The following is a 461,373-nucleotide window of genomic DNA, read 5'->3' on the forward strand; positions in this document are numbered from 1 at the left end:
TCGAATGATGATTTCTTGTTTTGTATACATACTTATCATTTATGGTGAACAGATAAAATCCGTTCAGGTTAATAAGTGGTATACTTTTAGATTGAAAAGTGGGGTGGTTTTATATTAATATATACATGGGTACCTGAATTGCCCTCATACCAGACCTTTAATCTCAGATTAAACCGTCTTGGTGAAGCTTTTCGGGTATTATCCGGGAGATTGATATCTTCATTCATGCCGGCTGATTGTGACAAGGACATATCCCTTGTCGATTCCCTGCCCCTCATAACTTGCGCAGGTAGGAACAGGAAAGTTGCCCCGGAGATAACCTCTAAAGGTTACTGTTCTTCAAAGAACATGTATGTATTATCAAGGGTTGAAACTTCATGCACTGACTTCGCGCAGGGAAGGTAAAATCCCCTTTCCCGACTCTCTTATGTTTACTCCTGCCCGGGATAATGACCTGACTGTTTTTAAACAGGCCTGGGGTGATTACATCTCCGATACCGTAATCTTTGGAGACAAGATATATTCTGATTTTGAATACTTCAGTGATGATAAGAAATAAAAACAGAATATCGAAATGTTCACCCCGTTAAAGCTGTCAAGGGACAATCGAAACAGGAAAAAAGCTATAGAGCCTACAATGACCTGTTCTCTACAGCAGTTTCCAGGGTCAGACAACCCATAGAATCATTCTTCAACTGGCTGAATGAAAAAACAACTATTCAAAGAGCGTAAAAAGTAAGATCCACAAAAGGATTACTTATACATACGATGGGTAAAATTGCCATCGCATTTATTTTTCTAATTTCTTAAATACTGATTCTAATGAATAATAAACCGATAATAAGCCGGAAGCTAATGAGATATTACCAGGAAAACTAAGTTCAATATAGAAGTGCAACTTCCAGTTGAGTTTTTTAAAGATGATTCTTCAAAACAATCATGAAAAACTTTGCAGGGATTTGCCTAACAGCCAGATATTAAAACCTAAAAGCGAAGCCAAGATTAAAACGTGGCTGGCCTGTTATGTATTTCTTTCCTTGGATTTATTGTTAAGTGCTTGATCAAGCATAGGGATTGATTCACCCCCATGGATTCAACGAGGAGGGTACGATCAGGTTTTGCAACAGAATGACTACGAAACACTGTTTGCCGTGACTGTCGGCTATAGGGATAGAAAGAACGCGAACCAGCTTTCATTGACACCCTAAGCTCCATCTGGACCCACAAAACGTAACCTAGTCGATTTAAGGAATTATCATATTGCCGATTTTTACTTTTTTGAGCATAAGTGTTTGCTCTTTTATCTTATTTCTTCAAATAATACCTGTCTAGGGCCTCCTTAGCCGCCACGAATGAGCTCTTACGCGCCGAAAGGACTTCCGACTCAAGAAGGGGCATCAGTTGCTCTATTTCGGCATTCTGGTAAAAGTCGTTCCGCAAACGCTCGTTGATGGTCTCGTACATCCAGAATTTCGACTGCTTGTTGCGACGTACATCGAAATAACCGCTGTCCTTCACAAACTCAATGTACCGGTGAATCATATCCCATACTTCTTCAATTCCCAGCGCATAGTATCCCGAGTAGGTCAGCACTTCTGGCGACCATTCCGATTCCGGAAGCGGAAACAGATGCAAGGCATTGCGAAGCTGGGACTGTGCCATTTTGGCCTTTTCGACGTTGTCGCCATCGGCTTTGTTGATCACAATACCGTCCGCCATTTCCATAATCCCCCGCTTTATACCCTGCAACTCATCACCCGTGCCGGCAAGTTGAATCAACAGGAAAAAATCGACCATCGAGTGGACAGCTGTTTCCGATTGCCCCACCCCTACGGTTTCCACAAAAATATAATCGAACCCTGCAGCTTCACACAGAACGATGGTCTCGCGTGTTTTACGGGCCACACCACCCAACGAGCCGGCTGAAGGCGAAGGCCGGATAAAGGCATTCTCCTGTACCGACAATCTTTCCATCCGAGTTTTATCGCCGAGAATACTTCCTTTGGTGCGTTCACTCGACGGGTCTATAGCCAGTACGGCCAGCTTATGGCCTTTTTCTACCAGATACATGCCGAACGCATCTATGGAAGTGCTTTTCCCAGCACCGGGGACCCCCGTAATTCCTACACGGATAGCGTTTCCGGAATACGGCAGGCACTTTTCGATAATGGCCTGAGCCATTGCCTGATGTTCCGGTTTGGAACTTTCCACCAACGTTACTGCCTGGCTCAACACCGTGATGTTACCCGCCAAAATCCCTTCTGCAAACTCCTTCACCGAATATTCTTTCCGTTGTTGTTTTTTGCGAAGATGCAAATAGGGATTTATGCTTGGTGGCTGAACTACACCCTTGTTGACGTTTAAACCCAAGTATTTAGGGTCATTTTCGGGATGATGCATAACTTAAAATACTCACCTTTTTCTGGGCGTAACATTTCCTTTTATCGACAACACATATACGGTGTCAGGTACATTCGTATACACGGTTATGGTTTTGTTAAACGTACCCGGGCGCGCGGTGGTTGAATACTTGGCATCAATCTTACCACTTTTCCCGGGCAATATAGGCTCTTTTGTATAGCTGGGGGTAGTGCACCCACACGATGCAGAAACACGCTGTATAATTAACGGGCTCTTTCCCATATTGGTAAACTCAAACTGCGTGGAAACGGCCCCTATTTCCTCTTTAATGGTTCCAAAGTCGTGAACGTTTTTCTTGAATTGCATTTTCGGGACGGATTGCGAAAATGCAACTCCGCTCAACACTATACTGAAAAAAAGGATAACGCTTAATTTTTTCATTTTTATCTTTGTTTAAATTCGATCATCAATTCTTTTACGACACAAAAATAACCATTTCGTTTAAAAACGCTCTGTGTTTAACGTTATTTATTGCACCTACCGGACATTTACCTTCATTCCCGCAGTGTGCGAACTGAACTCCGGTGCATACATGCACTGAACGGTGGTAATTCCATTGGAATAATCACCCGTCCGGGTAACGAAAGCACCGTATTCCAAAACGTATGTTCCCCGTGGCAAGACATCGAAATAGAAATTAGTGGATGCATCTTTCGAAGCCTGGAAATAGATGACCCCTTCCTGCCATTTCATGCCCGAAAGTTGTTCCAGAGGCTCGAAAGAAGCGGCGCGCATATCTTTCAGGTGTACAAATTCCAAATCGCGGTCAGTACGGAGGGTCAATCGAACAATCACTTTATCGCCCACGCGTAGCATCCGGTTTTCTGTAATCGGAACGAGTTTTCTACCTGAAACGTCGGTTTCCTCCACAAACAACATTTTTTCCACATTGAGCGAACCTCCGGTTTTCGTTATTTTATCCAGATCTTCATAGTATTGCCAGTAGAGCGCACCCCAGGCCGGAGCGTTACCCGAATTTTCAATTTTAACTTTTCCCATTTGAGGTGTAATCTCCGACTTATGCCACGTTTCTTTAAAATATCCCGTACCCTGTGCCTGTTGTTGGGGAGCAATTACCTTACCGCCCACCGTCACCGTCGTATTGTTGTCTGCAGAAAACCAGTCTGTTCCCGCACTTAACAAGGCATAGACAGCATCTATTGTGGCATGCGTGGATTCCCACATCTGCGTTTGCTTCTGTTTCAGCAACCAGCGTTTCATATTGTCCATTTCACCGGCTGTTACACCGCCAACGCGGAAAGCGTCCATAATAAACGTGTGTACCGACACGGCCGATTGCGACATAAAAACATGTGCGCGGTTATTTGCCCAGAACATGCCCATCTCTTCGGAAAGGACAGCGTGTTCGCGGTACGATCTCAGCATATCCCGTACAACATTTTGTTTTCCGTCTTTCTGCATCAAGACAACGATAAGCGAACGTTCGTACAACCCGAATTGTGTCCAGTTTTTCTCTGCTATTGATGTATAAAAATCGGCCATTTCTTTTGTTTTGGAATCCAACGGATATTGGTTGTAAGCCGATCGGACATACAGGTATTCCAAGTCGGAAACGGGAATGGTTTTTAATTTTTGCCAATCTTTGTTCTGTTTTTTCAGTTGCTCAAAACGGTGAAGCGCTTCCCCATCGATATACGAAACGGCTTTTGCCTGCATAGCCTGGATATCATCGCTAAACTCTACCGCCTTCAATGCTTTCAACTGACTGAATCCGTAAAGGATATATTGTGTAATGCTCCGGTTCGGATAAAACCCTTTAAACCAACTCCAACCGCCTGCCGTAGTTTGTAACTCTCCAAGCTTCTTCACGGCTTGGCCCGTAAGGTGCTGGCTACGGTTTAAATCGAACAGTATGGCAAGTTTCTGTTTCTGTTCCGATTCGCTTTTCGCTTCCAATACCCAGGGGGTTTCTTCGAGCAGCACGTTTTTAAGTTCCTGGTTCTTTTCGAGGTTCGACAGCAACGTTTCTGAATCACCACCCTGTTTTTTCCACGCTTCGATCATGGCTGAAACCTTCGGATACGTTTTTGAGATATGCATTCCGAGCGTATTGGCATAATAGGAGGCAAACCAGGAGACAGCATTATCACTTTCGGGAGTACTTAACACAGGTAAAGCCTGGACAGCATACCACGCAGGATTGGACGTAAGCTCCAACGTCAGCCGATAATCTTCAGAAGTAGCGGAAGTCTGGTTCACCAGCTTGTCCATCTCAAATGCTTTGGCTTGCGTTCCGTTCACGTCCATCCGCATACTCTCAGTAACGAGCATCCGGTTGGGCAATACTGCCAGCGCATGCTGTTCGCCATCGCTGAACGATTCACTTTCAGCAACAACCCTAACTCCGATAACTTCGATATTGCCTGGCACTTCAAACGTCCAGGAAGCATCGGAAGAGGCTTTTGGCGCAATGGAAAACGGCTGTTGCTGCGATGCGCCCGACAGAATCGTTTCATCGGTGAGCGGGTTGAACAGGATGATACGGGCTGTTCCGCTAATTGCCGTATCGGATAAATTGGAAATCTTTGTCGAGACAGAAACAAAATCGCCGTGACGAAGGAAGCGCGGCATATTGGGCGTAACCATCAGTTCTTTTTGTGAAACGGCAAACGCTTCGGCTTCGCCCGTGTTCAGGTCCTTGTCGTGCGCCAGCACGCGGAAGCGCCAGCGGGTATTGCTTTCGGGAACGGTGAACGAAAGTTGCGTCTCGCCTTTCTCGTTCGTGCGCAGTTGCGGGAAGAAGAAGGCCGTTTCGTTGAAATTACGGCGGATTTGGGGTTCGGCTTCATAAGGAGGTGTCGGCGCCGGTGGCGGCGTGGCTTCCTCGGCTAAAACATTGTCTGCCACATCTGCTGCCATTTGAAGAGTTTCTCCTTTTGCCATCGGCGCAGCATAATAATCTGCCTGAACTCCTGCCACTTTTTCTTGTAATACACCTCTGACCATCATCCTCCCGTATCGATACAACGAAAAGCCGTACCAGTTTAGCCGATCAAAAAACAACGATTCCACGTTCTTAAAAGGTACTGCAAAATATCCATTCACCTGCTGTGGATTGAAAGATCGGTCTTTTTCCAAAGGAGCAGCCGTCCTGTACATATAAAACTGAGGCAGGCTCAACACCCATTTCGGTGTGGAATAAATTCGATCGAGCGAAAAATCGTACATCGAGGCCAATACTTCTGCTGTAGCGGGATTCCCCTTGGCATCTTTTATCGTCAACCGCCATTCTTCCTGGGCACCAGGCCGTATTTTATCACGAAAAATGTCCAGTTTTACCTCCAGTCCGGTTTTTTCTTTCTCAGAAATAAGTTCTGTGGAATGATGGTAGAATTTCTCATCTTTCACATATGTCAGCATAAGTACGACACCGGTTTTGTAGCCCGCTTTAAAGGGAATGGAAAACAAGCGGTTCCCGTTGTTTATCTTCACCCATTTCCTTTCCAGCAGCACTCCCTCCCGCCAGAGTTCATACAACACGTTCAGGTCATCTGTAGCCCCTAGAACAAAAACCGCGTCTTTGCCAGGCCCGAATACCCTGTTCTTCACAACAAACCACTCGTTGGTTTTTACGGGAGGGCGTTTATCGGAATAGTCGAACAAAATAAAATCGTGTCCAGCAGTAATGTCGTTACCACGATCGTCTTTCGATAGCAGCCGAAGGCGGTATTTTCCCGAAGGTAACGCTTTGAGCTTCGATTTCAGTTCCGTTTGTTCCCCGGTCTCAAAATTGCCCTGCAACAGCTGCCTATGGGTAGAGTCGTTTTCAAGTAAGGAGAACACCCGATAAGTCCCCGATGCTTTTATGTCGTTCCCGTCTAAATTTCTGGCGGAAACAATAATCTTTTCGTCAGATGATTTTTCGAGTTTCTCGGGCATCTCCATGTTCAGCATCATCGAAATATCGCCCACCGTAACGGAATAAGTTCCAACCTGTGTTTCACCGTTTACATCGGTAACCGTCGCTTCCACATCAAACGTATAGATGGAGCGTGACGAAGAACTCCCGTCGGCTTTCTGTGGAATGAAAACAACGGTAAACTTTCCGTTTTCATCCGTTTTCACACTCCCTTCGGTGAAATGTTCCGGCGTCCCGCCCCACCGCCACCACCAGGATTGTTGGCGGGTAATGCGGTAACTCACATGAGCGTTTTGCAGCTTCACACCGGAATAGCTTTCGGCTTTTCCAGTCAACGTAATTTCTTCGCCAAATTTATAGGTTGTCTCAATCTTGTCGAACGTAACCTCAAACGCGGGACGTTTGTACTCTTCCACCCTAAATCCGGCATTCCCGTTGTGGGTGGTAATCCTAAAATATCCGGTCAATGATCCCTGCGGCAACACAAACTCACCCGAAACGGAACCGAACTCATTGGTTTTTAAAACCTGGCGCGAGATTTCCTGATCATTGGCATCGCGCAAAACAAATTCAAGGGATTTGTTGGCGGTAACCTGCGAGCTATCATCCTTTGTTGTGGTGGCAACCGCTTTGAAAAACACAGTTTGGCCGGGACGATACAGACTTCGGTCGGTAAATAAATTTACCGTTTCTGCGGTTTGTGTCCGGCGATCTTCCTGCGGATAATAACTCCAGGGAAATGAATGCAACGGGGATCCATTGTCGTTTTCCGCAACAGCCTGGTAAAAAACGTCGTTATTGGAGATGTTTTTGTTATAAACTGCCAATCCGACTCCGTTTACGGGAATAGTCGTTTCGAGGGTAAGCGCTGAATTGTACCAGCTTCCGGGAAGCTTGTAGATATTTATCCGGGCATTTTTTACCGGTTGACCGTTTACCCGGTCTACCACAAAAAACTCATAGGTATCTTTCGCCGACAAACGGCTGAAAACAGCTAAGCCTGAAACTGAAAAATAAAAACTGTTGTTGCCTTCTTTTTCCGCTACAGGATCAGACTCAAATTCGAGTTTGTAGGAACCGAACTCAGTTATGTTCAGTTCAAGTTCGGTTTGAGCCCGCTCATACGGCTGCCTGGAGGAAAGGGGAATCCGGATCTCACGGATCAACGTTTTCTTCTCATTCGTTTGCTGGCGACCGCTTTTATTGCTGTAAACAGCAGAAAGGGGTGAATCGAGGCGATAGAGCTTGGCATTTAGCTTCCTGAGGTTTTTATATTCCACTGCAAGCTTTTTTTCTGATTTTATATCAAAAGTATTGCTTCCTTTTACCTGAAAATAAGGTTGCGTAAGCTGTAACAATCTGTTCTCCAGAATAGAGGTACGTTCATTATTGGGAAACGATTGAATGGTCTTGTGCAACAAATCATACAATTCCTTTGTTTTTTCCATTCTTTTAAGGCTGTCCTCTTGCGTGCCCCCCCCTATTTGTGTCGTATAAATATTTGCCATCCCGTCCACGATTTCCACGCTTATCGGGTCATTTTCCCATTTCTTCAGCATTGATTGCAACAAAGGAAGAGCATACTGTTGATGAGCATTGTGCAGCTTGGCAAGGTAGCCGGTTTTGTCGAGTTCCGTAAGTACTACAGAAATATTTAAATCTCTTTTGAATAAGGAAACGAACAGTTTTTTATAGGTTTCCAACGCCCAAAGGTTATATTCTCCGGGTTGTGGATCAAAATTCAGTTTCCCAAACTCACCGGCCGGGGCAAACAACGACGACAGCGCAATTTTTTTCTTCGCCAGCGAACGGCTCAGGTCCATATCTTCACCTACCTGACTGAAAAGCTCAATAGCACGAAGCGTTAAGAAGTCGTACATCGTGGGATAAAAACGACGTGAATCTTTACCGAGGCCGACAATGGGCTCATAGGACTGAACCTCTGCCTTTTCGAGTAAGCTGTCCGGTCCGATGGACGCGTTTAAATGCTCCACCACTTTATCGTAGAAATTGTTCTTTGACCACTCTTTCATATCTGTTGGAACAAATCCACTGATCGCTGTACGTCCGTTAATGGTCCAACCGTCTTTTTGGTAATACTGCAAATAGAGTTCACCGAGCATGGAATGCAGTACCGATCTTTCTATCGCGTCCGTAGACTTACCCAACATATTGGTCAGGTTGTAAAAAATCGAGGTATCCTGTTCTGCATCAACCGCCAAATTGTATTTACCCTGGTGAATGAGGGCTTTGATGGTTTGAGGGCTGTTCTTTTCAGCAATGGCTTTTCGCAGGATCTGATTCACCCGTTCCGATGCTGATTGAGGAAGGGATTTTTGTTCCAGTTCGGTCACTTTTTTCCAGGCCTGATCGTAATTCATAGTTTGTTGGTTCTGCGCTTGCAGTGAAAGAAAAAAGATCACTACCGCTGCAATCGATAAAAGTTTTTTCATACGACTAAAATTATTAATTCAAGTTTCGCATATTGCTCATTCAGCCAAATTGTCTACTGATGATGCTTTGCCAACCGTGTTCACCCTCGTTCACTAAAACAGCAGGACACGAGAAAGTTCAGTTATATAGATGCAGAAACGTGAAAAAGTGAACACACAACTGCGTTATTTTTTGTTAAAACATTATTTTCACACTTCTACTTCAGCCAAAAAATCACGGTTTCAGGACTACCCCTATTTTTTTCTTTCCACTGATTTTTATAGGCAATGGTTGGTCGAAACAGACGTGGCGTATAAAATCCGTCTCATAGACAGCAGGTTGCGAATCAAGAAAATCCTCGTCAAAAAAACCGTCTTGCTGGGAAAAGGAGTTAATCGTGAAATAGCCCACGCCAAACGAGGTGAGGTTTTGAAAGAAATGAGTACCCTGACTCGGCTCGATCCGGTAATTCTCCAATCCCGACTCCACAATTACGCGTGCCTGGCTTATGTGGGCCCATTTGACCGGAATCCCCAGCCACGGGTCTGACGATCCCCACCGCCCGGGACCTACCAGCACGTAGTTCTTGTCCGCCTCGCTGAAACGAATATTTACTTTTTCAATCTCCCGGGCTATTGCTGGATTATTGGCTGCTGAAAAATGCTTCGTTTTCACATAAACCACATCGGAAACATCGGTAGATATCCCGTTTCCCAGCGCATTTCGTGAATAAAGCACTGTCTCGGATTTGTCAATATTTTCCAGGTCTTCGTTTACGACTTCCTTATTGTCTACAATCGGACGGATTTGCAATACGAAAAACTCGGCTTCCTGCTGACTCTTTATATTCACAGCAAACTCTATTTCTACCGGCCGTCCCATCTCCTGCTGCCCTACTTTCAACACTTTGTCCAATGTCTCTGCGAGGGGCAGTGTATCGTGCTTCAACATATTGGCGAACGAAACGACTTTTCTTCCCCCTTCATAAAATCCGTCACGGATAATTTGATCATCAGGATCATACGTTGAACAGACATACCGTAACGGGCTGTTTGCCCCTGCTTGCTGTATGCGTATTTTTTGCAGATTAAAACTGTCATCGATCGTGAAATCTTTTGACATCGACTCCAGGTCGAGTGCATAAAACTGCGTTTGTGTATCTCTCAAAGCAGTGTCCAGTGAACTTAACTGCAATATATTTTTAGGATGCAACGGGGAAAAACGTAGTCCCTGGTATCCGTCCATAATGTATTTTCCCAAGCCCATGGCCATGTTCACAATACCGTCTTCCGTCTTTTCGTTGCCTATAGGATAATAGTTAATGGAACGGGCAACTCCGGAAACTGCCGGATAAAACAAATTCCCATACTCACCACCTACTACTTCCTGCAACACAATCGCCATCTTCTCCTGATCGATAAGGTTCTGGGTGGCCGTCATATAAGCCTTACTGTCTTTATAAAACACCGAAGCGTATACCGCCTTGACAGCATTACTCAACAGGCGGACCATTTCGTATTTATCGTTTACGTAAGGAATCATATACGTTGAATATATGCCAGCAAAAGGCTGATACTGTGAATCTTCAAGCATACTCGAAGAACGAATGGCAATGGGTGTGGAGATGGCATCAAAAAAAACCAGAAAATCGCTGACCAGACGCTTGGGGAGTTTTGCCGCCAGGAAATGCTTGAGGATATCCTCATCGGGACGGGGAGAAAGCGCAATCTCGTAAAGCCTGTTGGCTTCCATAAATTCATCGAAGATATCGGTACACAATACCACTGTCTTGGGTGTCGTTACCGGGAAATTCTCATAACTGTTCAGTTCCAGATGTGTCTTCACGATATGGCCGATGAAAGCCAGCCCGCGACCTTTCCCCCCCAATGAACCGTCACCGATACGGGCAAAGTTGGAGTATTTATCGAACCTGTCCTTTTCGAATACCGCAACCACACCCGTGTTTTTCATCCGCCTATACTCTACGATTGCCTGATAGATAAGCTCGCGCGCATCGTCCATCTTGGCATAAGCCGACACATCAATCTTCTTCAGCATTTCCGCCACAGGGAACATGGCACGTGTATAGAAAAACCGCGAGAAATGGTTCCTCGAAAGGTGATAATACAAAGAATCATCGGGAATCTGACGAATATTCAACTGCAGTTCCTTCAGGTTTTTGATCCGGAAAATCTCCTCCTTGGATTTAGGAGCAATAATAATAAAATCACCGAATCCCAGGTTATCTTTTACAGCTTTATGAAAATCCTGAGGAAAGGTCTTTGAATTTTTATCGATGAATTTGGCATCCACCAGTGCAGCGTATTCCCTGTTTTCAGATTCCGATGACGCGTAAATGATCGGGATGTATTTATTCTTCTTACGGATCCATTCACCCAACACTCTTCCCGCCAACTTGTCTTTTTTACCCTCACGGCTGAAGCTGATATCCGAGATAACACCCAACATATTATCGCCGTACTTTTTGTAAAGGCTGACTGCCTCCTCATAATTCCTCGCCAGCAAGATTTTTGGTCGTCCACGCATACGCATCATACGCAGGTGATCGTTGAGTGCCTCCTTGGAGAACTCTTTCGACTCGTTGAGCACATATTTGTAGAGCAGAGGCAACGCCGACGAATAAAAGCGGACGGAATCCTCCACCAGCATAATGGTCTGCACACCAACCGTTTTCACATCGCTTTCAACGTTCATACTGTCCTCTATCAGTTTAATGATGGCCAGCAACAAATCAGCATTTCCCAGCCAGCTGAAAACATAGTCCATTCCCGAGACATCTTCTCTCTCGAGCACGCGCGTAACCGATTTTGAAAAAGGGGTAAGCAACACAATAGGGATATAAGGAAACTTGTGCTTGATAACCTTCGCCTGGGCAAAGATCTCGTGGTTATCCATGTTCGGCATGCAAATGATCAGTTCATAACGGTTGGCCCGAAGCTCTTCCATAGCCTGCCCGGCTGTACTCACTTGCGTAAAGCGCGGCGGATAGCGGAGGTTAAGCGACGTATATTCGTTGAAAATCTGCTCATCCACCCGTCCGTCATCTTCAAGGATAAACATATCGTATTGTGAAGCGATAAATAGGACGTTGTAAATGCGCTTGTTCATCAGCTTTACAAAAGGCGTATCTCGAAACTGAAAACGACTGATATCATGCGCTTTAATTACGGATGGTGAAGTGGATAAGTTCATATCGGGTGAAATCTTAAGAGGACAAAGATAAAAAAATTTTGCGGTTTACGGTTGACAGGGAATCCATAAAAAGCAGCAGCCGGCAAAAGGCGCTTCACTTCCGTAGCCGGCTGCTTTTTTTTCGTGGAAAATTAAAAAAACAGAATTACCACGATGATGAAAAACCGCCACAAATCTATGAATTTATTTGTTAATCTCAAACTGCTGCTTTAAAAACGTTAAGTTTTTTTATTATCTTTGCTCTTCAAACAAAAAAGGTCTAAACATCAATAAGAAATAAATGAATTCTAAAACGTTACTTTTGTCGTTATCGGCTTTATACCTGATAACGATTTCTGCTTTTGCATCCGAAAATTCTCAGCTTCAGCCGCCCCCTGTTTACGAAGGAAAAATAATCGAAAATCCGGACATCCCCCCTATATTCACCGGGGGATCGGGGGAAATGCATAAGTTCATTTCCGGGACACTTCGCTATCCCGCCGACGCTGTTGAACGTAACGTACAAGGATTAGTCGTTTATACGTTTGTAGTTGAAAAAGACGGAACATTGACCAATTTCGAACTGATTCACCGTGCAGACTCCCTACTCGACAAGGAAGCCCTGCGTATTTTGCAGGCTATGCCGCCCTGGCGCCCGGCCAAGTACAAGGATGAGTTTGTCCGCTCCAAGAGCTACGTACCCATGTATTTCCGGTTGAACAAAAATGCGAAAACTGTGGCACGCACCACGACAAATCCCGCAAATACCGTAGGTAAGACTAACCCGGAGATCGCCAACTCCGAAGTCTATTCCATCGTGGATAAAATGCCGCAGTATCCTTACGGAGAAAAAGAACTGGCCGGATTTATCGCACACCAGCTTCGGTACCCAAAGGAAGCCCGCCAACAGGGAGTTCAGGGCAGGATACTCTGCTCTTTCATCGTGGCTGTTGACGGCTCTATTTCAAATATCGAGGTGGTTCAGGGATTGCATTCCCAGCTCGACAACGAAGCGATTCGTGTGCTCAGCCTGATGTCCAAATGGATTCCGGGTGAAAACAACGGCGAAAAAGTGAATGTGAAATGCCTGCTCCCTATCGATTTCACCATTGATGAAGAACCGATTCCGGCTCTGAGCTCGAATCCATAAGGGTGTTTCAAAACGGAACAGGGCTCGATAAATAACATTCAAAAAATACATTTTCTCTAAATGAAAAGATTTTTTGTGCTTGCAGCGGTGCTTTTCTGTTGTTCTCACCTGTTTTCCCAACAAAACCCTTTGGATTCGAACAGGATCACTATCCGCAACAAGGACTTTGTGTATACCGCCAAGAAGATGAAGAGCCGCATCCTACTTGACGGAGTGCTGGATGAGCCGGATTGGCTGTCGGCAAACAAGGCAGACAACTTTTTTCTTGTCCAGCCGGTGGATACCGGATTCCCTAAACAAAAATCGGAGGTGATGCTGGTCTACGACGATAAAGCCATCTATGTAGCGGTGGTCTTTCACGACACCATCCCCGGCAAACGTATTTTTGAGTCGTTCCGCAGGGATTATGCATTTAACAACAACGACAACTTCCTTTCCGTATTCGATACGTTTCGCGATCAAACCAACGGCTATACTTTTGAGTTTTCGGCCTCAGGCGCTATCTCCGACGGAATCAGGTCGGGTGAAACCAAAAACAGCGAATGGGACAGCAAGGTTGAGCTCAAGCTGAAGAATTACTCCGATAAATGGATCACGGAAATGAAAATTCCGTTTAAGTCGATCCGTTATCCGGCAAACAGCCAGACCTGGTATGCTAATTTCGGGCGATTGGACCTCAAGGCCAATGAGAAGTCGGCCTGGGCACCCGTTCCCCGGCAATTTCCTCATTCCTCCCTGGCCTACACGGGAGTGTTGCATTTTGAAGAACCGTTACCCAAACCCACCATGAACTTTTCGCTTATACCCTATATCTACGGCGGATATCACCGGGATTATGAAGCAAGTGGACAAGCCGGTTACCGGAGAGATTTCGGGATGGATGCAAAAATCGGAATATCAACGGCAATGAATCTGGACCTGACCTACAATCCCGACTTTGCGCAAGTGGAAGTAGATCAGCAGGTGATGAATATTGACCGTTTTGAACTATTTTATCCCGAAAAGCGGCAGTTTTTCCTCGAGAACAGCGATTTATTTGCAAACTACGGAAACACGGGGCTTACACCGTTTTTTTCACGGCGCATCGGACTGGATGCACCGGTGTTGGGAGGAGCACGGTTAAGCGGCAAGATCAACAATACCTTCCGTCTTGGGTTTATCAACATGACCACCGAGAAAACTACCGATCACCTGGCCAGAAACTTCACCGTATTGTCGCTACAAAAGAAAATTCTGGCCCGCTCCAACATCAGCTTTATGTTCGTCAACAAAGAGTACCTGAACAAGCCCGACGGTACTCTGCTCTTTAACCGTGTTGCGGCACTGGATTTCAACCTGGCCAGCAAAAACAACGAATGGACAGGTAAAGTATTTTATCACCGGTCTTTTCAACCGAATAATCCCGACGGTCAATACGCACAAGGCGCATCCGTAAAATACAGTAAGGGTAATATCCTCATCAGCCTGGACCAGGCGGCAGTAGGTGATAATTATCTTGCAGAAACAGGCTTCGTTCGCCGCAAGAATTACATTTCGTTAAGCCCGGAATTGGCCTATTTTTTTATTCCCAATAAAACGGTAACCATACACGGACCTTATTCCAAATTCAAGAATTATTCCACTCATCAATTCAACAAACTTGACCATGAACTGGATTTGGGTTATAAGGTCGAGTTCCGTGATCGTTCGTCCATTGCGGCAGGCATACGTAATTATTACATCAGGTTGATGCAAAACTTTGATCCAACCCACATAAGCAACGTTTTTTTACCGGTGGGGAGTGAGTATAACTACTCCGACTTCTACACCACATTCACGTCCAACAACCGCCAACCACTCAACGGAACGGCTACTTACTCCAAAGGCGGTTTTTTCAATGGAAATTACGAAATGATTGACACAAAAATGGTGTACCGGTTTCAACCCTACGTGAATTTTTCGATGAACGTTACATACACACACCTTCACTTACCGCAGCCCTTTGAAAATCATCAATTCTGGCTGGTCGGCCCCAAGCTCGACATCACTTTCACGGATAAATTGTTTCTCACCACGTTCATGCAGTATAACGAACAACTCAATAATACCAACCTGAACATCCGTTTCCAATGGCGTTACAAACCTGTATCGGACTTATTTTTAGTTTATACCGACAATTATTATGCCAATACACGTGAAGTCCGAAACCGTGCGCTGGTATTGAAACTGACCTATTGGTGGAATTAAAAACAGTAGAAACATGATCAAATCCTGGTTATCTTTTATTCTGATGGTTGCTTTTGCAATTCAAACCTTCTCACAGGGTACTCCAAACGATACCATTTCCATAAACATTCGCAATAAGAACTTCGTTTACACCGTCAAGAAAATAAAAGGTTCCATCACGCTGGATGGCGTGCTGGACGAAACCGATTGGCAGACAGCAAACCGGGTGGAGAACTTTCGTCTCGTCCAGCCGGTAGATACCGGATTTGCGCAGCAAAAATCGGAGTTGATGCTCATATACGACGACAAAGCTCTCTACATGGCCGTCATTTTTTACGATACAATTCCCGGTAAACGAATTGCCGAATCTTTCCGCAGGGATTTTGCATTTAACAACAACGACAATCTTCTCACTGTTTTCGACACATTCCGCGATCAAACCAACGGGTTTTCGTTCGGAAATTCTGCGTCGGGAGCTATATGGGACGGACTGGTATCGGACGGTTCGGTCATGAACCTGAACTGGGACAGTAAAGTGGAACTAAAGGTGAAAGATTATCCCGACAAATGGATTACGGAGATGAAAATCCCGTTCAAATCCATTCGTTATCCGTCTAAAAGCCAAACCTGGTATGCCAACTTCGGGCGCCTCGATCTAAAATCGAACGAGAAATCGGTCTGGGCACCTGTGCCTCGTCAGTTTCCGCATGCCTCACTGGCTTATACAGGAGTATTGAAATTCGATGAACCTTTACCCAGGCCGAAGACAAATTTTTCTCTTATCCCGTACCTCTACGGGGGGTATCATCAAAATTTTGACGCCGGCGAAAATGCCGGATACCGAAAAGACTTCGGACTGGACGCCAAGATCGGACTAGGCACCTCCATGAATCTAGACCTGACTTACAATCCCGATTTTGCCCAGGTGGAAGTGGACCAGCAGGTGATGAATATCGACCGTTTTGAACTGCTTTACCCCGAAAAGCGGCAGTTCTTTCTCGAGAACAGCGACCTGTTTGCCAATTACGGGGAAACAAACACTACACCATTCTTCTCCCGAAGGATAGGACTGGATGCACCGGTATTGGGCGGTGCCCGGGTAAGCGGCAAACTCGGGCAGGACTGGCGCATAGGATTTATGAACATGGCCACGGAAAAAACAGATGCTTTTGCCGTAAGGAATTTCTCGGTGTTGTCTGTTCAGAAGAAAATACTCTCTCGCTCCAACCTGGGTTTTATGATGATAAACAAAGAAACTCTTGGCGAGGGATCACAGAGGCTGTTTAACCGTGTTGCAGCATTGGACGCCAACCTGGCTTCGCGCGACAATATCTGGACAGGAAAAGTATTCTATCACCGGTCTTTCCAGCCGGGAAATCCCGACCAACAGTACGCACAGGGAGCATCGGCCGTATACAACAACGGCAAGGTCAGGATAGAGTTTCGGGAAACCGCCGTAGGTGCCAATTATCTGGCAGAGACCGGATACGTCCAACGCCGGGACTTTATCTCCTTCCGTCCCGAAATAAGCTATTTCTTTGTACCGAATAAGCGAGTGGTTATTCACGGGCCTTATGCGGAATATGACGATTATTATACCCCCGGGTTCGAAAAGTTGGACCATGCACTCGATCTCGGATATAAGCTGGAATTCAGAGACCGGTCCACCATCGCGGCAGGCATGAAGAATTACTACATAAAACTGATGCAGGATTTCGATCCGACCCACACAAGCCACACATTCCTGCCGGCAGGGAGCGATTACAGTTACACCAATATTTACACTTCGTTCACCTCCAATAACCGGAAAATGTTGAACGGAACGGTAACCTATGCCAAAGGGGGATTTTTCAACGGCCAGTACGATATGATTGATGCAAAAATGGTATACCGGTATCAACCTTTCGTGAATTTCACCATGAATGCCACATACACTAACATACGTTTACCCGAACCCTTCGAACACAAACATTTCTGGCTGATAGGCCCAAAGCTGGACATCACATTCTCACCCAAAGTTTACCTGACCACTTTTGTGCAATACAATGACCAGTTGAACAACACCAACCTGAACATCCGTTTCCAGTGGAGGTATAAACCCGTTTCGGATTTATTTATTGTCTATACCGACAATTACTTTGCGAACACGCGTGAAGTGCGTAACCGTGCGCTGGTGCTGAAGATGACCTATTGGTGGAATTGATTGATGGATTTATCCGCACACCTCCCGGATCGCTTCCGCAACGACGGGAATTCCTTTCTGAATAACATCTGTGGCCGTATTGCAAAACGATACACGTATACAATCATTTTTTACCCCGTCGGGGTCGAATGTCTTTCCGGTAACGAAGACCACTCCTTTTTCGATGGCTTTTTTCAAGATAAGCGAACTGTCCGTTCCTTTGGGCAGGTGAAGCCAGATATAAAACCCGCCACGTGGCTTTTCAAACGAAACGTAATCGGGCAAATACTTCTCTAAGGCCTCAATCATGGCCAACCCGCGTTTTTTGTACTCCTGCCGCACATTCTCAGTATATTCATAAATATAACCGTTGCGGATGAATTTATCGGCTATCACCTGTGAAAAACTGGGCGAGCAGGCATCCATAGATTGTTTGATCAATTCACACTTTTTGTAAATGTGTTCCGGAACAAGCATCCAACCCAGGCGCAAGCCGGGACCGAGAATTTTAGAAAACGAACCCGTAAAACAGACATCAATGCCCTCGGGATCCATTGTTTTTATGTTTGTCATTTTCGGCACATCCTCTTCGTAGAAGTACAAATCGCTGTAAACATCGTCCTCGATAAGCGGGATGTCCTGATCTTTCAACAATTCAATCATCTGATGCTTCACTTCTTCCGAATAAATTATACCCGCAGGATTGTGAAAATTAGGGGCAAAATAGAGGAACTTCGGCTTCGGGCCAGCAGTATTCAACGTCGTTCTTAACGCTTCTATATCGATACCATCTCCCTGGAGAGGAACAGAAACAAGATTGGCTTCATACGATCGAAAGGCAGATAATGCCCCAATAAAAGAAGGTGTTTCAACCAGAACAGTATCACCCGGATCCACAAAGGCTTTTGTCAGGATGTTGATCGCCTGAAGTGATCCCGTAGTCATCATCAAACGATTCTTCCCTACCGGCAATCCTTTCTTTTCAAGGTATTGCGAAAGGGACTCCAGCAACGTCGGCAACCCGTTGGTGGGCCCGTATTGCATGGCAACCTGTTTTTCTTTTTCGGTAAGCGACTGATAAATATTATCTATCTTATCCAACGGGAAAAGTTCGTTACCCGGCATTCCGCCTGAAAAAGAGATGATGTCGGGAGAAGTGGCCAGGCTCATCAGGTCCCTGATTTCTGACGAACGTAAAGCGGAAACACCGTGTGCAAATCTTGTCATAATATTATTAATTTAGCTAGCAGATGTCTGGTCTTTTTTATTAAAGTTGATAAATATCGCTCTGGCGAAGCAGTTGCATCTCGTTTTTCTGCAATACCTCGATTACCTGATCGATATCCGCCGCCCGAATAACAGCTAAAGCCACATCCTTATTCGAAAATGCATACATATAATCCACATTAATTGCGTTGTCGGCCAATATCTTGAGCACCTCATGCAATGCTCCGGGGCGGTCGGGCATATTCACGCAGACCACATCGGTTAGGCGCACCGAAAAGCCGGCTTCACGAAGAAACTCCTCTGCTGCGCCGGGCTTCCCCACCACCATTCTTACGATGCCGTAATCAGCTGTCTCGGCCAGGCTCAGGGCAGTGATATTGATCTCGTGCTCTGCCAGTATCTGAGTGAGATCGGTAAGCCGTCCCGAACGATCTTCCAAAAATACAGATAATTGTTTGATAATCATAGATTAAAAGTTTAAAGTCATATATGCCTGTTATCGATAATCCTCCTGGCTTTTCCTTCCGAACGTTCTATGCTGTGCGGTTCCACCAACTTAATGGCAGCTCCGATCCCCAACAGGCTTTTGATGTTGTGGTCTATGCGCCGGCGGATACCTTCAAGTTCACGAATACTGTCGGACCAGAACCGCTCGTTGATTTCCACCCGTATCTCCATAGTGTCCAGGTTGTTTTCCCGGCCAATGATAAGCTGATAATGCGGTGATGCTTCCTCCATCTCAAGGAGAACCGATTCTACTTGCGACGGGAAGACGTTCACTCCGCGGATAATAAGCATGTCGTCCGACCTTCCGAGGCATTTTCCCATTCTCACAAGCGTACGGCCACAATCGCACGTATCAATAAACAACCGGGTGAGATCTCTTGTACGGTAGCGCAAGAGTGGCATCGCTTCTTTCGTTACGGTAGTGAAAACGAGCTCCCCTACTTCACCGTAAGGAAGTGTTTCCAATGTCTCCGGATCGATAATCTCGGGGATAAAATGGTCTTCGAAAATGTGGTTCCCTTGTTGACATTCACATTCCATGGACACTCCCGGACCGATAATTTCGCTCAACCCGTATATATCGTAGGCTTTTATATTCAGCAGATTTTCAATCTGAGCACGCATTTCATTTGTCCACGGCTCCGCCCCGAAAACCCCCACGCGCAGTTTTACCTTTTCCGGAGATATGCCTTCTTTAAGGATACTTTCACCCAAATGAGCAGCATAAGAGGGTGTGCAGGCGATAACGGTAGCGTGGAAATCGGTCATGAACTGAAGCTGTTTCCTGGTGTTGCCGGTAGAAATCGGGATAACCGTCGCCCCTACTTTTTCGGCCCCGTAATGCAGTCCAAGACCTCCAGTAAACGGTCCGTAACCGTAAGCAACCTGAATAGTATCGTCTTTATCAACCCCAGCCATAGTAAGGCTTCGGGCAACCACTTCCGTCCAAATCTCCAGATCCCGGTGCGTATATCCCACAACCGTAGGCTTTCCTGTTGTTCCGCTTGATGCATGAATACGCACCACATCGGTTTGCGGCAATGTGAAAAGTCCGAACGGATAGTTATCGCGAAGATCGGTTTTAGTGGTAAAAGGCAGGTGCTTTAACTGATCCACGCTTTTTATATCGCCAGGCTCAATGCCTTTTTCCTGTAATTTTTTACGGTAAGCGGGTACGTTTTCATAGATACGCCTCACCATCTCCCTCAGGCGTATGCTCTGCAGTTCGTGCAGCTTTTGCCTGTCGGCACATTCAAATTCGGGGTTCCAAATCATTTTTGTTCGTTCAATGAGTTTGCCCATCCTAGGCGGAAGGCTTTTATGTTCAGGTCCACCATCTCTTTTCCTTTTCGGTTGAAAAACATTCCGATGGCTTTTTCCAATTCTTCTGTTGCAATTTCCAGGTAGGGTGCGGCAGCTCCCAACATAACCACGTTGTACGATTTAGCACTTCCAGCTTCTTTCGCCAGCAAGCCTGCATTTACAAAAACGTGATTAGCTGAATTGGCAATGGTTTCGAGCAATTCCCTTTCGTCGGGATAATTGCCAATATTAACATACGGTTCCGTAGCCGTCACAATAACGCCGTCGGGAGAAAGGAAGGGAAGATACCGCAACGACTCCATCGGCTCGATGGAAAGAATAAGGTCGGCTTTCCCCTTGGGAATAAGGTCGGAAAAAATCTCCCCCGAGGAAATGCGGAGATGCGATTCCACGGCTCCGCCCCGTTGACTCATTCCATGAACCTCGGCCTGTTTTACATTTAGCCCCAAATTCATAGCTGCCAGATCAATAATGGAAGCCATGGTTAAAATTCCTTGCCCTCCCACGCCGGATATGATGATGTTTTTATTCATTTTTTTCTGCTTTTCACTGCCGTCTGTACACATTCGCGCTGGGAAATAATTACCGAAACACCTTCGTATTCGAATTCTTCTTTCATCACCCTTACATTTTCCTCGAAATTCTTTTTCAACGGAACAATTTCACGGATATGGTTCTCCTCCACACCGATCCCCTTACAAATAGCAAAATACTTCCCACTTCCCGATGAGTCCTGTCCGCCCGTCATGGCTGTGGTCCCGTTGTCGGAGATAATGACAGTAACCGCACTTTTATCGTTCACGGCATCTAGCAATCCCGTAATTCCCGAGTGCGTGAAGGTGGAGTCGCCAATCACGGCAACTGCCGGAAACAACCCGGCATCGGCTGCCCCTTTGGCCATTGTTATCGATGCGCCCATATCCACACAGGTACTGATGGCATTGTAAGGCGACAAAGCTCCTAACGTATAGCATCCGATGTCCCCGAAGACGTGCCGTTGCGGATAAAGTGACATGGCCTGAACAACCGCATCGAAAAGATCGCGATGGCTGCATCCCTGGCACAACATCGGCGGCCGCGGAGCGACAATGGATGGAACAGCCGGTTCACTATTCGTTTGAACACCCAACGCCTTTGAGAGTATGTTTGGGGAAAGTTCTCCTGTACGCGGCAACGTGCCATCCAGCCGTCCCCGGAATTTCTCGTTCCCGAAAAAGCCTTTTAGCAATTCTTCGTAGACGGGGTAGCCTTCTTCAGCAACAAGAACCTCACCGTATTTTTCCGTAAACTCGCTAATTTTCTTCTCTGGCAACGGATATTGGGACAGTTTCAACACCGGTATATCCAGGGCATACGTCCGGATAACCTCCATCACATAGTTGTAGGCAATCCCAAAAGCTATAACGGCCTTATCACCCGTTCCGGAGATTACCTGGTTAAACCTGGAAAATTCAGAGAAATTGATCAGTTGAGCCTGCTTCTCAAGTAACCGGTGATAACCTTTCCTGGCATTAACGGGGAGCAGGATCCACCTGTTCTTCTCCTGGGTAGGCGCAAGTTGATTTTGCGGCATTGCCTCTCCGCCGGAAACCACTGCACGGGAATGTGACAATCGGGTAGGAATCCGAAGAAGCACGGGAAGTTTCACCTCTTCCGATAAATCGAACGCGTAACGGACAATATCGTATGTCTCCTGCTGGTTGGAAGGTTCCAGAACAGGAATCATCGCAAACTTCCCATACACACGGCTATCCTGCTCGTTTTGTGATGAGTGCATCGACGGATCGTCGGCCACCACCACTACCAATCCGCCGTGGACTCCGGTAATGGCTGAATTCATAAACGCATCTGCGGCTACGTTCAGCCCCACGTGCTTCATACAAACCAAAGCGCGCTTTCCGGCGTAAGACATGCCGAGCGCTGCCTCGTAAGCTGTTTTCTCGTTAGCAGACCATTTCGAACGCACACCCGATTCCCGGGCCTGGGGCGATTGTTGAATAAATTGTGTTATTTCGGTGGACGGCGTTCCCGGATAAGCGTAAACTCCCGAGATTCCCGCATCCAATGCAGCTTGTGCAATAGCTTCCGCACCTAAAAGTAATTGTTTGTTCATATTATTTTGCAGACTTTCAGACCACTACGCTTCTAGACATTAGATCGCTTCGCTTTCAGATACCAGCTTTGTCTATCGGTCTAATGCCTAATAATCTGCCCGTCTAAAAGAAGTTAGTTGCAAAGGTATAAAAAATAGTTAAACAAAACCGATGTTTTTCTCTTCTTTTGGGAATCGTAGATTCAACTCGCAACTGCGCTTTCTCTTCCGGCGCCAGGGAGGTGAAATAGGCTTTCCAACCTGGACAAAAATTGATGTGCCACCGCCAAAAACGGCCGGCCAATGACTTGGGCTTCCGGTCATACTTTGCCCTCAAGGGGCAGTCTCCGCATTTTAGTGTTGTTGATTCCATTGACTTTTGATTTAATTGTGATCAACTAAGAAACTGTTTCGCGTTACACCCGCAGATGAAACGAGTGCAACCTGACAACAAAAGTAAAAAATATCATTAAAAAAAGCGAACCGGAAAGGCTCGCTTTAACAGAGTTGTCTATTTTTTTACTCTTCAGTCCTGGGTTGTTCCGGCCTTGGAGGACGGGGCAGCAACACCTTGCGTGAAAGTTTGAATTTACCCGTTTTGGGATCAATGTCGATCAGTTTTACGGCAATCTTATCGCCTTCTTTTATTCCGGCATCTTCCACTTTTTCCAATCGTTTCCAATCGATCTCGGAGATGTGCAGCAATCCGTCTTTTCCGGGAAGGAATTCACAGAAAGCACCGTAAGGCATCACTGAACGAACGGTCGCTTCGTACACTTCACCCACTTCGGGCACAGCTACAATCCCTTTTATCTTGCGCATGGCGGCATCGATAGAGTCCTTGTTAGAAGCCGATACTTCTACACGGCCTTTGTTATCGACCTCCTCAATGGTGATGATGGCACCAGTTTCTTCCTGGATTCCCTGAATGATTTTTCCTCCCGGGCCGATAACGGCACCGATGAAGTCTTTCGGGATTTCTATCACTTCAATCCGGGGTGCATGCGGCTTCAGGTCGGCACGAGGTTCGGAAAGGGTTTCCATCATTTTACCCATGATGTGCTCGCGTCCGGCTTTAGCCTGGGCAAGGGCTTTCTCGAGGATCTCGTACGATAATCCGTCTACCTTGATATCCATCTGAGTAGCCGTAATACCGTCTTTAGTGCCACACACTTTAAAGTCCATGTCTCCCAGGTGGTCTTCATCGCCCAGGATATCGGAAAGGACGGCATAGTTCTGTCCTTTGTTTTCGGAAATCAGTCCCATAGCGATACCCGATACCGGCTTTTTCATTTGCACTCCGGCATCCATCAGGGCCAGCGTACCGGCGCAAACCGTTGCCATAGACGAAGATCCGTTGGACTCCAGAATATCGGAAACGACACGAATAACGTACGGGTATCCTTCCGGAATCATGCGTTTCAGGGCGCGATGTGCCAAGTTCCCGTGACCGATCTCACGACGTCCTGTACCGCGTTGCGGACGGGCTTCTCCCGTTGAGAATGGAGGGAAATTATAGTGTAACAAGAACCGCTCTGTGCTGTGGTTGAGCACGTCGTCGACAATTTTCTCATCTAATTTCGTACCCAGGGTAACCGTTGTGAGCGATTGCGTTTCACCGCGGGTGAACACTGCTGATCCGTGTGGTCCTTGAACATAATCCACCTCACTCCAAATGGGGCGTATATCGGTCGTGCTCCTTCCGTCCAAACGTTTTCCCTCATCCAGGATGCAGCGGCGCATCGCTTCTTTTTCCACGTCGTGGTAATACTTGGCAACGAGCGGGGCTTTTGTTTCCCGTTCTTCTTCGGGAACGGATTCCATGAATTCTTCGAGGATAGTCTCGAAAGCATCCATGCGCGCATGCTTGTCGCTGTTCTGCGAAGAAGCAACGACATACGCTTTGGGATAACAGATGCTCCACACCTGTTTGCGGAGTTCTTCGTCGTTCTCTTCGTGTGAATATTCACGTTTCTTAACCGTTCCGCAAAGTTCCATCAGTTCAAGCTGAGCCTGACACTGTTTTTTAATTTCTTCGTGAGCGAACTTAATGGCTTCGAGCAATTCGGCTTCAGAAACCTCGCTCATTTCTCCTTCCACCATCATAATGTTGTCGATGGTGGCACCCACCATAATGTCCATGTCGGCTTTTTCCAACTGACTGAAAGTAGGGTTTACAAAGAGCTGTCCGTCGACACGGGCAACCCGTACTTCTGATAGCGGACCGTTGAACGGAATATCTGAAACGGCCAATGCGGCAGAAGCAGCCAACCCGGCTAATGCGTCCGGCATATCTTCACCATCAGCCGAGAAAAGCATGACGGTTACAAAAACTTCAGCGTGGTAATCATCGGGGAAAAGTGGGCGGAGGGCACGGTCGATCAACCGGCTGGTAAGAATTTCGTAGTCTGAGGGCCTTCCTTCTCTTTTCATAAATCCGCCCGGAAATCTTCCGAAAGCGGAGAATTTTTCTTTATATTCTACTTGCAGCGGCATAAAATCTACTCCGGGGGCAGCGTCTTTGGCAGCACAAACAGTGGCCAGCAGCATGGTGTTGCCCATACGCAACTCCACGGCCCCATCAGCTTGTTTCGCCAATTTTCCCGTTTCGAGCGTAATCGTGCGTCCGTCTGACAGCTCGATTCGCTTGATGATTGGATTCGTCATAAATAAATTATTATTTTTAAATTTTGGATGTAAAATCCCACAAAGATAAGATAAAGTTTTCGTTTTGAAGCGTATAAAACCATAAAATATTGAGGGACTGTTTTGAATTTTACGAATAATATGGTTTTACTTATTCATTTCTCCGCTAGGGTATGCCTCAACCGAGTTCGACTCTACCCATTTTGCTTAACGTACACTATCCGGACAAGAGTTTATTACAATATCAAGATAAACCGGCAAATGGTCGCTGAAACCGCCGACATACCTCGGGCCGTAATGGGTTCGGTAAGGACGTTTTATGCCGGAGGCTTTGTCTTCCTGCAGCAGAAAGTCAGGCTTGAAGATATGCGCTTCACCTCCCTTGATATATATCCTGTTGTCCTCCCTCAACAGATTTCCGCTCACGATGAACTGATCCAGCACCTCCCACCTTCCCCGAAAGAAATAGGTGCCGAAGTCTTTCTCTTTCAGCCGGTGAAAAAACAGGTTGTACAATTCTTTGTCGGAACGGTAATGACGTCGGCTCTTTGCTTTCAGCATCCGGAAGATGCTTTTGTCATGCGGGCCGTCATTGAAATCTCCCATAATTACGATATGGGTGCTTTTTCTGATCATAAAGAGGCTGTCGACCTTCCTTCGCAAAAGGGTTGCCGCATCCAGCCGGGCAGGCTCGGATTCGCGCTGGCCACCACTCCGGCTGGGCCAATGACAAACAAAAACATCAAGGGTATCACCAGAAACGATTCTCCCGGCAGCGTGCAGTATATTTCGTGTGGGGCGTACAACTTTATCGCTGAAAACAACCTCGTATTCATTTTTATCCAGCAGGTTGAATTGATGCCGCTGATAAAGCAAAGCCACATCCATACCACGCTCATCGGGAGAGTGTGTGACGATATATTCATACCCTTGCGCCCGAAGTGGCGACCGCCGGGCAAGATCATACACAACGCTGTCGTTCTCAATTTCGCAAAGCCCCACCAGGGCGGGGGAATACATACCGCCAATGGCAGTAATTACACGCGTTATGTTTCTGAGCTTCTCCCAGTATTTCCAGGGCTGCCAGTTCATGGGGCCATCGGGGAGAAACTCGTCGTCGTTTTTCAGCGGATCATCGATGGTGTCAAAAAGGTTTTCCACGTTATAAAACATAATGCGGAAGCCTGTTTGTGAAAAGGAAAACAGCACACAAGAAAAAAAAAGAAAGACCATCAGGAGAATTTTTCTCATAACACGACACAATCTCCATATTTTGTCATCAAGAACGCCACCGAAGCATCAAAGATAACTATTGATTTATTCCTCCCCTTCGGCAGGGACACTTTCCAGGATCCGGACCAGGTAATCCCAAAATTTTCCCACAGAGGGAATATTCATTTTTTCATCGGGCGAATGGACATCCGTCATATCAGGACCAATGGAAATCATATCCAACTGAGGGTATTTCTCTAGAAACAGCCCACATTCCAGGCCGGCATGGATAGCTTTTACCTTGGCGTTTTTATTGTAAAGGTTCTTGTATTCTTTCTTTGCCAGTTTCAGAATCTGGGAATCGGTATTCGGTTGCCAACCCGGATATCCTTCGCTGTGCACCACTTTTGCACCGGCCAGTTCAAAGACGGCGGAAACCGTATTGACGATGTCGTCTTTGCGTGACTCCACCGAACTACGCTGGCTGGTACCCACCTCGATGGTATAATTTTCCAGCATTTTCACTGATGCCAGGTTGGTGGAGGTCTCCACCAATCCGTCGATATCAAAACTCATACCGATTACCCCGTGTGGACAGGCATACAGGGAATGTATCAGTTTTTCAGCAACACCTTTTTTTATAATCTTAGAGGGCATCTGTACCGATTCGAGCTGGATATCCAGGTTGGGATCCGTTTTTTTGTATTCATTTTGGACATTGGCAAGGAAGACATTCAGTTTCACCCGCATATCTTCTTTGTATTTATCTTTTACACCCACCACTGCATACGCTTCACGCGCAATAGCATTGTGGAGGTTTCCTCCACCAATTTCTGATAGCACCATACCGTACTTCTTGCGCATAATGGAGTACAAAAACCGGTTCAGGATTTTGTTGGCGTTACCCAACCCTTTATCAATATCGCTTCCTGAATGTCCGCCACGAAGTCCTTTCACCTGAATTTTAAACCAGAAGTACTTTTTGGGCGCATCCTTTTCTTTATACTTAAAGTAGGCTCTTGTCCCTTTTCCTCCGGCACAACCGATATAAATCTCACCCTCTTCCTCCGTATCCAGGTTCAATAAAACGTTCCCGGTAATAAAACCGGGCTCCAACGAATTGGCTCCGGTCAATCCGGTTTCCTCATCCACGGTAAACAACGCTTCGATCTTGCCATGAGCGATATCGTTTGAGGCAAGCACTGCCAACTGTGCGGCAATCCCGATACCGTTATCCGCCCCGAGAGTTGTCCCGTTTGCTTTAACCCAGTCGCCATCGATGATAGTTTCAATCGGGTCGTTATCGAAATCGTGCGTAACATCGCTATTTTTCTCGCACACCATATCCACATGCGACTGCAGAATAACTGTCGGCACATTTTCTTTGCCCGGCGTTGCTTCTTTCGTGATCAGCACATTACCGGCTTTATCTTTCTTGGCCTCAAGGTTGTGCTCCTTGGCAAAGTTAAGCAGATAAGCGATAATTTTCTCTTCTTTTTTCGATGGCCGTGGAATTTGTGTGATGTCGTGAAAATAACTCCATACGATTTTCGGCTCAAGCTCATTAATATTCATACGATCTGTTTTTTAAAATAACTGTATAATCTATATTAACATATAAAATGCTTTCTTGTTTATGCTTTAGTCGGAAAACAGGAATGAAAATCGCAAAAAACAGAAAATTTTAGCATCTTTAATACGAAAAATGAGTTTTAATTGGCTATTTAAACTATCTTTGCGCCACAAAATTAAGAATTAAATGATAAAAACTTTACTCCTGGGTATCGCTATCCTTTTTATAGCCATTATGCTAATGGGTATAAAAGTTTTTTTTACAAAAAAAGGCGAGTTTCCCAACACGCACATCGGCGGAAGTAAGGCCATGAGAGACAGAGGAATAAGTTGCGCTACATCGCAAGACAGAGAAGCATCGAACAGAGAAAGTCTGATTGAAAAAATAATAAAAGAAAAAGTCTAACTCACACAATTTTTTGAGAAAATGAAGAAGAATAATGCCTATATTTTTGGGGCGATTTTAGCTGTTGCAATCCTTATTTTATACATCTTGCATTTCACTTCCGCACCGGGAAAAAGCGGCGCAAGAAAAGGAGATTTTATTACGAAGATGAACGATTCTTCCGTTACACTGCCCGTTGCTTATGTGAATGTAGATTCTCTTCTGATGAATTATAACTTCGCAAAAGACCTGAACGAAGCCTTGATGAGAACCGAAGAGAGTTCACGTGCAAGCCTGACACAAAAAGAACGTCAACTGAATGCAGCTGCACAGGAATTCCAGCGCAAGCTTCAAAACAACGCATTTCTGAGCCAGGAAAGAGCTGAACAGGAGCAGCAACGCATCTTAAAAATGCAGCAGGAATATCAGCAAATGGCTGAAAGATTAAGTCAGGAGTTTGCTTTGGAACAGCAAAAACTCAATATGGAATTATCCGATACGGTAAAGGTTCGTTTAGTGGAATTCAACAAAGACAAAGGTTATCAGATCATCTACAGCAACACAGGATCCGACAACATTCTTTTTGCGGACGACAAATACGATATCACCCAGGAAGTGACTGAATTCCTGAATAAAAAGTACGGTCCAACAACCTCTACGGGCAACCCGGGAGCATCCACAAAAACTCCCGCTGCAACCGAAACCAAGTAAAATCTACCTGATCAAATGAATATAAATAAGGTTCTTTGCAAAAAGAGCCTTATTTTTTTATTTTTGTAGCATGAAACATTGGCAAGCCTATCTGGAAATACAAAAACCCGAATACCTGCAAACCAGGCTTCCACAAGACGTTACTGCCGACACGGTTGTGGTTATACCGTGTTATGACGAGAAAGATGTGTTGGTAACCTTGAAGGACCTTTGCCTGTGCGCAACACCTAAAACAAAAACACTGGTGGCGGTGATTATCAACTCCAGTGTTCGGTCGGAAAAAGAAGCAGTCCTTCAAAACAGAAAAACGTACGAAGAAGTTAGTGTTTTTGCCACTGAAAACAGCCGGGGCAACCTTCAGTTTTTCCCGTTGATCTTCGAAAATCTTCCCCGAAAACATGCCGGCGTGGGCCTTGCCCGAAAAATCGGGATGGACTTGGCTGTCGAACATTTCCAGCACACACATAACCCGAAAGGGACAATAATCTCCCTGGATGCCGACTGCACCGTCTCTCCCAATTTCCTGAGCGGTATTTCGGCCGCCTATCGGCAAACAGCCCCTCCCTGCTGTACGGTGCAAAACTTCCACCACCGGGTGGAAGACAACGACAGAAGACTCGAAAACGCCGTTCGCCAATACGAGCAACACATCCTTTATTTCAGCCAAATGCTACACTTCATCGGATTTCCGTACCCCCACCACACCATCGGCTCGGCATTTTCAGTTGCAGCGGATGCGTATGTACGTGTCGGAGGAATGGGACGACAACAGGGCGGTGAAGATTTTTATTTCCTGCAAAAAGTTTTTGCATTCGGAAGAGTCGAAAGGCTGGACGATGTTTTTGTTTATCCCATGGCACGGTATTCCGACAGGATCCCGTTCGGTACAGGCCCGGCGTTGCAAAAAATTGCAGACGAACCTGATGGACAGATGAAAACTTATCACTTCAACGCTTTTCTGGCGTTAAAAGATTTTTTTGACCTGCGGCAATCTTTCTTTAAACAGGACACCGGGTTTATCCGGCAGAGAATATCCCTGTTGCATCCGGCGATAATTGAATTTTCTGAAAAGAACGATGTGGTTTCCGAGATTGAAGAATGCAACCGGAACAGTGCCACATTTCAAGCCTTCGAAAAACGATTTTTTCACCATTTCAATGCTTTCAAGATCATAAAATACCTGAATTTTTCCCACCCAACATACTTTTCTTACGACGCCCTTTCCCGACAGATCGAGAAATCGAACCGTTCATTTTGAGAATTGGCTCTTTTTTAATAACTTTGCACCCGGTTTAACAAAGGTTATCAAAAAAAATGTTCCCGGTATGCTCGGATTTAATTTTGTAGAAATAATCAGTGCCTTCCTGGTCCTGTTCGCCATTATTGACGCAACGGGCTCAGTTCCTATATTCCTGAACCTTAGGAGTCAGAATAAAACCATTGAGCCGTTCAAGGCCTCGTTTTATTCGACCATCATCCTCATCATGTTTCTTTTCATAGGAGAGGCCATACTCAAACTTTTCCAGGTGGATCTTTCGTCGTTCGCAATCGCTGGCGCACTGGTGATTTTGATTATTTCCATCGAAATGATTTTCGGCGTAGAAATATTTAAAATTGACGAAAACACTTCCGGAAACGGTTCGGCAACGCTTGTACCGGTGGTTTTTCCACTGATTACCGGCCCCGGGACCTTCACAACGCTTTTGGCTATGCGTGCCGAGTACAACACGATCAACATTATCATCGCTGTCATCCTGAACATTGCTTTTGTCTATGTGGTGTTGCGTTATTTAGATGGAGTGAAAAGATTGATGGGGGTAGGCGGCGTTTTTATTTTACGTAAATTTTTCGGGGTAATCCTCTTAGCTATTGCTGTTCGTCTCATCACGTCGAACCTTAATGAGCTGATAACATCAATCCAGTCGCAGGCGTTATAAACATAAGATTGCAGCATGAAATTATTTGCTGCGTAAGCAATATTTAACGTCAGAACCCCGGCCGGATAAACAAAAAAAACGTATATTTGTACGTTAATTTGTAAAACAGACTTTTCGCTAATATTAGGTTATTAAACAATCATTTAGAACTAAATTTTTCAATATAAAAATTAAAAACGACATGAGAATTGTAAGTATTTTAGGACGTGAAGTGTTGGATTCCAGAGGCAATCCCACAGTAGAGGTTGACGTATTAACGGAGTCGGGTGCGTTTGGACGCGCTGCAGTCCCTTCGGGAGCATCAACCGGTGAAAACGAAGCGCTGGAGCTTCGCGATGGCGACAAAAAGAGATACCTGGGTAAAGGTGTTTTGAAAGCGGTGGCAAACATCAACGATGTTATTGCCCCGGCATTGGTGGGAACAAATGTACTGGAACAAACACAAATCGATGCCAGGCTACTCGAGCTCGACGGAACAAAAACCAAATCGAACTTAGGTGCCAACGCACTTCTGGGCGTTTCGCTTGCCGTAGCAAAGGCTGCAGCCAATTATTTAGGATTGCCCCTGTATCGCTACATCGGCGGAACAAATACTTACGTGTTGCCCGTTCCCATGATGAATATCATCAACGGCGGTTCTCACTCCGACGCCCCCATCGCTTTCCAGGAATTTATGATTCGTCCGGTTGGAGCGAATTCTTTCCGCGAAGGACTTCGGATGGGTGCCGAGGTTTTCCATGCACTCAAAAAAGTGCTTCACGACAAAGGGCTCAGCACTGCTGTAGGAGATGAAGGCGGCTTTGCCCCGAACCTGGCCGGAGGAACCGAAGAAGCATTGGAATCCATTCTTACCGCTATTAAAAATGCAGGCTACGAGCCGGGTAAAGATGTAAAGATTGCTCTCGACTGTGCCGCTTCTGAATTCTATAAAGACGGCGTTTACGATTACTCCAAATTTGAAGGCCCCAACGGTAAAAAACGTACTTCGGCCGAGCAAGCTGAATACCTGCAGGAACTTATCACCAACTACCCGATCGACTCCATCGAAGACGGGATGCACGAAAACGACTGGGACGGATGGAAACTTCTGACCGATAAAATCGGAGGGCAATGCCAACTGGTAGGTGACGATTTGTTTGTAACAAACGTCGACTTCCTGCGCAAAGGGATTGAACTGGGTTGTGCAAACTCCATTCTTATCAAGGTAAACCAGATCGGGACACTGACCGAAACGTTGAACGCCATCGAGATGGCACACCGCCACGGATACACCAGCGTAACATCTCACCGCTCAGGCGAAACCGAAGATGCTACCATCGCCGATATATCCGTAGCTACCAATGCCGGACAAATCAAAACAGGATCGCTGAGCCGCTCAGACCGTATGGCTAAATACAACCAGCTGCTCCGCATTGAAGAAGAATTGGGCGACAGAGCCGTTTACGGATACAAGAAAATCAGATAAGAGAAAAAACCATCAACAGTGAAAGGGTGTGCCGGCTTTGCCGTCATGCCCTTTTTTCTTTCTGTCCTGTATCCTGCTTGGGTTACACCCTAACCAATCAACGCTAATTATAAGAGAACCCATGAATCGATCGCAACGCATGAGAAAGTTTAATGAATAGTTGGAGTATCTTTAATATAGTTGTATATTTGACACAAATAAATCCGTATTATAACATTCCTTACCGATGAAAAGAAACATCATATACATTTTTTTAGCTATTGTAGCCGTGAGTATTATCACAGTTATGACCTTGTCGAACAACGATTCGGAGAAAGTAGAACTGGAACGTCCGCAAGTACTCTCCATGACGGCATCGGTTGATGTTCCCGGAGAGATGATGTTCGCGGGTGAAAAGATCGTGTTCGACCGGTACGATCTCCACGAGCGGATGGACCGCGAACTGAACAGTTTCACCTACTTTCACTCCACCACCCTGCTCCTCTTCAAACGCGCAAACCGTATCTTCCCGGTGATCGAGCCTATTTTAAAACGAGAAGGGGTGCCGAATGATATAAAATACCTTGCCGTGATTGAAAGCAGCCTCGACCCCCGGGCGGTCTCACCGGCCCGTGCCAGCGGATTGTGGCAGTTTATGTCGGGTACAGCTCAACAATTCGGACTTGAGGTATCGCCCGAAGTGGATGAGCGTTACCACATCGAGAAATCAACCGTCGCCGCTTGCCGGTACCTCAAAGACGCGTACCGGAAGCTCGGTTCGTGGAGCGCTGCCGCCTTGTCCTACAACGGAGGACAAGCAAGGATCACCAGCGAGTTCACCAAGCAGCAAACCGACAAAGCGCTTGATTTATGGCTGGTGGAAGAAACAACCCGTTATTATTTCCGTATGCTGGCTATTAAAACCCTGTTTGAAAACCCGGCACAATACGGATTTGTCCTTCGTAGCGATCAACTGTATAAACCCATGGAGTTCAAGGAAGTCATGGTTTCCTCGGCCATTCCAAGCCTGGCATCGTTTGCCAAAGAGAACGGCATCACCTATGCCCAACTAAAGGATTTCAATTCGTGGCTCCGCGATGCCAAGCTCACCAATAAATCAGGAAAAAACTATACTGTCCTTATCCCCACCCGGGAAAGCCTCTACTACAAAAAAGGGGAGAAAATAAAAATTCACGACGAACGATGGATCGCAAGATGATCTTTTTCACTACCTTTGCAGGTTCGTATTTTCAACAAAATGACTCCTGAGACAGAACGTATTGAAGTGTATGGCGCACGCGTACACAACCTCAAAAATATTGACGTAACCATCCCGCGCGATTCACTTACGGTTATTACCGGATTGAGCGGAAGCGGCAAGTCGTCCCTGGCCTTCGACACCGTTTTTGCCGAAGGGCAACGGCGTTATATAGAAACATTTTCGGCCTATGCCCGTGGATTTTTAAGCAAAATGGAACGTCCCGATGTGGATAAAATTACCGGATTAAGCCCCGTCATTTCCATCGAACAAAAAACCACCAACCGAAATCCACGTTCTACCGTTGGCACCACCACAGAAATTTACGACTTCCTACGGTTGCTTTATGCCCGTGCCGGAGAAGCGTTCTCGTACATTACGGGCGAGAAAATGGTAAAATATACCGAAGAGCAAATTCTGGAACTGATCTTAACCCGGTATGCCGGAAAAAAAATATACATCCTCGCACCCGTTATACGAAACAGGAAAGGACATTACAAAGAGCTGTTCGAGCAAATCCGGAAAAAGGGATTTATCAGTGTCCGCGTGGACGGCGAGATCCGGGAAATTCTGCCGGGGATGAAGCTGGACAGGTACAAGAACCACAGCATCGAAGTACTGGTGGACAAACTAGCCGTGTCCAACAAGTTTGAAGATAAGCTCAGATCGAGTGTCAGGACTGCCATGAAGCAGGGTTCGGGGCTGATACTCATCCAGGACACCGTGTCCGGCGAGGTGCGCCACTACAGCCGCGAGTTAATGTGCCCTACCACCGGATTATCCTACAACGAACCCGCTCCGCACAATTTCTCGTTCAACTCACCATTAGGCGCATGCCCCAAATGCAAAGGGATAGGGACCATCGACTCCATCGATACGGAAAAGGTCATCCCCGATCCCTCCATAAGTATTGCCAAAGGCGGAATCGTGCCGCTAGGAAAAGAAAAAAGCAACCTGTTTTTCTGGCAAGTGGCTGCCATTTGCGAAAAATACGGAGTTACGCTGCAGACGCCCATCCGGGATATCCCGCAAGATGCTATCGACGAAATTATCTACGGTACCGACGAACGCCTGAAAATCAAAAATGAGTCATTGGGTAACTCCAACTACATGGTAAGTTACGAAGGAATTGCCAAGTACATCGATATGCAACAGGATGATGACGCATCGGCTTCTGCGCAAAAATGGGCGGGACAATTCATATCGACGTCGGTTTGTCCGGAGTGTAACGGGCAACGGCTCAACCGGGAGGCACTTCACTTCAAAATTAACGGCAAGAACATTGCTGAGTTGTCGCACATGGATATCCAACAGCTGCACGACTGGATTGTAGATGCCGGTGATCACGTTTCAGAAAAACAGCAGCTCATTGCCGAAGAGATCAACAAGGAGATTCTTTCGCGGTTGCGCTTTCTTATTGATGTCGGACTGGGTTACCTTTCCCTTTCCCGCGCATCGGCATCGCTCTCGGGCGGGGAAAGCCAGCGTATCCGGCTGGCTACGCAGATCGGTTCGCAATTGGTAAACGTATTGTATATCCTGGATGAACCCAGTATCGGATTGCATCAACGGGATAACCACCGGCTGATCGATTCGTTGAAAAAACTGCGCGATTCCGGCAACTCCGTAGTGGTGGTCGAGCACGATAAAGACATGATGCTTGCATCCGACTATGTGGTAGACATGGGTCCGTTTGCCGGACAAAAAGGAGGCGAAGTGGTTTTTGAAGGCACTCCCGAAGAGATGCTCAAGAAGAATACGCTAACCTCCAATTACCTGAACGGAAAAATAGAAATCAAGATTCCCGGGAAACGGCGCAAAGGGAACGGCAAAACACTCGTTGTGGGAGGAGCAACAGGCAACAACCTGAAAAACGTTACCGTACAATTTCCGTTGGGAACACTCATATGCGTAACAGGAGTGTCGGGGAGCGGCAAATCTACGCTTATCAACGAAACGTTGCAACCTATCCTGAGCCAGAAATTCTACCGTTCCCTGAAAGACCCGATGCCATACAAGGAGGTGCACGGCATAAAAAATGTAGACAAAGTAGTTAGTGTGGACCAGTCTCCCATCGGGAGGACTCCCCGCTCGAATCCTGCAACTTACACGGGTGTGTTCAGCGATATCCGCACCCTGTTTTCCGGAATGCCCGAAGCAAAAATCCGCGGTTACAAACCCGGACGATTCTCATTCAACGTAAAAGGAGGACGTTGCGAAACCTGTGGAGGAAATGGATATAAAACACTGGAAATGAACTTCCTACCCGATGTAATGGTTCCCTGTGAAGGATGCCATGGGAAAAGATACAACCGGGAAACACTGGAAGTACGGTTTAAAGGGAAATCCATTGCCGACGTACTCAACATGTCGATCAACGAGGCGGTAGATTTCTTCGAAAACATTCCCAACATCCTGCATAAGATAAAGGTGCTTCAGGAGGTGGGACTGGGATATATCAAGCTCGGACAATCGTCCACAACCCTCTCGGGCGGAGAAAGCCAACGGGTAAAACTTGCGGCCGAACTGGCCCGGACCGACACCGGAAATACCCTTTATGTACTGGATGAGCCCACTACAGGATTACATTTCGAGGACATCAGAATTTTATTGGGAGTACTCAATAAACTGGTGGACAAGGGAAATACAGTGATTGTTATCGAACACAATCTCGACATCATCAAGTGTGCCGATTACATCATCGATCTTGGTCCCGAGGGTGGGGAAAAAGGAGGGAACGTGCTTGCCACAGGAACACCCGAAGAAATAATTAAGCACAAAGGTAGCTATACGGCAAAGTACCTGAAGGAAGAGTTATGATGGAAGCGGATCAGCCGTTTTTAAAAATAAAGCACTGTTTCTAAAAACAAAAAGTTAAAAATCAGGTTTTCCTGAACTTTTCAACTATCGTCTTGTTATAGTTTCTGAGGAATAATTAGAGAGTATAATAGAGAGTGGGTTGATGTAAACCCAAAGAAATATAATAACAACATGACAAAAATCACATTTAAAGGAAATCCGGTAAATACCGGTGGCAGTCTGCCGGATGTGGGTTCGCTGGCACCCGATTTTTCGCTGGTAAAAACAGATCTTTCGGAATTAAAGCTATCCGATCTGAAAGGAAAGAACGTAGTTTTAAACATTTTCCCAAGCCTGGACACTGGCGTTTGTGCTGCTTCTGTCCGCAGGTTCAACAAAGAAGCCAGCTCTTTAAACAATACAACCGTTCTCTGCATTTCGGCAGACCTGCCGTTTGCTGCAGGCCGTTTTTGCGGCGCTGAAGGATTGGAGAACGTGGTTACACTTTCCACTTTTCGCGACCACTCATTCGCCGACAAGTACGGTGTGCTGATGACTGACGGCCCGCTTCACGGATTATTGGCCCGTGCTGTGGTAGTCGTTAATCCCGAAGGGAGAGTTGTATATACCGAACTGGTTCCCGAGATTGCACAGGAGCCGGATTATGAATCTGCAATCAACTCGATAGTGTAGTTTGTTTCATGAAGATTGTGTTAACAAGAAAAGTCTGCGAAGTGATTCGCGGGCTTTTCACTTTTCAGAAACATACAACACAAACAAACACTTAAAATTGCCATTCACTGAACTTCCGCATGTCTGGAATATTAAGAGAAGATTAGCTGTTATCTTAACACATGCGAAACTTAAATAAAAAATAATAAAACAAACATGAAATCAATCATCGGAATCATTCTTATCGCGGGAGCCGTCATCCTCGGTTATCTCGGCATCACAAACCTGCAAAAGAGTTCAAAATCGGTAGAAATTCTCGGCATTGAAATAACTGCTGAAGACAATAAAGGCAAGGAGATCGCCTATGTCGAAATTGGAGTCGCCATCATTACCCTGATTGGGGGAATCTACTTACTTGGCCAGAAGAAAAGATAATCCCACACAAAACCGGTCATTTCTTTTTTTTATAAACTCATAAAGCTTTCCATCTAAGTTTCTTTTTATTACTTTTGTAATAAATTTACCGATCCAACTCCTGTTTTTCATCGGGTTAATGGCAAATCGATGAGAACTTTTATATATGGCAAAATCAACAAAACGAAAAAGGAAAAAGACAACAACTGCCACTGCAAGAAAGCGGAGGACCGCCATAATCAGTTTTTTAAAAAATGAAAGGGTTCGTTTCATTTTTGGTGTCCTCATTGCTTTTCTGGGAATATTCACGTTGCTGGCAATCATCTCTTTCTTTTTTACCGGGGCGGCAGATCAAAGCAAAGTGCTCAATAAATCCTTCTGGGAACTGACTCAGGATAAGCAACTGGAAGTAGATAACTGGACGAGCACCGGCGGGGCTTTTTTAGCTGAGACACTGGTAAACAAATGGTTCGGCTTATTTTCGATACTTATTCCCTTTTTCGTCATTTATTTAGGATTGAGGCTGATGAAGGTTTCCGACTTCAGCTTTATAAAAGTGCTGCTTATCACTGCCTTTGGGCTGGTTTGCGGTTCCATCACGAGTGCCTTTATCTTCGGGCGTCTGTTTCCCAAAAGCCATATCAACTGGGGAGGTGCTCACGGAAGTCAGATCGAGCGCCTGCTCGAAAGCAGCATCGGGGTGCCGGGGATGATCCTTCTCGTACTTTTGTTCATCCTTATCATCGTGATTGTCTTCCGACAAAGCTCAATGCACAAGATCCAGGAGACACTCATCAATAGCAAACCCACCTTTAACGGAAATAAAGAGAGCCAACCCCCCATTGAACTCGAGTTTGACGAAAAAGAAGAACCGGAGGAGAAAAAAAAACCGGGCATCTGGAGAAAACTGTTCTCTTTCAAAAAGACGGACAAGCCGGAAACAAAGGCCGAACCGGAAGTTTTGCTGCAAAACAGGGAACAAACACCTCTTCCCGTTACGCAGAACACAGTCCCGCCCATCCGAAAAAAAGAGCCGGCGAACGACGTTTTCGAGGTTTTTGTTCCGAAAGACGAAATACAGGTTGCCGAAAACAAACCCGAAGAGAAGGCTTCACCGCTGGCTGAGTCGGATACAAACGAGGAAACGGATCCGGATGTGGAAATTCTGGAAGACTACGACCCTAAAAAGGACTTGTCCTCATTTGCATTCCCTACCATGGACCTGCTCAAGGTATACAATACCGGCAACAGACAGGTGGACATGCAGGAGCAAAACGAGAATAAAGACAAAATTATCCGCACCCTCCGTAACTACGGGATAGAGATCACCTCCATAAAAGCGACTGTCGGTCCAACGATCACACTCTACGAAATTGTGCCGCAGGCAGGAGTCCGGATCTCACGAATTCGAAACCTGGAAGACGATATTGCCTTGAGCCTTTCGGCGCTGGGTATTCGTATTATCGCCCCAATGCCCGGTAAAGGGACAATCGGTATAGAAGTACCCAACAAAGAGCCACAGATTGTATCCATGCAATCGGTTATCGCTTCCGTCAAATTTCAGGAATGCACCTATGATTTGCCGGTAGCGCTGGGAAAAACCATCACCAACGAGGTGTTTATTTTTGACCTGGCCAAAATGCCGCACCTGCTGGTCGCCGGAGCAACCGGACAGGGAAAGTCGGTAGGCTTGAATGCGATCATCACATCGCTGCTGTACAAAAAGCATCCGTCGGAAATGAAGATGGTGCTTATCGACCCAAAAATGGTGGAATTCAACATCTACTCCACCATTGAAAAACATTACCTGGCAAAGCTTCCCGATGAGGAGAAAGCCATCATTACCGATGTAACCAAGGTAACCCAAACACTCAACTCGCTCACCAAAGAGATGGACGACCGGTACGAACTGCTGATGCGCGCCCACGTCCGTGCCATTAAGGAATACAACGAGAAGTTCATCAAACGGAAGCTCAATCCCAAAAACGGACACAGGTACCTGCCGTATATCGTGGTGGTGATCGATGAGTTTGGCGACCTGATCATGACTGCCGGAAAAGAAATCGAGATGCCCATCGCACGTATCGCACAAAAGGCACGCGCTGTGGGTATGCACATGGTGATCGCCACACAACGCCCCACAACCAACATCATTACCGGAACCATCAAGGCCAACTTCCCCGCCCGGATGGCTTTTCGTGTAACCTCACAGATCGACTCAAGAACCATTCTCGATGCTACCGGTGCCAACCAGTTGATTGGGCGGGGTGACATGCTTTTCTCGCAGGGGAGCAACCTGATTCGTATCCAGTGCGCCTTTGTAGATACGCCCGAGATAGAGGATATTTCCCAATACATAGGTAAACAACGGGGTTATGAATCCGCATTTGCCTTGCCCGAAGTGGTATCGGCGGATAGCGAGGATAAACCCGGCGCAGTAGACCTGAACGAGCGGGATACACTCTTCGATGAAGCCGCCCGGCTTATTGTAATTCACCAGCAAGGCTCCACGTCACTGATCCAACGGAAATTTTCCATCGGGTACAACCGGGCAGGTAGGCTTATGGACCAACTGGAAACCGCCGGAATCGTAGGCCCTGCACAAGGAAGCAAGCCTCGCGATGTATATATTTCGGATGAATATTCGCTGGAAAAATTATTGGATTCCTTGAGGTAAAATCCGTAAACCGGAAACCCGGATCGCAAAATAAACCAAACACCCTCTTTTTAGTCCAACCCATCAGAAAACCCGTTAAAAGGAGAACAATATGAAAAAATATATACTCGCCATTGCCGCATTATTAACCGTATCTACTGGATTCGCACAACCTGCCGCAAACGCCCGGAATATCTTAGATAAAGCATACAGCACCTATGAAAATTCCAACGGCATCAAAATGACGTTTAACATTACCACCACCGACGAAAACGGAACGGCATACCAACCCCAGAAGGGGACGGCACGGGTAAAAGGCAACAAGTTCAAAATCGAAACGTCAACCATCGATACCTGGTTCGACGGAAAAACCCAGTGGGTTTTGATGAAAGAACTCAACGAAGTAAACGTCAGCCACCCCTCAAACGAAGAGGTTGCCTCCATCAGCCCACTGGCCTTGCTGAGCATGTATAAAACCGGGTTCACGCTGGACGCCCCTGCATCGGAAATCATTAACGGGAAAAATGCATTCGTTATAAACATGTCTCCAACGGGAAGCAAAAGTGATTTCAAAGAAATCTCCGTGGCCATCGAGAAAAAAAACAACTCCGTTTTACAAGTGGATATCACCCTGAAAAACGGGATGAGAAACAAAATTGATATCAACGATTACAACACCAATTATAATTTCACCGATACTGAATTTATCTTCAACAAAGACCAACACAAAGGAGTTGAAGTTGTGGATTTGAGATAAATGGACGATAGAAATTTACTATATCCATTTCACGTATAGAAGAATAATCGTACCTTTGAGCCAATTATTAACAGTACTGCCTTCTCTCAAACAAAGGGAAGGTTTTTTAAACATATTACGACTATGAGGAATAAAGTAAGATGCCTGATCATCGGGTCGGGACCCGCGGGATACACAGCAGCTATCTATGCTTCGCGTGCCAACCTGGAGCCCGTCTTATTTGAAGGACTACAGCCCGGTGGGCAGCTGACAACCACTACTGAAGTGGAAAATTTCCCCGGCTATCCCGAAGGAATTACCGGGCCGGAACTGATGGAAGACCTTAAAAAACAAGCTCAGCGATACGGGACTGAGATTTTTCCGGGAAGAGCCACCTCCGTGGATTTTTCGGTACGCCCGTTTAAGGTAACGATCGACAACGAGCACATGATTGAAGCCGACACGGTGATTATCTCTACCGGCGCAACCGCCAAGTACCTGGGGCTGCCCGATGAGACCAAATACGCCGGACAAGGGGTTTCTGCCTGCGCCACCTGCGACGGTTTTTTCTACCGCAAAAAAAAGGTGGCCGTGGTAGGAGGCGGAGATACCGCCTGTGAAGAAGCTACCTATTTGTCGGGACTGGCAGACAAGGTCTACCTGGTTGTGCGTAAGCCTTACCTGCGCGCATCCCAGATCATGCAGGAGAGGGTAATGAACAATCCAAAAATCGAAATTCTTTTCGAACACAATGCCGTAGGGCTGTACGGAGAAAAAGGCGTGGAAGGAGTGCACCTGGTAAAACGTATGGGCGAACCCGATGAAGAGAAAATTGATCTCGCCATCGACGGATTTTTCCTAGCTATCGGACACACACCCAATACCGACATCTTTAAAAGCTTTTTGGAACTCGACGAGGTGGGATACATCAAGATAGACAATCCAACATCCAAAACCAACATCGAAGGTGTTTTTGCCGCAGGCGACGTCGCCGATCCGCATTACCGTCAGGCTATTACAGCTGCAGGGATGGGGTGCCGCGCCGCCATGGATGCCGAGAGATACCTGTCGGAAAAAGGATTGTGATTCCTTTCGGCAGTTACAGCGGCCTTTCTAATTAATTATTTTTAAGAACAAAGGCTCGGTAGTGAATAGTTGTTTAAAATTAAACAACTATTTTTTTGTTAAAATATTTAAGCAATAAAACAAAAGAACCTATCTTTGCGAGCATATTGAAACTTGCTGGTTTCTTTTTATTAATTAAAACAAAAAATCACATCATTAAAAGGACCTCACGACAGCACAAAGACAAAAAGTTATTTTTAAACACGCGCACAAGCCTGGATTACTTATTAAATCAATTTAAAAACTAGAGGGAATGAAAAGTAAAAATCTTTTTCCGACAAAAGGCTTTTTTACACTCCTGTTGAGTGTATTTGCCTTTTCTATTTCTGCTCAAAACGTAACCGTAAGTGGTACTGTAACGGACGACACGGGGCTTGAAGTCATCGGCGCAACAGTAATTGTCGCTGGCGATGCAAGCCGGGGAACCGTAACGGACTTTGACGGTAAGTATACATTAAGCAATGTTCCGTCCAACGGTTCGTTGCAGATCAGTTACGTGGGAATGGTCACTCAGACTATTCCGGTGAACGGGCGTACAACCATTGAAGTAGTACTCACGGCCGACAGTGAACTGCTGGACGAAGTAGTCGTGACGGCGTTGGGGATGAAACGTCAGCAAAAAGCGTTGGGGTATGCGATGAAAGAGCTGAAAGGCGACGAGTTGATATCCAACATTATCAATCCCGTTGCAGCCTTACAAGGGAAAGTCGCAGGGGTTGAAATTGCCCAGTCTGACGGTGGTATGTTTGGCTCTACCAAAATATTGATTCGTGGAGCATCCACTTTAGGTAAGAACAACCAGCCTATCTATGTTGTTGACGGCGTTATTCTTGACAACGCAATATCCAATTCAGGTGATGCAGACTGGAACCAAGCAGCCAACGACTACGGAAACGAATTGAAAAACCTCAACCCCGAAGATTTTGCGACCGTATCAGTATTGAAAGGTGCTGCTGCAACGGCACTCTATGGATCAAGGGGGTTGAACGGAGCGGTTGTCATTACTACAAAGAGTGGACAGGGCCGTAAAGGGCTTGGCATACAGGTATCACAAACTTTCGGTACTGATTATGTATACAAACAACCAAGAATGCAAAACGTTTATGGCCCCGGTGCCATGGCTGGCTATGTAGATTACGGCACCCAGAAACCTGACGGCACCTATTACCAGTTCGACAACCAACGCCAATTCATGTTGAACGCCGACGGAAAACATACGTTGATGGGCGACTGGGACTGGGAAGGATACGGACCCAAGTACGATGGATCCGAAATTGAATTTTACGACAAATCCTATCGGGCCTACCTGCCTGTTAAAAACAACTTTAAGGATGCGTATAATTTAGGATTTAACTCCAACACCAATGTAGCGATCAGCGGCGGAAACGATAAAACCACTTTCTACACCTCCTTGGGTTTTTTGCACAATCAGGGAACGTTGCCCAACAACGATTTCAAACGATTAACACTTTTAACAAAGGCTTCTCACAATATCACGGACAGGGTAAGCTTGGAAGCAACACTCTCGTTTGCCAATTCTATGCCTAGAAATGCCCAACCAAACATTGGGGAGTATTTTATTGACGGAACGTGGTCGCGCTCCTACGATTCGAAATTTTTAAAAGATAAATACAAAGGAGAGCATGGCGGACTGGCAAGCACTTCATATGGTGACGTTTACGGTTCCGTTCCTGGAAGAGGGCTTTGGTGGAATATTTACGAAAACGATTACAGGCGAAAAGAAACCTCGGTACGGCCCGGACTTATTTTAAGGGTACAGCTGACCGATTGGCTTGACCTAACTACGGAAGGTAATTTAAATTACTACTACACGCGTGACGAAAGCAAGGAATTAGGCAGTGGATACGCTAATGAAGGAGGATATTACTCAACGTCTCAATATACGAAAGAACAGACAAATTTCTACAGCACGCTCAACGCAATGAAAAGCTTCGGTAATTGGACAATCGGTGGATTTTTACGTGGTGAGTATTACAACAACACGGAACAGTACAGCCGGCTTTGGACAAATGGAGGACTGGTAGTTCCCGGACAATTCTTCATCGGAAACTCAAAAGACAATGTGGGTTACGATGGATACATCAGCGGCCAAAAGAGAATGTATTCAATTGCTTCACAGTTTAGTGCAAGCTGGGCCGATCAGGTATTTGTAGATATCACCGGACGCAACGACTGGTCTTCTTCACTCGTATATTCAGACGGACACGGTACATTCTCCTACTTCTATCCCTCTATATCCGGCTCATGGCTGGCGCACAACACATTAGACCTACCGGACTGGATATCATTCATGAAAATTCGCGGGTCATGGGCACAAGTAGGAAACGATACCAGCCCTTATATCATCAACACAGCCTATTCAATGGCAACTTCCACAACCAACAACGGGAAAACATATTCGTTGGAATTACCTTCTACCGTATATGACGCAAACCTGAAACCGGAACGCAAGAATGCATGGGAAGTCGGATTGGACTGGCGTTTCTTCAGCAATCGGATCAATTTGGATATGGCTTACTACAAAGAAAATACCTACAACCAGATCATGTCGATAGCCGTACCTTACGTATCGGGCATCAGCAACCAATTCGTAAATGCCGGCAATATTCAGAACCAAGGTGTGGAAATAGCGCTTAACACGGTTCCCTACACAAGCAAGGATTTGGAATGGACACTCGATTTTACGTACACTAAAAATAACAACAAAATTATTTCGTTGCACGAGAACGTGGCAGACTATATCCGGTTGGACGGCGACGTGGCATACGGGAATTACCGCATCGGATCCGTGGCAAAAGTAGGTGAATCTTACGGTATCTTGATGTCTGACTCTAAAAAAGCGATAGACGAAAAAACAGGGCTGCCGGTTTTAAACTGGTCAGACAGCAGACGTTTTGCCTATTACAAACGAAGCGGAAAAGCAGAGATTATCGGTTCCATGGTACCCGATTTCATGGGATCCGTTTCTACCGGGCTTCGCTACAAAGACTGGAGTCTGCGGGCTTCAATGGACATGCGTTTCGGAGGATACGTTGCCTCTTACGGATCTCGTTACGGCACCTCGTATGGATTTACAGAAGCCTCACTGAAATATTCGGCTCCCGAGTACGGAGGAGTTACATGGACATCTAAATACGACAACATAACCTACAACGACGGACTTATACCGGAGGGCTTACTTGCCGGAGGAACTTCCATCACACAACCCGACGGCACTAAGTACGTAGTGGCAGACGGAGGCGAAACCTATCAGTCTTTGTTTGAAAAAGGCAAAATTGAACCCACTCACGCTTCTCCGTGGCACTACTTCACCAACAGCTGGGGACAAGGTGTAGTAAACGACTCCTGGGTATCTAAACTCAACTATATCGCTTTACGTGAAGTAACATTGAGCTATAGGTTGCCGCAGGCAATAGCACAGAAATTTAGAGCAACCAACCTAAATTTATCCCTCACCGGACGTAACCTGGGTTATCTGCTCAATAACATGCCTAACGGTGAAAATCCTGAATCGGTTCGAGGCACGTCAGTATCGGAATTCCGTGTACGTACATTCTCGCCCTTTACAGCCAATTACATGTTTACCATAAATATGGGATTTTAATTGTTTGATAATTAAAAATAAACAGAACAATGAAAAAAATAAAATATATCGTAACAATTTTCCTGAGTGGGTTGCTTCTCATAGCGACAAGTTGCCGTGACGATATGGCAAAAATCAACTCCAACCCCTCTCAGGTTACAGATGCCAATATTTCGTATCTTTTTGCACAGTCGGTAATCAGTTTTGAACCGAGCGGCTATCTTCTTTGGTTCTACAACGCAGCAATGACCTACAAATGGGGACAGATGGGTGTTCCAACCGGTGGCTTTACATCCACCTATACACAAACTACTGCCACAGGTGATCAAGGTTCGCAATACATAGCAGTATTGAAATATGCCCGCGACATTGAAAACATCCGCAACAATATAGATCCGGTAGAGGCGGCAAAATATGCTAACATGGCTGCCTGTGTGGATATTCTAACTGTTTATCTGGGTATTTTCGATAGCGATATGTACGGGGACCGTCCTTTCACAGAAGCTGCCAGGGCACGTTACGGAGGTACATTAACCCCGAAATACGATAAGGTATCCGACCTTTACGATTTGTGGCTCGAAACATTGGACAATGCGGCAACAACCTTAACCACATCCAAGGATCAGATATTTCCTCCAAACCAGGATGTTGTCTATAAGGGCGACGTAGCTAAATGGGCAAAATTAGCCAATTCGATGAAACTGAAAATTGCTTCCCGGCTAATTTCTCAAGACAAAGCAAAAGCGCTTTCCATTGCATCGCAGGTGGCATCGGCTCCGGTGGGTGTACTGGATGGAAGTGCAGATGACTTCCTTTTCAACAAGGCAAATGCTATTACGAAAGACGATGGCGACAAAGTTTATCACTGGAACAACGGTTTTCTTGAAAGTACGGCATCCAGCCAGCGAGTAGTTGATTTCATGCTAAAAAACAAGGACCCCCGCGTCCGTTTCTTCTACAGAAAAAACAGTTGGAACTCAACAATCGTACAAGGATTTTTCGATCAGGGAAAAGCCGTTCCTGCCTATATTTTGGATAATGTAAATTATACTGAGGCAGGAGGTAAAAAAACATTCGTATCCTGGAAAGGCATGGGAGAACCCTGGGTGCGATACTACGGATTGCCGGTGGAAATGGACGCAGCACAAAACCCCGCTGTATACGGTGATTATTTCGATTACAGTAACCGCTCTAAATTAAAGATTGGAGATGCAGAGAAAACGTATACCCCTTTCTCCGGATTTCAGCAGGAGATGATCATTGGCCGTTACGATTTCACACTGCCCACACTCCCCGGCGGGCCGGTCATACAAGACCTGGACAACAACCCGTGGTACGGCATGTATATGTCAACGGCTGAAGTGAACCTCTACCTGGCGGAGTTTAAGCTACTGGGCGCAAACCTGCCCAAAACAGCATCGGAGTATTTCAACAAAGCGTTAAGGGCTTCCGTAGAAGAATACGACAGATTGGCCGAATTGAATAAAATCCCTTATTACGGCAAAACGTACGACTATGATCCGAACGAGAAAGTAATTGACTTGCAAAATGGAGAGATTGATGCTATGCTGGCAAATGCCGATTACCAACTAACCGGAAACACGGCGTTGGATCTGGAAAAAATTTACATACAGCAATTGTTGCACTTCACTTTGTCCCCGAACGATCAATTTGTAACTGTTCGCCGGTCAGGATGCCCGAAATCAAGCTCTACGCTGATTGAGTGGGAGAATTTCACGAGCGTCCCCAACAATGCTATTCCGCGTCGCTTTGAAGTAGGCTCGCCCTCTCCGACCGATCTGATGTATCAAATCCTGATCGACGCTTATCAGTCACAAGGCTTTACCCCGGGATCAAGCCAGGATGGCACGTTATTGAACTCCGAAAGGGTATGGCAGGATATCAATGCCCCCCAGTTTGGTCAAGGTCCTAAATAACAACACGCCCATTCTTATTTTTACTATAAATCAGAGCTGTTTTTTCGGCTCTGATTTTTTTGTTTCCCTCACAAAAAGTATCTTTACACAACTTTTAAACGGTCAATTAAAACAGAAGTGAATAAAATAATTTTCTTTCTCTCAGTCATAACATTGTTCTTTGCCACCCAGCTAGATGCACAAAAGAAAAGAATGATGCTGTTCGATGAGTACTTGAACGGCATTGTCCTGATGAAAAACAAGGCAAGGACTTCGGCAAAGCTCAATTACGATACGGCAAATAAAAAAATGATGTACCTGCAAAATAATGATGAGATGATTTTACTCAACTATAATCAGGTAGATACTGTGTATATCGCTGACAAAAAATTTATTCCGTTACATACGGTGTATCTGGAAGTTGTACACACGAAAAACAGCGAAATTTTTATTGACTGGGTGCTTAAAGACAAGTACAGGGGAAACAGGGGAGCCTACGGACAAATTACTCAAAACAAAGTAGAAACGATAAATACTGCGCATTGGACGAACAACGAATATAAAATTCAAACCGCGGAAGTGTTTGAACGTGAAAATGCAAATGCTTATTGGATATACATAGACGACAAGCCAGTCAGGTGCCGAAACGAAAAAGATTTATTGAAATATTTTCCAAACAGGAAAGAAGAAATAAAGGCATTCACAAAAAACGAAAAACTCAATTTCAAAAATCCCGCCGATGCAATACGAATTATCGGTTTTTGCTTGCAATAAAACTACGCTTATGAAAATAAAAACTCTTTTTATCGCCATCTCCTTCATCTTCATTTCCACCGCATACCCTCAGCAAGGATTCGTTCATCAACAATCGGAAGGGTATGTGGTTCCGACGGACGAGAAGGTACTGCAAAAGCTCGACCGGTGGCAGGACCTCAAGTTCGGTGTGCTGTTCCACTGGGGATTATACTCCGTTCCCGGGATGGTGGAATCGTGGTCGATATGTTCCGAAGATGTGGACTGGATACCGCGCGACAGCACCATGACCTATTCCGATTACAAAAAGTGGTACTGGGACTTAAAAGATCAGTTTAACCCCACGGATTTCGATCCCGATCAGTGGGCAACGGTCATGGAGAAGGCAGGAATGAAATATGCCATCTTTACCACCAAGCATCACGACGGGTTCAACATGTTCGACACCAAGGAAACCGATTTCTCCATCGCCAACGGGCCTTTTAAAAATCATCCGAAAGCCGATGTGGCCAAATTTGTCTTCGAAGCTTTCCGGAAGAAAGATTTTATGATCGGCGCCTATTTCTCCAAGCCCGACTGGCACAACCAGAACTACTGGTGGGACTACTACGCCACGCCCAACCGAAGTGTAAATTACAAAATCGAAAGGCACCCGCAACGTTGGGAAAATTTCAAAAAATTCACCTACAATCAGCTGAATGAAATAACCTCCAATTACGGAGATATGGATATCCTGTGGCTGGATGGCGGGTGGGTAGCTCCTCCTCGGCAGGATATAGATATGGACCATATCGCTGGAATGGTTCGCAGGAATCAACCCGGAATTCTGATTGTGGACCGGACAGTAAAAGGCAAACACGAGAACTACCAGACCCCCGAAAGATCAATTCCCGATGAACCACTGCCGTATCCCTGGGAAAGCTGTATTCCCCTGAGCAATGATTGGGGATGGGTTCCCAATGCCCCGTATAAATCGGCGCAAAAAGTCATCAATACGCTTATCGAGATCACCGCCAAGGGCGGATGTTTGCTTTTGGGAGTGGGGCCGACGGCGCAGGGCTTAATTGAACAACCCGTAGCAGAACGGCTGAAAAAAGTGGGCGAATGGCTCGAAGTTAACGGAGAAGGAATTTACAACACCAGAACCACTCCCATTTATAAAAGTGAAAATACCTGGTTTACCGCCGGAAAAGACAATAAACATTTGTACGCCATTTATGCGTTGCCAGAAAATGAAAAATTACCTTCCACCATAGAATGGGAAGGAAACAGTCCGGCAAAAGGAGCACGGATGACATTGTTGCAAAACAACAAACGGGTAAAATGGAGGTCAGACGGTACAAAAACGACCGTCTTCCTTCCGAAAAACCTCAAACAGGAATCCCTGATTTTATCGTTTAACGTGAATTAAGATGAGAAAACTACTGCTTACAGCTGTTTCAACCGCCCTCCTCTTTCATCTGTCGGCACAACCGGTTTATAAGAATTCGCAGGCTTCCACCGAGGAGAGGGTTGCAGACCTGTTGTCGAGAATGACGGTAAAAGAAAAAGTCGGGCAGTTGTGCTCACCGCTAGGATGGGAAATGTACCGAAAAAACGGGGAAAACGTAACGGTTTCCGATGCTTTCGTGAAACTGATGGATGATACACCGCCCGGAACTTTTTGGGCGACATTGCGAGCCGACCCCTGGACAAGAAAAACAATTGAAACCGGATTACATCCCGAACTGTCGGCAAAAGTACTCAACGCACTCCAGAAGTACGTTATGGAAAATACAAGACTGGGAATCCCCCTGTTCTTCGCCGAAGAATGCGCACACGGACACATGGCCATCGGCACAACGGTTTTTCCCACGTCACTGGCCCAGGCAAGCACATTCAACAGAGATCTGATTTTCCGGATGGGAGAAGCCATCGGAGTGGAAACAAGGGTACAAGGCGCCCACATCGGCTACGGCCCCATCATCGATATTGCCCGTGAGCCGCGATGGTCGAGAATGGAAGAAACCTTCGGTGAAGACCCGGTTCTAACCGGTATACTGGGCAGTTGTTTCGTCAAGGGATTACAGGGAGAGGACATCAAAGACGGTAAACATGTCTACTCTACACTGAAGCATTTTGTCGCATACGGCATTCCTGTAGGCGGACATAACGGCCGGCAAGCAATGATTGGCATGAGGGAACTCTTCTCCGACCACCTGTCACCTTTCAAAATGGCTGTAGATGCTGGAGCAAAAACGATCATGACCGCTTATAACTCCATCGACGGTATTCCCTGTACCTCGAACAAGTACCTGTTGACTGATATTTTAAGAGACCGGTGGGGATTCGACGGGTTTGTATTCTCCGACCTGGGAAGTGTGGAAGGAATCGCTACTTCACACAGAACCGTCTCCGACATAAAACAAGCAGCCGTCGCTGCGTTGAAAGCCGGAGTGGATACCGATCTGGGAGGTAACGCCTATGGAAAAAACCTGGAGCAGGCGCTAAAAGAGAATCTCATAACCGCCGAAGAACTGGACAACGCCGTTGCCCGGGTACTGCGATTGAAGTTCGGAATGGGCCTGTTTGAAAATCCTTATGTGGATCCTGCACAAGTTTCCGCATTCGTCAGAAACGAAAATCACAAAAAAATCGCACGGGAAGTGGCAAAACAGGGAACGGTACTGCTTAAAAACACCGACAATCTCCTGCCATTATCCAGAGATATAAAAAGTATTGCCGTAATCGGGCCAAATGCCGACAACACCTACAATCAACTTGGTGATTACACCGCTCCGCAGGAAAGGGAAAATATCACCACCGTTTTAGACGGCATAAAAAAAGCGGTACATCCGTCAACAACCGTACGATACGTAAAAGGATGCGCCATCCGCGACACCACACAAAGCAACATTCCCGAAGCCGTGAAGGCCGCCCTCCTATCTGATGTCACGGTCCTGGTAGTCGGAGGATCAAGCGCCAGAGACTTCAGGACCGAATACGTAGAAACCGGTGCTGCTGTTGTTCCGGGTGCAAAAGAGGAAACCATCTCCGATATGGAATCGGGTGAAGGATACGACAGGAACTCACTTCGCCTGCTGGGCAAGCAGGAAGAACTGATGGAGGCCCTAATAGAAACGGACAAACCGCTTATCGTTATCTATATCCAGGGAAGACCGCTGGAAATGAACCTGGCCTCCGAAAAAGCGGATGCGCTTCTGTGCGCTTGGTATCCGGGACAGGAAGGCGGACATGCTATTGCCGGCATTTTATTTGGCGACCACAACCCCGCCGGACGATTACCGGTCTCCGTACCGCGTTCTGCCGGCCAACTGCCCGTTTACTATTCGTTAGGCAGGCAAAACAAATACGTAGAAGGAGAGGGTTCTCCGCTTTATTCTTTTGGGTATGGACTGAGTTACACCCAATTCAAATACGACGGCCTGAAAATAACCCGGGAAGAAGGGAAAACGACTGTTTCATGCAGTATTTCAAATACCGGAGATTTTGACGGTGAGGAGGTCGTTCAACTTTACGCCAGGGACAACATCAGTTCTGTTTCCACTCCGCCCCTTCAGTTAAAAGATTTCTGCCGGGTATTTATAAAGAAAGGGGAATCACAGCCGGTAACGTTCACGCTCCGAGACGATCAACTGTCGTTGTTCAATGCCCAGATGGAAGAAGTTACCGAACCCGGGGAATTTACAATCATGATCGGAGCGGCTTCCAGCGATATCCGGTTAAGAGGAAGTTTTCTCTGCCCGTGACGTTCCCGGTTGTTGTAAAGTTAAGCCGGGCAGGGTTTTAACGTTTATTTAATTCTTTTTTTCTTTAATGTCGGGATAATATCGTAAATTTGGCCTCCGAAAAAACATTCAACATTTAATAATTTCAATTATGAGCTTTTTAACAAACGAAAAATTAACCATCGTTGGCGCTGCCGGAATGATTGGTTCAAACATGGCGCAAACTGCGGCAATGATGCGTTTAACCCCGAACATCTGCTTATACGACCCCTTTGCTCTGGGCCTGGAGGGTGTTTACGAAGAAATGCGCCATTGTGGATTTGAAGGAGTGGATTTTACGTTCACCACCGATATCCGGGAAGCATTCACCGGCACAAAATACATGATTTCTTCGGGCGGTGCTCCGCGAAAAGACGGCATGACCCGCGAAGATTTGTTGAAAGGCAATGCGGAGATTGCAGCTCAACTGGGTAAAGACATCAAGGCTTACTGCCCCGATCTGAAACACCTTACCGTTATTTTTAATCCTGCCGACATTACCGGCCTGGTGGCCCTTATTCACTCGGGCCTGAAACCGGGCTGCGTTACCACACTGGCCGGACTGGACAGTACCCGTTTACAAAGCGAACTGGCAAAACATTTCGGTGTAAAACAGAGCCAGGTTACCAATACCCGCACCTATGGCGGACACGGCGAGCAAATGGCTGTTTTTGCCTCTACGGCAAAAGTTGACGGAAAACCGTTAACCGACCTCATCGGCACACCCGAGCTCACAAACGAAGACTGGGATGCCCTTAAACTAAGAGTAACCAAAGGGGGCGCAAACATCATTAAACTGCGTGGACGCTCATCGTTCCAAAGCCCGTCGTACGTATCGGTAGAAATGATCCGCGCAGCTATGGGCGGAGAGAAATTCGGTTGGCCTTCGGGTTGTTACGTAAATACCGTCGATTTCCCGAACATCATGATGGCAATGGAAACCAACATCACCAAAGACGGTGTGGTCATAAACGAGACCAAAGGAACCGACAGCGAAATGACGGCCTTGAAAGAAAGCTACCAACACCTGGCAAAGCTGCGTGATGAAGTCATCGCTATGGGAATCATCCCCGCAACTGATCAATGGAAATCGGTAAATCCGAACTTATAAATTTATAAAAAACTCCAGGATTGATATGAACCCCGAAAGTTAGACAAAAAACTTTCGGGGTTTTTTTTGACTACCGTCACAGAAGGCTCCAGGCAACCGTCAGCCCCGCCATCACGATAGAAATCATACTCATCAGCTTGATCAAAATGTTGAGCGAAGGCCCGGATGTATCCTTGAACGGATCACCAACAGTATCCCCCACCACGGTGGCTTTGTGCACGTCACTGCCTTTTCCGCCCAGGTTGCCTTCTTCCACGTATTTTTTGGCATTGTCCCACGCACCGCCGGAGTTTGCCATAAAAACAGCCAACACAAATCCAGAACCCAATCCCCCGGCCAATAATCCCATGACACCGGGCACTCCGAGAATAACCCCCGTTACAATGGGAATGGCAATGGCCAGAAGTGACGGCAACAACATCTCCCGTTGCGCACCCTTCGTGGATATCTCAACACACTTCGCATAGTCGGGAGTACCCGTACCTTCTAATATGCCTGCGATTTCACGGAACTGGCGACGTACCTCTTCCACCATTTTCTGAGCAGCTCTTCCCACAGCATTCATGGTAAGCCCACAGAAAAGAAATGCCATCATCGAACCGATAAAAATGCCGACAAGCACCTTGGGATTCATCAGGGTAACCTGATAATAGTTCATGAAATCGGCAAAACCGGCTTTAGCAATTTCCACAGCATCACTGCCATCGGCAAACTCAAGTACAGTTTGTCCAAGCCGCAACATACCTATTTTAATCTCTTCGATATAGGAGGCCAACAAAGCAAGTGCCGTCAATGCAGCGGAACCGATCGCAAATCCTTTTCCCGTGGCAGCAGTAGTGTTTCCAAGAGCATCCAGGGCATCCGTACGTTTGCGGACCTCTTTTCCCAATCCGCACATCTCAGCGTTTCCGCCGGCATTATCCGCAATTGGCCCGTAAGCATCTGTAGCCAATGTTATCCCGAGAGTCGAAAGCATCCCCACAGCGGCTATTCCAATGCCATACAATCCCATACTCAGGTTCTCTCCCGACATCATGTTCTGCACATCAAACCCAGTGGCACAAAGGTAAGAAAACAGAATAGCCAACGCTATGGTTATCACGGGAATAAATGTAGATATCATTCCGGTCCCCATACCCGAGATAATAACGGTAGCCGGCCCGGTTTTGCCACTTTCTGCAATTTGTTGCGTTGGGCGGAAAGAATGAGATGTATAATATTCCGTACCTTGTCCGATAACAATTCCAGCCAGCAATCCGGAAATTACTGAGAAAGATAACCCTAACCAGTTTTCGAAACCCAGAAGATACAAAATAACAAAAGTGAACAGGGCAATCAATACCGCACTTACGTTAACTCCGCGATTCAATGCGGCCATCAGTTTTTTCATATCGGCATTTTCACCTGTATGCACCAGAAAGATACCCAGTATGGAAAGAAAAACACCGATAGCCGCAATAATCATGGGCGCAAAAACCGCTTTGGCCTGCATAGCAGGGTTCAGCACGAAAGCCGAAGCACCCAGTGCAGCCGTAGCCAGGATAGAACCGCAGTAAGACTCATAAAGGTCGGCTCCCATCCCCGCCACATCTCCTACGTTATCACCCACGTTATCCGCAATGGTAGCAGGATTTCGCGGATCATCTTCGGGAATACCGGCTTCCACTTTTCCGACCAGGTCAGCTCCCACATCGGCCGCCTTGGTGTAAATTCCTCCCCCCACACGTGCGAACAGCGCCTGTGTGGAAGCACCCATACCGAAGGTAAGCATCGTAGTGGTAATCATGATAAGCTTGTGTCCGGGCTCCGCACTGTCAATGAAATGATCCAGGACAAGATACCACGCAGAAATATCAAGTAAGGCTAACCCCACAACCACCAGGCCCATAACGGCGCCTGAGCGGAAGGCTACCTGTAATCCCTTGTTGAGTGAATTTTTAGCAGCATTCGCTGTACGTGCCGATGCATAAGTGGCGGTTTTCATACCAAAAAAACCCGCTAACGCAGAAAAAAAACCTCCGGTTAAAAAGGCAAAGGGAACCCAGTTGTTCTGCAACCCAAAATAAGCCATAACGGCAAAAACCGAGGCTAAAATAACAAAGACGATAGCAACAACTTTATATTGTTGCTTCAAATAAGACATGGCACCTTCGCGGACATATTTCGCGATGGTCTTCATTTGTTCTGTACCTTCACTTTCTCTCATCATCTTCTTGAAGAAATAGAAAGCAAAACTTAGAGCGAACAACGATGCAATGGGGACAAGATAAAAGTAATTCATTGATAATTAAAAGTTAATTTGTATTTTAGGTTTACGATTTTAAGAAATTCCGATAAAGTTATAAAATATGATCGAATTATCGCCAATAAAGTTAAATTATTGTTATTTTTTTAATATTCCTGTTTTTTTGTGCAAGAACCGGCACTTAAATTTTACATTTTTATTATCTTTGCCCTAATTTATTATATGGTTTAAAAATTCAGACAATTTATAAATATTGCCTTTAACTAACCTTTAAAATCAGGATACAACATATTTTCTATAAAATAAAGAGTGAGATGGAAAAGAGTTTCTTCTTAAGCACCGACAAAAGCCCCAAAAACATCCAGATAAAAAAAGAGATAATCAACCATTTCGTTAACAACGGAAATGACACGATAGCCGAACTTTCAAAAGGGCTCGACCTGAGTGTTCCTACTGTAACAAAATTGATCGGGGAGCTGAGCGATAAAGGATTGGTTGCCGATTTCGGAAAAATACAAACCGCAGGCGGAAGGTACCCAAATGTTTACGGCTTGAATCCGTCATCTGTCTATTTCATCGGGGTAGACATGACAAGACACCATTTAAACATTGCGTTGATGGATTTTAAAGGCGATATTGTGAAGTACGAAATGGGAATTTCGTATATGTATGAAAACACCACAGACTCGTTCGATGTCCTTTGTGAGCACATACAAAAATTCATCCGTGAAACGGGTGAACTGAAGCAAAAAATATACAACATCTGCCTGAATATCTCGGGCCGCGTAAACCCCGAATCCGGATACAGCTACAGCAGCTTCTATTTTAGTGAAGAGCCGATCAGCAATATCTTATCAAACCGGTTGAACTATAAAGTAACTGTGGACAATGACACGCGCTCCATGGCTTACGGTGAATTTATGAAGGGAGCGGTACAGAGTGAAAGTAACGTGATTTTTGTAAATGTAAGCTGGGGCCTCGGCATTGGAATCATTATCGATAAGAAGCTATACTACGGGAAATCGGGATTTTCAGGAGAATTTGGCCATTTCCCCATTTTCGATAACGAAATCATTTGCCATTGCGGCAAAAAGGGATGCCTCGAAACAGAAGCCTCCGGGCTGGCTATACACCGGATGGTACTTGAGCGGATCAACAAGGGAGAAAGTTCCATTCTCACCCAACAGGTAAAAGACTTAAATAAACTTACCCTTACAGACATCGTAAAAGCCACCAACATGGAAGACCCGCTTTGCATTGAGATAATGGAAGAGGTAGGGTTCAAACTGGGTAAATACGTCGCCGGACTGATTAATATTTTCAATCCGGAGCTGGTGGTTATAGGCGGTCAGGTAGCAGAAACAGAAGGATTTATTATGCTTCCGATAAGAAGTGCCGTCAGAAAACATTCGTTGGGCCTGGTTAATAAAGATACGCAGATTATCCCTTCGAAATTAAAAAACAAAGCCGGAGTCGTTGGTGCATGCATGATTGCCCGAAGCCGGTTATTTGACAACTAACATAACTTTTCTCCTGCGAAACATCCTGTAATCAGCCATAAATTGCACATTTAACACTTATTTGTGCCAAGATCCCGTATTTTCTTTTACTTTTGCACTATAGCATTTTGTCACACAAAACGGATTGTTGATTTTAAATAGTCGTCAAACGAACAATTTTGCTGCATTTAGGTTATTTTAAAAACTTCAATAACAATTAAAGAAAATGAGAAATTTACATTTCGAAACCCTGCAGATTCACGCAGGACAACAGCCAGATCAGATTGAAGGCTCAAGAGTCGCACCCATTCATCAGACAACAGCTTTCGTTTTTAAGAATGCGGAGCACGGAGCCGACCTATTCGGCTTAAGGGAGTTTGGGAATATTTATACCCGGCTGCAAAACCCTACCACGGATGTTTTCGAAAAACGGATGGCCGCCCTGGAAAAAGGGACAGCAGCTGTAGCCACAGCCTCAGGACAGTCTGCAGAGTTTATCACCATCAACAGCTTGGCCAGCGCCGGCGACAACATAGTCAGCACATCATTCTTATACGGTGGCACATACAATCTTTTTAAGGTTTCTTTTGCCCGGTTGGGAGTTGAGTTCCGTTTCGCCAAAGGGGATGATGTAGACAGCATAGAAAGCCTGATCGACGAAAAGACAAAAGCCATCTACCTCGAAATGATTGGAAACCCGGAGTACAACATCCCCGATGTAGAAAAAATTGTTGATCTGGCACGCAAAAAAGACCTGCCGGTGATAATGGATAATACGTTTGCGCAAGGTGGATACTTGTTCAATCCCATCGACTGGGGAGTAAACATTGTGCTTCATTCCGCCACAAAGTGGATTGGAGGACACGGCACATCCATGGGTGGAATCATTATCGACGGAGGAAATTTCAACTGGAACAACGGGAAATACCCCACTCTCAGTGAGCCTTCTGAAGGATATCACGGATTAAATTTCTGGGAGGTTTTCGGTGATCAATCTCCTTTCGGGAACATCGCTTTCGCCATACGCTGCCGCGTCGAGGGGCTGCGCGACTTTGGGCCTGCCATTAGCCCATTCAACTCCTTTATGATGCTTCAGGGCCTGGAAACACTTTCACTTCGTGCAGAACGAATAAATGCAAGCACATTGGAGATTGCCCGTTGGCTCGAAAAACATCCGAAAGTAGAAAAAGTCAATTATCCGGGACTGGAAAGCAGCAAATACAACGCCTTAGCCAAGAAATATTTAAAAGACAACGGTTTTGGCGGAGTTTTGTCCTTTTTTATCAAAGGCAATGAAAAACAGGCCGCCACGGTCATAGACAACCTGTCCCTGATCAGCCACGTAGCTAATGTGGGGGATACAAGGACACTGATCATTCATCCGGCGACTACCACACACGAACAGCTTTCGAAAGAAGCTCAGCTTGCGTCTGGGGTTTATCCGAATATGTTGCGGTTGTCACTTGGGCTGGAGCATATCGATGATATCAAATATGAGCTGGACGAAGCGTTGTCGAAGTTATAAAAATTAAGGTATACACAGTAAAAGAGCGTGCGGTCAGAATATCACACGCTCTTTTCAATTCGTTCCGCAAGAGAGGTTAATCCATAACTTTCTTTATCACCTCAGGATCTTTCACTAACGCCCGGAGTTCCTGCTCCAAATCGATACGGCTCACTTCCATATCTTCAAGCTCTACCCGTTGCCAGATTTCCTCAATCCATTGATTCTGGTTCTCACCAAACTCATCCACTGCCTGAAACCACCTCAGGTACATAAACTTAGGCCCGGAAAGTTTCAAATTCAAGGGATTGTCTTTCCCAACCTGTGTTCTGTTGAAAGAATGATTAATCTCTTCGATGTAAAGGGAATCTCCAACCAACCTGTACGTTCCGTCAACGGTGATCATAGCGCCACCTGCGGTTGTCATGAAGTTAACAAACCTGCCGTCATCGATAATCATCTTAAACATCCCGTGAGGCATTTTTTTGTAACCTCCCTCATTGCTGTTGTGAATGGCTTTCACCTCCCACAATCCAAACAAGCGCTTAGCTGTTTCGCTTTTCAATCCTTTTTGCGCTGTCCCACATCCGGCCAGTAATGCAATCACGCAAACAAATACAGAGTAAAATAATTTCGTTTTCATGATTACTTGTATTTAATAGAATTTACCCCATACAAATATATGATCTTTCTAGGTATTAATATTATTTTTTGCAGCTTTTTTTCTTAAAAAAACAAGGTTGCTGCAACCTCTTTTTTACTGGATATCCATCTCCTCAATCAAGTGTGTAGCACCAGCAAATTTATCAATAATGAATAACACATAACGGATATCCACTATAATGCTTCGCTGATAATCCGGAAGGTACTGAATATCTCCGCCAACTCCCTCCCAGTTACGGTCAAAGTTTATACCAATCAATTCTCCCCCGGCGTTCATAACCGGGCTGCCCGAGTTTCCTCCGGTAGTGTGCGTTGAGGCCATAAATGCCACCGGCATTTTACCGCCGGGTAAAGCATAACGTCCGTAGTCACCTTTGTTATAGAGCTCTTTCAGCTTTTCAGGCACAACGAACTCCCAATTCCCGGGATCTTCTTTTTCCATAATTCCTTCCACCGTTGTTTGGGGTTCATAGTAAACAGCATCACGGGGTGCATAACCTTTCAACTGTCCGTATGCAAGCCTGAGTGTAAGATTGGCATCGGGAGCATATGCCGTTGCTCCATCCATCTCCAGCACTCCGTCCAGGTATGAACGGCGGGCGATCAAATAGGCGCGGGTAAAAGCATCTTGCTGATCTTTTAACATTGTTTCTTCTTTCTTTACCGACCGGGCAAAGCTAAACATCGGATCATGGACAAGTGTTTCGGGAGTAAGATGAGAAAGGAATTTTTCCAGGTTAGCTTCACTCCCGAAAACAGAATTTTCAAAAATATTATCTACGTATTTGTTTATGTCTCCCTCAAACTCAGTGTGTAAAACGGTAAAAACATCAGGATGCTTATCTTTGGGAACCAACCGTATGTATTCAGCAATCATGGCTTTGGCTACTTTTTTATCCACTTCTACGCTGTAGTTCTTGTTGGCAAAATTCCGGTAATCATTAAGAAGCAGTAACGTGAAATTCTCGATCTTCTTTTCGTCCTTGTTCCGAAGTGCCCGGATCAATGAGTCAGCATTCCGGACCGGCACATTAGCAAACTCAATCCCTCTGACAATCCCTTCGTTCAGCATCCGGTCCCTGAAACGGAGGTCACTGCGTTGCTCAACAATATGTTGTAGGGTATCAAGAGCGGCCAGGAACTGCGTTTTGTTCTTTTTCTTTGCCCAACCGACAAGTCTTTCCTGTTGTCGTTTTTTTGCCATGACAAAATTACGCTTGTCAATGGCCCAATTCGAGCCGATAGCGCTCTTGTAGGCGTTCGTAGAGCCTGTGTATTTCGAAGCATACTGTATATTTACCTGCGGATCGGCAAGCATTTCATTCAACAGGGCTTCCTGGCGGACCCTGCGCATGTTGATACGCACTCTATTATCGATATCGCGCCGCTCGGCAACTTCCCACGAGGTATAAAACTTATAGGTTGTACCGGGAAACCCCAGGATCATAACAAAATCATTTTCATTTGCGCCCTGGGTAGAAACGGTAAGCCAGCGCTTGGGTTTCAGTGGAACATTATCGGGAGAATAAGGAGCGGGGTTTCCGTTTTTATCAGCATAAATGCGGAAAAGGGAAAAGTCGCCTGTGTGACGTGGCCACATCCAGTTATCGGTATCGGCACCAAACTTTCCGATCGAACTGGGCGGCGCCCCCACCAGACGAATATCGGAGTATATCTTTTTGATGAACATAAAATATTGGTTCCCGTCGAAGAATGGCTTAATCTCAACATCGGCACCAGCGTTATTTTCCAGAAACTCTTTCCCCACCCTCTCTTTGGCAATGCTTTTCAAATAGGCGGGAGAAAGGAACAGGATACCGTCTTTGTCCAGCGCCTTATCCCGTTCAAGACAATTCTTCACGTAATCGGTTACCTCCTCCACCTTATCTATAAAAGTAACCGTCAGTCCGGGATTGGGAAGTTCTTCAGTCTTCGTCATGGCCCAGAATCCGTTTTCCAGGTAATTATGTTCCAGCGTACTGTGGTTCTGTATCTGTCCGTAGCCGCAATGATGATTGGTCAACACCAGTCCCTGGGAAGAAATCACCTCACCGGTGCATCCGCCACCAAACTGAACAACCGCGTCTTTTATCGATGTGCCATTCGGATTGTAAATATCATAATCTCTCAATTTCAATCCCAGTTTTTTCATTTCGGGATATTTTTGTTGCTTCAACAGGTGCAACATCCACATTCCTTCATCAGCAGAAAGTGAGAAAGTAGTCAGGGTAAAAATCAGGATCAGGGACAGAAATGATTTTTTCATCTTCAGTTTTTTGTTTGATAGGGTAAATTATTTCAAGTTCAGCAAATAATTCATCACTTATTTCCGTGTGGCGAAGATAATGATTTCTCTTTTATCGGTCAATTAAAAGAGATAAATGATTAATTTTGCACCGTGTTTCTAATCAAACGACAAGGTTATCGGAATACGTACACTAAAAAAACATCAATTTTATGTCAACACTCAGGTTCAAAGCGGTAGAGGAAGCGTCAAAAAGAGTTCCCGTTGAAATTTCAGTTCCCGATCAGCTCCCGTCGGAATATTTCGGCAAGTACGTGTTCAACCGGACACAAATGTCGAAATACCTTTCCAAAGAAACAATGAACACCGTTCTCGACGCCATAGACCAGGGGATAACACTGCAGCGGGAAATTGCCGACCACGTAGCAGCAGGCATGAAGATGTGGGCTATAGAGATGGGGGCCACTCACTACACACACTGGTTCCAGCCGCTCACGGAAGGAACTGCGGAAAAACACGACTCTTTTGTCGATTACGTGAACGGTCCCGGAGGAAACATCATCGAAAGATTCTCCGGCAAGCTCCTTGCACAACAAGAACCGGATGCATCCAGTTTTCCCAGCGGCGGTATCCGGAATACGTTCGAAGCCCGGGGTTATACCGCGTGGGACCCGTCGTCACCGGCATTCATTATCGAAGACACACTCTGTATCCCCACCGTCTTTATCTCATACACAGGTGAAGCGCTTGATTATAAAACGCCTTTATTAAAATCGCTTTCGGCTATAGACAAGGCTGCTGTAGAGGTTTGTAAGCTCTTCGATCCGAATGTAAAAAAAGTGTATTCCTATTTGGGCTGGGAACAGGAATACTTTCTGGTAGACCAGGCATTGTATGTTGCCCGCCCCGACTTGAACCTGACCGAAAGAACGCTCATGGGGCATGAAAGCGCTAAAAACCAGCAGCTGGAAGACCACTATTTCGGCGCGGTTCCGCCGCGCGTGGTGGCGTTCATGCGTGAAGTGGAATACGAAGCATACAAATACGGCATTCCGCTGAAAACCCGTCACAACGAAGTAGCACCCAATCAATTTGAGCTGGCGCCCATTTACGGTGAGACAAACCTGGCCGTTGACCAGAACCTGTTAATCATGTCGCTGATGCACAAGATCGCCACCAAACACAACTTCAAGTTGTTGTTGCACGAAAAGCCGTTCGCCGGCGTAAACGGATCGGGCAAACACAACAACTGGTCGCTGGGGACCGATACCGGTGTGGGACTTTTCACTCCTGGCAAAACAGCGAATGAAAACCTCCGGTTTGTGACGTTTCTCATCAACACGCTCATGGCGGTATACAAACACAACAGCTTGCTCAAGGCATCCATCATGTCGGCACAGAATGCGCATCGTCTGGGAGCCAATGAAGCTCCCCCGGCCATAATTTCGGTATTCCTCGGTTCGCAGCTCTCATCCGTGCTCGACAAAATTGAAGAAAGCTCCGACGATGATGACATCACGATGGACGAACTCCGCAAGATGAAACTGGGTATTTCCCATATTCCAGAAGTGTTGATTGACAATACCGACCGGAACCGCACCTCACCCTTTGCATTCACCGGAAACCGGTTTGAATTCCGTGCCGTAGGATCGTCGGCCAACTGCTCATCGGCCATGAGTGTCCTCAATGCTGTTGTGGCCAGCCAGTTGATCGAATTCAAAAAGGAGATCGACAAGAAAATGAAAGACGGCATGAAGAAAGAGCAAGCCATTTTCGATACTATCCGCCTTTACATCAAAGCATGCAAGCCTATCCGGTTCGACGGAAACGGATACAGCGAAGAGTGGAAGGAAGAAGCCCGGAAACGCGGGCTCGATTGCGAAACGAGCGTGCCGTTAATTTTTGACGCATATCTTTCTGAACGGAGTGTAAAAATGTACGAAAGCATCGGCGTGCTGAACGAACGCGAACTTCACGCCCGAAACGAAGTGAAGTGGGAAACGTATACTAAAAAAATTCAGATAGAAGCCCGGGTACTGGGCGACCTAAGCATGAACCACATCATCCCCGTGGCAACGCAGTACCAGTCGATGTTGCTGGATAACCTGTACAAGATGCGTGTGGTTTTCGATGAAGAGAAGGCAACCCGGCTCTCCAGGGAGGATGCCGCGCTGATCGAGGAGATCGCGACACATATCTCCGCCATAAAGACCAACGTAGACGACATGGTAGAGGCCCGCAAATCGGCCAATAAGCTCGAAGACGCACGCGAGAAGGCCATTGCTTACCACGATACGGTGGAACCGTTCCTTTCCGTCATCCGTTACCATATCGACAAACTGGAACTGATGGTCGACAACCAGATGTGGCCCCTGCCCAAATACCGGGAATTGCTATTTATAAGCTAATCCTAGATATACTCGTCCCCGTAACGGAACTTCACATCGGTCACAAAGTGTTTGATGCGTTGCTCTTCTTCCTTTTTGCAGATCAGCAACGCCTTGTCCGATTCGGCAACAATATATCCATCAAGCCCCTGTATCACAACAAGTTTGTCATCACTCATGGTTACCACGTTGTCGTTACTTTCAATGTACAACGTTTTGCAATGCAGGCTGGCATTGTTGTTCTCGTCTTTCGGGGTTATTTCATGGAGCGAACCCCAGGTACCCAGATCAGACCACCCGAAGTCGGAGCCAATAACGTACACGTTGTCCGCCTTTTCCATTATCCCGTAATCGATGGAGATGTTGGAGCAAAACGGAAATGCCTGGTCGATAAACTCTTTCTCCCGGGGAGTGTTAAAAAACGCCCTGCCTTCGTTGAACTTATTCACGATATCGGGTAAATACATCCTGAACGACTCTAAAATAGTCTTCACGTTCCAAATGAAGATACCCGAATTCCAAACGAACTCACCGCTTTCGCAGAACATCTTAGCCAGTTCTAAATTGGGTTTTTCCGTGAAAGTCTTCACTTTTCGAATACCGTCGACCTCCTCGTGACTCTCCTGAATATACCCGTAACCTGTCTCAGGGCGGCTGGGCTTAATACCCAGCGTCAGCAGGAACGGGTTCTTTTCCACAAATTGCAATCCACGTTCAATCTCTGACAGAAAAACATCTTCTTTCAAGATAAGATGATCGGAAGGAGCGACTACGATATTGGCATCCGGATTGATTGCCTGAATATGAAACAGGGAATAGGCAATCGCGGGTGCGGTATTTCTTCTCAGCGGCTCAAGAAGCACCTGTTTTTTTGATAATTCAGGCAGTTGCTTAAGCGTCAGCTCAGCATATGCGTCGTTGGTCACTACGAAAATATTTTCGATGGGAATGATTTTTTTAAACCGGTCAAACGTGCTCTGCAAGAGCGAACGGCCCGTACCAAAAAAATCGAGGAACTGCTTGGGTCTGTCTTCTTTACTAAAAGGCCAGAACCGGCTGCCGATCCCGCCTCCCATAATAACACAAAAATTGTTGTTCTTCATAACATAATCTTACACTCTGGGTGATGGATACACTTTTTCGATTGTATTATCTTCTTTCCCGGTATAACGCTTTCCGTCGGGTGATTGTTTTAACAATTCCTCAATTAATTTCATACCGCATCTCTTTTGGAATAATTTAAAATAAAAAGAGGCTAACCGTTTTTATTTTTGAAATTTTTGTGTACTTTTGCAATCGCTTTTCTACAAAATGCCCAGATGGCGGAATTGGTAGACGCGCTGGTCTCAAACACCAGTGGATTCACTTCCATGCCGGTTCGATCCCGGCTCTGGGTACTCGAAAAGACAAATCCTAATTGATTATCCGTCAATTAGGATTTTTTAATTCTTAATTTGTTCCCAAATTGCTCCCAAACAGCATTTACATTACACATCTTTCTCGGATCAATCCTATTTGTTTTCAATAACTGTTGTACTCCTCTTCTGTCACAGGCTCCATCCACACAACACTTCCTTTGTTTTGTTGGGTGGAAATGGCAATATGTTCAAACTCGCTATTTTGTGAAGCTCCATGCCAATGTATAATATCGGAGTATATTTCTACAACATCTCCGGCTTTCAACGACCGAATTGATTTTCCTTTTTCCTGATAATATCCGTTTCCTTTTGTGCACAACAGTATCTGACCACCCGGATGTGAATGCCAATTTGTTCTCGCGCCCGGTTCAAATAGAACCTTTCCTGCTGTCAGATCAAAATTTTCTTTGTCTGTAACCAACATATTCAGCCAGGCTTTTCCCGTAAAATAATTGTTCGTAATCAGATTACCTTTGGGAAATACCTCATTCATGACTTCAGCACCCGAATTATTCTCTTTTTTCGATTCGTTATTGCACCCGATGAATATAAATGACGCAAGTGTTAGAATAATTATTATTTTTCTCATTTTCAGAACTTAAATTTTGATTATTTTTTTACGAAACGGATAACACTTCATTTAGCACCTTCTGAGCAGCTTTTGCTTCTTTTTTACCTAATGTCGTTTTTATAACAGTAACGAATTGTTGCAGTTGTTCCTTTGTTACTCCCAGATTCAGGCAAATGTTCATATGTGATCGAAGCATGGGTTCTGCTTTACCGATGCTGCTTATTACGGAAATAGTAACCAATTCTCTCTCGACGTATGTCAGCACGTCACGTTCAAAAATGTCAGCAAACAAGTGCTCCTTGAGAAATATTTCTATTTCGGGTGCGAATGCCGAATAACCGGTTCTCAAGCTGTCCTGAGGTACTCCGGTCAGTTTTGCCAAAATTTCTTTTCCCCTCTCGTACTTGCTTCGTTCATCGTTGATTGGAGTTGTCTCTGAACCTACAGTATCGTTTATGCCTCTGGCTTTGCGATCATTCAAAACCTCCATAAATGTTTGCAACCCTCGTATGCTTCTTGGAAAACCACAATAAGCATACGAATGTACGATTGCCTCTTTTATTTGATTTATCGATAATCCATTATCCAAACCTTTACTTAAAATAGGTTTAAGTGCTTGCAGATCGCCATTAGCCGTCATAGCACCGATTGAAATAAGGTTTTGTTGTTTTTCAGTTAACAATTTTCCGTAACTCACTTCATTTTGAGCATTTATATTAAAATATGTAAGGATAAAAAACAGGATTAATCCCATCAATTTATTGACTGTCATTTTTTCTTCATTTTAAAAAAATCATTTGTTAAATAGCTCGAGATTGTAACTGCTTCCTTATTTTACTCGTTTTTTCAATCACATCTAATCTCGCTTTACGTGGATCAGACTTTCCTATCGGTTTTCCATCCGGTTCAATATCCAGAATTTCTTCATTCTGTGTATTATAAAGAGGCCAAACCGGAAGATTTTCACCATTCGGGTTACCTGTTTTGGCAAAATTTGTCCAATAAGTATTCATCATTCTTGCTAACTCTTTTTCTTCCGTAGAGGGTTCAGCGCCTCCTCTGCGTTCATTCAGTGTGTTGAATACATAACCGACCTCTGAGCCGTGTCCGGCACCAAATCGAGTTCGCTCTCTCATAACAGGAGGTACGTAATCAAAATGATAAACGTAAACCGGCTCGTTTTCAGTAACAAATTTCCTTGCAACCATCCTGGCAGGTTCACCCCATACCCAGTCGGTATTAAACCTTGTTATAATCTCTCCAAATTCCTTGTTACCATTAGGATCAAAGGCAGCTTCAGCTTCGTTCTTTAATTCTCCAAACAGAGAAAATAGTTCCTCCTTTGAGTGGCTATTATTTACAAAGCTACCACCGATTTCTGCACTGCAATTTCCAATGATGAGCGGAACTTTTGCCTGCCTTCCTGCATTGTAAGCACTTTCAGCTGTTTCAACAACCAGTTTGCCATCGAGAATCGGACCCGAATATGTCCGCGGGCCTCCTTGACCGTCTGTTTCTTGACCTCCGTCAACAATATCTTCCACCTTAAGTGCCCGAAGTTTAGCTAATGCAGCGGTATCTGTTCCTTCAATCCCGTGCTTTCGGGCAAAATTTATTCCGATTGTTTCTGCTGAAACGGTATAAAAAGGGTCTACATTTTCTTGATTTATAGGCCTGCCGGTAAGAACGCCGTCTCTACCGCCACCGGACTCACTGATGGCCTTATGGAAAAGTCCCCGTGCGGCAGGAATAGTCAGGAGTGAATGTACTGACACGCCACCGGCAGAAAAACCGAAAATCGTAACATTTTCAGGATCACCACCAAAAGCTGCAATATTATCCTGAATCCATTTAAGCGCTGCAATCTGATCCATGTAGGCATAGCTGCCTTTTGGTTCTTCAGGATGTTCGGCACTTAATGCGGGGAATGCGAAATGCCCCAAACGCCCGAGGCGGTAATTGAAAGTCATAAGGATAACGCCCTGCTTTGCGAACTGATTTCCGGTGGTTTCCGAACCGCTGCCTCCTACAAAGCCACCTCCGTGTATCCAAACCATCACAGGGAGTTTTGTACCGGATTTAGTACCTGAAGGTACCCATACATTCAGGTATAGACAATCTTCGGATGAGCCTTCCGCAATGGTACCCGGAGGTGTTTCCCATCCTGCTTGTGCACAATTGGGACCAAATTTGCTTGCATCCCTTATTCCTTCCCATGGTGTTACGGGTTGAGGCGGTCTCCATCGGAATTCGCCAACAGGGGGAGCTGCGTACGGAACTCCTTTATAACTGTCAACCCCATCTTCGGATATACCGCGCAGTACTCCTGATTGAATCCGTACAGTTGGTTCATGCACAGTCGCAGGAATATTATTGTTAGTTCTTGGTGAGAAACTGCAAAACAGTACAAAAACTAAAAAAAATACGGTTGCCTTCATACTTGTATAGTAATGGTCGTTTGTAATCATTTAGTTGTTACTGCGAGTCATCACTCTGGTAAACGAAAGAGACCCCAGTTTCCATTTTCCGTTTTGTTGAATGTATACTTCTGTAACTATAAACGGATTGGTTACTTCATTTCCACCAACAACGGCCAACAAGTCTATCCGGTTTAAAAGGATGGCCGTGTTGTCAATGATATTTACGGATACGTTGTGAACGTCAGCTTTTTTATACCAAATGCCCCCGCTTTTGATGATTTGAAGTTCCCTTTCAGTATTCCAGTTTCCACCCATATGTACGAATTCGGCTTTCTCGTGAAAAAGTGCTGACAACTTATCCACATCTTTGTCTGCCATCCACTGCCATTTATCTTTAGAAAGCCGGATGATTTCCTTCTCAGCATCAGAGAAGTTTTCCGTTACGGTTTGTGCAAATAATCCCTGCACACTAAAAACGAATAGAATAATTCCGATGATTGTTGTTTTCATAATTTCTGTAATTTTTGTTTTTACAAATATTTCCCAAAAAATTCGTTGAGTTTACCGACAGCCCTGTTAACATATTCGGGAACATAGTAAGTTTGAATATGTGTGGCTCCCGGAATTAAAAACAACTCTTTTTCTTTTGTTCCGGTGGCAAGTTTGAATGCGCTGTCGGTCATGTAATAGGTGTCAGCTTTGCTTCCTGCCATCATCAACAAAGGCTGATTTATCAAATCCATATTGGTAGTAACGTCAAATTCCATCAAATCGAGCAGACTGCTCATGGTAAAGCGGAAAGTTGAATTCGGATGAGCATGAGTTCTATGGTAATAGTAATGACCTTCGCGATACAAATCGAAAGGCATTTTATCGGCCATTTCGTCGGTTATTTCCGTATCGGAAGCATAAAGGATTTTTCCTCCGGCTGCTTCTAAAGCGCGGGCTTCTGTGGCCTCTTTCAGCCGTTCCTGAATGGTTGATAAACCGGAATTCATAAATCCGTTGCGCCGTACTTCCCCCGAATTGAACATGCTAAGTGTAACTACTGCTTTGAAACGTTTATCGGTTTGCGCGGCCTTTAAAGAGTAACCTCCTCCTCCGCAAATACCAAGTAATCCCAGTTGATTGGCATTGACACCTTGATAGTGAGTGATGAAATCGGCCATTCCCCGGATGTCCTCGATACGATTCGCAGGTTTGTCCACGTTACGGGGTTGTCCGCCGCTGGCACCCTGATACGATGCGTCCGCAACAATGGCAACGTACCCAGATTCAGCTAGCCGCTGTGCATACAACCCTGCGACCTGTTCTTTTACACCGCCATTAGGATGAGCGACAACGATAGCGGGGTGTTTTTTCGAAGGATCATAATTAGCCGGTGTGTATATATTGGCGGAAATATCGATGCCGTTTAGTTTGTATGTAACCGGATGTATATTAACCTTGCCATTTACATTTTCCGTAATGGCTCCGCCATAAACCAACCCGAATGGATTTGCGGGTTTGGATGGGTTTTGAGCTGCAACGCTTGCTGAAATAAACATAATTGTCAATAAAAAAATTTTAATCTTTGTTTTCATCTCACTAAGTTGTTGTTTTATTTGTCCAATCCCTTTTTCGTTAACCATTCAGACAATAAATCGGCAATTTCCACATTATTTAAATCCGAAAACGGGAAATGTGTATTGCCTTTTATTCCTATTTCGGGCAGATGGATCAGGGTTACATCTCCACCATATTTATTAACGGTATCTCTCCATAACTTTGCCATTTCGAGCCGTGCACGCCAGCCGTCGATACCCGGGTTATCGGAGGGTTGTTCAGGAATAAAATCTCCGTAATAAATGATGATGGGGATTTTGGTAAGTTTCATAAATTCACCCATGGGCACACCATTTGCAGATAATGGCCCTGCTGAACTTTGTATTGGAGCGGGTACCTCACCTTCGGGAAATAAGAAACCACTTCCCGGTTCATACGAGGCAATGGCTCTTATATTGTTGTTCTTAATGGCAGTTAACCACCCGAATCCGCCCGCTTGAGAGTGGGTTACAAGGATTCCTTCCCCAATTTTATTGAAAAGCTCAGAAACAGCAGACGTTATTACTTCCACATCGAAAGCACCAATGTTGGGTGTCATCTGACGGAAATACTGATTAAGTGTCTCATCGCTTTTATCAAACTGCACACCTTCGAAAAAATCGGGCCAAACCCCCAACCTGAATGTGCTAAACCATTCTTGCTCGTCAGTTGTGGGTAGGATAGTTGCTTCTGCCATACTGCGTCCCGCATTTCCTCTTCGTGGCTGATCGATGAGATATACCCCGAATTTGCGTTTGAGAAATATGTTTTGAAATCCATCCCGTCCGTCGGGAGTCGTTTCCCAGGTTTTTGAGAACTGCCCAAATCCATGCCAAAGGGCCAAAGGAAGTTTTCGGGCTTTATCCGGAATTTGATAAAAAATATAGGCATGATCACCATGAAAGGTCTGCCCTTCAGGTGTTCTCGTGTAAGGATTAAATTCTCCCGGAGACGTAATTACACTGCCCCCCACTGCAAAACTGCCCTGTTCTTTTATGATAAGCAATTCATTACTCTTATCATTGTACTTTTGCGTACATCCCGATAACAGAAAAATAAAACTGAACGTCCAAAAGATTACAGTTGCGACATTTTTTTTCGGTAGCATACTTATTATATTTAATGTTATAAATTTCACATTGCAAAAATAGAGAGTATAAACCAAGATATGTTTATACCAATTACTGATTACCTACCAAAATTACTTATCTTCAGGATTATCCATTCCGGAACGATATAATTTTGCTACATTTGCATGTGAAAAATCGATAAAAATATGGATACGATTATAAATTTCAATAGTATACGCGAGTATAACGAGTTTAATAATAATGAGACCTTGCACCCGATGGTCGGCGTAGTTCATCTCGAAAAAGCAGCCCCAAGACAACTCAGACGTTTACGATATTCTTTTTATACTGTTTTTTTAAAGAAAATAAAGTGTGGCGATTTACGGTATGGATTGAGCAATTATGACTACGAAGAAGGAACATTGATATTTCTTGCTCCCGGCCAGGTTATTGGTCAATATGGGGAAGAATTTTACCAACCGCAAGGAATTGCTTTGGTTTTTCATCCCGACTTCATATCCGGTACTTCCCTCGGAAACAAAATCCACGAATATCATTTTTTCTCGTATGCCGTAAATGAAGCATTACATTTATCGGAACAGGAAAGAAAAATCATTTTAGATTGTTTCTCAAAAATCGAATATGAGTTGCATCACGCCATTGACAAGCACAGTAAACAGCTGATTATCTCAAATATTGAGCTTTTCTTGAATTATTGCACGCGTTTTTACGATCGTCAATTTATTACAAGAGACAATAGTAACAAAGGTATTTTAGAACGATTTGAAGCCAAATTAAATAAATACTTCTTTTCGGATAAACCGCAAAATTTAGGGTTGCCTTCAGTTACCTGGTGCGCGGAAGAACTAAGCCTCTCTGCTAATTATTTTGGAGACCTGATCAAAAAGGAAACAGGGATTTCACCTCAGGAGTACATACAGACCAAAGTAATTGAAGTAGCTAAAAAAAGGCTCCTTGATGCCGATAAATCCATAAGTGAGATAGCATATGAACTGGGATTTAGGTACCCGCAACATTTTACCCGATTGTTTAAACAACGGACAGGAATAACGCCGAATGAGTTTAGGATAGTGAATTGATTTTGTAATTCAATTTCAAATCTGCATTTTAATTTGTAGTTCGGTTTTTTGCTTTTTGGAGAATTTACACAAGGGGGACACGGAGAGAAAACATTGAGATTTGTTTCATTAAGAACTTTATATATTGTTGTTTATCAATGAATACTTATTGATTTCACGATATGTCCCGTAACCAAACTTTCATATAATTCTTGATAATAAGAATTGCAGATAGACAAGCGTATATTATATCTCCAATTATAGCTTTTTTGTACTCTATGGCCTTTATACGCGATATTGCTACGATATAAGAGCGATGAATTTTTTTCAAAGAAATCATTCGGCAATGTTTCTTCCAAATTCTTCAAACTATAAAGTATAACAATAGGCTTGTTAGGGTGTTCAAGGTAATTTCTCACATAATCGCCTAATGATTGGATATAAAGAATTTCTATAATTACCCCTGAATCTTAGACAACAAGTATCGTTAAAAAATAATATTAATTTTGTTGTCATGAAGAAAAGGAAAACTTACCGTGCTGGCTTTAAAACAGAAGTTGCTCCCATTTTTTGAATACCACAGCGTGCATTTTACAGGTATTGCGTCCTACTCAAAAAAACGATTCACTTGATTATTTTTGATAAAAAACCTGTTATCTTTGTCACTGCTAACAAGTTTGCATGTTTAAGAACAGTACGGATCGGGTGAAGTAAATAACCTTTGCGCAAGCAGCCAAAGGTTATCCATCAGTTTTTCCTCAGGCAGATTCCTGCCGGAGTAGTATTTGTTATATCACCATATTATTCAAAAACATCATGAGCAACGAAAACATTTCCATACACGACTTCGACTTCAACCTGATCTGTGAATATTTCACCAACCTTGAACGACAGGGACCGGGAAGTCCCGAAGTAACGCTGAAGGCACTCAGCTTCATCGAACCCCTCACCGATACTGCCCGCATCGCCGACATCGGCTGCGGCACCGGGGGGCAGACCATGACGCTGGCACAACACTGCCCGGGGCAGATTACCGGCATCGACCTCTTCCCCCTCTTTATCGATCTCTTTAACCGGAATGCGGCCAAACACAACCTGCAAGACCGGGTGAAAGGGATTACTGGAGATATGGCTTCACTTCCATTCAAGGAGGAGGAGCTGGACCTGATCTGGTCGGAAGGGTCGATTTACAATATTGGTTTTGAAAAAGGATTGAACGAATGGCGAAAACTGCTGAAGAGAGGCGGGTATATTGCCATATCGGAAGCCTCCTGGTTCACTGTGGAACGTCCTGCCGAGATCCACGATTTCTGGATGGATGCCTATCCGGAGATCGACACCATCTCCCACAAGGTGGCACAGATGGAGAAAGCAGGCTATGTTCCCGTAGCTACCTTTATCCTGCCGGAAAACTGCTGGACCGACCATTTCTATGCTCCGCAGGTTGCTGTGCAGGAGATGTTCCTGCAGCAGCATGCGGGCAACCCCACGGCCGAGATGCTCGTCCGGGAGCAACGTCGCGAGAAATCGCTGTATGACAAATACAAGGAGTACTACGGATATGTCTTCTATATCGGGAAGAAGATCTGACATCATTTGACGGAGGGTAAACCCTATCAAGGGTTACCCTCTTTTTTAATGCGACTCATGTAAGAGCAAATTTTAACCGGTAACGACTTATGGACTTTAGCTATGGAACCAAAAATGCAACTGAGAGACCCGGAAATAATTCCCACAGAAAGGGTACTGAATGACGTATTGGGCAATTCAGTCTACAGCGTCCTGGCATCGTTCCTCGGAAGGATTACAAGCCCGGAGTATGGGCTGAACATCGAGTGGAGGTATTACAACGACGGGAAAGCATGGCTCGGAAAAATAACACAAAAGAAAAAAACCATTCTCTGGCTTTCCATCTGGGAAGGATTCTTCAAGACGAGTTTCTATTTCACCGAAAAGCATCTAAAATCCTTTGCCGAACTGGATATTTCGAAAACCAAAAAAGAGGAGTTCGCCGCGATGAAACCGATAGGGAAGTTATTCCCCCTGACAATTGATATCAGCTGCAAGGAACAACTTGCCGACCTGTTTACCGTTGTCGGTTTCAAGAAAAGCCTTCAATAAGTATCACGAAGTATAAAACTTTTCCAGCCGTTCCACTTCCGGATGAAAAAGAGAGAGGGTCTTTTTGGGCATCTCCAGCGCCTGCGCCTGCATCGCACCCATCCAGGCTACCACCTCCCGGGGCTCCGTCAGAGCATGCATAGCGAGCAACTGATTGTAAAGGCGGATATGGAGCAGTTCGGAAGGTGTCATACGTTTTCGGTTTAAAAGACCAAATGACCAATTTTTTTTCAACAAACCCGGTTGACAAAAAGTATATGCGTATCTTTGTCCCGATAAAATCAGCTGTATGGATATACTTACACTTGCCGCAGAGAATCAACAAACGGCCTGGCAAATACTGAAAGAGACAGGGATTGTTCAAACCTGGGAAAAGGCAGGAGCGACCGTGAACCTGGTAGGCTCACTCAAGTCGGGCCTGTTGATGAAAAACAGGGATATTGATATGCACATCTACACGGACAAACTCAGTGTATCCGAAAGCTTCTCCGTTATCCAGGAATTGGCAGAAAGGTTATCTTTGAAGGAAATTCATTATAAAAACCTGATTGACACCGAAGAGGAATGTTTCGAGTGGCACGTTTTATATGAACACAACAACCGGGACACCTGGAAATTTGACATGATTCATATCCGAAAGGGATCAAGATATGACGGTACGGTAGAGAGAGTTACAGATGCCATCACCGAACGCCTGACACCAGAAATCCGCAAGACAATCCTTCAACTGAAACAGGAGATTCCGGAGGGTATCGTGATTCCCGGAATAGAAATTTATCACGCTGTTTTTGAGGGAGATGTAAGCAGTTATGAAGAACTTGAACAGTGGAGGAAGAACCATCCGTTGATAAACAGCCTGGACTGGCTTCCACAGGATCTTCAAAATCCCGTTCCAAGGACAAAGTAGGTTTTTTTAGCGGCCTGCTTACCCTCTTTGCTCAACATCTTTTGAATACCGGTCACATCCGATTGGTCCATTTTTTCATCAACGATGACCAGACCATTTTCTACAATAAACATCATCTCTTCCGTATCGTGCTTCCTCGTTGTGGTACGCACCTGAAACCTGGCCCCTTTTTCGCTTACCCGGTCGTTTCCAACTTTTGCCGGGGCAGCAAAAACCCGCGGTACGGCATAAAAAAGCAACAACGGTTTGCTCTCCCTGAGCTCGTCGAAAGAAACACCTTTTCGGGCAGAGACTTCCTTCAACGCTTCTTCGTAAGCCTGGGGCAAAACCTCCCGTATAAACGTGATGATAAAAGCGGTTGAAGAGGCCTTATCATGCTGCAGCGAGATATAAAAAGGGTTGTCGCTGTTTTTTTTCATCGTCTCCACAATCATCTTCTTCAACACCCCGACCGACGTAGCGCTCATCCCCTCCTCTTGGGTTTTGAACCACTCGGAACCGCCGTAATTTGTATACATTACCGCATTGACCGAATTAATTAAAACAAGGATCAGGTTTCGATTGTCAGCCGCCCTGAAATCAATATCTTTCGGTTCAATACCTTTCTCTTTACAGTACTTCCACACCTGCTCCCAATAAAAATAGGGATTAGACTGCACCTGTTGCACAATTCCTTCAGGATCATTCGCCTGAAGAGAAGTAAAAGTAATCGACAAGGGAAACTTTTCCGCTACTTCTTTCGGAGAAGCATTCTTTTCCTTCGAAACAGCTCCGCACGATCTGCCGTACACCTCACGCACAGCCTCTTTCACCAGTGAAACACTCCGCATAGGGGTATCATTTTCGGCTCCCAGAATAAAATCGACAGGTGCCGGGGTGTTTTCATTAAGCTTCCCAGTGATTAGCCCGCTGAAAGCTTCTACTAAATCCATCCTTTCGTTCACATCAGCTACTTGTATCAAAGCAGTATCCGCATTTTCACTCATAAGGAACAACTGCCCCTTTGCATCCAGATACAGGTAAGCCAGGTAATTTTCTTTCTGCACCCTTCTCACCGAAAGAAAATAATCCACGGCCGCTTTTCGTTCCAGATAACTTACAAACTGATCTTTCACACTTTCAGGCTGAGAAAACGCCAATAAAGCAACGACAACCAACGGCACGGCAACCAACACTTTGAGCCGCGCCCATCTCGATGATTCTGTTTTTAACATCATAGCAATCCTGTTTTTAATTTTTGATTGATTAAACCCGTTGACTACAGAAGTGAAGCGCCTTTCGCCAACGGCTTTTTTTACCAGTAACAATTGATACTTTTGAGCTTCAATGCCAGCTTCAATCACCGCATTATCGGCTTCGTATTCATGGATCTCGCGTAAATCGCGGCACAACAGCCAGACCATTGGATTAAACCAGTGGACAGCAAGAAAAAGTTCCGAAAAAAAGACATCGATATTGTGTTTCTGGTGGATATGCATTTTTTCGTGCAGGATAATTTCGTCGGGATTCTCCAGATAATCTTTCTCGGACAATACGATATAACGGAAAAAACTAAACGGAACGATACTCCCGGAACTGACAATCAATTTATAGCCTTCTTTCTCGATCCTTCTGCTCTTTCCAAGCAGACGATACAAACTGATAAAAGAGGCTCCCAAGCGCAACAGCATTATTCCTACACCCAGCCAATAAATCACAGTCAATGCCGTAACCGGGGAGACCGGCCTTCCAATGCTTACACCGGTCGTGTGCTGCGAAACAGCCGCTTCAGGGTTGGCACGCTCAACCCGCTCATCTTCCGGCAATACGTATCGAGCCTCAGGGCTTTTAAGTTTTTCCGGTAACAGCAACTCTTCAAACTGAAAAACAGTTTGCTGAAGAGCATGCGACTGACTCAGTTTCAGTTTTACAAAAGGTAAGATTGTGCAGACGATTAATCCTGAAATCAACGTGAAACGCGTAAAACGAAAGAAAGTCTCTCTCATCAACAACAACCGGAAGAATACGGAGAAAGCAATCAGGCAAATGGTTGCCTTGGCCAGGTATACCATAAGGTTTTCCATCTTCGGAAGAATTATTTTTTACCTCTTTCAATTTTCCTTATCAGGTCTTTCAATTCACTGATCGACAACCGCTCCTCTTCGATCAATGTAGAGACCACATGGGTATAAGAGTCATCAAAGTATTGGGAAATCACTTTCTTCAGTGCCCTGCCTTTATACTCATCCTGCGACACAACGGGAAAATACTGATACGTATTTCCATACGCTTTATGGCTTACAAAATTCTTTTCTTCAAGCACCCGGATAACGGTAGAAACGGTATTGTAATGAGGTTTAGGTTCCGGATAAACCTCAAGGATTTCGCGGACAAACAAAGGTCCTTTATCCCATAAAATCTGCATCACCTCTTCTTCTTTTTCGGTTAATCTCATCATAAGGCTTTGTTTTATACGATTCTCATACAAATGTAAACATACTTCCTAAAAAAACAACTATAAAAATTAATAATATAACTATATATAACAGTTTTACATACTGTTTTAATAGTTGTAAACGGTTAAAGAAAAATTAGATATCATTTACGCCCTTGAATATGCTCAATAACCGGAACTGTTTTTCTGAGCATCCATAACTTTTGCGGATCAACCAAAAAATTTAAAACAGTTTTTCAATAACTTACAAATTTTTCAATGAAAAAACGTACCTTTGCATCCCAGAAAAAGATTGTTTTATGCAAAAAATACGCAATATAGCCATTATCGCCCACGTTGATCATGGTAAAACTACCCTGGTGGACAAAATGCTCCTGGCCGGAAACCTGTTCAGGGAAAATCAGCACACCGAAGATTTAATACTTGATAGCAACGACCTGGAACGTGAGCGGGGCATCACCATTTTATCCAAAAATGTTTCCATTCAATACAAAGACGTAAAAATAAACATTATCGATACACCCGGACACGCCGATTTTGGCGGTGAAGTGGAAAGGGTGCTGAACATGGCCGACGGCTGCCTGCTGGTAGTAGATGCTTTTGAAGGCCCCATGCCCCAAACCCGTTTTGTTTTGCAAAAAGCGTTAGAGATAGGATTAAAACCGATCCTGGTTATCAACAAGATCGACAAGCCTAACTGTCGCCCCGAAGAGGTACAGGAAAACGTTTTCGACCTGATGTTCAGCCTTGATGCTACCGAAGACCAGCTCGACTTCCCTACTGTTTACGGCTCGGCCAAACAGGGATGGATGTCCGACGATTGGAAAAAACCGTCAACCAACATTATTCCTCTGCTCGACGCCATCGTCAAATATATCCCCGCACCCAAATCGCGGGAAGGGACACCGCAAATGCTCATCACCTCACTCGATTATTCCAATTACGTGGGCAGGATCGCAGTGGGCCGGGTACACCGGGGTACTCTTGAACCCAACAAGGATTATGCGCTTTGTAAACGCGATGGCAGTATCAACAAGATCCGGATAAAGGAAGTAGATGTGTTCGAGGGATTGGGAAGGGTCAAAACCGATGCTGTTTTGTCGGGCGATATTTGCGCGTTGATCGGTATCGATGGGTTTGATATCGGCGATACGATCACGAATCTGGAGAAACCGGAACCGCTCGATCCGATTGCTATCGACGAGCCCACCATGTCGATGCTCTTTACCATCAACAATTCTCCTTTTTTCGGACAGGACGGCAAGTACGTGACGTCACGCCACATTTACGAAAGGCTGATGCGTGAGTTGGATAAAAACTTAGCGTTGCGTGTGGAAGAAACCGGCAGCTCCGATTCATGGACGGTGTTCGGACGGGGTGTCCTCCATCTGTCTGTACTGATCGAGACCATGCGGCGTGAAGGCTATGAACTACAGGTGGGGCAGCCCCAGGTGATCATCAAAGAGATCGCCGGGGAAAAATACGAACCGGTAGAACAACTCACTGTAAACCTTCCCGAAGAATCGGCAAGCAAAATCATCGATATTATCTCCCGGCGGAAAGGCGAAATGAAAAGCATGGAAAGCAAGAACGACCGCATGCACATTGAGTTTACCATCCCCTCGCGCGGCATTATCGGATTAAACAATATCGTTCTCACGCTCTCTGCCGGGGAAGCCATCATGGCACACCGGTTTCTGGAATTCCAACCCTGGAAAGGTAACATCGAAAAGCGCCAGAACGGATCCATTATTGCCGGAGAATCGGGCAATGCCTTTGCCTATGCACTGGACAAGCTCCAGGACCGGGGACATTTCTTCATCGAACCCCAGACCGATGTGTACGAAGGACAGGTGGTCGGCGAGCACAGCAAAGAAGGCGATTTAGTGGTAAACGTCACCAAATCGAAAAAACTGACGAACGTACGCGCATCGGGAACCGATGACAAAGCCCAACTGGCTCCGCCGATAATTTTCAGCCTCGAGGAAGCACTGGAATACATCAAGGAAGATGAGTACGTGGAAGTTACGCCCAAAGCCATCCGGATACGAAAGATCCTTTTGGACGAAAACGACCGGAAAAGGGTGGCAAAGAAAGTCTAGAAGCGTCTCCGCTTATTTGATCAGGGCAATAAACTCTTCCCGGGTTTTTTGCTCTTTAAAAACTCCGGTAAAATCCGAAGTAGTGGTGATGGAATTTTGTTTTTCAACACCACGCATCTGCATACACATATGTTGGGCTTCAATCACCACCATCACGCCCATCGGGTTAAGTGTTTTCTGAATACACTCCTTGATCTGGGTGGTCAGCCGTTCCTGAACCTGCAAACGCCGGGCAAACACATCCACCACCCGGGCAATTTTACTTAATCCTGTAATGTATCCGTCAGGGATATATGCCACATGGGCTTTCCCGAAAAACGGCAACAGGTGATGTTCACATAACGAGAACAGGTCGATATCCTTTACGATAACCATCTGCCGGTAATTCTCCCGGAACAGTGCCGAACGCAATATCTCTTCGGGGTCCTGGTAATACCCCCTTGTCAGGTGTTGCATCGCTTTGGCTACCCGGTCGGGCGTCTTGATCAGCCCATCACGGGCTACGTCTTCACCCAGCAGGGTGATCACCTCTTTCATGTGATCCGCTATGATTGACTTTCTATCCTCTGTTTCTTCCGGCGACATGGGCTAAATTATTCTTGAAGTTGATCGACAGGTATTTTCACCTCATCTATGACAATGTACATCTCCTTGCCGAAAGCAGGAAAAGTCTTCCGCATATCGTTCAAAACCGCGGTAGCGTCTTCGCGGGTTTTAAAGTTTCCAACTCGCAGCCGCCAGAAAGGAGAATCAAAAGTAACAACGGTCTCCTGTCCGGGAAAGGACGTATTTATGAGCCCCTGTTTATAATATGCCTCATTTTTTGAAGTCCGCTGGTTGTTTCCGGAGAATGCCTGAATCTTAAATCCCCGCATTTTCACATACTGAACCGATCCGTCACCGGTAGCGTAAACCGTTCTCGCCGGTGCCATACTCCGTCCCAACACCTCCGCAATGGCTTTATCCTCAAAAACCATCACCCGGCCCTGACCGGGTTTTACGGCATTCAGGTCCGCTATGATCTCTTTGTGTTGTTTTTGCGATTGTGCTGTTGCGTTAAGACAAAATACCAGCAACAACGGCAAAAGCAATAGGTTGTATGAAAACTTCATAGTGAAAAAATTTCTGCAAAGATAGAGAAATACCACAGACCTGAGTTCAAATCTGTGGTAAAATTCTTTAATGCATTAAAAAGCCTCTATAATGGGCATGAACTTATCAACCCCCAAGGATGCTCCACCAATTAACCCGCCGTCAACATCGGGATTGGAAAATAATTCTTTCGCATTTGACGCGTTACAGCTTCCTCCGTAAAGGATGGACGTATTTTCAGCCACCTCTTCCTCATACTTTTCGGCCAGAGTTTTGCGGATAAACGCATGCATTTCCTGTGCCTGGGCAGCCGTTGCTGTCTTTCCGGTACCGATGGCCCAAACAGGTTCATAAGCCAGTACGATCTTGGAGAAATCCTCTTTCGACAAGTCGAACAACGACGATGTAATCTGCGATTTAACCACATCGAAATGACGGTTGGCTTCACGTTCTTCCAACACTTCTCCGATACAGAAAATGGGGGTAAGGTTGTTTTCCAGCGCTAACAATACTTTCTCTTTCAGTATACCTACTGTCTCGTGGTAATATGCCCGGCGTTCGCTGTGCCCTAAAATCACGTATTTCGCTCCCGTGCTGGCCACCATCTCAGCCGAAACCTCACCGGTGTATGCTCCCGATGCCTTGTCGGCACAGTTTTGCGCTGCCACGCCAATTTTTTCCGTATCAATGGCATTAGCCACGCTTGCCAGATGAATAAACGGAGTTCCGATAACCACCTCGCAATTCACCTGTTTCCCTTTTAAGGCCGCATCCAGCTCTTGTGCCAATGTCAACCCTTCCTGCAAGTTCTTGTTCATTTTCCAGTTGCCTGCTACAATCTTTTTTCTCATAATTGTTGTTTTTATAATATATAAATGTGCGTATTGTTTATTTAATTTGCAAATCATCGCATTGGGAGCTAAACCCTCGACTTACATACCTCATTTTTAACTATATATATTAGCTACGAATATATATGAAACTATATTTTTTTAGTATAGCCCTTTTTTATAGCCGGGAGCCCCGACCGCTTTCCCTTAAATTCTTCCAGTTTTACCAGTAAAAGCGGAACAATAAATATCAGGAGTATAACCATCAGTTTACCCCAAAAGTTCATTTTCCATCCCTTGGCTTTCAGCAACTCTTCTCCCCGCTCCGATTCGAAATCGGGAACTTCACTGTCGTCCCACTTATTGATGACGTTGCCGCCCGACAGTAACAACAATCCCGGGTTGGAACGGATCATCGTTTTCAGCACTCTTTCGTCTGCATGAGCAAAGCGGAAACCGGCGGGGTGCCGTGCACTCCACGCCTCGATAGAATCGACCGGCGACGAAGTAAGGCAATAAAAACCGTAACCCTTTTTTTGCGCGAACCCGGCTGCTCTCCTGAAATCGTCCAGATGTCTTTTGTTCATCTCCTCCAACGAATGCGAAACCATCAGAAACTGATAGCCCGTGTCCGACAAGAGTTGCTGTGTAATATCGTCTCCGGCAACAAAACCCTGCAACAGACTGTCGTAAGCCAATGCCGAGACCTGAAAATCCTCTATCCTGGGTTTCTCACCCTCTTGAATCAGCTTGGTCTTCATCTCCACAAACGTCCACGTAGAGTCGTTCCACGGATAGTCCTCCTCTGTAAATTCCTGTTCAACCCCACCCTTGCTGTAAATAAAAATATTTTCCACAACATCGGCCTTTGCAGGATCGATATACATGTTTTCCGGAATATTGGCCCCGATATGATACGGACGAAAATCGAAAACAGGCAGTTTAACCACGTTGTAAACGGAAAAGGCAAACCCAAAAACAACCGTATAGGCACCTGCCTTCCAGGCGGATCCGACAGAAAACAACGGCATGATTCTCGGGTAATAGCGTAGCAAAACGACCGCACAAACTCCTAAAACGATATTTTTATAAAACGTCTCCCAATTACTGATGATTAGCGCATCGCCAAAACAACCGCAATCCTTGACCGGATTTTTCAACGCAATCCAGAGCGTGAGCGGAAGGAAGATAGCCATAAAAACAGCCGCGAGCCGGACAGTGGGCTTGCGATAGATCCCCAGCAGCAAAAAAACACCCAGCGAAAACTCAAGGACAACCAAGGTAACGGCTGCCGGCAGCGCCAGGGGAAATAGGCCCGGGAGGTCAAAAGAAACAAGATAATCCTGAATCTTATAGGTGAAACCCAACGGGTCAACGGCTTTCACAAATCCCGAAAAAGCAAAGGTAATCCCAAGAATAATCCGGGACAATTCCGTCAGAAATTTCACAAGCTTTTCGCGGGAATTCATCGTTGAGCCTCTGTACTGATTAATGATAATTATAAAAAACTATTCTTCCCCGAAATGGAGTTTTATCAATCCAAACAAGGCATAGTTAACGATATCCGTATAGTTAGCATCAATACCTTCAGACACAATGGTTTTCCCTTGCTTGTTCTCCATCTCTTTGATCCGGAACAGTTTCGCCAGTATCAAGTCGGTGTATGAGCTGACACGCATACTGCGCCACGCTTCATCGTAATCGTAGTTCTTGGCGTACATCAACTCCTTAGCTGCGGTGATGTATTTATCGAAAAGCTGCAGTGCTGTTTCGTTGGTAATGTCCACACTGTCGGCATACCCCAGCTCGAGCTGTATCAACCCCATAATGCCGTAATTAACTATTCCGATGAATTCCGGAAAGATACCCTCGCCCACCTTGCTTTCCTTCTTGATCTCCAGTGAACGAATCCGGTTGGCTTTAATCAACAACTGATCCGTTACCGATTCAGGACGTAAAATCCGCCATGTAGGCCCGTAATCACTCGACTTCTTCTCAAACATGTTTCTGCAAATGGCGATCACCTCATCGAATTGCCGGTTTGTTTCACTCATAGGAATAGCACTGTTTTTTTATCTTTAATGAAGCCACAAAGTTAAACAAAAAAAGAAAAAGGTACAAGCTCAACCTCCTGCACCTTTCCCTCTTAATTAGAAATTCTACTTTATGAAACTCTTAACGATTTCCCTATCCGCAGCGTGGTCTTCGGGGTAATGTTGTTCATGCTGCACAACCTCGATACGGATAAGCCGTGTCTTCTGGCGATAGCTCCCAGCGTATCTCCGCTTTTAATCCGGTGATATTTCACTGTTCCCGAAACATATTTGTTGTTGGCGGTAGAGGTGGGTTCTTTATAATTGCTGGCATTGGTAAGCACCCTGCTGCTTTGGGATGTTTTTCTGTAGCTCGAATTGGTAACCAGGTACTCGTCGCGATGGCACACCTTGTTGTTGAAGTCGATCAGGTAATTCGGATTGATGGGTTTTCCCAGGAACCGGGTCTCGAAGTGCAGGTGCGGACCGGTAGACCTTCCGGTGTTCCCGCCCAAAGCGATGGGTTGCCCCGACTTGACAAAGTCGTTTTCCTTCACCAAAAACTTCGATAAATGTCCGTAAACCGTTTCCAATCCGTTTACGTGACGTATTACCGCATAATATCCATACCCTCTCCGTTCATATTGCTGCACCCTGACCTTTCCGTCGAAAGCAGCGTAGATGGTGTCGCCCACCTGCAATTTCAAATCGATACCGTAATGGTAGCGGCGGCTCCCCCTTCTTCCGAAGTTTGAAGTCATTCTTCCCACGTGAGGCATGGAAAAGTTAGTCAGGTTGACGATAAAAGAATCGGGAGCATTTTTTAAAGCACCGTAAATATCCACATGGGCATTTTTCCATACTCCCCCGTAAATATCGTCACACGGAATTTCGTTTACATCGAATGCTTCACGAGCCGCTTCGGCTTCCTCAAGGACAGACAAGTCCATTTTGAGCTTTATACCGTCGGCAAATAATCCTTCCTGATTTCCTAAACTTGCACTGTGTAATTGTTTGTAATTAACTTCCGGTCTGGATTGTGCGGATAACTCCACTTTTGATTGAGCGAACGCGCTCAACGTAAAAAATACCAAAGAGGCGGAAAACAATACTTTTACCTTAGATAAATTCTTATCTCTCTCCATAATAAGATATAGCTGAGAATGGCCTTTAGTTACAACTTAATTAATTTACTGATGTCAGACTTCATCGTTAGCATAAAGATTAACGAAAGCCGGTGATGGATAGTTAAAAATCTCGTTTTCCGAAAAAAAGCGTTTCAATTCTGCCTCTGCCGTCTCCGGAGAATCAGATGCATGAATAATATTCTCCTGCACACTGACGCTGTAGTCTCCCCGAATGGTTCCTGGCTGAGCTTTTCTTCCGTTTGTCGGCCCTGCCATCATCCTCACCACTTCAACCGCTTCTAAACCTTCCAACGCCATAACAATGACCGGACTTACCTGCATTGAATCTTTGATGCGTTTGAAGAATGGCTTTTCCTTTAAGTGAGCATAATGTTCTTCCAATATTGAGTCAGACAAAGACACCATCTTCATTCCCACAATTTGAAGCCCTTTTTTTTCAAACCGCGAAACAACTTCACCTACAATGCTCCGTTGTACCGCCGAAGGCTTAAGAATTACTAATGTTTTCTCCATTAAATCTGACAATAAAAAAAGAAAATGACCTTTGAATAACGATTTTTTTCCTTAATCCTTACCAAAGTAAATTGTTTCCTTTTTTTTGACCAAATTATCTTTCAATAAATTTTGGCACTCAAACCCTAACAAAGTTAAATTTTTGTTAACAAAATGATGCAAATATCTCATTAGCTGTTATTTAAAATGAAACATGTTTTAAAACATAAATCGCCGCTTTTAACTTTTGCATAGTTCAGTTAACATTCGTTTGAGTGCAATTGATTATTTACGACAAGGATAACTTTTCGCCCACCCTCCACTGTTTTTTTGGTAAGCAACTCATTGACACTGCATCGCTTTTTTTCTTTTTTTAATAAGATCTGCTAATTGTTTTTCTTACCTTTGTCCAAATTTTCGGTTGAGTATCATTTTTATCACGAAATAATGAAAAAATACAAACTTATCAATACAATTTCAGGTTGGGTTGTTTTTGTAATTGCCGCTGTTGTTTATCTGATGACCATTGAACCAACGGCCAGTTTCTGGGACTGCGGCGAATTTATCTCATCGGCCTACAAACTGGAGGTAGGGCATCCTCCCGGCGCACCCATTTTTATGCTTCTCGGGAACTTGTTCACACAATTCACCAACGATCCCGGACAGGTGGCAAAAATGGTTAACAGCATGTCGGCCCTTCTAAGCGCTTTCACCATCCTTTTCCTGTTTTGGACCATCACACACCTGACCCGCAAACTGGTGATGGGGGAGAAAAACGATGCGTTCAGTCTTGGGCAAACTATCGCCGTGATCGGCAGCGGCCTGGTAGGTGCGCTGGTCTACACATTTTCCGACACGTTCTGGTTCTCAGCTGTAGAGGGTGAGGTATATGCCTTTTCATCGATGCTCACCGCACTGGTTTTCTGGCTGATACTGAAATGGGAAGAAAATGCGGAAAAACCCGATTCCGACAAATGGATCGTACTGATTGCCTACATCATGGGACTCTCTATAGGCGTTCACCTGCTTAACCTGTTGTGTATCCCCGCTATTGTGATGGTTTATTACTACAAAAAAACCGAAAACCCCACCTGGAAAGGCGGATTATTTTCGTTGTTCCTTTCTTTCGGGTTGATCCTTATTTTGATGTACGGAATTATTCCGGGATTTACCAAAGTGGGTGGATGGTTCGAACTTTTCTTTGTGAACACACTGGGCATGTCCTACAACACGGGCGTTGCCGTTTACCTGATCCTGCTGGTGGCAAGTATCGTCTGGGCCCTGTTCGAGAGCATCTCCGACAGGGGCGATATAAAAAGGGCTAGAATTGCCTTTTTGTTGAGCATCGGCCTTTCCGGTATTTTATTTATTGGAGGCAGTATCTGGTTGTGGCTCGTTCTTATTGCCACAGCCATCTATTTCGTTTTCTCCAAAAACAAGCTAAACATCAAGTTTCTGAACCTCTCCATGTCGAGCCTGCTGGTTATCCTTATCGGATTTTCAGCATATGCCATCATTCCGATCCGGTCATCGGCCAACACCCCGCTCGACCTGAACTCACCGGAGGATGTGTTCTCCCTCGGCAGTTACCTCAACCGAGAACAGTACGGACAAACGCCCATCATTTACGGGACTACCTACGCTTCGCAAATTGTCAGGGACAATCAAGGGCGCGCTGAAATTTCAAAAGAGAAAAAATCGTACAGCAGGGTATTGCAAACGACTGAAAACCAGAAAGACCGGTACGTAGAATCCAAGATACCCACATACAAGTACACCAACACCATGCTCTTTCCGCGCATGCATACCCACCCGTCGGAACCGGGATACGGCAACCACATTCAAGGGTATGAGATTTGGGGCGGCATTACCGATAGAAGTAAAAAACCCACGCTGTTCGACAACCTGAAATTCCTGTTTAACTACCAGATTAATTTTATGTACTGGCGTTATTTCATGTGGAATTTCTCCGGCAGGCAAAACGATATCCAGGGAGATGGCGGAATTACCAAAGGGAACTGGATCACCGGAATCAAATTTATAGACGGGCCTATCCTTGGCCTGGGGCCGCAGGACAACATTGCACCCGAGGTCGCCGACAGCAAAGGGCACAATAAATACTACCTGTTGCCTTTCCTGTTGGGGGTTATCGGCATAATTTACCAGCTGAACCTGAAACGGAAAGGGAAGCAAAGTTTCTCCATCGTCTTTCTGTTGTTCTTTATGACAGGATTAGCCATCGTGCTGTACCTCAACCAAACGCCTTACGAACCCCGCGAACGGGATTACGCTTATGCCGGATCATTCTATGCCTACGCCATCTGGGTGGGTATAGGCGTTGCCGGAATCAGTCGATATCTCCGCAACTACATCAAGAATACCACGCTGTCAGCTACGCTGGTCAGCGCGGCCTGCCTGCTCGTCCCCCTTCAAATGGCGGGACAGAACTGGGACGACCACGACCGTTCCGGGCGAACCCTGGCCCGCGATACCGGCATGAACTACCTCAGCAGCGTAGAACCGGATGCCATTCTCTTTACCAATGGCGACAACGACACCTACCCGCTTTGGTACGCTCAGGAGACAGAAGGCTTCCGCACCGATGTCCGCGTCACCAACTTAAGCTTCCTGCAAACCGAATGGTACGTGGATCAAATGCTCCGTCAAGCATACGAATCCGCACCGCTACCCATCAAATGGGACAGGGAGAAATACTGGGGCGATGCGGCAAGTGCAGCTTTCGTAGTTACGAAAAACGAAATCCAGAACGTACTTAAACAGAACAACATACCCAGCATTTCTTACGGACAGTATTACGACGTAAACGCCTACCGGGACAGCATTCCCCTCAAGGAAATAATGGAAAACCTGCGTACGGGCCAATACAAACCGGCAAATCCGTTCAGCACGGGAGATACTCAGATTATCCCTTCCAACAGGCTCTACTTAAACGTTGATTCGGCAACAACGGATTGGAAGGCATTCAACTCAAGGCCGGCAGACAAAATGTTCCTCAACCTGGGTGAGAAATCGGCTCTTTACCGACAGGAAATGATGATTATGGAAATGCTGACCAATATCAATGACGATAATTGGAAACGCCCGATCTACTATGCCACCACGGTCGACCGGAACCTGTATATGAACCTGCAAAACAGCAATTTCTCCCTGACGGGATTAGCCTATCAGATTGTTCCGGGAATTCCGCAAAGCGGTGGCGTGAACACTGAAAAGGCTTACGACAACCTGATGAACAAATTCCGCTGGGGCGGACTGGAAGAAAATCCGGACATCTACCTCGACGAAACCGGCCGACGAATGATTTCCACGTTCAGGCTCTACTTCAATCAACTGATCGAAGCCCTGACCGAAGAAGGCAAAAACGACAAAGCCATTGCCGCGCTGGATAAAGTAACAACGGTCATGCCGGGAAAAGCGGTAGCCTATGGCAACGACGGCATTATGTTCGCCCGGGCTTATTACCGGTTAGGCGAAACGGAAAAAGCGCAGCGGCTGATGGACGAAATCGAGGAAAGGCTACAGAAGAACCTGAGTTGGTATGACCGGCTGACCCCAAGACAAATAAGCAATACGATGGTTGATATCTACTACAACGTCAACTCGCTGCTGCTGATAGCATCGGTTTACCAGGAGTTCGACAAGCAGAAGTACAAAACCTATACGGACGATTTACTGCAACGGGCCCAGACGTATTACATGCAAGGGGCGGGATATGTAGGCGATGTGATTTTAAAAGACATAACAGACAGTTCCATTCGCGGATATTACCGTTCGGAAAACGATACTGCTCAACGGGCTTCGGAAGAGGCAACCATGCAACAGGCTTTAAAGCTGATGCAGCAGTTCAGCCCCCGGCTACTGGAGCAATACAATAAACAACAGTAAACAGTTATCCGAAGCATCTTCTATGTTGATTGAGCAACCTCCCCATTTATACAGGATGCTGTTTCCGAATGCAGTCTGGAGAATTGAAAACCCTGTACGGAAAACAGTTTATCTCACGTTCGACGACGGGCCTATTCCCGAAGTGACGCCCTGGGTACTCGACTTGTTGGACAGATATGGCGTTCAGGCCACTTTTTTCTGCGTGGGAGACAATGTACGCAAACACCCCGAGGTATACCGGCAAGTAATTGAAAAAGGACATCGTACGGGAAATCACACCTTCCACCATTTGCAAGGGTGGAAGCACAGCTTAGGAAAATTCCTTGACAACGCCGGTCAGGCAAGAGAACTGATCGACTCATCGCTGTTTCGTCCTCCGCACGGCCACCTCGGGATGAATCAGTGCCGGAAACTGCAGGACGCGGGCTACCGGATCATTATGTGGGACGTTGTTACACGTGATTACAGCAGGTTCATGTCGCCCGGACAGGTTTTGCAAAACGTTAAGCGCTATACCCGGAACGGATCGATCCTTGTTTTTCACGACTCGCTAAAAGCTGAAAAAAACCTGCGATACGCGCTACCCAGGGCTATTGAGTGGTTGTTGAAGGAGGGCTATACATTTGAATTGGTCCCTCTGTAGAAAGGCAAAAAATTTACTGAAAACATACCTGAAACCTGCTTAATCTTTTATCACAATGAAAAGAAGAAAATTTATACGTAATTCTGCCTCGTCAGTCCTGGCCGGGCTGCTTGCCCCGTCATTTTTGCAAAGCAGCAGCTTGTTTGCTAACCGTACAGGGGCAAACGACAAGATCAATGTCGGACTGATCGGATGCCGCAGCATGGGATGGGCCAACCTGTCCGACTTCCTGATCCATCCCGAAATAGATTGCATCGCCCTGTGTGACGTCGATCAGCATGTACTCAGCGGAAGGGCTGCAGATCTCGTTAAGCTCAGGAACAAAAAGCCTGAATTGTATGGCGATTACCGGAAAATGCTGGAGAGAAAGGAGATCGATGTGATCATCATTGGAACGCCCGACCACTGGCACTGCCTGCAGATGACCGACGCCTGCGCAGCCGGGAAAGACGTTTATGTGGAAAAGCCCATAGCCAATTCCATTGCCGAGTGCGATGCAATGGTTGCCGCGGCAAAGAGACACAACCGGGTAGTACAAGTGGGACAGCAACAACGAAGCGGCAACCACTGGCATGAAATGAAACGCTATATCGACAGCGGCAAGCTGGGCAAGATCGCCCAGGTAAATGTATGGGCTAACTTCAATTACGCGGCCATCCTCAACCCGGTCCCCGACAGCCCTGTCCCTGCGGGCGTCGATTTTAATTTCTGGCTGGGCCCGGCACCCGTGAGGACATTCAATGAGAAACGTTTTCACGGCTCGTGGCGCATGTTCTGGGATTACGGCGGAGGGCTGATGACCGACTGGGGAGTACACCTGCTCGACATGGCTCTTTGGGGGATGAACGTAACGGAGATGCCCAACCGGGTCATAGGCTCGGGAGGAAATTTCGCTTATCCCGGGAACTACGCTGAAACGTTCGATACCCTTTCCGTAATATACGACTTCAATGACTTCACCATCCAGTGGAACAACATTGCAGGCACGGAGACCGGGCCTTACGGGAGAAACTACGGCCTTGCCTTTAAAGGCACAAACGGAACATTGGTCATCAACCGCGAAGGATGGGAAGTTATTCCGGAGAAGAACAAGGCTGAACCGGTAAAAGGCGAACCCGATTATCAGGACCACAAAAAGCACGTGGCAAGGTTTATCGAATGTGTGAAAAAACGCGATTTTCAGACAGCCTGTACCATCGAAAACGGTAGCTTGTGTGCTAAATATGCTCATCTGGGCAATATTTCGGCACGTACAGGAGCGACGCTTATGTATGATGACAATAAAAAATCGTTCAACAACGATACGGCCGACAGGTTAATCAAACCCGATTACCGCGAGCCCTGGAAATTTCCAAAAGCATAACGCATAAACAAAAGGTCAACTCACAACATTAAAGAAAAGACAACATGAAACGGCAAAATCTGATCATTTTGACAGGATTAATCGTCCTGCTTCCGCTAAACGCACAGGAAAAAAAATATCCCGAACGCGCACCCATGACACCGGCCATGACCGAATACTGGCAACCCCAACCTCCGGTGGTTACCCCCGATCCCGTCCCATCCGATGCCATTGTCCTGTTCGACGGCAAAAATCTTTCTCAATGGGAGAATTCAAAAGGTGCCCCGGCGGAATGGACGGTACACAACGGCGTTTTCACCGTAAAAAAAGGTACCGGGGATATTCAGACGAAACAGAAATTCAGCGACTTTCAACTGCACCTGGAGTGGCGCATACCCGAAGGCATTAAAGGGGAAAGCCAGGCACGGGGCAACAGCGGTCTTTTTCTGCAAGGTATCTACGAGATTCAGATCCTCGACAACTACCGGAATGAAACGTACGTGAACGGTCAGACCGGAAGTATTTATAAACAAACACCGCCCCTGGTAAACGCGATGCGAAAACCCGGCGAGTGGAATACCTACGACATCATTTACACCGCACCCACATTCAAAAAAGACGGGACTTACCGGACCCCTCCTACCGTAACCCTTTTACAAAACGGCATCCTGCTGCAAAACAATACGATCATCCGGGGTACCACCCCTTATGTAGGATTTCCGGAAGTGAAAGAACACGGTCCCGGGCCCATCAAGCTGCAGGATCACGGCGACCCCAGCCAGCCCATTAGTTTCCGGAATATCTGGATCAGGGAGCTGTAGAGATATCCAGCTTGTTGGATCCTCCCTTCAACGCGTAGCTCTTCCCTTTCCAGACAAAAGATCCGTTTACGTCCCCAGGCAAATTGATTTCAGCCTGTAATCCTTTTCGCGTTTTCCGGTAAATCTCTGCAATTTTATCGGAAGGGAGGGGTATTTCTCCGCCGATCTTTTCAATATCTCCCAGATGCATGTTATCTTAACTTTCTTGAAATAAGGATCGTGCTCTCTCCCCCAGGACAATGCGGAAAAACTTAACATTGGGATGGAGCCCGGGCATTACGACCGGAAGGCTGTGATTCAGCAAAACCGTGGGTTAACTTATGTTCAGAATAAAGATTTTTTTCACTATTCTTCCTTTTTTGAATATAAAACAGTTATCTTTGCACCTTAAACGGAAAATAGCTATCCCTCCTCACAGCTTATTTTAAATAGAACTCTGATTGATAGTTGTTTATCCTGAGAAAACCAACAGTTATTTTTATCAATTACATATGGCTAATCGAATTAAAATCAAGAAAGGCTTGCAGATTCCTTTGTTAGGGAAACCCGAAGAAACACTTCTCGGCAGTATAACAAGTGAATATGTACAGGTGTGCCCGGAAGATTTTCAGGGAATCACGCCTAAACTCAAAGTTAAGGTGGGTGATACCGTGAAAGCCGGACAAGCGTTATTTTTCTCTAAAATGCACCCGGACATGATGATTGCATCTCCCGTCAGCGGAACAGTCACAGCCATCAACCGCGGAGAAAAAAGACGTATACTGAACGTTACTGTCAAAGCCGACAAAGAAAACACTTACGTAGAGTACGGCAAAAGTGAGATCGGTACGTTGCCTCCCGAAGAAATCAAAAAGAGACTGCTCGACGCCGGCATCTGGTTTGTCATCAAACAACGCCCTTACGACGTCGTTGCCGATCCCGGAAAAGAACCGCGCGACATTTTCGTTACCGGATTCGACACGGCTCCGCTGGCCCCCTCATACGATTTCATCCTGAAAGGCCAGGAGGCCGACCTGCAAACCGGGTTGAACGCATTAGCCAGGCTCACCAAAGGAAAGGTGTTCCTCTCCATAAGCCCCGCTACGAAAAACGAAGGGCTGAGGAAAGCCGCAAACGTAACGATAACTGAGTTTGAAGGGCCACACCCCGCCGGAAACACCGGCACTCACATCAACTACCTGGCACCCGTGAACAGGGGCGAAGTAGTCTGGACATTAAATGCCCTGGATGTGTTGTTCATCGGAAGGCTTTTCAACAAAGGCGTGGTAGACCTTACCCGCACCGTAGCTCTTACCGGATCGGAAGTCAAACAAACCGGCTATTACAACATGCTTGTCGGCACGGAGCTGGGCAAGCTCTTTGCTGACAATGTCAACGGAAAAGGCAACCTGAGGTACATCAGCGGGAACGTGCTTACCGGAACCCGGATAGAGGCAGAAGGCGCGCTTCGCGCCACCCATTCGCAACTGACCGTAATACCGGAAGGTGACGATGTTCACGAAGCTTTCGGATGGGCATCCCTGTCGCCCAAACGCTACAGCGCCGGCGCCACCTACCTGAAACTGAAAAAGGCCTATCGCCTGGATGCACGCCTGCTGGGCGGCCCCAGAGCCATCATCGTCTCCAACGAATACGACAAGGTATTCCCCCTGGATATTTTCCCCGAACAGCTGATAAAATCCACCCTGGCATTCAACATCGATAAGATGGAACAGCTCGGGATCTACGAAGTGGCGCCCGAGGATTTTGCACTTTGCGAGTTTGTGGACACCTCCAAGCTGGAGTTGCAGCGTATTGTACGCACAGGATTGGATATGCTGAGAAAAGAGATGGAATAACCGGTACGGCTCTCCGCTCTACGCATTGACAAATATAGAATAACAATAAATTAAAACAGATAAAATAAATGTCGTTAAGAAAATTTCTCGATAAAATAAAACCGAATTTCGAAGAAGGAGGTAAATTTCATTGGTTGAATTCTACATACGATGCCTTTGAAACCTTCCTGTACGTACCCAACAAGACGTCGAAATCGGGAGTACATATCCACGATGCCAGAGACTCAAAACGTACGATGGTTATCGTGATACTCGCACTTATTCCGGCATTGCTCATGGGGATGTATAATGTGGGTTACCAGCATTATCTGGCCATAAACGTTCAGGCAGGCTTTGTGGGAACTTTCCTCTACGGACTTTTAGCCATGCTTCCACAGATCGTTGTTTCCTACGTGGTGGGCCTGGGCATCGAATTTGCCATGGCTCAGATTCAGATGAAGAAGGAAGAAGTGGCCGAAGGTTTTTTGGTCTCGGGATTGCTTATCCCGATGATTTTACCCGTGGACACCCCGCTCTGGATGATTGCCGTAGCCACTGCGTTCTCCGTCATTTTTGCGAAGGAAGTTTTTGGCGGAACCGGATACAATATTTTTAACGTGGCGTTGATCGCCCGCGCATTCTTGTTCTTTGCCTATCCCTCTAAAATGTCGGGCGATCAGGTATGGGTACGCACTGCCGACACGTTCGGCCTGGGTGGAGGAAATGTTGTAGACGGCTTTTCCGGCGCAACACCGCTCGGACAACTTGCCGTATCGGACGCTTCACGTTTCGGAGACTTCTCTTTCCTGGGAATCACAGGTAATCCTTTGTCGTTGTGGGATATGTTTATCGGATTAATTCCCGGGTCGGTCGGTGAGGTATCCACCCTGGCCATCCTGCTGGGAGCCATCCTGCTGATCATCACGGGCGTAGGAAGCTGGAAAACGATGACTTCCGTCTTCCTGGGAGGGCTGTTCACCGTTGCCCTGCTTAATTTGCTCGCACAAAATGCCGCTATGGAAATGCCGCCGGTGTATCACTTCCTGCTTGGCGGTTTCGCTTTCGGGGCTGTATTCATGGCAACCGATCCGGTGACATCGGCACGTACGGAAAAGGGGAAATGGATATATGGTTTTCTGATTGGTGTGGTGGCCATCCTGATCCGTATCTTCAACCCGGGGTATCCCGAAGGCATGATGCTTGCCATCCTGTTTATGAACGCTTTCGCTCCGCTGATCGATTTCTATGTGGTGGATGCCAACATCAAACGCCGCTTAAAACGAGCTGCCGTGAAAAAATAGGGATTCGCGTTTCTGAATAACTACTGAATACAATTGAACTATGAACAGAGAAAATAGCACATATACAATAATATACGCATCGGTAATGGTGATTATCGTTGCCATAGGTCTGGCCTTCACCCACCAGGTGTTGAGCGACAGACAAACTGCAAACGTGAATACCGACAAGATGCAGCAGATCCTCCGGTCGCTACGCGTTGATGCCTCCCCGGCCGAAGCCGACGGCATCTACAGAACCCTGGTTAAATCGGCCTACCTCATTACTCCCGAAGGAGTAAAGATCGACGGCACGGAAGGAATTGAGCCTACCGATCCCGCTTTTTCGGGCGAAGGGGAAGGGCTTGCTGTCTATGAAGCGGAAGTGGAAGGTTCCAAAAAATACATTATCCCCATGAACGGCACCGGCCTGTGGGGGCCTATCTGGGGATACCTCTCCGTAGAAGGCAACGGCAGTACCGTTTACGGTTCCGAATTTGGACACGCGGGTGAAACTCCGGGGCTGGGGGCAGAAATAGTATACCCACATTTCCGGAATCAATTCAACGGGAAAGAGCTGATAAAAAACGGCGAATTTAAATCCATAGCCGTGGTTAAACCCGGGCAAACCAACTCCGAAAGAGACTATGTCGACGGAATATCGGGTGGCACCATCACCAGTAAAGGAGTTGACGCGATGTTGCTGGAAAGCGTGGGAGAATACAAGAATTTTTTACTGCAATTAAATGACGGAAAATAGATCCGCATTCATTATAAAACGATAAGAATATGGCATTATCAGCAAAAGCAAAACAGGCTCTGTTAGGGCCTCTCAATAAAAATAACCCTATCCTGGTACAGGTGCTCGGCATCTGTTCGGCACTGGCTGTAACGTCCAAGCTGGAACCGTCATTGGTAATGGCCATCGCCGTAACCATTGTCACCGCTTTCGGAAACGTTATTATCTCGCTGTTGAGAAAAACCATCCCCAACCGTATCCGCATCATCGTCCAACTGGTGGTGGTGGCCGCATTGGTGACCATCGTGAGCGAAGTACTCAAAGCATTTGCTTACGACGTGAACAAGCAGCTGTCGGTTTTTGTGGGACTGATCGTTACGAACTGTATACTGATGGGGCGCCTGGAAGCGTTTGCCCTGGGTAACGGGCCGTGGCCTTCGTTCCTCGACGGGATCGGTAACGGACTGGGATACGGATGGATACTGGTAACGGTGGGCTTCTTCCGCGAACTGCTGGGATCCGGCACGCTACTCGGATACAAGGTCATCCCGCAGGCAGCATACAGTGCCGGCTACGAAAATAACGGCCTTATGATGCTGGCCCCCATGGCGTTGATCCTTGTCGCGGTCATCATCTGGGTACACCGGTCGAAAAACAAGGATTTACAGGAAGGGACCAATTAGTGCGCTACGCGTGTTAACCGGATAACTATCGAGTATTTATCGAAAAATTATCGTAAAACAAAAATAAAAAAATAAATATGGATGCTATTAGTCTAATTGTAAGATCGATATTTGTAGACAATATGATATTCGCATACTTTCTGGGTATGTGCTCCTATCTTGCTGTATCAAAAAACGTTAAGACAGCTTTCGGGCTGGGCATTGCGGTCACTTTCGTGCTCGTGCTCACCCTGCCCATCAACTATATGCTCGAAAACTACGTACTTAAGGCAGGCGCTTTAGCGTGGTTGGGCCCGCAATTTGCAACGATCGACCTGAGTGTGTTCAGCCTGCTCATTTTTATCGCCGTTATTGCATCTTTCGTTCAGTTGGTTGAAATGGTAGTGGAGAAATTCAGCCCGTCGCTTTACGCCTCGTTGGGTATCTTTCTGCCATTGATTGCCGTAAACTGTGCCATCCTCGGAGGTTCATTGTTCATGCAGCAACGCGAATTTGCCAATGTGGGCATGGCCACCGCCTACGGGTTCGGCTCCGGTATCGGTTGGCTGCTGGCCATTCTTGGAATGGCCGCCATCCGGGAGAAACTGGAATATTCCCACGTTCCCAAACCGCTGAAAGGGTTGGGCATAACATTTATCATCACGGCCTTGATGGCCATTGGATTCATGAGTTTCTCGGGAATCAATATTTAACAGTAAGCTCAACGCCAATTAAAATAAACAAAGTTTTCAAAATAAAAAAACAGGATATACAATGAATGTGTTGTTAATGAGTTCAGGCGGAATAACCATCTTAACCAGTGTAGTGGTTTTCTTGTTGATAATTCTGATCTTGGTAATTGTCATTCTGGTGGCCAAAGCAAAGCTGATGCCTTCCGGAAATGTGAAGATTACCGTCAATAAAGAGAAAAATCTAGAAGTTCCCATGGGGTCAACCCTGCTTAATACGCTGCAATCACAGAACATATTCCTCTCGTCCGCGTGTGGCGGCGGAGGGACATGCGGACAATGCCGCTGCCAGGTGCTGGACGGAGGCGGAGAAATCCTCCCGACCGAAACCGGACACTTCAGCCGCAAGGAGCAGATGGCCAATTGGCGCCTCAGTTGCCAGGTAAAGGTGAAAGAAGACATGAATATCGTCGTGCCGGAAGAGGTATTTGGCGTTAAGGAATGGGAATGCGAGGTCGTTTCCAACAACAACGTGGCTACCTTCATCAAGGAATTTGTGGTGAGGCTGCCCGACGGCGAGCATTTGGATTTTATCCCCGGCTCCTACAGCCAGATAAAAGTGCCCAAATACGAGTTGAAATATACCGATTTCGCGATCGATGAACAGTATAAACCCGAGTGGGACAAGTTTAAAATGTGGGACCTGACCGTCAAGAATGATGAAGAGACCATTCGTGCTTACTCCATGGCAAACTATCCTGCCGAAGGCGATATTATCAAGTTGAACGTGCGTGTGGCCACCCCGCCGTTCGACCGGGCAAAAAACACATGGATGAACGTGAACCCGGGTATCGTATCTTCCTATATATTCAACCTGAAGCCGGGTGATAAAGTAACCATGTCCGGCCCCTACGGCGATTTCCACCCCATCTACAACAGCAAGCGCGAAATGCTTTGGGTGGGCGGTGGCGCCGGGATGGCCCCCTTACGCGCGCAAATCATGCACATGATGAAGACGCTGAAGACCACCGACCGCAAAATGTCCTACTTCTACGGTGCACGTGCATTGATGGAGGCTTTTTACCTGGAAGATTTCTACGAGCTGGAACGCGAGTTTCCCAACTTCTCGTTCCACCTGGCGCTGGACCGTCCCGATCCGGCAGCCGATGCCGCAGGCGTGAAGTACACCGCCGGGTTCGTACATCAGGTGATTCACGACACGTACTTGAAGGATCACGATGCCCCTGAAGATATTGAATACTACATGTGTGGCCCCGGGCCAATGGCGGCAGCCGTACAGCGGATGCTCGACAGCCTCGGCGTCCCGCCGGAAATGATCATGTTCGACGATTTTGGATAAACCTAAAAAAAGGAGAAGCGCAGTCCCAGCCTGATGTTGAAGTTCAACGGCTTTTCCCGGTATATCGTTTCCACTCCGCTGCTGTTCTTGAAATGGTAGGTCACGCCCGGCTCTGCATACAATCCGATACTTTTCCACAACCGGTACTCGATGCCGGCGGCAGAACTTACAGACCATTGCAACGGTTTTACGGACAACCCTTCCTGGCTACGCTCCTCAATTTTATTGTCCACAATATAATCGGTGGACAGTGCGCCCGCGACGTTCTTCTCCACCATCCCACCGCCGGAGATATACGTTGATAATTGGCCGGAGCGCCAGACGGTGTAGTTGACAGTTACCGGAAGGCCCAGGTAGTGCAGCGTCTGCCGGCTGTTGTAGTAATGATTGTAGCTTCCCGTGCTTAGCTGCGAGGAGAGAACGGTATAGTTGAGGCCGCTCGTGATGCTCCAGCTGTCGCTGAGGTTGTACTTCAGCGAAACACCCAGCGTGACCGGCTGAAAATGCTTGACGTCGGTATAGACGTGCCGGTACTCCTTCCCCACAATAAAATCGCCGGGCAAACCCGAACCTGCGGCCAGCACATGCTCCTCTTCCTCCGATTTTAACCCAAAAGGGGTAAAGCTGCGGTATCCGTCGTAATGTTTGGAGGAACCCGACGGGATGTTCGACGCATAAAGGTCCGTCTGCCATTTTGCGGGCCTGCCGTTACGTCGCCGTGCCGGCAAGCGAAACGCCTGCCCGTCGTTAGTTTCCGGACTGTATTTCCGGTCAACACGGGGAGAAGGAGAATTTTCGGGCTCTCCCTGACGCGGGATTTCTTCGCTTTGCCGTTCAGCCGCTTCAACAACATCCGCTGTCCTCACTGTTTCCGCTGTTTTAGCTGTTTCCTCTCCTTTAGCTCCACGCAACTTTTTTTCCGTTTCCGGTTTTTCATTTTCAGTACGGTGCGCCAAGAGCGGTTCTTTGTCGGGATGCGCAACGGGAGCAGGCAGTTCTGGCTGTCTCTGTTCTACGAGCTGTATGTTTTTTTGATTTTCCTTCAACGTGTACAACCCGATAAAAAACAAAACAATCCCCACTGCTGCTACTGCCCCGATACGCTTGTCCCACAACCGGATCCGTTGTCCCGCCGGCTTTGTCCCCACGGAGCTCCCGGCGCTCATCACCTGCTCGACGCTCTCCCACAAACCTTCGGGAACAGGCTCTTCGTGATGCTCCATCCGATTGCGCAGGTTATCCTGCCATTGATTATTCATAGTGCCATTTTTTTAAACCGATACAAATCTATCTCTTGCATCAACAAGCCTTTGGCTCTGTGTAACTGCGAGGCAGAAGTACTTTCAGAAATGCTCAGTATCGAAGCAATTTCCTTGTGACTCTTTTCCTCAAAAACATACAGGTTAAATACGGTCCGGTAGCCCACAGGTAACTTCCGGATCATTTCCAGGATAACCTGCGTGGGTATCTCATTGAAATCAGGCTCACGGTCATCGGCCATGTCGGGCAGCTCCTCACCGGGGAGGTTTATAACCTTCAGCTTATTGCTTTCCCGGATATGTCTCAACGCTTCATTGACTACAATGCGTGCCGACCACGCTTTTAACGATCCCGCCCCTTTATATTCGAACTTATCTACTGCTTTGAAAATTTTGATGAAGCTTTCTTGTAAGATATCTTTTACATCCTCTTTGTCAGCGATGTAACGAGAGCATACCGCGGTAAGATACCCCGAATAGGTGTCGTAAAACTTCTTCATGGCCATCGTATTACCGCGTACAATCTGCTGAAGAAGGGCCTGCTCTTTGTTTTCGTCTCTGATCATTAACGGATTTTGTTCGAACCAACACTAAAATACACGCTCTCCCTTTACGAAAAAGGTGTACCTTTATCACGCAAAGGTACAGCCTTTTGTCGATTTTTGAAACAACCCTTTGTGGCACGGTTGCCGAAGCGGATGCTCCCGGCAAGCGGTTATTGCAATGGGATCACGCTGCGCTCAGCAGCGATGGCAGAGCTGGCGGGCGTCGCGGCACGCGTTTTATAGTCGAACTCAACCGATTTCTCGCCGCTAAACGATTTCCATTTCAACTTCAGCTTTACCGTATTCCCTTCCGTGTCGGGCAGGCTGTTGAGCCGGAAAGCCACGAGGCCGTCGCCAAACCGTTCTCCTATATCTCCGTTGGAGTTGTGACGGAATTCCACCTCATACGGGTTTTCGGGATTGTTGGCCGGGATAAGGTTCACGGAGTGGACAACCCGCGGATAGCCCCACTGCGTCCTGAATCGCAGCGTGAGATAGCCGTCTTCGGCAACGGTCACCCAGTCGCCCACAATCTCAACGGGGTCGATACCGTACTTCGTATCGTTTTCAGTCCCCAGATTAGGCGCCATCGGTTTCGTACGGATACTGTCTATCCAGTTCACGTGTACCGCCTGGTCGTATCCGCTGCCTGGCTTGTCCACTTCTTCGTAGTTTACCAGCGCCCGCACTTCTTTTTCCCCAAAGGGTGAGGTTGTCAGGTTCACGGGAAGCAGTGTCGTCTTGTCGTCCAACTGCAGAAAAACAGTTTTATCCCCCGCATGCTTAACGGTCACCAGCGCATTCGGATATAAGCGGTTCACATCATTGTCGTCGTCCAGGCAGGACGGTAAAAGCAGAAAGCCCAACAGCATTCCCGCTGTTAAAAGAAAAGGAGTAATCTTCATAGTTTTCATTGTTTTTAATTTTTGCATTCGTGTTTGTACAGTTACCCTATAAATCCGGCAAAAGCAGAAACCTTGCACGAGAAAATGTTATTTTTTCTTAATCCTAATAGCCTTAAAGAATTCGCCTCGCAGATTTCGCCACCGTCCAGCATGGATCCAAGCGAGCTTGCCTCACAACGGTTGATATTTTCAGCTTAAACGGCAATCCTGCGCTTGCTTAAATATTCGTTTAGCAGAATGCCGAAAACGATCAGGAACAAGCCCATGTAGGTGGTAAAATAGATGGTTTCACCCAAAACCGCATGGATAAGAAAAAGGGAAATGAAGGGAGAAAGGTAACACAACTGATTGGTAAGTGCTGGATTGGTGGTCTTCTGTAACGCCAGCCCGAAAAAGATAAACGGCACCGCCATTTCAAACAACCCCACGTAAACGGCCGACAAAAACCCCTGCAGGGAACCCAGGCTGACCGGGACAAAGAGTGTGGCCAGCGACAGATAGACGGAACCGAACATAAAACTCAGGAACAAACCCAGGATACCGTCCACGTTTTTGTTCCGTCGGTTCACTATCCAGAAGGAAGCCCACAGGAACGCACTGAAGAAAGCCAGTAAAACTCCCGGTTTTGAGAGCTCCACTCCGGCGATCCCTTCGGTTCCCACCGAGATCAGCACCACGCCGCCAAACGAGATTGTCATCCCGATAAACTTGAACAAGGGAACAGGTTTTTTCTCGATCACCGCTAACAACAGGGCCAACAGGATGGGCCAGAAATAATTGATGGGCTGCGCAATCTGCGCCGGCAACAAATCGTACGACTTGAAAAGGATCAGGTAATAAATGGCAGGATTCAACAAGCCGGTAAAAGCATAGCTCCCCGTCTCCTTAAGGGTCAGCCTCCGCAACAGAGGCCATTTTTTCTGGACCGTGATAACCCCCGCAAAGATCAGCATCGCCGTGACGGCCGAAACCAGGATCAGCTCAAAGTAGCCGTAGTGACGCAGCCCGATCTTGAAAGCAGAAGCAACTGTCGACCAGCTGGCAACAGCAATAACAGTAAACAAAAGTGCTTTATTGTTTTCTTTCATTCGAAGCAACCCGAATAATCCGGCACGCAAAAATAGTGATAATTTCTTTCCGTTCCGACACTTTTTATCCGGTGAAAACCAGCGAGTGAATCAAAAACACTAATCAACTGAAACACAGTTTATTTCATTTTACAGGGAATATATTTTGTAATCGATAACTCTCTTTTTATTTCAATTTGTAATTTTTTTTGAATAAAAACTGGAAAATATTTTGTTATTCCGTTTTTTTGCTTTTTCTTTGCAGACAATTAACGAACAAGTTTTTTCATTTTATCAATGAACACTCATTCTATCGCTATTCTAGTCATTTCTATTCTACTTCTGGAGGACTTCAGAGGGTGAGACCGGTATATCGATATTGAAATAAAGAACAATAAAATAAAGAAAACCTTTCTCACCGTGTGGGAAAGGTTTTTTTCTTGTAAAAAAACGAATAATACAGGTTATAATGGAAAGAATTTATGTTTTTGACACGACGTTGCGCGACGGGGAACAGGTTCCCGGGTGTCAGTTAAACACCATCGAAAAAATCCAGGTGGCCAAAGCCCTGGAATTGCTGGGGGTAGATGTTATCGAAGCCGGATTTCCGGTATCCAGCCCCGGCGACTTCAACTCTGTGGTTGAGATCTCCAAAGCCGTCACCTGGCCCGTTATATGTGCGCTCACACGCGCGGTGGAAAAAGACATCGAAGTGGCTGCCGAATCGCTGAAATACGCCAAACGCAAACGGATCCATACAGGTATCGGCACATCGGATATGCACATCAAACACAAGTTTAACTCCAACCGCGAAGAGATCATCGAGCGTGCCGTAAAAGCCGTGAAGTATGCCCGCCGGTTTGTGGATGATGTGGAGTTCTACGCCGAAGATGCAGGCCGCACCGACAACGAATACCTCGCACGTGTGGTGCAGGCCGTCGTAAACGCCGGAGCCACCGTGGTCAATATCCCCGACACCACCGGTTACTGTTTTCCAAACGCTTACGGTGCAAAAATAAAATACCTGGTGGATCATGTAGACCTGAAAAATGCGATCCTCTCGACGCATTGCCACCAGGATTTGGGGATGGCTACAGCCAACACCCTCTCGGGAGTCCTCAACGGCGCCCGCCAGGTTGAAGTAACCGTCAACGGTATTGGGGAACGCGCGGGGAACACTTCGCTCGAGGAAGTGGTGATGGCGCTGAAGAGCCACAAGGACCTCGGGTTCGACACCAACATCAACACCACCAAGATATATTCCACCAGCCGGTTGGTTTCCACATTGATGAACATGCCCGTCCAGCCCAACAAGGCCATCGTCGGCCGAAACGCCTTTGCACACTCCTCGGGCATTCACCAGGACGGCGTGCTGAAGAACGTGGAAACGTACGAGATCATCGACCCGAAAGACGTGGGGATCGACGAGAACTCCATCGTGCTGACAGCACGGAGCGGCCGCGCCGCACTGAAAAACCGGTTGACCCTGCTGGGAGTGGATCTCGACAACGGCGAGCTGGATGACGTTTACCAGAAATTCCTTTCTCTCGCCGACAGGAAAAAAGACATCAAGGACGACGATATACTCGCCCTGGTCGGGAAAGAGTCCCGCATGAACCGCATCCAGATCGATTACCTGCAGGTTACCTGCGGCGTGGGGCTGCGCAACGTGGCCAGCATCGGCCTGAACATAGCCGGGGAGCATTTTGAGGCATCGGCAACCGGAAACGGTCCGGTGGACGCGGCGATAAAGGCGGTAAAGAAAATCATCAGCCGCGAAACGGTCATTCAGGAGTTCCTGATCCAGGCCATCAACCGCGGAAGCGACGACGTGGGCAAGGTCCACATGCAGGTGGAACACAACGGGATGCTCTACTACGGCTTCTCGGCAAACACCGATATCGTTTCGGCATCCGTGGAAGCATTTATAGATGCGGTGAATAAATTTGTAGAATGAACAAAGCTAACAGATAACATACAACAGACAAAATTATATGAATAAGACGCTTTTTGATAAGATATGGGACGCGCACGTGGTTACCACAGTGAAAGACGGCCCTTCGCAACTGTACATCGACAGGCATTTGTGCCACGAGGTAACCAGCCCGCAAGCTTTCTCGGGGCTGCGGGAACGGGGGCTGAAGGTCTTTCGTCCCGGACAGACCCTACTTACGGCCGACCACAACATCCCTACCGTGGAACAAGACAAGCCCATCCGCGATGAGGTTTCCCGGTACCAGGTGGACACCCTGGCCAAAAATGCCCGGGAGTTCGGACTCACCTACTACGGCCTTCGCCATTCCAAAAACGGGATCGTTCACGTGATCGGCCCGGAGAACGGCTTCACTCAGCCGGGAATGACCATCGTCTGCGGCGACAGCCATACCTCCACCCACGGAGCGTTCGGCGCAATCGCTTTCGGCATAGGGACCAGCGAGGTGGAGATGGTGTTATCGTCGCAATGTATCCTGCAAACACGCCCGAAAACCATGCGCGTGAACTTCGAAGGGAAGCTCAACGACGGCGTAAGTGCAAAGGACATGGCGTTGTACATGATCTGGCAACTCACCACAGGCGGTGCCACGGGCTACTTCGTGGAGTATGCGGGGGAAGCGGTCCGCAACCTGACCATGGAACAGCGGATGACGCTTTGCAACCTGAGCATCGAGATGGGTGCCCGAGGAGGATTGATCGCCCCCGACGAAACAACCTACAACTACATCCAGGGGCGCGAGTTTGCTCCCAAGGGGGAAAGGTGGGACGAAGCGATGGCCTACTGGAAAACGTTGAAGTCCGACGAAGGCGCTGCCTTCGATAAAGAGGTCACGTTCGATGCCTCCCAAATAAAACCGATGATAACCTACGGAACCAATCCCGGAATGGGCATGCCCATCGACGGAGCCATTCCCGAACTTTCGGCCATCGACGAAGCCGGAAAGATCTCGTTTGAGAAATCGTTGAAATACATGGGTTTCGAACCCGGACAAAAACTGGAAGGGAAACCGATCGACTACGTCTTCCTGGGCAGTTGCACCAACGGGCGTATCGAGGACTTCCGCGTGTTCACCCACTACGTGAAAGGGAAAAAGAAAGCCGGCAACGTGACAGCATGGCTGGTACCCGGAAGCTGGCAGGTCCGCCAGCAGATTGAAGCTGAAGGGCTGGACAAGATCCTGGAAGAAGCTGGCTTTGAGCTCCGTCAGCCGGGATGCTCCGCCTGCCTGGCCATGAACGACGATAAAGTACCGGCCGGAAAATATGCCGTCTCCACATCCAACCGTAACTTCGAGGGGAGACAAGGGCCCGGCGCACGCACCATCCTGGCAAGCCCGCTGGTAGCCGCCGCTGCTGCCGTAACGGGAAAGATAACGGCACCGTAACCACTATTCGATCAGCACATCAGTACATCAAACAAATATGGAAAAATTCAAAACAATCACATCCACATACGTCCCCCTTCCGATAGAGAACGTGGACACCGACCAGATCATTCCCGCCCGCTTCCTGAAAGCCACTACCCGCGAAGGGTTCGGAGACAACTTGTTTGCCGACTGGCGGTACGAAAAATCGGGCGAGCCGAAAGCCGATTTCGTCCTCAACAACCCCGCCTACAGCGGCGAAGTCCTGGTGGCAGGGAAAAACTTCGGCAGCGGGTCAAGCCGCGAGCATGCCGCCTGGGCAATTGCCGGATACGGCTTCAAGGTGGTGGTATCGAGCTTCTTTGCCGATATCTTCCGCAACAATGCGCTTAACAACGGCATCCTGCCCGTGGTGGTCAGCGAGAAGTTCCTCGGAGAACTGTTCACATCGGTCGGCCAGGACCCGCAGGCAACGGTTACGGTGAACCTCGAGGAGCAGTTCATCAGGAACAACCAGACCGGAAACAGGGAGCCGTTCGACATCAATCCCTATAAAAAAGAATGCCTCCTGAAAGGGCTCGACGACATCGACTTCCTCCTTTCGAACAAAGAGAAGATCGAAGCGTACGAGAAGAATCGCCCTTACGTCTATTGAATGTATCACACGTTTCAGTTCATCAACACATGGTAAAGCGGAAAATAGAAATAATGGACACCACGTTGCGCGACGGGGAACAGACCTCGGGCGTTTCGTTCGCAGCGGAAGAAAAAGTAAGCATTGTCCGCTTGCTCATTGAAGAGTTAAATGTCGACCGGGTAGAGATCGCGTCCGCGCGGGTATCGGAAGGAGAATTTAAGTCGGTGCAGAAGATTGCACAATGGGCAAACAGTCACGGGCATATCAACAAGATAGAGATCCTGGGATTTGTGGATGGAAACGCATCGCTCGACTGGATCACCGCCGCGGGATGCCGGGTGGTCAACCTCCTTTGCAAAGGTTCGGAGAAACATTGCACCCATCAACTCAGAAAAACGGCCCGGGAGCACCTCGCCGACATAAAGTCGGTCATCGCCGAAGCCAAAAAACGGGGAATGGACGTGAACGTCTACCTCGAAGACTGGTCCAACGGGATGCGCGATTCAGAGGCGTACGTGTTCGAGATGATGGATGAGCTGCAACACCAGCCCATCACCCGCTACATGCTGCCCGACACCTTGGGCATACTGAACCCCTCCGAGACCCGGATGTTCTGTGAGAAGATGATCGGCAGGTACCCCGGCCTGCACTTCGACTTCCACGCGCACAACGATTACGACCTGGCGGTAGCCAACGTTTTCGAAGCGGTGAAAGCGGGAGTAAAAGGCGTCCACGTCACCGTGAACGGCCTGGGGGAACGAGCCGGTAACGCGCCCGTCACCAGCATCGTCGCCCTGATCCACGACCAGCTGAAGCTCAGCACCAACGTTGCCGAGGACAAGCTCTACAGCGTCAGCAAGATCGTGGAAAGTTACTCCGGCGTACGTATCCCCAACAACAAACCCGTTATCGGTGACAACGTGTTCACACAGGTGGCGGGAGTCCATGCCGACGGTGACAAGAAGAAGAACCTCTACCACAACGACCTCGTGCCCGAGCGGTTCGGACGTTCGCGGGAGTACGCCCTGGGGAAGAACTCCGGCAAGGCCAACATCCTGAAGAATCTGGAGGCGCTGGGAATCGAAGTAGACGATGAAGTCGCCAAAAAAGTGACGGCCCGCATCATCGAGCTGGGCGACAAGAAAGAGCTGGTCAGCCCCGATGAACTTCCCTACATCGTTTCCGACATCCTGAAGAACGGGATCGACAACCAGGAGATACAGATACTGAACTACTCGCTGAACCTCACCGACGGCATGCGCCCGACAGCCACCGTAAAGATATCCATCCGGGGGGAGGTGTATCAGCAGTCAGCCGCGGGAGACGGGCAGTACCACGCCTTCTCGAAGGCCATGTACAAGATCTACAAGAGCCTCAACAAACCCACGCCCGAACTGCTCGACTACGTGGTGGTCATTCCGCCCGGCGGAAAAACCAATGCTTACGTGCAGACCATCATCACGTGGAGGTTCGACGGGAAGGTCTTCAAAACCCGGGGACTGGATGTCGACCAGACAGCTGCAGCCATCAAGGCTACGATAAAAATGCTGAACATGATAGAAAAAGGAAATATACCGGTGATCCGTCACATGGAGCTACCGTAAAAATAAAAAGAAAAGAAAACCTATGAAATTGAAGATAGCAGTATTACCCGGTGACGGCATCGGCCCCGAGATTATGGAACAGGCGTTAAACGTGACACGCGCCGTATGCGAGAAATTTAACCATGAGGCAACGTTCACGGAAGCCATTGTCGGCGCTTGCGCCATCGATGCCGTCGGCGACCCTTATCCGCCGGAGACGCACGAAGTGTGCATGCAGGCAGACGCGGTGTTGTTCGGCGCCATCGGACACCCCAAGTTCGACAACGACCCCAACGCCAGGGTACGCCCCGAGCAGGGGCTGCTCCGGATGCGCAAGCAACTGGGACTGTACGGGAACATCCGTCCCGTAATGACGTTCCCCTCGCTGATCCACAAATCACCCCTCCGTGCCGACCTGGTGGAAGGAGCCGACTTCGTCTGCATCCGCGAACTGACGGGAGGCATGTACTTCGGACGGCCGCAAGGACGGAGCGAAGACGGAGACACGGCTTACGACACCTGTGTCTACACGCGCGAAGAGATCGAACGGATCCTGCACCTGGCCTACAAGTTTGCCGGGCAACGCCGCAAGAAGCTTACCGTGGTGGACAAGGCAAACGTGATTGCCACCTCCCGCCTGTGGCGCCAGATCGCGCAGGAGATCGCCCCGCAATACCCCGACATCGAGACCGATTACCTGTTCGTGGACAATGCAGCCATGCGCATCATCCAGTGGCCCAAGAGCTTCGATGTGCTGGTAACCGAAAACCTCTTCGGCGACATCCTCACCGACGAAGCATCGGTCATCACCGGATCGCTGGGGATGCTCCCCTCCGCTTCGATAGGCATACACACCTCCCTGTTCGAACCGATCCACGGCTCCTACCCGCAGGCAACCGGAAAAAACATTGCCAATCCCGCCGCCATGATCCTCTCCACCGCACTGATGTTTGAATACGCTTTCAACCTGCAGGAAGAAGGAGCAGCCATCCGCCGGGCCGTCAACGCAAGCCTCGAAGCGGGCGTCGTCACCGAAGATATTGCCGAAGGGGGAAAAGCCTACGGGACAAGTGAGGTGGGGGACTGGATTGCGGAGTATATTAAAAGCTCCATTTTAGTTACTTTATAAGAAATAGAGATAGAGATTGAGATTAAGATTGAAATAGAGATTGAAATAGAGATTGAAATAAAAGAAAACAATAAAATAGGAACATACAGGAATGAACCGTAAAGACAATAAATACCTCCGGAGCTACACCTCCACTCAGGGCCGCCTGATGGCCGGCGCACGCGCGCTGTGGAGGGCTAACGGAATGAAAGACGAGCAGATGGGAAAACCCATCATCGCCGTGGTGAATTCATTCACCCAGTTTGTGCCCGGGCACGCACACCTGCACGATATCGGGCAGATGGTGAAAGCCGAAATCGAAAAGTTGGGGTGCTTTGCCGCCGAATTCAACACCATCGCCGTGGACGACGGCATCGCCATGGGCCACGACGGGATGCTCTACTCGTTACCGTCGCGCGACCTGATTGCCGACTCCATAGAATATATGATTAACGCGCACAAGGTGGATGCGATGGTGTGCATCAGCAACTGCGACAAGATAACGCCGGGCATGCTCATGGCAGCCATGCGGCTGAACATCCCCGCCATCTTTGTTTCGGGCGGGCCCATGGAGGCGGGAAAAATTGGCGACGAATCCATCGACCTGATCGATGCGATGATCGAATCGGCCGACGATGCCGTGCCGGACGACCGCATCTCGCAGCTCGAGAAGCTGGCTTGCCCCACCTGCGGCTCATGCTCGGGAATGTTTACCGCCAACTCCATGAACTGCCTCAACGAAGCCATCGGCCTGGCACTGCCCGGCAACGGGACGATCGTGGCCACACACGCCAACCGGATCGGACTCTTCCGCAAAGCAGCAGGGCAGATCGTGGAAAACGCCTACCGCTACTATTTCGACGGCGACGAAAGCGTGCTGCCGAGAAACATCGCCACACGCGCGGCGTTCCTCAACGCCATGTCGCTCGACATTGCCATGGGCGGCTCCACCAACACCATCCTTCACCTGCTGGCCATTGCCCGTGAGGCGGAAGTGGATTTCACGATGGACGATATCGACGCCCTCTCGCGTAAGGTGCCTTGCGTATGCAAAGTAGCGCCCAACACCAAGAAGTACCACGTCCAGGATGTGAACCGCGCCGGAGGCATTCTGGGTATCGTGGGCGAACTGGCAAAAGGTGGGCTGATCGACACATCGGTCCACCGTGCCGACGGACTGACGCTGAAACAGGCGATAGAAAAGTACGACATCACAACAGAAAATATCCATCCCGAGGCGCAAGCGATCTACAGCTCGGCACCGGGAAACAGGTTTAACCTGGTCATGGGCTCGCAAAACGCCGTTTACAAAACCCTCGATGCCGACCGGGAAGACGGTTGTATCCGGAACATCGCAAATGCCTATACCCTCGACGGCGGACTCGCCGTCCTGAAAGGGAACATCGCACAGAACGGCTGCGTGGTGAAAACGGCAGGGGTAGATGAGAATATCTGGAAATTCTCGGGAAAAGCCAAGGTGTACCATTCCCAGGACGAAGCGTGCACCGGGATCCTGAACGGAGAGATTGAAGCCGGCGACGTGGTCGTCATCGTGTACGAAGGGCCTAAGGGAGGGCCGGGGATGCAGGAGATGCTCTACCCCACTTCCTACATCAAAGCAAAACATTTGGGAAAAGCCTGCGCCCTGATTACCGACGGACGGTTCTCGGGAGGCACCTCGGGCCTGTCCATCGGGCATATATCTCCTGAAGCGGCTGCCGGGGGCAACATCGGGCTTGTGAAAGACGGTGATGTTATCGAAATCGATATTCCCAACCGGATCATCCGGGTCCAACTGTCCGACGCCGAGCTGGCGGAACGGAGAAAACAGGAGGAGGCGAAAGGGAAAGCCGCCTTTAAGCCGGTCAGGGACCGGAAAGTATCCAACGCACTGAAACTCTACGCCCATTTCGTCAGTTCAGCCGATTTAGGCGGTGTGAGAATACTATAACAGTCTATAAATCTACAAATATGAACAGGAGTAATCATTCACAATCCACCCAACCCTCCACAGAGGAGGCCAAGGTAAACATTTCGGGAAGTGAGGCCCTTATCCGCTCGTTACTGGCCGAAGGCGTAGATACCATGTTCGGCTATCCCGGCGGCGCCATCATGCCCGTTTTCGACGCGCTGTACGATCATAAGAACGACATAAAACATATCCTGGTCCGTCACGAACAAGGGGCCGTCCACGCAGCACAAGGCTACGCACGCGTATCCAGGAAAACCGGTGTTGCCCTGGTCACCTCCGGCCCCGGAGCCACCAACGCCGTAACCGGAATCACCGACGCCATGATGGACAGCACCCCACTGGTGGTGATCTCGGGACAGGTTATATCGGGCTTGCTGGGCTCCGATGCCTTTCAGGAAGCCGATGTGATCGGTATCACCCAACCCATCACCAAGTGGGCCTATCAGGTAAGGCGGGCGGAAGAGATTCCCTGGGCCGTTTCCCGTGCCTTTTACATTGCCAAAAGCGGCCGGCCCGGCCCGGTGGTCCTCGACATAACGAAGGATGCGCAGATCAACAAACTCGACTATACCTACAGCAGGACATCGTTCCTGAGAAGCTACATCCCTTTTCCTGAGCCGGAAACAGAAAATATCAAAGCGGCTGCTGAGCTGATTAACCGGGCACAAAAACCCCTGGCGCTAGTAGGACAAGGCGTGATCCTCGGAAATGCGGAGCAGGAGCTGCTGGCTTTCCTGGAGAAAGGCGGCATTCCGTTCGGCTCCACCATCCTCGGGCTTTCCGCCATCCCCTCCGACCACCCGCTCAACGCAGGGATGCTGGGGATGCACGGTAATATCGCTCCCAACATGAATACCAACGAGTGCGACGTGCTGATCGCCATCGGCATGCGTTTCGACGACCGTGTCACCGGCAACCTCAACACCTATGCCCGTCAGGCAAAAATCATTCATTTCGATATCGACCTGGCAGAGATGGACAAGAACGTGAAAACCACCGTAAAGGTGCTGGGTAATGCCAAAGACACACTGCCGCTCGTCACGGCCCTGATCGAGGAACGTAAACATTCGGAGTGGATGGAGAAATTCGGACAGTACAAAAAGACGGAGTTCGATTGCGTCATCAAGGCCGAACTGTATCCCGAAAACGGAGGAGAACTGAAGATGGGTGAAGTGGTGAACAAGGTATCGGAAGCTACGGGACATAAGGCAGTATGCGTGACCGACGTAGGGCAACACCAGATGATGGCCACCCGCTATTTCAAATCCACACAGACACGCAGCATGGTCACTTCGGGCGGACTGGGCACCATGGGGTTCGGGCTTCCCGCCGGGATCGGGGCGAAATACGGGGCTCCCGACCGCACCGTCTGCATCTTCGTCGGGGACGGTGGCCTGCAGATGTCCATCCAGGAGCTCGGAACCATCCTGGAGTACAACATCGACGTCAAGATTATCCTGCTGAACAACAACTACCTGGGCATGGTCCGGCAGTGGCAGGAGCTCTTCTTCGATGAACGATACTCCGAGACACACCTCAAGAATCCCGACTTCGTAAAGATTGCCGAAGCCTACGGCATCCGGGGAAGGAAAGTGACCGACCGGAAAGAGCTGGACAGCGCCATCGAGGAGATGCTGTCGCACAAGGGTGCCTACCTGCTCGAAGCAGTGGTGGAAACCAAAGGAATGGTTTATCCCATGGTACCTGCCGGCGGAAGCGTTACCGATATACTGATTGGAAACGGACACAAACTCTAAACTCAACAAATTATGGAAGGAAAAACATTATATACCGTCACCATTTTCTCAGAAAATACGGTAGGGGTGCTCAACCAGATCACCACCATCTTCACGCGCCGGCAACTGAACATCGAAACCCTCTCGGTCTCGCCCTCGGCCCTGGCAGGCATCCATAAGTTCACCATCACCGTCTTCTCGGAATCCGAAGAAGCGATGAAAAAGCTGGTGCGCCAGATCGACAAACGCATCGATGTGCTCAAAGCCTACTTCAATGTGGACGACGAACTGATCCACCAGGAGCTGGCCCTGTACAAACTGGCTACCGATAAGATTATGGAACACGGGTCCATCGAATACCTCATCCGGAAATACAACATCCGGGTGCTCGAGGTCAACAACGACTGCGTGGTGTTCCTCAAGGCCGGGCATTACGCCGAAACGCAGGGGCTTTTCAACGAGCTGGCCGAGAAGATCGGCGTCCTGCAGTTCATCCGCTCCGGAAGAATCGCCATCACCAAGTCGAAGGTGGAACGCCTGAGCGACATGCTGGCGCAGCGGGAAGAGATGAAGCAGGAACAACTATCACATCTATAAATAATATAAAAATATGAATACAACTAATTACTCAATTGACAATGTTTTGTGACCCGTTACCGATTCACAGGCTATCTGATAAATAACTCGCTTCGCTCAAACAACATATCAGATTACGCCTGCTTTATCGACGGGTACCCCATAAAACATCTAAACATTTCGTAATCAATTGTATTCGAAAACAATAAAAATGTAAATAATCAGACCGGGGAAGCAAGGGCCGGATGTGTCTTTGTTCCCGGTTTTAAAATCAATAAAAAATATGGCAAAAATGAATTTTGGCGGGGTAGAAGAAAATGTAGTTACCCGCGAAGAATTTCCATTAAGTAAAGCACAGGAAGTTCTTAAAAACGAAACAATAGCAGTAATCGGCTACGGTGTCCAAGGTCCGGGACAATCGTTAAACCTGCGTGACAATGGTTTCAACGTAATCGTCGGACAACGCAAAGGAGGAAAAACCTGGGACAAAGCTGTTGCTGATGGCTGGGTTCCGGGTGAAACGCTTTTCGAAATTGAAGAGGCGTGTGAGAAAGCAACCATTATTCAATATTTGCTTTCAGATGCAGCACAAATTGAAGTTTGGCCAACGGTGAAAAAGCATCTTACTCCCGGTAAAGCATTGTACTTCTCACACGGATTTGGAATTACTTACAAAGAACGCACGGGAATTATTCCGCCCGCCGATGTGGATGTAATCCTTGTAGCACCAAAAGGATCGGGAACTTCGTTGAGAACAATGTTCCTGGAAGGACGCGGGTTGAACTCTTCTTACGCCATTTTCCAGGACGCTACCGGACGCGCTTTCGACCGTGTTGTTGCATTGGGAATTGGTGTTGGATCGGGTTATCTGTTCGAAACAACATTTAAACGCGAAGTATACTCAGACCTCACCGGTGAACGCGGAACATTAATGGGTGCCATCCAGGGACTCTTACTGGCTCAGTACGAAGTACTCCGCGAAAACGGACACACCCCGTCGGAAGCGTTCAACGAAACGGTAGAAGAGCTCACACAGTCGTTGATGCCGCTTTTTGCCGCAAAAGGGATGGACTGGATGTATGCCAACTGCTCAACAACTGCTCAGCGCGGTGCGTTGGACTGGATGACACCATTCCACGATGCAACAAAGCCCGTCTTCGAAAAACTTTACAAAGAAGTGGCCAGCGGGAATGAAGCGCAACGCTCCATCGACACCAACTCCAAAGCCAACTATCGTGAAGGTTTGGAAAAAGAGCTCAAAGCCCTCCGCGAAAGCGAGATGTGGCAGACCGGAGCCGTAGTAAGAAAATTACGTCCGGAGAACAACTAAGGGTTCTATTATTTTTATAAAGAAGGTTGTCTCAAAATAAAAATTTACCTTTTGAGAAATGAATATTTGAATTTGTTCTCAGATCAAATCAGATAAGTAATAAGTATCCGAATAAAAAGAGGGTAAAATCACACATTTTGTGATACACCCTTTTTTTTATTATACGTAATCACTAGTGTCCTAGTTTTATTGATTAAAAAATGATATCTTTGTGTTGTTTTTCATTCACTATACATAAAAAACTTCTGTTATGAATGATATATCACGCAACGATTGGAATGCAATGAGTGATGATCACATTCTCAGTCAAATCGGAGAATTTGTAAAACATCACCGTATGGAGCAAAATAAAACCCAGGCGATGCTTGCTGAAGATGCAGGAATAAGCCGCTCCACACTCAGTTTGCTGGAAAGAGGTGACACAGTAACGGTCGCAACACTCATTCGGGTATTGCGGGTATTGGATCAATTACATATCATGGATGTTTTTGTGGTTGTCCGCCGGCAAAGTCCGTTAGCCCTGGCTCAAGCCGAGAGAAAAAAAAAACAGCGGGTTTCTTTTCCTAAAAGGAGGAAAACAGATAAATCAGATAATGAGAATATTGATTGGTAAAATTGGTAAATGATGAATACCGCCATCGTGAATATATGGGGCAAAATGGCAGGAGCCGTTGCCTGGGATGAAAAATCCGGATGGGCTTCTTTTGAATACGATCCTGCTTTTAAAAGACTTGGATGGGAACTGTCTCCCTTAAAGATGCCGTTGTCCACGGAACAACGAATTTACTCCTTCCCTGAATTACGCAAAGAAACCGGTTCTTCTTTCGATACTTTTAAAGGGTTGCCCGGATTGCTTGCGGACATGCTGCCCGACCGTTACGGGAATGAATTGATCAATTTGTGGCTGGCGCAGCAAGGACGGCCGGAAAACAGTATGAATCCCGTAGAAATGCTTTGTTTTATAGGTAAACGGGGAATGGGAGCATTGGAGATTGAACCGGCTATTTTAAAACAAAATGTAAATACCTTTTCGGTGGAAATAGATAGCCTGGTGGAAATTGCGAGCAAGATGCTTTCGAAGAAAGAGGCTTTTGTAGCCAATTTAAAATCCGAGGAAGAAAAGGCCATGCGGGAAATACTGAAAATCGGAACATCTGCCGGGGGCGCACACCCCAAAGCTGTGATTGCCTACAATGAAAAAACGGGAGAAGTCCGTTCCGGGCAAACGCGTGCTCCCGAAGGGTTTGAACACTGGTTGCTTAAACTTGACGGGGTGAGTGAAGTGCAATTGGGAGCGACCCATGGATACGGACGTGTTGAATACGCGTACTACCTGATGGCTTTGGATTGCGGAATAGAAATGATGCCATGCCGGTTATTGGAAGAGAACGGGCGCGCCCATTTCATGACCCGGCGCTTTGACAGGGAAGGAAGCTATACAAAACATCATATACAGACTTTTTGCGCCATGAAACATTTTGATTATAACCGGGTAAACAGTTACAGTTATGAACAATTATTTCAAACCATGCGGGAGTTGAAGCTGACTTATGCCGAAGCCGAACAGATGTTCCGCCGTATGGTGTTTAATGTGATAGCCCGCAACTGTGATGACCATAGCAAGAACTTCTCTTTTATTCTTAAACAGGGAGACCGGTGGAGATTGGCCCCGGCATACGACCTCTGTCATGCTTATCGTCCCGGAAGCGAATGGGTAAGCCGTCACGCGTTGAGTGTTAACGGGAAGCGGGAAAATATTACACGGGAAGATCTGATCGTGATAGGACGTTCCATCCGCAATAAAAAGGCGGAGGAAATTATTGATCAGGTTAACGATACGGTACACAACTGGAATTATTATGCAGACAAGGCAGGTGTGGATAAAGACAAAAAAGTGTCAATTGATAAGACACTTATCTCTTTATAAGTTTTTGTCGGAAAGACTAAATAATTATAGAATTTAGAATACTCTGCACCGGACAGCCCACCCCGTCTTCTATGTCGAGCATGGCGTTGATCAGGTAAACGTGCTCGAACTCATGCAGGTTATCAACAGTGATGGCCGCTTCCTTGATGATGGATTCCCGCAATAACCTCTGCCGTTTTGTCCCGTTTAACAGATAAGTATGGGGCGTGAAGAACTCCCCGTTCTTCCGGAAAACCACGTTGCTGTAGGTAGTATCGGTGATGCAGCCGTTTTGCACGATCAGCACTTCATCACCCACCCCTCTCTGTTTATTCAGCACCTCCAGCTGCACCCTGTCGGAATACTTGAACGAGTAGTCCACCTCATCCGCCTCCACCAGCACCAGCGAACGGATCCGTTTCGGGGTGTATGCCACAAACCGGACCGTACGGATCGCTTCCCTGTACTCTATACTGCATTTCACTTTCTTTTCGCGAAGCGTTTCGGGGAGTAACGATTCGAGGCAGGGCAATACCGGGGCGGCAAAACCGAAACGGTTTGCTGACTGCCGCATCCGCTCAACGTGAGCCTCCAGGTTCACAGCGGTGCCGTTCTTTATGCAAATGGTTTCGAGAAACATCGTCATTTTAGGTAAAGGGCAAATAAATTTTCCGGACAGCTTCCGCATACTCTTTTTCACATTCGCTGTTGACCGTGATACCGCCTCCGCTCCGGAAATAAAAGCCTCCCTCCGTCTGTTCGATATACCGGATCAGCACGCACGAGTCGAGGCCCGTTCCGTCGAAATACCCGGCCACTCCGGTGTAAAAGCCGCGCGGCTCCTGTTCCGCTTCGCGGATAATGGCGACCGTTGCTTCCTTGGGCGCTCCGGAAACCGATCCCGCAGGCAACAGTTCAAAAAAAAGCGTCCCCAGGTTTTCGAGATAATCGCCGGGCAGTGTCCCTTCAATCTCGGAGCTGACCTGTAAGATAGCACCTTCATTGGTCTCCACCCTGTCGATGTAGCGGAAACGGTTCACCTTCACCCGGGTGGCTATCCGGCTAATGTCGTTGCGGATCAGGTCGACTATGGTGCAATGCTCTGCTTTCTCCTTGTAATCGTTCAGGATCGTTTCCTCCGCATTTTCCACCGAAGCGTCAATGGTCCCTTTCATGGGATGGGAGAATATCTTCCCTTTTCCGATCCGCACAAACCGTTCGGGAGAGAAGCATACAAACCTGCCGGGAACGTATAACCGGTATTTCGCCCGGCTGCGCAGGAATATCTCCTTCAGCGACAATCCGGTCTCAACCGGCGTTTTTATCGTCAGGTTCGTCAGGAACGAGTTCCCGTAACGCAGTCCCTCCATCACGTGCGAAAACCTACGCGCGTATCGGCGGTAGTTTTCGGGAAAGGATACAAAAGCAAAAGGATTCCCTTCCGTTGTCTCCGTAACGTTTCCCGTCCCGTCCATATCGAAAAGGATTTCCGACTGTTGCAAAGGATTTTCAATAAAAAAGCCTTCGTTCAGTTCAAAATCGAGGCCAAACAAAAAAGGCGTTTTTGTCCGCCCCGCTTCGTTCATGCTTCGTTTTATAGTGTCGCACGAGGTAATCATCCTGCAAAATTAACCGAATTCGATCTTTTTCCCTTATTTTTGCATATAAAATAAGAAAAACGCGTGGATATGAATAAAAAAGAGTTACGCATCGTTTTTATGGGCACACCCTCCTTCGCCGTGGAATCATTGCGGGCACTGGTCGAAAACGGTTACAACGTGGTTGGCGTCATCACCGCACCCGACAAACCTGCCGGGAGAGGGTACAAGTTTCAGCCCCCGGCGGTGAAAGAGTATGCCCTGTCGGCAGGATTACCTGTCCTGCAACCCGAAAACCTGAAGAACGAAGTTTTCCTGAGCGAGCTGAAGCGCCTACAAGCGGACATCCAGGTGGTTGTGGCCTTCCGGATGCTGCCCGAGGTTGTCTGGAGCATGCCTCCCATGGGGACGTTTAACCTGCATGCATCGCTGCTGCCCCAGTACCGGGGTGCCGCTCCCATCAACTGGGCCCTTATCAACGGCGAGAAGGAGACGGGCGTCACCACCTTCTTCCTCAAGCACGAGATAGATACCGGAGAGATAATTTTTCAGGAAAAGTTGGCAATCGGGGAGGACGACAATGCGGGAACCCTGCACGATCATTTGATGATGGTGGGTGCCCGGCTGGTGGTAAAGACCATCGATGCCGTGATAACCGGAACCGTCCAATCCCTGCCACAAAGTGAATTGATAAAAGAAGAAAAGGAATTAAGGCCGGCTCCCAAAATCCACAAAGAGACCTGCCGGATCAACTGGGACAGGCCCGTACAGGAGATCCACAACTTCGTCCGCGGGCTGTCGCCCTACCCGGCCGCCTGGACCGAATTCGAAGTGGGTGGCGAGAAAATGAATTTCAGGATATTCACCACCAAAGCCAGTCCTGAGGCACATCAACTGCGGCCGGGAGAGATTGTTACAGACAACAAAACCACCCTGCGGGTTGCCGCACAGGATGGTTTTATCGATATCCTTGACATTCAGTTATCGGGGAAGAGACGGATGAAAACCGGTGACTTCCTCAACGGGTTTTCGTTTTAAACCCGTAAGCCACCTACCACTTGTAGTTCAGCCCGAAACTGAGCAGTTGAGTAACCTGCAAATGGTTGAACTTCGGATCGGGCGGAACACTATCGTCGAACCGCAGGTTCATGAAGAACCGGGTAGATAAGGCATTGGTTAAAGCCATGTTCAACGTATTCTCGAACTCCGCCTCCACCTTATCGTAACTGGTGAAATACTTCAGCCTCGAATTCCACGAGATGTACCGGTTGAAGTCATAGATCAGGTTGGCCGTCACCGTGGAACCCAGGTCCATGGTGTGTTTCTTTCCTTCCTCAATCCCGTAGCGGGCCACACTCACCTTCTCGTTTCCGATATACCTGAAGTTAAAACTTAAAGGTGCCAGGTGCAGGTCCAGCCTCACCCTGCGGTGCCTTACCTTCTCGGACCGGTTGTCGAGGTTGTACTTCAACCCCACACCGCCGTTAACATACAACGGAGCCAGGAATGCCGAACGGAGGTCGTTGGAATTCGTCGGGTAATTGTTGAAGAGCTGCGACCTCACATCCAGGTTGGTCGAATAAGACCAGTGTTTGTTGAACGCATCCACGCCAAAGTCCCCGTAATAACGCAACAGGTCGTCCCCGATCCGGAATTTACGGATGGTATCGTCGGGAGCCGTAAAAACAGAAAGCCTCCATTCAAACGAATTGTTAAAGCGTACCTTATTCTTCCGGTAGTTCATCCTGAGGATGTGGTTGTTGACGATATTGACGTTGCTTGTCCCCCCCTTGTGCCAGTTCGGAGAAAAATAGCTCTGGGACAACTGGAAGGAATGTTCGCCGTTGTAGATCCAGTATTTCCGCTTTATCGCTACCCCCTCCACCTGGGGAGCATTCAGGGAATAGCTCGTTTCGGTAGAAATCAGCTCCTTGAAAGGATTAAATGTTTCAATCACTTCGTTGTCTTTGCTGGATGACGGCAGCGAGTCCAGGTGAAACGCCGAAAGCTTCACGCGGTCGGGATACTCCCGGTAGAAGTTCTTGCGTGTTTTGCTTACAAACGCCGCATGCACCAGGTTTGGAGCAAATGTCTTCTCCTGCGGGATCAGCAGTCCCTTATACAGGCTCTCCTCTTTGGGCGGGTAAAAAGACAAATCGGGCGGCAGCATCTTTCCCGTGAAGATCATCGGGAGAAAGAGCGGATTATAGAAAATGGTATCCCTGAAGGTCAATCCGCTCAAGGATCCCAGGTTATACAAGTTATCGGGCAATTGCAGCGTCCCGTTCTCTTTTCTGGGATACAGGGAGTCCAGCGGTACGGCGACGGTTGTTACTGTGGTGAATTTAGCGGTATCCCTCAGTTGAGGAACAGCCGGCACAACCTGCAGGGGCTTATCCTGAACCTGCCTCTGCTGAATCAACTTCTCTATATCGGTGATGCTTTCAAAAAGCTTCAGGCTGTCGGCTTCCTGGGCAACGGCTTTCGGCAGGATAAACGGTGCGATCAAAAAAATGAGAAACAAACCAATCTGTTTCATAATTGTATTATTCGACATTCTTTTTTTGTTTTAAAAGCAAAGATAAAAAGAATTGTTGAAATACCGCCCATGAGAGAAAAATGCGACGGGTAGAATTTAAAAAAATTACAACATTTGTCGTTTAATTTTGTTATTTTTGTAATTGTTATGTTCATTAATAATTTGCATGTGCTTTAATTGCAGCTAAATCTTCGACTGACAATCTTTAGCTTTTATTAAGAGCGAAGCGAAACGAAAGTAATTTTCTTAAACAAGATATATGAAAGGAATCGTACTTGCCGGAGGATCCGGTACCCGGCTTTACCCGATCACGAAAGGAATCTCCAAGCAACTTATCCCGGTCTACGACAAGCCGATGGTCTATTACCCCATTTCGGCCCTGATGCTTGCCGGGATCAAGGAGATCCTCATCATCTCCACGCCGCACGACCTTCCCGGGTTTGAACGGTTGCTGGGCGACGGGTCGGACTACGGCGTCACCTTTTCCTACGCGGAGCAACCCAGCCCCGACGGGCTGGCCCAGGCGTTCATCATCGGCGAGGAGTTCATTGGCGACGATTGCGCCTGCCTGGTGCTGGGCGACAATATTTTTTACGGGCAGGGTTTCCCCAATCTGTTGAGGCAGGCCGTCAAGGATGCGGAATCGGGCAACAACGCCACTGTCTTCGGATACTGGGTGAACGACCCTGAAAGGTACGGGGTGGCCGAATTTGATCCGGAGGGCAACGTGCTGAGCATCGAGGAGAAACCCCAACAGCCCAAATCGAATTACGCGATTGTGGGCCTCTATTTCTACCCGAACAAGGTGGTGGAAGTGGCCAAAAGCATTCGTCCCTCCGCACGAGGAGAGTTGGAGATAACCGCCGTGAACCAGCAGTTTCTGAAGGATCGACAGCTTAAGGTCCAACTCTTTGGCCGCGGCTTCGCCTGGCTCGACACCGGCACTTTCGGCTCCTTGTCTGAAGCGTCCACATTTATCGAAGTGCTGGAGAAACGGCAGGGGCTGAAGATATCCTGCCTCGAAGAGATTGCCTGGCGCAACGGCTGGATCAACGACGAAAAGCTCCGGCACCTGGCGGAACCGATGAAAAAAAACGAATACGGCCGGTATCTGCTGAAACTAATCGAGAGGGCATGATGAAGATCACCACCACAGCCATTGAAGGCGTTGTTATTCTCGAGCCAAAAGTGTTCGGCGACGAGCGGGGCTATTTCTTCGAATCGTTTTCCCAACGGGAGTTCGAAGAAAAAGTATGCAAGACCACCTTTGTCCAGGACAACGAGTCCAGCTCCCGCTACGGTGTCCTGCGGGGATTGCATTTCCAGAAACCGCCCCACGCGCAGGCCAAGCTGGTGCGTGTGGTAAAAGGGAAAGTGCTGGACATTGCCGTGGATATCCGGAAAGGGTCGCCAACATTTGGGCATCACGTTTCGATAGAATTATCCGGTGAGAACAAGCGTCAGCTCTTCATTCCCCGGGGCTTTGCCCACGGTTTCGCGGTGCTGAGCGATGAGGTTGTTTTTCAGTACAAATGCGACAATTACTACGTTCCCCATTCCGAAGGCGGTATCCTCTGGAACGACCCCGCGTTGGGGATCGATTGGAAATTACCGGAAGAAGATGTAATTTTGTCGGAGAAAGACAAAAAAAATGTGTTATTAAACGAGTTAAAATTATAGTGATGGAAGGCCAATTCAAAAGAAATATACTGATCACCGGCGGAGCCGGATTTATCGGGTCGCACGTGGTGAGGTTAATGGCAACTAACTATCCCCATTACCGCATCGTGAACCTCGACAAGCTCACCTATGCCGGCAACCTCGCCAACCTGCTCGATGTCCGGGACAAACCCAATTACCGGTTCGTCAAAGCCGATATCTGCGACTTCGATGCCGTGCTGCGCGTGTTTGAAGCGTATCAAATCGACAGCGTCATCCACCTGGCTGCCGAGAGTCATGTCGACCGATCCATTACCGATCCGTTTTCGTTTGCTCAAACGAACGTAATGGGCACCCTCAACCTATTGGAAGCAGCCCGTCGGACGTGGCTACCCCAAACCCCACACCTCTTCTACCATGTTTCCACCGACGAGGTGTACGGTGCGCTGTCTTTCGACAACACCCTTTTCACCGAAGAGACCCGCTACGACCCACATTCACCCTACTCTGCCTCCAAAGCGGCTTCCGACCACTTCGTGCGGGCCTACCACGACACCTACGGACTGCCCGTTATCCTATCCAACTGCTCCAACAATTACGGGCCCTACCAGTTCCCCGAGAAACTGATACCGTTGTTCATCAACAACATCCGCCACAACAAACCCCTTCCGGTTTACGGGAAAGGCGAGAACGTGCGCGACTGGCTTTATGTGGAAGACCATGCCCGCGCCATCGACCTGATTTTTCACCGGGGGAAAACGGGTGATACCTACAACATCGGCGGGTTCAACGAGTGGAAAAACATCGACCTGATCCGGGTAATGATCAAGACGGTCGACCGGTTACTGGGGCGCCAGGAAGGTGAATCGGAGAGGCTGATTACGTACGTTACCGACCGTGCCGGCCACGACCTGCGCTATGCCATCGACTCCACGAAGCTGAAAAACGAACTCGGCTGGGAGCCGTCGCTGCAGTTCGAGGAAGGAATCGAAAAAACCGTGCGCTGGTACCTCGAGAACCAGGAATGGCTGGACAACGTCACCAGCGGTGATTATCAACAGTATTACCAAAAAATGTACGGGAACTGAGCACTGTGCAAACGGCCGGCGAATTGTGTAAATTTTCCCTAAAACCTGCCGTATATAGGACAGATTCAGCGAAAACCATTACTTTTGCACGTTATATGTACTCAAAAAAGCAACTTCTATGCAACGGAAATATACGTTTACTACACTGTTAACCCTCTTTTTTTTGTTCGTCTCTACCGCACTGTTCGCGCAAATGAGCGATCAGCAGGTGATGCAGGAAGTCATGAAATACAACAACCAGGGAATGTCTCAGCAACAGATATTCCTTGAACTGAGCAAGAAAGGCGTTACGGCCACCCAGCTGCAGCGGATCCGGGAACGGTACAATCAGGAAAACACCCCGACGAGCCCGTTAGAATCGAATTACGATGCACAGCAAAACCTGAACAGGGCTTTACCCGATATGCAACCTGCGGAAAGAATAAACCCCAACGACACCATCCCCCCCGGAAAACGTATTTTCGGGCAGGATTTTTTCTCCCGGGAAAACCTGACATTTGCTCCCAACGTGAACATGCCTACCCCCGCTAATTATGTGTTGGGGCCGGGCGACGAGGTCATTATCGACGTGTGGGGAGACTCGGAGCTGAACGTACGTTACACCATTACCCCCGACGGGTACATCACTGTGCCGGGGCTGGGGCGGATCCAACTCAGCGGAATGAACGTCGATCAGGCAACCGTCCGTATCCGCAATGAGTTTTCGGATATCTACTCCGACCTCAATTCGAGCCAACCCCGGACTTTTTTCGCCCTCTCCGTGGGAAATACCCGTACCATAAAAGTCAATGTGATGGGTGAGGTAACCACCCCCGGAACGTATACGCTTACATCCTTCTCATCGGCTTTCCATGCGCTGTACGCCGCCGGCGGCATAACACCCATCGGAAGTTTGCGCAACATCCGCGTATTCCGGGGAGGCCGGGTGGCGGCCACGGTCGATTTGTACGAATACCTTCTCAAAGGGAACAACATGAACGATATTTCCTTGCAGGACGGGGATATCGTGATGGTTGACCCATACGTAGGGCTAGCCCAGATCGCCGGAGAAGTGAAACGTCCCATGAAATACGAGATGCGCCCCGATGAAACGCTTCAGGATGTTCTTGGTTTTGCCGGCGGTTTCACAGGCGAAGCCTATAAGAACAACATCCAGGTAGACCGGAAGGGCGATTACGAAAAAGAAACCTTCACGGTAAATCAAACCGGTTTTGGTTCCTTTACGGTACACGATGGCGACTCCATAACCGTATCCACCATACTCAACCGGTTCTCCAACATGGTGGAAATAGACGGTGCCGTTAACCGTCCGGGACAATACGCCATCGGTGACCAGCTTAAGACGGTGAAAGACCTGATAAATATCGCTCAGGGCCCTAAGGGAGACGCGTTTCTCAACCGTGCCTTGTTGTATCGCGACAAGGAGGACCTTACACGTACTGTAGAGTCCATTGACCTGAATGCCTTGTTGCAAAATCAGGCACAAGATATCCTTTTACAGAAAAACGACCTGCTATACGTGCCGTCTCAATTTAGCATCAGTGACAGTTTAACCGTATTCGTCGGAGGAGAAGTACGCCTGCCCGGCGATTATCCATTTGCTTCCAATATGGAAATAGAAGATGTCATCCTTCAGGCCGGAGGGCTTAAGGAATCCGCTTCCGTAGCACGCGTGGATGTCTTCAGGAGGATTAAGGATCCCACAAGTACAGTTCAGACGAATCTCTCCGGAGAAACATTCTCATTCGCCCTTAAAGACGGTCTGATTGTCTCGGGCGACAGGCCGTTCACCCTGCAGCCTTTTGATCAGATTATCGCGCGTCGTTCACCCGGTTATGAGGTCCAGCAGAACATAACGGTTAGCGGAGAGGTGCTGTTTGAGGGGCAATATGCCAAAGTAACCAAGGACGAACGCCTGTCATCAGTTATCCAACGGGCAGGCGGGCTTACCGATTACGCATACCCTAAAGGGGCAAGACTCCTGCGAAAGTTAAGCGATGAAGAAGTTAACCGCTTGATTACCGCCCTAAAAACAAAAGCCCAGATGGACAAGATAAATACCGACTCGTTGAATATCAACGAACTGGATTTACGCAACCAGTATGTGGGTATTAATCTGGAAAAGGCCATGAAAAAACCCGGCGGGGACGACGATATAGTGCTGAGAGCAGGCGACGTGATTTCGATTCCGCAATACGAAGGCACCGTGAAGATTTCGGGAGGAGTTCTTTATCCAAACACGGTTACCTACAACAAACGAATGAGCCTGGACAGTTACATTCGCCAGGCAGGAGGATATTCACGCCTGGCCATGAAAAGCAGGCCGTTCGTCGTTTATATGAACGGGAAGGTGGCTACCGGCCGATGGGCCAGGATAGAGCCCGGATGCGAGATAGTGGTGCCGGAAAGGCCGGAGCGGGAACCTCTGTCGCTGCAAGGCATACTGGGAATTTCAACCAGTGTCGCCTCCATAGCCTTGCTTATTTCAAATCTGGTAAAATAGTGCATGATTTATGGAAGAAAAAATAACGTCACAAACCCTCCCAAATAGCGCTTCGGATGAGATTGATTTAAGAGACATCACCATTCGACTCTGGAAGAAACGCAAATTTATATTGATGATAACCGGAGTGTTTTTGCTGTTAGGGATTTTTATCGCTTTTACTTCGCCAGTGAAATATACCGCAGAGAGTGTTATTCTTCCGCAAAGTAACAGACAAAACTCTATAGGGAATCTAGGAAGTCTAGCCTCTATTGTTGGTGTAAACATGGGGACTACAGTTATGACGGAAGGGAGTATTTCCACGGCAATTTATCCCCAAATACTTAACAGCTTGCCTTTTGTACGGGAAATTATGAGAACACCTATCGTAGTAGAAAAATCTAACGGTAAAGAAATAACATTGTATGAATATTATACCCATAAAGAATATAAAGAGACCAATATTTTAGGCGTTGTAAAAAAATACACCATCGGATTACTAGGTACCCTTGTATCGACTTTTCCGGCATCGAAGAATTCACAAGAAACAAATATTAATAAAGACATAACTCCTGACAGCACTGGTATTGTACAAATCACTCATCAAGAACAGGCAGTGTTCAATGTCATAAGAGGTTCCATTCAGTATGAATACAACGCAAAAGAGGGGGTTATCAAGTTGGGTTATACTTTCCCCGAACCGTTTGCTGCGGCTCAGGTAAGCGAACAATTGCATAAGTCGCTTGAAAAATACGTAATAAACTACAAAACAGAAAAAGTACAGGAAAACCTAGCTTTTGTTGAACAAAGTTATGCAGAAGCCCGAAAAGACTTTTTAAATAAACAAGCCAACCTTGCCGCTTTCCAAGATGCCAATAGGGGATTAATAACTGCAACCGGAAGAACAACCGAGACCCGCCTAAGAAGCGAGTATGACATAGCCTTTACTATTTATAATGAACTATCCAAACAACTTGAACAGGTTCAACTAAGTATGAAAGAGGAAAAACCTATTTTAACGGTAATAAACCCTGTTATTGTTCCTTTAAAAAAGAGCGCCCCTAACAAAACGAAAATCCTGGTTATCTTTTTCTTATTAGGACTTACTGTTTCCACAGGTTGGATATTGGTTAAACCTTTTATTAAAAATATCCAGAAGGAGGCGAATAAAACTTCTGATGATAAAGGGCAGGATAACTTATAAAAGATGAGGTTACCTATGTAAAGATACACTACGAAAAGCGGATATGTAGATAATTGACAAAACAGAAGGAGAGATTAAAAACTTCTTTTTGTGTAGATAAAAATCCACCTATGAAGCACGTACTTATCCCCATGATGACATTTAGTCATGTAAATATCGATAAATAGTGCACACGTCACACAATCTTCAATACTCTTTTTTACATGGTGTTAAAAGGATAAACGTATTCTCACAGAAAAAATATTCACTTCTGTTTTATAGCTGATTTCTCCAATCTGCTCATATCATTTGATGCCTCTCATCTTCGATCTATTGAAAAAGCATACGTTATGAAAGGATTTAAGGAGAATTGAAGAATAAAGATAATGTCAATATTTTAATTTATATCAATAAGTTAGATTACGCCTTGGAGTAAACCAAGGTAAAATACAAGTCTCCTCAGTTTTACTTTTCAATGTTCCAATAAGGTAGGTATATAGTTTTTTATTGTAAATTTGTATATTAAAAAAATTCATACTATTATATTAAAACAGGTAGCTAGTGGCTCTGGATAAAATTAGTCGAAGAGTTAAAGACATGATAAATCACCTAATTAATTAAACAATATTCTTGAAAGAAACAGCCCCTACATCGACCTCATTGCAGAATAGCAAGCGAATAGCAAAGAATACGCTAATGCTCTATTTTAGGCAGATACTGATTTTATTGGTGAGCCTTTACACTGTTCGTGTTGTTCTGGACGTCTTAGGTGTTGAAGATTATGGAATCTTCAACGTTGTTGCTGGTATAGTTACACTATTTTCATTTATGAGTGGAACAATGGCTTCAGCTACACAACGTTTCTTTTCGTTTGCTTTAGGTCAGAAGGATACAGAGCAATTAAAAAAGATATTTTCTGTAAATATTGTTATTTATGCTGGTATCGCTATAACTGCTTTACTTCTATTGGAAACTATTGGATTATGGTTTGTAAGTGAAAAACTAGTGGTTCCTGCTGATAGATTTGAAGCAGCTCGTTTTATATATCACTTTGCAGTACTCTCGTTTACTTTATCAATTCTCACTTCTCCATTCATGGCGATAATTATTGCTCAAGAAGACATGCAAATCTACGCATATGTATCAATTATAGAAGCTATTTTAAAACTAGGCGCCGTTATTTTGCTAATTTATATTGATGTAGATAAATTAAAATTATACGGAGTTTTACTTTTTTTTGTTTCGATAATTAATGCAGGCATTTATATTTCTATAGCATTGCGTAAATATGACGAGTGTCAATTTAGGAAGTTTTATTGGGATAAACATTTAATGCAAGAGATTGTAGGTTTTACAGGTTGGACACTTTTCGGACAACTCACAACAGTGGCAAGAAATCAAACAGTAACCATCCTTATAAACCAAGTTTTTAATCCTATAGTAGTTGCCTCGCGTGTGATAGCAATGAGTATTAGCAATCATATTGGTGTTTTCGCCAATAATTTCAATACTAGCCTTTATCCGCCTATCATTAAATCATATTCGGGTAATAACAAAAAAGAAATGTTTTCTCTCATCTTTAACGGGTCAAAACTGACTTTTTTTCTAATGTGGATAACTGCTCTACCATTGCTTATAGAATTGGAAATGATTCTAAATATCTGGTTAAAAGATGTACCCCCCGAGGCAATCCTGTTTACTCAACTAAGTATTATTGAATCTTTAATTGTTTCTTTTAGTTTACCAATTGCAACTGCTGCACGTGCCCCAGGAAAAATGAAAACCTATGAATTAATTTTGGGAATAATTCAATTGTCTATTTTCTTTGTATCTTGGATAATATTAAAAATGGGTTACCCTGCTTATTCAGTATTTTTGGTAGCTATAATAGCAAACATCGTGATGCTATTTGTTCGATTATTTATAGTAAGTAAACTAATAAATTTATCAAAAAGGCTTTTCATGTTAAAAGTTTTTTTCCCTTCCATGGGAATTATACTTTTATCTGGAATACCGTCTTTTTTACTTCAGGAATTATTACCAGAAGGACTGATTTATTCCATCATTATAATAATATTTAGTATAATAATTAGTTCAATTGCTATGTATTATATTGGGTTAGACAAGAATTGGCGGAAAAAAATCCGCTATTATTTAAAAATCAAGACTTAGTATTTTTTTAAAACTGTCAAAAAATGAAAATCCTAGTATTGGGTGGTACAGGTGCTATGGGAACCCATTTACTTAATTTGTTAGGGAATACAGATAATGAAATTGTTGTTACTTCACGTATCAAGCGGCAATCTTCAAAAAATATTAAATATCTAGTAGGCAATGCAAAGGATGATGTTTTACTTAAAGAGATTTTACAAGAACATTGGGACGTAATAATTGATTTCATGTTATATACGACCAGAGAATTTACAGAAAGAGTAAAGTTTTTTTTAGATTTTGCCTCGCAATACATCTTTTTAAGTTCTGCCCGTGTCTATGCCGATTCAAAGGAGCCTATCAAAGAAACCTCACCTAGACTTCTCGATACCTCAATGGACGAAGAATTTCTATCTACTGATGAATACTCTTTAGCTAAAGCTAGACAAGAGAATATACTGAAAAGTACAGGAAAAAGGAATTGGACGATAATCAGGCCATACATAACCTACAGCTCACAAAGGCTTCAACTAGGTGTTATGGAAAAAGAAAGTTGGCTATATAGAGCATTAAATCACAGAACAATTGTATTTTCTAAAGATATTAATTCAAGATTAACGACAATGACCTATGGATTAAATGTAGCTAAAGGAATAGTCTCCATCATTGGTAATTATGATGCTTTAGGAGAAATATTTCATATTACTTCTGACAAATCTTTGAGATGGAGTGATGTTCTAGAGATTTATTTAAATGGTTTAGAAGAGTATTTAGGATTTAGACCGAAGGTCATGCTGGACAACATAAACAACTTGCACACTTCTCATCTTGCAGAATATCAGACAAAGTACGATAGGCTCTTTGACCGTAGTTTCGATAACTCAAAAATATCCAAATATGTTAATATTGAAGATTTCCTTACAGCCGAGGAAGGGTTAAAAAAATGTTTAGAAGAGTTTTTGAAACGTCCAATATTTAAAAGCATCGATTGGCGTGCAGAAGCGCTAAGAGATCGTAAAACAAAAGACTTTACAAATTTAGTTGAAATTAGAGGTATTAAACAAAAAATTAAATACTTACTTTACAGGTTATTTATCAAATAATATGATTATATTATGTCAAAATATTACTCCGACGAGAAAAATGTTCAAATAATTGTAGCATTGCTTAAAAAGCATGGTATTAGAAAAGTTATTGCTTCCCCAGGAAGTGCAAATTCTCCTTTAGTGGCAAGTCTTCAACATGACTCTTATTTTGAGATTTACTCCTCTGTAGATGAACGCTCTGCCGCCTATATAGCATGTGGTTTAGCTGCTGAATCAAAAGAACCTGTAGTTATTAGTAGTACAGGAGCTACTGCTTCACGGAATTATATGCCTGGACTTACTGAAGCTTATTATCGTAAACTACCTATTCTTGCAATAACATCTACACGAAATGTTGCTTTAATAGGTAGTTTAACAGATCAGGTTATCGACAGAAGTATTATACCAAATGATATTGCACAAATTAGTGTTACTTTACCTATTATCAAAGATGAAAACGACATATGGGAATGTGAAATAAAAGTGAACTCAGCTATTCTTGCATTAACCCGTCATGGAGGTGGACCTGCACACATTAACCTACCAACAAATTATTTAGGTACCTATAATACTATAGAACTTCCTTTCGTTAGAATTATAAAACGTATTACTGAGAATGATGAGTTTCCAATAATTCCTAATAACGAGAAAATTGCTGTTTTTGTAGGATCCCACAAATTTTTCGACAAAAAACTCACAAATGCATTAGAGTTTTTTTGTGAGACTCACAATGCAGTTGTGCTTTGTGATCACACAAGTAATTATTATGGGAAATATAAAATTTTATTGCCAATCATAGCTTACCAAAGTATCTTTCAAGAGGATTTGAAGATTGGATTGTTAATTCATATCGGGGAAATTTCAAGTATCTCAGGTTATTTAATGAATCGAATGAAAAGTGTATGGCGACTCAGTGAAGATGGAGAAATAAGAGATACTTTTAGAAAACTCGAATATGTCTTTGAGATGCCTGAAGAGCATTTTTTTAATAAATATACCACCGAACATAAAAAAAACCATCAAATTGATCTCTCATATTTTGATGCTTGGAACAAAAAAGAAAAAGAATTATCTGAAAAGATCCCAAATCTTCCATTCTCCAATATATGGATTGCCCAAGAAATAGCGTACCGCATCCCTAAGCATTCCACTATTCACTTTGCAATATTGAATAGTCTTCGATCTTGGAATTTTTTTAGTTTACCTGAATCTGTAATTTCAAATTCTAATGTGGGAGGATTCGGAATAGATGGATCCCTTTCAAGCATTATCGGAGCTTCTCTTACAAACAAAACCAAACTCTTTTACTGTGTAATTGGAGACTTGGCGTTCTTCTATGACATGAATGCTCTTGGAAATAGACATATAGGAAATAATCTTAGATTATTGATCATCAATAATGGAAAAGGAACCGAGTTTAGATTATTTCTGCATCGTAAAGGCACAGCACAATTTGAGGAAAAAGCTGATAAATATATATCTGCAGCTGGACACTTTGGTAATAAATCAAGGACTTTGTTGAGAAATTATGCTGAAGATTTAAATTTCACATATATGACTGCAGCAAATAAAGATGAGTTTGCGAAAGTAATTGACAAGTTTGTGAATCCAAATATTCAAGAAAAGTCTATTATTTTTGAGGTCTTTACAGATAGCGTCGATGAAAATACTGCCATTGAAGAATTAACAAATTTAGAACTACCCCCAACTTCTTTCAAAATGAAAATGAAACAAAAAACAAAAGATGTTCTAGGAGAGAAAAATATAAATTTACTAAAAAGAATCATTAAATAATTTTCAGAATGTTAAATGTGGTAATTATCAATCAGCCATTGCGAAATCGTGGCGATGAGGCTGCACATCGTAGTTTAATGCGTACACTAATTAACTATTTTCCTAACACATATTTTTCCGTTTTATTTTCGTGTGAAGACCCATATGCTATTAATGAATTCATAGTTAAATCTGATAGGATTTCATATAAAAACATATCCTGTTCCAGTTATAACGACATTGTAAAACGCTGGTCACTAAGGATCGGCTGCATATTTTTATCTCAGCTACACCCTACAATTAGAGAATATGCACGTATTATAAAAAAATCTGATCTTGTAATTTGTGCTCCGGGAGGAATTTGTATGGGAAGTTTCCAAAATTGGAATCATATTTTTAATCTTTCTCTAGCAAAGTATTTTAGAAAACCACTGGTCTATTATTCTCGCTCATTTGGACCATTTCCTATTAAGACCAAATGGAATAGAGTTTTCCAAAAAATAAGCTACAAGTTGTTGGATAATTTTGATTTTTTGTCTATTCGAGATAAAAAAACTATGACGTTAGCTGATCAATTAGGTGTGTCATATTTACCATCGATTGATACAGCATTTTTAGATAACCCCAATGCCGAAATACCTCCTGAGATTCTACAAACTATAGGTTGTAATAAGTTTGTTGTTTTTGTACCCAACTCTCTCACTTGGCATCCTACATACAAGACCATCAATCAATTAAAAATTGATTCTTTTTACCTCAAAGTTCTTAATTTTTTATCAAAAAGTTACCCCCAAGTAATCATGCTTCCGCAGCTTTCCTTGACAAGTAACTCTGATTACCAATATTTCAAAAACTTGTTATCGAAAACAAATCTCTCTAACGTTTCAATTATCAAAGATATTTATAGCTCTGATATTCAACAAAAAATTATTTCGATGGCGAATTGTGTTGTTGGGGCAAGATATCACTCAATTGTTTTCGCAATTAACAATAGTGTTCCCTTTGTTTCACTATCTTATGAACACAAGATGACAGGATTATTGAATCTGTTTGATTTAGAAGTACGAGAAATTATTTTGTCTGGTATTGGAACTGAGAACTTTAATGAAGAAAATAAGTTGAATGAATTAAAAAATATATTAGAAACCCCATACTCAAACGCTAGAGAAATACAAGCTAAAGCTCATCAAATAGCAGTTAGTACATTTGTAGAGCTAAAAAATAAATTTTCCTAACCAAGCCTATAAAAATTTCTATTGATTATCAAATTCTATCTGAATAGTTCTATGACAAACTGTATTGTGATCCCTGTTTATAAATCAACACTTACATCATCCGAGAGAATTTCTTTACTACAATGTTTTAAAATTTTGAGAGAACACCCAATCTTTCTAGTAGCACCTAATGGCCTAAATCTTACTGAGTACAAAAAAATATTAGGTAATGATATTATAGTTGAGTTCTTTGATGAATATTACTTTATTGGCATATCAGGTTACAATAAATTAATGCTAACGAAGGACTTTTACCTACGTTTCTCGGCCTTTAAGTATTTACTGATATATCAACTAGATTGTTATGTATTCAGAGATGAGCTTAATGACTGGTGTGAATTAAATTACGACTATATTGGAGCTCCCTGGATTGACACTTCTATTCACAATTTAAATATATTTCGCAAACTATTCTATTTTGTAAAAAGAAAGATAAAAAGAATTCTATCAAAAAATCTGTTAAATGATAAAAGTATATTAACCAACAACGTAGGTAATGGAGGATTCTCTTTAAGAAAAACAGATAAGTTCATTTCAGTTCTAAATGAAACAGATGACACCTATATTAAAAAATTCACTGAAAGTAATGATCCTAAATCGCTGTTTAATGAAGATGTGTTTTGGAGCTTTATTGCAAAAAAAATAAAAAAACCTCATTTTAAAGAAGCCTGTAAATTCTCTTTGGATCTAGGAGCCGATATAGGAATCAGGTTAAATAATAATAAGCTACCATTTGGCTGTCATGCATGGAACAAAAAATATTATTACTGGGAAAAATATATAGTATAATGATTAATCTTTATAAAATCTAATGAGAATATTATTTGTTCATTCAGAACCAGACTATCTTAGAGATAATCCTTATGTCTATTCTCTCGTAAAAGGACTTAAGAGTCAAGGTTGCACTATAGATTGTAGTTTAGAGCAATTCTGGAGTAATTATGATGAGTATGACATTTTTCATTTTCAATGGCCGGAGTCGATTTTCAATTGGGAACCTGTCACAAATGAAGATGTTGAAAAGCTAGCTATTCATTTATCAAGGTTACTAAATAAAAAAAAGAAAATTGTTTATACTCGCCATAATATCGTACCACATTATTCAACCAATGAATATAAAGAAAAACTCTATAAACTACTTGAACGAGAAAGTGATGTCATTTTGCACATGGGAGTATATAGTTTAACTCAACTAAAATCCCAAATAACAGATAGAGATACAAGGCATTTCATTGTGCCTCATCATACATATGACGAGATTTATACTTCAATAATTGATAAGGAATCTGCACGGAAAAGACTTAAAATCAAAAATGATAAATTTGTTTTTCTTTGTTTCGGTGCTTTTAGGAATAAAGAAGAGAGGAAAATGGTATATAAAAGTTTTTCTAAACTAAAATACCCGAAGAAACTCCTAGTTGCTCCTAGATTTTTCAAATATAAAATAAATATAAAGCATCCTCGGGCCTTAATTAAAGGGATAATAGAGCGTTTAAATTATTTCAGTTTATCTAATGACAAGAGCCTATCAGCTAAATTTATTGATAATCAAATGCTACCGTATTATTTCTCATCTGCCGATGTTATTTTTATCCAAAGATGTCAAATTTTAAATTCCGGCAACATACCTATGGCTTTTCATTTTTGTAAGACTGTCATTGGAGCAAACACAGGTAATGTAGGAGAATTATTAAAAAAAAGCGATAATATAGTATTCAATCCATCAGATTTTTCATCAATTGTAGATGCAATGGAAAGAAGCATGGAGAAAGTAAATTCCGGACAAGGGACAAGGAATAAAGAATATGCTAAAAAGTATTTAAACACGAAGGAAATAGCAAGACAGATTAAGCAAATATACATTTCAATCCTTGAATGAGAGGGAAATTGTCATATTAATTTAATACCTTTGCAACTCTGAATAATGGAATTAATTAACATAGCTGTAGTTATTTGAGATGAATAAAAAGGGGTATATTTCTTATTCGATCATAGTTCCTCATAAAAATACACCTGAATTACTTAAACGTTGTATAGATTCTATACCTAAAAGAGACGATGTACAGATAATAATAGTTGATGACAATAGCGATGCTTCTATTGTTGATTTTTCTAACTTTCCAGGTCAGGAACATCCACTTACAGAAGTTTACTTTACAAAAGAAAATAGAGGGGCTGGCTTTGCCCGAAACTTTGGTTTAATGAAAGCTAGAGGACGATGGTTAATATTTGCAGATTCGGACGATTTTTTCAATGATTGTTTGAATCAGAAAATGAATGAGTACTTAAACTCAACTGCTGATATTATTTTTTTTCAATCGAACTCTGTTGTGTCTGATACAATGAATAGAATAGAAAGCCGGGGTAAAGAATACAATGCCTGGCTTCAGGAATCAAAAAAAAGAGATATTGTATTAGATGAAGTTAGATACAAAATTAATCCTCCGTGGAGTAAATTTTATTCAACGAACCTTGTAAGGGAGCATGGCATAAAGTTTGATGAAGTTTTAGTAGCTAACGATGTTATGTTTTCTACTAAATGTGGGTTTGCAGCAAAAAAAATAATTATTGATTTATCCTATTTATATTGTTCAACAGTTAGGCAAGGATCACTAGATTTAACAAATATCGACGCATATGTTTGGACACGTTTTGAAATTGCTTTAAATCATTTTGTTTTTCTCAAAAAAATAAAAAAGGAAAAATATCGAATGAATATATTTAACTCTATTAATATGATAAGAAAGCTAAACAACTGGACCTCTCTTAAAGATTCTTTTATAAATGCATATCATGAAATGGGGTTAATTAATATTACACTTGATTTTTTTGAAATTCTAAAACATAAAATAAAAAAGTAATTTTATATGAAAAAAACAATCTTAAGAATTATGTTGATATTTATCTTAACGACTAGTCTTTATTCCTGTGGTTCCATCTTCGAATTTCCTGAAGAAAAAATAATTAATATTAGTGATAATACGAACTGGAAAATTATTTGGGAAGACAATTTCGATAAAGATACCATCGATTACAATTTTTGGTCAAAAACTCCACGAAGTAAAGCACTCTGGGCCAAACACATGACTAATAACGACACTTGTTATGAGGTTAAAGATGGTATATTAATATTACGAGGGGTTGTAAATAATTTTATAAAGAATGACCCATCTCCCTACTTGACTGGTGGTATTGAAACTATAAAAAAGAAAAATATTACATATGGTAAAGTTGAAATAAAAGCAAAAATGAACAAAGTAGATACAGCTTGGCCGGCAATTTGGATGAAAACAGAAGATAGAACCTGGCTCGGAGAAATAGATATTATGGAAACATTTGACAATTATGACAAGGAGAATCTTATTAGCCAAACTGTACACTCGCATTATACAATTAATTTAGGTCTTAAGAGCAGCCCTAACCACACAGGGGTTAATATGGTTAATGACAAATCCGAATACAATATTTACGGAGTTATCATCAATGAGAAAGAGGTTTTATTTTATGTGAATAACAAAATCACATTTACATATCCTAAAACAAGCACTGAGGAAGACGGACAATATCCCTATGGAGATCCTAAATTTTTAATTCTGAGTATGCAATTAGGACATACAATGGAAGGGAGGGCCCCAAGCATAAAGGAACTGCAACCTGAAATGCACGTTGACTGGGTGCGTTTTTATGAAAAAATCGATAAAACACTACCGGATTACTAACCTATTAACCAACTACTCATTGTCAAAATTAATCCGACATGCCTAAAGTTTCAATAATTGTTCCTGTTTATAATGTTGAAAAATATATTTCCACGTGTATCGACAGTATTATTAATCAGACTTTTACTGATTTTGAAATATTGGTAGTTGACGATGGGTCCCCTGATAAAAGTATTGAAAAAATAAAAAAATATGAGGATAGCAGGATTATAATTTTAAGGAAGGATAACGGAGGACTATCTGACGCAAGAAACTATGGTTTGGAAAGAGCTTCAGGTAAGTATATTCTTTTTGTAGATAGTGATGATTGGGTTGAGGCAGACTTACTGAAAGATTGTGTTGAGATATTAGATAATAATACTGAACTCGATTTAATTATAATGGGATATATAAAAGACTATGAGGACATATCTGGGACCGTTATAAGATCAATAAATGTTCTTCCTGAAAAGAATATATTTTCTGTTCGAGAAAAAAATTTGAATATAGACTCTCATCTGATAGATTTGATGGGGTATTCAGTTAATAAACTATACAGAAACAATCTACTTAAGAGAGATAATTTAAAATTTCCTCAAGGAATAACTTTGGTTGAAGATGCCATTTTTAATTTTACAGTATTTCAAAAAGTTAATTTTATTTTTTTCTTGGATAAAGCATATTATCATTATCGAATTAAACCCATTAAAACGTTAATGACAACATTTAGAAATGATCCTTTTGAACTAATCCTAATGAAAACAAAAGCACTTGAGAGTCTTGTCAGCTCTTGGAATATGCCAAATGCAATAATGAAGAAAGCTTTATCTATTAGTCTAACAAATGGTTTAATCTATTGTTTTAATAATATATTAGTTTTTAAAAATTCTTTATGTAATAAGCAAAAAAAAGAATACATTGATTCAATGTTGAATCACCCTCTAGTTAAAGAATGGGTAAAATACTATCCCGCAATTTCTGTCAAAGAAAAGATCTTAAAGTTTTTAATTCAAAAAAATTCTTTCTCTTTGATAAAATTCTTTTTTAGTACTAGACAAAATATAATAAGATAGTATTTTACAAAAAAATGAAACAGATTTAAATGCTAGAGAGCCAAACTACATTATTATATTGATCAAACAGAGTCATCATCTTATTAGTATACTGGTTGTAAATTAGATATAACTTTAATAATAGTTTCTCCGAATAAATAATGTTTACTGATACTTTATATCGCTTTTAAAAAAGATTGACTAATCATATGAACCTAAGTAGCAAATAGGCAACTCTTTAATTGATTTTAAACTAAATGTCTTTTTCTTTGTCAACTTTATAAAATTTACATTATGAAAAAAAACTGGAAAATAATTTTTGTTGTGTTTTCTGTGACAATATTATCTGTGTCTGCACAAGAAAAAGATCTTAAGGATTTTAAAGTTTTTAATGCATTATTGTTCAAAGAAACACCAGATTTAACTGAATATGGTTTTTCTAAAATAAATATGATTTATGAGGATGGGGTGATCTCTACTAATTATCACAAAAAGAAAGGTGAGTTTACGTGGAGATTTGTAGATCCTCAAAAAATCCTCAAACAATCAAGCAGATCAAGAAAAAATTCAGATATTCCCACAGTACTAGACGTTGAATATTGGGGTCATTTATTATATGCTCGTAAAACAAAAAAAGAAGCCGAGGAGGTGTTTCTCCAGTTGATCAGTTCATACAGAGCAAACGATCCAAATTCATTGGTGTCGGTTTTTCATTATGGAGCTATTTCTGAGAGAATATATAATTCTTCCAATGTTGTATATCCGTGTTACTATACACATGGCACAAATCGCAACGAGTGGATAGCAATGGTCAAGAATGGAATTACAGAAATAAAAAAGAGAAATAAAAAAATGCCTATCTATGTCTTCATTTGGCCTCAATACAATCCTATCCCCAGCAAACATGATTTAGGATACAAATTTGTAGAACCAGATTTTTGGAGACTTCAATTAGAAACACTTTATCCCTTATGTGATGGAGTAATAATATGGTCACATTATATGGATGAAAACAATAAAAACATAAAATTCAACAAGGATATGCCATGGTTTCAGGAAACTCTAAAATTTATAAATAAGTACAATATAAAATAATCAAATTATTTTTTCAAGAATTTGCTTCATGTATCATGTGTTTTTCTTTATATTACTTTTTTCCTCAACATACGAATTTTTTTCCAAATCCAAGAATAGGTTGGGAGTTATCTTATTTTTGCTTTTACTAGCGTTTGTAACGCTAAGATACGGGCAAGGGTCGGATTACTTCAGTTATATTTATTTATTCACTAGTTCAGCAGATACTTTTGAAACATATATTAAAACTCATGATTTAAGCTACATTACTCAAGAAATCGGATTTTCGGCGATATCTTATTTCTGGATAAAAATATTACACCTATCGCCTGAAACGCTTTCAGCTCTATTCTCATCAGTCTCTTTTTTTTTCGTATGGCTATTTATTAAGAAATACAGTGCAAAACCAATAACTAGTTTATTCTTTTTTTATTGTACTTTTTTTCTGATTTACCCTTTCAGCGCTATTAGACAAGGTGTTTGCTTAGCAATATTTATTTATTATCTAATTCCCTTACTACAAAACAAAAAATATATAAAATATTATTTGCTAAGTCTACTTTTATTCACAATACATTATTCTAGTATTATTCTTTTTATAATTCCACTTGTCACTCTCGTAAAGAAATACAATCTTTCTCAAGTGTTTCTTGTTTCATTTATTACTTTTGTTATAGGAATTTTAGTTTATAAATTTCTGTTTTCATTCTTTTCAGCTCTGGATATAATTGGGAGTAAAGTAGAAGCTTATACTACTAACAATTCTCTAGATATCTTAAGTTTATTATTGAGAACTATTATTTTTATTCCTATAATACTGAATTATAAATTATATGAGAGAAATTCTTTAAGAGATCTATTTCTCAAAATCTATATCTTCGGTTTCTTTTTATATTTTCTTTTCATGGCTAGTTCACTTATATCATCACGTATTAATGTTTTTATGCGTTATTTCGAGATAATATTACTTGTAGACTTTTTGGTATATGTATTTAAAAGGACGTCTAATAAACTAATAAGTTATGTTTATATTTTTTCTATTATGAGTGTCCTTTATGTAAAAAATATAAGCTCTATAATAGATCAAGGTCCCTATTACGCTCAGATTAATTTCTATAATTATCCTTATGTCTCTGTATTTAATAAAAAGAAAATAATTGAGACTAGATATATACCTCCTTATTATCAACAATATGTAATTTATGATTGAAAAACAATTACTACAAATAAATACTGTTATTAACTCTGGTTCCACTGGACGTATTGCTGAAGAAATAGGATTAAAGGCAATAAGTGATGGATGGAAGAGTTACATTGCTTATGGCAGGAATAATCGACCAAGTAAATCATACAAGATAAAAATAGGAAATAATTGGGATGTTACATGGCATGGGGTAGAAACACGTATTCTCGATCGTCATGGTTTTGCATCGAAAGATGCCACTCGTAAACTTGTTGAGCAAATTCAGATTATAAAACCCAATATTATTCACCTGCATAATATACACGGATATTATCTAAATTTCGAGATCTTATTTAATTATTTAAAATCGGCTAAAATTCCTGTTGTATGGACACTACATGATTGTTGGCCTATAACAGGACATTGCACATATTTCTCATTTATTGAATGTAATAAATGGAAAACTCATTGTGAAAAATGCCCTCAGAAGAAGGAATATCCTAGTAGTTATTGGGTTGACAATTCATATAACAATTTTAAATTTAAACAAAAGATATTTACTTCCGTTGAAAATATGACCATTATCCCTGTATCTAATTGGTTAGCTGAGATAATTAAAAATTCTTTTCTTAACAAATATCCCACAAAGGTTATCAATAATGGTATAGATTTAAATACTTTTAGGCCGATGAACATTGATAAAGTTAAAATGAAATACAATTTGAATGATAAATTTGTCTTATTAGGTGTAGCAAATGTGTGGGATAGAAGAAAAGGACTAGAAGACTTTATTAAGTTAGGAAATCATTTGAAAGAAGATGAGGTCATTATTTTGGTTGGTTTAACAAAAAAACAAATAAACTGTTTACCACATAACATTATTGGCATTACACATACAGAGAATGTTCAAGAATTAACTGAACTGTACTCTGCAGGAAATGTTTTTATAAACCCTACTTGGGAAGACAATTATCCAACAACCAATCTGGAAGCTATCTCATGTGGGACACCAGTTATAACCTATAACACAGGAGGAAGTCCTGAAGCAATTTCCTCTGAAACAGGTTTTATTGTAGAGAAAGGTAATCTCGAAGAAGTAAGAAAAGCCATTGATTCTATAAGAAAAAATGTCAAAGCCTTTTATAGAAATGCTTGTAGAAAAAAGGCTATACACATGTTTAACAAAGAAGATCGATACGCAGAGTATATCCAATTATATGAAGAAATTTTAAGCTAGTAGAGAAAAGTAGCCTTTTTATCTTTTTCTTATACTTTGAAAATTCTTACCTTTGAATTTTTAATAACTTACATAATATATTATTAATATGTCTTTATTCAGAGACAAAATCCTATTAATCACCGGTGGCACAGGTTCTTTTGGAAATGCAGTATTAAAACGGTTCTTGAATTCGGATATCAAAGAAATACGCATTTTCAGCCGCGACGAAAAAAAGCAGGACGATATGCGTCACCAGATACAGAATCCAAAAGTAAAATTTTATATTGGTGATGTACGGGATAAACGTTCGGTGGACACAGCAATGCGAGGCGTTGATTACGTTTTCCATGCTGCTGCATTGAAACAAGTACCTTCGTGCGAATTCTTTCCCATGCAGGCAGTGCGTACCAATGTTATTGGCACGGAGAACGTACTAGATTCTGCAGTGGAACACGGTGTGAAGAACGTGGTAGTGCTTAGTACCGATAAAGCCGCTTACCCTATCAATGCAATGGGAATCAGTAAGGCGATGATGGAGAAGGTGGCAATTGCAAAGGCTCGTTCGTTGGACAATGACGCCACAACTACAATCTGCTGCACCCGCTACGGAAACGTGATGGCCAGTCGCGGTTCGGTAATTCCTCTATGGATAGGCCAGATAAAGTCCGGAAATCCGATTACCATAACCGATCCCAATATGACACGGTACATGATGACGCTGGATGATGCGGTTGATTTGGTTCTTTATGCTTTTGAGCACGGTAACAATGGAGACCTTTTTGTGCAAAAAGCTCCTGCTGCCACGCTGGAAGTGCTGGCTGAATCGCTGAAAGAATTGTACCAGACCGATACGGAAATAAAAATCATCGGAACCCGACACGGCGAAAAGTTGTACGAAACTCTAGTAACCCGTGAGGAAATGTTCCGCTCCGAGGACATGGGTAATTATTTTCGAATTCCTGCCGATGCACGGGACCTGAACTACGACAAGTTTTTTGTGGAAGGGCAAGTGGATATATCAAAAGTAGAAGATTATCATTCCCACAATACTCTCCGCCTGAACATAGAGGATATGAAGCAACTGTTACTTAAACTTCCGGAAGTGAGAGAAGATGTACTAAATTGAGCGCAATGAACATACTAATTACCGGCGCAAAGGGGTTTATCGGGAAAAACCTGATAGTCGAACTGAATAACATCAAAGAGGGTAAGGCAAAAACATACAGCCTGATGACGGATCTGACTCTTTTTGAATTTGATACAGACACTGATCCGGCATTGTTGGATGGTTATTCAAAGGAGGCCAGTTTTGTGTTTCATCTCGCCGGGGTGAACCGACCCAAAGATCAGGCTGAATTTATGGAAGGGAATTTCGGGTTCACTTCGTTATTGTTGGACACATTGAAGAAACACGGGAACAACTGTCCTGTTATGCTAGCCTCTTCCATTCAGGCGGAACTGGATAATCCCTATGGCGTCTCAAAGAAAGCAGGTGAGGAGTTGCTGCTTAACTACGGAAAAGAGACAGGGGCAGAGGTATTGATCTACCGCTTTCCCAATGTGTTTGGAAAGTGGTGTCGACCTAATTACAACAGCGCGGTGGCTACTTTCTGCCACAATATAGCGCATGACCTTCCCATTCAGGTAAACGACCGCAGTATAGTAATGACACTGGTCTATATTGACGATGTAGTAAAAGAATTAATATCGGCACTGGAGGGGAATCCCTACAAAGAGGATACTTTTTGCAAAGTGTCCATAGAACATCAGTGTACTCTGGGAGAGATCGTTGATCTGATCTATTCGTTTAAAGAAAGCCGGAAAAACTTACTCGTACCCGATCTGTCTGATGCTTTTACAAAAAAGCTTTATTCAACCTACCTAAGTTACCTTCCTGAAAATCATTTTTCTTATCAATTAAAGATGAATACAGATGAAAGGGGCTCCTTTACGGAGTTTCTGAGATCACCGGATAGAGGACAAGTATCGATCAACATTTCCAAACCAGGTATCACCAAAGGGCAACACTGGCATCATTCCAAAAACGAAAAGTTTTTAGTGGTAAGCGGTAAAGGGGTGATTCGCTTCCGGAAGATCAATGAAGAAAAAGTGCACGAATATTTTGTTTCAGGTGATAAACTGGAAGTAGTGGACATTCCTGTGGGATACACACATAACATTGAGAATCTGGGCAAAACAGATATGGTAACGGTGATGTGGGTAAATGAGGTTTTTGATCCTGAGCATCCCGATACCTTTTTCCTGCCTGTTTAAAATCATCTTTTAGTATAAAACAAAAATAGATTATAGTGAAGAAGTTAAAAGTGTTGACGGTGGTTGGTACTCGTCCCGAGATTATTCGCCTGGCATGTGTTCTGCAGAAGCTTGATGCATCGGATGCTATTGAGCACATATTGGTGCATACCGGGCAGAACTACGATTACGAGCTTAACGAAGTATTCTTTGAGGATCTCGGGTTACGTAAACCGGATTATTTTCTGAACGCGGCTGGCAAGAATGCGACCGAGACAGCAGGACAGATACTGATCAATATCGATCCTGTTTTGGAAAGAGAACTGCCGGATGCTTTCCTTGTGTTGGGTGATACTAATTCATGCCTGTGTGCCATTGCTGCCAAGAAACGTCATATTCCAATCTTCCATATGGAGGCGGGGAACAGGTGTTTCGATCAGCGTGTGCCGGAAGAAAGCAATCGCAAGATTGTAGACCATACAGCGGACATCAACCTTACCTATAGTGATATTGCCCGTGAATACCTTTTAGCCGAAGGCTTACGCCCTGACAGAATAATCAAGACGGGTAGCCCTATGTTCGAAGTGTTGACACAATACTTGCCCAAGATTCAGTCATCGACTATACTTGACACATTGAACCTGGAAAAGGGAAAATTCTTCGTGGTATCAGCCCACAGAGAAGAGAACATCTCTTCTGAAAAGAACTTCTTCAACCTGGTTGATATATTGAACGGGATCGCTGAGAAATATGATTATCCGGTGATTGTTTCTACCCATCCACGTACCCGTAACATGATTGAGAAAAAGGGTGTGAAATTTCATGGGAATGTGCAGCTGATGAAACCAATGGCGTTGAGCGACTACAATAAGTTACAGATGAATGCTTTTGCTGTGTTGTCTGATAGTGGCACAATCTCTGAAGAGTCGTCGATACTTAACTTCAGGGCACTTAATATTCGTGAAGCACATGAGCGTCCCGAAGCAATGGAAGAGGCCTCTGTGATGATGGTGGGACTGAACCCCGAGCGTGTGATGCAGGGACTTGTGCAGCTACAATATCAGCAAATTGGCGATGAGCGCAATTTCCGTCCCATTGCCGACTACAGTATGCCCAATGTGAGCGATAAGGTCGTACGAATCATCATTTCATATACCGATTACATTAAAAGAGTAGTATGGAATGAATAAAGCAAAAAAATTGGAAATAGTAAAACCAAATCTGTGGATAGTAACGGAACTTTTCTATCCCGATCAAACATCAACTGCATATATTCTATCGAAAATTGCAAATAAGATGATGGAAAAATATGAAGTCCATGTAATTACTACCGATGCATTATATCAGCAAAACAGTGAAATTTCTGAAAACTATTTCAGATTGGATGAATCTATTAAAGTGATTAGGACTAAGTCGGGTAATCTTAACAAAAATAATTTGGTTCAACGAACCTTAAGACTTTTCAAACTTTCTAATTTTCTATTTGACGAACTTAATAAAAGAGTCTCCGAAAATGAAAAGATCTTTATAGTAACAAATCCTGCACCGTTATTGCTGAAATGTGCCAAGCTTAAGAAAAAGAAAAATATCAACCTTAATATTTTAATCCATGATGTTTTTCCCGAAAACACTATTCCCGCAGGTATAATAAAGTCCAGAAAATCTATTTTGTTCAAGTTCCTTTCATCTAGATTCAATAATGCATATGGAATGGCTGACAGATTAATTGTATTAGGTCGGGACATGAAATATATAGTGGAGCAGAAAGTTTTTAGAAGTAATAATAAACCGAAGATAAGCATTATTGAAAATTGGGGTGATGTAAACAATATAACTCCCTTCACGATTAAGCCAAGTATTCTTGAAGAAAGACATCAAAATGGATCGTTAACTATCCAATATGCAGGTAATATTGGTCGAGTACAAGGATTGGATTCATTTCTGGAATTATTTTTTGAGTCAATAAATAAACAATTAGTTTTTGATTTATGGGGCGATGGCGCTATAACTGAATCTTTAAAAAAGTCGACGTCAACAATGAGCTTGAACCATAGAGTTAACTTCTATGGTCATTATTCTAGAGATGAACAGAATAAAGTATTAAACTCTACTGATATTGCATTGGTTACTCTCTCAGATGGCATGTACGGATTAGGTGTTCCTTCAAAAACATACAATATTCTTTCAGCAGGAAAACCGATCTTATTTATTGGCGACTTGAACAGTGAAATTGCTTTGATGGTAAACGAAGAATCGATTGGATACTGCTTTTCACCAAATGATAAAGAGGGAATTATTGATTTTCTCGACAATTTTAATTTAAACTTACTTACACAACTTGAGGAAATGGGAAAAAGAGCAAGATCTCTTGTCGAAAATAAATATAGTGAAGATGCTATACTTAATAAATACTTAAACGCTATTTGATTTATTTATGAAATTATTATTCACAGGTGCCTCTGGATTTTTAGGCTCTAATCTGAAACCATTGTTGAAAAATAACTTCGAGATAAAGACTTTAGGTTTGACTGATGACGATGATTATAAAGTTAACATTGCAATAACTGTTCCTGAAATAGATATATTGTTTGACGTTGTTTTGCACGCTGCGGGTAAAGCCCATTCAATTCCTAAGACTGAAGAGGAGAAGAAGTCTTTTTTTGATATAAATTTTCAAGGAACAGCAAATTTATGCAGAGCTTTAGAGAAGTCAGGTCTTCCTAAAGCTTTTATTTTTGTCAGTACCGTAGCCGTTTATGGTTTGGAAGCGGGTGAAAACATAACGGAAGAATATCCGCTTAATGGTGATTCTCCTTATGCATTGAGCAAGATTAAAGCAGAAGAGTTTTTAACCGATTGGTGCGTTCGTAATAACGTTACTCTGGGTATTATTAGACCTTCACTAATTGCAGGTCCTAATCCTCTTGGTAATCTTGGTGCAATGATTGATGGTATTAAATCTGGTGCATATTTATCTATTGCAGGAGGAAAAGCAAGAAAAAGTATATTGATGGTGCAGGACATTGCTCGGCTGCTTCCTGCCCTAATAGAAAAGGGAGGTATTTACAACATTTGTGATGACTCACAACCTACCTTTAGAGAGCTAGAGTTGTTAATTGCAAAACAACTCGGCAAAAGGAGTCCTATTTCCATCTCTTACAGCTTTGCAAAGTTCTTAGCTTCTGCAGGTGATTTTTTGGGCAAGAATGCTCCTATAAATTCGCTTAAGCTTTCCAAAATAACTGAGTCACTCACTTTCTCTAATGAAAAGGCAAAACAGGAATTAAACTGGCAGCCATTAAACGTTCTCGAGAATTTCATGATTAAATAATGATTTACATTCTATTATTTGTTTTGCTGCTTGCGGCAGAACTTTTTTATTTCCGGATAGCAGATCGATTTAACATCATCGACAAACCGAACGAGCGGAGCTCGCACAACTATATCACCATCCGAGGTGGAGGGGTCATCTGGTGGGTAGCCGCCCTACTCTACCTGTTGTTTAACCTATCCGTAACGGCCGGGTGGTTTTTGGCTGGAATCACGTTAATTGCAGGTGTAAGCTTTGTGGATGACGTAAAAGGGCTGGGACAGAAAATGCGCTTGCTCTTTCACCTTCTGGCAATGAGCTGTGCATTCTACCTGGCAGGTGTCTTCGGGAGCTATCCTTGGTGGGCTATAGTTATCGGCTACGTAGTGTTTATTGGCATCGTCAACGCGTACAATTTTATGGATGGCATCAACGGGATCACAGGACTCTATAGTATAGCAGTACTGGCTTCGCGGCAGTATGTTAACCTGTCGTACGGAAATTTTGTGCCACCGGACCTGATCTGGTACCCGATGATTGCTTCTCTAGTATTCCTTTTCTTCAATTTCCGGAAGAGAGCCCGGTGCTTTGCCGGGGATGTGGGAAGCGTGGCCATCGCTTTCTGGATTGTGACACTACTGCTAATATTGATCATAAAAACGGAGAACCTGATATGGATTGGCTTTCTGATGGTTTACGGAGTAGATGCAGTAATGACTATTCTGCATCGTATCTACTTGAAACAAAATATCATGGAGGCGCACCGGCTCCATTTCTACCAGATACTGGCGAATGAAAAGAAAATACCTCATCGATTGGTATCGCTGATCTATTTCACGGTTCAGCTGCTCTGCTCGGCGCTTATCATCCTGTTTTATCCTGTGCTGGGATGGGGTATCTTTGTAATCCTATTGCTGGTTTTGATGGGACTTTACATGATCAAGTTCCCGATGATGAACGCAAAAAAGTGTGATGTATGCTGATTGACGATGATTTACTCGATAAAGTTACGGAACAGGCAAAAGCCAGTTCCCGACTCCGCATGAATTTCAACCTGCACGATTCGCTGGATGCGAAAGCGCAGCGGCTACTGAACGCGTTGGAACCTGGAACAGTGTTGCCCGTACACCGTCACAGGGAAACGGCGGAAACCTATATCGTGCTGAGGGGCAGTATTAAGGTCTTGTTTTATAATGACGACAAAGTGCTTACAGCAGAATTCCTGATTGATCCCAATGAGAAGGAATACGGCATCCATATCCCTGCCGGACAGTGGCATACGCTGGAAGTACTGGAAAGCGGAACCGTAATCTTTGAAGTGAAGGACGGCCCTTATGCTCCCTTGCAACCGGAGGATATCCTGGAGCCAAAGACTTAATCAGACTTAGAAGTTTAAACCCTAGTCAAAGCCCTTATGTGCTTTTACATAAAAAAACAGAGTTGATTTATACTCGGAACCAATTGATTTTTACTATCTTTGCAATAGACGGTTTTTTTGATTCTTGCCGACTTTGTATCTAACATATCAAAAAATAATAAGATGGTTGCTGAAACGACAGATAAATTAAGGAAAAGACATACCGGACGGAACGTGCAGAGAGTCCGGATGTATTTTGGTGTGAAACAAGAGGCTTTGGCTGCAGACCTGGGCATAACCCAGCAGGAAGTGTCGAAGATTGAACAGCAGGAAGAAATTGAAGAAGAAGTGTTATCGCAGATTGCCAATGTGCTGGGAGTCTCCTCAGAAGTAATCCGGGATTTTGACGTGGAAAGGGCTATTTACAATATCAACAATATCAGAGACAATACGTTTGAGCAGGGAGCGACATCCATTGCCCAACAGTTCAATCCTATAGAAAAAATAATTGAACTATACGAACGCTTGTTACAAAGTGAAAGAGAAAAAGTTGACTTATTGAAAAACAAATAAATTTTACCGTCTGTAATTACATTAAATTGATCTATTTAATATGGAAATGGAGAACTATACCAATACTTTACATATAGGCAGAAAAATTGAGAGAGTACGCCGCCTACGGGGAATGACACAGGCTGATTTGGGGGATATTTTGGGTGTAACCAAGCAGGCAGTCTCTAAAATGGAGCAGACTGAACAAATGGAAGATGAGAGAATAAAGCAGGTTGCTGAAGCTTTGGGCGTCACTGAGGAAGGATTGAAAAAATTTACTGAAGAAACAGTTTTATATTATACGAATAATTTTTACGAAAACTCAAACGCAACCGCGACAAATATCGGAACAGTTTCCAGTATTGAAAATATTAACCACTTCTCAATGGAACAGGCCATCAAGCTTTTCGAAGAACTGATAAAAATTGAAAGGAAAAAGTTCGAATCTTTAAAAAAAGAGAAAGAATAGAACTGCTCAATATCCTGCAGGTCTTCTCCAACCATTATATTCCAAAAAAAGCAGCGGATGAACTGACCGCTGCCAAAGACCGGGAAATCACCTGGCTGAAAGAAGAAATCCTATACCTGAGAACGAAAATAGACCGGTTGCTGGAAGTACGGGAGAATGGGACCGTGATCTTCGAAGTGAAGGACGGCCCCTATGCCCCCCTGCAACAGGAGGATATCGTGACACCGGTATCATAACTTTCCTTACCAGAAAATTGCCTGGTCTTCGTCCGGAACCAGTGTGCTAACGTTGCGCTGCATCAGCATGGTGCCCTTGCACCTGTAGGGGAAGACCATGTTTTCACTGGAAACGGGATCTTTGTAGCGGTACTCCATCGTTAACGTGAAGAAACGCTTGATGATGTGCGGACGGTCGATATCCAGCTCTTCCTTTATTTCATACGTCGGCTCGCCAATCACTTCAAATTCCAGCGCGGGATTCTCGGCTGTCAATACCAACCTCCCTTTCTTCAGATAGAGGCCCGTGGCTTCAACTTCCGTCACCTCATCCGGTTCCAGAAATTCGCACTTCACCTTAAAATCGCCCCTGTTCTCCGCCAGCTCCTCCGTGATGCCGGCATAAAAAAATACGGTGTTTTCATCCACAACCCGGGCTTCCCGAGTGCTAGCCGTCATGTACTTGGTGGTGTTGTCCCCAAAGTAAACGTACATGCTGGCGGCATTGTAGATTCCCGAGTAATCGTTAAAGGGCATGATCCAGAGTAACGCTTTCTGCCGGCCTTTATAGGTGTTAAGCGTATAGGACGGATCGGGCAGGATAGTCAGGGGCAAGACCCATTTCTCCACCAGGTCGAGCCCCGAAAAGTTGAAGTGTATGGGAAAGAACGCCACATCAACACCGGAGGGAATCCGGCAGGTTTTCGAAGGCAATTCAAAGAACTCTTCCGGTAGTTGCTTGTAATACAGATCGCTCCGGGCAGCATATCTACCGAAGTTCAACAGGTTCAACGTATCGTTATCCACGTCGATATGGACGGAATAATCGCGGTCGTTGTTTTTTGAGCCGCTCACGATCACCGGCAGCTTATAGGTGACTTGCAGGTTATCGGGCTGATACCTTAGATAAATGACAGATACGTCATCCCTGTTGATTGGCGCTTTCAGGGATACCATCCGGGTGTACAACTCTTCTTCCCACTCGTTATTGCAGCCGCTCACCACAAAGAGAGCTCCCAGCAACAAGATCTTATAAATAGATATGTGTCTCATTATTTATTTACTGTTTATATTGAATTAATCAAAAGATGGCCATCCCGGAGCTTGTGTAAGGCGGGCATTCCGTTTCAGTTCATCGTAAGGAACGGGCCAGAAATATTTCTTCGTGGACCATGAGGTTTGCACACTGGGCACAACAACCTGTTCATGGAAGAAGTCGCGGTATTCTCTCGGAACGGTGGTATTGCAGCCGTAGATCATCTGACTTTCTTCCTCGGGTGCGTCTTTCCAGCGACGAAGGTCGTAATAGCGCTGGTTTTCTCCCAGAAACTCAACCTGCCGTTCACGTTTGATGGCATTTCTTAATTCATCGGGATTTTGATACGGATCGCCCGTTCCAATCTCATCGAAGTTGGGTAGACCAGCCCGTAGTCGTACAGGGAGAACAGCCGCCTTCATAGCTGCAATATCGCGGGACACGGTATATGTCTCGCTACCGTCCCAGGATGCTACCTGATAAGTAGACGTTAATTCATTGAGTGCTTCGGCATACATAAGCAGGATATCGGCATAACGGATAGCCGGATCCACCTTCGGATATACCGTTCCGTCCTTGTAACTTTCCTTGGGGTTTACATACTTCATCATGCCTATGCCGGTGGGTATCCACCGGTCGTCAGTACTCACAATCTTCCGGCCGTCGTCTTCCCCGTAATAGTAAAACGTCTGGAAGTCGCGATTATTGGCATCCTTGGCGCTGGTACAGGCCCAATGCGCACCATTGAAGGCTACCGAAGCGTAAAAGCGGGGCTCCCGGTTGGCATATTCGAGCCAGACATCTTTCCTTAAATAGGGGTATTCGCCGTCGGCCTGCGTGAAGCCTTTCAAGCTGGTAGCACGGTCGAACGGTTTTCCGTCGTTCATTGCATAGGCATCGCACTGTTTACCCGTGATGCCGTGGCAGTTCCATCCGCCTGCCTTGCTGACAGGCATCTGGTGGCGAGACATGGACTGAATGCCATATTCGTCGTGTAACTGATTATCCCCACGCGAGAAGATAAGTTCGGGGTTTTCCGATACGTAGAGGTCGCCGTTGAACAGGGCACGGTAAGAATCGAGCGGATCGATATCCTTCCATCCCCCATCCTTCCATCCGCGCTCCGAATATACCGGATGGTAAGGCGGTTCAATTGTTTTGGGATAGGCTCCCCAAAGTCCTCCGCTGCTGCGTTTGGGTGCCACATAAATCTCATATTTGTTCAGTCTGATCACATCGAGGGCTGCTGCAGCGGCTTTTGCCCATTTCTCCTCGTCGTACTCCCCGGAAATAAGTTCTTTGCCTGTATCATCGGTGAAAGAGGACATATCGGGATTACCATTCATCAACGGACTGGCAGCGTAGAGATAGGCTTTGGCACGAACGGCCAGTGCTGCCCCTTTGGTGGGGCGTGATGCATTGCGAGAACTGCGGTCACTTTCCAGAAACTGTGCCGCCAGTAGCATCTGTTCAGCAATATACTCGGCGCATTCGTCGTACGTGCTTCTGGGATAGGCCAGATCGCTGTAGGGCGCTTCATAGTCGAGTCCCTCGTCGGGTAGAATGGGCACCGGCCCGTATTTCCTCAACAACAGCCAGTAGAGGTAACCGCGGATAAAGTAGGCCTGCCCCTTCAGATCGTCGCACATCTCTGCGCTGATCTCTGCACCCGGGTGGACATGTTGCAGGAAGATGGAGGCCTGGCGGATACCTTCGTACGACTGATCCCAGGGACGGGCAATCAGGGCATTGACATTTCCTCCGTATTGGGGGCCGTACTGCCCGAATTTATAGTTGGAATAAGAGATGCCGGCACCGCCTTCCGTGAAGATCATGTCATCGGAGTAATTGGTGAGGGTAAATCGTACGTGTCCGATCTCCAGGTTATAGGAAAGAAGCTGGTAGTAGGCGTTGGCCAGCCATTGCTCGGTATAGTCCCTGCTGTTGAAGATGCGTTCCAGGTCCTGCCGGTCGTTAAAATAACGCTCCACATCGAGGTAATCGGAGCAGGACAATACAAAGGTCCCGATGCAGATTATTACGCTGAATAGTATATTTTTTCTCATCTTTTTTTCTATTTAAATATTGACTGTTAACCCGAATGTAATTGTTTTCCCCAACGGATATTTCATGCCGTTGGAGCTTCCCATCTCCGGATCCCATAATTTGAATTTCGAAAAAGTCAGCAGGTTCTGCCCAATAATATGTATCCGCACCTTGTCCATAAACATCCGGGTAGTCAATGCCTTGGGCAGGGTGTAACCCATCTCCAGCGTTTTCAACCGCAGGTAGGAGCCGTCGCGCAACCAGTAGGTAGAGGCACGGTAGTTGTTGGCGTTGCCGCCGTAACTCAACCGGGGATATTCGGCATCGGGGTCTTCGTTGACACCCAGTATCCAGCGGTTGGAGTTGGCCATCTCTTCGAGGATGTTGCCCCACTCTCCATTGACAAAAGGATAAACGGTAAACCCGTTGATGAAGAAGTGGGATTTGCCCGCCCCCTGGAAATGGAGGTTAAAGTCAAAACCCCTCCATGTGGCAGAAAGGCCGAGGCCGTAAATAAGGTTGGGCCGTGTGGTAGAGCCGATGGGTACTATATCATCGTTGTTGATGATGCCGTCTCCATTGATATCCTTATACTTGATGTCGCCGGGCATGACGTCCCTGCGATCACTGAAGTCCTGGCGGGGGCTGTTGCGGATATCTTCATAATCCTTGAACAGGCCCAGGGCGATCAAACCCTTTGCTTGATCCACACGATAGCCGGTGCGACGGAGGTAGGGATAACGGTTCACCATCTCATCGGCTTCGGTGATCTCGTTCTTGCTGTAGGTGAAGTTGCCGCGGATCTGCAGCGCCACATCGGCCACTTTCTGATCCAGCTTAAAGTTCCCATCGAACCCGTTGGTCTTCACACTGCCCACGTTGGCGGAGGGGTTGGAGCCCTGGATACCCACCATATCGGAAAGATAGGATCGGACCATATAGATGCCGTCCCGCTTTTCGTCGAAGTAGTCGACTGTCAGTCCAAACTTGTCTCCCCACAAGTAAAGGTCTACTCCCAGGTCGTGCTTTTTGGCAATCTCCCAAGTGACGTTATTGGAGGATACCCGGGTATAAGACAGCCCCGGATAACCGAAAGCACTGTTCAGGTCGCCCCAATTGTAATAAACATCCTGATCGCCTGCCGGTGTGTTCCTGCTGTAGTTTCCGAAATCGGCCAGGTAGGGAAAACGGGATGAGGAGTTATCGGTTCCCACTTCACCGTAAGAATACCGGATCTTGAGCATTCCCAACCAATCCATACGGTCTTTCACAAACGGCTCCTCCGCGATGTTCCACGCTGCAGAATAAGCGGGGAAGAATCCGAACTGATGCCCCTTGGCAAAGTTCTCCGAACCGTTATACCCAAAATTGAAATTGAAGAGGTAGCGGTTCTTATATCCGTAAGAGAGGTTTCCGGCCAATCCCTGATGACGGCGTGCGATACCCTCCATGATATTTCCCCCTATGCCGGAAGTGTTCACGTAGTTATCGTGTGTGTACTTAAGCACACTGCCCACGTTGTGGTCATTGAAGTTTCTCCCGTAGGATATCTCTGCCTCCACGAACTCCTTTCTGTCGCCTGATGCAGAAGATCCCTGAGACATCAACCGCTCCGGAACCAACCGGTTAAAAACAATCTCTCCGTTAGAGTCCCTTTGCCGTTCGGCTCTCCACATCTCCGGATTTTTTCGGCGCTGTATGTAGTTGTAATTATAGGTATCATACCCGAATCGGCCTGAAAATTTTAACCCTTCGGTAATGAAATCCAGTTTCTGTTCTAACGTCACATTGGAATTGATGGTATTTTGCCATATCTCGGAGTATCCTGTCTGCGTAGCGGCAATCCACGGGTTGTATTTTCTCTCCCACGACTCAGCATCTTCGCCCTGCATGATCGGCACATATCCGTTGGAATACATCACCGGCATGGTAATGGGGTTATAGCCGAACACCGAATACCAGATGTCGTCAGTACTGATTGCCCCGGAACGATTCGATTTTTCCAGGGCCCCTCCGATACCTACCTGAATAAGGGTGGAGGTAGTCAGGTTCATATCCATGTTCAAACGATAGTTATAACGCTGATAATTGGCATTGGTATCGTATTCCTTCATCGTCCTATCCACATGATACATGCCTCCCTCGTCGAGAAAGCTGCCGGAGAGATAATACCTTGCCTTGGCTCCCCCACCTTTCACACTGACTGAGGAACGATACATCGGAGCACCGTCTTTCAACAAAAGGTCCATCCAGTCCACATTGGGATAGATGTCCGGATCGAGCTGTTCACCGATCATCATCAACTCCTGATCGGTATAAACCGCTTTCTGATTACGAGTGGTACGGGCTTCGTTAGCCATGGAAGCATAAGTGAGCCCATCCACGAATCTGGGCGTGCGGGTACGGGTTGTCCAGGTATATTCCGATTTGGCGTTCACCTCCACTTTTCCCTCACCTCCTCTTTTTGTATTGATAAGAATAACCCCGTTAGCGCCGCGTGACCCGTAAATAGCGGTGGCGGAGGCATCCTTCAATACGGAGAACGACTCTATATCCTCGATGTTGAGTTCATCCATGCTACGCTCAAACCCATCGACCAGGATAAGGGCACTGGAACTGCCCCCGAAGGTTGAAATACCGCGGATCCAGAATTCGGATGTGTTGGATCCCGGCTGGCCCGAACGTTGCATGGCCATCACTCCCGCCACGTTCCCGGCAAGAGCGTTAGTGAGGCTCGACACGGGTGTCCTCAGTGTACCCACTTCTACGGTAGTGATAGCTCCCGTGACGGTCACTTTCTTCTGCGGGCCCATTCCGGTGATGGTCACCTCATCGAGGGCGGTCGCTTTTGATTCCTGCATCGTGATATCAAGTATCGTATCTTTATCCTTTACCAGGTGCTCCTGCGTTTCGTAACCGATGTATGAGAAAACAAGATATTGAAAAGGTTCAATCTTTATCTTGTAATTCCCGTCAATGTCGGAAGCTACTCCCAGTCCCGGTTTTTCTTTTACGATAACCGTGGCACCGATTAACGGGACTCCTTCTGCATCGACAATGGTTCCGGTGACTTCCACACTCTTTCGTTGAGCAAAAATGCTCGATGCACAGATCATGGTACATATAGTGGATAGTATAAATTTCTTCATTTTCTTCGCGTTTTATTCCTTTGGTTCATTCTACGGAGATGGTGCGTATCCGTTTATTTTCGCGGTCGGCCACGTAAAAGATCTCCTCTTCCTCGTCGTAACAGATGCCGGTAGGTTCCCGAAAGCGAGCTGTCTCACGGGCATCGCCGTCGATCCAACCCCATACTTTCCCGTCAACCCCCACGCTTCCCCGTCCCGCAAACGTACTGACTTCGCCGTCAGGGGTTACTTTCCTGATGGCATTGTTATTATGATCGCACACATAAAAGTCATATACATCCTCCTTACCCTGTGCTTCGTACTCTTTATTCTTCACGAACACTCCCTGTCGCGGGCGACTGAACCGGGCGGAGCTTCCCGGAGCATCTACATACCCCCCTCCGCCACCGATATCACCTACATGAAGTACGGATGAAACCAGTTCTTTTTTTGTTTTATCGTAAGCACAACGGTAAACACCATTGAATCCGGTCATGTACACATACAGATCATCGGGGTGCCGGAACATGAATACATGATCGCTGGAGTTGGCCCTGACGCTGAACAATGCTTTTCCGTCCCACATCCCGCTACTCTCGTCAAAGACCTGACGGGCTTTGTACACCTCGGACGATTGCCAGGTGTTGTAGAAGATGGATCCGTCGCTCATGGATACGGCGGAATAGGAGCATTGAGCGTACAAATAGGGATATACTTTACGGAATCCCTCGTTACGCAGCGAATAAAACATATTTGGCATCTGATGACGATCATTCCAATTTCCACGGCCGTTGTCATCCACGAAAAAGAGGGTATCTCTCGTCGGTGTGTCGAACAACATCGATTTTACTTGATGCACGCCTGCCTGTCCTTTCATGAAGACGGAAGAGACCTCTTTTGTCGTGAGGTTGATCTTCCGCAGGGCTGCCAAGTTCTCCTCATCGATACAATAGATGATTTTATTGCCCTCATCGTCAATGTCGAATTCCAGCCACCAGGGGTGTTGAAACTCGGCCTCCTCAAACGATCCGTTGATTATGCTCGACGAGTTGGTTTGAGGGTCTACTTTCCCGGTCAGCGTATTCACCTGCAAGGCAGCTTGAAGTGTAAACAGATCTTCGAAGGTATGTTCCTTGATCATTTTTCCGTCCTGGTCCTTGATACGTATCACCACATCGCCCCTGCCAGACCGCCGGGGTACCATCGCACAGATCTTTGTTCCCGATGAACCAATTACGGGGGCTGCTACACCACCAATGAATACTTCAATTTTCGATACATCCGTACCGAAGTTGCTTCCTTCAAAAAAGAGAAGCGTACGTACGGCTCCCTCCTTCGGAGAAAACCCGGAAAAGAGCACCGGCCTGGAAGGATCAGGGGGTGTCACACTTTTGGGCCCTTCGTACCCGCCTTGCTGGCTACATCCCGTAGCAGTAATGGCTACTGTCATGCATATGACTAACAACCATACAAAAAAATTAAATGATTCGGGCAACTCACATGCAGTGATTAACAGGAGTTTTTTAAAAATAATTTTTTTCATGAGTGTCTAATGATTTAATAATGGCCCATCAAATGTTAATTTAGCCGAATGACAACAGGCGAATGGGCTCAACGATGAGACAAGATTTATAAATTAGGGGCAAAATTAAAGGTTAATGATTTCTAAATAAAAGAATTGAAGTTGACATTTACTTTCAACCGATTGATTTTTACTGTCTTTGCAAAAGTGAGCTCTTGTTGATTACCGAAAGGGCGAAAAGCCGCCAGCGGACATAGTAATTTTTCGCTCATTCAGCTTCTTAAATTCGTTCTCTCCATTGAGCATGGCAACATCGTTTAATGCTGATTTGTCCAAATAATATGCTGAATTAGCTTTTTATAAGTTTAAATTTAGGTTTGAAAAATTGCCTGTTTTGTTAAAAATGTATACTTTTACGGAATAAACAGAGGTATCATGAGAAAGAAAAGCGCGCAATTCTTAACAATGTTAATCCTGGTGATGGGAGGAGTATGCTTTAGCGGATGTGACAAGGACAACGAAGAAGATCCGCTGGGAGCGTCCAGGCCTATTTACAACATGTTGTCGGACCTGTCGAAAGGCGATATCGGTTTATACCTGACCGAGTGGGAATGGGCCAACACCTTTGGAATTACCATGAAACTCAGTTTCGACAGACAGGAGTGTACGTACACTTATCAGGAAAATGCTGCCAGCACCAAGATCACTACCAAATATACCTACAGCTTCACCTATCCAACGGTTATACTGACACCGGAAAATGCGGAAGAAAGCGTGATAACCGGAACAATTGTGAGCGGCAGAATCACTCTAGCGGACGAAGCCACTTTTGTGAATGCACAGAAAGAAACGGTCTGGAAGAAACTGACCCGAAAAAAATAACCTCACCTATTGTCATATGCAAAATGCTGCATAGAGAGGAACAGATTTCACATCGTTCTCAAAACCAAAATTCTTTTTACTGATCCGAATAGCGTATGGCGAATGGTATCTCTTTGCAAAAAGTGATAGGCTTCGGGAACGGTTCCGGTATCCTTTTTTTACTTCTACCGGAACAACACCGTCATCGTTTTGTAAAACAAAATCGATTTCTGCCTTGCCCTCGCTTTGCCAATAGAACAGATCAACCCCTTTGGCGGCCAATGCCTGTGCTACATAATTCTCGGCCATGGAACCGAGAAAAATATTATCCGCTTCAACAGGCGATAACAAGACCTGTAACGGTATCCTGGAGTGCAACGTGAGCATTCCGATATCGCCCATGTATAATTTGAAATTGGATAAGTCGGCATAAGCACTGACCGGTATAAACCCATGTTCCAACTTTTGACATTTGAGCACAATTCCCGCAAATTGAAGCCACTCTATCGATTCTCCGAAAATTGTGGCAGTGCCTCCGCGTTGTACAATCTTATATTGAAACTTGTTGTTCTCTTTTGCCAACTGCGCCGGAATGGAATTATAACAAGCCCTGATCTTGACACTTGTTGCCGCAGTGGCATATTTTGACATATCCGCAATGTACTGCTGAATGATACCGTTTTGGATCAATTGCACATCATGAAAACTTTGTGTATCAACAAACGAAGTCACCGCGGCTGGCATTCCTCCGACAATCATATATTGACGGTAATAATCCAACGCAACGGCATGAAGAGCTTCGGACATGGCCTCGTTACTTACGAAATGTTCTTCGATCACATGTAAAGACGAGTTGTTGTATTTTCGGTCAAAAATACAATAAAGTTCGGAAAAATCAAAATTTTATGATTATAATGAAGATAATGATTTATACGCCTGCCAGCGACTGATCACGTCGCGCACGTAATCCACGGTTTCATCGCCGCGAAAATAACCGGCTTTGCAAACCGGGTCGTTGTAATATTGTTCCAGCCGTTTTAACTGGATGAACCGCTCCACGTTCCCGTCCCACACGTTCTTGTCGGCAGCGTACTTCTCGGCCAGCGCACGGGCATCGGCGACATGCCCGATCCCGCCGTTGTAGGACGCTAACGCCATCTTCACCTGCTCCGTCTCGTTTCCAACGGAGGAGAACGTATCGATCAGCATTTTCAGGTATTCGGCTCCCGCACGGATGTTCGTCTCGGGTATATACAGATCGTTTCCGGCTATACCCAAGGCTGCCGCCGTGGCCGGCATCAACCCCATCAACCCGCCGGCTCCGGCCCACGACTGGCCGTCGGGATCGAACGTGGACTCGTGGTACGACACGGAGGCCAGCAACCGCCAGTCCACGCCGTACTGCTTGCCGTACTGCTTGAAGTAGGCGTCCCACGGGGAAATTTGCCCGGGAGCCAGCATCGCGACAAAAGTGGATTGATTATCGGCATGGAAACCCTTGGCTTCCTCGAAATAACGCTTCGTCAGCCGCAGGTAATGGGGTGCCCGGTTGACCCTGCCGAACCAGGCAGTCAGCGAATCGGCAAGGACAGGGGTGTCTTTCCGGACTGCCCACGAGGTCCGCTGATCGAAACTGACCTTCAGCCCTACATCGATGTTCCGGAAGTAGGTATGGTTGAGCCGCGCCACATACTCGTCGGCAACGGTGTACCGGATCTCACCTCCCGATACCATGCGGATCAGGTCTTCCTCCACCAGCGTATCCCTGTCCGCATACCGGAGGCGTAACCCGCCTCCCAGTTCCTGGTTCAGGTTGTTCATCCGCTGCTCGTACTTGGAACCGCGCAGCACATAGATATCCCTGCCAATCAATTCCGTCACATCCTGTAATACGGTATCATCGCGTTCGGCACGCTGCACCACTACCTGGTGGGAAATCTCCGACAACCCACAATACAGCACCGAGTCTTTCAATGCATTTTCTACCGGTACGCTGTAAGCAACCACGTCGCCGCTGTTGTTGAGAAGCAACCGAATAAGCGCCGAAGTATTTTGGGCCACTACGACCTGCAGTTCCAGCCCATGCTCATCGGCAAAACTTTTAATCATCTCGTAGTGATACCCCATCTCCTGGTCGCGGTAAATAAAATAGGAGGTGGAGGTGTTGAGCGTGATCACCCGGAGCGTATCCTTCGCGGCGATCTGCGGAAAATCATAGCCTGCTTCCTTGGACCTGTTGCAAGACAGGAGGAGCAGGATAAAGACAAATAAGATACGGCCGGGGTTGAACATATCCGTCAGTGATATTGAAACCGCTACAGCGTAGCAAACTTAATCAGGAAATAGACCAGATAAACACCCAGGAAAATAGTTCCCTGCCAGCGCCTTACGCGGGTACCTATCTTCATGAAAAACCACAGCAGCGCGCTGATGCCGACAACGAACAGGCTGTCCATAATGTTGATGTCTGGGGTCTCGATCGGATAAATAACGCCGGCAACACCCAAAATCAACAGGAGGTTGAAGATATTGGACCCCACCACGTTCCCGATAGCAATATCGGAACGTTTTTTCAGGGCGGCCACCACAGACGTGGCCAGTTCCGGCATGCTGGTACCAACAGCAACAATGGTCAGCCCGATCAAGGCTTCCGACATACCTAATTTCTGGGCGATGATAATGGCATTGTCCACCAACAGGTTTGAACCGTAGACCAGTCCCGCAAACCCCAGTGCGATCAGCAGTACGTCTATCGCCCAATGTTTGAATTGTTTGATGACTTCGTCTCCCTCGCTGGCCCGGTTCTTGTTTTTCAGCGAAGTAACAAAAAGATAGGCCATGTAGGCCACAAAGAGGAACACGAAGAGAAAAGCTTCGACAGACGAAATCCTACCGTCGAGAAACAACACGAAGAACAGTACCGCTGTGAGTACCATAACCGGAGCGTCGAACTTCAACAGCTGCCTTTTAATGGCCAGCGGATAGATAAGCGCCGAAATGCCCAAAATGATTCCGACATTAAACAGGTTGGAACCCAGTACATTTCCAATCGACAAGGCGCTTTGCCCGTTCATCGCGGCTTTTACGCTAACCACCAGCTCGGGAGCGCTCGTCCCCATGGAAACAATGGTCAGCCCGATAATCAACGGGCTGACACCCAACCGGGCAGCAAAGGACGATGCACCTGACACGAGCCATTCAGCTCCGAAATAAAGTATGACGAGTGAAACCAATAACCAAACAACTTCCATTAACAACTAGTTTTATGAGTAAGGAGGGCACAAAGCCGTACAGGTACCTATAACAACAAAAAACCCCTATGGTTCAAATGGCCAAAGGGGTTTTTTTATAAGGGTTTCGTTTTATTCCGTATAGAACCGGAAATCCTTCAGCATCTCCTGCAAGCGTTTGCGGGCGAAAAAGATCCGGCTTTTAACCGTGCCGATGGGAAGCCCCAGGTGTTGCGCAATTTCTTCGTACTTATATCCGGAAACGTGCATGGAGAAGGGAACTTTGTATTCATCGGTGAAGCTGGCAATGGCCTTGTTGATCTCCTTGATGGTGTAGGCTCCGTCGGGAGTATTGAACCCGGAATCTTGCGGCAGGTTCAGGTGATACAAATTCTCTGTTTTGTCGATAATTGTCTGGCTTCTGACAATTTTGCGGTAGTTATTCACAAATATATTGTGCATGATGGTGAAAACCCATCCTTTAAAATTGACGTTCTCGTAATACTTTTCCCGGTTGTCCAAAACCCGGAGAGTTGTTTCCTGCAAAAGATCTTTTGCATCTTCCCGATCTGCTGTTAAAGTTAATGCGAAGTTAAACATATTATCCTGCAAGCCCAGCAATCTGTTTTCGAAAGAACTTTTTGACTTCATAGCTTTAATTTTTGATTGTGTTGTCTTTTGCAAATATAATAACATAATTTACTCCGTGAACATTTTTTTATTTCAAAAACAATTAATTAGTGTTAACAAATCAGCCCAAATCATTTTGCGATTTGTTATTCAGCACGTTACACATATTTCATGTGGGGATTTTCTCCACACATGATCGATAAATAATATTTATATCGTGATTTGGATAATCTAAAAACGCAATATTTCCAGCAGAACGGTGATTTTAGATCACGTCTAAATAAGCCGGATGAAGGCAGGTTAGCCGGCATTTTTATGGCATACTATTTGCAAATAATTTGAAAGATTAAAATTAACACCATATAGTATTATAGTATGATAAAAGAAGGACAAATTGGGGTAACAACCGGAAATATTTTCCCCATCATCAAGAAATTTCTTTACAGTGACCACGAAATTTTTCTTCGTGAAGTTATCTCCAACGCAGTGGATGCTACGCAAAAGCTGAAAACATTGTCGGATGTAGGAGAATTCAAAGGTGACCCGGGCGATTTATCCGTCAGGGTAGTTATCGATAAGGATACCAAAACGCTGACCATCTCCGATCGCGGGATCGGAATGACGGCTGACGAAGTGGACAAGTACATCAACCAGATAGCGCTTTCCTCGGCCAACGATTTCCTCGATCAGTACAAGGACAATGCCAATGCCATTATCGGGCATTTCGGGCTGGGTTTTTATTCCTCGTTCATGGTGTCTAAGAAGGTGGAGATCGTCACCAAATCCTACAAGGAGGAACCTGCGGTGAAATGGTCGTGCGAAGGCGATCCGGCCTACAAGATGGAGGAGGCGGACAAAACCGGCCGCGGCACGGACATTATACTCTACATTGACGAAGAGAACGAGGCGTTCCTGGAAAAGAGCAAGATTGAATCGTTGCTGGACAAGTACTGTAAGTTTTTACCGGTTCCTATCGTTTTTGGGAAGAAACAGGAGTGGAAAGACGGAAAGTACGTGGATACCGAAGAAGATAACGTTATCAACGATGTGAATCCGCTCTGGAAACAAAAACCTGTTGGTTTAAAAGACGAGGATTACCGCGATTTTTACCGCAAGCTCTATCCGATGAGCATGGACGAACCGCTCTTCTGGATCCACCTGAACGTGGATTATCCGTTTAACCTCACGGGAATCCTTTATTTCCCGAAGGTCAAAAGCAACATAGAGTTGCAACGGAACAAGATACAGCTATACAGCAACCAGGTTTTCGTGACCGATTCGGTGGAAGGGATTGTCCCCGAGTTTCTGACGTTGCTTCACGGTGTCCTCGACTCGCCCGATATCCCGCTCAACGTGTCGCGCTCATACCTGCAAAGCGATAACAACGTGAAGAAGATCTCGAACCACATCACCAAGAAGGTGGCCGACAAGCTGGAGGAGATTTTCAAAAAGGAACGTACGCAGCTCGAAGAGAAATGGGATAGCCTGAAAATTTTCGTTGAATACGGAATGCTTACCGAAGAGCGTTTTTACGACAGGGCTTCCAAGTTTGCACTGCTCAAGAACACCGACAACAAGTACTTCACGCTGGACGAGTACAAGGCCCTGATCGAAAGCAGCCAGACCGACAAGAACAGCACCCTGGTGTACCTGTATGCCAACAACAAGGAAGACCAGTACACCTTTATCGATGCCGCCAAAGGGAAAGGGTACGACGTGCTGATGATGGACGGGCAGCTGGATGTGCATTGGCTGGGACTTCTCGAACAGAAGCTGGAGAAAACCCGTTTCGTACGCGTTGACAGCGACACGGTGGAGCACATCATCGAGAAAGACGAAAAAACCTCCGTGGAATTGTCCGACAAGGAGAAGGAGAACCTGACGGAAGCCATCCAATCACTGCTTCCCAACATCGACAAGACAGAGTTCAACGTCGACTTCAAATCGCTGGGCGAAACCACACGGCCGGTTCAGATCACCCAAAACGAATTTTCACGAAGGATGAAGGAGATGTCGGCCATGCAGCCGGGGATGGCTTTCTACGGAGAGATGCCCGACATGTTCCAGGTAATTGTAAACATGGACCATCCGATTGCCAAACAACTTCTCGGTGAGGTCAAAGATAAATCGAAGGAAGAGACAACGGCATTTGCGTCGGAAAACGCCAGACTGAAACAGGTTATCGACCTGGCGCTGCTCTCCAACGGGATGCTCAGGGGGGAAGCCTTGAGCAACTTCATCAAAAGAAGCGTGGAGCTTCTGTAATCACGAAAACAACGCAGGGGGGAAAGGATTATTATCTTTTTCCCCTCTTATTGTTGTTTTTATTCATCTTCCTGACCTGTTTTTCGAACCGCTTATCTGCCTTTCCGCCTTTGAATTTCACCACACCCGTATCAAAAATATATCCCCCTCTTCCGGCAACCCGTGGATTTTTGGTTTTACCGTAGTCCCCAAATATACCGCCCCAATCGCGGTGCGATTTACCCAGGGTGTTCTTCATCCTGTGGAACGCGGCCGACCCGGGTTTGATGCCGTATCGTTTGGCCATCACTCCCCAGCCTTGTCCGTTGGAAACCCCTTCGCGGTAAATGCCAAAAACATCGGGCATCGGGATACCGAAGATCCCGCTCAATTCAAGGCCCAAAGCCACATTCCCCCAATTGTTCCCAAAATCGCTGTAATACAGGTTCAGCGTGGACTCCGGAACACCGTAGTAATTGTTGTACAGGCCGGCGATTTCGGTGTTGCCGTAACGCCTTGTGTATTCGTTCATGTGGGTAACGAAAACATCGAAGTTCTGCGCAAACAGTGTTAGGGAGGCTACGGTTAATGCTAAGGTAAAGAAAAACTTTTTCATAATCATGTTTGGTTTTAGTTATAGGTTAAAGACAATTGAAACCGAATAAAGTTTAAACAGCACACAAAAAACTACATCCGGATTTTTTAGGCAAAAAAATGCCCGTAAAAGAAAACCGTCTTATCTTTGCAACGAGAAAATGGCATCCTTATGATTTTTAAACCTTACGAAGTGACTTACTCGCCGTTCCGGAGCTTTACACGCCAGGAATGGAGCATGCTTGAAGACCACCCCGAGTTCCCGATTGCGGGTATCGACCTGACACAGTTGCAGGCACTGAACGAACCGCTTACCGTGGAGGAAGTGGAAGAGATCTATATCCCGCTTATCCGGTTGCTGCAAATCCACATCACGCATTACCGGAACCTGCACCACGAACGGGAAGAGTTTTTCAGGAATTCGAGCCAGACCATTCCCTACATCATCGGCATAGCGGGAAGCGTGGCCGTGGGCAAAAGCACCACCGCCCGGGTGCTACAGAAACTCCTGTCGATACTCCCCGAAAAACCGAAAGTAGAGTTGATCACCACCGACGGGTTCCTATACCCGAACGCGGAACTTGAGAAGCGGGGGATTTTAAACAAAAAGGGATTTCCCGAAAGTTACGATGCTAAAAACCTCCTTGCTTTTCTGGCCGGGGTGAAGTCGGGAAGGGAAACGCTGGAGGCTCCCGTCTATTCGCACCTGTATTACGATATTATTCCCAACGAGATTCAGCAGATCGGTAAGCCTGATATCCTGATCGTGGAAGGCATCAACGTCTTGCAGGTATCTCTCAATAAGAAACCCCGAAGGCGGCTGTTCGTCTCCGATTTTTTTGATTTCTCCATTTATGTGGATGCGGCTGAAAAAGATATCCGGCAATGGTACCTCGAACGGTTCAAGACACTACAAAAAACAGCATTTACCAATCCCGAATCCTATTTTCATCAATATGCCTCGTACCGGGAAGAAGAGTTGATGAAGTTTGCCAACGAAGTGTGGGAGGAGATAAACCTGCCCAACCTGGAGCAAAACATTCTCCCCACCCGTTTCCGTGCCGACCTGATATTGGAAAAGAGCGAGCACCACTTCGTGAGGGGAGTAAGGATTAGGAAGATATAAGGCCGGCGGGGCGGGGAATCAGTTAATCCGGCTGCTTATTTTTTCGGCAATCTCCGCAAACTCTTCTTTCGAAAGCCGGATCCGCGGATTGGCCAGGCTCATGTCTCCCTCCTTCTGAATGGGGATCAGGTGTATGTGCGCATGCGGGACCTCCAGCCCGATAACCATCATCCCCACGCGGCTGCAAGGGATCACCGCCTGGATAGCTGCAGCCACTTTTTTGGCAAAAAGGGCCATCCCAGCCAACAGGCTGTCGTCCAGGTCAAAAATATAATCGATCTCCTGTTTCGGCACCACCAATGCATGCCCCTTCGCCATGGGATTGATATCCAGAAAAGCGAAAAAACGGTCGTCCTCGGCTATCTTGTATGAGGGAATCTCTCCCGCTATGATCCTGCTGAAAATAGTTGCCATATGATTAAATCGAAATATCCAACACTTCAAAACTCAGCGTACCCGACGGCACCTGGATATCTACCTTATCTCCTACCTTTTTACCCAGCAGGCCTTGTGCAATGGGCGTATTCACAGCGATCTTGCCGCTTTTCAGGTCTGCTTCGCTTTCCGACACTAGCATATAGGTCATGTCTTTTTTCGTTTTCAGGTTCTTGATGGTCACCTTGTTCATGATCTGAATCTCATCGGTGCTGATAGCACTCTCATCAATAATACGGGCAGTGGCAATCAGCCCTTTCAGCTGTGCGATTTTTCCCTCCAGTAATCCCTGGGCTTCTTTGGCGGCATCGTATTCCGCATTTTCCGATAAATCGCCCTTGTCCCGTGCTTCAGCAATCTGACGCGAAATCTCCGGCCTTTGTACGGATTCCATATGCACAAGTTCCTCTTTCAGCTTTCGAAGACCTTCTTCGGTCATATAAGTAATTGCCATTTTTTTAACTCTCCTATTTTTTAAATGTTTGACACAGATATAGATTAAAGAAAAAGAATTCCGGCTGCTTTACAGACCGGAATCCCCTTTATTCAATCTTTTACGTTTACTGCAAAGATACTCCTTTCTCCGAAATTAAAAAAACTTTTTGCCAAATTTTACAATACTTTCCCCACTTCGCCGGGAAGGGTTGCGTAATTTTCAACACGTGCCACCACATCACCATCCCTGTTGATAACAAATGCCGTAGGTATATCGCGGACATTATACGTGGAGAGCAGGCGGGAATATACGTTTTGCGGATCACGAACGGTAATCCAGGGCAGGTTGCTCGCCGCGTTCTTCCAGAAATGCTCGTCTGAATCGAAAGAGATCTGATAGATCTCCAACCCTTTAGCCTTGTGCTGCGAATAGATTTTGTTCAACTCCATGTTGTGAGCAGGGGAGAAGTCCGATTTATACACGGTGAAGTCCAGTACAACCACTTTTCCCTTTTGCGAGGAGAGGGTTATTTTTTCCCCGTTAACTTCCGTCAGAACGATATCCGGCAGCGATAACCCGGAAACAACCGGAACATTCTCGAGCAGGGCAGCCTGTTGCTCCTGCTGTTTCCTTGTTTTCAGGGCATTCATCGTGAAGTCGTACAGGTGCTTCGATCGGGGGGTGCCGGGATAGTACCGGTCCCACGACGTGGCCACCGCTCCAAACATGGCGTAATCCTGCTTGTTGTAAGGATCAAATATCAGGTAGCCGTCCACCTTCTGAAAAACCGCATAGTATGCCGCCGCACCCGAAGGATTGCCCAGTATCAGTTTGGTGATTTCCGCCTTGTACGCTGTCAGGACGGAGTCGAGCTCGGCCAGGTAAGCCACGTCGTCAATAGCCTTGGCTGTATGTTTTTTTTCCGCTTCACTGATCCGGATGTTGACTTGACGGGTCTGGGAATCGATCTGCCTGATCTGCTCGTTCACGGGCGAGTTTTCGATGGACAACGTACTCGCCAGGTCTTTCGCATCGCCCCTGACCTGCAAAGTCTCTATCGAGTCGATGGCAAAAACAGCCACCTGGCTCCCTACCCTCAACTGGTAAAATTCGGGATTTACGGGGGCCTTTTCTTTAAATGCAAACTTCCCGTTCTCTTTCAGCTTAACCGAATCGAGCAGTTCAACACCACCCAGGCCACGGTGCTCCAGGTATAAGGTCTGATCGCCGGCAGCAGAGAGTTCTCCTTTTACCTCAAAGGTTTTCTCCGACTGACAGGACAGCAGGACAGCAGCTGTTAACAACACTGCGGGTAACAAAGAAACGTATTTTTTCATATCAAAAATTGCGTAAGAATTTCAGGGCGCAAACTTAACAATTTTTCGTCAATTTTGGAAGAATGTTCAATTTTATTGTTCTGCTGGGACATCCAGGTTGTCCGCCCCCGGAACTCAGGCCGGATTACAGAAAGTGTTGGATTTTGTTACAGAAAAAGAAAAAAAGCGCTACTTTTGTGGTTTTAAAATCCACAACACATGAATGAAATAGTAACCATCAAGGACAAGCAGTTTGAAAAATTCATCGAATTCGAGCAGATTCAAGCCGCTATCAATCGGATTGCAGAAAAAATGGACCGTGATCTACGCGATAAAAACCCTGTTTTTATTGCCGTACTCAACGGCGCTTTTATGTTTGCCGGAGAGCTGATGAAAGAAGTGAGCGTCCCCTGCGAGATAACTTTTGTACGATTGGCTTCCTATCAGGGAACAACCACCACCAATAAAGTACAGGAAGTGCTGGGTTTGAACGAAAGCATCGAGAACCGTACGGTTGTGATTGTGGAAGACATCGTGGATTCGGGAAATACGATGGTGGCGCTCAAAGAAGAACTCAACAAGCTCAACCCCAAAGAGATAAAGATTGCCACCCTGCTACTGAAGCCGGACGCGCTGAAACAGGAGATACAACTCGATTACGTAGCACTGGAAATCCCCAACGATTTTATCGTGGGCTATGGCCTGGACTACGACGGTTACGGCAGGAATTTGAAAGATATTTACAAGATTAGGCCCTGACAATACCGCATCAGTCGTCACAACCTGATTCAAAAATTTCCCGATAAAACGTTAAAATTGAAATATATTAATCGTTTGCCGTCTCCTTTTATATCAATTTAATGGTAACACCAAAAACGGGGAGGCATTTTGATAATTATTAGCTAAACAAAATTCCGATTTTGCTGTCTAATTTGTACATTTGAGGTGAATTCAAATACGCTAATTAAAACGATATTTGTAACGGGATTTGGTCAATCTAGCGAGAAAATGACATTTTTTTGAGAATTTTATCGGCGAAATACGACAGTATAAAAAAATTTGCCTATTTTTGCACCCGATGTCGTGGGTATATTCAGTCAGTAAAACACATAAAAAAGTAGAATCAAAATGAATGATGAAGTAAAAAAATCACCCAAAGCGAATATTGAAACGCTCAAGCTCACTTCTATCCTGATGGGGGTAGTGGTTGCTGTGTCGGTGCTGTTCTTCGCTTTTGAATGGTCTTCCCAAACCAAAAAGCTGGACGAGAGCATTATTGTTCAGGACGTTTTGGCAGAAGAAGAAATTGAAATCACTCGTCGCGATCCGACTCCGCCACCGCCACCACCGCCACCGGCACCGGAAACTCCGGAAATCATTCAGGTAGTGGAAGAAAAAGTGGAAACAAGAATCGAGATCAACACGGAGGATGATGCAAGTAAGAGGCAGATGGAAGCTTTTGTTCCGCCACCACCACCCAAACCTATAGTAGAAGAAGTAACCGAAGAAATTTTCGTTGTGGTAGAAGAACAACCGGAATTCCCGGGAGGAAATACAGCCATGATGAAGTTCTTAAGCGACAACATTAAATACCCGGTTATTGCCCAGGAAAACGGCATCCAGGGACGTGTCATCACCAATTTTGTGGTAGAGAGAGACGGCAGCATTAGTGACGTTCAGGTAGTTCGCGGAGTTGACCCATCGCTCGATAAAGAGGCTATCCGCGTTATCCAGTCGATGCCCAAATGGAAAGCCGGAAGGCAACGTGGCTCTGCAGTGCGCGTACGATTCACCCTTCCTGTGGTGTTCCGCCTGCAACAATAATCAACTACAGTAATTCTTGAAATATCGAAAGCTGCCTTTGTCCCAAAGGCAGCTTTTTGTTCTAAATTAAATTTCACCAACATGATTTTACACAGCGCCGACACCTTAAGCAAGAAAATTGAGGAAGCCATCCAAAATATCTCTTTCGATTTAAAACCAGCGAGCCTTTTCGAACCTATCAGCTATTCCCTCTCCGTTGGTGGAAAGAGGGTACGCCCATTGTTGGCCTTGCTAGCCACGGATATGTTTGGCAAGGAGGTGGACCAATCGTTGAAGCCGGCCATAGGGATAGAGATTTTTCACAACTTCACCCTGTTGCACGACGACCTGATGGACAATTCGGATATGCGGAGAGGCATGCCGGCGGTCCACAAGAAGTGGGACGCCAACACCGCCATTCTCTCGGGTGACGCCATGCTGATAGAATCGTATAAACACGTAAGTTCCGTACCACCCGCCATCCTGCCGGAGATCCTTGCCCTCTTTTCAAAAACGGCCATGGAGGTGTGTCAGGGGCAACAGCTGGATATGGATTTCGAGAAAAGAACAGATGTCACAGAGTCGGAGTACCTGGAGATGATCGTGCTAAAGACGGCGGTACTTCTAGCCTGTTCGCTCAAGATGGGAGCCCTGCTGGCCGGAGCCTCCCCGCGTGATGCGGAACTGCTCTACACCTTTGGCATAAACATCGGACTGGCTTTTCAACTGAAAGATGATTTGTTGGATGTTTACGGAGATGTTAAAACGTTTGGGAAAAATATCGGCGGAGACATTGTCAGCAATAAAAAAACCTACCTGCTGATAAAAGCGCTGAAAACATCCGGCGAAAGGCAACGCACGGAGTTACTAAAATGGATTACCGCAGAAAAATTCGACAAAAACGAAAAAATTGAATCCGTTAAAAATATTTACAATGATTTAAATTTAAAGTCGATTTCGGAAAATCTCATCGAAAAGTATTATCTTGCAGCGTTGGATTCTCTTTCGTTGGTGCATGTGGCTGACGAAAGGAAAAAAGAACTCATTTCCTTGTCGGAAAACCTGATGTACAGAGAAAAATAATTTCCGTAAATGCCCTATCGCAGATTACCCAATACAGACCTGTCTCGGATTAAAGCGTTGAAAACAGCTATCGAGAAAGCAGCCGGTACTGATTTTCAAGATGTCGCCATATCCATGAAAACACTGTCGAGGGCAAGAAGCGTGGTGGAAAAATTCGAACGTCTTTCCCTGAAATACCAGCAGACCCTGGATACCCAGGTAAAAGCGAACATTGCCTTTCAAAGCAAGGTGAAGAATGCGAGGATGTACCTCTCCCATTTCATTCAGGTCTTGTACATGAGCGTCATGCGCTCCGAGATAAAACCGGAACACCTGGAGCTTTACGGTTTGCAGGACACAAACTTTGTCGTTCCCGACCTGAGCTCAAACGAACAACTGCTGCAATGGGGCCAGAGAATCATTGCCGGAGAGAACAAGCGGGTGGCGCGGGGTGGTGTGCCGATATACAATCCGGGCATTGCCAAAGTGAGTGTCATGTATATTCTGTTTAAAGAGGGTTACCAAACCCAGCAAATCCATCAGAAAGCCACCGCAAGAACCCTGGATGAAGTTTCCGAGTTCAGAAGTGAGGTGGACGGTGTTATTTTTGATATCTGGGAAGAGGTGGAGAGATTTAATGCTGAACTTCCGGGAAACGAGCGGCTGGATAAAAACAGGGAATACGGTCTGATCTATTATTACCGCAAAGGAGAAACCATTGGATGAGAATCGTTGATACGCACGCCCACCTGTATCTGGAAGATTTTGAAAAAGACCTGGACGATGTAGTTGCCAGAGCCAGGTCGATAGGAGTAGAGAAAGTGCTGCTTCCCAACATAGACGAAACAACCGTTTCTGATTTAAAGCAAACCGTCGATAAATACCCGTCGTTTTTTATACCGATGATGGGGTTGCATCCTACAAACGTGCGGGAGGACTGGGAACAACAGCTGGAAATCATTTACGACGAGCTAAACCGAACGGGGTATATAGCCATCGGTGAGATAGGTATCGACTTGTATTGGGATAAAAGCTCAAAAGAAAGACAGGTAGCCGCTTTTGAAAGGCAGCTCGCCTGGAGCATTGAAAAAAAACTGCCGGTAGCCATTCATTCAAGAGAGGCTATCCCCGAAGTGATAGAATCGATAAAAAAAACCGGTGAAAAAGACCTTTTCGGAGTCTTCCACAGTTTTGGGGGAAGCATAGGCGAGTTGAAAGAGATCCTGGAACTTGGGAATTTTTACATCGGGATAAACGGAGTGGTCACCTTCAAAAGATCGGGATTGATGGAAACACTGGAAAATTGTGTGTTGGAGAATATCATCCTTGAAACCGACTCCCCCTATCTAGCACCGGTTCCGTACAGGGGCAAGCGTAACGAACCGGCGTATTTAAAGGAGATCGTAAAAAAGCTTTCAATAATTTATTGCAAAACGGAAGAGGAAATTACCGCAGTAACAACGGAAAATGCATATCGTTTATTTAATATAGCTTACTAAAAATAAGGAATAAAACATTTTTTCACGGAAAACCGTTTTTTTTGAAATAATTTGCACTTGAAATAGCAATTAATCGATAATTTCAGTAATTTTGCCGGATAAAAGAAGGGTAAGTAATTTTTTTTTTGTAATTTGCGCCCGTTTTCTGAAACTGTCTCCTAATGGAGAGATGCTCGAGTGGTTGAAGAGGCACGCCTGGAAAGCGTGTATACGCCAAAAGTGTATCGCGGGTTCGAATCCCGCTCTCTCCGCGTCAACAAGCTGACAAATAACATATAAGGCAACGAACTAAACGTTTAAATAAATCAAAAAAAATCAATTTAAAAAACAAAATTAAATTCATTAATCCAAACAAAAATTGAACACACAATGAAAAAGTTATTTGCAATTTTAGCAATCTTCGGCCTTATGTCTGTAGGATTGCCGACAATTCTTTCCGCTCAAGATGCTCCCGCTGCACCGGCAGTAGAAGAAACAGCTCCAGCAGCAATATCGGTTGCCGAAACTGATGGAGGTGGATTTCACCAAGCACTTAAAACCAAATTTATTGAAGGTGGTGCCGGATTTATGGCTTTGATCGCTATCTGTTTGATACTCGGTCTGGCTTTTGCTCTCGAAAGAATTATCTACCTGAGCTTGGCAGATGTTAATCCAAAGGCATTGTTGAACGGGGTTGGTGAAGCACTCGACAGAGGAGATATCGATGCAGCCAAGGATATTGCCCGCAATACCCGCGGCCCGATCGCATCAATTGCATACCAGGGATTACTTCGTCTGGACCAGGGACCCGACGCCGTAGAGCGCGCCATCGTCTCTTACGGAGGAGTACAAAGCGGTTTGCTCGAAAAAAACCTCTCCTGGATTACCCTGTTTATCGCTCTTGCTCCGTCTCTCGGATTCTTGGGAACAGTTATCGGTATGGTACAGGCTTTCGACGATATCCAACGTGCAGGTGATATGAGCCCGACAATTGTTGCCGGTGGTATGAAAGTGGCTTTGATCACAACAGTAGGAGGTCTTATCGTGGCCCTTATCCTTCAAATTTTTTACAACTACATCCTCTCCAAACTGGAAAATATTTTGAACAGAATGGAAGATGCCTCCATCACCCTTCTCGACCAGGTGGTAAAATACAACGTTAAATACAAAAAATTATAATTGATATGGCTGTAACTAAAATACGAAGAACCTCCAGTTTAGTGTTTCTTGTCGCGATTCTTGTAACGTTGGCAGTAATAGCACTATTCTTATTTGGAGGACAAGTAGCGCCTGAACAAAAACTTGTTGCCGATATGTCTCAGCCAGCATTTACTGATATAATGTTGTATTGGGCTTATATCTTATTGGCAGTAACGGTTGTTGTATTGATCCTTTTTGCTGTCTTTGGATTTTTCAATAGCTTGAAAACACACCCAAAAAGCGCTTTGGGTGGATTGTTGGTCCTTGTAGCAATGGTTGTAATTCTGGGAGTATCTTACGCCCTTGGAAGCGGAGAATTATTGAATATCCCGGGTTATGATGGCCCGGACAATAATCCGGCAACATTGAAAATGACAGACATGTGGATATTCAGCATGTACATCATGCTGGTGCTCAGCATTGCAGCAATGATCATATCCCCACTATTAGGTAAAAGAAAATAACAAAAGAAAAAATCTATGTCAAAGAAAAAAAGAAAAGTTCCAGCTCTGAATGCAAGTTCAATGGCGGACATTTCGTTTCTTTTGCTTACTTTCTTCCTGCTTGTTTCGAGTATGGACACCGACAGCGGGCTGGCAAGACGTTTGCCACCACCGCCACAAAACGAAGATCAGCAACAAACGGTTGATGTTCAACGGCGGAACCTGCTGGTCGTACTGGTAAACTCCAAAGACGAGACCATGGTTGCTTCTCAGGCAGAGACGGACTGGTATCAAAACGATGCTGAATTGCTCGGTCGTGGAGACAAGCCAAGCTTGAAAGATAAAGTAAAAGAGTTTGTATTGAATACGAGTAACAATCCTTTATTGCCGGAATTGGTGGAGGAAGACTTTGGTACGCCCATCGGGACTGTACCGGTGACCGCCGACCACGTTGTGTCGTTACAAAATGACGCTACCACCAGTTACAAAACCTATATCGCGGTTCAGAACGAACTGGTAAAAGCGTATAACGAGTTGCGGCAGGAAGGATCGAAGAAGTATTTCAACTCAGACTACGAAAATCTGACCGACGATCAAAAGGAACAGATAAATAAATTGTATCCGCAGAGAATTTCTGAGGCCGAACCTAAAAACTTTATGGGAGGAAATTAATATGGGAAAATTTAGTAAAAGCGGCGGGCGTGAGATGCCCGAATTGAACACAGCTTCAATGCCTGACCTGGTATTTGCCATCTTATTCTTCTTTATGGTTACAACCACCATGCGCTCTGAGGAGTTAATGGTAAGGTTGAAATTGCCTTCTGCCACTGAAATTCAGAAACTGGAGAAAAAATCGCTGGTAACCTACATCAATATCGGGCCTGCAATGGACCCAAGATTCGGTACGGGAACCCAGATGCAGTTGAACGACAAGTTTGCCGAAGTGGAAGACATCCAGGATTATATCGCCCAGGAAAAAGCGAGTATGAATGAGGCGGACCAGCAATTGATGACGGTATCCATCAAGGCGGACGAACAAACAAGGATGCGCTACATCAGCGATGTTAAACAGGCACTCCGTAAAGCATATGCTTTGAAGATCAGTTATTCGGCACGAAAAGCTGAAAACTAAGGAGCATGTTTCTACAATAGAAAAACCGGGTCACTATCGTGATCCGGTTTTTTTGATCCATTCCATCACATTGGCCGGTGGCCGCTCAGCCAGGAGTTCACGCTTCATAAAATCCATGTAGGGTGCAACGTGGTTAAAGAATGTATAGTAACCTTTACAAAGGTAATTTAATCCGGGAATCCCATACTTATCTCTCACAAATCTATTTTTGGGACATTCTCCGTAACAGGCAAAAAGAAAATCACACTCCCTGCATTGCCGGGGAAGTTTATCGAACTTGTCGTTACCAAAGGTGAGCTGCTCGTTGGAATACATCATTGAAGCGAGCGGCTTGGCGTAAATATTGCCCAAACGGTATTCCGGGAAAACAAAATGGTCGCACGAATAGACATCCCCGTTGAACTCCATCACCCCGGCATGTCCGCAAGTCTTGGCCATTGTACAAAGCCCGGGTTGCTCTCCCACCCAGTTAGCCAGCGTGGAGTCGAAAAGCTGAACAAAAACCTGCCCCACATCTTCTTTCACCCATTCGTCGAAAATAGCGCAGAGGAATCTGCCCCACTTCTCCGGAGAAACACTGAACGGCGCCAACTCCACCGCATCCTCCCTATCTTCTGCCGTGGCCAGCTTTAACGGAGAATTCTTTTTTCGTATTCGTTCGACGATAGGGGTAAACTGAATGAAGCGGCTGCCGGTAGTTTTGAAAAAACGATAAAACTCCAACGGGAAATCCGCGTTGTAATCGTTCACCACAGCCATACAGTTATATTCCACTCCGTGCTTATTAAGAAGCTCCATCCCGCGCATTACCTTATGAAACGACGGGCGGCCCATCTTATCCCTCCGGTACTCATCGTGAAACTCCTGCGGCCCATCAATGGAGATACCCACCAGGAAATTGTTCTCCTTGAAAAAGCGGCACCAGTCATCGGTAAGCAACGTTCCGTTGGTTTGAATGGAATTATCAATCTGCCGTCCTCCGGCATATTTTTTCTGCAGCTCAACTGCCTTCTTGTAGAAACTCAACGGGCGCATCAACGTTTCACCGCCGTGCCAGGTAAACAGCACCTGCGGCATGGTCTGCGACTCTATGTATTCTTTGATGAACTTTTCGAGCAGTTCTTCACTCATCACGTGGTTCTTCTTCTCTGCATACAGGTTTGCCTTCTCGAGGTAATAGCAATAATCACAATCGAGGTTACAACGCGACCCTACGGGTTTGAGCATCACATATAACGGTTTGGCAAAGGGAGCAAAAACAGACATATCAATTTTATTTATTGGACAAATATAAACAATTTGTAGGGTTTTGGAGTTTAGGCCTTGAATATAATTTAAAATAATGACAACATGAGAAAAGATAAAAATTTATTGCAGGCCGGATTGCTCCTCCTGCGAGTAGGTATTGGCGTTTCGATATTTTTCCACGGTTTACCCAAAATTACGGGAGGCCCGGAGACGTGGACGGCCATCGGCGGCACCATGTCGAACCTGGGCATAAACTTTGCTCCCACGTTCTGGGGATTTATGGCGGCCTTTGCCGAGACTATCGGGGGAATTTTGTTTGCCCTGGGACTGTTTTTCCGTCCGGCAGCCCTCTTGCTTATCGGAACCATGACTGTGGCGCTGGTTATGCACTTTTCACAGGGCGATGATTTTATGAAATACGGGCATGCACTCGACTTGCTGATTGTTTTTGCAGCGGCTTTGCTCACGGGCCCCGGAAAATATTCCTTCGATGCAAAATATATCCCTCGCATTGCTTAAGGCCCTCTGTCCCGTGTACCGAGCAGAATAAAAAAAGGGTAAGCTTACTATATCGCGCCGCTACAACCAAATACCCTTGCTTCGGTCAAGACCTGGGGGATTCAATGGGAGCTGGCCGTATAGGACTTACCCAACTGCAAAGATACGGTTTTTTTTTTAGTTACAAAACGGTTGATTTGATTTTCTGAAATAAAAGGCTTTTGTTATCTTTGCGGTTACTAAAAGAAAAAACAATGAACATTGTTGAACGATTTATTAAGTACGTAAAGATTGATACCCAGTCTGACGAAAATAGTTCGCAAACCCCCAGTACACAGAAACAATTTAACCTGGCTAAAGAGGTGGAACGCGAAATGCTTGAGATGGGCTTAACAGACGTTTCTCTCGACAACAACTGCTACCTGATGGGCACTTTGCCGTCCAATACCGATAAAACAGTGCCCACTATCGGATTCATCGCACACTTTGATACAAGTCCCGACATGAGCGGGGAAAACGTAAATCCGCGTATCGTCAAAAACTACGACGGAAAAGAGATCGTACTGAACGAAGCACAGCAGATTATCTCCTCGCCTGCCGACTTTCCCGAGTTGTTAAAATTTATCGGGGATGACCTGATCGTAACCGACGGGACAACCTTGCTCGGCGCAGACGACAAGGCAGGTATTGCCGAGATCATGACCGCTATGGAATACCTGATTGATCATCCCGAGATCAAGCACGGAAAGATACGTGTAGGATTCACGCCCGACGAAGAGATCGGCCGCGGAGCGGATAAATTCAACGTGGATAAATTTGGTGCAGAATGGGCCTATACGATGGATGGCAGCGAGATAGGCGAGCTGGAATATGAAAACTTCAACGCTGCATCGGCAAAAATATCGATCCAGGGAAGAAATGTTCATCCCGGATATGCCAAAAACAAAATGATAAACGCACTGCATGTGGCCAACGAACTCGTGCAGATGCTGCCCGTCAATGGCCGCCCCGAATACACGGAAAAATACGAAGGGTTCTTCCACTTGATCGCAATCAACGGAACGGTGGACGAAGCGGCGGTATCCTATATTATCCGCGATCACGACAGGCAGATTTTTGAAAATCGGAAGAAAGAGATGGAGCAGGCCGTAGCGTTCCTAAACGCCCGTTACAACAACCGATTGAAGCTGGAGATGCGCGACCAGTATTACAACATGCGTGAAAAAGTGGAGCCGGTAAAGTATGTGGTGGATTACGCTTTCAGGGCTATGGAAGAAGCAAACATAACGCCGATTGTAAAGCCTATCCGTGGAGGAACGGACGGAGCCAGACTCTCTTTTATGGGCCTGCCTTGCCCGAATATTTTTGCCGGAGGCATGAATTTTCACGGCCGTCACGAGTTTATACCTATCCGGGCGATGGAAAAAGCAACGGAGGTCATCGTGAAGATTGCCGGACTGGTAGCTAAAGAAGCATAAGTTTTAACACGCAATATGATATGAAAAAAACACCTTTTACAGACACACACATCGCACTGGGCGCAAAAATGCATGAATTTGCAGGGTACAACATGCCCATCGAGTATTCGGGAATTATCGATGAACACCTGACAGTCGTAAATGCCGCGGGCGTTTTCGACGTTTCACACATGGGAGAATTTTGGGTGAAAGGCCCCAAAGCGCTGGAATTTGTTCAAAAGGTAACCACCAACGACGCTTCGAAGCTGGAGGTGGGAAAGATACAATACACCTGTTTTCCGAACGAGCAGGGCGGCATAAAGGATGACTTCCTGCTTTACCACTTCGAACCCGAAAAATACATGATGGTGGTAAACGCTGCCAACATCGAAAAGGACTGGGAGTGGTGTCAAAAGCAAAACACGATGGGTGCAGTGATCGAAGATGCATCTGCCCACACTGCTTTGCTGGCCGTGCAAGGTCCGAAAGCCAAAGATACGCTGCAAAAAATTACCGATACGGACTTGTCATCCATCCCCTACTACACGTTTGCCAACGGAAAAGTCGGCGGAGTAGACCGGGTGATTATCTCCAACACCGGCTACACCGGTGCGGGCGGATTCGAACTCTATTTTTATCCGGAGGACGGATTAAAGATCTGGGAAGCACTGTTTGAAGCCGGAGCGGAATTCGGCATCAAACCCGTCGGACTGGGTGCACGCGACACCCTGCGCCTTGAGATGGGCTTCTGCCTTTACGGGAATGACCTCGACGAAACGACCACCCCCCTGGAAGCGGGGCTGGGCTGGATCACCAAGTTTACAGAAGGGAACTCCTTTATTGCAAGAGAGCTGCTCGAAAAGCAAAAAGCGGAAGGCGTTACGCGCAAATTGTGTGGATTTACGTTGTCGGACAAGGGAATACCGCGCCACGGTTACGAAATTGTGAACGCCGGGGATGAACCCATCGGAACCGTAACATCGGGAACCATATCCCCCGTATTGAAAGCGGGCATCGGGCTGGGTTACGTGAAACCCGAATATGCAAAAGCCGGAACTACAATTTACATCAAGGTACGCAACAAGAACCTGAAAGCCGAAGTCACTCAACTACCTTTCAGGAAATAGCACACTCTCATGAGTAAAACGAAGATCGCCACCAACCTGTTTTTCCTGCTGGGACTCATCATCCTGGGTTTCATGCTATATAAAACCGGGATAGGGGTTATCTGGAACAACATAAAACTGACCAATTGGTGGTTTGCGGCAATTATCGGTATCTGGGCGGTGGTCTATTTTTTAAATGCCATCGCCTTTCACACCATTATTCGCGACGGAAGTCCGGAAGCCCGGTCCGTCGGTTTCCTCCGCACACTGAAGCTGACCATCAGCGGGTACGCCATTAACCTCATCACGCCTTTCGGACTGATGGGCGGGGAGCCTTATAAAATCATCGAATTACAGCCGGCACTGGGTATTCAGAAAGCCACATCCACGGTACTCCTTTACATGATGATGCATTTTGTATCGCACTTTATTTTCTGGATGGTCTCCATACCCTTGCTGTTTATCATCGTGCCCAATGTGGCTGTTTCCGTCAGAATAATCCTTGCCATAGCCGGCATCGCATCGCTGCTACTGCTCTGGTGGTCGTTCACGGTCTACTCCAAAGGATTTGTGAGTAAGGCCCTGTCCATTGCCGGGAAACTGCCGTTCGCCGGAAAAAGAGTAAAGGTTTACAAAGAAAAACACCTGGAGAAGATCGAACAGATGGATTTCCTGATTGCCAACCTGTACAAAAACCGGAAAAAGGATTTTGTTACGTCGCTCTCGCTGGAACTCCTTTCCCGCTTTGTACTCTGCACGGAAATAATTTTCATGATGCATGCTATCCGGTTTCCCGTCACCTTCACGCAAAGCGTGATCGTTGAATCGATCCAGTCGATGGTGGGAAACCTCTTCTTTTTCATGCCGATGCAGCTAGGTGCCCGGGAAGGGGGATTCATCCTGGTTTTCGGCATCTTGTCGTTTCCCGCTGCACATGCGGTTTACGTGAGCTTATGCATCCGTATTCGCGAACTTTTCTGGACCCTGTTTGGATTGGGGTTAATCCAGGTGAGGAGAAGGTAGGTAGATCATCTTCTTCGTCATTCCTCCGTCGATCACGAAGTTCTGCCCGGTGATGAACCCGTTGGCCGAATCGAGCAGGAACATCACCATCTGTGCGATATCAAAAGCGTTCCCCACACGTCCTGCCGGGTGCTGTGCATGATCGGATTCCGACAATTCTACCTGCCGGGCTTTCGCTTTTTTCTTCACGGCCGAAACATCTATCCATCCCGGGCTGATGCTGTTTACCCGAACGTTGGGAGCCAGGCTCATGGCCAGGGCATGGGTGAGCGAATAGATTCCGCCTTTACTGGCGGAGTAGGACTCGGTATCCGGTTCGGACTGAAAGGCACGCGTAGAACACATGTTCACCATGCTTCCGCGCGATTCAATCAGGTGGGGAGAAGAGAACTTGGCGCAGAGGAACGTTCCTGTCAGGTTGGTGCCGATGGCACGGTTCCACTCCTCCAGCGTCAGTTCACTCATGGGCTTGAAGACCTCGTAAACCGCGTTGTTTACCAATCCGTAAATTCCTCCGAACTTTTTCAGGGATGCCCTTACCGAAGACCTCACGCTCACCTCACTGGATACGTCGGTAATAAAAAAAGCGGATCGTTTTTTATCGAATTGCGGTTTTATCTCCTCCATCGCTTCATTATCCATATCGAAAATGGAGACAGCGTACCCCACTTTAAGCAGTGACTGCGCGATGATGCGCCCGATGCCCTGAGCACCTCCGGTTACAATAACGTGTTTCATAGAGCCCTGGTTTTTTGTTGAGTTTCCAAAAGTAGTGATTTTTTACGAAATACGTAAATCCGTAATTTCTACTTATCTTTGTAACGCTAAAAATAAAGAAGCAATGAATCAAGAACACCTGCTGGGTATGACGCTTTCCGAAATCCAAAACATCATTTTGGAGCTCGGCCTGCCGAGATTTACCGCCAAACAAATTACCGACTGGGTTTATGTAAAACGCGTGAAGAGTATCGACGAAATGACCAATATTTCCGTACGGAACCGGGACATCCTGAAAAAGCGTTTCGACGTGGGCCGCGTTGAGCCTGTTGACGTAAAAACATCCGTTGACGGGACGCAGAAGATGCTGTTCCCCGTAAAAAACGGCAAGTTCATCGAATCGGTGAACATACCGGAGGAGGAACGCCTGACAATCTGTGTTTCATCGCAGGTGGGCTGCAAGATGGATTGCAGCTTCTGCATGACGGGGAAAATGGGGTTTCTGGGGAGCCTTTCGGTGAATGAGATATTGAATCAGGTTTATTCAGTCCCCAATGCTGAAGCACTCACCAACCTGGTCTTTATGGGCATGGGTGAACCGTTGAACAATTTCGACAACGTCATGAAGGCCATTGAGGTGCTCACTGCGGATTACGCACTGGCGTGGAGCCCCAAACGCATCACACTATCCACCATCGGGGTGATCCCCAACCTGAAAAGGTTTCTCGAAGAAAGCAGGTGCCACCTGGCGGTGAGCCTTCACAGCCCGCTCTCTGTACAGCGCGAAAAGCTGATGCCGATAGAGAAGACGTTTAAGGCAGCCGATATAATCGAGCTGCTCCGGGAGTACGACTGGAGCCATCAGCGCCGTTTATCGTTCGAATACATCATGTTTGACGGGGTGAACGACGCCCCGGTGTATGCCCGCGAGCTGAGTAAGTTTTTGTCGGGATTGGATTGCCGAGTCAACCTGATCCGCTTTCACAAAATTCCCGGCAGCGACCTCTCACCGTCCACGGAAGAGACGATGATCGCGTTCCGCGATTTCCTCACGGCCAAAGGGTTCACCTGTACGATTCGCGCATCGCGTGGCGAAGATATTTTTGCCGCCTGCGGCATGCTGTCAACGACAAAAGAACCAAGAACCGGGATACAAGACTTATAGGTGCCCGTCATGGGATATTCATCGTCTTAACAACTACATGTAAATAATAAATAATCCTAAATCAACACGATTTATTTCATTTACAATCGAATAATTGTAATTTTGTTGAAAATAAATTCTAAAGAAAACAGTATGAAACGAATTCATTTACTCTTGTTGCCGGTTTTGGCAGTACTCCTGCTCACATCGTGCGACGGCAGCGGATTTCTGTCGGCCTCTGCAATGTCGAGCGAGGTGTTGGTCATTATGGATGAAGACGAATGGGAAGGCGAAACAGGGCGTGCACTCTTCGACGTGCTGAACTCCCCCGCCAAGGGACTGCCCCAATTTGAGCCGAATTTCAGGATCATACAACTCACACCGGAAAACTTTACCAGTACATTCAAAGTTTCCCGGAACATCATTATGCCGGAAATATCATCCATTTACAGCGTTGCCAAACTTTCTTCCGAACTCGACAAGTACGCATCGGGACAGGTAATCATGACCGTCAGGGCTCCGGATACCGCAGCGTTTATCAATTTTCTAAAAGAGAACAAGGAAGGTATTGTCAACTATATCCTAAACAAGGAAATGGAGCGTACGGCCCAATGGCTTATCAAGGATTCCGGTACGCCGCAATCGCATATTAAACAGGTGTTTGGCTTTAACATTTACTATCCAAAAGGATTATCCAACATTACCGAACATCCTAATTTTTACTGGGCAACCAACAGTGCTGGCAGGGCCAGAAAAGACATCGTGATCTATCAGTTTCCCTATACGTCCGAGTCTGTTTTCGAAAAAGATTCCCTCATCGGTATCCGTAACCGGGTGCTGGGACAATACATTACTGGCTCTTTCGACTCGCACATGACCACCGCCACACAGGCTTATAATCCCGACTACCGGAAGATGGAGTACAACGGCATCTTCCGTGCCGAGCTGCGTGGATTGTGGGAAATGACCAGTGATATGATGGGAGGTCCATTCGTTTCGCATGCCTTTGTGAATGAAGAGACCAACATGGTAGTGGTGGTAGAGGTCTTTGTTTTCGCTCCGGAAGCCGACAAGCGCAACCTGATCCGCAGCATGGAAGGAGCACTTTATACCATAAGTTTTCCCAAAGCGAAGAAGTAGACGACTCATTGCAATAACAGCTAAATAAATTTGAACAATGTCAGAACAAATAAAAGTGGGTATCACTCACGGAGATATTAACGGGGTAGGATACGAAATATTGCTGAAGACCTTTGCCGATGAGCGCATGCAGGAACTTTTCATCCCGGTCATCTACGGCTCTTCCAAATCGGCCTCTTATCACCGTAAAGTACTCGATCACAGCCCCGTCAGCTTCCACATTATCAATCATGTTGATGAGTGCAGCCCGGGGAAGATCAACCTGCTCAACTGCGTTAAGGAAGAGGTGAGGATTGAGTTGGGAACGGCAACGGCCGAAGCGGGTGAGTCGGCCTTCATCGCTCTCGACAATGCGGCCAGGGACCTTGCCGCAAAAAAAATCGACGTGCTGGTCACTCTCCCCATCAATAAAGATACCATACAAAACGATAAATTCCATTTCCCCGGCCATACCGAATTTTTGCAGGACCGTTTTGCCGAAAACAATAAGGCGTTGATGATCCTGGCCAGTAATTCATTACGAATTGCGTTGGTCACCACCCATATTCCTCTGGCGGAAGTATCGGAAAAAATATCGAAAGATCTTATCACCGAAAAACTGTCCACACTCAACTTCTCCCTGAAGCGCGATTTCCGTATCGAAACACCACGCATTGCCGTACTCGGATTAAACCCTCATGCAGGGGAAAACGGACTGCTGGGACAAGAAGAACTCCGGATCATTGCTCCGGCCGTAAAAGAGGCGCAGGATGCAGGAATACTGTGTGCCGGGCCTTTCGCCGCAGACGGCTTCTTCGGAACCGGAAGGTACAGGGAATTTGATGCTGTGTTAGCCATGTATCACGATCAGGGGCTGGTTCCGTTTAAGACCATCGCCATGGATTCGGGGGTAAATTTTACTGCCGGCCTGCCTATCGTGCGGACATCTCCCGATCACGGAACGGCGTACGACATTGCAGGGCAAAACAAAGCATCGGAAGAATCTTTCCGGCAAGCGATTTATATGGCTATAGATATTTTTAACAACCGCCGCGATTACGATGAAGCGGGCGAAAACCCGTTGCGTAAAATGTTCTTCGACCGCGGAAAAGACGACGTAAGGTTAGACCTGACGGAAGAGGAAGAAGAAGCGTAATGCGAATCAGCAGTCCTGCTGCTGTGGTGAGTGTTTAAGACGAATACCTGCCCGGATATTCCGGATCAGTTCGTACCCCCATAAGCCCAGCGCCGTGAGCTCAATAAAACCGGAGATGCCGATAAACCGAAAAGCTTCGGGGTAAAAATCAGTCGTAATCTGCGAGACAATACGCCAGGTGTTGCCCACATTGAGCAGGATGAAAACCAGCCAAAGCGAGCTTGTCTTCCGAATGTCGATACCCGAAAAACCGGGCACGACCTTAGCGGAAACACCGACAATCATCATCATGATAAAGCCGACTGTCAATGCATGGCGGTAGGCACCGAAGTAAGCGTGCGAGAATGGATTCTCTCCTCCCGTCATGGGAAGATAGATGCCGAACATGTAATAGGGGCCAAACGCCAGCAACAGCGTAGCTACAATAAACCAGAGAAAGGCTGCCCGGATAAATTTCAGGCTGCGGTCGCTACTGCCTGCCTGCAGAGGCCTGAACAAGCGGAACTGGATGGGTGTACCGATGGCTGCCACCAGGAAAATGATGTAGGAGATACCGTTTGCGGCGTGCCACCAGTGCACACCGGTAGTCATGCCGGCCGTGAACGAGATGATGCCAAAAAGAACGGCCCCGTTCACGCCCCACAATAAAAATCTTCTCCAGCGCCTTGAAGGTGTACGAAATCCATAGGCATGCGGAAGGATATGCAGGGATACCCCCAGGATCATCACGACGGCGATTCCTAACGTTTGGATGTCGCGATAGGGGATGTTGAACGAGGAGACGTTGAAGAGAAATTCCTCCGGGGTTGTTGCCGCTTCAAACAGGTAGAATATTATCGGATTGATGATTGCAGCCGCGAGGAACCAACCAAGCGCCGCATAGACAAAGTCGTTGTAATATCCTTTGGTCGGTGCGCCACGGAGAGTATGAACCATGATCCACACAAAAATAGTCACTGCGATAAACTGTAGCAACCCGGCGAAAATCCCGAGCGGAAGGTAGGGCGGTTGGGGAGCCATTACGTGGGCCAACGCCTGCAGCAGGATCCCCGTAATCAGGAGCGGTAACGTCGAAAAGGCTAAACGGGGGTTCCGAAGCGTCACTCCCGCAAACCGGGGCATTGCCTGAAAGGAAAAACCCATAATAAAAAGCCCCACGAAGCCAAAGATCATTGCATGGCCGTGAGCCAGTACCCAGGAGTAGTCGATACTGTGAAAGCTTTCCCCAAGCCCGATCAGAAGCAGATTGACGGCTCCCCACATACAACCCAATGTGAATATCGTAACTAAGGCGCTGATGAAGAAATAACGGTATAATTGATTGTCGATCATTGTACTATACATTAATTTATTGTCCGGGATACAATTGAGATCTCCGGTTCAATGAACAGAAATCCCAACAGAGGCAGACAGCTGTGATTATATACGACAAATGTATAAGAATTTTTTATTCTTCGCGAATAAAAACCTTCCTATATTTTTACAGGCCTGTAGTTTTTAGTGAAAAAAAAACCGTACTTCCAGAAAATCAGTATCTTTGCAGGTGCGCCGATTCTTTGTAAGAAATGAAAAAAATTCTTTCCATATTACTGATAATCTGCGGTATTACTTTGACCCTGCCGGGACAGGAGCTGCAACGAAAAAAAGTGGGGGTGGTGCTCAGCGGGGGGGGCGCTAAGGGATTTGCGCACGTGGGAGTGCTCAAGGTGCTGGAGGAGGCCGGAATCCCCATCGATTATATTGCAGGCACGAGCATGGGAGCCGTTGTTGGCGGGCTCTATGCAGCGGGCTATTCCAGCGATCTGATCGATTCACTGATAAAGATTCAGGATTGGAGCTACCTGATGCGTGATGATATTTACCGGAAACACCAGCATGCCTCCCGAAGAGATCACCAGAAAAGATACATTATCTCCCTACCCTACCAGCTGAAATTCAGGGAGAAAAGAGGAAAGGTGACCCTACCTCCGGGAGTATACGCCGGGCAGAATATCTACACCCTTTTTCTGAAGCTGACTGCCGGATATCAGCACGATCTTGATTTTGATGATCTTCCCATCCCTTTCGGGTGTGTGGCAGCTGATGTCCGCAGTGGCAAGGAAGTCGTCCTGAGGGAGGGAAGCTTGCCAGAAGCGATACGGGCAAGCATGGCAATACCCGGCATGTTCACACCGGTTGAGAAAGACAGCATGTTGCTGATTGACGGAGGGGTGATCAATAATTTCCCGGTGGATCTGGTACGCAGCATGGGTGCCGACAGGGTAATCGGAGTTATCTTTCCTCCCGACGAAGAGGCCATAGAAAAGAGCCGGGGAAGCATTACCGAAGTGACGGAGCAGCTCTGGAACTTTATCGGCCAGGGAAAACGCAGGAGAAACATAGCGGACACCGACCTGCTGATCACTCCCGAGGTGCACTCGTTCGGAATGATGGATTTTCAACGTCCCGCCATCGATACCATTATCTCCCGGGGCAAGGAGGCAGCAGTCGCTAAGCGGGACGAGCTGATTGCCTTGAAACAATCGTTGGGCACAGAAGAGGCTGCTCCGGCCGTTACATCGGGTAAAAACCCCTACATCGGACTCGACACGCTGGTCATTAATTCCATACGGATCGAAGGTGTCTCACCACGGGAGACAAGTCAGATTGCCCGGTGGATCGACATCGACAAGAACAGCGTTACAAGGGAGGAGCTGGATGAGATGACGGCACGCATATACAGTAGCGGATGGTTCTCCAGGGTTTACTACCGGCTCGAGGGGGAACATCCGTTTGACCTTGTTTTCACTGTTGAAGTGAAAGAGTCAAACACCCTGAACCTGGGCATACATTTCGACAGCAACGATATGGCAGCAATACTTGCCAACACAACCATCCGGTTGAACACTTCACTCAATTCACTGTTTGATATCACTGCCAGGTTGAGCCGCGATCCCTACCTGATGATCGATTACTCCATCAACAAAGGGATTTTCTACAAGGGGGGGATCAGTTACAAGATCAGCAGCAATGATCTGAGCATTTACGAAAGGGGTAGCTTATCGTACAACCTGGGCGTTACACGGAACGCACTGAACCTGGTCTTTTCCGAATTCTATTTTGGCAACATCATGCTGCAGCTAAAGGCAGCAATGGAACATTTTCACTTTTATAAAGCGTTGCGAAGCGAGTTCGACCCCCGCCATACAGAGCCAAACGATCAGCTGTATATCAACTACCTGATAAACGGAGTGTACGACAACCTCAACCGCATCGACTTCCCCACATCGGGGCAATATTTCTCTTTTCAGTACTCACTGCATACCGACAATTTCGTTCAACTGAAAAACGAAATCCCGTTAAGCGTCCTGAAAATGAATTTCTACAAACCGTTACCGTTAACGCAAAAAATCTGCATCACTCCCCGCATCAACGCCAGGTATGTTATGAACGACAGTGTACCGCACATGTACCGCAACTTAGCGGGAGGCAGGTTCGACGGACATTACCTGCCTCAGCAGATATCCGTGCAGGGCTCTGCCGGCATGGAGTTTTTAAACAACATGGTGCTGTCGACGGATGTGACATTGTATTATAATTTCACCCCGAAAAATTACCTCTACGCCAACATCAATTTCACCGCAGACAGCCATCACCTGCATCACCTGCTTGAAGGAAAATCTTACCTGGGGGCAAACTTAGGCTATTCCTACCTTTCGGTAGCCGGACCATTGCGGGTTGAACTGGGGTATTCCAGCCTCTCCAGGAGGTTTCACCCTTATCTTAGTTTCGGACATTACTTCTGACCGCGTAGTTGAAAGGCCCGCACATTGTGTTAATAAACCGAAAAGTTGTGTTAAACAATTAAAAACCTGTTGTGTTTTTTAATTTCAACACTATCTTTGTAAGTGATCATTCACTTACTTTTAGAGTGTGAATTATTTGAATGTTATTTTCAAGTCCATCTTGTGTTGGAATTTCGAAGATTAAAAAAAGGTATATGATTGAAAGGAAAGCATTCTTTATCTCCGGGGAGAACCTCACCCGTATTGAACATCAAAAAAAAACCGTGGTAATTTTTGACATGAGCCACGACAGGGTTGTTGGGGTGGCCGTAAAAACGGCCGTGGCGCTAAAAAATGACAGGCTATTCGATTCGCTGTATTTCTCCCCTCCGGTTTTCTGAAAACCGTTGAATACTGAATATAGCCGGAGGGTATCTTTGAACGTATGTAAAATAAAATGCAATGGACATCAAAATTCGACAAAGTATATTTCTGTTAAGCATCTTTTTATCCGGTACGCAGCTATCTGCCCAAACCCATGAGTGGAGGACCGCACTTAGCAAAGACGCCAAAATAACCGCAAGGTACAATTTCTCCACGCGCATCAACGAAGAAGGGGACAAAGTCCCCGTAGTGAAAACGGTCACCACCAGCACTGAAAGTATCGGCATTGACAACTGTATCGCATTAATGAAAAATATTGCAAAGCATAAAGATTTCCGCGGAGAAAAATCGAGTAAACTCATCAATAAAATCTCAGAAAATGAATGGTCCATCTATTATTACAATGACAAGACGTTGATTACGCCGGCAGTAGATGGTTCATACCTGATGATTTTTGAAGAAGACCGACAGAGCAAAACCGTAACCTTCACCATTACTGCTGACCCTACATTGATTGAGAAAACGAATACCTCCCGCCTGACCTATGCAAAAGAAATCTATCTGTTTAAAGAGACGGAGGAGGGTAAAGTAGAAATAACCATCAAAACTACGGTTTCGCCGGGATTCAAAGTACCGTCTATGATGTTGAAAAAGGCATTTCCCAAAAAATCTTTCGATAATATGGAAAAATTCCTTGAAGCGGCAAAAAAGGAAGCGCCTTGATTGTGGAACTTTTGCCGGACAGGAATTTAGATAATTTTTATACGTACGCTAAAAGAAGGAATGATGATAGTACCCATGAACATTAAACCTAGGCAGCTGGAAATTATTGAAGCAACCGGAAAGCTGCTTACAACCTCCGGCATAAACGGCCTGACGATAAAAAACCTGGCCTCAGAAATGAATTTCTCGGAGAGCGCTATTTACAGGCATTTTTCCAGCAAAGAAGAGATCATTGTCACTCTGTTGAAATATTTAAATGAAAATGTAAACACAATCTTTAAAGAATCTTCAATATCGGGTGTTTTTGAAAAAGATTTTACTGCTCTCTTCAAGGAACTGACGTACTACTTTAAAGAGAATCCGTTCTATGTTGTCGTAGTATTCTCAGAAGGTCTTGTAAATGAGAGCGCCCAGATAGGTGAAAAGATTATACAATTAATGAATAGCCTGACAAAACATGCCCAGGCAATTATAAAGGAAGGTCAGGAGAAGGATCTGATAACCCGTTCGCTGACGTCGGAGCAGATCGTGGAGATTATCATTCCTGCCTTCAGGCATCAACTGTTCAGGTGGAAGATAAGCAATTTTGAATCGGACATAACACAGAACATTGAATCCTTGTCCGGCTCACTGCTGGAACTTCTGAAGAGACGTCCAGAACAGTAATACGCTCATTACAATAACCAAATAAAACAGATAAAAATATGAATTTAAAAACATTTCTCTTATTGGTAGGATTGATTGGACTAAACAGCATGCTTGTACCTGCCCAGGTCATCACACTGAGTGAGATTCAAAAGATGGCGGAAGCAAATTACCCGGCCATAGCGCGATACGACATCATTGAGAAAACAAAGGATTTCAGCATCGCGAATGCTAACCGGGGGTTTCTGCCGCAGGGCACAGTGAGTGCCCAGGCTACCTGGCAGTCCGATGTGACTTGGATAGATATGGAGATGCCGGAAGGGATACCGCCCCTCTATTTTCCAGTGCCCGACCAGGACCAGTACCGCGTGGTGGCAGAACTGAACCAGCTTATATGGGACGGAGGCAATATCTCAGCACAGAAAAAAAGTCTGAAAGCCGTTGCGGAATTGGAGAAAAAACAATTGGAGACAGAGATTTACGCCTTGAGGGAGCGTGTGAACAATCTCTATTTCGGCATTCTGCTGATGAAGGGAAACCTGCAGCAACATGAGATCCTGGAAAATGAACTGCAGCGCAACTACGATAACGTGCAAACCTATGTGCAAAACGGCGTAGCTAACGACGTTGACTTGAGCACAGTAAAGGTAGAACAGCTGAAAGCAGGACAACAGCGGATTCAGTTGGAATCTACGTTAGATACTTATATACGGATGTTATCCGTGCTCACCGGAGAACCGCTCGAAAAGAATACGACATTTGTAAAACCAAATCCCGAAGTAGAATTGATATCTCCCATCATCAATCGTCCCGAGTTAAAGATGTTCACCGCACAGGAGGAGGCCGCTGAATCGCAAAAATCGCTCCTGAAAGCCAAAAACATGCCAAAGTTGTCCGCCTTTGCACAGGGAGGTTACGGAAAACCGGGACTCAACATGTTCGACACCAAATTTTCCCCCTACTTTTTGGGAGGGATCCGCCTCTCATGGAACATTGGCAATCTATATACATACGGTAACGACAAGAAGAAGATCGATCTGCAAAAACAGTCGGTGAACACGCAAAAGGAGACTTTCCTGTATAATCTGAAAGTACAGATACCGCAGCAGCAGTTGGAGATTGAAAAATATAAAAAGACCATGCTGGACGATGACGAGATCATACGCCATCAAACGCTGATCCGTGAAGCTGCCGAGGTGAAAGTGGAAAACGGCACCCTGACGGTATCCGACCTGATGAAGGAAATCAATGCCGAGGAGGCAGTCAAACAAGCGAAAACATTGCATGAAGTTCAATACCTCATGTCGATCTATTCACTGAAACATACAATAAATCAATAAAATGGAGGCTGTCTATATGTGACTAAATCATCGTCTGACGATATTTTGCGACCCATTCTCGCTCGTGTCAACTAAAAGAGTAGAAACTCGCTTCGCTCAAACAACTACTCTTTTTTACGTTTATCGCGAGCTATGGGTATCCCGTAAATAGCTAAAAGGTCTCTGTTTTAGTCGCATAAGCTATCTGAGGATATCTACTAAAATTCAATAAAACAACATTAAACGATGAAACTATTTAGATTAATAACAACATTATCCGCCTTGTTCCTGCTCTTTTCATGCAGCAACGGCAAAGGCGACTATGACGCTACCGGATCGTTTGAAGCAACGGAAATTATCGTCTCATCACAGGCGAATGGACGCATTTTAGAGCTGGGGCTGAATGAGGGAGATCAGCTGGAACAAGGGCAAGAAGTGGGACTCATCGACAGCACCCAGCTCTATCTGCAAAAAATGTCCTTGCTCTCCAACGCGAAAGGTGTCCGTGCCCAGCAGCCCGATATAAAAGCGCAGACGGCAGCATTACAGGAGCAAATCAAATCATTGGAGCGGGAAAAAGCACGGTTAGGGAGATTGGTTACCGCCAATGCCGCCAATCAGAAACAGCTGGACGACATTGACTCCCAATTGGAGGTTGTGAGGAGGCAGCTATCGGCGCTGACATCCACATTACAAAAAAGCAGTGATAATATTTCCGCACAAAGCTCCACGCTCGATATTCAGGTCGCACAACTGGAAGATCAACTGGACAAGACCCGTATCGTCAGCCCTATTTCGGGGACCGTACTCAACAGATATGCAGAGGCAGGTGAGCTGGCTACCATAGGTACTCCCCTATTCAAAATTGCCGATACCGGAATCCTATTCCTGAGGGCCTACGTGACAAATGATCAGCTGGCACAAATCAAACTGAACGGTGAGGTGACGGTACGGGTTGACGACGGGCACGGCGGAATGAAGTCATACAAGGGCCGGATCAACTGGATATCCGATAAATCGGAGTTTACTCCCAAGACCATTCAGACCAAGAATGAACGGGCTAACTTAGTGTATGCGCTGAAAATTGCCGTCCCGAACGATGGTTTCCTGAAGATCGGCATGTATGGAGAGGTTAAGCTTTAATTTGCAACAAAAATGATTGAAGTAAAGGATTTACATAAAAGTTACGGCAGGCAGGGTAAGGTGAATGCCCTGAACAGCATCTCTTTCACAGTAGATGACGGGGAGATATTCGGTGTGATTGGTCCGGACGGTGCCGGGAAATCGTCGCTCTTCCGGATCCTGGCATCACTGATCCTGCCCGATAGCGGTTCGGCAATAATGAATGGGCACGACGTGGTGAAGGATTACCGGAAGATACGACAGATTATCGGTTACATGCCGGGCCGGTTCTCACTCTATCAGGATCTGAGCGTGGAGGAGAACCTGGTATTTTTCGCCACGCTCTTCAATACAACCGTAGAAGAGAACTACCACCTGATCAAAGATATTTACCAACAAATCGAGCCCTTTAAAAAACGGCGTGCCGGAGCGCTCTCGGGCGGAATGAAACAGAAGCTGGCCCTTAGCTGCGCACTGATCCATAAACCGGAGATCCTGATCCTGGACGAGCCTACCACAGGGGTAGACCCGGTCTCGAGAAAGGAGTTCTGGGATATGCTGGGGCGGCTGAAGGAGCAGGGGATCACCATTCTGGTGTCGACAGCATATATGGATGAAGCGAGCCGTTGCGACAGGATAGCGCTGATCCGTGAAGGGGAATTTATTGCAAGCGATACCCCACAAGGAATCATTGATGATTATCCGGAGATACTCTGGGCAGTGGAAGGAACCGGCATGTCGGCACTGCTCGGTGAGCTGCGCGCCCACGATAAGGTAAAGAGCAGTTTCGCGTTTGGCGACAAGATTCACATCACCGTAGAAAAAAGCCTGCAGACGGAAGAGTTGAAGCGATACCTGGCGAACAAAAAATTCAACGACGTACGTATCGCTCCCATAGCGCCCACTGTGGAGGATTGTTTTATGGCATTGACAAGTTAGGACATGAGCAAAAAAGTTATCGAGGTATTCAACCTGACAAAAAAGTTTGGCAATTTCACGGCCGTGGACCGCATCTCTTTTGATGTGAAGGAAGGTGAGATTTTTGGTTTTCTGGGTGCCAACGGCGCGGGTAAAACCACTGCCATGCAAATGCTTTGCGGTATCAGCATGCCGACGGCAGGAGAAGGAACCGTGGCTGGTTATGATATCATTAAAGAAAATGAACGGATTAAACGGAATATAGGATACATGAGCCAGAAATTCTCCCTGTACGAAGACCTGAAAGTTTGGGAGAATATCCGCCTGTTCGGGGGTATCTACGGGTTGTCTGATAAAACAATTGCGGAAAAGACGAACGAGTTGTTGAAGCAATTGGATTTTGAACAGGAGCGCAACACCCTGGTGAAATACCTCCCGTTGGGATGGAAACAAAAACTAGCTTTTTCCGTGGCCATCTTTCATGAGCCCAGGATTGTCTTTCTGGATGAACCTACGGGCGGAGTTGACCCGGCCATGCGTCGGCAGTTCTGGGAGATGATCTACGATGCGGCCGACCGGGGGATCACCGTTTTTGTAACCACGCACTACATGGACGAAGCTGAATACTGCAACAGGGTATCGATCATGGTGGATGGCCGTATCGACGCCTTGGACACACCGGCCGAGTTGCGCCGCAGGTTCAGCGCCGACTCCATGGATGAGGTATTTCGACAATTGGCACGTAAAGCAAAGAGGGGGGACCAATGAAACAATTTATAGCATTTGTAAAAAAAGAGTTCCGGCATATCATCCGGGACAACAGGACCTTGCTGATAATCCTGGGGATGCCTGTAGTGGAAGTTCTGTTGTTCGGCTTTGCCGTAAACATGGAGGTACAGAACATTCGTGTAGCCGTCTACGACCCCACTCCCGATGCTTTCACCACGGGCATCGCGGAACGGATACGGCAGAACTCCTACTTCAATTATCGGGGAAGCGTTCAAACCATGGATGAAATGGAAGAGTCGATGCGGAAAGGTGAGCTCGATCTGGCAGTGGTCTTTCAGCAAAACTTCCAGGAGGAGTTGGTTCACTCGGGAGAAGCTGACGTACAACTGCTTTCCAACAGTTCCGACCCAAACCGGGGCTCCATCGCGGCAACCTATGCCACGGCTATCATAGCGGGATTTCAACGGGAACAAACCGACTTGATACAAATACCGTTTCAGATCCAGACTGAGAACCGGATGATCTACAATCCCCTGATGAAATCATCCTATATGTTTGTACCAGGCATCATGGGGTTGGTACTGATGATCATTTGCACCATCATGACCTCGGTGTCAATCGTCCGTGAAAAAGAGAGAGGGACCATGGAGGTACTCCTCGCATCGCCGTTGAAACAGGGAACCATGATCTTCGCAAAGACCATTCCCTATATGGTGATCTCTTTTATCGACTTTGTCATTATTCTGCTTCTGAGCTATTTTGTGCTGGACGTGCCTGTCAACGGCAGCCTCCTGTTGCTGTTTTTCGTTGCTATCCTCTACATAACCCTAACTTTGTCATATGGATTGACCGTTTCCACACTGGTAGACAAACAGGTCAATGCGGTCATCTTCTCGGCTATCACCGCCATGATTCCCGTGCTTATGCTCTCAGGGATGATCTTCCCGGTAGATAACATGCCCGGGACATTGCAGGCACTGTCGGCCATAGTACCAGCACGTTGGTTTATTGAAGTCGTGAGAAAAGTGATGATCCAGGGACTTGGGATGACCATAGCCTGGAAAGAAATACTCGTATTAGCCGGAATGACGCTGTTCCTGCTGGGAATTACCATTATGAAGACTAAAAAGAGGCTGGAGTAAAAAATAGAATCCTTATGAAGACATTAAAATTCCTCATCGAAAAAGAATTTAAACAGATGTTCAGGAATCCGTTGATTCCAAGGCTAATCGTGTTGTTTCCCACCATGGTGTTGCTGGTTTTCCCGTGGGCAGTAAGTTTTGAGATAAAAAATATCCGTGTGGATGTGGTTGATCACAGCAAAAGCGTCTATTCCAAAAGACTAACCGACAAAATAGCTGCTTCACAGTACTTTATTTTGCACGACACCCCACCCGATTACAATGCGGCGATGCTGAATATGGAAAACGACGAAACCGATATGATCCTGGAGATACCCGCTTCGTTTGATGTGGATCTGGTGAAAAGAAGAGAGTCGGGCGTAGGGGTTGCTGTGAACTCGGTAAACGGGACTCAAGGGCTGTTGGGCAGCAATTATGTCATGCAAATCGTGAACGATTTTTCGTCGGAGCTGCGCGGGGAATTGACGCAGACACTGCCGCCCCAAACACGGGTGTCCGTCATGCGCCTAAAGAAGATGAATATTGTCCCGCAGTACAAGTACAACCCCGCACTGGATTACAAAAAATTTATGATTCCGGGCTTCATGGTACTGTTGCTTACGATTCTGTGTGGCATTTTGCCGGCACTCAATATTGTAATGGAAAAAGAGAACGGCACCATTAACCAGATCAATGTAACGCCGATAAGCAAGATGAACTTCATCCTTGCCAAACTGATACCTTACTGGGCCGTCGGCCTCGTTGTGATGATCATTTCCATTACCCTGTCGTTTCTGATCTACGGCCTATGGCCCGGCGGAGGAGTGGTTGCAGTGCTTATTTCGGCCATTGTCTTTATCCTCTCCGTGTCGGGCCTGGGAATCATTATTTCCAACTATTCGGAGACCATGCAACAAGCCAGTTTCCTGGTGATGTTCTTTATCCTGATCCTGGTCCTGCTGGGAGGCATGTTCACCCCGGTCTCAAGCATGCCCGCATGGGCTCAGGCAATCGCGGCCATCAACCCTTTCAACTACCTGACGACAGCCTTCCGGATGCTTTACCTGAACGGCAGCAGCCTGGCTGATGTCTCCGGGACCCTGCTGGCATTGGGAGCAATAGCCGTAGTATTGAATGGATGGGCAGTATTCAGTTATAAAAAGAGAGGATAACGTGGGTGTATAGACTAAAAAGAAATCATTTTATCTGATCGAACCCTTTTCCGTATACCCCGACCACATTGCTTTGCGAGATAAAAGCATCTTTATCGATACGTTTTACCAACCGGAAAATAGGTGTCGATTCCGTTTTCCGGGCCAAGACGACGAGTACTTTTTGCGGCTGTTTCGAATACCATCCCGTTCCGTCGATAACGGTGCATCCCCTGTGGAGCTCGGCGTTGATGTGCGAAGCAATTTCCTCGTATTTTGAAGAGAAGATCAGGAACTGCACCGACTGCCTTGCTCCACTGATAACCATATCCACCACGTAGTAAAGGACGGCAATGATGATAAGCCCGTAGATAATTTTCTCGAGGCTCTGAAACAGGAACCACGAGCTGAGAATGATCACCACGTCCACATACATCAATCCGCGGCCCATACTGATATAACGGTATTTGGTGATAATGGCGCCCACGATATCCGTACCGCCCGTTGTACTGTTCATCGAATAGACCAGTCCAAGCCCGGCACCGCAGCAGATTGCGCCTATGATACTCGCCATGAGTGGATCTGCGCTGGGGAGCAGCGAATGTGTCAGGTATTTCTCAGCGATACCGATAATGAAGGTCAGCCCGAATGCGCCGAAAAGTGTTTTAAACACAAAACCACGCCCCAATATAAACCACGCGATGATCAACAAGATACAATTGATAACCAGAATGGAAAACCACACGGGGACGCCGGTTGAGTAGTTGATGAGCAAAGAGACACCAGCCAGTCCACCGGTAACGATCTTGTTGGGAATCAGGAAACCGGCCAGTCCGATGGCGTAGAGAACCAGCCCGATTACGACCAACAGGTAATCGCGCCATTCAAATGCTTTAAGGTATTTTTTTGCAGGAAGGTTCATTGACATTCAATGTTTTAGTCCTGAATTTATAAATGGCTATAAGCGTCAGACAACGATATTTACAATTTTCCGCGGCACAATGATCACTTTTCTCGGTGATTTTCCGTCCAGCCATTTCTGTGAATAAGGATGTTCCAGCACCGTTTTTTCAATTTCAGCGTTGGATGCATCGGCCGGAAATTCCAGCACAAAGCGTGACTTTCCGTTAAATGAGATGGCGTAAGAGAACACGTTCTCCTTTAAATATTCTTCGTTAAGTTCGGGATATTTTGCGTCGCAAATGGTCTGTTCATTTCCCAACTTGTGCCACAACTCTTCGGCAATGTGCGGAGCGAAAGGAGCCAGACAGACCAATAAATCGCTGAGGATGGCTTTTTTATTACATTTTAGCTGAGACAGTTCGTTGACGCAAATCATAAACGCCGACACGGATGTGTTGAACGAGAAATTCTCAATATCAAACGACACTTTCTTGATGAGTTTATGCAACGATTTCAATTCCTCTTTTGTTGGGTCTTCGTCAGAAACCAAAAACTCCCCGTTGGTGTGAAACAAGTTCCAAAGCCTGCGCAAAAAACGGTGTACACCGTCGATGCCGTTCGTATCCCACGGTTTGGAAAGCTCCAGAGGCCCCAGGAACATCTCGTACAACCGAAGCGTATCTGCACCGTAGTTTTCCACAATCACATCGGGATTCACCACGTTAAACATCGATTTCGACATCTTTTCGACGGCCCACCCGCAAATGTACTTCCCGTCTTCCAAAATAAATTCAGCGTTCTTATACTCGGGGTTCCAGTTGCGAAAAGCCTCCACGTCCAGAACATCGTTATGAACAATGTTTACATCCACGTGTATGGGCGTAACATCGTACTGATCTTTAAGGTTCAGCGAGACAAATGTGTTGGTCTCCTTAATCCGGTACACAAAATTGCTTCGTCCCTGGATCATACCCTGATTAACAAGTTTCCGGAACGGCTCCTGCTCGCAAGAGACGCCCAGGTCGAACAGGAATTTATTCCAGAACCGGCTATAAATCAAGTGTCCCGTCGCATGCTCCGTTCCACCGATATAAAGGTCTACGCTTCGCCAATAGCTATTGGCTTCCTTCGACACCAAAGCCTGGCTGTTTCGCGGATCCATGTACCGCAGGTAGTAGGCCGATGAGCCTGCAAATCCGGGCATCGTACTCAACTCCAACGGATACCCTTCCCTTGTCTGCCAGTTCCTGGCACGGCCAAGCGGGGGTTCGCCCGATTCTGTTGGGAGGTATTTATCCACTTCGGGCAGTTCGAGCGGGAGCTCGCCCTCATCCAGCGTGTAGGGCATCCCGTCTTTGTAATAAACAGGGAACGGTTCGCCCCAATAACGTTGACGCGAGAAAATGGCATCCCTCAACCGGAAGTTCACTTTCCGGAAACCCAGGTTGCGATCTTCCACCTCCTCAATGGCTTTAACAATCGCCTCTTTTACCGGAAGCCCGTTTAAAAAACCGGAATTCATCAGGATACCTTCCTTGGCATCGAAACTCTCTTCCGATATATCGCAGCCCTCGATCAAGGGAACAATGGACAAGTTAAAATGTTTGGCGAAAGCGTAGTCGCGGCTGTCGTGAGCGGGAACAGCCATAATCGCTCCGGTTCCGTAACCGGCCAACACGTAATCCGAAATCCAGATTGGTAAAAGATCTCCGGTAAACGGATGTAATGCATAGGATCCGGAAAAAACACCGCTGACCGATTTGTCGGCAATGCGCTCCCGCTCCGTGCGTTTTTTTGTTTTTAGTATGTATGCATCTACAGCGTTGCGCTGTTCGGGGGTGGTGAGTTGTTCAACCAGTTCACTTTCCGGTGCAAGCACCATGAAGGTGACTCCGAAAATAGTATCGGCCCGGGTGGTAAAAATATCGAAGGAGACACCGCCGGGTGTTTTAAATTTCATGACTGCTCCAACAGAACGCCCAATCCAGTTCCGCTGTGTTTCTTTCAACGAGTCCGTCCAATCCACATCATCGAGCCCGTCCAGTAACCGTTGCGCGTAGGCGGATACACGCAGACACCACTGACGCATCTTCTTCTGCTCAACCGGATATCCTCCGCGGATAGACAGCCCTTCGCTCACTTCATCATTGGCCAGCACCGTTCCCAACTGCGGGCACCAGTTTACCAGGGTATCGCCCAGGTAGGCGATGCGGTAATTCATCAGGATTTCCTGTTGCTCTTTTTCGGTTTTGGCATTCCACTCATCAGCGGTGAAGCTCATCGGCTCTGTACAAGCCAGGTCCAACCCGGTAGTGCCTTGTTGTGAAAAGACCTCGATCAGTTCATCCAACGGCCTTGCTTGTTGTGCCTGGTTGCAGTAGTAGGAACGGAACATTTTTACAAATGCCCATTGCGTCCATTTATAATATTCAGGATCGCAGGTTTGCACCTCGCGGCTCCAATCGTAAGAAAATCCTATTTTGTCCAACTGCTCGCGGTAGCGGGCAATGTTGTTTTTGGTAGTGATGGCCGGATGCTGGCCGGTTTGGATAGCATATTGTTCCGCAGGAAGGCCATATGCGTCGTAACCCATAGGGTGAAGCACGTTGAATCCCTGCAGCCGTTTATACCTCGAATAAATATCGGAAGCGATATAACCTAGCGGATGCCCCACGTGCAACCCGGCTCCCGAGGGGTACGGGAACATATCCAGCACATAAAACTTGGGTTTGGTTGTATCTTCTGTTACCCGGTATACCTCACGGTCGGCCCAATACTGCTGCCACCGTTTTTCTATTTCCCCAAAATTATATTCCATTTTTTCACTTTTAAAAAACGGTGCAAAGATAATGATTTTCCCGCCTAAAAGCTATTCTGCGTACATTTTCTCAATCTCAGCGGCATAACGCTGGAGTACAATTTTTCTTCTCAGCTTTAACGTATTGGTCAGTTCGCCCGATTCCATCGTAAAAGGATGGGGCAGCAACGTTATTTTTTTGATTTTTTCATAGGAGGTGAACTGAGCCTGTAGTAGTTCGATCCGGCCAAACATATAATCGTGAATCTCTTTATTTTCCACCAGCTCTTCGTTTGACCCGCAGGGAATCTGATGCTCGAGGGCGTATTGTTTCAGATGTCCGAAGTCCGGAACAATCAACGCGCTTACAAATTTTCGTTCGTCGCCAATTACGGCAATCTGATCGATAAACTTATCCTCGGTCATCCGGGTCTCAATCATCTGTGGAGCAATATATTTCCCGTTTGAGGTTTTGTAAAGGTCTTTTATTCTTTCGGTCAGGATAATCTCGTTGTTCCCGGTCAGCCTTCCCGCATCACCGGTCCTGAAAAAACCGTCTTCCGTGAATATCGCGGCCGTCTCAACGGGTTTTTTGTAATACCCCTTCATCACCGTCTTGCCTTTCACCAGGATCTCGTCGTTTGTCCCGATCTTCACCTCCACCTCGGGCATGACCTTGCCAACAGTTCCAATCGTGAACCCTTTTTCCAGAAAACAACTAACCGTCGCGGTCGTCTCGGAGAGGCCGTAGCCGTATATCAGATGCACATCGATCGATTGCATGAACTCGTTAATCTTGTCCGATAGAGGAGCTCCTGCCACGGGGAAAAAGTTTCCCCGGTCGATACCCACCACCTTCTTGATCAGGTAAAAAATGGTGAGTTTATAGAGGAAGAATTTGAGCGCAACACCAAACGGTGCCCTTTTCCCCTGATTTTTATATACGAGATTGTGCTTTCTACCCGTCCTGACACTGTCTTCAAACAACCATTTCAAGACACCGCTTGAAGTTTCGATCTTTTGCTGAATGCCATCGTACACTTTTTCCCAAAAGCGGGGAACGTTGCTCATCAGAGTGGGACGTATCTGTCTAAGAGTCTGCTGAATCCGGGTGGGATCCCTGTTTACGGCAACAAGTATTCCTTTGTGGAGGCAATAATAGGTCCACGCTTTTTCAAAGATATGCGTCAACGGCAGGAAACACATCGAAACATCTTTCTCCGAACACTGGGTTAGCCGTGCATCGTGGATCTTGAACGCCTGGATATAATTATCATGGGTGAGCATAACTCCCTTGGGCTCACCGGTTGTTCCCGACGTATAAATGATGGTTGCCAGATCGGAACCTTTAAGTTGACGCAACCGGGCATTAACAAGCGCCAACGATTCGGAATTATCTCCGGTAGTGATAAAATCATCAAAATAGATGGACGTTTTATCTTCGGGTTTCAACACTACATTCCTGTCAAAGACAATGATCTTTTTCAGGACCGGACTTTCCTGCTGTACTTTATATGCGTTGTTGTACTGGAACTGCTCACCTACAAAAATCACCTTTAGCTGAGCGTCGTTTACGATATATTCTACCTGCGATGGCGATGAGGTGGCATACATGGGTACCATAACCGCGCAGTTGGCGTAGGCGGCAAAGTCGGTAATAAGGTATTTTGCCATATTCTGGGAATAAATCCCCACATTATCTTCGGGTTGGATCTGCAACTCTGCCATTGCCTGAGCGGTTTTCATTATTTTTTCCGAAAACTCTTCCCACGACATTTGTGTCCATCGCCCATCTGATAATAAAAACTTCAACGAGGTTCTGTTTTTGTATTTCTGCGCCTGATGGTGAACCAGCTCCCCCAAATGATAATAAGCCATAATTTCTGATTTTAGTTCTTCAAAGGTAATTCAAATTGAAGGAAATCGAGTAAAAAGCGATCTCTTTTTTGCCCGAGAAGGCCCTGGTTAAGCTGTTTTTTCCAAATTATTTACTTAACAATCTATAAACAGGATTGTTAATTAACTACACTTAACGTGATTTTAAGTACTCGAATAAAACAATAATGTTATTTTTGTCCCGGATTTATGATAAGATTTGTTCAAATATGGCTGCTCCTGACCGTGCCCCTTGCCTTCCAGGCCAAGGCGCAGGATTTCTTTGCCGACAACGCTTCTCCGGCAAAACAAAGGACGACCCTCTACCTGTTGCCCAATGTGTATCCGGCAGTGGTGATTGACGGCGACACGGTTGCCTGCATGAGCTTACACGATTTCATCAAGTATTCCCCCCTGCGTTTCGGCAGCAACAGGGAGCAGCTACAATATACAAAACTGATCCGCGACGTAAAGAAAACCCTGCCCTATGCCAAGGAGATAGCCGTAATCATTACCGAAACGTACGAGTATATGGAAACCCTGCCCGATGACAAGGCACGGCAGAGTCACCTGAACCAGATGGAAAAGTACCTGATGGAGGCCTATACCCCTAAAATGAAAAAACTCACCCGTTCTCAAGGACAACTTTTGATGAAGCTGGTTGATCGGGAGACCAACTCATCGTCGTACCACATTATTGATGCCTACATGGGAAGCGCCAAGGCTTTTTTTTACAATGCGTTTGCAAGCATGTTCGGCAATAGCCTTAAAAAGAGGTATAACCCCTATGCCGAAGATCGCTTAACGGAACGTGCCTGCGTGCTTGTGGAACAGGGTGCATTCTAACTTTTCGCACGTACTATTTCATTTTTATTCTTTAAATGGTTAATTTTGCAGCCAATTATTGAATATACAGATGCAAAAAATCTTTCTGAAAGAATTTAAACCCATCCTTTTCTTATCGTTAAAAAACTACAACAGGGAGAAATTTATTTCCGATTTAATGGCAGGCCTTATCGTAGGAATCGTGGCATTGCCGCTGGCCATTGCTTTTGGAATCTCCTCCGGTGTCACACCGGAAAAAGGTATCGTAACGGCAATCATTGCCGGATTTATTATTTCGTTCCTCGGCGGAAGCCATGTACAAATTGGCGGCCCGACAGGAGCATTTATTGTTATTGTTTACGGAATTGTGGAACAGTTTGGCGTGACCGGGCTGGCAATAGCTACTGTTCTTGCCGGAGCCATGCTGGTTTTAATGGGTGTTCTCAAGCTCGGGACTGTCATCAAGTTCATTCCCTACCCCATTGTCGTTGGATTCACCAGTGGTATTGCCCTTACTATTTTCTCCACGCAGATAAAAGACTTGTTTGGATTGAGCATAGCCAAGGTCCCTTCCGATTTCTTTACCAAATGGGAAGTATATTTTCAACATTTGGGAACCATCAATTGGTGGGCAACAGGCATTGGCGTGTTGAGTGTGACCATCATCTTTCTCACTCCAAAAATTTCCAGGAAAATACCCGGATCGCTGATAGCGATTGTTTTGATGACTGTTATCGTGTTCGTGATGAAGCACTATTTTGGAATTACCGGAATTGAAACTATCGGCGACAGGTTTCAGATAAACAGCCAACTGCCTCAGCCGAATCCTATCGGGTTCAATCTCGAAAGTATCCGCATGCTGTTTCCTTCAGCATTTACCATTGCCATACTGGGGGCTATTGAATCCCTGTTGTCTGCAACCGTTGCAGATGGCGTGATCGGTAAACGGCATAACTCGAACATGGAACTGGTTGCACAGGGAGTAGCCAACATCGTGACTCCGTTCTTTGGCGGGATCCCGGCTACCGGCGCCATTGCCCGGACAATGACCAACATCAACAACGGTGGGCGTTCGCCGGTGGCAGGAATCATTCATGCCGCAGTCCTGTTGCTGATCCTGTTGTTTTTAGGCGACCTCACCAAACATATCCCGATGGCCTGCCTTGCCGGGGTGCTGGTTGTGGTGGCATACAACATGAGCGAATGGCGCACGTTCCGCTCACTTGTCAAACAGTCTGGAGGAACGCTGGCCGTTTTACTGACGACGTTTATTCTAACGGTAGTATTCGACCTGACCATCGCCATCGAAGTAGGACTATTGCTTGCCATCTTCCTGTTCCTGAAGCGGATGAACGCAAGCACGCAAGTGTCGGTAACGACGGGAAAAATTGATATCTCAAAAGAGATTGAGTCCCATTCCGGGAACTTGCAGGACGAAGTCTTGCACCTGCCTAAAGGCGTGGAAGTGTATGAAATTGACGGGCCTTTTTTCTTTGGGGTAGCCAATAAGTTTGACGATGTTATGCGCGAAATCGGAGAAAGGGCACAGATCCGGATTATCCGGATGCGCAAGGTGCCGTTTATCGATGCTACGGGGCTGAACAACCTCCAAAATCTCTGCAAAAACTCCCGGAGAGAAAAAATTCAGGTTATTCTTTCGGGAGTGAATGGCAATGTCAGGGCAAAAGTCGAAAACTCCAAAATACCGGATATTATCGGAAAAGAGAACATCTGTTCAAACATCCACCTCGCGGTGGACAGGGCAACCGTGCTGAGCGAGAAGATGGGAGAAGAGAGACCCAGGAAACACAAACCCTTTTAACGGATGGAAAGCCAACCCTATCCATCGGCACACTTCCTACCCACCACCAAAAAAGAGATGGATCTTCTCGGGTGGGACCAGGCGGACGTGATCCTCTTTTCGGGAGATGCCTACATCGATCATCCTTCGTTTGGGACTGCGGTGATTGGACGACTGCTGGAAAGGTTGGGGTTGCGCGTAGCCATTGTTCCTCAACCAAACTGGAGGGACGATTTGCGGGATTTTAAAAAACTGGGGCTTCCCCGAATGTTTTTTGCCGTAACCGCCGGTGTTATGGACTCGATGATCAACCGATACACCGCCAATAAACGCTTACGATCGCAGGATGCCTACACACCCGACGGGAGGTCGGATATGCGCCCCGACCGGGCCGTAACGATCTATTCCAACATCCTGAAAGAACTCTATCCCGACATTCCGCTGATTATCGGAGGTGTGGAAGCTTCCCTCCGCCGGGTTTCGCATTACGATTACTGGAGTGATTCTCTGCATAAAACGATACTGGCAGGCACCAACGCCGATTTGCTGGTTTACGGCATGGGCGAACTGCCGATTACGCGCGTGGTCCGGGAAATGCAAAACGGAAAAACGATTGCCGAAATGCGGCATGTGCCCCAGACAGCTTTCCTTGCGGGAAAAGACAATGTTCCTGAAAATTCATTTAAAGACGAGATCCGGTTATTCTCTCATGAAGAATGCCTGGAAGACAGGCTGAAACAGGCAAAAAACTTTCGTATTGTGGAAGAGCAGTCTAACGCGTTGCACGCATCACGTATCTTACAGGACGTGGACGATAAGACGCTGGTCGTGAATCCACCTTTTCCCCCGATGACGGAAGAGGAAATTGATGCATCTTTTGATTTACCATACACCCGCTTGCCTCATCCCAAGTACAAAAACAAACACATTGCGGCTTACGAAATGATCAAGTTTTCAGTAAACCTGCACCGGGGTTGTTTTGGAGGATGTGCTTTTTGTACCATTTCGGCACACCAGGGAAAGTTTATCGCGTCGCGATCAAAAAAATCGATTCTCCGGGAAGTCGGGAAAATCACCGAAATGCCCGGATTCAAAGGATACATAAGCGATTTGGGAGGACCATCGGCAAACATGTACAAGATGCAGGGCAAAGACCTGTCGGTTTGTGAAAAGTGCAGACGCCCGTCGTGCATCCATCCCGGTATTTGCCCAAATCTCAATACCAATCACGCTCCACTGCTCGACATCTATCGCTCTGTGGACAACCTGCCGATGGTGAAAAAATCGTTTATCGGAAGCGGGATCCGTTACGACATGCTGCTGCATAGGGGAAAAGACGAAAGTGCCAACAAGGCCGCCGAAGAATACACAAAAGAGTTGATTGTAAACCACGTATCCGGCAGGCTCAAAGTCGCTCCCGAACATACGGCAGACCGGACGCTCAACGTGATGCGTAAGCCTTCGTTCGGCCTGTTTTATCAATTCAAAAAGATTTTCGATGCTGAAAACAACAAGCAGAACCTGAATCAGCAATTGATCCCTTATTTCATTTCCTCACACCCGGGTTGCACAGAAGAAGATATGGCAGAACTTGCCGCTATTACTAAAAACCTGAATTTCAAACTGGAGCAAATACAGGACTTCACACCCTCGCCCATGACACTGGCTACAGAGATCTATTACACAGGCTACCACCCTTATTCGCTCGAAAAGGTTTACACCGCAAAATCCTCTTCACAAAAAGAAAGTCAACGACAATTTTTTTTCTGGTACGACAAGAACAACCGGAAGAAATTAATAGCAGAGTTGAAACGGCTTAATCGCGCCGATCTTATTGACAAACTTTACCAAAAAGTTAAATAGAGTTAAATACAAGAAAATCCAAGGTTTTCATGCAGCGTTTTTTTCTTTTTTGCATCTATGTATATAGAAGTAAGGAATTATATGAAAGATACCGCGTGGGGATTTGTTTTTTTTATCGTTTTACTTACAGTTGCATCGTGCAACAAGAAAGACGAACATTCGCTGGGCGAATTTCATATTGACATTGCTACGGTCATTCCCATGGGAGAGAGCGGATATATGCTAGTGCTCGACAACGGCAAACAACTCTGGCCGGCTGCAACGGACGTGTACTACCTGCCTGCCGGGAACCAGAGGGTATTTGTGAATTACACCACCTTATCGGATGAACAGGGCGGATATGATCATTATGTGAAGATAAATGACATCTGGAACATCCTTACTAAAAACATCATCGAACAAACGTCGCAAAACACCGATAGCTTAGGATATGACCCGATAAAAATAAACGAAGTATGGGTAGGAAACGACTACCTGAATATCGATTTCATGTTCAATTACGGAGGGATCAGGCCTCACGCTATCAACCTGGTGGCCGACTCGCTGTATCCGAATAGTGTCCCCGACACTCTTGAACTGGAATTCCGACACAACGCTTATGGCAGTTCAAGCCCGAGGTTTTACGAAGGATTTGTGTGTTTCGACCTGAAACCGCTCCAAAGAGCAAATACCGACTCTGTTCAATTAGCGGTTAAAGCAAGAAACGGGGATGAAGTGAAAACCTACAACGTGGTGTACAGGTACAACCAGGCTGCGTTGCAAAACAAAATCGCTGAAACACCCATACCGGTTGTTGCATCGAACGAATACTATTAAATAACCATAACTTAATTAGTTCTATTTCTTATATGACTTTTTGATTTTCCATGGCCGGTAAGACTCTGTGAAGAGCCTTGCCGGTTTTTTTATTGCAGCTGAATCTTTCGTTTGAAAACAGGTGATTAACTATTTATGTTATAAAACATATGAGCTTAAAGCGAAAATCAATAAATAAAAAATACCTTTGTGATCAGAACAGAACAGCACACTAGTTTATCATGGAATTGGAATTCAACAACAAGAATACGAAAGTAAAGCAATTAGCCGACTATATCCAGAGGGCTATATCGATGAATGAATTGAAGCCCGGAGATAAACTATCCTCGATCAACACGTTAAGCCGACAGCACAACATATCCCGCGATACCGTTTTCAAAGCCTTCAATGACCTGAGAGCACGTGGGCTGATCGAATCCATCCACGGGAAAAACTACTACGTAAGCTACCGGGTAAAAAACGTGCTGCTCATCCTTGATGAATACACACCGTTCAAAGACGTGTTGTATAATGCGCTGGTATCCAAGCTGCCTTCAAACCATAAAATCGACCTCTGGTTCCATCAATACAACGAGAACCTTTTCAACAACATTGTTCGGGAATCTTACGGCATGTACAACAAATACCTGATTATGAATTATAGCAACGATGTGCTGGCAGAGTCGTTGTCAAAAATCAATCCCAAAAAATTACTGCTGCTCGATTTCGGCAGTTTTAACAAGGAAGGACTGTCGTACGTCTGCCAGGACTTTGACCGGGCTTTTTACGATGCCTTGGATCAAGCAAAGCATGATTTCAAAAAATACAAAAAAATTGTTTTCCTGTTCGATAAACGACACAAGCATCCGCAAAGCAGCAAAGACTATTTTATCCGGTTCTGTACGGACAACAATTTCGAATTTGAAATCATCGAATCTTTCACACCTCAAACGCCTGTTGTGGAGGGCACATTATACATCATTATCAAGCAGACCGATGTGGTAGAGGTCATCAAAAGGAGCAAAGCCGACAAGCTGACCGTGGGCAGACAGTTCGGGATTATCGGTTATAACAACAACCCTTTTTACGAAGTGATTGAAAACGGAATTGCGGCCATCAGCATCGACTGGGAGGAGATGGGCAACCTAGCTGCCGATTTCGTGATAACCGGCAATCCCATTACCCGTTATCTTCCGACAAAAATCATCAAGAGAGGGTCCTATTAATTTTTTTCCTGCAACATCAGCACTGTTCATACTACAACTTAAATTTGCACAAACGAATCATTAAAAAAATAAAAACGCTATGAAAACTTATCCAAAAATCGGTATTCGTCCCGCCATCGACGGGAGACAAGGAGGCGTCAGAGAGAGCCTCGAGGAAAAAACAATGAACCTGGCAAAGGCTGTTGCCAACCTGATAAGTTCAACCTTAAAAAACGGTGATGGAAGTCCCGTTGAATGTGTAATCGCCGACACAACTATTGGACGGGTGGGCGAAAGTGCTGCCTGTGCCGAAAAATTTGAACGTGAGGGCGTAGGATCCACCATAACTGTTACATCGTGCTGGTGCTACGGATCCGAAACCATGGACATGAACCCGCATTACCCCAAGGCAGTATGGGGTTTCAACGGAACTGAACGTCCGGGAGCGGTGTACCTGGCAGCCGTTCTGGCGGCTCACGCCCAAAAAGGGTTGCCTGCCTTTGGTATTTACGGGCGCGACGTGCAAGACCTGGACGACAATTCCATTCCCGATGACGTGGCTGAAAAGCTGCTGCGCTTTGCCCGCGGAGCGCAGGCTGTCGCCACCATGCGCGGAAAATCCTACCTATCGATAGGAAATGTATCTATGGGTATTGCCGGTTCCATTGTCAATCCCGATTTCTTCCAGGAATACCTGGGGATGAGAAACGAACAAGTGGAATCCATCGAAATTCTTCGTCGCATGGAAGAAGGAATTTACGACCAGGAAGAGTATGCCAAAGCAATGGCATGGACAAGAAAATATTGTGTCCCGAACGAAGCCGAAGACCTCAACCGGGCTGAAAAAGTAAAGAACCGTGCCGAGAAAGATGCTGATTGGGAATTTGTGGTAAAGATGACCCTTATCATCCGCGACTTGATGACCGGAAACCCCAGTCTCAAGGAGATGGGATTCAAAGAAGAGGCCATCGGACACAACGCTATTGCCGCCGGTTTTCAAGGACAACGCCAGTGGACCGACTATAAACCGAACGGCGACTTCTCCGAAGCCCTGCTCTGTTCATCTTTTGACTGGAACGGAATTCGTGAAGCCTATGTGGTAGCTACCGAAAACGATGCCTGTAACGGCGTGGCCATGTTGTTTGGACATCTTCTGACCAACACTTCCCAGATCTTCTCCGATGTACGCACGTACTGGAGTCCTGCGGCAGTGAAACGGGTTACGGGAAAAGAGCTTACCGGAAAAGCCAAAGACGGAATCATTCACCTCATCAACTCCGGCGCCACCACGCTCGACGCGACCGGGAAACAACGGAAAGAGGGCAAACCGGCCATGAAACCGTTCTGGGAAATCAACGAAAAAGAGGTAGAGGACTGTCTGGCGGCCACGCGCTGGTGTCCAGCAAACCGCGATTATTTCCGCGGCGGAGGCTACTCTTCCAATTTCCTCTCGGAAGGCGGGATGCCCGTTACCATGTCACGCTTAAACCTGGTAAAAGGTGTCGGTCCGGTGTTGCAAATAGCCGAAGGATGGACCGTGGAGATCGATCCGGAGATTCATAAAACGCTCAACGAACGCACCGACCAGACCTGGCCCACCACCTGGTTCGTCCCCAGGCTGACCAGCAAACCGGCCTTCAAGGATGTCTACTCGGTAATGAACAACTGGGGAGCAAACCACGGGGCCATCAGCTACGGACACATCGGACAGGACCTGATCACGCTGGCCTCCATTCTTCGCATTCCGGTGTGTATGCACAACGTGGAAGAAGACGAGATATTCCGCCCCGCAGCATGGAATGCATTGGGAATGGATAAGGAAGGTGCCGACTACCGCGCCTGCGCCACCTTTGGCCCCATTTACAAATAAGATTTGCAATAACTATGCTCAAAAAAATACCCAAAGTGCTATCGCCTCAGCTGGTAAAAGCCCTCATGGAGATGGGGCATGGCGATGAGATCGTTCTTGGTGACGCCAATTTTCCGGGTTGCAGCCTTTCAACCAACGTCATCAGGGCTGACGGGCTCTCCGGTGCTGTCTTACTGAAAGCCATTCTTGAGCTTTTTCCTTTAGACACCTATTCCGAACATTCGGTTTTTCTGATGGAAGTAACTCCCGGCGACGATTACAAACCGGATATATGGGAAGAGTACAAAGAGATTTTGAGTGCATCGGGTGAACCTTTCTCTATCGGCCACCTGGAACGGTTTGCTTTTTACGACAGGGCAAAAACAACTTTTGCCGTAATCGCTTCCGGCGAAGAGGCGCTTTATGCCAATATCATCTTAAAAAAAGGAGTGGTCAGATGAAACACAGTACGTCACCTTCCAAACCGGCGGTTATTGAGAAAAAATACCTCGTCCCCTTTATACTTATCACCAGTTTATTTGCCCTGTGGGGGTTTGCCAACGACATCACCAATCCCATGGTGGCTGCTTTTCAAACCATTATGGAGATTCCGGTTTCGGAAGCGGCATTGGTGCAATTTGCGTTTTACGGCGGCTACGGCACCATGGCCATCCCTGCAGCATTATTCGTCAGGCGGTTCAGTTACAAGAAAGGCATACTTCTGGGATTGGCCCTGTATGCCATTGGGGCATTTTTATTTATTCCAGCGGCCCAGTTCGAACAATTCACGTTTTTCCTGCTGTCGCTCTATATCCTGACTTTCGGACTGGCTTTTTTGGAAACAACCGCCAATCCGTACATCATTTCGATGGGTGATGAAGCTACTTCTACACGCAGGCTGAACTTTGCCCAATCGTTTAACCCGATGGGCTCATTGTTAGGCATGACTGTAGCATCGAATTACGTGCTTACGTCCCTTGACTCGGAGAAACGCGATGCGGCAGGCAACCTTATCTTCCATTCATTAGGTGAAGCTGAAAAGGCAGTTATCCGGACGCACGACCTGGAAATCATCCGCAATCCGTATGTGATCATCGGCGGGGTCGTTTTGCTGGTCTTCGTCATTATCGCTTTGACTAAAATGCCCAGGACCCAATCGGCAGAGGCGAAAAATATCCGTGCCATAGATTCAGCCAGGAGATTACTCCGGAACCACAATTACCGCGAGGGGGTTCTCACACAATTCTTCTATGTAGCGGCACAAATCATGTGCTGGACATTTATTATTCAATACGCCGAGAACATCGGCATACCGAAAGCCGTAGGCCAGCGCTGGAACATCCTCGCCATGTCCCTGTTCCTGACGAGCCGCTTTATCAGCACTTACCTGATGAAGTACCTCAGGCCATCACTTATGCTGACCCTGTTTGCAGCGGGGGCCATGGCTACCACCCTGGGAGTTATCTTCATCGGCGGAATGACCGGTTTGTATTGCCTGGTCGCCACCTCCGTTTTCATGTCGCTGATGTTCCCAACCATTTACGGGATCGCACTCAAAGGATTGGGCGACGACTCAACACTGGGAGCGGCGGGCCTTGTTATGGCTATCGTCGGCGGAGCATTGATGCCTCCCCTGCAGGGAGCCATAATTGATTTGGGCACCGTAGCCTGGCTGCCCGCCGTGAACGCATCGTTTGTTTTGCCATTTATCTGCTTCACCGTTATCTGCATTTACGGTTTACGGACAAACAGAAGAAGAATTATGGGCTAAAAGAGAATATGTTATAAAACACATTAAAGGATTATTAATAAGTGGTAAATATACACTATTTTTGCATGCTTCAAGCTCCGCATTCCTAAGCTTTTGAACTATCGACCAACTATTGGCCAGATTTTACAAGATATTCCCTGAATTAATTAATATATTTAAATAATGAAGAAACTGTTCTATTTATCCATCATCACAACCGTTCTTCTAGCGTCCTGTAACGCAGGCCCGCAAAAAGAAAAAACGGCAGCGACTTTTCAACCCATCGAAACAACCGTTCCGGCCCGCCTTTCCGGACAAAAGCATGTATTGGGGTTGACCGCGCCCAAATTAGACACTGTCCGAGTAGGATTCATTGGGTTAGGAATGCGCGGACCAAGCGCCGTACAGCGATTCACCCACATACCGGGAGCAAAAATTGTCGCGCTGTGCGACCTTCACCCCAACAGGGTTGAAAAATCCCAACAGATTCTCGACAAGGCCGGTATGCCTCGAGCTGCGGCATACAGTGGAAACGAAGAAGCCTGGAAAGAGCTTTGTCAAAGAGACGACATCGATCTGGTTTACATAGCGACGGACTGGAAACGTCACGCTCAGATGATGATCTACGCTATGGAGCAAGGGAAACACGTAGCTTGTGAAGTACCGGCTGCCATGACCCTGGAGGAAATCTGGGACGTTGTCAACACGGCAGAGCGTACCCAGAAACATTGCATGCAATTGGAAAACTGCGTGTATGATTTCTTTGAATTGACCACACTCAACATGGCACAACAAGGTGTTCTTGGCGATATCCTCTACGCTGAAGGCGCTTATATCCATCAACTGGAAGACTTTTGGGATTCTTACGAAAACGACTGGCGCATGGAATACAACAAAACGCACCGGGGAGACATTTACGCCACGCACGGAATGGGCCCTGCCTGTCAGGTTCTCGACATCCACCGAGGCGATAAAATGAACTACTTGGTGGCTATGGACAGCAAGCCGGTAAGCATCCCCGCCTACCTGAAAGAAAAGCGAGGTGAGGAAGCACCCGATTTCAAAAACGGACAACACACCATGACTATGATTCGTACCGAAAACGGGAAAACCATCCATATTCAACACGATGTTGCCTCTCCTCGTCCATACAGCCGTATGTATCAGGTACAGGGGACCAACGGATTTGCGAATAAATATCCGAATGAAGGTTATGCCCTGAAAGCCGATGCTGTTGAAGCCGGCACTGTCCCCAACCACGAAAACCTGTCCGCTCACTCTTATGTGTCGGATGAAGTTAAAAAAGTACTGATGGATAAGTACAAACATCCGATTCACATCGAACTCGAAGAGACTGCCAAAAAAGTAGGCGGACACGGAGGAATGGACTTTATCATGGATTATCGCCTGGTCTACTGCCTGCAAAACGGACTTCCACTGGACATGGACGTATACGACCTGGCAGAATGGTGCAGCCTAGCCCCTCTTACGGCTTTATCGCTCGAAAACAACTCTGCCCCGGTAGCGGTTCCCGACTTCACGCGGGGGCACTGGAATGATGTAAAAGGATTCAGGCACGCGTTTGCAAATTAGGCTATTAATTGATCACTGTTTTTATATTGTTTAACAAGGCCGCTCAACTGAGCCGGCCTTGTTTTTTTGCCCCTATTTTTGTCGGTTTTGTCCATTTTTTGTGAATCCAAAAGATTTTTTTGTCTATTTGGGAAAAAACTCCTGCCGGTTAACACTATTTTTGCTGCCACGCCACGGCGCCAGCCGTTAGATAAATGAAGCATCAACACTTGAGAAATATCATGCAATCATCAACACTCGCACTATCTGTCATAGCCTTGATTCTATTCTTCCTGTCAGGCTGCGGTAAGGAAGAGGTCCCCGGTGGAGGGGGAAACGGGAATGGAAATAAAACAATCACCCTGGAGGTAACCGACACACCCATCCACTTTCCTGCTGAGGGGGGGAGCAAGGAGATCACAGTCACGACCAATGCTAAAAGTTGGAACGTCACGTCCAGCAAGACCTGGTGCACGGTCAGCAAGGGAGCCTCCAACTTCACGGTAACTGCAACTGAAAACAAGGCTTTCGCTCCTCCGGAGAATGCCATGTTAACCGTCACAGCAGAAGGGACTACCAAAAAGGTGACCATCGAGGTGACGCAGGATGCGGCCGTTGAGCCGGCGAAAGCTTACATCAAACCGGTTACCGATAAGGTAATCATGAATTATCAGGGGGGTGTAAACGGAATTGGTATAGAATCCAACGTAACCGGGTGGAGTTGCCGTTCCGATCAGTCCTGGTGCCGGCTTGAAAAAATTTCGGACGAAGGCATTAACATCACCGTTGATGAAAGTTGGACGGGCAACATTCCCCGACAAGCCTTGGTCACCCTCTATGGGAATGAGGGCGACTCGCTCGCCTCCATCACGGTTTACCAGGATCCTTTGCCGGAGCTCGACCTCTTCTCCTCTCATGGGAACACCAACATACCCCTCCCTTCATACGGCGGCACCATCGTGGTCACGGTGATGACCAACGTGACCGAGTTCACCCTGGGATATGTTGGAGAGTGGTTGCAGGTGAATAAGATCAACGATACGCAGTTCACCATCACCTCAACGCCCAACAACAGCACCCAGATGAGACCGGAGCAGGAGATCATTGTCTATGCCAGCACGCTGACTCGAAAACTATGGGTATACGAAGAAGAGGCGGAAGAGGCTTCCGACAATGATGATTACGATTACAATGACCCCACGGGATGGGATTAACCACAAACAGCACCGCATCATGAAGAGAACAGATAAAACAAACAACCTGATAAAATCATCCCTGCTGGTGATTGGCCTCGCACTACTGGGATGTACCAACGAGCCTTTTGAACAGGGAGCAGCTCCCGGCGACAGAGTATTGACAGCTACCATCATTGACGGTGAAGAAACGACCCGAACCGCAGTGATTGATCAACCCGGCATCAAGGCAGAGGTCCGTTGGGAGGTGAACGACCGGATCGGCGTCTTCGGCAAGAGAGGGGGAAGCAACCTGCTCTTCACTGCCGGTGTGGATGACATCCTGGAAAACGGTAAAAAAGCCCGGTTCAGGACGGAAGACAGCATGCCCACGGGCGAGGTGACGGCCTATTACCCCTATCGGGAGGGAACTTCTATTGGCAACAACAGCGAGTTGACGCTCACCTTCCCGGCCATACAGCCTTATACCCTCAAGGAGCGGGTGTCGCAACCCTACGGGCCGGCCAACTTCATGGCCGGCAAGGGCAGTGCGTCGGGCATCGGCTTCCGCAACCTCTTTGCGCTGCTCAAGGTGGGTTACAGCGGTACTGAGGGTGACCGTCTGCGCAAGGTACATTTCCGGGATCTCTCGGGGAGACCGGTTAGTGGTTCTTTCACGGTGGCCTGGAACGAGGATCTCCCGGAAGCACGCTTCCCGGAGAGCGGCAGCGGCCCGGCACTCATCCTTACCGTAGACTGTGGTGAAGGGCTAGAGCTCGATGGCACCCTACACCATTTCTATCTCTTTATCCCTCCCCGCGATTATACCAAAGGGTTTGAGGTGAAATTCGTGATGGATGACGGCAGGGAAGTGATAAAGACGATCGGTACGACATCTGGAAAAAAGATTGAACGCAGCAGGGTCTACCCGGTGGGCGAGACAGTCACCGCATCGGACGAGGCGGAATACAAACTGCAGGAGGATGCTACCCTGGTCGATGCGGAAAGAATGGAATATATCGTAGATGCCCGGGTGGCGAGCTACGACAAGTGGGTTGGTGAGGTGAAGTTCGAGACCCATACCCTCTTTATGACTGTGAAAAAAGAATTTGAGCCCAGGATGGGTGAGATATTGCTTTTCAATACTCCCTCCAAATTGTTCCCGGAAGGATATATCGGCAGAATCGTCTCGGTGGGCAACCCGGAAAGCGAATACATCGCCGTGGTGGCTGAACCGGTGAACGATATCACCGAGGTATTTGAGGAGCTCTCGCTGGGAGAACCGATCTGGAACGAGGATGGCTCCCTCAATGGAGAGGGTGGTGTTGAGTTGGAACTAGGGGCCTATCTCAGCCGGGTGGAGACGCCCGACGGGGAAGCGGTGAGCTTCACCCGGAACGGTTCACAAATTGAACTTTCTATGCCTGCAACACGGGCCAGTGGAAGAAAAAACTACAACTATTCCTCCGGCAACATGAGCTTTACGCTGGAGCCTGGCGACAACTCCGAAATTGAGGTTTCGGCCAGCATGGATCTCAGCATGCGGCTGCTGGTAGGCATCTTCGACAAGAAACTGCACTATTTCCATGCCAGCATATCGCCCGACATCCAGCTTTCGGCCGATATGACCGTTCAGGTGGAAGCCGATGCAGTGGACAAATCGTTCCACCTGCTAACCGCCTATTTCGCCCCCATCCCCGTGCCGCCGCTCACCATTGTACCGGTGATCCATTTTTACGGTGTTGCCGGTGTGGGGGGAGAAGTAGAGATCAGGGCAGGTATGAGCTACAGTGCCGCGATGGATCTCGGATTCTCCTACAACAGCAACGAGGGATTCAGAACCCGCAGCACCACCCGGGCGTCCAAGTTCAGCGAGAATGGCCTCTCCTTCACGGGTGGAGAACTGTCGAGCAGCGTGCACACCACAGCAGGCGTAAGGGTAGATGCGGGCATCAAGGTATGGGGCGTGATGGAAGCACTTTGCAGTGCCGATGCACGCATGAAGATGGGATACTACTGGGACGTCTTTGAACAGACCCAGAAGATGTCACTTAACACCGAGAGCAAGATCAAGGGATCGCTCACCACGCTGGGAGGTGTCTTCAATTACGAGACCGATGAGCTGACGCTGGAAGGAGATCCCATCTGGGAGCGGTACTTCTCTCCCCTGTGCGATCCCCATGCCAGTGATGTCAACTTGTCGGCCGACAGCACACAGGTTCATTGCAAGTTCAAGGTGATGCGCCACCTGTTGCAGCCGGTGCAGATCGGGGCCATCCTATACAGCGGTGTACCATACGACTATTTTGAAGACGGGATGCCGTATGGCTTCAAACCCACAGAAAGGATCATGGAGGTTGATTTCGGACGAAGTTACATTGGATCGGGCATGTCGCGGCGGGAGGACAACAGGGTTGTGTACGATGATTTCGAGCTATTTGAACATACCTTTCCCTTCACGCCCGAGCCGGGTGGTTATTACGGCATCCTGCCGGCTATAGGAACTGTTGGCAGTGGACTTTTTGGGGACATGGCGGTAAACAGCACGGACTACTATGGACTCAGGTATTTCACCTTTCGGGGAAATAAGCTCCCGGCCGATTAATGTTGCTTTTGCACCCCTAAACCTGTTTCCTGAATTTGCCGGGTGGGATTCCGTTCTTCTTGACAAAAGCGCGGTAGAACGAGCTGCTCCCGGAAAAACCGGAGTTGAAAGCAACCTCATCGATAGTCAGGCGGAACTGCTCCGGTGAAGAGAGTACAACCTCGGCGTAGCGAACGCGGTAATCGTTCACAAAATCGCAAAAGGTCATGTCCCGCCTGTGGCGGATCAACCTGGACAGGTAAGTGCGGTTGGTTCCCAACTCCTGAGCCACATCGTTCAACCGTAGCTCGGGGTTTTTAAAGATCTGATCCTCTTCGAAAAGGGTTTCCAGTTTCGAGAAGAGCAGGTCATACTCCATCCCGGTCATTGCCTCACTCTCCGACCCAACGCCACAACAGCACTCCCCATCCTGCTGATCCTGACACAGGTCACGGATAGAAAAATGTTGCCGGTAACCCACACAGCTGATACCGAAAAGGGCCATCGAGTGAGCAAGGGAGGGAAGGGCCAGAAGCGAGGGATGATCTGAAAAAAAATGTTTCCCCACCACATTGGATAGCAAAGAAATCAGGGCAGTCAAAACCAGAAAAAACAACAACGTCCTGACACTGGAGATCTCCCTGTTTTCCACGTTTGAATAGAAAGCGTGTACCTTCTGGTTGAACCCCCTGATCAGGCGAAGCCCGAAATAGAGGGTCAGCAAAACTTCCATGGCAAAGATCACCTTGAATAGAACGAGCCTCATTGCTTGAAGACGGACAAGCAACGGGTAACCGACCCGGTACTCCCGGTTATGATACAGTACCTCATGTGTGAACACATCAAGCTCAGCCGGACTCATCAGCAGGTAGAGTACAGTGGAAAAGGAGGAGAGCAGAATTGCAGGGATCAATATCCATCCCCACTTCCAGTCAAGCTTCAAATCCTCGGTCAACAGACGAATATAGTAGTAATACAACGGATAAACCGCTAGGGAAGTAAAGACCCATACGCTGTCGAGCAACCGATAAACCGGGTAATTGTGGTTGAAATAAAACCAGTGTGCAAGATAATTTACCAAAGCGACTCCTAAAAAGAGTGTGAGAAATCGCTTTGCAGTATCGTTTCTTCGGAAATCCAGCAAAAAGAGAATCAACCAAAAGAAAACAACGAACAGGGGCATCACGGTAAAAAAATAGTGTGTCATTTGTGTTAAAAGATCTGTTTTTGTAAAGTTAAGAATATTTTACTGTTTTGGGAAAAGACACCGGTAAAGCATTTCATTTTTTTATAATTTGAAAACGTTCTTTTTAAAAAATCAATCAACAACGGAAAGCAAATTATTTTTCGCCGCGTTAACGGAATTCAATAGGAACAGAATGTGTTTGAAAAGTAGGGAAGTAATTGACCGTGAAGAATTAGCCGATATTTAGTAAATATTTTTAACTTAAAAATTCATTGACGACGTATATTTAATTAAAACAGGGGTTATATATTAAATTCAGCATTATTTATGCTGTAAAACATATTTATTTTTGCTAATATATCAAAAAAACAATTTACCTTTGCATCATCACAGTACAGTTCAGGATGACACCCAAAATTTTTCTGATTAAAAATTCTATTACGATTTGATTCACAGTCTTGCACGTATAGGGTAAGGTTGCTATTTTTTGAACTATTGCACACATACAACTAACATGTATCCGCTTTACTGTCTGACAGGAAATACTATGTACAACGACCAGATTGCTTAAATGATATCGAATCAACCAAATGAGACTAATGAAATGTGTATTAATTTTTAAAATGAGAACAGAATGAAAAAAAGACATTCAATTACTAAATGGAAAGGCCTGTTGTTTGCCATGCTGTGGACAATATCCTTGGGAATGTTTGCTCAAACCATTACAGTTAACGGCAACGTGAAAGACGATGCCGGGCTTGAAGTGATTGGAGCGACTATTATCGTGGAAGGTAATGCTACCACCGGTACCACTACCGATATTGACGGGAACTACGTTCTGAATAACGTACCTTCAAACGGGAAACTGGTGTTCAGTTACGTAGGCATGAAACCGCAAACCGTAGCGGTGAATGGACGTTCGACTATAAATGTCTTAATGGTCTCCGACACCGAACTTCTGGATGAGGTAGTAGTGGTGGGATACGGAACAACGTCAACCCGTATGGCTGTTGGTGCCGTAACTTCGTTAAAAACAGATAAGATAGAAGATCTGCCCTTTACGAACACTGCATCAGCCCTACAGGGACGTACCCCCGGGTTGGTAATTGAGGCGGGCGGTGGCGCACCCGGCTCTAAGCCGCGTTTATCCATTCGCGGAGGTAAAACACCTTTATACGTTATTGATGGCGTTATTAGAAGCGAAAATGACTTTAACTCACTCAACTCATCGGACATTGAAAAATTGAGTATTTTGAAAGACGCAAGTGCAACTGCCGTTTACGGGTCAAGGGCTGGCGATGGGATTGTGCTTGTTCAGACCAAAAGAGGAAAACAAGAAAAAATTTCCATTCAGTATAGCGGTGGATTTGATTTCAGCAGACCCGTTGTTCTTCCCGAAAAATTGAACTCACTGGATTATGTGTTAGCCGTAAACCAAGCTGCAGAGTACGACGGAAGAACTTCGCTGCCTTATACTGAAGAAGACATAAAGAAGATTCGGGAAAACTCCGATCCTTACGGAAGCATTACAGCAAATACGGATTGGATGGGATTGGCTTTGAACAAATATGCATTTGGCAATAGGCACAACCTTTCCTTATCGGGAGTCAGCTCCAACGGTATCAATTTTTACACTGCCATCGGTTACCTGAAACAAAACTCGCTTTTTAAAGAATCTCACAACAACAAGTACGACCGGTTAAACCTTCGCAGTAATGTCTCCACTACCTTCAAAGAAATTGGCCTGGAGGTAGGCGTTAATATTGATGCTGCATTAGAAAGAAGAAATCCGACCGTTTGGGGGGATTACAGTGTGTGGTCGCAGTTGCAAAACGTGAAGCCAAACTATGCGGCGTTCAATCCCGACGGGACCTACACGTCAATTTCCATACACCCCCTGGTAATCCTGGACAAACGTGCCGGATACAATAATGAAAATGACAAATACCTCAACACACAAATTTACGCCAACTGGGATGTTCCCACTGTACAAGGATTACGATTCGGCGTGTTGGGTAATGTACGCTATGGAGATTGGAACCAAAAAATATTTCAATCCAAAGCTCCTCAATATCAACCCGATGGCCAAGCCGTCCCTTACACGAGCAACTACCTCAGAATGTCAAATTCAAGAGGAACCGACACTTCGTTTGACGTCAATGTCCAGTACAAAAAAACCGTGGATTTGCACAATTTTGAGTTGCAGGGTGTATACAGCTTCTTCAAGGCCTACAGTGAAAACTTCTGGGCACAACGGGAACGTTACCTGTCATCCCAGTTCGACCAACTGTTTGCAGGGGACGCTTCGACTCAAAAAAACTCAGGATCGGCTGAAGAGAGAGCGCGCTTGGGATATGTTGGGCGTGTGAAATACGACTGGAACAGACGTTATATGTTTGAAGGAAACTTCAGGGTTGACCAGTCCGACAACTTTCCTTCGGGAAAGAGAACCGGTTTCTTCCCTTCAGGAGCACTCGCCTGGGTAGTTTCGGAAGAATCATTCATGGATAAGCTCAGGGAAGACAATTTGATAAACTTCCTTAAGTTCAGGGCTTCGTATGGTGTTGTAGGGCTGGAAGACGGCGTAAGGTTCGGATACCTGCCGGTATACGACATGGAAGCACAGTCAACAATCATTGACGGAAAGTTCACCACTGGCTTCCGGGAAGGGCCGCTCGTATCCAACGACTTAAGCTGGTACACGAGACAGGTGTTTGACGTTGGCGCCGACCTATCTTTCCTGGATGACAGACTTTTTGCATCTATTGATTATTATTACTACAGAACAAAAGGATACTTGATTGCACCGCAGAACCGCTACACAACCCCGCTGGGTAAAAGTCTTCCTTTTGTTAAAAGTGAAAGCGCCCACAGAAGAGCCGGGCTGGAAGCCAACATCCGCTGGAAAGACAAAATTCAGGATTTCACGTATGACTTGGGAGTCAACCTCACCAGCTATGATGAGTTGTGGGAGAAAAAAGAAGATGAATCCCTGTCGAGTTTAATGAATCCGAATTCACGGGTGACACATGTGAAGAACTACTACGGTAGTGCTTACAAAACAAACGGGATGTATCAGACAATCGATGAGATCATCAACAATCCAAGACGCGAAACCGCGAATGCCTTGAAACCCGGAGACCTGTTTTTCGCGGATTTGAACGGCGATGGAAAAATTGACGGTGAAGACTTCCAGCGCATCGGAAAACCCACCTTCCCGTCATTTTCTTACGGGTTCGACTTTAATTTGGAGTACAAGAATTTCTTTCTGTTTGGATTATTACAGGGAACAGGAACTAGGTATAAACAGTTGTCCGAGTTTATGAGAGCTACGAATTCGGAGTACCTGACCTATGCATTTCAACTCGATTCATGGAGGCCGGACAACAAAGATGCCCTTTTCCCCCGTTTATCGACCTATCAGAACCTGAACGCCGGTCAAAACTACACGGTTTCATCCGATTTCTGGTACCACAACGCAGCCTATTTAAGGCTTAAGACAATACAGGTAGGGTATGACTTTAAAGACTTTTTGAAAAATAGCAAGTCAATTTCGTCCCTGAAAGTATCCTTAACAGGAACGAATGTACTTACGTTCTCTAAAGTAAACAAGTTTTATGACCCGGAAATTTCTGCTGAAACAGGATATGCCTATCCTACCCAAAAGTCTTATTCTGTTGTAGTAAATGTTACATTCTAAAAACATAGGAATTATGAAACTAAGAAATATTTTACAAATTATTGTTATAACGTCTGCCGTACTTCTTGGCTCTTGCCAGGATGCGTTGGACACAAAACCTCTGGATAAGTTCTCCGGGGATTTGGTATGGGCTGATGCCGTTACTGCACGCTCATTTGTAAACGATGCATACTCCATCAACAACAGGTTGATTCAGGATGATGAATGGTCTGACAACATGGTTCTGAACCCGTCACAGGGCGCTGCCAGCAACATGGTACAGGAAAACATCACCAACGAAACAGGTTTTGGCTGGAACATATTCGAAGACATAAGAAAATGCAACATGATCATTGAAAGGGTTACCAACTCTTCTTATCTCGAAAGCGATAAAAACGTTATGTTGGGTGAAGCCTATTTTCTGCGCGCCGTAACAAACTTTACCGCAGCACGTAAGTTCGGTAAAATAATGATTGTTGACAAAGTGCTTACTCCGCAGGATGATTTGAATCTTTCGCGCACGGCAACCATCAAAGAGACGTATGATTTCATTTTGAAAGATCTTGACCAGGCTGCAAACCTGCTTCCCTCCAACGTGTCAAAAGGAAGAGTAAGCAAAGGCGCTGCCTATGCATTAAAAGCGGAAGCTTGTTTACAAGGTGCTGCTTATCTTGAAAACAACTCAGACAAAGCAGGGTATTATCAACAAGGTAAAAAAGCCAGCGAGGACCTGTTCGCATTGGGTACATATGCATTGGACAATGATTATAAAAGCATGTTCAATACTTACTCGGGTGGCATGAATTCTCCCGAAATCATCTTAGCATCTTACAGGCTTGAAACCAACACCCAAATGATGAACACATGGATGCAAAATCTGACTCCGAATATGGGGGGGGACAAAGCAAAAGAGGGTGTTTTAGAAAAATGGCCGCTCGACAAACCGCTTGAAGGCTGGTTAGAGAAAACACCTTCTCAGGAAGCCACCGATGCCTATCTGGTGATTGACTCGGACGGAAATGCTAAACCTTGGAGTGAGACATCTTACTACCAATCGTTTGAACCCGGAAAAAGCAGTGTTTTTAATGTGCTGTACACCAACCGGGATAAAAGGTTTCATGCGAACATTGTATGCGACAGCACCATGTATTTCACCTCACTCATTACAACAAGATTAGGGGGTAATGTAAACTATGCTTCCAACGTACAGCAAGACCGTCACATGACCAAAAGCGGGTACCTGTTCCGTAAAAACATCTACGAAGATAAATGGCTATATTACAATGTCCCAACCAATTATCACTATGTAATGCTGAGGTTAGGCCGTTCATACCTCAATTACGCCGAACTGCTACTCCGGATGAATGGTGAAGGCTCTAAAGCAACCGCCATTGATTACATCAACAAAACCAGGGTGACTCACGGTGGATTGCCGGCTCTAAGTCCCAGCACATCTTTGGCTGACACGTGGAAATATTACAAAATAGAACGTCGCGCAGATCTTCTTCAGGAGAACGATCGATATTGGTCACTCCTGCGTTGGGGAAAAGAAGAAGGATTGGATGTAATCCCCGAATTGGATTCAACGCCAAAAGCCATTTCAATTTCTGAAGACGGCAAGAGTTTTGAAATTATTACTGTACCTGTTGTGGCAGGAGCCAACGCACGTCGTTTTACATCGAAAAGATATTTGCTTCCCGTTCCCAGAACAGAAACGGTAGAGAATCCAAACTTAACTCAAAATCCCGGTTGGGAATAAAGAACATACATAAAGCAAAAAAAATGAAAGCATATAGATTTTTATTCTTATTAATACTCTTCCCTTTCTTCACCTCGTGTCTGACGACAGGGCTCGAAGAGTTGCCCGTATACAAAGACGCTGAAATTACAAATTTCAAATTTGAATACCGTTGGTCGGAAAAAGAAGGAACAAGTGATTTACTCAAGGTGAAACCCCTCACCGTAAATTTAGCGATAAACAAGGAAAAACAAGAAATTGTTTGTAAAATCACAGTCCCGCAGGCAGATTCTCAGGGATTCACTGAAGCAGTTCGGAACAACGTGTCTCTGAACAACATTGTGGGTTTTTGCACAATTTCCACAGCAGCAACAATCGCTCCGATAGGGACATCTCCTGCACTGGGAAAACCCGCAGACTTCAGTCAGCCCAACATGAGCTACGAAGTAATTGCAGCCGACAAGACAACAAAAAAAACATGGAAGTTAATTATTGAATCTTTCAGTAAATAAACCTATCTTTGTTCTGCTAACTTTTGAAAGAGACTGTTATGAAATAACTTTCATTCAGTCTCTTTCGTTCAAAAATCAATTCTGATAAACCGTCACAATATACAGTGTACTCAGTTACAAACCGTCATAATAATTATGCTAAAAAACATCTATTTACTCTTTATCTCCTTGATAATCTGCACAGGATGCTCTACAAAACAACCGGAATATACATTCGGTGTGAAACCCGATACGAAAGAAGACGCGTCGGGTGCGGCCGTTAAACTGATCGGACAACTGCAAGCGCGGAAAGATACCGTGCACATTACCGTTAAAATTCCGAAAGGGCGGTACGACTTTTATCCAGACAGTGCTTTCACACGCGAATACTATATCTCGAACCACGACCAGGATAATCCCAAAAAGGTGGGGTTCGCACTCGAAAACCTGCAGAATGTAACCATCGACGGACAAGGTTCGGAGTTTGTTTTTCACGGACGCATGATCCCTTTTGCCATCCTGAAAGGGCAAAACATTACCTTGAAAAATTTCTCCGTCGACTTTGAACTTCCTGCCTTACGTCAGCTCAACATTCTTGAAGTGGATCCCGGCAAAGATGAACTGCTGGCCAAAATTTATCCCGGCGGAAATTACCGCATCGATACCGAAAAGCTTGTCCTTCTCGGAGAAGGCTACGAAGTAACCCCACAGGGCTCAATGGCATTCCGGCCCGACAAACGCCTGACCTACATACGTCGTGACGTAAATTTTAACCCGCTGTCGGTTACAGAAGCTTCGCCGGATGTTTTACGCATCAAGGGATGGGAGCAGATAAAGTTAACAACGCCGGGTGAACGCTATGTCCTGCGTTCGTGGAAACGTCCCACACCCGGCGTCTTCATCAGCGAATGCACCAACACCGTACTGGAGAATGTTAAGGTACATTATGCCGAAGGGATGGGCCTGCTGGCACAGATGAGTGAAAATATCACTTTAGACCGGTTCTCCGTTTGCCTGAAAGGGGAAGATGACTCCCGGTTTTTCACCACACAAGCAGATGCAACCCACTTTTCGGCGTGTAAAGGGGTGATTGTTTCGAAAAACGGGCTCTATGAAGGAATGGCCGATGATGCCATAAATGTACACGGGACTTACCTGAGAGTCACCATACGATTAAACGACACCACACTACAGGCCAGATATATGCATCCACAAGCATGGGGGTTCAAGTGGGGTGAAACGGGAGACAGCGTACAGTTTGTGGAATCGGAAAAGATGGAACGGGTAGGCAGTCACTTCAACACGATTACATCGATCAAAGCTGTCGATAAACCTACCGAATTTGGAGCAAAAGAGTTTGAAATAACCTTTGCTGCCACACTTCCGCAGGAAATTTCCGAAACCGGAAAATTCGGGATTGAAAACCTGACGTGGACTCCCGAAGTAGTGTTTTCCGACAACATCATCCGCAACAATCGTGCACGCGGTGCACTCTTCAGCACACCCAAACGGGTAATCTGCGAAAACAACCTTTTCGACCATACCCACGGGACGGCCATCTTGCTTTGCGGAGACTGCAACGGCTGGTACGAAACCGGAGCCTGCAAGGAGGTGATCATTAGAAACAACCGGTTTATCAACGCCCTTACGGCAACCTACCAGTTTACAAACGCCGTCATTTCCATCTATCCCGAAATACCCAACCTCAAGGATCAACAGCAGTTTTTCCACTCGGGTATTGTTATCGAAAACAATACATTCGAAACGTTCGACCGTCCACTCGTTTATGCCAAATCGACAGACGGGCTGGTTTTTAGGAATAACACCGTCAGTTACAACACCGAGTTTGAACCGTTCCACTGGAACAAACATCCGTTCTTCTTTGAACGGGTCAGCAACGTTCTTATCGAAAACAACCGCTTCGAAAACGGATGGGATGCGGAGAAAGATATACGGACAGAACACTCGGCAGAAGATGCAGTCACCGTAAAATAATCCACCACTTAAATGAACAATCCGATGAAAATTTTATTCTCCCTCCTTGCAGCTGCGGCATTGCTTTCCTGTACGGCACCTGCTGAAACGGCCCAAGAACTCGCCCTGCGGTTTAACACGCCTGCCGCGGCGTGGGAAGAGACCCTGCCTCTCGGCAACGGACGTATCGGTATGATGCCGGATGGCGGTATTGACAAAGAACTTATCGTGCTCAACGACATTACTATGTGGTCGGGCAGCGAAGACCCTGAAGCGCTGAACCCCGAAGCACTCAATTATCTGCCGAAAATCCGGGAGTTACTGCTTACAGGAAAGAACGGGGAAGCACAACGCATGATGTACGATCATTTCCAGTGCGGCGGGCTCGGTTCTTCCGGCGGAAAAAGCAAAGATGCGCCCTACGGCTGTTTTCAAATGCTGGGGGACCTGCACATAAACTACTCCTACCCACAAACGGAAGATGCGGGTAATTACGTGAGGACACTTTCGCTCAACGATGCAGTGGCATCCACCGTGTTTACCAAAGGTGAAACCACCTATACGCGCGAGTATATCTCGTCCCACGCCGACGATGTGCTGGCTGTCCGCGTGGCTGCCGATAAGAAAGGGTCAGTCTCATTTGAAGTAAGCCTGAGCCGTCCTGAACGGGCAACCCTTTCGGTGCAAGAGAATACCCTTATCATGGAAGGACAGCTCAACGATGGATACGATACCAACAAGGGTGTCCGCTACCTTACCAAGGTACAAATCGTGAACAAAGGCGGGGAACTGACCGCGGGCTCCAATACCCTGGCTATCGCTGATGCCGATGAGGCAGTCATCCTCATTTCCACCTCCACCGACATGCTCGACAAAGAGTACACGTCGACGGTAGACAGCTTGCTTGAACAAGCAAAAAAACGTTCGTTCGGAAAAATGAAACAGGCGCATATAGCAGCTTACAAAGAAAAGTTCGACCGTGTAGAGCTCTGGTTAGGCGAACAAGACAACACCACACCTACCAACGAGCGCCTTGCCGGTTTCCAGACAGACGATGATCCCGCATTTGCCGCACTCTATTTTCAGTATGGCCGTTACCTGATGATCAGCGGAACCGATGAGAACTCGCTTCCCCTCAACCTTCAGGGCTTGTGGGCCAACCAGGTGCAGACGCCCTGGAACGGCGATTACCACCTGAATATCAATGTACAGATGAACTACTGGCCGGTAGAAGTATGTAATCTTTCTGAACTGCATAAACCCCTGATCGATTTCACCCAATCGATTGTACCTTCGGGAGAAGCTACCGCCCAAACGTTTTACGGGGCCAACGGCTGGCTGGCTCACATGATGAGCAACCCGTGGAAGTTCACGGCTCCCGGCGAACATGCTTCATGGGGAGCGACCAACACGGGAGGAGCGTGGCTTTGTGAACACCTTTGGGAGCATTATGCCTTTACCCAGGATAAGGAATACCTGCGCACTGTTTACCCGACGCTCGCCGGGGCAGCGCAGTTCTTCCTCAGCAGCATGATTTCCGAACCCAGGAACGGATGGCTCGTCACCGCCCCGTCATCATCGCCAGAGAATGCATTTTACATGCCCGGGAGCGACGATCGCATTTTTGTATGCATGGGCCCGACCATGGACGTTCAGATCGTGAACGAACTGTTTACCAACGTGTTGTCGGCGGCAGCAATTCTCGGTATCGAAGACGAGACAACCACCAATATCCGCGAAACACTGCCGAAACTTCCTCCCATGCAGATCAGCCCCGAAGGTTATTTGCAAGAGTGGCTCGAGGACTATAAGGAGGTTGATCCCAAGCACCGCCATGTCTCACACCTCTACGGATTGTATCCGTCGAATCAGATATCGCCTAACACTACCCCCGAACTGGCCGCAGCAGCTCGCGAAACGTTGGAACGCCGTGGTGATGCCGGAACCGGATGGTCCCGTGCATGGAAAATCAATTTCTGGGCACGCTTGTACGACGGGAACCGTGCTTTCAAGCTACTTAAAAGCCTGCTGGAGCCCACTTCCGGAAGTGAAGTAAACATGCACCGCGGGTCTGGAACGTACGCTAACCTATTCTGCGCGCATCCGCCGTTCCAGATCGACGGTAATCTGGGAGGTACTGCTGGAATTGCTGAAATGCTGATTCAAAGTCAAGACGGCTATATACAACTGTTGCCTGCCCTGCCAGACAAGTGGCCAACGGGAAGTTTCAAAGGCCTACGTGTCCGTGGCGGTGCCGAAGCGGCTGCAAGCTGGAGCGACAACCGATTGTCGTCTGCAACCATTAAGGCGCTAAACGACAATACATTCAAGGTAAAAATTCCCGGTTATGCGACAACGGTAAAACAGAACGGAAAAGAATTAACAGCCGAAAACGGGTATGTATCGGTAGTGTTGAAAGCAGGACAAGAGGCTAAACTGGAATTTATCCCATAGCGCTTACTGCATCCGTTTAATGATGCTGTACGATTCCACGATACCCAACTCTCCAGCCTTGCGGAGATCGTCCAACCCGACCGCAGTTTCGCCGATCGACAGCCGTGACAACCCCCGGTTGAAATAGGCTTCGGCAAACTGCGGTTCAATCTTTAACGCTTTGGTGTAACTGTCTATCGCAGCACGATAATCTTTTTCGAGGCTGTATATTTCGGCCATGTTGTAGTAGGCAAAAATAAAATTGGGATCAAGTCGCAGGATCGTTTCATAATCCTTTAAAATTGCATCGTACCGAAACGACTTCGTGGAGACTTCGGGCACTTTCGGCCGGGCAATCTGAGGCAACTCTTTCAGCCTGTCGACCGGGTTTACGCCCGCGGGAGCTTCCTGCGCAAGCGCCTCGGGGGGAAGCAACGGGTCAAGCTCAAGTTGCTTGGTCATAATGACCGCACGTACAAAGTAGGGCTGCAGGAAATCGGGCTGCAGCTCAATAGCCCGGTTGATATCTTTCAATGCATTTTCGTAATCCTGAACCAGCATGAAATCCATCCCTCGGCCAAAGTAGAGCCTGGCATCGTTTGGCTGTTGCACCAACAGCCGCGAAAAATTATCGATAGAGCGGAAATGCGTTTGCACCTGTAACTCGTTCAGTGCAGCTTCGTTGTTTACCGCCTTGAGCTTCCAATTAAGATTCAGCAGATCGTTGGCTCTTTCCATTGATTCGGAGAAATAGACCGGCCGGCTCACTTCAAACCCTTTATCGTAATAGGTCAGCACAAACTTAGGCTCCAGCGCCACCTTTGTGTTCAGGTCCTGCACACGCCCGCGCGATTCACGCTGGTATTTGCTTTGGTTTTTTTGCGATGCTTCCTTGTCGGCAACCACCAGCAGGTTAAATTTATCAATATCCTTATCTGTTTCTTCGCGGGTATCTTTCGATTCTGAAGCCAGCTTCCTGCCGTCCTCCGCATCCGTTGTGGCACGTTTTTTGGCCTTAGCCTCCTCATCCCGGGCAGCCAGGTAGTCGCGCTCCGCTCCGCGCAAGTCGTTCAACTGGCGCTTCATTTCCGCTCGCATGTAATATCCGGTGAAAAAATCGGGATAGTCGTTGAGCACGACGTTTAAATCCTCTATGGCACTCGCATTGTCTCCAATTTCTGCGTGCAACATAGCCCGGTTGATGTACGCCATTGTGTTATCGGGTTCAATTTCAATAACTTTATCAAAATCCCTGATCGCCCGGTTGTTATCGGCAACCTGTGCACGCAGCAGCCCCCGGTTAAACAGTGCTATCAGGTTATTCTCATCCATCTCGATCACCCGGTCGTAATCGGCCATCGCCCCACGCAGATCGTTCAGGTTATATTTTACCAATCCCCGGTTGATGTAATTTCCGGTAAAAAAAGGATCTAACCGGATAGCCTCATCCAGGTCGGCCAGCGCCTTGTTGTAATCCTTCATCTGAAATTGCAACAGCCCGCGTGCAGAAAAAGACTGTGCCGTATAGGGATCAATCTCAATGGCCTTATCGTAATCGGCCAGCGCTTTCAGCGTGTCTTTCCTCTCCAGGTGCATCTGTCCGCGGGTAAGGTATCCGGGAACATAATCGGGAAAACGGCGCAGCAGCACTTCGAAAAACTTTTCCGCCACGTCGTAATGCTTCAATTCAACGTTCACAATGGCCATGTTCACCAACGTAAGCCGGTCTTCTGGAAAAAACTCCAGGCTTCGCTGATAATCGGTAGCCGCCAGTTCGTATTTCTCCTGGTTCTGCCTTGCCGCCCCACGCAGCTGATAAGCCGACGTATAATAGGGGTTCCGTTCGATACAGAGGTTCGCATCTTCTTCGGCACCTTTAAAATCGTCGAGCATAAATTTCGACATAGCCCTGAAGTAATACGGGTCAGCCAGGTAAGGCTTGGCGCCAATCACCTGATTGAAATACTGTATAGCCAACACATAGTCTTCGAAGTAAAGGGCGTTCTTCCCAATTGTCATCACCCGGTCGGTATTCACCTGCGAAGAGACAAAAAGTGCGGACAGAAACATACAAACGGATATAGCTATTTTTCTCATGTATATGGTAATTCTTTTTACTGAACTGACTATTGGATCATTTAAATCTCCATTCGTTTAATCGGGCTTTTTTGTTTCGATTGTCCGCGTGCCGGCATCAGTTCCGGTAATATAAACTTTTACGGTATTGCCGGGGAGAAGCGGCTCTACCAATTCCGGCCATTCGATAAAACAAAGATTTCCGCTGTAAAAATAATCTTCGTAACCGAAATCGAAAGCTTCTTCCAGTTTATGGATGCGGTAAAAATCGAAATGATAAATGGAATTTCCTTCGTTATCCCTGTACTCATTGATAATGGCGAATGTGGGACTGGTAATCGTTTCCTGCACGCCCAATCCTTCACAAACGGCTTTGATAAAAGTGGTTTTACCGGCACCCATTGCTCCATAGAAAGCAAAAACCTTATCGTTCCCCATTCCGGCAATAAATTGTCCAGCTGCCTTATGTATCTCGGATATATCACTTATTTTCAATTGCATACTCTTTTCCTTTTATTTTTTATTTACTTGGCTTGCAACGTTACCAGCGGAACAATCATCTCTTCCATGGAAATTCCACCATGTTGAAACGTATTTTCGTAATACGAAACATAGTGGTTGAATTGATTCGGATACACGAAAAAATCGTCGCCAAGAGCAAAAATATACCTTGTACTGATGTTTCGTGAGGGTAAGCCTACTTTTTCGGGATGGGTAACGCTAAACACTTTTTTGGGATCGTATGACAGGTTCCGACCCACTTTGTAACGCAAACTGGTATTGGTATTTTTTTCACCTTCCACTTTTTGCGCATGACGCACACGGATAGTCCCGTGATCAGTGGTAAGCATTACCCGGTATTTTTTTTCCGATATCTTTCTCAACAACCCAAACAAAGGCGAATGGCGAAACCACGAACGCGTTAGCGACCGGTAGGCCGGCTCGTCGGGTGCCAACTCACGGATCATTTTCGATTCGGTCCGTGCATGAGAAAGCATATCTATAAAATTAAAAACTACCACATTCAGTTCGTTGTGTTCCAGTCCGGTAAAATTTTGCACAAGCCTTTCCCCTTCAGTATTTGAATTGATCTTGTTGTATGAAAACCGCTCCTTTCGCCTGAATCTTTCCAGTTGTGAACGAACCAGCAGTTCTTCCGACAAATTCTTACCCTCGTCCTCAACTTCATCCACCCACAGTCCGGCAAACTTTTTCGACAGCTGCAACGGCATTAACCCCGAAAAAATGGCATTACGGGCGTATTGGGTTGCGGTGGGCAAAATACTGAAATAAGTATCTTCGGTATATGTAAAATAATCCGACACCAGGTCTTTGATCACCAGCCATTGATCGAACCGGAAGTTATCGATCAGGATAAAAAAGAGTTTTTCACCCTTATCCAACACCGGAAAAACCCGTTGTTGAAAAACTTCATTACTTAGCAATGGGCCTGATCCGGCATTCAACAGCCAGTTTTCGTAATTTCGTTTCACGAACTTTCCAAATCCGGCGTTTGCTTCCGTTTTTTGCACGGTCAGCAGTTCCTGCAGCGGATGTTGCAAAAGAGCTAATTCAACCTCCCAGGAAACAAGTTTTTTATACAATGCGGTCCAACCTTCTGCCGAACGGCAATTATTCATTTCACTGCTTAGCCGGCCAAACTCCTCCCGGTAATGAATAGTGTTTGTTTCACTGATTATTTCGTTTTTCTCCAGTTTTTTTTTGATGGTCATCAGGATCTGATTGGGATTGACCGGCTTTATCAGGTAATCAGCAATTTTCTTGCCGATGGCCTTGTCCATAATACCTTCATCCTCACTTTTCGTGATCATCACTACCGGCAGTTCCGGATGAGAAGCAGCAATCTCGGAGAGTGTCTCCAAGCCTGTCAATCCGGGCATGTGTTCATCCAGGAAAATGATATCGTAAACCGAGCTCCGGCACATCTCAATGGCATCACGACCGCTATTCACGGTATCCACCCCGTACCCCTTTTCTTCCAAAAAAAGGACATAAGGTCTGAGTAGGTCAATTTCGTCGTCCGCCCATAGGATGTGCGCTTTTTTCATTTTTCCTTTAATGATTTACCTGCAGAAAATTGAGCAAAAATATGCATTTATTGCCTATCTCACAATCATTTTTTGCTTTTTTAGGACTATATCCCGTATCGTCCGTCTTTTATTACCCAAACCTGTCTATATTCTCAGCAATTTTACTTAACTTTGTTAACAAGATATCAACCATCTATTTATACAACAAATGAAAAAGACAAATCTACTTGTATTTGCAGTGTTAATTGTTCTTGCTTCAGGCTGTGCGCAAGACAACGGAAAAATTTTCAACGGAAAAGATTTATCGAACTGGAACTTTGTCGTTGAGAACGATGCTGTTCCGGGAGACCAGGTGTACGCGGTAAAAGACGGACAAATCTCTATAAAAGGGGAGCCGTTGGGTTATATGTACACGAAAGAAAAATACGTCAACTACACCCTGGAACTGGAATACCGTTGGGCTGAAGAGGCCAGTAACAGTGGGATTTTTGTGCTGATCGAGGATCCTAAAAACCCGTTCGCCACAGGTGTTGAAATACAACTGGCAGCAGGCAAGGCCGGCGACTTTGTATTGCTCGCCGGATCCGACATGAAGGAGTATACGCTCCCGGAAGGTGTGACGGAACGTCCGAAATTCCCAGTCATCCAGAAAAAACAACCTTCAAGCGAAAATCCCGCCGGCGAATGGAATAAAGTAAAAATTACCGTTCAGGATGGAGTGGTAGACGTTTATGTGAACGACGTGCATCAAAACACGGGAACCGGACTGGTTAAAGAAGGAAACATCGGGTTGCAGAGTGAAGGAAAAGAGATTCTGTTCCGGAACCTGGTCCTGACCAAGATGTGAAGTAATCAAAATCACTATTTATGTTAATCACATGTTAATCACAGAAAAAGCACAACAATTTATCGATCAGGAGGACAGATTCGGGGCGCACAATTATCACCCGCTGCCCGTGGTACTGTCAAGGGGGAAAGGTGTATATGTCTGGGATGTTGATGGCAAAAAATACTTCGACTTCCTTTCCGCCTATTCTGCCGTGAATCAGGGACATTGTCACCCGAAGATCGTGAGGGCACTGACCGAACAAGCGGAAACATTGTGCCTTACTTCGCGCGCATTTTACAACGACTGCCTGGGCCCGTACGAAGAGTTTGTCCACCGTTACTTCGGTTACGACAAGATGTTGCCCATGAATTCGGGAGCAGAAGCCGTTGAAACCGGATTGAAGCTCGCCCGAAAATGGGGTTACCTGAAAAAAGGAATCCCCGAAAATGAGGCCATTATTGTCGCTTGCGAAGGAAATTTTCACGGACGTACCATTACAATCGTTTCCCTTTCCACCGATGGGGAAGCCCGTGCCGAATACGGCCCGTACACGCCGGGAATTGAGGTCATCCCCTACAACGATGTGGATGCTCTCCAACAGATTTTTGAAGTGAAAGGAGATAAGATAGCCGGACTCCTCGTTGAACCCATTCAGGGTGAAGCCGGTGTTTTCGTTCCCGATGACGGATACCTGAAAGCTTGTAAACACCTCTGTGAACAGCACAACATACTGTTCATCGCTGATGAAGTGCAAACCGGAATCGCCCGCACAGGCAAGCTTTTGTGTTGTGACCACGAGGGAATTCGTCCCGACATCGTTATTCTGGGTAAAGCCATCTCCGGTGGCGTTATGCCGGTTTCTGCCGTGCTTGCCGACGACGAGATCATGATGACCATTAAACCCGGCCAGCACGGATCTACTTTTGGAGGATTCCCGATTGCCTGTAAAGTAGCTACTGCTGCGCTGGAAGTGGTAAAAGAGGAAAGGCTGGCGGAAAAAGCCGAGTACCTGGGAGAGATCTTCCGCAACGAAATGAGGAAGATTGACAGTCCGTTTGTACACCAGGTCCGCGGAAAGGGATTGCTCAATGCCATTGTTATAGAACCTCACAACGGTAAAGAAGCCTGGGATGTCTGTCTGAAAATGGCCGAAAACGGTTTGTTGGCAAAACCCACACACCAACACATCATCCGCTTTGCCCCCCCGTTGGTAATCACGGAAGAAGAAATCAGGGAAGCAATTGAAATTATTAAGGAATCAATTAAAATGTTGGAGTAAATAGATTGAGATAGATTGAGAAAGATTGAGAAAGATTGAGAAAGATTGAAAAAGATTGAAAAAGATTGAAACCGTCCTTAATCAATCTCAGTCAATCTGCTTCAACCTAATTCAATCTTATTATTGTTATGCAAACAACGTCAAGGATATTGATGGTCCGTCCGGCCCGGTTCGATTTTAACGAAGAAACGGCAAAAAACAACTATTTCCAGCAAAAGACAGGACAGGAAGGAGTGTCGGAAAAAGCGGTGGAGGAGTTTGATGCCTTCGTGAATCTACTCCGGAGAAACGACGTGGAGGTAATTGTCATGCAGGATACGGAAGAACCCTGGACGCCCGACTCCCTGTTTCCCAACAACTGGTTCTCCTCTCACCTTTCGGGGGAGCTGGTTCTTTACCCCCTGTTTGCAGAAAACCGCCGCCGGGAAAGGAAGCCACACGTGCTGGATTTCCTGCGCCGGAAGATGAACCACACTAAACTTATCGATCTCACACCGTGGGAGGAGAAAGGCGAGTTTCTGGAAGGTACGGGGAGCATGGTCCTTGACCGCAACAAACGGATCGCCTATTGCTGCCGCTCCCCGCGGTCGTCGGAAAAAGTGCTGGCTGATTTTTGTTCACGAATGAATTTCGATGCGGTGGTTTTTGATGCCGTCGACAAAAACGGAAACCTTATCTACCATACGAACGTAATGATGGAGGTAGGTACTCAGGTTGCCGTTGTATGCCTTGAATCAATAAGGAACGGGGAGGAACGCCAGAAAGTGGAATCGAGACTGAGTGCAACGGGAAAAGTTATCGTGGAGATCTCCCCGAACCAAGTGGAACATTTTGCAGGGAACATGCTGGAGTTAAAGAGCAGGAACGGAGCTCCCCTGATGATCATGTCGGCTACTGCCCGGAAGTCGCTGACGATGCAGCAGGAAAAGACTATTTCGACCTATAATAAAATTCTTTCGCCTGAACTTACCACTATCGAAACCAACGGCGGTGGCTCTGCCCGGTGTATGATTGCGGAACTATTCCACTGATAAGGAGTGAAATTTATCGATAAAAACCATATATTCACATTTTTTTGTTTTCTTTGTGATGAAATGGAAAATTAACCTTTTAATAAACGAGTATTATGTCATTCAGAACAGAGCTTAAGGAATTTTTAATGCGCGGCAACGTAGTGGATATGGCCGTGGGTATTGTTATCGGAGCTGCTTTCGGCAAGATTGTCACCTCTTTTGTTAACGACATCCTGATGCCGCCCATCGCCATGTTGGTCGGTGACAGCAAGTTTGCCGAGCTGAAAGTGGTTCTTAAAGAAGCGGTCATGAGCGGAGCAGACGTTGTTGCTCCGGCCATAACGTGGAATTACGGCGCGTTCATCCAGGCGGTTGTTGACTTTGTGATTGTGGGCACAGCTATCTTCCTGGTGATCAAAGCCATGAACTCAATGAAGCGTAAAAAAGAAGAAGCCCCAGCTCCGGAACCAGCTCCGGAACCCACCAAGGAGGAAACGTTGCTGACCGAAATCCGCGATCTATTGAAAAACAAGTAAGATAAGATCCGGACAATCTTTTTGAACCGTCGGGCCGTCTATTGGCCAGGCGGTTTTTCATTGCATCTCCGTCAAGTACCTCCAATAACGGCGGGGCATGTGCTGCCGTTGCAGTTTCAGATTGATGCGCTCCTTGATAGTCGTGCTTTTAAAATATTCTTTCCACATTTGCTGAAAAAATGTTTCATCGCTAGAAAGTTTTTCTTCGTCGAGAACCCCGAGTCTTAAATCCGAGAGATCCTTCTGCGAAAAGGAAACCTCAACAACGGACCGTGTATCGTAATACAAGCCGGTGTTGCGGTTTGTGTCGTAGATAATCCAAGGCTGGCCGGCATACCGGGATTGAAAATGCGAAACGATCAACGAGAGCACATCGTAACGCGGTGATACAGGAGCGAAATAAATCCCGTCGGCCGTTTCCTGAAACCGAACGAATTGCCGAAGCTGTTCGGCTTCTTTAGCTACTTTTTGCGCAATTTCTTTAATACGAAGCACATCGTCGTCGCCAAAATTCATTTCGACACCCTCCGGATGGTCGATGTTCTTACGAATGTAGCGGAAAAGCAACATTTCGGTTTCAGGTAATTCCGACAGCCAAACGCTTAACATCATGTTCCGCGCAATTTTCGAAAGTTTTTTTTCCAGCGCTTTCCATACACGTAGCGATTTTTCCTTTTCTGTAATTATACGATACTGCTCGTCTACGAACAATGGCTTTTGATCGGATTCCGAAAGGATAAAATCGGGAAATTTCTTCTGCTCGTATGCGAAGAACACGCAGGAGAGAAGGCCGTCGAAAGTTTTATCGTAGGTGAAAATTATCATTGTGCTATCACTCTCCCCAGTTAATCGAATACTGCAACAAATCTGCAGCCTGTTTTTTCTGTTTTTGGGAAACCTGTCGACGGACATACTGAGGTGTGAGTTCGTTCACGGTGCGCATTGGCAGTTCGCGGCACACGATGAAATACTGTGCCCGTTTCATCACTACTCCCATTTTTTTCAGCTGAACCGAGTTTAACCGCCCGTATCTTCGAGAGGCGACAATGAGTTTCGCTGATTTGACCCCGATTCCCGGCACACGAAGGATCATCTCGTAGGGAGCCGTATTTATATCAACAGGAAAAAAAGCGGGATTACGCAACGCCCAACCCATTTTTGGGTCGATGTCCAACTCTAGGTCCGGATGTGCGTCATCTACGATTTCACTGGCCTTGAACTGGTAAAAACGCATCAACCAATCCGCCTGGTAGAGACGGTTTTCACGAACCAAAGGCGGTGTCGCGATGATCGGCAGCCGGTTGTCGTTTTTATTTACAGGAATATACCCTGAATAATAGACGCGTTTGAACGAAGGGCGCTTATACAGGGCAGAAGCCAGCGTGAGGATCTGCTTATCGGAGTCCGGCGTAGCACCAATGATGACTTGTGTACTCTGCCCAGCAGGCACAAACTTAGGAGCAGAACGAAACTTCCTGCGGTCTTCCGCGCTTTCAAGCATCCCCTGCTGAATAAAGCGCATGGGCGCAAAAACACTTTCGTAATCTTTCTCAGGCGCAAGCAATTTCAGATTCTGTTCCGATGGAATCTCGAGGTTCACGCTCATCCGGTCTACATACGTTCCCGCCCGGGCAATGAGTTCCCGGCTTGCACCCGGAATACTCTTCATGTGGATATATCCGTTGAAACGGTGCGTTTCGCGCAACAACATCACCACACGAAGCATCTGTTCCATCGTATAATCGGGGTTACGCATAACGCCCGAACTCAAAAAAAGGCCTTCGATGTAATTTCTCCGGTAAAACTCAATAGTCAGTTCAGTCAATTCCTCGGCTGTAAAAGCAGAGCGCACGACATCGTTACTGCGCCGGTTGGAACAGTATGCGCAGTCATAAATACAGTGATTGGTCAGGAGTATCTTAAACAACGAGATGCACCGCCCGTCGGGGGTGAAGCTGTGACAAATGCCCCAGCCGGCGGCTGTGCCTATCCCATTCTTCACGCTTCCGCGGGAAGTTCCGCTCGATGCACACGACACATCGTACTTGGCGGCATCGGCAAGGATCTTCAATTTATCGAGCGTTTTTTCGTTCATGTCGGGGTTGCGGATTATGCTTTACAAAGAAAATAAATAGAAATGAATCCTGCGAATTCAAAATCATAAAAATATTTGTCTTGTTGATAAATATTTCAACAACCTGATTTTCAAACAAAAATTAATCTTATTAAAAATATTTTTCTATTTTTGTAACCGAATGTTGTTTTCCTCTGTCTTATAGATGTAAACAAATTATTCACTTTTAAAAAATTGTAATTATGGAAGAATTATGGGTGCCAATCATAGCTATTCTCTGTACAATCGGGTTACCGGTTGGTTTCGGGATGTATTTGGGGTTAACCTCCATCAGGGCAGAGCACAAAGAACGAATGGACCTTATTCGCCAGGGGATAATCCCCCCGGAGCGAATGAAAAAGAAAGCCAATCCCAACCGGCTGGTATCTCTCAGAAACGGGATCGTACTTATTGCACTGGGTATTGGAGTAATCGTAGGGTTTCTATGTTCGGAAAACCTGACTAGCGATCATGATAATGAATTCTGGATCATTGGAGCAAGCATTGTCTTCTTCCTCGGTTTGGGATACTTGACCTATTTCCTCGTGACGCAAAAAATGGCGATAGCCCAACCAAGAGAAGAACCCGAACAGGAATAATTTACCGCGATGAACGAGAATGAGCGTGTACAACAGGTGCTTTCGGGCAAAACTTCCGCGTTCACGTACTTTGTCGAAACCTACCAGGACATGGCGTTTACCATCGCCCACCGGGTTTGCGGCAATGTACAGGATGCGGAAGACGTTGTGCAGGAAAGTTTCGTAAAGGTATACCGCAACCTGCACACGTTCAGGAACGAAAGTAAATTCTCTTCGTGGCTTTACCGCATTGTATACAACACGGCAATAACGCACTCCAAATCAAAATTATGGTTGTACGACCAGGAGACGTCACTTTCGAACGTTCAGGAGATCTCGGATTTCGATACCGAAACGCAAATCATCGATTCCGAACGAACCGAAGCCGTCGCCAATGTGTTGAACAAGATGTCGAAAGGCGAAGCGCTGCTGCTTACGTTGTACTACCTGGAAGACAATCCGGTAAAAGAGATTGCCCGGATCACCGGACTGAATGAATCCAACGTGAAGGTGAAACTGTTCAGGGCCAGGCAGTCATTCAAAGAGTTATATGCAAGATATGAACGGGTCATACCCGATTTACAATAAAAACGAAACCGATCATGAACGAAAAGAACAACATAGTGCACGACGATGAGGAGTTTATCCGCGGAATGATGCAGGAGGCAAGAATGAAAGCACCTGAAAACCTGAAATACAGAATTATGCATCAGATTGAAACCGAAAACGCCCTCAAACCCCAACAAACACCGGTGAGACTAAGCGAACGGAAAGTACTTAAAGATTTCGTTGGCATTTTCGGACTGATGTATGCCGTTCTGGCTGCTCTAATCGGTGGGGCTTACCTACTCAAGGGAAAAGAGTTTGCCCTCTCTTCCGGATTTCTCTGGACGGTTATTCTTGTTGCTTTTGTTTTCAGCTTCTTCTGGCTGATGACACGGGTGGACGAACGACTGAGTGACAGGAGAAAAGAGAAGCACATCCCTTCAAAATAGGAAGAGGCCGGTCCGATCTATTCGCTCATTAATTGTTCCCGTGCCCTGGCTATCACATCGGGTGACTCTGCAGGAGGATAGTGAAGGTCAAGCGACTTAAACAATTCCAGAATTATATCGCCGACAGCAACACGGGCAAAAAATTTCTTGTCGGCCGGAATCACGTACCACGGAGCATAGGGTTTCGACGTTTTCCCCAACATCTCTTCAAACGCTTCATCGTACTTATTCCATTGCGAGCGGGCCTGCAAGTCGGCAGAACTGAATTTCCAGTTTTTATCCGGCTCGTCGAGCCGTGCAAGGAATCGCTCCTTTTGTTCCTCTTTCGATACGTTGAGGAAAAATTTTAGAATGCGCATGCCGTTGTCGTACCAGTGCTTTTCAATAGCGTTGATGGCCGCGTAACGGTTTTCCCAGAACTGCTGGTCGATATCGTCTACCGAGCCGTATCCGGGGATACGCTCGTTGAGTATCCACTGGGGGTTCACTTTGGTGGCCAGCACGTTCTCGTAATGTGAACGGTTGAAGATTTCAATCATTCCCCGCTCGGGAAGCGCCCGGTAGTGGCGCCACATGTAATCGTGCTCCAGCTCGTTCTTCGTGGGAGTCTTGAAGCTGTGCACCCTGCACCCCTGGGGATTGATGCCCGACATCACGTGACGGATGACTCCGTCCTTTCCCGCTGCATCCCGCGCCTGTAAAATGATTAACAACGAGTATCGGTCGTCGGCGTAAAACATCTCCTGCAGGTCTTTCAGTTGCTTGATGTTGCTTTCAATCTCTTTTCTGGCAGATTTCTTATCGAACCCGCCATCCTCGGAGGTGGCAAAATTCTTCAGGTTCACTTTTGAACCGGGCTTTACCTTAAATTTACCGTAATCAAAATCCATTTTTTGGGCAGTATTAGCGCCTACCGGATACCCGGAGACTTCGGTTTTTATTCAATATCCACAAAGTAAATAAAAAAAAGAATGTAACGGCAAAACTCGACGGAAAAAGATAAATCTGACTGTTTGAGAAGTTTGTCCTTACCAGATGATAGAAACAGGCGGTTTTTATTTATAACCGATTGCCTGTTTCGTATAACCAGACTGCGGTTGTCAAAGCTAAAATTGATACTATCGGAATTTTGATACTGTTTCCTTTCAATTTCTCCTACTTTGCTCATGGTTGGATTTATTTTTAATCTTCAAATAAGTTTATATAATCTTCAAACAGGTAAATCCTTCCTCTTTCAGCGCCAGTAATCTCTTTGATTACCTCGGCTTGTTCCAGCGTTTCTATCAGTTTGTAGGCTGTTCGTGGTGATTTGTCAATTACTTTTGCCACTTTTTGTGCGTCGATGGTCGGGCGGTTGTAGAGATAGTCTATCACTTTGTAGGCATCGCCGCTTCGGTTTCCAAATTCTTTCAGTTTGCGGTCAATCTCTTTTTGCAGCATCATGATACCGTCAAAAGTAGTCACTCCTTTTTTCGCAGTTTCGATGATTCCGGTCAGGAAAAACTTCAACCATTGATTCATATCGTTATGCGTGCGTACCCGCATTAAATTATCGTAATACAACATTCTATTACGCTCAAAAAAATCGGATAAATACAAAATCGGTCGTTTTAATATCCCTTTGTCCACCAAATAAAGCGTGATAAGTAATCTGCCAACACGTCCATTGCCATCCAAAAAGGGATGGATGGTTTCAAACTGATAGTGAATAATGGCGGCTTTGAGCAAATCCGGCAAATGATTCAGTTCGTCGTGGGCAAATTTTTCTATATCCGACATCAATTCAGCAACAGAAGTATGTACGGGCGGTACAAATACGGCATCATTTATAGTAGCTCCGCCTATCCAATTTTGACTGGTGCGGTATTCTCCCGGTTGTTTCTGTTCACCACGAACACCCTGAAGCAATACTTTGTGCGTTTGCTTGATAAGACGGCTCGAAAAAGGTAATCTGTGCAGCTGCAAAACTGCTTCGTTCATGGCAAGAATATAATTTTGCACTTCTTCCCAGTCGTCGCGTTTTTCTTTTTTTATCTCATCTTTATCTAAAAAAATCTCCTCCATATTGGTTTGCGTACCTTCGATTTTTGACGATTGAATAGCTTCTTTGGCAATATGCATCTGAATGAACAGGTCTATATTGACGTACTGAGAATACATATCCAACCTCCCAAGATGCCTGTCTGCCTGACTAAGCAGGCTGAGCAGATGCATATCGTCAACCTGCCAGCGCCTGTTAATAAAGCCGGGTTGAAAACTTTTATAATATCCCTGATTGATATATTTGCCGGAAACAAAGTCTTTCATAAAATAAAATGTATAATTAGAATCCCTCTTATTATACAAAAGTAGACAAAAAGTATAATAGTGACAAAATTTATTTTATATTTTTCATAAAAAGTAAAATAAGCTGGATGTTAGTATACTTTGGTGTATCTTCTGCTACCGTACTATACGATTCATATTCTGCTACCAGCCGTATTCTTCCGGTAAGCAGTTCCTGCATCATTCCTTGTTTGATGAGTTCTGTTTTTTGCAAACGCTTTTCCAACAATTCAATATCTGAATCCATATCGGAAAGGATTTGGTATATGTAAATGCAAAATTTTATCGTCCCAATATCTATATTTCAAGTCAAAAAGATCGATTGATTTTTTTAATCTATATGATGTAAACTCATTAATGAAATTTTGTAGGCGAGTAATGATTGCTTCCATAGCATAATTATTGAAATGATTAAAGGCTAAAATAAGGATAAAAGGAAAGATATGGGTATGCGATTGATTTAAAGCTATTTAAATCATATCTCTTGATTTCTTTGCCGTCCTTTGGGCGCTCCGAAAAAGAATCCGCTGACAATCAGTCGATTATCAGCGGATTCTTGTACTCGGAGCGGGACTTGAACCCGCACAACCGTAATGGTCACAAGATTTTAAGTCTTGCGTGTCTACCATTCCACCATCCGAGCAGACCTTGAGCGGAAAACGAGACTCGAACTCGCGACCCTAACCTTGGCAAGGTTATGCTCTACCAACTGAGCTATTTCCGCAATTATTTATTCTCTGTTAAAAAAACTCCGGCAACTCTTCACCGACTCCTTGCCAAGGTTAGGGGTATCTTTTCCTTCCGGGGCAAGGTTATGCTCTACCAACTGAGCTATTTCCGCAATTATTTATTCTCTGTTAAAAAAACTCCGGCAACTCTTCACCGGCTCCTTGCCAAGGTTAGGGGTATCTTTTCCTTCCGGGGCAAGGTTATGCTCTACCAACTGAGCTATTTCCGCAATGAATTGTCAATTTTTAAAAGCGACTGCAAATGTAGAAATGTTTCTTGATTAATACAAGAGAATCCGCCAAAAATTTGCACCCACAGGATCAATTTGTGATCACAAAAACTCCTTCACGCCCGAAATCCTTTCTCACCGTGTAACGTTGTAACGGTTCGGCGGACGGCCCCGACTCAACCGAACCTAACCCGTACATTGTAACAAACACACTGCCGCATTTGGGACAGACGGCCTTGCCGTTGTCGGCAGGCTGCACCTTGACCTCACGGTTATCTTCATGGGGACAACTAAGATCGTAGGCGAAGATCGATCCTTCAGCTGTTCTGAAAACCAGCAACCCTCCATACCCGGTTTGTTCTCCAACGGTTCTTCCCTGAACAAATGTCTTGTGGCCAAAAAACGTCAAATCGGAATCCAACCCGTTGACATCGATCCGGAAAAACACCCGGGAATAGGGAACCGTAAACCGGGATGCTTCATCTACACAGGAAACAACCGAAAGCAGAAGGGTGATAAAAAGAACAGGTGCAGATCTTCTCATTTCAATTCAGGAACAACGTTTAAGTTATAACGTTGCTCCGCCTAAAATATTGTCGATCAATGCTAATTCTTCCGATGTGAAACGAAGATTGTTCAACGATCCCAGATTGTCCTGCAACTGTTTTACGTTCCGCGTTCCTACGATCACCGAGGTCACACGCTCGTCGCGCAACGTCCAGGCAACCGCCATTTCAGCCATAGTCTGTCCGCGGTCACGAGCGATCTCGTTCAATTTTCTCACTTTGGCGACTAACTCTTCCGTAACCTGCTCCTTTCTCAGAAACCCTGTAGGGTCGGCAGCACGGCTTTGATCGGGAATACCGTTCAGGTATTTATCGGTTAGAACTCCTTGAGCCAATGGAGAAAAGGCGATAAATCCGGAACCGAACTCACTGGTAACTGGCAGGATCTCTTCCTCGGGCTGCCGGTTGAACATGCTGTATTTACCTTGATAAATCAGGCTCGGGACATGCTGAGCGTTCAAATAGATCATGGCTTCACGGGCCTTGTCGGCCGGATAGTTCGACAAGCCCACGTATAAGGCTTTCCCCTGTTTCACTATGTCGATCAGCGCCTGCATGGTCTCCTCTATGGGCGTAGTTGAATCGTACCGGTGGGAATAGAAGATATCAAAATATTCCAATCCCGTACGTTTTAAACTCTGGTTCAGGCTCGCCATCAGGTATTTCCTGGAGGATCCGTTACCGTAGGGGCCGTTCCACATCAGATATCCGGCTTTGGACGAAATGATCATTTCATCGCGGTGCGAGGCCAGGTTTTCTTTCAGTATCTTTCCAAAATTGGATTCGGCCGAACCCGGAGGTGGACCGTAATTGTTGGCAATATCAAAATGGGTCACTCCCTGATCAAAGGCGTGGACAATCATGTTTCGCGCTTCTTCAAAATCGTCGGTATAACCGAAGTTGTGCCACAATCCGAGCGAAATCCGGGGCAACTGCAAGCCGCTCGTTCCACAAAATGCGTATTCCATAAGTCAAAGAATTTAAATTATTTCAGTTTATTTTCCATCTCGTCATCAGAAATGACGGTTATTATTGATTTTCCGTCGGGTGTGTGATTGGGTGACTGGCAGGCGAACAGCTGATCGACCATCCGCAGCATTTCTTCTTCCGTAAGTGATTTTCCTGCGGGAATAGCCGTGAAATCTGCCATCGACAACGCCAGTTTTTCATGCATCTGCTCCTGGATGTTGCTGCCGGTCTCCATGTTTTTATCGATCATGGAACGCACCAATGCCACAGCATCAACGTTTTGTAATTCCGACGGAATACCTTGAATGGCAAAAGAATTATTGCCCAAGTCACTCATTTCAAAGCCCAGTGCCTCCATATCTTCCTGAATTTCTGAAAGAGAAGAAGCTTCGGAAGAGGTCAGTTCGATTCTTTCGGGAAACAGCACCCGCTGAGAAATACCCTTTCTGTTGGTTATCTGGGAAAGGTACTTTTCAAAAAGAATACGAACATGTGAGCGATGCTGGTCAATAATCATCAACCCCGATTTTACCGACGTAAGGATATATTTCTCCTTGTACTGGTAATGTTTGGGTGAAACTAACGATTCGTTGGACTGAAAAAGGGTTGCGTCCGCATCGGGTGAACCGGACATTGGCTTTCCTTCATTTTCAAATCCCCGGTACATCTGTTCCCAGTCGAGCCTGGGTTTCGAAATCCGGGTACTCTCTCCGTATGAAGGTTGAAAAGGATTGTAATCAGGATTGATATTCACTTTTGGCATCGAAGTAGACTTCGACGGGTCAAAAATAGGAATGTCGGGTGCATCTGCCGTATCAAAATCTATGCTGGGGATAGCATTGAATTTTCCGAGTGATTCCTTTACCGTTACCATCAGGATTTGCCATAAGGCACGCTCGTTCTCAAATTTCACTTCGGTTTTCGTGGGATGGATATTCACATCTATCGTATCCGGCTCCACTTCGAAATAAATGAAATAATTGGGATTCTCGGTAGCCGAAATCAACGGCTCGTAAGCGGTCATGACCGCTTTATGAAAAAAAGGATGACGGATATAACGGTTATTGACGAAGAAAAACTGATTGGCTCTCCCCTTTCTGGCGAACTGCGGCGTTGAAACATATCCGTGAATTTTAGCCAGGGTGGTTTCTTCGTTTATTTCTATAAGCTGCTGATTGATGCCCTTTCCCTGCATCTGCACGATGCGTTGGCGCAGGTTTGCCGGAGGGAGGTGCATCGTCTGCACATCGTTCTCGATAACCGTAAACTCAATGTCCGGGTTCACAAGGGCAATACGTTCAATTTCCGTGAAGATATTCCGTCGTTCGGTCTCGTTCGATTTCAGGAACTTGCGACGGGCCGGCACATTAAAGAATATGTTTTTTACAGAGATTGTAGTTCCCACAGCGCAAAAGATGGTTTCCTGGCTTTCCACCTTCGATCCGGCAATCTTCAACCATGTCCCCATTTCATCCTCCGCACGCCGGGTTTTAAGTTCTACGTGCGCTATAGCCGCTACGGATGCGAGTGCTTCACCACGAAAACCCCGGGTGTACAAGGCAAAGAGATCTTCGGAGGTTTTAATCTTTGATGTGGCGTGACGTTCAAATGCCATCCGTGCATCGGTCATACTCATACCTTTGCCATCATCAATGACCTGAACGAGTGTTCTCCCGGCATCTTTAATAATGATGTGGATATGTTTGGCGTTGGCATCGAGCGAGTTTTCCATCAGTTCTTTCACTACAGATGCAGGCCGTTGAATAACCTCACCGGCTGCGATCTGATTGGCTATGGAGTCCGGTAACAGATGAATTATATCCGTCATGTTTTTGTTGTAGCGTTTAGCGCAGGAACACAAAATAGAAGATTACAAGCAACGCAATAATCAGCAAGACGACAGTAAGGTTGCTGGTAAAAAAAGGCTTGCTTCCCTCTTTTTCTTTTTCTTTTCTGCGTTTCAAATACTTGGTCTGGGAGAGGAACGCTTCACCAAAGTCAGTGTTGACAGCCTCCCGCGGTGTTTCGACTGTTTTGCCCTCTTCTCGGGCGACCTCTTCCCGGATCCTCCGGATTCTTTTTTCCATCTGTTCTTTTCGCTCCTCCTTGTCTGGATCGTAAAGTATGGGTGTATAATTAAATTTTCGAGGTTTTTTATTGTTGTAAAAAAAGAACATTCCCATAGCTGTCAATTTTATCGTTACACAAAATTAAAAAAAGAATAGTAATAAACAAAAGCCATTTATTCAACAGCATCGTCCCGTGAGAATCTTCTCGGAGCCTGCACTTCGCTATCGGAGCCCTGTCGTTCGTTGCGACGGAAGATATCCATTTTGTGGAGCGGTCTCAAGTAATCGAGCCAAATAAACCCTTTTAATTTCGATTCCTCCTGTTTCAGTTGGCTCAACGGGGTAGTTACAGCCTTAGTGGATGACCATAGTTTTAGTTTCTGCAACTCATCGTCCAGGAAGTCCATGGACAGGTAGGCGCTTTCGGTTTTGTTCAATCCTATAACGGTGTGCGCACTATCTTCTTCCACCAGGTAATAAAGCGATTCGGCATTCCCCTCCACCAAAACGTGCCTGAGTTCCCCTTCTGCAAAAAAGGCTTTCAAATCCCTTCCGCTTATCTGGTTATATTGTCCCGTCATTTCTCTGTCCTGGATGGCAAGGGCATAATCCCTCACGTGTGCTTTATCAATAGTGCTGTCATTCAGATAAATATCGATACGATTACCGAGAATCTGATTGCTTTTGTTCCAAATGACCGGATTGCCGAGTAGGTACAACACGGAGTCTTTTTGAACGTAGTTCATGGAATCGCAAACTCCCTGAATATCTTCCCGGTAAAACCGGACGTTGTAATACGCTTTGATCTCCTTGTAAATGGAATCGGTAAACATTTTCAGCGTGTCTCCATGAAGAAAAAGGCTGTCGCTCTGTGAATAATCAATAGCGTAAGCCGAGTCGGTGGCCATTCCGTACTCAGTTTTCTCGTTATACGTTCCGTAGTTCCCGCGCAGAATAGCTTTCTGCTTAAAATCCTCAAGGTACATCTTGCCAAAAACCTCTCCCAGACCGGTTGCCCGGTTGTAAAAAACGGTGTCTCCCACAAGCATCTTTGTGCTGTCGCTGCTGTAAATCTCCGATCGGTCAAACAACCGTGCGTCGTCAGTCCCGGTGTTGTACCACCCGTGTGATGTTTTGATAAATCCACTGTCCGAAACAATGGTTGAAGGACCCAGGATATCAGCGACCTTACTCTCCGTATTGTACTTCAGTGTATCGGCAAATATGGTATAATCCTCATTGACCAGTTTTACGCTGTCGCTGAACAGGGCGTCCTTGCTTACCGGATCATACTGTCCCCAAAAGGAGGTAAGCTCATTCTTTTCGTCCACCAGCATTCCCCCGTCAAAGTAATACCCCAGGTTTGCCTCACGGTCGTAGTTCAGGCTATCTGTAAAGAGCGTAACCTGACGGTCCTCCATACGGATATTGTCCCGAAGGCGTGCCAGGCGGGTATTCCCGTCGTAATGCAGGTAATCACCGTACACGAAAATGGTATCGCCCTGTTCCATCCGGACATTGCTGAAAGCTTCGAACGTGTTCGTTTTTTCGAACAGGTAGGCGCTGTCGCAATACATAAAAGCACCTTCGTGATACAAGACCACGTTATCCTTCAAGATTTGAGCTTCGGAACTTTCCCGTTTATAAAGCAAATCGGCTTGCTTCAGTTCGACAATCTTCACGTTTGGGTTGGTTGGTGGCGGTTGTTGCGGACGGGCGGGTAACATAAGCACAAAAAGCACACCCGCGAAGAGTATGCTTTTGATGGTAATATTGGGGCACGTTTGCTTTTTCATCCGAAAAACGTTGTTCGATTGTTGCGTTGAATATTTCACCGCCACGACGAATTAAGCCTATTACTTCAGCCAGCCTTTATACTTAAAATCACACCCTTTCCAGTTGGGATCAATTCTAACGTAGATGGTTTCTATTTTCTTCTGCAACCAGTCGTCCATCAGTTCCTGGCGACGGTCATTTTCAGCCATTTGCTTAATGATTTGGTAGTCGTTGTTGATGTTGGCTTTGTGCCCGTCGTTCCGGTTGGTGACTTTCACCACGGCTGCTACTTGCTTGCCCTTATCGGTAACCATAACAAAGGGTTTAGACATTTCCCCTACTTTCATTTCCCCTACCACCTTGGCAATGTCCTGATTAAGCTCACTCAACTGGAAACGGGGAGTTCCCGTGTTTTGTGAATTGGACCGGTTGTTGACCATAATTCCCTTGTTGTTCCGAGTATCTTTATCCGCCGAAAAGAAAGTAGCAGCTTCGTCAAACGTGATTTTTTTATTGACAATTCCGTTTCGGATGGAGTCGAGCCGGACAAGAGCAGTGTCCAATTGTTCCTGTGGAATTTTCGGCTTCAGCAAAATGTGGCGGAATTTACCCATATCCCCTCTTCGTTCGATAAGTTGTATGATGTGATATCCATATTCCGTTTCAACTATATTCGAAACTTTTGTCGGATCGTTGAGAGCAAATGCTACATTCGAAAACTCGGGAACAAGTTGCGCCCTTGTCTGGAAATCCATTTCCCCTCCCTTGAGTGCCGTCCCCGGGTCTTCGGAGTGCAACAAGGCCAGTGTGGAAAAAGAGCTTTTTCCCGAGTTGATCTGCTCGGTATATTCACGCAGCCTGTTCTTCACTGCGTCTATCTCTTTCAAAGGCACTTCGGGTTCAACGGTGATTATCTGTACTTCCATGGTGGTAGGGATAAACGGCAAGCTGTCCTGCGGAATCGTGTTGTAAAACTTCCGGATTTCAGAAGGGGTCAGCGATACATTCTCAAAGTGTTTTTGCTGCACACCCTGTATCAGCTGTTGCTCGCGTAACTGGGTCCGAAGGTCTTCGCGGATTTTCCTCAGGCTCTTACCAAAATACTCTTGGAGCTTTTCTGCCGATCCCGTTGATGAAATGTACTCGTTCATGTAATATTCCAGCATACGGTTCACGTTGGCCTCATTCACCTCGATACTGTCGAGCTTTGCCTGGTCGAGAAACAACTTGTTTATAGCCATCTGCTCAGGGATGAAACAATATGGATCGCCCTCGATACGCTGGTTCTGCATCTGAATGTCCTTCCGGTATTCCTCCACCTCGGATTTAAGTATGGCTTCATCGCCCACCACCCAAACGATCTCATCGACAATGTTATTTTGAGAAGCAGCACTATTCGCCATCAACGTAAAAACGACAAGCGATAATAGTATTTTTGCAGAAAATTTCATTTTTTACAGGTTTTTTGAAAAGTTGAATGTAAAAGTAATTATAATAAAATTATCGGGCAACAAATCAATTATTAAAAGATACAAAATCATCTGTCGACGGCTGTCTCAGGAAATCTGCAAGGCAAAGTAACACCCTCCGTGCGGGATTACTTACTCACGGGCCGGCCGACAGCTGTTATCCGGCTTATTTCTCAAAAGCACTGAAATACCGGTTCACATTTTCATAATATACCTTATCGATTACGGTTTTGGGCAAGTGAAGCCCTCGGATATCGCCACTAATGTTCTCTATAACCTGTATGGAATCCGTTGCCAGGTAAGCCCAGTCTGATTCCCATTTCCGGAGCATTTCCGACGAAACAGTATCGAAACGGTCACCGCCTTCGCTAATCGTTATATCAATGCCGTATAAAATCCGATCCTGGTACCGGATAAAAAAATCGCGTACTTTTTCATAGTCGGCAACCGATTGACGCTGAACGTGTCCCATTCGTGCCGATAAATCGATGCTCATCGACGGATAGCGATCAAGCCTTTCGGCAACTTCATCCAGGTTCCACTCCAAGCTGGCGATATGAGACGCCACAAAAGTGAGGCCCGGAAACTTCTTCAGTACATTATCGCGGGCGTTGATCTGATCTTCATATGAGGGAGCTTCGGGGTGTAACAACATATGATACTCAGGGTGATTCTTGAAATAACGGTAATCGCCGGAATCGGTCATCTGTTCTAGCGGGAGCCAGCAGTTGCGCGGTTCGCCGAGGTGAGCCATCAAAGGAATCTTCTTGTCTGTCAGGTATTGAAATATGGGGTCAAAGATCGGATCATCCGCCATGACATACCTGCCGTTGCTGTCTTTCAGGCTCATCCCGATGTTCTTCCATATTTTAACTCCGGAAGCGCCCTGCTCAATGGCACGGTCAATCTGTCCGATCACGCTCCGGACAAAACCGGAAGTACCAAAACTATCTACGGTGAATGTCCCCAGAAAAGCAAAGTTTCCAGGATAATTTTGCCGGTGTACGGCTGCAATACTTAGCTGTTTTTCGACAGGTGTTCCGGCATCAACGTTTGGAGAAAGTATGCTGAAGTTTTGCAGTGTGGCAAATTCCAGGTACCGTCCATCGTCCGTATTGATGTGGAGATGTGCATCTACCTTTTTCACGGATTTAAAATCACTACTTTTGTAATACTCCATTTTTTTTTGACAGGAAACGGACAAAGCCAAACAAGAAAAAACGAACAACAATACTTTCATTTAAATGGGGAGTGTTTGTCTAACGGGTTGAATAGTTGTCCAAAATTAGTATTTATTGCTAAATAGAGCAAGGCTTTATCCAGAAAAAACATAAAAGGTGTATATTTGCACCCTTTACATTTTACAACTATGATGAATTGGATTTTTCTTATTGTTGGTGGATTGTTTGAGGCCATTTTTGCTTTCAGTCTTGAAAGGATGTCGGCAAGTACAGGCAAAACGGCCGTTATGTGGTTTTTGTCCTTTCTGATTAGCGTCTCCATCAGTATGTTTCTACTTTTCAAAGCCATTAGCGGTGAAAATGCCGTTGCCGTTGGAACAGGTTACGCCGTGTGGGGTGGAATAGGTGCAGTGTTTACGGTATTGGCAGGAATTCTTTTCCTGGGAGAATCCACGGCCTTCTGGCGGATTTTTTTTCTTTGCACACTGGTTTTGTCGGTTATCGGACTGAATTTGGTGGGCAAGCATTAAAAAGTAAAGACGCGACTTATCGCGTCTTTACAAAATTTATCTTACCGGAGATTTTACTCAATCGCGGCCTGGGCTGCTGCCAAACGTGCGATAGGCACCCGGAACGGAGAACAGGAGACATAGTTGAGCCCTACACGGTGACAGAACTTCACCGATGAAGGTTCACCCCCGTGCTCACCACAAATACCGCATTTAAGTGAGGGTTTCACTGCACGGCCATTCTGTACGGCCATACTTACCAGTTGTCCTACCCCGTTTTGATCGAGAACAGCAAACGGGTCTTGTTTCAGGATCCCTTTATCAATATATAACGGCAGGAATTTAGCCACATCATCACGGCTATAGCCGAAAGTCATCTGTGTCAGGTCGTTCGTACCAAACGAGAAGAAGTCGGCTTCCTTGGCGATCTTGTGAGCGGTGAGTGCAGCACGGGGGATCTCGATCATTGTCCCAATCTTGTATTCGATGGAATCACTGTTTTCGCTGAATACCTGTTGGATAGTTTTTTCAATAATCTCTTTCTGTGCCTGGAACTCATACACGATACCTGTCAGCGGAACCATGATTTCCGGAATGGCCTTGATGCCTTCCCTTTTCAGTTCAAGCGCAGCTTCAATGATAGCCCGGGTTTGCATTTCCGTGATTTCGGGATACAAGTTTCCAAGGCGGCAACCGCGCAGCCCAAGCATAGGATTCGATTCCATCAGGCTTTCCACACGTTCGTGTATATCGCTGTAAGAAATATCCATTACCCTCGCCATTTCCATTTGCCCTTTTTCATCGTGGGGAACAAATTCGTGCAAAGGAGGATCCAACAAACGGACAGTCACGGGATATCCGTCCATAGCTTCAAAAATTCCTTTGAAATCTTTTTTCTGCAGGGGGAGCAGTTTTTCCAGCGCTTTACGACGGCCCTCTTCATTTTTGGCCAGAATCATTTCACGCATGGGAATAATCTTGTCTTCTTCGAAGAACATGTGTTCGGTGCGGCACAAACCGATTCCGGTAGCCCCGAAATTACGTGCTACTTTCGCATCCCGAGGTGTGTCGGCATTGGTCCTTACGTTCATACGGGTATACTTGTCTGCAATCTTCATCAGTTCGAGAAAATCGGGACCCAACTCAGCATCCTGCGTCTGTATTTTTCCTTCGTAAACATTTCCAGTAGTACCGTTTAACGAAATCCAATCCCCTTCATTAAACACTTTCCCGTTAATGGTCATTTTCCTTTCCTTGTAGTTGATAACCACACCGTTTGCTGCCGACACGCAACATTTCCCCATACCGCGTGCCACAACGGCAGCGTGAGAAGTCATTCCTCCGCGGGCGGTTAAAATCCCCTGTGCTGTGGCCATACCGCGCAAGTCTTCGGGCGACGTTTCGATGCGGCAGAGGATCACTTTTTTTCCTTCTTTAGCCCATTCTTCAGCTTCGTCGGCATGGAAGACAACTTGTCCTGCGGCAGCCCCTGGCGATGCGGGGAGCCCGTTGGTTACCGGTTTGGCCGCTGCCAATGCTTTTTTATCGAAAACAGGGTGTAGCAACTCGTCTAATTTTTCGGGATCGCAGCGTTTCAGTGCCGTTTTTTCATCGATATAACCCTGATGAAGCATATCGATGGCTATTTTGATCATGGCAGCCCCGGTACGTTTACCGCTGCGGGTCTGCAACAACCACAGCTTACCGTCTTGTATGGTAAACTCGAGGTCCTGCATGTCTTTGAAGTAGTCTTCAAGTTTCTGCTGCGTTTCAATCAGTTCTTTGGCACATTCGGGCAATGCCTCTTCGAGTGAAGGGTACTTAGCGGCACGTTCTTCTTCCGATACCCCTTGCAGTTTTGCCCAACGGCGTGAACCTTCGAGTGTTATTTCCTGCGGTGTGCGCACACCTGCCACCACATCTTCTCCTTGTGCGTCTATCAGGTACTCACCGTTAAAAATATCTTCACCGGTTGCAGCATCGCGGGTGAAAGCCACTCCTGTTCCGGATGTCTTACCCATATTTCCGTAAACCATGGCCTGCACATTAACAGCGGTTCCCCACTCTTCCGGGAAATTATTCATTTTCCGATAAAGGATGGCGCGTTCGTTCATCCAACTGTCAAAAACGGCGCAGACGGCCCCCCAAAGCTGCTCCCATGCACTTTCGGGAAAATCATTTCCTGTACGTTTTTTCACGGCAGATTTGAAACGTTTTACCAATTCTTTCAGGTCATCGACAGTCAGTTCGTTGTCGAGCTCCACTCCTTTGGCTTGTTTCATCTCTTCCATTATTTCTTCGAACGGATCGATATCCTCTTTGCTTTGTGGCTTCATTCCCAACACCACGTCGCCATACATCTGCACAAAACGACGATAAGAATCCCACGCAAAACGTTCGTTCCCCGATTTTTTGGCTATTCCTTCCACGGCATCGTCATTTAATCCAAGATTCAGGACCGTGTCCATCATGCCGGGCATTGAAACCCGGGCACCGGAGCGCACAGAAACCAAACAAGGATTTTCCCTGTCACCGAACTTAGCTCCCATCAGCTTTTCGATGTTTTTAATTGCTTTTTCAACCTCGGGCTTCAACACATCTACCACATAATCTTTGCCAAGCTGGTTGTATTCGGTACACACTTCGGTGGTAATGGTAAATCCCGGGGGGACGGGCACACCGATCAGGTTCATTTCGGCAAGATTAGCGCCTTTCCCTCCAAGCAGATTCTTCATATCTGCACGACCCTCGGCCTGTCCGTTGCCAAAGGTGTAAACTCTCTTCTTCTTCATCTTTCGAAAAATTTATTTGTTAATCATTAAATGTTGGATTCTGTGCTGTAATTTTCTGCAAATGTAGTAAAAAATTTAATATTAGATCGTGTAGGAATTCGGGATTACTGCGTCCCCGTTTCCTCATCCATGAGTATTCTCTCCTGAGGTGCCGACACGTTGCGTTGGGCGGGTTGGACAGAATCGTTTGGATGTCCCAAAAAGATATTATTCAGCCGAATATTTCTAAACATACCGATGGTGTCTTGCAACCTTACAAACCCAGTTATTCCCCTAATTGTATCACCGGGGATATACTTTTGTCCGTGCAACAAGTAGCTCCTGTTCTCAACAATGAACTCGGAGTGATAAATAACCGTATCGTTGTATTCGAGCATCAATACTGCCCGCAAATCTGGTTTCGAACGAGCGGGGATACCGATAACGTCGAAACCGAAATCGAAACCGCTGCTATTTATCTTTTGAGCAATGTCAGTTGTGTCCATCCGGAAACGGAAACCGTTTTTCGGATTTGTTTCATCAAAAGAGTAGTTTTCAGGAATGTAGGAAGGCGAATAAGAACGGGCGGTAAGTGATTGCTCTTGTTGGAGCTGACGATTCATGACCTGTTCGCTCGCTCTCTGGCGGCGTTGCAGGCGCGCCTTAACGGAATCATTCATTTTCAGGTAGATATCTATTCTGTCTGAATACCAGGAAAGGGAGGTATCCCACTGCGCCTGCGTTGTTTGGTGTTTCCTGAAAACATCGCGGATAAGCGCCTCCTTTTTTTCCGGTGTGTCAAAGCCCTGATAATCATTTTCAATCATTGCTTCGGCAACGTAAATATCGTACATCAGTTTTTCCATATCTTTCCTGTTCAGCACTTCTTTCGGCCTGTTGCAAAAAGAGAACAAAATGCTCAGAATTACCGAAGTCAGGAGATATGCAGCAACTTTACGATTCACAAACAGCTTTTTTTTCCAATTGTTCCTGCCTTTCACGATCAAACTTCTCTTTATCTTTTTTCGAGAGAAGTGAATAGGAAAGTGTTTTTCGATAAAAAACCAACAACAATACAACGCCTACGGATATGGCTGAGTCGGCAACGTTAAAGATAAAGCGAAAAAACAAGAAGTCTTTGCCGCCCATCACCGGAAACCAATCGGGATATGTCCCCTCAATAAGTGGGAAATAAAACATATCCACCACTTTCCCGTGGAGCAGGGAAGCATATCCTTCACCAAAAGGCACTACAGAGGCAACATGTCCCGGGTAACTTGCCTGGAAGAATACTCCGTAGAAAACGCTGTCGATAATGTTTCCCGATGCGCCGGCCAACACCAGTGCGATGCAGGCAATAAAGCCAATCTTGTAATTTTCTCGAACAATCCGGAGTAAATAAACAAAAATTGCTCCTACGGCTATTATTCTGAAAAGGGAAAGAAACAATTTGCCTATGGCTTCTATACCGAATGCCATGCCGTTGTTTTCCACGAAATATATTTTAAACCAATCGGTTATATGAATCATATCGTAGAGAGCCATGTGGGTTTTCACCCAGATTTTACTAACTTGGTCGACGAGTAAAACCAAGAAGATAACTGAAACGGCAATAAGTCTTTTTTTTGTGGAGCTGTTCATTCGGGTAGCCATTTGTACGTAATTACACCGGGGACAGAAATACTTCTTTCCTGTCCAGTGATCATTCGTGTTGTCATTGAAATCATTAGCTAGTGGCTATTTTCTTTTTCCTTGTTTAGCTTCGATGCTTAATGTTGCGTGGGGCACTGCACGAAGACGTTCTTTAGGGATTAGTTTACCGGTCTCACGACACACACCGTAGGTTTTGTTTTCTATACGTATTAATGCTGCCTGTAAGTTTTGAATGAACTTCATCTGACGTTGAGCCAACCGTCCGGCCTCCTCTTTCGATAACGTTGAAGCGCCCTCTTCCAACACCTTGTAAGTAGGTGACGTATCCACCGTATCGTTACCATCCGCATTGGTGACCGCTGCCCGGTAGTTTTCGTACTCCTGCCTGGCTACCTCAAGTTTTTCATTAATGATGGCCCGGAATTCTTCCAATTCCTCATCAGAGTATCTCGTCTTTTCACTCATAACAGTAAATATTTTATAATTTATTTCAATTGTTTTTCCTAACGTTTAGTATCGATCAATTAATAATCGGCAACGGTGTTGTTTTATGTCAAAATAATCTTACCTGTAGTTGTTTTCGCAAAGATAACAAAAATTAGTTACCGATATATCAATCATAAACGCAAATAGTCCGACTATTGTTTACGTACATCAATAGTTAATTTCTCATCATCAATCTCTATTTCATCTTCAAAAACCAGTGTTTCTATTTCTATAGAGTCGGCAAGCACCTGAGTCTTGATATATTCGCTGAATTCCCTTACGGCACTGTCGAACAACGGATTTGACGAAAACCGGACAGCGATGCGGTCGGTAATATCAAAATCTTTCGACTTGCGTAAATTCTGAATACGGTTTACCAACTCGCGGGCAATCCCTTCTTTGCGCAGTTCATCAGTTACGGTGATATCCAACGCAACGGTCAACTGTCCCTCGTTGGCCACCAGCCAGCCTGGGATATCTTCCGAAATAACTTCCACGTCAGCCAGATCGATTACGACTTCTTGTCCTTCTATCCGAAATGCAAAACAACCGTTTTTCTCCAACTTATTTATCTCATCCCGCTGCATTTCCTGGATACGTGCAGCAAGTTGCTTCATTATTTTCCCGTATTTAGGCCCAAGTTTCTTGAAATCGGGTTTCACCCGCTTCACTAGCATATCGTTTGCCGAATCTACGAACTCCAGTTCTTTCACGTTCACTTCACTAAGAATAAGAGCCTGAACCGCTTCAATGTTTCTGCGCTGCTTTTCATCTGCGACGGGGATCATGATTTTCGTCAACGGCTGGCGGACTTTTAAATTCACTTTTCGCCGCAACGCCAACACAATAGATGATGCTGTTTGTGCCAGGTACATTTGCTCTTCGAGGGCAACATCGACAGCCGATTCATCGACGGCGGGGAAATCAGCCAGATGCACCGACTCAAAACGTTCGCTACCGGTTACTTTCACCAAATCCAGGTAAAGCCTGTCGGCATAGAACGGAGCGATGGGAGCCATCAGCTTCGCTACCGTAACCAAGCATTGATAAAGGGTTTGATAGGCTGACATTTTATCCTCGGTCATCTCGCCTCCCCAAAAACGTTTGCGGTTTAAACGGACAAACCAATTGCTGAGGTTGTCGTTTACAAAGTCGTTTATTGCTCTTCCTGCTTTGGTAGGCTCGTAGCTGGCATAGTCCCCGTCCACCTCTTTAACCAGGGAGTTCAGGAGCGACAGGATCCACCGGTCAATCTCGGGGCGTTTCGCCAGTGCAATCGGGGGATATTGATTGTGAAAATCGTCCACGTTCGCATAAAGGGCAAAGAAGGAATAGGTATTGTACAACGTTCCGAAAAATTTGCGGCGGGCCTCTTCCACGCCGTCAATATCGAATTTCAGGTTATCCCAGGGTGCGGCATTGGTAACCATGTACCAGCGGAGCGGGTCGGAACCGAACTTCTCTATAGCTTCAAACGGGTCAACCGCATTTCCCAATCGTTTCGACATCTTATTGCCGTTCTTGTCGAGGACCAACCCGTTTGAGATCACATTCTTAAAAGCCACACTGCCTTTAACCATCGTACTGATAGCGTGCAGCGTAAAAAACCATCCCCGGGTCTGATCAACTCCCTCTGCTATAAAATCGGCAGGATAAACTTTTGCAAATTCCTCTTCCGCTATGTGTGGATAGAAGAACTGGGCAAAAGGCATGGCGCCGCTATCGAACCAGACATCAATCAGATCGAGTTCTCGGTGCATCGGCTTTCCGGTTTCGGAGACCAGCACAATATTGTCCACATAGGGACGGTGAAGGTCGATTTTTCCGTATTCCAGATCCCTGTACTCCTTCAGGTCAAAATCCTTCCAGGGCAGTTCGCTCATCACACCGGCATCGAGTGCTTTTTGCATTTCGTTGCACAGCTCTTTTACCGAACCGATACATTTCTCCTCCCGGCCGTCTTCTGTACGCCAGATCGGAAGTGGTGTTCCCCAGTAACGGCTGCGGCTCAGGTTCCAGTCCTGCAGGTTTTCGAGCCACTTTCCAAAACGGCCCGTTCCGGTGGACTGGGGCTTCCAGTTGATGGTGTCGTTGAGTTCCATCATCTTTTCACGACAAGCTGTCGAGCGGATAAACCAGCTGTCGAGCGGATAATACAACACGGGCTTATCTGTTCTCCAGCAGTGCGGGTAGCTGTGAACAAATTTTTCGATGCGGAAAGCGCGGTTCCGAAGTTTGAGAGAAACGGACAGGTCAATATCCAGTGTTCCTTCATCAGCAGACAACGCTTGATCGTATTCATTTTTTACATATCTTCCGGCAAACTCCTTGTATAAAGCAACATTTATATTGTTTTTTACAAAATCACCGTCCAGGTCTTCCAGGCGGAAGAATTTCCCGGTCAGGTCAACCATCGGCCGGGTGTTTCCGTCTTTATCAACAAAGGTTAGTCCGGGAATATCATTTTCTTTACCTACCTTTGCGTCATCGGCTCCAAAAGTAGGCGCAATGTGTACAATACCCGTACCGTCTTCAGTCGTTACAAAATCGCCACAAACAACTTTAAACGCTTTTTCCGTCACCTTTACCCAGGGGAAAAGCTGTTCATATTCCAGGCCAGCCAATTCCGTGCCTTTCCATGTTTTTTCCAACACTCGGAACGGTATATTTTTACCCCCTTCCTGATAATCCTCCAGTTTTAGTTGAGCGTTCTTCGCAGGGAAATAAGAATCGAGAAGATTTTTCGCCAATACCACAGTCACCGGGTTACCCGTATATTGATTAAACGTCTGTACAGCAACATATTCGATATTAGGGCCCACCGCCAGCAACATATTCGACGGCAGTGTCCAAGGTGTGGTTGTCCAGGCCAGAAAAAAAACTTCACCAAACTGTTTCCACTCGGGTAGCGGATGGATTACTTTAAACTGCGCTGTACAGGTGGTATCTTTAACGTCGCGGTAACAACCGGGCTGATTCAGCTCGTGCGTACTCAGCCCTGTTCCCGCTGCAGGCGAATATGGTTGAATGGTATAACCTTTGTAGAGATATCCTTTTTTGTAAATTTCTTTAAGCAGATACCACAACGTCTCTATGTAACGATTATCATAGGTTATGTACGGATCGTTCATATCCACCCAATAGCCCATTTTCCGCGTGAGGTCTTCCCATTCTTTGGTATATTTCATCACCTCTGTACGGCAAGCATTGTTGTATTCTTCTACCGAAATGGTTTTACCGATATCCTCCTTGGTAATGCCAAGCGTTTTCTCTACACCCAGTTCCACGGGAAGTCCGTGAGTATCCCAGCCGGCCTTCCGGTTTACCAAAAAACCTTTCATCGTTTTGTAACGGCAGAAAATATCTTTAATGGAACGTGCAATTACATGGTGAATACCCGGCATCCCGTTTGCAGAAGGTGGACCTTCATAAAACACAAACTCCGGATGGCCTTCACGTATCTCCAGACTTTTACGAAACACGTCCTGCTCATCCCATTGCCGCAACATTTCCTTATTGATCTCCGATAAATTTAACTGACTGTATTCGGTGAATTTCTTGCTCATTGTCAACGTTTTTATACCACTTAAAAAAATTGTCTGCAAAGGTAGTGATTTTTTACAGAAATTAGAAAGCTGAAAATTAGAAAATAGCAAACAACCCCACACAGCTTGTCGTGCAGGGTTGAGAGTCGTAAACCTGGAAATTAAATTCCTAAATCGTATTATTCCTTATCCCGGCTGTAATTAGGTGCTTCACGCGTGATCATTACACCGTGCGGATGGCTTTCAGCATATCCGGCAGAAGTGATGCGGGTGAATTTGGCTTCGTGCAGTTTCTCGATGGTTGAAGCTCCGCAGTAACCCATTCCGGCGCGAAGTCCGCCGACCATCTGATAAATAACCTCTTGCAGCGTTCCCTTGAAAGGCACCCGGGCTTCAATCCCCTCGGGAACCAATTTTTTTATGTCGTCTTCCACGTCCTGGAAGTAGCGGTCCTTCGAACCTTTCTGCATTGCAGAAAGCGAGCCCATCCCCCGGTAGGTTTTGAATTTCCTTCCGTTGAAGATGATTGTTTCTCCAGGTGACTCCTCTGTCCCTGCCAACAACGAACCCATCATTACGGATGAACCGCCGGCTGCCAGCGCTTTCACGATATCCCCCGAATAACGCAATCCGCCATCAGCGATGAGCGGCACCCCTGATCCCTTCAACGCCTGTGCCACATCGTAGATAGCCGAAAGTTGTGGAACGCCCACACCAGCTATTACCCGCGTAGTACAGATCGACCCGGGGCCAATACCTACCTTCACTCCGTCGGCTCCCGCCTTTACCAGAAATTTTGCGGCTTCGGCCGTAGCAACATTTCCTACCACAACGTCTATTTCAGGAAAAGTTTTTTTAATAAGTTTTAGCATATCACCAACACCTTTCGAATGTCCGTGAGCTGTGTCTATAACAATGGCATCAACACCGGCATCGATAAGAGCGGCAGCCCTTTCCACAGAGTCGAAAGTCACTCCGATCCCCGCAGCAACCCGCAACCTACCTTGCTCATCCTTCGATGCATAAGGCTTGTCTTTGGCTTTGGTAATATCTTTGTAAGTGATAAGCCCCACCAGCCGATAATTGGAATCGACCACAGGAAGTTTTTCAATTTTGTGCTGCTGAAGAATTTCGGCGGCAGCTTCCAGGTCGGTTGTCTGACGGGTCGTGATCAAGTTTTCCCGGGTCATCACTTCACGAATAAGCTTATCCATGTTGCGTTCAAAACGCAAGTCACGGTTGGTCACTATCCCAACCAGCGTATTGTCCTCAATAACGACCGGGATTCCACCGATCTTATACTCAGCCATCATTTCAAGTGCATCGGCAACTGTTTTCTCAGGATGGATACTGATGGGATTCAGAATCATGCCGTTTTCCGCACGTTTTACCGCACGCACCTGTTTTGCCTGATCGTCAACGGTCATGTTTTTATGTATGACCCCCATACCCCCTTCACGGGCAATAGCTATGGCCATAGTCGTTTCCGTAACGGTATCCATAGCTGCCGACACCATCGGGATGTTAAGCGGGATATTTCTGGAAAAATGGGTGGAGAGATCTACGTTTCGGGGAAGAACTTCGGAATAACCGGGGACCAACAACAAATCGTCGAAAGTCAACCCTTCCATTGTAATTTTATCTGCAATAAATGACATAATCTGTATGTTTAAATTTTATTGCATGCAAAAGTAACTCTTTTTATTGAATGCAACGATTTTAAAACGTTAATTTTATTTCATACCGTTGTTTTTTTAAAACGGCTAAACCACTGTTATAGAAATATTCAATAGCTGATAAGCGAACAAAAAAACAGGGTTGACGGTTAATTTTTATATCTTTGGCCGGTCATTCATAATTAACAAAAATATAATTTACAAATATGTCAGTATTAGTAGGAAAAAGAGCGCCTGTTTTTTGGGCACCCGCAGTTCTTGACGGGAACATCATTGAGGATAATTTCTCATTGGACAATTATTTAGGAAAAAAATATGTGGTTTTTTTCTTTTATCCCGCAGATTTTACATTTGTCTGCCCAACTGAATTGCACGCCTTTCAAGAAAAAATAGCAGCGTTTGAAAATCGCGACACAGTAGTTGTGGCTTGTTCTACCGACTCTGCAGTTTCACACTGGAAATGGCTGCAAACGCCAAAATCAGATGGGGGGATTCAGGGTGTCACCTATCCCATTGTAGCTGATCATGCGTTGACAATCTCCATGGCTTACGATGTACTTGCAGGAGAATACGATACCGATTCATCGGATAATCCGATTTTCGTAGGTGCCCCTGAAGCATACCGGGGATTGTTCCTGATCGACAAAGCCGGCATAGTCCGTCATCAGGTTGTGAACGATATGCCTTTAGGAAGAAGCGTTGACGAGGTACTAAGGGTGATCGACGCACTCCAGTTTACCGAGGAGCACGGTGAAGTGTGCCCCGCCGATTGGCACAAGGGGGACAAAGGCCTTACCGCAACTCAGGACGGGATTGCTTCGTATCTTTCCGAAAAGTAACTCCACACGGAGTCCGGAACTTTTTGAACAAGACATTGCCTTGTCCGATCGTTTTAAAACAGCATTGTTCCCGTTTTTAAGGGCTCTGCTGTTTTCTGCATTTGGAAAATATGCTGCAATAGGCTAAAAAAATGTGTGTTTTTGAGACTTTATTGTGTTGTTTTTGAGAAAATAGATAATAATATCCGGTTTTTTAATTACTTTTGCAATCGATTTACCTCAGACGTCCGGTAGCGGACTTCTGGCTTCAACCATCAAACTTCTCACATATATGAATCCTCTATCAGCACGACTGCAATCACTCTCTCCATCCGAAACATTCGCGATGGCACAAAAAAGCAACGAGCTAAAAGCTCAGGGAATTGACGTAATTAATATGAGTGTCGGCGAACCCGATTTTTCCACACCCGACCACATAAAAGAAGCCGCCAAGAAGGCGATAGACAATAATTTTTCCTTCTATTCACCTGTTCCAGGATTTCCCGAGCTAAGGAAAGCCATTTGCGCGAAACTGAAAAACGAGAACAACCTGGATGTTGATCCGACACAAATAGTGGTTTCGAGTGGAGCCAAACAATCGCTCTGCAATGTCATCTTATCCATTGTAGATAAAGGGGAAGAGGTAATCATTCCCGCCCCCTACTGGGTGAGCTATCCGGAGATGGTAAAAATTGCCGAAGGGAAGCCGGTCTTCGTGTATGCCGGTATCGAACAGGATTTCAAAATCACCGCAGAACAACTGGAGAAGTCCATTACCCCCAAAACAAGGGCATTGATTTTATGCTCTCCGTCTAACCCGACAGGAAGTGTCTACACGCGCGATGAATTGAAATCACTGGCCGCTGTTTTGGCAAAACACCCCGGTATCTATGTTATTTCCGACGAGATCTACGAACACATCAACTACGTAGGAAGACACGAGAGCATCGCTCGGTTCGAAGAAGTCCGTGAGCGGGTAATCGTAGTCAACGGAGTTTCCAAAGGATACGCCATGACAGGCTGGCGCATCGGATGGATTGCTGCGCCAAAATGGATTGCTTCCGCCTGTGGGTTACTGCAGGGACAATACACATCGGGAGCATCGTCGATCTCACAAAAAGCAGCCGAGGCTGCCTACACCGGGAATCAGGATTGTGTTGAAGAAATGCGTGTTGCATTTGAAAGGAGAAAAAACCTGATCACAAAGCTCCTGAAAGAAATTCCGGCATTGAAAGTCAATGACCCCAAGGGCGCGTTCTACGTTTTTGTTGAATGCAGCAGTTACCTGGGGAAACAATTTGACGAAAAGAGAATTGACACAGCAACTGATTTGGCCATGTATCTTCTGGAACAGGGACACGTTGCCTGCGTGGGCGGCGATGCTTTCGGCGCACCGGGCCACATCCGCTTCTCTTATGCCACATCGGATGAGAATATAGAAAAAGCCGTTTCCAGGGTAAAGGGTGCACTGGAAAAACTGAGATAAAGCGTTTCGCAGTTCCTACACGAGAGTGCGTTATCGCAATTTATTAGCTAAAAACAGGCGGCAGCAATGCCGCCTGTTTCTTTAGAACGTGACGTTGATCATCACCGGAAAATGATCGGACGGAAAACGGGCGTATGGCAATTCATTCAGCACGCCGTATTTATTCACTTTCACCCCTTCCGTAACCCATATATAATCAATTCGTCCCTTCATGGGAGAATTCAAGTTCAATGCATTAAACGTTCCTTCCGTCCCGTAAGGCGGCTGCACCGAAATCAAGTAGGAATCTTTCAGCCTTCCGTCATTCCTCAGGATTTGTATGGGTTCATCATCGGGCGTAGCGTTAAAATCCCCGGTGCAGAAAACGGTATTGTCTCCGGCAATCTCTTCTATTTTCTTTAAGAGCAACAACGACGAATTTCTTCGAGCTTCACGCCCCTCATGATCGTAATGTGAGTTGAAAACAAAAAACACTTTCCCTGTTTCTTTGTCTTTAAACTTTGCCCATGAACAGATCCTGTTGCAACAGGTAGCATCCCAGCCTTTACCCGGCACGTCAGGGTTTTCAGCAAACCAGAAATCTCCGTTCTCCAACAGATCGAACCTCTCTTTTTTATAAACAATGGCTGAGTGTTCACCAGCATCCTTTCCATCGTCGCGCCCTGAACCGGTGTAAGCATAATTTCCAAGCTCAAGAACATCCGTCAGCTGATGCTTAAACGCCTCCTGTGTACCCACAATATCAAAATCGTGAAAACGAACCAGCCCCGTCACCATCTCCTTGCGATACTTCCAAGCATTCGGATGATCTTTTTTGGTGTCCATCAGGACGTTAAACGTAGCAATATTCATCGTGAGGCTTTTTTTGGTTGTTGAACATCCTATTAAAATTATGCTGAAAAACAGCAGAAAAAAGAACGGTAATCGTTTCATCTGAATATGTTTTAATTATTATGATCGAATTTTAGAAACCGTTTTGAATTTTTTCATCTCCTGTTTTATGCCTACTTTGGGATGAATTTGGATTTTCAGTTCGCACATAATAGCGGGCTATTTTGAAAAAATGAAAATTCAAAACGGTTTTTTAATCCCTCAAAATTACATTTAATTACTATATTTACGAAAAGTATCGTAAAATAAATACCGAATATTCAAGGCCCGAAGACCGCTAAAAAGAATGCTTCTAAATAAGAGAGCCGGGAAAATTATTCCTTAATTTATTCTTTTTTGATGTTATAAAATGCTATTTTTGTGCTCTCAATTGAATTTCCACATTCCTATTAAAGCAAATTTTTCATTTCTTGATCACGGTAACTGAAAATCAATATAATTACTAAATAAAATTTTAAACAAAAACTTTATGAGCTGGCTAATTAAATCTTCTATTGGACGGAAGCTGATTATGAGTATTTCCGGTTTGTTTCTCGTCCTGTTTTTGATGTTTCACAGTTTGATGAATTTCGTAGTTATCCTTTCGGCCGATGCATACAACACCATTGCATCGTTGCTGGGAGCTAACTGGTACGCACTTATTGCAACCGGAATTCTGGCGTTGGGTTTTATTATCCACATTATCTATGCGTCCATCTTAACGCTTCAGAACCAGAAAGCGAGAGGATCAAACAAATACGCTGTTTCACAACCGCAAAAAAATGTCTCGTGGGCATCGAAAAACATGTTCGTTCTGGGTACAATCATCCTGGGATTTTTGGTGCTTCACTTAATCCATTTCTGGTCTAAAATGCAATTGGTAGAGTTGATGCACGGGCACAACTATGCTGCTGCAGGCTACCACGATCCGACGGATGGTGCTTATTTTATCCGTGAACTGTTCACTCAACCTCTTTACAGTATTGTATATATCGTATGGCTTGTTGCGCTATGGTACCACCTCACTCACGGCTTCTGGAGTGCCATGCAAACCCTGGGATGGAACAACCAGATCTGGCTGCCCCGTCTGAAGAAAATATCCTATGTGGTTGCAACCGTTATTTGCCTGTTGTTCATTTCAGTTCCGGTTTATTATCTGCTCGGCTTTGGCGCCTAATTTTACGTATAAAAATTTAAAAACATTATGATAAACAAAGAAGACGAAACTGCAAAAGTAGAAAACAAAACTACTCTGACAGACAACAAAATAAAGTTGGATTCTAAAATTCCAAAAGGTCCTTTGGCCGAAAAATGGTCATCTTACAAGGCGAACCAAAAACTGGTAAACCCTGCCAACAAGCGCCGACTCGATATAATTGTCGTAGGGACGGGACTTGCCGGAGCATCGGCAGCAGCATCACTGGGCGAGTTGGGATTCAATGTGTTGAATTTCTGCATCCAGGATTCACCTCGCCGCGCCCACTCCATTGCTGCACAGGGAGGGATCAATGCTGCAAAAAACTATCAAAACGATGGTGACTCAGTATACCGCTTGTTCTACGACACGATTAAAGGAGGTGACTACCGCGCACGCGAAGCCAATGTTTACCGCCTAGCCGAAGTTTCCAACAACATCATCGACCAGTGCGTGGCCCAGGGTGTTCCTTTTGCCCGCGAATACGGGGGCTTGCTCGACAACCGCTCCTTCGGGGGTGCGCAGGTATCCCGGACTTTTTATGCCCGCGGACAAACCGGCCAGCAATTGCTCCTGGGTGCTTACAGTGCGTTGAGCCGTGCCGTAAATAAGAAACAAGTAAAACTATATACGCGTTACGAGATGGTTGACCTTGTGATCATCGACGGGCGTGCCCGCGGTATCATAGCCCGTAATCTCGTGACCGGAAAGTTGGAAAGATTTGCTGCTCACGCGGTTGTGATCGCTACCGGCGGATACGGAAATACCTTCTTCCTCTCCACCAATGCCATGACCTCCAACGGATCAGCTGCCTGGCAGTGCTACAAAAAAGGGGCTTATTTTGCCAATCCCTGCATGGCGCAGATTCACCCGACGTGTATTCCTGTTCACGGTGAATTCCAATCGAAACTGACGCTTATGTCGGAGTCGTTGCGCAATGACGGCAGGATATGGGTTCCCAGAAAGCTTGAGGATGCTCAGGCTATCCGTGAAGGAAAACTAAGGCCTACAGAAATAAAGGAAGAAGATCGCGATTACTACCTGGAACGCCGCTACCCCGCTTTCGGGAACCTTGTCCCCCGCGACGTGGCATCACGCGCAGCCAAGGAACGCTGCGACGCAGGCTACGGAGTCGGAACAACCGGGTTGGCCGTTTATCTTGATTTCGCCGATGCCATCAAACGTCTGGGAAAAGATGTGGTGGAAGCCCGTTACGGGAACCTTTTCCAGATGTATGAAAAGATCGTCGACGACAACCCATATGAAACCCCGATGATGATCTATCCCGCCATCCACTATACCATGGGTGGAATTTGGGTTGATTACGAACTGATGACCTCCATACCCGGACTCTTTGCCATTGGCGAAGCCAACTTCTCCGATCACGGCGCGAACCGCCTGGGCGCCTCCGCATTGATGCAGGGATTAGCCGACGGATATTTTGTTCTGCCCTACACCATACAAAGTTATCTGTCCGACCAGATCAGGGTACCCAGGTTCAGCACCGACAGCCCCGAGTTTGAAAAAGCAGAAAAAGATATTGATGCACGTATGGAAAGGCTCATGAGCATAAAAGGCAACCATTCCGTGGACCACTTCCATAAGAAACTCGGACACATCATGTGGGATTTAGTCGGAATGGGACGTGAAGCAGATGGCTTAAAGAAAGCTATCGAAGAGTTGAAGGTATTGAAAAAGGAGTTCTGGGCAGATGTACGGATACCGGGCGAAAAGAGCTCGTTGAATATTGAGTTGGAAAAAGCACTTCGTCTTGCCGATTTTATCGAAATAGGCGAACTTATGGCTCACGATGCGTTAGACAGAGAAGAATCCTGCGGAGGACATTTCCGTTTGGAACATCAGACAGAAGAAGGGGAAGCCTTACGTCACGACGACCGGTTCTCCTATGTTTCCTGTTGGGAATATCAGGGCGAAGAAAAAGCTCCCATTATGTACAAAGAACCTCTCGACTATGAATTTATCGTGAGACAACAACGCAATTATAAGTCGTAATTTAAAAATCGTATCATCCTATGGACAAAAATATAAATATCAACGTAAAAGTCTGGCGTCAAAAAGGCCCGAAAGCCAAAGGAAATTTTGAGACCTACGCATTGAAAGAGATCTCGCAGGGCAGTTCATTCCTCGAAATGATGGACATTCTGAACGAACAACTCATCAACGAAGGGAAGGATCCGGTTGTTTTCGATCACGATTGCCGCGAAGGGATTTGCGGAATGTGCAGTTTGTATATCAACGGCCATCCGCACGGACCCGATGAAGACATTACCACCTGCCAGCTCCACATGCGCAAATTCAACGATGGAGACACCATTACGGTTGAGCCTTGGCGTTCAGCGGGATTTCCCGTAATCCGGGACCTGATGGTCGACAGAACAGCTTTCGATAAAATTATCCAGGCTGGTGGCTATGTTTCGGTAAACACCGGTGGCGTTCCCGACGGAAATGCAATTCCAATTCCCAAACATGCCGCAGATGAAGCCATGGATGCTGCCGCCTGTATCGGATGTGGAGCCTGTGTGGCAACCTGCAAAAACGGATCGGCCATGCTTTTCGTTTCGGCAAAAGTGAGCCAGTTGGCTTTGCTCCCGCAAGGACAAGTAGAGCGTGTTAAACGCGCCAAGGCGATGGTAGCAAAAATGGACGAACTCGGCTTCGGTAACTGTACCAATACGGGTGCTTGTGAACAGGAATGTCCCAAGAATATATCCATCAGCCATATCGCCCGCTTGAACCGCGAGTTTCTGAAAGCAAAAATAAAGGACTAATCTGCTCTAAATCGATTTACAAAGCGTTTTGTTCTTGTGCGGAACAGAACGCTTTTCTTTTGTGAGCTAATCCGTAAATAGGATTAATTAACATTCTGGATTTAACTTTTTTCCGTTTTAACTGTCTTACTATATAGATTTGCATTTGCAAACGGTTTGATTATTTACTAAAACACATTAGTTATGAAAACAAAGAAATTATGGATGATCCTCCTGGCCTTTCTATTGATGGGAGGTACGGTAAGTGCTCAATTACGGTTTGGAATAAGAGGAGAAGTAGGTATCAACAAACCTTCCTTTACCAAGGACGTATATTCAGTAGAAAACATGAATGACTTCAAGGTGGGCCCTACATTGGAATTTATGCTCCCTGTTGTTGATTTTGGAATTGAAGGATCGGTTTTATACAGCAACGAGAAAATGAATATAAAAACCGTAAATGATCAGGGAATCAAAACTGTAGCTGAAGATATCTCCAATCATTCCATCGACGTTCCTGTAAACTTAAAATACAAAATCGGGCTTATCTCCCCGGTAAAAATTTTTCTGGCTGCCGGTCCTTACGCTAATTTCTGGCTAGCGGGGGATGATTTTAAATCTGAAGTCTTTATGGACAAGGTAGAGGCAAAAAAATTTCAAGCAGGCGTTAATCTGGGAGCCGGCCTGGAAGTGATCAACCACGTAGCTGTAGGCTTTAATTACAGGATGAAATTAACCGATGACTACTCTGTATATGAACCCGCCTTTGAAGATATTTTTAATCAGAAGGATGGATTTTGGTCCATTACCGCTACCCTGTTTTTCTAAATGAAACATGTTGTTTGCTGATGTAATCCTGCCACTTCCCTTAGCCGAATCTTTTACCTACGTTGTTCCTGCAGAGATGCAGGAAAAGATAGGTACCGGATTCAGGGTGGTTGTTCCTTTCGGGAAACGGAAGTATTACACAGCGGTGGTCCTAAGGCTACACCATAAGCCGCCAAAAGGAGTTGAAATAAAAGAAATCCATTCCCTCACCGATTCACATCCGGTTGTAAACGAACATCAGATTCGTTTGTGGGAATGGATCTCTTTTTATTATTTGTCACCGCTGGGGGATGTTTATAAGGCAGCCTTGCCATCGATAATGAAGCCACAGGATCTGGAGGAAAGGTATAGATCCAGAACGGAAACCTATATCCGGCTCAACACAGGCATCCATGATATTGACCGGCTTACCGGGCGGTCTAAAAAACAAGCTGAACTTTATCAAGCACTTAGGCAATTATTTTTGGAAGAAGGCAGGGAGAGCATTCCGAAAAAGGAAATTACTGCAAAAACCGGCTACAGCAATACTGTTTTAAAGGGGTTGACGGAGAAAAACATAGTGATCCAGTACCCGGAAGAGGTGAGCCGGATCGATACGCATTTTGTATCATCGCGTAAGGCGTTTAACTTAAATGACCATCAGCAAAAGGCACTGGAAGAGATAAACCGTTCATTTGAAGAAAAAAATGTTTGTCTTTTACACGGGGTTACATCGAGCGGGAAAACCGAAATTTACATCCACCTCATCGAAGAGCAGCTGAATCAAGGGAAACAAACGCTTTATCTGGTTCCCGAAATCGCCCTCACCACACAACTGACTTCACGGCTTCAGGCGGTTTTTGGAGATAAACTCGGAATCTATCACTCCAAAATAAACGATAATGAACGTACTGAGATCTGGCAAAAAATGCTATCGGATTCGCCTTATGAAATCGTTATCGGCGTAAGGTCGTCGCTATTCGTGCCTTTCCGCCAACTGGGGCTGGTAATCGTGGATGAGGAGCACGAAACCAGTTACAAGCAACAGGAACCAGCGCCCCGGTATCACGCGCGTGATACAGCCATAGTACTGGCTCAAACTTTTGGTGCAAAGACATTGCTAGGATCGGCTACACCGTCCATCGAAACGTATTACAACGCTAAAACCGGGAAATACGGACTTGTAACCCTCGAAAAACGATTTGAAAATATCGAACTTCCCCGCATCACACTGGAGAACACCCGGGAGCTCCGCCGAACAAAGAAAATGAAAACGCTACTTGCCCCTGGACTGATCGAAAAGATAAACACGGCCCTGGGATCGGGCGAGCAGGTGATTCTGTTTCGCAACCGGCGCGGGTTTGCTCCTATGCTGGAATGCAAGCTTTGCGGCTGGATCCCAAAATGCAACCACTGTGACGTATCACTTACCTACCACAAGAATCGCGGGGAGCTGAAATGTCATTACTGCAACAAGACGTATAAACCGGTCGGTGAATGTCCTGTTTGTCACGAAAAAAGCATAGAGCCTGTCGGCATGGGTACCGAGAAGCTGGAAGAAGAAGTGATACAACTTTTCCCCAGTGCCACTGTCGCACGGATGGACACCGATACCACACAAGGGAAATACGCTTACGAGAAGATAATCTCCGATTTTCAGAAAAATAAAGTGCAAATTTTAGTAGGTACTCAAATGCTCTCGAAAGGGTTGGATTTCGAGAATGTGAGTCTTGTAGGGATTGTCTCAGCAGACGGATTGCTCAATCGACCCGATTTCCGTTCGCACGAACGCGGCTTTCAGCTGATGTTACAGGCCGCCGGACGTGCCGGCAGAAAAAACCGGCAAGGTGAAGTTGTCATTCAGACCGCCGATCCGGGGCAACCGATTTACCGATACCTGGAGACAAACGATTACGAAGGTTTCTACCACTCCCAGCTAGAGGAACGAAAGTTATTCAACTATCCCCCTTACAAGCGGTTAATTTCCATTGTATTTAAACACAAAGACGAACACAAAGTGGAATCGGGGTCTGCATTTTTCGCCCGGTTATTACAACAATCGCTTGGTGAAATGGTGCTCGGTCCAAACAAACCGTTTATCAGCCGTATTCAACAATATCATCTCCGCCAGATTCTGCTCAAGCTCGACAACCATTTGTCCCCTGCCAAAACCCGACAATTCATTAAATCCGTTGAATCCCGCTTTCGCGAAAAACAGGATTTTAAATATTTGGTGTTGTATTTTGATGTGGATGTGATGGGTTAACGCAAAAAACCGAACTGCCTCCGCAATTCGGTTTTTACTTGACGTTTCGCTGACGCGTAACTTTATTTCATTTCAATTTCTTCTTTCAGGTCTATTTCGTTATTTTCTTTGTCGTAAAACACATATTGCAGGAATCCCAAACTCTGATTGGGTATTACTTTCAAAGCAACATTGTATTTCTTTTTCCATTTGTATTTCAACGAGAATAAACCTTGTTGAATATAAGCTGCAACATAAGGATGTATATGCAGACTGAATTTCTTCACTTTTAGCTTGTTTACTAAATAATCGATTTTACCCTCCAACGTGTCGGTAAATAAAATCGACGATTTAATCTTCCCTTTTCCAAAGCAAGTGGGGCACACCTCGCTTGTGGCTAATTCCATTTCGGGGCGCACGCGCTGACGCGTGATTTGCATCAACCCGAATTTGCTCAGCGGGAGAATTTTGTGTTTCGCTCTGTCCGATGCCAGAAACTCGTTCATCTTATTGAACAGCTTGTTGCGATGATCGCCCGAACTCATGTCGATAAAATCGACTACAATGATGCCACCCATATCACGCAGACGCAGCTGGCGGGCAATTTCCTCAGCGGCAGCAACATTCACCTCAAAAGCACTGTCTTCCTGACCGAGCGATTGTTTATTGCGGTTTCCGCTGTTCACGTCAATAACGTGTAATGCCTCGGTGTGCTCTATAATGAGATAAGCGCCGTTCTTAAACGTAACGGTTTTGCCAAAGAGCGATTTAATCTGTTTGGTGATGCCAAAGTTGTCCAATATTGGTGCTGCTCCGTTGTAATGTTTGACTACATTTTTCCGGTCGGGAGCAATTAAACCGACATACTCGGCAATCTGTTTTGCCACATCCTGATCATTGATGTGGATCTGTTCAAACGATGGGCTGAAAATATCGCGAAGCAATCCGACCGTCCGTCCCGTTTCTTCAAAAACCAGCGACGGTGCTTTTGCTTTTGGCAATTTCTCTGCAGTATCTTCCCAACGTTTAACCAATACTTTTAACTCTGCATCAAGTTCTGCGACTCTTTTCTCTTCGGCGTTAGTACGAATGATTACGCCAAAGTTCTTGGGCTTAATGCTTTGCACGAGTTGTCGAAGGCGTGCGCGTTCCTCACGCGATTTAATTTTTTGCGAAACCGAAACGCGATCGATAAACGGTATCAGCACCATGAATCTTCCGGCAAAAGAAATTTCGGCTGTCAACCTCGGGCCTTTGGTCGAAATAGGTTCTTTGGCGACCTGCACCAGTACCTCCTGTCCCACCTTTAATTTGTCCGATATGGAACCGTCTTTCTCGATTTCGGGCTGCAATTTCATTTTCTGCAACAACGGAATCTTTTTCTTGTCTTCAATCGTTTTCAGAAAACTCGAAACAGAGTTAAATTCTACCCCTAAATCCAAATAGTGAAGAAAAGCGTCCTTTTTGTGTCCTACATCTACAAATGCAGCATTTAGCGCAGGCATCAATTTTTTGACCCTGCCTAAATAGATGTTTCCCACCGCGTAAGATTCACTCTGGCTCTCTTGTTGTAACTCTACGAGTTTTTTGTTATCGAGAACCGCCAGCGTAATCTCCTTAGGCTGAACATCCACTACAAGTTCGCTTGCCACAATTTTTTTTGTTTTTAAATGTTTGATTAATCAGGCTTTCTGCTCCTCTGAGCAGAAAGCAGTGTTCTCACGAACACTTTTGAAATGTTTATACACAAAGAACAAACTCTTTTGATATAATCTTTTAAGTTTGTTCCCGTATATAAAGTGTGTCAAAAAACTTTCAAAAAGACTATTTCTTCTTTTTATGCCTGTTTTTTCTCAGTCTTTTTTTCCGTTTATGAACAGCCATTTTATGCCTTTTTCTTTTTTTTCCGCTTGGCATCTTCTTTAGTTTTTAAAATTTACGTAATCCTGTTATTTATTTGTGTTATCCTTTACTTGAGCAACAAACGTTTTTGCCGGTTTAAAAGCAGGTATATTGTGTGCAGGGATAATGATGGTCGTATTTTTAGAAATATTGCGAGCAGTTTTTTCGGCTCTTTTTTTCACGATAAAGCTACCGAAACCTCTCAGATAAACGTTCTCTTTATTTGCTAACGAATCCTTTACAACCTCCATAAAAGATTCTACTGTTGCCAAAACAGATGCCTTATCCACACCCGTATTCTTCGCAATTTCGTTTACAATGTCTGCCTTAGTCATTTTATTTTTTTTTAATGTTAGTGATAATATAGTTAATTCTTAAAATTTTGGACTGCAAATATATAGCTTTTTTTTCATCCCAAAAAATAAATACGATTTAATTTTATTTTTTTCACGCATTTTCTTGAATGCACGTGTTTTTAACGTAGTTTTGCACCATATTCTATAAGCACAATGCGTAAAAAAGAGAGCGACAAGCTGATCAGCAATATTTTACGGTAGTTTGACACAATAAATTTTCGATTTTTTTGATAAAAGACCTCCGGAGGTCTTTTTTTTGTCAAATATTTTTTCTATATTTGTAGCATTATATAGCATTGTTACAGATATGAAATTGAATATTGTCAAGTCCAAGAACTGTACTATTCTCTACGCGGCACGTTCTTACAGGAGCGAAAGCGGCAAAAGCACGTCCAAAGTGGTCAAGCGTCTAGGGACCGTTGAAGAACTGCGCGAGAAGTTGAATGGTGAAGACCCGATTGAATGGGCAAGGACTCAAGTTGCCGGGATGACCGCACTTGAAAAAGAAGAGAACAAGCACGTCATTATTGACTGCAACCCCATGGCGCTTATCCCCAAAGGCGAGCAGCGCTCGTACAACGGCGGCTACCTGTTCCTTCAGAAAATATATTACGAACTGGGCCTGGACTACATCTGCAAGAAGATAGCGAAGAAGCACAAGCTGCTGAAGTATGACCTGAACGGCATTCTTTCGATGTTGGTATACACCCGGATACTGTATCCGGGATCCAAGCGGTCCTCGTTGGAAGATGCAAGGAAGTTCCTCGAGCAGCCGGAGTGCGCGCTGGAGCAGGTGTACAGGGCGCTTTCGCTGCTGGCCGGTGAGTTCAACGAGATACAGGCCGGCGTGTACAAACGCAGTCTCAAACTCGGGAAGCGCAATACGCGGGTGGTGTATTATGATCTGACGAACTACTTCTTCGAGTGTGAAGAGGAAAGCGGCTTGCGCCAGTATGGCCACAGCAAGGAGAACCGTCCGCTGCCCATCGTGCAGATGGGGCTGTTCATGGACCGCGACGGCTTCCCGCTGGCAATGTGCGTCGAGCCGGGCAATACGGCGGAGACCACCACCCTGAAGCCGATGGAGCAGATACTGAGGGACAAGTTCGGCCTGTCCAGGCTGGTGGTCTGCACCGATGGAGGCCTTTCAAGCTATGAGAACCGCAAGAATGACAGCGTGGGAGACAGGTCATTCATTACCGTGCAGTCACTGAAGAAGTTGAAAAAGCACCTGCAGGAATGGGCCCTGGACAGCAAGGGTTGGCGTATTGCCGGTTCGCAGGGCAAGGAGGAGTATGACATCAGCATCCTGGACGCAAAGGAGTACCATGAGACTCTCTTTTTCAAGGAACGCTGGGACCCCACGCTGATGTCAACTGGAGAGACGTTGGAGCAGCGCGTCATCGTGACCTTCTCGTTCAAGTATCAGGAGTACCTCCGCCATGTCCGCGAACGTCAGATAGCTCGTGCCAAAGCTTTGCTTGCCAAGGGCTGGGGTGCCACCTCAAAGAAGAAGAGCCCGGGCGATGCCAAGCGCTTCATCAAGGCCGAGCACGTCACCGCGGACGGTGAGCTGGCCCAGATAGAGAACTTCTCGCTCAATCAGGATATGATAGACCAGGAGGCGCGCTTCGACGGCTTCTATGCCCTGTGTACGGACCTCGAAGACCCGGCCCCGGCCATCATCGAACTCAACGGCGGCCGTTGGATCATCGAGAACGGCTTCCGTATCATGAAAACCGATTTCGATGCCCGGCCGGTATACGTGAGAAGGGATGACCGCATCAAGGCCCACTTCCTCACATGCTTCCTGGCACTGCTGGTATACAAGTATCTGGAGAAGAAAGTGAACCGTGGCGGGAAGCACTTCACAACAGATGAGATAGTGGATACGCTCAGGGGGATGGACTTCCTAGGCATACCCGGTGAAGGATATATCCCCACTTACACCAGGACGGACTTGACCAATCATCTCCATGGCAGCGCGGGCTTCAGGACGGATACCCAGATAGTCACCAAACAGAAGATGAGGAGTATCATTGCCCAAACCAGGAAAAGGGAGAAGGATGAGGAGTAGGTAGAATACAGGAGAAGGGGCCTGCCGGCGGCAACGCCGCCGGGCAGGCAACCTCATCCATGGGGCGGAGGCCCCACAGGCCCCCTTCCCCTGTATCCCTCACCGTCCCACACCTGCCATATTGCTACAAAGTCAGAAAAAACAGCAAGGCCACAAATCGCCCCTGAAGCGGCCTGTGGCCTTGATCTATCACCAGTCTGACAAAATCAAAGTGTCAAACACGGGAATATATAGCTTTTTTTTCATCCCAAAAAATAAATACGATTTAATTTTATTTTTTTCACGCATTTTCTTGAATGCACGTGTTTTTAACGTAGTTTTGCACCATATTCTATAAGCACAATGCGTAAAAAAGAGAGCGACAAGCTGATCAGCAATATTTTACAAGAGTGGTACGAATGTCATCGACGAATTCTGCCCTGGAGAGATTCAAAAGACCCGTACGTCGTGTGGGTTTCAGAAGTTATTTTGCAACAAACCCGAGTAAGTCAGGGATATGACTACTTCCTACGGTTTATGGAAAAATTCCCGGACATAAAATCGCTAGCCCGGGCGCAGGAAGATGACGTATTGAAAGCGTGGCAGGGATTGGGGTACTACTCACGGGCAAGAAACCTGCACGCAGCAGCCCGGCAGGTTATGGAAAAGTTTGACGGAGTTTTTCCCTCATCACACAACGACATCCTTTTGCTCAAGGGTGTTGGAGAATATACGGCCGCAGCTGTTGCATCCATCGTTTTTGGGCTACCCTACCCCGTTGTTGACGGAAATGTTTACCGGGTGTTATCGCGGCTGTTTGCCATTGAAGAACCTATAGATTCCACAAGCGGGAAGAAACTCTTTACCGAAACGGCTACATCCATTCTAGACCAACAAGATCCGGGTAATCACAATCAGGCCATTATGGAACTGGGCGCACTGATTTGCACCCCCAGGCTTCCCAAATGTCAGGACTGTCCTTTACAGAGTGTTTGCCTGGCTTTCGAAAGAAAAAACATGTCCGATTTTCCCGTCAAAAAAGGAAAAACAATCCCTAAAATACGCTATTTTAATTATTTTCATATCGAACAAAACGGATATACGTATATTCAGAAAAGGGAGCATTCAGATATCTGGAAAAATCTATACGAGTTCCCGCTTATCGAGACAGAGAAACAAAGCGATTTGTTTATGCTACAGGACCACCCTGGATTATCTACTCTTTTCCAAGCTGCTGACGAAATTTTTCTTCAACACAAACTCCGGCTCAGGCACGTGTTGTCGCATCAGATTATCCTTGCTGATTTTTATCGGGTTGAATTCAGCAAACAAGAAATGAGCGGTTTGGAGAAGAAATTTATCAAAATACCAGCTACATCCATATCCGAATATCCTGTATCGCGGCTTATCCATAAGTATCTCGAAACAATTTACCGGTAAAACTTGCTGAATCCAAAATAATCACTAATTTTGTTTTGAATTGATTTACTTAAACCAAATTTTTTTTAAGCTATGTCGGTAAATAAAGTTATTTTAGTAGGAAATGTAGGGAAAGACCCGGAGATCAAGTATTTTGACAATGACAACGTTAAAGCGAATTTCCCTTTGGCAACCAGCGAGAGAGGATACACGGCAGCAAACGGGACGCAGGTTCCCGAACGTACGGAATGGCACAATATTGTTTGTTGGAGAGGATTGGCACAGATTGTAGAAAAATTTGTGAAAAAAGGCACACAATTGTATATCGAGGGAAAGATCCGTTCACGTTCGTATGACGATCAAAACGGTGTAAAAAGATATATTACCGAAATCTATGCCGATAACGTAGAAATGCTTAACCGCAGAGCCGGAGCGGGAGAAGGTGCAGGTTTTCAGAACGATAAACACGACACTTCTTACAACGATCCGGTAGATTTGAACGATAATTCTGAAGCAGATGATTTGCCGTTTTAAAAAAACATCGTAATTTTGCAGAGAATGTTTTAATCCCTTTTTCCGGATTGGAACATTCTCTTTTGTTTCACTAAATTTTCCCCCATTGGATCCTGATCCTCTTTCGCTTATATATCCTGAAGTACAAGCAGCCGCGCTGTCGGCGGCTGATTATTTGTTGATTGTACTTACCCTGACACTAACATTCATCAATTCGATTATTTCCGGTGCTGAAATTGCATTCTTCTCCCTCAATCAGGAAGAGACCGAAGGAATTAATACCGATGCAGATCCGGCATCCGTACGTGTTTCTCACTTGCTCCAGAACCCGGAAAGACTACTGAGCGCTATTGTTATTTCATACAATGCCCTAAACATAACGATCGTCACGTTGCTTTTCTACCTGCTGAACCTTATCCCCTACTTTTCGGGCAGCAACAATAAAATTATTCTCGAGTTCCTGTTTATCATCGCTTTCATACTCCTTTTTGTGGAAATTATTCCAAAAACATATGCTTCTCAACGATCGCTGGCTTTCGCCCGTAGCCATTCCCGGTTTATTCAAATCCTGAATAAATTGATGAATCCTTTTTCTTCGTTCCTGGTAAGAACAAGCCATATCTTTAGCAAAAGCGTTATTCGGAAAAGATACGAAATATCAATGGACGATCTATCCAAGGCACTTGAAATTACATCGGGTGAAATCACGCAGGAGCAGGAAAAAGATATGCTCGAGGGCATTATCCGTTTCAAGGACAAAACGGTGGAGGATATCCTGGTATCACGAAGCGATATGGTGGCTATCGATATCAACACCTCATTTAGGGATGTCATCCATTTTATTGTAGAAGCCGGGTTTTCGCGAATTCCCGTTTTCGAAGAGAACCCTGATAATATCAGGGGCATTTTATATGTTAAGGATCTGTTGCCACATCTTATTAAGACAGAAAATTTCCGCTGGCAATCCCTAATCCGTCCAGCCTATTTTGTGCCCGGCACAAAACGGATTGACGATCTGCTGGAAGAGTTTCGTGCCAACAAAAACCACATGGCGATTGTGGTGGACGAGTATGGAGGCACCACCGGGATTGTCACCATGGAAGACATTCTGGAAGAGATCGTTGGAGACATCAGTGATGAGTACGACGAAGAAGCAAAACCTTTCTATACCATTGCCCAGGACGGATCTTATATTTTTGAAGGGAAGACCTCCCTTGAAGATTTCATCGAAGTTACCGGTGTTCCGGAAAAAGATTTCGAAAAACTGCTGGAAGATGCCGACACCATTGCAGGATTGATGTTGGAGCTAAAAGGGGATTTCCCTAAACGTAAGGAGCTGGTGGAATACAAGAAATACGGATTTCAGGCTGAAGAGATGAGTAAACGCCGGATAATGAAAGTCCGGTTTATTCCTCCGAAAGGAGACAGCGACTAAAACAATGTTGCTTCGCAAGGAACATATCGACGGGGACGGTCTTATCGGCATAGGAAAAATAACCGACAATCACCAGGCTTTACTTCTTTCGTTGCCTCAATCGCAGCAGAGAGCTGCGGAGGAGTATGTTTCAAAAATGCGTTCGGAAAGGAGAGTTATTGAATGGCTTACCACCCGGGTTTTATTGTTTGAGCTTTTGGGTGAAGAAAAAATGATCGACAACCGTCCTGACGGGAGGCCATTCTTAATCGATGGATCCTACAAGATAAGCATTTCCCACACGAAAGACTATGCGGCTGTTTTGCTGCATAAGCAACATTCCGTTGGGATTGATGTGGAAACCATTTCGGGACGGGTGAGCAAACTGGCGGATAAATTTATTTCAGAAAACGAGTATATCGATCACTCGCAACAGGTAATCCATCAACTCCTGCACTGGTCGGCGAAAGAAACCATGTTTAAGATGATGGAGGAGAGTGAAATAGACTTCAAGGAACACCTTCATATTCACCCTTTTAATCCCGAGAGAAAGGGCGTTTTTCAAGCCAACGAATCCAAAACACCCCAGCAAAAAACGTTTCAAATTCACTACGAGGTACTGCCGGATGCGGTATTAACCTGGGCGGTGGACAGATAAAGCGATTTCATCGTCATTCAAAGACAATCTACCCCTATCCACTAAAAAACGGATTACCTTTATCACTTTCTCGGCAGGAAAACCCGGAATTGACTGCAGCAAGTTGTCTAACCGCTGCGGAGAAGTTGCTTCTAAAGACTCGGCAAGCAGTGTTTCAATCTTGTTGAACTCATAATTGGTCAATCCGGTTTCCGTTTTTCGCAAACAGACATCGCAGCTGCCACAATCTTTCGGATTTTTTTCGTCAAAATAAATCAGCAACATCCTGCTGCGGCAAATCCGTTCGTTTTCAGCATAATCAGCCATTGAAGCAATCCTTTTTTCGAACCGCTTCTTACGTTCTTCGTAAACTGATTTGGGAATGGCAACAAACTGCGTATCCTCACGCGAAGAGGTATAAACAATAAAAGGTGTTTTCTTGTGCGGCACGTAATAAATGTAGCGGAGTCTGGCCAGGTGAATAAGTGCCTGATAAACTTCTTCACGCGTTCTTCCCAACCGGATGGCCAGCATAGCTTCGTCGATATATACATCATCCGAAAAAACACCGGTATAGTTTCTGAGAATGGTATGAACCAGTTCATCATTGTCTTTCGATAAGTTCAACGAATAAAGCTCATCCCGGAAAGCCAAAAACCTCAAGCGGGAACGTGAATCCACCTCTTCGGTATACTCAATGTACCCGGCCAGCTCAAGAATTTTTAACGCGTGATGCGTCTGGAGGTGGGAGAATTTAAAAACGTGGCAAAATTCATGTAAGTTAAAATCATAAACGTTACTGCCCCCCGAACCGACGGCAACCTGGAAGTAATTGCCCAGCGCTTCGTAAACCCTTATGATGAATTCCTTCCGGGGGAAGGAGTCGGGAACCCGTTTCTTAAGCTTGACACTATCCGCTTTCGTATATAAAACAATGGCGTATGAACGTTCACCGTCGCGTCCGGCTCGTCCGGCCTCCTGATAATACTCTTCCAGTGAATTGGGCAAGTCCATGTGGATAACCAACCTCACATCGGGCTTATCGATACCCATTCCAAAGGCATTGGTTGAAACAATAACGCGGCATTCACCCGTTTTCCAGGCATTTTGCTTATACACTTTTTCTTCATGCGATAAGCCCGCATGAAAAAAATCGGCCGAAATTTTTGTCTTTTGTAAAGCCACCGCAATCTCTTTCGTTTCCCGCCGGCTGCGCACATAAACAATGCCAGAACCCTTTACCGATTTTAAGATATGTATAAGTTCGGCCATTTTGTTTTCGGCCATGCGAACCACATACGAAAGGTTATCCCGCTCAAAGCCTGTCCGGAATACATTCTTTTTCCCGAAATGCAACTTTTCCTGGATATCGTCGGCTACTTCGCATGTAGCCGTTGCCGTAAGCGCCAGTACGGGCACATTCACCAGGCGATCGCGGACATCTGCAATATTCAGGTACGAAGGGCGAAAATCATACCCCCATTGCGAGATACAATGGGACTCATCCACCACAAGCAGGCAAATGTTCATGGCACGGAGTTTTGTCAGAAAAATATCGGAAGAGAGCCTTTCGGGGGAGACATACAAGAATTTATAATCGCCGAAGATGCAATTCTCAAGAGCGGTAATAATCTCATCGCGAGACATTCCCGAATAAACGGCCGTGGCTTTAATGCCTTTCTCACGTAGGTTGTCTACCTGATCCTTCATTAACGCAATTAGCGGCGTTACAACCAAACACAATCCGTCCATGGCCAGCGCGGGAACCTGGAAGGTGAGTGACTTTCCACCTCCTGTAGGCATCAGCCCGAGCGTATCTTTTCGTTCCCAAACCGACTGAATAATCTCTTCCTGAAGCGGGCGAAACGAATCGTAACCCCAGTATTCTTTCAGGATACCGTGAAACAATGCCGACTCCATTATTCAATTGTTATTCAAACTCCAAACCTATCCCTTAATATCCCTTACCAATAACTGAGTATACGTACTTCCACCGTGACGGTTCTCTTCGATGGTATAACAAACATCCACGGGCTGCTTTTCCTTGATTTTCTTGAAATGTTCATCGGAACTGAATGCGATGGCTTGTACGGGTTCGGAAACGGTTCTATCCACAAGCTCAAGCTTGATATGATGAAATCCCCGACCCACCAGCTTGCTGCCTCCGGCATCCAAAACTCCCCGGGTAACAAAGACAGGGTTCTCGTTTTCCGGCCCAAAAGGGTTGAACAACGCTAATTCCTGAACAAATCTGGGCGTAATGGCATTCAGGGAGATTTCCGCATCCACCGTTATTTGAGGTTGCATCATTTTACTTTCGATTTCTTCAAAGGAAATCTCGTCAAACCTGCGCTTGAACTCCGATAGGTTCTCTTCCTTGAGGGTCAGACCGGCGGCGTATGTGTGCCCTCCGAAATTTTCCAGGATATCTTTACAGGCCTCGATGGCTTTGTAAACGTCAAAATTGTTGACAGACCGCGCCGATCCGGATATCATTCCACCCGATTTGGTAAGAACGATTGCCGGACGATAATATTTCTCCGTCAACCTCGAAGCAACAATGCCAATGATGCCTTTGTGCCATGTTTCGTTGTACAAAACGATGCTCTTATGTTCAGCAATATTAAAACGGTTATCCACAAAATCAACGGCCTCGTCGGTAATCCGTTTGTCCAACTCGCGGCGATCTTCGTTGTATTTATCGATGTTGACTGCTTTCTCTCTGGCCTGCGACATATCACCGGCCAGCATCAGATCAACAGCCTCCTTGCCGTTCATCATCCTCCCCGAAGCATTGATCCTCGGACCGATTTTAAAGGCAATGTCATTAACTGTAATGGGCTTTTTACTTAATCCGCAAATCTCAATAATTCCCCGTAATCCAAAACTGGGATTGGCATTCAACCGTTTCAACCCAAAATGCATCATCACCCGGTTCTCTCCCGTAATGGGCACGATATCGGCAGCAATACTTATCGCCACCAAATCGAGCAACGGCTCGATATCTGAAAATGCCAAGCCGTTACGTATGGAAAAAGCGTGAATCAGCTTGAATCCGACTCCGCAGCCGGAAAGCTCGTTGTAAGGATAGATGGAGTCTGCCCGTTTGGCGTCTACGACTGCCACAGCATCTGGCAGTTCCTCATCGGGCATGTGGTGGTCACAAATAATAAAATCGATTCCGTGCTCTTTAGCGTAAGCTACTTTTTTTATTGCCTTTATGCCGCAATCGAGGGAGATAATAAGTTTAACGTCTGTCTCAACGGCATAATCGATTCCCTGAATCGAAATGCCATACCCTTCGTCGTACCTGTCCGGTATATAATAATCAATGTTATTGGTTATCTTCCGTAAAAACTTATAAACCAACGAAACGGCGGTAGTGACGTCTACATCATAATCTCCGTATATAAGAATTCGCTCCTTGTTCCCGATTGCCTGTTCTATACGTCTTATTGCCTCCTCCATATCGGGCAGCAAGAATGGGTCGTGCAAATCGCTGAGGCTCGGATACAAAAATTTTTGGGCTTCTTCCACGCTTGAAATGCCTCGTTTCAGCAACAATTCTGTCAGTACGGGATCAATTTGTATTTCTTTCGTCAGTTCATTTTTTTTATTTTTTTGGTCGGTTGTCAGGGTAAGATAATTCCATTTGTAGGTCATTTATATAGTTTTTTTCTTTCTCTCGGAAACCGGACATTGTCCGGTGAAAGGCAACCATCCATTCACACTTGAAGCTTTGTTGCCGTGCGAAATTGTATCTATTTATAGTTATCGCAAAATATTAATTTGTAAAGTTAGAAAAAAACTTTTGAAATATCGATATAATTTGACCGGAATAAAAAAACCTAGAGTCAACCAGCAAGTGCAATTTAGTAATAATTTTTGTAAAACTCTATTTTAGGATTGCTAAAGTCTAATTTTTCTCTTGGTCTTCTGTTTAGTTTATGCTGTATTTCTTTTACTTTCTCATCGGAATAATCTTTAAATGTTGCTCCTTTTGGGATGTATTGCCGGATTAATTTATTGGCATTTTCAACAGCTCCTTTTTGCCACGATGAATAAGGATCAGTGAAATATACCGGTACTTTCAACTTTTTTGTTATCAGTTCGTGTGCTGCAAACTCGGATCCGTTATCTGTTGTAATGGTTTTCAGTTTGTCCTTATAAGGCAGCAACATAGCAATGACTTCCTTGCAAACCTGCTTAGAGTCTTTGCCCATAGGCAGTTTTCTCATCATTATAAAGTTTGTATTTCTTTCTGTCATTGTCAGTATTATTTCCTTTTGTCCGTTTCCTATTATGGTGTCCATTTCAAAATCTCCAAACCGGCTTCCGTCGGCCTCTTTTGGCCTTTGGCGAATACTTTTTCTGTTGGGTATGTTAGTGGCAGAACCTACGGGTCTTTTTCTGTATTTGAGCTTGTGGCGGCAGTGCTTGTAAAGGTTTCCTCCCGATTTCTTATCTTGCCTGATCCATTGATAAATAGTCTCGTGAGAGATAGATATTTGATCATATTTTGCGAGATATCCGCTGATTTGTTTGGGCGACCAATCTTTGCGAATGAGACGGATTATTTTCTGTTTAATCCACTCCGATGTCGATCTATTGCCCGGTAAACGTTCTTTGCGCTCTTGGGCCATCTCTTGTGCCAAACGCCATGAGTAGCCTCCAGTTTTGTTTTTGTTACGGCTTAATTCCCTATAAACCGTAGAAATATTTACCTTTATCTGCTTGGCTATTTCAGACTTGCTTGTTCCGTTTTGTAAGCCTAAATAAATAGCATATCTTTGTTCTGAAGTTAACTGTTTGTATTTTTTCATAAGCAACATAATAGTTAATTTTAGGGAGACTTCGGTCTCCTTTTTTATTTTTTTATGTTGCTGATTGACTAATTGTTTTTTTCAAAACCCCTTAAGCACTTTTGAAAGGGGATTTTGGAAAAAAACAATTAAGATAAGAAGTGTAATGTAATCAAATCTTTTGCACTTCTATCTTGAACTTAGTAAACAGCTTTTTCTCCTTACCGGATTCCGTGCATCAGTTTTTGCAGTGTTTTTGATAAGACAAACAACACTATCGACGCCAAGACCGACATAACCACAAAAATCATGAAAAAATCGAACAATGTAGCAACTTCAAAACCAAGAAATATTTTAGTCTTTCCTACTTCGGGATAGAGAGAACTTAACGTTCCGGCGAATTTGTTGGCTGTAGCCATCGACAAATACCATACGCCCATCAGCAACGAGGCAAAGCGTACAGGAGACAATTTATTAACCATCGACAACCCGATGGGAGAGAGGGTTAGCTCGCCCATGGTATGGATAAAATACAAACCGGTAAGCCAGAGCATGCTCACTTTCGCATCCGGTGCCACATTTTTCACACCGATAGCAATGAGCAAGTACCCCAGCGAAAGTAAAAACAACCCGATAGCCTGCTTGGTCGGGGAAGCCGGTTCCCTGTTTTTTTGACCCAACTTAATCCAGAGCGCGGAAAAAAGCGGAGCCAGCAGCACGACAAATACCGCGTTGAACGATTGAAACCAGCTCGCAGGCATTGTCCATCCGAAAACATGGCGGTTGGTTTGTTCTTCGGCGAAGTAGGTTAAAGAGATTCCCGCTTGTTCAAAAGCGGCCCAAAAGAAAATAACGAAAAATGCAATGATGTAAATTACCAGGATCCGTTGCCGTTCAATTTTTGTCAGCGTGGGATCAGAAATGACAAAGCCGGGAACAACGATACAAGCCGAATAGATAACAGCACCGATGATGTCTCCGTCGAACCCTTTCAGGAAAAGGAAAAACAAAAGGACACCGCCGGTCACCCACAGGGCCAGCTGCCACACATTCAGTTTTTTACCCAGATCAACACCCAACTCTCCTGCACTTTCACGCCCGGCCTTTTGGGCAGGAACTATTCCGATGGCCTCACCGTTGGGGCCTACCAGGTAACGGCTGTTTCTGGCAACATAGAACACCAGGCTTAACACCATAGTTATTGCAGCTGCGAGGAAACCCCACCTGAAGTCGGCCGGATTCCCGGTGTCACCCAGGTATCCGCACAGCAGAGGAGCCATAAAAGCACCCATATTCACTCCCATATAGAAAATGGTGTAGGCTGAATCGAGCCTTTTGTCTCCGGGTTCATAGAGCCTGCCGACAATTGACGATAAGTTGGGCTTAAAAAAACCATTGCCGAAAATAAGGCCGCCCAATCCGCCGTACATCAGCCATTTGGCCAGTTCGGTGTTTTCGAAATGGAGAGCACTGAAAAACATCAGGAACTGCCCCATCACCATCAGAAGCGCCCCCCAGAATATGGAGCGGCGCATGCCCAGATACCTGTCAGCAACGTAGCCTCCAATAAGCGGGGTCAGGTAAACCAGCCCGGTATAGTTTCCGTAAATGGCGGACGCAAACTCTTTATCGAGCATCAGCGCATTGATAAGGTACAGGGTGAAAATAGCACGCATTCCGTAGTAACTGAAGCGTTCCGACATTCCGGTAATAAAAATAAAGTACAGCCCTTTGGGGTGAGAGGAGTGTGCAGCAGACATAACGTTCTTTTCTTTGAGACCTCAAAATTATAACTTTTAGCCGAAACGTAACGCCCAACTACTATCTATTTCGTAACTTTGCATCCGAAAAAGAACAAAATAATGGAAATTGCAGCATTGGTGTCGGGAGGCGTGGATAGTTCTGTTGTGGTTCATCAGTTGAAAGAGATGGGCTACGATCCCACCATTTTCTATATCAAGATCGGCATGGAGGATGAACAGGGCTATATCGATTGCCCCTCGGAAGAGGATATCGAGATCGTGACCTTTATCGCCAAAAAGTACGGCTGTCGCTTCGAAATTGTTTCGTTGCACGAAGAGTACTGGAACAGCGTGGTTCAATACACCATCGATTCGGTGAAGCGGGGATTGACTCCCAATCCGGATATGATGTGCAACAAACTGATCAAGTTCGGAACCTTCGAACAAAAATGGGGACATCATTTCGATAAGATTGCCACGGGACATTACGCTACAACCACCGAATCAGAAGGCCTGACGTGGCTTTCCACCGCTAAAGATCACGTAAAAGACCAGACCTATTTTTTAGGGCAGGTGAGTTACGTGCAAGTTGCAAAACTGATGTTTCCTATCGGGAACCTGTTGAAATCGGAAGTCAGGAAAATTGCTGCGGACAATAAACTCCCCTCGGCTCAACGAAAAGACAGCCAGGGGATCTGCTTCCTCGGCAAAGTCAATTACAACCACTTTATCGAACGCTACCTCGGCAAAAAGGAGGGCCTGATCGTAGAGTTGGAAACGGGAAACATTATCGGCAGGCATCAGGGATTCTGGTTTCACACCATCGGCCAGCGAAAAGGCCTCGGCTTAAGCGGCGGACCCTGGTTTGTAATAAAAAAAGACGTGAACCGCAACATCGTTTACGTATCAAAAGGATACAACACCAGGCATCAGTATGGCAATGTGGTTAACCTTCAGGGATTTTCGTTTATAACCAAAGATATCTGGGGCGACTTCGACGGTGAAAAAGAAGTTACGTTTAAGATCCGTCATACTCCGGAATTTACCCGGGGGCGCATTTCTAAAACCGGCGATCTGTACAGCATTTCCTCCGGCTTGCCTATCCAGGGTATCGCCGCAGGCCAGTTCGGAGTGGTGTATGACACGGAAAGTCACTTGTGCCTGGGAAGCGGGATGATAATTTAATGGAATTGATAGAAAACATCCAGTTTGTAAACATTATCGAATTTCTTGGGACCTTCGCCTTTGCCATCAGCGGGGTGCGGATGGCATCGACCAAGAATTTCGATCTGTTCGGCGCATTCACCATCGGGTTTGTCACAGCTATCGGAGGCGGAACGCTCCGCGATTTATTCATTGGCGTAACCCCTTTCTGGATGCTGAACCCGGTCTATCTTTGGGCAACGCTGCTGGCCCTTCTGTTTGTCCTGTTGTTCAAAAACAAGGTGGTCAGGCTTCAATACACTTTCTTTCTTTTCGACAGTATTGGCTTGGGGCTGTTTGTGGTAGTGGGGGCCGAGAAAACGCTGGCAATGGGTTTTGCTCCGTGGGTGGCAGTTATTATGGGCACGATTACCGGTTCTTTCGGCGGGATGCTTCGCGACATCCTGATCACCCAGATCCCGCTTATCTTCAGAAAAGAGATTTATGCCCTGGCATGTGTTGCGGGGGCCATTTTCTTCACAATGGGATACGCACTCGATCTGAACATAGTGGTCAACGAGGTGGCAACGGCATCCATTGTAATACTCACCCGGATATTGGCTGTAAAATTCCAATGGCATCTGCCGATCTTAAAAGGAGAAAAAAACAAATTATAAATGGGGTACGACATGAAAAGACTCATCGGTTTATCCATCCTGCTTTTGGCCCTGTTCCCGTCGAAATCATTCGCACAGTACGAAGGGACTGTGGGGCTGGGAGTCCACGCCGGCTATAGCAACAAGGCAAAAAATGTTGGAGCAGGCATACACCTGCATTATTATCACACCAATCAACTGCGGTTTGCTCCTTCTTTCAGCTGTTATTTACCGTCAAAAGGGAACAGTATGTGGGAAGCCGATGCCGACGCGCACTACATAGTTCCCTTGTCGTGGTTGTTTTCTTTTTATCCGGTGGCAGGATTGAATTATTCAAACCGGAAGTTCGACGCATCAAAAACAAACGACACGGGGTTGCAGGACTGGACGAAACACCGTATTGGCGCTAACCTGGGACTGGGCATTCAGTATGACTTCGGATACAAGACGAGGATCAGTGTCGAATACAAATACCGGTTTATCAAAGACTTTTCGCAATCGTCTTTCACGGCCGGAATCGGGTTTTGGATATAACTGGCTAGCCTAATAGCCTAAAAAATCTGCGAGAAAAATGAAAGATTTTATAACAAGTGAGATAAAAAACGAAAACGCTGTTCTAGTAGGGCTTATCACGCCCGAACAAAGCGAGGAGAAAGTAAACGAGTACCTGGACGAGCTGGCTTTCCTGGCCGAAACAGCCGGGCTTGTTCCCGGCAAACGTTACGTTCAGCGATTGGATATGCCTAACGCGGTCACTTTCGTTGGTACGGGGAAACTGCAGGAAATATCGGAGTATGTGTTGGATGAAGACAACCAAGTGGGCGTGGTTATTTTCGACGATGAACTATCGGCAAAACAGATCCGGAACATTGAAAAAGAACTGAAAATCAGGATACTCGACCGGACAAGCCTTATCCTCGATATCTTTGCCATGCGTGCACAGACGTCGCATGCGAAAGCACAGGTAGAACTGGCACAATACCAATACTTGCTTCCCCGTTTAACAAGAATGTGGACCCATCTGGAGCGTCAGCGAGGAGGAGGAGGTGTCATTATGCGCGGTCCCGGAGAAACTCAGCTGGAAACCGACCGGCGAATTGTTCTCGATCGCATTGCACGCCTTAAAAACGAACTCAAAGACATAGATAAACAGAAGACCGTCCAGCGAAAAAACAGGGGAAAACTCGTGCGCGCAGCTCTTGTCGGCTACACCAATGTAGGCAAATCCACGCTGATGAACCTGCTGAGCAAATCGGAAGTATTTGCCGAAAATAAACTGTTTGCCACGCTCGACACTACTGTACGGAAAGTCACTATCGAAAATCTGCCTCTCCTGTTGACGGATACGGTAGGATTTATCCGTAAATTGCCCACAAACCTCATTGAGTCGTTTAAATCTACCCTCGATGAAGTGCGCGAAGCCGATATTCTCGTCCACGTCGTGGATATTTCACACCCTGCGTTTGAAGAACAGATCGATGTGGTAGAAAAAACACTTTACGATATTGACAAAACCAAGAAGCCAACGATTTTGGTTTTCAACAAAATAGACGCTTTCTCGCACGTTGAAAAAGAGGAAGATGACCTAACGCCCAAAACCCGGCAAAACACATCGCTCGAAGAACTGAAACAGTCGTGGATGAGCAAACTCAACGAGAACGCCATTTTTATTTCAGCAAAAGAAAAAACCAACATCGAAGAGCTTAAGTCACTCATCTACGAAAGAGCCAGGGAAATTCACATACAACGATTCCCATACAACGATTTCTTGTACCAGACTTATGATGAAGAAACGGAGATCTAAACTGCAATATATCCATATCAAACGCCGGGACGGCTACCCTTACTTCAATGCATAATTGAACCTTATCCCTGCTATAATGTACCGAGGGAAGAATTTATCGCCCAGACACTGGGTATCGAGCTGTATATGGAAGCGGGAATCCGAGGCGTGGAAGTAGGAGCTTTACTAGCCGACCGCGATCCGACAACCCGCAAAAACCGTTACCCGGCCCTGGAACTTCTCCGGTTGGCCATACCCCGCCGGACGTATACCAACAACCATATGGATGTAGTAGCAGTAGCACTCAAAAACGTGTACGACCGGCGGGACAAAATTACAAAAGGTTATTCCATTGCGTACGAAGAACCCATCATGCGCCATTTTACAGTTGAGCTGGAGCGGTCAGAATGAAAACAGCGAAGAGGTTACTTTCTTCGAATAATACATGATCACGGCCAGGATGGCAAACAATCCCAGGCTGCCGACAAGCAGGGCATAGCTCTCCATTTGTATAAGAATGAATATAAAGAGGTAAAGGAAAGCAAGCAATGTGCCTACCAAAAAACCGTTCTTACGGCTTTTCAGGATGCTTCCCATGTGGAACATGATCAAAAGGGTGGTCATGACCGCCGCCGCAAGGTACGCGAGATTAAACCCAAGCAATTCGGACATGGAAAGCAACAGGGTATAAAACAGCACTAAAGCCAACCCGACAAGTATATATTGGAACGGGTTTACCGGCTTCTTTTGCAACAGCTCTATAAAGAAAACCACCACAAAGGTGAGCAAGACAATGAGGATGCCGTATTTGACACTGCGCATGTTTTGCTGGTATTGGTCGACCGCCTGAATAAACCGCACCCCGAATCGTGACGATGCCATTTGATTAATGGCATTGCTGTCGTCGGAACGTATAGCCTGTCCGAAACTACGGTTAAGATCAAGCACCCTCCATTCTGCCGAAAAGCCCGCCTTATCTATATCCCGAGTTTGGGGAAGGAATTCACCGTCGAAACTGGGTGTTGCCCAATCCGACCGTATGGCGGCAGTGGTAGTTTTTCCCGTGGGAACGATGTATAGCCCATGCGAACCGTTCAATTTTAACGAAACGGTAAAAGGGAACGTTTCCTGTAAGGCGGAATCGGGATTGAGGGAATCCATTTTCGCGTTCAACCCCACACGGAACAACTCGTATGCGATGTTGGCATTTTTACCCGCTTCTCCCCTGCCGGTTTCCAGGTTTTCAACAGGAATTCCGGGGTCGAAGGTTGTGGTCTGCCCATTGCTCTGTAACGAAACATTGTCTTTTATGCCTTTCAGGTCGGAAAGTCCGATAATAATCCGCACATCGTCCCATTTAACCTGTGAAAGTTGTACATTCTGCCGGGTGATTACCGACCCATCAAACTGTCCCGACAAAACAATATCGGAGCCATAAACCGATGCGTCGTAAATGCCTCTTTTCCTTTTTTCTACCCGTGTGGAGATTTTTACATCCAATGTTTCGGGCAACACCAGCAAGTTTCTATTTACCGTGATTTCCTTTTTGTCCTCAACCCTGATTTCCTCATAGGGAACCACAAGGCAGGGCCCGGTAACAGTCTGTTCCCCTCCCCATTTCGATGTAATCTCCTGCACTGCTCCCTGCCGGGTGTTCTGCCGCTCGCGGATCAGCGACTGGATCATGGCCAGCGGAATAAGCAACATCACTGTAAGTATTGCCACGGAAAAGGCCTTGATGGTTGTAGAATACCGCTCGATAAGGTTTCGTTTTTCTGTTTCCATAATTTTTACTTGTTAGATAAAGCTTTTTTAATCGGTTGCCTGTTTAATAAATGCTTCCAATGCTTGCAGATGCTCCTTGAAGGCTTGTTCGCCTTCACAGGTCCTGGAATATGTTGTCCGGGGTTTCCGTTCGATAAATTCCTTTTTCACTTCAATGTACCCCAATCCTTCAAGCGTTTTGAGGTGGCTTGCCAGATTGCCATCGGTGAGGCCCAGCATTTCCTTGAACGTATTGAAATCCACCTCATTATTCACCATCAGCATCGACATTATGCCCAGGCGTACCTTGCTTTCGAAAGCCTTGTTAATATCTTCGAGAAATTCCTTCACGATAACCTTTCTTTTCTTTCGATGCTTACGTAGAAATAAATTCCGTAAAGGATGTGCAAGACTCCGAAACCGGCCGACCAGAACAGCAGGCCTTTTCCGGGAAAGAACGCACACAACAGGCCCAAAGCCATCTCTGCACAACCCAGCCAGAAAATATTCCCGTAGGTGTATTTAGAAGCGTTGATCAACGAAACACCGTAGAACAGCAACATGACTGGTGCAACAATCCCGACGTATCCATTGAGAAGCAGGGCCAGGCAAAAAATACCCCCGGCGGTAAGCGGCAGGAAAAAGTTGAAAAATGTCCGGTAAGCCGGTTTGTTGAAAAAAGAGTGCTGCCTTTTTTTTGCTTTCCGCACCGAGAAAAACAGGATTGTCCCCAACGCCAGGACAAACACGAATAGTGCCGTAACAATAAGTTGCGGCACAACGGCAAGCCACGGCGGAGCGGAATAACCGTCCGGCCCGGAGACAACCGAAGCCAGGACACTCCGGGCAATCCATGACCCCCCCAACGCGTACAAACCGATAAGGATGGCGGAAGTGCCGCTGAAAGAGATGAACCTCGACGACTTCTCCATCATCGCCCTGATCTCTTTTACAGTTTCTATTGCTTCAATATTTTTCATAATAAAAAGTACTTTGAACTACAAAGTAAAGGATAAAAAATTAAAGCCGGCACAAAACAGACCGACTTTAACTTATTTTAATTGTTTTTCTAGCGGCTGACCAACTCGATTGAAACCGGTCCCATAAGCCCATACTCCTTTAGCGGGGCTTTGGCTTCGGGCCCCGCAATGGTCCATGTTCTCCTGCTTTCTTCAGGCAACCCGGCATCGTACACCAACCGGTTGAACCAGGTACTGGTTACCTCCACCTGCAAATTATTCTCTCCTTCCTGCAGATACCGGGTAACATCCAGCACGTACGGTGAGGTCCAGCAAGTACCAACTTCCTGGCCGTTTATCCTTATTCTGGCGATAACCTCCACCCGGCCCAAATTCAAGTGGTACGCCGTTGTTCCAGACTTACGGTCTAACGTAAAGGTGGTCTCATAGGTAGCCGTCCCGGAGAAAGATTTCCCTTCTTCCGATACCGGGAAATCTTTCCAGGCAATCAGTTTTTGGGTAACCACCGGTGAGTTTTCCACTCCCCACCCTCCGGGAAAATAAACTTGCCAGGATGCCTGGCTTAAGTCCAACTTTTCCGTTGGTTGCGGCTGTCTAAGCGGCTTATTCGATTTTCTATTTTTAAAAACGAGAAAACAGGAGCTTCCGGCCGGAATATCCAGTTCAACCTCCGTGTAATTATCCTTTACGTTGGAATTTACCGCAACGATTTCCCCGGATAACGGATCCCAAAGTTCCGCATTTCCCCGGATACGAAAAGAAGCCAAGCCCCGGTACCCCTTTTCAGGAGAGGTTGAGAGGAAATAGATGCCGGACTCACCAGTTTGGCGGTGCAGCCAGCGCAGGTCGGGGGAATGGGCAAGAATGTCCGGCGGGATATTTTCCGCTGTCAGAACGGTAGCTATATCTGATGTATTGTAAACTTTCCCTTTCCCCAGGGTAAGCATGTTTTTCGAGCCGTCTCCCCACAGTTTTCCGACGGCTTTGTCGAACCTCAGTTTTGTTTCATCCCCACCGCTTAAGGTAGCTATACCCGACGGGGCATCTCCGGCAAGAATCACCCCCGCTTCCACGAACGAAGCGATCTTTTCTAACGTTTCCGGCAGCATCCTCCTGCAATCGTACAACCACAACACTCGGTACTGGATTCCTTCAGGAGTGACCAGCTTGCCATTCTTAACCGACAAGCGGTTCAACAAAATATCGGGATTGCAATAATCGTAGGAATATCCTTCGGGGAAAGGAAGTAACTGGGGCGGCTTATGATTTTGTTCGTCTCCCAGATACATCAATACGTCCGATACCGGGTTTCCCGTTTCCAGCATGTAATTACACCTCGCCAGGTAATCCGTGAACAGGGGCATGTGCTGCCACCAGGTCTGTAAGCGCAGGAACGGCGTACCGATCTTTGTTCCGAACGATGTGCCGGGAGGCAGGAAATCCGTACGCGGGTTATGAGTATAAGTATGGAAAACCAGATGGGTCACCCCTTTGGCAAAATGGTCATCGGCAATGTCTTTTAAGAAACGGGGATGTTCATCCCAAGTAAGGTTGAAAGAGGTGAACGCTTCTGCCGCCACCCTCTTTTTTCCGTAACCCCGCGCGGCAGAGACGGCCGGTCTGACCGGCTTGAATTCAATGCTCCCCACAAACGAATCCGAGCGTGGCTGCCAGAATTCACACATGGGAACATCGGCATGTTTGTAGTATTCCAGAATATCTCCGGGAAAAACATCACCCGATGCCGTCTCAAAAGAGACCGTCAATCCGTTTTCATCGGCCAGCTTTTTTATCTCCCCAAAAAAGTTTTCCACCAGCAGATCGTTGAGGGTCACGCGCCAGTCACGAAGAAACCGCGCTGTATTCTCCGGATTATCCACCACATACCCGAACAAGGCAGGCAACCTGGAGCGAAGGGCGTAACTCCATTGATTATCAAATATTTTATCGAGATCGGTCGTCCAGGTCTGCGTCTTGCATTCCCAACTATCCAGCAGGACGCCTTGCAGCAATCCGTCTTTCAGCGCTCCATCTCCTTTAATCAAACGCCCGACGTACCCATCAAAGTTCGCTCTTATACCGCTAGGGTGGAGTTTGGTTGCCTCCCAGCCCGTTGCTTCGGGAGGGGCCGGTCCGTTTTTCTGGCCCGTATTGACATGTCCTATACGAAGAACGGTCCAGTTCCCCGCAGGAACAGTCCAGTTAAGTTTTCCTGAAGAATCCATATGATTGGATATGTCCACAATCGTGGAGGGATCAACCCAGGAGCGGGGATCCTGTTGTGGATATTCCTCCCTGACAATCCTTCTCAACGTCCACGCGGCTTCTGACTCCCAGTTCTGCTGACGGGCAGCAGAATAAAAATGGATGTACGGCAAAGTCATTTCATGCAGGTTGGAAATCTCAATCCGGTAAGAATCGGAAGGTGTCTCTGCACAGGCAATCGATAGGGGTTGGTCGTCCTGCCAGTTTGCAGCCGGCATGTCAATAAATGCCACCCGGCGCCTTTCACCGGGCAAGTTGGCGTAAACGGCTACCTTTACTCCCGGTGAATAAACCCGGGCATGCGAATAGGAATTTATGGGAGGAAATTCAACCGTTCGCAAGGTAGTTATTTCCGGAAACGTGATATCCACGACAGTAGGTTCATCCACCGAAGGAGGGATCGTGAGGGTCTTCCGGTCTACCAGGCAATCGCGCCAAGACAAGCCGGAGCGATTGCTTGTGATTCTGGAAGGGATCAACCGTGCGCCAGTATCACCTTCGGGTGTTGGGAACGCGATCACAAACAAATCCCGGTAATCGCGCCACTCTTCCTCTATGTTCCCGGGCTTTGCCAGGGTTATCTCCGACGCGACACCTCCGGCCAGGTCTGTCCGCGAATATACCAGGTGCCGCATGCAATTCTCCGGTTCAATCCACGGCCCACCGGCATACGACCAGCCGGGACAATTTTGCATGGTAAACCGCAGATTCAACCTTTTGCACTCTTCAGCCGTCCATTGTACAAGTTCGTCCCAATCTTCACTTAAGGTCTGAATCTGAGGCGAAACACCGGGCCATTCTCCTCCGAACTGGCCATGGAACAACTGAATGCCAGAGATTCCCGCTTTAGCTATAGCTTCCAGGTCGGCGGTTATTCCCGGTTTGGAAACGTTTCCACCGATAAAATGATACCACGTTTCGGGGTAATACTCCCTGTCTGGCGTTTTAAACGCCTCTTCACTTAACAGGCCATTCTCCGATTCTTTTTTTTCCTGTGGATTCAAACAAGAAAAGAAAAAGAATAGGGACATGCTGTAAAGAAAGAAAAAGAAAAATCGTTCTTTCCGGCGCGACAGATATGCTTTCATTACGGCAAACTATCTTTTACACAACGCTTCGTTCAGGGCGATCACTCCCTCTTCGTATTGCTCGCGGGAAATGACAAACTGCATATTCACCTGCATCAGTGATTGGGCAAAACTCTCTACGTTTATACCCTTTTCGTGCAACGCCTTTGCCGCCCGATAAAGGAATCCAGGCATAGCAATGTTCGTTCCCATGGCACAGACAATGGCAGCCGGCAACACCGTTACCTGGTAAAATACCTCCTTGAGTACCCGGATAAGTTCGTGAGCCCTCTCTTCATCCCAGACCACCATAGTGATAGAATTGGCGTTGGTAGATTTCAGGATGTAGCTCACATTGTATTTTTGGAAATACTGCATGATTCGCGCATCGTAACCCACTTCGCCTACCATCATCGGATCGTGGATCTCCAAAGCGATCACTTTGCGTGACCCCGAAACGATTTCAACACGCGCCTCGGGCGAAATATAATCCCGTGAAATCAATGTTCCCGGATGTTCCGGTTCGAAAGTGTTTTTAATGCGTATGTTGATTCCAGCCAACTCCAGGGGCTTCGCAGCTTTCGGGTGAATAGCCTCCATGCCGATGTCTGCCAGCTGGTCGGCAATAATATAATTGGTTTGTCCAACAGGAACACTGTTTTCTACCCCAACAATTTTAGGATCGGCGCTGGAAAGGTGGTATTCTTTGTGTATAACCGCTTCATCTGCTTTCACTTCAACGGCGATCTTACTGAAGGTTACTTCTGAATATCCGCGGTCAAATGCGCGCATAATACCTTCTGTTCCTTTCGTATATCCTGTTGCCACACAGACGATATTGCTAAAATCGACTCCTGCAAATTCGCGATGGATACGCTGGTCAATGGTCAGCGGCTCATTGTCGTTGAAACCGCAAAGGTCGATAAACCGGGCATTTATACCGTTATTGTTCAATATGTTGACCGAATTCCATCCCGAATGGGCTTCTCCAAGGGAAGCCAGGATTTCCCTGGCCGCCAGGTGGATGTCAGTCATGTTTACGTATCCCGACGCAAGTACTTTTCCCAAGCTGTAGAGCAGGGTTTTTGCCTGGTCCACTCGAAACCGGATAAAATCACGCGCTTCTTTCAAGTCCAGGCCAATGTCGGCAAATCCATCGTTGATCAGTAAGAGCCGTTGACAGAACGAGTCCAGTGCACTGCTGTAATCTTCCCCGTTCAAAAACTTGTTGTAAATCCCGGGCTCACCCGTCTTTTTATGTTCCAGCAACCAATTGGTCACGTTGTTGTATGCCGAAACTACAAATATACGGTTGTAATACTCATCACCTTTGCGATGGCCTTTTATGATGTTTTGAAGCACATCCTGAAACTGAGACATGGATGTTCCGCCGATTTTTTCTACTGTAAGCATCGTTTTGTTTGCAATTTTAAATCCGTCAGGGACGGAGAAGTTTTATGACGTGCAAATGTAGGGATTTTTTTTGCAGATTAGAAAAAATGACGTAATTTGCGTAAAAATTTTCAGTTATGATTAATTATAAAGAAATTATCACCATAGAACCTGGTAAACGCGGGGGAAAGCCCGTCATAAGGGGAATGCGGATAACCGTAGGGGATATTCTCGGATGGCTTGCTTCCGGAATGACAATCCCAGAAATCTTGTCCGATTTTGATGAATTGACAGAGACAGATATCTATGCGGCATTAAGTTTCGCGGCAAACAGAGAGAATAAGACCTATCTAATAGCGGTATGAAACTATTTAATTAATTGCTCGACAACGGTTAAGCATGAAGGGCTATGGGTTCCCGCCAAAAATAATTTGGATTCGTACGGGAAATCTAAAAACCATGGAAATTGCGGATATTCTGAGAAACTACTCAAAAGATATTGATAATTTCATCGATGATAATAATTTTGGATGTTTTGAAATCCTTAAATTAAAGTAACAAATCCTTTAGTCATTTCCTGGCAAACCCGAAACTCGATTTCAATTCTTCATACACACGGTGAATCGGTAACCCCATAACGTTAAAATAAGAGCCTTCAATATGTTTTACCGCCACGTAGCCGATCCATTCCTGCACTCCGTAAGCGCCGGCTTTGTCCAACGGGCTGTATCTTTCCACGTAGTATTCAATCTCCTCTTCCGATAATTCGGTAAAAGTAACCCGGGTAGTGTCGGAAAAAGCCACTTGTTTTTTCGTGGATGTAAGACAAACCCCCGTGATGACCCGGTGTGTCTGGCCCGAAAGTTCTCGGAGCATCCGCTTTGCTTCGGCATTATCCATCGGTTTCCCGTAGACTTTATTGTTCAGCAGGACAACGGTATCGGCCGTAATCAGGAGTTCATTGTCTTTAAGCTGTGGCAGGTAAGCGGTTGTTTTTTTAAGGGCAAGGTATTCCGCCACCTTCTCCGGGGGAGTATCGTTGGTGTATGTTTCTTCGATATCGGGCAACGTTCTTATTTCGTACTCAATGTCGATACCGGTAAGCAGTTCTTTTCGCCGGGGAGAGTTGGAGGCGAGGATAAGGTGATAATTTGCAATGGCCATTCCCTAAATTTTCAACAAAGTTACAAAACAAAGTTTGTTTTTTGTAAATTTGCACGAAACTCATTGTCTATGATTGTTGATATTTGCCTCTCTCCCGCCCTTTACCCCTATTATCAGAAGGAGAACGATGTGGTTGTGGTAGTCGATATATTCCGGGCCACCACCACGATGTGTGCTGCTTTCAATAACGGAGCTGCCTCTATAATTCCCGTTGCCGACATCGAACGGGCAAAGAGGTACAAATCAGAGGGATTCCTGGTAGGGGCTGAAAGAAAAACCCGTCGCGTGGAGTTTGCCGATTTTGGAAACTCCCCGTTTGAATATACGCCGGATAAAGTGTCGGGACGGGATATTGTTTTCACCACAACCAATGGCACGAGGGCTATAGAGGCTGCAAAAGATTGCGGACGGCTTTTTATCGGCGCGTTTTCCAACATAGACAACCTGGCCGACACCTGCTTGTCGTCGGGTGAAAGAATTGTGGTCTTATGTGCCGGCTGGAACAACTGCGTAAGTATGGAAGACACGTTGTTTGGCGGAGCCTTTGTGAAAAAATTGTCGGAAAGGGCGGAAATTGTTTTTGGATCAGACGCTGTGCGGATAGCAATGGAGTTATGGGAAAAAGCCAGAAACTCCCCGATGGATTATCTGAAAAACGCCGACCATTACCACCGCCTCATCGCCAACGGCGCAGAGGGCGATGCGGCCTATTGCCTCCAGCGGAATACGGTCTCGGTGGTGCCGTATTACAACAGGGAAAGTAAAAAGCTTACAGTGTTGCAATAGCTTTTATTCATCCCAGTCAAACTCATCAAAATCGAATTTATCGGTAAACTGGTCCAGATCGCGGCGTTCTTTTTTGGTGGGGCGCCCGGTTCCGCGCTGCCTGTCCACGAATCCGCTTATCTTGTTCAATTCCAGTATTTCGTATTGCTCAGGAGGGGTAACATTTTCCATAAATTGCGGGACAAGTTTTGCCCCCATCCGTTTATCGGATAAACCCAGCACTTTAAACGAAAAAGTAACCGGCGGCTTACGTACCTGAACGACATCTCCGACACGAATCATCCTCGACGGTTTCACCGATACGTTATCGATCAACACACGCCCTTTCTTGCATGCATCCAACGCAACCGTTCGGGTTTTAAAAATCCGCACAGCCCACATCCATTTATCGATCCGAACTTCGTTCATCCTTTTTGATACAACCTCACTTACTTATTATTATACTGATTCATCGTAATATTTACGCCGGCCAGGCAAAAACTGCGTATAATTTCCGCAGCCTTCTCCAATCGTTCGGGAAGAAACTGCTTCTCTTCACCGGAAAACTCGTCCAACACATAATCCACCTGTGCTCCGCGGGGAAAATCATTTCCGATCCCAAACCTCAACCGGGCGTATTGCTGAGTACCCAGGACCTGCTCAATGTGCTTCAATCCGTTATGTCCGGCATCGCTGCCTTTCGATTTCAACCGAAGTGTGCCGAACGGCAAAGCCAGGTCATCTACCACAACGAGGAGATTCCTGTCTTCAATCCTTTCTTTTTGCAACCAATACCGGACAGCATTCCCGCTTAGGTTCATAAAGGTGGAAGGTTTCAGCAGCACGAGTGATTTATTTTTCAACCGGGTCTCGGCGACAAAACCGTATCGCTTATCCTGAAAAACAGTATTGGACGCTTTTGCAAAAGCGTCCAATACCCTAAATCCTATGTTGTGGCGGGTATTCTCGTAATCAGGTCCGATGTTCCCCAACCCCACAATCAAATACTTCATTTTAACGTTTTCTCTTTACCCTTACTGTGCTTTTGCGGCGGCACCTCGAGCAGCACGTGTCAGCTGAACGCGGCAAACAACGGCATTTTTCGGTGTCAGCAACTCCAGTCCTTCGAAGTTCAACTCACCCACTTGAATGGATTTTCCCAACTCGAGTTCTTCGACGTTGACAACCAACTCCTGGGGAAGCTTTTCAGCCAATGCTTTCACTTTCAGTTTGCGCAAGTCGAGCGACAGCTTACCTCCCGATTTAACACCAGCGGCCAACCCTTCCAGACGAACCGGGAGTTCAATCACTACCGGGACATCGGGGAATACATGTAGAAAATCAATGTGAAGAATATTGTCTTTGACAGGATGGAACTGTATCTCTTTCAAAGTAGCCATCATGGATTTTCCGTCCAGAACAAGATTGATCAAATAAACTTCGGGTGTATAGATGAGGTTGCGGACATCGCTGTTTTTCACCACAAAATTGATGTTTTTTTCGTTACTTCCGCCATAAACCACACAGGGGATAAGTCCTTCGCTGCGGTAGCTTCTCGCTGCTTTTTTTCCGAAATCTTCTCTGACTTCGCCTTTTAATTCGTACGTTTTCATTTTTTAATTTTTGTTTGTGTTACTCAAAATAAAGCCTGTTTTTGCTTCTTTATTTCCCATCACACGAGGGAGCTTTCAAAAGCGGCGCAAAGATAGTGATAATCTTTTTATTATGCAACCCATCACCGGACTCTTTTCTTCAAATCTTCTACCGGAATGCTTAACAACCGTCCCATGGGCTTGTCGCCGCGATACGTGATTATACGCATCATAACGGCATCCTTGGGAATAGGTTGCGGTTTGGTATACCTGGGATAGAAGTTATCCGGTGTTGAACTGTCGAAACTGATGTAAATGTCCAATCCTCCGATTTCAGGTGCAAGCTCCACAAAATACTGTTCGTTTTTACGCGTAACATGCACAATAGGATCGTATATGGCTGGTGAATACTTCGTCTTCGCATAATCAAAACGCACAAAATGATTTTCCGTTTTCGATACAAACTTATCCCAATCTTTTTTTTCTTTTGGAGACCAAAGCGATTCGGAAACAGCAAATCCGCGCGGCCAGGTCATGTATTCCGCCTGACGGATGTTGTAAACCTGTTCTGTCCACAGATTGGCCTGGCCTCCTAAAATATAGTTAGCATCAGCCCCTTCGGGAATCGGGTCGAATTTATAGGTTTGGTTCAACCGCAACGAAGCATAAACACGGGGCTCCGTGCTGATATCGCCCTGCATATAATCGATATACACGTAATTGGTTGGGCTCATCACTACATAATGCCCCGATTTGGACGCTTCAATTCCGTAATTAACGCCGCGCCAGCACATCAACGCAGTGGTTGGCGTAATACCGCCTTCCAGAATTTCGTCCCATCCCATCATTTTTTTGCCTTTTGATAAGATAATCCGCTCCAACCGTTTACCAAAATAGGATTGCACTCCGGCCATATCCTTAATGCTTTCGCGCTGCATAAGCTTTTTCACATCGGGGCTTTTTTCCCAAAACGTGTACGGCGCTTCATCGCCACCCGTATGAATATATTCAAAGGGGAAAAGCGAAGCCACTTCAGTCATCAGCTTGTCCAAAAACTCATACACTTTTTCGTTGGATGGGCAAAGCGTATTTTCGTATATGGCTGCCGGCCGGCCACCCGTATTCCAGTCCAGAAAAGGCGCACCCGTACGCACGGCGTGTGTTTCGCTTTCAGGAAAACAAGCCAGTTCAGGATAAGCCGCAAGAATAGCCGAACTGTGTCCGGGGACATCGATTTCAGGCATCACCTGAATATTGCGTTCTTTGGCGTATTGAACAATTTCCCTTATCTGCTCTTGCGTATAAAAGCCACCGTAATTTTTTGGGGCATCGGGATCGGGTTGAGAAAAGCCGCCAAACCACCCGATCTGTTCCTGACGCCAGGCCCCAACTTCAGTAAGTTTGGGCAGGCTTTTGATTTCGATCCGCCACCCTTCGTCGTCAGTGAGGTGCCAATGGAACAGGTTGTACTTATATTTCACCATATTATCCAGGTATTGTTTAACCTCGTCAACGGTAAAAAAATGACGGGAAACATCCAACATTAACCCGCGCCAGCCTACCCGGGGATAATCGGTAATCTCAACCTGGGGAGCCTGCCAGGAAACGCTCCTTTCGGGCTTATCACTTTCAACCTGAGGCGGCAAAAGCTGTAAAAATGTTTGAATACCGTACAGCAACCCGGCCGGCTTATTGGCATTAATGCTCACCTTACCCGAGGTAACCGACAAAGTATACCCTTCGTTGCCAATTTTAGCGTCTGTCTTCGCATTGATCGTCAAAATAATGTCCCCGTCAGACACGTCGTTGTGCACGGTCACTTTTTTATCCGGCGCAGTAGAAAGTTTTTTCGCCAGGTGTTCGCTTATAAAGTTCACCTCATCTCCTGAAGGAGCGGAAATCACTATGTTGTCGGGAAGCAGGTAATGCCCTCCTTTTTTCACCACGGAGACAGGTTCGGGAATAATGGAAATTTCCCGTTCAACTTGCTGGCCAAAAGCCAGTAATCCGAAAAAGGACAAGGAAAACAATAGAATAAATCTCTTCATCGTAAAACTATTGATTTTGTTGTTTGATTGATTTGTGATTTGCAAATTTACGAAAAAAAGGATGAGTTTCGTGATTCTGCCTCATCAAACAACCGGACACATCAAATTCTAAATCGTAAATATTTATTACCTTTGCACTTCAAATAACAGTCAATTTCAATATGGATACAGTACTCAGTGGAATCCGGTCGACAGGAAACCTGCATTTAGGAAATTACTTCGGTGCGTTACGCAACTTCATCCGGATGCAGGACGAAAACCGGTGTTTCTTTTTTATTGCCGATATTCACTCACTCACCACACACCCCGACCCGAAAGATTTACACGGGAACGTTAAAAATGTATTGGTCGATTACCTGGCCGCGGGCATTGATCCCGGTAAATCGGTCATCTATATACAAAGTGACGTGCCGGAAACGATCGAGCTGTATCTCTACCTGAACATGCACGCTTACATGGGTGAACTTGCCAAAACCACATCGTTCAAGGAGAAAGCGAGAAAACAACCCGAGAACGTGAATGCGGGATTACTTACCTATCCCACGCTGATGGCTGCCGACATCCTGATTCACAACGCCGACAAGGTGCCTGTGGGAAAAGATCAGGAACAGCACTTGGAGATGACCCGTAAGTTTGCCCGCCGGTTCAACAATTTCTACGGTGTGGAATTTTTTAAAGAGCCTGTCGCATACAACTTTGGAGAGGAACTGGTGAAAATTCCCGGGCTGGACGGAAGCGGGAAGATGGGAAAATCGGAAGGAAACGCCATTTACCTGGCAGATTCGCCCAAAGAGATCGAAAAGAAAGTAAAACGCGCCCTGACCGATTCCGGACCCACCCGGCCGAATTCCGTGAAGCCGGATTACATAGAGAACCTGTTTACCATTATGCGCGTGGTTTCGGCCCCGGAGGTAGTTCAACATTACGAAGACAAGTGGAACGGGTGTGAGATCCGTTACGGCGATCTGAAAAAACAGCTGGCCGAAGACATTATCAACGTGACTTCACCCATTCGCGAACGAATCCTGGAAATTGAAAAAGACGATGCCTATTTGCGAAAGGTCACCCGGGAAGGGGCAGAAAAGGCACGCGAAAGCGCATCAAAAACCATTGCCGCAGTCCGGGAGATTGTAGGGTTCAAAAAATTTTAAACCAACAGGCCCCTGATTTTTGACGGAATGACAGTGTCATTCCTTTTTTTGTTAAACTTTTCGCATAAAAGATTGTTCACACTCAATAACTACAATGCAACGATTTTATGCTACCGTTTAAATCCATAGAATTAAAAGACAAAGACATTATCAATTCGCACCTCTGCAAACAAAATTACAGGGCATCGGACCTCTGTTTCACCAATCTGTACAGCTGGGGGAAAAAATTCGACACCCAATATGCAACGGAGGGCGAATGGCTTTTTATCCGGTTCAGGGACAACAACAACCGGAACTCCTACCTGAAACCGGTGGGAGGCGACAATATAAAGAGAGCCATTGAAACGATCATAGACGACCATCAGCAGTTTGATACGACTTTTCAGATCAGGGGGTTGACTCAGGAGATGATCAATGAAATTGAAACGGCAATGCCCGGTGCTTTCGATTACAAGTTCAACCGCAGCGTATCGGACTATATCTACACAACAGAAAAAATGATCAACCTTACCGGGAAAAAGTTACAAAGCAAAAGGAATCATATCAACAGGTTTAAGCGCGAAAACGAGTGGAAATACAAATCGTTGACCGGGAATCCGGCACTGGTAAAGGAATGTAAAGAAATGCTCGACCAGTGGATGCAGATAAACCTGGAAGAGAAGGACCCTTCGCTGGTTTACGACGATTTTGCTACTACGCTGATGCTTGAGAATTTTGAATACCTGGAGCTGAAGGGCGGGTTAATATGTGTGAACAACGAAATCGCCGCATTCACAATCGGTGAGCCCCTTACAAAAGACACCTTTATTGTTCACGTAGAAAAGGCATTCACCACTATACACGGCGCCTACAACATCATCAACCAGCAATTTATCGAGAATGAAGCAGCGGATTTTACTTATGTTAACCGGGAAGAAGACATGGGTATTGAAAACCTGCGTAATGCCAAGCTGTCTTATCAGCCCGATATTCTCCTCGAGAAATACAACGCACGCCTTAAGAATTAATCACCATGATACACTACGCCGACAATACGACCAGACAGCAGGTTTACGACATGTGGAAAACCGTGTTCGGCGATTCCGACGAATACATGGAGATTTATTTCCGGGAGAAATACAGGAACGAAAATACACTGATCTATTTCGAGAGCGGGAAGGCAGTCTCTTCCTTGCAGATGCTCCCGTTTGATTTTTCATTTCACGGTTCAGAAATTCCAGTAGCTTATTTTTCCGGGCTATGCACGCTACCAGAAGCCAGGAAAAAAGGATTTATGGGGGCTCTTATCAAAAAATCTTTCGGTGAAATGGATGAAAAAGGAATCCCGCTTGCCATTCTGGTTCCGCAGGACAAAACAGTAATGAAGTTCTACAGGCAATTTGGATTTACCCAAACATTTGATGCAGGTGCCCCTCTTCCCGACTTACAAAAAATTATGGTTGAATCGGAAAACCTCCATAATGCTTACGAGATATTCGATTCTTTTTTTCGTCAACGCGACATGACAGTGCAAAAAACGCCGGATGATTTTCGTGCAATTGTGGAAGAAGCCGCATTGTTTGATTTTCCAGTCAAAAAAGGCCTGATGGCCATGTCGCGCATCACAGATGCAGAAAAGCTGTTGATAATTTTCGCAAAAAAATATCCCCAAATAAAAGTTTCTGTAAAAGTTTCAGACCCCATTATCGGGAAAAACAATGCTGTTTTTGTGATAAAAAACGGGAGTGTCTCCAAAAGCAGCAAAAAAGAAACAACGCATTTCTATGTAGAGATAGATGCACTGACCCAGCTACTTCTTGGTTATAAAACTTCAGAATTTTCAAATGATTACCGCCTTGTTTTTCCTGAAAAACAGCCATTGATTGGCTTTATGATGGAATAAAAAAAAGGTCACCTCGATCGAGATGACCTCTTTTGTCTTCGGTTTATCCTGTTATTGTCAATAAGGTAAAAAAGATTGTTTTAGGTTATCGATACAAAGATAAGCCTCTTTTTTCATACCTGCAAAATATATTTACATGTTTTATAACATATTTTTTAATTTGCCATCCATTTTTTCTGCTGGAATTCTGTATGATTTCTGACCGCGCGGATGTAAAACAAAAAAGAGAGTAATGCTGAATAGCGTCGACTCTCTTTTTTTCGTTTTTCCGGAAAATTTTACTTTCTCAGGCCTAATTCTTTAACGATAGCCCTGTACCTATTGATATCTTTTTCTACCAGGTAATCCAGTAAACGACGACGTTTACCCACTAAAATTTTCAATGAACGTTCCGTGTTATAATCTTTTTTGTTTGACTTCAAATGCTCAGTCAAATGCGAAATACGGTATGAAAACAATGCTATCTGCGCTTCAGGCGAGCCAGTATCAGTGTTAGACTTTCCGTGCTTGGCAAAGATTTCTTTCTTTTTTTCAGAATCTAAATACATAAAACTTGTTTGTAAAAATTTATTTAAAAAGTTTTTGGGAGGCAAAGATACAGCTAAATTTTCAGATTACAAATATTTTACAACTATTTATTCTCCACGGCGCATCAATCTCCCACTCAATCTTTTTATGGCATTATTTATCTCTATGTCGGGTTCAATCACGTTGTATTCGCCCCAGAACTCAGGATCCTGGAAGTGTTCCACCTTTTCCGCAATCACATCGGTAGAACGGATTCGTTCATCCCTCGGAAATTTATTGACACTTTCCTGATACCTGTCCGTAATGGCCATCTCGGAACCGATCGTGTAGTTTGTTGCAAAAAGCCCGAAGAACCGGTTAGTCCACCTTACCCGGAACCGGACTTCAGTGCTGCTGTAATTGAAAAACCATTTACCGTTATTTTCGATAAAATCGGCAATATAGCGGGCTTCTTCCACATCCACTTTCATCTTTGAAGGTTTACGCCGGATAAAAATATTGGAAGCATCTTTCCGGCCCTCCACATTCATGTTAAATTCTATTCTGACAATAGCCAGGGATTCAACATCCAGGTAAACCTTTCCCCGGAACAGAATATCTTTTATACCGTTCTTCGGCAGGAAATTAATCTCATAGTGCGGCTTGTTGTTGATGCTTATCATTCTTTCAATGGTGAAAATATATTCATCCCCTTTTTCACCAAAAACGATCTCGGGATTCTTCGCCACATCCAACATAAGTGCTGTACTGATTCCGCCCTGAAACTTCAACAAAACAGTATCGCGCGGCGAAATATCGGTTGCTTTCCGGCCTATGTAGATTTTTGCCTGGTCACTCTCGTACGAACGATACGAAGATTTATACACATCCAATACGGTTTCGACCAAAGAAATATAGTTTGCATTTTTCTTTATCGATTCCCGGTAAAACGCCACCATCATATTGGGATCGGTAGAATAGTTTTGCGGTATACGGCTCAACGCTTCCCTTATCAACTCACTTCCATCACCAGAAACTACTTCAAGCGGCCCCAGTTCAATGAAAGAAGGTATTAACATAATGTGGTTGTTGGGCTTGTCGATGAGCGTAACCACCGGAACCTCCAGGTTCTCATACCCCAGATACCGTATAATCAGTCTGGAGTTTTTTGCCGATGCAGGAACCCTGAGCGTAAAGTATCCATCCTGGTTGGTGACACTCGATATATTCAGGTTTCCTACAGTTACACTCGCATTGGAAAGCGGATCGCGGGTGTCACTTGCCAATACCCTACCCCGCAGCGTATACGATTGTGCCTGCAACACGTCATCCCCAAAGAGCTGAAAACTAAAGAGCAGCAACAGCAATAAGTTAATAATCCTATAATTTTTCATTGGTTTGGAAAGTTTTAAATTGTTTATCCATCGGGTTACATACGCTACACAAAGTAAACGTTTTTTACTTAAACAATCAAACTAAACCACAGAGTTTTAATGATTATTTTATAAGGTCACAATACATTGTCATTCGCAAGATTTAACTGATGCCGTAACGGAAGTTCAATTATTTAAATGATGATATAAAACAAATTCTAAACTTTAATACCTAAATTTGTGGTGAAAAAATCTGAAAAAGAGCATGACGCATAAATACGATTTTCTAATTATCGGATCGGGCATTGCGGGGATGAGTTACGCCCTGAAAGTGGCCAAACACGGCAAAGTGGCTATAATAGCTAAAACAACGCTAGAAGATGCCAACACTTACTATGCACAGGGCGGCATTGCTTCGGTAACAAATCCCTGGGACAATTTTGAAAAACACATTACAGACACGCTCGATGCGGGGGCAGGGTTGTGTGATGTCAGCGTAGTGGAACGCGTTGTACAAGAGGCCCCGGCACAAATCAATGAACTGATCAGCTGGGGTGTAAATTTTGACAAAGACGAAAAAGGAAATTTTGACCTGCACCGGGAGGGCGGACATTCCGAATTTCGGATCCTACACTACAAGGACAGCACAGGTGCAGAAATACAAACAAGTCTGATAGAAACCATCCGGAATCACCCCAATATTGATGTCTATGACAATCATTTCACCATCGAAATCCTTACCCAGCACCACCTGGGCCAGGTTGTCACCCGGCATACCCCGGGAATAGAATGTTACGGTGCCTACATTCTGGATTTACAGACCCGGGAAGTGCTGACGTTTCTTTCGCGCATAACCATGATGGCGACCGGCGGTATCGGTTGTATCTATCAAACAACAACCAATCCACTTGTCGCAACCGGCGATGGCATAGCCATGGTAGCACGCGCCAAAGGCGAAATAAAGGGGATGGAGTTCGTACAGTTTCATCCCACGGCGTTGTATCATCCCGGCGTGCGTCCGTCGTTTCTCATTACCGAAGCCATGCGGGGATACGGCGGGGTATTAAAGACAAAAGACGGTAAAGAGTTTATGCAGAAGTACGACGAACGGCTTTCTCTTGCGCCGCGCGATATCGTTGCCCGTGCCATCGATACGGAGATGAAAAACCGGGGTGACGATCATGTTTTTCTGGATGTAACGCACAAGGACGCTGAAGAGACCAAAAAACATTTCCCCACCATTTACGAGAAATGCCTTACCTACGGTATCGATATTACTAAAGAGATGATTCCGGTAGCCCCGGCTGCCCATTATTTGTGCGGTGGAATTTTCGTAAGTATTGACGGAGAAACAAGCATAAACCGCCTTTACGCCAACGGCGAATGTGCCTGTACAGGCTTGCACGGAGCCAACCGGCTGGCATCTAACTCACTCATCGAAGCAGTGGTTTTTGCCGATTCGGCTGCCAAGCACTCTGTACCCCTATTCAAAAAGTTTTCCTTTCAGGAAGATATTCCCGATTGGAATGCCGAAGGGACCACCTCCACCGAAGAGATGGTGCTGATCACACAGAGTTACAAGGAGGTGGGGCAGATCATGTCGTCCTACGTGGGGATTGTCCGTTCCGATATTCGCCTGCAGCGGGCAATGGACAGGCTGAACATTCTTTTTCGGGAAACCGAGAACCTTTTTCAGCGGTCGGTTGTCTCGCGCGAGATTTGTGAACTCCGCAATATCATCAAGGTAGGCTATATGGTCATTAAGCAAGCCATGGCACGCAAAGAAAGCCGCGGCCTGCACTATACCATTGACTATCCGGACAAGGATCCGGACTCAACGTTATAGCCGTAATACACAACACAAGGTATGATAAAATCCATTAACATAAACGGCGAATTGCTCGATTTTTCCACTCCGCTGGTGATGGGAATTTTAAATGTTACTCCCGATTCCTTTTATTCGGGCAGTCGTAAACAATCTGAAGAAGAGATTGTCGGCCGCGTCTGCCAAATTCTGGAGGAAGGTGGGAAAATTGTCGATATTGGCGGTCAATCCACAACACCGACTTCCACTTTAATACCGGCAAAGGAAGAGCTGAAACGCTTAGAGCCGACACTTCGGCTCGTTCGAAAAGAATTTCCCAATACTATCCTTTCCATCGATACGTTTTATTCCGAAGTAGCCGGGCCTGCCGTGGAAAAATACGGGGTAAACATCATCAACGATATTTCGGGCGGGCAGATCGATGATAACATGTTCGAAACAGTTGCCCGGCTCAATGTTCCTTATATCCTGATGCATATGCGTGGTACACCGCAAACCATGCAACAACACACCCGTTACGACAATTTTATTCAGGATATCCTGTACTATTTTTCCGAAAAATTATCGAAATTGAACCTGTTGGGCGTAAACGACATCATCATTGACCCGGGGTTTGGATTCAGTAAAACGACTGATCAAAACTACCAATTGATGGCTTATTTAAAATATTTCAATATCTTTGATGTACCAATTCTGGTTGGCATCTCTCGGAAATCGATGATTTACAAGCTGCTGGAGTGTACCCCACAGGAAAGCCTGAACGGTACATCGGCTTTAAATACATTTGCCTTGTTGTCGGGAGCAAACATCTTACGCGTTCACGACGTGAAAGAAGCCGTGGAATGTGTAAAGATTGTGGAAAAAATAAGCAAATAACGTTGTATGCTCGAACACTTTGGAATAAAAGATTTTATTGACATTTTACTGGTAGCAGCCCTGTTGTACTACCTGTTTAAAATGGTGAAAATATCGGGGATGCGCCCGCTTTTCATCGGGATCGTTGTCTTTATGATTATCTGGGTGCTTGTATCACAGGTATTCGATATGGTGCTGCTGGGCTCTATTCTTGACCAGTTCGTGAATATCGGCTTGATATTGCTGGTCATTCTTTTTCAGGATGAAATACGTAGGTTCCTTATGTCTCTGGGATCGAAGAAAGGGTGGAAGTTTGTATCGAAACTCTTTATCCCGGTCGACAAGCAGCAAAAAGACACATCGCACATCACTTCGATCGTACTGGCCTGCATGAACATGTCGAAAGCCAGGATTGGCGCGCTCATCGTCGTCCAAGGCGACCTACAACTCAGCTTATACGAGCAGACGGGCGAAATCATCAACGCCGATATCTCCTCCCGGCTGATTGAAAATATTTTCTTCAAGAACAGTCCCTTGCACGATGGAGCCATGATCGTTGTGGGGAAAAAAATAAAAGCTGCAGGCTGTATTCTTCCCATATCGCAGAACCCGAACATACCCAAACACATGGGGTTACGGCATCGTGCCGGATTAGGGATCACGCAGGAAACCGATGCCAAAGTGATTGTCGTTTCGGAAGAAACCGGAAAAATAACATTTGCCGAGGAAGGGCGGTTGAAAATCAACGTTAATCCCGAAGAGCTGCAACAACTGATCCTGAAGGAATAACTACAATGACATTAAAGCATTTATCCATCATAAATTTCAAAAACCTGGCTCAGGTTGAGTTGGAGTTATCGCCCAAAATAAACTGTTTTGTGGGAAATAACGGCATGGGTAAAACCAATTTGCTGGACGCCGTTTACTACCTGTCGTTCTGCCGGAGTTACACCAACCCCGTCGATAGTCAGATCATAAAACACGACGCAGATGTTTGCATGCTTCAGGGAAGGTATGAGCTGGAGGGACAGGAAGGCGAGGAAGAAATCTATTGCGGATTACGCCGGCGGCAGAAAAAACAGTTCAAGAGAAACAAAAAGGAGTACGAAAAACTCTCCGACCACATTGGATTTATTCCACTGGTGATGATTTCTCCTGCCGATATCGAGATAATCCAGGGGGGTAGCGAAGAACGACGGAAGTTTATGGACATGGCTATTTCTCAGTTCGACAAAGCGTATATGCACGCCTTGATCCGGTACAACAATGCCTTGCAACAACGCAACGCAACATTGAAAATGGACGACAACGAAATCGATTTCACCTTGCTGGAGCTTTGGGAAGACCAGATGGCGGGAGAAGGGGAGCTCATTTTTGAAAAACGACAAGCGTTTGTAAAAGAGTTTATTCCCGTTTTTGACGAGTTTTACAAACGAATAAGTTTATCCAACGAAAAGGCGACTTTCGACTACGTTTCGCAACTTCGCGAAAACAATTTCAGGGAAGCGCTGCGACAAACCCGCCGTCGCGACATCGCGGTGGGACACACCACCACCGGTATTCACCGCGATGAACTGGAGATGTTGCTCGACGGATTTCCCATAAAGAAAGTGGGTTCGCAAGGGCAAAACAAAACCTACTTCGTATCGATGAAGCTGGCACAATTTCATTACCTGCTTAAAACCGGGAAACGGACACCCATTTTGCTGCTGGACGATATCTTCGACAGGCTGGATGCCTACCGGGTGGAAGAAATTGTCAAACTGGTTTCGAGCAATGAATTTGGCCAGATTTTTATCTCCGATACCAACCGGGGGTCGTTCGATAAAATACTGGAACGGATCAACAACAGCCACCACATCTATTCGGTGAAAGACGGGGAAATAACAGTTTATGCTTAAAAAAAACGCCCAACCTATAGCAACCATCCTTTCGGAATTCTTCGATGAGAACCCGGAATTGAAGACATCGGTGGCTGAACACCGTGCCGTCTCGGCATGGAGGGAATTGCTGGGCGAAGGGGTTTCCCACTACACCAAAAACGTCTATTTCCGGCGGAACGTCCTACACGTCCAGCTTTCCTCATCGGTGTTGCGTGCCGAATTGATTATGAACAAACGAAACCTGATTGACAAGTTGAACGAGCACGCCGGAATGGAGATTGTGAAGGATATTGTTTTTCGTTAAAAAAAGGTTGAAAATCCCAGGAACCAGCCCCTCGGATAGGGAGAGTTGGTGTGTTGTGCCAGATCGTAGTTCAGCGTAATGTGGGAATGCCCTAACCTCAGGCCTCCTCCTACCAGCAATGAAGGCACAAAACCGCTGCTTTTAGTCACTTCACCCGTCATTTCGTCGGTCAGGTTCGCCCACAAACGATTTATTTCAGGCTGGACAAACAGAGCCAGAAACCTAGCCGGATAAAAATATCCGAACAGATTAGCGCCGAGCAGATTATTCTTGTATAGGTACTCTTCGTTGAATTGAAATGCCCGCACTTTATTGTAGTAGTACTTTATCCCTACCCCTGCCATGAACCGGCTGCTCAGCTGATACCCAACCTGTGGCCCGAAATTAAAAGCCGAATAATTCCGGCTGAAAGACAGTCCGATATTGGCCCCGTAACGGAGTTTGCTTTTATCGAACCGGAACCCCGGAGCCGATTCCCGATCCAAAAGTACCGGCTGTCGGGCTATGGGGCTTTGGGCGGTTTGTTGCTGACGCTGTGTCTTGTAAATATTCCGCTCGTCATCCGGTGAAACGCGGATTGTGTCGTAAGTAATCACCTGAGCCGGCATCATTACCGGAAGAATGATCAACAAAAAGAGGCATATCTTTCTCATAGAGTTTTTGGTTTTAATTCCGTTTATTTTCATTCCAATAATAGCTATCGGAATAAGTTCTGTGGCCGAAAATGGCGGTGCCCACCCTCACGATGGTCGCTCCCTCCTCAATGGCGGTTTCCAAGTCTCCGCTCATTCCCATGGACAGTTCATTCATTTTCACGTTCGGGATATTCTGACGAATGGTTTCCTGCTGTAACTGCTTCAATAGCCTGAAGCATTTTCTTACCTTTTCGGTTTCGGCGCTGAACAAACCAATGGTCATTAATCCCTTGATGTGAATATTTTCGAATAGAGAAACTTGTTTAATAAACTCAACGGTGTCTTCAGGATTGATTCCGAATTTACTTTCTTCGGCAGAAGTGTTTACCTGAATAAGGACATCTATTTCCTTTTTCTCAAAAGTTAACCGTTGGTGCAATTTTTCTGCCAAATCCAACCGGTCTAACGACTGAATGCAGGTAACATTGTGGTTGAGAATGTCCTTGATTTTGTTGGTTTGCAGGTGTCCGATAAAGTGTTTTTGATGCGGAAAACCGGCTAATTCATTGAATTTCGATTTAATCTCCTGCACTTTGTTTTCACCGATTAATGTTTGTCCGGCTTCAAAGGCTATTTTTATCTTATCCGGAATTACAGTCTTTGTTGCCAACAGCAACTTCACTTCTTTTGGATCTCTGGCGCAACTCAGGCAAGCGTTTTCAATCCGTTTAACTACAGCGGTTATATTGTTTTTGATGTCCATATATAAGTTTCGGATTTACTGTTCGGATCTCTCCGAAGAACAAATATACGCAACTTATTTTATTCCCGGTATTTTAAATTGATTGTTCGTATATCTCCCGGGCCAGTTTATACACATCGTTTCCCCGACAGTCTATCGCAACAACCACGGGAAGTTCTTTCACAGTTAAGCGGCGAACAGCCTCCGTGCCCAACTCTTCAAAAGCGATAACCTCTGCACTTTCCACGCATTTTGCCATAAGGGCGGCGGCGCCACCGATTGCAGCAAAATAAACGCCCGTGTATTGTTTCATGGCATCTACCACTTGGGCGCTGCGTGTTCCTTTACCGATCATCACCTTGAGGCCGCGGGCAATGAGGGAGGGCGAATAAGCGTCCATCCGCCCACCGGTAGTGGGGCCTACCGATCCTATGGGCTTGCCCGGTTTGGCAGGAGCCGGGCCGGCATAGTAAACGGCCTGCCCTTCAATATCAAAAGGCATCGGCTCGCCCCGGCGGATCATCTCGCACAATCGTCTATGGGCCTCATCGCGGGCTGTATAAACAGTTCCCGAAATGTAGACCATATCGCCCGTTTTCAACGAACGGATGGTTTCGTCGGAAAAGGGGGCACAAAGAATTTTTTTATCCATAATACGTTTTTGTTGGCTTCTGTTCACAAACTCCCCTCCGCATGCCGGGTGGCGTGGCAGCCGATATTTACCGAAACCGGAAGCCCGGCGATATGGGTAGCATAGGTCAGTATATTTACCCCGAGTGCGGTTGTGGTTCCTCCGAAACCGGCAGGGCCTATTCCCATCTTATTGATTTCTGAAAGCAATTCTGCTTCCAAAGCGGCAAGTGCGGAATCGGGGTTTTGTGTATCCAGCGGCCGCAGCAACGCTTTCTTGCTTAAATAAGCCGCCCGTTCCATCGTCCCGCCAATGCCCACACCCACGATAATGGGCGGGCAGGGATTCCCTCCGGCAGCCGAAACAGTCTCCAGTACAAATCGCTTCACGCCTTCAACGCCTTCGCTGGGTGTGAGCATTTTTAATGCACTTTTGTTTTCGCTGCCAAACCCTTTGGGAGAAACAGTTATATGAAAAACATCACCGGGGACGATTTCGTAATGAATAACGGCCGGTGTATTGTCCCGGGTGTTTTCTCGGTGGAGCGGGTCTTTCACGACCGATTTGCGCAGGTATCCTTTTTCGTATCCCTGCCGTACACCCTGGTTAATGGCATCTTCGATGAATCCACCCGTAACCTGCACGTTTTGCCCCATGCGTACAAAAACGACGGTCATTCCCGTGTCCTGGCACATCGGGCTGCTCTCTTCCCGGGCAACACGGGCATTTTCAATAAGCGTGCCCAGAATTTCTTTCCCGAGCGGCGATGTTTCGGTTTGCAAGCAGCTTTTAAGCTTGTTGTTTATATCTCCGGCAAGCACACAGCAAGCTTCAATGCAAAGCTGTTCAACCAGAAGGGTAATTGCAGATGCGGATATTTTTCTTGTCATGCTATTGTTCACTATTGTCACCGCCACATTTCCGGGTAAGGAAATATTGTGTATTGCGGTTGTCGAGGTTCTCGGTGTACTTGTCAATCAATCCAACCAGGCAGTGGGTATTGGTCTTTGCATCAAAGATGAAATGCCTGGCCAACGAAAAATCGGTAATCTCCGATGTATTTCTCACATGAAATCGGGAGCCGTCGCAGGGGATAACTTTATCTCCCAGTTTAATGTGGGCTTCGTCAAAATAAGATACATCGAGATGCCTGGCCAGGCGTTCTTTTACTTTCTGCTCCAGCTCGTCGAGGTTGATTTCGGGTTTCTCCTTGAATTTCAGAACAAAGCCATTGCGAACGTCGGATGAGAAATAACGATTTTCAGTAATTCCGTAGTCCTCTTCCAATGTCTGCATGGTTACGTCTTCGGCTGTATGGGCCATCTTGCGGAATTTGAGCGAAGTATGCACAATTTGGTAAATACTTTCGGGAAGCGGCCCAAAAACACTAGGGCGCGACACAATAATCTCCTCCCCAATCCCCAGGATAATATCGGCATTTCTACCCAGTGCTGGATAGAGGAGATTAAAATGTTCCACGATAACCCTGCGCCGGTGAGTCAACAGGTCTTGTACCCACGCCACGATTTCAAACATCTGGGTAAAAGCGGTTTGGAAACGCATATCGATATGAAAGGTAGTGGAATCGTGCCAATCGTCGGAAAGCGAGCGCACCTGCATTATTTTCCGGGAATGGATAACGTCATCGTCGTTCGCTAGTTCCAAGCCGGGAAACATTCCCTTGATCAGCGATGATTTTCCAGAGCCGGCATCACCCACGATGCCTATCAGCCGATCGTTGTAGGAAAGGTGCCGTTGAGCAATCTGTTCGCCCAGAAACATCAACCGTTCTTTTCCGCGCGGCGCAAAATATTGCGACGACACCATGTATTCCTGAATCAGTGCCCTCATAATTCGAATGTCATCCTCATCAACGGCGCATGCTGTTGCGCTCCGTACACATCGGTCTCACCCAATGCCCCGGAGGGGATGGGGCGCACAACCGTAATTTTCACCGCCTTGGCCGGATCGAAGTGTACCAGGCTGATGATTTGCGATTCGGGAATGTGGTAAAGAAGAGCAAACATTTGCGCGGTAAACACTTTTGCCGATTTAACTTGCTGATACATGTCCATCTCCTTGAAAATAATGTCGAACGTGAGTTCGTAAGGCCCTGAATTTTTGCTCCGGATAACGGAAGCTACGTCGGTTAGGTTGTATTTCATTTCGTTTGAAGTTTAATTGAGATCGAATGAGATTGACTGAGATTGATAGTTGGCTGACCGTTTTCAATCTTAATCAATCTATTAGAAGTGAATATATTCTATCGGGAAAAGTTTTTTGGGGTCTTCCACTTTCATCAAATGGTACACATTGAACTCGTACACCTCACCCATCTTGCAATCGGACGGAGAAAACGGAAATGCCAGGTTTCCGGCAGTGGCTATCCGGCCTTCGTAACCAAAGTGCAGCATAGTACTGCGTGCGAACCCGCAAATGGTATCGGCTTGCTCTTGTGTGGGTGCGACAGCTTCGATGATGATCAGGAGCTCGTCGCCGGTACGTTGTGTCGCGTCGGGGAACATGCCCATGACCCCGTTTCGCCCGTAAATCTTGAAATCGAGGAAGAAGTCGGTAATTCCGTACGTTTCAAAGTTGTTTTGCACACGTTCTTTTACGCTTTGGGTAATGCTGTCGATTTTCGTAATCATGATCGGGTCCTTCACTCCGGCGCACGAAATGGTTCTGTATCCCACACGCTTAACCCCTTCCAGTTTCACAAAATACTCCTCGGTCGGCACAAAACGGCTTCCGCTTACGCGTACTTTATTGTCGTCTATCTGCTCGAATTTTGATTCGTGCAAATTGATGGCTCCCCCCGGCCCGGGTAGAATATAGGGATTGGTTTTTTCGTACAGCGTGTGTGCAGCTACCGAGAGCGTGGTGCATTTACGCAGGGGCGAGAGCGGTTCGAGAACAAAATTGTCTTCGTGCAAATAGCCGAACATACAATCACTCCCGCTACCGGGCAGGGCGGCAATGGCGGCGCACTCCAAGATTTTACCCAGATGAATGGCCAATCCTTTGTTGAAACCGTTTTTAATGGCGAGCGCCGAAAAAACCGACGGGTCGTAGCTCCGTCCGGCAAGTATAACATTGGCTCCGTTCTCCAAGGCTTCAATGAACGGTTCTTCGCCCATCTGGGCGACGATATGCACCGATTCGTCCACATCGGCTTCGGTTATTTCGGGAGCCGGATAAAGCGGCGAAATGTCCCCTTTGCGCAGGTTCTCTTTTACCAATTCCTTATCGAACTCCGATTGTATAATAGCCAGTTTAAACGACAGCCTTTTCTCTCGGGCGATCTCCTTCACGATATCCACCGCAAACTCCACGTGCGGACGCGCACCCGAACCGCCGGCCGTACCTACGATAACCGGAATTCCGGCTTCCAGTGCGGCAGGTATCATAATCTCAAGGTCGCGTTTCACCGAATTCCGGTCGGTAAACGATTTCCCTGCACCCAGGTAATAGGGACCCGGGTCGGTTGACCCGGCATCTACCGCAATAACGTGCGGTTTGCGTTTCATTCCTTCCTCAAACGATTCCATCGGAAATCCGTATCCGAGGATGGCTGTGGGCGAAAGTATTCTCAGTTCTTTCATTTTTTCAGCTTTTAGTAATTTTTGGGTGAATTAAGGGTTAAGTGCCAGTATCCGGCTCATTTCGTTGTAAACGATCATATACCCTTCATCCACGCCCATACCGGGTTTGGCAAGGTATTGAACGGGGGAAGTAGCCATGGCAATGTGTGCTCCAATTTCGGCGGAACGGTTGGTCTCGTTGCAGGTTCCGCCCAGGTAGGCGCCCATATGGTGTTGCTTGCAGTACAGCACAGCCTCTATGCTGTTGTTGATTCCTCCCAGATCGGGTGTTTTGATTTGCGCCATGTGTCCAGCCTTGTTTTCGGAGAAGTCGATGACATCCTGGAGCGTATTACACCACTCGTCGGCAACAATTTCTGCCGTAATTTCCATTTTTTCCATCGTTTGGCGGATAATGCGGAGCGCGTCGATCTGAGCCGCTTTCTCTCCCATATCCACCGGGCCTTCGACGCGCAGGTGAAACGGTTTTGCTATCTCTGCCAGCTCGCCCACATAACGGGCAATGGCTTCGAAATTGTTATCGAAGACAATACCCAATGTTCCGTAAACGTCTATGTGGATAACCGGATTATAGCTGTCGAAAGGCTTCAGCTTCAGGATTCGCTCCCGGAGCCACTGGATATACGCTTTGATTTTTTCTCCCTTCAGTCCCACTTTGGTCTCTACATGGTTGAAAAGCGCATGAGGCAAGACGTCGGCAGCTTTCATAATCATTTTATCGGCATTGAGGTAACGGTCGTCTCCCGACTGTGAAAAAACAGGAATAAGGGTTTTCGATATTTCCGTTCCGTATTCATCGGCAATCACCTGCGCCATTAGTTTCCCCTTGCTTTTTGCTACGGCATCCAAACAGGCCTGTGTAACCCCATAGCGGATAGCTGTATGGTAATTGACTTTATCCACGCGATCTGCCATTTCACGGAAAGTAGTGATCTCTTTGCCTACATAAAGCGGTGCAATTTCTTTTTCGATAATGGGAATGAAGTTTCCGGCCAGAAAAAGCGGATCACGGCCACCGGCTCCCGAATACTGGACAGCAGCACAGTCGCCGTGGGCGAAAGCTCCGTTTTCGAGGATAAAAATAACCGAGACGGACTCTCCGGCCTGACGCACCGCGGTGAACCCTTGCGTTACGGGCGCACCTTCATAAAATGCCCCGTCGTTTTTTGCTCCCTGCTTGATGGCTTTCTGGTCATCGAAGAAGAAACCTGTTTTCCCGGGAGCGCAGATAAGTTTTGTAATTTTCATATTCTGTTAGATTGATAGACATTCATTTTATTTCGGCCTTCCAACGAGAAACCCCTTGCCGATGGCATATACGTCGTCGATAACCATCTGGAAGCTGACGGCCCGTTTTTCGTACCGTGCGCGTTCTTCGAGTTTCTGACGGTGAAAATCGATCAGATCCTGCGTAAACGGCATATTACCGGTTTCGAGAAAACGAACCGCTCCCACGTTATCGCGGGCGGGCATCACTTTTCCGGCATTGTACCGGCTTGGAGCAAACGGGACATCCAGCACTCCGGCTTCGAATGCGGCCACCGTACCCACAGCAAAGTCGCCTTTCCCCAGTTCCTCCACTTTTTCCAGGATGCAACGCATCTCCTTCATGATGATATCGCTTTCGGCTACAACTGCGGGAATAGAGCGAAAGTCCTGGTCTTTCAGCATCGACACCAACTGTTTGGTAGCGCGTAATCCGGCAGCATTGGCTTCCTTGGTGGGCACGCCCATGGCTTCGTGCGGTGTCTTCACGATCACTTTGGTCGCTTTGGCCAACACTGCAGCGGCAGCACCCCACGAAATTACCCCGAAAGCCTTGGCTTCATCCTGCGGGAACCCGCCCATCCATTGATGGAAAACGGTGGTGACGCGCACATCATTGAATCCGAATTTATCGAGGTACTCGCGTGTGAGGATATTCAGCGAACGGATGGCAGCAACGTCCTGAATAAGGTTTCCACACTGCCCGTAACCTACCGTAATGTCTTTCACCCCCTGAGTAGCAGCAAGTAACGACTCGATGATGGCCACCGAGTTGGAGATACAAGGAGATATCAATGTTCCCGTAAGGGGCCCGAACGGCTCGCGGTTGATAGACACACCGGCTTCCTCGTAAAGCCCGACCAGCCTGTCGGTATATTGCCAGTGCGCAATGGTTTTTTCAAGCGAATGATTCTTTGAATAGGGTATGTTGTAGGAAATTCCGCCGCCTTCGTATGAGGTGAATCCGCCGGCAATACTGATTTCCGTGAGCAACCGGGCATCGGGAGTGCCGTGGCGGACCTGAACCGGATTTTGGAGTGATGAGGTTACCTTGCGACATATATCAACTCCGTAGTTCACGATAGGGAAGCCGTTCAACATGGAACGCCCGGTTTCTTTGCTTTTCTCAATTCCCGTTTCAGCTTCGTTGTAACGGTTTAAGCGTGTGTAGCTATCCACGGTGGTGGGCAGCAGGTCAGCTTCGCCTTCAGACTCAAGAAACCGGAGCAGTTCAATATGTTCCTCATAAAGCGCCACTCCCGCACGCGGCTGGATAAGGGTTACGTTTTGTTCGGCAGCTTGGGCCAGCTTTAAGCCAAAACGTTTCTCCCGGGGGATAGACCGTTGATAGGCCACGGCTTCGTCGAAATCGACACCTTTTCCGGTGTGCCAGTGTCCGAGAACTTCTTTACGTTCGGCAAAAAAAGCATCAGTTGAAAGTTTTTTATTGGAAATTTCCATAATGAGTCAGATTTATTGTTTCTTTTTTCATCAATTCTAACGCCAGATCGGGATAAGCTGAGCCAAGCAATCCCATAGACGCAAAAATATATTTTTTATCGATTAAATAACCGGGCTGTTCGGGTTTGGCAAACACGTGATCGTCCGGTTGCCGCTTAGCGCCTTCCAGAATAGCGTGAGGCCGACGGGCATTGATAACAACCCCTCCGATACCGATAACAAACGGTATTGCGGCAAGGTCTTTTCCTGTAAGGGTATACACCTGTCCGAAAGGAGTGTACACTGGCTGATAGGTACCAGCGTGCCTTTCCACGGCTATTTTCACGGCATTACGCGCTATCAGCTCCTCGATCTTTTGTTCCCGGGACTCAGCTTCCGCCAACAAACCGGGATGCTGCGTGCAGGTGCTTACCCAGCCAATCACCTCCGACCTGTCGATGCTTAACTCCTTCGAAAAAGCATCCAAGTCCAGTTCGTCCACCAACGACGGAAGGCTGTAGCGCATCCCCAGATCGCCCTCAACGGTACGTTTGCTAATGGGTTCCGGAAGTCCTTTCACGGTAACGTTTTCGAGGGTGGGCCTGCCATCGGAGATGGAGTAAACGTCCGTGGTCGCCCCTCCTATATCCACAGCTAGCAAATCCCCTAATCCTGGCATGTTTTTAGTCCCTTTGCTCAGCAGTTCACAAGCATTTAACACCGCTAACGGCGTGGGGATTATATCGGTTTTGCACATTTCCTGAATGCGGCTAAGCCCTTTGGCTTCAATGATGCGGCTGATAAACAATTCTTTTATTTTTCTCCGCGCAGGTTCAATGTTTAACCGGTTGAACTCAGGCATAACATTTTCGGTTATCACAAACGGTTTACCCGATGCCCTGAAAATCTCTTCCAGCTCAAACGATGCGCATTTGTTACCAGCTACAACCACGGTGAACGGACACCCGACCTGACACAACCGGCGCGCATTGGCAAGAATAACTTCCTTATTTCCGCCATCGGTTCCGCCGCAGAGTAACACCAGGTCGGGACGGATATCAAAAATTTCTGCCTGTTCCGCCTGCGATATTTCAAAAGCATATGTTTTGACCACTTTGGCTCCCGCACTGGCTGCGGCAAGTTTTGCCGCCTTAGCGGTAAGTTCGGGAACCAGCCCCAGCGAAACCATTTTCAACCCTCCGGCAGCACTGCTGCAACAAAGCAGTTCGTCGTAGCGGAACGCTCCGGCCTGTCGCTTCAATTTATTATAAGCAGCCGTAAAACCCTCCTCCACATTGGTATCGATGGTGGTAAAGGCTGAGGAGGTTGCAACAATCTCCTTCTTGGCGGTATCAATCGCTGTCAGTTTGGTATAGGTGCTGCCGATATCTGCAGTGAGAATGTTCATGGTGATGCTGCGCGTTATTCAATAGTAATGGGTAGCTGCGAGGAAATAGTTACGAAACGTCGAATCAGATATTGAGAATTTCTTTTAAATCGGCAATACTCGTTTCCACTGCCGTACCCGGTGGATAAACCCGGGTAAATCCCATAGCCAGGAAACGCTTTTCTACCTCTTCGAAGTTTTGTTTTCCTACCACCAGGTTTCCACCTGCCAAAAGCGGAATCTCTTTGAGCCCGGCTTCGTCGCATTTTTCGCGCAAGCCCTGGCAATCAATTTCGCCATGTCCGTAAAGCGAAGATACCAGAATAGCATCGGCGTTAGTTTCCAGTGCGGCTTCGATGTATTCTTCCTGTGCAACCATAACGCCCAGGTTAACCACTTTGAATCCAGCCTGTTCCAGAGCAAAAGCGAGAATCTTATTGCCTACGGCATGTACATCAGCGCCAATCACTCCGGTTACAATAGTTTTTTCATTCATACAGTATTTTTCATTAATAGTACAATGCAAAATTAATGCTTTAAAACATATCCACAAAGTTTAAATGAAAATAACTTTTTTACTTTTAGAAGGTCCGCATACGAAAAAAGAGAAACCGTGAAGCTTCTCTCTTTCCTGTATTGTTCGAATCGAAACGATTATTCTGTGGGTGGGGTAGCCTGTTGCTGGTCAGGCTGTATGGGCATCACCGGAGTAACGTCGGGCGCTGTGGTCGGATTGAGCGGCGCCGGCTGTTGAACTTCAACCTGAGATTGGGGAACCGTTGATCTTGAAGTGGTAAACTTTGCCGTTAGTATACTTAAAACAAGGATAGTAGCAGCCAAAGTCCAAGTTGCTTTTTCCAGAAAGTCGGTAGTTTTGCGTACACCCATTATTTGGTTCGATGATGAAAAGCCTGCTGCCAGTCCACCGCCTTTGGAGTTTTGCACCAACACGATGAGGATCATCAGGATGGCGGCAATTAAAATAAGGATGGTAATAAAAATATACATGTTTATTCTTTTTTATTTTTCTCGTTGAGTATCAAAAGTTCCAAAAATCGAATTTGGTCGGCAAAGTAAACACTTTTTTTTGGAAAATTCAAACTTAATTGCCGAATAATTGTCAATGCTTGTTCATATTTTTTTTGTTTAATGTAAATTTTCGCAAGCGTTTCCGTTAAAAATCCATCGTTACCCGGCTCTGCATCTACCTCTTGAGTTTCGGTCGGTTCTCTTTCCAACGAAGTGATTGTAATCTCGTTAGCTGCAGCTTTTTCCAAAAAACTATCAATGATGTCTTGATGCTTAAATTCGTTTTGACGGGCTTCTGCAATTTCTCCGTCCGGCTCTTCCTCCAGGCTCTGCAGATAAGTGAAATAATCCGTGGAAACGATGCTTGTTTCAATTTCCGGAATTTCCCGGGGTTCTTCGGAAAAAGTATCCAGGTAAGCGTTCAACAAGGCTTGAGTTCTGTCGACAGGGCTTGATACCGTTTCTTTCGGAAAAAACCGGGCATATTTATCGTTGTTGATAAAATAAAAGAATCGGCTTCTGTCGGCACAGAAAACAGCAGTTTTTGCCAGGTTCTTTTCAAATTCTTCCCGGCGGGTTAAATACCGGTTCTTAGCCAACAGCAAATGGGCAGTTTGAAAATAAGGATACTCTTCAACCAGGTTCTCCAACCCGCTCAGGCTTCTTTCATCCAACTTCCTGTTATCCGTGATATAACTAAAAAAATCCGATTTATCCATCTCACCAGTTTGCCATAGTCGTGTTGAAAATCTGATCTACAATTTCATCGGTAAGCTCTTTAATCAATTGATCCTGTACGTCTGTCAGGTTAACGTTACTGGAGAAGGTGCGGTTGGCAGAGATTGTCTCCTCTTTATCTTGTCCCGGGATTTTATTGTTACGAAAACGCATACGAACATTCATCGTTAAGCGGGTCTCTGCAGCAAACGCATCTTCTTGCACGGCAAGCGGTGTTAGTTCGTAACCCACAATTTCACCTTCTATCTCCATATCGCCGTTCTGATTCACAAACTGCAACCGGGTATTCCGGGTAAACATATCTTTCAATGCTTCGTTGAAGCGCGACTCCAATGGCGGATAAACCAACGGCGCCTGATTCACGAAAGTACCCAGCTGCAAGGTTTTGGTCAGGTTATAATCGATGGAGGCCCCACTGAACTTATAAGAAATGGAACAGGAAGTCAACAGGATAAACAGCACCGCTGTATTTCTTATTTTTCTCATAACTTCTCTAAATTGTACTCCTTAATCTTTCTGTACAACGTACGCTCCGAAATGCCCAGTTCACTGGCGGCCAATTTACGCTTCCCGTCATGCTTCTCCAAGGCCAACGCGATCATCTCCTTTTCAGCATCTTCGAGTGACAAATTGGTAATTTCAACTTCGGTCGCCTCCTGAAAATCGGATCGGTCATGAACCTCCGCCAGATGATTTTTTTTAGGCATCAGCTCTTCATATTTCAACGGCAGCGTCACCGGGGTCTTGTCCTGAGGGGCAGCTGGTGAATGGAAAATGGGATTCTCATCCTGGGGAACCGAAGTTGCCGCATCTTCCAGAATAGTTTTCACCACATTTTTCAAATCGTTGATGTCTTTTTTCATATCGAAAAGGACCTGGTATAAAATCTCCCGTTCCGACGAAAAGATTTTCTGATCCGAATCTCTTGATTGCGAAGCCAACACAGGCAATGCAGCGTCTGCTTTGGGCAGGTATTTCTGCAAAATCTCGCTGGTAATCACGCGTTCGTGTTCAATCACCGATATTTGCTCCGTTACATTCTTCAGTTGCCTGACGTTACCGGGCCAACGAAAATTTGTAAGCATTTCCCGGGCATCCTCGGTCAATGTGATGGATGGCATCATGTATTTCTCGGCGCAATCACTAGCAAATTTCCGGAACAACAACGCGATATCTTCTTTTCTGTCACGCAGCGGAGAGATGCGGATAGGAACCGAATTTAACCGGTAAAACAGATCTTCCCTGAACTTTCCCCTTTCAATGGCCTGGGCAATATTCAGGTTGGTAGCTGCAACTACCCGAACATCACTCTTTTCCACCTGAGAAGAACCTACTTTTATAAACTCTCCGGTTTCCAGCACGCGTAATAAACGGGCCTGCGTGGACAACGGCAACTCCCCTACTTCATCAAGGAAAAGGGTCCCTCCGTTAGCCACTTCAAAATATCCCTTGCGGGTTGCCGTAGCACCCGTAAACGATCCTTTCTCGTGTCCGAAAAGCTCGGAGTCGATCGTTCCTTCGGGGATAGACCCGCAATTAATGGCAAAATAGGGTCCGTGCTTACGGCGACTGTACTGATGAATGATCTGCGGGAAGTTTTCCTTCCCAACACCACTCTCACCCGTAATAAGCACCGACAGGTCGGTAGGTGCAACCTGTAAAGCTATATCGATGGCCCTATCCAATTCGGAAGAAACACCAATAATGCCGAAACGTTGTTTAACTTGTTGTATATTTTGTTTGGCCATGTTCTTACTCACAAATTTACCTCTTTTTTGCTAATGCATAGGTTTTATCGCGTAAAAAATCACCTAACTCATCGGCATCGCTGATCGATCTGATCACGTCGGGCATAACCGGTTCACCAAATGTTAATGTCATTTCTTTCCCTTTCTTGTTATACAGTTCGTGACACAGAACCAGGCTCTGTAACTGCCAGTTGAGAAACCGGGTAGCGTAGAACAGATACCTGTTCCTACAATCGATGTATAGCGGAATCACAGGAACTCTGGCCTTTTGTATGAGCTTTATGACCGACGGCTGCCAGTGACGGTCGTGAATCATAAATCTACCGTTGCGGAACTTTAGCCTGGAGACCGATCCTGCAGGGAAAAACCCCATAGAGTTCCCTTTCCGGATATGGTCGATACACTCTTTTATCCCCGAAAGCGAAATGTGCTTCATTTTGTCTGTATGTTTGTATGGATTCACTTTTATGAAGTTTTCTTCCATCGTATCCACCAGCCCCAAAATAAAGTTAACCATTACCTTAAAGTTTTTCACTCTCGATGCAACGGTTTCAATAAGCGCAATCCCGTCGACATGGCCGTTGGGATGATTGGCCACCACAATGAACGGCTTATCCTTGAAGGGTTCCAAAACCTGATCGTTAACAACGGTACGCTTAAGTCCCAACTTGTCTAGCAAATCGGAGCAGAAAGCCACGCCCGTCAGGTGTTTGGATTTATCGTAGACCTCGCAGGCGTTGTTGAGCCCCGATAATTTCATTCCCCATTTAATGTTCCTATCTCCATTTTTCCCCCGGAAGACCGGGTGAAACTTTCTTATGTCATCATCACTGATCAAGCGTTCTTTCATGCTATACAATCGTCTGTTTTTCAACAAAAAATTACCGCAACTAAAACAGAAGGTGTCTTAATATACGGTAATTGTTGAAATTAACCTTTCTTTTATTTGAGTTCTTTGATAATATCAATAATCTGTTTTCCAACCTCTTCCGCTTCTTCCTGAGTTTTTGCTTCCGAATAAATCCGAATAATAGGTTCTGTGTTCGATTTACGTAAATGCACCCATTTATCGGGAAAATCAATTTTAACACCATCGATATCCGTCACCTGTTCTCCGTTGAAACGCTCTTTCACTTTTTGCAGGATGGCATCGGTGTCGATATCGGGAGTAAGTTCAATTTTTTGTTTCGACATAAAATAACCGGGGTACTCCGCCCTGAGCTCGCTCACCTTTTTTCCTGATTTCGCCAGTTGCGTCAAAAACAAAGCGATGCCTACTAATGCATCACGCCCGTAATGCGAGGCCGGATAAATAACTCCGCCGTTACCTTCGCCGCCAATTACAGCCCCTACTTCTTTCATCTTTGCCACCACATTCACTTCGCCTACTGCAGCAGCAAAATAATCACCGCCCCGTCGTTGGGTAATGTCCCGCAAAGCCCGGGTAGAACTCAGGTTAGAAACTGTATTTCCGGGGGTATGTTGCAATATATAATCTGAAACAGCTACTAACGTATACTCTTCGCCGAACGGCTCTCCGTTTTCGGCGTAAATGACCAACCGGTCTACATCCGGATCAACGGCAAAACCCACATCAGCCCGGGAGCTTTTCATCAGCGACGAAAGCTCCGTCAGGTTTTGCGGCAACGGTTCCGGGTTATGCGAAAAGTTACCGTGAATGGCACAATGCAATTTAAAAACCTCCTTCACTCCCAAGGCATACAACAACTCCGGGACGGCGTTTCCGCCAACAGAGTTGACCGCATCCACAGCCACCCTGAAGCGGGCAGACTTTATGGCATCTAAATCCACCAGGTCCAATTGAAGAATACTCTGAATATGAGCGTGCAGGTATTGTTTGTGACTAACTTTTCCCAATTCATCCACAGAAGCATATTCGAAGCTTTCTGCCTCAGCCATCTCCAGTATTTCTTTGCCTTGGTCGGCATTCAGAAATTCGCCCCGGCTGTTCAGCAATTTAAGAGCATTCCATTGTTTAGGATTGTGACTAGCAGTAATTATAATTCCTCCTGATGCCGATTCTTTCACAACGGCTATTTCTGTGGTGGGCGTTGTTGCCATACCCACATCCACCACATCACAACCCATACCCATCAAGGTTCCGGTAATAAGGCTATGTACCATATTACCCGACATCCGCGCATCTCTGCCAACCACTATTTTCGGCTTCGCATCTCCGGTAATTTTTTTGATAAACAGGGCATAGGCCGATGCAAATTTCACGATATCAACCGGAGTAAGGTTATCACCCACCCGTCCTCCAATTGTGCCTCTGATACCGGATATGGATTTAATAAGTGTCATAATACGTTATAATTGCGATTCGAATCGGTATTGAACGTTATCGTAATAGGTTGTTGAATAGGACTGCTGGTCACTTTGTGAACCCATATTGAAAGGGATAATCATTTTTACTCTTCCGGCGTGCCCCACATAAGTAAGCGGGACAGCCCATCCAGGTGTTGTTCCGGAATACAGGGATCGGTTCATTACCGTTACAGGCCCCCTGTATGTGAGCGATTCAGGAAACGGGCTACGTATCGGATCGAGATTAGAGTATTCGGTGGTGTCGTTCGAAGAGGTGAAGTATCGCAATCCGATAAACCTGACATAAACCTCCTCACCTTCTTTTACTTTGCTGGCAGTATCTCCCGGCTCGATGATATTGAAATAAACTCCTGTAGCCGGATCACGGTAAAACTCGTTGGTTTTGAAGACCAAACTTGTGGGAAATTCATCCAGTACAACCAGTTTATTTTCCAGGATAAATTTTTCGATGGCACGGGTTTCATCCTTCAGGATCTCCGCATACGTTTTTCTTTTGTTGCAAGAAGTACTGACTAGTGCAAGCCCCAGTAAACAGAATATTATGTAATGTGTTTTTTTCATTTTTTGAATTACGAAAAATTAGAAATTGGCTACAAATGTAAGCAATCCCCTTTAAAAAAAATGTTATTTCACACAAAATAAACTATAAACCGTTGATTTTATTTAATCTCTTATGTCCTTAAAAAACTTTTTGGGAGAAAATGTTAATCAATAATTCGATGATAAAGTAACATATACTTAAAAAAATGATCCCAGACGATTACCGGATAAATCGTACTGGGATCAAAAAACAGCAACGATACGGCCTCTACGTATAGGGTCCCGTATCTTTGCTTAACCATGGTAAAGATTAGGTCCTGTCTTTCATCTCCACTGTCTAAACATTAAAGATGAATTCTCTGAGAAGAGGGTTTCTTGCAAACATTCTTATGGTCTTTGCTTGGCCGTCCCCAGAAAGATCTTTTCAACATTCATTACCATGAGGATGCCTTTGTGCAGGTTTATTTTCTCCACCAAATCCGAACTGGAATGTTTGAAGTGGGTGTTTGTTGTAAAAAACAGAAATCAGGTATCCTCTGTTGATCTGCTTTTATGGGGTGGAATACCGTTCCGCTTGCTGAAAAAATTCACCAAATGCGAGAGGCTTTTAAAACCGTACATTTCGGCTATTTCCGTAATGGTCAACTCCGTATTTTTAACCAAGAAGTCTATCTCCTCCATTTTCCGGTCCAACATCCATTGATACGGTGTTTGTCCGAAATATTTCTTGAAATGGCGCGTAAAAGTTTTGGTGCAACCGTAACCGCAAAGTTTCGCCAGTTCATTCATAGTCTTCACATATATATAGTTTCTCAATACGTTCTTTTCAAATACTTTCGATTTTGCAGTGTGTGATATCAGTTTCACCAACACAATTTCATTACCGGGAGACGGCTTCACTTTGCTTGACAATCCGTCTGAGAATGTAAACGTGCATGATGCTACATCCGTAAGATATTTGCTTGCGTTCTTTTCTTTGTTATTTTTTGATTGGGTGCCCTCCATACAGTTCTTTGTTTAAAAGGATTTTAATTACACGAGGCTCATTATCGGTAACCATTTAAAAGGAAACAGCTTAACCCATGGAACATGAACGCATTACTCCAACTCATATAAGGAATCCTGGAACTGGAATGTGCCCTTACCTGATAAAAGGAATATCCATCCTTGTCCTGCATGTTTTTCAATGTTTAACCCATCACTTTCCAGCCAAGTGTTGTTAGTTGACAGAACGTTTACTATAATCTTCTGGTTACCAACCAATACGCATACCTGATCAAATGGATCTGACGTCCTATGCGCTTCGGTTGCTTTATGAGCCGGTAAGCAAATTCCAGGTTGTGGTCGAGCCACCAGCGGGGTGCCCGTTCTACATGTCCGGTATAAACATCGAGACTACCTCCCAAACCCTGATAAATGGCTAGATGTTGTTTTTGCATCTCTTCCATCAAAAGTTCCTGTTTGGGAGATCCCATCGCAACAAATACCACATCCGGCTTTTTTACCATAATATCCTCTATCAGGATCACTTTTTCCTCTTCCGTCTTAATATACCCGTTCCGGAACCCTTTAATCTGAATCGCTGGAAAGTCCTTCTTCAGTTTTGTAACCGTTTCTTCGATTATTTGCTGTGTAGTCCCCACTAAGTAGAACGATTTTTCATGATAAAACCGTTGTACGATTTTCAGCCATAATTCACACCCAGGTATTTTACAAGCATCCTTGTATCCTTTTTGCTGTAAGACTAATTGGACACCTGCTCCGTCGCAATAACCGATATTCCGGTTAATGATTGCCCTTGTCTCGTCCGTCGCATGAAGGATCTTTTCGGCATTAATAGCCACGAGGATACCCTTATACAAGTTTACATAATCCAGTAACTCCCCTTCGGAATTGAAAGGATGCAACTCAACTCCGTTTAATGATACTTTTTTGTGTGTCACGATGAAGAAATCAACTATTTAGATAGTATGACATTGCATTGAACATAAACGCATTGCTCCAACGCATATAAGAAATTCTGGAACTGAAGTGCGGTTTTATCTGATAATAGAAATATCCTTTCTTGTCCTGCATATTTTTTAATGTCCAACCCATTACCTTTTCAGCCAGTTGTTGCCAATCGCCAAACTTATCCAGTCTCGATAATACAACGAACAGTTGTCCAGGACAATGGATATCAATCGGGTAAATTCGATCATGATAATATTTTGGAGTACCACCAGCCAGAAAAAAATTGCGTATATAAAAATCGAATCCTTTGATGATATTTTTCTGAAAGGAGTAATCCCCGGTTAAATTCTGAAAAGTTTGCAAAGCCTCTAAATTATATCCGGTATGAAAACTGTCTATCCATGATTGTACGGGCAACATGCCATAAATCCACGAACCATCTTTATTTTGGGCTTCACAACATGCTTCTACCGATGCCCGGGCCAACCGTTTATATTCTTCGTTTTTTGTATAATGATAACAGACACTCAATATTTTACTTCCCAATAAAGAAGCATTGAAGACGGTATTGTTTCCGGATAACGGGCTATAAGAAAAAAGGAAACCGTTACCACACTCGGTTCTATGCAGATCATTGATCACAAAATCCGCTGCGGATAAAGCTTCGCTCAGATAGGTTTTATTGCGGGTAATTTCGTAAGCTTCACACAAAGCAGCCACGGCAAAGGAAGTGGCGACCACAGTCGGGGTATTTTTAGGAAACAGGAATATACGCCGGGCCTGCCAATCGAAATTATAACCCCAACAAGCTCCGCTATATCCTTTATTTTGAAGGGACAGCAAAAGATTGGCCAGATAGTGTATTTTTTCCAAACATTCTTCTCCGGATATCCCACTGTTCACACCTTTTTGGAGAGCATGATACAGGTTACAATAGCCGTTAAGGAACAAGGCGATACCTTTGGCGTTATGTTCTTTTGGAACCAGAGCAATCCGCCGTAAATTTATCGGACTCCGTTTAAATCCCTGAATAACAACTAGACGACAAAGAGCTGAACGCTTAAAAAACGGTAACCTCTGAAACACCTTCGAATTCAGCCCATCGTATGGATCCCAACCGGCAAAATTCTCGGTTTCACTGTAATTCTTTAACCTGATAAAAGACTCAACAATCGTCATTTTATAATTTTATAACTTGTCCTGTTTTGATTGATTCTAATACAGCAAAAGTCGCTTTAGTTACGCTTACAATCTCTTCAAACGGAATTAGCGGCGTACCGGTTTGGATACTGTTCAAAAACTGCTCTACCATAGTTTTTTGTCCTTTATCGAGATTGAGTAATTTTCTCTTTCGTTTAGATTTTCCGAACAAGGATAACTCTTTAAAATTATTGATCACACCCGAAGAACCGTTATGAAATACCTCGATGTATTCTTTAGGCATCGACCTGGGACCGTTGGCATAATAAGCGATCACACCGGTTGAGCCGTTCTCAAAAGCGATATTGATATTTACTGTGTCGTTGCGACCACCTGAATCAGGTAAGGCAGAGGCAAAGACAGATACAGGAAGACTACCATTCAACCATGTCAGATAGTCGATAAAATGGCAAGCTTCACCGATAATACGCCCTCCTCCTATTTCCATATCCTGAACCCAGGTATCCCCCGGAATATGTCCGGCATTTATCCGGTAAAGAATACTCATAGTGCCACTGCCTATTTGCTTTTTCAGTTCGGTTGAAAGCGAACTAAAACGACGGTTAAAACCGACCATTAGTTGTGTCCGTAGAAATTGTGCAGAATTTGTTTCCACTCTTGTGTAAGCGGTGATAATTTGTTCTAGTTCTTCTGCTATCAGGCAAAGCGGCTTTTCTACGAAAATATGTTTACCGAATTCAAGACCTTTTAAAACATACTCTGCATGAGAATCGTGGCGGGTTGCAATAAATAGAGTATTAATATCTTTATTTTCAAGAATATCTTTCTCGTTCGATGTACAAAACTCAAATTGAAACCGTTCAGCGACCCTTTTTGATGTGGTACCAGAATTGGTTAACACACCTCTACAAACAACATCACTATTACTTTTCGGAATATTGGGAAGCAGATTCCCTTGTGCATAACTTCCTGCGCCAATAAAACCTATATTTATTTTTGAAGAAGGTCTGGATCCGCTGATCATGATCTTGTTTTGTAACCGGATCTGCTTTTCCTTATTGTATTTTAGCACAATGCCCATATAAGGTTCCGTTTTGTTGACAATCATGTCATAAGCCTTTGGCGCATCCTCCAAATCGAATTCGTGGGTAGTAAGGTAATCAATATTTATACGGTTGTCTACCAACAATTGCTGAAACGCTTCCATATTACGTTTTTCCGTCCAGCGAACATAAGCAGCGGGATAATCTATCCCTTTCTCCTCATAGTTTAAATCATAACGGCCGGGACCGTATGAACAGGACATTTTAAGTTCCAGTTCTTTTTTATACCAGTAAGGATCACGCTCGAAACCGGTTGGAACTGCACCCAATATAATGACTTTCCCTTTTTTACGGGCAATGGCACCGGCAAAATTCACCGGATCAATGCTATTTGTCGCCGCAGCAATTATAACCGCATCCACCCCCAGTTCACCGGTATACTCTTCAATTCGTTTTTCAATACCCGGTGTATTACGCTGCAAAGCTAATGCAGCAAAATGATCCTTTGCAAGAAGTACGGGAGATTGATGAATATCAATCCCAATCACATTCACACCAGATGCATTCAGAATCAAACCCGTAAGTTGCCCCAACAACCCTAACCCAATTACTGCACAGGTCTCTCCGAGTCGCAAATCAGCCTGACGGATAGATTGCATAGCAATAGCTCCCAGCGTATTATAAGCAGCATATTTTAAATTAGCCTGAGAAGATAATCGAACGCATAAATTAACAGGTATAGCTACTATCTCTGCATGACTGGCATAACCTACACCAGCACAAGCCACATAGTCGCCAATACTAAATTGACTAACACCATCACCAACGGCAATCACTTCACCTGCCGAAGAGTATCCCATCGGCGAATATGCTTCAAGTTTTTTTGTTACAGCCCTATAAGTTTGAACTGGACCCTGTTCAATGAGAACATCTAACACCTGTTTTACCTGTTGCGGTCTTTCTTTTGCTTTTCCAATCAAACCTTTCCTTGCAGTATTAGCGGTGCTTCCTTCCGTACCTGCACTTATAAGTGAATAATGGTTCTTCACCAATACCATCCCTTTTCCTAACACAGGAGCCGGAACTTCCTGTACAAGCATTTCACCATCAGAGAGTTTTTGAGTTAGTTGCAGCATTATTTATCCTATAGTTTTTAAGATTTCTTTATGGAGTTCATTTCTAGAGTATTGTTTTCTTATTCTTTGTAAACTATGTCTCTTAATAATAATTTCGTCTATCGTAATATTATCGATAAGATGAGAAAAAGATTTAGAATTATAATTACACGACCACCCGATATTATTTTCCAAAACAAATCTAGAACTATCATTATCACCTAAAACAATGATTGGTAAATAAGCTGCAATATAATCAAATATTTTATTTGGAATAGACGAAGTTATCATTGGTAGTATCCCTATATCCATAGTTTTCAAATAGTCAATAATACCGCATCGATCCACTTTTCCAACAATATTAATATTCGTTAAATTATTCTCTTCAATGTAAGTAAAAACCTCGTTGTACCTTTCCCCGGTACCATCCTCTCCAATAATTGTTAAAAACACGTCTTCCTTATACTTAATAGTCTCAATTACAGGCATGATATCTATCTGATATTGTAATTGTGCAATACATACCAAATGAAGACCTTTATTTTCTATGTTCTCCTTGAAATCGATATTTTGCCATCTTTCATTTTCCCAACCAAGTGGAATAAAGACAGAAGGGGTTTTAGAAGAATATCGATGCAGCCATGTTAGAAAAGAGGGAGCTACATGAAACGAATTTGTATAATGCTTAAGAGAAGGATATAAAAAAATATTACAGTAACTAGTGAATATTTGCTTCTTTATTTTATTGCTAATTTTTAAAGCATCAGGCCAAATATCCTGAATATCTATAATTATTTTCGTATTTTTTATTCTTTTCAATAATGAAACAAAATAAATTAGTTCAACAGGTCTTGATGGAATAAGAATAATATCAAATTTGTTAACTCTACATATCAATTTGAAGAACAAAGCTAATGAAAATAAGAAGTTTGAAACAACACGTTTAGATGAAATATTATTTTTATACCCAAGCGCACTGATTATATTTAAATTATACTTACATTTGGATTTAGCTTCAGAAATCTCATCATCTGTAAAGAATCTCTTCTCAGCATGATAATAGTTAGATGTATAATATATTATTTCAAAACCTTGAGTTACCAGAAAATCGGCAATATTTGGAAATCTATTACCTCTTTTTGTTAATATAGACTCAGTCGGCCCTATTAGATATATTTTATTTTGCATACGTGAGTTGAGAATAAATATTATTAAAATCAAATATTATTTTTCTTATATCGAACTCATTAGAATACAAAGTTGCATTTTCAATTCTGGAATTCAATACTTCCTTATTAGATTGGCAATATAATAATGCATTCACAATATCAGCATTTGATTTTTTTTGAATCAAAACACCATTTTTTCCATTTTTGATTATATCATTTAAAGCTCCGACATTTGTAGTTATACAAAACAAACCAGAAGCAAGCGCCTCAAGGACACTATTAGGACAACCTTCCGTATAAGATGGTAACAAGTAAATATCGTGTAGAGCATATATTTCATATTTTTCTTGTCCGGTTATCCTACCCTTAAAAGAAACCTGATCGTCATAGATCTGATTTTGCGACAATTTTTCTTGCAAAGATTGAATATAGCCAACTCTACTTTCGTGTCCAACAAATGTAAAACGGAAGTACTTTAATTTATTTTCATCTTTTAATTGTATGATAGCATCTACAATTTCTTCAATCCCTTTCAAATTTTGAATTCTACCTAAGAATAAGATATTTAATCTTTTATCTGTCCCTTTTTCTTTAATTACTATTTCGCTTTTATCTATAGCTGTTGTCGTAATTATTATTGGAAGAGTTGGTTCTCCGAGTTTTAATAAATCACTTTTGAATGACGAAGCGAGCACAATTTGCTGTGTCCCTTTCTGATAAAGCCAGTTAAACATTTTTTTCAAGAATTCATTCGAGTGTAATTTGCTGAAAACCTGAAGTTTCCATCCTCTGTAAAAAACAATCACTTTTTTTCCAAATAATTTGGCCGTAAACAGCAATAATCCGTCTCGAATTAAAGGAACAGGAATTAAAGATGGATTCAGCTGAATTATCTTGATCTGAGTATCAAGGAGAAGTGTAATAACAAACCGAAAATAGTCGAAAAAATAATATACCGGATATAATATCTTTTTTAAAAACGGACGGTAAAATAGAAATGCACGTGAACCTATTGTGAAATGTTTTAATTCAAAGTCGTTTGACGCGAAATATTTAAAATATAAATTGTAATAATTCACAATACCACCCTCGTGATTGAGCGGGTTAGAAACTATTAAAACTTTATTTTTCATTGTAACTGCTTTGGTGGATATTTTACAATCATTGATTTTTTGAGTCTATTTAGTATATATATTCGATATTTAGAGCGCACATATTTTAATTTTTCATTAAGTATCAATGAATTGCTAACTAAATGGATTACAGTAGATTTCAAATTATTTGTATGCAACTCTTTTTTTATTACTCCTTCTTTGTTTGAATCTTGAACTTCGAAATGAATATTTACTCCTCTTTCCTCAAGTTGATCTATGTAATACCTAAAACCAGCCAACCATAGCCAAATGTCATTTAATCTCCCAACCCGTTCTGTACTATTTGAGACCCATATATTCATTTTTTCTATACTTTTGGGATTAAAAAGCTGTTTAGCCGCGAACCATTCGGGATCAACTAATTTTTTCACATCGTTATATAAAACACTTTGAGACCATTTAGTATAATCATGATAATGACTTTTAAGCCCCTTATCTGCATAATTGCCTATTATAGGTTTATTTGTCCTTGCCCATGGAATACGTGCCAGTATTGGAAAATAATTTCTCAATAGAGTGAAGTACATGTTATCGTCTCTACGAGAAGGATGTAAACTCCACATAAATGAATAAACTTCAGGGGAAGTAAACATCTGATAAACTCTTGCATATTTATTAATTATTGATAACGCATGGCATAGACCATTTCTCATTCGATAACCTTGCATCCAATATTCACACTGCATATAGTTTAGAGTGCCTTCCCCCCCTCTTGAGTATATTTCATTTAAATCAGTTGACAATTCTAGGTATGCAGATTGAAAAACAGACTCATTTAATAGATTATATGTATTCGAAGGCACCTTTTTTGACAACATAAGTAAATGCAATCCTGCAAATTCAGCTCTACCAATAGAATCTCCAAAACTTCCGGCTATAACAACACTATCCTTTGGAATATTCTTAAACCACAACATACTATGAAGCATTTCAGGAGAATGAAGCAGACCAAGATACTCTCCACATTTTTTTATATTTTCTAAAACCGTTTCAGCAGTCAAAGGAATATGTTGCCATTCTAAATCCAGAGAATTGGCCATTTTACTTGCATATACAACATCTCTAGAATTATCCTGTCCCCAAGTAAGGCAGATCGGTTTTTCTTTTATCTCTCCATTATCATATAAGTTTTTAAAAATACCTGCAACAATTCGACTGTCTAATCCTCCTGTAAGCAATATATAAATTTTTGAGTAAAGCTTTGCCACCGAACGAGCTTCATTGGTCAATCTTTCAAATAGCATTTTAGCTAGCAAATCATTCTCTCCTATATAATAATCGTGTTTAGGAATATCCTCCAAAACTATCTCTCCAGCATCATTAATTTTTGAAAGCCAAGGTAAACGTTTGACTTCCTGAAATAATGTCCTATTGTGAGATATTTGTCCAAAAGACAACATGGAAGTTATAGAAGTATTGTCAATTGTTAGTTTTTTGCTTTGACTTATAACCTCTTCGTAAGATGTAGACCAGTCTCCATTCTCTGAATGGTAAAGAGGTGATTGATATAAATGTTTTGAAGTTTCAAGCATAAGTATGATTGTTTATTTCTACGGTGTAAATGGCAATATGAAATAGATGGGATAATCATTAATTCTAAGTTTGTGCTTATTACGTTTAAATTTCTGATAAGATATTGTATTGAGAATTTCATTTTATCCAATAGTTTTCATTTTTGCACCTAAATGATTTTTATACGCAGAAAAAAATGCAAGTCCAATTCCTAAAAAAATAGCATTAGGAGTATTTAAAATAAAGGAATATACTGTAGTCAGAAAAAAAATCATATAAAACATAAGAAGTGACGGAAACAAATTGCTCCTTGCTCTAAAGTAAAAAGCTATAAAAGATAACATTTTATAGTGCATAACAATCATAAAAAAGAGACCTAATACACCAAAATCATATAAATATTGGAGCCAATCGCTATGTGCAGCGACTCCCACACTATCTTGGTGTCCAGCAAGTACTATAGCTGTTAATTTCTGAACAGAATTAATTCCATAACCAAAAAATTGATGTATAAGGTCACTATTCGCATAACTAGTTATAATAGTTTCATAAAGATTATCTCTACCCGACCCACTTTTATCTTCAAATCTATTCGATACAATCTCCCAGTTAGGTATTAATACAATTAAAGACACCCCAGCGATTAGAATTCCACCAAGGAAAATTTTCATTTTGCTTATAAAATCGCGGGAAATAAATAACAAGGCTAACATATATCCTAAAAAAGAAAGCAAAAGTGCAAGCATTACACCTCTTTTAATTGTTATCAGGATAGCAACAATTGAAATTAATATTATTAATTTCACAATTATCTCTTTCCTGAATACTAGCAATAATGGCAAAATCCATAAAAGTAAATATCCACTTGCATTGGCATAATTTTCTTCATCCAACCCGCTAATATACCTAATAGTAAAAATTGCAGCTATTGATGCAGAGAGAATCAACATTATTTTAAATTTGGGAACAGATATCAGTTCATTCTGAAAAAGAAAATAAAAAACTATTGAAGCAAAAATCCAATAAGCTACTCGTATAGAGAAATAGAGATTTAGAAGAATATTATCTGAAAAGAGAGAATAAATGACAAATAAAAGTAAAATATAGAGAAGAACATTTTTAAAATAAAAACCTCTAATAGAATTTGTAGAGAAGATGTAAATATATAGGGCAATTGATAAACCTTTTAAATACAATCCCAACGGAATACTCAAGATTTCAAAATCATGTAACCAATCTGCCATTATAGTTACAGGTATCATAAATACCACTATATCTAGCAAATTATTACCTATATAAATTTGATGATTATTTTGCTTTGCACTCATTGCGATATTGCATCTCCTAATTGCACACTATTATAAAATAAAATATCTGGCCACTTCTCTTTTATTACTCTTAATAAAGTGTCAAGCTGTTTTAAACTATTACTCCTGATATTCTCATTAATTGATCCAGTATAATTAATTCTGTGAGTTGAAATAATTGCAGGTGTATTTAATTTAAAAGATCTCTCAACTTGTCTTAAAGTTTTCTGCCAATAATTATTATTTTTGGATTTTGACGGTTCGAAAGTACAATTTCTGACTAAGTATATTAAATTCGTATTTGTCGATTTTTCTCCTAAATATCGAGGAATATATTGGATATGCGATTCTTTATGATGTTCTTGCAAAAATCCACCTTGTATATACTTCACACCGTTCTGCTTCCATATTTTTTCAGTTTCATCAGTCCAACCGCAGTTAGGAGCTATTGTAGATTTAGATGGAAAACCAAATAAGCTTTCAAATAATTGAAAGGCTTCTGTTACTAGTATTGTTTGATGAACATCATTCTTGCGTAATATCTTTTCATCGGAATATAATGGGCTATAATAACTCGTCCCAGTTTTAGATACTTTTTGGGGTACACCACACATTCCCAACTGAAATGTTTGTACGGCTTCGGGAATACCATTTTTCAAATCGCTTAGCCACGTCCAATATTTTACATGTTCACGTGCATGCACTTGTGGATAGAACAAGTTGTTATTATAGCCATTTTTCCAAAGTTCAATTATTCTGTTACTTTTTTTAAATGTTGATGCTGTTTCTTGAACTGTTTCATAATAGTATTCCTGAAAATCAGATCTTTTAATTTTATCAAAATCAGGATTGGCCAATATTACGTTAGCAGTAAAACAAGCTGGATTCCCTTCTGAATCAACATGTGCACTTAATATTTCATACAAATATTCCAAGTCTTCATTCGTTTCTAAAGAATCATAGGAGTATACGGAATTCTCCATATTATACCCATTAGAAACCAGATAGTCAAATGCTACCTCGGAGGAAGTTCGAATAGACCCCCAATCATCGCTTTCAATTACAACTATTTTTTGCTTGGATTTCCAAGCATATGCATAAAGCAGCATTCTTGCTCTAAAAGATAATATATTTTTTTTACTAATATCAACCATCATAACTCATTTATTATATCTCCATAAAGTAGAAAGCCCCTCTCTATGGGTTTCACATTCGACCACATTCCTAACTATCATTTCGGATTTCTTGAAATAAAACCAGTCAGTAAAATGAATTTTTTTATTAAGAAAGCGAAGCCATCTATTATGTCCACGCAATCTACTACTATAAAGATATTTTTCCTTTTCACATAACTCTCTCCACGTTTGTTCTATAAACTCCACATTCGTGATTTCTTGAGAACGTTCAATTATAGTATTCAAGAACAATGTTTCTTGTTCAACCTTCATTCGCCTTACACCTAAAAAACCTTTAGATTGAAAATAGGGTATAAAAGTAGCTCTCATAGAATTTTTATTAAACTCTAATGAAATTAAAAAACCTTCAAACCAAGATATATTTTTTTCACCTAGTGGTTCAAACAAAAAGTTACCTTGACCATATACAATCAGTTTATCCTGATAATATTCAAAAGTACCTGCACAATGAGAATGTTGACAAACCACGACATCAGCTCCTTCTTCGATTAAGAATCTACAAGTTTTCTGTAAATTGGGGGTAGGGAAATGAAAATACTCTTTACCCGCATGTACAAGAACTATTAAATGGTCAATATTATTCCTATTATTACGAATTGTTCTCACAATATTAATCAAATCTATTGGATTTGCACCATATGAATTGATCCCAGCAATACTGAATTCTTGCTCCGCAATTCCTAAAAATCCTATTCTTTTCCCTTTGATCGATTTGATTAAAATGCGTCCTGCATCATATAAATTTTTGCCTCCACCGAACCATTCAATTCCTTGTTGAGTTAAGATGTTTATAGTACTTCTCATCCCTTTTTCTCCATGATCAAGTATATGGTTATTAGCTAAATTTACAGCATTAATCCCCGCTTCTTTAATTCCATTAATACAAAAAACAGGAGCACCAAGCACAGGTCCATCCTTTTCAATTGGAGAATCTTCTTTGATTAATGGACATTCTAGGTTGACAACAGTAAAATCGGCCAACTGAATAACAGGAAGCAAATCATTAAATATCATCCTCTTATTTCCATTAACAAATGCAGGTTCTATTGATCCCATTGGACATATATCCCCACCAATAATAATTTTCATAATCTAAGTAAATGTTCATAATTAGTGTGTATAAAATATTTAGTCGTTCTTTGTGTTCTATTATAGTAGATACGATCAATGGGAAATATAAAAAACTGGAATTAACGGAAACCAACGTGGGCAACTCAAGAACGGCTTCCGCAATGGTACGAGCCACTGTTTCCGTATGCGTTGCCGTGCAGTTCTTCTCAAGATCGATGGACTGTCTTCCACAAAAGCAGGGAAGCAGATTGGATATGAGCCTAGTCTCCGTGAACGCATGGGTAAACGCTTCCTTTCGGAAGGAATTACAAGCCTGCAAATCCACCCTGGCTGTGGTCGCAAACCTATCATGAACTGCCTAGACCAGGAAGCCGTGCGTGCAGCCATCGAACAGGACAGTCATACTGGACAATGCTAGCGTCTACCGCAATCATAAAATACGGGAGTTGCGACCTATTTGGGAGAAAAGAGGTCTTTTCCTTTTCTATCTGCCCCGTATTCCCCGCACCTGAATATTGCGGAAACACTCTGGAGAATATTGAAGGGGAAATGGATCAGGCCACAGAGCTATGTGAATACAGACGCTCTTTTCTACATTACCAACAGGACGTTGGAAACGGTGGGAAAAAGACTGTTCATTAACTACTCTCATATTATCGCTTAATTTTGATTACTTACAATATTTAATTGTAAAAACCTGTAACTAAATGATCTGCTAATTTCCCTGCCTTCAATATTTTTAATTTCATTTTTGTCCACTTGCTGAACCATGTGATGTGTTTCACATATAAGATTTCCTCAAATCCAAATATTTTCAAATTACGTAAGGCATATCTGTTATCAGGAATCACAAAAGCAACAGGTAAATACTCTATTGGAATATTATTTATCCGAGCTTTATTTAAATATTTACCATAAGATTTTCCTCTGAACGGTGCTTCCACATATAGATTTTTCAAAACGCATGTAAAACTGGGTATATTGTAATAATAAGTGCCACATTTGTATTTTCCACTCATCTGCACAAAAGCCGAAGCGACCAACAGTTCATTTTCCAGGATATAGTATCCTTTGGAATGATTTTTAAGAATACTCTGTATACTTTCTTTCTTTTGAAGATTGATGATATTGCTATCAAATAAACTTTGAACAGAATCACTAGTCAACTCTCTCACTCTACTATCAAAGTCTTTTGGCTGATGATTTTGGATAGCAAGAACAATATTCTCCTTTTTTTTGAATATAGGCCTCAAAATTGCATATAAAATGCGTATCAAGCCTTTATAAATGCCATATTGCTTAAATATATTTAAAATATAATCTACACTTTTCATTTTCGAACTTTATAAAGCATTTTTTTTAGAAGAGGCTTAAGTTTAAGTTGGATAAATATATATATTAGTGATACAAGGCTTGTTTTTTTCCTAATGTAAATAGAATAATTAGAGTCTCTAATTAAATTATTAAACCAGTCTCTTTTATAAGCATAATCACCTACACCATTGTTAATAGCTCTGATCCTAAACTTTATCGCATATTCAATACTCATCAAAGAAATAAGATTTCCTAAAGAAAATTTAGAATATTCCGGATTATATACAAGTTTCCAACTTACGAAGATATCATTATGTAAGAATCCCAAACGATAAGCTACTGGAACATCATCCAAAGTTAAAATAAAGCCTAATGCTTTCTTTTTATCTAAACATTTACCGTAGGATTCTTTTCTATACTCGAACACTAAATCATTCTTCTTCGACATTGTTCCCCAACGTTTAATGTAAATATTTTTCATTGCTGATTCATATCTATTATAATCGTTGAATGTCTGAATCGTTTTAAGTTCTATATTTCCTAATTCTTTAAACCGTTTTAATCTTCTCTTATATTCATTTCGTTGTTTTTTAGGTATAGCATTCAAAAATTGATCAATATCTTTGTAGATGGTATTTGTATAAACTAAGTCGGAAGATTTGATAAATACCGCATTTGAAGCTTTACATAGTTGGGCAAACAATGTTGTTGTTGAATTAATTTGATTTAGTCGAACTAAATTCCAATTCTTAAAAGTATAGCAATAATCTAAAATTCTTCTGTAACACAATGATGAATAGTCATTTACTGAAATAAAATCAAAAAAATCACCAAAATGCTTAGGAATAGTTTCCAATAATCTTATTCCAAAAATATTTCTAATACAAAAAGGTGCAATTGCGATAATGCCATCGTTATTAACAACGGTTATTATATGAAGTTTATTATCAATCCCCTTTCGTTTCCACCATGGCTCTATCCACTCATAATACATTTGAGGAAATGCATTTGACCCGATTTCTAATTTTATCCATGCCTCTTTTAAATTATCGTCATTGAATGAATTAAATATTCTTATTGAAAAATTATCATCATTTATCATTTTAAAAAAATCAGTTTTCAGCAATAATTCTTAATGTGATTGGAAATTTTAAGAGTATCTTAATTAAAAGGTTATACCTAAGTGAGAGATAAAATCCCATCTCTTCTTTTATTCTCATTATTGAATTATAATCACCTCGTGATATACACGATTTTAACATTCTTGTAATCCAATTCTTTAAACGTGGTTCTGCTCTTTTCAAATAATCATCACCTAATGATTTTGCAAGGTTCTCGTATTCCAAATATCTTTTAATAGAGTTCTCTACATCAAAACTCTTATTCTTTGATAAAGAGTTTCGTCTTTTATACACAATTGCACCTATCACACCCATATAACCAATTGAGGGATAGTGTAACCCAATCCGGAACCACATGTCACGATCTTGCCCATTCTTTTTGTTGATATCAAACAATCGTACTTTACAAAACACTTCTTTTTTAATAATCATTGTTGGTGTAGAGAAAAAACCCAATGGGGGAATTGCTGAGAGATAATCTTCAAAGTACGGTTTATTCTTGAACCTTTTTTTGAACTTAATATTATAATCAAGGAGCTTTTTCCCAGTTTCTTGGTCTATATGTCTTACTGGAGCACCATACCACATTAAATCCTTCTTTTTTGCAATCGTCTGTACAAAGTTCTCCAAATGCGTTTCAATCCATTCATCGTCTGAATCTAAAAAAGCTATCCAATCTCCTTGTGCTTCTATAATTCCAAGATTCCTTGCACTACTTGCTCCTCCATTTTCTTTAAATAAATAGGTTACTTTGTTACCGTATGCTTGAATAAGATTTGTCGTATTGTCAGTAGATCCATCATCTATAACAAGTATCTCAAATGGTTTATATGTTTGATTCAACACACTGTCAATACTGCGTTGAATATACTTTTCTACATTATAAGCCGGTATTATAGCGGTTATTTTCATAACTATCATTTGTTTTTAGTTCTTTCTTCTGATAAATTCTCCTACTAAAATTTCTTTAATATAATAATATCCTTTTATTTTAAATAATTCAGACAATGTAATTGTTAAACTGATAGAAATTATTAAACCTAATAGTAAATAATACAAATTATCCACGACAGAAAACTGAACATAACCCCAAACACCTATCCCCACGACCACAGCTAAAAAGATATTGGGCAAAACATCTTTTAATAACTCTAGGATGCTATATGCAATATATTTTCCTGAAAAATAACTATTCACAAAAAACTCAACCCAGGTTAAAATTATTATTCCGACTAGTAATTCTTTAATTCCTAATATAACTCCTATCACAATAATAGGAATTGAAAAAAGTCTTTTAAAAATTTCCAGTTTGAGAATTATGGAAGGTTGATTTACTATCTTAAGGATAGTTAGATTATAATCGCATAGAGGATATAATAATCCTATAATACTCAACAGCTGAAGATACTCGATTGAAGGTCTCCATTTCTCTCCAACTAATATAATTACAACTGGTTCAGCCAGTGCTGCCAGTATAATCATACATATGGATGTAATATAGACTAAAGATATCAGTATTTTCCTATAAACATGTTTTAATCTAACAGTATCTTCTTGAAGTTCACTTAATGCAGGATAACTTACCCTATTGACAATTTTATTAATTTTAGTCGAAGGAAGATTGGAAAATTGTTCGGCACGCGTATAATACCCCAATTGAGCAGCCGAAAAGTATTTACCAATAATTGCATAATAGATATTATTAAATATCGTATATATCAAGCCTCTTAACATTAGTTTATATCCAAAACCAAATAATTCATCAAAAGCCCTTTTTGAGAAAATTAATGATGGCCTCCATTTGCTATACAACCATAATAAGACAGAATTTATTCCATTTTCAATTAAAGTCTTAACGATTAAACTCCATACACCCCAGTTATAATATGCCATTATTATAGCCACAACACCAGCAGTAACAGAAGCAACAACAGAAATTCTTGTTTGTAATTTAAATGCTAATCTTTTCGTGAGTTGTGTTCTTTGGACAATAGTTAATGCTGTAATAAGAATACTAAATCCTAGTATTTTAATTAAAGGAATTAATTGAGGTTCATTGAAAAAATGAGCAATCGAAGAAGCAGATGCAAACAATACAATATACAAGATTCCACCGGATATTATATTAAAAAGGAATACCGTCGAATAGTCATCCTGCGTACAATCCTGTTTTCGGATTAAAGCTTGTCCAAATCCGCTACTTACAAACCATTGTGAGATAGAAATGAATATAGTTATCATTCCTACTAATCCAAAATCGCTCGGGTCCAGTATTCTTGCCAGAACGATGCCTACAACAAATCCTATTCCCTGAACTGCGAAACTGTCTATAAAACTCCAGAAAAGACCTGAAACAGTTCTACTCCTTAAATTCTTACTCAATTTATGACTAAATAAATCTTACGTATAAATTACACTATTTCTATTCTCAGCTCTGATATCACTTGTATAATTCGTTCCGCCGTTTTACCATCCCATCGATCAGGAACATCACCTTCCTTCCAATTGCCGGAAAAAAGTTTATCTAACGTAGGTTTTATGGCCTTTGGATTAGTGCCGATCAATTCATTGGTACCGATAGTACAAGTCTCTGGCCGCTCAGTATTATCCCGTAGTGTAATACAGGGAATACCCATCACGGTAGTCTCTTCCGTAATTCCGCCAGAGTCGGTAATAACGGCTTTTGCATATTTTACCAAATAGTTAAATTCCAGATAACCCATCGGGTCGACAATATGAAGGTTATCGGCTTTGATATTCAACTCGGAAAATATCTTCACCGTCCGCGGATGAATAGGAAAAATAACCGGAAGGCCTTGCACATTGTCGACAATTTCCGCCATGAGGGCCTTTAGCTTCTCGGCTTCATCCACATTGGCGGGGCGGTGCAGGGTGAGTACGATGTATTCCTTTTCTTTCAACGAAAGAGCGTCAAATAGTGTCGGTTTCACCAACCGGTGCATATTGGCAAGCAAGGTATCTATCATCACATTGCCTACAAAAAATATCTGTTTGTCTTCCGCTCCCGCCTTTTTCAGGTTCTGACCGGCAAGTTCGGTGGTGGTAAAATAATAATCGGCTAAGCAGTCGGTAACCATCCGGTTGATCTCTTCCGGCATAGTCAGATCCCATGAGCGGATACCCGCTTCGATATGAGCGACCTTTGTATTTAATTTCTTTGCTACAATGGAACACGCCATGGTGGAAGTCACATCACCCACCACGATTACCAGATCGGCAGGATGTTCAGTCAACTCTTTCTCAAACGCGATCATGATGCCGGCCGTTTGTTCCGCCTGGGTTCCGCCCCCTACACCCAGGTTTACATCCGGTTTGGGAATATTCAGTTCCTTAAAGAAAGTCTCGCTCATGTTCTTGTCGTAGTGCTGCCCCGTATGGATAAGACGGTATTCCATCCGTTTCCCGTTTCCGTTAAACTTTTCAATGGCTTGGATGACAGGAGCGATTTTCATAAAGTTAGGCCTTGCCCCCGCTATAATAGTTAGCCTCATAGTTCTTTTTTCTGAAATTTGCATTACAACCTTCCGTTCACAACTCCCTCCAGTATTCCTTTCACATCATATGTCACACCGTCCGGTTTCAGGAATTGCACCCACTCTATATCCAAAAACTCTTTGTGCCCCACAGCCAAGACAATAGCGTCGTATTGGAAATAAGGGATTGGGGGATGGAAGTTGGAGCATAGGGATGGATAACTGATGATGCCATATTCTCGCTCTACTTCTCCCGGATCTGCCCAGGGATCATGAACAATAACGTTCGCCCCATATCCCTGCAAGGCATGTATGACATTTACTACCTTGGTATTCCGTACATCCGGGCAGTTTTCCTTGAAGGTAATACCCAATACCAGGATATCGGCCCCTTTAATGCAAATTCCCTTTTTTATCATGCACTTTACCACTTGCGAAGCTACGTACTCCCCCATCGTATCGTTCATCCGGCGACCGGCCAGAATGATCTCGGGATGATACCCGTACTCCTGTGCCTTTTGTGCCAGGTAATAGGGATCCACACCAATACAATGTCCACCCACCAATCCGGGTTTAAACGGGAGGAAGTTCCACTTGGTACCGGCAGCTTCCAATACATCGTGCGTATCGATACCCATCCGGTTGAAGATCTTTGCCAACTCATTGACAAAGGCGATATTGATATCACGCTGCGAGTTCTCGATCACCTTGGCAGCTTCGGCTACCTTGATCGTGGGAGCCAAATGGGTTCCGGCAGCAATTACGGATCTGTACAGATCATCGACCTTCTTCCCGGTTTCGGGCGTGGAGCCGGAAGTCACCTTTTTGATTTTTTCGACCGTGTGCTCCTTGTCACCGGGATTGATACGTTCCGGAGAGTAACCGGCAAAGAAATCTTTGTTGAATTGTAACCCGGATATCCGTTCCACTACAGGAATACAGTCTTCTTCCGTAGCACCGGGATAAACGGTGGATTCATATATAACGATATCACCTTTCCCGATGACCCTTCCCACCGTTTCACTCGCTTTCACCAATGGGGTAAGATCGGGGCGATTGTTCTTATCTACCGGCGTAGGCACGGTAACGATGTATATATTGGCGTCTTTAATATCGCTGGGATCGGCAGAGCAATAGAGACCGACGGATGGTGTCCGGTGGTTGGCAAAGGGGTTCTCTTTTACCAAAACAGATTGAAGCACGTCATCTTCCACTTCCAATGTATGGTCGCGCCCTTCTCTCAGTCCATCCACGCGTTTTTTGTGAATATCAAATCCCACAACGGGATACTTAGTGGCAAACAATCTGGCCAAAGGCAATCCTACATACCCGAGGCCGATCACGGCGATTTTTGTTTCCTGATCCATTAATATGTGAAATTTTATAAGTTTTCAATTCCATTAGGCGTTTTCTCGCCGTGGCATAACTCAAGCAAGCTTGGTTCTGCTCATTTGGCTTATCGAAAACGTTCCCGATACCATTTTACGGCTTCTTTTAGCCCGTCGCGCACGTTGTATAGCGGACTATAGCCTAACAGCCGTTTTGCTTTATCGATATTCGCCAAAGAGTGAGGGATATCTCCAGGCCGGTTGGGACCGTAAATAGGTTCAATATGCCGGATTATAGGATCGGACTCACCGAGATATTCTTTCAGGTAAGCCACTAATTGATTAAGTGTGGTTTGCTCACCACAGGCTGTATTATATACCTGATTCAGGGTATCGGGATTTTCCGTCTCCAAGGCAAGGAGATTCATCCATATCACATTATCGATATAGGTGAAATCACGGCTATATTCGCCGTCACCATTGATAACAGGGGATTCATTATTTATCAGTTTTTTCACGAACAGGGGAATCACTGCCGCATATGCGCTGTCGGGATCCTGCCGGCGGCCGAACACATTGAAGTAGCGCAGGCCGATGCATTCTAACCCATAGGTGCGCGCAAACACACCGGCATAGAGTTCATTCACATATTTTGTTACGGCATAGGGAGACAACGGCCTGCCGATTACCTCCTCCACTTTAGGCAATGATTCCGAATCTCCGTAAGTGGATGAACTTGCTGCATAAATAAAGCGTTTCACCTTGGCATCGCGGGCGGCTACCAACATGTTCAGAAAACCCGACACATTGACTTCATTGGTTGTGACCGGGTCTTTGACAGAACGGGGTACAGAGCCCAAAGCCGCCTGATGGAACACATATTCCGTTCCTTCTGTCGCCTTGCGGCAGGTTTCGAAATCGCGTATATCGCCTTCTATCAATGAAAAATAAGGATGTGACAGATAAGATTGGATATTCTCCTGTTTTCCCGTAGAAAAGTTATCAAGGCATACCACCCTGTTTCCTGATGCCAGCAGTTCCTCTACCAGATTGGAACCGATAAAACCGGCTCCCCCGGTTACTAAAATGGTCTTATCTCTTACCATGTTTGTTTATTTAATACAATCTCTACAAGTCACCAATATTTTATATATCAGCAGGTCTTTGAATGCCGAATTGGTTGTATTGTTGGAGTACGGCCAATACCCTCAGGCGCTGGATACGCTTTATACTGATCTTTGTATTTTTCACATGCCGGAAATGGCTCAACGAGTGCATATCAGTGCCGATAAAGTCATATAGGTTCTTTTGAAGGAGTTTCCCGGCCGTGATCCGGATGGTCTTTCCGTAAAGGCCTGTTATGGAAGGAAGATTTAACTGAAATTGCACCCCGGCAGTTTTTAACCGGTAAAGATCGTCCATCGTCATGTAGCTGTATCGTTCGGGATGCGCCAGTACAGGAAAATATCCACACGACAGAATGGATTCAAAAACACCCTCCATATCTATCGGAGGATTAAAACAGGAGGTTTCTACCAACAGCAGGTTTCCCTCCAGCGGGAGCAGGTCGTTCCCGGCCAACCTTTCCCAGAAAAGGTTATCCAGCATATACTCCGCGGCCAGGTGAAGTTCTATCGCGCCCCTGTAGGCAGCTTTCAACTCCCGGAACCGGGCCTGCAGATACAGAGTGGTATTGGGCATATCTTCCATGATATGGGGCGTAAGCCACACACGTTTCACGCCATGCCGCTCTAAGCCGGACAGCGCTTCCAATGCCTCTCCCATACTGGAAATACCATCATCCACGCCGGGAAGCAAATGGGCATGATAGTCGGTAAGTCCGTACAGAATATGGCTATCGGCCAATAAAGAACGTTTTGAAAAGGGCCACATAAATTTCACTAATCTTCATCGATATAATCGTTCCCATAGGCATACCCGTAACGATAGCCGTACCGGTAATGACCGTACCGGGTATTCGCCGGCATGGTTCCGTTCAGTATCAACGACATATTTTTTAATTTCCGAGACGTATAAAAGTGCTCTATCTCGGGCAGCAGGTTGCGGTCGAGCAATCCCGCCCGGACAATAAAGAGGGTCATATCCACCAGTTTATTGATGATGGATGTATCGGCTACGATTTCTACCGGCGGACAATCGATAAAAATATAGTCGTACTCCGTACGTAATTCCGCCAGCATCTGTTCCAACCGCTTGTCGAACAACAACTCGGCGGGATTGGGAGGGATAGTGCCCACCGGAAGCAGATCCGGTTCGCCACTGTTTTTTCCTTTTACAATGGCAGGCTTCCACTCTTCGGTCTGATGCCCCAGATAGTCGGCAATACCGGGCTTGGGAGACTCGATGTACTTACTGAGCAACGCCCTGCGCATATCAAGATCGATGGCCAGTACCTTTTTCCCCTTTATGGCAAAGCCGGCGGCAAGATTCATGGTAACAAACGTTTTCCCGCTGTAAGGATTTATGGAAGTAAGCATGACCACATTGGACTGGCTTTCCTTTTTTACCATAAATTCAAGGTTGGTACGTACTACCCGGAAAGCTTCATTGATGACATTCCGGTTCTTTTCCCTGACCACAATGACCGGTGTGTCCTCTTTTTTCTGCGGGAACTTACTTTTTCGCTTGCGATACAACGGTATTTCCCCTATAAACGGGATGGTCATTCCTTCCAGGTCTTTACGCCCCCGCACCGTGGTATCCGTCCTCTCTTTCACCACAAAAAAGACGAGCGGAAGCAATGTGCCGGCGAGCAACGCGATCAACAGGAGAAAAGCCCTCCGGGGTTCCGTCGGGCTGAGCGATCCGTGCGGTGGGGTAACGATACGGGTATTATACGCCGTAAAAGCCTGTGAAAGTTCGTTCTCTTCCCGCTTCTGCAGCAGGTATAGATATAACGCTTCCTTTACTTTCTGCTGGCGTTCCACCGAAAGTAGGTATCTCGCCTGATTAGGATTGGAGGCGATCTGCCCCATAACACGCGCTTCCTGCCTCTTTACATTGTCGATCTGCGTGTTTAACGACGCGATCAGGTTGTCGACGGAACGGATAATCACCTGGCTCATCTCAGCTAGCGACTGGTTCATATCGATAACTAACGGATTTCTCTCGCTGCTATTGGATAGCAGGCTGTTGCGCTGTAACAACAAGGCGTTGTATTCGCTGATCTGCCTTTCGAGGTTTGCATTGTCGAGGCCCGTATTGACGGGCAGCAATTGGTCACCGGATCTATCGGTCAGATTACCGCGGATATATTCCACGATGGAAAGCCGGTTATTCAACTCCAGCAATTCTCTCCTGCTCTCCGCATATTGGGTCAGATACATACCGGAAACCGCATCTACATCCGGAAGTATATGTTCGCTTTTATAACTCGAAATATCCTCATCTACATTGCCCAGTTCGCTCTCGATCACATTGAGCCTTTCACTGATAAACCGGGAAGTGCTGATGGCGATCTGGTTTTTGTCTTTCATCCAATTTTCATTATACACGGCGATCAGTGTATTGAGAACATCGACAGCCCGCTGGGGGGATTGATCCTTGATGCTCAGGTTGACCACAGTAGCGTCTTTACTTCCCAGTACAGCTTGCAATGCCGATGAATAGCCGTTAACCACACTTTGACGATTGCTTTTAACAAATCGGACATGTGGATTACCCCCTTCCTCATTGTAATAGGGTGTAGGGATGATCATCACCACTCCAAAAGGAGTAGCAATAGTATCGGACAAAGCGCCTTCTATTTCACCGGAAAGAGCTTCCCCGGAATGGATAAAATCAAATAATCTGACTTGCCCGTGAGGCTGTAATTCTATATCAAACTGCAGGGCTTGCCCGTCGGGATTTTTAAGCGTCACCAGCACCGGCGCGCTTTTATACAGATCGATTTTTCTCAAACCACGTCGGGAAATATACCTTTTATCCAGATCGAGCCGGGTTACCACCTCTTCCATCAATGAAGGCGATTTCAATGTGATCAACTCATTATTGACGTTGGTGTTGGATCTGAAAATACCCAGATCATCGAACTCCGCCATGCTTCCGGCGGATGCCCCGCTCTTGGAGTTATCTTTGATCAGGATGGAAGCGGTGCGGGTGTATATGGGCGGAGTTATTAATAAATAAAGGATCACCAGTGCTATAGTGATAAATAAACTCAGGACAAACCAGTACCATTTGGAAATCAATATATGGAGCAGATCCTGGATCCTGATAAAATCGTCCGTTGTTTTTTGTTTTTCGAAATCCATACAATTAAACTAAAAGTGAAGTGTAGAATAATTACTTTAACCTTACGAATAACATGGTGATGGTGGCGGCGAGGGACGCCAGCGATAGCCAGAATGAGGTGGAACGCACATTGTTGCCGTTGACGGTGGAGTGGCGCGCCCGAACAGTATTCGGTTCCACATACACCACGTCGTTTTGTTGCAGATAAAATGCCGGTGAAGCATAAAGCTCCCTGGCGGAAGTAAGATCCACCCGGTACGGAACCTGTACGCTCCCCTCTTCGCGAAGGAGATATACGGCGTTGCGTTTCCCGTAGATAGTGAGATCGCCCGCCATACCGATCGCTTCCAGCAGCGTTATCCTGTCGTGGTCGATATAGAACCTTCCCGGGTTATTCACCTCACCCAACACTGAAAAGCTAAGGTTCATAAACTCGACGGTGACTACCGGATCCTTTACCAGATCTTCGGTGATAAGTGTATGCTTTATATGGACAGCAATCTCCGAGCGGGTAAGCCCCGCTACACGCACTTTGCCCACTACCGGAAAATCGATCTCACCATACGTATCAACCGTATAACCGGATACTTGCTGGGCATTGCGGTTCAGCGACTGGTCGGAAGCTACACCTATACGGTGCGAAACAATAGGGAGGTTGAACAGATTCGACAACTGTGCGTCCTTACTGTTCACCACAATGGATATCTTGTCGTTGGGACGCACCTTTATTTCCGGAGGAGCAGCCATTTGTTCCGCAACCCCGGGTTCCAGGTCCTGAAAATAGCCGATATTCTTTACGGACGTGCACGACCAGAAGAATGATGCAATTGCTACCATCAGTGCGAAAATGTTGTGAGCTTTTGTTTGTTTCATTTTTATAAGATTGAAAAAGATTGAATGAGATTGAAAAAGATCACACCCATTCATCCACTGATTTTGAAATTCCGGCCCGATACGCCTGTTTCATTGTTTTTTTACTTTTGGCAGGAATCGATTGAACCGCGTGTTTTATTCTTATTCTCAAAAAGATATCCATACTGGTCCATAATAGGATAATCAATCCCAATAGCAGGTTAATATCGACATATGGAGCCAGCAGCATACTCCCCGTTCCGAAAAAAGCAGCGATCGTCAGGATCATCAACATAATACCCCTATGGGAAAACCCCAACTGCAGAAACTGATGATGTAAATGCCTTTTGTCGGGCTTGAAAGGACTTTTGCCGGTACAGATCCTCAATAAGATCACCCTCAGCGCGTCGAACATCGGGACGAGCAATATGGAGAAGGCCAATACAATCGATTGCGACGACTGAAAAAGGCTCCCCGGGTTATAATGACATACCTTAACGGCAAAAACTGAGTGAAGCATACCGATCGTAAGCGATCCTGAATCTCCCATGAATATTTTAGTTCCCCTGTTCGCCTTTCCGAATACATTATAATAGAAAAATGGGATTAGCACCCCAAAAGAACTGAATGCCAATAAACTATAAATATACGACTGCATATACAGGAAGATAAGTCCATAATATAGAAAGGCAAACATGCCTATTCCTGCTGCCAGACCGTCAACACCGTCGATAAAGTTGATGGAATTAATAATGAAAACGATGACAAAGATGGTAAGGGGAATACCGATAACAGCATTTATTTCATTTAATCCGAAAAGACCGTAAAAGTTATTGATCCATACTCCGGAGGAGGTAAATAATATCCCTGTCATAATCTGGATCATCAGTTTTATCCGGTAGCGGATATTCATCAGGTCGTCCCCCACTCCCGTAAAATAGATAAGCAGCATGGCAGACAAAGCCAGCATCAGTTCGATGTATAACGTTATGTTAACCGAAACAACCAAGGATGTTTGCAGTAGGAGGTTGATACTGAGAATCACAAGAAAGGGAAATAACAGGGCGGGGAAAAAAGCGACCCCTCCTAACCTCGGAACAACTCCAGAATGTATTTTCCTCTCGTCGTGTGAATCGAACAATGCCTTTTTCATACAGATTTGCAGAATCTTGGGAAGGAGTATCCATGAAAAAAATGCACTGACAACGGATACAGAGAAAAAATTAACAAATAATTCCATCTTTTAGGTATTATATGCTTTATAGGCGACATTAAAACAGCGTATCGATGCTCTATTATTCCAAATATTCCAGCAAAGAAGGATGTATATAATGCGTGGCCACCATTACCAGTCCTTCTATTTGCACAACTACACGTTTATCGTTCCTGACTCTTACCAACACTCCCTCAACTCCTTTGAATATACCGTCCCTTATGCGCACCCTGCTGCCTGTCTTTGTCCTTAATTCGCAGGGAGCTAAAAAAACGACCTGTTGATCGTAATTGCCGGCAACGGCAATAAAATCGAGCATTTGCTTTTCAGGAACAATCACCGGATCGCCGGTACCTCTATTCATAATGTAACGTATCGGATATTTCCTTTTTAATTCGTTGATGCAAGACATGCTGGTTTTCACAAAGATCAAATTTCGTATCACAGGCTGCAACTTTTTGATTATAACACCGTCACGTTCACACATTCTATATTCCAACGGTATAAAGTTAATGATGTTGTTAGCATCACAATGCTTTTTGACCATCATCTCCCTGCTATAGGTAACCCGTAATGCATACCAATATGAAGTATCACTGGCTTTCATGTTTTCATTTCGTATAAAGACATTTTCCGGGGACACCAATATTTATAAAACACTGATTTATAGATTATTTATATCCACTCAAAAGATAAAGTACTATTTCTGCTCCAGAAACAGGACTTTATCTCCCACAAAGATATGAAAGAAATCTGAACTTACGTTACAAAATATTACATTTTTTATGTAAAGAAAAGTTGGTTTTGAGCGCTTACATCTGATAACCAGTAGTTTATATTTATAAAAGAGTGTCGATAAATAATGTTAATTCAAGGGCTGAGCGTTAATGATCTTTTACAAATGGTTTTTTTATACTTCGTAATATTTTTTTAGAGAAAAGAATTATTCTAAAAATAATGGGTTTTGTTATATAAAACGAAACGATAGTTCTTATTTAGTTTATTGTTAATCAGAATATCAAGTTTGTTTATCCTTTCTTTCCTGTTTCTGGAGCAGAATAAGGTTTTTTAGCCGCCTAAAGCAGCTTAATCGAACACCGACAATATTTTATAATTTGCTTTGTCTATGATCGAATTATCTAAGGATGAGAGATAAATCCGTGTTACATTTTCGGACGAATGTCCCATACCCGCGCTGATAACCGATAGGGGGATATTGGTGTCTCGCGCTGTTGTTGCCCAGGTATGGCGCGGCGTATATGACGAAAGCGGAATGTTGTATCCCAACATTTCCGACAACCGTTTAAGCTGCTTGTTGTAATAACTCAAAGCATTCTGGTACTCACGGTACGCCTGTTTTTCGTCGACGCTCGTAATAATGGGCAAAACATAGGGCGTATGGGCTGTTTTTTCTTCGTAGCGTTCTAAAATCTCCTGTGAACAGGGTTCCATTTTAACACATAGACGTACCCCGGTTTTTCTGCGGATATAAGTCACATCCCCGCGCCGTATGTCGCATTTTTGTAAATAAGCCATGTCCACAAATGCCATTCCTCGCAAATAGAGGCTGAAAAGAAAGAGATCGCGGGCATAAGCTAAAGTCGGTTTTTCTGTCAGGTCCAGAGTTTTTAACTGCCTGATGACATGTTTGTCCACCGCACGTTTACGGGAAGTGTCTATACCTGTATATACTTTTCGGAAAGGATTTTCTGTAGAGGCCAATTCGTCAGACACCGCCGAATTATAAACCGCACGCAGAATACGCATATAAAATGAGCTGCTGTTTCGTTTTATTTTGCGCTGCCGCAACCATTTTTCATATTCACCGATGAGCATTTCGGTGCATGCAGGAAACGGTAGATACTGCTGGCCCAAGAACGTCGCAAAACTGCGATATGCCCGCCAGTAATTGAGTTTCGTTCCATGAGCGTTTTTCTCTTCCAGCTTACGTATACGTTTTTCCATGTATGAGAAGAAATCTGCTTCTACAGGCGTAAGCATCCGGAACGATAAAGCGATATCGGCAGCATCATAAGGAGTGCCCATTGCCATTTTCCGGGAAATGATGTCATGGAGAACAGCCAGATCGGCATTTATTGTCCGTTGCGCCGCTAACAGGAAAGAAGTTCTCTCTCCGTTGGCACGAACACGTGCGTTGTGTGCATCCCACTCATGAGGATACAGCTTTACGGAAGAAGTCAACTGAACATGTTTCCTACAATGAATCACCTGATAATAAATCGATCCTGCTTTATCCGATACGGTTGATGTTCTTAATTTTACGCGAATTGTTGTCATAGCATAATTTTTTTAAATTAAAAGAAATAGTGTGAATAAATTAAAAAGACTCATCCTATATTATAATGAAAAGGTAAAGCATTTTCAAATTGGAACGGATTAATCTAGCTTATATACGCTGAAGCTGTAATGATAGATAAAGCCAGCATTAATTAACCCACTCATGTAGAAATTGAATCTTACGTATTCAAGATGACTTGTAAAAATATGTATGTTGCAGTAGCCAGGCTCTAGATTGATATAAGGAAAGACCTGTGGGGTGAAAGTAGGAAATCATACAAAAAAAGGGAACAAAAAATTATGAAACCACAATTAAGCGGAAAACGGACAGACAACAACATCCGTTGAGTTTAAAGTGAATTGATATGCTCTTTAAAAAAAACGAGAGATACAACTTATTTCGGCGTATTTCTCAATTTTTCAGCATACAATCCTATACCGTCTTCAAACCGGGAAATAGCCTCGCTCAGTGTACCATAAAGCTCTCCACCAGAGGCATTTAAATGTCCTCCGCCGTGAAAAAATTGAGCCGCAAATTCGTTGGTGGGAAACGTGCTTTGAGAGCGGAACGAGAGCTTCACCATCTCCTCGTCTTCGCGAATAAATGCGGAAAAAATAATATCCTTAATGCTGAGCGGATAGTTCACGAATCCTTCGGTATCTCCTTTGTTGTAGCTGAATTGTTTCTGGTCTTCAAGCGAGAGCCATATGAGCGCAGTGTGAAGTTCGGGATAAACTTTCATTCGCTGCGACAAGGTGAAGCCCAGCAACCGGAACCGGTCTTCCGTAAGGTTGTTATAAACCAGTGAATAAATCCGGTCCTTATCAATTCCCTTCCTAAGCAACAAACTGATTATCAGGTAAACTTCCGGATTATTGGAGTTAAACGTAAAACCACCGGTATCGGTCATCATTCCACAATAAATGCACTCTGCAACCGTTTTGTCGATTTCTTCGTACCGGTCTGCCTGGTACAGCAAACGGAAAATCAGCTCACTAGTCGATGAAATTCCAGGATAAGAGATAACCACATCGTAATTATCCCCGGGAAAAAGATGATGATCAACAAGCACTTTACGGGCACTGGATTTTTCCAAAAGAGATGCCATATTCCCTACTCGTTTGGGTATGTTGTAATCGAGACTGAAAATCAGATCAGCGTGATCGAAAATAACCTGTGCTGCTTTCGGATTATATTCGTAAACAAGAATTTCACCGGATCCGGTCATCCATTTCAAAAAATAAGGAAACGAATTGGGAACCATCAGCTTGACATCTTTCTTTTTCAACTTCAGAAAATGATACAGCCCTAGGGAGGCCCCCAATGCATCGCCATCGGGAGAGAGGTGTGTGGTAATCAATATCTGGCTGCTGTTTTCGATCAGCTCTTGCACCTGTTGTACGGATGACTTGTCAATAATCTCCGATAAGGGTTCGAAATAGTTCATTTTTTATAGAAAAGATCAAAATTACTACAAATTTATGAGATATGCCCCATCTTCTCCCACATCGTGACAGGAAATCCCCAGCTTTTCACACTCCCTCATTAACCGTATTCTGCCGTACAGAGGAATTGAACTGTCTAGCACGATTTGTCCGGTACGGAAAATATTCGTCAGTTGCATCATTGAGAAGGCCGGGTCATGCGACAGGATCAACACATCGATTTCCAACGGCCGGGATGTTTCCACATGCGAATAACTACTCCCTGACAAACGCAGTATCGACTTTGATGGATGCGGAATAAAACCGTTTTCTTTTACGTCGAAGTAAACCCGTTTTTCATCCACGTAAAGACCGATATCGCTAAAGCCGGGTTTATTAAATACGGCTAATTGAACAGGCTTCCGGGATAGTTCAGCGTACGTGAATGTCAAGATAAAGAACAGGGAGCAAGTTAAACCAGCAATCAGGCTAGCAACTCTCTTATGTGTGAAAAATTTAAAAACAGTAACAACGATAAAGAGCAACATCATCATCTGTAGTGTAGAAATAGGCTTATCTGACAATTGTGCGTATGGAAGGGTTTCGATAAAGCAGACGACCTTCAATACAACGAAGATTAACCCTTTCAAAATCCATCCAAAAACCGGATAAAGCCAGTCGACAATTACAAACTGGAAGGGTTTCAATCCTGTAAGGAGAATCACAGGAATACAAGCATAGATAATCACACCTATTAACGGCACTATCAACATATTGGCGATAAAGAAAAAGGTTGGGAAAGTACCGAAATAATGCAAAGCAATGGGGAAAATACCTGCTTGAGCGGATATGGAAACAGAAAATAAACCCCAGCTTTTTTTTATTATCTTGTTCTTAGGCTGATACAGGCTATCCAGTACCGGACTAAAGGATAAGATAGCCAGAACAGCTATGAAGCTCATTTGAAACCCAACGTTGAAAAGGCTCATCGGATTGAAAGCAAGAATAAAAAAAGCGGCTGCAGCCAACGCGTTTAGCGTAAAACCTCTTCTTCCCCCCATCCATCCCACAGAAGCAATCGTGAGCATCAAAGTTGCCCGGAGAACCGATGGGGAAAGCCCTGTAAGAAAAGCGTAAAGCCACAAAGCGGCAATAGTCATAATTTGTTTTATCACGAACCTCCCGCCCGTTTTTCCTAAAAAAGAAAAAAGGAATGCGAAGATACCGTAAATAACCCCCACATGCAACCCACTAACGGCCAAGACATGAGCTGTTCCTGACGCACGAAAAGCCTCCAGCAGTTCGTTTGTCAAATCGTGCTTGTAACCCAGCGTAAGAGCGGAAATAAATGAATAAGCGTCGTTATCCAACTCAAACATACGGTAAAACTCCAACGCCTTTTTTCGAACTTTCTGTGCCGAAACGTACAGCGATGTATGCTCTTTTCCAGTGGAATACCAATTTGATGAAGACAAATAGGTGGTGCCTGAAAAACCGTTGTTTCGCATAAATCGGACGTAGTCGAAATCATCTGGATTTCCGAAGTTCTTAAAAGTCCGGATCTGGGCAACGAAAACTATTTCATCCCCGGGGGTAATGTTCCTCACCCTATCCTCCTTTTGCAGGTAAGCCACGATTTTATGGCTTACCGGATAGCTGATTTTCACATTACAGGCAAATGACCGCGGTTTTTCCCGCGGAACATCAACAACTGTACCTATACAGACCGTCGGTTTGTCTGCAAAACGCCATTGGGATTCCTCTATTTTCTGCTGGAACAAAAGAGAAAACAAGCCAAAAACAAAAATAAACAAACCTGCTCCAAAAAGCCAGCGACAGGTGAACTGTTTTCTCTCCGAAATAAAAAAAGAGACTGCCATTATTCCCACTCCTGCCATGCAGATTACCCAGGAATAAGTCAGTTCAATCAGAAAAGCCGATATGGATATAGAGGCTACTGCCGGAAGCAACAACCTGATAAAGGGTATTTTAGCCACAAGATCGCTCATAACTGTCACGCTTATGAGGGAGTGTTTTTCAGAGAATTACAACGATTTCAGTTGATGAATAGTATGTATGGGATCTTGAGAAGAGAAAACAAAATTTCCGGCAACCAACACATCAGCTCCAGCCTCTACCAGCCTTTTTCCGGTTTCAAGATTCACTCCTCCGTCAACCTCGATAAGTGCCCGGGCATTTTTCCGAAGAATCAATTCTTTCAACACCTTAACTTTCTCCAGCGAATGTTCGATGAATTTTTGACCGCCAAAACCAGGATTAACCGACATGAGTAAAACCATATCTAAATCTCGGATAATGTCTTCGAGCAACAAAACCGGAGTGTGCGGATTAAGAGTAACCCCGGCTTTCATTCCGCGCTTCTTGATCTCGCTAACCACACGATGCAAATGTGTACATGCCTCGTAATGGACATTCATGTATTCCGTACCCGCAGCGGCAATTTCGTCTACGAATTTCTCGGGTTGAACAATCATCAAGTGCACATCCAGAGACTTGCTCGTCCTTTCTTTCAACAGGTCCAGAACCGGGAACCCAAAAGAAATATTGGGAACAAAAACACCGTCCATGATATCAAGGTGTATCCAATCGGCTTCACTCCGATTCAGCATTTCGATATCTTTTTCAAGATTTAGGAAATTCGCCGAGAGCAATGACGGCGCAACCAGATGATTCATATCGTTATCCATTTTGAGTGTCAAAGATAATAAAAAAATCAATTGATGATGAACAAACCTAAATGGGTAGGCAGTTTTTTCTCTATACGCAGCGATCTTGCATATTGAAGAACAATACATATGCTTAAACGGTCCGGAACTTTTGCATCGGATTCGTGGGACAAGGAGAATCGTCGGATAAAATCAGGATTAGCCATTTCTGTCTCTTTTATTTTAAAACGGCTTTATCATTCATTTATTATCAAGGCAACAAAAAAACAGCAAAGAATGGGCTAACTCTCTTTTTTTATGTATATTTGCACCGTTTAAAGAATAAAAGAAAAATCGTATGAAAAAATTTTCACTCCTATTAATCACAGCTTTCGTTTTGATCTCTTGTCAAAACAACAAAACTTATAAAATTAACGGAACCGTTACTGATCCTGCCTATGAAGGCAAAAACGTATATATTCAGGAAATGACAACCAACGAGATGGTGTCGGTTGACACTGCCGTTGTAACAAACGGCTCGTTCAAATTCGAAGGATCTGCCGACTCAACCGTATTACGCTTTATCGCTCTGGACGAAACGGTTAACCCTCAGAAACCATCAAGGGTGCTTGCCATTTTAGAGCCGGGAACCATCCGCGTGCAGTTCGATTCCACCGTTACGGTTTCAGGTTCACAGCTAAACGACGCCTACAATACGTTCAGGACAGAACAGGAAAATATAACGAAAGAAATTCGCGCACTCTCTCAACAATACCAGGAAGCTGCATCGACGGGTGCAATGACAGACTCACTGGATGCCGCACTTACCGCGCAATACGAAAAGTTATCCGGCGATATATCTAGCAAAACAGCTGATTTCATCAAAGCCAACATAGCCAATCCGCTGGGTAAATTCCTCTTTATGACTTCCGCAGAGATGTTTGAACCGGAAACCCAGCGCGAAATCCTTGCGTTAACGGATGAAGCTTATAAATCGCAAGAAAGTATTCAACGCATCGTTAAACGTCTTGAAAATGCCGAAAGAGTAGCTATCGGCCAGAAATTCATCGATTTTACAATGAAAGATCCGGAAGGAAACGACATTTCATTATCGGATTACGCAGGAAAAGGAAAGGTTGTCCTGATCGACTTCTGGGCAGCCTGGTGTGGTCCTTGCCGCGACGAAATGCCCAATGTGGTTGCAGCTTACAACAATTACAAAAACAAAGGTTTTGAAGTTGTGGGAGTTTCTCTCGACCGGGAAAGAGAAAGGTGGCTGAGCGGCATAAAAGAGTTGAACATGACCTGGCCCCAGATGTCTGAACTTAAGTTCTGGGATACCCCGGTGGTAGAGCTGTACGCTTTCCGCGGTATTCCGCACACCGTCCTTTTGGACAAGGAGGGGATCATTATTGCCAAAGACCTGCGTGGAGCAGAACTTCACAATAAACTGAATGAATTGTTGGGAGAATAAAATTCCTTTATTTTACCTATTTAAAGGGCTGCGCCGTTGGTGCGGCTTTTTTTTGTTAAAAATAGTGTAATCACGGCTTACTGCGCTTTAGTACAAAATAATTATCTATTTTTGTATGAAATAAAACTGACAGAAAGATGCTGTTACGACTGAAAAAACTTATTATTTACGGTTTAGGAGTTTTATTTCTGATTCCGGCAGAAAGTGCTTTTGCTCAAAAAAACGGATTCACGGTTGTTATTGACCCCGGCCACGGAGGCCGCGATCCAGGTGCGATCGGATCAAGCTCAAAAGAAAAGGACATCGTTCTTGTTGTCGGGAAAAAGCTAGGCGAACTCATCAAGAATAACCATCCGGACGTAAAAGTTTTATACACAAGAGATACCGATAGGTTCGTAGAATTAAACAAAAGGGCCGAGATAGCCAACAAAGCTAAGGCCGACCTGTATATTTCGCTACACTGTAATGCGCTTGACAGGAGAAAAAGGTCTCCGCAAGGCGTGGAGACATTTGTGTTGGGGCTGCACCGGAGCAAGGACAACCTGGATGTTGCCAAAGCGGAAAACTCGGTAATTCTCTATGAAGATGATTATTCCACCAAGTACCAGGGATTTGACCCTAACGAGCCAGAGTCATACATCATGTTTGAGTTTATGACCGACCAGTACCTTCAGCAAAGCGTTTACTTTGCATCGTTGGTACAAAACAGGCTGGTAAACAACTCGAAAAGGACTAACCGGGATGTCAGGCAGGCCGGTTTTCTGGTGCTCCGGGAAGTGGCTATGCCGAGTATCCTTGTGGAGCTGGGGTACATTTCAAATCCTTCCGACGAAAAGTATATGAAAACCGAAAGCGGACAAAGATCATTGGCAAACTCCGTTTATTTGGCTTTTAAGGAATACAAACACGAATACGACAAAAAAAGTCATGTATTTACCAATCCGGAACAACGAAAGACAATTGCAGCCAACCCTCCCTCTACCGGGATGGATGTAACCGGAACAAGCGAATACAGGATACAGTTCCTTACAGCTCCCCGAAAACTGGCCGATAATTCTTCGCAACTGAAAGGGTTGAATCCGGTAGATTTTTATTTAGACGGCAAAACATATAAATACACGTACGGCCGGTCATCCGATCTTAATGAAGCAAACAAAACACTCAAAACCGTTCAAAGAAAATTCAAAGACGCTTTCATTGTTGAATTCAGGGACGGCAAAAGAGTAAAATAAGAATAATTTATGCAAGCTCAAGGCAAGTTCAGCAGAAATTTCATCATCGGAGTTTCCTTTCTTATAGCCCTGGTTCTCCTTTATTTTGGAGTGAACTTTCTGAAGGGAACAAATATTTTGAAAAAGCAAAACACCTACGTTGTCATGTTCGATGATGTTACCGGACTTTACCCCTCATCACCGGTTTATGTAAACGGATACCAGATCGGACTGGTCAACGCCATCAAAATGCACAGTACAGACCCGATCCAGTTCGCTGTGGACATCAACCTCGAAGGCGATTATCGGATTCCGCAGGGGAGTTATTTCGAATTTGGATCGGATCTACTGGGAGCCTCTACGGTAAGCCTGGTTGCAAATAAAGAGGCTTCAAAGCTTCTTTCTCCCGGAGACACGCTGCACGGCCGGCAGAAACAAGGGATGATGAACAGCGTTGCCAACGTTGCCCCCAAGGCTGACTCCATTCTGACACACATAGACTCTGTAGTCCTGACACTGAACAAACTGATGTCTAATCCAATGTGGGAACAATCGATAGCAGGTATCGGATCTACAGTTGCCCAACTGGATGAATCCAGCAAAAGCGTGAACGCTGTAATGGCATCGATCCGAAAAGATTTACCAACAGTAACCCAAAACCTCACAGCCGTTTCCAACGATTTAAAAGAGGTTACGGCAGAACTTAATTCGCTGGAACTCCAAAAGACGTTCAACTCAATCGACAATACGGTAGAAAACCTGAAGATACTGTCATCAAAACTGACCAGTACCGACAATTCATTGGGGAAATTAACTAACGACACCCAGTTACACGATAGTTTGACAAACACCATACAAACTGCAACAAAACTGCTGGAAGATATTCGTGAAAATCCCGAGCGATATTTGAGCATAAGGGTGCGCCTGTTCTAAGTTTCCTAAATATGGAATAAATTTGCCGATCAAACTTTATATAGAATGATTCTAAATATCAGCCCTGTTTTTCGTAGTATGATAAACCCTTTGGGTAATTGAGTTTAAGACATAAAACACATGCTTATTTTGTACAAACGGGTAAAGACTATACACTTATCACAGAGCTCTATATATCAATTGATTACGACAATGAATTCAGGACCAACCCGCTTATAAACAGCAGCATACGCCTATCCAATTGATAATTAAGCGAGTGTTTTTATTTCAGGAAAAACAAAGGAAACAGGATTTTTTTTTCTCGATTTTTTTTTGAAAATTTGTATTCCCCAAATTAATTAAACACAACCAATAGAAGAGAGGAAAATCGTTAATTTATTCGAATGAACACTGACTACAAAATTTTATGGAAGAACTGTCTTGATGTAATTCGTGATATTATCCCCGAAGCTGCATTCAACACGTGGTTTAGTCCAATTGTCCCGTTGAAATATGAAGACAATGTTCTCACCATTCAAGTACCCAGTCAGTTTTTTTACGAATATCTTGAGGACAAATACATTGATCTTATCCAGCAGACCCTCTACCGCAAAATAGGAGAAGGAACTATTCTCAACTACCGCATCCTGGTGGAGGCGGAAAGCAATACTATGGTGGAGATGCGCGGGGAGCCCAAATTCACTGTTTCAGACAAGAAAAATCAAAATCCGGTTTCTGTAAAGGTACCTAGTCCTTTCGACAGGGTTGAACCGGCTGAGTTCGATTCCCAGATAAATTCCAAATACACGTTTAACAACTTCTTCGAAGGCGAAAGCAACCGCCTGGCGCGCACCGCAGCCGAAGCCGTGGGTTTAAATCCGGCAAAAACCGCTTTTAATCCGCTTTTCGTGTACGGAAAATCGGGAGTTGGAAAAACGCACCTTTGTCACGCTGTTGGATCGAAAGTGCTTGAACTATATCCGGACAAGAAAGTTCTTTATATTACGGCACACCTGTTTAAGGTACAATACACCGATGCCCGGCGTTTCAACACGATAAACGATTTCATCAACTTTTACCAAAGCATTGATGTCCTCATTATTGATGATATTCAGGAATTATCCGGATTGGAAAAAACCCAAAACACTTTTTTTCACATCTTCAACCATTTGCATCAGAACAACAAGCAACTGGTCATGACATCGGATTGTTCGCCCACCGAAATGCAGGGAATGGAAGAACGTTTATTAACTCGTTTCCGTTGGGGGCTTTCCACCAAACTGGAGCGTCCGGACAAAGAACTTCGCAAAAAAATACTGAAGCATAAGATCTTAACCGACGGACTGACTATCTCCGATCAGGTAATCGAATTTATTGCTGAAAACGTGACGGAAAATGTGCGCGACCTGGAAGGCATCATTGTTTCGCTAATGGCTCACTCCATCATCAACAACCGTGAAATTGACATTAGTCTGGCACGCCGCGTTATGGAGCAAAATATCCGTTTCGAGAAGAAAAAGATTACCGTGCAAAAGATCCAGGAAACGGTCAGTGATTTCTACAATGTAAAGAGAGATTTGATTCAATCAGCCTCCCGAAAAAGAGAAATTGTACAGGCACGTCAGGTAACCATGTTTTTCATCAAGAAACACACCGAACTGTCGCTTTCTCAGATCGGAATTCAGGTGGGAAACCGAAATCACGCTACTGTCCTACACGCTTGCAACACCATCAGGGACCTGTCTGAAGTAGACAAAGGCTTTCGCGCCGACATTGAGGAGATAGAGCGTCTGCTGCAATCTTAACATTACGGGTATCTCACCCACAGCATACAATGAGACTTTTTCGTTTTCTTCTGTATCTGTCTCTGTTTGCCCTCTGTCTGGCATGCAAACAAAAGCCGTCGGACTCCGGCACAAACCTGTCTACAAACACTTACCGGGAATATTACAGCACGGCTACGGGGAAAAAAGAGGCGGAACTAAAAACAGCACTTTTCGGTATAATCGGCAATCCAGATATCGTTTCGTACGCTGAGATCTGGTCGGCTTTTGAAAAAACCGACGTTAAGGCCGACGGTTCTGTCTGGGATATGTATTCCGATAATCCCGGCGGGGAAATAATTTACTCCTTCTCGTTTCATCATAAGAAATGTGGCACTTACCGCCGCGAAGGTGATTGCTATAACCGCGAACACACCATTCCTCAAAGCTGGTTTAAGGGAGCATCACCCATGTATTCCGACCTTTTCCACATTTACCCAACCGACGGATACGTGAACAACCGGCGGGGAAATTTGCCACTGGGTGAAGTTGGTATTTTTTCTTGGAAGTCGGCAAACGGTTCGAGAATCGGACAAAATACATCCGGTAATTTCACTCAAACCGTTTTTGAGCCAATAGATGAGTACAAGGGCGATTTTGCCCGAACCTATTTCTATATGGTTACGGCTTATGAGAGCAACGTTGCCAGCTGGGAATCGCCACAGGTTGGAGGAAACACCTATCCGGCCATTAAAAACTGGGCACTTGAAATGTTTCTGCGGTGGCATCGCGAAGATCCGGTCAGCACCAAGGAACGGGACCGCAACCAAGCCGTCTTTGGCATCCAGAAAAACCGAAATCCGTTTATCGACCATCCCGAACTGGCAGAGCATGTATGGGGAAATAAGAAGAATCAACCTTTTAATCTGAAGTAGAACATCGCCATGAAGAAATACAGCTTTTTTTTGCTGCTCTTATTCCTTTTTCCATCGACTAATGTTGTTTCGCAACCGGTGAGAATCGCCATTCTCAGCGACATACATTACTTGAGCCCAGAGATAGCTCAACCGGGAGCAGCTCTGGAAAAGTATGAAACAGCCACGGGTAGAAACATTTCCGATTTACACGCCGTTCTCGACAAGACTCTCGCGGAGATAGAAGCTGCGGGAACAGACATATTGCTCATCACAGGAGACATAACGAACCATGGCGAGAAACAAAGCCATGTCGACTTTACCAAAAAGCTCTATCCTTTACAACAGCGTGGAATGCGAATCCTGGTCATCCCCGGGAACCACGACATCAACATCCCCGACTCCAGGGCATATATCGGTGACACCCTTACTCTAGTACAAAGTATTTCGGCTAAAGAGTTTCCTGAAATTTATGGGCCCTTCGGCTATAACGGCGCGCTAAAACTCGACACTGCCTCATTAAGTTATCTGGCGGAAATTAACGAAAACACGTGGTTGCTTTGTTTCGATACCAATCGATATGCAGAACATAAAACCACGTCAGTTTCGGGTGGGCGGATTCTCCCCTCAACGATGAATTGGGCACTTGATATCCTTCGCCAGGCAAAAGCAAAAAACGTTACTGTCCTGGGTATGATGCATCACGGCATTGTAGAACACATGCCTTATCAGGCCACGTTTTTTCCGGGCCATATACTGGAAAACTGGGAGTCTGCCGCAGGAATCCTTGCCGCTGCCGGCTTGAAAATCGTATTTACCGGACACTTCCACTCCAACGATATTACACAGTTCACGGGTTCTGCAGGAAACATCTTGTACGATGTGGAAACCGGAAGCCTGTCACAGTATCCGTTCCCTTATCGACTGATAACACTCGACTCCACGTCTCTCTCCATCGATACCCGCTTTATCGAATCTGTTCCCGGGACAGCCGGTTTGCAGGATAAATACCGCAAAACAACGGAATCGATCATTCGTCGAGGCGTCCGGGCACGACTTCAACAAACGGGAATACCTTTCGCGGATGATGCCCGGGAAGCGTTGGTCGAACTGCTCACTGGCTTAAATGTATTGCACCTGAAGGGCGATGAAGTTCTTGATGAGGGCATGCTCCGCTCAATCCAACAATTTGCTGAAGTAATGGATGATGAGAATTTCGACATAAATTCTTTTCAGCTCGATTTCCCCCCGGCAGACAACAAACTGAAAATTAATCTTAAATGAAGCAACACAAACCGTTGGAGAGCTGCCTTCACCCCGGTTGCATCGAAGCCGGTTGCGACGAAGCGGGACGCGGATGCCTTGCCGGCCCTGTCTTCGCAGCTGCAGTTGTCCTCAAGCCCGGATTCCGGTGTGAAGAGCTCAACGATTCCAAGCAATTATCGGAAAGGGAACTGAACCGTCTCCGACCTATCATTGAGCAGAGTGCGATGTGCTACGCCGTTGAAATGTGCACCCCGGATGAAATTGACGAGTTAAATATCCTCTGGGCATCGGTTAAAGCCATGCACAAAGCCCTGGGCAGGCTGACCGTGACGCCTGAACATATCCTGATAGACGGGAACCGGTTTCATCCGTTCCAACAGATTCCACACACATGTGTGATAAAGGGTGACGGAAAGTACTTGTCGATTGCGGCAGCATCGGTGCTGGCAAAAACATACCGGGATGAGTATATGCAAAACCTACACAATCAATTTCCCGTTTACGGATGGATGCACAACAAAGGATACCCTACACGTGCGCATCGCGAAGCGATTAAACAGCACGGGATAACGATCCACCACCGGCAGACTTTTCACTTGATTGAAAAACAACTGAAATTCGAGTGGTAAACAAAAGATTCATTACTCAACCCGGATAAATCTCCGTCGTTTCTTGTCGTAATTGTAAATCTCCCCCTTGTCTATGTGGTAGTACCAGCCCATGACGATTAAACGCCCCTCCCTTACCCGTTTTCGGATATAAGGATATTTCATCAGGTGATTGACCTGCTCCACCACATTCATTTTTTCGGTAAATGAACTGCGCTCTTCAAGGCTGATCTTGTTTTTGGCGATTTTTTCCTCCACGATCTTTTTCACCGGCGATGCCAGTTCGAGCCATTTTTTTGTATGTGGAAGGTTTTTGAGCTCTTTATCCTGATATAAGGCCGCACAGCCCCCGCAGTTGGAGTGTCCACACACCACAATATTACTGACATTCATCTGATTAACCGCATATTCTATAACCGCAGAGGTGGCCAGGAAGGTATCGGAATATTTTTTGTAGTAAGGGACTAGATTGGCAATGTTCCTTACAACAAACAATTCGCCGGGAAAGGTCTGGGTTACCAGATGCGGAACAACCCGCGAATCGGAACATCCGATAAACAGCGTATGTGGATTTTGTTGCTGACCCAGTTCTTCAAAAAATCGCTGGTGCGGAATAAATTCATTCGCTTTAAAACCGCGGATCCCTTCAAACAAACGGTTATAATCGATGGGGGTGGACTTTTCCGACATACGTTTCCATTTTTTGGGTGAATTAAAACAGTAAACGCTTAAAAGGCCGTTTCGGTTCTGGGGAACAGATAAAAGTTACGCTTCATGCATCCTTCATGCTCAACTGGATCCGCTTCCGTTCCAAATCTACCGACAACACTTTTACTTTCACGTGCTGGTGCAACGAAACAACATCGGTGGGGTTTGATACGAAGCGGCCGGCCAGTTCCGAGATATGGACCAAGCCGTTCTCCTTGATGCCGAAATCCACGAAACAACCGAAGTTAGTGATATTGGTAATGATTCCATTTACCACCATTCCTTCTTTCACGTCTGCGATGGTACGGATAGAGGGGTCAAACTCCAACACCTGCACTTTCGTGCGTGGATCGCGGCCGGGCTTTTCCAGCTCCTGGAGGATATCGGTCAGCGTTTCGGTACCGATGGTATCTGTTTTGTAGCGGTTGATATCGATAGTACCGACAAGCGCTTTATTACTGATCACCTCCTTGACGGAACATTTAAGGTCCTTGGCCATCCTTTCAACCACCGGATAACTTTCCGGATGGACGGCAGAGTTATCGAGCGGGTTTTCGGCGTCGGGAATCCGAAGGAAACCGGCACATTGCTCGAAAGCTTTTTCACCCAGACGGGGTACTTTCCTTAATCCTGCGCGTGCGCGGAAAGGACCGTTCTCGGCCCGGTAATTCACGATATTCTGTGCCAGGGACTCACCTAGACCCGAAACATACATCAGCAAATGTTTGCTCGCCGTGTTAAGGTTTACCCCCACAAGGTTCACGCAACTTTCCACGGTTTGATCCAGGGAACGTTTCAGTTTTGCCTGGTCCACATCGTGCTGATACTGCCCCACCCCTATGGATTTCGGATCAATTTTCACCAGTTCCGCGAGCGGATCACTTAACCTCCTGCCGATAGAGATTGCCCCGCGCACTGTAACATCATACTCCGGGAACTCTTCACGTGCCGTCTTTGAGGCCGAATATACGGAGGCACCGTTCTCACTCACTACAAAAACCTTCACCTCCCGGTCGTACCTCAGGTTCGCAATGAAGCGCTCGGTCTCCCGGCTTGCCGTACCGTTGCCGATGGCAATCGCATCGATACGGTAAGTGGAAACCAGCTTGGAAACCTTACCCGCCGACTTCGAAAATTCGTTTTGCGGCGGATGCGGATAAATGGTTTCGTTGTGCAGTAAATTGCCTTGCTCGTCCAGACAAACAAGCTTGCATCCCGTCCGGTATCCCGGGTCGACTGCCAGTATCCGCTTCTGCCCCAGTGGAGGTGAAAGCAGAAGCTGACGCAGATTCTCGGCAAAAACAGCTATAGCGGCCTCGTCGGCTTTTTCCTTGGAGAGGTTGGCAAACTCAGTCTCAATGGAAGGTTTGAGCAAGCGTTTATAGGCATCCTCCACCGCTTTTTCAACGTAATCCGCAGCCTCACTATCGTTCTTGGCGTATCGGGGCACTAGCTTATCCAAGCATTTTTCATCGTCGGGAGAGATGGATACCCGAAGAAACCCTTCCGATTCTCCCCGGCGGATGGCAAGAAGACGATGCGAGGGACACCGGGAAAGAAGAGTAGAAAAGTCAAAATAATCCCTGTACTTTTCGCCTTCCTGTTCTTTGCCTTTCACCACTTTGGCGGTTATGACCGCTTCACGGGCAAAAATGTTTCGTATGAGCTGACGGGCTTTTTCATCTTCGTTTACCCATTCGGCAATAATGTCACACGCCCCTTTTAACGCCGAAACGGCATCATCAAGTTCTTCTCCGGCAAACTGCCCGGCTTTCGCTTCAACCGGCCCATACTGTTGCAGCATCAGCCATTTCGCCAAAGGCTCCAATCCCCTTTTCCTGGCCATCTCCGCGCGCGTCTGCCGTTTGGGTTTGTAAGGCAGGTAAATATCCTCCAACGCAACGGCATCCCAGCAATTTTCGATCCTCTCTTGCAGTTCCGGTGTCAGTCTTTCCTGTTCTTCGATGGACGACAGAACGGTTTTCTTCCGTTTTTCGAGCTCAATGAATTTATCATTCAGTGATTTAATTTCTGAAACCTGTACTTCATCCAACGATCCGGTTGCTTCTTTCCGGTATCGGCTGATAAAAGGGATGGTAGCACCGCCTTCCAACAGTTTAATGGTATTTTCCACATTATTGAGGCGGATGTTTAAAGCGTTGGAAATAAGTGAAGGGATGACGGGACTGTTCATTTCGAATTTGTTTTTTAGGATACAAAAATACAAAAATGTTCAGAAGGGTAAAAATATCGCTATCTTTGTAAACAAACTCAACGCATGGCCAAACTAAAATCAACCTACTTTTGTACCAACTGCGGCAACGAATCGCCCAAATGGATGGGGAAATGCCCTGCCTGTGGCGAATGGGGATCGCTGGTGGAGGAGCTGGTGCGAAAAGATGCTCCTTCAAGAGTTACCGATACACGTTCGTTCGAAAGCGTGAAGAGCCAACCTTTACCGCTTCGCGAGATAAGGGCGGAACAAGAGCCTAGAATCGACATGAACGACGAGGAATTAAACCGTGTACTGGGTGGCGGACTGGTACCTGCATCCCTGGTACTGATTGGGGGAGAGCCGGGAATCGGTAAATCCACCCTCGTACTGCAAACCATGCTGAAGCTGGGAGAGATCAGAACCCTCTACGTTTCCGGTGAAGAGAGCGCGAGGCAATTGAAACTGAGGGCCGACCGCATCGGTATTGAAAACGACAATTGCCTGATTGTTTGCGAGACCAATCTCGACGAAATATTCAAACATATTAAAAACATCTCCCCGCAACTCGTAATTGTCGACTCCATCCAAACCGTTTACAGCGACGCCATGGAGTCATCGCCCGGAAGTATTTCTCAGGTGCGCGAATGTGCCGCATCCATCCTCAAGTATGCCAAACAATCGGGAACACCCGTCGTTCTTATCGGGCACATCACCAAAGAGGGTAACATTGCCGGCCCCAAGGTACTGGAACATATTGTGGATACTGTGTTGCAGTTTGAAGGCGACCAACACTACATGTACCGCATATTACGAAGTATCAAGAACCGGTTCGGCAGCACATCAGAACTGGGTATCTACGAGATGAACCAATCGGGGCTTCGCGAAGTGAATAACCCGTCCGAACTTTTACTTACCCAGAACCACGAAGGACTAAGCGGCGTGGCCATCTCAGCGGTAATCGAGGGCATCCGACCTTTTCTTATCGAGACACAGGCCCTGGTGAGCACGGCAGCTTACGGCGGGAATCCGCAGCGCTCGGCAACGGGATTCGACATCCGGCGGATGAACATGCTGCTGGCGGTTCTGGAGAAACGGGCCGGGTTTAAACTGGCACAAAAGGATGTTTTCCTGAATATTGCCGGAGGGTTGCGTGTGAACGACCCGGGGATGGATCTGGCGGTAATCAGCTCGGTCCTTTCGTCGAGTCTGGATATGGCTGTCGACAGAGATACCTGCCTCACCGGAGAAGTTGGACTATCGGGGGAAATCCGCCCGGTAAACCGCATCGAACAGCGGATTACCGAAGCCGAAAAACTGGGCTTCTCACGCATTATCGTTCCGGCCAACAACCTGAAAGGTTTTAAGTCGAAAGTAAAAATTGAAATTGTGCAGGTGAAGAAAGTGAGCGACGCATTTCGGTCATTATTTTCATAAATTGTAGGGAAGAGTTTTGTTCACAAAAATAAATACATTATCTTTGCATTCACTTTATGCAAAATCGGTACCTTGACCGAGTGGCTAGGTAGCGGTCTGCAAAACCGTCTACGGCGGTTCGACTCCGCCAGGTACCTCAAAAAAGAGGCCGTCTCAAAAAGGAAATTATTTCTGCGGGACGGCCTCTTTTCGTTTTTTATAATCCCTTGATCACCAATAACGGTGTATCGGAATGGAAAAGCATCCTTCGCGCGATTCCCGGGTTAAAGATACGGGCAAACAGTCCTCTTCTCGAGCTCGACATGGCGATCATATCTATCTCATGTTCCTTCACAAATTCTTCGAGTACGACCTCGAGTTGCTTGTCACGGTCAATCACCTCATAATCAATATCGAGATCGGGATATTGTTCCTCCAGGTACTTTTGGGTTCCCGACAACTTGATTTCGTCCCACATATCCTCTTTCCTGGCCATATGTGCTAAATACACTTTCACAGGATAAGGCTTTATGAAACCCATCATGATATCGAAAGCCTTAAATTCACGTTCCCTGAAGTTGGTCAGGAAAAGAATGTTCTTCATTTGAGAAATATCCTGGTCCTTGGAGTTCTCGGGAATGGCGAAGATTGGCGTCTTACAGCCGTCAATCACTTCTGCGGTAACACTGCCGATCAGGTCAAGATCTTTTGCGTTGCTTCCCCGGGTACCCATCACAATAGCCCGTGGACGTTGTTTTTTGGAATAGGAGATGATCTCTTCTTCGGGAAGGCCCTCCATCAGCAAGTATGAAAACTTGACATCGGGAAATTCGTTGTTGGCAATCCTCTCACTGATATTTTTGACCAACGTGTTCATTTCCGATTCCATCTTGTTTCTAATGTCTTTATAAAGATCCTTATCGGATGTCTGGACTGAGAAAGAATCTCCAAAAGGTATGGCCATCGGATAATAAGGGGTGAAGAAAGAATGGACCAATTTTACTTCACAGCCGATGTCAAAAGCGAGATTAAATCCGAATTCACAGGTTTTCAACGTATAGTTCGAAAAATCTACCGGTATCAACACTTCGTTTTTAACTTTCACTTTTTCGAGATCATCCTCAGACTCAACGTTAGAAGTAAAATCAACCTGCTCTATGATGGTAAGCGCCCTGGGCAGATCACTTTCGTTTATCCTCACACGCACGTTTCCGGGAACAGTAGGTTGAATGATACTCACACCGTGAATGACTGCGGGAATTCCTTCCGACTCGAGGATCGACTTGAGGATGACCGCTTTCTCGTAGGAGTGAATCGCTACGGTCACCAGCTTCTGTTCGGGATTGCCTGGTTTTCTATCGTCTTTTTCCATGTTCTTATCGTTAAAATGGTTTATAGCTATCAAAAGAAAAAACCCAATATTTGCCTGTAATCCATCAAATATTGGGCTTCATCTCTCAGGATGGATCAGATATTATCCTCTTCCTCAACAGGTTCTTCCTGATAAACAGGATAATCTTCAAGTCCCAATATGGACAACGCTTTATCGAATATAGTAGAGTCATCTAAAACAACTATACCTCCGTCGGGGCCGGGCTCGATATGAACACCGATACTTTTGCCTTCTTTGTAATTGTATCCACCAAAATAGTTTCTTACCGTTTCGGGTTTTAGGCCCAATTCTTCAGCTATCCGGTGGATACTACCGTCAGGGAGCTTGTCTTTCAATGCTCTTAATTCGTTAAAAGTGAGAGTTCTTGCCATGGTTGCTTAATTTTTATGATTGATAAATCTCGTTAGTGAATTATGCCCTAAACTTACACAATATTTCAGATAACGCCAATTATTTTCGTCAAAAAAATGACGAAAATGTTACTTTGTATCCTCTAAACAAACTTCAATGTGGTAAAGTTGCTAAAAAAGGGCTAAAAAATAGTATTAAAAGTATATAGACTGTAAATACCACGCCTGTTATCTTGCCGCTTTTAGCCGGGTAAACCGATAATCGGCCTTCCCGAGCCGGAACATGAAAGTAGCGGATCCTTATCCAGGCATAAAGTTCATAAAGCATCCAGGCGAGCAACGATCCGATGATGGCTCCGGCAACAATATCCGAAACAAAATGTACGCCCAGGTAAATTCGCGAATAGCTGTTGAGGATCGCCCAGGTGAAGACAGGTAGGGTAACCCACCGATTTCTAAAAACAAGCGAAAAGAAGACAGCCAAGCCGAAACTGTTGGTGGCATGCCCGGATATAAATCCAAATCGTCCGCCCCGGTAGTTGTTAACGGTATCTACCAACTCTTTGAAGTCAGGATGGTGCGTGGGACGAAATCGTTCAAAAAAGGGTTTGAACAACCCCGAAGAAACCTGGTCGCACAAGGCAAACAGCAAAATAAGAAAAACAGTCGCCAGGATACCTTCCCGGCGCGGCGATTTGTAGAAAAACACGACCACGAGAAACAACAGCAACGGCACCCAAACGTATCTGCCGGTGAAAGTCCAGAAGAGATTATCCAGAAAGATCGAATCGCTACCGTTCAAAGCAAAAAAAAGGTCCCGTTCAACCGGCAAAAAGTTTTCAACCGCTTCTTTCATATTACCTCCACATTCTCTTTCGATGTCCAGCCCACACTACCGTTGGCAATTTCTATTTCAATCCAGTTCCCATCGGTCTTATTAAGCTTCACCTTAGTCCCTTCGTGCAGACGGAAAAGTTCCTGGCTGTTGGCATCGGGCGAAGCCATGATAGATGCAGACGCAGCCATCACGATACCGGTGTTGCGGTGAATGCGGTTGTTTTTCTGACTGAACGCAAACACGTTGGACAAAAGAAGCAGGGCAAAAATAACAATACCGGTGTAAAAAGCCGTTTTTTTAATCCACACTTTTCTTACAAAAAGAAACGTCGCGATGCAAGAGAGAAAAGCGATAAAGAGTGCTATGGCTATGGTTGCCCACGTGTTGGAGTTGAACAGGTTTTTAAAGCTGTTTACCCAGGTTGTCAGGAAAAAGCTTTCAGAAGTATCGATCTTGTCTTCGATACGCGTACGGGCAAACCGGAGGTTGTGGCGTATGTCGCTATCTCCCGGGTTAAGGAGCAAAGCACGTTCATAGTTCAGGATTGCTTTTGCGGTTTCTCCGTTCCTGAAATAGGCATTTCCGAGGTTGTAGTAAATTTCTGCGGACTCTTTCCCCTCCGATAATTGTTGGGCCACCACCTGTTCGTACAGCTGGATACTTCTTTTGTAATCTTCACTCCGATACGCTTCGGAAGCTGTTTCCACAGTGCTTTGTGCAGAAGATACGGTGGCAAAAAAAAGCAGAACCAGGGTCAATGTATTTTTGATTGTTTGCATATCACTTTCTTTTTAGTTTGCTTTCCATTTTACCGATGGCATCAACCGTTTCGTTGTACAACTTATCCATAGCCGCATCACTCTCTGCCGGTGCGTAACGCGCAAACTCGCAAGTATTAAGTATCTGCATAAACTTACCGGTTAACTCATTGTCCATTCCGTAGTCGGACAGCTCTTTTTCTATATTATCCTTGGTTAAGTTTGCCACGGGCATAGACAACTTATCGCTGAAATATCCCCAAAGGGCACGCAGTACTTCGTCGTAAAATTTTTCTTTGTTATGCTCCTTCAGGAATTTTTCCGCAACCTTCAACCTTCGGATAGCCATCTTGTTCGCTTTTCTGGTCCTCATTCTCGCCACATCGGCATTTTCCCTAGCCATTTTCCGGTTAAACAGGTAAAAAACAATCAGTGCAATAAGCGGGATCAAGTACCACAACCAGTATCCGGTGGATCCGGCAAAGAAGTTGTTCTGGTATTGATATTGCGGTCCTTCGGTTTTCAGAAAACGGATATCCTGTTCCACGCGGACGTTCTGCTGATTCACGTAGCTGCTTGCCGAGGCTTTTCCAGGGTCACCTTTGGCTATTTGTAAATTATAATCGGGCGATTTTAGGGTTTTATAGGAATGGGTATTCAAATCGAAATAGGAAAACTCAATGGACGGAATATCGTAATCTCCTTCGTACCGGGGGATAGCAAGGTATTCTATTTTCCGGGAGCCGGTTAATCCGTTGGTGGTGACCTGAAAATTATTGGTCACGGTCGGATCGTAGATCTCGAAATTAGAAGGAAATTTAATCTCAGGGTTCTGAATAAGTTTCATATTTCCTGTTCCCGATATTTCGACCGAAACGGTAACCGGTTCGTTTGCCCGGGTTTGTTGCGTGCTGATAGAGGGAGCAAAGGCAAAGGTTCCCACAGCGTTGGAAAAGTTCAACGGTTTTCCTTCGGGCAACGGCTTCACATTTATTGTCAACGGATTAGTAACCAAGACTTTTTTCACATCAGCCATCACCTCCTGGGTTCCAAAGAAGGTGGAAACTTTTTTTCCGGAAGGAACGGAGAACACCATCTCCAACCGTCCCGACGGAATAGTAATTTTACCGGACCGTTGCGGGAACAAAAGTGTTTTCTTTAAATCAGCCGTATAATAGTTTCGTCCGTTGTACCGCTCCATCTGGAGTTGCTGGTTCGATGCTATCGTCACCTCTTCAACCATGAACCCTTCAAACTCGGGAAACTCTATTTTGCCCAAATCGGTAATATTCAGTGTAGTATAGAGCCGGAAAGTGACGGTAAACCCCTCTTGCTCGTACATGCTGTTTTTCGAGACAATAGCACGGATAAAGGCATCGTTGGCACTTACGGTTGTGGCAGGCGCTGCAGATGAAGAACCTGAACCGGCACTACCTGAATTTCCGCCTTGACGATTCTCGGCTGTCTTATCGGGAGGAAGAACTTTCACAGTCAGCGCGTTAGAGCGGTAACTGCTCCCGTTCACGGTAATGGCGGCCGGCTCTATGGTGAAGGTACCTTCCTCAGGAGCCACCAGGATATACGTGTACGTTACCGAACTTTCAGAGGTGGTTTTTCCGTTGACCGTACTCTGGCTAAAACTCCGCGATGTAGATGGCCCGAAAAGGACATCAAACCCTTTCAAATCAGGCAAACGAAGGTCTTTCCCTTCCTGGTTGAGCGTGTAACTCAAACGAAACTGCTCCCCCTTCACCACTCCGTTGGGGGCCGATGCGCGAAAAGTCACCTGCGCCTGAAGGGTTGTTGTCCCGGTCAAGAGTAAGACCAGAAAAAGGAATGTAACTCTATATTTTTCTAAAAAATATTTCATTAAAATTGTAAATCTAAAATCGTCATTTGTAATTTTATCCGTTTTACCAGTCCCTGTTTCTTCGCCTGTTTTCGTCCGCCTTTTGTTTTCGCTCCTCCGCCTTTATTTTATTTACTTTTTCCTGCGTTTCTTTTTCGTCCTGCTCAATAGCCTGCAATAGCTGACGGGCATTGTCGCGCGACATTTGTTCGGGCTCTTGCTGCTCTTCCGGCTTTTTCGGTTGATCCTGGTTGTTTTGCGGCTCCTGTTGCTGTTGGTCCTGATTTTGCTGTTGCTGCTGCTCCTGTTGTTGGTCTTGCTGTTGATCCTGTATCATCTTTTGAACTACCGCCAGGTTATACCGTGTTTCCTCGTCTTCGGGATTCATCCGAAGAGCCATCTTGTAAGCCTCCATCGATTTTTCCAGTTCTTTCTTTTGCAGCAATGAATTTCCGATATTGTGCCAGGCAGCCGACATTTTTTTCGGATTTTCCTTTTCCAACGCCAGGTATTGTTGATAGCTCTCCATGGATTTGTCCCATTCTTTTTGGCGGTACAGCGTATTGCCTGCATTGTAATTGGCTTCGGGCGACGACGGGTTCTCTGCCAGGGCATCGTTGTAAAACGTAAACGCCTCCGAGAATTTTTGCTGCTGGTACGCTTTATTACCCTTGCGTACATTCTTTCGCACCTCTTTCTGAGCCGATAGCGGCAGAGTCAAAGCCATCATCATCAACAACAAACTGTATTTCAATATGTTTAACCTCATCTGAATAAGCGAATATTTTTAAACAGCGGATTTTTCTTGTCGTATATCAGGAATTCGACAATTAAGATAATCAATAATATCCAGGCAAAGAACGGAAATTTCTCGTCATATTCCGAATAAGAAAGGCTGGTTGTTTTTTTGGTCTCCAGTTCATTCAATTCCGTCTCCAGAGCCCGTACGGCGGTATTGGAATTATCGGCCTGCACATACAGCCCTTTTCCGTTTTGAGCAATCTCCTGAGCCATTTGTTCATTCAGCCGCGAGACAACCACCTGTCCTCCGCTGTCTGTCCTGTAATTGTTGCTGTATTCCGACTCAGGCACAGGCGTTCCTTCCACCGACCCTATCCCGATAACATTTATCATAATTCCGGCATCGGAGGCTTGCCTGGCAGCTTCGTTGGCATTCCCTTCGTGATCTTCACCATCGGTGATAAGAATCATTGCTTTGTCTACGTCCTGGTCTCCTGAAAAGGAACTTACTCCCAATGTTATGGCTTCAGCAATAGCCGTCCCTTGAACGGGCACCAAACTCGGATCAATGGTATTGAGAAACAGTTTTGCCGACTGCGTATCGGAAGTCAGCGGCATCTGGACATATGCCTCTCCTGCAAAGACGATGAGGGCTACCTTATCGTTTTTGCGAACATCGATGATCCTCGACAAGATCTGTTTTGCCCGTGACAACCTGTCGGGAGAAACATCGCGCGCCAGCATGGAATTGGAAACGTCTATGGCAATTACCAGCTCAATCCCCTCCTTTTCAACGTTTTCCACCTTAGTCCCAAATTGTGGACGGGCAATCATGATAATTCCCGTGCAAAGCGCTGCAAAAATCAGCCAGAACTTCAAGTAGGAGCGCTTGAGTGACAGTTCAGGCATCATTTTTTTTACAGTAGAAAGAACGCCGAGTTTCTTCACATCGTTTCGCTTTCTAATGTTCAGGTAAATGTAAAGCGCCACCAAAAAAGGCATGGCGATAAACAAGTACAGGTATTCCGGATTTTCGAATCTAAACATTTCTTTTTTTTATTCTCTTAACACACCCCATCTACGGTATATTCCTCAACCACGTCCTTCTCAACACCAACTCCATCAGAATCAATCCCAGGGCAAGCAGTGCAAACGGAAGGAACAATTCCTGTTTTCGCGTAACATTCTGCACGCTGATGAGGTATTTTTCCAATTCATCAATCTCGCTGTATATATTGCTTAGACTTTCGTTGTCCTCGGCCCGGAAATATTTTCCTCCGGTCAGGGATGCAATTTCGGTCAGCGTTTTTTCGTCGATATCCACCGGCATGTTCTGTAACCGCATTCCGAAAGGTGTTTGCACCGGTGTTGGCGCCATTCCTTTCGTTCCGGCGCCGACGGTATATACGCGGATGCCGTAAGACTGAGCCAGGTCGGCCGCGGTGAGCGGTGCAATCTGCCCGCGGTTGTTTGAGCCGTCCGTCAGCAAAATCACCACTTTCGATTTGGACTCACTGTCTTTCAACCGGTTCACGGCATTTGCCAGCCCCAACCCGATAGCCGTTCCGTCTTCGATAAGCCCGAAATCGATACCGTTCAGCAGGTTCAACAGAACCTTGTGGTCGGTGGTCATGGGGCATTGTGTAAAGCTTTCCCCGGCAAAAATCACCAATCCGATGTTATCATTCTTCCGGTCGGTGATAAATTCGGCAGCCACTTTTTTAGCGGCTTCCAGCCGGTTGGGTTGCAAATCCTGCGCCAGCATCGACCCCGACACGTCAAGAGCCAGCACTATATCAATTCCCTGCGTTTCAGACTCTTCCCAGCTATCCACCGCCTGCGGGCGTGCCACGACCACTATTATCAGCGCAACTGCCATCATCCTTAGCGCGAACGGCAGGTGGCGCAGGTACGTTTTAACTCCCCTGTTCTTACTGTTGAAGGCATGGGTGGAAGCCAGTTTGAAGGACGCCTGTGTTTTAGACATGCGCACGATGTACCACGCGATCAGCGGAGCCAGTATCAGCAGCAAATAAAGATATGTAGGGTTGGCAAATTGCATATTCTTGTAAGACCTTTATGTTTCAGACTTTTCGTCTTTTTTGTCTATTTTTCTTTATCAATCTCGTCTTTTAGCTTTTCCTGTTCTTTTTTATCGGGAAGCGGATCGGGTTCGCGCGTTTGGTTGACAAAGAAATAGGCGTTCATCAAACTTAAGTCGTTCTCATCCATGTAGGGTTTATGCTTCGCGAACTTCACCATATCTGCTACCGAAAGAATCTGAACCAGGTTGTTGTAAATGGAATCTTCTTCCGACCTTTTTCTTATTTCCACGAGAATTTCGCCTGAAGTCATCTCCATGGCATTTATCCTGTAGCGTTCAAACATATACACCCGCAGGATATCGGTAATCTTCGTGTAAAACTCTTTTTCACGGCCCTGTTGCCAGATTTTCCCGGCCCTGAGCTTATCCAGCTCCTGAAGGGCACGGACGTGCGGCGGCAGCACTTGCGGCGGGGTGAAGAAATAGCCCTTGTTCTTTTTCCGGAGTACAAGGACAATAATCAGGCCGATCAGCAGCAGAAGCAAAATGAGACCCAGCACTATCCACAGTATCCAGAGATAATCCGTCCATACAAATGCCGGCTTTTGAACCGGCTTTATGTCATTAAGCTGAAGTTGGCGGAAATCAATGGAATCGGTTTGTCCCGTATTCATTTTTTCCAGGTATGCTACTGTGGAATCCTTCAGCACAGGCGATGTCACCTTCAGCCCGAAAGAGTTGGAATAGATGGTGTCGGTCCCGTCGAAAACGGGCATATGGGGAACGTAATACAGCGTGGAGTCGAACGACGTGACCACGTATTTGAAATTCATGGTGGCCACGTTGTTCTCAATAACGGTATCGGGCGGGAGCATGGTTAACACTTCCAGTCCGGGTATGATTTCTTTCTGATAAACGGGAAACTGGATGGTCTTGTCCTTGGGGGCGATAACCTTCAGGTTGATAAGCGCCTGCTCACCGATCTGAATTTCGGCGGGCTGAACACTTGCCTGCACCGAAGCACGTTGCGCAAAAGAACGGTGCGTAATGCTTATCAGCAAAAATAACGGCAGTAATATATGCAGAACCTTTTTTCCCACTTCTTGATTTCTTCTAAATTCCAACTTCTTCCCCTATCTCCTTCTTTGAAACAACAGCAATAACGCTTTCGCATAATCGTCTTCCGTTGAAACGGAAACGTTATCCACGCTGCTCTGCTTGAATGTGAGCATCATCTCAGCCTGACGGTCCAGCCACCATTTCGCATAATGGTTCCTTACGTTTCCGGATGAGGTATCTATCCACATTTCGCCCCCGGATTCGGGATCTTTCACCTTCATTAACCCCACTGACGGCAACCGTGTGCTGAGTTTATCGTATACCTGGATAGCGACTATGTCGTGTTTGCGGTTGGCAATACGCAGCGCAGGCTTGTAGTCGCCCGTGTCAATAAAATCGGAGATTAAAAATGTGGTACAACGTTTCTTTATGGCATTGGTCATGTAACGCAACGCCAGGTTGATATCGGTTCCGGCACTTTCGGGTTCAAAGCCCAGAATCTCACGGATAATAAAAAGAATGTGTTTTCTTCCCTTCTTGGGCGGGATAAATTTTTCCACCTTGTCGGAAAAAAAGATGACACCAATCTTATCGTTGTTCTGGATGGCTGAAAACGCCAAGGTTGCGGCGATTTCGGCCACCGTATCACGCTTGATCTTCTCCGACGATCCAAAACCCAGGCTTTCCGACACATCAATAAGCAGCATCACGGTAAGCTCACGCTCTTCTTCGAAAATTTTCACGTACGGACGGTTGTACCGGGCAGTAACGTTCCAGTCAATATCACGCATATCGTCGCCGTACTGGTACTCGCGAACTTCGGAAAACGCCATACCGCGTCCTTTAAAGGCTGAGTGGTATTGCCCCGCGAAAATATTCCGCGACAACCCCCGTGCTTTTATTTCAATATGCCGTACTTTCTTTAGTAATTCGCTGGTTTCCATTTACTCCCATTTTTTGAGACGCAAGCGCCACCTGTCAACATCGTCCTCTCTCCCATTCTTCAGGCCTCCCGGCCGTTATTATTAGGGCACCTCTACCTTGTTCAAGATTTCGCTGACAATTTCTTCCGATGTCAGGTTGTTAGCCTCTGCCTCGTAAGTGAGTCCGATGCGGTGTCGGAGAACATCGTGGCAAACGGCACGGATATCTTCGGGGATCACATAACCGCGGCGCTTGATGAAGGCAAATGTGCGGGCAGCCAGCGCCAGGTTGATGGACGCACGCGGCGATGCACCGAATCCGATCATCTCTTTCATGCCCTTTAAGCCGAACTGGTCGGGAAAACGGGTAGCGAACACAATATCGATTATGTAACGTTCGATCTTTTCATCGATATAAACATCGCGCACTACTTTACGTGCTTCCAGAATCTCTTCGGTAGAGACTACCGGCTTGTCAATGGCTACCGGCTCAAAAATATTCTGACGAATGATGCGTTTCTCTTCCTCCTTGGTTGGATAACCGATAACCACCTTCAGCATGAAACGGTCGACTTGAGCTTCGGGCAACGGATAGGTCCCTTCTTGCTCAATCGGGTTTTGCGTGGCCATCACCAGAAAAGGATTGGGCAGCTTATAGGTTTTTTCGCCGATAGTGACCTGACGTTCCTGCATGGCCTCAAGCAACGCACTCTGCACTTTGGCAGGCGCACGGTTTATTTCGTCCGCCAACACAAAATTCGCAAAAACCGGACCGTGTTTGACCTGAAACTCTTCGTTGCGGGGACTGTATATCATGGTTCCAACGACGTCGGCCGGCAACAGGTCGGGCGTAAACTGGACACGGTTGTACTTTGCCTCGATCAGTTGGGCCAGGGATTTTATGGCCAATGTCTTTGCCAGCCCGGGCACCCCTTCAAGCAGGATATGTCCGTCGGACAACAATCCGATTAAAAGCGACTCCACCAAATGTTTCTGTCCCACAATCACTTTATCCATTCCGGTAAACAGGGTTTGGGTAAAGGCGCTTTTCCGCTCAATTCTCTCGTTTAATTCCTTGATATCAACTACTTGATTCATATTGTAATCTATTTAAATTTACGGTGCTGAAGGAAATGTCTGAAAATATCGTGTAGCTGTCAGCCAAAAGCAGAACAAGTCAGGTCCTATTTTCACAACATCCGTTAACCCCAAACGAGCCTTTCGGCTTTCGAAACACAAAAATAGGAAATGTTAAATCGTTACGGTTGATTTCGCAGTTAAAAATGTTTAAGGTTATGCTTTGAAATTGAGGGTTCTTTCTTTTTCGTCCCTTGTTTATCATTTTCAAACGGGTTATCTGTTTGCCAAATAGGAGCGTACTCTCGGCTTTATAGTTTCAAATCCCTTTTCCACAATCACATTTCAACGTTAATCATGGTTAAATACAGCATTTCCATGCAGCGTTTTTCAGTTTTCCGCATCTATGTTTAAAACGACCGAAATAAATTCGAATTTTGGCAGCCTAAAATTTTGGCCGTTTTTGAACAATCATTAAATTAATTTCAAATTTTAAATGTTTTAAGTATGAAAAGACTAAGTTCTATAATGAGCATACTTCTTGTATCGCTCTTTTTTGTGGCTTGTGACAAAAAAGATCAGCCCGATCCAAAACTGACATTAACTCCTTCAACGGTTGAAGTGAAAGTTACTGAGGATGCAACCGTCAAGGTAAGCGGCGGCACCGCTCCATTTACAGTTGTAGAAGCTGACAAAACCATCGCCACTGCCACGGTAACGAACAGTGATGTGAAAGTTACGGGAGTGAAGGAAGGTCAAACCACGATTGCGGTTACGGACAAGAACAAAGTAAAAGGTACCATTACCGTAAAAGTAGTGAAAAAGAGCTGATGGTATAATTAAACAGATCTACATATGTTTTCGGCATGATGTTTTCGAACATCATGCCGTTTTTTTACCCGATACTCGCCACCAGGCGGGCATATCCCGCAGAGTGACTAGCCATCAAAAAGACGGCGTAGGACTACATAGTTCCTCAACCACCTTCATTCCAAACACATCCGAGAATGCTGCTTTCATCCTGTACGTAACTTCCTCAAAATCCACTTCCCTACCCAGTTCCTTCTGCATGGACGTTACTCCTCTGTCGGTAAACCCGCAGGGATTGATGTAGTTGAAGTATGCCAGATCGGAGTTTACATTGAGCGCCAGGCCGTGCATGGTTACAAACCGGCTGGTACGCACACCGATGGCACAGATCTTACGGGCTTTGGCAGGACGTTGCGCATCGATCCAGACCCCCATGGCTTTCTCGTCCTTCTCCGCAGCAATTCCGTACGGCCGAAGAGTTTGAATGACCACCTCCTCCAGTTTATGAACATATGCCTTTACCCCGACATGAAACTCTTCCATATCTATGATGGGGTACGCTACCAGTTGTCCCGGACCGTGGTAAGTAATGTCTCCACCCCGGTCGATGGGGTAATAATCGATATTTTTGCTTCTACACACCTGTTCGGCAATAAGAAGATTCTGCCTGTTGCCACTCTTTCCCAGGGTATACACCGGCTCGTGTTCGCAAAAAAGCAGGTATTGCGGTTTGGGCAGGGTGTGATGAACCTTTGCATCCACCACCGATTGAAACAGTTCTTCCTGCAAATCCCAGGCCTTTTTGTAACGAATGCGGCCAAGATTTTGAAAGCTTACTTTTTTGTTGTCCATACGTAGAAAAGTTCAACGTTTATACGTGCCTTTCTGCCCGGTAGGAAGAACGCACCAACGGGCCACTTTCCACAAACTCGAATCCTTTTTCCAGTCCTATCCTCTTGTATTCCTTGAACTGGTCGGGGGATATAAACTCACTCACCGGAAGATGCTTGCGTGTAGGCTGAAGGTATTGCCCGATCGTCAGCACCTTGCATCCAACAGCCCTCAGGTCATCCATAGTTTGCACTACCTCCTCAGGTGTCTCTCCCAAACCAACCATCATTCCCGATTTTGGTTTGCTTTTGTTACTTTTTGCCACGGTTTCAATGGTTTTCAGGCTTATGTCATATTTAGCGCGACTACGCACCAGCGGTGTGAGCCTACGTACAGTTTCCATATTGTGCGAGATTATCTCCGGGCCGGCATCGATTACTTTATGAATAAGCTCTGCTTTTCCCAGAAAATCAGGAATCAGTGTTTCCAGGGTAATTCCCGGATTCTTTTTCTTTACGTACCTGATGGTTTCCGCCCAGAACTCCGCGCCATAATCCCTCAGGTCATCTCTGTCAACACTGGTTATTACACAATGTTTCAGGTTCATTTTGGAAATTGTGTCGGCCAGCCTGTCCAGTTCATCCCAGTCTACCGGTAAGGGTTTGCCGGTTTTCGTAGCACAGAAGCCACAGGAACGGGTACATATTTCTCCCAGAATCATAAATGTTGCCGTTCCGTTTCCCCAGCATTCCGCCAGATTAGGACACTTGCCGCTCACACAAATGGTGTGGAGTTTATTTCTTGCGATAACTTCCTTTATATCGAGGTATTGCTTCCCTTGAGGGAGCTCAATTTTAAGCCAGTCGGGTTTTCTTTGCATCATGATGTAACATTTTTCTTTGCTGTGATTAATAATAAAGTGTGCCACAAAAATAGCATATTATTTTCAGATGCACCATACCGTTTCATCTAAAACGGAAATTTGACAATTATCCTCCCTTTTTCTTAACAAGGTTGGAGAATTTTTATGCGTTGATATTTGAATATGTCTTTTTATTGATGTAAGTTTGTTTCAGGGTCCTATTCCGAAGAATAACCCCTGCCAATTCTTTTAAATACTACATCGTATGAAAATTATTATCAACCGCTTACCCAATAAGTTTTATTCCAATTACAAACAAGTAATCATCCGTTTTCTGGATTTGGGTGAGGAGCGGACAAGCGCTTTGATAACAAAGGTATTGGAAATGGATGAAAGCGATGCGGACAAAACATTGATGTACACGTTGAGAGAGTTCTCAAAACGGCACCGTAACCTGACACACAAATTCATAAAGCACTATAGCAAAGCGATGGAAATTGTCACTAACACACTCACTGAACCCGAGCAGATCAGCATGGTGAAGAAATTGCTGATCGGCTCCTATTTTTCCATGGAATATTCTATCAGCTCTGCGGCTTTTTTCAATCCCTCAATTGTTGAATCTCCAGATCAAACCGGCCTGAGTGAAGGATCAAAACGAATTATAGTCAGTTTTCGCGCAACCGGCGAAGGACACATATCAAGTATTGTGTTCCAAACAGGGGTGATAAATCACCGGGGAGAACTGGAGTTTGAAAAAGCGGGATACCATGTTGACAGTGCCGAAGTAACAAAAAGACACATCTACGATAAAAAAAGCTTTCACGCTAAGCTTCATGAGATGGGAGTTGATGAACTCGTCATAAAACCGGTAATGGATTCCTTGACAGACAAGTTTATCTATGGAGAGTTATTGAAATCGGTATATGAATATCTGGCAAACAACAGCAACCTGGAAGAGGAGGTACAGCGTTCCGTCAAGCAAATAATTTGGTTGGCGGATTCGCACTACACCATACATTTCTCGCGCGATACGCACATATCGGAACGCGTAATTTTTCCCACGTCCTATACCGAGCGGAAAGGTATTGAGGATGCCCGCTTTGTGAAGTTTACCGATGATGACGGTGAAACAACCTATTATGCCACGTACAGTGCCTACGATGGCTATGCGGCTTTACAGAAACTAATCGTGACCAAAGATTTTTATACGTTTGAAATAAAACCACTTCACGGCGACGGGACACAGAATAAAAACCTGGCGCTGTTCCCCCGAAAAATCAAGGGCAAATACGCTATGTTGTCCAGAATCGACGGAATAAGCAGCTATATCGCCTTCTCAGACAACATAAACGTGTGGCCGGCACCTGTCAAAATACAGGAACCGAAATACTCCTGGGAGTTTATTCAGATCGGGAACTGCGGCGCCCCGATTGAAACCTCCGAAGGCTGGCTGGTAATTACGCATGGCGTAGGGCCGATGCGTCAGTATTCCCTAGGAGCGACTCTGCTCGATTTGGATGACCCCACAAAAGAAATCGGAAGGCTCAGGGACCCCCTTCTTGTCCCTAACGACGAAGAAAGAGAGGGATATGTACCCAACGTAGTTTATTCCTGCGGGTCCATCATCCATAATGATGAGCTTATTGTTCCCTACGGATTGTCAGATACCGGCTCGGGGTTCATGACGGTTAATGTCCGTAAATTATTAAATAAGATTTTGAATAATTAAGAGGTGCAACCCCGCTGCAACGATAGCACCTTCTTGTACACTTCCACATAATCGTCGACGGATCTTTCTATCGAGAATCTTGACTGGGCATGTTGCCGACAGTCGCTGCGGTCTAATTCCGCAATCCGGGGTAAGACCGCCAGGGCTTCATCCACATTGCGGACCAGAAAACCACTTTTCCCGTGCTCGATCAGTTCCTCCATCGATCCTTTATTAAAAGCGATAACCGGTGTACCGCAGAACATACTTTCGGCAACGCTTAACCCAAAAGGTTCTTCAAAGTTAATCGGATGAAGCAACGCATAGGCTTGGCCCAATAATTTATCCCGTTGAACGGGATCGGCATTTCCCACATAGGCTATCTGCCGGCCGTCAACAAAAGGATGCACCTCCCTTTTGTAGTAATCGTTATCCTGGATGTACCCTGCAATGATCAGTTTCATTTTTGCTTTTAGAGCAATGTCTATCGCTTCTCGCGTACCCTTGTCGGGATGAATGCGGCCGAAATACAGCAGATAATCTCCCACAGCAGGACAGAACGTAAAATCTCGGGGATTGATTCCATTATACACATTGGCAATATAGCTCAGGTGTTCATTTCTATTGGAGTAGCTGATGGATACATAGTGATTTATGTCGTTGTACCGTTGGTATACGGGAACAATCTTGGGTGATGAAAAACCGTGTACGGTGGTTATCATTGGAGTTTCAATCAACCTTGAATAGGTCAGGGGGAGAAAATCAAAGTGATTGTGAATGATATCAAACTCACCGGCCCGCTCCATCAGGGAGCTGATGTGCAGGCATTCAGCTACTTTCGGATCGACATTTTTGTCTTCCTCGTAGCCTTGAGAGCAGGCATACGACAATTTCCCTCCGGTAATGGAATCACCGGTTGCGAAAAGCGTCACATCGAATCCTCTTCTCACCAGTTCTTCGGTAATGGTTGAAGCGACCAGCTCCCAGGGTCCATATTTGCGAGGAGGTGTCCTCCAGGCAATAGGGGCAAGAACGGCTATTTTCATGATTCGCACTCCCATGCCTTAAGAACGGTCAGGTGAGAAATAAGATAGGCTAATGTGCTCTCTGCACCTTGATTCCTATTCACGCCATCTTTTTTGAGCCCGTCGCAACATCCTCCCGTTTCGTAATCATAAAGCGGCACACGTAAGTCGTTTTCACCCAAAAACCACAGGAAAGATTGAAACATTTTTTGAATATAATCCGGGTTCCTGGTAACGTTAAATGCCTGAAAATACAACTGTACATTTGCCATAACATCGATGGCCTGCTGATCGAACCTCGCCCGTTCCCCACCTTTCGTGTACCAGCCGTAACTCCCTATGGGCGAAAGATATCCTTTACTCAACGTGGCTTCCTCTAAAAACGCAGCTGTTTTCACGGCAATCTCCTTAAAAACATCATCATCAGAAATCTCTGCCGCATGGAAAAGGCTTAACGGTAACACGGCATTGTCATAGGTAAGAGCCGGCTCAAACCATTGCCATTGCCCGTCCCGGTTCTCGAAATAAGAATCGGCAAGCTTGGTGGCCAATTCTTTCATCAATTGCAGCAGGGATTCATCGCCCGGGAAGCTCCTCAGATAATAGCTAATTCCTATGACGGTATCTGCAATACCACGCAAATGTTCGAGTCTAGAAAAGTGCTTTCGCGAATTGTCAAACAATTCTTTGCCAAACTCCCTGTAAGCGATGTTTGGAGAAGCGTACAGAAGATATCCGAGCGCCCAGATCGTTCTTCCGAAAGAATCTTCGCTACCCTCTTTATCCAGAAAATCCCGCCTAAAACTGAGGAAGTTACGGAATGTACCCTGCTCTGTCTGCATGTATTGTATATAGCTGAGATAAATACGCATACAATCCAACGCGAACGGATCTTTGTTTTGTCCGTAAGCCATCAGCGACATCAATAGTGCACGGGCGTTGTCGTCCAGGCAATAGCCCTCTTTTAGATTAGGAATACCATAACGGGCATGTTGTACGATGCCTGTATCGTCGGTCAGCCTTTTCACGTGGTCTAAGGTAAATTCTGGTAAAAGCTCAACTTCGATGAAGGATTTTCGGGGTTTCTTTGCCACCAAGGGAGTATCTTTCACTGCGTTAAGCAGTTTGAGATAACGTTTCCCGATCGTTGGCCAGCGTAATTGTATTCCGTAATTATACGCTTTCTCCCTCAACGCGTTCATCTTTTCGGGATGATCAAGCAACTCGTTCAAAATATCCGACAACTGTTCCGGCTTTTTGAAATCAAACAAGCGTCCGCGCCCATCCGCCAACAATTCCTCGGCATGCCAGTATGGAGTAGACAATACAGCAGCCCCAGCTCCTACGGCGTAAGCCAGTGTCCCGCTGGTAATCTGTTCTTTGTTGTTGTACGGAGTTATGTATATATCACATGCCCTCAGGTATTCAAAAAGAACATCTTCCGTAACGAAGGATTTAAGAAAAATCACGTTATCCTGCAATTTACGATCCCTCACCAATTTGTTTAAGTAATTCCGGTACTCTTCGCCCGAATACTTCAAGATGTTGGGATGGGTGGCTCCCAGAACAATGTAAAGCAATGACGGATGTTTTTGCACTACTGCGGGCAACGCGTCAATCACGGTCTCTATCCCTTTGTTCCGTCCTAAAAAACCAAACGTAAGCAACACGTTCCTGTCGCTCAAATTGTACTCTTTTTTAATCGCATCGTGCGAAACATCCTGATAGTCAGGGACACCATGTTCAATAACTTCAATTTTGTGTGGAGGTATATCGTAAATACCGATCAGCAACTCTACCGCCTTATTGCTCATCACCACTATTTTGGCAGCTGTTTCATTGATTTTCCGGATGATGTTTTTTTGCAGAAAAGAGGGTTCTTTCAGGACAGTATGAAAAACTACGGTAAGTGGAATTTTCAACCGGTCAGTAAGGGAAAGGATATACAACCCCGACTCCCCTCCAAAGATTCCAAATTCGTGATTAAGGATACAAGCCCGGGAATTGCTTAAGTTGATCTGTTCCGCTGCATTGATATAGTCTTCACGGTAGTTCTGACGGACAACAAACTTAACTTCAGGCGGATAATCATATTCCTGCAACGAGCTAGAATCGTTAATAGCTATTACGCTGGCGTGAGTTTTTGTATTCTGCCGCACATTCAAAGCTATGGATTTACACAGGTTCTCTGTGAATGTACCTATTCCGCATTGTCTGGGCGGGTATGTTCCAATGTATGCAATTTTCATCTTTTTGTTGTTTTATTAATTGTTACGATTGATTGAATTTGCTCATTTACGGAGAATCGAAGAAGCAATTACCAGGATGTCTATCTTTTGACAACCCGGTACTAATTTCTAAATGGAGAATAGATTTCCATCAGGTTTTGTTGTTGTAAATAAAAACGCGCTGCAGAAGAAAGATTCGGTCCAGGTGGTTACAAAGATAACATTTTTGCCCGAATTTGCAAGAATAAGGCAGAAAAATTTAGATCTTGCCATCGGATGAAGACTCATCCAAAATGCTCTCTAACTATTTTTAATCCACAACTGCTAAGATTGTGAGAGCAGAATTCTTATCTTTGCGTTCAATTAATAAAAAGAGACCAGTAATAAAAAGAGACCAGGGGTATTCTGTGATTAAGGACTTATTCGCTGTCAGCGTCCGGCAGTAGTAAGCACGGTTTTCACACAAAACCCGGTTGGACCAAAAGAATTGTATCGTTTTGAAATTTGAACTGCAACATACCGATTCCTCCTCGCAAGCGCGGGCAGGATTGATTACAACTGACCACGGACAGATTAAAACACCCGTATTTATGCCCGTAGGTACCGTGGGAAGCGTGAAGGCCGTGCAAATAACTGAGTTGAAAGACGACATCAAAGCGCAAATTATTCTGGGAAACACGTACCACCTTTACCTGCGGCCGGGATTGGATATTATGCAACTTGCCGGAGGATTGCATAAGTTCAACAGCTGGGAGAGGCCCATTCTGACAGATAGCGGTGGCTTTCAGGTATTTTCACTGGCTGAAAACCGGAAGTTGACAGAAGAGGGGGCTGAATTTCGCTCGCATATCGACGGTTCAAAACACTTTTTCTCTCCGGAGAAGGTGGTAGACATCCAGCGTATAATCGGAGCGGACATCATGATGGCTTTTGACGAATGCACACCCGGCGATGCCGATTACGACTATGCGAAAAAGTCGCTCGAGCTCACGGAGCGCTGGCTGAAAAGATGCATGGACAGGTTCAACGAAACCGAAGGCCTGTACGGACACAAGCAAACGCTGTTTCCCATTGTGCAAGGATGTGTGTATCCCGACCTTCGTCGCCGCGCAGCAGAAAATGTGGCTTCGTTTGAAGCGGATGGAAATGCCATTGGCGGACTGGCCGTGGGCGAGCCCACGGAAAAAATGTACGAAATGGTGGAACTGGTCAACGAGATCCTGCCTAAGGACAAACCACGCTATCTGATGGGAGTAGGTACTCCGGCCAATCTTCTGGAGGGTATAGAGCGAGGTGTAGACATGTTTGATTGTATCATGCCTACGCGAAACGGCCGAAACGGACAGATTTTCACCAAAAACGGCATTCTGAACATGCGGAACGAACGGTGGAAAAAGGATTTTTCTCCCATCGAAGAGGCAGGTGCCTCATACGTAGACACCCTCTACAGCAAAGCGTACCTGCGGCACCTTATTAACACGAATGAAATTTTAGGGTTACAGATTGCATCGGTGCATAACCTTGCGTTTTACACCTGGATCATGCAGGAAGCCCGTAAACATATTATTGAAGGCGATTTCCCTTCCTGGAAACGAACTATGGTGGAAAGGACCATGCAACGTCTGTAGGATTGTGGTTGAATACCTATTGAGTATGAAAAACAAACTCAACCTGTTACGTATAGACAAGTATATCATCAGGAAATTCCTGGGGACATACATCTTCATGATTACGCTTATCTTGTCGATCTCGGTAGTGTTCGATATCAATGAGAAGATTGATAAGTTTATGAGCAACAGCGCTCCACTGAAAGAAATAATTTTTAATTATTACATCAATTTCGTTCCGTACTACGCCAATCTTTTCAGTCCGCTTTTTATCTTTCTGGCAGTAATCTTTTTCACCTCCAAAATGGCTTCCAGTTCGGAGATAATTGCTCTTTTATCCAACGGAGTCAGTTTTAAACGGTTGCTCAAACCCTACATGGTTTCAGCAGCCATTATTGCTGTTTTTTCCTTCGTGATGGGCAGCTTTATTATCCCCCCCGCCAACAAAACGCGTATTGATTTTGAACAAAAATACATCGACCCGCGCAAACGGAAAACGGGTGACAGGGATATACAGTTTAAGGTAGCCGAAGGGACGATTGTCTATTTCGGTAATTTCGATATGGAGTCTAAAACGGGCTATAATTTTTCCATTGATCATTTCGACAGCCTGAAGCTGGTCTCCCGGCTGACCGCCCAATCCATTAAGTACGATTCGTTGTATCACTGGACAATTAGCAATTACCAGATAAGGGATTTCGACGGGCTGGAAGAGAAAATCACCCACGGAACCACCACTGATACCATCATACAAATCGTCCCCAACGATTTTATCGTGGCCAAAACAGACCAGCAGATGATGACTACCCCGCAATTGCTCCGCCACGTCAGAAGCCAGAAGAGAAGGGGATTAGGTAATATTCAAGCGTTTCAGATTGAATACCATTCGCGCTACGCTTCTATATTTTCTGCTTTTATCTTGACCATTATCGGAGCTTCCCTCTCAGCACGGAAGGTGAAGGGGGGCATGGGGCTGAACATTGGAATCGGACTGGCTTTGAGTATGGCTTATATTCTGTTCATGACCATCAGTTCATCTTTCGCCGTAAAAGGGAGCATGAGTCCTTTTGTGGCGGCATGGATACCCAATATTGTTTTTATCGGCATCGCGTTCTTCCTTTACAAGAAGGCGCCAAATTAGGATTTACAATCCGTTGCAGCAGGCATGCCTGCGATCTGTAATTCAAAAAATCAGTTGAGACATGAAAAAATATATCCTTTCCACCGTTCTGTTCGCATTTTCATTGCTCGCCAATGCTCAAACGGAATACCCGGTTATCATTATCGAAACCAATTACGGTACAATGAAAGCCGTTTTGTACGACGACACCCCCAACCACAGCAACCATTTCCTGAAATTAGTAAAACAGGGATACTTTAACGGAACGTTGTTTCACCGGGTAGTTAGGGAATTTATGATTCAGGGAGGAGCACAGGATTCGAAGAATGCTCCTGCCGGAGCACAGATCGGCGGCGGACGTACCGATATGGATATTATGCCCGAGTTCAGGGACAATCATTTTCATAAAAAAGGAGCTCTGGCTGCTCCGAGAAGGGGAGATAACGAAAACCCGCAGAAAAAATCAGACGCCTCCCAGTTCTATATCGTGCACGGGAAGGTATATTCACCGGGACGGCTGGATTCCATGGAAATGGCGGTAAACGTGCCCATCAAAAACAAGATTATCCGCGACCATTACTTACCGCATAAAGACGATCTGGCTAAATTAAAAGCCACTGATGCCAGTGCCTTTAACGCTATGCTGGATTCGGTCCTCCACGTGGTGGATTCGTTGTATGAAGCCGCTCCCGGCAAGTTTTTTCTTCCTGAAGAACTCAAAGAAACCTATTCCACGATTGGCGGAGCACGTCATCTGGACGGTGAATACACCGTTTTTGGCGAAGTCACCGAAGGGCTGGAGGTTATTGACAAGATTGCCGCCCTGCCTGTCGACAGCAACAGCCGCCCTAGATCAGATGCGAAGATTGTGAGGATTTATGTGGAGTCTAAATAGCCACCCTACTCAATATTCTTTCTTACCTGCGTCAAAAATACCTTCATGGCTTCGCTGTCCCTAACTTCGATAATAGCCAATAGTTCTTTCAGCTTCTCCCTGATTTTCACCAATTGATCGGGAGTATAAGGGTTGAACAAGATCTCCGTAAGGAGAAAATCATCTTCCGAAAGCAGCCCCTGTGCTATGTTCATATGCTTTTTGAACGTGGTTCCCGGCGCATCCTGATGCTTCATTACCGATGCAAACACCAATGTGGATGCAAACGGGATGGAAAGCGAGTAAGCGATGGTTTCGTCGTGCTCCCGGAAAGTGTATTCAAACACGTTTAGCTTGAGCCGGCGGTACAGATCGCGAAAAAAAACCTTTCCCAGGTGCGACGACTCCGATATGATAATGGCACTTTGCGTGCTGAGGTCGCTCAGGCTGGCAAACGTAGGCCCGAACATCGGGTGAGTGGAAACATACGGGCGGGTACGTTCCCGGTAAAATTCTTCCAATCCGGTTTTTACCGATGCAATATCACTCAGGATACACGTTTGCGGCAAATAAGGCAGCACACTGTGAAACGCCTCGACGGTGTATTTCAGCGTAGCGGCATTGATCACTAGTTCGGGGGCAAAATCCCGCACCTCCTCCGGCTTTGTCATCCGGAGTGTGTTGTATATGAACCGTAGTTTTTGGGGATCGGTATCCAATACGGCTACTTCGTGATCGAAACTGAGCACATCGGCAAAGAACGATCCCATTTTGCCAGCTCCTAAGATGAGTATTTTCATTTTTTTGCTCTTTCCATTACTTCAAACTGCTGACGAACGGATTCCGTGTGAATGGCTTCCAGGATTTTCAAGGCAAATTCACCCGCCATCTCCATTTTCTCGGCTTGCTCCACGCGGTCCTTGCGGATATGATCGTAGCGTCCGGTCTGGAGTACGGGCATATCGTGCTCCAGCTTGTAGAGCCCTATTTCGCGGGATACGCGCATACGTTTCGATAAGAGTTGCAGGATTTCATTGTCCAGGTCATCTATTTGCCGGCGCAGGTCGGATAAGTCCTCCGTCGATTGCACCTTGTCGCGAATAACCAGTTCATTCAGAATTTCAGCCAGCGTTTCGGGAGAGATTTGCTGGGAACTGTCGCTCCAGGCATCATCGGGGTTACGGTGAGACTCGATGATCAACCCGTAGTAATTCAGGTCCATGGCCTGTTGGGAAATCGTTTTAATCATGGAGCGTTTTCCACCAATATGGCTTGGATCACAAATGACGGGAAGGTCAGGGTAACGGCGTTTCAATTCGATGGGGATGTGCCATTGAGGAATGTTGCGATAAACGGTCTTGTCGTTGGTACTGAACCCGCGGTGAATGACCCCGATCTTCTTAATGCCTGCGTTGTATAAACGTTCAATGGCACCGATCCATAGCTCCAGGTCGGGATTCACCGGATTTTTTATCAGAACCGGGATGTCCACACCCCTTAATGTATCTGCTATTTCCTGTACGGCAAAAGGATTTGCTGTGGTGCGGGCTCCGATCCACAACATATCCATGTTGTATTTCAGAGATTCATACACATGTTTTTCCGTGGCCACCTCGGTCGCCACATACATACCGGTCTCTTTGCGTACCTGCTGGAGCCATTTTAATGCCGGGGTGCCGACCCCTTCAAATCCACCGGGCTTTGTGCGTGGCTTCCACACACCCGCCCTGAAGATCTTCACCCCTTTTTCAGCAAGTTTTTTTGCCGTCTCCATGACCTGCTCTTCCGTTTCCGCGCTACATGGGCCGGAAATAATGATCGGGCGCTTGTCCTCGACCCCGGGTAATAAAATTGATTCAAATTCCATATTTTTCTTTGTCATGTGTTGTAAGTTAAAATTCGATTGTAGGCTTCCTCCATTTTTTCAACGGATGCGCCGAGAGAAATCCGGATATACCCTTCGCCATTGCTTCCGAAGATTACACCGGGGGTAATAAAAACGCGGGCGTTGTACAGGATATCATCGATAAAGTCTTTGCTCGACACCACAGATTCCGGCAATTTTCCCCAAACAAAAAGGCCAACCTGGCTTTTATCGTACTTGCAGTTCAGCAGATCCATAATTTTCTCCGCCCACAAACGGCGTTCGGCATAAATACGGTTCATCTCGTCGTGCCACTCCCGGGTGTTCAGCAAAGCGGCGACGGTTGCCAGCTGCATGGGTTTAAACTGGCCGCTGTCGATATTGCTCTTGGCTTTTAATACCCATCTTACGAACTCTGGATTGGATGCCAGCAGCCCCATACGCCAACCCGACATATTGTGTGATTTGCTCAACGAGTTAAGCTCAATGCAAATGTCTTTTGCACCCTGCACCGACAAGATACTCATCGGACGATCATTCAGGATAAAACTGTATGGATTATCATGACAAATGACAATACCGTGTTTTTTACCAAAGGCCACCAATTTTTCAAACAACGCCAAGGATGCATTTTTACCGGTAGGCATATTGGGATAATTTACCCACATTAGCTTTACCCGGGTCAAGTCCAGCTTTTCCAGGGCATCAAAATCGGGCAGCCACTCATTTTTCTCCAGCAAATCGTACTCGATGACGTTCGCACGAAGAAGTTCCGAAACCGATCTGTAGGTTGGGTACCCCGGATTGGGAACCAATACCGAGTCACCAAAGTTAAGAAATGTCATCGAAACGTGTAAAATTCCTTCTTTTGAGCCGATAAGCGGCAATACTTCGTCCGTCGACAAGTCGACGTTGTAAAACTTCTTATACCATCCGGCATAAGCCTTTCTCAATTCCGGTATCCCGGAGTAGGGCTGATAAGCATGTACATCGGGGCGACATGCCGTATCACACAAAGTTTCAATCGTTTCCTGCGACGGCATTTTATCGGGTGCTCCCACCCCCAGGCTGATGATGTTTTTGCCTTCCGCATTCATTTTGGCAACTTCGGCAAGCTTAACCGAAAAGTAATATTCCGAAATGCGTTTTATGTGCCCGGCAGGTTCTATGTTAAGTACTTTATCCATTTTGTTCGATAGTTGTTAAATAGTTATTCGGTTGTTATTCAGTCGGCAACAATGTGTTTGTCTTCGACATACTCACCCAGCACCTTGAGGTTTCCCACCAAAGGCAGTATGGCCTTGATAGACTGACGGTACCGTTCGAAATTGGAAAAAGTCAGGTCGATGTAAAACTGATATTCCCACTCCCGACCGATAATCGGCAGCGACTGAATCCGCGTAAGGTTGATGTCGTAGAACGAGAGCACCGACAACACCCGGGAAAGGCTCCCTTCACTGTGTGGCAGAACGAAAACAAGCGAAGCCTTGTCTATATCGGATGACTTCCGTATTTCACCGACCATTTCTTCGTGAGCCAATACCAGAAACCGGGTAAAGTTACGTTTGTTGGTTTCTATTCCTTCCCTTATAACTTCCAGGTGATATACCTCGGCGGCAAGCTTGCTGCAAATGGCCGCTATCCCCGGGGTGTTTCCTTCCATTATTTCCCGGGCAGCCAAAGCAGTATCCTCGTGCTCAACGACCTTCACCTGGGGCAGGCTTTCGATAAAATCGGAACATTGCATCAGTGCCATCGGGTGCGAAACAATTTCCCTTATGTCTTGCAAACGTTGTCCGGGCAGCGCCGATAACGTATGGGAGATACGCAATTTATGCTCCCCCGCAATCTTCATGTCGTTGAGCTTAAGCAGGTCGTGATTGAGCAACAGCCCCCCGGCAATCGTGTTCTCGATCGCCATAATTCCAATTAGATGTTCATCTTTTTGAGCTTTTAAAAAAATCTCTTTAAACGTAAGGCAAGGTACAATCTCTATCTCCTCCCCGAAGTAATTGCGGGCAGCAATGTCGTGGTAGGCGCCTAATCCGCCTTGTATGGCAACTTTTTTCATCTGTTTTGAGAGCTAAATCTATTAAAATAAAAAAATCCCGTCGTGCTATCGACAGGATTTTCTATTCAAAAAAGTTATTTTTTATTTCTTCATTTTGCACATCAAATCCTGTTCTACTTACTAAAGTAAAAGTAAAAATAGAAAGAATAGGCAAAATGGTTCTGTTTCATTTTATTCGTTATTTGCGAATATCGGTTGCAAAATTACAACAAAAATTAAATAATACAACAAAAGGAAGAAATATTTTGTTCATTTTTTTCAAAACAGGAATAACTACCCCGTTTGTCGATATTTTTATATTCCATTCAAGTACCGCATGTTATTCCCGTTAGTGGCTGAATCTACAACTTGCCCAAGTTAAATATTTCATTTATTTATGTATATTTGCAAATTAAAAAAATTCCAAACCATCTAAAAAACAATTTATGTTCAAAAATCATCCTAAAGGACTTATTGGCGCCGCCCTTTCCAACATGGGCGAGCGTTTTGGTTTCTACATCATGATGGCGATACTATCGTTATTCCTTTTATCTAAATTCGGACTGGACAAGACACAGGCCACTGTCATTTATTCGATTTTTTATGCTCTGATCTATTTGCTTGCACTTGCCGGCGGCTTCATTGCCGACAAAACAAAAAAGTACAAGGGAACCATCTTGTGGGGCTTGATACTTATGACAATAGGTTACTTCCTGATTGCCATTCCAACACCTACTCCCGTTCCGAATTTTGCGTTGTTCCTGGCCATGACCTGCTTCGGACTGTTTGTTATTGCTTTTGGAAACGGACTGTTTAAGGGCAATCTACAAGCGGTGGTAGGACAAATGTACGACGACCCCAAGTATTCCGATAAGAGAGATACCGGATTTCAGATTTTCTACATGTTTATCAATATCGGTGCCCTTTTTGCTCCGCTTATTGCCGTGGGCATCCGTAACTGGTGGGTTCAACACAATGGCTTTGAATACAACTCCGATCTTCCGGCCCTTAGCCACCAGTTTCTAAGAGGAACCATAACGCCGGAGGCCACACAACGTTTCACAGAACTTTCTGCATCTGTGAGCAAAACACCACCGGCCGACCTCACCGCTTTTGCCAACGAATACCTGAATGTATTCAACACCGGTTTTCATTATGCTTTTGGCGTAGCCATTTTCGCCATGCTGATCTCTCTGACAGTATTCATTATAAACAAAAGAAAATTCCCCGACCCGGCCCTGAAAGCTGCGAGATCCAAAGAAAGCACCGATGCTCAACCGAATGAAAATCAAATGGATTCAAAAGAAGTTCGTCAGCGCCTGTATGCCCTGTTCTCGGTGTTTGCTGTAGTAATCTTCTTCTGGTTCTCGTTTCACCAAAACGGCGTGACCCTCACCTTCTTCGCCAATGAATACACGGATTTGAGCACAATCAATATCGACCTGGGATTTACAAGTATAAAAGGTGCTGAAATATTCCAGTTCTTCAACCCTTTCTTTGTGGTATTTCTTACTCCTGTAATTATCGGACTCTTTGGCTGGCTTAGAGCAAGGGGAAAAGAGCCTTCCACTCCAAAGAAGATAGCTATCGGGATGGGGATTGCAGCCACTGCCTTCCTGGTTATGTCCATTGGTTCACAAGGGCTGCCAGACACGGATACGGCAAGGGCTATGGGCGGACTGACCGATGCGCAACGCGTGACTCCATTTTTGCTTATTGGCACCTACTTTATTTTAACTGTTGCTGAGCTGTTTATCAGCCCTCTCGGATTATCTTTTGTGTCAAAAGTGGCTCCACCCCAATATCAGGGAATTATGCAAGGAGCATGGCTTGGAGCTACGGCTCTCGGGAACCAGCTGCTGATCTTCGGCACCATTTTCTACGAAAGCTTACCGTTGTGGACAACCTGGCTGGTATTTGTGGGCGCGTGCCTTATCTCTATGTTCACCATGTTGTATATGCTGAAATGGCTCGAACGGGTGGCGAAATAGAATAGGATCAACTTTTTCGAAAACGTTGAACTGAACCGGTGGGCAATGCTCACCGGTTTTTGTTTGTTCCCAATGTTGATAACTTCTATCTATTTCTTCTCGGGCCGGCTGTTTTTTTGGCTAAATTTGTTGCTGTTAAAACGGAAAATCCATTTATTTTTCTCTTATGCAGCCATTTGTACATTTACACGTCCACTCCCAATATTCCTTGCTCGACGGACAAGCCAGTATCAACCGGATTGTTGATAAAGCCATGAACGACGGGATGGCCGGAATCGCACTGACTGACCACGGAGCGATGTACGGGATCAAGGAGTTCGTGAATTATATCAACAGTGTCAAATCGAAAACAAAAAACGAAATAAAACAATTGAGCAAGGAACTGGAAAGCAATCCTGCCAGCCAAAAACTAAAAGAGGAGATTGCTGCCAAAACCGCCAAACTCAATTTCAAGCCCATTATTGGCTGCGAATGTTACTGTGCGCGCCGCAACCGTTTTTCACAAACGGAAAAAATTGACGGCAGTGGCTGGCATCTTGTTGTGCTTGCCAAAAACCTGACCGGATACAAAAACCTCATCAAGATGGTATCTAAAAGCTGGACCGAAGGGTTTTATTACCGTCCGCGCATCGACAAGGAACTGCTTGAGCAATATCACGAAGGACTCATCGTCTCCACGGCTTGCCTGGGGGGTGAGATACCGCGGAAAATAGACGATGGCAACGTGGACGGAGCAGAAGAAGCGGTTGAATGGTTTAAAAACATTTTCGGCGACGATTTTTACCTCGAAATTCAACGCCACAAAACCGACCGCCCCGATGCCGACCAAACGACTTTTCCGAAACAGCAACGTGTCAACGAAGAGATTATCAAAATCGGCAAGAAATACGGTGTGAAGGTGATTGCTACCAACGACGCTCACTTCGTAAACGAAGAGGATGCCGAAGCTCACGACCGGCTTATCTGCCTGAGCATGGGGAAGGATTTCGATGACCCCGACCGGATGCGCTATACCAAACAGGAGTGGATAAAAACCACGGCTGAGATGAATCGAATTTTTAGTGATGTGCCTGAAGCGCTCGCCAACACGATGGAGATTGCCGACAAGGTAGAAATTTATTCCATTGATAATCCGGCATTGATGCCTTTTTACCCCATCGACAGTTCGTTTGGAACCGAAGAAGAGTATAAAACCAGGTACCCGGAAGCAACATTGATCGAAAAGTTTGGTGAAACCAATTTTAAGCGGTTGGGAGGATACGACAAAGCAATCCGTATCCAGCTCGAGTCGGACTATCTTAGGCACCTTACCAAAATCGGGGCACGCAAAAAATACGGGGAAGAACTCAGCGAAGAGGTTACCTCACGGTTGAAGTTTGAAATCGATACCATTACCAACATGGGATTTCCCGGGTATTTCCTGATCGTCCAGGACTTTATTAACGCGGCACGCCAAATGGACGTTGCGGTTGGTCCGGGCCGTGGATCGGCAGCCGGATCGGCTGTGGCATACTGCCTGGGAATCACGGATATCGATCCGCTGAAATACGATCTGCTGTTCGAGCGGTTCCTCAACCCGGACCGTATCTCCATGCCTGATATAGACATTGATTTCGACGACGAAGGCCGCGACAAAGTACTCCAATGGGTTACTGAAAAATACGGATTCGAAAAGGTCGCCCGCATCATCACCTACGGGACTATGGCTACAAAATCGTCTATCCGTGATGTGGCCCGCGTGCATAAACTGCCTCTGGCAGAAGCAGACCGGCTGGCAAAACTGGTTCCCGACAGAATTCCCAACGTAAAAAAAATAAATCTTCGGGAAGCCATTGAACACGTTCCGGAACTCAAAGAAGCCGCCAACAACCCCGACCCGCTGGTCCGGGATACGCTCAAATATGCTGAGATGCTCGAGGGGAACGTTCGCAGTACCGGAGTACACGCCTGTGGCGTTATTATCGGACAAACCGATATATCCGACATTGTCCCTATAAGCACTGCTGACGACAAGGAAACAAAGGAAAAGCTGCTTGTGACGCAATACGAAGGCTCCGTCATCGAAGAGACGGGGTTGATAAAAATGGACTTTCTGGGACTTAAAACCTTGACCATCATAAAGGATGCGCTCATAAACATCGAAACAACACACGGCATCAAGATAGACATCAACACCATTCCGCTGGATGATCCAAAAACATACGAACTGTACAGTAACGGCCAAACCACCGGTACATTCCAGTTTGAGTCAACCGGGATGCAGAAGTACCTGAAAGAGCTTCACCCCAGCAAGTTTGAAGACCTGATTGCAATGAATGCCCTGTACCGTCCCGGCCCGATGGATTATATCCCTTCTTTTATCGCCCGCAAGCAAGGAAAAGAGAAGATCGTATACGATATTCCGGTAATGGAGAAATTTCTGGACGAGACCTATGGAATCACGGTTTACCAGGAGCAGGTGATGCTTTTGTCGCGACTGCTGGCCAATTTCACCCGGGGACAATCGGATGAGTTGCGCAAGGCCATGGGCAAGAAATTGGCGGACAAAATGGCGGCCTTGAAAGAAAAATTTATTTCCGGAGGGAAATCCAACGGCTACAAAGAAAAAGACCTGCAAAAGATTTGGACGGACTGGGAAAAATTTGCTCAATACGCCTTCAATAAATCGCATTCCACCTGTTATTCGTGGGTTGCCTACCAGACCGCCTGGCTGAAAGCAAACTACCCATCGGAATATATGGCGTCGGTGTTGTCTAACAACCTGAATAACATCACTGAAATCACCAAGTTTATGGACGAGTGCAAAGCCATGGGCATCAATGTTCTTTCGCCGGACATCAACGAATCGGTACTCAAGTTCTCGGTGAACAAATCCGGCCATATCCGCTTCGGGCTGGCTGCCATAAAAAGTGTCGGCCACGGAGCCGTGGAAGGCATACTGGAAGAAAGGACGAACAATGGCCCGTTTAAAGATGTGTTTGATTTTGTGGAGCGGGTGAATCTATCTTCGTGTAACAAGAAAAACATTGAATCACTGGCATTGGCTGGAGCTTTCGATTCGCTTCCCGGAGTAAAACGGGAACATTTTCTATCGGTAAACAGCAAAGGGGAGGACTTTTTGGAAACGCTTATCCGGTACGGGAACAAGTTTCAGCAGGACAAGTATCTATCCATGAATTCACTTTTTGGAGACGATACATCGTTTATGATCAGCCGCCCCGAACTGCCGAAAGTGGAGAAATTATCCGACCTGGTACGATTGAATAAAGAACGGGAACTTATCGGAATTTATCTGTCGGCACATCCGCTGGATGATTATGAATTCATATTGAACTATGTTTGCACTTCCAGTTGCGCATTGCTACAGGATCTGAATCCCCTTAACGGCAAGGATGTCAGCTTTGGCGGCCTGGTTACCACCGTAAGGGAGGGACAGACAAAACGCGGCAGCCCCTACACGATCATGGCTATAGAAGATTATACTGGCAGCTGTGAGCTGGCGTTTTTCGGAGATGACAGTGTAAATTTCGGGAGGTTTGCGCGCCTCGGACTTTCTATTTATGTCACGGCCAAAATCCAACCCAAGCGATTCCGCCAGGAAGAGCTGGAAATAAAGGTAAGCTCCATCAACCTGCTTTCGGAGGTGAAAGACAAACTGGTTACCAAAATAACACTTCAGCTCCCGATTACCGAACTGGACGACACGTTGGTTTCGGAATTATCGGCTCTGATGAAAAACAATTCGGGCCATTCGTTGTTATATTTCAACATTATCGGCGAAGCGTACAACATGAATGTACAACTTTTTTCGCGTCCGTCTAAAATTCAGGTAAACAAACACCTGATAGACAACTTAAAGAACAATTTGAACATCGACTTCAAAATTAATTAATTCAAAAAAATAACTATGGCATTACAAATTACAGATGCAACACTTAACGAAGTGTTAGCAACAGACAAGTTAGTGGTTATCGATTTTTGGGCTGAATGGTGCGGACCCTGCAAGATGGTTGGTCCCATCATCGATCAGCTGAGTGAAGAATATAAAGACCGTGTAGTGGTGGGAAAAATAGATGTTGACAACAACGATGAAGCCACTTCAAAATACGGTATCCGCAATATTCCCACCGTTCTTTTCATCAAAAACGGCGAGGTAGTGGATAAGGTAGTGGGTGCCGGTGCCAAAACTCTTTTCTCCGAAAAAATAGAGAAGAATCTTTGATGCTACTCTCCCCATTTTAAAACATCCACTCACGGAGCTCCCTTATGGTGCTTCGTGATTTTTTTTTATAGGGTGTAGATATCAAAAAAAGCGCCATATCCTTTTCGGATATGACACTCATACTATATTCTGTATACCAACAGCTTATCAATAGCGGTTGCTCACTACATCCCAATCGATAATCTTCCAGAGCTCTTTCAAGTGATCGGCTCTTCGATTCTGATAATCGAGGTAGTAAGAATGTTCCCAGACGTCGAAACCCAAAATCGGTGTTAGACCTTTTGTCAACGGATTTCCGGCATTAGCTTCCTTTTCGATTGACAGCTTGCCACCGGCATCTTTCGCTAACCAAACCCATCCTGATCCGAAAACCGTAGCTCCGGCAGCGTTGAACTCCTCTTTAAATTTATCGAACGATCCAAACTGTGAGTTGATGGCTTCAGCTAACTTCCCCTTGGGTTCGCCGCCACCATTCGGTTTGAACGATGTAAAGTAAATGTTGTGGTTAAGGGTTTGCCCCGCATTGTTAAAAATTGCTCCGTCGCTCTTCTTTACGATGGTTTCCAAATCTGCATCTTCAAATTTTGTTCCCACAATCAACTTGTTAAGGTTGTCCACATAAGCCTGATGGTGTTTGCCATAATGGAGTTCAACGGTTGTTTTACTGATTACCGGCTCTAAGGCATCGGTTGCATAGGGTAATGCTACTTTTTCAAATTTCATAGTTTCTTTATTTTTAAAATTATTATTTTCGTTGTTGGTTGCTTTTGAATTGTTGCACGTGGCTACTGACGCTGCAAAAATTATTGCTAACACGGAATACTTCATTGCTTTCATAATTGAAAATTTGATTGTTCGTATCCTATTAACGAAACAGCCGTAAAAATGTTCACGCTATTTAGAATGAAACTTAATAATCAGGATGAAAAAACAATAAAAAAACAGTCCGGGCACCGAAACCCGGACTGAGAAATAAGATCACTGCTCCAATAAAACTTACGCTGTAGGAATGGGCGGCAGTGAAAGATCGTCGTTAACGTTCTTAGACTTGTCTTCGCTCTGCAATATTTCCTGCGAACGGGAAATCCAGGGACGTTTTCCGAAAATCTGCTCCAGGTTCTCCGCGTAAATGATTTCCTTTTCAAGCAAGATCTGAGCCAGTTGATGGTGTCCATCGGCATGTTTGAGCAGCATTTCCTTGGCTCTTTCATATTGTTCAGCGATCATGACTTTGACTTCGGCATCAATCAGTTCCGCTGTATTTTCGCTAAAGGGCTTCTGAAAAGTATAGTCCTGTCCTGACGAATCGTAATAGCTCAGGTTCGGCATCTTGTCGCTCATACCCAAATATGTTATCATGCCGTATGCCTGTTTGGTCACACGTTCCAGGTCATTCATAGCGCCCGATGATATCTTGCCGATAAAAATCTCTTCTGCAGCCCTTCCGCCAAGCAGAGCGCAGATCTCATCTAGCATTTGATCCTTGGTGGTAATCTGCCGCTCTTCCGGGAGATACCACGCTGCACCCAACGCTTTTCCACGCGGCACAATAGTGACTTTAACCAACGGATTGGCTTGCTCCAGGAACCAGCTTAATGTAGCGTGTCCGGCTTCGTGGATAGCAATTGATTTTTTTTCATCCTGCGTGATGATTTTGTTTTTCTTCTCCAGACCGCCAATAATCCGGTCAACAGCACTGATAAAGTCTTCCCTTTCAACAAATTTCTTTTTGTTTCGGGCAGCTATAAGAGCGGCTTCGTTACAAACATTGGCAATATCCGCACCGGAGAATCCGGGTGTTTGGCGCGCCAGAAACTCCACATCCACCGATTCGTCAATTTTAATGGGGCGCAGGTGAACCTTGAAAATCTCTTTTCTATCGTTCAAATCCGGCAACTCCACGTAAATCTGCCGGTCGAAACGGCCGGCCCGAAGTAAGGCTTTATCCAAAATATCCACCCGGTTGGTAGCTGCGAGAATGATCACTCCGCTGTTTGAACCAAAGCCGTCCATCTCCGTAAGAAGTTGGTTCAGCGTATTTTCACGCTCATCGTTCGATCCAAAGTTGACGTTCTTTCCACGGGCACGCCCAACAGCATCTATCTCATCAATAAACACAATACACGGCGATTTTTCCTTAGCCTGACGAAACAGGTCGCGAACACGGGATGCCCCTACCCCAACAAACATTTCCACAAAATCGGAACCGGATATGGAAAAGAACGGCACGTTGGCTTCGCCGGCAACCGCTTTTGCCAGAAGTGTCTTCCCTGTTCCCGGAGGGCCTACCAGCAAGGCACCTTTAGGAATTTTCCCCCCCAGGTTGGTGTAATTACCCGGATGCTTGAGGAACTCAACAATTTCCTGAACCTCCTCCTTGGCTTCAGAAAGCCCTGCCACATCTTTAAAAGTAACCTTGGGCCCAGCATCCTTATCGAAAAGCTGTGCTTTGGATTTTCCCACACTGAAGATACCACCGCCACCGCCTCCGGGACCGCCTTGCATGCGTCTCATCATCCATATCCAAAAAACAATGATCAGCAGAAAAGGCGCAAAGGTTAGCAACATGCCCCAAATCTCTGACGTAGTATCGAAACGGACTTTTATGTCGTATGCCTTTTCTTTTTTAACGGTATCAAGGAACTCCGAAGTTCCCTGGGTAGAGGGGATATTTACCTGTATAAACGGGTTGGCGCCAAACCGGCCAGCCTCTTCTCCAAAAACATAATTAACGGACTCGGAACGCACTTTGGCTTCGGCAATGTCTTTATTGCTGTAGACAACGATGCTTTCAATACGGTTATCGTTTACGTATTCCTGAAAATCCGACCAATCTACCTTTTTTATGGTTTTGTTTTGTCCGAAAAATAACATTCCGATAAGCCCCATCGACAAAATGGCGTATATCCAGTAAACATTAAAGGGTTGATTGGGATTTGTGTTTCCCAATCCTCCGGGACGGACCGGCTTTTTTGGTTTATTGTTATCTTGTTGATTTTGGTTGTTATTTTCCATTAACGTCTCCTATGAAATTTTTGATGAATATATGTAACACTTCAGATGAAAATAAGTTTTAATCCAATGCCGGAACTTGCTCCAATGAAGCGTCTTCCCACAGATGATCGAGGTTGTAATAGTGCCGTAATTCGGGCACAAAAATATGTACGATTATTGTACCGTAATCCATACCTATCCATTCGGCACGTTGTTTTCCCTGGACTCTGATAGGGCTTTCCCAGGTATTTCTTTTCACCACCTCTTCTACCGATTCTGCCAATGCAGAAACCTGAGTAGGGGTATTTCCCTCACAAATGACAAAATAGTCGCAAATTGCTCCCGGAATTCCTTTCAATTGAATTTGAGTGATGTTCTTCCCTTTTTTCTCTTGTATCCCTTCAATGATGCTTTGTAATAACTTGTTATTTTCTTTCATTCGCTGTTTTAATGAGTTACGTATACAAAGATAGTCGCTTTTTCACAATCACCTTATCTTTCATACACAAAAATAACAGCAAGAAGAGTGCCAAAAAATAAATCAAAAAAACAAACTCGCCAACAACGTAAATCCCAATCCGCAAAAAGCGATAATGGTCTCCATTACTGTCCAGCTTTGGAGTGTTTGCTTCTCGTTCATTCCCAGGTATTTTCCTACTAACCAGAATCCACTGTCGTTGACATGCGACAGCAACGTAGCTCCCGAAGCTATGGAGATCACAACCAACGCCCGTTGCGGATCATTCAAGCCAAACTCAGCGATAATTGGGGCAATAATGCTGGCAGCAGTGATCATGGCTACAGTGGCAGACCCTTGCGTCACCCGCACCAACGCCGAAAGAATCCATGCCAGTAGAATAGGCGGCAGTGCAGAATTTGCCATGGACTCCGCCATCATCTGGCCAATACCACTATCGATCAATACCTGTTTCAGAACACCGCCGGCACCGGTTATCAGAATGATGATTCCGGCAGGGCCAAGTGCCTTGGTGCTTAATTGAAGTACCTTTTGCTTGTCCATGCCCCTTCGGATACATAAAAAGTACGTGGCAATCAATGTGGCAATAATCAATGCTGAAAAAGGGTGCCCAATAAACTCAACAATGTCTGTAAAAACGGATTTAGTGACAACGCCTTTAGAAACCGCCACCGCTGTGATCGTGTTCAGTAGAATCAACAGCAACGGAATAGAGATAATCACCGCGATCGACCGGAACGACGGGTAGTTTTCCGGATCGAATTCCGGTGAAACATCGCCGGATGAATACGGCGATTCCAGGTAAATCTTTTTAGAAATATACTTCCCGAAGATTGGCCCCGCAATTATCGCAGTAGGGATACCCAGAATAAATCCCATAAAAATTACCCAGCCCAACGGCACACTGATGATATCTGCCACCGCAATCGGCCCGGGCGTTGGGGGAATAAAGCTATGCGTTACCGCTAATCCTGCCAGAAGCGGGATGGCGTAATACAATAACGAGAGTTTGGTATCCCGGGACAGTGCATACACGATGGGAACCAGAATAATAAAGGCCACATCCAGAAAAATAGGGATAGCCACCAAGAAGCCCGTTGTTACCATTGCCCAGGGAGCCCGTTCCTTGCCAAACTTTTTCACCAGGTGGTGTGCTAATGATTCCGCTCCTCCGGAACTTTCCAGCATTTGCCCGAAAATGGCCCCCAATCCTACAACGGTAGCCACAAAACCGAGCGTTCCCGCCATTCCTTCCTGAATGGACTTGGTGATACTGCTGAGAGGCATTCCGGTAAGGACGCCTACGTATATGGATGTGAGCAACAAAGCGATAAACGCACTGACCTTGAGTTTTAAAACCAGGAATAACAGTATTGCTACTGCGGAGACGACGATAAAAGTTAAAAAGAGTGTTGACATATTTACCGGTATGGAAGATTTCTGGTTTCAGGCCGTTTAAAGAGTATGCCTATGGCAAATCCGAATGGAATCCAACGCCGATTCTGGAGTACACTTGACAGGTTGAGCACCTTGTAAAACACATTCGGCGAAATAATAAAGTTCGTTCGAAAAACCATCGTTTGAATCACCTCCTGAAAACAGCATAGTTTCAGTGTCCGTAGCTACTTGTATGTTGTGCGGGTCTTGCGAGGAAAAGAAAACACTGGCATTCTCGAACCGGGCACTAAACCCCGCATGAAACGGATAACTGGCATGAAACGTATTGCCTCCGTCAATTTTGACAACGACATCCGAATCATTATACTTCCACAATGCGCTCACGTAGTCATGGGTGCTTAATTTTCCCGGCAAGCACCGGGCCTCTATCTGATCGGGAACACCGCAAACCCATTGAGCAAAATCGATATCGTGAATAACCAAATCGAACAAAGCACCACCCGACGATCCAAACTCTTTTTGTCTCTCTTTCCATTGCCCCCAGATAGGTACACCCGAGAAACGCGACAACGCTAAGAACTCCAGGCGACCGTATTCACCCGAATCTATCCATTTTTTCAATGTTTCGTAAGCCGGCATAAAACGTACTACATGACCAACCATCAACACCTTGTTTTTGGAACGGGCAAGGTTAATCAGCCTTTCCCCCTCCCCTGCATCAATGCAAAAAGGTTTTTCAAGAAAGACATTTGCTCCTGACTGAAGCGCCATTTCAGCCATCTCATAATGCAATGCTGTATGAACTGCAATAACACAGGCATCGGGCTTCTCCACTTTCAGACATTCTGCAAAATCAGAATAAATGTTCACGCCCGAAAGATCTTTTGCATCGACATTACCGGTGGCGAAATTACCCGACTGTTCTGTAAGCTTTGTGAAGATGTTCCCGGGAACTTTATCAACAATGGCTTTCAAATGAATACGCGGATTTTTCAAAATATTCAACGTGTGGGTCATTCCCATGAACCCGAAACCAACTAAAACTGTATTCATAAATTATCTTATTTATAATTTTATTTTTATGGTAAAGAGTTAAGATCAACCCCTTTCACACTCATTTTCAAGGTATATACCGAAGTCCGGGCGGTGATAAACAGGATGTTTCTTTTTTTTCCGCCAAAACAAACATTTGAAGGGCTTTCGGGAACTTCTATTTCCTGGATAAGTTCACCTTTGGGGGAGTATACCCAAACTTTTCCCATGGTCAGGTATACATTTCCTTTGTTGTCCATGGTCATTCCGTCGGATCCATGGGGTGCAAAAAAAGTCTTGTTGGCCAGGGTTCCATCCGGCTGGATGTCGTACTTCCATATCTTCCCGTCATTGATATCGGCAACATACAACGTTTTTCCGTCGGGCGTACCGACTAATCCGTTGGGTTGTTTATAATCGGCGATAACCCGGATGACCTCTCCATCGGGGCTTAGGTAATAGACTCCCCGCACATCCTGAACTTCAGCATGCCCTTCTCTCCAATAGTTCCGATGATAATAAGGATCGGTGAAATAGATGCCCCCTTTGGGGGTAATCCATAAGTCGTTGGGACCGTTCAACTGTTTTCCGTCGTACTTTTCATATACAACCTGCATTTTTTTATCTTTCCCGAAACGCACGATCTGGTTGTGTAAATCAGCACAGGAGACCAATTGACCGTCAGCATCAACATACAATCCGTTGGATCTACCGGTCTCTTCAGCCCACAGAGAAATGCCTTTTCCTTCATCCCAGACATAAATGCGATCGTTCGGCTGATCAGTAAAATAGACTCTACCCTCTCCCGAAACGGCCGGACCCTCGGTAAAAGAATAACCGGTCCCCACTTTTTCAATTTTCGCATTTTTCGAAATGATACTGTTTTTCTGTCCGTAAACAGAACTACAACAGATCAATAAAACCAATCCTGTTACAACCTTCATCCGTTTATGTTTTATTATTCATATTGTTGTCCGGTGGAGCTGAAGAGAAGTGCAAATCATATATAAAACTGATTGAGTTTGACTGAAAACAGACTCTTTGGCAAATATAGTTATATTGCACAGAAATACAACTATCCACCCCGATTTTAATTGTAGCTAGCCGCTCATTTCCCCTCTCAGGTAACGGTAAAAAGCAAATTAAACCGTAATATTGTAAGGGCAAAACTATTCGAGCGAAAAAATGTTATATATTCATATGCGGACAGGAGCCGGACATTAAAGGTTAAGAGGTGACCGGAGTCCCTTGACCAGTAGTGGATGCCTGGCCTAAAATCACAACATAAAATTTAAAGAATCTATGAAAAATCTTGAAACTACCTTTATGGGAATAAAACTGGACAATCCGGTTATATTGGGCGCCAGCAATATGTCGTCACACCTCGACCAGCTAAAAAAGGCTGAACAGCAAGGCATTGGAGCTGTGGTTTATAAAACCTTGTTTGAAGAGCAGGTACAGTTGGAAAACCTGCAATTGGATGAAAGGTTAAGCCAGTACGCACACATTCACGCAGAAATGACCAGTATTCATCCCGATGTAAATTTTTCCGATATCGATTATCACTTGTCAAGACTTCGTAAAGCGAAGGAAAGTTTATCCGTACCTGTGTTTGCCAGCCTTAATGCTGTGAATAGAGAATCGTGGATAAGCTATGCCAGGATGTTAGAACAAACCGGGATTGACGGGATTGAAGTAAATCTTTACCAGACCCCCGTCGATTTTAGTAGCAGCAGTGAAAGTGTTGAAAACAATCAAATAGCTATCGTTGAAGAGGTAAAGAAAGCCGTGTCCGTTCCCGTAAGCGTGAAGTTGAGTTCGGATTATACGAACATCCTTCATTTCGCGAAAAGGTTGGACGAAGCAAAGGTAGGTTCCTTAGTCCTTTTTAATGCATTTTTCCAACCCGATATTGATATTCAGAAGGAAAAGCATAAAAAGGTTTTTAACCTTACCCAAAAAGGCGATTACAAAAAAACGCTGAGGTATACTGGAATGTTGTACGGCAATATTAAAGCTGATATTTGCAGTAGCCGGGGAGTTTTCACCGGAGAAGATGTGGTGAAGCTGATCCTGTCGGGTGCAACAACAGTGCAGGTTGTCAGCTCGGTATATAAACACGGCGTAGAAAGAATTGCCTCCATAAAGAACGGCATAACAGAGTGGATGCAACAGAAGGGATACAACAACCTTGATGAGTTCAGGGGCAAACTGGCCAATGTCAATTTAGACAAAAACGAACATTCACTGGTTTATAAAAGGGCGCAATATGTTGATTTGATGCTGACTTCGGAAACTATTTTCGGAAATTTTCAATAATCCCCTGTATTCATATTACAAAACCCACTAAGCGAAAAGGGCTCAGTGGGTTTTGTTTATTTCCAGCGTAACAAGACGTAAGGCCGGATTACAGGTCGGATTACAGCGTCTGCAACTTCAAATTTCTCCAAAGCACTTTGATACCACCGCCATCGTGGATTTGCAAGGCAATACGGCCCTGAGCCTTTCCGATTTTCTCGTCGGTCAGATCCACCATTTCCTCACCGTTGAGATAAGTTTTCACGTTATTACCATTAATAACAATACGCAAGGTGTTCCAATCGCCCACTTTCAGGATCTCCTCTTTTTCGTCAGGGATCTGTACGAGCCAACCCCTTCCGTAAGACTCATAAATGCCTCCTGTATCATTTCCTTTGGGAGCAACTTCAACTTGCCAGCCATTCACAATAGCCCCCGGTTCAATAAATGAACGAATGAAAACTCCCGAGTTTCCATCGGCTTCCTGTTTAAATTCTACTGAAAGGTCGAAATTGTCGTAATACTCACGAGTAGCCAGATAGCCATATTGTTTATCAGGCCCGCTTTCACAAACCAACAATCCGTCCTGAACATACCATTTTTCGGTTCCGTAAGCCTCCCATCCAGTCAGGTCAACACCGTTGAAAAGATTTACTTCCTGGGTTTTACGGGGAAGTTCTTTGATTTTCACGTTGCGGAACCAGGCTGCCGATCCGTGGTCTTGCAAACAGATAACACCTTTACGAGCCAGGCCGTATTCGGGTGCATTTTCCCATTTTCCGCTGTTTTTGCGTGCAAACCAATCTTCTGTCCATGCTTCGAATTCGATCACCTTTTCACCGTTCAGCCAATGCTCAACATGTCCGTTATCGAAGACGATTTTCGATGTGTTCCATTCTCCGGCCGGTTTAATAATAAGTTTCGCCGTATCGGGAACATACATGGCATAATCAGCAGCCGTTTTCTGCCATTCTTCCAGCGGGTCGGGAAATCCAAGATTATCAATCAACTGATATTCCGGTCCCGTAACGTACGGTACTGTAAATTTTGGATTTTCAACCACGTGGTACAGCACCCCACTGTTTCCACCGTCGGCGACTTTCCAGTCCCACACCAATTCAAAGTTTTCATACAATTTATCCGTTACAATATAACCGTGTTCATCAGCGCCCTCGCCTTTTGCCTGAATCATTCCGTCTTCGGCAAACCACGGAGCGGTTAATGAATCACCGTTGTAATCGCGCCAACCGTTCAGGGTTTCTCCATCGAAAAGGAGCTGCCAGCCTTCGGCTTTCTCAGCTTCCGTCAATACATTGTGTTTCGCGGAAGGTTCACAAGAGGCAAATACCATTGTCATAAGCAGTGTTGTGCACAATAAAAAAAATCTTGATTTCATTTTTTCTGATTTTATAATTAAACGTTAGGAAAACAAAAGTATCTATTTTATGAAAATTATACAACTGTTCCCGTCGCCGGTTACTTTCGGGCTACAGAGAACGATCCGTTTAAGAGTTCATCATAAACGCCGGGATTGCTGATGATACGCAAGCCTTCCCTGAAAAGATCATTTTCGTCATTGATGATAACAAAATAGGCGGATGAATCAAACAGATCCCTAGCCATCAGTGCCTTGAGCTGTATTTTCAAAAATTGTTCCGACTTCCGGAATTGCTCATCGTCCCATTCCATTTTTTCTCCTTTTGCCATTTCCTTCATCCGGGTTATCATGGATTCGGGAATCCGGTAATCCGACTTGAATTTTTCGACGTGGGAATATGATTTTAACAATTTTGCCCGGTTTTTGTCCACTTCGGCAATAGCGAGTTTGTTGACTATTCCCCGGCCAATAAGGTTACGGTGTAAATCCGTTACCGAGTTCGTGTCCACAGGTACAAAATAGTCGGGCATGATCCCGCCTCCACCGTAAACAGTGCGCTTGTTGACAAGCGTCTTGAACCTTAACGAATCAGGGAAACGGATACTGTCGGCGTGCCACATTTCACCGTGTTGTACCCGGTTGAAGAAATCACGGTTGTATGCGTCGATATTGCCTTCTTCGTAAGGCTTCTGGATGCTTCTGCCCGTAGGTGTGTAATACCGGGCAACGGTCAACCGGATCATCGTTCCGTCGGGAAGCGGAAGTTGACGTTGCACCAACCCCTTTCCGAAAGTCCGGCGGCCAACCACCACACCCCGATCCCAATCCTGAACGGCCCCGGCCACTATTTCACTTGCCGACGCCGAACCTTCATCCACGAGAACAACCAGGCTCCCCTGTTCAAAGCTTCCTGCCGACGTTGTGCGTAAATCATACCGAGGCTGGTTCTTCCCTTCGGTATATACCACCAATTTCCCGGCACCCAGGAATTCATCCACAATATCCGATGCCGTTTGCAAAATACCTCCTCCGTTTCCGGTCAGGTCGAGAATAAGGTTTTTCATTCCTTTTGCTTTCAGTTCTTTCTCTGCTGCCAGAAATTCTTCGGATGAACTGACCCCAAAGCGGCTTAAACGAATGTATCCGGTATGATGATCCACCATGTATTTGGCATCGATACTGTAAATGGGGATCTTGTCGCGAACGATTCTGAAGTCCAGCAACTGCGGAGTTCCACGACGCAAAACCCTCACGTTCACGGTTGTGCCTTTGGGACCTCGGAGCATCTTTATAACATCCTGGTTATCCTTTTTTATACCGGCAATAAGCGAATCATTTACGTAAATAATTTTATCGCCGGGCAGGAGACCCACCTTTTGTGAAGGTCCGCCTGAAATGACTTCCATTACGTAAAGTGTATCGGTAAGCATATTGAACGAGATTCCAATACCGTCAAAATTGCCTTGTAACGGTTCGTTCATCGCTTTCACCTCATCCTTGTTGAGGTAAGTGGAGTGTGGGTCGAGTTCAAGCAACATGGCACGGATGGCCGCTTCTGTCAGATGAGAGGTTTCAACGTCATCGACGTATAAACCGTTTATCATCTGGAGCGTCCTCTCCAGCTTTACTCCATCAGGGGATAAACGAGATTGGCCAAACGACAAGGAGGATACCAGTAAAAGTGTTGCAAGAAAAAAAGTTGTTTTAGACATTGTTATTCAATTGTTATCCAAGTATCATCCCTTTCGGAACAAAAGCGCTCACATCGTGTCCGTAACGCAATAATTCACGTACGTGGGAGGAACTGATGTGCGTAAGTTCAGGCTCGGTAAATAATACAAATGTTTCTATTCCCGAAATCATCCGGTTCATATCGGCTATGGTTTTCTCGTACTCGAAATCATTAACCGAGCGTATTCCCCGTAATATGAACTTTGCATCCATTTTCCGGGCAAACTCGATGGTGAGAGAATCGTAGCTCCCAACTTTCACCCGGGGTTCATCCTTGTATAAGCTTCTAATCATCTCCATCCGCTTTTCTAACTCGAAGTAAGCCTTTTTTGCTTCGTTCACACCAATGGAAATTACAATTTCGTCTACCAACTCCAATCCGCGCCGTACCAGCGACTCGTGCCCGATAGTGAACGGATCAAAAGTGCCCGGGAATAATGCAATCCGGCTACTTCTCGACGGGGTGACAGATAGACGGGGAGAGGGTATTGATTCTAAATTGTCCATTTTCCGGGGTTATTTATCATATTTACAATTATTCCACAAGCTACGACTCATCTTCAACAACCAGGTTTTCTATGATAAAAGTCTGCCGGTCGGGAGTATTTTTACCCATATAGAACTCAAGAAGCTCTTTGATAAGATCTTCTTTTCGCATGGATACCCTGTCAAGCCGCATATCTTTTCCGATAAAATTCTTGAACTCGTCGGGAGAAATTTCACCAAGACCCTTGAACCGGGTAATCTCCGGATTAGGACCGAGCTCTTCGATGGCGGCAAGCCGTTCCTCCTCCGTATAGCAATACAAGGTTTTCTTTTTGTTACGAACGCGAAAAAGGGGAGTTTGAAGGATATAAACGTGTCCTTTTTTTACCAGATCGGGGAAAAATTGCAGGAAAAACGTGAGCAACAACAGGCGAATGTGCATACCGTCAGTATCGGCATCGGTAGCAATGATAACCTTGTTGTAGCGCAATCCATCCATCCCGTCCTCGATATTAAGGGCAGCTTGCAATAAGTTAAACTCCTCATTTTCATAAACAATTTTTTTTGTCAACCCAAAAGAGTTTAACGGCTTGCCCCGAAGGCTGAAAACAGCTTGCAAATTAGGGTCTCTACTTTTGGTGATGGAACCGCTGGCTGAGTCACCTTCCGTGATGAAGATACAGGAATCATCGAGATTATTCCCTTTTGAATCGTTATAATGGATGCGGCAGTCCCGCAGTTTCCGGTTGTGCAAGTTTGCTTTTTTCGCCCGTTCCCGGGCTAATTTTGTTACCCCGGCAATGGCTTTTCGTTCTTTTTCAGAATCGAGAATCTTCTTCTGAAGGATATCGGCCGTCTCCAGGTGTTTGTGCAGGTAGTTATCCAGCTCCTTCTTCAGGAAGTCGCTTACGTATTTATTGATCGAAACTCCATCGGGGGTCATGTCCTTTGATCCGAGTTTTGTTTTTGTCTGCGACTCAAAAACCGGCTCTTCGATCTTCACGCTGATGGCAGCCACCATCCCGTTCCGGATATCGGAATATTCGAAATTTTTGGTGAAATATTCTTTGATAACCCGGGCAGTTGCCTCACGAAAAGCGGAAAGATGCGTCCCGCCTTGTGTGGTATGCTGGCCGTTGACGAAAGAGTAGTATTCTTCGCCATACTGGTTGGAATGAGTAATCGCCACTTCAATGTCATCACCGTGAAGATGGATGATGGGATAAAGAATCTCAGTTGTCAGGTTGTCGTTGAGCAGGTCTTCGAGCCCGTTTTTTGAATAAAACTTCTTTCCGTTAAACGTAATGGTCAGCCCCGTATTCAGGAAAACATAATTTTTAAGCAGAGGTTCGATATGTTCGTCACGATAAGCATAATCCCCAAAAATTTCGGTGTCGGGAGTAAACTCGATAACGGTTCCGTTGCTTTGCGAAGAAGATTGCTGCGGGCTATCGTTTACTACATGTCCGCGCTCATATTCAACACTCTTTGATTCACCTTCCCTATAACTTTCGATCAGGAACCTCGAAGACAAGGCGTTTACCGCTTTGATCCCAACACCGTTTAATCCCACGGATTTTTTAAACGCCTTGGAGTCGTACTTGGCTCCGGTGTTCATCCGCGAGGAGACATCCAACACCTTTCCCAACGGCACACCCCGTCCATAATCACGCACACTTACATTCCCGGAATCAATACAGATGTCTATGTTCTTCCCAAAACCCATCCGGTATTCGTCGATGGAATTATCCATTACTTCTTTCAGCAGGACATATATACCGTCGTCTGACGAAGAACCGTCTCCCAATTTCCCAATATACATCCCGGGACGTCGGCGGATATGTTCACGCCACTCCAGGGTTACAATGTTCTCTTCGCTATAATTCAGTATTGCTTGTTCTCTTTCTAACTCAGTCACTTGTTCTCTTTCTCCTATAATTTTTCAGGTGCAGGGCCTGTTTTAAAACCTTTCTGCACTTCTTAAAGTCAAAATTTGTTCCTTCTTCCGATAATTATAAATCTTTTATAAAAGCACGGCGCGTTTTATGATGTCTCGCCTCCAGATCATCCCACATGGATTGCACTTTATTGTTTACTGCCAACTCGGGGTTGCTTTCCGCATATTCAAATCCCAGCCGAATAGCTTCGGGGATAAACTGACTAAAGATAAGGGCATTCACACCTTTGCCCTGATACTCAGGATCAACGCCGATCAGCAGCAGGTCAAGAACTTTATTGTCGTTCCCTTTCAAAGCCCTGTATAAATGATACCACCCGGTAGGGAGGAACTTTCCGCCCGATTTCTGCAGTGCTTTTGCCAGACTGGGTAATCCGATTCCCACTCCCACAAGCCGATTGTCTTCTTCACGCAGCACGAGCGACAGGAAGTTCAAACGCAACATAGGAATATACATGTTCACGTAATAGTCTATCTGCGCTTTGGACAACGGAACGAAACCGTATAAATCTTTATAGGAACGGTTCAACAACTCAAATATCTCATGCGCATAAGGCCAGACATCCTTTTTACTTTCAAGCTTGACAACATTTAGTCGAAAACGTTTTTTTACGATTTCAGCAACACGCACAAACCGTTCGGGAATTTCCTTGGGTATCTTGATCAGAAACTCATACCAGTCCTGATCCTTTTTGTAGCCCAATCTTTCTATATGATCTACATAGTAGGGGTAGTTATAAATGGTTTGCATGGTACCAATCTGATCAAAGCCATCTACCAGCAGACCCTCGTAATCGAAATCGGTAAATCCCATAGGTCCGTGCATCTTTTCCATACCGCGAAAACGAGCCCAGTTTTCAGCTTCATAGAAAAGCACATCTGCCACTTCCGGGTCATCAATGAAATCGACAAAACCAAAACGGGCGTTCTTTTCGCTCCAGACATTATTCGCTTTATGATTGATCATTACTGCAATCCTGCCAACTATTTTTTCTTCCCGATAAGCCAAGAAATAAGCAGCATCGCAATGCTCGAAGGCCGGATTTTTATCCCGGCTCAACGTAGCAATTTCATCATAAACGAGCGGCGGAACAAAAAAATCGTTTCCTTCGTATATATCGATACTGAACTGAACAAACTGTCTCAGCGTATCTTTGTCTTTTACTTGTCTGATTTCTAATGACATACTCTTTATAATTTTCGCGTATATGTATAATTGACCGTTTAATTTTCTCAAAATACTATAAACGGCAAAGATAATGAATTTTAGAGAATGTTTGAAACATGATTTCAGAAAAAACAATATCTCTACCCGGGTGTTTATATCTATTTGTATATAAGTTGTTTTGTCTTTAATCAAATAGTTTTCAAAACCATTTTACTTGTATATCCAAAAAAATGGCTAATTTTGCATTCTTAAAATGCTCATTTAAAAAATGATTAATCGAATTTTAATTCGTACCCGGATAGTACAGATTGTTTACGCCTGGTATCAGAATACGAATAAAGATTTACGTACAGCCGAAAAAGAACTTCTGTTCGGATTACAAAAATCCTACGATCTTTATTACTACCTCCTTTTGTTAATGGTTGAGCTGACAAAAGCTTACGACGCCCGCGTAGAAGCCAAGCGGAACAAGTATCTTCCTACGGATGAGGATTTAAATCCCAACACCCGGTTGATCGAAAACAAGTTTATAGGGCAACTTTCGCAAAACCATCAGTTCAACAAGTACCTAAATGAGCGCCCCATGTCTTGGAGAGAACATGATGCGTTTGTAAAGAACCTGCTCGACGAAATCATCGCATCCGATATTTATGCTGAATATGCCAACGAAACAAAAACGGATTACAACGACGACAGGGAGTTTTGGCGAAAAATCTTTAAGCAGTTTATCCTCGACAACGAAAAACTGGAAGAAATTCTGGAAGATGAAAGTATTTTCTGGAACGATGATATTGAAATTGTACAGACTTTCGTAATGAAATCCATCCGGCAATTTTCGGAGGAAAACGGAGAAAATCAACGTCTGCTGCCGATGTTTAAAGACGATGAAGACCGTCAATTTGCACTGAAGTTGCTTCACGATACCATCCTTAATGAACAGAAGTACCGTCAACTGATTGAAACCCACAGTGAGAAGTGGGATTTCGACCGTATTGCATTTATGGATATGATTATCATGCAAATTGCATTGGCAGAGATCCATACCTTTGAAACGATCCCCACCAGCGTATCGCTCAACGAATATATCGAAATTGCAAAATCTTACAGCACTCCCAAGAGCGGCACCTTTGTCAACGGAATTTTAGACGCAATTGTTGCCGATCTTCGAAAAAATAATATTATTTTTAAACATTAATTTCAAACACTCTAAAACGTTATTCGTATGGATATTTTATTACAAGCAGCTACAGGCGCAGGCGGAGGAATGGGAACATCGCTATTGATGATGGTGGCTATTATTGCCGTATTTTATTTCTTCATGATCCGCCCGCAACAGAAAAAACAAAAAGACGTGCAAAAGGCCCGCGAAGCCATGAAGGTGGGCGACAAGGTGGTGACTGCCGGCGGTATTCACGGACGCATAAAAGAAATTGGCGAAACCTGGTTTTTGGTAGAGGTGGCCGATGGTGTTAGACTAAAATTCGAAAAAACATCGGTTTTTGCCTCTTCATCCGATGTGACTACACCTTAAGAAACCGTTTGTTTAACTATGGATTTGGCATCAACCAAGAATAGATGGATTGCGAGGATACGATCGTTCTTTTCCAGATTAAACTGGAAGAACATTCTACTTTTTTTCGGATTCTTCATACTGGCTTTTATTTTTTGGTTGATGTTGTTTTTCCAACGCGACATTGAGGCTACCTATAAAATACCGCTGAAGTACACAAATATCCCTGACGATGTGGTTTTTGATGCTGTATTGCCTGACGATATTGAAATACGAGTTGCCGACAAAGGTTCGGAAATATTCCGATACACCTTTACCTTGAAGGATTCTATTGAAATTAATATCGCCAAGTACAAAGAGGAACGGATCAATAACCTGCAGGGGACTGAACTAATGCAACTCATCCGGAAAAAATTATCCCAGAGCACAAACCTCAAAGCCTACTACCCCATAAACATATCGCTGGTTACCTCTAAGCTTCAAAAGAAAGAACTGAAGGTAGTTTTCGACGGGGTTATCGCTACCAGCCGCAGTAATCTGGTGGCAGACAGCGCTACATTTCTGCCCGGAACCGTAATAGCTTACGGTTCTCAAAGCCAGTTAGCTGAAATTTCGTCAGCTGTAACCGAGTATACCCTGTTCAACAACCTGAAAGCTACCTCGCAACTGAAAGTAAAAATTATGCCTGTGAGCGGAGTCAAGTTCATACCCGACGAGGTAGAACTTTATATCCCCGTTTTGGAGTATACGGAAAGAAAATTTGAAGTTCCCGTCACGGCAAGAAATGTTCCTGATAATATCGACGTGAAGTTTTTCCCATCGCAAACAGAAGTATCGTTCTCGGTAACTCTGGAAGAATACAAGAAAATTGCCCCAGAGGATTTTGAGGTTGAACTGGATTACAAAAAATTCTTCAAAAACGAGGATGGACGCGTAGACCTGGAATTATCGGCAAGCCCTTCGCCCATACGTAACGTCAAGCTATCGCCCTCGTCGGTAGAGTTCCTTTTAGAAAGCAGATAAGATGATAAAACTAGGAGTTACTGGTGGGATCGGAAGTGGAAAATCGGTTGTCTGCGATGTGTTCCGACTTCACGATATCCCTGTTTTTGATGCCGACCGGGAAGCCAAAAAGCTGAACGACACCTCTCCCGTAATCCGTGAAAAACTGATCAACAACTTCGGCCCGGACCTTTACCAGGGTAACAAGCTCGACCGCAAAAAACTGGCAAACCTTATTTTCAATAATGCAGAAAATCTTCGTATAACAAACGCTATTATACATCCCGAGCTGGCAAAATATTTCGAAAAATGGGTGGATCAACGAAAACACCATGCTGTTATTGCCATTGATGCAGCCGTTTTGTACGAAGCAGGATTCCAATCGTTGCTGGATAAGACCATTGTCGTAATGGCTCCTTTGGAAACACGCATTGAAAGAGCGGCAAAAAGGGACCGTCTCTCCAAAGAACAAATAACGGCACGGGCCAACAGTCAAATGAATGACGAAGAAAAAGCAGGACTGGCCGATTTTATCATTCGTAACGATGGACGGCATTCCCTTTTGGAACAGGTTGCCCAAATCCTACAAGATATTTCAACCCTTTATTAATACAGGGCTTCAGGGAGGGCTGCCTGTAGAAAAACGTACTAATCAACCACTTAATTAAGTATTTTTATACTATCAATAAAAGACATTAAACATAAATTCACTACTTTTGTATCGGATTTAGGTTATCTAGTGGACTTTCGCACTGAACGTATTCGTTATAAATACATGCGAAATGTAATTTACTTATTTAAAATTAAAAAAATGATAGAAAAAATTGGGACCAATGCCGGTAAAGTCTGGACATTGCTGGACGAGGCCGGAACACAAAACGTAAAAGATCTGAAGAAGTCTTCAAAATTGACGGATAAAGATCTTTATGCTGCTCTTGGCTGGTTAGCCAGAGAAGGAAAAGTAGCGTTGGTGGAAGACGGAAAAGAATTATTCGTTTCGCTGATATAAAAAGCACACAACCAACGATTTAAGAAAAAATAAAGTAAAAGCCGTCTTTAAAGACGGCTTTTTTGTATCCATTTTTTTCGACGATCTGTTTTTATCCGCTATCTTTACTAAAAAATAAGCGAATGAGAAAGTTGGCCATCCTTCTTTTATGGATATTTCTCACCCTCTCCGAAAAATCCATTCCCTGCACAACGGCTGTTATTTCCGGGAAAGCCACGCCTGATGGGCGAAGCATGATATGGAAACTGCGTGATACGGATGACCTGGAAAACTGTTTCCGCTATTTCAATGACGGAGAATACAGTTATATCGGTCTGGTAAACTCCGGGGATATGAAAGGTGAAAACGTGTGGGGCGGATCCAATAGTGCTGGATTTGCCATTATGAACAGTGCATCGTATAACGTGAACGAAAACGATACCACCTCCATGAAAGACAGGGAAGGTATTTTCATGAAACTCGCTTTGCAAACATGTGCATCGCTGCAGGATTTCGAAAAACTGCTCAATGAATACCCAAAGCCGCGAGGATTGGCGGCACACTTCGGCGTTATAGATGCCAGGGGCGGAGCGGTCTTTTACGAGGTGAACAATTACACCTGGACAAAATTTGATGCCAATGCCGCTTCCGAAGGTTACGTGATCCGCACCAATTATTCCGAAACCGGCACTCCTGATTCAGGATACGGTTTTATACGCAGACAAACGGCAGAGAAAATTTTCGCAGAAGCGAAACGGATGAATCGGTTGAATTATCAAACCATTGTTCAAGAATTTACGCGGTGTTTCTATCATCCGGTTTTCGGGTTGGATTATCGGGAAAAATACGAAACCTCCACACCAGAAACCGTCTTTATCGCATCCGACGATCTCCTTACCCGCCATAGTTCCTCATCATCCATAATTGTACAAAGCATAAAGAAAGGCGAATCGCCCGATATGTCAACCATCTGGGCGCAAGTGGGATTTCCCGGAACATGTATAGCAATTCCACTCTGGGTACGCGGCGGAAAAAATCTTCCACAACTGGTACAATACGAAGAATCCATTAAAAACAGCCCACTCAATTACTTCGCCTCCCTGTGGAAGAAAGAGGCTTACCCCATCGGTCGTTCCGACGGGTATCACTATTTAAAAGTGCCCGTGCTCGTCAACTCCCAAAACAACGGCTATATTCAACGTATCGAACAATTGGAAAAATATATTTTTGCATGGACGGACGAGAAATTGACCTCGTGGAGAAGCATGCTGCCGCAAGCATCTGAACTTGAAACGTTTTATGAACAATTGGATGAAACAGTGAGTGGATTTTATGGAAAATAAACAACTACATTCTCGCTTAACAAAACTTTTTCCCAAAGAACAGGTTTTCACCGACGAACTCTCGCGCCTCGTCAAAGGCACCGATGCCGGACTGTATCGGCTTGTTCCCAAGGCAGTGGTAAAAGTCAACACGGAAGACGAAGTTATCCGATTACTGCAGTTTTGCAGCAAAGAAAGCATACCCGTAACTTTCAAGGCGGCAGGCACTAGCCTGAGCGGACAAACCGTATCCGATTCTATCCTGATGGAAACCGGGCGGGGGTTCGAGTTTTCGACCATAACGGAAAACGGGAAAATGGCTACTTTCGGCGCTGGCATTACCGGAACAGCAGCCAACCGTATGTTGCAGCGCTACCGTCGCAAATTAGGCCCCAAACCAGCATCCATCAACTCGGCGAAAATTGGAGGCATTATTGCCAACAACGCCAGCGGTTCGAGTTACGGCATTAAGCACAACAGTTACCATACCGTAAAATCGATGCGGATTATTTTTGCCGACGGCTCATTGCTCGATACCGCCGATACAACCAGTTGTCAGTCGTTTATCGCATCTCATCCCGAATTTATTGCTCAGATTGAACGCTTGCACAACGAGGCTTCTGGTAACGAAGGGGTTAAAAACCGGATACAACAGAAGTTCCAACTCAAAAACACATGCGGATACGGCGTAAATTCGTTAATCGATTTCTCCGACCCTGTAGATATTCTGCAACACCTGATGATCGGCTCAGAAGGTACACTGGGGTTTGTATCGCAAGCCACGTTCGAAACCGTACATGATGCGCCTCTCAAAGCTACAGCCATGCTCTATTTCCATAACTTGCGCGATGTGTGCGAAACCATTCTACCGTTGCGTTCGTGTTCGGTAAGCGCCGCCGAATTGATGGACAGGAACGCTTTACGTGCTGTGGAAAATCAGGAAGGGATGCCTGCCGAACTGAAGTCACTTCCGGAAGGGGCAGCGGCATTGCTTATAGACACCTCTGCCGACGACGAAGAAACGCTGCTTGTCCAGATGCGTGACATTGAAGCAAAACTGGCGCACATTCAAACACTTTATCCCATACGGTTTACAACCGACATTCATCTGTATAACCTTTACTGGAACGTACGTAATGGGTTGTTTACTTCGGCAGCGGCATCACGCCCACCACACACGGCAAGCATTATTGAAGACATTGCCTTTAGCGGTGAAATTTTAGGCGACGCGCTGACCGACGTGCGTGAACTGTTGGTGCGGACCGGTTATGCCGATGCCGTAATGTGGGGACACTTGCTGGATGGGAACGTTCATTTTACAGTTTTTCCAGACATAAATTCACCGGACGGTGTTGACAAGTACGCCCGTTTTATGCATGAACTGGCCAATCTGGTGGCTGTGAAACATAACGGCAGCCTGAAAGCCGAGCACGGAACGGGGCGAAACATGGCTCCCTTCGTGGAAAAGGAATGGGGCACGGAGATTTATGGGTTAATGAAACGCATAAAATCGGCTTTCGACCCAAATCACATATTGAATCCGGGAGTAATTATCAACGACGATAAAGACGTTTTCATCAAGAACCTAAAAAATATCCCCGATGCCAATCCATTGATTGACAAATGCATCGAATGCGGGTTTTGCGAAGTAACTTGTCCGTCAAAAGAGTTAACCTTTACACCACGTCAGCGTATTGTAGCGTATCGTCGGTTAACGGAATTAGCCGATAGTCGTTTTGATAAAAAGTTGCGCGAAAGATGGGCAGGAGAGATGGCATATGAGTTTAACGAAACTTGCGCTACCGACGGACTTTGCGCCATTGCCTGCCCTGTAAACATCGATACGGGGTCGCTGGTGAAAGAACTTCGCTGGAAAGAAAACGGAAAATTCGCGAACAGAGTTGCAAGCAGTATGGCTAATAATATGGCATCGGCCACATCACTGATACGTGGTTTGTTAAAAATCCCCCATTTCATCGCAAAAATTATAGGTTACAACCCAATGGAAGATATAACGAAAGGGGTATACAAAATGGGCGACGGCCTCTTTCCCTTATGGACAAGATATACGCCGTCGGGGAGCCGGAAAATTGTTCGTAACATTTTTCCGGGCCACAGTGCCGATGCGCCCGTAGTGGTTTATTTCCCATCGTGCATCACGCGCTCCATGAGCGGCCCTTCTTTCGGCTACGCAGAAAAAGAGGATATCCCTTCGAAAATGCTTTCGCTGTTGCGAAAAGCAGGTTATACCGTTATAATCCCGGAAGGAAAGGATAAGTTGTGCTGTGGAATGGCATTCAGCAGTAAAGGGTTTCGGAAGCAAGCGCGGCAGAAAGAGTCGGAGTTGAACGGTGCATTGCTCAAAGCGAGCCGGAACGGCGAACTACCCATCGTGTGCGACATGAGTCCCTGTCTGCTGCACATGCGTGAAACGCTCGACTCCCGCCTGAGACTGTACGACCAGGTAGAGTTTATTCATGATTTTCTGTTAGACAAACTGACCTTCGAAAAGCAACCTGTGTCCATCGCCATTCATACCACATGCAGTTCAACGAAAATGCACCTCGAAGAAAAACTATATACTGTCGCTGCCCTTTGTGCCGACAAAGTCATCGTCCCCGAAAACGTTTCGTGTTGCGGATGGGCAGGCGATCGCGGCTTTTTCTATCCCGAGTTGAACCGTTCGGCGCTCGCATCCCTTAAGCACGGTATCGGCGATGCTACCGAAGGGTATTCCAACAGTCGCACCTGCGAAATCGGCTTGTCGATAAACAGCGGTGTAACGTATAAATCGCTGGTATATCTGGTGGATAGGGCTTCGGAGAGGAAGTTTCTTTCGTAGATTGTTTGTATCTTTGCACACTCAATCAGCAAATTCACATTATGAACATCGAGAATATACTTCAGACTGCAATTATAAGCGCAATAAAAGAATTGTACAGCGTAGATGTAAATGCATCGCAAATCACACTTCAGAAAACAAAGAAAGAATTTAAAGGACATTTCACCCTCGTAACCTTTCCTTTGTTAAAGATTTCGAAGAAGAATCCCGAACAAACGGCACAGGAAATCGGTATGTACCTGGCCGATAAATCACCCGTTGTTTCGGAGTTTAACGTGATAAAAGGTTTTCTAAACCTGACGATTGCCTCGAAAGTATGGCTTGATCTGCTCGAGAACATCGATAAAAATCCCGAATTCGGCTTCACACCTGTTGCTAATGACGCACCCTTGTTTATGGTGGAATATTCGTCGCCCAACACCAACAAACCGCTTCATCTGGGACACATCCGTAACAATCTCCTGGGACATTCGCTCTGTGAAATACTGAAAGCCAACGGTAAACGGGTGGTAAAAACCAATATCGTGAACGACCGGGGTATCCATATCTGCAAATCGATGCTGGCCTGGCAGAAATGGGGAGATGGGGAAACACCCGCATCATCGGGCAAGAAAGGCGACCACCTCATCGGCAAGTATTATGTGCTTTTCGATAAAAAATACAAAGCCGAACTAGCCGACCTGCAGGCTGCCGGACTATCAAGGGAGCAAGCCGAAGCCCAATCGGTTTTGATGGAGGAAGCGCGCGAGATGCTTCGTCAATGGGAAGCAAACGATGCCCAAACTGTGAATTTATGGAAAATGATGAACGGATGGGTGTATGCCGGTTTCGATGAGACGTACGAAAAGCTGGGGGTCTCGTTCGATAAGATCTATTACGAGTCGCAAACCTACCTGGCTGGAAAAGACGAGGTGCTGCGAGGATTGAAAGAGGGTGTTTTCTACCAGCGTGAAGACGGGTCGGTATGGGCCGATTTAACCCATGAAGGGCTTGATGAAAAAATCCTTCTTCGCTCCGACGGAACTTCAGTGTACATGACGCAAGATATCGGCACAGCGAAGCTCCGGTTCGATGACTATCCCATAGACACCATGATTTACGTGGTTGGAAATGAACAAAACTACCATTTCCAGGTGCTCTCCATACTGCTCGATAAGCTGGGTTTTGAATTCGGAAAAGGATTGGTCCATTTCTCTTACGGGATGGTGGAACTGCCCGAAGGCAAGATGAAATCGCGTGAAGGGACCGTAGTGGATGCCGATGATTTGATGGCCGAGATGATTCAGACCGCCCGCGAAACTTCGGAAGAACTGGGAAAGCTGGACGGTGTAACACCAGAGGAAGCCGATCGTGTTGTAACCATGATTGGAATGGGGGCCCTGAAATATTTCATTCTGAAAGTAGATCCGAAAAAAAACATGACCTTCAATCCGAAAGAATCCATTGATTTTAACGGGAATACCGGTCCGTTTATCCAATACACCCACGCCCGCATCAAATCAGTTTTGCGCAAAGCCGAGGAACAAGGGATTCCTGTTCCTGAATCAATGCAGGCAGACATTGTTCTTTCTGAAAAAGAAGAAGGGTTGGTGCAGTTGCTGGCTGAATTTCCGGATATCGTCAAACAGGCCGGAGACGAATACAACGTCTCGCTAATCGGAAATTACGTGTACGATCTGGCCAAAGAATTCAACCAGTTCTATCACGATTTCCCCATGCTGCGTGAAAAGGACGAAGCCCTGCGTGCGTTCCGCCTGCTGCTTTCGAAGAACGTAGCCATAACCATCAAAAAGGGAATGGTATTGTTTGGGATTGAAGTGCCGGAAAGGATGTAAACGGATTGCGGAGTTGGGAATCGGGGATTAGATTTTTATGAACAAACAAATCACATACAAATTATTAATTTTTGCTACTGTTTTCCTGTTTTTCGCCACGAAACCCTCGTCCGCTCAAACACGTTCAGATTCTGTGCTCCAACCGGATAGGTTCCGGAACAGATTGGAATTCGAAGCCCGGCCGGGATACATTATTCCTACCCATAATTTTCTGAAAGGCGAGAATGCCCGCTCCAAACCCATTCGGAATTCGTTTTCCACCCACCTGAAGTACTCCTTTCAATTTAAGCCCGGCTCCCCTGCAGGGAGCATTTACGGTATACCGCACCAAGGGATTGGAGTTGCATATTTTACGTTTGGCGAGCCTCAGCAATTGGGAGCCCCCCTTGCCGTGTATTTGTTTCAAGGTGCTCGTTTAGCACAAATGACCTCCAAGTTGTCGCTTCATTACGAGTGGAACTTCGGGTTATCGGGCGGATGGAAACCTTACCATCCCAAAACAAATCCGGATAGCCGCGTCATCGGCTCGAAAATAAACGCATATATGAACACCGGATTTTATCTCAACCAAACACTTTCACAATACTTCAACCTGATTGGGGGTATCAGCATCGCACACTTTTCCAACGGGAACACACAGTTTCCCAATGCAGGATTAAATACGGCAGGAGTCAAGCTGGGGCTGATGTACACGCTTAATCCTAGTATAATGTCCCGGCAGTCCCCATACCGGGGAGCAGTGGCAGATTTTTCCCGCCATGTGAGTTACGATATTGTTTTGTTCGGTTCGTGGCGGCGAAAAGGTGTTTATCTTGAAGGCAAAGGAATAGCCTCACCGCACGAATATCCGGTAGGCGGCTTCAACATCAACCCCATGTATAACTTTGGTTACAAGCTGCGTGCCGGTTTATCGCTGGACGGTATTTACGACAGCAGTGCAAACGTGTATACCGAAGACTATATTGTTGAGCCTGGTGGTAAAAATCCCGGATACACGTTTCATAATCCACCGGTTAACAAACAATTGGCTTTAGGTATTTCTGCACGGGCGGAGTATGTGATGCCTTACTTTACGGTGGGTGTGGGTATCGGTTCGAATATCGTCCACGGAGGTGGCGACCTGGCCGGACTATACCAGATGTTGGCGCTTAAAGTGGAAGTTACCAGAAATTCGTTTATCCATATCGGCTATAATCTTCAGAACTTCCAAACGCCGAATTACCTGATGTTGGGTATCGGGTACCGGTTCAATAACAAATATCCCTGTTTTTACAGGTAATGGAAAAAATGTCCTACCTCTCTCCATATGAATGTGCGAAGGAATTTGTCACCTATACCGGCAGGAATATATTTATCACCGGAAAGGCCGGCACGGGAAAAACGACTTTTCTGCACCAGTTTCGTACGGAAACCACGAAACAGGTAGCCGTGGTAGCACCAACGGGTGTAGCGGCCATTAATGCGGGTGGGGCAACCATCCATTCTTTTTTTCAGTTGCCGTTTACCCCTTTTACGCCAACACCTGCCGGATGTGAAGCGTTGATTGCCCGTATGAAAATGAACAGCTCCCGGCGTCGTGTGATTCGTGAACTGGAAGTGCTGGTGATCGATGAAGTCAGCATGGTGCGAGCTGATGTGCTGGATGCCATCGACACGGTGCTTCGCAGTGTGCGCCACAGGCGTTCTGAACCCTTCGGCGGTGTGCAAGTAGTTTTTATCGGGGATGTATACCAACTGTCGCCCGTGGCCAAGGCCGATGAGTGGCGGATCCTGTCGGACTACTACCGGGGAATTTATTTTTTTCACAGTCGCGTCATCCAGGAACACCCACCGGTCTATGTGGAGTTCGACAAGATCTTCCGGCAGTCCGACAACCTTTTTATCGATGTGTTGAACCAGGTGAGGAACGACTCACTTTCAACTGAAGGGCTCGAGCTCTTGCAAAGCCGTTACGACCCGCACTTTAACCCGACGCCTGAAGAAAATTACATCACGCTCACCACGCATAATTTCAGCGCCGATGCGATCAATAGTGCCGAGCTGGAAAAAATTAACACAACCGCTCATTCGTTCCATGCGGTGGTGAAAGGGGAATTCCCCGACAATGCTTTTCCCGTGGACCGGGTTCTCATCCTGAAGGAAGGCGCCAAGGTAATGTTCGTGAAAAACGATACGGAAGTACCGCGACGTTATTTCAACGGTAAAATTGGCACGGTCACACACATCCTGGAAGAGGGTGTCACCGTACAGTGTCCGGACGACACGGAAGAAATCACCGTTTCTCCTGTACTCTGGGAGAATATCCGATACACCACCCATTCGGAGACCAATACGGTGGAAGAGGAAATAATCGGCACATACAAACAAATTCCCCTGCGGCTCGCCTGGGCCATCACCATCCACAAAAGCCAGGGACTTACTTTCGATAAGGCCATCATCGACGCGGGGAAAGCCTTTTCACCGGGACAGGTGTATGTGGCACTGAGTCGTTGCCGGTCGCTCGACAGCCTGGTATTGAAAAGTCCGATTAACCGTTATAGCATAGGGGTAGACGAACAGGTTGTCCGGTTCTCCTCCTCTAAACCAGAAGAAAACCAGGTTGCCGGAGAGTTGCAGTTGGCAAAGAAGCAGTTCAGCATCAACCTGCTACTGCAACTGTATGACTTCGACCCGCTTCTCCAGGCAGCACGTTCCTGGTACTCCAATACTCAGGAAAACGAATCTTCTTTCAGCGAGGGAACTGTTCCTTTCGTAAGTGAGGTCTGTAATCAGTTGACGGAATTGGAGCAGGTAGCCGGCAAATTCAGGATACAGTTACAACATATTACCGGGCAAACACCCGTCAACAAGGTTTTTTTTGCAGAACGCCTCCGAGCATCCTCATCCTATTTCACCGAAAAAATAGAAACATTGCTGCGGACATTGCAGGAATCGACCGCAACCACGGATAGCAAGGCAAATGCGCAGGAATACGACGAGGACATCGTTTCCCTATTTGTAGCGGCAGCCCTGAAGGCGCACCTGATCTCTGCGACTTCAGATAACTTCTGCATAGAGTCGTATTACAATGCGCGACGCCAGTTCAGGCAACCTCCTTTCTCCCTCACTTCCTACAGCCGTGACAGCACGGGGATACAGTTGAAATCGATCCACCCCGAACTACTAAGCGAGTTGGTACAGCTCCGTAACCGCATCAGCAAAGAGGAAAATCTGCCGGTCTATATTGTGGCTTCAGTAAAAACATTGGTACAAATGGCGGATTACCTACCGGAGACGGAAAAGGAGTTACTGAGGATCCACGGTTTCGGAAAAGTTAAAACAGAACGCTTCGGTGCGAAGTTTCTGGAGCTAATCCAGAACTATATCGCGGCTTACGGAATTGAATCGCGTATGATTCAGTTTAAGGAGGATAAAAAGCAAAGGAAAAGAAAAAATAAAGGATAGGCCCTGCCGTAGGTATTCTCCCAAACGGTCAAAACATCTTAACTATCCGTCGGATTCCGTTCACCAGGACATCCACCTCTTCCCTGGTGTTGTACACCGCAAACGATGCCCGGACAGTTCCCTCTACACCCAACCGGCGCATCAGCGGCTCAGCGCAATGGTGGCCAGTACGGACAGCAATCCCCATCGTGTCAAGCAATACACCCATATCGTAATGATGAACTCCGTCCACAAGGAAAGAGATTACACTGCATTTGTTTTTTGAGGTTCCGTATATTTTGAGTTTATCGATAGACAACAACTGCTCTGTGGCATACGCAAGCACTCCCTGTTCATGCTTCGCGATATTTTCTATGCCGATACGTGATATATATTTCAGTGCTGTGGCCAGCGCTGTGGACCCCACATAGTCGGGGGTGCCTGCTTCGAACTTGAACGGCAACCCGGCGAAAGTGGTTTTTTCGAACGATACTGTCGCAATCATCTCACCGCCGCCCTGGTAGGGAGGAAGTTTATCGAGCCACTTTTCTTTCCCGTACAGCACTCCCATACCGGTTGGCCCATAGATTTTGTGTGACGAAAACACGAGAAAATCGCAATCCATCCGTTGAACATCAACCGGTATGTGTTGAACCGATTGCGCGGCATCAACCAAAACAGGGATATCGTACCGGTGTGCCGTTTCAATAATTTTCTCTATCGGAGTGATCGTACCGAGAACGTTGGAGACATGAGTGACGGCAATCAGCTTTGTGCGGGAAGAGATTAATTTTTCCAGCTCTTCCAAAAGAATTTCTCCCTCATCCGAGATAGGCAATATCCGCAGTTTAATTCCGGAGATTGCCTCCTGCAGCTGCCAAGGAACAATGTTGGAATGATGTTCCATAGCGGAAATTATGACCTCGTCACCGGGTTTGCAGAACTCACGGCAGAACGAAGAGGAGATCAGGTTAATGGCTTCCGTGGTACCGCGTGTAAAGACAATCTCGTTTGAAGAAGCGGCACCGATAAACTCCTGCACCGTTCTTCTCGATGCTTCGTGCTCGTCGGTGGCGGCCTGGCTCAAAAAATGCACACCGCGGTGCACGTTGGCATTCACGGAACAATACATCTCCCGGATTTTATCTATCACACAAAGCGGTTTTTGTGTTGTCGCACCATTGTCCAGGTAAACAAGCGGTTTACCGTGTACCTGAAGCGATAGAATGGGAAAGTCAGCGCGTATGTCGTTTACATTAATCATTTACACACGTGGCAATTTCCGCAACGCATCAGTTCGCCCCTGAAGCGCTTGTTGATCAGTTGTACAAGCCTGTCCTGAAGCGAATCGATACGGACTAGGTCTACTACATCTTGCGTAAATGCCACCATCAGGAGCATGCGGGCTTCTTCTTCAGGAATTCCGCGCGCCTGCAGATAAAACAGGGCATCCTGATCGAGCTGTCCGGTAGTTAACCCGTGCGAGCATTTTACATCATCGGCATAAATCTCAAGCTGCGGCTTCGAGAACATCTTGGCTTCATCCGAGGTGACAAGGTTCTTGTTGTTCTGATAGGCCAGTGTTTTTTGCGCACCCTTATCCACCAGTATCCTTCCACAGAAAACCCCCGTTGATCTTTCCTGAAGTGCATATTTAAACAACTCGTTACTGTGGCAGTTGGGAGTAGCGTGCTCTAAAAATGCATAATTATCAACATGCTGCTCCTTGTCGCAAATGGCCAGCCCCCCGATATGGGCCTCAGCGTATTCACCCAGCAGGCGGAAGCGATAGTTATTCCGGGTGAACCCATTATGCAGTGTGATCGTAGAGACCGTTACGTTTGAATTTTCGGCCTGCTCGGCGAAAACATTGTTCAATAATTTGACCTTTACCGAATTCTCTTCCAGTTCGTAAAAATCCACTTGAGCATCTCTGTCGGCGACAATCTCCGCTACCTGTGTCACGATAAACTGAACATCATCGACCGTATGGTCGCAAACAAGCAGTTTAACCTGTGCATTTTTTTCAGCTACAATAAGAATGCGGCGGTTCACGTTCAGGTCAACCCCTCCCCGGAGGATATTGATCAATTGAAGCGGTTTTTCGATGACCACATTCTCGGGGACATAAATCACAAAACCGTCCTGGGCAAACATAGTGTTGTATGCCACTACGCCATTGCCGGAATAATCGCCTATTTTCGCGTAATACCTTTCGAAAATATCGGGATGAGTTTCTGAAAACAGCTGTAAACTACCCACAAAAACTCCTTTCGGCAGGGGTCCCTGATGATGTCCGTTGGTGTAAAACCGGTCGTTTATCAGGAAATATACATTGGTGTTGAGGTTAGGCACGTCACATTTGAATGCTTCGTACGGATCAACAGGAACAGGGACGTTCCGCAGGTTCAACCCTAAATCACAGTCGAACACGCGGGACACATCCGTATGTTTATAATCTTCTGATTTTGAGGTGGGGAATCCCGATCTATTGAACGCTTCAAAAGCAGCGTCGCGATGACGATTGAGTCCGGCAACGGAATTCGCATCGATCTCGTCTCTGTAGTCGTTGAATAAATCGATATATTGTTGTTCAATCATTTTTGTTACGGGTTAGGGGTTCACAAGCCAGTCATATCCTTTTTCTTCAAGTTCGAGAGCCAGATCCGGCCCTCCGGTTTTAATGATTTTTCCGTCGTAAAGCACGTGAACCACATCAGGTTGAATATAATCGAGAAGTCGCTGATAATGGGTAATTACAATGGCAGCTTTTTCGGGACTGTGCAACGCATTTACCCCGGCAGCAACAATCCGTAATGCATCGATATCCAATCCCGAATCGGTTTCGTCAAGTATAGCCAACGTAGGATCGAGCATGGCCATCTGAAAGATCTCGTTCCTCTTCTTCTCCCCTCCCGAGAAACCCTCGTTCACCGAACGGCTTACCAGTTGACTGTCGATACCCAGCAATTCGCGCTTGTCACGCATCAGTTTCAAGAAGTTTGATGCCGATATTTGCTCTTCGCCCCTGTATTTACGTTGTTCATTTAACGCAGCACGCATAAAATTAACCATGCTTACACCCGGAATTTCAATGGGGTACTGAAAGCTGAGGAAAATTCCCTCCTTGGCCCGGTCGGCAGGCTCCATATCGAGCAGTTCCTTTTCTTTGAAAATTACGCTACCGCGTGTCACTTCATATTTTGGATTTCCGGCAAGTACAGAAGCCAACGTACTTTTTCCCGACCCGTTAGGGCCCATAATAGCATGAATCTCGCCTTCGTTTACTTCCAGATGAATACCTTTCAGGATTTCTTTATTCTCTACTACTGCATGTAGATTTTTTATTCTCAATAAATTAGTCATATTACTCGCTACTTATTCTTACTTGTGGTTTCTATTTCTATACACACGTTCTATGTGAATAACAATTTTTTTCATCAATTGTTTTGTTCTAGCCAGCCTCTTGTCCCGAAGCATTGTTTTCTGTGATAATGGTGTCAGCCGCTTTTATCTTTTTAAAAAGTTCAGATGCAAAAACAAATTCGTTCAGCTTTTCATTGTTGGCGTCCATTATTTTGTCTTTCGATCCCTGCCACTCCAGGATTCCCTCGTTCAGGAAGATAATATTATCGCCGATGTTCATTACCGAGTTCATATCGTGTGAGACCACGATAGAAGTAATCCCAAAATCTTCCGTTATATCCGAAATAAGTTCGTCAATAAGCTGTGCTGTTTTCGGGTCGAGTCCGGAGTTTGGTTCGTCGCAAAACAGGTACCTGGGATTCAACGCAATGGCACGGGCAATAGCAGCCCGCTTCATCATACCGCCCGATATCTCCGACGGATAAAGATCTGCCGCATGTGAGAGGTTTACCCTTTCCAGACAGAATTCGGCACGTTTTTTTCTTTCACGAAGGTTCATCCGGGAAAACATGTCCAACGGGAACATCACATTTTCAAGCACAGTCTTGGAGTCGAACAGGGCCGATCCCTGAAACAGCATCCCCATGTCACGGCGCAAACGTTTCATTTCTCTTGCTCGCATCTCGGTAATGTCACGACCGTTATACCTGATCTCACCAGAACTGGGCTGTATCAAGCCGATAAGACATTTCAAAAAAACCGTTTTGCCCGAACCGCTCTTTCCGATGATCATATTCACGGCTCCTTTTTTAAAGGAAGTCGTAATATCGTCGAGAACGAGACGTCCTTCGAATTCTTTGATTAAATTTCTTACCTGAATCATATATCAAGACTTATCTTTTTCAACCCATGACCAATTGCGTGAAAACCAAATCGGCAGCCAGTATCAGGATATTGTTGATCACAACCGAGTCGGTACTTGCTTTTCCCACCTCAAGTGATCCGCCTTTAACGTGATAACCAAAGTATGCGGAAACCGAAGCGATTATAAACCCGTAAATCATCGATTTCAGGATGGAAGTCCAGACAAAACTCTCCCGGAAAAAAAACTGAATCCCGTATATATACGTGGACACCGGGGGAGTACCTGTGAAAAGACAGATGACGTACCCGCCAAACATACCCAGAAACATACTCAATCCCACCAACACAGGCATAAAAAACACAAACGCCGAAACTTTGGGCATAATCAGGTAATTCGCCGAATTCACACCCATAATATCCAATGCATCAATCTGTTCTGTAACACGCATCGTACCAATTTCCGAAGCAATGTTAGAGCCCACCTTTCCCGAAAGGATCAAACACATGATGGTGGAAGAAAATTCCAACAAAATTATTTCGCGCGAAACCACTCCAACCGTGAAGCGGGGCAGTAAAGGAGATGCAACATTTATAGCAATCTGCATAACAATAACCGCTCCTATAAAGAAGGAGATAATTATAACCAGCCAAATGGAGTTGACCCCCAGTTTATATACTTCCTTCGAGAATTCTTTAAAAAATTCTCGAGCTCGGTCGGGCGGAGCTATCACTCTTCTCATCAGCTCGACATACTCGCCGACACTCTCTAAAGAACTTATAATGCTCATTTCATCGGAAATTAAGGAATTGTAAACAAATAAGTATGCAACAGTTCACAAGCCAGAACGAATAGTTTATTTGTTTACAATTCCTAACGTGCACAAAGATAGGCAATGTTTTTTATTTTGATGATTGGCGGGGTAAAACAATTGGGAGAAATAATTGCATTATCTTTGTTAAATGTACGAATACAACGATAAAGAACTGGGAAAGATAATCGTGAAACCCGACACTCGGGCAAAGAGGATTATCGCCCGAAGAAAAGGGGAATATATCCAGTTGACCGTTCCGTTCGGATTTACCCCAAAAAGGTTACCCTCCCTGCTTGACGATATGCGTCATCGGTTAACAAAGCTGTTTACTGCTAGAGATCAACTTATTACGGAAGGCTCCGTATTAGAGACGTTCTCGTTTACCGCGAGGCTGTCGAGGACACACCTGGTAGAAAATGTGAAAATGAGGTTGAAAGATGGCAATTTAACCATTTTTGTCCCCGGGAATTTTGATTTGGAGAACTCCACTTCTCAACATATTGTTAAAGAAATGATCAGGCAGGCTTTGCGGCACGAAGCCAAGAGAATTTTACCGGAAAAAACACGAAAATTTGCACAAGTACTCCACCTGCAGGTAAACGATATAAAAATCAACAAAAGTGTGTCGCGCTGGGGGAGTTGTTCCCGCCGGAAAACCATCAATTTCTCTTATTACACGATGTTGCTATCCGAAAAACAGATTGATTATGTGATTCTTCATGAGCTGGCTCATACGGTCGAACTGAATCACAGTGAAAAATTCTGGAACTTGCTCAATCGTTTTTGCGGTGAGGACGCCAAAACCATCAGCCGGTCGCTCAGAAAGTACCCATCAAAAGCCTATCAACTGTTGAGGCCTTGATTTATAAATCTTTCAGCATTATGTCACTGGGAGATTCATAAACAGACATTCGTGTATGCATCAAGGCATTCCAGTGCCGAGCGAAATCCCCTTCTACATCAATCAGAAAATCTTCTGAGCCCTCCTTGTCTATCTGCTCTATCAGGTCATTAACAGTCAGCAAATTAATATCCAAAGCGGGTTGGTAGGCCATAACGCGGTCATCATCCGGTGTGGGGGTCGGTAAAATCACCTGAAGCTTGTGCAGTTCATCAATAATATCGTTGGTTAACTTAATGGGTATTTTGCACTTCATCGATATCTGGTCGGCGGTAAGTGGGGTTTCACCTTCTGCGAACCGCCTTACAACTACCGATGCAATCATGATGGTAAAGAAATCCCGAAAACGGCGGCTGATGTTTTTAGTTTCCCTATCGAAAGAAAATTTTCGGACATTTTGTGCCGAATACGACAACTCTGCACCTATTAGTACAATAAACCAAGACATCTGTACCCACAAAAGCAACAGCGGTATGGCGGCAAAAGCCCCGTATATGGCATTGTATTTTGCTATCCACAGCTGCCCGTTTAAATAGATCATCTGAAAAAGCTGAATAGCAACACCGCCGACAATCCCTCCGATCAATGCACTTGCCCATTTCACTTTTGTATTGGGCATAAACCTGTACAGAAGTGTCAAGGTGATGATCATTACTAAAAAAGGAAGAAAATTCAACACCTGGGTTACCACAGGGTCAAGGATATAACTGAACTTATCAAACGGGCCCGTAGATGCTTGTATAAGAGCTGTCAAACTGTAATTAAGGACAGCAAAAATAGGCAATAGTAGAATGAGCGCGAAGTAGTCGACCGCCCTCCGTTGGATAGATCGTCCTTTTTTCACTCCCCAAATACGGTTAAAGCTGTTCTCTATATCGGAAAACAGTAAGATGACGGTATATAACAGCAAGATAACCCCGATTCCGGCAAAAACCCCTCCCTTAGCATGCTCCAGGGAGTTGTTAACCAGCTTGATGATTGTCTCAATGGTGAAGGAGGTCGTCTCCGTAATCGAACTGTCGACGTCTAAAGAGTCCGGCTTTTGGACCGTACTCACAATATTTATTTCCTGATTGACACCTATGGATTCCGACACATCGATAAGGGTATCGGTCGCCATTTTTGACTCAGGCAAAGCAGCCGTTATTTCCGTATCGCTATTGTTGAAAAAGTCGAAAATCTGGCTTTCCAGGATTTTCTCGAACCCGAAGCCGCGGGCAATGGCAAACAACACGGCCAACATGGGGACAAGAGAAAGGATTGTACGGTATGTCAACGACCGGGAACTGGCTCCGAGGTTTTGCTCCTGCACACCTCTAACGGTGAGCATGGTGACTTTAAGAACATTGTGCAAAACATTCTTTTTATTGGAGAAATTTTCAGGATTTAGCCGCCAGATTTCGTAAGTAAGAAAGTGAACCCATTCCTTTATTTGGAGCCTGATCCTTTCAAACAACCCAGGCTTGTCTTCCTCCTCCTGTTTCGAAACTCTTTTTTTCCTTTTCAGCATACCTCAAAATAAAAAAGCAGCGGGCCTGTAAGCCGGGTTCTGTATCCCGACAAGTCGGGATGTTTGTCATTTATCTGCGAGACGATGTCTCCATCGCTCTTTAGCGACCTACCCCTCGGCATCGGGCGAGCAACCCTACCTATCCGATATACATGGTCTTGCAACCCATAAGACGTACGGCATGCCGTGTTGCCACGGCACCCGGTAAGCTCTTACCTTACCTTTTCACCCTTGCATCGTAATCTCCCGAGAAAACGAAGCGGTTGTTTTCTGTTACGCTACTCTGCCCTCACGAACAGCTTCCCGTTAGGAAGTATGGTGCTCTACGTTGCCCGGACTTTCCTCCCCGAATCCCGACAAATATCGGGACCGAAGCGACAAACCGGCCTGCTGCGACTGCAAAAGTAATACTAAATTAACGATTTAGCGTAATTATACCTGATTTTTTACAACTCACGAAGCATATTACGAATTGTGTCCATCTACCGGCTACAATTAGCCGTCCAGGTCGCACCGTCCTTTACAACAGGCATCGTAAGGTGGCTTTTTGTACAGGAAAAGGTGATTATCACCGGAAAGGTGATTGTGAATGACACACCAACAAAAGGTTTAGTTAACCGAATACCGTGAAAACTTGTGCATAAACGACTCGTAATACGTTTTTGATACAGGGAGCTCGGGAGTGTTTTCGGCATCCAGTTCAAGCACAATCCCTCCTTTTACTTTTTTCAGTATCTTCACCTTGTCCATGTTCACAATATAAGAACGGTGACAACGTACTAACGGAGTATCTTTTGTCAGATTCTCCTCCATCCATTTTAGCGAATTGCGAAGCAGGAAGCGGGATTGCCTGGATTTGTTCAAATAAAAAATGGTGGCGTAATTATCAGCGGATTCAATATAGAGCAAGTTTTCCAGGGTGATCGAAATCTTCAGGTCACCCTTTTCGTCCGGAAACGCTACCAGGGTTCTTGTATGCGAGTCCGCCGTTTTTTCCTGTTCCATGTTTGCTAAAAGCAAACTTTTTTCCTTCCACGAGAAGTAAAGCCACGAAATAGCATAGGGCAACAACAGCACCAAGGCTGTGTTTACAGCACTTTGACGAAAGATATCCATAAAATCCCTGTCGGCACTCTCCTTGGGCACAAATTTCGAAAAAAGCGAATAAAACACCGCCATGGCCAGTACCTCACACAAGATCCAGAAACCATATTGCCAATAAAGGATATCGTTTTTTTTCGAATAGACCGCAAGAATAACACGGCTGACAACCACCACCAACATTCCGGTAAGAATGATCAGGCTGGAAAAAGTAAAATACTTAAAATCGGAAATAGCGGGATACCATGCCCTTGAGCCGAAAGGTTGGAAGATATTGATGAACAGTAATGCAAAAACCGCTGTGAACACAATCATTTTTACCGTGTTGCCTTTCTCGTATAAGTATGCGGGTATTTTCCCATTCATGTTAATAGCGTCAGTTACCGACCCGATGCAAAAATAGTTTTTTATTAAGGATTAACCAAATGAATTGCACGCTGCCCTAAAAAATTTCACCCCGCTATAGCGATTTCCACCCCACATAGGTGCTCCTGCCACATGCAGGCATCCTTTTTCCCTTTGATTTGCGGATACCTGAAAAAGGATATTTCTTTACAAGAAAAAATGAATTATTGCCAACGATTTACCGAGCTGGGAAATCTTTTTAAACAAGGGGCCGACTGCCGCTTACCCGAAACAAAAACGAGCATCCGTTTTTTTTCGTTCGGAAGCACCTTATGCTCTGGCGAAACATTACCCGCCGACTGCCACATTGAGGAAAATTATTCCTTTGAATATCCCGTATTTACCCCCTGCGGAAAACAAAAACAGGATAAAGCTATCTTGCTTTTGCACGGGTTAAACGAAAGGAACTGGACTAAATACCTCACCTGGGCCGAATACCTGTGCAGCAACACGGGAAAACCCGTCATCCTGTTTCCTATCGCGTTCCACATAAACCGCTCGCCCCTGTCGTGGTCAACTCCGCGTGCCTTGTCTTCCCTGTTGAACTGCAGACGAAATAAATACACAGACGACCGCTCCATAAGTTTTGCCAACGTAGCGTTGAGCGAACGCATCAGCCAGAACCCGGAACGCTTTTATTTATCGGGCAGGCAAACCTGTGCCGACTTGACTTCTTTATACGAAGAAATAAAAACAGGAAAACATCCCCTTTTCACGGAAGGCACGCATATCGACATTTTTGCCTATTCCATAGGAGCATTCCTTTCGCAGGTGGCACTCATGGCAAACCCAAAAGGGCTCTTCGCCGATACGCGCCTGTTTATGTTTTGTGGAGGGAGTATATTCCGTTCCATGCATGGCGTTTCCCGAAGCATTATGGATAGAGCCGCCTTTGAAAAGCTGTATAACTACTACGTTTATACTTTCGGCATGGAACCAATTGCTAAATGGTTTCGGGACAAAGCTTTCGACGCATTTTTCCAGATGATTTTACCCGAGAGGTTTCAAACACAGCGCGAAAGCTTTTTTGAACGGATCGGGGAAAAAATCAGAGGCATTGTTCTTGCGCAAGATGTGGTAATTCCATACCATGGAGTACAAGAAGCGCTGGGGATAAAGAATACGGAAGTAAGAATTGAATTACTGGATTTTCCATATCCTTATTCCCACGAAAATCCTTTTCCCGTGAACCTCAAAGATGTTTCATCCGTTGACCGTTCTTTTATGAATGTCTTTTCCCAGGCAGCCGGTTTTTTAGAATAGGCTTTTTAACTTTTTTTTTCTTTACAAGCTGATTTTAATGTTTTATTTGTATATTTGGGCTCGAAAGTTTGAGGAATGAGTAATTCCCGGAATTGCTCCAGTCTTCGGAATCTCCATCAAAATCGGTTGGGAGATTATTATATTTAGTAAAATTTCAAATAGAACTAATTATGTCGGTAAAATTGAAGAAAAAAGGGATCAGCCTGCTATTCGTATTACTTTCCTTTGCATCACTGTCTGCTCAATACCAACCCCACTGGGATTCGTTGGATAAAAGGGAAGTACCCCAATGGTGGCAGGATGCCAAGTTCGGTATTTTTATTCACTGGGGACTGTATTCCGTTCCCGCCTACGCTCCTGTCAATGAAGTAGATGGTATTTACGAAAAGTATGCCGAACATTATTACAACCGGCTCTTAACCGGCAACAAGTTTTTTCAGGATTTTCACGCAAAACAATACGGTGAACACTTCAAATACGCTGATTTTGCACCCCTCTTTAAAGCCGAATATTTTAATTCCGACGAGTGGGCAGAACTTTTCAGGGAAGCGGGTGCGAAATACGTCGTGCTGACATCCAAGCACCACGATGGTTTTTGTTTATGGCCCAGTACACAATCCCCTCATTGGAATAGCGTGGTGATGGGGCCGCATACCGATTTAATCGGTAAGTTATCCACCTCAGTCCGCAATACCGGTCTCCGTTTCGGGTTGTATTATTCCCTGTTGGAATGGGCTCATCCGTTGTACTCCCAGCCCACCATTGAAAAATGGGTGGACAGGCACATGATTCCGCAGATGAAGGAGCTGGTCAACAATTACAAGCCCGAAATCATTTTCTCCGATGGAGAATGGGATTACGACAGCAAAACCTTGAAAAGCGAAGAGTTCCTAGCCTGGTTGTACAACGAATCTCCCGTAAAAAACTCGGTAGTAGTAAACGACAGGTGGGGAAAGGAGACCAGAAGCAAGCACGGGGGCTACTATACCACGGAATACGATCTGGTGCACAGTCAGCAGGGTATTGGAGACAACGCGGATCACCCGTGGGAAGAAAGCCGCGGTATAGGAACATCCTACGGATACAACCGTTTCGAAACAACGGAACATTACCTTTCTTCAAAACAGCTGATCGATATCCTTATCGATAAAGTGGCGAATGGCGGTAATTTCCTACTGAACATAGGCCCCGATGCAACCGGCATGATCCCTGTCGTTATGCAGGAAAGGTTATTGGATATAGGGAAATGGCTGAAAGTGAACGGAGATGCCATCTATTTTTCGCAGCCGTGGAAAAGTCCCAACAGGCCAAAAAACGAAAACCTGCTCTTCACCCGGAAAGGAGGGAATTTGTATATCCTTTTAAAGAAGTGGCCAAAGACACCTGTCATCCTTACCGGCCTGAAAGGTGCGGGAAAAGTTGAATTATTGGGATACAAGGGAACTTTGAATACAAAACAACAACAGGGAAAACTGACGATCACCTTCCCCCCCTCCTTAACTGTTGATGAACTACCTTCCCAACATGCGTGGGTAATTAAAGTTTCAGATTTCAGGGAGTAGTGTTTCTATTTTGGGAAGGTTTTCACTTCCTTTATGTTGTTTTTTTGGTTTTTTGAGTTTGTAATTTCATTTTGAGCTTTAGCAGACAAGAATGAGCAATACCATTAAAAACAGGATTGAATTCGAGAATATCTATGTTGCCCACTACTCGAGGATGAAACGTTTTGCACAGGAATACGTTATTCGCGAAGAGGATGCAGAGAATATTGTGCAGGATGTCTTTCTCGATTTGTGGGAGCAGAACTTTCTTTTGCTGACGCACACCAATCTTTTCGCTTATCTGTTTACGACGCTAAAGAACAGGTGTATCGATTTTTTAAGGCACAAGACAATTGTGCAGAATACAGCACAAAAATTACAGGACGACTATACAAAAGCCCTGCAGATTAAGTTTCAATCCCTGGAAGCTTTCGATGAGCAGCTTTTTTCTGAACCCGATATTGAAACCATCATTCAAAACGCTATAGAAAGCCTGCCTGAAAAGTGCCGGGAAATTTTTGTTTTAAATAAAATTGAGGGAAAAAAACAAAAAACCATCGCACAGGAACTGAATATCTCTATCAATACCGTGGAAAGCCAAATGGCAATAGCCTACAAAAAACTAAAAGAGATACTAAAAGATCACATTCCTTTACTTATCTTTTTACTTGTTTAATCTTTTTTGTTTTTTCTTAGTGGTTTTTTCACGTTCGATCGTTAATGAATAAAGCAGATAAAGAATGGAGGAAAAACTCTTTAAATATTTCTCGGGAGAACTGGGACAATCCGACACCGCCGAATTGTTCAATGAGTTAGAAAAGAATGAACTCTTGCGGGAGGAGTTTGTACGTATGCAAAACACATATGCGCTTACGCACTTATCCAAATTTTCAACCAATGAATCGGAAGGCAGGAGGAGCTATCAACAATTCCTACAGCAATTAAAGACAAAAAAGCGACAAAAAGTTGTTCGACTGGCCGTGCAATATGCAGCAGCAGCGCTGATACTCATTGCCTCCACTTTTTTCGCCACCCGATATCTTCTCACAGATAACGGTAGCGACAGGGAGATAAACACGTTGGTTGTCCCTGCCGGACAACGGGCACACCTGACGCTTCAAGACGGCACTTCAGTGTGGCTGAACGCACAATCCACACTCACTTATCCGGCCCGTTTTTCCGGGAGATCGAGGCGGGTGACTGTCTCCGGAGAAGCATATTTCGATGTGGCAGAGAATTCAAGGAAACCCTTTATAGTCTCTACGCAGAGCATGGAAATGAAAGTGCTCGGGACCCAATTCAATGTATACAGCTATCCCGGAGCCGGCTATATCAAAACCGACCTCATAGAAGGTTCGCTGATGGTTTACAGCAAAGAGTCACCAAATACAAGCGTTACACTAAAACCCGACGAACAGATTGTTGTAAAAAACGGAAAAATGTCTCTCCGGAAAATTCAGAACTCCGATTATTTCCTCTGGAAAGACGGGATTTATACCTTTGAAAATGAACGGCTGTTGGACATTATCGAAAAACTTCAACTTTACTACGATGTAAAGATCGTGGTAAAAGACCCCGAAATATTCAACGTGCATTACACCGGAAAATTTCGCCAACGCGATGGTATCGACGAGATCTTAAGGATAATTCAGAAAATACAGAGGTTCAATGTTCAAAAAGATACAGAAAACAACGTTATCACAATTACAAAATAAATTTATTAATTCCTTAAAAACAAATGTGCCTATGAGAAAAAACGTAAGATAGAAAAAGCGATAAGTGCGCCAACACCTATCGCTTATAATAAAGCAAACACTCAACAACAAGTCTAAGTTATTCACTTTAAACACACAAATATATGAAAATAAACACTTCATCCGATCACTTTTTAATAAAAAAAAGTGACTTTAAAGATTTATTTAACATCATGAAAATCTGCTTATTTCTATTGTTTGCCTTCACTCTTCAACTGATGGCAACAAATACAAACGCACAGGATGCAATAATTGAACTGAAATCTAACTCTGTAACCGTTAGTCAGCTGATCAGTGAAATTGAAAAACAGACGGACTATCTGGTCGTTTACAGCAACCGCGAAGTAAACACCTCGCGCACAGTAAGCTTGAAAAACAAATCGGACAAAGTATCCGAATACCTGAACCAAACCTTCAGCGGCACAGATATCGGTTACGATTTTGAGAAAAACTATATTGTTCTCTCGAAAAAGGCTGAAGAAACCGCTAGTATTCTTACAAATTTAACTCAAACTGTTCAACAGCAAGGAAAAACCGTGAGGGGTACCGTTACCGATTCAAACGGTGAGCCCGTTATTGGAGCGACAATTGTTGTTCAAGGAGATGCGACAAAAGGTACAGTAACCGATATAGATGGTAATTTCATTTTATCTAATTTGCCGGAAAACGCTGTATTGCAAATCACTTATGTGGGAATGAAACCTCAGGAAATAAGTACGGCAGGAAGAAGCACAATCGATGTCATAATGGAAGCTGATATGGAATTACTGGATGAATTAGTGGTTGTGGGATATGGAACACAGAAAAAAGTCGACTTAACAGGGGCAGTTTCAAGTGTCCGCACCAAGGATTTACCACCTGCTGCAAATACTTCCATTTCTCAAATGTTAGCAGGCCGTGCTGCAGGTTTGACAAGCATGCAGGTGAGTGCACAGCCTGGTGGCAGTGTAAGCATGCAGATCCGAGGCGAAGCTTCAGGGCGATCCCCATTGATAGTAATTGATGGCATTGCGCAAACAGGGTTTTCACAAGTCGGCTCCGCTTACATTGGGTCAATAGGAAATATTGAAACCAGCTTGAATGCCATCAATCCCAACGATATAGAATCGGTAGAAGTACTAAAAGACGCTTCTGCAACAGCTATTTATGGCGCAAGAGCCGCAGGTGGTGTAATTATAATTACTACCAAGCGTGGAAAAGAAGGCAAGGCTGTTGTGAGCTATAAAGGAAGCATATCCACGCAAAACTACTATGGTTTACCTAAAATGATGAATATTACTGAATTCATGACAGAAGCCAATGAAGCTCTTAAAGAAACATGGATGCGGGAGAATCTTGTTTATCCTTACGGTGCCAAAACATTGGATCAAGCCATTGCCGAATCTCAAGCTGCAGGAAAGGCTCTCTGGGAGCCACAATATACTGATAGCGATATAGCAAATCCTGTGACAGGAACCGATTGGTACGACATTATTACAAGAAATGGATTAATTAACGAGCAAAATATATCAGTAATTGGTGGAACTGATAAGACAAGATATATGTCATCAATAGGCTATTACAACCAAAAAGGCATTATCAAAAATAGTGATATGAATAGATTCACCCTCCGATTTAATTTGGATCAAAAGTTTTCAAAGTACGTGAGTGGTGGATTATCAGCAAATGTAAGTCATATAAACACAGGCAATGTTCCTTTAGGAACAGGCGCAAACGAAAATTCCGGAATCATTAGAGCTGCCATGGAATTCAATCCTACCATTAAAGTAAAAGATGAAAATGGGAATTATAATACAGACCCGTTGCGTGCGACTTCTGTAAATCCGGCTTCTATGCTTGAAATCACAGATAAATCGAGAACAGAAAGGCTGTTGATGTCGTCATATATTCAAATAGACCCATTTAAAGGATTCAATGTACGTGCATTGTTAGGTGTTGACAGGAACCAAGGAAAAAGGAACTATTATCTGCCAAGATCAGTGATTTTCGGTCAAAGGGAAGGAGGTTATGCCTCAATTGCCAATAACGAGAAGACGGATTATTCCTTCAATACCATTGCCAATTGGATGAAAGAATGGAATGATCATAGTCTTGCTGTTTTGGGTGGCTTTGAATATCAAAAGTTTACATGGAACGGTATGGATGCTTATAATTCTGAATTTCCTTACGACGGCATTTTGTGGCACAATTTAAATGCAGGGAAACGAGCAAAGCCTGGAGTTGGCTCTTATGGAGGTTCGTCCGAAATGGCGTCTTATATCTCTCGCATAAATTATTCATATAAAAATAAGTATCTTTTAACGTTGAACGGACGAGCAGATGGATCATCAAATTTCGCCGAGAATAATCGTTGGGGATTCTTTTCTGGCATAGCGGTAGCTTGGAAAATCCATGAAGAGAACTTTATGGTAAATACGCGTGATTGGCTTTCTGAACTTAAGTTGCGCGTAGGCTACGGGAGAACAGGAAATGATAACATAACAGGAATCAACACCTATTATACGTCAGGTTGGAATTACATATTAGGGAACAAGTACCAAACTGGCATTGGACTTGCTTCAATAGGAAATCCCGATCTAACATGGGAGAAGCAAACTGACTTCAACGTTGGACTTGATTTCGGCTTCTTGCAGCAACAAATAACCGGAAGCATCGAATATTTTGATAGGACAGTCTATGATATTCTCGGAACAAAAAGTTTAATGTCGTATCAAGAAGTAAATACTATTGCTGCCAATCTGGATGCAGAAAAGCAAAGCAAAGGTATTGAATTTAGCTTACGCAGCAACAATTTAAATCATAGAGATATGACATGGACAACTGATTTAATTGTTACTTACTACCGTGACCGATGGAAAAAGCGCGATGCAAGTTGGAAACCGGATATATACAACAGCTACAACGCTCAGTTCCGTGAATTGTGGTATTACAAATCGGATGGATTGGTTAGTGTTGACGATACAGAATATATCAAACAATTCGGAGCGATTCCAGGTACAGTAAAAATATTGGATGTCAACGGATATAAAGTTGACAGTGATGGTAACAGAGAGCTCGATGAGGACGGAAAACCTCAATATTCAGGTTCTCCAGATGGTAAAATCGATAATGCCGATTTGGTTAAAGTCGGAGTAAATACACCCGTTAGTGTAGGTCTGAATAACAGTTTGACATATAAAGGTTTTGACTTGAATATTTATACCTATGGGATGTTTAATCGCTGGAAAATAAACGATACAAGAGCATATTTTTTGTCAGAATCCTTCAGAGTCAGAGAAGGCAAAAAAATGTATTCTGAAGTAAATGACAGATGGTCGTACAAAAATATGAATTCCAATGTTCCATCCATTTTCCAGGCCAATTCAAAATATGGTACCGGTGACTTCTTCCTCGAAAATGCGTGGTTTATTCGTGGTCGCATTACGTTGGGCTATTCACTTCCACAGGCTGTGATTGGGAAAATCGCTTCTAGTGTCCGATTTTTTGTTGACGCTCAAAATCCGTTCATTATCACCCCTTATTCCGGTACTGATCCAGAGACAGACTCTATGGCTGCCTATCCGAATCAACGGACATTCACGTTAGGTGTTGATATTAAGTTCTAACTCAAAAAATTATAATAAAATGATAAATACCATATTAAAAACCAGTATATTTTCTGCAGCTCTATTGTTTTTATTTGGCGGATGCAGTTTGGAGCGGGAAGATTACGACCAAATTATGCCGGAGAACTTCTACAAGAACGAATCCGACTTGAAGGCAGCTGTTACAGCAGCATATCATCTGTTCCATATTAATACATACGGTGGAGGCGGCATCTATTCCCATGGCCGCGCTGGCATAAATATCCAATCGGAAGTAACTACGGATATATTGGATTGCCAATGGGGCGACGGAGGGACATGGGAAATGATGCACACTCACTCATGGACAGCCAGCAATATTGATCAATTGGGCAATTTATTTGGAAGGTATAAAAATGTCAGTCAGATTAGGAATATTATTTTGCAATTAGATGCAGCTGATGTATCAGAAGCATTTAAGCAAAATTATAAAGGGGAATTAAAAGCATTAAGAGGCTGGCTAATGTATCTGCTATTGGATTATTATGGTCCTGTACCGGTAGCTTCTGATGAGGATTTAGCAAATCTCCAGAGCAACATAATATTGGAACGTCCGACTGAAGCAGAATATGTTGCGATGATTGAAAATGAACTGAAGGATGCTATTTCGATGTTACCAACTAAAGCATCTGAATGGGGGCGTGTCGATGCAGGCGCTGCTAATATGATGTTGCTTAAGTTGTATATGCATCAGAAAAGGTGGAGTGAAGCAGAAACTGTTGCCCGTGAATTAACAAATGCGAAATACGGCTATCGTCTGCTCGACAATTATTATGACTGCTTTTCATTAGAAACAGAAATCAACGACGAGAACATCTGGTCTATTCCTTGTGACAACGAGAATTACGTAAACGGATGGGTAACCCACACCATTGCTGCAGGTGTCCCATATTCAAATTCTGACATTCAAATGTGGGGTGGTTATAGAATGCCTTGGGATTTTTATAATACATTCGAAAAGAATGACAAACGTTTGGAAAATATAATAGGCGAATATGTTTCAACTGCTGATGGTAAACTTATTAATCAAGCAAATCCGGGAACTGCTATGAGAAAGGGGGCTATGCCCTTGAAATATACTGTTGATCCCAATCAGAAAGGCGATCGATCCGGCATTGATGTTCCTGTTTTCCGTTATTCGGATGTCCTTTTGAGTTTGGCTGAATGCATCGCAAATCAGGATGGAGTTACACAAGAATGTATGGATTTGATCAATCAAGTGCGTAATCGTGTTGGGTTGGAGAGTTTGAATCTCTCAGACTATACAAATACTGACAATTATTTCGATATGCTTCTACTCGAACGAGGCCACGAATTGTATTGTGAGGGACATCGCCGGACAGACCTGATTCGTTTTGGCAAATTTATTGAGTTTGCACGTAATATTCCCAACAGTCAGACAGACGATTATAAGGTCGTATTCCCAATACCCAACAGGTATATTCTTGAATACAAAGGAGCTTTGAATCAAAATCCCGGTTATTAAACTATATCTTTACAATTAAAAGTCAATTTTTATGAAAAAAAAATTATTCAATCTATTCGTGCTACTTGTCTTGTTCTTGTCTGGAGGCATAGTTAATGCACAAGATACTTATCCCGAGTCGGGGAAAATGGAGCCAAACATGTCAGAATTCTGGCTTCCCCAACCCGAGATAGTAACACCGGGTAACATCATGACCAATTCTGCTCCGTCTGATGCTATCGTTCTTTTCGATGGTAAAGATCTTTCGGCGTGGGTGAACTCTAAAGACGGCAGATCAGCTGGTTGGACTGTCAATAACAACGGTACATTCACAGTCAAGAAAGATGTCGGAGACATACAGACGAAAGAATCGTTTGAGAATTTTCAGTTGCATATTGAATGGTGTATTCCAAAAGATATTGCTGGATCGAGTCAGTCTCGTGGTAATAGCGGCATCTTTCTTCAAAACAAATATGAACTTCAGATACTCGACAATTACAACAATAAAACATACTCAAACGGTCAGGCCGGAAGTATTTATAAGCAGACTCGTCCTTTGGTGAATGCCATGCGCCCGCCTGGAGAATGGAACGTTTATGATGTCATATACACCGCTCCTATTTTCAAAGACGACGGATCCTATAGAATGCCACCGCACATAACAGTTTTGCACAACGGCGTTCTTATTCAAAACAACACAACAATTCTTGGAACTACCACATATATTGGCTTCCCTAAGGTCGTCAAACATGGAGCGGGGCCAATTCGTCTTCAAAGTCACGGAGATGCAAGTAAACCTATCAGTTTCAGAAATATTTGGATTAGAAAACTATAAACAGAACAATTATGACAACAAGAAGAAATTTTCTAAAGAATTCGACAATGCTTGCTGCTGGTTTTGGCCTTTCGCCAATGATATCCTCGGCTGCAACAAACAGGAAAGAAGAGGATATCATTGGCCGCGTCAATCTGGGCGTAGTTGGACTTGGAATGGGATGCGCCGATCTGTGGGCTGCAATGTCAGGTAACCCTTGGGTACATTGTCTTGGCTTGTGCGATGTAAACAAAGAGCGTCTTGATGCACAGATGAAAACGTTTCAGAAAAATTTTCCTGAACGAACTACTTCTATGAAAGCATTTACAGACTTTCGCGAGTTGCTTAAAGTCAAAGAGATTGATGGGGTTATTGTTGGAACGCCCGATCATTGGCACGCATATATCTTTGCTGAAGTCTTGAAGGCTGGAAAAGCAGTTTATGTCGAAAAACCGGTTGGCAATTCAATCGCAGAATGCAACGCAATGGTAGATATCAAGAATAAATATAAAGGTATTACCTCATGCGGATTGTGGCAGACAAGCCAGCGTTATTTTGTAGCAGCCAACGAAATATTAAAGTCTGGTATCCTCGGCGATGTGTATAAAGTACAAACTTGGCTGTGCCAGACGACAAATCCGTCCTCTGTAGTTGAAGATTCGGAAGCACCATCAACCCTCGACTATAATATGTGGCTTGGTCCGGCTCCCGAAAGGCCATTCAATGAATATCGCTTCCGCAGATGGCGCGCTTATTGGGATTACGGCGGTGGGCAGCAGACCGATTGGGGCGTACATTGGATTGATTCGGCTTACGACGGTCTAAAAGCATTAGGCCTATGCGATCGAGAATATCCCGAAGCAGTATTTTCGACAGCATATAAAGACCCGACATCGTTCAATGAGACTCCGAGTTGCCTGACTACCATCATTCAATACAAGAAGTTCCATATTGAGTGGACTCAGCAAGTTGCTCACCTTTATAATCGAGACAAAGGGATCGCATGGATTGGCAGTAAAGCAACATTGGTCTGCGACAGAAATGGCTATGAAGTCATCCCTGAACATGATGCCGACGGAAAGCCTTTAGTCGATAAGATTCAACTCACCGGCAAATCTGAAGATGGCGGCATTCATGAACACATGACCAATTGGTGCAAATGTATTCTGAACAAGTCAACAGACACACACTGCCCAATTGAGAAAGGCGCATTCTCTACGATTATAGCGCATTGTGCTAATATCTCGCATCGAACTGGCTCACGAGTCGTATATGACCCAAATACACGGCAGTTTGTGGATAATCCCGAAGCCGATAAATATCTATCAAAAACGTACAGAAGCCCTTGGCAATTCCCAAAAGTATGATTCTCTTTAATGACATTGACCACGGCGACTACACTGGTTATTGTGAGTTTGAATATGTCCTCAACGTATGAGATCGCTTCATATTACCGTGTGAACTCATCTCACATTAGGCTGTGAAGCCGTTTACATTAATTTTTCAGTTCTCTCTCATACTTTTTCCCCACCCGAATTGCTTATAACAGGCCTTCGGGCGGGAATTTTTCTCCCTCTGGAAGATTCAGGTAAAAATTCGTTGCCGATATGAAATACATTCTCTTTGTCTGCAAAGACAGTCACCTCGACGACGTCTACTGTATTTCAGGCCACAAAGCGTAACAGACTACAAATGAATCGAATGAGGAGGGATGAAAAAATGATCGTAACAAACTCAATATATGCAATATAAAACAATTAGCATGTCCTTAACCGGACACTTCTATGTTGCTTTCCAAATAATAGGTATACATTTGTATTTAATTAACGACTATTGAACAAATAAAGCATGATAGAGTTTTGGCTTCAACAAGCTCAAAGAGTTCCAGAGAGCTTGAGTTAGAGCATAAAATTCGTCTATTAGAGGATGAGTTTAATAAAGAAAAGCTTAAAACATCTGCTCTAAGCACATTAATTGATATTGCAGAGTGGGACTTGCAGATAGATATAAAAAAAAGCGTGGTGCCAAACAATAAACACGCTGCGCACATATTACCAAACTGTCAGCCTGTGTGATTTTTGTGAGTTGTTTGGCAAAACAAGGCAAGCGTACTACCAGAGGGAGAAGTTATGATGCTTTTGATGTCGCTGAATGATGCAAAAAGGCAACTCAAACGCATAATTATGATTTATAATTGCCACAGGCCTCATGCCAGCCTGGATATGAGAACTCCAAGTGAGGCTGCTAAACATACAGGGGAATTTAGAAAACACTGGAAAACTTACTATAAAAATAGAGAAGTAAGTTTCCTATCTGAATGAAAATTATTCTCTATAAATTTATAGAGAATAATAAATTAAATAACTAACAAAACTGTAAACAAAAATCAGGGACGATACAGAACGCCGCCTGGGTGGTGAATGAAATCTCCAACTCCCTGCTGGGAAAAGTCGGGGCGGTACTGGCCATACTGGGAGTCGTGGCGGCGCCGATCACTTCCGGGGACACCGCTTTCAGGAGCGCCAGGCTTACCGTCGGAGACCTGTTGGGGTTCAACCAGAAGCCGGTAAGGAACAGGCTGGTCATCACGATTCCGCTCTTCGCCGTGGGATTTATGCTTACAAAGATAAACTTCGATGTGGTCTGGCGCTATTTTGCCTGGTCCAACCAGACCCTGGCAACCGTCGTTCTCTGGACCATAACGGTCTACCTGTTCCAGAAAAGAAAAACGTACTGGATAACCCTGCTCCCCGCCCTGTTCATGACTGCCGTGGTGACAACCTACATCATGCTTGCACCCGAAGGGTTTGCCCTTTCAAGACCCATCTCCTACGGAACAGGATTCGCTGTCACAGCCCTGTTTTTTTCGATGTTTCTTTTCTATACAAAAAGTCACACAAAAAGAGGATGAATATTGCTGCAACAGGAATACACATTATTTATTAACTCAAATACATCACACTGTACATTATTTTGCATAACTTTGATGCGTCAACAATATTTAAGATTCAGATGATTAATGTTAAAGAATATTTGAGAAACATGTTATAAATCAATGTTCCAATTAAGCTTATATTACACCTTAAACCATTTTGATACATTCAATCAATAACAGTATTTGGATAAAATTTAAATTATTTATGGAAAACAAAAACAAGAAGATTCAACTATCCGCCATGATGTTCTTCCAGTTCTTTATTCAAGGTTCATGGTACGTGACCATGGGAACCTATTTGGGAAGGACCCTCGACTTTTCCGGAGTTCAAATCGGCCTGGCCTACAGCACCGCCGCCATAGCAGCCATCATCTCACCGGTGATCGTGGGAATGATCGCCGACCGGTTTTTCTCGGCAAACAGGGTGCTGGCATTCCTGAACATCGTGGGGGCAGTACTGCTTTTTTCCCTGACCCGCATCGAATCGTTCTCCTTGTTTTTTCCCGTCTTGTTGCTCTACAGCGTCTGCTTTATGCCCACCATGTCGCTGACCAACTCCATCTCGTTCGCAAACCTGGGGAATCCGGCCAAGGAATTTTCCAAGATAAGGCTTTTCGGCTCGTTTGGGTGGATCTGCTCCGGGCTTCTGATCAGCGCCCTGAAGATTGAACCCTATTCCACCCCTTTCCTGATCGGGGCAGGCATCTCCCTGCTGGCCGGAGTATATGCGTTGACCCTGCCCCACAACGCTCCCGTGCGGACCGTCGAGAAAGCGGGCGTACGCCAACTGCTCGGGTTCGACGCGTTCAAACTGACCAGGGACAGGTCTTTCCTGGTCCTGCTCGTCTTCTCGGCGCTCATCTGCATCCCGCTGGCATTCTATGACTCCTTTACAAACCTTTTCATTACCGATGTGGGGATCGAAAATGCCGCCGCCGCCATGAGCCTCGGCCAGGTTGCCGAAGTGATCTTCCTGTTCACTTTCCCCATCTTCTTCCTCAAGTTACGCTACAAGGGAAGCATCCTCGCCGCCATCGCGGCATGGATCCTGATGTACGGGCTGTTCACGCTGGGGGCGCACACCGGACAAAACGGATTCATCTTCGCCGTATTGCCCCTCCACGGTTTCTGCTTCACTTTCTTTTTCGTCGCCGGCCAGCTCTTCGTGGATGAGAAAGCTCCCTCCTCGCTGCGCAACTCCGCACAGGGGCTCATCGCCTTTGCCACGTACGGGGTAGGCAAATACCTCGGCACGTTGATTGCCGGAAACGTGGTGGACCTCTATTCCGAACAGGGAAAGTACGACTGGATATCCATATGGACGGTTCCTTTCGTCATGGCAATCATTTTCCTTGCCGGGTTCCTGTTCCTGTTCAGGGAAGATGTCAGGGACCGGGTAGCGGTACAGCGGACATGACTTCCGAAGCTATTTTCAAACTAATTTCAACTACGTAAACATTGCATAATTATGAAACAGAGAAAACTGAAAATGGGCATGATCGGCGGCGGCAGCGATGCCTTTATCGGGGCCATACACCGTCGTGCTGCCTTTATGGACAACTACATTGAGCTGGTTTGTGGCTGCTTCAGCGTCAATCCTGAAATCTCCAGAAGCTCAGGCAGGGAATATTTCCTCCCGGATCACCGGATTTACGACTCCTACCGGGAGATGTTCGAGAAGGAGATGGAGCTGCCTGCCGGAGAACGGATGGATTTTGTAACCATAGTCACACCGAACAAGTGGCATTTTGAACCCGCTATGATGGCATTGCAAAGAGGGTTTCACGTGGTTATCGACAAACCGATGACTTTTTCACTGGAAGAGGCCCTCAAGCTGAAGGAGAAGGTGGAAGAGACGGGACTGGTTCTGGCGCTGACCCACGTATACTCGGGATATCCGGCAGTCAAGGAGGCAAAGGCAAGAATCGCAAGCGGAGAACTGGGTAAACTGCGCAAAGTATACGTGGAGTATACCCAGGGATGGCTGTCGCAACGCATAGAGCTGCAGGGAGGGAATAATGCCGGATGGAGAACCGATCCAAAGACCACGGGCAAGGCCGGTTGCATGGGCGACATAGGAACGCATGCCTGGCACCTGGCAGAATACGTTACCGGTCTAAAAGTGCTGGAGGTGTGTGCAGATCTGCAAACGTACGTGGAGGGACGCCCGGTGGACGACGACGGGGCATCCCTGCTGCGAATGGAAGAGGGGGTTACCGGAGTGCTGATGGCTACCCAGATAGCTACCGGTGAGGCAAACAATATCCGTCTGCGTGTGTATGGTGATAAAGGCGGATTGGAGTGGAGACAGATGGATTCGAACAGGTTGACCCTCAGGTGGGGGGACAGGCCCGCTGAAGAGCTTTACATGGGAAACAATGAATTTCTAAGCGACCTGGCAAAATGGAATACAAGAACGCCTGCCGGCCATCCCGAAGGATTCATCGAAGCCTTTGCCAATATTTACCGCAATTTTGCCCTGGCCGTCATGGCCAGAGAAAGCGGAGACAATCCGGGTGAACTGATTACCGACTTTCCTACCGTATACGACGGGGTAAGGGGAATGCAATTCGTAGAAATGATGGTACAATCGGGAGGCGATAATCATACAAAATGGCAGAAATGGATTGAATAGCGAATATTCACGAGATGGCAAAACTTGACCTTGTTAAATAAATGATGCATAACAAACAAAAAAAATATAACCATATGAAAAGAGAGAACAACTTAACGAGAAGAACATTTCTTAAAACTTCGGCTGTTGCCGGAGCAGCAGGCGTGATCGGGACCGGAACGACGGGTTTTTTAACCTCTTGCAACGGTGAGAAAAAGGATGTGACGGTTCCCCTGAAAGAACCCGGAACGTACTATGTGCCGGAGTTGGTGGACCTGGCTACAGACGGAAAAGAGTTGAAAGCTGGTGTTGTCGGTTGCGGAGGAAGAGGATCGGGCGCCGCCATGAATTTCCTGAATGCCGCTAACGGTGTTACGATCGTGGCGTTGGGCGACGTGTTCGAAGACAAGGTGAACGGCCTGGCCGACAAGCTGAAAGCGGAAAAAAGCATCGATGTGCCGGCCGACAAGCGTTTCGTGGGCCTGGATGCGTACAAGCAGGTCATTGACAGCGGGATTGATATCCTGATCGACTGCACGCCGCCGTTTTTCCGCGCGGAACATTTCAAGTATGCCGTGGAACAGGGCAAGCATTGTTTCCTGGAAAAACCGGTTTGCGTGGATTCGGTGGGATACCGCACCATCGTGGCGACAGCCAAACAGGCCCAGGCCAAGAATTTAAGCGTTGTCACCGGAACGCAGCGCCACCACCAACGCTCATACGTTGAGTCATACAAACAGATCATGGGCGGCCTTATCGGGGAGATCACCGGGGGAGCCGTCTACTGGAACCAGAGCATGTTGTGGTACCGCGACCGCCAACCCGCCTGGAGCGATTTCGAATTCATGGTCCGCGACTGGGTGAACTGGAAATGGTTGTCGGGAGACCACATCGTGGAACAGCACGTCCACAACATCGACGTGTTTACCTGGTTCAGCGGGTTGAAACCGGCGAAAGCAGTCGCCTTCGGCTCCCGCCAGCGCCGCGTGACCGGAGACCAGTACGATAATTTCAGTGTGGATTTCACCATGGAGAACGGGATCCACCTGCACAGCATGT

At 45.2% G+C, this 461,373-nt stretch carries 381 protein-coding genes, 5 tRNA genes, 1 other RNA gene and 2 pseudogenes (1 of these 389 only partly in view); 202 read left to right on the plus strand and 187 right to left on the minus strand.

Annotation, left to right across the window (positions count from 1 at the left end):
- Nucleotides 1–352 precede the first annotated feature (352 nt).
- Nucleotides 353–559, plus strand: coding sequence for a hypothetical protein (locus AACM02_RS00005; RefSeq protein WP_339115672.1), 207 nt, complete (start codon nt 353–355; stop codon nt 557–559).
- A 746-nt stretch (nt 560–1,305) separates the two neighbouring features.
- On the opposite strand, the gene meaB is transcribed toward AACM02_RS00005, so the two are convergent.
- From meaB to AACM02_RS00025, 4 genes are all read right to left on the minus strand, one after another.
- Nucleotides 1,306–2,400 (minus strand): methylmalonyl Co-A mutase-associated GTPase MeaB, encoded by a 1,095-nt coding sequence (meaB, locus tag AACM02_RS00010; protein ID WP_339115673.1) that lies wholly within the window; start codon nt 2,398–2,400, stop codon nt 1,306–1,308.
- A gap of 12 nt (nt 2,401–2,412) precedes the next feature.
- Entirely contained in the window at nt 2,413–2,802 is a 390-nt protein-coding gene (locus AACM02_RS00015; protein WP_339115674.1) for a DUF1573 domain-containing protein, read from the minus strand.
- 96 nt (nt 2,803–2,898) lie between these two features.
- A complete protein-coding gene (locus AACM02_RS00020) occupies nt 2,899–8,754 on the minus strand; it encodes an MG2 domain-containing protein (RefSeq protein ID WP_339115675.1) in 5,856 nt (1,951 codons plus the stop codon).
- 214 nt (nt 8,755–8,968) lie between these two features.
- On the minus strand, nt 8,969–11,947 hold the full coding sequence (locus AACM02_RS00025; RefSeq protein ID WP_339115676.1) for a PEP/pyruvate-binding domain-containing protein: 2,979 nt from the start codon (nt 11,945–11,947) through the stop codon (nt 8,969–8,971).
- 280 nt (nt 11,948–12,227) lie between these two features.
- On the opposite strand from AACM02_RS00025, the gene AACM02_RS00030 reads away from it, so the two are divergent.
- From AACM02_RS00030 to AACM02_RS00040, 3 genes are read left to right on the plus strand one after another with little or no spacing between them, the layout of a single operon-like run.
- Complete coding sequence (locus AACM02_RS00030) at nt 12,228–13,076, plus strand: energy transducer TonB (RefSeq protein WP_339115677.1); 849 nt, start codon at nt 12,228–12,230, stop codon at nt 13,074–13,076.
- Between the two features lie 60 nt (nt 13,077–13,136).
- Nucleotides 13,137–15,302, plus strand: a complete 2,166-nt coding sequence (locus AACM02_RS00035; protein ID WP_339115678.1) for a DUF5916 domain-containing protein — start codon at nt 13,137–13,139, stop codon at nt 15,300–15,302.
- A gap of 13 nt (nt 15,303–15,315) precedes the next feature.
- The gene (locus tag AACM02_RS00040) at nt 15,316–17,484 is read left to right on the plus strand and encodes a DUF5916 domain-containing protein (protein ID WP_339115679.1); all 2,169 of its coding nucleotides are present in this window, start codon (nt 15,316–15,318) and stop codon (nt 17,482–17,484) included.
- A 9-nt stretch (nt 17,485–17,493) separates the two neighbouring features.
- On the opposite strand, the gene AACM02_RS00045 is transcribed toward AACM02_RS00040, so the two are convergent.
- The 9 genes from AACM02_RS00045 to AACM02_RS00085 all read right to left on the minus strand — a co-directional run bounded on the left by AACM02_RS00045 (nt 17,494) and on the right by AACM02_RS00085 (nt 28,045).
- The gene (locus tag AACM02_RS00045) at nt 17,494–18,690 is read right to left on the minus strand and encodes a PLP-dependent aminotransferase family protein (RefSeq protein WP_339115680.1); all 1,197 of its coding nucleotides are present in this window, start codon (nt 18,688–18,690) and stop codon (nt 17,494–17,496) included.
- Between the two features lie 40 nt (nt 18,691–18,730).
- Nucleotides 18,731–19,156: an ACT domain-containing protein gene (locus tag AACM02_RS00050; protein WP_214062626.1), complete on the minus strand. Its 426-nt coding sequence runs from the start codon at nt 19,154–19,156 to the stop codon at nt 18,731–18,733.
- A gap of 17 nt (nt 19,157–19,173) precedes the next feature.
- Nucleotides 19,174–20,472 (minus strand): phenylacetate--CoA ligase family protein, encoded by a 1,299-nt coding sequence (locus AACM02_RS00055; RefSeq protein WP_214062625.1) that lies wholly within the window; start codon nt 20,470–20,472, stop codon nt 19,174–19,176.
- The gene (locus tag AACM02_RS00060; RefSeq protein ID WP_339115681.1) at nt 20,469–21,053 is read right to left on the minus strand and encodes an indolepyruvate oxidoreductase subunit beta; all 585 of its coding nucleotides are present in this window, start codon (nt 21,051–21,053) and stop codon (nt 20,469–20,471) included. Before AACM02_RS00060 ends, AACM02_RS00055 begins: the two co-directional genes overlap by 4 nt.
- Nucleotides 21,050–22,633, minus strand: a complete 1,584-nt coding sequence (locus tag AACM02_RS00065) for a thiamine pyrophosphate-dependent enzyme (protein WP_339115682.1) — start codon at nt 22,631–22,633, stop codon at nt 21,050–21,052. Before AACM02_RS00065 ends, AACM02_RS00060 begins: the two co-directional genes overlap by 4 nt.
- A gap of 103 nt (nt 22,634–22,736) precedes the next feature.
- A complete protein-coding gene (locus AACM02_RS00070; RefSeq protein ID WP_214062629.1) occupies nt 22,737–22,985 on the minus strand; it encodes a hypothetical protein in 249 nt (82 codons plus the stop codon).
- A gap of 146 nt (nt 22,986–23,131) precedes the next feature.
- Nucleotides 23,132–25,279, minus strand: coding sequence for a polyribonucleotide nucleotidyltransferase (pnp, locus tag AACM02_RS00075; protein ID WP_332456981.1), 2,148 nt, complete (start codon nt 25,277–25,279; stop codon nt 23,132–23,134).
- A gap of 186 nt (nt 25,280–25,465) precedes the next feature.
- On the minus strand, nt 25,466–26,509 hold the full coding sequence (locus AACM02_RS00080; RefSeq protein WP_339115683.1) for an endonuclease/exonuclease/phosphatase family protein: 1,044 nt from the start codon (nt 26,507–26,509) through the stop codon (nt 25,466–25,468).
- 66 nt (nt 26,510–26,575) lie between these two features.
- Nucleotides 26,576–28,045 carry an aminoacyl-histidine dipeptidase gene (locus AACM02_RS00085; RefSeq protein WP_339115684.1) on the minus strand — a complete coding sequence of 490 codons (1,470 nt, stop codon included), beginning with the start codon at nt 28,043–28,045 and terminating at the stop codon, nt 26,576–26,578.
- A gap of 184 nt (nt 28,046–28,229) precedes the next feature.
- Between AACM02_RS00085 and AACM02_RS00090 the strand changes: the two genes are divergently transcribed.
- The 18 genes from AACM02_RS00090 (at nt 28,230) to AACM02_RS00175 (ending at nt 53,330) form a co-directional block, all read left to right on the plus strand.
- Complete coding sequence (locus tag AACM02_RS00090; RefSeq protein ID WP_321716202.1) at nt 28,230–28,448, plus strand: hypothetical protein; 219 nt, start codon at nt 28,230–28,232, stop codon at nt 28,446–28,448.
- A 21-nt stretch (nt 28,449–28,469) separates the two neighbouring features.
- Entirely contained in the window at nt 28,470–29,138 is a 669-nt protein-coding gene (locus AACM02_RS00095) for an OmpH family outer membrane protein (protein ID WP_339115685.1), read from the plus strand.
- Nucleotides 29,139–29,208: 70 nt separating this feature from the next.
- On the plus strand, nt 29,209–30,396 hold the full coding sequence (locus AACM02_RS00100; RefSeq protein ID WP_339115686.1) for a hypothetical protein: 1,188 nt from the start codon (nt 29,209–29,211) through the stop codon (nt 30,394–30,396).
- Nucleotides 30,397–30,463: 67 nt separating this feature from the next.
- On the plus strand, nt 30,464–31,075 hold the full coding sequence (locus tag AACM02_RS00105) for a MarC family protein (protein WP_339115687.1): 612 nt from the start codon (nt 30,464–30,466) through the stop codon (nt 31,073–31,075).
- A gap of 181 nt (nt 31,076–31,256) precedes the next feature.
- Nucleotides 31,257–32,540 (plus strand): phosphopyruvate hydratase, encoded by a 1,284-nt coding sequence (eno, locus tag AACM02_RS00110; protein ID WP_214063422.1) that lies wholly within the window; start codon nt 31,257–31,259, stop codon nt 32,538–32,540.
- 226 nt (nt 32,541–32,766) lie between these two features.
- Nucleotides 32,767–33,738, plus strand: a complete 972-nt coding sequence (locus AACM02_RS00115) for a lytic transglycosylase domain-containing protein (RefSeq protein ID WP_339115688.1) — start codon at nt 32,767–32,769, stop codon at nt 33,736–33,738.
- A 39-nt stretch (nt 33,739–33,777) separates the two neighbouring features.
- A complete protein-coding gene (uvrA, locus tag AACM02_RS00120; protein ID WP_332456975.1) occupies nt 33,778–36,597 on the plus strand; it encodes an excinuclease ABC subunit UvrA in 2,820 nt (939 codons plus the stop codon).
- 171 nt (nt 36,598–36,768) lie between these two features.
- Entirely contained in the window at nt 36,769–37,269 is a 501-nt protein-coding gene (gene tpx, locus AACM02_RS00125) for a thiol peroxidase (RefSeq protein ID WP_214063397.1), read from the plus strand.
- A 195-nt stretch (nt 37,270–37,464) separates the two neighbouring features.
- Nucleotides 37,465–37,683, plus strand: a complete 219-nt coding sequence (locus tag AACM02_RS00130; RefSeq protein ID WP_321716201.1) for a hypothetical protein — start codon at nt 37,465–37,467, stop codon at nt 37,681–37,683.
- 145 nt (nt 37,684–37,828) lie between these two features.
- Complete coding sequence (locus tag AACM02_RS00135; protein WP_339115689.1) at nt 37,829–40,339, plus strand: DNA translocase FtsK 4TM domain-containing protein; 2,511 nt, start codon at nt 37,829–37,831, stop codon at nt 40,337–40,339.
- Between the two features lie 91 nt (nt 40,340–40,430).
- Entirely contained in the window at nt 40,431–41,075 is a 645-nt protein-coding gene (locus AACM02_RS00140) for a LolA-like putative outer membrane lipoprotein chaperone (RefSeq protein WP_339115690.1), read from the plus strand.
- Between the two features lie 123 nt (nt 41,076–41,198).
- The gene (gene trxB, locus AACM02_RS00145; RefSeq protein ID WP_339115691.1) at nt 41,199–42,140 is read left to right on the plus strand and encodes a thioredoxin-disulfide reductase; all 942 of its coding nucleotides are present in this window, start codon (nt 41,199–41,201) and stop codon (nt 42,138–42,140) included.
- A gap of 292 nt (nt 42,141–42,432) precedes the next feature.
- The gene (locus AACM02_RS00150) at nt 42,433–45,804 is read left to right on the plus strand and encodes a SusC/RagA family TonB-linked outer membrane protein (protein ID WP_339115692.1); all 3,372 of its coding nucleotides are present in this window, start codon (nt 42,433–42,435) and stop codon (nt 45,802–45,804) included.
- A gap of 29 nt (nt 45,805–45,833) precedes the next feature.
- Nucleotides 45,834–47,720 carry a SusD/RagB family nutrient-binding outer membrane lipoprotein gene (locus tag AACM02_RS00155; protein WP_339115693.1) on the plus strand — a complete coding sequence of 629 codons (1,887 nt, stop codon included), beginning with the start codon at nt 45,834–45,836 and terminating at the stop codon, nt 47,718–47,720.
- Nucleotides 47,721–47,837: 117 nt separating this feature from the next.
- Nucleotides 47,838–48,473, plus strand: a complete 636-nt coding sequence (locus AACM02_RS00160; RefSeq protein ID WP_339115694.1) for a hypothetical protein — start codon at nt 47,838–47,840, stop codon at nt 48,471–48,473.
- Between the two features lie 10 nt (nt 48,474–48,483).
- On the plus strand, nt 48,484–49,863 hold the full coding sequence (locus tag AACM02_RS00165; protein ID WP_339115695.1) for an alpha-L-fucosidase: 1,380 nt from the start codon (nt 48,484–48,486) through the stop codon (nt 49,861–49,863).
- Between the two features lies 1 nt (nt 49,864).
- Nucleotides 49,865–52,201: a glycoside hydrolase family 3 N-terminal domain-containing protein gene (locus tag AACM02_RS00170; protein ID WP_339115696.1), complete on the plus strand. Its 2,337-nt coding sequence runs from the start codon at nt 49,865–49,867 to the stop codon at nt 52,199–52,201.
- A 130-nt stretch (nt 52,202–52,331) separates the two neighbouring features.
- Nucleotides 52,332–53,330 (plus strand): malate dehydrogenase, encoded by a 999-nt coding sequence (locus AACM02_RS00175; protein ID WP_214062869.1) that lies wholly within the window; start codon nt 52,332–52,334, stop codon nt 53,328–53,330.
- A 76-nt stretch (nt 53,331–53,406) separates the two neighbouring features.
- On the opposite strand, the gene AACM02_RS00180 is transcribed toward AACM02_RS00175, so the two are convergent.
- Entirely contained in the window at nt 53,407–55,611 is a 2,205-nt protein-coding gene (locus tag AACM02_RS00180; RefSeq protein WP_332456968.1) for a sodium-translocating pyrophosphatase, read from the minus strand.
- A gap of 278 nt (nt 55,612–55,889) precedes the next feature.
- Between AACM02_RS00180 and AACM02_RS00185 the strand changes: the two genes are divergently transcribed.
- Nucleotides 55,890–57,095 (plus strand): ROK family transcriptional regulator, encoded by a 1,206-nt coding sequence (locus AACM02_RS00185; RefSeq protein WP_332456967.1) that lies wholly within the window; start codon nt 55,890–55,892, stop codon nt 57,093–57,095.
- A 205-nt stretch (nt 57,096–57,300) separates the two neighbouring features.
- Nucleotides 57,301–58,599, plus strand: coding sequence for an O-acetylhomoserine aminocarboxypropyltransferase/cysteine synthase (locus AACM02_RS00190; RefSeq protein WP_339115697.1), 1,299 nt, complete (start codon nt 57,301–57,303; stop codon nt 58,597–58,599).
- A gap of 76 nt (nt 58,600–58,675) precedes the next feature.
- Here the strand turns inward: AACM02_RS00190 and AACM02_RS00195 are convergent, their stop codons facing one another.
- Both AACM02_RS00195 and AACM02_RS00200 read right to left on the minus strand, forming a co-directional pair.
- The gene (locus AACM02_RS00195; protein ID WP_286848769.1) at nt 58,676–59,221 is read right to left on the minus strand and encodes a DUF4488 domain-containing protein; all 546 of its coding nucleotides are present in this window, start codon (nt 59,219–59,221) and stop codon (nt 58,676–58,678) included.
- A 114-nt stretch (nt 59,222–59,335) separates the two neighbouring features.
- On the minus strand, nt 59,336–61,507 hold the full coding sequence (locus AACM02_RS00200) for a S46 family peptidase (protein ID WP_339115698.1): 2,172 nt from the start codon (nt 61,505–61,507) through the stop codon (nt 59,336–59,338).
- A gap of 191 nt (nt 61,508–61,698) precedes the next feature.
- On the opposite strand from AACM02_RS00200, the gene AACM02_RS00205 reads away from it, so the two are divergent.
- Entirely contained in the window at nt 61,699–63,894 is a 2,196-nt protein-coding gene (locus AACM02_RS00205; RefSeq protein ID WP_214063414.1) for a glutamine synthetase III, read from the plus strand.
- Between the two features lie 2 nt (nt 63,895–63,896).
- Here AACM02_RS00205 and AACM02_RS00210 read toward each other — a convergent pair whose 3' ends face one another.
- The gene (locus AACM02_RS00210) at nt 63,897–64,976 is read right to left on the minus strand and encodes a mannose-1-phosphate guanylyltransferase (RefSeq protein ID WP_339115699.1); all 1,080 of its coding nucleotides are present in this window, start codon (nt 64,974–64,976) and stop codon (nt 63,897–63,899) included.
- A gap of 210 nt (nt 64,977–65,186) precedes the next feature.
- Here AACM02_RS00210 and AACM02_RS00215 point away from each other — a divergent pair.
- Nucleotides 65,187–65,270: transfer RNA gene (locus AACM02_RS00215), tRNA-Leu, on the plus strand.
- 124 nt (nt 65,271–65,394) lie between these two features.
- Here the strand turns inward: AACM02_RS00215 and AACM02_RS00220 are convergent.
- The 6 genes from AACM02_RS00220 to AACM02_RS00245 all read right to left on the minus strand — a co-directional run bounded on the left by AACM02_RS00220 (nt 65,395) and on the right by AACM02_RS00245 (nt 70,974).
- A complete protein-coding gene (locus tag AACM02_RS00220) occupies nt 65,395–65,880 on the minus strand; it encodes a cupin domain-containing protein (RefSeq protein ID WP_339115700.1) in 486 nt (161 codons plus the stop codon).
- 28 nt (nt 65,881–65,908) lie between these two features.
- Nucleotides 65,909–66,634, minus strand: a complete 726-nt coding sequence (locus tag AACM02_RS00225; protein WP_339115701.1) for a carboxymuconolactone decarboxylase family protein — start codon at nt 66,632–66,634, stop codon at nt 65,909–65,911.
- Between the two features lie 28 nt (nt 66,635–66,662).
- Entirely contained in the window at nt 66,663–68,219 is a 1,557-nt protein-coding gene (locus tag AACM02_RS00230) for a carboxylesterase family protein (protein ID WP_339115702.1), read from the minus strand.
- Nucleotides 68,220–68,330: 111 nt separating this feature from the next.
- Entirely contained in the window at nt 68,331–68,792 is a 462-nt protein-coding gene (locus AACM02_RS00235) for a nuclear transport factor 2 family protein (protein WP_288010000.1), read from the minus strand.
- Nucleotides 68,793–68,812: 20 nt separating this feature from the next.
- Complete coding sequence (locus tag AACM02_RS00240; protein WP_339115703.1) at nt 68,813–69,865, minus strand: alpha/beta hydrolase; 1,053 nt, start codon at nt 69,863–69,865, stop codon at nt 68,813–68,815.
- 17 nt (nt 69,866–69,882) lie between these two features.
- Nucleotides 69,883–70,974 carry an alpha/beta fold hydrolase gene (locus tag AACM02_RS00245; protein ID WP_339115704.1) on the minus strand — a complete coding sequence of 364 codons (1,092 nt, stop codon included), beginning with the start codon at nt 70,972–70,974 and terminating at the stop codon, nt 69,883–69,885.
- Between the two features lie 168 nt (nt 70,975–71,142).
- Between AACM02_RS00245 and AACM02_RS00250 the strand changes: the two genes are divergently transcribed.
- From AACM02_RS00250 to AACM02_RS00260, 3 genes are all read left to right on the plus strand, one after another.
- Nucleotides 71,143–72,036, plus strand: coding sequence for a helix-turn-helix transcriptional regulator (locus tag AACM02_RS00250; protein WP_339115705.1), 894 nt, complete (start codon nt 71,143–71,145; stop codon nt 72,034–72,036).
- 795 nt (nt 72,037–72,831) lie between these two features.
- Nucleotides 72,832–73,605, plus strand: coding sequence for a class I SAM-dependent methyltransferase (locus AACM02_RS00255; RefSeq protein WP_339115706.1), 774 nt, complete (start codon nt 72,832–72,834; stop codon nt 73,603–73,605).
- Nucleotides 73,606–73,719: 114 nt separating this feature from the next.
- Entirely contained in the window at nt 73,720–74,136 is a 417-nt protein-coding gene (locus AACM02_RS00260) for a DUF3788 family protein (RefSeq protein WP_339115707.1), read from the plus strand.
- Nucleotides 74,137–74,139: 3 nt separating this feature from the next.
- Here AACM02_RS00260 and AACM02_RS00265 read toward each other — a convergent pair whose 3' ends face one another.
- On the minus strand, nt 74,140–74,328 hold the full coding sequence (locus tag AACM02_RS00265) for a hypothetical protein (RefSeq protein ID WP_339115708.1): 189 nt from the start codon (nt 74,326–74,328) through the stop codon (nt 74,140–74,142).
- Between the two features lie 97 nt (nt 74,329–74,425).
- On the opposite strand from AACM02_RS00265, the gene AACM02_RS00270 reads away from it, so the two are divergent.
- Nucleotides 74,426–75,043 (plus strand): phosphoglycerate mutase family protein, encoded by a 618-nt coding sequence (locus tag AACM02_RS00270; RefSeq protein ID WP_339115709.1) that lies wholly within the window; start codon nt 74,426–74,428, stop codon nt 75,041–75,043.
- On the opposite strand, the gene AACM02_RS00275 is transcribed toward AACM02_RS00270, so the two are convergent.
- Together AACM02_RS00275 and AACM02_RS00280 are read right to left on the minus strand one after the other, a co-directional pair.
- Nucleotides 75,016–77,106: a M56 family metallopeptidase gene (locus AACM02_RS00275; protein WP_339115710.1), complete on the minus strand. Its 2,091-nt coding sequence runs from the start codon at nt 77,104–77,106 to the stop codon at nt 75,016–75,018. The two genes, AACM02_RS00270 and AACM02_RS00275, sit on opposite strands and share 28 nt — an antisense overlap.
- 11 nt (nt 77,107–77,117) lie before the next feature.
- The gene (locus AACM02_RS00280) at nt 77,118–77,480 is read right to left on the minus strand and encodes a BlaI/MecI/CopY family transcriptional regulator (RefSeq protein ID WP_071137839.1); all 363 of its coding nucleotides are present in this window, start codon (nt 77,478–77,480) and stop codon (nt 77,118–77,120) included.
- A gap of 296 nt (nt 77,481–77,776) precedes the next feature.
- Between AACM02_RS00280 and typA the strand changes: the two genes are divergently transcribed.
- Nucleotides 77,777–79,579 (plus strand): translational GTPase TypA, encoded by a 1,803-nt coding sequence (typA, locus tag AACM02_RS00285; protein ID WP_332456956.1) that lies wholly within the window; start codon nt 77,777–77,779, stop codon nt 79,577–79,579.
- A gap of 12 nt (nt 79,580–79,591) precedes the next feature.
- Here typA and folE read toward each other — a convergent pair whose 3' ends face one another.
- From folE to ndk, 7 genes are all read right to left on the minus strand, one after another.
- Complete coding sequence (gene folE / locus AACM02_RS00290; protein WP_332456955.1) at nt 79,592–80,164, minus strand: GTP cyclohydrolase I FolE; 573 nt, start codon at nt 80,162–80,164, stop codon at nt 79,592–79,594.
- Nucleotides 80,165–80,172: 8 nt separating this feature from the next.
- Nucleotides 80,173–80,691 (minus strand): SPOR domain-containing protein, encoded by a 519-nt coding sequence (locus tag AACM02_RS00295; protein WP_332456954.1) that lies wholly within the window; start codon nt 80,689–80,691, stop codon nt 80,173–80,175.
- Between the two features lie 75 nt (nt 80,692–80,766).
- Nucleotides 80,767–81,522, minus strand: coding sequence for a triose-phosphate isomerase (gene tpiA, locus AACM02_RS00300; RefSeq protein ID WP_339115711.1), 756 nt, complete (start codon nt 81,520–81,522; stop codon nt 80,767–80,769).
- 131 nt (nt 81,523–81,653) lie between these two features.
- Entirely contained in the window at nt 81,654–82,970 is a 1,317-nt protein-coding gene (locus AACM02_RS00305) for a BT_3928 family protein (protein WP_339115712.1), read from the minus strand.
- A 39-nt stretch (nt 82,971–83,009) separates the two neighbouring features.
- Nucleotides 83,010–83,555 (minus strand): DUF1599 domain-containing protein, encoded by a 546-nt coding sequence (locus AACM02_RS00310; RefSeq protein ID WP_214062876.1) that lies wholly within the window; start codon nt 83,553–83,555, stop codon nt 83,010–83,012.
- Between the two features lie 110 nt (nt 83,556–83,665).
- Nucleotides 83,666–84,679: a peptidoglycan DD-metalloendopeptidase family protein gene (locus AACM02_RS00315; RefSeq protein ID WP_214062875.1), complete on the minus strand. Its 1,014-nt coding sequence runs from the start codon at nt 84,677–84,679 to the stop codon at nt 83,666–83,668.
- Between the two features lie 54 nt (nt 84,680–84,733).
- Entirely contained in the window at nt 84,734–85,195 is a 462-nt protein-coding gene (ndk, locus tag AACM02_RS00320) for a nucleoside-diphosphate kinase (RefSeq protein ID WP_339115713.1), read from the minus strand.
- Nucleotides 85,196–85,621: 426 nt separating this feature from the next.
- Between ndk and AACM02_RS00325 the strand changes: the two genes are divergently transcribed.
- The 4 genes from AACM02_RS00325 to AACM02_RS00340 are packed head-to-tail and all read left to right on the plus strand — an operon-like array spanning nt 85,622 to nt 91,886.
- The gene (locus tag AACM02_RS00325; RefSeq protein ID WP_339115714.1) at nt 85,622–89,080 is read left to right on the plus strand and encodes a DUF2723 domain-containing protein; all 3,459 of its coding nucleotides are present in this window, start codon (nt 85,622–85,624) and stop codon (nt 89,078–89,080) included.
- Between the two features lie 22 nt (nt 89,081–89,102).
- The gene (locus AACM02_RS00330) at nt 89,103–89,723 is read left to right on the plus strand and encodes a polysaccharide deacetylase family protein (protein WP_214062872.1); all 621 of its coding nucleotides are present in this window, start codon (nt 89,103–89,105) and stop codon (nt 89,721–89,723) included.
- Between the two features lie 55 nt (nt 89,724–89,778).
- Nucleotides 89,779–91,086, plus strand: coding sequence for a Gfo/Idh/MocA family oxidoreductase (locus tag AACM02_RS00335; RefSeq protein WP_339115715.1), 1,308 nt, complete (start codon nt 89,779–89,781; stop codon nt 91,084–91,086).
- A 44-nt stretch (nt 91,087–91,130) separates the two neighbouring features.
- On the plus strand, nt 91,131–91,886 hold the full coding sequence (locus AACM02_RS00340; protein WP_332456948.1) for a DUF1080 domain-containing protein: 756 nt from the start codon (nt 91,131–91,133) through the stop codon (nt 91,884–91,886).
- On the opposite strand, the gene AACM02_RS00345 is transcribed toward AACM02_RS00340, so the two are convergent.
- A complete protein-coding gene (locus AACM02_RS00345) occupies nt 91,873–92,076 on the minus strand; it encodes a hypothetical protein (protein ID WP_339115716.1) in 204 nt (67 codons plus the stop codon). The two genes, AACM02_RS00340 and AACM02_RS00345, sit on opposite strands and share 14 nt — an antisense overlap.
- Before the next feature lie 301 nt (nt 92,077–92,377).
- Here AACM02_RS00345 and AACM02_RS00350 point away from each other — a divergent pair, with 301 nt between their 5' ends.
- The 6 genes from AACM02_RS00350 to nqrF all read left to right on the plus strand — a co-directional run bounded on the left by AACM02_RS00350 (nt 92,378) and on the right by nqrF (nt 98,430).
- The gene (locus AACM02_RS00350; protein WP_332456946.1) at nt 92,378–93,724 is read left to right on the plus strand and encodes a Na(+)-translocating NADH-quinone reductase subunit A; all 1,347 of its coding nucleotides are present in this window, start codon (nt 92,378–92,380) and stop codon (nt 93,722–93,724) included.
- 68 nt (nt 93,725–93,792) lie between these two features.
- Nucleotides 93,793–95,004: an NADH:ubiquinone reductase (Na(+)-transporting) subunit B gene (locus AACM02_RS00355; protein ID WP_339115717.1), complete on the plus strand. Its 1,212-nt coding sequence runs from the start codon at nt 93,793–93,795 to the stop codon at nt 95,002–95,004.
- Between the two features lie 40 nt (nt 95,005–95,044).
- The gene (nqrC, locus tag AACM02_RS00360; protein WP_332456944.1) at nt 95,045–95,740 is read left to right on the plus strand and encodes an NADH:ubiquinone reductase (Na(+)-transporting) subunit C; all 696 of its coding nucleotides are present in this window, start codon (nt 95,045–95,047) and stop codon (nt 95,738–95,740) included.
- A gap of 29 nt (nt 95,741–95,769) precedes the next feature.
- Nucleotides 95,770–96,402 carry an NADH:ubiquinone reductase (Na(+)-transporting) subunit D gene (locus AACM02_RS00365; RefSeq protein ID WP_332456943.1) on the plus strand — a complete coding sequence of 211 codons (633 nt, stop codon included), beginning with the start codon at nt 95,770–95,772 and terminating at the stop codon, nt 96,400–96,402.
- A 77-nt stretch (nt 96,403–96,479) separates the two neighbouring features.
- Nucleotides 96,480–97,094, plus strand: a complete 615-nt coding sequence (gene nqrE, locus AACM02_RS00370) for an NADH:ubiquinone reductase (Na(+)-transporting) subunit E (protein WP_339115718.1) — start codon at nt 96,480–96,482, stop codon at nt 97,092–97,094.
- 61 nt (nt 97,095–97,155) lie between these two features.
- Complete coding sequence (gene nqrF, locus AACM02_RS00375; protein WP_339115719.1) at nt 97,156–98,430, plus strand: NADH:ubiquinone reductase (Na(+)-transporting) subunit F; 1,275 nt, start codon at nt 97,156–97,158, stop codon at nt 98,428–98,430.
- Nucleotides 98,431–98,432: 2 nt separating this feature from the next.
- On the opposite strand, the gene AACM02_RS00380 is transcribed toward nqrF, so the two are convergent.
- The 4 genes from AACM02_RS00380 to AACM02_RS00395 all read right to left on the minus strand — a co-directional run bounded on the left by AACM02_RS00380 (nt 98,433) and on the right by AACM02_RS00395 (nt 102,227).
- On the minus strand, nt 98,433–99,689 hold the full coding sequence (locus AACM02_RS00380; protein WP_339115720.1) for an outer membrane beta-barrel protein: 1,257 nt from the start codon (nt 99,687–99,689) through the stop codon (nt 98,433–98,435).
- Nucleotides 99,686–100,255: an RNA polymerase sigma factor gene (locus AACM02_RS00385; protein WP_332456939.1), complete on the minus strand. Its 570-nt coding sequence runs from the start codon at nt 100,253–100,255 to the stop codon at nt 99,686–99,688. The genes AACM02_RS00380 and AACM02_RS00385 overlap by 4 nt, the downstream gene beginning before the upstream one ends.
- A gap of 149 nt (nt 100,256–100,404) precedes the next feature.
- On the minus strand, nt 100,405–101,139 hold the full coding sequence (locus tag AACM02_RS00390; protein WP_332457099.1) for a NigD-like protein: 735 nt from the start codon (nt 101,137–101,139) through the stop codon (nt 100,405–100,407).
- Between the two features lie 194 nt (nt 101,140–101,333).
- Entirely contained in the window at nt 101,334–102,227 is an 894-nt protein-coding gene (locus AACM02_RS00395; protein ID WP_339115721.1) for a DMT family transporter, read from the minus strand.
- A 445-nt stretch (nt 102,228–102,672) separates the two neighbouring features.
- Between AACM02_RS00395 and AACM02_RS00400 the strand changes: the two genes are divergently transcribed.
- From AACM02_RS00400 to AACM02_RS00450, 11 genes are all read left to right on the plus strand, one after another.
- Nucleotides 102,673–104,163 (plus strand): 2-isopropylmalate synthase, encoded by a 1,491-nt coding sequence (locus tag AACM02_RS00400; RefSeq protein ID WP_214063444.1) that lies wholly within the window; start codon nt 102,673–102,675, stop codon nt 104,161–104,163.
- A gap of 37 nt (nt 104,164–104,200) precedes the next feature.
- Nucleotides 104,201–105,586 (plus strand): 3-isopropylmalate dehydratase large subunit, encoded by a 1,386-nt coding sequence (gene leuC / locus AACM02_RS00405; protein WP_214063442.1) that lies wholly within the window; start codon nt 104,201–104,203, stop codon nt 105,584–105,586.
- 37 nt (nt 105,587–105,623) lie between these two features.
- On the plus strand, nt 105,624–106,220 hold the full coding sequence (gene leuD / locus AACM02_RS00410; RefSeq protein ID WP_332456936.1) for a 3-isopropylmalate dehydratase small subunit: 597 nt from the start codon (nt 105,624–105,626) through the stop codon (nt 106,218–106,220).
- A gap of 53 nt (nt 106,221–106,273) precedes the next feature.
- Nucleotides 106,274–107,806 (plus strand): alpha-isopropylmalate synthase regulatory domain-containing protein, encoded by a 1,533-nt coding sequence (locus tag AACM02_RS00415; protein ID WP_339115722.1) that lies wholly within the window; start codon nt 106,274–106,276, stop codon nt 107,804–107,806.
- Nucleotides 107,807–107,828: 22 nt separating this feature from the next.
- Nucleotides 107,829–108,914 (plus strand): 3-isopropylmalate dehydrogenase, encoded by a 1,086-nt coding sequence (gene leuB, locus AACM02_RS00420; protein WP_339115723.1) that lies wholly within the window; start codon nt 107,829–107,831, stop codon nt 108,912–108,914.
- A gap of 91 nt (nt 108,915–109,005) precedes the next feature.
- Complete coding sequence (gene ilvD / locus AACM02_RS00425; protein ID WP_339115724.1) at nt 109,006–110,844, plus strand: dihydroxy-acid dehydratase; 1,839 nt, start codon at nt 109,006–109,008, stop codon at nt 110,842–110,844.
- Nucleotides 110,845–110,864: 20 nt separating this feature from the next.
- Nucleotides 110,865–112,622, plus strand: coding sequence for a biosynthetic-type acetolactate synthase large subunit (ilvB, locus tag AACM02_RS00430; RefSeq protein WP_339115725.1), 1,758 nt, complete (start codon nt 110,865–110,867; stop codon nt 112,620–112,622).
- 12 nt (nt 112,623–112,634) lie between these two features.
- On the plus strand, nt 112,635–113,198 hold the full coding sequence (ilvN, locus tag AACM02_RS00435; RefSeq protein ID WP_339115726.1) for an acetolactate synthase small subunit: 564 nt from the start codon (nt 112,635–112,637) through the stop codon (nt 113,196–113,198).
- Nucleotides 113,199–113,460: 262 nt separating this feature from the next.
- Nucleotides 113,461–114,507, plus strand: coding sequence for a ketol-acid reductoisomerase (ilvC, locus tag AACM02_RS00440; protein WP_332456930.1), 1,047 nt, complete (start codon nt 113,461–113,463; stop codon nt 114,505–114,507).
- Nucleotides 114,508–114,757: 250 nt separating this feature from the next.
- Nucleotides 114,758–115,120 (plus strand): helix-turn-helix domain-containing protein, encoded by a 363-nt coding sequence (locus tag AACM02_RS00445; RefSeq protein WP_339115727.1) that lies wholly within the window; start codon nt 114,758–114,760, stop codon nt 115,118–115,120.
- Between the two features lie 9 nt (nt 115,121–115,129).
- The gene (locus tag AACM02_RS00450; protein WP_339115728.1) at nt 115,130–116,434 is read left to right on the plus strand and encodes a type II toxin-antitoxin system HipA family toxin; all 1,305 of its coding nucleotides are present in this window, start codon (nt 115,130–115,132) and stop codon (nt 116,432–116,434) included.
- 16 nt (nt 116,435–116,450) lie between these two features.
- On the opposite strand, the gene AACM02_RS00455 is transcribed toward AACM02_RS00450, so the two are convergent.
- Entirely contained in the window at nt 116,451–117,059 is a 609-nt protein-coding gene (locus AACM02_RS00455) for an aminotransferase class IV (RefSeq protein WP_339115729.1), read from the minus strand.
- Between the two features lies 1 nt (nt 117,060).
- Nucleotides 117,061–118,032: an aminodeoxychorismate synthase component I gene (locus AACM02_RS00460; protein ID WP_339115730.1), complete on the minus strand. Its 972-nt coding sequence runs from the start codon at nt 118,030–118,032 to the stop codon at nt 117,061–117,063.
- Between the two features lie 69 nt (nt 118,033–118,101).
- On the opposite strand from AACM02_RS00460, the gene fmt reads away from it, so the two are divergent.
- Nucleotides 118,102–119,049, plus strand: coding sequence for a methionyl-tRNA formyltransferase (fmt, locus tag AACM02_RS00465; protein WP_339115731.1), 948 nt, complete (start codon nt 118,102–118,104; stop codon nt 119,047–119,049).
- A gap of 13 nt (nt 119,050–119,062) precedes the next feature.
- Here fmt and AACM02_RS00470 read toward each other — a convergent pair whose 3' ends face one another.
- The gene (locus tag AACM02_RS00470; protein ID WP_339115732.1) at nt 119,063–120,568 is read right to left on the minus strand and encodes a DUF3078 domain-containing protein; all 1,506 of its coding nucleotides are present in this window, start codon (nt 120,566–120,568) and stop codon (nt 119,063–119,065) included.
- A gap of 241 nt (nt 120,569–120,809) precedes the next feature.
- On the opposite strand from AACM02_RS00470, the gene rfbA reads away from it, so the two are divergent.
- The 25 genes from rfbA (at nt 120,810) to AACM02_RS00595 (ending at nt 149,412) form a co-directional block, all read left to right on the plus strand.
- On the plus strand, nt 120,810–121,688 hold the full coding sequence (gene rfbA / locus AACM02_RS00475; protein WP_339115733.1) for a glucose-1-phosphate thymidylyltransferase RfbA: 879 nt from the start codon (nt 120,810–120,812) through the stop codon (nt 121,686–121,688).
- Complete coding sequence (gene rfbC / locus AACM02_RS00480; protein ID WP_339117409.1) at nt 121,688–122,230, plus strand: dTDP-4-dehydrorhamnose 3,5-epimerase; 543 nt, start codon at nt 121,688–121,690, stop codon at nt 122,228–122,230. The genes rfbA and rfbC overlap by 1 nt, the downstream gene beginning before the upstream one ends.
- A 2-nt stretch (nt 122,231–122,232) precedes the next feature.
- Nucleotides 122,233–123,297 carry a dTDP-glucose 4,6-dehydratase gene (gene rfbB, locus AACM02_RS00485; protein WP_339115734.1) on the plus strand — a complete coding sequence of 355 codons (1,065 nt, stop codon included), beginning with the start codon at nt 122,233–122,235 and terminating at the stop codon, nt 123,295–123,297.
- Between the two features lie 118 nt (nt 123,298–123,415).
- Nucleotides 123,416–125,800 (plus strand): SLBB domain-containing protein, encoded by a 2,385-nt coding sequence (locus AACM02_RS00490; RefSeq protein ID WP_339115735.1) that lies wholly within the window; start codon nt 123,416–123,418, stop codon nt 125,798–125,800.
- 10 nt (nt 125,801–125,810) lie between these two features.
- Nucleotides 125,811–126,983, plus strand: a complete 1,173-nt coding sequence (locus AACM02_RS00495) for a Wzz/FepE/Etk N-terminal domain-containing protein (RefSeq protein ID WP_339115736.1) — start codon at nt 125,811–125,813, stop codon at nt 126,981–126,983.
- A 609-nt stretch (nt 126,984–127,592) separates the two neighbouring features.
- Nucleotides 127,593–129,134, plus strand: coding sequence for a polysaccharide biosynthesis protein (locus tag AACM02_RS00500; RefSeq protein WP_339115737.1), 1,542 nt, complete (start codon nt 127,593–127,595; stop codon nt 129,132–129,134).
- A gap of 23 nt (nt 129,135–129,157) precedes the next feature.
- Nucleotides 129,158–130,216 (plus strand): NAD-dependent epimerase/dehydratase family protein, encoded by a 1,059-nt coding sequence (locus AACM02_RS00505; protein WP_339115738.1) that lies wholly within the window; start codon nt 129,158–129,160, stop codon nt 130,214–130,216.
- A 12-nt stretch (nt 130,217–130,228) separates the two neighbouring features.
- Nucleotides 130,229–131,992 carry a thiamine pyrophosphate-binding protein gene (locus tag AACM02_RS00510; RefSeq protein WP_339115739.1) on the plus strand — a complete coding sequence of 588 codons (1,764 nt, stop codon included), beginning with the start codon at nt 130,229–130,231 and terminating at the stop codon, nt 131,990–131,992.
- Nucleotides 131,993–132,000: 8 nt separating this feature from the next.
- Nucleotides 132,001–133,206, plus strand: coding sequence for a polysaccharide pyruvyl transferase family protein (locus AACM02_RS00515; RefSeq protein ID WP_339115740.1), 1,206 nt, complete (start codon nt 132,001–132,003; stop codon nt 133,204–133,206).
- 135 nt (nt 133,207–133,341) lie between these two features.
- Entirely contained in the window at nt 133,342–134,034 is a 693-nt protein-coding gene (locus AACM02_RS00520; protein ID WP_339115741.1) for a DUF5672 family protein, read from the plus strand.
- Between the two features lie 22 nt (nt 134,035–134,056).
- Entirely contained in the window at nt 134,057–135,124 is a 1,068-nt protein-coding gene (locus AACM02_RS00525) for a hypothetical protein (RefSeq protein WP_339115742.1), read from the plus strand.
- A 79-nt stretch (nt 135,125–135,203) separates the two neighbouring features.
- Nucleotides 135,204–136,106 carry a glycosyltransferase family 2 protein gene (locus AACM02_RS00530; protein WP_339115743.1) on the plus strand — a complete coding sequence of 301 codons (903 nt, stop codon included), beginning with the start codon at nt 135,204–135,206 and terminating at the stop codon, nt 136,104–136,106.
- Between the two features lie 6 nt (nt 136,107–136,112).
- The gene (locus AACM02_RS00535) at nt 136,113–136,964 is read left to right on the plus strand and encodes a glycoside hydrolase family 16 protein (RefSeq protein ID WP_339115744.1); all 852 of its coding nucleotides are present in this window, start codon (nt 136,113–136,115) and stop codon (nt 136,962–136,964) included.
- Nucleotides 136,965–137,002: 38 nt separating this feature from the next.
- Nucleotides 137,003–138,016 (plus strand): glycosyltransferase family A protein, encoded by a 1,014-nt coding sequence (locus tag AACM02_RS00540; protein WP_339115745.1) that lies wholly within the window; start codon nt 137,003–137,005, stop codon nt 138,014–138,016.
- Nucleotides 138,017–138,289: 273 nt separating this feature from the next.
- Nucleotides 138,290–139,090 carry a hypothetical protein gene (locus AACM02_RS00545; protein WP_339115746.1) on the plus strand — a complete coding sequence of 267 codons (801 nt, stop codon included), beginning with the start codon at nt 138,290–138,292 and terminating at the stop codon, nt 139,088–139,090.
- 1,181 nt (nt 139,091–140,271) lie between these two features.
- Nucleotides 140,272–141,489 (plus strand): glycosyltransferase, encoded by a 1,218-nt coding sequence (locus AACM02_RS00550; RefSeq protein WP_339115747.1) that lies wholly within the window; start codon nt 140,272–140,274, stop codon nt 141,487–141,489.
- Nucleotides 141,490–141,577: 88 nt separating this feature from the next.
- Nucleotides 141,578–142,597 (plus strand): polysaccharide biosynthesis protein, encoded by a 1,020-nt coding sequence (locus AACM02_RS00555; RefSeq protein WP_339115748.1) that lies wholly within the window; start codon nt 141,578–141,580, stop codon nt 142,595–142,597.
- 5 nt (nt 142,598–142,602) lie between these two features.
- Complete coding sequence (locus AACM02_RS00560; RefSeq protein WP_339115749.1) at nt 142,603–143,745, plus strand: capsular polysaccharide biosynthesis protein CapF; 1,143 nt, start codon at nt 142,603–142,605, stop codon at nt 143,743–143,745.
- 35 nt (nt 143,746–143,780) lie between these two features.
- Nucleotides 143,781–144,914, plus strand: a complete 1,134-nt coding sequence (gene wecB / locus AACM02_RS00565; RefSeq protein WP_339115750.1) for a non-hydrolyzing UDP-N-acetylglucosamine 2-epimerase — start codon at nt 143,781–143,783, stop codon at nt 144,912–144,914.
- Complete coding sequence (locus AACM02_RS00570; RefSeq protein ID WP_339115751.1) at nt 144,907–146,151, plus strand: glycosyltransferase family 4 protein; 1,245 nt, start codon at nt 144,907–144,909, stop codon at nt 146,149–146,151. The genes wecB (AACM02_RS00565) and AACM02_RS00570 overlap by 8 nt, the downstream gene beginning before the upstream one ends.
- Before the next feature lie 7 nt (nt 146,152–146,158).
- On the plus strand, nt 146,159–147,055 hold the full coding sequence (locus AACM02_RS00575) for an NAD(P)-dependent oxidoreductase (RefSeq protein ID WP_339115752.1): 897 nt from the start codon (nt 146,159–146,161) through the stop codon (nt 147,053–147,055).
- Nucleotides 147,055–148,017 (plus strand): glycosyltransferase family 4 protein, encoded by a 963-nt coding sequence (locus tag AACM02_RS00580; RefSeq protein WP_339115753.1) that lies wholly within the window; start codon nt 147,055–147,057, stop codon nt 148,015–148,017. The genes AACM02_RS00575 and AACM02_RS00580 overlap by 1 nt, the downstream gene beginning before the upstream one ends.
- On the plus strand, nt 148,011–148,412 hold the full coding sequence (locus tag AACM02_RS00585) for a WbuC family cupin fold metalloprotein (RefSeq protein ID WP_339115754.1): 402 nt from the start codon (nt 148,011–148,013) through the stop codon (nt 148,410–148,412). Before AACM02_RS00580 ends, AACM02_RS00585 begins: the two co-directional genes overlap by 7 nt.
- Nucleotides 148,413–148,574: 162 nt before the next feature.
- The gene (locus tag AACM02_RS00590; protein ID WP_339115755.1) at nt 148,575–148,964 is read left to right on the plus strand and encodes a helix-turn-helix domain-containing protein; all 390 of its coding nucleotides are present in this window, start codon (nt 148,575–148,577) and stop codon (nt 148,962–148,964) included.
- 40 nt (nt 148,965–149,004) lie between these two features.
- Nucleotides 149,005–149,412 carry a helix-turn-helix domain-containing protein gene (locus AACM02_RS00595; protein ID WP_321770222.1) on the plus strand — a complete coding sequence of 136 codons (408 nt, stop codon included), beginning with the start codon at nt 149,005–149,007 and terminating at the stop codon, nt 149,410–149,412.
- Nucleotides 149,413–149,654: 242 nt separating this feature from the next.
- Here the strand turns inward: AACM02_RS00595 and AACM02_RS00600 are convergent, their stop codons facing one another.
- Genes AACM02_RS00600 through AACM02_RS00615 form a run of 4 tightly spaced genes read right to left on the minus strand, consistent with a single transcriptional unit; the run spans nt 149,655 to nt 157,380 of the window.
- Nucleotides 149,655–150,680, minus strand: coding sequence for a DUF4973 domain-containing protein (locus AACM02_RS00600; protein ID WP_339115756.1), 1,026 nt, complete (start codon nt 150,678–150,680; stop codon nt 149,655–149,657).
- 24 nt (nt 150,681–150,704) lie between these two features.
- On the minus strand, nt 150,705–152,729 hold the full coding sequence (locus tag AACM02_RS00605) for a RagB/SusD family nutrient uptake outer membrane protein (RefSeq protein ID WP_339115757.1): 2,025 nt from the start codon (nt 152,727–152,729) through the stop codon (nt 150,705–150,707).
- Between the two features lie 12 nt (nt 152,730–152,741).
- A complete protein-coding gene (locus tag AACM02_RS00610) occupies nt 152,742–155,858 on the minus strand; it encodes a TonB-dependent receptor (protein WP_339115758.1) in 3,117 nt (1,038 codons plus the stop codon).
- Nucleotides 155,859–155,883: 25 nt separating this feature from the next.
- Nucleotides 155,884–157,380, minus strand: a complete 1,497-nt coding sequence (locus AACM02_RS00615; protein ID WP_339115759.1) for an IPT/TIG domain-containing protein — start codon at nt 157,378–157,380, stop codon at nt 155,884–155,886.
- A gap of 414 nt (nt 157,381–157,794) precedes the next feature.
- Here AACM02_RS00615 and AACM02_RS00620 point away from each other — a divergent pair, with 414 nt between their 5' ends.
- A complete protein-coding gene (locus tag AACM02_RS00620; RefSeq protein ID WP_339115760.1) occupies nt 157,795–158,241 on the plus strand; it encodes a hypothetical protein in 447 nt (148 codons plus the stop codon).
- 12 nt (nt 158,242–158,253) lie between these two features.
- Here the strand turns inward: AACM02_RS00620 and AACM02_RS00625 are convergent, their stop codons facing one another.
- From AACM02_RS00625 to AACM02_RS00640, 4 genes are all read right to left on the minus strand, one after another.
- Entirely contained in the window at nt 158,254–159,060 is an 807-nt protein-coding gene (locus AACM02_RS00625) for a DUF4143 domain-containing protein (RefSeq protein WP_339115761.1), read from the minus strand.
- 69 nt (nt 159,061–159,129) lie between these two features.
- Nucleotides 159,130–160,512, minus strand: a complete 1,383-nt coding sequence (locus AACM02_RS00630; protein WP_339115762.1) for a transglycosylase SLT domain-containing protein — start codon at nt 160,510–160,512, stop codon at nt 159,130–159,132.
- 23 nt (nt 160,513–160,535) lie between these two features.
- Nucleotides 160,536–161,471 carry a calcium/sodium antiporter gene (locus AACM02_RS00635; protein ID WP_214063379.1) on the minus strand — a complete coding sequence of 312 codons (936 nt, stop codon included), beginning with the start codon at nt 161,469–161,471 and terminating at the stop codon, nt 160,536–160,538.
- Nucleotides 161,472–161,582: 111 nt separating this feature from the next.
- On the minus strand, nt 161,583–162,101 hold the full coding sequence (locus AACM02_RS00640; RefSeq protein ID WP_214063378.1) for an RNA polymerase sigma factor: 519 nt from the start codon (nt 162,099–162,101) through the stop codon (nt 161,583–161,585).
- A gap of 354 nt (nt 162,102–162,455) precedes the next feature.
- Here AACM02_RS00640 and htpG point away from each other — a divergent pair, with 354 nt between their 5' ends.
- Entirely contained in the window at nt 162,456–164,345 is a 1,890-nt protein-coding gene (htpG, locus tag AACM02_RS00645; RefSeq protein ID WP_339115763.1) for a molecular chaperone HtpG, read from the plus strand.
- A gap of 31 nt (nt 164,346–164,376) precedes the next feature.
- Here the strand turns inward: htpG and AACM02_RS00650 are convergent, their stop codons facing one another.
- Entirely contained in the window at nt 164,377–164,940 is a 564-nt protein-coding gene (locus tag AACM02_RS00650) for a hypothetical protein (RefSeq protein ID WP_339115764.1), read from the minus strand.
- Nucleotides 164,941–165,090: 150 nt separating this feature from the next.
- On the opposite strand from AACM02_RS00650, the gene coaA reads away from it, so the two are divergent.
- A complete protein-coding gene (gene coaA / locus AACM02_RS00655) occupies nt 165,091–166,044 on the plus strand; it encodes a type I pantothenate kinase (protein ID WP_332456852.1) in 954 nt (317 codons plus the stop codon).
- Nucleotides 166,045–166,062: 18 nt separating this feature from the next.
- On the opposite strand, the gene AACM02_RS00660 is transcribed toward coaA, so the two are convergent.
- The 3 genes from AACM02_RS00660 to AACM02_RS00670 all read right to left on the minus strand — a co-directional run bounded on the left by AACM02_RS00660 (nt 166,063) and on the right by AACM02_RS00670 (nt 168,252).
- The gene (locus AACM02_RS00660) at nt 166,063–166,458 is read right to left on the minus strand and encodes an HIT family protein (RefSeq protein WP_339115765.1); all 396 of its coding nucleotides are present in this window, start codon (nt 166,456–166,458) and stop codon (nt 166,063–166,065) included.
- 4 nt (nt 166,459–166,462) lie between these two features.
- Nucleotides 166,463–166,933 carry a transcription elongation factor GreA gene (gene greA / locus AACM02_RS00665; RefSeq protein WP_332456850.1) on the minus strand — a complete coding sequence of 157 codons (471 nt, stop codon included), beginning with the start codon at nt 166,931–166,933 and terminating at the stop codon, nt 166,463–166,465.
- Nucleotides 166,934–167,091: 158 nt separating this feature from the next.
- Nucleotides 167,092–168,252, minus strand: coding sequence for a thioredoxin-like domain-containing protein (locus tag AACM02_RS00670; RefSeq protein ID WP_339115766.1), 1,161 nt, complete (start codon nt 168,250–168,252; stop codon nt 167,092–167,094).
- A 198-nt stretch (nt 168,253–168,450) separates the two neighbouring features.
- On the opposite strand from AACM02_RS00670, the gene hpt reads away from it, so the two are divergent.
- The 10 genes from hpt to AACM02_RS00720 all read left to right on the plus strand — a co-directional run bounded on the left by hpt (nt 168,451) and on the right by AACM02_RS00720 (nt 175,349).
- On the plus strand, nt 168,451–168,990 hold the full coding sequence (hpt, locus tag AACM02_RS00675; protein ID WP_214063766.1) for a hypoxanthine phosphoribosyltransferase: 540 nt from the start codon (nt 168,451–168,453) through the stop codon (nt 168,988–168,990).
- A gap of 369 nt (nt 168,991–169,359) precedes the next feature.
- Nucleotides 169,360–170,055, plus strand: coding sequence for an energy transducer TonB (locus tag AACM02_RS00680; protein ID WP_339115767.1), 696 nt, complete (start codon nt 169,360–169,362; stop codon nt 170,053–170,055).
- An 81-nt stretch (nt 170,056–170,136) separates the two neighbouring features.
- Complete coding sequence (locus AACM02_RS00685; protein ID WP_339115768.1) at nt 170,137–171,117, plus strand: polyprenyl synthetase family protein; 981 nt, start codon at nt 170,137–170,139, stop codon at nt 171,115–171,117.
- Between the two features lie 9 nt (nt 171,118–171,126).
- The gene (locus AACM02_RS00690; RefSeq protein ID WP_332456847.1) at nt 171,127–171,822 is read left to right on the plus strand and encodes a hypothetical protein; all 696 of its coding nucleotides are present in this window, start codon (nt 171,127–171,129) and stop codon (nt 171,820–171,822) included.
- Entirely contained in the window at nt 171,819–172,595 is a 777-nt protein-coding gene (locus AACM02_RS00695; protein WP_332456846.1) for a TatD family hydrolase, read from the plus strand. The genes AACM02_RS00690 and AACM02_RS00695 overlap by 4 nt, the downstream gene beginning before the upstream one ends.
- A gap of 163 nt (nt 172,596–172,758) precedes the next feature.
- A tRNA-Ser gene (locus tag AACM02_RS00700) sits at nt 172,759–172,846 on the plus strand.
- A gap of 118 nt (nt 172,847–172,964) precedes the next feature.
- On the plus strand, nt 172,965–173,753 hold the full coding sequence (locus tag AACM02_RS00705) for a MotA/TolQ/ExbB proton channel family protein (protein ID WP_214061974.1): 789 nt from the start codon (nt 172,965–172,967) through the stop codon (nt 173,751–173,753).
- A gap of 5 nt (nt 173,754–173,758) precedes the next feature.
- Entirely contained in the window at nt 173,759–174,238 is a 480-nt protein-coding gene (locus tag AACM02_RS00710) for a hypothetical protein (protein WP_339115769.1), read from the plus strand.
- Nucleotides 174,239–174,253: 15 nt separating this feature from the next.
- Nucleotides 174,254–174,889, plus strand: a complete 636-nt coding sequence (locus AACM02_RS00715) for a biopolymer transporter ExbD (RefSeq protein WP_214061976.1) — start codon at nt 174,254–174,256, stop codon at nt 174,887–174,889.
- A 1-nt stretch (nt 174,890) separates the two neighbouring features.
- The gene (locus tag AACM02_RS00720) at nt 174,891–175,349 is read left to right on the plus strand and encodes a biopolymer transporter ExbD (protein ID WP_214061977.1); all 459 of its coding nucleotides are present in this window, start codon (nt 174,891–174,893) and stop codon (nt 175,347–175,349) included.
- Nucleotides 175,350–175,382: 33 nt separating this feature from the next.
- Here AACM02_RS00720 and AACM02_RS00725 read toward each other — a convergent pair whose 3' ends face one another.
- Entirely contained in the window at nt 175,383–176,615 is a 1,233-nt protein-coding gene (locus tag AACM02_RS00725) for an anaerobic sulfatase-maturation protein (RefSeq protein WP_339115770.1), read from the minus strand.
- 84 nt (nt 176,616–176,699) lie between these two features.
- On the opposite strand from AACM02_RS00725, the gene AACM02_RS00730 reads away from it, so the two are divergent.
- The 4 genes from AACM02_RS00730 (at nt 176,700) to AACM02_RS00745 (ending at nt 180,681) form a co-directional block, all read left to right on the plus strand.
- On the plus strand, nt 176,700–177,116 hold the full coding sequence (locus tag AACM02_RS00730) for a DoxX family membrane protein (protein ID WP_321717922.1): 417 nt from the start codon (nt 176,700–176,702) through the stop codon (nt 177,114–177,116).
- Between the two features lie 233 nt (nt 177,117–177,349).
- Entirely contained in the window at nt 177,350–178,573 is a 1,224-nt protein-coding gene (pepT, locus tag AACM02_RS00735) for a peptidase T (RefSeq protein ID WP_339115771.1), read from the plus strand.
- A 20-nt stretch (nt 178,574–178,593) separates the two neighbouring features.
- Nucleotides 178,594–179,679, plus strand: a complete 1,086-nt coding sequence (gcvT, locus tag AACM02_RS00740) for a glycine cleavage system aminomethyltransferase GcvT (protein WP_339115772.1) — start codon at nt 178,594–178,596, stop codon at nt 179,677–179,679.
- 9 nt (nt 179,680–179,688) lie between these two features.
- Nucleotides 179,689–180,681 carry a lysylphosphatidylglycerol synthase transmembrane domain-containing protein gene (locus AACM02_RS00745; RefSeq protein ID WP_332456841.1) on the plus strand — a complete coding sequence of 331 codons (993 nt, stop codon included), beginning with the start codon at nt 179,689–179,691 and terminating at the stop codon, nt 180,679–180,681.
- On the opposite strand, the gene AACM02_RS00750 is transcribed toward AACM02_RS00745, so the two are convergent.
- Complete coding sequence (locus AACM02_RS00750) at nt 180,658–181,419, minus strand: SDR family oxidoreductase (RefSeq protein ID WP_339115773.1); 762 nt, start codon at nt 181,417–181,419, stop codon at nt 180,658–180,660. The two genes, AACM02_RS00745 and AACM02_RS00750, sit on opposite strands and share 24 nt — an antisense overlap.
- A gap of 103 nt (nt 181,420–181,522) precedes the next feature.
- Here AACM02_RS00750 and rlmN point away from each other — a divergent pair, with 103 nt between their 5' ends.
- The 3 genes from rlmN to pdxA all read left to right on the plus strand — a co-directional run bounded on the left by rlmN (nt 181,523) and on the right by pdxA (nt 184,817).
- Complete coding sequence (rlmN, locus tag AACM02_RS00755) at nt 181,523–182,563, plus strand: 23S rRNA (adenine(2503)-C(2))-methyltransferase RlmN (protein ID WP_339115774.1); 1,041 nt, start codon at nt 181,523–181,525, stop codon at nt 182,561–182,563.
- Between the two features lie 132 nt (nt 182,564–182,695).
- The gene (locus tag AACM02_RS00760) at nt 182,696–183,682 is read left to right on the plus strand and encodes a DUF4837 family protein (protein WP_332456838.1); all 987 of its coding nucleotides are present in this window, start codon (nt 182,696–182,698) and stop codon (nt 183,680–183,682) included.
- A gap of 37 nt (nt 183,683–183,719) precedes the next feature.
- Entirely contained in the window at nt 183,720–184,817 is a 1,098-nt protein-coding gene (pdxA, locus tag AACM02_RS00765; protein WP_339115775.1) for a 4-hydroxythreonine-4-phosphate dehydrogenase PdxA, read from the plus strand.
- Nucleotides 184,818–184,823: 6 nt separating this feature from the next.
- Here the strand turns inward: pdxA and AACM02_RS00770 are convergent, their stop codons facing one another.
- Nucleotides 184,824–186,161 (minus strand): NnrS family protein, encoded by a 1,338-nt coding sequence (locus AACM02_RS00770; RefSeq protein WP_339115776.1) that lies wholly within the window; start codon nt 186,159–186,161, stop codon nt 184,824–184,826.
- 221 nt (nt 186,162–186,382) lie between these two features.
- Between AACM02_RS00770 and AACM02_RS00775 the strand changes: the two genes are divergently transcribed.
- The 10 genes from AACM02_RS00775 (at nt 186,383) to AACM02_RS00820 (ending at nt 196,714) form a co-directional block, all read left to right on the plus strand.
- On the plus strand, nt 186,383–188,602 hold the full coding sequence (locus tag AACM02_RS00775; protein WP_339115777.1) for a patatin-like phospholipase family protein: 2,220 nt from the start codon (nt 186,383–186,385) through the stop codon (nt 188,600–188,602).
- A 194-nt stretch (nt 188,603–188,796) separates the two neighbouring features.
- A complete protein-coding gene (locus tag AACM02_RS00780) occupies nt 188,797–188,982 on the plus strand; it encodes a hypothetical protein (protein WP_339115778.1) in 186 nt (61 codons plus the stop codon).
- 61 nt (nt 188,983–189,043) lie between these two features.
- The gene (locus tag AACM02_RS00785) at nt 189,044–189,688 is read left to right on the plus strand and encodes a hypothetical protein (RefSeq protein WP_339115779.1); all 645 of its coding nucleotides are present in this window, start codon (nt 189,044–189,046) and stop codon (nt 189,686–189,688) included.
- A gap of 75 nt (nt 189,689–189,763) precedes the next feature.
- Complete coding sequence (locus AACM02_RS00790; protein WP_339115780.1) at nt 189,764–190,354, plus strand: TetR/AcrR family transcriptional regulator; 591 nt, start codon at nt 189,764–189,766, stop codon at nt 190,352–190,354.
- 38 nt (nt 190,355–190,392) lie between these two features.
- Nucleotides 190,393–191,673, plus strand: coding sequence for a TolC family protein (locus tag AACM02_RS00795; RefSeq protein WP_339115781.1), 1,281 nt, complete (start codon nt 190,393–190,395; stop codon nt 191,671–191,673).
- A gap of 225 nt (nt 191,674–191,898) precedes the next feature.
- Complete coding sequence (locus AACM02_RS00800) at nt 191,899–192,795, plus strand: HlyD family secretion protein (RefSeq protein ID WP_339115782.1); 897 nt, start codon at nt 191,899–191,901, stop codon at nt 192,793–192,795.
- Nucleotides 192,796–192,807: 12 nt separating this feature from the next.
- Nucleotides 192,808–193,713, plus strand: a complete 906-nt coding sequence (locus tag AACM02_RS00805) for an ABC transporter ATP-binding protein (RefSeq protein ID WP_214062239.1) — start codon at nt 192,808–192,810, stop codon at nt 193,711–193,713.
- Nucleotides 193,714–193,716: 3 nt separating this feature from the next.
- Nucleotides 193,717–194,460 carry an ABC transporter ATP-binding protein gene (locus AACM02_RS00810; protein ID WP_214062240.1) on the plus strand — a complete coding sequence of 248 codons (744 nt, stop codon included), beginning with the start codon at nt 193,717–193,719 and terminating at the stop codon, nt 194,458–194,460.
- Nucleotides 194,457–195,563, plus strand: coding sequence for an ABC transporter permease (locus tag AACM02_RS00815; RefSeq protein ID WP_339115783.1), 1,107 nt, complete (start codon nt 194,457–194,459; stop codon nt 195,561–195,563). Before AACM02_RS00810 ends, AACM02_RS00815 begins: the two co-directional genes overlap by 4 nt.
- A 14-nt stretch (nt 195,564–195,577) precedes the next feature.
- Complete coding sequence (locus AACM02_RS00820; protein ID WP_339115784.1) at nt 195,578–196,714, plus strand: ABC transporter permease; 1,137 nt, start codon at nt 195,578–195,580, stop codon at nt 196,712–196,714.
- Between the two features lie 25 nt (nt 196,715–196,739).
- Here the strand turns inward: AACM02_RS00820 and AACM02_RS00825 are convergent, their stop codons facing one another.
- Genes AACM02_RS00825 through AACM02_RS00835 form a run of 3 tightly spaced genes read right to left on the minus strand, consistent with a single transcriptional unit; the run spans nt 196,740 to nt 202,271 of the window.
- The gene (locus tag AACM02_RS00825) at nt 196,740–197,615 is read right to left on the minus strand and encodes a YitT family protein (RefSeq protein WP_214063240.1); all 876 of its coding nucleotides are present in this window, start codon (nt 197,613–197,615) and stop codon (nt 196,740–196,742) included.
- A gap of 45 nt (nt 197,616–197,660) precedes the next feature.
- On the minus strand, nt 197,661–200,414 hold the full coding sequence (gene leuS, locus AACM02_RS00830) for a leucine--tRNA ligase (protein WP_339115785.1): 2,754 nt from the start codon (nt 200,412–200,414) through the stop codon (nt 197,661–197,663).
- A 51-nt stretch (nt 200,415–200,465) separates the two neighbouring features.
- Nucleotides 200,466–202,271: a long-chain fatty acid--CoA ligase gene (locus tag AACM02_RS00835; protein ID WP_339115786.1), complete on the minus strand. Its 1,806-nt coding sequence runs from the start codon at nt 202,269–202,271 to the stop codon at nt 200,466–200,468.
- A gap of 207 nt (nt 202,272–202,478) precedes the next feature.
- Here AACM02_RS00835 and AACM02_RS00840 point away from each other — a divergent pair, with 207 nt between their 5' ends.
- The 11 genes from AACM02_RS00840 (at nt 202,479) to AACM02_RS00890 (ending at nt 217,705) form a co-directional block, all read left to right on the plus strand.
- Complete coding sequence (locus tag AACM02_RS00840; protein ID WP_214063510.1) at nt 202,479–203,114, plus strand: DUF4294 domain-containing protein; 636 nt, start codon at nt 202,479–202,481, stop codon at nt 203,112–203,114.
- Between the two features lie 70 nt (nt 203,115–203,184).
- Nucleotides 203,185–204,915: a sulfate permease gene (sulP, locus tag AACM02_RS00845; RefSeq protein ID WP_339115787.1), complete on the plus strand. Its 1,731-nt coding sequence runs from the start codon at nt 203,185–203,187 to the stop codon at nt 204,913–204,915.
- Nucleotides 204,916–204,918: 3 nt separating this feature from the next.
- Nucleotides 204,919–206,757 carry a YgiQ family radical SAM protein gene (locus AACM02_RS00850; RefSeq protein ID WP_339115788.1) on the plus strand — a complete coding sequence of 613 codons (1,839 nt, stop codon included), beginning with the start codon at nt 204,919–204,921 and terminating at the stop codon, nt 206,755–206,757.
- Between the two features lie 81 nt (nt 206,758–206,838).
- Nucleotides 206,839–207,573: a NigD-like protein gene (locus tag AACM02_RS00855; RefSeq protein WP_339115789.1), complete on the plus strand. Its 735-nt coding sequence runs from the start codon at nt 206,839–206,841 to the stop codon at nt 207,571–207,573.
- 221 nt (nt 207,574–207,794) lie between these two features.
- Nucleotides 207,795–208,778, plus strand: coding sequence for a GntR family transcriptional regulator (locus AACM02_RS00860; protein ID WP_321577708.1), 984 nt, complete (start codon nt 207,795–207,797; stop codon nt 208,776–208,778).
- A 79-nt stretch (nt 208,779–208,857) separates the two neighbouring features.
- Complete coding sequence (gene fucI, locus AACM02_RS00865; protein WP_339115790.1) at nt 208,858–210,627, plus strand: L-fucose isomerase; 1,770 nt, start codon at nt 208,858–208,860, stop codon at nt 210,625–210,627.
- Between the two features lie 14 nt (nt 210,628–210,641).
- Entirely contained in the window at nt 210,642–211,067 is a 426-nt protein-coding gene (gene fucU / locus AACM02_RS00870; protein ID WP_332456808.1) for an L-fucose mutarotase, read from the plus strand.
- Complete coding sequence (gene fucP / locus AACM02_RS00875) at nt 211,064–212,377, plus strand: L-fucose:H+ symporter permease (RefSeq protein ID WP_339115791.1); 1,314 nt, start codon at nt 211,064–211,066, stop codon at nt 212,375–212,377. The genes fucU and fucP overlap by 4 nt, the downstream gene beginning before the upstream one ends.
- 162 nt (nt 212,378–212,539) lie before the next feature.
- A complete protein-coding gene (locus AACM02_RS00880) occupies nt 212,540–213,949 on the plus strand; it encodes a Gfo/Idh/MocA family oxidoreductase (RefSeq protein WP_339115792.1) in 1,410 nt (469 codons plus the stop codon).
- A gap of 221 nt (nt 213,950–214,170) precedes the next feature.
- Nucleotides 214,171–215,142, plus strand: a complete 972-nt coding sequence (locus AACM02_RS00885) for a BACON domain-containing protein (RefSeq protein WP_339115793.1) — start codon at nt 214,171–214,173, stop codon at nt 215,140–215,142.
- A gap of 19 nt (nt 215,143–215,161) precedes the next feature.
- The gene (locus tag AACM02_RS00890) at nt 215,162–217,705 is read left to right on the plus strand and encodes a fimbrillin family protein (RefSeq protein WP_339115794.1); all 2,544 of its coding nucleotides are present in this window, start codon (nt 215,162–215,164) and stop codon (nt 217,703–217,705) included.
- Nucleotides 217,706–217,721: 16 nt separating this feature from the next.
- On the opposite strand, the gene AACM02_RS00895 is transcribed toward AACM02_RS00890, so the two are convergent.
- Nucleotides 217,722–218,891 (minus strand): AraC family transcriptional regulator, encoded by a 1,170-nt coding sequence (locus AACM02_RS00895; protein ID WP_339115795.1) that lies wholly within the window; start codon nt 218,889–218,891, stop codon nt 217,722–217,724.
- Between the two features lie 613 nt (nt 218,892–219,504).
- Between AACM02_RS00895 and AACM02_RS00900 the strand changes: the two genes are divergently transcribed.
- The 5 genes from AACM02_RS00900 to AACM02_RS00920 all read left to right on the plus strand — a co-directional run bounded on the left by AACM02_RS00900 (nt 219,505) and on the right by AACM02_RS00920 (nt 229,206).
- The gene (locus AACM02_RS00900; protein ID WP_339115796.1) at nt 219,505–222,570 is read left to right on the plus strand and encodes a TonB-dependent receptor; all 3,066 of its coding nucleotides are present in this window, start codon (nt 219,505–219,507) and stop codon (nt 222,568–222,570) included.
- A 13-nt stretch (nt 222,571–222,583) separates the two neighbouring features.
- Complete coding sequence (locus AACM02_RS00905; RefSeq protein WP_339115797.1) at nt 222,584–224,308, plus strand: RagB/SusD family nutrient uptake outer membrane protein; 1,725 nt, start codon at nt 222,584–222,586, stop codon at nt 224,306–224,308.
- Between the two features lie 23 nt (nt 224,309–224,331).
- Nucleotides 224,332–224,799 carry a DUF5018-related domain-containing protein gene (locus AACM02_RS00910; protein ID WP_339115798.1) on the plus strand — a complete coding sequence of 156 codons (468 nt, stop codon included), beginning with the start codon at nt 224,332–224,334 and terminating at the stop codon, nt 224,797–224,799.
- A gap of 135 nt (nt 224,800–224,934) precedes the next feature.
- The gene (locus tag AACM02_RS00915; protein WP_339115799.1) at nt 224,935–226,773 is read left to right on the plus strand and encodes a right-handed parallel beta-helix repeat-containing protein; all 1,839 of its coding nucleotides are present in this window, start codon (nt 224,935–224,937) and stop codon (nt 226,771–226,773) included.
- Nucleotides 226,774–226,797: 24 nt separating this feature from the next.
- Complete coding sequence (locus AACM02_RS00920; RefSeq protein ID WP_339115800.1) at nt 226,798–229,206, plus strand: glycoside hydrolase family 95 protein; 2,409 nt, start codon at nt 226,798–226,800, stop codon at nt 229,204–229,206.
- A 3-nt stretch (nt 229,207–229,209) separates the two neighbouring features.
- Here the strand turns inward: AACM02_RS00920 and AACM02_RS00925 are convergent, their stop codons facing one another.
- The 3 genes from AACM02_RS00925 to AACM02_RS00935 are packed head-to-tail and all read right to left on the minus strand — an operon-like array spanning nt 229,210 to nt 233,330.
- A complete protein-coding gene (locus AACM02_RS00925) occupies nt 229,210–231,282 on the minus strand; it encodes a tetratricopeptide repeat protein (RefSeq protein ID WP_339115801.1) in 2,073 nt (690 codons plus the stop codon).
- Between the two features lie 57 nt (nt 231,283–231,339).
- Entirely contained in the window at nt 231,340–231,762 is a 423-nt protein-coding gene (tsaE, locus tag AACM02_RS00930) for a tRNA (adenosine(37)-N6)-threonylcarbamoyltransferase complex ATPase subunit type 1 TsaE (RefSeq protein ID WP_339115802.1), read from the minus strand.
- 23 nt (nt 231,763–231,785) lie between these two features.
- On the minus strand, nt 231,786–233,330 hold the full coding sequence (locus AACM02_RS00935; protein ID WP_339115803.1) for a PglZ domain-containing protein: 1,545 nt from the start codon (nt 233,328–233,330) through the stop codon (nt 231,786–231,788).
- Nucleotides 233,331–233,520: 190 nt separating this feature from the next.
- Here AACM02_RS00935 and AACM02_RS00940 point away from each other — a divergent pair, with 190 nt between their 5' ends.
- The 4 genes from AACM02_RS00940 to mscL all read left to right on the plus strand — a co-directional run bounded on the left by AACM02_RS00940 (nt 233,521) and on the right by mscL (nt 236,969).
- Nucleotides 233,521–234,159, plus strand: coding sequence for a DUF1080 domain-containing protein (locus AACM02_RS00940; RefSeq protein WP_339115804.1), 639 nt, complete (start codon nt 233,521–233,523; stop codon nt 234,157–234,159).
- Nucleotides 234,160–234,190: 31 nt separating this feature from the next.
- On the plus strand, nt 234,191–235,420 hold the full coding sequence (rocD, locus tag AACM02_RS00945; protein WP_332456791.1) for an ornithine--oxo-acid transaminase: 1,230 nt from the start codon (nt 234,191–234,193) through the stop codon (nt 235,418–235,420).
- A 128-nt stretch (nt 235,421–235,548) separates the two neighbouring features.
- On the plus strand, nt 235,549–236,451 hold the full coding sequence (locus tag AACM02_RS00950; protein WP_339115805.1) for a citrulline utilization hydrolase CtlX: 903 nt from the start codon (nt 235,549–235,551) through the stop codon (nt 236,449–236,451).
- Nucleotides 236,452–236,546: 95 nt separating this feature from the next.
- Complete coding sequence (gene mscL / locus AACM02_RS00955) at nt 236,547–236,969, plus strand: large-conductance mechanosensitive channel protein MscL (protein ID WP_339115806.1); 423 nt, start codon at nt 236,547–236,549, stop codon at nt 236,967–236,969.
- A gap of 57 nt (nt 236,970–237,026) precedes the next feature.
- Here mscL and AACM02_RS00960 read toward each other — a convergent pair whose 3' ends face one another.
- Nucleotides 237,027–237,794: a TIGR03915 family putative DNA repair protein gene (locus AACM02_RS00960; protein ID WP_339115807.1), complete on the minus strand. Its 768-nt coding sequence runs from the start codon at nt 237,792–237,794 to the stop codon at nt 237,027–237,029.
- Nucleotides 237,795–237,801: 7 nt separating this feature from the next.
- Nucleotides 237,802–239,064, minus strand: a complete 1,263-nt coding sequence (locus AACM02_RS00965) for a putative DNA modification/repair radical SAM protein (protein ID WP_339115808.1) — start codon at nt 239,062–239,064, stop codon at nt 237,802–237,804.
- Between the two features lie 221 nt (nt 239,065–239,285).
- Between AACM02_RS00965 and AACM02_RS00970 the strand changes: the two genes are divergently transcribed.
- Genes AACM02_RS00970 through AACM02_RS00980 form a run of 3 tightly spaced genes read left to right on the plus strand, consistent with a single transcriptional unit; the run spans nt 239,286 to nt 240,655 of the window.
- The gene (locus AACM02_RS00970; RefSeq protein ID WP_332456788.1) at nt 239,286–239,681 is read left to right on the plus strand and encodes a DUF6249 domain-containing protein; all 396 of its coding nucleotides are present in this window, start codon (nt 239,286–239,288) and stop codon (nt 239,679–239,681) included.
- Nucleotides 239,682–239,690: 9 nt separating this feature from the next.
- Complete coding sequence (locus AACM02_RS00975) at nt 239,691–240,248, plus strand: RNA polymerase sigma factor (RefSeq protein ID WP_339115809.1); 558 nt, start codon at nt 239,691–239,693, stop codon at nt 240,246–240,248.
- Nucleotides 240,249–240,262: 14 nt separating this feature from the next.
- A complete protein-coding gene (locus AACM02_RS00980) occupies nt 240,263–240,655 on the plus strand; it encodes a hypothetical protein (protein WP_339115810.1) in 393 nt (130 codons plus the stop codon).
- Between the two features lie 17 nt (nt 240,656–240,672).
- Here AACM02_RS00980 and AACM02_RS00985 read toward each other — a convergent pair whose 3' ends face one another.
- The 12 genes from AACM02_RS00985 to AACM02_RS01040 form a co-directional block, all read right to left on the minus strand.
- Nucleotides 240,673–241,545, minus strand: a complete 873-nt coding sequence (locus AACM02_RS00985) for a polyphosphate kinase 2 family protein (protein WP_339115811.1) — start codon at nt 241,543–241,545, stop codon at nt 240,673–240,675.
- Between the two features lie 292 nt (nt 241,546–241,837).
- On the minus strand, nt 241,838–242,962 hold the full coding sequence (locus tag AACM02_RS00990; protein WP_332456785.1) for a Fic family protein: 1,125 nt from the start codon (nt 242,960–242,962) through the stop codon (nt 241,838–241,840).
- Between the two features lie 70 nt (nt 242,963–243,032).
- Entirely contained in the window at nt 243,033–243,227 is a 195-nt protein-coding gene (locus AACM02_RS00995) for a hypothetical protein (RefSeq protein ID WP_332456784.1), read from the minus strand.
- A gap of 312 nt (nt 243,228–243,539) precedes the next feature.
- Nucleotides 243,540–243,623, minus strand: a tRNA-Leu gene (locus AACM02_RS01000).
- Nucleotides 243,624–243,631: 8 nt separating this feature from the next.
- A tRNA-Gly gene (locus AACM02_RS01005) sits at nt 243,632–243,704 on the minus strand.
- 325 nt (nt 243,705–244,029) lie between these two features.
- Nucleotides 244,030–244,482: a Rieske 2Fe-2S domain-containing protein gene (locus AACM02_RS01010; RefSeq protein WP_339115812.1), complete on the minus strand. Its 453-nt coding sequence runs from the start codon at nt 244,480–244,482 to the stop codon at nt 244,030–244,032.
- Between the two features lie 24 nt (nt 244,483–244,506).
- Nucleotides 244,507–245,472: an aldo/keto reductase gene (locus AACM02_RS01015; protein ID WP_332455891.1), complete on the minus strand. Its 966-nt coding sequence runs from the start codon at nt 245,470–245,472 to the stop codon at nt 244,507–244,509.
- Between the two features lie 17 nt (nt 245,473–245,489).
- Entirely contained in the window at nt 245,490–247,301 is a 1,812-nt protein-coding gene (gene mutL / locus AACM02_RS01020; protein ID WP_339115813.1) for a DNA mismatch repair endonuclease MutL, read from the minus strand.
- 16 nt (nt 247,302–247,317) lie between these two features.
- A complete protein-coding gene (locus AACM02_RS01025) occupies nt 247,318–247,656 on the minus strand; it encodes a hypothetical protein (protein ID WP_332455889.1) in 339 nt (112 codons plus the stop codon).
- Between the two features lie 59 nt (nt 247,657–247,715).
- On the minus strand, nt 247,716–249,338 hold the full coding sequence (locus AACM02_RS01030; protein ID WP_339115814.1) for an OstA-like protein: 1,623 nt from the start codon (nt 249,336–249,338) through the stop codon (nt 247,716–247,718).
- A gap of 60 nt (nt 249,339–249,398) precedes the next feature.
- Nucleotides 249,399–250,721 (minus strand): peptidylprolyl isomerase, encoded by a 1,323-nt coding sequence (locus AACM02_RS01035; protein WP_332455898.1) that lies wholly within the window; start codon nt 250,719–250,721, stop codon nt 249,399–249,401.
- A 232-nt stretch (nt 250,722–250,953) separates the two neighbouring features.
- Nucleotides 250,954–251,967, minus strand: a complete 1,014-nt coding sequence (locus AACM02_RS01040) for an amidohydrolase family protein (RefSeq protein ID WP_214062904.1) — start codon at nt 251,965–251,967, stop codon at nt 250,954–250,956.
- 192 nt (nt 251,968–252,159) lie between these two features.
- Here AACM02_RS01040 and AACM02_RS01045 point away from each other — a divergent pair, with 192 nt between their 5' ends.
- Entirely contained in the window at nt 252,160–252,498 is a 339-nt protein-coding gene (locus tag AACM02_RS01045; RefSeq protein ID WP_339117410.1) for an SMR family transporter, read from the plus strand.
- 53 nt (nt 252,499–252,551) lie between these two features.
- On the opposite strand, the gene ppdK is transcribed toward AACM02_RS01045, so the two are convergent.
- From ppdK to guaB, 6 genes are all read right to left on the minus strand, one after another.
- Complete coding sequence (ppdK, locus tag AACM02_RS01050) at nt 252,552–255,269, minus strand: pyruvate, phosphate dikinase (protein ID WP_332455887.1); 2,718 nt, start codon at nt 255,267–255,269, stop codon at nt 252,552–252,554.
- 104 nt (nt 255,270–255,373) lie between these two features.
- A complete protein-coding gene (locus tag AACM02_RS01055) occupies nt 255,374–256,213 on the minus strand; it encodes a DUF4296 domain-containing protein (protein WP_339115815.1) in 840 nt (279 codons plus the stop codon).
- Nucleotides 256,203–256,889: a lipoprotein signal peptidase gene (locus AACM02_RS01060; protein ID WP_214062775.1), complete on the minus strand. Its 687-nt coding sequence runs from the start codon at nt 256,887–256,889 to the stop codon at nt 256,203–256,205. Before AACM02_RS01060 ends, AACM02_RS01055 begins: the two co-directional genes overlap by 11 nt.
- A 96-nt stretch (nt 256,890–256,985) precedes the next feature.
- On the minus strand, nt 256,986–257,366 hold the full coding sequence (locus AACM02_RS01065; RefSeq protein WP_214062774.1) for a TraR/DksA C4-type zinc finger protein: 381 nt from the start codon (nt 257,364–257,366) through the stop codon (nt 256,986–256,988).
- A 173-nt stretch (nt 257,367–257,539) separates the two neighbouring features.
- Complete coding sequence (ileS, locus tag AACM02_RS01070; protein ID WP_339115816.1) at nt 257,540–260,953, minus strand: isoleucine--tRNA ligase; 3,414 nt, start codon at nt 260,951–260,953, stop codon at nt 257,540–257,542.
- A gap of 158 nt (nt 260,954–261,111) precedes the next feature.
- Nucleotides 261,112–262,590 (minus strand): IMP dehydrogenase, encoded by a 1,479-nt coding sequence (gene guaB, locus AACM02_RS01075; protein ID WP_339115817.1) that lies wholly within the window; start codon nt 262,588–262,590, stop codon nt 261,112–261,114.
- A 224-nt stretch (nt 262,591–262,814) separates the two neighbouring features.
- Between guaB and AACM02_RS01080 the strand changes: the two genes are divergently transcribed.
- Together AACM02_RS01080 and AACM02_RS01085 are read left to right on the plus strand one after the other, a co-directional pair.
- Nucleotides 262,815–263,447 carry a peroxiredoxin gene (locus AACM02_RS01080; protein ID WP_214063394.1) on the plus strand — a complete coding sequence of 211 codons (633 nt, stop codon included), beginning with the start codon at nt 262,815–262,817 and terminating at the stop codon, nt 263,445–263,447.
- Between the two features lie 271 nt (nt 263,448–263,718).
- Entirely contained in the window at nt 263,719–264,912 is a 1,194-nt protein-coding gene (locus tag AACM02_RS01085) for a pyridoxal phosphate-dependent aminotransferase (RefSeq protein ID WP_339115818.1), read from the plus strand.
- An 81-nt stretch (nt 264,913–264,993) separates the two neighbouring features.
- Here the strand turns inward: AACM02_RS01085 and AACM02_RS01090 are convergent, their stop codons facing one another.
- Nucleotides 264,994–265,845, minus strand: coding sequence for an endonuclease/exonuclease/phosphatase family protein (locus AACM02_RS01090; protein ID WP_339115819.1), 852 nt, complete (start codon nt 265,843–265,845; stop codon nt 264,994–264,996).
- A 427-nt stretch (nt 265,846–266,272) separates the two neighbouring features.
- Between AACM02_RS01090 and AACM02_RS01095 the strand changes: the two genes are divergently transcribed.
- From AACM02_RS01095 to priA, 5 genes are all read left to right on the plus strand, one after another.
- A complete protein-coding gene (locus tag AACM02_RS01095; RefSeq protein ID WP_214062727.1) occupies nt 266,273–266,959 on the plus strand; it encodes a succinate dehydrogenase cytochrome b subunit in 687 nt (228 codons plus the stop codon).
- Between the two features lie 27 nt (nt 266,960–266,986).
- On the plus strand, nt 266,987–268,990 hold the full coding sequence (locus tag AACM02_RS01100; RefSeq protein ID WP_339115820.1) for a fumarate reductase/succinate dehydrogenase flavoprotein subunit: 2,004 nt from the start codon (nt 266,987–266,989) through the stop codon (nt 268,988–268,990).
- Nucleotides 268,991–269,010: 20 nt separating this feature from the next.
- The gene (locus AACM02_RS01105) at nt 269,011–269,766 is read left to right on the plus strand and encodes a succinate dehydrogenase/fumarate reductase iron-sulfur subunit (RefSeq protein WP_214063756.1); all 756 of its coding nucleotides are present in this window, start codon (nt 269,011–269,013) and stop codon (nt 269,764–269,766) included.
- Nucleotides 269,767–269,949: 183 nt separating this feature from the next.
- A complete protein-coding gene (locus tag AACM02_RS01110; RefSeq protein ID WP_214063757.1) occupies nt 269,950–270,573 on the plus strand; it encodes an outer membrane beta-barrel protein in 624 nt (207 codons plus the stop codon).
- Between the two features lie 7 nt (nt 270,574–270,580).
- A complete protein-coding gene (priA, locus tag AACM02_RS01115) occupies nt 270,581–272,818 on the plus strand; it encodes a primosomal protein N' (RefSeq protein ID WP_339115821.1) in 2,238 nt (745 codons plus the stop codon).
- Nucleotides 272,819–272,880: 62 nt separating this feature from the next.
- Here the strand turns inward: priA and AACM02_RS01120 are convergent, their stop codons facing one another.
- Both AACM02_RS01120 and AACM02_RS01125 read right to left on the minus strand, forming a co-directional pair.
- Entirely contained in the window at nt 272,881–274,449 is a 1,569-nt protein-coding gene (locus AACM02_RS01120; protein WP_332455876.1) for an Rne/Rng family ribonuclease, read from the minus strand.
- 297 nt (nt 274,450–274,746) lie between these two features.
- The gene (locus AACM02_RS01125; RefSeq protein ID WP_332455875.1) at nt 274,747–275,034 is read right to left on the minus strand and encodes an HU family DNA-binding protein; all 288 of its coding nucleotides are present in this window, start codon (nt 275,032–275,034) and stop codon (nt 274,747–274,749) included.
- Between the two features lie 328 nt (nt 275,035–275,362).
- On the opposite strand from AACM02_RS01125, the gene AACM02_RS01130 reads away from it, so the two are divergent.
- From AACM02_RS01130 to AACM02_RS01150, 5 genes are all read left to right on the plus strand, one after another.
- The gene (locus tag AACM02_RS01130) at nt 275,363–277,132 is read left to right on the plus strand and encodes an IS1634 family transposase (protein WP_214063063.1); all 1,770 of its coding nucleotides are present in this window, start codon (nt 275,363–275,365) and stop codon (nt 277,130–277,132) included.
- 342 nt (nt 277,133–277,474) lie between these two features.
- Entirely contained in the window at nt 277,475–278,551 is a 1,077-nt protein-coding gene (gene mutY, locus AACM02_RS01135; RefSeq protein ID WP_332455874.1) for an A/G-specific adenine glycosylase, read from the plus strand.
- Nucleotides 278,552–278,623: 72 nt separating this feature from the next.
- Nucleotides 278,624–279,064 (plus strand): single-stranded DNA-binding protein, encoded by a 441-nt coding sequence (gene ssb, locus AACM02_RS01140; RefSeq protein WP_332455873.1) that lies wholly within the window; start codon nt 278,624–278,626, stop codon nt 279,062–279,064.
- A gap of 85 nt (nt 279,065–279,149) precedes the next feature.
- Nucleotides 279,150–280,478: a gliding motility-associated protein GldE gene (gldE, locus tag AACM02_RS01145; RefSeq protein WP_214063164.1), complete on the plus strand. Its 1,329-nt coding sequence runs from the start codon at nt 279,150–279,152 to the stop codon at nt 280,476–280,478.
- A 4-nt stretch (nt 280,479–280,482) separates the two neighbouring features.
- Entirely contained in the window at nt 280,483–281,115 is a 633-nt protein-coding gene (locus AACM02_RS01150) for a 4'-phosphopantetheinyl transferase superfamily protein (protein WP_332455872.1), read from the plus strand.
- Here the strand turns inward: AACM02_RS01150 and AACM02_RS01155 are convergent.
- The 4 genes from AACM02_RS01155 to AACM02_RS01170 all read right to left on the minus strand — a co-directional run bounded on the left by AACM02_RS01155 (nt 281,092) and on the right by AACM02_RS01170 (nt 287,656).
- The gene (locus AACM02_RS01155; RefSeq protein ID WP_339115822.1) at nt 281,092–283,014 is read right to left on the minus strand and encodes an ATP-dependent DNA helicase RecQ; all 1,923 of its coding nucleotides are present in this window, start codon (nt 283,012–283,014) and stop codon (nt 281,092–281,094) included. The genes AACM02_RS01150 and AACM02_RS01155 overlap by 24 nt on opposite strands.
- Before the next feature lie 27 nt (nt 283,015–283,041).
- Entirely contained in the window at nt 283,042–284,757 is a 1,716-nt protein-coding gene (gene recJ / locus AACM02_RS01160) for a single-stranded-DNA-specific exonuclease RecJ (protein WP_339115823.1), read from the minus strand.
- 209 nt (nt 284,758–284,966) lie between these two features.
- The gene (locus AACM02_RS01165) at nt 284,967–285,917 is read right to left on the minus strand and encodes an IS30 family transposase (RefSeq protein ID WP_238866016.1); all 951 of its coding nucleotides are present in this window, start codon (nt 285,915–285,917) and stop codon (nt 284,967–284,969) included.
- A 200-nt stretch (nt 285,918–286,117) separates the two neighbouring features.
- Entirely contained in the window at nt 286,118–287,656 is a 1,539-nt protein-coding gene (locus AACM02_RS01170) for a peptide MFS transporter (RefSeq protein WP_339115824.1), read from the minus strand.
- A 102-nt stretch (nt 287,657–287,758) separates the two neighbouring features.
- Between AACM02_RS01170 and mnmA the strand changes: the two genes are divergently transcribed.
- The 5 genes and pseudogenes from mnmA to AACM02_RS01195 all read left to right on the plus strand — a co-directional run.
- Nucleotides 287,759–288,823: a tRNA 2-thiouridine(34) synthase MnmA gene (mnmA, locus tag AACM02_RS01175; RefSeq protein ID WP_339115825.1), complete on the plus strand. Its 1,065-nt coding sequence runs from the start codon at nt 287,759–287,761 to the stop codon at nt 288,821–288,823.
- Complete coding sequence (locus AACM02_RS01180; protein ID WP_332455867.1) at nt 288,823–289,458, plus strand: trimeric intracellular cation channel family protein; 636 nt, start codon at nt 288,823–288,825, stop codon at nt 289,456–289,458. The genes mnmA and AACM02_RS01180 overlap by 1 nt, the downstream gene beginning before the upstream one ends.
- A 12-nt stretch (nt 289,459–289,470) precedes the next feature.
- Nucleotides 289,471–289,971, plus strand: a complete 501-nt coding sequence (locus tag AACM02_RS01185; protein WP_332455866.1) for an outer membrane beta-barrel protein — start codon at nt 289,471–289,473, stop codon at nt 289,969–289,971.
- A gap of 37 nt (nt 289,972–290,008) precedes the next feature.
- A complete protein-coding gene (gene hflX, locus AACM02_RS01190; protein ID WP_339115826.1) occupies nt 290,009–291,241 on the plus strand; it encodes a GTPase HflX in 1,233 nt (410 codons plus the stop codon).
- Between the two features lie 75 nt (nt 291,242–291,316).
- Nucleotides 291,317–291,631 (plus strand): annotated as a pseudogene (locus tag AACM02_RS01195) (beta-eliminating lyase-related protein); the annotation flags it as partial.
- On the opposite strand, the gene creD reads toward AACM02_RS01195, so the two are convergent.
- The 5 genes from creD to AACM02_RS01220 all read right to left on the minus strand — a co-directional run bounded on the left by creD (nt 291,623) and on the right by AACM02_RS01220 (nt 298,709).
- Nucleotides 291,623–293,005 (minus strand): cell envelope integrity protein CreD, encoded by a 1,383-nt coding sequence (creD, locus tag AACM02_RS01200; protein WP_332455864.1) that lies wholly within the window; start codon nt 293,003–293,005, stop codon nt 291,623–291,625. The pseudogene AACM02_RS01195 and the gene creD overlap by 9 nt on opposite strands.
- A gap of 27 nt (nt 293,006–293,032) precedes the next feature.
- Nucleotides 293,033–293,335 carry a transcriptional regulator gene (locus AACM02_RS01205; protein WP_332455863.1) on the minus strand — a complete coding sequence of 101 codons (303 nt, stop codon included), beginning with the start codon at nt 293,333–293,335 and terminating at the stop codon, nt 293,033–293,035.
- Entirely contained in the window at nt 293,332–293,964 is a 633-nt protein-coding gene (locus AACM02_RS01210; RefSeq protein WP_339115827.1) for a hypothetical protein, read from the minus strand. The genes AACM02_RS01205 and AACM02_RS01210 overlap by 4 nt, the downstream gene beginning before the upstream one ends.
- Nucleotides 293,965–294,053: 89 nt before the next feature.
- Nucleotides 294,054–297,317 (minus strand): glycosyl hydrolase, encoded by a 3,264-nt coding sequence (locus AACM02_RS01215; RefSeq protein ID WP_339115828.1) that lies wholly within the window; start codon nt 297,315–297,317, stop codon nt 294,054–294,056.
- Between the two features lie 9 nt (nt 297,318–297,326).
- A complete protein-coding gene (locus AACM02_RS01220) occupies nt 297,327–298,709 on the minus strand; it encodes an aspartate kinase (protein ID WP_214062919.1) in 1,383 nt (460 codons plus the stop codon).
- A gap of 116 nt (nt 298,710–298,825) precedes the next feature.
- Between AACM02_RS01220 and AACM02_RS01225 the strand changes: the two genes are divergently transcribed.
- Nucleotides 298,826–299,053 (plus strand): DUF433 domain-containing protein, encoded by a 228-nt coding sequence (locus AACM02_RS01225; RefSeq protein ID WP_214062920.1) that lies wholly within the window; start codon nt 298,826–298,828, stop codon nt 299,051–299,053.
- A 205-nt stretch (nt 299,054–299,258) separates the two neighbouring features.
- Here AACM02_RS01225 and AACM02_RS01230 read toward each other — a convergent pair whose 3' ends face one another.
- A complete protein-coding gene (locus AACM02_RS01230) occupies nt 299,259–299,852 on the minus strand; it encodes a Maf family nucleotide pyrophosphatase (protein WP_214062921.1) in 594 nt (197 codons plus the stop codon).
- Nucleotides 299,853–299,921: 69 nt separating this feature from the next.
- On the opposite strand from AACM02_RS01230, the gene AACM02_RS01235 reads away from it, so the two are divergent.
- On the plus strand, nt 299,922–300,638 hold the full coding sequence (locus AACM02_RS01235) for a 2-phosphosulfolactate phosphatase (protein ID WP_339115829.1): 717 nt from the start codon (nt 299,922–299,924) through the stop codon (nt 300,636–300,638).
- Nucleotides 300,639–300,641: 3 nt separating this feature from the next.
- On the opposite strand, the gene AACM02_RS01240 is transcribed toward AACM02_RS01235, so the two are convergent.
- The 4 genes from AACM02_RS01240 to AACM02_RS01255 form a co-directional block, all read right to left on the minus strand.
- Complete coding sequence (locus AACM02_RS01240) at nt 300,642–301,046, minus strand: RNA-binding S4 domain-containing protein (protein WP_214062607.1); 405 nt, start codon at nt 301,044–301,046, stop codon at nt 300,642–300,644.
- A 20-nt stretch (nt 301,047–301,066) separates the two neighbouring features.
- Nucleotides 301,067–301,630 (minus strand): aminoacyl-tRNA hydrolase, encoded by a 564-nt coding sequence (pth, locus tag AACM02_RS01245; RefSeq protein WP_339115830.1) that lies wholly within the window; start codon nt 301,628–301,630, stop codon nt 301,067–301,069.
- Between the two features lie 21 nt (nt 301,631–301,651).
- Nucleotides 301,652–302,230: a 50S ribosomal protein L25/general stress protein Ctc gene (locus AACM02_RS01250; RefSeq protein WP_339115831.1), complete on the minus strand. Its 579-nt coding sequence runs from the start codon at nt 302,228–302,230 to the stop codon at nt 301,652–301,654.
- Between the two features lie 122 nt (nt 302,231–302,352).
- The gene (locus AACM02_RS01255) at nt 302,353–304,257 is read right to left on the minus strand and encodes a beta-N-acetylhexosaminidase (protein WP_339115832.1); all 1,905 of its coding nucleotides are present in this window, start codon (nt 304,255–304,257) and stop codon (nt 302,353–302,355) included.
- A 161-nt stretch (nt 304,258–304,418) separates the two neighbouring features.
- Here AACM02_RS01255 and trpS point away from each other — a divergent pair, with 161 nt between their 5' ends.
- From trpS to AACM02_RS01270, 3 genes are all read left to right on the plus strand, one after another.
- On the plus strand, nt 304,419–305,408 hold the full coding sequence (gene trpS / locus AACM02_RS01260) for a tryptophan--tRNA ligase (RefSeq protein ID WP_339115833.1): 990 nt from the start codon (nt 304,419–304,421) through the stop codon (nt 305,406–305,408).
- 107 nt (nt 305,409–305,515) lie between these two features.
- Nucleotides 305,516–306,415, plus strand: a complete 900-nt coding sequence (locus tag AACM02_RS01265; RefSeq protein ID WP_332455856.1) for a DUF2156 domain-containing protein — start codon at nt 305,516–305,518, stop codon at nt 306,413–306,415.
- Nucleotides 306,416–306,420: 5 nt separating this feature from the next.
- Nucleotides 306,421–307,290 (plus strand): GNAT family N-acetyltransferase, encoded by an 870-nt coding sequence (locus tag AACM02_RS01270; RefSeq protein WP_339115834.1) that lies wholly within the window; start codon nt 306,421–306,423, stop codon nt 307,288–307,290.
- A 278-nt stretch (nt 307,291–307,568) separates the two neighbouring features.
- Here the strand turns inward: AACM02_RS01270 and rpsO are convergent, their stop codons facing one another.
- Both rpsO and AACM02_RS01280 read right to left on the minus strand, forming a co-directional pair.
- Nucleotides 307,569–307,838, minus strand: coding sequence for a 30S ribosomal protein S15 (rpsO, locus tag AACM02_RS01275; RefSeq protein ID WP_214063233.1), 270 nt, complete (start codon nt 307,836–307,838; stop codon nt 307,569–307,571).
- Between the two features lie 87 nt (nt 307,839–307,925).
- Nucleotides 307,926–309,191: a carboxypeptidase-like regulatory domain-containing protein gene (locus AACM02_RS01280; RefSeq protein WP_214063228.1), complete on the minus strand. Its 1,266-nt coding sequence runs from the start codon at nt 309,189–309,191 to the stop codon at nt 307,926–307,928.
- 244 nt (nt 309,192–309,435) lie between these two features.
- Between AACM02_RS01280 and nadB the strand changes: the two genes are divergently transcribed.
- Genes nadB through AACM02_RS01305 form a run of 5 tightly spaced genes read left to right on the plus strand, consistent with a single transcriptional unit; the run spans nt 309,436 to nt 314,037 of the window.
- Nucleotides 309,436–311,016 (plus strand): L-aspartate oxidase, encoded by a 1,581-nt coding sequence (gene nadB, locus AACM02_RS01285; RefSeq protein WP_214063229.1) that lies wholly within the window; start codon nt 309,436–309,438, stop codon nt 311,014–311,016.
- A gap of 21 nt (nt 311,017–311,037) precedes the next feature.
- A complete protein-coding gene (gene folP, locus AACM02_RS01290) occupies nt 311,038–311,871 on the plus strand; it encodes a dihydropteroate synthase (protein ID WP_339115835.1) in 834 nt (277 codons plus the stop codon).
- A 6-nt stretch (nt 311,872–311,877) separates the two neighbouring features.
- On the plus strand, nt 311,878–312,639 hold the full coding sequence (cdaA, locus tag AACM02_RS01295) for a diadenylate cyclase CdaA (protein ID WP_339115836.1): 762 nt from the start codon (nt 311,878–311,880) through the stop codon (nt 312,637–312,639).
- 5 nt (nt 312,640–312,644) lie between these two features.
- On the plus strand, nt 312,645–313,751 hold the full coding sequence (locus AACM02_RS01300; protein WP_339115837.1) for a DNA replication/repair protein RecF: 1,107 nt from the start codon (nt 312,645–312,647) through the stop codon (nt 313,749–313,751).
- A complete protein-coding gene (locus AACM02_RS01305) occupies nt 313,744–314,037 on the plus strand; it encodes a DUF721 domain-containing protein (RefSeq protein ID WP_332455852.1) in 294 nt (97 codons plus the stop codon). The genes AACM02_RS01300 and AACM02_RS01305 overlap by 8 nt, the downstream gene beginning before the upstream one ends.
- Here the strand turns inward: AACM02_RS01305 and AACM02_RS01310 are convergent.
- From AACM02_RS01310 to AACM02_RS01445, 28 genes are all read right to left on the minus strand, one after another.
- A complete protein-coding gene (locus AACM02_RS01310; RefSeq protein WP_321716228.1) occupies nt 314,034–314,690 on the minus strand; it encodes a hypothetical protein in 657 nt (218 codons plus the stop codon). The two genes, AACM02_RS01305 and AACM02_RS01310, sit on opposite strands and share 4 nt — an antisense overlap.
- Before the next feature lie 13 nt (nt 314,691–314,703).
- Nucleotides 314,704–315,435, minus strand: a complete 732-nt coding sequence (locus AACM02_RS01315; protein WP_339115838.1) for a YggS family pyridoxal phosphate-dependent enzyme — start codon at nt 315,433–315,435, stop codon at nt 314,704–314,706.
- Nucleotides 315,436–315,508: 73 nt separating this feature from the next.
- Nucleotides 315,509–316,069 carry a Fe-S-containing hydro-lyase gene (locus AACM02_RS01320; protein ID WP_332455897.1) on the minus strand — a complete coding sequence of 187 codons (561 nt, stop codon included), beginning with the start codon at nt 316,067–316,069 and terminating at the stop codon, nt 315,509–315,511.
- A 20-nt stretch (nt 316,070–316,089) separates the two neighbouring features.
- Nucleotides 316,090–316,935, minus strand: a complete 846-nt coding sequence (locus AACM02_RS01325; protein ID WP_214062320.1) for a fumarate hydratase — start codon at nt 316,933–316,935, stop codon at nt 316,090–316,092.
- Nucleotide 316,936: 1 nt separating this feature from the next.
- Nucleotides 316,937–317,896 (minus strand): alanine-tRNA synthetase second additional domain-containing protein, encoded by a 960-nt coding sequence (locus tag AACM02_RS01330; protein WP_339115839.1) that lies wholly within the window; start codon nt 317,894–317,896, stop codon nt 316,937–316,939.
- A complete protein-coding gene (locus tag AACM02_RS01335) occupies nt 317,893–318,210 on the minus strand; it encodes a DUF4387 domain-containing protein (RefSeq protein ID WP_214062322.1) in 318 nt (105 codons plus the stop codon). Before AACM02_RS01335 ends, AACM02_RS01330 begins: the two co-directional genes overlap by 4 nt.
- Nucleotides 318,211–318,291: 81 nt before the next feature.
- Nucleotides 318,292–319,650, minus strand: a complete 1,359-nt coding sequence (locus AACM02_RS01340; RefSeq protein WP_339115840.1) for an acyclic terpene utilization AtuA family protein — start codon at nt 319,648–319,650, stop codon at nt 318,292–318,294.
- A 30-nt stretch (nt 319,651–319,680) separates the two neighbouring features.
- Nucleotides 319,681–320,898: a methylaspartate ammonia-lyase gene (locus AACM02_RS01345; protein WP_339115841.1), complete on the minus strand. Its 1,218-nt coding sequence runs from the start codon at nt 320,896–320,898 to the stop codon at nt 319,681–319,683.
- Nucleotides 320,899–320,925: 27 nt separating this feature from the next.
- Nucleotides 320,926–322,377 carry a methylaspartate mutase subunit E gene (locus tag AACM02_RS01350; RefSeq protein WP_332455844.1) on the minus strand — a complete coding sequence of 484 codons (1,452 nt, stop codon included), beginning with the start codon at nt 322,375–322,377 and terminating at the stop codon, nt 320,926–320,928.
- On the minus strand, nt 322,361–323,764 hold the full coding sequence (glmL, locus tag AACM02_RS01355; RefSeq protein ID WP_339115842.1) for a methylaspartate mutase accessory protein GlmL: 1,404 nt from the start codon (nt 323,762–323,764) through the stop codon (nt 322,361–322,363). The genes AACM02_RS01350 and glmL overlap by 17 nt, the downstream gene beginning before the upstream one ends.
- 64 nt (nt 323,765–323,828) lie before the next feature.
- Complete coding sequence (gene glmS / locus AACM02_RS01360) at nt 323,829–324,239, minus strand: methylaspartate mutase subunit S (RefSeq protein WP_214063335.1); 411 nt, start codon at nt 324,237–324,239, stop codon at nt 323,829–323,831.
- 158 nt (nt 324,240–324,397) lie between these two features.
- A complete protein-coding gene (gene secG, locus AACM02_RS01365) occupies nt 324,398–324,751 on the minus strand; it encodes a preprotein translocase subunit SecG (protein WP_214063336.1) in 354 nt (117 codons plus the stop codon).
- Nucleotides 324,752–324,753: 2 nt separating this feature from the next.
- The gene (locus tag AACM02_RS01370) at nt 324,754–325,491 is read right to left on the minus strand and encodes a hypothetical protein (protein WP_214063337.1); all 738 of its coding nucleotides are present in this window, start codon (nt 325,489–325,491) and stop codon (nt 324,754–324,756) included.
- Nucleotide 325,492: 1 nt separating this feature from the next.
- Nucleotides 325,493–325,996 carry an LptE family protein gene (locus tag AACM02_RS01375; protein WP_286849333.1) on the minus strand — a complete coding sequence of 168 codons (504 nt, stop codon included), beginning with the start codon at nt 325,994–325,996 and terminating at the stop codon, nt 325,493–325,495.
- Entirely contained in the window at nt 325,993–327,258 is a 1,266-nt protein-coding gene (locus AACM02_RS01380; RefSeq protein ID WP_214063344.1) for a sigma-54-dependent Fis family transcriptional regulator, read from the minus strand. Before AACM02_RS01380 ends, AACM02_RS01375 begins: the two co-directional genes overlap by 4 nt.
- A 16-nt stretch (nt 327,259–327,274) precedes the next feature.
- Nucleotides 327,275–328,108 (minus strand): 1-acyl-sn-glycerol-3-phosphate acyltransferase, encoded by an 834-nt coding sequence (locus AACM02_RS01385; protein WP_286849336.1) that lies wholly within the window; start codon nt 328,106–328,108, stop codon nt 327,275–327,277.
- 92 nt (nt 328,109–328,200) lie between these two features.
- Nucleotides 328,201–329,583 carry a phosphoglucosamine mutase gene (glmM, locus tag AACM02_RS01390; protein ID WP_339115843.1) on the minus strand — a complete coding sequence of 461 codons (1,383 nt, stop codon included), beginning with the start codon at nt 329,581–329,583 and terminating at the stop codon, nt 328,201–328,203.
- Nucleotides 329,584–329,589: 6 nt separating this feature from the next.
- Nucleotides 329,590–330,168 carry a DUF4827 family protein gene (locus AACM02_RS01395; RefSeq protein ID WP_214063341.1) on the minus strand — a complete coding sequence of 193 codons (579 nt, stop codon included), beginning with the start codon at nt 330,166–330,168 and terminating at the stop codon, nt 329,590–329,592.
- Nucleotides 330,169–330,672: 504 nt separating this feature from the next.
- Nucleotides 330,673–331,152, minus strand: coding sequence for a helix-turn-helix domain-containing protein (locus AACM02_RS01400; protein WP_321765515.1), 480 nt, complete (start codon nt 331,150–331,152; stop codon nt 330,673–330,675).
- Nucleotides 331,153–331,385: 233 nt separating this feature from the next.
- Entirely contained in the window at nt 331,386–332,090 is a 705-nt protein-coding gene (locus tag AACM02_RS01405) for a WecB/TagA/CpsF family glycosyltransferase (RefSeq protein WP_339115844.1), read from the minus strand.
- A gap of 10 nt (nt 332,091–332,100) precedes the next feature.
- Complete coding sequence (locus AACM02_RS01410; protein ID WP_339115845.1) at nt 332,101–333,279, minus strand: delta-aminolevulinic acid dehydratase; 1,179 nt, start codon at nt 333,277–333,279, stop codon at nt 332,101–332,103.
- A gap of 1 nt (nt 333,280) precedes the next feature.
- The gene (locus AACM02_RS01415) at nt 333,281–335,440 is read right to left on the minus strand and encodes a bi-domain-containing oxidoreductase (protein WP_339115846.1); all 2,160 of its coding nucleotides are present in this window, start codon (nt 335,438–335,440) and stop codon (nt 333,281–333,283) included.
- Nucleotides 335,441–335,443: 3 nt separating this feature from the next.
- Nucleotides 335,444–336,607, minus strand: a complete 1,164-nt coding sequence (locus tag AACM02_RS01420) for a glycosyltransferase (RefSeq protein WP_339115847.1) — start codon at nt 336,605–336,607, stop codon at nt 335,444–335,446.
- Nucleotides 336,597–337,721 (minus strand): glycosyltransferase family 4 protein, encoded by a 1,125-nt coding sequence (locus tag AACM02_RS01425; RefSeq protein WP_339115848.1) that lies wholly within the window; start codon nt 337,719–337,721, stop codon nt 336,597–336,599. The genes AACM02_RS01420 and AACM02_RS01425 overlap by 11 nt, the downstream gene beginning before the upstream one ends.
- A complete protein-coding gene (locus tag AACM02_RS01430; protein WP_339115849.1) occupies nt 337,718–339,274 on the minus strand; it encodes an asparagine synthase-related protein in 1,557 nt (518 codons plus the stop codon). The genes AACM02_RS01425 and AACM02_RS01430 overlap by 4 nt, the downstream gene beginning before the upstream one ends.
- A 123-nt stretch (nt 339,275–339,397) precedes the next feature.
- Nucleotides 339,398–340,582: an O-antigen ligase family protein gene (locus AACM02_RS01435; protein WP_339115850.1), complete on the minus strand. Its 1,185-nt coding sequence runs from the start codon at nt 340,580–340,582 to the stop codon at nt 339,398–339,400.
- A complete protein-coding gene (locus AACM02_RS01440; protein ID WP_339115851.1) occupies nt 340,579–341,718 on the minus strand; it encodes a hypothetical protein in 1,140 nt (379 codons plus the stop codon). The genes AACM02_RS01435 and AACM02_RS01440 overlap by 4 nt, the downstream gene beginning before the upstream one ends.
- A gap of 3 nt (nt 341,719–341,721) precedes the next feature.
- The gene (locus AACM02_RS01445; protein ID WP_339115852.1) at nt 341,722–342,846 is read right to left on the minus strand and encodes a CapA family protein; all 1,125 of its coding nucleotides are present in this window, start codon (nt 342,844–342,846) and stop codon (nt 341,722–341,724) included.
- 11 nt (nt 342,847–342,857) lie between these two features.
- Between AACM02_RS01445 and AACM02_RS01450 the strand changes: the two genes are divergently transcribed.
- Nucleotides 342,858–343,181: a hypothetical protein gene (locus tag AACM02_RS01450; RefSeq protein WP_339115853.1), complete on the plus strand. Its 324-nt coding sequence runs from the start codon at nt 342,858–342,860 to the stop codon at nt 343,179–343,181.
- Between the two features lie 330 nt (nt 343,182–343,511).
- Here the strand turns inward: AACM02_RS01450 and AACM02_RS01455 are convergent, their stop codons facing one another.
- The 17 genes from AACM02_RS01455 to AACM02_RS01535 all read right to left on the minus strand — a co-directional run bounded on the left by AACM02_RS01455 (nt 343,512) and on the right by AACM02_RS01535 (nt 363,020).
- Nucleotides 343,512–344,162 carry a hypothetical protein gene (locus tag AACM02_RS01455; protein ID WP_339115854.1) on the minus strand — a complete coding sequence of 217 codons (651 nt, stop codon included), beginning with the start codon at nt 344,160–344,162 and terminating at the stop codon, nt 343,512–343,514.
- A complete protein-coding gene (locus AACM02_RS01460) occupies nt 344,159–345,244 on the minus strand; it encodes a GNAT family N-acetyltransferase (RefSeq protein ID WP_339115855.1) in 1,086 nt (361 codons plus the stop codon). Before AACM02_RS01460 ends, AACM02_RS01455 begins: the two co-directional genes overlap by 4 nt.
- Nucleotides 345,245–345,254: 10 nt before the next feature.
- The gene (locus tag AACM02_RS01465) at nt 345,255–346,175 is read right to left on the minus strand and encodes a glycosyltransferase family 2 protein (RefSeq protein WP_339115856.1); all 921 of its coding nucleotides are present in this window, start codon (nt 346,173–346,175) and stop codon (nt 345,255–345,257) included.
- Nucleotides 346,176–346,190: 15 nt separating this feature from the next.
- Complete coding sequence (locus AACM02_RS01470) at nt 346,191–347,645, minus strand: lipopolysaccharide biosynthesis protein (protein WP_339115857.1); 1,455 nt, start codon at nt 347,643–347,645, stop codon at nt 346,191–346,193.
- Between the two features lie 29 nt (nt 347,646–347,674).
- Entirely contained in the window at nt 347,675–348,775 is a 1,101-nt protein-coding gene (wecB, locus tag AACM02_RS01475) for a non-hydrolyzing UDP-N-acetylglucosamine 2-epimerase (RefSeq protein ID WP_339115858.1), read from the minus strand.
- Between the two features lie 23 nt (nt 348,776–348,798).
- Entirely contained in the window at nt 348,799–350,124 is a 1,326-nt protein-coding gene (locus AACM02_RS01480) for a nucleotide sugar dehydrogenase (RefSeq protein WP_339115859.1), read from the minus strand.
- An 89-nt stretch (nt 350,125–350,213) separates the two neighbouring features.
- Nucleotides 350,214–351,191, minus strand: a complete 978-nt coding sequence (locus AACM02_RS01485) for an SDR family oxidoreductase (protein ID WP_339115860.1) — start codon at nt 351,189–351,191, stop codon at nt 350,214–350,216.
- Nucleotides 351,192–351,231: 40 nt separating this feature from the next.
- Nucleotides 351,232–351,978 (minus strand): CpsB/CapC family capsule biosynthesis tyrosine phosphatase, encoded by a 747-nt coding sequence (locus AACM02_RS01490; protein WP_339115861.1) that lies wholly within the window; start codon nt 351,976–351,978, stop codon nt 351,232–351,234.
- Nucleotides 351,979–351,986: 8 nt separating this feature from the next.
- The gene (locus tag AACM02_RS01495; protein WP_339115862.1) at nt 351,987–354,359 is read right to left on the minus strand and encodes a polysaccharide biosynthesis tyrosine autokinase; all 2,373 of its coding nucleotides are present in this window, start codon (nt 354,357–354,359) and stop codon (nt 351,987–351,989) included.
- A 31-nt stretch (nt 354,360–354,390) separates the two neighbouring features.
- Entirely contained in the window at nt 354,391–355,176 is a 786-nt protein-coding gene (locus tag AACM02_RS01500) for a polysaccharide biosynthesis/export family protein (protein ID WP_339117411.1), read from the minus strand.
- Nucleotides 355,177–355,252: 76 nt separating this feature from the next.
- Complete coding sequence (locus tag AACM02_RS01505) at nt 355,253–356,344, minus strand: MraY family glycosyltransferase (RefSeq protein WP_339115863.1); 1,092 nt, start codon at nt 356,342–356,344, stop codon at nt 355,253–355,255.
- Nucleotides 356,345–356,486: 142 nt separating this feature from the next.
- A complete protein-coding gene (locus AACM02_RS01510) occupies nt 356,487–357,011 on the minus strand; it encodes a UpxY family transcription antiterminator (protein ID WP_339115864.1) in 525 nt (174 codons plus the stop codon).
- Between the two features lie 479 nt (nt 357,012–357,490).
- Entirely contained in the window at nt 357,491–358,702 is a 1,212-nt protein-coding gene (locus tag AACM02_RS01515; protein WP_339115865.1) for a site-specific integrase, read from the minus strand.
- A 395-nt stretch (nt 358,703–359,097) separates the two neighbouring features.
- Nucleotides 359,098–360,150 (minus strand): DHH family phosphoesterase, encoded by a 1,053-nt coding sequence (locus AACM02_RS01520; RefSeq protein WP_339115866.1) that lies wholly within the window; start codon nt 360,148–360,150, stop codon nt 359,098–359,100.
- Nucleotides 360,151–360,174: 24 nt separating this feature from the next.
- Entirely contained in the window at nt 360,175–362,136 is a 1,962-nt protein-coding gene (locus AACM02_RS01525) for a ComEC/Rec2 family competence protein (RefSeq protein WP_339115867.1), read from the minus strand.
- Between the two features lie 36 nt (nt 362,137–362,172).
- Nucleotides 362,173–362,823, minus strand: a complete 651-nt coding sequence (rpe, locus tag AACM02_RS01530) for a ribulose-phosphate 3-epimerase (RefSeq protein WP_332455838.1) — start codon at nt 362,821–362,823, stop codon at nt 362,173–362,175.
- Between the two features lie 38 nt (nt 362,824–362,861).
- Entirely contained in the window at nt 362,862–363,020 is a 159-nt protein-coding gene (locus tag AACM02_RS01535) for a hypothetical protein (protein ID WP_332455837.1), read from the minus strand.
- Nucleotides 363,021–363,151: 131 nt separating this feature from the next.
- Here AACM02_RS01535 and AACM02_RS01540 point away from each other — a divergent pair, with 131 nt between their 5' ends.
- From AACM02_RS01540 to AACM02_RS01570, 7 genes are all read left to right on the plus strand, one after another.
- Nucleotides 363,152–364,267 carry a TlpA disulfide reductase family protein gene (locus AACM02_RS01540; RefSeq protein ID WP_339115868.1) on the plus strand — a complete coding sequence of 372 codons (1,116 nt, stop codon included), beginning with the start codon at nt 363,152–363,154 and terminating at the stop codon, nt 364,265–364,267.
- 137 nt (nt 364,268–364,404) lie between these two features.
- Complete coding sequence (locus AACM02_RS01545; RefSeq protein ID WP_339115869.1) at nt 364,405–365,499, plus strand: N-acetylmuramoyl-L-alanine amidase; 1,095 nt, start codon at nt 364,405–364,407, stop codon at nt 365,497–365,499.
- A 9-nt stretch (nt 365,500–365,508) separates the two neighbouring features.
- On the plus strand, nt 365,509–366,411 hold the full coding sequence (locus tag AACM02_RS01550) for an MlaD family protein (protein ID WP_332455834.1): 903 nt from the start codon (nt 365,509–365,511) through the stop codon (nt 366,409–366,411).
- 383 nt (nt 366,412–366,794) lie between these two features.
- Nucleotides 366,795–368,195 (plus strand): chromosomal replication initiator protein DnaA, encoded by a 1,401-nt coding sequence (gene dnaA / locus AACM02_RS01555; protein WP_339115870.1) that lies wholly within the window; start codon nt 366,795–366,797, stop codon nt 368,193–368,195.
- A 29-nt stretch (nt 368,196–368,224) separates the two neighbouring features.
- On the plus strand, nt 368,225–369,088 hold the full coding sequence (locus AACM02_RS01560; RefSeq protein ID WP_339115871.1) for an endonuclease: 864 nt from the start codon (nt 368,225–368,227) through the stop codon (nt 369,086–369,088).
- A gap of 9 nt (nt 369,089–369,097) precedes the next feature.
- Nucleotides 369,098–370,351 carry a metallophosphoesterase gene (locus tag AACM02_RS01565; protein WP_339115872.1) on the plus strand — a complete coding sequence of 418 codons (1,254 nt, stop codon included), beginning with the start codon at nt 369,098–369,100 and terminating at the stop codon, nt 370,349–370,351.
- Nucleotides 370,348–370,962 (plus strand): ribonuclease HII, encoded by a 615-nt coding sequence (locus tag AACM02_RS01570; RefSeq protein ID WP_339115873.1) that lies wholly within the window; start codon nt 370,348–370,350, stop codon nt 370,960–370,962. Before AACM02_RS01565 ends, AACM02_RS01570 begins: the two co-directional genes overlap by 4 nt.
- Before the next feature lie 12 nt (nt 370,963–370,974).
- Here AACM02_RS01570 and AACM02_RS01575 read toward each other — a convergent pair whose 3' ends face one another.
- Both AACM02_RS01575 and AACM02_RS01580 read right to left on the minus strand, forming a co-directional pair.
- Nucleotides 370,975–371,631 (minus strand): carbonic anhydrase, encoded by a 657-nt coding sequence (locus AACM02_RS01575; protein ID WP_214063399.1) that lies wholly within the window; start codon nt 371,629–371,631, stop codon nt 370,975–370,977.
- Nucleotides 371,632–371,713: 82 nt separating this feature from the next.
- Nucleotides 371,714–373,843, minus strand: coding sequence for a Tex family protein (locus AACM02_RS01580; RefSeq protein WP_332455829.1), 2,130 nt, complete (start codon nt 373,841–373,843; stop codon nt 371,714–371,716).
- An 84-nt stretch (nt 373,844–373,927) separates the two neighbouring features.
- Between AACM02_RS01580 and radA the strand changes: the two genes are divergently transcribed.
- Together radA and AACM02_RS01590 are read left to right on the plus strand one after the other, a co-directional pair.
- Nucleotides 373,928–375,298: a DNA repair protein RadA gene (radA, locus tag AACM02_RS01585; RefSeq protein ID WP_332455828.1), complete on the plus strand. Its 1,371-nt coding sequence runs from the start codon at nt 373,928–373,930 to the stop codon at nt 375,296–375,298.
- Between the two features lie 66 nt (nt 375,299–375,364).
- Nucleotides 375,365–375,435, plus strand: a tRNA-Cys gene (locus tag AACM02_RS01590).
- A gap of 59 nt (nt 375,436–375,494) precedes the next feature.
- On the opposite strand, the gene AACM02_RS01595 is transcribed toward AACM02_RS01590, so the two are convergent.
- The 11 genes from AACM02_RS01595 to AACM02_RS01645 form a co-directional block, all read right to left on the minus strand.
- Nucleotides 375,495–376,649, minus strand: a complete 1,155-nt coding sequence (locus tag AACM02_RS01595) for a universal stress protein (protein WP_214062166.1) — start codon at nt 376,647–376,649, stop codon at nt 375,495–375,497.
- Nucleotides 376,650–376,744: 95 nt separating this feature from the next.
- On the minus strand, nt 376,745–377,041 hold the full coding sequence (locus tag AACM02_RS01600) for a DNA-binding protein (RefSeq protein ID WP_332455827.1): 297 nt from the start codon (nt 377,039–377,041) through the stop codon (nt 376,745–376,747).
- Nucleotides 377,042–377,174: 133 nt separating this feature from the next.
- The gene (locus tag AACM02_RS01605) at nt 377,175–377,876 is read right to left on the minus strand and encodes a phosphatase PAP2 family protein (RefSeq protein ID WP_332455826.1); all 702 of its coding nucleotides are present in this window, start codon (nt 377,874–377,876) and stop codon (nt 377,175–377,177) included.
- A complete protein-coding gene (locus tag AACM02_RS01610) occupies nt 377,873–378,637 on the minus strand; it encodes a tetratricopeptide repeat protein (RefSeq protein WP_214063017.1) in 765 nt (254 codons plus the stop codon). Before AACM02_RS01610 ends, AACM02_RS01605 begins: the two co-directional genes overlap by 4 nt.
- Nucleotide 378,638: 1 nt before the next feature.
- Nucleotides 378,639–380,486: a BatD family protein gene (locus AACM02_RS01615; RefSeq protein WP_339115874.1), complete on the minus strand. Its 1,848-nt coding sequence runs from the start codon at nt 380,484–380,486 to the stop codon at nt 378,639–378,641.
- A 43-nt stretch (nt 380,487–380,529) separates the two neighbouring features.
- On the minus strand, nt 380,530–381,234 hold the full coding sequence (locus tag AACM02_RS01620) for a tetratricopeptide repeat protein (protein ID WP_214063019.1): 705 nt from the start codon (nt 381,232–381,234) through the stop codon (nt 380,530–380,532).
- The gene (locus tag AACM02_RS01625) at nt 381,231–382,253 is read right to left on the minus strand and encodes a VWA domain-containing protein (RefSeq protein WP_214063020.1); all 1,023 of its coding nucleotides are present in this window, start codon (nt 382,251–382,253) and stop codon (nt 381,231–381,233) included. Before AACM02_RS01625 ends, AACM02_RS01620 begins: the two co-directional genes overlap by 4 nt.
- 31 nt (nt 382,254–382,284) lie before the next feature.
- The gene (locus tag AACM02_RS01630; protein ID WP_214063021.1) at nt 382,285–383,268 is read right to left on the minus strand and encodes a VWA domain-containing protein; all 984 of its coding nucleotides are present in this window, start codon (nt 383,266–383,268) and stop codon (nt 382,285–382,287) included.
- Between the two features lie 44 nt (nt 383,269–383,312).
- Complete coding sequence (locus tag AACM02_RS01635; protein WP_214063022.1) at nt 383,313–384,350, minus strand: hypothetical protein; 1,038 nt, start codon at nt 384,348–384,350, stop codon at nt 383,313–383,315.
- A 33-nt stretch (nt 384,351–384,383) separates the two neighbouring features.
- Nucleotides 384,384–385,253, minus strand: coding sequence for a DUF58 domain-containing protein (locus tag AACM02_RS01640; protein WP_214063023.1), 870 nt, complete (start codon nt 385,251–385,253; stop codon nt 384,384–384,386).
- Nucleotides 385,254–385,334: 81 nt separating this feature from the next.
- Nucleotides 385,335–386,330, minus strand: a complete 996-nt coding sequence (locus tag AACM02_RS01645) for a MoxR family ATPase (RefSeq protein ID WP_332455821.1) — start codon at nt 386,328–386,330, stop codon at nt 385,335–385,337.
- A gap of 486 nt (nt 386,331–386,816) precedes the next feature.
- On the opposite strand from AACM02_RS01645, the gene AACM02_RS01650 reads away from it, so the two are divergent.
- Nucleotides 386,817–387,140 (plus strand): hypothetical protein, encoded by a 324-nt coding sequence (locus AACM02_RS01650; RefSeq protein WP_332455820.1) that lies wholly within the window; start codon nt 386,817–386,819, stop codon nt 387,138–387,140.
- A 114-nt stretch (nt 387,141–387,254) separates the two neighbouring features.
- Here the strand turns inward: AACM02_RS01650 and lipB are convergent, their stop codons facing one another.
- Nucleotides 387,255–387,971, minus strand: a complete 717-nt coding sequence (lipB, locus tag AACM02_RS01655) for a lipoyl(octanoyl) transferase LipB (RefSeq protein ID WP_339115875.1) — start codon at nt 387,969–387,971, stop codon at nt 387,255–387,257.
- A 19-nt stretch (nt 387,972–387,990) separates the two neighbouring features.
- Entirely contained in the window at nt 387,991–388,863 is an 873-nt protein-coding gene (lipA, locus tag AACM02_RS01660) for a lipoyl synthase (RefSeq protein ID WP_332455895.1), read from the minus strand.
- 214 nt (nt 388,864–389,077) lie between these two features.
- Between lipA and AACM02_RS01665 the strand changes: the two genes are divergently transcribed.
- Nucleotides 389,078–390,544 (plus strand): glycoside hydrolase family 130 protein, encoded by a 1,467-nt coding sequence (locus tag AACM02_RS01665; RefSeq protein ID WP_332455818.1) that lies wholly within the window; start codon nt 389,078–389,080, stop codon nt 390,542–390,544.
- Here AACM02_RS01665 and AACM02_RS01670 read toward each other — a convergent pair.
- Both AACM02_RS01670 and AACM02_RS01675 read right to left on the minus strand, forming a co-directional pair.
- On the minus strand, nt 390,541–391,569 hold the full coding sequence (locus AACM02_RS01670; protein WP_339115876.1) for a glycosyltransferase family 4 protein: 1,029 nt from the start codon (nt 391,567–391,569) through the stop codon (nt 390,541–390,543). The genes AACM02_RS01665 and AACM02_RS01670 overlap by 4 nt on opposite strands.
- A complete protein-coding gene (locus AACM02_RS01675) occupies nt 391,566–393,797 on the minus strand; it encodes a glycosyltransferase family 4 protein (RefSeq protein WP_332455816.1) in 2,232 nt (743 codons plus the stop codon). Before AACM02_RS01675 ends, AACM02_RS01670 begins: the two co-directional genes overlap by 4 nt.
- A 476-nt stretch (nt 393,798–394,273) precedes the next feature.
- On the opposite strand from AACM02_RS01675, the gene tgt reads away from it, so the two are divergent.
- The 3 genes from tgt (at nt 394,274) to AACM02_RS01690 (ending at nt 397,398) form a co-directional block, all read left to right on the plus strand.
- Nucleotides 394,274–395,404 (plus strand): tRNA guanosine(34) transglycosylase Tgt, encoded by a 1,131-nt coding sequence (gene tgt / locus AACM02_RS01680; protein ID WP_339115877.1) that lies wholly within the window; start codon nt 394,274–394,276, stop codon nt 395,402–395,404.
- Nucleotides 395,405–395,429: 25 nt separating this feature from the next.
- On the plus strand, nt 395,430–396,524 hold the full coding sequence (locus tag AACM02_RS01685; protein WP_332455814.1) for an LptF/LptG family permease: 1,095 nt from the start codon (nt 395,430–395,432) through the stop codon (nt 396,522–396,524).
- 61 nt (nt 396,525–396,585) lie between these two features.
- A complete protein-coding gene (locus tag AACM02_RS01690; protein WP_339115878.1) occupies nt 396,586–397,398 on the plus strand; it encodes a peptidylprolyl isomerase in 813 nt (270 codons plus the stop codon).
- A gap of 5 nt (nt 397,399–397,403) precedes the next feature.
- On the opposite strand, the gene AACM02_RS01695 is transcribed toward AACM02_RS01690, so the two are convergent.
- Genes AACM02_RS01695 through AACM02_RS01710 form a run of 4 tightly spaced genes read right to left on the minus strand, consistent with a single transcriptional unit; the run spans nt 397,404 to nt 401,312 of the window.
- Entirely contained in the window at nt 397,404–398,177 is a 774-nt protein-coding gene (locus AACM02_RS01695) for a prephenate dehydrogenase/arogenate dehydrogenase family protein (protein WP_214063197.1), read from the minus strand.
- Complete coding sequence (locus AACM02_RS01700; RefSeq protein WP_214063198.1) at nt 398,174–399,244, minus strand: chorismate mutase; 1,071 nt, start codon at nt 399,242–399,244, stop codon at nt 398,174–398,176. The genes AACM02_RS01695 and AACM02_RS01700 overlap by 4 nt, the downstream gene beginning before the upstream one ends.
- Before the next feature lie 11 nt (nt 399,245–399,255).
- Nucleotides 399,256–400,428, minus strand: coding sequence for a pyridoxal phosphate-dependent aminotransferase (locus AACM02_RS01705; RefSeq protein ID WP_339115879.1), 1,173 nt, complete (start codon nt 400,426–400,428; stop codon nt 399,256–399,258).
- Between the two features lie 38 nt (nt 400,429–400,466).
- Nucleotides 400,467–401,312 carry a prephenate dehydratase gene (locus tag AACM02_RS01710; protein WP_214063200.1) on the minus strand — a complete coding sequence of 282 codons (846 nt, stop codon included), beginning with the start codon at nt 401,310–401,312 and terminating at the stop codon, nt 400,467–400,469.
- A 425-nt stretch (nt 401,313–401,737) separates the two neighbouring features.
- Between AACM02_RS01710 and AACM02_RS01715 the strand changes: the two genes are divergently transcribed.
- The 3 genes from AACM02_RS01715 to trxA all read left to right on the plus strand — a co-directional run bounded on the left by AACM02_RS01715 (nt 401,738) and on the right by trxA (nt 407,504).
- The gene (locus tag AACM02_RS01715) at nt 401,738–403,282 is read left to right on the plus strand and encodes a peptide MFS transporter (protein WP_332455811.1); all 1,545 of its coding nucleotides are present in this window, start codon (nt 401,738–401,740) and stop codon (nt 403,280–403,282) included.
- 166 nt (nt 403,283–403,448) lie between these two features.
- On the plus strand, nt 403,449–407,174 hold the full coding sequence (gene dnaE / locus AACM02_RS01720; protein WP_339115880.1) for a DNA polymerase III subunit alpha: 3,726 nt from the start codon (nt 403,449–403,451) through the stop codon (nt 407,172–407,174).
- A gap of 15 nt (nt 407,175–407,189) precedes the next feature.
- Nucleotides 407,190–407,504 carry a thioredoxin gene (trxA, locus tag AACM02_RS01725; protein ID WP_332455809.1) on the plus strand — a complete coding sequence of 105 codons (315 nt, stop codon included), beginning with the start codon at nt 407,190–407,192 and terminating at the stop codon, nt 407,502–407,504.
- Nucleotides 407,505–407,651: 147 nt separating this feature from the next.
- On the opposite strand, the gene AACM02_RS01730 is transcribed toward trxA, so the two are convergent.
- The 6 genes from AACM02_RS01730 to AACM02_RS01755 all read right to left on the minus strand — a co-directional run bounded on the left by AACM02_RS01730 (nt 407,652) and on the right by AACM02_RS01755 (nt 414,350).
- Entirely contained in the window at nt 407,652–408,227 is a 576-nt protein-coding gene (locus AACM02_RS01730; RefSeq protein WP_214062969.1) for a superoxide dismutase, read from the minus strand.
- 273 nt (nt 408,228–408,500) lie between these two features.
- On the minus strand, nt 408,501–410,519 hold the full coding sequence (gene ftsH, locus AACM02_RS01735) for an ATP-dependent zinc metalloprotease FtsH (protein WP_339115881.1): 2,019 nt from the start codon (nt 410,517–410,519) through the stop codon (nt 408,501–408,503).
- A gap of 58 nt (nt 410,520–410,577) precedes the next feature.
- Nucleotides 410,578–410,937, minus strand: coding sequence for a ribosome silencing factor (gene rsfS, locus AACM02_RS01740; protein WP_332455807.1), 360 nt, complete (start codon nt 410,935–410,937; stop codon nt 410,578–410,580).
- A 102-nt stretch (nt 410,938–411,039) separates the two neighbouring features.
- Nucleotides 411,040–412,395, minus strand: coding sequence for a gluconate:H+ symporter (locus tag AACM02_RS01745; RefSeq protein ID WP_332455806.1), 1,356 nt, complete (start codon nt 412,393–412,395; stop codon nt 411,040–411,042).
- Between the two features lie 36 nt (nt 412,396–412,431).
- Entirely contained in the window at nt 412,432–413,427 is a 996-nt protein-coding gene (locus AACM02_RS01750; RefSeq protein WP_339115882.1) for a Gfo/Idh/MocA family oxidoreductase, read from the minus strand.
- A 26-nt stretch (nt 413,428–413,453) separates the two neighbouring features.
- Nucleotides 413,454–414,350: an SMP-30/gluconolactonase/LRE family protein gene (locus tag AACM02_RS01755; RefSeq protein ID WP_339115883.1), complete on the minus strand. Its 897-nt coding sequence runs from the start codon at nt 414,348–414,350 to the stop codon at nt 413,454–413,456.
- Between the two features lie 358 nt (nt 414,351–414,708).
- Here AACM02_RS01755 and AACM02_RS01760 point away from each other — a divergent pair, with 358 nt between their 5' ends.
- Nucleotides 414,709–415,725, plus strand: coding sequence for a dihydroorotate dehydrogenase-like protein (locus AACM02_RS01760; protein ID WP_332455803.1), 1,017 nt, complete (start codon nt 414,709–414,711; stop codon nt 415,723–415,725).
- 100 nt (nt 415,726–415,825) lie between these two features.
- Here AACM02_RS01760 and AACM02_RS01765 read toward each other — a convergent pair whose 3' ends face one another.
- The 5 genes from AACM02_RS01765 to AACM02_RS01785 form a co-directional block, all read right to left on the minus strand.
- Nucleotides 415,826–417,061, minus strand: coding sequence for a DUF1080 domain-containing protein (locus tag AACM02_RS01765; protein ID WP_339117412.1), 1,236 nt, complete (start codon nt 417,059–417,061; stop codon nt 415,826–415,828).
- Nucleotides 417,062–417,180: 119 nt separating this feature from the next.
- On the minus strand, nt 417,181–418,794 hold the full coding sequence (locus tag AACM02_RS01770) for a S41 family peptidase (protein ID WP_339115884.1): 1,614 nt from the start codon (nt 418,792–418,794) through the stop codon (nt 417,181–417,183).
- 13 nt (nt 418,795–418,807) lie between these two features.
- Nucleotides 418,808–419,320, minus strand: a complete 513-nt coding sequence (gene coaD, locus AACM02_RS01775) for a pantetheine-phosphate adenylyltransferase (RefSeq protein ID WP_332455801.1) — start codon at nt 419,318–419,320, stop codon at nt 418,808–418,810.
- 40 nt (nt 419,321–419,360) lie between these two features.
- Nucleotides 419,361–421,217 (minus strand): DNA topoisomerase IV subunit B, encoded by a 1,857-nt coding sequence (locus AACM02_RS01780; protein ID WP_339115885.1) that lies wholly within the window; start codon nt 421,215–421,217, stop codon nt 419,361–419,363.
- A 94-nt stretch (nt 421,218–421,311) separates the two neighbouring features.
- Entirely contained in the window at nt 421,312–422,442 is a 1,131-nt protein-coding gene (locus AACM02_RS01785) for a hypothetical protein (RefSeq protein WP_339115886.1), read from the minus strand.
- A 250-nt stretch (nt 422,443–422,692) separates the two neighbouring features.
- Between AACM02_RS01785 and nusB the strand changes: the two genes are divergently transcribed.
- The 10 genes from nusB to AACM02_RS01835 all read left to right on the plus strand — a co-directional run bounded on the left by nusB (nt 422,693) and on the right by AACM02_RS01835 (nt 435,367).
- Nucleotides 422,693–423,619: a transcription antitermination factor NusB gene (gene nusB / locus AACM02_RS01790; protein WP_332455798.1), complete on the plus strand. Its 927-nt coding sequence runs from the start codon at nt 422,693–422,695 to the stop codon at nt 423,617–423,619.
- A 27-nt stretch (nt 423,620–423,646) separates the two neighbouring features.
- The gene (gene yajC, locus AACM02_RS01795) at nt 423,647–423,955 is read left to right on the plus strand and encodes a preprotein translocase subunit YajC (RefSeq protein ID WP_214063362.1); all 309 of its coding nucleotides are present in this window, start codon (nt 423,647–423,649) and stop codon (nt 423,953–423,955) included.
- Between the two features lie 18 nt (nt 423,956–423,973).
- Nucleotides 423,974–424,957 carry a YbbR-like domain-containing protein gene (locus AACM02_RS01800; protein WP_339115887.1) on the plus strand — a complete coding sequence of 328 codons (984 nt, stop codon included), beginning with the start codon at nt 423,974–423,976 and terminating at the stop codon, nt 424,955–424,957.
- A gap of 1 nt (nt 424,958) precedes the next feature.
- Nucleotides 424,959–425,546: a dephospho-CoA kinase gene (gene coaE, locus AACM02_RS01805; RefSeq protein ID WP_339115888.1), complete on the plus strand. Its 588-nt coding sequence runs from the start codon at nt 424,959–424,961 to the stop codon at nt 425,544–425,546.
- 201 nt (nt 425,547–425,747) lie between these two features.
- On the plus strand, nt 425,748–425,945 hold the full coding sequence (locus AACM02_RS01810) for a winged helix-turn-helix domain-containing protein (RefSeq protein WP_214063359.1): 198 nt from the start codon (nt 425,748–425,750) through the stop codon (nt 425,943–425,945).
- Between the two features lie 122 nt (nt 425,946–426,067).
- Nucleotides 426,068–427,267 (plus strand): carcinine hydrolase/isopenicillin-N N-acyltransferase family protein, encoded by a 1,200-nt coding sequence (locus AACM02_RS01815; RefSeq protein ID WP_332455794.1) that lies wholly within the window; start codon nt 426,068–426,070, stop codon nt 427,265–427,267.
- Complete coding sequence (locus tag AACM02_RS01820; protein ID WP_339115889.1) at nt 427,257–430,088, plus strand: FAD-binding and (Fe-S)-binding domain-containing protein; 2,832 nt, start codon at nt 427,257–427,259, stop codon at nt 430,086–430,088. Before AACM02_RS01815 ends, AACM02_RS01820 begins: the two co-directional genes overlap by 11 nt.
- Before the next feature lie 41 nt (nt 430,089–430,129).
- Complete coding sequence (argS, locus tag AACM02_RS01825) at nt 430,130–431,923, plus strand: arginine--tRNA ligase (RefSeq protein ID WP_339115890.1); 1,794 nt, start codon at nt 430,130–430,132, stop codon at nt 431,921–431,923.
- Between the two features lie 37 nt (nt 431,924–431,960).
- Nucleotides 431,961–433,202, plus strand: a complete 1,242-nt coding sequence (locus AACM02_RS01830) for an acyloxyacyl hydrolase (protein WP_339115891.1) — start codon at nt 431,961–431,963, stop codon at nt 433,200–433,202.
- Nucleotides 433,202–435,367 (plus strand): HRDC domain-containing protein, encoded by a 2,166-nt coding sequence (locus AACM02_RS01835; RefSeq protein ID WP_339115892.1) that lies wholly within the window; start codon nt 433,202–433,204, stop codon nt 435,365–435,367. Before AACM02_RS01830 ends, AACM02_RS01835 begins: the two co-directional genes overlap by 1 nt.
- Nucleotides 435,368–435,395: 28 nt before the next feature.
- On the opposite strand, the gene AACM02_RS01840 is transcribed toward AACM02_RS01835, so the two are convergent.
- The 5 genes from AACM02_RS01840 to AACM02_RS01860 all read right to left on the minus strand — a co-directional run bounded on the left by AACM02_RS01840 (nt 435,396) and on the right by AACM02_RS01860 (nt 440,358).
- Nucleotides 435,396–436,610 (minus strand): aminotransferase class V-fold PLP-dependent enzyme, encoded by a 1,215-nt coding sequence (locus tag AACM02_RS01840; protein ID WP_214063156.1) that lies wholly within the window; start codon nt 436,608–436,610, stop codon nt 435,396–435,398.
- Nucleotides 436,607–437,947, minus strand: a complete 1,341-nt coding sequence (sufD, locus tag AACM02_RS01845) for a Fe-S cluster assembly protein SufD (RefSeq protein ID WP_332455783.1) — start codon at nt 437,945–437,947, stop codon at nt 436,607–436,609. Before sufD ends, AACM02_RS01840 begins: the two co-directional genes overlap by 4 nt.
- Before the next feature lie 12 nt (nt 437,948–437,959).
- Nucleotides 437,960–438,712 (minus strand): Fe-S cluster assembly ATPase SufC, encoded by a 753-nt coding sequence (sufC, locus tag AACM02_RS01850; protein WP_332455782.1) that lies wholly within the window; start codon nt 438,710–438,712, stop codon nt 437,960–437,962.
- A gap of 88 nt (nt 438,713–438,800) precedes the next feature.
- On the minus strand, nt 438,801–439,595 hold the full coding sequence (locus tag AACM02_RS01855) for an ABC transporter ATP-binding protein (protein ID WP_214062803.1): 795 nt from the start codon (nt 439,593–439,595) through the stop codon (nt 438,801–438,803).
- Nucleotides 439,596–439,614: 19 nt separating this feature from the next.
- Nucleotides 439,615–440,358, minus strand: coding sequence for an ABC transporter permease (locus tag AACM02_RS01860; RefSeq protein ID WP_214062812.1), 744 nt, complete (start codon nt 440,356–440,358; stop codon nt 439,615–439,617).
- A gap of 178 nt (nt 440,359–440,536) precedes the next feature.
- On the opposite strand from AACM02_RS01860, the gene AACM02_RS01865 reads away from it, so the two are divergent.
- Nucleotides 440,537–441,250: a M48 family metallopeptidase gene (locus AACM02_RS01865; RefSeq protein ID WP_339115893.1), complete on the plus strand. Its 714-nt coding sequence runs from the start codon at nt 440,537–440,539 to the stop codon at nt 441,248–441,250.
- A 1-nt stretch (nt 441,251) separates the two neighbouring features.
- On the opposite strand, the gene AACM02_RS01870 is transcribed toward AACM02_RS01865, so the two are convergent.
- The 3 genes from AACM02_RS01870 to AACM02_RS01880 all read right to left on the minus strand — a co-directional run bounded on the left by AACM02_RS01870 (nt 441,252) and on the right by AACM02_RS01880 (nt 444,266).
- Nucleotides 441,252–442,799, minus strand: a complete 1,548-nt coding sequence (locus AACM02_RS01870) for a YihY/virulence factor BrkB family protein (RefSeq protein ID WP_339115894.1) — start codon at nt 442,797–442,799, stop codon at nt 441,252–441,254.
- A gap of 12 nt (nt 442,800–442,811) precedes the next feature.
- An RNA gene (gene rnpB, locus AACM02_RS01875) (RNase P RNA component class A) lies at nt 442,812–443,193 on the minus strand.
- A 215-nt stretch (nt 443,194–443,408) separates the two neighbouring features.
- Nucleotides 443,409–444,266 (minus strand): LytTR family DNA-binding domain-containing protein, encoded by an 858-nt coding sequence (locus tag AACM02_RS01880; protein ID WP_332455780.1) that lies wholly within the window; start codon nt 444,264–444,266, stop codon nt 443,409–443,411.
- A 198-nt stretch (nt 444,267–444,464) separates the two neighbouring features.
- Between AACM02_RS01880 and AACM02_RS01885 the strand changes: the two genes are divergently transcribed.
- The 13 genes and pseudogenes from AACM02_RS01885 to AACM02_RS01945 form a co-directional block, all read left to right on the plus strand.
- Complete coding sequence (locus tag AACM02_RS01885) at nt 444,465–445,568, plus strand: DUF6051 family protein (protein ID WP_332455779.1); 1,104 nt, start codon at nt 444,465–444,467, stop codon at nt 445,566–445,568.
- Between the two features lie 170 nt (nt 445,569–445,738).
- Nucleotides 445,739–447,130: an alpha-L-fucosidase gene (locus tag AACM02_RS01890; protein WP_339115895.1), complete on the plus strand. Its 1,392-nt coding sequence runs from the start codon at nt 445,739–445,741 to the stop codon at nt 447,128–447,130.
- Nucleotides 447,131–447,221: 91 nt separating this feature from the next.
- Nucleotides 447,222–447,785, plus strand: a complete 564-nt coding sequence (locus AACM02_RS01895; RefSeq protein ID WP_339115896.1) for an RNA polymerase sigma-70 factor — start codon at nt 447,222–447,224, stop codon at nt 447,783–447,785.
- A 64-nt stretch (nt 447,786–447,849) separates the two neighbouring features.
- Nucleotides 447,850–448,824: a FecR domain-containing protein gene (locus AACM02_RS01900; protein WP_339115897.1), complete on the plus strand. Its 975-nt coding sequence runs from the start codon at nt 447,850–447,852 to the stop codon at nt 448,822–448,824.
- 143 nt (nt 448,825–448,967) lie between these two features.
- Complete coding sequence (locus AACM02_RS01905; protein WP_339115898.1) at nt 448,968–452,468, plus strand: TonB-dependent receptor; 3,501 nt, start codon at nt 448,968–448,970, stop codon at nt 452,466–452,468.
- Nucleotides 452,469–452,487: 19 nt separating this feature from the next.
- Nucleotides 452,488–453,972: a RagB/SusD family nutrient uptake outer membrane protein gene (locus AACM02_RS01910; RefSeq protein WP_339115899.1), complete on the plus strand. Its 1,485-nt coding sequence runs from the start codon at nt 452,488–452,490 to the stop codon at nt 453,970–453,972.
- A 31-nt stretch (nt 453,973–454,003) separates the two neighbouring features.
- A complete protein-coding gene (locus AACM02_RS01915; RefSeq protein WP_339115900.1) occupies nt 454,004–454,786 on the plus strand; it encodes a DUF1080 domain-containing protein in 783 nt (260 codons plus the stop codon).
- A gap of 11 nt (nt 454,787–454,797) precedes the next feature.
- Nucleotides 454,798–456,132, plus strand: a complete 1,335-nt coding sequence (locus AACM02_RS01920; protein ID WP_339115901.1) for a Gfo/Idh/MocA family oxidoreductase — start codon at nt 454,798–454,800, stop codon at nt 456,130–456,132.
- Between the two features lie 492 nt (nt 456,133–456,624).
- Entirely contained in the window at nt 456,625–456,840 is a 216-nt protein-coding gene (locus AACM02_RS01925) for a hypothetical protein (RefSeq protein ID WP_339115902.1), read from the plus strand.
- A 326-nt stretch (nt 456,841–457,166) separates the two neighbouring features.
- A pseudogene (locus tag AACM02_RS01930) lies at nt 457,167–457,676 on the plus strand (carbon starvation CstA 5TM domain-containing protein); the annotation flags it as partial.
- A 181-nt stretch (nt 457,677–457,857) separates the two neighbouring features.
- On the plus strand, nt 457,858–459,117 hold the full coding sequence (locus AACM02_RS01935; RefSeq protein ID WP_339115903.1) for an MFS transporter: 1,260 nt from the start codon (nt 457,858–457,860) through the stop codon (nt 459,115–459,117).
- Between the two features lie 51 nt (nt 459,118–459,168).
- On the plus strand, nt 459,169–460,335 hold the full coding sequence (locus AACM02_RS01940) for a Gfo/Idh/MocA family oxidoreductase (protein WP_339115904.1): 1,167 nt from the start codon (nt 459,169–459,171) through the stop codon (nt 460,333–460,335).
- A gap of 74 nt (nt 460,336–460,409) precedes the next feature.
- A protein-coding gene (locus tag AACM02_RS01945; protein WP_339115905.1) for a Gfo/Idh/MocA family oxidoreductase crosses the window boundary here: on the plus strand, nt 460,410–461,373 show its 5' portion. It continues 407 nt past the right edge of the window; only the first 964 of its 1,371 coding nucleotides appear in the window; the start codon lies at nt 460,410–460,412; its stop codon lies off the right edge, out of view.

It is taken from the genome of Petrimonas sp. (assembly GCF_963921705.1).
In the GTDB taxonomy this organism is placed as follows: Bacteria; Bacteroidota; Bacteroidia; order Bacteroidales; family Dysgonomonadaceae; genus Petrimonas; species Petrimonas sulfuriphila.

What these genes read in the sequence shown, in the direction of transcription:
- AACM02_RS00140 (WP_339115690.1), top strand. Translation starts at nt 40,431, where the DNA reads ATGAAAAAATATATACTCGCCATTGCCGCATTATTAACCGTATCTACT.
- creD (WP_332455864.1), bottom strand. Translation starts at nt 293,005, where the DNA reads ATGGAAACAGAAAAACGAAACCTTATCGAGCGGTATTCTACAACCATC.
- AACM02_RS00950 (WP_339115805.1), top strand. Translation starts at nt 235,549, where the DNA reads ATGCAAACAACGTCAAGGATATTGATGGTCCGTCCGGCCCGGTTCGAT.
- rfbC (WP_339117409.1), top strand. Translation starts at nt 121,688, where the DNA reads ATGAAGATCACCACCACAGCCATTGAAGGCGTTGTTATTCTCGAGCCA.
- rfbB (WP_339115734.1), top strand. Translation starts at nt 122,233, where the DNA reads ATGGAAGGCCAATTCAAAAGAAATATACTGATCACCGGCGGAGCCGGA.
- AACM02_RS00580 (WP_339115753.1), top strand. Translation starts at nt 147,055, where the DNA reads ATGATTTACATTCTATTATTTGTTTTGCTGCTTGCGGCAGAACTTTTT.
- AACM02_RS00840 (WP_214063510.1), top strand. Translation starts at nt 202,479, where the DNA reads ATGATAAGATTTGTTCAAATATGGCTGCTCCTGACCGTGCCCCTTGCC.
- rlmN (WP_339115774.1), top strand. Translation starts at nt 181,523, where the DNA reads ATGAATCAAGAACACCTGCTGGGTATGACGCTTTCCGAAATCCAAAAC.
- AACM02_RS00750 (WP_339115773.1), bottom strand. Translation starts at nt 181,419, where the DNA reads ATGAAACACGTTATTGTAACCGGAGGTGCTCAGGGCATCGGGCGCATC.
- AACM02_RS01240 (WP_214062607.1), bottom strand. Translation starts at nt 301,046, where the DNA reads ATGAACGAAGTTCGGATCGATAAATGGATGTGGGCTGTGCGGATTTTT.
- AACM02_RS01480 (WP_339115859.1), bottom strand. Translation starts at nt 350,124, where the DNA reads ATGGATCAGGAAACAAAAATCGCCGTGATCGGCCTCGGGTATGTAGGA.
- AACM02_RS00935 (WP_339115803.1), bottom strand. Translation starts at nt 233,330, where the DNA reads ATGAAAAAAGCGCACATCCTATGGGCGGACGACGAAATTGACCTACTC.
- AACM02_RS00780 (WP_339115778.1), top strand. Translation starts at nt 188,797, where the DNA reads ATGATTGAAAGGAAAGCATTCTTTATCTCCGGGGAGAACCTCACCCGT.
- AACM02_RS01335 (WP_214062322.1), bottom strand. Translation starts at nt 318,210, where the DNA reads ATGAAATACAACCTAACCGACGTAGCTTCCGTTATCCGGAGCAAAAAT.
- AACM02_RS01130 (WP_214063063.1), top strand. Translation starts at nt 275,363, where the DNA reads ATGAAATTGAATATTGTCAAGTCCAAGAACTGTACTATTCTCTACGCG.
- AACM02_RS01060 (WP_214062775.1), bottom strand. Translation starts at nt 256,889, where the DNA reads ATGAACAGCTCCACAAAAAAAAGACTTATTGCCGTTTCAGTTATCTTC.
- pepT (WP_339115771.1), top strand. Translation starts at nt 177,350, where the DNA reads ATGAACATTGTTGAACGATTTATTAAGTACGTAAAGATTGATACCCAG.
- AACM02_RS00080 (WP_339115683.1), bottom strand. Translation starts at nt 26,509, where the DNA reads ATGAGAAAAATTCTCCTGATGGTCTTTCTTTTTTTTTCTTGTGTGCTG.
- AACM02_RS00115 (WP_339115688.1), top strand. Translation starts at nt 32,767, where the DNA reads ATGAAAAGAAACATCATATACATTTTTTTAGCTATTGTAGCCGTGAGT.
- AACM02_RS00090 (WP_321716202.1), top strand. Translation starts at nt 28,230, where the DNA reads ATGATAAAAACTTTACTCCTGGGTATCGCTATCCTTTTTATAGCCATT.
- AACM02_RS00550 (WP_339115747.1), top strand. Translation starts at nt 140,272, where the DNA reads ATGATTGAAAAACAATTACTACAAATAAATACTGTTATTAACTCTGGT.
- AACM02_RS01035 (WP_332455898.1), bottom strand. Translation starts at nt 250,721, where the DNA reads ATGGCGAATAGTGCTGCTTCTCAAAATAACATTGTCGATGAGATCGTT.
- AACM02_RS00905 (WP_339115797.1), top strand. Translation starts at nt 222,584, where the DNA reads ATGAAACTAAGAAATATTTTACAAATTATTGTTATAACGTCTGCCGTA.
- AACM02_RS00795 (WP_339115781.1), top strand. Translation starts at nt 190,393, where the DNA reads ATGAATTTAAAAACATTTCTCTTATTGGTAGGATTGATTGGACTAAAC.
- AACM02_RS00715 (WP_214061976.1), top strand. Translation starts at nt 174,254, where the DNA reads ATGTCAAAGAAAAAAAGAAAAGTTCCAGCTCTGAATGCAAGTTCAATG.
- nqrC (WP_332456944.1), top strand. Translation starts at nt 95,045, where the DNA reads ATGAACAGAGAAAATAGCACATATACAATAATATACGCATCGGTAATG.
- argS (WP_339115890.1), top strand. Translation starts at nt 430,130, where the DNA reads ATGAACATCGAGAATATACTTCAGACTGCAATTATAAGCGCAATAAAA.
- gcvT (WP_339115772.1), top strand. Translation starts at nt 178,594, where the DNA reads ATGAAAAAAACACCTTTTACAGACACACACATCGCACTGGGCGCAAAA.
- trpS (WP_339115833.1), top strand. Translation starts at nt 304,419, where the DNA reads ATGGATACAGTACTCAGTGGAATCCGGTCGACAGGAAACCTGCATTTA.
- AACM02_RS00605 (WP_339115757.1), bottom strand. Translation starts at nt 152,729, where the DNA reads ATGAGAAAAAATATACTATTCAGCGTAATAATCTGCATCGGGACCTTT.
- htpG (WP_339115763.1), top strand. Translation starts at nt 162,456, where the DNA reads ATGATAAAAGAAGGACAAATTGGGGTAACAACCGGAAATATTTTCCCC.
- AACM02_RS00105 (WP_339115687.1), top strand. Translation starts at nt 30,464, where the DNA reads ATGCTCGGATTTAATTTTGTAGAAATAATCAGTGCCTTCCTGGTCCTG.
- AACM02_RS01460 (WP_339115855.1), bottom strand. Translation starts at nt 345,244, where the DNA reads ATGATAAATGATGATAATTTTTCAATAAGAATATTTAATTCATTCAAT.
- AACM02_RS00165 (WP_339115695.1), top strand. Translation starts at nt 48,484, where the DNA reads ATGAAAATAAAAACTCTTTTTATCGCCATCTCCTTCATCTTCATTTCC.
- rpsO (WP_214063233.1), bottom strand. Translation starts at nt 307,838, where the DNA reads ATGTATTTAGATTCTGAAAAAAAGAAAGAAATCTTTGCCAAGCACGGA.
- AACM02_RS00570 (WP_339115751.1), top strand. Translation starts at nt 144,907, where the DNA reads ATGAATAAAGCAAAAAAATTGGAAATAGTAAAACCAAATCTGTGGATA.
- secG (WP_214063336.1), bottom strand. Translation starts at nt 324,751, where the DNA reads ATGTATATTTTTATTACCATCCTTATTTTAATTGCCGCCATCCTGATG.
- AACM02_RS00255 (WP_339115706.1), top strand. Translation starts at nt 72,832, where the DNA reads ATGAGCAACGAAAACATTTCCATACACGACTTCGACTTCAACCTGATC.
- radA (WP_332455828.1), top strand. Translation starts at nt 373,928, where the DNA reads ATGGCCAAACTAAAATCAACCTACTTTTGTACCAACTGCGGCAACGAA.
- AACM02_RS00635 (WP_214063379.1), bottom strand. Translation starts at nt 161,471, where the DNA reads ATGGAAGTTGTTTGGTTATTGGTTTCACTCGTCATACTTTATTTCGGA.
- AACM02_RS00590 (WP_339115755.1), top strand. Translation starts at nt 148,575, where the DNA reads ATGGTTGCTGAAACGACAGATAAATTAAGGAAAAGACATACCGGACGG.
- AACM02_RS01410 (WP_339115845.1), bottom strand. Translation starts at nt 333,279, where the DNA reads ATGACGATTGTTGAGTCTTTTATCAGGTTAAAGAATTACAGTGAAACC.
- fucU (WP_332456808.1), top strand. Translation starts at nt 210,642, where the DNA reads ATGCTCAAAAAAATACCCAAAGTGCTATCGCCTCAGCTGGTAAAAGCC.
- AACM02_RS00385 (WP_332456939.1), bottom strand. Translation starts at nt 100,255, where the DNA reads ATGATCAGAGACGAAAACAAAGAGCAGGCCCTTCTTCAGCAGATTGTA.
- AACM02_RS00135 (WP_339115689.1), top strand. Translation starts at nt 37,829, where the DNA reads ATGGCAAAATCAACAAAACGAAAAAGGAAAAAGACAACAACTGCCACT.
- AACM02_RS01600 (WP_332455827.1), bottom strand. Translation starts at nt 377,041, where the DNA reads ATGGCAAGAACTCTCACTTTTAACGAATTAAGAGCATTGAAAGACAAG.
- AACM02_RS01270 (WP_339115834.1), top strand. Translation starts at nt 306,421, where the DNA reads ATGATACACTACGCCGACAATACGACCAGACAGCAGGTTTACGACATG.
- AACM02_RS01395 (WP_214063341.1), bottom strand. Translation starts at nt 330,168, where the DNA reads ATGAAAAAAACACATTACATAATATTCTGTTTACTGGGGCTTGCACTA.
- AACM02_RS00200 (WP_339115698.1), bottom strand. Translation starts at nt 61,507, where the DNA reads ATGAAAAAATCATTTCTGTCCCTGATCCTGATTTTTACCCTGACTACT.
- AACM02_RS00820 (WP_339115784.1), top strand. Translation starts at nt 195,578, where the DNA reads ATGAAGACATTAAAATTCCTCATCGAAAAAGAATTTAAACAGATGTTC.
- pdxA (WP_339115775.1), top strand. Translation starts at nt 183,720, where the DNA reads ATGTCAGAACAAATAAAAGTGGGTATCACTCACGGAGATATTAACGGG.
- AACM02_RS00340 (WP_332456948.1), top strand. Translation starts at nt 91,131, where the DNA reads ATGAAACGGCAAAATCTGATCATTTTGACAGGATTAATCGTCCTGCTT.
- AACM02_RS01910 (WP_339115899.1), top strand. Translation starts at nt 452,488, where the DNA reads ATGATAAATACCATATTAAAAACCAGTATATTTTCTGCAGCTCTATTG.
- leuB (WP_339115723.1), top strand. Translation starts at nt 107,829, where the DNA reads ATGAAATTGAAGATAGCAGTATTACCCGGTGACGGCATCGGCCCCGAG.
- AACM02_RS01080 (WP_214063394.1), top strand. Translation starts at nt 262,815, where the DNA reads ATGTCAGTATTAGTAGGAAAAAGAGCGCCTGTTTTTTGGGCACCCGCA.
- greA (WP_332456850.1), bottom strand. Translation starts at nt 166,933, where the DNA reads ATGGCAATTACTTATATGACCGAAGAAGGTCTTCGAAAGCTGAAAGAG.
- AACM02_RS00040 (WP_339115679.1), top strand. Translation starts at nt 15,316, where the DNA reads ATGATCAAATCCTGGTTATCTTTTATTCTGATGGTTGCTTTTGCAATT.
- AACM02_RS00065 (WP_339115682.1), bottom strand. Translation starts at nt 22,633, where the DNA reads ATGAACAAACAATTACTTTTAGGTGCGGAAGCTATTGCACAAGCTGCA.
- nqrF (WP_339115719.1), top strand. Translation starts at nt 97,156, where the DNA reads ATGAATGTGTTGTTAATGAGTTCAGGCGGAATAACCATCTTAACCAGT.
- AACM02_RS01450 (WP_339115853.1), top strand. Translation starts at nt 342,858, where the DNA reads ATGTTCATAATTAGTGTGTATAAAATATTTAGTCGTTCTTTGTGTTCT.
- AACM02_RS00895 (WP_339115795.1), bottom strand. Translation starts at nt 218,891, where the DNA reads ATGACACACTATTTTTTTACCGTGATGCCCCTGTTCGTTGTTTTCTTT.
- AACM02_RS01375 (WP_286849333.1), bottom strand. Translation starts at nt 325,996, where the DNA reads ATGAGAAAAATAAGAAATACAGCGGTGCTGTTTATCCTGTTGACTTCC.
- AACM02_RS01755 (WP_339115883.1), bottom strand. Translation starts at nt 414,350, where the DNA reads ATGAAGGTTGTAACAGGATTGGTTTTATTGATCTGTTGTAGTTCTGTT.
- AACM02_RS01645 (WP_332455821.1), bottom strand. Translation starts at nt 386,330, where the DNA reads ATGAATCAAGTAGTTGATATCAAGGAATTAAACGAGAGAATTGAGCGG.
- AACM02_RS00900 (WP_339115796.1), top strand. Translation starts at nt 219,505, where the DNA reads ATGAAAAAAAGACATTCAATTACTAAATGGAAAGGCCTGTTGTTTGCC.
- AACM02_RS01350 (WP_332455844.1), bottom strand. Translation starts at nt 322,377, where the DNA reads ATGGAAATTTCCAATAAAAAACTTTCAACTGATGCTTTTTTTGCCGAA.
- AACM02_RS00860 (WP_321577708.1), top strand. Translation starts at nt 207,795, where the DNA reads ATGGAATTGGAATTCAACAACAAGAATACGAAAGTAAAGCAATTAGCC.
- priA (WP_339115821.1), top strand. Translation starts at nt 270,581, where the DNA reads ATGTTGTTTGCTGATGTAATCCTGCCACTTCCCTTAGCCGAATCTTTT.
- AACM02_RS01100 (WP_339115820.1), top strand. Translation starts at nt 266,987, where the DNA reads ATGATAAACAAAGAAGACGAAACTGCAAAAGTAGAAAACAAAACTACT.
- AACM02_RS01500 (WP_339117411.1), bottom strand. Translation starts at nt 355,176, where the DNA reads ATGGTAGCAATTGCATCATTCTTCTGGTCGTGCACGTCCGTAAAGAAT.
- AACM02_RS01690 (WP_339115878.1), top strand. Translation starts at nt 396,586, where the DNA reads ATGAAAAAATATATCCTTTCCACCGTTCTGTTCGCATTTTCATTGCTC.
- AACM02_RS00505 (WP_339115738.1), top strand. Translation starts at nt 129,158, where the DNA reads ATGAAAATCCTAGTATTGGGTGGTACAGGTGCTATGGGAACCCATTTA.
- AACM02_RS00785 (WP_339115779.1), top strand. Translation starts at nt 189,044, where the DNA reads ATGGACATCAAAATTCGACAAAGTATATTTCTGTTAAGCATCTTTTTA.
- AACM02_RS00260 (WP_339115707.1), top strand. Translation starts at nt 73,720, where the DNA reads ATGCAACTGAGAGACCCGGAAATAATTCCCACAGAAAGGGTACTGAAT.
- AACM02_RS00575 (WP_339115752.1), top strand. Translation starts at nt 146,159, where the DNA reads ATGAAATTATTATTCACAGGTGCCTCTGGATTTTTAGGCTCTAATCTG.
- AACM02_RS00805 (WP_214062239.1), top strand. Translation starts at nt 192,808, where the DNA reads ATGATTGAAGTAAAGGATTTACATAAAAGTTACGGCAGGCAGGGTAAG.
- AACM02_RS01415 (WP_339115846.1), bottom strand. Translation starts at nt 335,440, where the DNA reads ATGCTGCAACTAACTCAAAAACTCTCTGATGGTGAAATGCTTGTACAG.
- AACM02_RS01490 (WP_339115861.1), bottom strand. Translation starts at nt 351,978, where the DNA reads ATGTGGCCCTTTTCAAAACGTTCTTTATTGGCCGATAGCCATATTCTG.
- AACM02_RS00270 (WP_339115709.1), top strand. Translation starts at nt 74,426, where the DNA reads ATGGATATACTTACACTTGCCGCAGAGAATCAACAAACGGCCTGGCAA.
- AACM02_RS01430 (WP_339115849.1), bottom strand. Translation starts at nt 339,274, where the DNA reads ATGCTTGAAACTTCAAAACATTTATATCAATCACCTCTTTACCATTCA.
- AACM02_RS00310 (WP_214062876.1), bottom strand. Translation starts at nt 83,555, where the DNA reads ATGAGTGAAACAAACCGGCAATTCGATGAGGTGATCGCCATTTGCAGA.
- recJ (WP_339115823.1), bottom strand. Translation starts at nt 284,757, where the DNA reads ATGACCTACAAATGGAATTATCTTACCCTGACAACCGACCAAAAAAAT.
- AACM02_RS01715 (WP_332455811.1), top strand. Translation starts at nt 401,738, where the DNA reads ATGTTCAAAAATCATCCTAAAGGACTTATTGGCGCCGCCCTTTCCAAC.
- AACM02_RS01815 (WP_332455794.1), top strand. Translation starts at nt 426,068, where the DNA reads ATGAGAAAGTTGGCCATCCTTCTTTTATGGATATTTCTCACCCTCTCC.
- AACM02_RS00585 (WP_339115754.1), top strand. Translation starts at nt 148,011, where the DNA reads ATGCTGATTGACGATGATTTACTCGATAAAGTTACGGAACAGGCAAAA.
- AACM02_RS01225 (WP_214062920.1), top strand. Translation starts at nt 298,826, where the DNA reads ATGATTAATTATAAAGAAATTATCACCATAGAACCTGGTAAACGCGGG.
- ileS (WP_339115816.1), bottom strand. Translation starts at nt 260,953, where the DNA reads ATGAGCAAGAAATTCACCGAATACAGTCAGTTAAATTTATCGGAGATC.
- AACM02_RS01510 (WP_339115864.1), bottom strand. Translation starts at nt 357,011, where the DNA reads ATGAAAGCCAGTGATACTTCATATTGGTATGCATTACGGGTTACCTAT.
- rfbA (WP_339115733.1), top strand. Translation starts at nt 120,810, where the DNA reads ATGAAAGGAATCGTACTTGCCGGAGGATCCGGTACCCGGCTTTACCCG.
- AACM02_RS00130 (WP_321716201.1), top strand. Translation starts at nt 37,465, where the DNA reads ATGAAATCAATCATCGGAATCATTCTTATCGCGGGAGCCGTCATCCTC.
- AACM02_RS00530 (WP_339115743.1), top strand. Translation starts at nt 135,204, where the DNA reads ATGAATAAAAAGGGGTATATTTCTTATTCGATCATAGTTCCTCATAAA.
- AACM02_RS01630 (WP_214063021.1), bottom strand. Translation starts at nt 383,268, where the DNA reads ATGCAATTTGCCAACCCTACATATCTTTATTTGCTGCTGATACTGGCT.
- AACM02_RS00380 (WP_339115720.1), bottom strand. Translation starts at nt 99,689, where the DNA reads ATGAATAATCAATGGCAGGATAACCTGCGCAATCGGATGGAGCATCAC.
- AACM02_RS01230 (WP_214062921.1), bottom strand. Translation starts at nt 299,852, where the DNA reads ATGGCCATTGCAAATTATCACCTTATCCTCGCCTCCAACTCTCCCCGG.
- AACM02_RS01525 (WP_339115867.1), bottom strand. Translation starts at nt 362,136, where the DNA reads ATGAGCGATCTTGTGGCTAAAATACCCTTTATCAGGTTGTTGCTTCCG.
- AACM02_RS01565 (WP_339115872.1), top strand. Translation starts at nt 369,098, where the DNA reads ATGAAGAAATACAGCTTTTTTTTGCTGCTCTTATTCCTTTTTCCATCG.
- AACM02_RS01485 (WP_339115860.1), bottom strand. Translation starts at nt 351,191, where the DNA reads ATGGTAAGAGATAAGACCATTTTAGTAACCGGGGGAGCCGGTTTTATC.
- AACM02_RS01445 (WP_339115852.1), bottom strand. Translation starts at nt 342,846, where the DNA reads ATGAAAATTATTATTGGTGGGGATATATGTCCAATGGGATCAATAGAA.
- AACM02_RS01090 (WP_339115819.1), bottom strand. Translation starts at nt 265,845, where the DNA reads ATGAAACGATTACCGTTCTTTTTTCTGCTGTTTTTCAGCATAATTTTA.
- AACM02_RS01265 (WP_332455856.1), top strand. Translation starts at nt 305,516, where the DNA reads ATGCTACCGTTTAAATCCATAGAATTAAAAGACAAAGACATTATCAAT.
- AACM02_RS00775 (WP_339115777.1), top strand. Translation starts at nt 186,383, where the DNA reads ATGAAAAAAATTCTTTCCATATTACTGATAATCTGCGGTATTACTTTG.
- meaB (WP_339115673.1), bottom strand. Translation starts at nt 2,400, where the DNA reads ATGCATCATCCCGAAAATGACCCTAAATACTTGGGTTTAAACGTCAAC.
- ilvD (WP_339115724.1), top strand. Translation starts at nt 109,006, where the DNA reads ATGAACCGTAAAGACAATAAATACCTCCGGAGCTACACCTCCACTCAG.
- AACM02_RS01300 (WP_339115837.1), top strand. Translation starts at nt 312,645, where the DNA reads ATGACATTAAAGCATTTATCCATCATAAATTTCAAAAACCTGGCTCAG.
- AACM02_RS01305 (WP_332455852.1), top strand. Translation starts at nt 313,744, where the DNA reads ATGCTTAAAAAAAACGCCCAACCTATAGCAACCATCCTTTCGGAATTC.
- AACM02_RS00890 (WP_339115794.1), top strand. Translation starts at nt 215,162, where the DNA reads ATGAAGAGAACAGATAAAACAAACAACCTGATAAAATCATCCCTGCTG.
- AACM02_RS00225 (WP_339115701.1), bottom strand. Translation starts at nt 66,634, where the DNA reads ATGACAGTCAATAAATTGATGGGATTAATCCTGTTTTTTATCCTTACA.
- fmt (WP_339115731.1), top strand. Translation starts at nt 118,102, where the DNA reads ATGAATAAAAAAGAGTTACGCATCGTTTTTATGGGCACACCCTCCTTC.
- AACM02_RS01370 (WP_214063337.1), bottom strand. Translation starts at nt 325,491, where the DNA reads ATGGATAAATCGGATTTTTTTAGTTATATCACGGATAACAGGAAGTTG.
- AACM02_RS01420 (WP_339115847.1), bottom strand. Translation starts at nt 336,607, where the DNA reads ATGCAAAATAAAATATATCTAATAGGGCCGACTGAGTCTATATTAACA.
- AACM02_RS00610 (WP_339115758.1), bottom strand. Translation starts at nt 155,858, where the DNA reads ATGAAGAAATTTATACTATCCACTATATGTACCATGATCTGTGCATCG.
- AACM02_RS00620 (WP_339115760.1), top strand. Translation starts at nt 157,795, where the DNA reads ATGAGAAAGAAAAGCGCGCAATTCTTAACAATGTTAATCCTGGTGATG.
- AACM02_RS01575 (WP_214063399.1), bottom strand. Translation starts at nt 371,631, where the DNA reads ATGTCGGAAAAGTCCACCCCCATCGATTATAACCGTTTGTTTGAAGGG.
- AACM02_RS00170 (WP_339115696.1), top strand. Translation starts at nt 49,865, where the DNA reads ATGAGAAAACTACTGCTTACAGCTGTTTCAACCGCCCTCCTCTTTCAT.
- AACM02_RS01325 (WP_214062320.1), bottom strand. Translation starts at nt 316,935, where the DNA reads ATGACAAGAAAAATATCCGCATCTGCAATTACCCTTCTGGTTGAACAG.
- AACM02_RS00650 (WP_339115764.1), bottom strand. Translation starts at nt 164,940, where the DNA reads ATGAAAAAGTTTTTCTTTACCTTAGCATTAACCGTAGCCTCCCTAACA.
- yajC (WP_214063362.1), top strand. Translation starts at nt 423,647, where the DNA reads ATGGATATTTTATTACAAGCAGCTACAGGCGCAGGCGGAGGAATGGGA.
- AACM02_RS00345 (WP_339115716.1), bottom strand. Translation starts at nt 92,076, where the DNA reads ATGCATCTGGGAGATATTGAAAAGATCGGCGGAGAAATACCCCTCCCT.
- AACM02_RS00100 (WP_339115686.1), top strand. Translation starts at nt 29,209, where the DNA reads ATGAAACATTGGCAAGCCTATCTGGAAATACAAAAACCCGAATACCTG.
- AACM02_RS01770 (WP_339115884.1), bottom strand. Translation starts at nt 418,794, where the DNA reads ATGTCTAAAACAACTTTTTTTCTTGCAACACTTTTACTGGTATCCTCC.
- AACM02_RS01150 (WP_332455872.1), top strand. Translation starts at nt 280,483, where the DNA reads ATGTTGCTTCGCAAGGAACATATCGACGGGGACGGTCTTATCGGCATA.
- AACM02_RS01880 (WP_332455780.1), bottom strand. Translation starts at nt 444,266, where the DNA reads ATGAATGGGAAAATACCCGCATACTTATACGAGAAAGGCAACACGGTA.
- AACM02_RS00985 (WP_339115811.1), bottom strand. Translation starts at nt 241,545, where the DNA reads ATGGATTTTGATTACGGTAAATTTAAGGTAAAGCCCGGTTCAAAAGTG.
- trxB (WP_339115691.1), top strand. Translation starts at nt 41,199, where the DNA reads ATGAGGAATAAAGTAAGATGCCTGATCATCGGGTCGGGACCCGCGGGA.
- AACM02_RS00460 (WP_339115730.1), bottom strand. Translation starts at nt 118,032, where the DNA reads ATGATTACCTCGTGCGACACTATAAAACGAAGCATGAACGAAGCGGGG.
- AACM02_RS00050 (WP_214062626.1), bottom strand. Translation starts at nt 19,156, where the DNA reads ATGATTATCAAACAATTATCTGTATTTTTGGAAGATCGTTCGGGACGG.
- AACM02_RS01440 (WP_339115851.1), bottom strand. Translation starts at nt 341,718, where the DNA reads ATGATGGTTGATATTAGTAAAAAAAATATATTATCTTTTAGAGCAAGA.
- nadB (WP_214063229.1), top strand. Translation starts at nt 309,436, where the DNA reads ATGACGCATAAATACGATTTTCTAATTATCGGATCGGGCATTGCGGGG.
- AACM02_RS00915 (WP_339115799.1), top strand. Translation starts at nt 224,935, where the DNA reads ATGCTAAAAAACATCTATTTACTCTTTATCTCCTTGATAATCTGCACA.
- coaD (WP_332455801.1), bottom strand. Translation starts at nt 419,320, where the DNA reads ATGGACAATTTAGAATCAATACCCTCTCCCCGTCTATCTGTCACCCCG.
- AACM02_RS01665 (WP_332455818.1), top strand. Translation starts at nt 389,078, where the DNA reads ATGAAAATTATTATCAACCGCTTACCCAATAAGTTTTATTCCAATTAC.
- tpx (WP_214063397.1), top strand. Translation starts at nt 36,769, where the DNA reads ATGACAAAAATCACATTTAAAGGAAATCCGGTAAATACCGGTGGCAGT.
- tsaE (WP_339115802.1), bottom strand. Translation starts at nt 231,762, where the DNA reads ATGCAATTGAAAATAAGTGATATATCCGAGATACATAAGGCAGCTGGA.
- AACM02_RS00350 (WP_332456946.1), top strand. Translation starts at nt 92,378, where the DNA reads ATGGCTAATCGAATTAAAATCAAGAAAGGCTTGCAGATTCCTTTGTTA.
- rsfS (WP_332455807.1), bottom strand. Translation starts at nt 410,937, where the DNA reads ATGAAAGAAAATAACAAGTTATTACAAAGCATCATTGAAGGGATACAA.
- dnaE (WP_339115880.1), top strand. Translation starts at nt 403,449, where the DNA reads ATGCAGCCATTTGTACATTTACACGTCCACTCCCAATATTCCTTGCTC.
- trxA (WP_332455809.1), top strand. Translation starts at nt 407,190, where the DNA reads ATGGCATTACAAATTACAGATGCAACACTTAACGAAGTGTTAGCAACA.
- AACM02_RS01495 (WP_339115862.1), bottom strand. Translation starts at nt 354,359, where the DNA reads ATGGATTTCGAAAAACAAAAAACAACGGACGATTTTATCAGGATCCAG.
- AACM02_RS00560 (WP_339115749.1), top strand. Translation starts at nt 142,603, where the DNA reads ATGAACATACTAATTACCGGCGCAAAGGGGTTTATCGGGAAAAACCTG.
- AACM02_RS01045 (WP_339117410.1), top strand. Translation starts at nt 252,160, where the DNA reads ATGAATTGGATTTTTCTTATTGTTGGTGGATTGTTTGAGGCCATTTTT.
- AACM02_RS01570 (WP_339115873.1), top strand. Translation starts at nt 370,348, where the DNA reads ATGAAGCAACACAAACCGTTGGAGAGCTGCCTTCACCCCGGTTGCATC.
- AACM02_RS00670 (WP_339115766.1), bottom strand. Translation starts at nt 168,252, where the DNA reads ATGAAAAAATACGTTTCTTTGTTACCCGCAGTGTTGTTAACAGCTGCT.
- AACM02_RS01425 (WP_339115848.1), bottom strand. Translation starts at nt 337,721, where the DNA reads ATGAAAAATAAAGTTTTAATAGTTTCTAACCCGCTCAATCACGAGGGT.
- AACM02_RS00365 (WP_332456943.1), top strand. Translation starts at nt 95,770, where the DNA reads ATGGCATTATCAGCAAAAGCAAAACAGGCTCTGTTAGGGCCTCTCAAT.
- AACM02_RS01840 (WP_214063156.1), bottom strand. Translation starts at nt 436,610, where the DNA reads ATGATTAATGTAAACGACATACGCGCTGACTTTCCCATTCTATCGCTT.
- AACM02_RS00705 (WP_214061974.1), top strand. Translation starts at nt 172,965, where the DNA reads ATGAAAAAGTTATTTGCAATTTTAGCAATCTTCGGCCTTATGTCTGTA.
- uvrA (WP_332456975.1), top strand. Translation starts at nt 33,778, where the DNA reads ATGACTCCTGAGACAGAACGTATTGAAGTGTATGGCGCACGCGTACAC.
- AACM02_RS01215 (WP_339115828.1), bottom strand. Translation starts at nt 297,317, where the DNA reads ATGAAAGCATATCTGTCGCGCCGGAAAGAACGATTTTTCTTTTTCTTT.
- AACM02_RS00020 (WP_339115675.1), bottom strand. Translation starts at nt 8,754, where the DNA reads ATGAAAAAACTTTTATCGATTGCAGCGGTAGTGATCTTTTTTCTTTCA.
- AACM02_RS00960 (WP_339115807.1), bottom strand. Translation starts at nt 237,794, where the DNA reads ATGATAATTTTCACCTACGATAAAACTTTCGACGGCCTTCTCTCCTGC.
- AACM02_RS00685 (WP_339115768.1), top strand. Translation starts at nt 170,137, where the DNA reads ATGATTTTACACAGCGCCGACACCTTAAGCAAGAAAATTGAGGAAGCC.
- hpt (WP_214063766.1), top strand. Translation starts at nt 168,451, where the DNA reads ATGAATGAAATAGTAACCATCAAGGACAAGCAGTTTGAAAAATTCATC.
- AACM02_RS00415 (WP_339115722.1), top strand. Translation starts at nt 106,274, where the DNA reads ATGGACACCACGTTGCGCGACGGGGAACAGACCTCGGGCGTTTCGTTC.
- AACM02_RS00035 (WP_339115678.1), top strand. Translation starts at nt 13,137, where the DNA reads ATGAAAAGATTTTTTGTGCTTGCAGCGGTGCTTTTCTGTTGTTCTCAC.
- sulP (WP_339115787.1), top strand. Translation starts at nt 203,185, where the DNA reads ATGCAAAAAATCTTTCTGAAAGAATTTAAACCCATCCTTTTCTTATCG.
- AACM02_RS00555 (WP_339115748.1), top strand. Translation starts at nt 141,578, where the DNA reads ATGTCTTTATTCAGAGACAAAATCCTATTAATCACCGGTGGCACAGGT.
- AACM02_RS00965 (WP_339115808.1), bottom strand. Translation starts at nt 239,064, where the DNA reads ATGAACGAAAAAACGCTCGATAAATTGAAGATCCTTGCCGATGCCGCC.
- mscL (WP_339115806.1), top strand. Translation starts at nt 236,547, where the DNA reads ATGTCATTCAGAACAGAGCTTAAGGAATTTTTAATGCGCGGCAACGTA.
- AACM02_RS00155 (WP_339115693.1), top strand. Translation starts at nt 45,834, where the DNA reads ATGAAAAAAATAAAATATATCGTAACAATTTTCCTGAGTGGGTTGCTT.
- AACM02_RS00640 (WP_214063378.1), bottom strand. Translation starts at nt 162,101, where the DNA reads ATGAAGTCAAAAAGTTCTTTCGAAAACAGATTGCTGGGCTTGCAGGAT.
- AACM02_RS01330 (WP_339115839.1), bottom strand. Translation starts at nt 317,896, where the DNA reads ATGAGGGCACTGATTCAGGAATACATGGTGTCGTCGCAATATTTTGCG.
- AACM02_RS00295 (WP_332456954.1), bottom strand. Translation starts at nt 80,691, where the DNA reads ATGAAGTTTTCATACAACCTATTGCTTTTGCCGTTGTTGCTGGTATTT.
- AACM02_RS01385 (WP_286849336.1), bottom strand. Translation starts at nt 328,108, where the DNA reads ATGAAAGAACGCTTGATCAGTGATGATGACATAAGAAAGTTTCACCCG.
- glmS (WP_214063335.1), bottom strand. Translation starts at nt 324,239, where the DNA reads ATGAATGAAAAAACTATTGTAACCGGAGTGATTGGCGCTGATGTACAT.
- AACM02_RS01505 (WP_339115863.1), bottom strand. Translation starts at nt 356,344, where the DNA reads ATGAAAAAGGCATTGTTCGATTCACACGACGAGAGGAAAATACATTCT.
- AACM02_RS01695 (WP_214063197.1), bottom strand. Translation starts at nt 398,177, where the DNA reads ATGAAAATACTCATCTTAGGAGCTGGCAAAATGGGATCGTTCTTTGCC.
- AACM02_RS01620 (WP_214063019.1), bottom strand. Translation starts at nt 381,234, where the DNA reads ATGAGGTTAAACATATTGAAATACAGTTTGTTGTTGATGATGATGGCT.
- AACM02_RS01650 (WP_332455820.1), top strand. Translation starts at nt 386,817, where the DNA reads ATGAAAAGACTAAGTTCTATAATGAGCATACTTCTTGTATCGCTCTTT.
- AACM02_RS00995 (WP_332456784.1), bottom strand. Translation starts at nt 243,227, where the DNA reads ATGGATTCAGATATTGAATTGTTGGAAAAGCGTTTGCAAAAAACAGAA.
- AACM02_RS01820 (WP_339115889.1), top strand. Translation starts at nt 427,257, where the DNA reads ATGGAAAATAAACAACTACATTCTCGCTTAACAAAACTTTTTCCCAAA.
- mnmA (WP_339115825.1), top strand. Translation starts at nt 287,759, where the DNA reads ATGGAAATTGCAGCATTGGTGTCGGGAGGCGTGGATAGTTCTGTTGTG.
- AACM02_RS01595 (WP_214062166.1), bottom strand. Translation starts at nt 376,649, where the DNA reads ATGGAAAAAGACGATAGAAAACCAGGCAATCCCGAACAGAAGCTGGTG.
- AACM02_RS00025 (WP_339115676.1), bottom strand. Translation starts at nt 11,947, where the DNA reads ATGAACTTATCCACTTCACCATCCGTAATTAAAGCGCATGATATCAGT.
- AACM02_RS00250 (WP_339115705.1), top strand. Translation starts at nt 71,143, where the DNA reads ATGGATACGATTATAAATTTCAATAGTATACGCGAGTATAACGAGTTT.
- AACM02_RS00315 (WP_214062875.1), bottom strand. Translation starts at nt 84,679, where the DNA reads ATGGAGAGAGATAAGAATTTATCTAAGGTAAAAGTATTGTTTTCCGCC.
- AACM02_RS01065 (WP_214062774.1), bottom strand. Translation starts at nt 257,366, where the DNA reads ATGAGTGAAAAGACGAGATACTCTGATGAGGAATTGGAAGAATTCCGG.
- AACM02_RS00540 (WP_339115745.1), top strand. Translation starts at nt 137,003, where the DNA reads ATGCCTAAAGTTTCAATAATTGTTCCTGTTTATAATGTTGAAAAATAT.
- AACM02_RS00325 (WP_339115714.1), top strand. Translation starts at nt 85,622, where the DNA reads ATGAAAAAATACAAACTTATCAATACAATTTCAGGTTGGGTTGTTTTT.
- AACM02_RS01905 (WP_339115898.1), top strand. Translation starts at nt 448,968, where the DNA reads ATGAAAATAAACACTTCATCCGATCACTTTTTAATAAAAAAAAGTGAC.
- AACM02_RS01310 (WP_321716228.1), bottom strand. Translation starts at nt 314,690, where the DNA reads ATGAGAAAGATATGCCTCTTTTTGTTGATCATTCTTCCGGTAATGATG.
- AACM02_RS01435 (WP_339115850.1), bottom strand. Translation starts at nt 340,582, where the DNA reads ATGAGTGCAAAGCAAAATAATCATCAAATTTATATAGGTAATAATTTG.
- AACM02_RS00070 (WP_214062629.1), bottom strand. Translation starts at nt 22,985, where the DNA reads ATGGAATCAACAACACTAAAATGCGGAGACTGCCCCTTGAGGGCAAAG.
- AACM02_RS01940 (WP_339115904.1), top strand. Translation starts at nt 459,169, where the DNA reads ATGAAACAGAGAAAACTGAAAATGGGCATGATCGGCGGCGGCAGCGAT.
- AACM02_RS00725 (WP_339115770.1), bottom strand. Translation starts at nt 176,615, where the DNA reads ATGTCTGTTTTTGCTCCCTTTGCCAAACCGTTATATGTGATGCTCAAA.
- AACM02_RS01170 (WP_339115824.1), bottom strand. Translation starts at nt 287,656, where the DNA reads ATGTCTGCTGCACACTCCTCTCACCCCAAAGGGCTGTACTTTATTTTT.
- AACM02_RS00355 (WP_339115717.1), top strand. Translation starts at nt 93,793, where the DNA reads ATGTCGTTAAGAAAATTTCTCGATAAAATAAAACCGAATTTCGAAGAA.
- AACM02_RS00850 (WP_339115788.1), top strand. Translation starts at nt 204,919, where the DNA reads ATGGAAAGCCAACCCTATCCATCGGCACACTTCCTACCCACCACCAAA.
- AACM02_RS00535 (WP_339115744.1), top strand. Translation starts at nt 136,113, where the DNA reads ATGAAAAAAACAATCTTAAGAATTATGTTGATATTTATCTTAACGACT.
- AACM02_RS01855 (WP_214062803.1), bottom strand. Translation starts at nt 439,595, where the DNA reads ATGATTCAGGTAAGAAATTTAATCAAAGAATTCGAAGGACGTCTCGTT.
- AACM02_RS01185 (WP_332455866.1), top strand. Translation starts at nt 289,471, where the DNA reads ATGAAAAGACTCATCGGTTTATCCATCCTGCTTTTGGCCCTGTTCCCG.
- AACM02_RS01730 (WP_214062969.1), bottom strand. Translation starts at nt 408,227, where the DNA reads ATGAAATTTGAAAAAGTAGCATTACCCTATGCAACCGATGCCTTAGAG.
- AACM02_RS01465 (WP_339115856.1), bottom strand. Translation starts at nt 346,175, where the DNA reads ATGAAAATAACCGCTATAATACCGGCTTATAATGTAGAAAAGTATATT.
- AACM02_RS00330 (WP_214062872.1), top strand. Translation starts at nt 89,103, where the DNA reads ATGTTGATTGAGCAACCTCCCCATTTATACAGGATGCTGTTTCCGAAT.
- AACM02_RS00760 (WP_332456838.1), top strand. Translation starts at nt 182,696, where the DNA reads ATGAAACGAATTCATTTACTCTTGTTGCCGGTTTTGGCAGTACTCCTG.
- pnp (WP_332456981.1), bottom strand. Translation starts at nt 25,279, where the DNA reads ATGACGAATCCAATCATCAAGCGAATCGAGCTGTCAGACGGACGCACG.
- AACM02_RS00495 (WP_339115736.1), top strand. Translation starts at nt 125,811, where the DNA reads ATGGAAGAAAAAATAACGTCACAAACCCTCCCAAATAGCGCTTCGGAT.
- AACM02_RS00235 (WP_288010000.1), bottom strand. Translation starts at nt 68,792, where the DNA reads ATGAAAACAACAATCATCGGAATTATTCTATTCGTTTTTAGTGTGCAG.
- lipB (WP_339115875.1), bottom strand. Translation starts at nt 387,971, where the DNA reads ATGGACAACAAAAAAGTAAGCTTTCAAAATCTTGGCCGCATTCGTTAC.
- AACM02_RS00545 (WP_339115746.1), top strand. Translation starts at nt 138,290, where the DNA reads ATGAAAAAAAACTGGAAAATAATTTTTGTTGTGTTTTCTGTGACAATA.
- glmM (WP_339115843.1), bottom strand. Translation starts at nt 329,583, where the DNA reads ATGACACTTATTAAATCCATATCCGGTATCAGAGGCACAATTGGAGGA.
- ilvB (WP_339115725.1), top strand. Translation starts at nt 110,865, where the DNA reads ATGAACAGGAGTAATCATTCACAATCCACCCAACCCTCCACAGAGGAG.
- AACM02_RS00245 (WP_339115704.1), bottom strand. Translation starts at nt 70,974, where the DNA reads ATGCTACCGAAAAAAAATGTCGCAACTGTAATCTTTTGGACGTTCAGT.
- AACM02_RS00390 (WP_332457099.1), bottom strand. Translation starts at nt 101,139, where the DNA reads ATGAAGATTACTCCTTTTCTTTTAACAGCGGGAATGCTGTTGGGCTTT.
- AACM02_RS00525 (WP_339115742.1), top strand. Translation starts at nt 134,057, where the DNA reads ATGAGAATATTATTTGTTCATTCAGAACCAGACTATCTTAGAGATAAT.
- AACM02_RS01750 (WP_339115882.1), bottom strand. Translation starts at nt 413,427, where the DNA reads ATGAATACAGTTTTAGTTGGTTTCGGGTTCATGGGAATGACCCACACG.
- AACM02_RS01165 (WP_238866016.1), bottom strand. Translation starts at nt 285,917, where the DNA reads ATGAAAAAATACAAACAGTTAACTTCAGAACAAAGATATGCTATTTAT.
- AACM02_RS01900 (WP_339115897.1), top strand. Translation starts at nt 447,850, where the DNA reads ATGGAGGAAAAACTCTTTAAATATTTCTCGGGAGAACTGGGACAATCC.
- nusB (WP_332455798.1), top strand. Translation starts at nt 422,693, where the DNA reads ATGATTAATCGAATTTTAATTCGTACCCGGATAGTACAGATTGTTTAC.
- AACM02_RS00730 (WP_321717922.1), top strand. Translation starts at nt 176,700, where the DNA reads ATGAGAAAAGATAAAAATTTATTGCAGGCCGGATTGCTCCTCCTGCGA.
- AACM02_RS01870 (WP_339115894.1), bottom strand. Translation starts at nt 442,799, where the DNA reads ATGCTGAAAAGGAAAAAAAGAGTTTCGAAACAGGAGGAGGAAGACAAG.
- AACM02_RS01015 (WP_332455891.1), bottom strand. Translation starts at nt 245,472, where the DNA reads ATGGAATACGCATTTTGTGGAACGAGCGGCTTGCAGTTGCCCCGGATT.
- AACM02_RS01210 (WP_339115827.1), bottom strand. Translation starts at nt 293,964, where the DNA reads ATGAAAAATATTGAAGCAATAGAAACTGTAAAAGAGATCAGGGCGATG.
- AACM02_RS01380 (WP_214063344.1), bottom strand. Translation starts at nt 327,258, where the DNA reads ATGGCCAAACAAAATATACAACAAGTTAAACAACGTTTCGGCATTATT.
- AACM02_RS01685 (WP_332455814.1), top strand. Translation starts at nt 395,430, where the DNA reads ATGAAAAACAAACTCAACCTGTTACGTATAGACAAGTATATCATCAGG.
- typA (WP_332456956.1), top strand. Translation starts at nt 77,777, where the DNA reads ATGCAAAAAATACGCAATATAGCCATTATCGCCCACGTTGATCATGGT.
- AACM02_RS01710 (WP_214063200.1), bottom strand. Translation starts at nt 401,312, where the DNA reads ATGAAAAAAGTTGCCATACAAGGCGGATTAGGCGCCTACCACGACATT.
- hflX (WP_339115826.1), top strand. Translation starts at nt 290,009, where the DNA reads ATGAAAGATTTTATAACAAGTGAGATAAAAAACGAAAACGCTGTTCTA.
- AACM02_RS00975 (WP_339115809.1), top strand. Translation starts at nt 239,691, where the DNA reads ATGAACGAGAATGAGCGTGTACAACAGGTGCTTTCGGGCAAAACTTCC.
- AACM02_RS00185 (WP_332456967.1), top strand. Translation starts at nt 55,890, where the DNA reads ATGGAAAAGAGTTTCTTCTTAAGCACCGACAAAAGCCCCAAAAACATC.
- AACM02_RS00980 (WP_339115810.1), top strand. Translation starts at nt 240,263, where the DNA reads ATGAACGAAAAGAACAACATAGTGCACGACGATGAGGAGTTTATCCGC.
- AACM02_RS00210 (WP_339115699.1), bottom strand. Translation starts at nt 64,976, where the DNA reads ATGAAGAACAACAATTTTTGTGTTATTATGGGAGGCGGGATCGGCAGC.
- AACM02_RS01340 (WP_339115840.1), bottom strand. Translation starts at nt 319,650, where the DNA reads ATGAAAGAACTGAGAATACTTTCGCCCACAGCCATCCTCGGATACGGA.
- AACM02_RS01040 (WP_214062904.1), bottom strand. Translation starts at nt 251,967, where the DNA reads ATGGAGTATTACAAAAGTAGTGATTTTAAATCCGTGAAAAAGGTAGAT.
- AACM02_RS00940 (WP_339115804.1), top strand. Translation starts at nt 233,521, where the DNA reads ATGAAAAAGACAAATCTACTTGTATTTGCAGTGTTAATTGTTCTTGCT.
- AACM02_RS01280 (WP_214063228.1), bottom strand. Translation starts at nt 309,191, where the DNA reads ATGAAAAATTATAGGATTATTAACTTATTGCTGTTGCTGCTCTTTAGT.
- AACM02_RS01550 (WP_332455834.1), top strand. Translation starts at nt 365,509, where the DNA reads ATGCAAGCTCAAGGCAAGTTCAGCAGAAATTTCATCATCGGAGTTTCC.
- fucI (WP_339115790.1), top strand. Translation starts at nt 208,858, where the DNA reads ATGAAAACTTATCCAAAAATCGGTATTCGTCCCGCCATCGACGGGAGA.
- wecB (WP_339115858.1), bottom strand. Translation starts at nt 348,775, where the DNA reads ATGAGGCTAACTATTATAGCGGGGGCAAGGCCTAACTTTATGAAAATC.
- AACM02_RS01625 (WP_214063020.1), bottom strand. Translation starts at nt 382,253, where the DNA reads ATGTTTAGATTCGAAAATCCGGAATACCTGTACTTGTTTATCGCCATG.
- AACM02_RS01105 (WP_214063756.1), top strand. Translation starts at nt 269,011, where the DNA reads ATGGACAAAAATATAAATATCAACGTAAAAGTCTGGCGTCAAAAAGGC.
- AACM02_RS01220 (WP_214062919.1), bottom strand. Translation starts at nt 298,709, where the DNA reads ATGCTTACAGTAGAAAAAATCGGCGGAACATCCATGTCTCAGTTTCAG.
- AACM02_RS01025 (WP_332455889.1), bottom strand. Translation starts at nt 247,656, where the DNA reads ATGGGAATGTTCTTTTTTTACAACAATAAAAAACCTCGAAAATTTAAT.
- AACM02_RS00335 (WP_339115715.1), top strand. Translation starts at nt 89,779, where the DNA reads ATGAAAAGAAGAAAATTTATACGTAATTCTGCCTCGTCAGTCCTGGCC.
- rpe (WP_332455838.1), bottom strand. Translation starts at nt 362,823, where the DNA reads ATGAATCATCTGGTTGCGCCGTCATTGCTCTCGGCGAATTTCCTAAAT.
- AACM02_RS01920 (WP_339115901.1), top strand. Translation starts at nt 454,798, where the DNA reads ATGACAACAAGAAGAAATTTTCTAAAGAATTCGACAATGCTTGCTGCT.
- AACM02_RS01345 (WP_339115841.1), bottom strand. Translation starts at nt 320,898, where the DNA reads ATGAAAATTACAAAACTTATCTGCGCTCCCGGGAAAACAGGTTTCTTC.
- AACM02_RS01640 (WP_214063023.1), bottom strand. Translation starts at nt 385,253, where the DNA reads ATGGAAACCAGCGAATTACTAAAGAAAGTACGGCATATTGAAATAAAA.
- AACM02_RS00885 (WP_339115793.1), top strand. Translation starts at nt 214,171, where the DNA reads ATGCAATCATCAACACTCGCACTATCTGTCATAGCCTTGATTCTATTC.
- ftsH (WP_339115881.1), bottom strand. Translation starts at nt 410,519, where the DNA reads ATGGAAAATAACAACCAAAATCAACAAGATAACAATAAACCAAAAAAG.
- AACM02_RS01915 (WP_339115900.1), top strand. Translation starts at nt 454,004, where the DNA reads ATGAAAAAAAAATTATTCAATCTATTCGTGCTACTTGTCTTGTTCTTG.
- AACM02_RS00745 (WP_332456841.1), top strand. Translation starts at nt 179,689, where the DNA reads ATGAGTAAAACGAAGATCGCCACCAACCTGTTTTTCCTGCTGGGACTC.
- sufD (WP_332455783.1), bottom strand. Translation starts at nt 437,947, where the DNA reads ATGATTGAACAACAATATATCGATTTATTCAACGACTACAGAGACGAG.
- eno (WP_214063422.1), top strand. Translation starts at nt 31,257, where the DNA reads ATGAGAATTGTAAGTATTTTAGGACGTGAAGTGTTGGATTCCAGAGGC.
- ppdK (WP_332455887.1), bottom strand. Translation starts at nt 255,269, where the DNA reads ATGAAGAAGAAGAGAGTTTACACCTTTGGCAACGGACAGGCCGAGGGT.
- AACM02_RS01540 (WP_339115868.1), top strand. Translation starts at nt 363,152, where the DNA reads ATGAAAAAATTTTCACTCCTATTAATCACAGCTTTCGTTTTGATCTCT.
- AACM02_RS00395 (WP_339115721.1), bottom strand. Translation starts at nt 102,227, where the DNA reads ATGAAAGAAAACAATAAAGCACTTTTGTTTACTGTTATTGCTGTTGCC.
- leuS (WP_339115785.1), bottom strand. Translation starts at nt 200,414, where the DNA reads ATGGAATATAATTTTGGGGAAATAGAAAAACGGTGGCAGCAGTATTGG.
- AACM02_RS01085 (WP_339115818.1), top strand. Translation starts at nt 263,719, where the DNA reads ATGAATCCTCTATCAGCACGACTGCAATCACTCTCTCCATCCGAAACA.
- AACM02_RS00825 (WP_214063240.1), bottom strand. Translation starts at nt 197,615, where the DNA reads ATGAACCTTCCTGCAAAAAAATACCTTAAAGCATTTGAATGGCGCGAT.
- AACM02_RS00150 (WP_339115692.1), top strand. Translation starts at nt 42,433, where the DNA reads ATGAAAAGTAAAAATCTTTTTCCGACAAAAGGCTTTTTTACACTCCTG.
- AACM02_RS01800 (WP_339115887.1), top strand. Translation starts at nt 423,974, where the DNA reads ATGGATTTGGCATCAACCAAGAATAGATGGATTGCGAGGATACGATCG.
- AACM02_RS01580 (WP_332455829.1), bottom strand. Translation starts at nt 373,843, where the DNA reads ATGAACAGTCCCGTCATCCCTTCACTTATTTCCAACGCTTTAAACATC.
- AACM02_RS00190 (WP_339115697.1), top strand. Translation starts at nt 57,301, where the DNA reads ATGAGAAATTTACATTTCGAAACCCTGCAGATTCACGCAGGACAACAG.
- AACM02_RS00970 (WP_332456788.1), top strand. Translation starts at nt 239,286, where the DNA reads ATGGAAGAATTATGGGTGCCAATCATAGCTATTCTCTGTACAATCGGG.
- AACM02_RS01250 (WP_339115831.1), bottom strand. Translation starts at nt 302,230, where the DNA reads ATGAAAACGTACGAATTAAAAGGCGAAGTCAGAGAAGATTTCGGAAAA.
- AACM02_RS01455 (WP_339115854.1), bottom strand. Translation starts at nt 344,162, where the DNA reads ATGAAAAGTGTAGATTATATTTTAAATATATTTAAGCAATATGGCATT.
- AACM02_RS01560 (WP_339115871.1), top strand. Translation starts at nt 368,225, where the DNA reads ATGAGACTTTTTCGTTTTCTTCTGTATCTGTCTCTGTTTGCCCTCTGT.
- AACM02_RS01830 (WP_339115891.1), top strand. Translation starts at nt 431,961, where the DNA reads ATGAACAAACAAATCACATACAAATTATTAATTTTTGCTACTGTTTTC.
- AACM02_RS01610 (WP_214063017.1), bottom strand. Translation starts at nt 378,637, where the DNA reads ATGCAAACAATCAAAAATACATTGACCCTGGTTCTGCTTTTTTTTGCC.
- AACM02_RS00695 (WP_332456846.1), top strand. Translation starts at nt 171,819, where the DNA reads ATGAGAATCGTTGATACGCACGCCCACCTGTATCTGGAAGATTTTGAA.
- AACM02_RS00275 (WP_339115710.1), bottom strand. Translation starts at nt 77,106, where the DNA reads ATGGAAAACCTTATGGTATACCTGGCCAAGGCAACCATTTGCCTGATT.
- AACM02_RS00445 (WP_339115727.1), top strand. Translation starts at nt 114,758, where the DNA reads ATGAATGATATATCACGCAACGATTGGAATGCAATGAGTGATGATCAC.
- ssb (WP_332455873.1), top strand. Translation starts at nt 278,624, where the DNA reads ATGTCGGTAAATAAAGTTATTTTAGTAGGAAATGTAGGGAAAGACCCG.
- AACM02_RS01010 (WP_339115812.1), bottom strand. Translation starts at nt 244,482, where the DNA reads ATGAGAAGATCTGCACCTGTTCTTTTTATCACCCTTCTGCTTTCGGTT.
- guaB (WP_339115817.1), bottom strand. Translation starts at nt 262,590, where the DNA reads ATGTCATTTATTGCAGATAAAATTACAATGGAAGGGTTGACTTTCGAC.
- AACM02_RS00015 (WP_339115674.1), bottom strand. Translation starts at nt 2,802, where the DNA reads ATGAAAAAATTAAGCGTTATCCTTTTTTTCAGTATAGTGTTGAGCGGA.
- AACM02_RS01180 (WP_332455867.1), top strand. Translation starts at nt 288,823, where the DNA reads ATGGAATTGATAGAAAACATCCAGTTTGTAAACATTATCGAATTTCTT.
- leuD (WP_332456936.1), top strand. Translation starts at nt 105,624, where the DNA reads ATGGAAAAATTCAAAACAATCACATCCACATACGTCCCCCTTCCGATA.
- AACM02_RS00515 (WP_339115740.1), top strand. Translation starts at nt 132,001, where the DNA reads ATGTTAAATGTGGTAATTATCAATCAGCCATTGCGAAATCGTGGCGAT.
- AACM02_RS00990 (WP_332456785.1), bottom strand. Translation starts at nt 242,962, where the DNA reads ATGAAAGACTTTGTTTCCGGCAAATATATCAATCAGGGATATTATAAA.
- nqrE (WP_339115718.1), top strand. Translation starts at nt 96,480, where the DNA reads ATGGATGCTATTAGTCTAATTGTAAGATCGATATTTGTAGACAATATG.
- pth (WP_339115830.1), bottom strand. Translation starts at nt 301,630, where the DNA reads ATGAAGTATTTGATTGTGGGGTTGGGGAACATCGGACCTGATTACGAG.
- AACM02_RS01865 (WP_339115893.1), top strand. Translation starts at nt 440,537, where the DNA reads ATGTACGAATACAACGATAAAGAACTGGGAAAGATAATCGTGAAACCC.
- AACM02_RS01235 (WP_339115829.1), top strand. Translation starts at nt 299,922, where the DNA reads ATGATTGTTGATATTTGCCTCTCTCCCGCCCTTTACCCCTATTATCAG.
- AACM02_RS00815 (WP_339115783.1), top strand. Translation starts at nt 194,457, where the DNA reads ATGAAACAATTTATAGCATTTGTAAAAAAAGAGTTCCGGCATATCATC.
- AACM02_RS00085 (WP_339115684.1), bottom strand. Translation starts at nt 28,045, where the DNA reads ATGAATATTAATGAGCTTGAGCCGAAAATCGTATGGAGTTATTTTCAC.
- AACM02_RS00910 (WP_339115798.1), top strand. Translation starts at nt 224,332, where the DNA reads ATGAAAGCATATAGATTTTTATTCTTATTAATACTCTTCCCTTTCTTC.
- AACM02_RS01125 (WP_332455875.1), bottom strand. Translation starts at nt 275,034, where the DNA reads ATGACTAAGGCAGACATTGTAAACGAAATTGCGAAGAATACGGGTGTG.
- ilvC (WP_332456930.1), top strand. Translation starts at nt 113,461, where the DNA reads ATGGCAAAAATGAATTTTGGCGGGGTAGAAGAAAATGTAGTTACCCGC.
- AACM02_RS01520 (WP_339115866.1), bottom strand. Translation starts at nt 360,150, where the DNA reads ATGAACTATTTCGAACCCTTATCGGAGATTATTGACAAGTCATCCGTA.
- AACM02_RS01765 (WP_339117412.1), bottom strand. Translation starts at nt 417,061, where the DNA reads ATGACAATGGTATTTGCCTCTTGTGAACCTTCCGCGAAACACAATGTA.
- AACM02_RS00510 (WP_339115739.1), top strand. Translation starts at nt 130,229, where the DNA reads ATGTCAAAATATTACTCCGACGAGAAAAATGTTCAAATAATTGTAGCA.
- rocD (WP_332456791.1), top strand. Translation starts at nt 234,191, where the DNA reads ATGTTAATCACAGAAAAAGCACAACAATTTATCGATCAGGAGGACAGA.
- AACM02_RS00470 (WP_339115732.1), bottom strand. Translation starts at nt 120,568, where the DNA reads ATGTCGAATAATACAATTATGAAACAGATTGGTTTGTTTCTCATTTTT.
- AACM02_RS01760 (WP_332455803.1), top strand. Translation starts at nt 414,709, where the DNA reads ATGAAAAATCTTGAAACTACCTTTATGGGAATAAAACTGGACAATCCG.
- AACM02_RS00615 (WP_339115759.1), bottom strand. Translation starts at nt 157,380, where the DNA reads ATGAAAAAAATTATTTTTAAAAAACTCCTGTTAATCACTGCATGTGAG.
- AACM02_RS01670 (WP_339115876.1), bottom strand. Translation starts at nt 391,569, where the DNA reads ATGAAAATAGCCGTTCTTGCCCCTATTGCCTGGAGGACACCTCCTCGC.
- AACM02_RS00800 (WP_339115782.1), top strand. Translation starts at nt 191,899, where the DNA reads ATGAAACTATTTAGATTAATAACAACATTATCCGCCTTGTTCCTGCTC.
- AACM02_RS00810 (WP_214062240.1), top strand. Translation starts at nt 193,717, where the DNA reads ATGAGCAAAAAAGTTATCGAGGTATTCAACCTGACAAAAAAGTTTGGC.
- AACM02_RS00205 (WP_214063414.1), top strand. Translation starts at nt 61,699, where the DNA reads ATGTCAACACTCAGGTTCAAAGCGGTAGAGGAAGCGTCAAAAAGAGTT.
- dnaA (WP_339115870.1), top strand. Translation starts at nt 366,795, where the DNA reads ATGAACACTGACTACAAAATTTTATGGAAGAACTGTCTTGATGTAATT.
- AACM02_RS00770 (WP_339115776.1), bottom strand. Translation starts at nt 186,161, where the DNA reads ATGTATAGTACAATGATCGACAATCAATTATACCGTTATTTCTTCATC.
- AACM02_RS00490 (WP_339115735.1), top strand. Translation starts at nt 123,416, where the DNA reads ATGCAACGGAAATATACGTTTACTACACTGTTAACCCTCTTTTTTTTG.
- folP (WP_339115835.1), top strand. Translation starts at nt 311,038, where the DNA reads ATGATAAAATCCATTAACATAAACGGCGAATTGCTCGATTTTTCCACT.
- AACM02_RS01810 (WP_214063359.1), top strand. Translation starts at nt 425,748, where the DNA reads ATGATAGAAAAAATTGGGACCAATGCCGGTAAAGTCTGGACATTGCTG.
- AACM02_RS00720 (WP_214061977.1), top strand. Translation starts at nt 174,891, where the DNA reads ATGGGAAAATTTAGTAAAAGCGGCGGGCGTGAGATGCCCGAATTGAAC.
- ilvN (WP_339115726.1), top strand. Translation starts at nt 112,635, where the DNA reads ATGGAAGGAAAAACATTATATACCGTCACCATTTTCTCAGAAAATACG.
- AACM02_RS01030 (WP_339115814.1), bottom strand. Translation starts at nt 249,338, where the DNA reads ATGAAAAAGCAAACGTGCCCCAATATTACCATCAAAAGCATACTCTTC.
- AACM02_RS00220 (WP_339115700.1), bottom strand. Translation starts at nt 65,880, where the DNA reads ATGAGAAAAATAATAATTATTCTAACACTTGCGTCATTTATATTCATC.
- coaA (WP_332456852.1), top strand. Translation starts at nt 165,091, where the DNA reads ATGATTTTTAAACCTTACGAAGTGACTTACTCGCCGTTCCGGAGCTTT.
- AACM02_RS01745 (WP_332455806.1), bottom strand. Translation starts at nt 412,395, where the DNA reads ATGTCAACACTCTTTTTAACTTTTATCGTCGTCTCCGCAGTAGCAATA.
- AACM02_RS01400 (WP_321765515.1), bottom strand. Translation starts at nt 331,152, where the DNA reads ATGGAGGGCACCCAATCAAAAAATAACAAAGAAAAGAACGCAAGCAAA.
- fucP (WP_339115791.1), top strand. Translation starts at nt 211,064, where the DNA reads ATGAAACACAGTACGTCACCTTCCAAACCGGCGGTTATTGAGAAAAAA.
- AACM02_RS00630 (WP_339115762.1), bottom strand. Translation starts at nt 160,512, where the DNA reads ATGTTCAACCCCGGCCGTATCTTATTTGTCTTTATCCTGCTCCTCCTG.
- leuC (WP_214063442.1), top strand. Translation starts at nt 104,201, where the DNA reads ATGAATAAGACGCTTTTTGATAAGATATGGGACGCGCACGTGGTTACC.
- AACM02_RS01705 (WP_339115879.1), bottom strand. Translation starts at nt 400,428, where the DNA reads ATGGATAAAGTACTTAACATAGAACCTGCCGGGCACATAAAACGCATT.
- AACM02_RS00600 (WP_339115756.1), bottom strand. Translation starts at nt 150,680, where the DNA reads ATGAGACACATATCTATTTATAAGATCTTGTTGCTGGGAGCTCTCTTT.
- AACM02_RS00005 (WP_339115672.1), top strand. Translation starts at nt 353, where the DNA reads ATGTATTATCAAGGGTTGAAACTTCATGCACTGACTTCGCGCAGGGAA.
- AACM02_RS01315 (WP_339115838.1), bottom strand. Translation starts at nt 315,435, where the DNA reads ATGGACATCAAAAACAATATAACCGCTGTAGTTAAACGGATTGAAAAC.
- AACM02_RS00265 (WP_339115708.1), bottom strand. Translation starts at nt 74,328, where the DNA reads ATGACACCTTCCGAACTGCTCCATATCCGCCTTTACAATCAGTTGCTC.
- AACM02_RS00880 (WP_339115792.1), top strand. Translation starts at nt 212,540, where the DNA reads ATGAAGAAACTGTTCTATTTATCCATCATCACAACCGTTCTTCTAGCG.
- AACM02_RS00175 (WP_214062869.1), top strand. Translation starts at nt 52,332, where the DNA reads ATGAGCTTTTTAACAAACGAAAAATTAACCATCGTTGGCGCTGCCGGA.
- AACM02_RS01885 (WP_332455779.1), top strand. Translation starts at nt 444,465, where the DNA reads ATGAATTATTGCCAACGATTTACCGAGCTGGGAAATCTTTTTAAACAA.
- AACM02_RS00045 (WP_339115680.1), bottom strand. Translation starts at nt 18,690, where the DNA reads ATGACAAGATTTGCACACGGTGTTTCCGCTTTACGTTCGTCAGAAATC.
- AACM02_RS00060 (WP_339115681.1), bottom strand. Translation starts at nt 21,053, where the DNA reads ATGAATAAAAACATCATCATATCCGGCGTGGGAGGGCAAGGAATTTTA.
- AACM02_RS01615 (WP_339115874.1), bottom strand. Translation starts at nt 380,486, where the DNA reads ATGAAATATTTTTTAGAAAAATATAGAGTTACATTCCTTTTTCTGGTC.
- AACM02_RS01110 (WP_214063757.1), top strand. Translation starts at nt 269,950, where the DNA reads ATGAAAACAAAGAAATTATGGATGATCCTCCTGGCCTTTCTATTGATG.
- AACM02_RS01605 (WP_332455826.1), bottom strand. Translation starts at nt 377,876, where the DNA reads ATGAAAGAAGCGGTTGAAAACTTTTTGCCGGTTGAACGGGACCTTTTT.
- AACM02_RS00710 (WP_339115769.1), top strand. Translation starts at nt 173,759, where the DNA reads ATGGCTGTAACTAAAATACGAAGAACCTCCAGTTTAGTGTTTCTTGTC.
- AACM02_RS01785 (WP_339115886.1), bottom strand. Translation starts at nt 422,442, where the DNA reads ATGTCATTAGAAATCAGACAAGTAAAAGACAAAGATACGCTGAGACAG.
- AACM02_RS01545 (WP_339115869.1), top strand. Translation starts at nt 364,405, where the DNA reads ATGCTGTTACGACTGAAAAAACTTATTATTTACGGTTTAGGAGTTTTA.
- tpiA (WP_339115711.1), bottom strand. Translation starts at nt 81,522, where the DNA reads ATGAGAAAAAAGATTGTAGCAGGCAACTGGAAAATGAACAAGAACTTG.
- folE (WP_332456955.1), bottom strand. Translation starts at nt 80,164, where the DNA reads ATGTCGCCGGAAGAAACAGAGGATAGAAAGTCAATCATAGCGGATCAC.
- mutY (WP_332455874.1), top strand. Translation starts at nt 277,475, where the DNA reads ATGCGTAAAAAAGAGAGCGACAAGCTGATCAGCAATATTTTACAAGAG.
- AACM02_RS01890 (WP_339115895.1), top strand. Translation starts at nt 445,739, where the DNA reads ATGTCGGTAAAATTGAAGAAAAAAGGGATCAGCCTGCTATTCGTATTA.
- AACM02_RS00835 (WP_339115786.1), bottom strand. Translation starts at nt 202,271, where the DNA reads ATGGCTTATTATCATTTGGGGGAGCTGGTTCACCATCAGGCGCAGAAA.
- AACM02_RS00455 (WP_339115729.1), bottom strand. Translation starts at nt 117,059, where the DNA reads ATGACGATGTTTCTCGAAACCATTTGCATAAAGAACGGCACCGCTGTG.
- AACM02_RS01895 (WP_339115896.1), top strand. Translation starts at nt 447,222, where the DNA reads ATGAGCAATACCATTAAAAACAGGATTGAATTCGAGAATATCTATGTT.
- AACM02_RS01155 (WP_339115822.1), bottom strand. Translation starts at nt 283,014, where the DNA reads ATGGAGTCGGCATTGTTTCACGGTATCCTGAAAGAATACTGGGGTTAC.
- AACM02_RS01255 (WP_339115832.1), bottom strand. Translation starts at nt 304,257, where the DNA reads ATGAAGAGATTTATTCTATTGTTTTCCTTGTCCTTTTTCGGATTACTG.
- AACM02_RS00925 (WP_339115801.1), bottom strand. Translation starts at nt 231,282, where the DNA reads ATGAGAAAAATAGCTATATCCGTTTGTATGTTTCTGTCCGCACTTTTT.
- AACM02_RS00055 (WP_214062625.1), bottom strand. Translation starts at nt 20,472, where the DNA reads ATGATTTGGAACCCCGAATTTGAATGTGCCGACAGGCAAAAGCTGCAC.
- sufC (WP_332455782.1), bottom strand. Translation starts at nt 438,712, where the DNA reads ATGACTAATTTATTGAGAATAAAAAATCTACATGCAGTAGTAGAGAAT.
- ndk (WP_339115713.1), bottom strand. Translation starts at nt 85,195, where the DNA reads ATGGAGAAAACATTAGTAATTCTTAAGCCTTCGGCGGTACAACGGAGC.
- AACM02_RS01535 (WP_332455837.1), bottom strand. Translation starts at nt 363,020, where the DNA reads ATGGCTAATCCTGATTTTATCCGACGATTCTCCTTGTCCCACGAATCC.
- AACM02_RS00790 (WP_339115780.1), top strand. Translation starts at nt 189,764, where the DNA reads ATGAACATTAAACCTAGGCAGCTGGAAATTATTGAAGCAACCGGAAAG.
- AACM02_RS00680 (WP_339115767.1), top strand. Translation starts at nt 169,360, where the DNA reads ATGAATGATGAAGTAAAAAAATCACCCAAAGCGAATATTGAAACGCTC.
- AACM02_RS00920 (WP_339115800.1), top strand. Translation starts at nt 226,798, where the DNA reads ATGAAAATTTTATTCTCCCTCCTTGCAGCTGCGGCATTGCTTTCCTGT.
- AACM02_RS01515 (WP_339115865.1), bottom strand. Translation starts at nt 358,702, where the DNA reads ATGACAACAATTCGCGTAAAATTAAGAACATCAACCGTATCGGATAAA.
- AACM02_RS00280 (WP_071137839.1), bottom strand. Translation starts at nt 77,480, where the DNA reads ATGATGAGATTAACCGAAAAAGAAGAAGAGGTGATGCAGATTTTATGG.
- AACM02_RS00450 (WP_339115728.1), top strand. Translation starts at nt 115,130, where the DNA reads ATGATGAATACCGCCATCGTGAATATATGGGGCAAAATGGCAGGAGCC.
- AACM02_RS00690 (WP_332456847.1), top strand. Translation starts at nt 171,127, where the DNA reads ATGCCCTATCGCAGATTACCCAATACAGACCTGTCTCGGATTAAAGCG.
- AACM02_RS01675 (WP_332455816.1), bottom strand. Translation starts at nt 393,797, where the DNA reads ATGAAAATTGCATACATTGGAACATACCCGCCCAGACAATGCGGAATA.
- AACM02_RS00305 (WP_339115712.1), bottom strand. Translation starts at nt 82,970, where the DNA reads ATGAATTCCCGCGAAAAGCTTGTGAAATTTCTGACGGAATTGTCCCGG.
- AACM02_RS00030 (WP_339115677.1), top strand. Translation starts at nt 12,228, where the DNA reads ATGAATTCTAAAACGTTACTTTTGTCGTTATCGGCTTTATACCTGATA.
- AACM02_RS00660 (WP_339115765.1), bottom strand. Translation starts at nt 166,458, where the DNA reads ATGGCAACTATTTTCAGCAGGATCATAGCGGGAGAGATTCCCTCATAC.
- mutL (WP_339115813.1), bottom strand. Translation starts at nt 247,301, where the DNA reads ATGACGGATATAATTCATCTGTTACCGGACTCCATAGCCAATCAGATC.
- AACM02_RS00095 (WP_339115685.1), top strand. Translation starts at nt 28,470, where the DNA reads ATGAAGAAGAATAATGCCTATATTTTTGGGGCGATTTTAGCTGTTGCA.
- cdaA (WP_339115836.1), top strand. Translation starts at nt 311,878, where the DNA reads ATGCTCGAACACTTTGGAATAAAAGATTTTATTGACATTTTACTGGTA.
- AACM02_RS01835 (WP_339115892.1), top strand. Translation starts at nt 433,202, where the DNA reads ATGGAAAAAATGTCCTACCTCTCTCCATATGAATGTGCGAAGGAATTT.
- AACM02_RS00855 (WP_339115789.1), top strand. Translation starts at nt 206,839, where the DNA reads ATGAAAGATACCGCGTGGGGATTTGTTTTTTTTATCGTTTTACTTACA.
- AACM02_RS00195 (WP_286848769.1), bottom strand. Translation starts at nt 59,221, where the DNA reads ATGAAAACGAAATTATTTTACTCTGTATTTGTTTGCGTGATTGCATTA.
- AACM02_RS00595 (WP_321770222.1), top strand. Translation starts at nt 149,005, where the DNA reads ATGGAAATGGAGAACTATACCAATACTTTACATATAGGCAGAAAAATT.
- AACM02_RS00240 (WP_339115703.1), bottom strand. Translation starts at nt 69,865, where the DNA reads ATGAAAACAAAGATTAAAATTTTTTTATTGACAATTATGTTTATTTCA.
- glmL (WP_339115842.1), bottom strand. Translation starts at nt 323,764, where the DNA reads ATGAACATTCTCACTGCAGATATCGGCAGCACCTATACCAAACTGACA.
- AACM02_RS01700 (WP_214063198.1), bottom strand. Translation starts at nt 399,244, where the DNA reads ATGGAATTTGAATCAATTTTATTACCCGGGGTCGAGGACAAGCGCCCG.
- AACM02_RS00180 (WP_332456968.1), bottom strand. Translation starts at nt 55,611, where the DNA reads ATGAATTACTTTTATCTTGTCCCCATTGCATCGTTGTTCGCTCTAAGT.
- AACM02_RS01095 (WP_214062727.1), top strand. Translation starts at nt 266,273, where the DNA reads ATGAGCTGGCTAATTAAATCTTCTATTGGACGGAAGCTGATTATGAGT.
- coaE (WP_339115888.1), top strand. Translation starts at nt 424,959, where the DNA reads ATGATAAAACTAGGAGTTACTGGTGGGATCGGAAGTGGAAAATCGGTT.